General features: G+C 64.4%; 348 protein-coding genes and 3 tRNA genes (2 of these 351 only partly in view). 165 read left to right on the forward strand and 186 right to left on the reverse strand.

What is annotated here, in order from left to right; translation table 11 throughout:
• The 3 genes from dnaG to QY325_11840 form a co-directional block, all read right to left on the reverse strand.
• Positions 1-1,571 carry the 5' portion of a DNA primase gene (gene dnaG / locus QY325_11830; GenBank protein ID WKZ65449.1) on the reverse strand. Its footprint begins 379 nt before the window's first position, so only the first 1,571 of its 1,950 coding nucleotides appear in the window; its start codon is at positions 1,569-1,571; its stop codon lies off the left edge, out of view.
• A gap of 289 nt (positions 1,572-1,860) precedes the next feature.
• Positions 1,861-2,319, reverse strand: coding sequence for a hypothetical protein (locus QY325_11835; GenBank protein WKZ65450.1), 459 nt, complete (start codon positions 2,317-2,319; stop codon positions 1,861-1,863).
• 5 nt (positions 2,320-2,324) lie between these two features.
• Entirely contained in the window at positions 2,325-3,299 is a 975-nt protein-coding gene (locus tag QY325_11840; GenBank protein WKZ65451.1) for a polyprenyl synthetase family protein, read from the reverse strand.
• Between the two features lie 109 nt (positions 3,300-3,408).
• On the opposite strand from QY325_11840, the gene QY325_11845 reads away from it, so the two are divergent.
• Positions 3,409-4,143 carry a hypothetical protein gene (locus QY325_11845; protein ID WKZ65452.1) on the forward strand — a complete coding sequence of 245 codons (735 nt, stop codon included), beginning with the start codon at positions 3,409-3,411 and terminating at the stop codon, positions 4,141-4,143.
• Here the strand turns inward: QY325_11845 and rlmN are convergent.
• The 7 genes from rlmN to QY325_11880 form a co-directional block, all read right to left on the reverse strand.
• Positions 4,131-5,228: a 23S rRNA (adenine(2503)-C(2))-methyltransferase RlmN gene (gene rlmN / locus QY325_11850; protein WKZ65453.1), complete on the reverse strand. Its 1,098-nt coding sequence runs from the start codon at positions 5,226-5,228 to the stop codon at positions 4,131-4,133. The genes QY325_11845 and rlmN overlap by 13 nt on opposite strands.
• A 20-nt stretch (positions 5,229-5,248) precedes the next feature.
• Entirely contained in the window at positions 5,249-5,908 is a 660-nt protein-coding gene (locus tag QY325_11855) for a 2-C-methyl-D-erythritol 4-phosphate cytidylyltransferase (protein WKZ65454.1), read from the reverse strand.
• A 109-nt stretch (positions 5,909-6,017) separates the two neighbouring features.
• A complete protein-coding gene (gene queA / locus QY325_11860) occupies positions 6,018-7,067 on the reverse strand; it encodes a tRNA preQ1(34) S-adenosylmethionine ribosyltransferase-isomerase QueA (GenBank protein ID WKZ65455.1) in 1,050 nt (349 codons plus the stop codon).
• 145 nt (positions 7,068-7,212) lie between these two features.
• Complete coding sequence (gene truB, locus QY325_11865) at positions 7,213-7,923, reverse strand: tRNA pseudouridine(55) synthase TruB (protein WKZ65456.1); 711 nt, start codon at positions 7,921-7,923, stop codon at positions 7,213-7,215.
• A 100-nt stretch (positions 7,924-8,023) separates the two neighbouring features.
• A complete protein-coding gene (locus QY325_11870; GenBank protein ID WKZ65457.1) occupies positions 8,024-8,818 on the reverse strand; it encodes an undecaprenyl-diphosphate phosphatase in 795 nt (264 codons plus the stop codon).
• A 6-nt stretch (positions 8,819-8,824) separates the two neighbouring features.
• Positions 8,825-9,070 carry a DUF3098 domain-containing protein gene (locus tag QY325_11875; protein ID WKZ65458.1) on the reverse strand — a complete coding sequence of 82 codons (246 nt, stop codon included), beginning with the start codon at positions 9,068-9,070 and terminating at the stop codon, positions 8,825-8,827.
• A gap of 9 nt (positions 9,071-9,079) precedes the next feature.
• The gene (locus QY325_11880; protein ID WKZ65459.1) at positions 9,080-9,958 is read right to left on the reverse strand and encodes a permease-like cell division protein FtsX; all 879 of its coding nucleotides are present in this window, start codon (positions 9,956-9,958) and stop codon (positions 9,080-9,082) included.
• Between the two features lie 61 nt (positions 9,959-10,019).
• Here QY325_11880 and QY325_11885 point away from each other — a divergent pair, with 61 nt between their 5' ends.
• The 3 genes from QY325_11885 (at position 10,020) to QY325_11895 (ending at position 15,434) form a co-directional block, all read left to right on the forward strand.
• Positions 10,020-13,121, forward strand: a complete 3,102-nt coding sequence (locus QY325_11885) for a class I tRNA ligase family protein (protein WKZ65460.1) — start codon at positions 10,020-10,022, stop codon at positions 13,119-13,121.
• A 145-nt stretch (positions 13,122-13,266) separates the two neighbouring features.
• Positions 13,267-14,088: a DUF3108 domain-containing protein gene (locus QY325_11890; GenBank protein ID WKZ65461.1), complete on the forward strand. Its 822-nt coding sequence runs from the start codon at positions 13,267-13,269 to the stop codon at positions 14,086-14,088.
• 68 nt (positions 14,089-14,156) lie between these two features.
• A complete protein-coding gene (locus QY325_11895; protein ID WKZ65462.1) occupies positions 14,157-15,434 on the forward strand; it encodes a peptidoglycan DD-metalloendopeptidase family protein in 1,278 nt (425 codons plus the stop codon).
• Here the strand turns inward: QY325_11895 and QY325_11900 are convergent.
• A complete protein-coding gene (locus QY325_11900; protein WKZ65463.1) occupies positions 15,431-16,072 on the reverse strand; it encodes an NAD(P)H-binding protein in 642 nt (213 codons plus the stop codon). The two genes, QY325_11895 and QY325_11900, sit on opposite strands and share 4 nt — an antisense overlap.
• A gap of 70 nt (positions 16,073-16,142) precedes the next feature.
• Between QY325_11900 and QY325_11905 the strand changes: the two genes are divergently transcribed.
• The 3 genes from QY325_11905 to QY325_11915 all read left to right on the forward strand — a co-directional run bounded on the left by QY325_11905 (position 16,143) and on the right by QY325_11915 (position 17,234).
• Entirely contained in the window at positions 16,143-16,730 is a 588-nt protein-coding gene (locus QY325_11905; protein ID WKZ65464.1) for a hypothetical protein, read from the forward strand.
• Positions 16,711-16,998: a transcriptional regulator gene (locus tag QY325_11910; GenBank protein WKZ65465.1), complete on the forward strand. Its 288-nt coding sequence runs from the start codon at positions 16,711-16,713 to the stop codon at positions 16,996-16,998. Before QY325_11905 ends, QY325_11910 begins: the two co-directional genes overlap by 20 nt.
• Positions 16,999-17,105: 107 nt before the next feature.
• Complete coding sequence (locus QY325_11915; protein ID WKZ65466.1) at positions 17,106-17,234, forward strand: hypothetical protein; 129 nt, start codon at positions 17,106-17,108, stop codon at positions 17,232-17,234.
• Positions 17,235-17,292: 58 nt separating this feature from the next.
• Here QY325_11915 and QY325_11920 read toward each other — a convergent pair whose 3' ends face one another.
• The 14 genes from QY325_11920 to QY325_11985 all read right to left on the reverse strand — a co-directional run bounded on the left by QY325_11920 (position 17,293) and on the right by QY325_11985 (position 31,440).
• Positions 17,293-17,904 (reverse strand): chromophore lyase CpcT/CpeT, encoded by a 612-nt coding sequence (locus tag QY325_11920; protein WKZ65467.1) that lies wholly within the window; start codon positions 17,902-17,904, stop codon positions 17,293-17,295.
• Between the two features lie 12 nt (positions 17,905-17,916).
• Positions 17,917-19,866 carry a (E)-4-hydroxy-3-methylbut-2-enyl-diphosphate synthase gene (gene ispG / locus QY325_11925; protein WKZ65468.1) on the reverse strand — a complete coding sequence of 650 codons (1,950 nt, stop codon included), beginning with the start codon at positions 19,864-19,866 and terminating at the stop codon, positions 17,917-17,919.
• A 53-nt stretch (positions 19,867-19,919) separates the two neighbouring features.
• A complete protein-coding gene (locus QY325_11930) occupies positions 19,920-20,543 on the reverse strand; it encodes a DUF4230 domain-containing protein (protein ID WKZ65469.1) in 624 nt (207 codons plus the stop codon).
• A 13-nt stretch (positions 20,544-20,556) separates the two neighbouring features.
• Positions 20,557-21,468, reverse strand: coding sequence for a DMT family transporter (locus QY325_11935; GenBank protein WKZ65470.1), 912 nt, complete (start codon positions 21,466-21,468; stop codon positions 20,557-20,559).
• A 25-nt stretch (positions 21,469-21,493) separates the two neighbouring features.
• Positions 21,494-22,360, reverse strand: a complete 867-nt coding sequence (locus tag QY325_11940; protein ID WKZ65471.1) for a hypothetical protein — start codon at positions 22,358-22,360, stop codon at positions 21,494-21,496.
• A 41-nt stretch (positions 22,361-22,401) separates the two neighbouring features.
• Positions 22,402-22,980 (reverse strand): DUF502 domain-containing protein, encoded by a 579-nt coding sequence (locus QY325_11945; protein ID WKZ65472.1) that lies wholly within the window; start codon positions 22,978-22,980, stop codon positions 22,402-22,404.
• A gap of 112 nt (positions 22,981-23,092) precedes the next feature.
• Positions 23,093-23,440: an MmcQ/YjbR family DNA-binding protein gene (locus QY325_11950; protein ID WKZ65473.1), complete on the reverse strand. Its 348-nt coding sequence runs from the start codon at positions 23,438-23,440 to the stop codon at positions 23,093-23,095.
• Positions 23,437-24,201 carry a cyclase family protein gene (locus QY325_11955; protein ID WKZ65474.1) on the reverse strand — a complete coding sequence of 255 codons (765 nt, stop codon included), beginning with the start codon at positions 24,199-24,201 and terminating at the stop codon, positions 23,437-23,439. The genes QY325_11950 and QY325_11955 overlap by 4 nt, the downstream gene beginning before the upstream one ends.
• Positions 24,191-25,315 (reverse strand): radical SAM family heme chaperone HemW, encoded by a 1,125-nt coding sequence (hemW, locus tag QY325_11960; protein ID WKZ65475.1) that lies wholly within the window; start codon positions 25,313-25,315, stop codon positions 24,191-24,193. Before hemW ends, QY325_11955 begins: the two co-directional genes overlap by 11 nt.
• A 3-nt stretch (positions 25,316-25,318) precedes the next feature.
• Positions 25,319-25,678, reverse strand: a complete 360-nt coding sequence (locus QY325_11965; protein ID WKZ65476.1) for a hypothetical protein — start codon at positions 25,676-25,678, stop codon at positions 25,319-25,321.
• A gap of 10 nt (positions 25,679-25,688) precedes the next feature.
• A complete protein-coding gene (locus QY325_11970) occupies positions 25,689-27,194 on the reverse strand; it encodes a HAMP domain-containing sensor histidine kinase (protein WKZ65477.1) in 1,506 nt (501 codons plus the stop codon).
• 35 nt (positions 27,195-27,229) lie between these two features.
• Positions 27,230-29,887: an AsmA-like C-terminal region-containing protein gene (locus QY325_11975; protein ID WKZ65478.1), complete on the reverse strand. Its 2,658-nt coding sequence runs from the start codon at positions 29,885-29,887 to the stop codon at positions 27,230-27,232.
• 97 nt (positions 29,888-29,984) lie between these two features.
• Positions 29,985-30,689, reverse strand: a complete 705-nt coding sequence (locus QY325_11980; GenBank protein ID WKZ67979.1) for a pseudouridine synthase — start codon at positions 30,687-30,689, stop codon at positions 29,985-29,987.
• A gap of 370 nt (positions 30,690-31,059) precedes the next feature.
• Complete coding sequence (locus QY325_11985; GenBank protein WKZ65479.1) at positions 31,060-31,440, reverse strand: YraN family protein; 381 nt, start codon at positions 31,438-31,440, stop codon at positions 31,060-31,062.
• A 130-nt stretch (positions 31,441-31,570) separates the two neighbouring features.
• On the opposite strand from QY325_11985, the gene QY325_11990 reads away from it, so the two are divergent.
• Positions 31,571-32,215, forward strand: a complete 645-nt coding sequence (locus QY325_11990) for a DUF4412 domain-containing protein (protein WKZ65480.1) — start codon at positions 31,571-31,573, stop codon at positions 32,213-32,215.
• A gap of 112 nt (positions 32,216-32,327) precedes the next feature.
• Here the strand turns inward: QY325_11990 and QY325_11995 are convergent, their stop codons facing one another.
• Entirely contained in the window at positions 32,328-33,302 is a 975-nt protein-coding gene (locus QY325_11995; GenBank protein WKZ67980.1) for an LD-carboxypeptidase, read from the reverse strand.
• A 123-nt stretch (positions 33,303-33,425) separates the two neighbouring features.
• On the opposite strand from QY325_11995, the gene metG reads away from it, so the two are divergent.
• Complete coding sequence (metG, locus tag QY325_12000; protein ID WKZ65481.1) at positions 33,426-35,546, forward strand: methionine--tRNA ligase; 2,121 nt, start codon at positions 33,426-33,428, stop codon at positions 35,544-35,546.
• A 70-nt stretch (positions 35,547-35,616) separates the two neighbouring features.
• A complete protein-coding gene (locus QY325_12005; GenBank protein ID WKZ65482.1) occupies positions 35,617-37,617 on the forward strand; it encodes a CotH kinase family protein in 2,001 nt (666 codons plus the stop codon).
• On the opposite strand, the gene purQ is transcribed toward QY325_12005, so the two are convergent.
• From purQ to QY325_12020, 3 genes are read right to left on the reverse strand one after another with little or no spacing between them, the layout of a single operon-like run.
• Complete coding sequence (purQ, locus tag QY325_12010) at positions 37,618-38,307, reverse strand: phosphoribosylformylglycinamidine synthase subunit PurQ (protein WKZ65483.1); 690 nt, start codon at positions 38,305-38,307, stop codon at positions 37,618-37,620.
• Positions 38,308-38,330: 23 nt separating this feature from the next.
• The gene (locus QY325_12015; GenBank protein ID WKZ65484.1) at positions 38,331-40,769 is read right to left on the reverse strand and encodes a TonB-dependent receptor; all 2,439 of its coding nucleotides are present in this window, start codon (positions 40,767-40,769) and stop codon (positions 38,331-38,333) included.
• Positions 40,760-41,725, reverse strand: coding sequence for a hypothetical protein (locus QY325_12020; GenBank protein ID WKZ65485.1), 966 nt, complete (start codon positions 41,723-41,725; stop codon positions 40,760-40,762). Before QY325_12020 ends, QY325_12015 begins: the two co-directional genes overlap by 10 nt.
• A gap of 116 nt (positions 41,726-41,841) precedes the next feature.
• Between QY325_12020 and QY325_12025 the strand changes: the two genes are divergently transcribed.
• Positions 41,842-42,021, forward strand: coding sequence for a hypothetical protein (locus QY325_12025; GenBank protein WKZ65486.1), 180 nt, complete (start codon positions 41,842-41,844; stop codon positions 42,019-42,021).
• A gap of 1 nt (position 42,022) precedes the next feature.
• Here the strand turns inward: QY325_12025 and purD are convergent, their stop codons facing one another.
• The 3 genes from purD to QY325_12040 form a co-directional block, all read right to left on the reverse strand.
• Positions 42,023-43,333, reverse strand: a complete 1,311-nt coding sequence (purD, locus tag QY325_12030) for a phosphoribosylamine--glycine ligase (protein ID WKZ65487.1) — start codon at positions 43,331-43,333, stop codon at positions 42,023-42,025.
• Positions 43,334-43,508: 175 nt separating this feature from the next.
• Positions 43,509-44,141 carry a thioredoxin family protein gene (locus tag QY325_12035; protein ID WKZ65488.1) on the reverse strand — a complete coding sequence of 211 codons (633 nt, stop codon included), beginning with the start codon at positions 44,139-44,141 and terminating at the stop codon, positions 43,509-43,511.
• 333 nt (positions 44,142-44,474) lie between these two features.
• Complete coding sequence (locus QY325_12040; GenBank protein ID WKZ65489.1) at positions 44,475-46,016, reverse strand: acyl-CoA carboxylase subunit beta; 1,542 nt, start codon at positions 46,014-46,016, stop codon at positions 44,475-44,477.
• A gap of 93 nt (positions 46,017-46,109) precedes the next feature.
• Here QY325_12040 and QY325_12045 point away from each other — a divergent pair, with 93 nt between their 5' ends.
• A complete protein-coding gene (locus QY325_12045) occupies positions 46,110-48,023 on the forward strand; it encodes a histidine kinase dimerization/phosphoacceptor domain -containing protein (GenBank protein ID WKZ65490.1) in 1,914 nt (637 codons plus the stop codon).
• 368 nt (positions 48,024-48,391) lie between these two features.
• Here the strand turns inward: QY325_12045 and QY325_12050 are convergent, their stop codons facing one another.
• From QY325_12050 to QY325_12070, 5 genes are all read right to left on the reverse strand, one after another.
• On the reverse strand, positions 48,392-49,144 hold the full coding sequence (locus QY325_12050) for a YebC/PmpR family DNA-binding transcriptional regulator (GenBank protein ID WKZ65491.1): 753 nt from the start codon (positions 49,142-49,144) through the stop codon (positions 48,392-48,394).
• Positions 49,145-49,289: 145 nt separating this feature from the next.
• Positions 49,290-50,294, reverse strand: a complete 1,005-nt coding sequence (locus QY325_12055; protein ID WKZ65492.1) for a hypothetical protein — start codon at positions 50,292-50,294, stop codon at positions 49,290-49,292.
• Between the two features lie 112 nt (positions 50,295-50,406).
• Entirely contained in the window at positions 50,407-50,784 is a 378-nt protein-coding gene (locus QY325_12060; protein ID WKZ65493.1) for a hypothetical protein, read from the reverse strand.
• A 157-nt stretch (positions 50,785-50,941) separates the two neighbouring features.
• Positions 50,942-52,276, reverse strand: coding sequence for a hypothetical protein (locus tag QY325_12065; protein ID WKZ65494.1), 1,335 nt, complete (start codon positions 52,274-52,276; stop codon positions 50,942-50,944).
• Positions 52,273-52,758 (reverse strand): RNA polymerase sigma factor, encoded by a 486-nt coding sequence (locus QY325_12070; protein ID WKZ65495.1) that lies wholly within the window; start codon positions 52,756-52,758, stop codon positions 52,273-52,275. Before QY325_12070 ends, QY325_12065 begins: the two co-directional genes overlap by 4 nt.
• A gap of 135 nt (positions 52,759-52,893) precedes the next feature.
• Here QY325_12070 and QY325_12075 point away from each other — a divergent pair, with 135 nt between their 5' ends.
• Together QY325_12075 and QY325_12080 are read left to right on the forward strand one after the other, a co-directional pair.
• A complete protein-coding gene (locus QY325_12075; protein ID WKZ65496.1) occupies positions 52,894-53,736 on the forward strand; it encodes a glycosyltransferase family 2 protein in 843 nt (280 codons plus the stop codon).
• Positions 53,736-54,257, forward strand: a complete 522-nt coding sequence (locus QY325_12080) for a serine acetyltransferase (GenBank protein ID WKZ65497.1) — start codon at positions 53,736-53,738, stop codon at positions 54,255-54,257. The genes QY325_12075 and QY325_12080 overlap by 1 nt, the downstream gene beginning before the upstream one ends.
• Here QY325_12080 and lepA read toward each other — a convergent pair.
• Positions 54,244-56,031 (reverse strand): translation elongation factor 4, encoded by a 1,788-nt coding sequence (gene lepA / locus QY325_12085; protein WKZ65498.1) that lies wholly within the window; start codon positions 56,029-56,031, stop codon positions 54,244-54,246. The two genes, QY325_12080 and lepA, sit on opposite strands and share 14 nt — an antisense overlap.
• 139 nt (positions 56,032-56,170) lie before the next feature.
• Here lepA and QY325_12090 point away from each other — a divergent pair, with 139 nt between their 5' ends.
• The 5 genes from QY325_12090 (at position 56,171) to QY325_12110 (ending at position 63,394) form a co-directional block, all read left to right on the forward strand.
• The gene (locus QY325_12090; protein ID WKZ65499.1) at positions 56,171-56,728 is read left to right on the forward strand and encodes a sigma-70 family RNA polymerase sigma factor; all 558 of its coding nucleotides are present in this window, start codon (positions 56,171-56,173) and stop codon (positions 56,726-56,728) included.
• Entirely contained in the window at positions 56,718-57,767 is a 1,050-nt protein-coding gene (locus QY325_12095; protein ID WKZ65500.1) for a hypothetical protein, read from the forward strand. Before QY325_12090 ends, QY325_12095 begins: the two co-directional genes overlap by 11 nt.
• 106 nt (positions 57,768-57,873) lie before the next feature.
• Positions 57,874-60,378, forward strand: a complete 2,505-nt coding sequence (locus tag QY325_12100; GenBank protein ID WKZ65501.1) for a PKD domain-containing protein — start codon at positions 57,874-57,876, stop codon at positions 60,376-60,378.
• Between the two features lie 92 nt (positions 60,379-60,470).
• Positions 60,471-61,424 (forward strand): methylenetetrahydrofolate reductase [NAD(P)H], encoded by a 954-nt coding sequence (gene metF, locus QY325_12105; GenBank protein ID WKZ65502.1) that lies wholly within the window; start codon positions 60,471-60,473, stop codon positions 61,422-61,424.
• A 29-nt stretch (positions 61,425-61,453) separates the two neighbouring features.
• Positions 61,454-63,394 carry a M1 family aminopeptidase gene (locus QY325_12110; protein ID WKZ65503.1) on the forward strand — a complete coding sequence of 647 codons (1,941 nt, stop codon included), beginning with the start codon at positions 61,454-61,456 and terminating at the stop codon, positions 63,392-63,394.
• On the opposite strand, the gene QY325_12115 is transcribed toward QY325_12110, so the two are convergent.
• The gene (locus QY325_12115; protein WKZ65504.1) at positions 63,395-63,979 is read right to left on the reverse strand and encodes a riboflavin synthase; all 585 of its coding nucleotides are present in this window, start codon (positions 63,977-63,979) and stop codon (positions 63,395-63,397) included.
• Positions 63,979-66,600, reverse strand: a complete 2,622-nt coding sequence (locus tag QY325_12120) for a gliding motility-associated C-terminal domain-containing protein (GenBank protein ID WKZ65505.1) — start codon at positions 66,598-66,600, stop codon at positions 63,979-63,981. The genes QY325_12115 and QY325_12120 overlap by 1 nt, the downstream gene beginning before the upstream one ends.
• Before the next feature lie 114 nt (positions 66,601-66,714).
• On the opposite strand from QY325_12120, the gene QY325_12125 reads away from it, so the two are divergent.
• From QY325_12125 to accC, 8 genes are all read left to right on the forward strand, one after another.
• Entirely contained in the window at positions 66,715-68,148 is a 1,434-nt protein-coding gene (locus QY325_12125) for a leucyl aminopeptidase (protein ID WKZ65506.1), read from the forward strand.
• On the forward strand, positions 68,145-69,218 hold the full coding sequence (gene pdxA / locus QY325_12130) for a 4-hydroxythreonine-4-phosphate dehydrogenase PdxA (GenBank protein ID WKZ65507.1): 1,074 nt from the start codon (positions 68,145-68,147) through the stop codon (positions 69,216-69,218). Before QY325_12125 ends, pdxA begins: the two co-directional genes overlap by 4 nt.
• A gap of 155 nt (positions 69,219-69,373) precedes the next feature.
• On the forward strand, positions 69,374-69,889 hold the full coding sequence (locus QY325_12135) for a DUF177 domain-containing protein (GenBank protein ID WKZ65508.1): 516 nt from the start codon (positions 69,374-69,376) through the stop codon (positions 69,887-69,889).
• A 19-nt stretch (positions 69,890-69,908) separates the two neighbouring features.
• The gene (gene rpmF, locus QY325_12140) at positions 69,909-70,100 is read left to right on the forward strand and encodes a 50S ribosomal protein L32 (protein ID WKZ65509.1); all 192 of its coding nucleotides are present in this window, start codon (positions 69,909-69,911) and stop codon (positions 70,098-70,100) included.
• Between the two features lie 26 nt (positions 70,101-70,126).
• Positions 70,127-71,065 (forward strand): phosphate acyltransferase PlsX, encoded by a 939-nt coding sequence (plsX, locus tag QY325_12145; GenBank protein WKZ65510.1) that lies wholly within the window; start codon positions 70,127-70,129, stop codon positions 71,063-71,065.
• 2 nt (positions 71,066-71,067) lie between these two features.
• Positions 71,068-72,078, forward strand: coding sequence for a beta-ketoacyl-ACP synthase III (locus tag QY325_12150; GenBank protein ID WKZ65511.1), 1,011 nt, complete (start codon positions 71,068-71,070; stop codon positions 72,076-72,078).
• 113 nt (positions 72,079-72,191) lie between these two features.
• Entirely contained in the window at positions 72,192-72,677 is a 486-nt protein-coding gene (gene accB / locus QY325_12155; protein ID WKZ65512.1) for an acetyl-CoA carboxylase biotin carboxyl carrier protein, read from the forward strand.
• A gap of 148 nt (positions 72,678-72,825) precedes the next feature.
• On the forward strand, positions 72,826-74,172 hold the full coding sequence (gene accC, locus QY325_12160; protein ID WKZ65513.1) for an acetyl-CoA carboxylase biotin carboxylase subunit: 1,347 nt from the start codon (positions 72,826-72,828) through the stop codon (positions 74,170-74,172).
• 24 nt (positions 74,173-74,196) lie between these two features.
• Here accC and QY325_12165 read toward each other — a convergent pair whose 3' ends face one another.
• The 9 genes from QY325_12165 to QY325_12205 all read right to left on the reverse strand — a co-directional run bounded on the left by QY325_12165 (position 74,197) and on the right by QY325_12205 (position 89,025).
• Entirely contained in the window at positions 74,197-75,189 is a 993-nt protein-coding gene (locus QY325_12165; protein WKZ65514.1) for a C45 family autoproteolytic acyltransferase/hydrolase, read from the reverse strand.
• 96 nt (positions 75,190-75,285) lie between these two features.
• Positions 75,286-76,926 carry a biotin carboxylase gene (locus QY325_12170; GenBank protein ID WKZ65515.1) on the reverse strand — a complete coding sequence of 547 codons (1,641 nt, stop codon included), beginning with the start codon at positions 76,924-76,926 and terminating at the stop codon, positions 75,286-75,288.
• A gap of 228 nt (positions 76,927-77,154) precedes the next feature.
• A complete protein-coding gene (locus QY325_12175; protein WKZ65516.1) occupies positions 77,155-79,440 on the reverse strand; it encodes a hypothetical protein in 2,286 nt (761 codons plus the stop codon).
• Between the two features lie 19 nt (positions 79,441-79,459).
• The gene (locus QY325_12180; GenBank protein ID WKZ65517.1) at positions 79,460-80,452 is read right to left on the reverse strand and encodes a site-specific DNA-methyltransferase; all 993 of its coding nucleotides are present in this window, start codon (positions 80,450-80,452) and stop codon (positions 79,460-79,462) included.
• A gap of 117 nt (positions 80,453-80,569) precedes the next feature.
• Positions 80,570-83,326, reverse strand: coding sequence for an ornithine decarboxylase (locus QY325_12185; protein ID WKZ65518.1), 2,757 nt, complete (start codon positions 83,324-83,326; stop codon positions 80,570-80,572).
• An 85-nt stretch (positions 83,327-83,411) separates the two neighbouring features.
• Positions 83,412-83,891 (reverse strand): VOC family protein, encoded by a 480-nt coding sequence (locus QY325_12190; GenBank protein ID WKZ65519.1) that lies wholly within the window; start codon positions 83,889-83,891, stop codon positions 83,412-83,414.
• 2 nt (positions 83,892-83,893) lie between these two features.
• Positions 83,894-84,847, reverse strand: a complete 954-nt coding sequence (locus QY325_12195) for a carbon-nitrogen hydrolase family protein (GenBank protein WKZ65520.1) — start codon at positions 84,845-84,847, stop codon at positions 83,894-83,896.
• A gap of 131 nt (positions 84,848-84,978) precedes the next feature.
• On the reverse strand, positions 84,979-86,289 hold the full coding sequence (locus tag QY325_12200) for an aspartate aminotransferase family protein (GenBank protein WKZ65521.1): 1,311 nt from the start codon (positions 86,287-86,289) through the stop codon (positions 84,979-84,981).
• Between the two features lie 105 nt (positions 86,290-86,394).
• Complete coding sequence (locus QY325_12205; GenBank protein ID WKZ65522.1) at positions 86,395-89,025, reverse strand: lamin tail domain-containing protein; 2,631 nt, start codon at positions 89,023-89,025, stop codon at positions 86,395-86,397.
• Positions 89,026-89,127: 102 nt separating this feature from the next.
• On the opposite strand from QY325_12205, the gene QY325_12210 reads away from it, so the two are divergent.
• Together QY325_12210 and QY325_12215 are read left to right on the forward strand one after the other, a co-directional pair.
• Complete coding sequence (locus tag QY325_12210) at positions 89,128-90,129, forward strand: aspartate-semialdehyde dehydrogenase (GenBank protein ID WKZ65523.1); 1,002 nt, start codon at positions 89,128-89,130, stop codon at positions 90,127-90,129.
• A gap of 31 nt (positions 90,130-90,160) precedes the next feature.
• Complete coding sequence (locus tag QY325_12215; GenBank protein WKZ65524.1) at positions 90,161-91,075, forward strand: hypothetical protein; 915 nt, start codon at positions 90,161-90,163, stop codon at positions 91,073-91,075.
• Between the two features lie 12 nt (positions 91,076-91,087).
• Here QY325_12215 and QY325_12220 read toward each other — a convergent pair whose 3' ends face one another.
• The 13 genes from QY325_12220 to QY325_12280 all read right to left on the reverse strand — a co-directional run bounded on the left by QY325_12220 (position 91,088) and on the right by QY325_12280 (position 106,588).
• Complete coding sequence (locus tag QY325_12220) at positions 91,088-92,701, reverse strand: hypothetical protein (protein ID WKZ65525.1); 1,614 nt, start codon at positions 92,699-92,701, stop codon at positions 91,088-91,090.
• A 52-nt stretch (positions 92,702-92,753) separates the two neighbouring features.
• A complete protein-coding gene (locus tag QY325_12225) occupies positions 92,754-93,428 on the reverse strand; it encodes a lipoprotein signal peptidase (GenBank protein ID WKZ65526.1) in 675 nt (224 codons plus the stop codon).
• A gap of 65 nt (positions 93,429-93,493) precedes the next feature.
• Entirely contained in the window at positions 93,494-93,916 is a 423-nt protein-coding gene (locus tag QY325_12230; GenBank protein WKZ67981.1) for a TraR/DksA C4-type zinc finger protein, read from the reverse strand.
• A gap of 569 nt (positions 93,917-94,485) precedes the next feature.
• Positions 94,486-97,869 carry an isoleucine--tRNA ligase gene (gene ileS, locus QY325_12235; GenBank protein ID WKZ65527.1) on the reverse strand — a complete coding sequence of 1,128 codons (3,384 nt, stop codon included), beginning with the start codon at positions 97,867-97,869 and terminating at the stop codon, positions 94,486-94,488.
• Between the two features lie 56 nt (positions 97,870-97,925).
• Positions 97,926-98,396, reverse strand: coding sequence for a DUF1569 domain-containing protein (locus QY325_12240; protein ID WKZ65528.1), 471 nt, complete (start codon positions 98,394-98,396; stop codon positions 97,926-97,928).
• Positions 98,397-98,422: 26 nt separating this feature from the next.
• Entirely contained in the window at positions 98,423-99,199 is a 777-nt protein-coding gene (locus QY325_12245) for an NYN domain-containing protein (GenBank protein WKZ65529.1), read from the reverse strand.
• A 30-nt stretch (positions 99,200-99,229) separates the two neighbouring features.
• A complete protein-coding gene (locus tag QY325_12250; protein ID WKZ65530.1) occupies positions 99,230-100,498 on the reverse strand; it encodes an FAD/NAD(P)-binding oxidoreductase in 1,269 nt (422 codons plus the stop codon).
• Positions 100,499-100,558: 60 nt separating this feature from the next.
• On the reverse strand, positions 100,559-102,220 hold the full coding sequence (locus tag QY325_12255; protein WKZ65531.1) for a hypothetical protein: 1,662 nt from the start codon (positions 102,218-102,220) through the stop codon (positions 100,559-100,561).
• Positions 102,221-102,223: 3 nt separating this feature from the next.
• Positions 102,224-103,492, reverse strand: coding sequence for a glycosyltransferase family 87 protein (locus QY325_12260; protein WKZ65532.1), 1,269 nt, complete (start codon positions 103,490-103,492; stop codon positions 102,224-102,226).
• 242 nt (positions 103,493-103,734) lie between these two features.
• The gene (locus QY325_12265; GenBank protein WKZ65533.1) at positions 103,735-104,280 is read right to left on the reverse strand and encodes a YceI family protein; all 546 of its coding nucleotides are present in this window, start codon (positions 104,278-104,280) and stop codon (positions 103,735-103,737) included.
• A 56-nt stretch (positions 104,281-104,336) separates the two neighbouring features.
• Positions 104,337-104,924 (reverse strand): nitroreductase family protein, encoded by a 588-nt coding sequence (locus QY325_12270; protein WKZ65534.1) that lies wholly within the window; start codon positions 104,922-104,924, stop codon positions 104,337-104,339.
• Positions 104,925-104,974: 50 nt separating this feature from the next.
• Positions 104,975-105,694 carry a pirin family protein gene (locus QY325_12275; GenBank protein WKZ67982.1) on the reverse strand — a complete coding sequence of 240 codons (720 nt, stop codon included), beginning with the start codon at positions 105,692-105,694 and terminating at the stop codon, positions 104,975-104,977.
• A 171-nt stretch (positions 105,695-105,865) separates the two neighbouring features.
• A complete protein-coding gene (locus tag QY325_12280; protein WKZ65535.1) occupies positions 105,866-106,588 on the reverse strand; it encodes a pirin family protein in 723 nt (240 codons plus the stop codon).
• A gap of 178 nt (positions 106,589-106,766) precedes the next feature.
• On the opposite strand from QY325_12280, the gene QY325_12285 reads away from it, so the two are divergent.
• The gene (locus tag QY325_12285) at positions 106,767-108,059 is read left to right on the forward strand and encodes an acetyl-CoA hydrolase/transferase C-terminal domain-containing protein (GenBank protein WKZ65536.1); all 1,293 of its coding nucleotides are present in this window, start codon (positions 106,767-106,769) and stop codon (positions 108,057-108,059) included.
• 176 nt (positions 108,060-108,235) lie between these two features.
• Positions 108,236-110,176, forward strand: coding sequence for a 1-deoxy-D-xylulose-5-phosphate synthase (dxs, locus tag QY325_12290; GenBank protein WKZ65537.1), 1,941 nt, complete (start codon positions 108,236-108,238; stop codon positions 110,174-110,176).
• Positions 110,177-110,196: 20 nt separating this feature from the next.
• On the opposite strand, the gene QY325_12295 is transcribed toward dxs, so the two are convergent.
• A complete protein-coding gene (locus QY325_12295; GenBank protein ID WKZ65538.1) occupies positions 110,197-111,150 on the reverse strand; it encodes a sigma 54-interacting transcriptional regulator in 954 nt (317 codons plus the stop codon).
• 161 nt (positions 111,151-111,311) lie between these two features.
• Here QY325_12295 and QY325_12300 point away from each other — a divergent pair, with 161 nt between their 5' ends.
• Genes QY325_12300 through QY325_12335 form a run of 8 tightly spaced genes read left to right on the forward strand, consistent with a single transcriptional unit; the run spans position 111,312 to position 117,637 of the window.
• Positions 111,312-111,605, forward strand: a complete 294-nt coding sequence (locus QY325_12300) for a hypothetical protein (protein ID WKZ65539.1) — start codon at positions 111,312-111,314, stop codon at positions 111,603-111,605.
• Positions 111,602-112,882 carry a glycosyltransferase gene (locus QY325_12305; protein ID WKZ65540.1) on the forward strand — a complete coding sequence of 427 codons (1,281 nt, stop codon included), beginning with the start codon at positions 111,602-111,604 and terminating at the stop codon, positions 112,880-112,882. The genes QY325_12300 and QY325_12305 overlap by 4 nt, the downstream gene beginning before the upstream one ends.
• Entirely contained in the window at positions 112,879-113,901 is a 1,023-nt protein-coding gene (locus QY325_12310) for a radical SAM protein (GenBank protein WKZ65541.1), read from the forward strand. The genes QY325_12305 and QY325_12310 overlap by 4 nt, the downstream gene beginning before the upstream one ends.
• On the forward strand, positions 113,895-114,419 hold the full coding sequence (locus QY325_12315; protein WKZ65542.1) for a hypothetical protein: 525 nt from the start codon (positions 113,895-113,897) through the stop codon (positions 114,417-114,419). The genes QY325_12310 and QY325_12315 overlap by 7 nt, the downstream gene beginning before the upstream one ends.
• Entirely contained in the window at positions 114,416-115,828 is a 1,413-nt protein-coding gene (locus QY325_12320; protein ID WKZ65543.1) for a tyrosine-protein phosphatase, read from the forward strand. The genes QY325_12315 and QY325_12320 overlap by 4 nt, the downstream gene beginning before the upstream one ends.
• Positions 115,821-116,774, forward strand: a complete 954-nt coding sequence (locus tag QY325_12325) for a methyltransferase (GenBank protein ID WKZ65544.1) — start codon at positions 115,821-115,823, stop codon at positions 116,772-116,774. The genes QY325_12320 and QY325_12325 overlap by 8 nt, the downstream gene beginning before the upstream one ends.
• Entirely contained in the window at positions 116,771-117,466 is a 696-nt protein-coding gene (locus tag QY325_12330; GenBank protein WKZ65545.1) for a WG repeat-containing protein, read from the forward strand. The genes QY325_12325 and QY325_12330 overlap by 4 nt, the downstream gene beginning before the upstream one ends.
• Before the next feature lie 15 nt (positions 117,467-117,481).
• A complete protein-coding gene (locus QY325_12335; GenBank protein WKZ65546.1) occupies positions 117,482-117,637 on the forward strand; it encodes a hypothetical protein in 156 nt (51 codons plus the stop codon).
• On the opposite strand, the gene QY325_12340 is transcribed toward QY325_12335, so the two are convergent.
• A complete protein-coding gene (locus tag QY325_12340; GenBank protein WKZ65547.1) occupies positions 117,621-118,994 on the reverse strand; it encodes a hypothetical protein in 1,374 nt (457 codons plus the stop codon). The two genes, QY325_12335 and QY325_12340, sit on opposite strands and share 17 nt — an antisense overlap.
• Positions 118,995-119,028: 34 nt before the next feature.
• Here QY325_12340 and QY325_12345 point away from each other — a divergent pair, with 34 nt between their 5' ends.
• Positions 119,029-120,471: a hypothetical protein gene (locus QY325_12345; protein ID WKZ65548.1), complete on the forward strand. Its 1,443-nt coding sequence runs from the start codon at positions 119,029-119,031 to the stop codon at positions 120,469-120,471.
• Here the strand turns inward: QY325_12345 and QY325_12350 are convergent, their stop codons facing one another.
• Positions 120,472-122,241, reverse strand: coding sequence for a hypothetical protein (locus QY325_12350; protein WKZ65549.1), 1,770 nt, complete (start codon positions 122,239-122,241; stop codon positions 120,472-120,474).
• 45 nt (positions 122,242-122,286) lie between these two features.
• Here QY325_12350 and QY325_12355 point away from each other — a divergent pair, with 45 nt between their 5' ends.
• The 6 genes from QY325_12355 (at position 122,287) to QY325_12380 (ending at position 134,182) form a co-directional block, all read left to right on the forward strand.
• Positions 122,287-123,750, forward strand: coding sequence for an aldehyde dehydrogenase family protein (locus QY325_12355; protein ID WKZ65550.1), 1,464 nt, complete (start codon positions 122,287-122,289; stop codon positions 123,748-123,750).
• 105 nt (positions 123,751-123,855) lie between these two features.
• Positions 123,856-127,260 (forward strand): hypothetical protein, encoded by a 3,405-nt coding sequence (locus QY325_12360; GenBank protein ID WKZ65551.1) that lies wholly within the window; start codon positions 123,856-123,858, stop codon positions 127,258-127,260.
• 54 nt (positions 127,261-127,314) lie between these two features.
• Positions 127,315-129,375 (forward strand): M43 family zinc metalloprotease, encoded by a 2,061-nt coding sequence (locus QY325_12365; protein WKZ65552.1) that lies wholly within the window; start codon positions 127,315-127,317, stop codon positions 129,373-129,375.
• 178 nt (positions 129,376-129,553) lie between these two features.
• Entirely contained in the window at positions 129,554-131,629 is a 2,076-nt protein-coding gene (locus tag QY325_12370; protein ID WKZ65553.1) for a M43 family zinc metalloprotease, read from the forward strand.
• A 49-nt stretch (positions 131,630-131,678) separates the two neighbouring features.
• Positions 131,679-133,733 (forward strand): M43 family zinc metalloprotease, encoded by a 2,055-nt coding sequence (locus QY325_12375; GenBank protein ID WKZ65554.1) that lies wholly within the window; start codon positions 131,679-131,681, stop codon positions 133,731-133,733.
• A gap of 14 nt (positions 133,734-133,747) precedes the next feature.
• On the forward strand, positions 133,748-134,182 hold the full coding sequence (locus tag QY325_12380; protein WKZ65555.1) for a hypothetical protein: 435 nt from the start codon (positions 133,748-133,750) through the stop codon (positions 134,180-134,182).
• Between the two features lie 69 nt (positions 134,183-134,251).
• Here QY325_12380 and QY325_12385 read toward each other — a convergent pair whose 3' ends face one another.
• From QY325_12385 to polA, 3 genes are read right to left on the reverse strand one after another with little or no spacing between them, the layout of a single operon-like run.
• Complete coding sequence (locus QY325_12385; protein WKZ65556.1) at positions 134,252-134,689, reverse strand: hypothetical protein; 438 nt, start codon at positions 134,687-134,689, stop codon at positions 134,252-134,254.
• An 8-nt stretch (positions 134,690-134,697) separates the two neighbouring features.
• A complete protein-coding gene (locus tag QY325_12390) occupies positions 134,698-135,594 on the reverse strand; it encodes a hypothetical protein (GenBank protein WKZ65557.1) in 897 nt (298 codons plus the stop codon).
• Between the two features lie 55 nt (positions 135,595-135,649).
• Entirely contained in the window at positions 135,650-138,523 is a 2,874-nt protein-coding gene (gene polA, locus QY325_12395; protein WKZ65558.1) for a DNA polymerase I, read from the reverse strand.
• 100 nt (positions 138,524-138,623) lie between these two features.
• Between polA and QY325_12400 the strand changes: the two genes are divergently transcribed.
• The 3 genes from QY325_12400 (at position 138,624) to QY325_12410 (ending at position 143,607) form a co-directional block, all read left to right on the forward strand.
• On the forward strand, positions 138,624-139,724 hold the full coding sequence (locus tag QY325_12400) for a hypothetical protein (protein WKZ65559.1): 1,101 nt from the start codon (positions 138,624-138,626) through the stop codon (positions 139,722-139,724).
• Positions 139,725-139,743: 19 nt separating this feature from the next.
• The gene (locus QY325_12405; protein ID WKZ65560.1) at positions 139,744-141,753 is read left to right on the forward strand and encodes an FG-GAP-like repeat-containing protein; all 2,010 of its coding nucleotides are present in this window, start codon (positions 139,744-139,746) and stop codon (positions 141,751-141,753) included.
• Positions 141,754-141,870: 117 nt separating this feature from the next.
• Positions 141,871-143,607, forward strand: a complete 1,737-nt coding sequence (locus tag QY325_12410; GenBank protein ID WKZ65561.1) for a hypothetical protein — start codon at positions 141,871-141,873, stop codon at positions 143,605-143,607.
• A 42-nt stretch (positions 143,608-143,649) separates the two neighbouring features.
• Here QY325_12410 and QY325_12415 read toward each other — a convergent pair whose 3' ends face one another.
• The 4 genes from QY325_12415 to QY325_12430 all read right to left on the reverse strand — a co-directional run bounded on the left by QY325_12415 (position 143,650) and on the right by QY325_12430 (position 148,167).
• On the reverse strand, positions 143,650-144,684 hold the full coding sequence (locus QY325_12415) for a M28 family peptidase (GenBank protein ID WKZ65562.1): 1,035 nt from the start codon (positions 144,682-144,684) through the stop codon (positions 143,650-143,652).
• Positions 144,669-146,153: a cysteine--tRNA ligase gene (gene cysS, locus QY325_12420; GenBank protein ID WKZ67983.1), complete on the reverse strand. Its 1,485-nt coding sequence runs from the start codon at positions 146,151-146,153 to the stop codon at positions 144,669-144,671. Before cysS ends, QY325_12415 begins: the two co-directional genes overlap by 16 nt.
• A gap of 65 nt (positions 146,154-146,218) precedes the next feature.
• Entirely contained in the window at positions 146,219-147,091 is an 873-nt protein-coding gene (locus QY325_12425; GenBank protein WKZ65563.1) for a toxin-antitoxin system YwqK family antitoxin, read from the reverse strand.
• A gap of 125 nt (positions 147,092-147,216) precedes the next feature.
• Positions 147,217-148,167: an NAD-dependent epimerase/dehydratase family protein gene (locus tag QY325_12430; protein ID WKZ65564.1), complete on the reverse strand. Its 951-nt coding sequence runs from the start codon at positions 148,165-148,167 to the stop codon at positions 147,217-147,219.
• A 105-nt stretch (positions 148,168-148,272) separates the two neighbouring features.
• Here QY325_12430 and QY325_12435 point away from each other — a divergent pair, with 105 nt between their 5' ends.
• The 4 genes from QY325_12435 (at position 148,273) to hppD (ending at position 152,443) form a co-directional block, all read left to right on the forward strand.
• Positions 148,273-149,475, forward strand: a complete 1,203-nt coding sequence (locus QY325_12435; GenBank protein ID WKZ65565.1) for a tRNA uridine(34) hydroxylase — start codon at positions 148,273-148,275, stop codon at positions 149,473-149,475.
• 106 nt (positions 149,476-149,581) lie between these two features.
• The gene (locus tag QY325_12440; protein WKZ65566.1) at positions 149,582-150,739 is read left to right on the forward strand and encodes a homogentisate 1,2-dioxygenase; all 1,158 of its coding nucleotides are present in this window, start codon (positions 149,582-149,584) and stop codon (positions 150,737-150,739) included.
• Between the two features lie 126 nt (positions 150,740-150,865).
• Entirely contained in the window at positions 150,866-151,249 is a 384-nt protein-coding gene (locus QY325_12445) for a four helix bundle protein (protein ID WKZ67984.1), read from the forward strand.
• A 48-nt stretch (positions 151,250-151,297) separates the two neighbouring features.
• Entirely contained in the window at positions 151,298-152,443 is a 1,146-nt protein-coding gene (gene hppD / locus QY325_12450) for a 4-hydroxyphenylpyruvate dioxygenase (GenBank protein ID WKZ65567.1), read from the forward strand.
• Between the two features lie 24 nt (positions 152,444-152,467).
• Here the strand turns inward: hppD and QY325_12455 are convergent, their stop codons facing one another.
• Positions 152,468-152,887: a low affinity iron permease family protein gene (locus QY325_12455; GenBank protein ID WKZ65568.1), complete on the reverse strand. Its 420-nt coding sequence runs from the start codon at positions 152,885-152,887 to the stop codon at positions 152,468-152,470.
• 111 nt (positions 152,888-152,998) lie between these two features.
• Between QY325_12455 and uvrC the strand changes: the two genes are divergently transcribed.
• The 5 genes from uvrC (at position 152,999) to QY325_12480 (ending at position 160,416) form a co-directional block, all read left to right on the forward strand.
• On the forward strand, positions 152,999-154,801 hold the full coding sequence (gene uvrC / locus QY325_12460; GenBank protein ID WKZ65569.1) for an excinuclease ABC subunit UvrC: 1,803 nt from the start codon (positions 152,999-153,001) through the stop codon (positions 154,799-154,801).
• Between the two features lie 18 nt (positions 154,802-154,819).
• Complete coding sequence (locus QY325_12465) at positions 154,820-156,379, forward strand: hypothetical protein (protein WKZ65570.1); 1,560 nt, start codon at positions 154,820-154,822, stop codon at positions 156,377-156,379.
• Positions 156,376-157,368, forward strand: a complete 993-nt coding sequence (locus QY325_12470; GenBank protein WKZ65571.1) for a glycosyltransferase — start codon at positions 156,376-156,378, stop codon at positions 157,366-157,368. The genes QY325_12465 and QY325_12470 overlap by 4 nt, the downstream gene beginning before the upstream one ends.
• 18 nt (positions 157,369-157,386) lie before the next feature.
• Positions 157,387-158,763, forward strand: a complete 1,377-nt coding sequence (locus QY325_12475) for an aldehyde dehydrogenase family protein (GenBank protein ID WKZ65572.1) — start codon at positions 157,387-157,389, stop codon at positions 158,761-158,763.
• A gap of 66 nt (positions 158,764-158,829) precedes the next feature.
• On the forward strand, positions 158,830-160,416 hold the full coding sequence (locus tag QY325_12480; protein WKZ65573.1) for a T9SS type A sorting domain-containing protein: 1,587 nt from the start codon (positions 158,830-158,832) through the stop codon (positions 160,414-160,416).
• Here QY325_12480 and QY325_12485 read toward each other — a convergent pair whose 3' ends face one another.
• A complete protein-coding gene (locus QY325_12485; GenBank protein ID WKZ65574.1) occupies positions 160,417-160,650 on the reverse strand; it encodes a hypothetical protein in 234 nt (77 codons plus the stop codon).
• Between the two features lie 28 nt (positions 160,651-160,678).
• Between QY325_12485 and QY325_12490 the strand changes: the two genes are divergently transcribed.
• Positions 160,679-161,308 carry a LysE family transporter gene (locus QY325_12490; GenBank protein ID WKZ65575.1) on the forward strand — a complete coding sequence of 210 codons (630 nt, stop codon included), beginning with the start codon at positions 160,679-160,681 and terminating at the stop codon, positions 161,306-161,308.
• A 4-nt stretch (positions 161,309-161,312) separates the two neighbouring features.
• Here QY325_12490 and QY325_12495 read toward each other — a convergent pair whose 3' ends face one another.
• Both QY325_12495 and QY325_12500 read right to left on the reverse strand, forming a co-directional pair.
• A complete protein-coding gene (locus QY325_12495; protein WKZ65576.1) occupies positions 161,313-162,311 on the reverse strand; it encodes an NAD(P)H-dependent glycerol-3-phosphate dehydrogenase in 999 nt (332 codons plus the stop codon).
• Between the two features lie 92 nt (positions 162,312-162,403).
• Entirely contained in the window at positions 162,404-164,074 is a 1,671-nt protein-coding gene (locus QY325_12500) for a M28 family peptidase (GenBank protein WKZ65577.1), read from the reverse strand.
• A gap of 64 nt (positions 164,075-164,138) precedes the next feature.
• Here QY325_12500 and QY325_12505 point away from each other — a divergent pair, with 64 nt between their 5' ends.
• The gene (locus QY325_12505; protein WKZ65578.1) at positions 164,139-164,384 is read left to right on the forward strand and encodes a DUF1232 domain-containing protein; all 246 of its coding nucleotides are present in this window, start codon (positions 164,139-164,141) and stop codon (positions 164,382-164,384) included.
• On the opposite strand, the gene QY325_12510 is transcribed toward QY325_12505, so the two are convergent.
• The 8 genes from QY325_12510 to QY325_12545 all read right to left on the reverse strand — a co-directional run bounded on the left by QY325_12510 (position 164,381) and on the right by QY325_12545 (position 174,377).
• A complete protein-coding gene (locus QY325_12510) occupies positions 164,381-166,513 on the reverse strand; it encodes a S9 family peptidase (GenBank protein ID WKZ67985.1) in 2,133 nt (710 codons plus the stop codon). The two genes, QY325_12505 and QY325_12510, sit on opposite strands and share 4 nt — an antisense overlap.
• Before the next feature lie 100 nt (positions 166,514-166,613).
• Positions 166,614-167,324 carry a recombination protein O N-terminal domain-containing protein gene (locus QY325_12515; protein ID WKZ65579.1) on the reverse strand — a complete coding sequence of 237 codons (711 nt, stop codon included), beginning with the start codon at positions 167,322-167,324 and terminating at the stop codon, positions 166,614-166,616.
• A gap of 19 nt (positions 167,325-167,343) precedes the next feature.
• Positions 167,344-169,695, reverse strand: coding sequence for a two-component regulator propeller domain-containing protein (locus tag QY325_12520; GenBank protein ID WKZ65580.1), 2,352 nt, complete (start codon positions 169,693-169,695; stop codon positions 167,344-167,346).
• A 115-nt stretch (positions 169,696-169,810) separates the two neighbouring features.
• Positions 169,811-169,881: transfer RNA gene (locus tag QY325_12525), tRNA-Cys, on the reverse strand.
• A gap of 47 nt (positions 169,882-169,928) precedes the next feature.
• A complete protein-coding gene (gene folB / locus QY325_12530; protein ID WKZ65581.1) occupies positions 169,929-170,279 on the reverse strand; it encodes a dihydroneopterin aldolase in 351 nt (116 codons plus the stop codon).
• Positions 170,270-171,805, reverse strand: coding sequence for a glutamate--tRNA ligase (gltX, locus tag QY325_12535; protein WKZ65582.1), 1,536 nt, complete (start codon positions 171,803-171,805; stop codon positions 170,270-170,272). Before gltX ends, folB begins: the two co-directional genes overlap by 10 nt.
• Before the next feature lie 43 nt (positions 171,806-171,848).
• A complete protein-coding gene (locus QY325_12540; protein ID WKZ65583.1) occupies positions 171,849-173,987 on the reverse strand; it encodes a T9SS type A sorting domain-containing protein in 2,139 nt (712 codons plus the stop codon).
• Positions 173,988-174,050: 63 nt separating this feature from the next.
• A complete protein-coding gene (locus QY325_12545; protein ID WKZ65584.1) occupies positions 174,051-174,377 on the reverse strand; it encodes an N-acetyltransferase in 327 nt (108 codons plus the stop codon).
• A gap of 105 nt (positions 174,378-174,482) precedes the next feature.
• Here QY325_12545 and QY325_12550 point away from each other — a divergent pair, with 105 nt between their 5' ends.
• The 6 genes from QY325_12550 to ybeY all read left to right on the forward strand — a co-directional run bounded on the left by QY325_12550 (position 174,483) and on the right by ybeY (position 183,278).
• On the forward strand, positions 174,483-176,042 hold the full coding sequence (locus QY325_12550; protein WKZ65585.1) for a hypothetical protein: 1,560 nt from the start codon (positions 174,483-174,485) through the stop codon (positions 176,040-176,042).
• Between the two features lie 23 nt (positions 176,043-176,065).
• On the forward strand, positions 176,066-177,073 hold the full coding sequence (locus tag QY325_12555) for a glycosyltransferase family 2 protein (GenBank protein ID WKZ65586.1): 1,008 nt from the start codon (positions 176,066-176,068) through the stop codon (positions 177,071-177,073).
• 92 nt (positions 177,074-177,165) lie between these two features.
• Positions 177,166-178,902 carry a PKD domain-containing protein gene (locus tag QY325_12560; GenBank protein WKZ65587.1) on the forward strand — a complete coding sequence of 579 codons (1,737 nt, stop codon included), beginning with the start codon at positions 177,166-177,168 and terminating at the stop codon, positions 178,900-178,902.
• A 100-nt stretch (positions 178,903-179,002) separates the two neighbouring features.
• Positions 179,003-182,413, forward strand: coding sequence for a hypothetical protein (locus QY325_12565; protein ID WKZ65588.1), 3,411 nt, complete (start codon positions 179,003-179,005; stop codon positions 182,411-182,413).
• 5 nt (positions 182,414-182,418) lie between these two features.
• Positions 182,419-182,856 (forward strand): ATP-binding protein, encoded by a 438-nt coding sequence (locus QY325_12570; GenBank protein WKZ65589.1) that lies wholly within the window; start codon positions 182,419-182,421, stop codon positions 182,854-182,856.
• Between the two features lie 23 nt (positions 182,857-182,879).
• Entirely contained in the window at positions 182,880-183,278 is a 399-nt protein-coding gene (ybeY, locus tag QY325_12575; protein WKZ65590.1) for an rRNA maturation RNase YbeY, read from the forward strand.
• 60 nt (positions 183,279-183,338) lie between these two features.
• Here ybeY and QY325_12580 read toward each other — a convergent pair whose 3' ends face one another.
• The gene (locus tag QY325_12580) at positions 183,339-183,725 is read right to left on the reverse strand and encodes a hypothetical protein (protein WKZ65591.1); all 387 of its coding nucleotides are present in this window, start codon (positions 183,723-183,725) and stop codon (positions 183,339-183,341) included.
• A 155-nt stretch (positions 183,726-183,880) separates the two neighbouring features.
• On the opposite strand from QY325_12580, the gene mnmG reads away from it, so the two are divergent.
• From mnmG to QY325_12600, 4 genes are all read left to right on the forward strand, one after another.
• Complete coding sequence (mnmG, locus tag QY325_12585; protein WKZ65592.1) at positions 183,881-185,770, forward strand: tRNA uridine-5-carboxymethylaminomethyl(34) synthesis enzyme MnmG; 1,890 nt, start codon at positions 183,881-183,883, stop codon at positions 185,768-185,770.
• Between the two features lie 188 nt (positions 185,771-185,958).
• Positions 185,959-186,690 carry a class I SAM-dependent methyltransferase gene (locus QY325_12590; GenBank protein ID WKZ65593.1) on the forward strand — a complete coding sequence of 244 codons (732 nt, stop codon included), beginning with the start codon at positions 185,959-185,961 and terminating at the stop codon, positions 186,688-186,690.
• A 243-nt stretch (positions 186,691-186,933) separates the two neighbouring features.
• Entirely contained in the window at positions 186,934-188,493 is a 1,560-nt protein-coding gene (locus QY325_12595; GenBank protein ID WKZ65594.1) for an aldehyde dehydrogenase family protein, read from the forward strand.
• 221 nt (positions 188,494-188,714) lie between these two features.
• Positions 188,715-189,815 (forward strand): TlpA disulfide reductase family protein, encoded by a 1,101-nt coding sequence (locus QY325_12600; protein ID WKZ65595.1) that lies wholly within the window; start codon positions 188,715-188,717, stop codon positions 189,813-189,815.
• A gap of 45 nt (positions 189,816-189,860) precedes the next feature.
• Here the strand turns inward: QY325_12600 and QY325_12605 are convergent, their stop codons facing one another.
• Both QY325_12605 and rpiB read right to left on the reverse strand, forming a co-directional pair.
• On the reverse strand, positions 189,861-191,345 hold the full coding sequence (locus QY325_12605; GenBank protein ID WKZ65596.1) for a M28 family peptidase: 1,485 nt from the start codon (positions 191,343-191,345) through the stop codon (positions 189,861-189,863).
• A 16-nt stretch (positions 191,346-191,361) separates the two neighbouring features.
• Positions 191,362-191,802 carry a ribose 5-phosphate isomerase B gene (rpiB, locus tag QY325_12610; GenBank protein WKZ65597.1) on the reverse strand — a complete coding sequence of 147 codons (441 nt, stop codon included), beginning with the start codon at positions 191,800-191,802 and terminating at the stop codon, positions 191,362-191,364.
• A 396-nt stretch (positions 191,803-192,198) separates the two neighbouring features.
• Here rpiB and QY325_12615 point away from each other — a divergent pair, with 396 nt between their 5' ends.
• Genes QY325_12615 through QY325_12625 form a run of 3 tightly spaced genes read left to right on the forward strand, consistent with a single transcriptional unit; the run spans position 192,199 to position 197,511 of the window.
• Positions 192,199-193,728: a hypothetical protein gene (locus tag QY325_12615; protein WKZ65598.1), complete on the forward strand. Its 1,530-nt coding sequence runs from the start codon at positions 192,199-192,201 to the stop codon at positions 193,726-193,728.
• Positions 193,729-193,784: 56 nt separating this feature from the next.
• Complete coding sequence (locus QY325_12620) at positions 193,785-196,790, forward strand: PAS domain S-box protein (protein WKZ65599.1); 3,006 nt, start codon at positions 193,785-193,787, stop codon at positions 196,788-196,790.
• Positions 196,756-197,511 carry a response regulator gene (locus tag QY325_12625; protein WKZ65600.1) on the forward strand — a complete coding sequence of 252 codons (756 nt, stop codon included), beginning with the start codon at positions 196,756-196,758 and terminating at the stop codon, positions 197,509-197,511. Before QY325_12620 ends, QY325_12625 begins: the two co-directional genes overlap by 35 nt.
• 21 nt (positions 197,512-197,532) lie before the next feature.
• Here QY325_12625 and rnr read toward each other — a convergent pair whose 3' ends face one another.
• A complete protein-coding gene (gene rnr / locus QY325_12630) occupies positions 197,533-199,725 on the reverse strand; it encodes a ribonuclease R (protein ID WKZ65601.1) in 2,193 nt (730 codons plus the stop codon).
• A 135-nt stretch (positions 199,726-199,860) separates the two neighbouring features.
• On the opposite strand from rnr, the gene QY325_12635 reads away from it, so the two are divergent.
• The 4 genes from QY325_12635 to QY325_12650 all read left to right on the forward strand — a co-directional run bounded on the left by QY325_12635 (position 199,861) and on the right by QY325_12650 (position 202,659).
• Positions 199,861-200,808, forward strand: coding sequence for a ribose-phosphate pyrophosphokinase (locus tag QY325_12635; protein WKZ67986.1), 948 nt, complete (start codon positions 199,861-199,863; stop codon positions 200,806-200,808).
• A gap of 12 nt (positions 200,809-200,820) precedes the next feature.
• Positions 200,821-201,456, forward strand: coding sequence for a 50S ribosomal protein L25 (locus tag QY325_12640; protein ID WKZ65602.1), 636 nt, complete (start codon positions 200,821-200,823; stop codon positions 201,454-201,456).
• 66 nt (positions 201,457-201,522) lie between these two features.
• Positions 201,523-202,086, forward strand: a complete 564-nt coding sequence (gene pth, locus QY325_12645; protein ID WKZ65603.1) for an aminoacyl-tRNA hydrolase — start codon at positions 201,523-201,525, stop codon at positions 202,084-202,086.
• Positions 202,087-202,137: 51 nt separating this feature from the next.
• On the forward strand, positions 202,138-202,659 hold the full coding sequence (locus QY325_12650; protein ID WKZ65604.1) for a ferritin: 522 nt from the start codon (positions 202,138-202,140) through the stop codon (positions 202,657-202,659).
• A gap of 52 nt (positions 202,660-202,711) precedes the next feature.
• Here QY325_12650 and QY325_12655 read toward each other — a convergent pair whose 3' ends face one another.
• Positions 202,712-204,202, reverse strand: coding sequence for a M20/M25/M40 family metallo-hydrolase (locus QY325_12655; GenBank protein ID WKZ65605.1), 1,491 nt, complete (start codon positions 204,200-204,202; stop codon positions 202,712-202,714).
• Positions 204,203-204,269: 67 nt separating this feature from the next.
• On the opposite strand from QY325_12655, the gene QY325_12660 reads away from it, so the two are divergent.
• The 3 genes from QY325_12660 to QY325_12670 are packed head-to-tail and all read left to right on the forward strand — an operon-like array spanning position 204,270 to position 207,466.
• Positions 204,270-204,785, forward strand: a complete 516-nt coding sequence (locus QY325_12660; GenBank protein WKZ65606.1) for a YfiR family protein — start codon at positions 204,270-204,272, stop codon at positions 204,783-204,785.
• A gap of 2 nt (positions 204,786-204,787) precedes the next feature.
• Positions 204,788-205,672 carry a hypothetical protein gene (locus QY325_12665; protein ID WKZ65607.1) on the forward strand — a complete coding sequence of 295 codons (885 nt, stop codon included), beginning with the start codon at positions 204,788-204,790 and terminating at the stop codon, positions 205,670-205,672.
• A 6-nt stretch (positions 205,673-205,678) separates the two neighbouring features.
• Positions 205,679-207,466 (forward strand): SpoIIE family protein phosphatase, encoded by a 1,788-nt coding sequence (locus tag QY325_12670; protein ID WKZ65608.1) that lies wholly within the window; start codon positions 205,679-205,681, stop codon positions 207,464-207,466.
• A 7-nt stretch (positions 207,467-207,473) separates the two neighbouring features.
• Here QY325_12670 and QY325_12675 read toward each other — a convergent pair whose 3' ends face one another.
• Positions 207,474-208,313, reverse strand: coding sequence for a universal stress protein (locus QY325_12675; GenBank protein ID WKZ65609.1), 840 nt, complete (start codon positions 208,311-208,313; stop codon positions 207,474-207,476).
• A gap of 226 nt (positions 208,314-208,539) precedes the next feature.
• On the opposite strand from QY325_12675, the gene ssb (QY325_12680) reads away from it, so the two are divergent.
• Positions 208,540-208,905 (forward strand): single-stranded DNA-binding protein, encoded by a 366-nt coding sequence (ssb, locus tag QY325_12680; protein WKZ65610.1) that lies wholly within the window; start codon positions 208,540-208,542, stop codon positions 208,903-208,905.
• Here the strand turns inward: ssb (QY325_12680) and QY325_12685 are convergent.
• Genes QY325_12685 through QY325_12695 form a run of 3 tightly spaced genes read right to left on the reverse strand, consistent with a single transcriptional unit; the run spans position 208,902 to position 211,950 of the window.
• Positions 208,902-210,104 carry a PKD domain-containing protein gene (locus QY325_12685; protein ID WKZ65611.1) on the reverse strand — a complete coding sequence of 401 codons (1,203 nt, stop codon included), beginning with the start codon at positions 210,102-210,104 and terminating at the stop codon, positions 208,902-208,904. The genes ssb (QY325_12680) and QY325_12685 overlap by 4 nt on opposite strands.
• Positions 210,105-210,110: 6 nt before the next feature.
• The gene (locus QY325_12690; GenBank protein WKZ65612.1) at positions 210,111-211,391 is read right to left on the reverse strand and encodes a hypothetical protein; all 1,281 of its coding nucleotides are present in this window, start codon (positions 211,389-211,391) and stop codon (positions 210,111-210,113) included.
• Between the two features lie 34 nt (positions 211,392-211,425).
• Positions 211,426-211,950 (reverse strand): sigma-70 family RNA polymerase sigma factor, encoded by a 525-nt coding sequence (locus QY325_12695; GenBank protein WKZ65613.1) that lies wholly within the window; start codon positions 211,948-211,950, stop codon positions 211,426-211,428.
• Between the two features lie 281 nt (positions 211,951-212,231).
• On the opposite strand from QY325_12695, the gene ssb (QY325_12700) reads away from it, so the two are divergent.
• The 4 genes from ssb (QY325_12700) (at position 212,232) to QY325_12715 (ending at position 216,187) form a co-directional block, all read left to right on the forward strand.
• A complete protein-coding gene (gene ssb / locus QY325_12700) occupies positions 212,232-212,588 on the forward strand; it encodes a single-stranded DNA-binding protein (protein WKZ65614.1) in 357 nt (118 codons plus the stop codon).
• Positions 212,589-212,689: 101 nt separating this feature from the next.
• Positions 212,690-214,948, forward strand: a complete 2,259-nt coding sequence (locus QY325_12705) for a DUF748 domain-containing protein (protein WKZ65615.1) — start codon at positions 212,690-212,692, stop codon at positions 214,946-214,948.
• A gap of 143 nt (positions 214,949-215,091) precedes the next feature.
• Positions 215,092-215,165 (forward strand) — tRNA-Asn (locus QY325_12710).
• Positions 215,166-215,257: 92 nt separating this feature from the next.
• Positions 215,258-216,187: a PfkB family carbohydrate kinase gene (locus QY325_12715; GenBank protein WKZ65616.1), complete on the forward strand. Its 930-nt coding sequence runs from the start codon at positions 215,258-215,260 to the stop codon at positions 216,185-216,187.
• On the opposite strand, the gene QY325_12720 is transcribed toward QY325_12715, so the two are convergent.
• The 5 genes from QY325_12720 to purN form a co-directional block, all read right to left on the reverse strand.
• Positions 216,188-216,925, reverse strand: coding sequence for a superoxide dismutase (locus tag QY325_12720; protein ID WKZ65617.1), 738 nt, complete (start codon positions 216,923-216,925; stop codon positions 216,188-216,190).
• Positions 216,926-216,988: 63 nt separating this feature from the next.
• Positions 216,989-217,498 (reverse strand): biotin/lipoyl-containing protein, encoded by a 510-nt coding sequence (locus QY325_12725; GenBank protein ID WKZ65618.1) that lies wholly within the window; start codon positions 217,496-217,498, stop codon positions 216,989-216,991.
• A gap of 37 nt (positions 217,499-217,535) precedes the next feature.
• Positions 217,536-218,015 (reverse strand): ribonuclease HI, encoded by a 480-nt coding sequence (rnhA, locus tag QY325_12730; protein WKZ65619.1) that lies wholly within the window; start codon positions 218,013-218,015, stop codon positions 217,536-217,538.
• On the reverse strand, positions 218,012-218,623 hold the full coding sequence (locus QY325_12735) for a MarC family protein (GenBank protein ID WKZ65620.1): 612 nt from the start codon (positions 218,621-218,623) through the stop codon (positions 218,012-218,014). The genes rnhA and QY325_12735 overlap by 4 nt, the downstream gene beginning before the upstream one ends.
• A gap of 3 nt (positions 218,624-218,626) precedes the next feature.
• Positions 218,627-219,190 carry a phosphoribosylglycinamide formyltransferase gene (gene purN / locus QY325_12740; GenBank protein ID WKZ65621.1) on the reverse strand — a complete coding sequence of 188 codons (564 nt, stop codon included), beginning with the start codon at positions 219,188-219,190 and terminating at the stop codon, positions 218,627-218,629.
• Positions 219,191-219,473: 283 nt separating this feature from the next.
• Between purN and QY325_12745 the strand changes: the two genes are divergently transcribed.
• Genes QY325_12745 through pyk form a run of 5 tightly spaced genes read left to right on the forward strand, consistent with a single transcriptional unit; the run spans position 219,474 to position 223,654 of the window.
• The gene (locus tag QY325_12745; protein ID WKZ65622.1) at positions 219,474-219,710 is read left to right on the forward strand and encodes an acyl carrier protein; all 237 of its coding nucleotides are present in this window, start codon (positions 219,474-219,476) and stop codon (positions 219,708-219,710) included.
• Between the two features lie 9 nt (positions 219,711-219,719).
• Positions 219,720-220,970, forward strand: coding sequence for a beta-ketoacyl-ACP synthase II (fabF, locus tag QY325_12750; GenBank protein WKZ65623.1), 1,251 nt, complete (start codon positions 219,720-219,722; stop codon positions 220,968-220,970).
• 6 nt (positions 220,971-220,976) lie between these two features.
• The gene (gene rnc, locus QY325_12755; GenBank protein WKZ65624.1) at positions 220,977-221,753 is read left to right on the forward strand and encodes a ribonuclease III; all 777 of its coding nucleotides are present in this window, start codon (positions 220,977-220,979) and stop codon (positions 221,751-221,753) included.
• Between the two features lie 55 nt (positions 221,754-221,808).
• On the forward strand, positions 221,809-222,225 hold the full coding sequence (locus QY325_12760; GenBank protein ID WKZ65625.1) for an IPExxxVDY family protein: 417 nt from the start codon (positions 221,809-221,811) through the stop codon (positions 222,223-222,225).
• Positions 222,226-222,232: 7 nt separating this feature from the next.
• Positions 222,233-223,654: a pyruvate kinase gene (pyk, locus tag QY325_12765; protein WKZ65626.1), complete on the forward strand. Its 1,422-nt coding sequence runs from the start codon at positions 222,233-222,235 to the stop codon at positions 223,652-223,654.
• 7 nt (positions 223,655-223,661) lie between these two features.
• On the opposite strand, the gene QY325_12770 is transcribed toward pyk, so the two are convergent.
• Together QY325_12770 and QY325_12775 are read right to left on the reverse strand one after the other, a co-directional pair.
• Positions 223,662-225,203: a hypothetical protein gene (locus QY325_12770; protein WKZ65627.1), complete on the reverse strand. Its 1,542-nt coding sequence runs from the start codon at positions 225,201-225,203 to the stop codon at positions 223,662-223,664.
• The gene (locus QY325_12775) at positions 225,200-225,430 is read right to left on the reverse strand and encodes a hypothetical protein (protein ID WKZ65628.1); all 231 of its coding nucleotides are present in this window, start codon (positions 225,428-225,430) and stop codon (positions 225,200-225,202) included. Before QY325_12775 ends, QY325_12770 begins: the two co-directional genes overlap by 4 nt.
• 148 nt (positions 225,431-225,578) lie before the next feature.
• On the opposite strand from QY325_12775, the gene QY325_12780 reads away from it, so the two are divergent.
• Positions 225,579-226,325, forward strand: coding sequence for a class I SAM-dependent methyltransferase (locus tag QY325_12780; protein WKZ65629.1), 747 nt, complete (start codon positions 225,579-225,581; stop codon positions 226,323-226,325).
• A gap of 16 nt (positions 226,326-226,341) precedes the next feature.
• On the opposite strand, the gene QY325_12785 is transcribed toward QY325_12780, so the two are convergent.
• From QY325_12785 to QY325_12795, 3 genes are read right to left on the reverse strand one after another with little or no spacing between them, the layout of a single operon-like run.
• A complete protein-coding gene (locus QY325_12785; GenBank protein WKZ65630.1) occupies positions 226,342-227,622 on the reverse strand; it encodes a geranylgeranyl reductase family protein in 1,281 nt (426 codons plus the stop codon).
• A gap of 27 nt (positions 227,623-227,649) precedes the next feature.
• Positions 227,650-228,687: a phenylalanine--tRNA ligase subunit alpha gene (gene pheS / locus QY325_12790; GenBank protein ID WKZ65631.1), complete on the reverse strand. Its 1,038-nt coding sequence runs from the start codon at positions 228,685-228,687 to the stop codon at positions 227,650-227,652.
• Complete coding sequence (locus QY325_12795) at positions 228,684-229,346, reverse strand: peptidylprolyl isomerase (protein WKZ65632.1); 663 nt, start codon at positions 229,344-229,346, stop codon at positions 228,684-228,686. Before QY325_12795 ends, pheS begins: the two co-directional genes overlap by 4 nt.
• An 88-nt stretch (positions 229,347-229,434) precedes the next feature.
• Here QY325_12795 and QY325_12800 point away from each other — a divergent pair, with 88 nt between their 5' ends.
• Complete coding sequence (locus QY325_12800; GenBank protein WKZ65633.1) at positions 229,435-229,827, forward strand: hypothetical protein; 393 nt, start codon at positions 229,435-229,437, stop codon at positions 229,825-229,827.
• A 9-nt stretch (positions 229,828-229,836) separates the two neighbouring features.
• Here the strand turns inward: QY325_12800 and QY325_12805 are convergent, their stop codons facing one another.
• A complete protein-coding gene (locus QY325_12805) occupies positions 229,837-230,172 on the reverse strand; it encodes a hypothetical protein (protein WKZ65634.1) in 336 nt (111 codons plus the stop codon).
• Between the two features lie 59 nt (positions 230,173-230,231).
• Between QY325_12805 and QY325_12810 the strand changes: the two genes are divergently transcribed.
• Positions 230,232-230,765: a CvpA family protein gene (locus QY325_12810; protein ID WKZ65635.1), complete on the forward strand. Its 534-nt coding sequence runs from the start codon at positions 230,232-230,234 to the stop codon at positions 230,763-230,765.
• A 1,365-nt stretch (positions 230,766-232,130) separates the two neighbouring features.
• On the opposite strand, the gene QY325_12815 is transcribed toward QY325_12810, so the two are convergent.
• Positions 232,131-233,321 (reverse strand): phosphoglycerate kinase, encoded by a 1,191-nt coding sequence (locus QY325_12815; protein ID WKZ65636.1) that lies wholly within the window; start codon positions 233,319-233,321, stop codon positions 232,131-232,133.
• A 94-nt stretch (positions 233,322-233,415) separates the two neighbouring features.
• Here QY325_12815 and QY325_12820 point away from each other — a divergent pair, with 94 nt between their 5' ends.
• The gene (locus QY325_12820) at positions 233,416-234,531 is read left to right on the forward strand and encodes a DNA polymerase III subunit delta' (protein WKZ65637.1); all 1,116 of its coding nucleotides are present in this window, start codon (positions 233,416-233,418) and stop codon (positions 234,529-234,531) included.
• Positions 234,532-234,702: 171 nt separating this feature from the next.
• Here QY325_12820 and QY325_12825 read toward each other — a convergent pair whose 3' ends face one another.
• The 3 genes from QY325_12825 to QY325_12835 form a co-directional block, all read right to left on the reverse strand.
• Positions 234,703-235,860, reverse strand: a complete 1,158-nt coding sequence (locus QY325_12825; protein WKZ65638.1) for a delta-60 repeat domain-containing protein — start codon at positions 235,858-235,860, stop codon at positions 234,703-234,705.
• 350 nt (positions 235,861-236,210) lie between these two features.
• Complete coding sequence (locus QY325_12830; GenBank protein ID WKZ65639.1) at positions 236,211-237,722, reverse strand: delta-60 repeat domain-containing protein; 1,512 nt, start codon at positions 237,720-237,722, stop codon at positions 236,211-236,213.
• Entirely contained in the window at positions 237,719-241,192 is a 3,474-nt protein-coding gene (locus tag QY325_12835; GenBank protein ID WKZ65640.1) for a hypothetical protein, read from the reverse strand. The genes QY325_12830 and QY325_12835 overlap by 4 nt, the downstream gene beginning before the upstream one ends.
• A gap of 571 nt (positions 241,193-241,763) precedes the next feature.
• On the opposite strand from QY325_12835, the gene ricT reads away from it, so the two are divergent.
• The 8 genes from ricT (at position 241,764) to QY325_12875 (ending at position 251,753) form a co-directional block, all read left to right on the forward strand.
• Positions 241,764-243,089 carry a regulatory iron-sulfur-containing complex subunit RicT gene (gene ricT / locus QY325_12840; GenBank protein ID WKZ65641.1) on the forward strand — a complete coding sequence of 442 codons (1,326 nt, stop codon included), beginning with the start codon at positions 241,764-241,766 and terminating at the stop codon, positions 243,087-243,089.
• Positions 243,086-243,565, forward strand: coding sequence for a gliding motility lipoprotein GldH (locus QY325_12845; protein ID WKZ65642.1), 480 nt, complete (start codon positions 243,086-243,088; stop codon positions 243,563-243,565). The genes ricT and QY325_12845 overlap by 4 nt, the downstream gene beginning before the upstream one ends.
• An 82-nt stretch (positions 243,566-243,647) precedes the next feature.
• Positions 243,648-246,053: a transglycosylase domain-containing protein gene (locus QY325_12850; GenBank protein WKZ65643.1), complete on the forward strand. Its 2,406-nt coding sequence runs from the start codon at positions 243,648-243,650 to the stop codon at positions 246,051-246,053.
• Between the two features lie 51 nt (positions 246,054-246,104).
• A complete protein-coding gene (locus tag QY325_12855; protein WKZ67987.1) occupies positions 246,105-246,803 on the forward strand; it encodes a CoA transferase subunit A in 699 nt (232 codons plus the stop codon).
• A gap of 39 nt (positions 246,804-246,842) precedes the next feature.
• Positions 246,843-248,561 carry a hypothetical protein gene (locus tag QY325_12860; GenBank protein ID WKZ65644.1) on the forward strand — a complete coding sequence of 573 codons (1,719 nt, stop codon included), beginning with the start codon at positions 246,843-246,845 and terminating at the stop codon, positions 248,559-248,561.
• 33 nt (positions 248,562-248,594) lie between these two features.
• Entirely contained in the window at positions 248,595-250,373 is a 1,779-nt protein-coding gene (locus QY325_12865; protein WKZ65645.1) for a hypothetical protein, read from the forward strand.
• A gap of 7 nt (positions 250,374-250,380) precedes the next feature.
• Entirely contained in the window at positions 250,381-251,037 is a 657-nt protein-coding gene (locus QY325_12870; GenBank protein WKZ65646.1) for a CoA transferase subunit B, read from the forward strand.
• A gap of 2 nt (positions 251,038-251,039) precedes the next feature.
• Positions 251,040-251,753 (forward strand): glycosyltransferase family 2 protein, encoded by a 714-nt coding sequence (locus QY325_12875; protein WKZ65647.1) that lies wholly within the window; start codon positions 251,040-251,042, stop codon positions 251,751-251,753.
• Here the strand turns inward: QY325_12875 and QY325_12880 are convergent.
• Positions 251,734-253,335 carry a hypothetical protein gene (locus QY325_12880; GenBank protein ID WKZ65648.1) on the reverse strand — a complete coding sequence of 534 codons (1,602 nt, stop codon included), beginning with the start codon at positions 253,333-253,335 and terminating at the stop codon, positions 251,734-251,736. The genes QY325_12875 and QY325_12880 overlap by 20 nt on opposite strands.
• A complete protein-coding gene (locus QY325_12885; protein WKZ65649.1) occupies positions 253,332-254,612 on the reverse strand; it encodes a hypothetical protein in 1,281 nt (426 codons plus the stop codon). Before QY325_12885 ends, QY325_12880 begins: the two co-directional genes overlap by 4 nt.
• Positions 254,613-254,695: 83 nt before the next feature.
• Here QY325_12885 and QY325_12890 point away from each other — a divergent pair, with 83 nt between their 5' ends.
• On the forward strand, positions 254,696-255,421 hold the full coding sequence (locus tag QY325_12890; protein WKZ65650.1) for a glycosyltransferase family 2 protein: 726 nt from the start codon (positions 254,696-254,698) through the stop codon (positions 255,419-255,421).
• Here the strand turns inward: QY325_12890 and QY325_12895 are convergent.
• The 4 genes from QY325_12895 to QY325_12910 form a co-directional block, all read right to left on the reverse strand.
• Positions 255,387-257,696: a hypothetical protein gene (locus QY325_12895; GenBank protein WKZ65651.1), complete on the reverse strand. Its 2,310-nt coding sequence runs from the start codon at positions 257,694-257,696 to the stop codon at positions 255,387-255,389. The genes QY325_12890 and QY325_12895 overlap by 35 nt on opposite strands.
• Before the next feature lie 25 nt (positions 257,697-257,721).
• Complete coding sequence (locus QY325_12900; GenBank protein ID WKZ65652.1) at positions 257,722-258,450, reverse strand: 3'-5' exonuclease; 729 nt, start codon at positions 258,448-258,450, stop codon at positions 257,722-257,724.
• 63 nt (positions 258,451-258,513) lie between these two features.
• Positions 258,514-258,918, reverse strand: coding sequence for a hypothetical protein (locus QY325_12905; GenBank protein ID WKZ65653.1), 405 nt, complete (start codon positions 258,916-258,918; stop codon positions 258,514-258,516).
• Between the two features lie 2 nt (positions 258,919-258,920).
• Complete coding sequence (locus tag QY325_12910) at positions 258,921-260,090, reverse strand: serine hydrolase (protein ID WKZ65654.1); 1,170 nt, start codon at positions 260,088-260,090, stop codon at positions 258,921-258,923.
• Between the two features lie 66 nt (positions 260,091-260,156).
• On the opposite strand from QY325_12910, the gene QY325_12915 reads away from it, so the two are divergent.
• Complete coding sequence (locus QY325_12915) at positions 260,157-261,602, forward strand: hypothetical protein (protein ID WKZ65655.1); 1,446 nt, start codon at positions 260,157-260,159, stop codon at positions 261,600-261,602.
• Here QY325_12915 and lipB read toward each other — a convergent pair.
• From lipB to QY325_12930, 3 genes are read right to left on the reverse strand one after another with little or no spacing between them, the layout of a single operon-like run.
• Positions 261,571-262,299 carry a lipoyl(octanoyl) transferase LipB gene (gene lipB / locus QY325_12920; protein WKZ65656.1) on the reverse strand — a complete coding sequence of 243 codons (729 nt, stop codon included), beginning with the start codon at positions 262,297-262,299 and terminating at the stop codon, positions 261,571-261,573. The genes QY325_12915 and lipB overlap by 32 nt on opposite strands.
• 42 nt (positions 262,300-262,341) lie before the next feature.
• A complete protein-coding gene (locus QY325_12925) occupies positions 262,342-262,728 on the reverse strand; it encodes a GxxExxY protein (GenBank protein WKZ65657.1) in 387 nt (128 codons plus the stop codon).
• 40 nt (positions 262,729-262,768) lie between these two features.
• Positions 262,769-263,755 carry a bifunctional phosphoglucose/phosphomannose isomerase gene (locus QY325_12930; protein ID WKZ65658.1) on the reverse strand — a complete coding sequence of 329 codons (987 nt, stop codon included), beginning with the start codon at positions 263,753-263,755 and terminating at the stop codon, positions 262,769-262,771.
• Between the two features lie 476 nt (positions 263,756-264,231).
• Here QY325_12930 and lysS point away from each other — a divergent pair, with 476 nt between their 5' ends.
• Positions 264,232-265,764 (forward strand): lysine--tRNA ligase, encoded by a 1,533-nt coding sequence (gene lysS, locus QY325_12935; protein WKZ65659.1) that lies wholly within the window; start codon positions 264,232-264,234, stop codon positions 265,762-265,764.
• 87 nt (positions 265,765-265,851) lie between these two features.
• Entirely contained in the window at positions 265,852-266,376 is a 525-nt protein-coding gene (locus QY325_12940; protein ID WKZ65660.1) for an STM3941 family protein, read from the forward strand.
• Between the two features lie 22 nt (positions 266,377-266,398).
• Here the strand turns inward: QY325_12940 and QY325_12945 are convergent, their stop codons facing one another.
• The 17 genes from QY325_12945 to QY325_13025 form a co-directional block, all read right to left on the reverse strand.
• Positions 266,399-268,234, reverse strand: coding sequence for a peptidylprolyl isomerase (locus QY325_12945; GenBank protein ID WKZ65661.1), 1,836 nt, complete (start codon positions 268,232-268,234; stop codon positions 266,399-266,401).
• Positions 268,235-268,240: 6 nt separating this feature from the next.
• The gene (locus tag QY325_12950) at positions 268,241-268,486 is read right to left on the reverse strand and encodes a hypothetical protein (protein WKZ65662.1); all 246 of its coding nucleotides are present in this window, start codon (positions 268,484-268,486) and stop codon (positions 268,241-268,243) included.
• 112 nt (positions 268,487-268,598) lie between these two features.
• Entirely contained in the window at positions 268,599-269,621 is a 1,023-nt protein-coding gene (locus QY325_12955) for a DUF4837 family protein (protein WKZ65663.1), read from the reverse strand.
• A complete protein-coding gene (locus tag QY325_12960) occupies positions 269,618-271,072 on the reverse strand; it encodes a LysM peptidoglycan-binding domain-containing protein (GenBank protein WKZ65664.1) in 1,455 nt (484 codons plus the stop codon). The genes QY325_12955 and QY325_12960 overlap by 4 nt, the downstream gene beginning before the upstream one ends.
• Positions 271,073-271,149: 77 nt before the next feature.
• Positions 271,150-272,559 (reverse strand): Asp-tRNA(Asn)/Glu-tRNA(Gln) amidotransferase subunit GatA, encoded by a 1,410-nt coding sequence (gene gatA / locus QY325_12965; GenBank protein WKZ65665.1) that lies wholly within the window; start codon positions 272,557-272,559, stop codon positions 271,150-271,152.
• An 11-nt stretch (positions 272,560-272,570) separates the two neighbouring features.
• Complete coding sequence (tatA, locus tag QY325_12970; protein ID WKZ65666.1) at positions 272,571-272,762, reverse strand: twin-arginine translocase TatA/TatE family subunit; 192 nt, start codon at positions 272,760-272,762, stop codon at positions 272,571-272,573.
• Positions 272,763-272,808: 46 nt separating this feature from the next.
• Positions 272,809-274,023 carry a peptidoglycan DD-metalloendopeptidase family protein gene (locus QY325_12975; protein ID WKZ65667.1) on the reverse strand — a complete coding sequence of 405 codons (1,215 nt, stop codon included), beginning with the start codon at positions 274,021-274,023 and terminating at the stop codon, positions 272,809-272,811.
• 7 nt (positions 274,024-274,030) lie between these two features.
• Positions 274,031-274,918, reverse strand: coding sequence for a DUF4292 domain-containing protein (locus QY325_12980; GenBank protein ID WKZ65668.1), 888 nt, complete (start codon positions 274,916-274,918; stop codon positions 274,031-274,033).
• Positions 274,915-276,672 carry a tetratricopeptide repeat protein gene (locus tag QY325_12985; GenBank protein ID WKZ65669.1) on the reverse strand — a complete coding sequence of 586 codons (1,758 nt, stop codon included), beginning with the start codon at positions 276,670-276,672 and terminating at the stop codon, positions 274,915-274,917. The genes QY325_12980 and QY325_12985 overlap by 4 nt, the downstream gene beginning before the upstream one ends.
• 5 nt (positions 276,673-276,677) lie before the next feature.
• Positions 276,678-277,691, reverse strand: coding sequence for a sugar phosphate nucleotidyltransferase (locus QY325_12990; protein ID WKZ65670.1), 1,014 nt, complete (start codon positions 277,689-277,691; stop codon positions 276,678-276,680).
• Between the two features lie 108 nt (positions 277,692-277,799).
• Positions 277,800-278,258, reverse strand: coding sequence for a dUTP diphosphatase (gene dut / locus QY325_12995; GenBank protein WKZ65671.1), 459 nt, complete (start codon positions 278,256-278,258; stop codon positions 277,800-277,802).
• Positions 278,255-279,688 (reverse strand): oligosaccharide flippase family protein, encoded by a 1,434-nt coding sequence (locus QY325_13000; protein WKZ65672.1) that lies wholly within the window; start codon positions 279,686-279,688, stop codon positions 278,255-278,257. Before QY325_13000 ends, dut begins: the two co-directional genes overlap by 4 nt.
• A gap of 100 nt (positions 279,689-279,788) precedes the next feature.
• Positions 279,789-280,088 carry a type II toxin-antitoxin system RelE/ParE family toxin gene (locus QY325_13005; GenBank protein WKZ65673.1) on the reverse strand — a complete coding sequence of 100 codons (300 nt, stop codon included), beginning with the start codon at positions 280,086-280,088 and terminating at the stop codon, positions 279,789-279,791.
• Positions 280,085-280,336 (reverse strand): type II toxin-antitoxin system ParD family antitoxin, encoded by a 252-nt coding sequence (locus QY325_13010; GenBank protein ID WKZ65674.1) that lies wholly within the window; start codon positions 280,334-280,336, stop codon positions 280,085-280,087. The genes QY325_13005 and QY325_13010 overlap by 4 nt, the downstream gene beginning before the upstream one ends.
• Before the next feature lie 384 nt (positions 280,337-280,720).
• Positions 280,721-281,230, reverse strand: a complete 510-nt coding sequence (locus QY325_13015; GenBank protein WKZ65675.1) for a hypothetical protein — start codon at positions 281,228-281,230, stop codon at positions 280,721-280,723.
• A gap of 28 nt (positions 281,231-281,258) precedes the next feature.
• Complete coding sequence (locus tag QY325_13020; protein WKZ65676.1) at positions 281,259-282,047, reverse strand: enoyl-CoA hydratase-related protein; 789 nt, start codon at positions 282,045-282,047, stop codon at positions 281,259-281,261.
• Positions 282,048-282,065: 18 nt separating this feature from the next.
• Positions 282,066-285,671: an ATP-binding protein gene (locus QY325_13025; protein ID WKZ65677.1), complete on the reverse strand. Its 3,606-nt coding sequence runs from the start codon at positions 285,669-285,671 to the stop codon at positions 282,066-282,068.
• A gap of 489 nt (positions 285,672-286,160) precedes the next feature.
• Between QY325_13025 and QY325_13030 the strand changes: the two genes are divergently transcribed.
• Entirely contained in the window at positions 286,161-302,327 is a 16,167-nt protein-coding gene (locus tag QY325_13030) for a gliding motility-associated C-terminal domain-containing protein (protein WKZ65678.1), read from the forward strand.
• Between the two features lie 19 nt (positions 302,328-302,346).
• A complete protein-coding gene (locus QY325_13035) occupies positions 302,347-303,336 on the forward strand; it encodes a PorP/SprF family type IX secretion system membrane protein (protein WKZ65679.1) in 990 nt (329 codons plus the stop codon).
• Positions 303,337-303,344: 8 nt separating this feature from the next.
• Here QY325_13035 and atpG read toward each other — a convergent pair whose 3' ends face one another.
• From atpG to QY325_13085, 10 genes are all read right to left on the reverse strand, one after another.
• Positions 303,345-304,223 (reverse strand): ATP synthase F1 subunit gamma, encoded by an 879-nt coding sequence (gene atpG / locus QY325_13040; protein WKZ65680.1) that lies wholly within the window; start codon positions 304,221-304,223, stop codon positions 303,345-303,347.
• A gap of 66 nt (positions 304,224-304,289) precedes the next feature.
• The gene (gene atpA, locus QY325_13045) at positions 304,290-305,870 is read right to left on the reverse strand and encodes a F0F1 ATP synthase subunit alpha (GenBank protein WKZ65681.1); all 1,581 of its coding nucleotides are present in this window, start codon (positions 305,868-305,870) and stop codon (positions 304,290-304,292) included.
• Between the two features lie 12 nt (positions 305,871-305,882).
• The gene (gene atpH, locus QY325_13050; GenBank protein WKZ65682.1) at positions 305,883-306,443 is read right to left on the reverse strand and encodes an ATP synthase F1 subunit delta; all 561 of its coding nucleotides are present in this window, start codon (positions 306,441-306,443) and stop codon (positions 305,883-305,885) included.
• Positions 306,440-306,937, reverse strand: coding sequence for a F0F1 ATP synthase subunit B (gene atpF / locus QY325_13055; GenBank protein ID WKZ65683.1), 498 nt, complete (start codon positions 306,935-306,937; stop codon positions 306,440-306,442). The genes atpH and atpF overlap by 4 nt, the downstream gene beginning before the upstream one ends.
• Before the next feature lie 45 nt (positions 306,938-306,982).
• Positions 306,983-307,234 carry an ATP synthase F0 subunit C gene (atpE, locus tag QY325_13060; protein ID WKZ65684.1) on the reverse strand — a complete coding sequence of 84 codons (252 nt, stop codon included), beginning with the start codon at positions 307,232-307,234 and terminating at the stop codon, positions 306,983-306,985.
• Between the two features lie 25 nt (positions 307,235-307,259).
• Positions 307,260-308,378, reverse strand: coding sequence for a F0F1 ATP synthase subunit A (atpB, locus tag QY325_13065; GenBank protein WKZ65685.1), 1,119 nt, complete (start codon positions 308,376-308,378; stop codon positions 307,260-307,262).
• Positions 308,379-308,520: 142 nt separating this feature from the next.
• Complete coding sequence (locus QY325_13070) at positions 308,521-308,748, reverse strand: AtpZ/AtpI family protein (protein ID WKZ65686.1); 228 nt, start codon at positions 308,746-308,748, stop codon at positions 308,521-308,523.
• Positions 308,745-309,137, reverse strand: coding sequence for a hypothetical protein (locus QY325_13075; protein WKZ65687.1), 393 nt, complete (start codon positions 309,135-309,137; stop codon positions 308,745-308,747). The genes QY325_13070 and QY325_13075 overlap by 4 nt, the downstream gene beginning before the upstream one ends.
• 32 nt (positions 309,138-309,169) lie before the next feature.
• Positions 309,170-309,598: a polymer-forming cytoskeletal protein gene (locus tag QY325_13080; protein ID WKZ65688.1), complete on the reverse strand. Its 429-nt coding sequence runs from the start codon at positions 309,596-309,598 to the stop codon at positions 309,170-309,172.
• A 96-nt stretch (positions 309,599-309,694) separates the two neighbouring features.
• On the reverse strand, positions 309,695-312,322 hold the full coding sequence (locus QY325_13085) for a hypothetical protein (GenBank protein WKZ65689.1): 2,628 nt from the start codon (positions 312,320-312,322) through the stop codon (positions 309,695-309,697).
• Positions 312,323-312,394: 72 nt separating this feature from the next.
• On the opposite strand from QY325_13085, the gene QY325_13090 reads away from it, so the two are divergent.
• Entirely contained in the window at positions 312,395-313,282 is an 888-nt protein-coding gene (locus QY325_13090; GenBank protein WKZ65690.1) for a M23 family metallopeptidase, read from the forward strand.
• A gap of 45 nt (positions 313,283-313,327) precedes the next feature.
• Positions 313,328-314,803: a GH3 auxin-responsive promoter family protein gene (locus QY325_13095; protein ID WKZ65691.1), complete on the forward strand. Its 1,476-nt coding sequence runs from the start codon at positions 313,328-313,330 to the stop codon at positions 314,801-314,803.
• Here QY325_13095 and QY325_13100 read toward each other — a convergent pair whose 3' ends face one another.
• Together QY325_13100 and QY325_13105 are read right to left on the reverse strand one after the other, a co-directional pair.
• Positions 314,804-315,223 carry a Rieske (2Fe-2S) protein gene (locus QY325_13100; protein WKZ65692.1) on the reverse strand — a complete coding sequence of 140 codons (420 nt, stop codon included), beginning with the start codon at positions 315,221-315,223 and terminating at the stop codon, positions 314,804-314,806.
• A gap of 21 nt (positions 315,224-315,244) precedes the next feature.
• Positions 315,245-316,642, reverse strand: coding sequence for a glycosyltransferase family 39 protein (locus tag QY325_13105; GenBank protein WKZ65693.1), 1,398 nt, complete (start codon positions 316,640-316,642; stop codon positions 315,245-315,247).
• Between the two features lie 49 nt (positions 316,643-316,691).
• On the opposite strand from QY325_13105, the gene QY325_13110 reads away from it, so the two are divergent.
• From QY325_13110 to QY325_13170, 13 genes are all read left to right on the forward strand, one after another.
• Positions 316,692-317,642 (forward strand): L-threonylcarbamoyladenylate synthase, encoded by a 951-nt coding sequence (locus QY325_13110; protein WKZ65694.1) that lies wholly within the window; start codon positions 316,692-316,694, stop codon positions 317,640-317,642.
• 214 nt (positions 317,643-317,856) lie between these two features.
• Positions 317,857-318,165, forward strand: a complete 309-nt coding sequence (locus tag QY325_13115; GenBank protein ID WKZ65695.1) for a hypothetical protein — start codon at positions 317,857-317,859, stop codon at positions 318,163-318,165.
• 150 nt (positions 318,166-318,315) lie between these two features.
• Entirely contained in the window at positions 318,316-318,702 is a 387-nt protein-coding gene (locus QY325_13120) for an ArsC/Spx/MgsR family protein (GenBank protein WKZ65696.1), read from the forward strand.
• 77 nt (positions 318,703-318,779) lie between these two features.
• The gene (locus QY325_13125) at positions 318,780-319,931 is read left to right on the forward strand and encodes a 1-deoxy-D-xylulose-5-phosphate reductoisomerase (GenBank protein ID WKZ65697.1); all 1,152 of its coding nucleotides are present in this window, start codon (positions 318,780-318,782) and stop codon (positions 319,929-319,931) included.
• Between the two features lie 20 nt (positions 319,932-319,951).
• The gene (rseP, locus tag QY325_13130; GenBank protein ID WKZ65698.1) at positions 319,952-321,283 is read left to right on the forward strand and encodes an RIP metalloprotease RseP; all 1,332 of its coding nucleotides are present in this window, start codon (positions 319,952-319,954) and stop codon (positions 321,281-321,283) included.
• A 106-nt stretch (positions 321,284-321,389) separates the two neighbouring features.
• On the forward strand, positions 321,390-321,749 hold the full coding sequence (locus tag QY325_13135) for a response regulator (GenBank protein WKZ65699.1): 360 nt from the start codon (positions 321,390-321,392) through the stop codon (positions 321,747-321,749).
• 149 nt (positions 321,750-321,898) lie between these two features.
• Positions 321,899-322,927, forward strand: a complete 1,029-nt coding sequence (locus tag QY325_13140) for an FAD-dependent oxidoreductase (GenBank protein WKZ65700.1) — start codon at positions 321,899-321,901, stop codon at positions 322,925-322,927.
• Positions 322,928-323,120: 193 nt separating this feature from the next.
• Entirely contained in the window at positions 323,121-329,150 is a 6,030-nt protein-coding gene (locus tag QY325_13145; protein WKZ65701.1) for an MG2 domain-containing protein, read from the forward strand.
• Positions 329,151-329,168: 18 nt separating this feature from the next.
• Entirely contained in the window at positions 329,169-329,684 is a 516-nt protein-coding gene (locus tag QY325_13150; GenBank protein ID WKZ65702.1) for a hypothetical protein, read from the forward strand.
• Entirely contained in the window at positions 329,681-330,289 is a 609-nt protein-coding gene (locus tag QY325_13155; protein ID WKZ65703.1) for a DUF1684 domain-containing protein, read from the forward strand. The genes QY325_13150 and QY325_13155 overlap by 4 nt, the downstream gene beginning before the upstream one ends.
• Positions 330,290-330,395: 106 nt before the next feature.
• A complete protein-coding gene (locus QY325_13160) occupies positions 330,396-331,184 on the forward strand; it encodes a hypothetical protein (protein ID WKZ65704.1) in 789 nt (262 codons plus the stop codon).
• Positions 331,185-331,250: 66 nt separating this feature from the next.
• Positions 331,251-331,661, forward strand: a complete 411-nt coding sequence (gene mce, locus QY325_13165) for a methylmalonyl-CoA epimerase (GenBank protein ID WKZ65705.1) — start codon at positions 331,251-331,253, stop codon at positions 331,659-331,661.
• Positions 331,662-331,664: 3 nt separating this feature from the next.
• A complete protein-coding gene (locus tag QY325_13170; protein WKZ65706.1) occupies positions 331,665-332,000 on the forward strand; it encodes a TfoX/Sxy family protein in 336 nt (111 codons plus the stop codon).
• A gap of 7 nt (positions 332,001-332,007) precedes the next feature.
• Here the strand turns inward: QY325_13170 and QY325_13175 are convergent, their stop codons facing one another.
• Both QY325_13175 and QY325_13180 read right to left on the reverse strand, forming a co-directional pair.
• Positions 332,008-332,640, reverse strand: a complete 633-nt coding sequence (locus tag QY325_13175; GenBank protein ID WKZ65707.1) for an HAD family phosphatase — start codon at positions 332,638-332,640, stop codon at positions 332,008-332,010.
• 23 nt (positions 332,641-332,663) lie between these two features.
• Positions 332,664-333,479 carry a DUF5715 family protein gene (locus tag QY325_13180; protein ID WKZ65708.1) on the reverse strand — a complete coding sequence of 272 codons (816 nt, stop codon included), beginning with the start codon at positions 333,477-333,479 and terminating at the stop codon, positions 332,664-332,666.
• A gap of 85 nt (positions 333,480-333,564) precedes the next feature.
• Between QY325_13180 and QY325_13185 the strand changes: the two genes are divergently transcribed.
• Positions 333,565-333,637: transfer RNA gene (locus QY325_13185), tRNA-Ile, on the forward strand.
• Positions 333,638-333,649: 12 nt separating this feature from the next.
• Here the strand turns inward: QY325_13185 and QY325_13190 are convergent.
• Positions 333,650-335,443, reverse strand: coding sequence for a hypothetical protein (locus QY325_13190; GenBank protein WKZ65709.1), 1,794 nt, complete (start codon positions 335,441-335,443; stop codon positions 333,650-333,652).
• A gap of 57 nt (positions 335,444-335,500) precedes the next feature.
• Between QY325_13190 and galE the strand changes: the two genes are divergently transcribed.
• On the forward strand, positions 335,501-336,520 hold the full coding sequence (gene galE, locus QY325_13195; protein ID WKZ65710.1) for a UDP-glucose 4-epimerase GalE: 1,020 nt from the start codon (positions 335,501-335,503) through the stop codon (positions 336,518-336,520).
• 132 nt (positions 336,521-336,652) lie between these two features.
• On the forward strand, positions 336,653-338,677 hold the full coding sequence (locus QY325_13200) for an SBBP repeat-containing protein (protein ID WKZ65711.1): 2,025 nt from the start codon (positions 336,653-336,655) through the stop codon (positions 338,675-338,677).
• A gap of 75 nt (positions 338,678-338,752) precedes the next feature.
• On the opposite strand, the gene QY325_13205 is transcribed toward QY325_13200, so the two are convergent.
• Positions 338,753-342,334 (reverse strand): M1 family aminopeptidase, encoded by a 3,582-nt coding sequence (locus QY325_13205; GenBank protein WKZ65712.1) that lies wholly within the window; start codon positions 342,332-342,334, stop codon positions 338,753-338,755.
• Entirely contained in the window at positions 342,334-343,221 is an 888-nt protein-coding gene (locus QY325_13210) for an ABC transporter ATP-binding protein (protein WKZ65713.1), read from the reverse strand. Before QY325_13210 ends, QY325_13205 begins: the two co-directional genes overlap by 1 nt.
• A gap of 250 nt (positions 343,222-343,471) precedes the next feature.
• On the opposite strand from QY325_13210, the gene QY325_13215 reads away from it, so the two are divergent.
• The gene (locus QY325_13215; protein WKZ65714.1) at positions 343,472-345,043 is read left to right on the forward strand and encodes a T9SS type A sorting domain-containing protein; all 1,572 of its coding nucleotides are present in this window, start codon (positions 343,472-343,474) and stop codon (positions 345,041-345,043) included.
• Positions 345,044-345,244: 201 nt separating this feature from the next.
• Positions 345,245-345,751: a hypothetical protein gene (locus tag QY325_13220; GenBank protein ID WKZ65715.1), complete on the forward strand. Its 507-nt coding sequence runs from the start codon at positions 345,245-345,247 to the stop codon at positions 345,749-345,751.
• A gap of 201 nt (positions 345,752-345,952) precedes the next feature.
• Here QY325_13220 and QY325_13225 read toward each other — a convergent pair whose 3' ends face one another.
• Together QY325_13225 and dinB are read right to left on the reverse strand one after the other, a co-directional pair.
• Positions 345,953-346,606, reverse strand: a complete 654-nt coding sequence (locus QY325_13225; GenBank protein WKZ65716.1) for a four helix bundle suffix domain-containing protein — start codon at positions 346,604-346,606, stop codon at positions 345,953-345,955.
• Between the two features lie 123 nt (positions 346,607-346,729).
• The gene (gene dinB, locus QY325_13230) at positions 346,730-347,956 is read right to left on the reverse strand and encodes a DNA polymerase IV (GenBank protein ID WKZ65717.1); all 1,227 of its coding nucleotides are present in this window, start codon (positions 347,954-347,956) and stop codon (positions 346,730-346,732) included.
• A gap of 397 nt (positions 347,957-348,353) precedes the next feature.
• Here dinB and QY325_13235 point away from each other — a divergent pair, with 397 nt between their 5' ends.
• The 15 genes from QY325_13235 (at position 348,354) to QY325_13305 (ending at position 360,892) form a co-directional block, all read left to right on the forward strand.
• Complete coding sequence (locus QY325_13235; protein ID WKZ65718.1) at positions 348,354-348,680, forward strand: iron-sulfur cluster assembly accessory protein; 327 nt, start codon at positions 348,354-348,356, stop codon at positions 348,678-348,680.
• A 121-nt stretch (positions 348,681-348,801) separates the two neighbouring features.
• Positions 348,802-350,250: a Fe-S cluster assembly protein SufB gene (sufB, locus tag QY325_13240; GenBank protein ID WKZ65719.1), complete on the forward strand. Its 1,449-nt coding sequence runs from the start codon at positions 348,802-348,804 to the stop codon at positions 350,248-350,250.
• 229 nt (positions 350,251-350,479) lie between these two features.
• Positions 350,480-350,716, forward strand: coding sequence for a DUF433 domain-containing protein (locus QY325_13245; protein WKZ65720.1), 237 nt, complete (start codon positions 350,480-350,482; stop codon positions 350,714-350,716).
• Entirely contained in the window at positions 350,716-351,066 is a 351-nt protein-coding gene (locus QY325_13250) for a DUF5615 family PIN-like protein (GenBank protein WKZ65721.1), read from the forward strand. The genes QY325_13245 and QY325_13250 overlap by 1 nt, the downstream gene beginning before the upstream one ends.
• A gap of 173 nt (positions 351,067-351,239) precedes the next feature.
• On the forward strand, positions 351,240-351,857 hold the full coding sequence (locus tag QY325_13255) for a hypothetical protein (GenBank protein ID WKZ65722.1): 618 nt from the start codon (positions 351,240-351,242) through the stop codon (positions 351,855-351,857).
• Between the two features lie 438 nt (positions 351,858-352,295).
• Positions 352,296-353,384, forward strand: a complete 1,089-nt coding sequence (locus QY325_13260; protein WKZ65723.1) for a T9SS type A sorting domain-containing protein — start codon at positions 352,296-352,298, stop codon at positions 353,382-353,384.
• On the forward strand, positions 353,381-353,674 hold the full coding sequence (locus QY325_13265) for a hypothetical protein (protein WKZ65724.1): 294 nt from the start codon (positions 353,381-353,383) through the stop codon (positions 353,672-353,674). Before QY325_13260 ends, QY325_13265 begins: the two co-directional genes overlap by 4 nt.
• A 160-nt stretch (positions 353,675-353,834) precedes the next feature.
• Positions 353,835-354,581: a Fe-S cluster assembly ATPase SufC gene (gene sufC / locus QY325_13270; protein WKZ65725.1), complete on the forward strand. Its 747-nt coding sequence runs from the start codon at positions 353,835-353,837 to the stop codon at positions 354,579-354,581.
• Positions 354,582-354,613: 32 nt separating this feature from the next.
• Positions 354,614-355,897 carry a Fe-S cluster assembly protein SufD gene (gene sufD / locus QY325_13275; GenBank protein WKZ65726.1) on the forward strand — a complete coding sequence of 428 codons (1,284 nt, stop codon included), beginning with the start codon at positions 354,614-354,616 and terminating at the stop codon, positions 355,895-355,897.
• Positions 355,894-357,171, forward strand: coding sequence for a cysteine desulfurase (locus QY325_13280; protein ID WKZ65727.1), 1,278 nt, complete (start codon positions 355,894-355,896; stop codon positions 357,169-357,171). Before sufD ends, QY325_13280 begins: the two co-directional genes overlap by 4 nt.
• Positions 357,172-357,194: 23 nt before the next feature.
• Positions 357,195-357,626: a SufE family protein gene (locus QY325_13285; protein ID WKZ65728.1), complete on the forward strand. Its 432-nt coding sequence runs from the start codon at positions 357,195-357,197 to the stop codon at positions 357,624-357,626.
• Positions 357,623-357,943: an SUF system Fe-S cluster assembly protein gene (locus tag QY325_13290; protein ID WKZ65729.1), complete on the forward strand. Its 321-nt coding sequence runs from the start codon at positions 357,623-357,625 to the stop codon at positions 357,941-357,943. Before QY325_13285 ends, QY325_13290 begins: the two co-directional genes overlap by 4 nt.
• A gap of 10 nt (positions 357,944-357,953) precedes the next feature.
• Positions 357,954-358,253 (forward strand): hypothetical protein, encoded by a 300-nt coding sequence (locus QY325_13295; GenBank protein ID WKZ65730.1) that lies wholly within the window; start codon positions 357,954-357,956, stop codon positions 358,251-358,253.
• Positions 358,250-358,768 (forward strand): DUF2480 family protein, encoded by a 519-nt coding sequence (locus QY325_13300; GenBank protein ID WKZ65731.1) that lies wholly within the window; start codon positions 358,250-358,252, stop codon positions 358,766-358,768. The genes QY325_13295 and QY325_13300 overlap by 4 nt, the downstream gene beginning before the upstream one ends.
• A 15-nt stretch (positions 358,769-358,783) precedes the next feature.
• Entirely contained in the window at positions 358,784-360,892 is a 2,109-nt protein-coding gene (locus QY325_13305) for a hypothetical protein (protein ID WKZ65732.1), read from the forward strand.
• Here the strand turns inward: QY325_13305 and QY325_13310 are convergent.
• Positions 360,886-362,787: an amidophosphoribosyltransferase gene (locus tag QY325_13310; GenBank protein WKZ65733.1), complete on the reverse strand. Its 1,902-nt coding sequence runs from the start codon at positions 362,785-362,787 to the stop codon at positions 360,886-360,888. The two genes, QY325_13305 and QY325_13310, sit on opposite strands and share 7 nt — an antisense overlap.
• Before the next feature lie 177 nt (positions 362,788-362,964).
• Between QY325_13310 and QY325_13315 the strand changes: the two genes are divergently transcribed.
• Positions 362,965-366,804 (forward strand): gliding motility-associated C-terminal domain-containing protein, encoded by a 3,840-nt coding sequence (locus tag QY325_13315; GenBank protein WKZ65734.1) that lies wholly within the window; start codon positions 362,965-362,967, stop codon positions 366,802-366,804.
• 5 nt (positions 366,805-366,809) lie between these two features.
• On the opposite strand, the gene QY325_13320 is transcribed toward QY325_13315, so the two are convergent.
• Entirely contained in the window at positions 366,810-367,433 is a 624-nt protein-coding gene (locus QY325_13320) for a hypothetical protein (protein WKZ65735.1), read from the reverse strand.
• A 113-nt stretch (positions 367,434-367,546) separates the two neighbouring features.
• Positions 367,547-369,016: an RNA polymerase factor sigma-54 gene (gene rpoN, locus QY325_13325; protein ID WKZ65736.1), complete on the reverse strand. Its 1,470-nt coding sequence runs from the start codon at positions 369,014-369,016 to the stop codon at positions 367,547-367,549.
• A 261-nt stretch (positions 369,017-369,277) separates the two neighbouring features.
• Here rpoN and QY325_13330 point away from each other — a divergent pair, with 261 nt between their 5' ends.
• The 7 genes from QY325_13330 (at position 369,278) to QY325_13360 (ending at position 377,519) form a co-directional block, all read left to right on the forward strand.
• Complete coding sequence (locus tag QY325_13330) at positions 369,278-369,745, forward strand: T9SS type A sorting domain-containing protein (protein ID WKZ65737.1); 468 nt, start codon at positions 369,278-369,280, stop codon at positions 369,743-369,745.
• Complete coding sequence (locus tag QY325_13335) at positions 369,742-370,692, forward strand: hypothetical protein (protein WKZ65738.1); 951 nt, start codon at positions 369,742-369,744, stop codon at positions 370,690-370,692. The genes QY325_13330 and QY325_13335 overlap by 4 nt, the downstream gene beginning before the upstream one ends.
• A 4-nt stretch (positions 370,693-370,696) precedes the next feature.
• On the forward strand, positions 370,697-371,197 hold the full coding sequence (locus tag QY325_13340; protein WKZ65739.1) for a GreA/GreB family elongation factor: 501 nt from the start codon (positions 370,697-370,699) through the stop codon (positions 371,195-371,197).
• 122 nt (positions 371,198-371,319) lie between these two features.
• Positions 371,320-373,692: a T9SS type A sorting domain-containing protein gene (locus QY325_13345; GenBank protein ID WKZ65740.1), complete on the forward strand. Its 2,373-nt coding sequence runs from the start codon at positions 371,320-371,322 to the stop codon at positions 373,690-373,692.
• Positions 373,693-373,706: 14 nt separating this feature from the next.
• Positions 373,707-375,644 carry a tetratricopeptide repeat protein gene (locus QY325_13350; GenBank protein ID WKZ65741.1) on the forward strand — a complete coding sequence of 646 codons (1,938 nt, stop codon included), beginning with the start codon at positions 373,707-373,709 and terminating at the stop codon, positions 375,642-375,644.
• Positions 375,619-376,356 (forward strand): LytTR family DNA-binding domain-containing protein, encoded by a 738-nt coding sequence (locus tag QY325_13355; GenBank protein WKZ65742.1) that lies wholly within the window; start codon positions 375,619-375,621, stop codon positions 376,354-376,356. Before QY325_13350 ends, QY325_13355 begins: the two co-directional genes overlap by 26 nt.
• Positions 376,357-376,409: 53 nt before the next feature.
• Positions 376,410-377,519 carry an alpha/beta hydrolase-fold protein gene (locus tag QY325_13360; GenBank protein ID WKZ65743.1) on the forward strand — a complete coding sequence of 370 codons (1,110 nt, stop codon included), beginning with the start codon at positions 376,410-376,412 and terminating at the stop codon, positions 377,517-377,519.
• Positions 377,520-377,562: 43 nt separating this feature from the next.
• Here QY325_13360 and QY325_13365 read toward each other — a convergent pair whose 3' ends face one another.
• Positions 377,563-377,919: an ArsC/Spx/MgsR family protein gene (locus tag QY325_13365; GenBank protein WKZ65744.1), complete on the reverse strand. Its 357-nt coding sequence runs from the start codon at positions 377,917-377,919 to the stop codon at positions 377,563-377,565.
• Positions 377,920-378,026: 107 nt separating this feature from the next.
• Here QY325_13365 and QY325_13370 point away from each other — a divergent pair, with 107 nt between their 5' ends.
• On the forward strand, positions 378,027-378,857 hold the full coding sequence (locus tag QY325_13370) for an AraC family transcriptional regulator (protein ID WKZ65745.1): 831 nt from the start codon (positions 378,027-378,029) through the stop codon (positions 378,855-378,857).
• A 25-nt stretch (positions 378,858-378,882) separates the two neighbouring features.
• Here QY325_13370 and QY325_13375 read toward each other — a convergent pair whose 3' ends face one another.
• Positions 378,883-379,770 (reverse strand): pirin family protein, encoded by an 888-nt coding sequence (locus QY325_13375; protein ID WKZ65746.1) that lies wholly within the window; start codon positions 379,768-379,770, stop codon positions 378,883-378,885.
• 197 nt (positions 379,771-379,967) lie between these two features.
• On the opposite strand from QY325_13375, the gene QY325_13380 reads away from it, so the two are divergent.
• From QY325_13380 to QY325_13395, 4 genes are all read left to right on the forward strand, one after another.
• Positions 379,968-380,720 carry an SDR family NAD(P)-dependent oxidoreductase gene (locus tag QY325_13380; GenBank protein ID WKZ65747.1) on the forward strand — a complete coding sequence of 251 codons (753 nt, stop codon included), beginning with the start codon at positions 379,968-379,970 and terminating at the stop codon, positions 380,718-380,720.
• A gap of 151 nt (positions 380,721-380,871) precedes the next feature.
• Entirely contained in the window at positions 380,872-381,438 is a 567-nt protein-coding gene (locus QY325_13385; GenBank protein ID WKZ65748.1) for a YceI family protein, read from the forward strand.
• Positions 381,439-381,543: 105 nt separating this feature from the next.
• Complete coding sequence (gene ygiD / locus QY325_13390) at positions 381,544-382,431, forward strand: 4,5-DOPA dioxygenase extradiol (GenBank protein WKZ65749.1); 888 nt, start codon at positions 381,544-381,546, stop codon at positions 382,429-382,431.
• A 78-nt stretch (positions 382,432-382,509) separates the two neighbouring features.
• Positions 382,510-383,433 (forward strand): DsbA family protein, encoded by a 924-nt coding sequence (locus QY325_13395; GenBank protein WKZ67988.1) that lies wholly within the window; start codon positions 382,510-382,512, stop codon positions 383,431-383,433.
• A 3-nt stretch (positions 383,434-383,436) separates the two neighbouring features.
• Here QY325_13395 and asnS read toward each other — a convergent pair whose 3' ends face one another.
• The 12 genes from asnS to QY325_13455 form a co-directional block, all read right to left on the reverse strand.
• On the reverse strand, positions 383,437-384,888 hold the full coding sequence (asnS, locus tag QY325_13400) for an asparagine--tRNA ligase (GenBank protein ID WKZ65750.1): 1,452 nt from the start codon (positions 384,886-384,888) through the stop codon (positions 383,437-383,439).
• Between the two features lie 118 nt (positions 384,889-385,006).
• Positions 385,007-389,017, reverse strand: a complete 4,011-nt coding sequence (locus tag QY325_13405; GenBank protein ID WKZ65751.1) for an FG-GAP-like repeat-containing protein — start codon at positions 389,015-389,017, stop codon at positions 385,007-385,009.
• 243 nt (positions 389,018-389,260) lie between these two features.
• A complete protein-coding gene (locus QY325_13410) occupies positions 389,261-390,730 on the reverse strand; it encodes a tail fiber domain-containing protein (protein WKZ65752.1) in 1,470 nt (489 codons plus the stop codon).
• Positions 390,731-392,248: 1,518 nt separating this feature from the next.
• Positions 392,249-392,722 (reverse strand): T9SS type A sorting domain-containing protein, encoded by a 474-nt coding sequence (locus QY325_13415; GenBank protein WKZ65753.1) that lies wholly within the window; start codon positions 392,720-392,722, stop codon positions 392,249-392,251.
• A gap of 72 nt (positions 392,723-392,794) precedes the next feature.
• Positions 392,795-394,831 (reverse strand): hypothetical protein, encoded by a 2,037-nt coding sequence (locus tag QY325_13420; protein WKZ65754.1) that lies wholly within the window; start codon positions 394,829-394,831, stop codon positions 392,795-392,797.
• Between the two features lie 2 nt (positions 394,832-394,833).
• The gene (locus tag QY325_13425; protein ID WKZ65755.1) at positions 394,834-401,718 is read right to left on the reverse strand and encodes a hypothetical protein; all 6,885 of its coding nucleotides are present in this window, start codon (positions 401,716-401,718) and stop codon (positions 394,834-394,836) included.
• A gap of 4 nt (positions 401,719-401,722) precedes the next feature.
• The gene (locus QY325_13430; GenBank protein WKZ65756.1) at positions 401,723-403,423 is read right to left on the reverse strand and encodes a hypothetical protein; all 1,701 of its coding nucleotides are present in this window, start codon (positions 403,421-403,423) and stop codon (positions 401,723-401,725) included.
• An 81-nt stretch (positions 403,424-403,504) separates the two neighbouring features.
• Positions 403,505-404,143, reverse strand: a complete 639-nt coding sequence (locus QY325_13435) for a response regulator transcription factor (protein WKZ65757.1) — start codon at positions 404,141-404,143, stop codon at positions 403,505-403,507.
• 29 nt (positions 404,144-404,172) lie between these two features.
• Entirely contained in the window at positions 404,173-406,023 is a 1,851-nt protein-coding gene (locus QY325_13440) for a tetratricopeptide repeat protein (protein WKZ65758.1), read from the reverse strand.
• A gap of 77 nt (positions 406,024-406,100) precedes the next feature.
• Positions 406,101-408,074 carry a sensor histidine kinase gene (locus QY325_13445; protein WKZ65759.1) on the reverse strand — a complete coding sequence of 658 codons (1,974 nt, stop codon included), beginning with the start codon at positions 408,072-408,074 and terminating at the stop codon, positions 406,101-406,103.
• Between the two features lie 91 nt (positions 408,075-408,165).
• The gene (locus tag QY325_13450) at positions 408,166-410,451 is read right to left on the reverse strand and encodes a tetratricopeptide repeat protein (protein WKZ65760.1); all 2,286 of its coding nucleotides are present in this window, start codon (positions 410,449-410,451) and stop codon (positions 408,166-408,168) included.
• Positions 410,452-410,580: 129 nt separating this feature from the next.
• Positions 410,581-410,817, reverse strand: coding sequence for a hypothetical protein (locus tag QY325_13455; GenBank protein WKZ65761.1), 237 nt, complete (start codon positions 410,815-410,817; stop codon positions 410,581-410,583).
• A 191-nt stretch (positions 410,818-411,008) separates the two neighbouring features.
• Between QY325_13455 and QY325_13460 the strand changes: the two genes are divergently transcribed.
• From QY325_13460 to QY325_13480, 5 genes are all read left to right on the forward strand, one after another.
• A complete protein-coding gene (locus tag QY325_13460) occupies positions 411,009-411,755 on the forward strand; it encodes a response regulator (GenBank protein WKZ65762.1) in 747 nt (248 codons plus the stop codon).
• A 178-nt stretch (positions 411,756-411,933) separates the two neighbouring features.
• Positions 411,934-412,548, forward strand: a complete 615-nt coding sequence (locus QY325_13465; protein ID WKZ65763.1) for a TetR/AcrR family transcriptional regulator — start codon at positions 411,934-411,936, stop codon at positions 412,546-412,548.
• The gene (locus QY325_13470) at positions 412,548-413,876 is read left to right on the forward strand and encodes a TolC family protein (GenBank protein ID WKZ65764.1); all 1,329 of its coding nucleotides are present in this window, start codon (positions 412,548-412,550) and stop codon (positions 413,874-413,876) included. Before QY325_13465 ends, QY325_13470 begins: the two co-directional genes overlap by 1 nt.
• 26 nt (positions 413,877-413,902) lie before the next feature.
• A complete protein-coding gene (locus QY325_13475; GenBank protein WKZ65765.1) occupies positions 413,903-415,060 on the forward strand; it encodes an efflux RND transporter periplasmic adaptor subunit in 1,158 nt (385 codons plus the stop codon).
• 129 nt (positions 415,061-415,189) lie between these two features.
• The gene (locus tag QY325_13480; GenBank protein WKZ65766.1) at positions 415,190-418,741 is read left to right on the forward strand and encodes an efflux RND transporter permease subunit; all 3,552 of its coding nucleotides are present in this window, start codon (positions 415,190-415,192) and stop codon (positions 418,739-418,741) included.
• 69 nt (positions 418,742-418,810) lie between these two features.
• Here QY325_13480 and QY325_13485 read toward each other — a convergent pair whose 3' ends face one another.
• The 9 genes from QY325_13485 to QY325_13525 form a co-directional block, all read right to left on the reverse strand.
• Entirely contained in the window at positions 418,811-422,944 is a 4,134-nt protein-coding gene (locus QY325_13485) for a zinc-dependent metalloprotease family protein (GenBank protein WKZ65767.1), read from the reverse strand.
• A 184-nt stretch (positions 422,945-423,128) separates the two neighbouring features.
• Entirely contained in the window at positions 423,129-427,154 is a 4,026-nt protein-coding gene (locus tag QY325_13490; protein ID WKZ65768.1) for a T9SS type A sorting domain-containing protein, read from the reverse strand.
• Positions 427,155-427,349: 195 nt separating this feature from the next.
• Complete coding sequence (locus QY325_13495) at positions 427,350-428,927, reverse strand: PQQ-binding-like beta-propeller repeat protein (protein ID WKZ65769.1); 1,578 nt, start codon at positions 428,925-428,927, stop codon at positions 427,350-427,352.
• A gap of 92 nt (positions 428,928-429,019) precedes the next feature.
• A complete protein-coding gene (locus tag QY325_13500; protein ID WKZ65770.1) occupies positions 429,020-429,646 on the reverse strand; it encodes a response regulator transcription factor in 627 nt (208 codons plus the stop codon).
• 3 nt (positions 429,647-429,649) lie between these two features.
• Positions 429,650-432,649, reverse strand: a complete 3,000-nt coding sequence (locus QY325_13505; GenBank protein ID WKZ65771.1) for a two-component regulator propeller domain-containing protein — start codon at positions 432,647-432,649, stop codon at positions 429,650-429,652.
• Between the two features lie 83 nt (positions 432,650-432,732).
• Positions 432,733-437,067 (reverse strand): T9SS type A sorting domain-containing protein, encoded by a 4,335-nt coding sequence (locus QY325_13510; GenBank protein WKZ65772.1) that lies wholly within the window; start codon positions 437,065-437,067, stop codon positions 432,733-432,735.
• A gap of 87 nt (positions 437,068-437,154) precedes the next feature.
• Entirely contained in the window at positions 437,155-438,825 is a 1,671-nt protein-coding gene (locus QY325_13515; GenBank protein ID WKZ65773.1) for a hypothetical protein, read from the reverse strand.
• Between the two features lie 78 nt (positions 438,826-438,903).
• Positions 438,904-439,539 (reverse strand): T9SS type A sorting domain-containing protein, encoded by a 636-nt coding sequence (locus QY325_13520; protein WKZ65774.1) that lies wholly within the window; start codon positions 439,537-439,539, stop codon positions 438,904-438,906.
• A complete protein-coding gene (locus QY325_13525; protein WKZ65775.1) occupies positions 439,536-441,389 on the reverse strand; it encodes a hypothetical protein in 1,854 nt (617 codons plus the stop codon). The genes QY325_13520 and QY325_13525 overlap by 4 nt, the downstream gene beginning before the upstream one ends.
• Before the next feature lie 206 nt (positions 441,390-441,595).
• Here QY325_13525 and QY325_13530 point away from each other — a divergent pair, with 206 nt between their 5' ends.
• From QY325_13530 to QY325_13540, 3 genes are all read left to right on the forward strand, one after another.
• Positions 441,596-442,174 (forward strand): sigma-70 family RNA polymerase sigma factor, encoded by a 579-nt coding sequence (locus tag QY325_13530; protein ID WKZ65776.1) that lies wholly within the window; start codon positions 441,596-441,598, stop codon positions 442,172-442,174.
• A 123-nt stretch (positions 442,175-442,297) separates the two neighbouring features.
• Positions 442,298-443,026, forward strand: a complete 729-nt coding sequence (locus QY325_13535; GenBank protein WKZ65777.1) for a hypothetical protein — start codon at positions 442,298-442,300, stop codon at positions 443,024-443,026.
• Positions 443,026-446,262 carry a CHAT domain-containing protein gene (locus QY325_13540; GenBank protein WKZ65778.1) on the forward strand — a complete coding sequence of 1,079 codons (3,237 nt, stop codon included), beginning with the start codon at positions 443,026-443,028 and terminating at the stop codon, positions 446,260-446,262. Before QY325_13535 ends, QY325_13540 begins: the two co-directional genes overlap by 1 nt.
• 156 nt (positions 446,263-446,418) lie before the next feature.
• Here QY325_13540 and QY325_13545 read toward each other — a convergent pair whose 3' ends face one another.
• The 3 genes from QY325_13545 to QY325_13555 form a co-directional block, all read right to left on the reverse strand.
• Positions 446,419-450,210, reverse strand: a complete 3,792-nt coding sequence (locus QY325_13545) for a T9SS type A sorting domain-containing protein (GenBank protein ID WKZ65779.1) — start codon at positions 450,208-450,210, stop codon at positions 446,419-446,421.
• 161 nt (positions 450,211-450,371) lie between these two features.
• Positions 450,372-452,321 (reverse strand): PQQ-binding-like beta-propeller repeat protein, encoded by a 1,950-nt coding sequence (locus QY325_13550; GenBank protein ID WKZ65780.1) that lies wholly within the window; start codon positions 452,319-452,321, stop codon positions 450,372-450,374.
• A 182-nt stretch (positions 452,322-452,503) separates the two neighbouring features.
• Positions 452,504-455,356, reverse strand: coding sequence for a DUF2341 domain-containing protein (locus tag QY325_13555; protein WKZ65781.1), 2,853 nt, complete (start codon positions 455,354-455,356; stop codon positions 452,504-452,506).
• Positions 455,357-455,588: 232 nt separating this feature from the next.
• Between QY325_13555 and QY325_13560 the strand changes: the two genes are divergently transcribed.
• A complete protein-coding gene (locus QY325_13560; GenBank protein WKZ65782.1) occupies positions 455,589-456,509 on the forward strand; it encodes a DUF4157 domain-containing protein in 921 nt (306 codons plus the stop codon).
• Positions 456,510-456,522: 13 nt separating this feature from the next.
• Here the strand turns inward: QY325_13560 and QY325_13565 are convergent, their stop codons facing one another.
• The 4 genes from QY325_13565 to QY325_13580 form a co-directional block, all read right to left on the reverse strand.
• The gene (locus QY325_13565; protein WKZ65783.1) at positions 456,523-457,920 is read right to left on the reverse strand and encodes a DUF5723 family protein; all 1,398 of its coding nucleotides are present in this window, start codon (positions 457,918-457,920) and stop codon (positions 456,523-456,525) included.
• 28 nt (positions 457,921-457,948) lie between these two features.
• Complete coding sequence (locus tag QY325_13570) at positions 457,949-458,488, reverse strand: hypothetical protein (GenBank protein ID WKZ65784.1); 540 nt, start codon at positions 458,486-458,488, stop codon at positions 457,949-457,951.
• Between the two features lie 125 nt (positions 458,489-458,613).
• Entirely contained in the window at positions 458,614-461,091 is a 2,478-nt protein-coding gene (locus tag QY325_13575; GenBank protein WKZ65785.1) for a T9SS type A sorting domain-containing protein, read from the reverse strand.
• A gap of 143 nt (positions 461,092-461,234) precedes the next feature.
• A protein-coding gene (locus tag QY325_13580) for a hypothetical protein (GenBank protein ID WKZ65786.1) crosses the window boundary here: on the reverse strand, positions 461,235-461,373 show its end. 503 nt of this gene lie beyond the right edge of the window; the window shows 139 of its 642 coding nt (coding positions 504-642); its start codon lies beyond the right edge, outside the window; it ends in the stop codon at positions 461,235-461,237.

The raw sequence follows: 461,373 nt of genomic DNA on the forward strand, positions 1-461,373 counted from the left end.
AAGAGGGGCTCGTCGAAGAGGATGTCGTCCAGCGCGAGCAGCTCGAACATGAGCTCGGCCACGGAGGTCTCCTCGTCGGTGGTGTTGCCGTCCTCGTCGAGCATGGGCACCTGGATGCGCTCGTGGCCGTAGCTGAGCAGCATGCGCAGCAGGTCGCGCTCCTGCGGCACGGTGCCGTGGTCCTCCACGGTGGGTTGGGGCGGCGCGATGTCCGCAGGAATCACCTCCTCCGGCACCGGCTGGTCACCCCCGAGCTGCTTGCGGTACTGCCTGCGCAGCACCTTGTTCATCTCGCTGATGAGGGCCTGCTCGTTGACGCCGAGCAGTCGCCCGCACTGCTGGATGTAGAGCGAGCGCAGCACCTGGTCGGGCACCAGCGCGATGCTCTCCACGATGTCGTGGATGGCGGCGGCCTTCTTCACGGGGTCGTCGCCCACGTCCTGCATCAGCAGGCCGGCCTTGAACACGAGGAAATCCTGCGCCTGCTGCGTGAGGTAGGCGCTCACCTCGCTGCTGCCATGGCTCTTCGCGAAGCTGTCGGGGTCCTCGCCCTCGGGGAAGGTCACCACCTTCACGTTGAGGCCCTCCTTCAGGACGAGGTCGATGCCGCGCAGGCTGGCCTTCATGCCCGCCGCATCGCCATCGTAGAGGATGCACACCGTGGGGGCGTAGCGCTTGATGAGGCGCACCTGGTCCTCGGTGAGGCTGGTGCCGCTGCTGGCCACCACGTTGGCGATGCCGGCCTGGTGCAGGCTGATCACGTCGGTGTAGCCCTCCACCAGGTAGCAGAGCTGCTGCTCCACGATGGCCTTCTTGGCGTGGTGGATGCCGTAGAGCGATCGGCTCTTGACGTACAGCGCGCTCTCCGGGCTGTTGAAGTACTTGGGCAGCTTCTTGTCGCTCTTGAGCGTGCGCGCGCCGAAGGCGATGGGCTGGCCGCTGAGGCCGAAGACGGGGAAGGTGACGCGGCCGGCGAAGAAATCCCAGGCGGTGCCGTCCTCGCGGCGCTTGATCCAGCCGGCCTTCTCGAGGATCTCCGGATTGAAGCCGTTGGCCTGCGCGGCGATGGCGAAGGCGCTGCCCTGCTCGGGCACATAGCCCAGGTGGAAGGCCTTGATGGTGGTGTCGCTGAAGCCGCGCTCGTGGAAGTAGGAGAGCCCGATGCGCCGGCCCTCATCGGTGTTCCAGAGCTGGTCCTCGCTCCACTGCATGGCCCATTGCTGCGCCACGGCGATGCTCTCGCGCTCGCTCTGCTCCAGCTGCTGCTCGGGCGTCTGCTCCTCCTCGGGCAGATCGATCTGGTAGCGCTTGGCGAGCCAGCGGATGGCCTCCACGTAGCTGAGGTGCTCGTGCTTCTGGAGGAAGGTGATGGCATCGCCCGCCTCGCCGCAGCCGAAGCACTTGAAGATGCCGAGCTGCGGGCTCACATTGAAGCTGGGCGTCTTCTCGTTGTGGAAGGGGCAAAGGCCGAGGTAGCGCGGGCCCTTCCGCTTGAGCGCGACGAAGTCGCCCACCACCTCTTCCACGCGCATGGCGTCCTTCACTTGCTGGATGGCGGCGGGCGAGATCACGGGGGAGCGGTGTCGGGGGGCGGTGAAGGGCAGGGGGCCGCTTGGGGTGGTGTGATGGAACGGATGCCGGCAGGGATGCCCGGCAGCGGAAAGGGGCGTGAAAATAGCCTCCGGGGGCGGGTCGGCCGGGGGGCTGTTGAAAGGATCCGGCGATGAACGGCCGCTAAGCGTTCCGCTCCCGCAAGGGCGCCTGGAGCCCAGCGCCTTGGCCTGTGCGCTCTCCGGAATGGCCACGGGCTATCAACAGCCCGCGGCTGAGGCCGGCACATCCGGACGCCCACCGAGGGAGCTACTGCACCTTCATCCCCAGGCTATCGTACTCCACGCGCTTGAGCTCGTTGCCCTCCTCGTCGTAGAAGATCCAGGTGCCGAAGTTGCGGCCATTCAGGTAGCTGCCGGAATAGTAGGTGAGGCCGCTCGGGTGGAATACCTCTGTCTGGCCCTGCTCCACGCCATCGACGTAGGCGATGCGGCTGCGGATGCCGCCGTCGGCATAGTAGGAGGCCCAGTGGCCCACCCGCTTGCCGTCGCGCAGCATGCCCTCGATGCGGCCGCCGTCCTTCAGGGGAATCACCTGGAAGCCGTCGCGGGGCGCGGCGGTGGCGGCGCTGTCGCGGGCGGGCGGAACCGCAGGGGCGCCCGAGGGCGCAGGAGCGGGTTGCTGGCAGGCGGCCATGGGCGCCAGCGCCAGCAGCAGGGGCGCCAGCAGCAGGGGCAGGCGCCGCACGGGATGGGTCCGGGTGTGCATGGGGTTCACTTGGTGCGTTCCACGGTGAGCTGAACGAGCCCCTCCAGGGCATCGCGGGCCTCGTTGCGCGGGAAGCCGTGCAGGATGGAGAGGGCGGCGTCGCGGTAGTGCAGCATGCGTTCCTGCGCGTGGCGGATGCCGCCGGCACGCACCACCATGTCGATGACGCGCGCCACGGCCTTGCCGTCCTCGTTGCGGTTCTTCACCACGTTCACCATCCAGCGCCGGTCGGCGGCGTCCACCTGTCGCAGCGCGTGGATGAGGGGGAGGGTGAGCTTCTTCTCCTTGATGTCGAGCCCGCTCGGCTTGCCGATGTCCTGGCCGGTGCCGTAGTCGAACAGGTCGTCCTTGATCTGGAAGGCGATGCCGACGTGCTCGCCGAAGAGGCGCATGCGCTCGACCGTGCCGGCATCCTGGCCGGATGCGCTGGCCCCGCTGGCGCAGCAGGCCGCGATGAGGCTGGCGGTCTTCTGGCGGATGATGTCGAAGTAGACCTCCTCGCTGAAGTTGAGGCCGCGCGTCTTCTCGAGCTGGAGCAGCTCGCCCTCGCTCATCTCGCGCACGGCCCGGCTCACGATGCGCAGCAGCTCGAACTCGCCCTTGTCGATGGCCAGCAGCAGGCCCCGGCTCAGCAGGTAGTCGCCCACGAGCACGGCGATCTTGTTCTTCCACAGCGCGTTGATGCTGAAGAAGCCCCGGCGCATGGGGCTGCCGTCCACCACATCGTCGTGCACCAGGGTGGCGGTGTGCAGCAGCTCGATGAGGCTGGCGGCCGTGAAGGCGCTGTCGTTCACCGGCCCGAAGAGGCGGGCGCTGAGCAGGGTGAACATGGGCCGCATCTGCTTGCCCTTGCGCTTCACGATGTAGTGCATGATGCGGTCCAGCAGGGCGGCGCGGCTGCGCATGGCCTCGCGGAAGCGGGGCTCGAAGGCGGCCAGCTCGTCGGCGATGGGCCGTTGCACCTCGGCTAGGGTGGGCATGCGCGGCAAAGATGGTCAACGGGCGCCGCCGCAGGGGACAACCCCCGGGCACGGCGAACGTCCGTAGGGGAGCGGGTGTTCTCCCGCTACCTTTCCGGACCGTCCGCCCATGCGCCCCGCCCGCCTCCTGCTGCTCGCCCTATGCGCCACGGCCGCATTGGGCGCCCATGCCCAGAAGGTGAAGGGCCGCGGCAAGCCCAAGGCCAAGGTGCTGCTCTATAAGGAGCAGCTGGCGGCGCAGTTCGATACGGTGGACTGCGTGAAGAACGCCTTCAAGATCAATCCCCTGCTCTTCTTCCGCGGCGAGATCCCCCTCTACTACGAGCGCGCCCTCACCCCCCGCCTGAGCATGGAGCTGGGCCTGGGCGTCACCCTGCGCAACTACCTGGCCCTCTCCTTCGTGGGCGACGATGCCGACGATTTCGGCGCGGGCACGGACATCATCGCCAACCCCAGCTACCACATCGGGGCGCGCTACTACCTGCAGGACGACCTGGAGCCGAACGGCCTGTACCTGAACCTGGAGTTCGCGCACCTGGTGTACAGCAAGGACATCCGCGCCAAGCGTTCGGACGGCACCTTCACCGATGTGAGCTACCTGGACGAACGCACCTACAACGACCTGCGGCTGCTGCTGGGCTACCAGAGCCTGGGCTACAGCACCAACTGGCTGCTCGATTTCTACGGCGGCGTGGCCTTCCGCGACCGGCAGAACATCATCGTCAAGGAGACGCACATCATCAACGCCGACCCGGAGCCGGACCAGTTCATCTACACCGTGGAGCGGCGCAACGACCGCGTGCCTGCGCTGTTCCTGGGCGTGCGCATCGGCTACGGGTTCTGAGCCGGGGGCGCCTGCTTCAGCCGCCGCTCTCCCTCCTTCAGCGCGGGCTCGTTCTTGTTGGCGAGCTGCCCGCAGGCCGCATCGATGTCGCGCCCGCGGCTGCGGCGGATGCGTGCGATGATGCCCTTCTTGTCCAGGTATTGCTGGAAGGCCTCGGCATCCTTCGCCTCCGTGCGGCCGAACCCGCCCTCGTCGATGGGGTTGTATTCGATCAGGTTCACCTTGGCATGCACGTCGCTGGCGTACTTCACCAGCTCCTGCGCGTCGGCCAGTGAATCGTTGAAGCCGCGCAGCAGGATGTACTCGAAGGTGACCGGCTGGCGCGTGACCCGGGTGTAGTAGCGGAGCGCCTCCTTCAGTTCGCTGAGGGAGTTCTGCTCGTTGATGGGCATGATGCGGTCGCGCTTCGCATCGTTGGCCGCGTGCAGGCTCAGGGCCAGGTTGAACTTCGTGCCGTCATCGGCCAGCTTGCGGATCATCTTGGCGATGCCCGCGGTGCTCACCGTGATGCGCTTGGCGCTCATGCCCAGCCCGTCGGGCGCGGTGACGCGCTCGGCGCTGCGCAGGGTGTTGGCGTAGTTGAGCAGCGGCTCGCCCATGCCCATGTACACGATGTTCGTGAGCCCCTGCTGGTAGTACTCGTGCGCGAGGCGGTCGATCAGCACCACCTGGTCCACGATCTCGCCCGCATCGAGGTTGCGGATGCGCTTCAGCTTGCCGGTGGCGCAGAAGCTGCACGTGAGGCTGCACCCGATCTGGCTGCTGATGCAGGCCGTGAGGCGGGTGGGGGTGGGGATGAGCACGCCTTCCACCACATGACCGTCCCAGGTCCTGAACGCGCACTTCACCGTGCCGTCCTGGCTGCGCTGCTCCTCGGCCAGCACCAGCGGACGCAGCACGCAACGCTCCGCCAGCTGGGCCCGGAAGGCCTTCGGCAGGTCGCTCATGTCGTCCCAGCTCCGCGCCTGCTTCTTCCACAGCCACTCCCACAGCTGCTTGGCGCGGTAGGGCTTCTCACCGAGATCCGCGACGAGCGACTTGATCTCCTCCAAGGAGAGGGAACGGATGTCTGTGAGCGCGGCCATGCGGCGAAGGTACCCCCACCCTAGAGCATCAGCTCCGCCAACCGCATGTCCATGGCCGTGGTCACCTTGATGTTGGCGTCCTCCCCTTCCACCAGGTGCACCTGCACGCCCAGCCGCTCCACCAGGGTGGCCTCATCGGTGAAGGCGGGGTCGTAAGGCTGTTCGAAGGCCTTGCGCAGCAGGTCGGCATGGAAGCATTGCGGCGTCTGCACGGCCAGCAGCCTCGTGCGGTCCAGCGCGCGCGATCCATCGGCGGTGGTTTCGCGGACGCTGGGCACCACCGGCACCACGGGGATGGCTGCGGCGTGGTGATCGGCGGCCTCGAAGCAGCGCCCGATCAGCGCGGCGCTCACCAGCGGGCGCACGCCGTCGTGCACGGCCACCAGGCCGTCGCCCGCCACCTTGGACAGGCCGGCCTTCACGCTGTGCCAGCGCTGCTCGCCGCCGGCCACTACCTCGTGCGGGATGAAGAACCGATGCCCCATGCACAGCGCCTTCCAGATGTCGAAGTGCTCCTGGGGCAGCACCACGATCAGCTGCATGGCCGGGTCGTAGCGGTGGAAGGCCTCAATCGTCCACATCAGCAGCGGCCGGCCCTTCACGGCCTGGAACTGCTTGGGCACGGGGCCGCCCATGCGCTTGCCGGAGCCGCCGGCGACGAGGATGGTGGAGCGATGCATGACTATTGCCGCAGAGGCGCGGAGACGCGGAGAATGCAGGGGCTGTCACAAAGAAAAGAGGCGCAGAGCTTCTCCTCTCTGCGCCTCAGCGTCTCTGCGGCTGGTTGCTTCAGATGATCAGCATCGCATCCCCATAGCTGAAGAAGCGGTACTTGTCCTTGATGGCCACCTTGTAGGCATTCCATACGTGGTCGTAGCCGCCGAAGGCCGCCACCTGCATCAGCAGCGTGCTCTCGGGCATGTGGAAGTTGGTGATCATGCTGTCGGCGATGCTGAAGTCGTAGGGCGGGAAGATGAACTTGTTCGTCCACCCGTTGAACGGCTTCATGTGGTTCTCGGTGCTCACGCTGCTCTCGATGGCGCGCATGGTGGTGGTGCCCACGCAGCACACGCGCTTCTTGCTGTCCTTGGCGCGGTTCACGATGTCGCAGGCCTCCTTGGTGATGATGGCCTGCTCGCTGTCCATCTTGTGCTTGGTGAGGTCCTCCACCTCCACCGGGCGGAAGCTGCCCAGGCCCACGTGCAGGGTCACCTCGGCAAAGTGCATGCCTTGCAGCTCCATGCGCTTCATCAGCTCTCGGCTGAAGTGCAGGCCGGCGGTGGGTGCGGCCACCGCACCCTCGTGCTTGGCGTAGATGGTCTGGTAGCGCTCCGCATCGCTGGCCTCGGTCTCGCGGCGGATGTAGCGCGGCAGCGGCGTCTCGCCCATCTCGGTGATGGTGCGCTTGAACTCCTCATAGGTGCCGTCGAAGAGGAAGCGCAGGGTGCGGCCCCGGCTGGTGGTGTTGTCGATCACCTCGGCCACCAGCTCATCGTCCTTGCCGAAATAGAGCTTGTTGCCGATGCGGATCTTGCGCGCGGGGTCCACGATCACATCCCACAGCAGGCTGTCGCGATTGAGCTCGCGCAGCATGAAGACCTCGATCTTGGCGCCGGTCTTCTCCTTGTTGCCCCACATGCGGGCGGGGAACACCTTGGTGTTGTTGAGGATGAAGGTGTCGCCCTCATTGAAGTAGTCCAGGATGTTCTTGAACTTCTTGTGCTCGATCTTCCCGTCCTTGCGGTGAAGGACCATGAGCTTGCTGCCGTCGCGGTCCTTGGTGGGGTAGAGGGCGATCTGCTCCTTGGGGAGGTTGAACTTGAATGCGTTGAGCTTCATGGGTTTGGGCGGGGTCTTACGGGGCCTCGCTCCCTGTTTGGGGCGCCGAATATAAGCGCGCCGTGAAGCGAACGTCAACGCGATGCGCGCTCGACAGCAGGGCCCGATTTCCGACGGCTGAAAAGGACGTTTCGACGGGCCGGGATCAACCCCTGTCGGGAAGGGGTGCGATGCGCTGCGCCCAGGCCGCCGGCGGGTGTGCCGCCTCCACCCGGTAGGGGCCGATGGCCGTGCGGCGCAGGGCGCTCAGGTAGGCGCCGCAGCCCAGCACCTGCCCCACGTCGTGCGCCAATGAGCGGATGTAGGTGCCCTTGCTCACATGCACCTCGAAGTCGACGTCGGCCCCGCGGATGGCCGTGACCTCCAACCGGGTGATGAGCACCTTCACCGCCGGCATCTCCACCTGAACGCCCTCCCGGGCCAGGAAGTAGCCGCGCTCACCCTGGTGCCGCTTGGCCGAATAGAGCGGTGGGCGCTGCTCCACCTCGCCGTGGAAGCGCTCGAAGGCGGCCCGTATCTCCTCCTCCGACAGCTGCTCCCAAGGCCCCACCGGCTCGGGGGCCGTCTCCAGGTCGTAGCTCGGGGTGGTGGCCCCCAGGGTGACGGTGCCGAGGTAGGCCTTCTCCAGCCCGGTGAGCTGCGGCAGCTCCTTGGTGCGGGGCCCGTAGGCCATGATCAGCAGGCCGCTGGCGAGCGGATCGAGCGTGCCGGCGTGCCCCACCTTGAAGTTCTTGCGCTTCACCACGCTGCGCATGGCCCCGCGGATCTTGCTCACGGCATCGAAGCTGGTCCAGCCCAGCGGCTTGTCCACCAGGATGAGGCCGCCGGTCTCAGGGGTGAATTCGAAGTCGTGCAAAGAAGGAGGAGCATCAGCCGCAGGAGCGCGGCGCTGCAAAGAAAGGCAAGCCCATCGAGCCCTTGGGTGAAGCCGCGCGCCGTCGCGCCGTTCCGGCGGCTCAGAGCATCTGCATGGGCACCCCCAAGAGGTGCAGGGCGATGATGAGGCCGCCCACGGCGATGCGGTACCAGCCGAAGGCCTTGAAGCCGTGCCGGGTGAGGTAGCCGATGAAGCCGCGGATGGCGATGATGGCCACCACGAAGGCCACCAGGTTGCCCACGGCGAACAGCTGCAGGTGCTCGCCGGTGAAGGCGCCGCCGTCATCCAGGTAGTCGTACATGGACTTCACCGTGGCGGCGAACATGGTGGGCACCGCCAGGAAGAAGCTGAACTCGGCCGCATGCCGCCGCGTGAGGCCCTGGGTGAGCCCGCCGATGATGGTGGCCGCCGAGCGGGACACGCCGGGCACCATGGCCAGGCACTGCCACGCGCCGATGATCAGCGCGCGCCGCCAGCCGATGGGCTGCGGGCCCGCCTCGGTGCCGCCGGGCGCCCAGCGGTCGATGAAGAGGAAGACGATGCCGCCGCCGAAGAGCGCCAGCCCCACCACGAAGACGTTCTCCAGCAGCAGGTCGATGGCGTCCTTGAACAGCAGCCCCGCCGCCACGGCCGGCAGGAAGGCCACCAGCAGCTTCAGGTAGAAGTCGATGCTCTGGAAGAAGCGCTTCCAATAGAGCACCACCACGCTGAGGATGGTGCCGAACTGGATGGCCACGGTGAAGAGCTTCACGAACTCGTCCTGCTCGATGCCCATCAGCGTGGAGCCGATGATCATATGCCCCGTGCTGGAGACGGGCAGGAACTCGGTGATGCCCTCGATGATGGCCAGTAGGATGGCCTGCAGCAGCGTCATGCGCGACTAGTCGGCCTTGCTCTTCTTCAGGATGGCAAAGGCCACGAAGAGGTAGCCGATGAGCGTGACGATGGGGGCCACGGTGATCCGGCGCGCGCTGAAGATCTCGTCGGCGTTGAAGGCGTTGGGGTCGCCGCTGCCGCCGCCGCTCATGAGCAGGAAGCCCGCCACGACGATGGCCAGGCCGATGACGAAGAGCTTGTAGTTGGTGGCGGTGAACGCCAGGTCGTTGAAGTGGTTCTGCTTGGACATCGGTTCGGTTCAGCTCCAGTGCAAGGCCTCGTGATCCATGCGAAGGTAGCGGCCCACGGCGATCCAGGTGGCCAGCAGGGCGATGATCAGCCCCACCGCCACCACCCCGGCGAAGAGCAGGCCAAGGGAGACCGCATCCGTGAAGGCCAGCAGGTCGGGCACATGGCGGCGCCCCAGCCACAGCAGGCCGGTGAGCCCGCCCACGGCCAGCACCGCCGCCACCAGGCCCTGCCACAGGCCGGCCAGCAGGAAGGGCCGCTTGATGAACCAGCGCGTGGCCCCCACCAGGTGCATGGTGCGGATGAGGAAACGCTGGCTGTGCACCGCCAGCCGGATGGTGTTGTTGATGAGCGCCACGGCCACCACCAGCAGCAGCACCAGGAAGATGAGCCCGCCCAGGTTGAGGGTGACGAAGTTGCGCTGCATGTTCTCGATCACCGCGGCGTTGTAGGCCACATCGTTGAGCCGCGGGTCCTTGCGCAGCCCCTCCACGATCCACCGCATGCTGTCCGGGTGCGCATAGGCCGGGCGTATGCTCAACTGGATGTTCGGGTCGATCGGGCTCACCCCGCCGAGCAGCTCCAGGAAATCCTCCCCGAGTTCCTCCTCCATCCGCGCGGCCGCCTCCTCCGGCGTCACCAGCACCGTGCCCGCGCACCACGGCTGCACGTCCAGCTCCTTGCGCAGCTTCATCACGTCCACCTCCTTCTGCCCACGCTTCAGGAAGAGCTCCACCCGCACCTGCTCCTTGAAGTAGCGCTCCAGGGCGCGGGCGTTGAGCAGAATGAAGCCCTGGATGCCCAGCATCCACAGCACCAGCGTGATGCCGATGATGGTGCCCACGCTGGTGGTGCGCGTGCGGGACCTGATGCGACGGGCGGCGCTCATCCGGCGGCGAAGGTATCCCGCGCACGGATGCCCGCTACTTTCGCCGATCCATCGCACGGACATGGCTTACGAGCACAAGGACATCGAGCGGAAGTGGCAGGGTGAATGGCGCAAGCGCGGCACCTACCGGGTGACCAACGATCCGTCCAGGCCCAAGTACTACGTGCTCGACATGTTCCCCTACCCCAGCGGTGCCGGCCTGCACGTGGGGCACCCGCTCGGCTACATCGCCAGCGACATCGTGGCGCGCTACAAGCGGCACAGCGGCTTCAACGTGCTGCATCCCATGGGCTACGACAGCTTCGGCCTGCCCGCCGAGCAGTACGCGATCCAGACCGGCCAGCATCCCGCCCAAACGACCAAGACCAATATCGAAGGTGGTTTTGATAAGGAAGGAAGACCGGTTGCCGGGTACAGGAATCAGCTGGACCGTATGGGCTTCAGCTTCGACTGGGACCGCGAGGTGCGCACCAGCGATCCGTCCTTTTACAAGTGGACCCAGTGGATCTTCCTGCAGCTCTTCGACAGCTGGTACGACCACGCGCAGCAGAAGGCCCGTCCCATCAGCGAACTGATCGCCTGTTTCGCCGAGAAGGGCAGCGCCGGCCAGGACACCAGCGTGCTCACGGGCGACATCGAGCGCTTCGTGGGCGGCTTCTCCGCGGCGGAATGGAACGCCTTCGATGAGCGCACCAAGCAGATGGTGCTGCAGCATTTCCGCCTGGCCTACCTCAGCGATGCCTGGGTGAACTGGTGCCCCGCGCTGGGCACCGTGCTCGCCAACGATGAGGTGAAGGACGGCGTGAGCGAGCGCGGCGGCCACCCCGTGGAGCGCAAGCGCATGAAGCAGTGGAGCCTGCGCATCACCGCCTACGCCCAGCGCCTGCTCGATGGGCTCGACGGGCTGGACTGGAGCGAGAGCATCAAGGAAGCCCAGCGCAACTGGATCGGTCGCAGCGAAGGCGCCACCGTGCGCTTCCCCATCGGCGCGGACTTCATCGAGGTCTTCACCACCCGCCCCGACACGCTCTTCGGCGTCACCTTCATCACCCTGGCCCCCGAGCATGTGCTGGTGGACAAGTTCACCACGCCCGACCGCAAGGCCGAGGTGGAGGCCTACGTGAACACCGCCAAGAACCGCAGCGAGCGCGAGCGCCAGGCCGAGGTGGACAAGGTGAGCGGCGTGTTCACCGGCAGCTACGCGAGGCACCCCTTCACCGGTGCGGATGTGCCCGTGTGGGTGGGCGATTACGTGCTGGCCGGCTACGGCACCGGTGCCGTGATGGCCGTGCCCGGCGGCGACCAGCGCGACTGGCGCTTCGCGAAGCACTTCGGTCTGCCCATCATCGCGGTGACCGAGGCTGCCGATATCGAGAAGGAGGCCGACGAGCGCAAGGACGCTACCATCTGCAGCGAGGGCTTCCTCAAGGGCTTGAAGGTGCCGCAGGCCATCACCCGCGCCATCCAAGAGCTGGAGAAGCTCGGCGCCGGCGAGGGCCGCACCAACTTCCGCCTGCGCGATGCCGCCTTCGGCCGCCAGCGCTATTGGGGCGAGCCGATCCCCATCTACTACCAGGACGGAATCCCCTATCCGCTGCCGGAAAGCGAGTTGCCTTTGAAGCTACCCGAAGTGGACAAGTTCCTGCCCACGGAGGACGGTGAACCGCCCCTGGCCCGCGCCGCCAACTGGAGCTATAACGGCTTCCCGTTGGAGACCACCACCATGCCCGGCTGGGCCGGCAGCAGCTGGTACTTCCTGCGCTACATGGACCCGAAGAACGAGGGCCGGTTCGCGTCACCCGAGGCGATCAATTACTGGCAGCAGGTGGACCTCTACGTGGGCGGCAGCGAACACGCCACCGGCCACCTGCTCTACTTCCGCTTCTGGACCAAGTTCCTCTTCGACCGCGGCTGGATCAACTTCGATGAGCCCGCGAAGAAGCTGGTGAACCAGGGGATGATCCAGGGGGTATCTGCCTCAATACACCCGACCGAAGTGTCAATCGGACCAGCTGAAGCTGCTGATCGCATCAAGGTTCCTCAGGTTCTCATTTCTGCAGATCTCTATCAGGACTGGACATCTGGCTCCCGTCAACTTCAAAGCGCTGCTGCAAAGGAGATCAATCAACAACTCACGGTGCTTTCAGAACGAGTTCGGCAGAATGCCAAACTTGGCTCTCTTCAGTTCCTGGTTCCCGAAAACGGACCATTCAACAAAAGGAGTTTGCTCATTCCTATTGATACCCTTCAACCGGATTCTCAAGGTCGTATTTCAAGTGAGGAGACGCGTGTGAATGTCGAGGCTCTTTGTGCATGGCGAGATGAATTCAACGATGCGTTCCTCGTGCTTCGCGGTGATGACTTTCATGCCGAGCGCGCCATTGATAAAATGTCGAAGTCGAAGTGGAACGTAGTGAACCCTGACGAGATCATCGATCGCTACGGCGCCGACACGCTGCGGCTGTACGAAATGTTCCTGGGGCCGCTGGAGCAGAGCAAGCCCTGGGATACCAACGGCATCGAGGGCACCTACCGCTTCCTGCGGAAGTTCTGGAATCTGTTCCACCAGAGTGGAGATAGCGGTAAGGGTGGTGAAAGCGGTGAAAGGGAGGGTGCGGCCTACGCACAACCTGGCCACAGCGCACCTGTAGCGTCGACCCACCGGGTCGACCCGATACAGGTAAGCGAAGAACAACCCACAAAAGCAGAATTGAAGGTCCTGCACGCCACCCTGAAGAAGGTGACCGAGGACATCGAGAAGATGTCGTTCAACACCAGCGTGGCGCAATTCATGATCGCGGTGAACGAGCTGGGCAGCCTGAAGTGCAACAAGCGCGCGGTGCTGGAGCCGCTGGTGATCGCGCTGGCGCCCTTCGCGCCGCACATCGCCGAGGAGCTGTGGGAGAAGCTCGGGCATGCCACGAGCGTTACCACCGCACCCTGGCCGCAGTGGAGCGCCGAGCACCTGGTGGAGGACAGTTTCAGCTACCCCATCAGCTTCAACGGCAAGACACGCCTGCAGCTCGAGTTCCCCATCGCGCTGGATGCCAAGGCGGTGGAGGCTGCCGTATTGGCCAATCCCGAGGTGCAGGCCCGCCTGGAGGGCAAGGCCCCGAAGAAGGTGATCGTGGTGCCTAGGCGCATCGTGAATATCGTGGTGTAATGCACTGTGTATTAGGTCATTAGGGCATGCGCATTGCACGCTCCCGGGCCTAGGGCGCAACACGCAACCCGCCCCCGCGCAAGCCATGCGCACGCTTGGCTCGGCCAACCGCACCGATCGGCATGTACCTTGCGTTATGGGGTGCATGGCACGCACATCCACTTTCCTGTTGGCGGGTCTCGGCCTTCTCACCATGGCCTTCGCCCAGAGCGACCGTCCTGCTGAACCCCCGCCCGCCCCGGCGGCGCCGTCAGGGTTCCGGACGGTGAACCACAGCGCCTTCAAGCCGGGCGAGAAGCTCACCTACATCGTGCACTACGGCATCGTGAATGCCGGTGAGGCGGTGGTGGAGCTGAAGGAGGGCGACCAGGAGATCATGGGCCGCAAGGTGTGGCGCGCCGTGGGACGCGGCCGCAGCCTGGGCGCGTTCAACGCCTTCTACAAGGTCGACGACTACTACGAGAGCCACTTCGATGCACAGGGTGTGTTCCCGTGGATCTTCCAGCGCCGGGTGAGCGAGGGCGGCTTCGAGTTCAGCCAGGACTACATGTACAAGCAGCACCGCGGCGAAGTGACCACGCAGAAGAACCAGACGCACAAGGTGCCCTCCAGCGTGCAGGACATGCTCAGCGCCTTCTACTACGCGCGCACGCTCGACTTCAGCAACGCCAAGCCCGGCGACGTCTACACCATCGAGACCTTCCTCGACGACGAGCTGTGGCCGCTGCAGATGAAGTTCATGGGCAAGGAGACCATCAAGCTGCGCAACGGCAGGTACAAGTGCATGCGCTTCCAGCCGGTGGTGCAGGAGGGCCGCATCTTCAAGACCAACGACGACCTCAACGTGTGGATCACCGACGACGGCAACAAGATCCCCGTGCTGGCGCAGGCCAAGGTGCTGGTGGGCTCGATCAAGATGGAGCTCAGCGACTATGAAGGGCTGAGCCACCCGATCGCGAAGCTGTAACAGCGCATCGTGGAAACGCATCCAACCGCCCCGGCCCCAGCGCCGGGGCGGTTGCTTTTCTTGCCGCCATGAAGCGGTGGGTGAAGTGGGGCATCGGCGGAGCCGTGGCCGCAGCGGCGGTGTATGTGCTCATCGGCGTGGACGTGCGGCCGCATGTGGAGTACGTGGAGGAGCCCGTGGCCGCGGACACCGCCACGCTTCCCCTGCCGGCGCCCACGGTCTTCGGCGTCTCCATGGAGGGCCTCACGCTGCGCGAAAGCAAGGTGCGCCCCGGCGCCACCTTCAGCAGCATCCTCACCGCCGAGGGCGTACCCCTGGCCGTGGCCCATGCCGTGGCCGAGCGCGCCCAAGGGCTCTTCGACGTGCGGCGCCTCCGGGCCGGGCATCCCTTCGCCTTCCTCACGCCCGACACCGCGGGCGCCACGCCGCGCTATTTCATCTACGAGGCCGACCCCGTGCGCTACGTGGTCTTCCACCTGCTGCCCGAGAACCTCTACGTCACCGTGGGCGAGCGACCCGTGGAGACCAGCCAGCACGCCATCGCCTGCACGGTGACCGGCGCGCTGTACAACGACCTCGCTGCGGCGGGCGCCGATCCCGTGCTGGCGGTGCTGCTGAGCGAGGTCTTCGCCTGGACGGTGGATTTCTACCGCATCCAGAAGGGCGATGTGTTCAGCGTGACCTACGCCGAGCGCACCGTGGAAGGGCAGCGCGTGGGCCCGCCCGAGGTCCTGGCGGCCCGCTACACCAGCGGCGGCGTGGCCAAGGCAGCGTTCCGGTTCGGCGAAGGGAAGCAGGCGGCCTACTACGACGAGGACGGCAACAGCCTGCGCAAGGCCTTCCTGAAGGCGCCGCTGAAATTCAGCCGGATCACCAGCGGCTTCACCATGAAGCGGCTGCACCCGGTGCAGAAGGTGATGAAGGCCCACCTCGGCACCGACTACGCCGCACCCTATGGCACGCCCATCCTGGCCGTGGGCGATGGCGTGGTGGAGCAGGCCGGCCGCACCGGGGGCAACGGCAACTTCGTGAAGGTGCGGCACAACAGCGTGTACACCACCCAGTACCTGCACATGCGCCGGATCCTGGTGAAGCAGGGCCAGCGCGTGCAACAGGGTGATGTGATCGGCGAGGTGGGCAGCACCGGGCTGGCCACCGGGCCCCACGTGTGCTTCCGCTTCTGGAAGAACGGCCAGCAGGTGGACCATCGGCGCGAGGAATTCCCCAGCGCCGAGCCGATCGCCGCAGCCGACCGCGCCGCCTTCACCGCCCTGCGCGACAGCCTGGGCACGGGCCTCGATGAGGCCGAACAGGCGCTGGCCCAAGGCCGCCTGGTGAACTTCTAAGCGCCTGCCAGCGCGCGGATCGCCCGGTGCGCATGCGTGCCGCCCGGCTTGCCGATGCAGTTGAGCAGGGCCTTCGCCAGCACATCGTGCGGCATGGGCTTGTACTTGTCCGGCAGCAGCGGGGCCAGGGCTTTCGCCACCACGATGCCGATGCGCTCGCCGGTGCGCTTCTCCTTGCGCGGGCCGGTGAGGATGGAGGGGTGGAAGATGTGCAGCTCGGGGAAGCCCATGCCCTTCAGCTCCTGCTCCATCTCGCCCTTCACCCGGTTGTAGAACACGCGCGACCGCGCATCCGCCCCGATGGCGCTCACCACGGCGAAGCTGCGCACGCCCAGCTGCCTGGCCCAGCGCGCCAGGCCCACCACCAGGTCCTTGTCCACGTGCATGAACCGGGCCTGGTCGCCGCCCACCTTGCGGATGGTTGTTCCCAAACAGCAGATTACCGCGTCCACCGGCTCAGGGCGCAGAGCGGAAAGGAGGTCGCCGTCGCCTGGAATCCATTCCGTGAGCTTGGGGTGCCGGATTCCGCTGGAGCGCCGCGCTAGGGATGCTACGCCCGTGATGCCACCGGCGCTCAGGGCCTGCTCCAGCACCGACCCGCCCACGAGGCCCGAAGCCCCTGCCAAAAGGATGCGCATGACACAAATGTGGGCACCATATTGTTTACTATATAGACTTGTCTATATTTGCCCAAAATTCAACCCGACCATGGAACAGCAACTCACTCCCGACCAGAGCCTGCGGCTCATTGAGAGCATGATCGGCCAGGCCAAGCGCAGCTTCAGCCGCTACAGCTTCTACTTCCTGCTCTGGGGCATCCTGCTCACGGGCGCCATGCTGGCCACCTACTTGCTCAGTGGCCTCAGCCCATCCGTGCGCCACGGCATGCCTTGGGGCGTCGCGGGCATCGCGGGGGGGCTCATCAGCTCCATCCATGGCGCGCGCCAATCGCGCAGCGAGCTGGTGAGCAATCCCATGGACCGCATCGTGGGCTGGGTCTGGGGCAGCTTCGTCATCACCCTGATGCTGGTGCTCTTCGGCACCTTGCGCAATGGCCTGGACCCCGGCCCTGCCGTAACGCTGCTCACCGGCCTCCCCACCTTCCTGACCGGCCAGGTGCTGAGGTTCCGGCCGCTCATCGCCGGAGGCCTGCTCTTCTGGGCGGCGGGCATCGCCATGCACTTCACCGCGGACGCGGGCCTGCTCACCGCGCTCTATTGCGGCGCCATGCTCTTGGGCTACATCATCCCGGGATTCCTGCTGAAGCGACAAGAGGATGCCCTTCGCGCCGCTTGACCCCGTGCTGCACAACCAGCTGCGGCTGGCGGTGATGAGCCTGCTGGTGGGCGTGGACAGCGCGGATTTCAACTTCCTGCTCGAACGCACCGGCGCCACGCGCGGCAACCTGAGCGTTCAGATCTCCAAGCTGAAGGAGGCGGGCTACATCGAAGTGACGAAGAGCTTCAAGGACAACTACCCCAATACCTCCTGCCGGGTCTCGTCAACAGGGCTGGCAGCATTCGAGGCCTATGTAGCCGCTATCAAGGGCTACCTGGGCAAATGAGGCGGGGATGGGCTTGACAAGCTCCGTCGATCACCAGTCGGAATCGGTCGAAAAGCGGGAACCGGGTGCGCCGCGCGCCGTTCACAGGACCCGAAGCACCGACCACCATGGAAACGAAATACCGCACCCTCATCCAAGCCGCCGTGCTCTTCCTGCTGCTCGTCTGCGTATCCGCCACCAATGGCGACGGTGCGCAGGCCGCCGAGGCCACCGCCCAGGTGGCTGCCTCCGAGTGAACCGCATCCATACACCATACACCGAGGCCGTGCCCTGTAAGGCGCGGCCTTGGTGCGTTCACCGGGTCCGCTTCAGGAATACGTAGCCGCCCTTCTCAGCGCCCCACACCTGCCTGCCGTCGGCATTCCAGCCACGGTCCCAGCTCACCATGCGGTCGGCGCTGAGCACCACTTCGCTGGTCGTGTAGCTGGCCCCTTCGCGGGTGCTGGGGCAGCGTCCCTCCTCGGTGCTGCCCACGTAAGTGTCGCCGCGTCGCCGCAGGGTGATGTCGCAACCCTCCAAGGCCACCAGCGAGTCGGGGGAAAGCGTGGCCAGCTTCACAAGGTCCTTGTAGGCACCGAAGAAGGTCGCACCGCCCTTGATGGTGTGGATGCGGCTGATGAAGGTGCTGTCGTTCTCCTCGCGCAGGTGGTAGATCCGCTGGCGGTAGGGTTTCTCCTTGCTGGCGGCCGTGGCCTGCTCCACGTAGAACCAGGCACCATCCCGCCGCTTGGGCCAGATGCGCACCATTTCCAGTTCGATCTCGAAGTAGCTGCTGTCGGCCTGTGCTTGTGCCGCGCTGGTGTAGGAACCGGCCATCGTGTAGGCCAGTTGCTCCAGGGCGCGGGTGCGCTGCGCGTACGACCAGCAGGGCAGCACAAGAAGGGATAGGAGGACGAGGCGGCGCATGGTGGCGGGAAGTTAGCCCTCCGCCTCCACCCACATGCCGTGCTCCTTGATCAGTGCGATCAGTTCATCCACGGCCTGTTCGCTGGGCACGTTGCGCTTCACCACTTCCTTCTCGCGGTACAGGGTGATCACGCCGGGGCCCGTGCCCACGTAGCCGAAGTCGGCGTCGGCCATCTCACCGGGGCCGTTCACGATGCAGCCCATGATGCCGATCTTGACGCCTTTCAGGTGGCTGGTCCGCGCGCGGATCTTGGCCGTGGTCTCCTGCAGGTCGAAGAGCGTGCGCCCGCAGCTGGGGCAGCTGATGTACTCGGTCTTGCTGGTGCGCGTGCGGGTGGCCTGCAGGATCCCGAAGGCCGTGCGGCACACCAGGTCCTCGCGACCGCCTTGCTCATCCGCGATGAAGACCCCATCGCCCAGGCCGTCGATCAGCAACGGACCCATGTCGGTGCTGCTGTGCAGGACCAGCGTATCGTTCGAGATCGCTCCATAGGCCCGGCCGATGATCACCGGTACCGGGCATTCCTGCGCAATCAGTTCGAAGAACAGGCGGCGCTGCTCGGCCATGCCGTGCGCGTTGTGCGTGTCGATGAGCAGCACGGCGGTGGGGTCGGCCTTCAGCGCGGTGATGAAGGCGTCATCCAGGTCTGGCAGTGTGGCGTACACCAGGTTGAACTGCGGGTGGCGTTCCGCACCGCCGAGGTAGTCCTTCTTCGTGAGGAAGGGGTAGTGCCGCTCCTTGCTCTTGTTGGTGAGCCAGGTGGCGTGCTCCTGCACGATTCCCAGCGTGCCCGGGATCTCGAAGTTGATCGTGTGCTTGCCGATGAAGGCGTAGTCGCACGCCTGGTCGGTGATGTTCCACTTGTCCAGCGGCACGCTGTAGCGGTAGCCCCAGGCGAAGAGGGTGGCGGGTGTGATCTCCTTGCGGCCACTGAGATCGGCCATCACCACGGGCACATGCCGCGCGCCGATGTTGAGCACCTCGCGGCTGTGGCGGCGCTGGTGGCTGAAAGGATCAACGGGCACCTGCGCCACCTCGGGGATGGGCGCGTGGCCGCGGCGGTCGTTGTAGCGGTCCACCAAGGCGCGGGCCACGGGGATCTCGAACTCGGGGTCCTCGGTGAGGCTCACGCGCACGGTGTCGCCGATGCCATCTTCCAACAACGCGCCGATGCCCGCCGCGCTCTTCACACGCCCGTCCTCGCCGTCGCCCGCCTCGGTCACGCCCAGGTGCAGCGGGTAGTCCCAGCCTTCGGCCATCATGCGGTGCACCAGCAGGCGGTAGGCCTGTACCATCACCTGCACGTTGCTGGCCTTCATGCTCAGCACGATCTCGTGGTAGTTCTCGTCGCGGCAGATCCGCAGGAACTCGAAGGCGCTCTCCACCATGCCCTCGGGCGTGTCGCCGTAGCGGTTCAGGATCCGGTCGCTGAGGCTCCCGTGGTTGGTGCCGATGCGCATCGCGGTGCCGTGCTCCTTGCAGATGCGCACCAGCGGGGTGAAGCGCTCACGGATGCGCTCCAGTTCCTCCGCGTATTCCGCATCGGTGTACTCGCGCACATCGAACTTCTTCTTGTCGGCGTAGTTGCCGGGGTTCACGCGCACCTTCTCCACGATGCGGGCGGCCACTTCCGCGGCATTGGGCGTGAAGTGGATGTCGGCCACCAAGGGGGCGTTGAAGCCCGCTGCACGGATCCGCTTCTTGATCTCGGCCAGGTTCTCCGCGTCCTTCTTGCTGGGCGCGGTGATGCGCACCAGCTCGCACCCGGCCTCGATCATGCGGATGCTCTGGGCCACGGTGGCGGCCGTGTCCATGGTGTCCGTGGTGGTCATGCTCTGCACCCGGATGGGATTGTGGCCACCTATTCCGATGTCGCCGATGCGGACGGCGCGCGTCCTCCATCGTTCGTAGCGGGTGAGGCTGGGGCAGTACTGCCAGGGGGCGAGGGCGGTCACGGACATGGCTGGGAATCAGGCGCGAAGATACCCGGGAACACGCGGGGCGCCGCTTCGGTTCAGTCCTTGATCCAGGCGCGACCGTCCACGGGCGAAACGCGGTCGTCGAAGGTCCAGCCCGCGTTCTCCACCACAGCCTTCAGCACTTGGAGCATCTCGTTGCGTTGGGCTTCGGCGGCCGCATACAGGCCGCTGGCCGCCACTTTGCCGCGTATCAGCTCCTTGGCCTGCGCGTTGATGCGGGTGTGGTCCGCGGCGGAGAAGGTGTTGAAGGTTCCTTCCTCCAGGTCGTAGTAGTCCACATCGTGCTCCAGGGCGAGCAGCTTCGGCTTGTCCATGCCCAGCAGGCGCACGGTGCGCGATCCTTCGTCGAACTCCAGCTTCATCCCATCGAGGTCGTAGCCCACACTGGCCCGAGCGGTCACCCGCAGGATGGCCTGTTTCTGGTTCCAGCTCAGCTCCTTGGTCCAGTCGAACCAGGCCGCACTATTGTCGCGGTAGGTGTAGAGCTCGGTGAAGTCGCCCTCGACGGTGACCAGCTTCAGCACGGGCCGTACCCGCTCCAGCAGCACCGTGGAGCTCACGGCTTCCGAGGGCGTGTCCGGCCGATAGGCCTCCCGCGTCAGGAAGAAGACAAGCAGGCCGACGGCCAGCAGGATCAACAGGCCCTTGATGCGGTCCATGGGGCAAAGGTCGTCACCCGCGCCCCAGCGGATCGGGCTCGGCCACCTCGGCGATGGCGCTGCGGCGGTGGTACCAGCCGTTGACGAAGAGGCAGATGAGGATGATGGCGATGCCCAGGTAGGAACCCGGCTGCAGCCGCTCCTCCTCGCCCCAAATGAGCAGGGCGATGAGGATGGTGTACACCGGCTCCAGGTTCACGGTGAGCATCACGGTGAAGGGCGAGAGCTGCCGCATGACCACGATGCCGGTGACGAATGCGAAGGAGGTGCAGACGAGGCCGAGCAGCAGGTGGTAAATGATGTCGCTGGTGGGCAGGTCCCAGAGCGGCGGAGGCAGGTCGCCGGCGATGGCCAGGCCCAGGCCCATCACCACCGCCACGCTGGCCATCTCGTAGAAACTGATCCGGAAGGCATTGTCGCGGCGCACGAGCACCGCATTGATGATGTTGAACCAGGCGCTGAGCAGTGCGCTCAGCACCGCCACGGCGATGCCCAGCCGGTGCCCGCTCTCCAGCCCGAAGATGAGCAGCAGGGCCCCGATGACCACCACGCCGAGCACCACCTCGTACGCGCGGATGCGCCGCTTGAACCAGAAGGGCTCGAGCAGGGCGGTGAAGACGGTGCTGGTGCTCAGGCAGGCAGCGGCGATGCTGGCCGTGCTGATCTTGATGGCACCGTAGAAGGTGATCCAATGCCCGGTGATGATGAGCCCGGTGAGGAGGTAGACGCCCAGCTTGGGCGTGCGCCAATGGAGCGACCGCCCCATCCACCAGGCCATGAGGGCCAATCCCGCCACGGCGATCACCGTGCGCGTGTACACCAGGTGCAGGGTGCCCTGCTGGATGAGCTTGCCGAAGATGCCGGTGAAGCCCCAGATGAGCACCGTGAGGTGCAGGAGCCCGAGGGCCTGTTGGCGGCTGCGCATGCGCGGTGCGCCAAGGTAGGCGGGCTCAGCGGATGGCGTCGAGCTTGGCCCGGAGCTGCTGCACCAGCTCCTCCTGCCGCTGCACCTCCACCCGCTTCCGCTCCTGATCCTGGAGGTTCTTCCTGACTTCCTGCGCGAGCTCCTCGGCCCGCTTGCGGGCGGACAGCTCGTCCTCCCCGGCCCGCTTGCGCTTTTCGGCTGCGCGCGCCTGCTGCTTCAGGAGGTCGGCAAGGAGCCGCTCCCCCTCCGCATCGGGCCCTTGGGCATTCTCCTTGCGCTGGGCCTCGGCCTTCCGGCTCACCTCCTCCGCTTCGGCCGCCAGCCGTTCCTGCTCCGTGACCGCCTCTGCGGCCCGCTGCCGGCTGCGCTCGATGCCCGCTTCGGCCCGCTCCTTCTCGCGCTGCAGGCCGTTGAGCTCGCTGATGAGCCGGGCCAGCCCCTTTTCCGCCAGGGTCAGCTCCTGCTGGGCCAGCTGCCGGCGCAGCAGGGTGCTCCGCTCCTGCACGAACGCCTTGGCGGCCTCGAAGGCGCGCGGGTCGCTGGAAGGGGCCATCCAGCCCTCGCGCGTGAGGACGGCGACATGCGCCGTGAGCATGGGCACGCCCTTCCGCTGCTCGGCCTTCACCAGCACGCGCACGGTGTCGGGCGATACCTGGGGGAGCAGTGCGCCGGCGGCGACCACCTCCTTCTTGTTGGAAACGGCCTGGCTGATGCCTTTCAGCTCGTCCTTCCACCACGCCTCCACGAACCGCGCATCGGTGCCCTCGAAGGGGAAGGTGAAGGTGGGATGAACGCCATCGCTGAAGGCGTAGGAACCGATGGAGACGGCTGGCTGGCCCGTGCTGGGCAGGGGGGCTGCAGCCACGAGCAGGAACAGGGCAAGGAAGCGCATGTCCCCAGCGCCTGACAAGCGGCGTGCCGCACCGTTGGGGGTCATTCGTCGGCGACTTTGGAGACCCCTCCGCTCACCACGAACTTCATGACATCGGCCGGCTCCGCATCAATCGGCCTCACATTGGCTCGGGGCACCACCATGAGGTTGCCGCTCCAAGCGAAGGCGTGGGGGAAGTAGACCGCCACCATGTCCGGCCCGATGCCCAGATGCTGCAGGTCCTCCTGGGTGATGAAGCCGAGGCGATGCGCCTCCATGCCCGCGCCAAGCCGCACCATCACCGGCCGGTCGAACTTGCGCTTGCTGCCCACGAGGGCCTCCATCAAGTCCTTCAGGGCGCCGTACATGGTCTTGATCACCGGCACGCGCTGCAGCAATTCATCGCCGAAATCCGCCAAGGGCTGGAAGAGGATGGTACTGCCCAGCCAGCCCACCACGGTGATGATCGCGAGGAGCGTAGCCAGGCCCAGGCCCGGAATGTCGAGCGGGATGATGCCATCGAGGAAGGCCAGCACCCGCCAGAGCGTCCATACGATGACGGTGATGGGCACCAGCAGCAAAAGCCCCCGGAAGAAGAACCCGAGGACGATGCGTCCCGTGCGTCGGCCGTTCAGCGCCATGGGGCGAAGGTATTGGGCCCGCGCAGGCCGTCGGCAATGCGCCGCGGCCCCTTGGTGGGCCACAGGGCGGCCGTGCACCACCTGCTGCGGGCGGCTGCTCGCCGGTCCCGGCCTAATCGAGCTGCTCGCGCACCTTTTTCGGCAGGCTGGCCCGCACCAGCGCATAGCTGTGGTCCACCAGCTCGAGGAGCAGCTTGCGCGGGACGGACCCGGTGACCTCCACCGTGTTCCAATGCCGCTTGTTCATGTGGTAGCCGGGCACGATGCCCGGGTAGCGCTCGCGCAGCTCGATGGCGCGCTCCGGGTCGCACTTCAGGTTGATGGTGGCGAAGACATCGAGCGGTGCCAGTGCAAAGATCTTCCCGGCCACGCGGAACACCAGCACGTCGGGCCCAAAGGGTGCATCCCAGCTCACACCGGACTTGGTGCTGCAATGGGCCTGCAGCTCTTCGATGGTCATGGCAGCACCGCGTAGAGCACCGGACGGCTCGGGGCCGCATCGTTGATGAAGTGCGGCAGTTGCAGCTCCAACAGGTAGTCGCCGTCCGCCGCAGCGGTCGGCACATGGATGAGCTCGGTGATGGTGCGCTCCAGGTCGACCGATGCGGGGAAGTCCCAGAAGGCATGGTGCGCTGCCAGCACCCCGCCGTCCTCCTCGCGGTCCACGCTGGGCAGGTCGAGGAGGAGGTGCTTGACGCCGATGCTGCGCAACCAGGCGCAGGCCGTGCTCTGGAGGTAGCAGGGGTTGCTGCCGCTCCATTGCCGGGTGGCGGCGCCCTCATCATTGGGTAGGGTGCGGATCACGAGTGCCTCGGGCGGACGCTCGCTCACCACGCTGCGCAGCTGTTCCAAGGTGATCACGCGGTCCTCGCGCTGATCGGGGGCCCTCCGGCCCTCCGGCCTCACGCTCACCATCTGGGCCGTGAAGAAATACCGCTTGAGGAGACCGCCCACCGGATGGCACTCGGGGCTGATATGGCCCACGCTCTCGGTGTGGGTGCCATGGCCGTGCGGGTTGAAGCGCACGTCGCGGAAGTTCACCGGCGCACCCTCCCTGACGGCGAAGACGCGGTCGCCCATGCGCACGGGTTCCATGGCCACGGGCCCCACGTGCCAGGCGCGCGGACCGGTATCCCCCGCAGCCAACGGGAGCGAGAGGTCGATCGGCTGGGAAAGGTCGACCTTGAAGCGGCGCCCGCGGTGCATGATATCAGCCAGCATCGTCCACGATGAACAGGTCGCTTGCGATCCGGTCCGCGAAGTGCCTGCCCGCTCCGGTCAAAACTAACCGCCCATCGCGCAGCTCCATATGCCCGGTGCGCATCCATCGGTCAACGGCGGCCCGTTGAAGGCGCAGCACGTCGAGCTCCAGCATCGACAGTTCAACGCCGCGGCTGGTGCGCAGGCCGGTGAGCAGCCGCTCGTTGGTGCGCTGCGCGCGCGTGAGCGCTTCCTCCTCCCAGTAACCGGCGCCGGCGGCCACGCCATGGACGTACCGTGCGTTGTTCGCCACGTTCCAGCGGCGGCGGGTGCCGAAGAAGGAGTGCGCGGAAGGCCCGATGCCCAGGTAGGGCACGCCTTCCCAATAGCTGGTATTGTGCCGTGACCAGTGCCCCGGACGGCCGAAGTTGCTGATTTCGTAATGCTCCAGGCCGGCCTCGCGCATGCGCTGCATCAGCAGCTCGAACTGGTCGCTCTGCGCCTCGTCGCCCGGCATGGCCACCAGGTGCTTCCCCACCTGGTGGGCCAGCGCCGTGCGGGGCTCCACCGTGAGGCAATAGGCGCTGAGGTGCGGCAGGCCGTGGTCGAGGGCGATGCGGAGCTGCTCCTCCCACTCCTGCAAGGTCATGCCCGGCAGCCCGTAGATGAGGTCGATGGTCCAGGAAGCGAATCCGGCCTTTGCGATCAGCCCGATGCTGCGCAGGGCCTGGTCCGCGTCATGCGCGCGGCCCATCCACCGCAACCGGTCCTCGCGGAAGCTCTGTGTACCGAGGCTGATCCGCGTGATGCCGATGGCCCGCCACTGCTCCAGCCGTGCCTCGGTGATGTCATCCGGGTTCGCCTCCAAGGTGACCTCGGCGCCGGCTTCCACGGCGAGCAAGCGGCGCGCCTGCTCCACGAAGGCCCCGATCGCCTGCGGCGCGAGCAGGCTGGGGGTGCCGCCGCCGAAATAGATCGTTCCGAGCGGCGCAGCCGGCTCAGCGCTGCGCGCCTCCAGTTCGCGATGCATGGCACCGAGCACCGCCTCGCGCCCGCGCGTGGAGATGCTGAAGTGGAAGTCGCAGTACGTGCAGGCCTTCCGGCAGAACGGGATGTGCACGTATAGGCCGGCCATGGCCTAGTCCAGCAAGCGCGCCCAGAGGTCGGAGTACGAGGCCTCCAGCCCGGGTGCCGGGAACCGCCAGTAGTGCAGGTCCGCGAGGACGTACACCGTCACCGCCTGCAGCACCAGGGCGGTGATCCAGAGCCTGTTCGTGCGGATCGGGGCGAAGCGATTGAGGAGCATGGTGACCGCCAGGGGCGCCCCCAGGTAGAGGATCATGTCCGTGGTCACGTGCCAGCCCTGCAGGAACGCGGGGCCTCCGATTCCGAAATCGGCGTTGTAACGGTAGCAGGCATAGGCCAGCAGCAGGCCGAAGATCATGGCCGACATGCGGCTCAGTCGCTGCCAGGGCGGTTGCTTGGTGCTCGGTTGCATGGGGGTGTGCTCAGGTCTTGAGGGTGATGCGGAACGTGGTGCCTTTGCCCGGCGCGCTCCGCTTGACGAAGATGCGGCCGCCGTGGTACTGCTCGATGATGCGCTTGCTCAGGGACAGGCCCAGGCCCCAGCCGCGCTTCTTGGTGGTGAAGCCGGGCTGGAAGACGGTGCGGTGCTGCGCGGACGGGATCCCCTTGCCGGAATCGGTCACGTCCACGTGCACCTGCCCGGCCTCGGGAACGATCTCGATGGCGATGGAGCCCTCGCCCTCCATGGCATCGATGGCATTGCGGATGAGGTTCTCGATCACCCAGCTGAAGAGCGGGCGGTTCAGCGGCACCTGCAGTTCGGTGTCCTGCGGAGCGGTCACCTCGATGCGGGCTCGCGCCGGCAGCCGCGGACGCAGGTAGAGCACCGTGGCGCGCAGGGTGTGGTAGAGCTTCTCGGGCGCGAGGGCCGGCGCCGAGCCGATCTTGGAGAAGCGCTCGGTGATCACCTCCAGGCGGTCGAGGTCCTTGCGCATCTCCGCGATGGCCGCCGGGTCGGTATCCTGCTGCTTGAGCAGCTCGATCCAGGCCATGAGCGAGCTGAGGGGCGTGCCCAGCTGGTGCGCCGTCTCCTTGGCCATGCCCACCCACACCTGGTTCTGCTCGGCATTGCGGAACACGCTGAACAGCGCGTAGGCCACCAGCAGGAAGAGGGCGAGGATGGCCAGCTGCACATAGGGGAAGTAGCGGAGCTGCCGGATCACGAGGCTCTCCTCGTAGAAGATGTAGTTGCGCCCCTTGCCGGGCAGGTCGATGGCGATGGGCGCATTCACCTGGGCCATGGCCGCCAGCCGGGCGCCCAGGGCGGCGGTATCCGCACGCACCTCCTCCTCCACGTTCGCCGTCTCCAGGATGCGCGTGCGTGTGCTGTCGGTGTAGATCACCGGCACGGCAGCGGTGCTCATCACGGTCTCGGAGATGAAGCTGCGGATGATGCCATCCATCACCTCCTGCAGCTCGGTGAACACCTTGCTGTCCTTGTAGTAGAGGTACTGCTTCTGATTGCCATGGATGGCGATCTCGATGGCCGGACGCAAGGCGGCCATGCTGTCCACTTCGGCCCGCAGGCGATCGGGGTGGTTGACCACGGCCGTGTCGAGGTTGCGGTGGAACTTCACCTCGCGACGTGCGTCCACGATCACCACGGGCACGGTGGTGTTGTCGCTCACCACGCGGAGGTAGAAGGAGAAGTCGGTCTCCTCGGCGCGCCCCAGGCGCTGCATGGCATCCGCCAGCAGCTGCACCTTTTTCCGCTCCTCATCGCGCAGCCGCTCGAAGAGCCGTTCGGTGTAGTTCACCAGTTCGGCGCGGTTCTGCACGGCCTCGGCCCAGAGCCTCACCTTTCTGCGCTCCTCGGCGCGGATATCCTCCACGATGCGGCTGCTGTACCACAGCGAGGCGCCCACGAGGAGCATGGCCACGGCGGCCAGCACCAGCTTCCAGCGTTGCTTGCGCGAATACAGATCCACGGGGTGAAGGTCGCTATCCGGGACGTTGAATCCCCTTATTCCTCCACCGTCACCTTCCCGCCCTCGTCCCTCTCCTTCTCGTCCTTGAAGAGGCGGTCGATGCCCCTGCGCGGCTTATCCTGCACCAGCGCCGGCGGGGCGGCGCTATCCGGTTCGATGACGATACGGCCATGGGTGCTCTCGCGCTGCTTCTCCGCCAATGTGCCTTCCGGCTTCCTGCCCAGGATGTCCTCCCGGAGGATGGCGCGCAGCTCCTGCTTCTCCTGCTGGAACTGCGCGCGGCGCTTGGTGGCAGCCATGGCGCCATCGTTCTCGAAGATGGGCTGCTGCGCCGTGCCGCGCATGCGCAGGAATACGCGCATGCCGGTGCCATCGTCGGCGATGGGACCGAACTCATCCTTGGCTGGCTTGCCCAGGCGGAAAAGGTCGCTGAGGCGGAAGTTGAGGCGGTGATCGATGCGGTCGTCGAACCAATGCGTGCCGGCCAGCTCGATGTCCAGGGCATTGCTGCGCACGTCCATCAGCGGCACATGCACCGCGCCGTCGCGGATCTCGATGCGGTTCTCGAGCCTGGCGAAGCGGATCTCGGTCAATCGCTTACGCAACTCATCGGTATCCACGAAGGGCGCCACCAGCTTGTTCTTGCGCAGGTAGTCGGCAACGGCGAGCAGTTGCTGCTGCTCCTTGATCGCGCCGTTGTCCACCGCGATGTCGATGGTGCAGGCGATGCGGTCGCGGTCGAGCTTCATGGCAGGCGATAGCGGCGCGCGGAAGACGATGCTGGCGCGGGCGGTGCCGCTGAGGTGCCGATGGCCGATGAAGTCCTGCCCGAAATCCCGGAACTCACGGAAGAGGGCCTTCACCTCGATGTCCTTCACCTGCGCATCGATGGCGAGTGGATAGAAAGCGGATCGCTCACCGCCACGCGCATCCAGTTCCAGGCTGCCCAGTACGGCGCCCTCGGCAGTGCTGAAAGTTACCGGCGATGCACGCAGCACGCGGTCCTTCAGGCGGATGGTTCCGTTGATGCCCGTGGCCCGAAAGTCCTCGAAGAGCAGCTCATCCACTTGCGCGCGCAGGTCGAGCTCGATGGTGGCGGGCAGCACCAGCGCGTAATCGCTGCTGCCGGTCTTGGGCGCATCGCTCTGCAGCAGCGCTGCCAGGTCGAGCCGCTCGCTGCTGCCCTTGGCCTCGATCACCAGGCGCTCCTGCTCGAAGAGCACGAAGGGCAGCAGGTTCCGCAGCGTGCCGCTCAACTCGATGGGACTGCCCTGCACCACGGCCTTCAGCCCACGCACGGTGGCATCGTTGCCCTGGAGGGCCAGCTCGGCGTGCAGCTGCTCCACCCGGTGGCGGATGCCCTTCACCTTTAGCGTGGCGTCGGAGAGCGCCGCGTGGCCGGTGACCTTCAGCGCCCGCAGGTCAGCGGGCCGCAGATCGGCCATGTCGCGCAGGTTGCCCTGCACCTTCAGGTCGGCCGTGAGCCGGCCGGAAGCCAGCTCCAGGGTATCCACGCCCGCGATGCGCAGGAGTTCGGCGATGCCCATGTCGCACCGGATGTCGGCCTTTACCTGGGCATTGCGCACGCCGCCCGATGTCCAGTCGGCGCGCAAGGTTCCACTGCCACTGCGTGCGCTCAGGTCCTTCACCTTCAACCGGCGCACGCTGCCATCAGGCCCCAGGTCAAGGGCCAGCTCTCCGAAAAGATCGGTGACCGCTGCGCCGCTGCGCTTCTCCTTCAGCTTCGCCTTGTTCACCTTGGCGCCGATGGACAGGGCCGGCCCAGGGCCGTCCAGCAGCCCTCCGTAGCGCACTGCAAGGTCCAGCTCGCCGCTCAGGCTGAAGCGGTCGATGGGGGTGCGCAGGGCCGCTGGCAGCTGCTCCACGGTGCGCTCCAGGTCAAGGCCCAGGCCGCTGGCCCGCAGCTCCAGTTCCTTTCCCTTGGGCCCGGCAAGCACGGCCAAGCTGAGCTGCAGCGGCACCCGGCCCAGCTGCACCTCTCCCTCCGTGATGCGGAAGGCGCCTTCGCCGAAGGCCATGCGGAGCGCAAGCTGGGTCTCCCGGTCGCTGAGCAGCACGCGGCCGCCGCGCTCCAACCGGTCAAGATGGGCATCGCCCAGCAGCCGGACCTCGCTGGACGCTCCGAAACGTCCAGCCAGGGCAAGGGCCTTGCTGCGTGCGCGCACCAGCAGGCCCGAGCGCGCATCGGTGTACCGCAGCACCAGCCCATCGACGCTCAGCTCCTCCAGCGCAATGGGCGAATCGGCGGTGGCGCCGGAGTCGACGCGCCAGATGCGGAAGTTCTCGGCTCCATGGCCATCGAGGCCGGGATAGAGCCGCACCGCGCTGCCATGGATGCGCTGCACGGTGTAGTCGCCCCCGAAGAGGTCGAGGAGGTTGAACTCCAGGAAGAGCTCCTCGGCTGCCAGCAGTGTATCGGGGGGGCGCCCATCGGTGCGCACCTCATCCACCTTCACATCGCGCAGCCGGATGCTGGCGCTGGGGAAGCGCGCCAACAGGGTGAGATCGATGCCGCTCACGCTCACGGGGGCGAGCAGGCGCTCATTCACCGCACCCACCAGCCGGGCCTTCACCTCATCCTCATACGCCGTGGCGATGACCGCAAGTACGCCGGCAGCCAGCACGAGCACCGCAGCGAACGCGAGGAGGAAGGTGCGGGCCTTGCGCAGCATGGGGAAGGTGCGCAAGCTACCGGCGCCCTGAAGGGGCTAACGGCAATTCCCGTGCTGTTCGTTCACAGCGCGGTGTTACCTGCAGGCCGAAGGGGGGCTACTTCCGCTTGGTCAGGAACAGCACCTCCTTTTCGCTCAGGTGCCGCCATTTCCCGCGCGGCAGGTCCTTCTTGGTGAGGCCCGCGAAGACCACGCGATCCAGCTTCACCACCTCGTAGCCGAGGGCCTCGAACATGCGGCGTACCACGCGGTTGCGGCCCATGTGGAGCTTAAGGCCCACCTCGCGGCGGCTGGCCCCTTCCACATAACGCGCCTCATCGGCGCGGGCGGGGCCATCTTCCAAGGGCACGCCTTCAACCAGCTGGTCAAGGTCGGCCTTGGTCACGCTCTTGTCCAGCGTCACGTGGTAGATCTTCTCGGCGCCGTGGCTGGGATGGGTGAGCTTCTTGGCCAGGTCGCCGTCGTTGGTGAGCAGCAGCAGGCCGGTGGTGTTGCGGTCCAGGCGGCCCACCGGGTAGATGCGCTCTGCGCAGGCCTGCTCCACCAAGGCCATAACCGTGCGACGATCGCGCGGGTCCTCGGTGGTGGTGAGGAAGTCCTTGGGCTTGTTCAGAAGCACGTAGCGCTTGGTCTCGCGGCTGAGGCGCTGGCCGCCGTAGTGCACCTTGTCGGTGGGCTTCACTTTGGTGCCCAGCTCGGTCACCACCTGGCCGTTCACGGTGACCACGCCGGCCTTGATGAGCGCATCGGCATCGCGCCGGCTGGCTACGCCGCTCATGGCGAGGTAGCGATTCAGGCGGATGCTGCCATCATCCTCTCCGCGCGGCTCGGGCTTGGGCCTTCCCCGGTAGCTGCCGGAACGCTCCTTCGCACCGCCCTTGCCGGGCCCCGGCTTCCTATAGGGCGGCTTGCGTTCACCGCCCTCCCGGTCTGCACGCCGCGTAGCCGGGCGATCGTCCCGGCCGGATGGAGCCGCGGCCTTGCGCCCCCCCTCGAACCGCCGTTCGTCCGTTCGCTTCGGACGCTCCGTGCTTCCTCCTTCGCGCACGGCCTTGGGCGGCCTTTTGCCGAAGCGCTTGGAATGGGGCGTGCCATCGGCCCGGGCGCCGGGGCGCTCGTCGGCTTTCGGCTTGGGCGATGGCTTGCTGCTGCGCTGGCGGCCGCGGCCGGGATTAGAACGGCTTGTCATGGTTGGTGGGATAGAACGCGTCGGGGATGTGGTGGATGTAGGGCTTCCCCGAGGGGTGCAAGATCACGCTCACGATGTCGAATCGGGCCGCAAGGTCGCACCCGGTGGCCAGGATATAGGCATTGGCAGCCTTGATGAGCTTGCCGCGCTTGCCCTTCTTCACCGCCTCTTCGGGCTCGCCGTGCTGGCTGGTGCTGCGGGTCTTCACTTCCACGAACACGATGCAGCGCTCGTGCCGTGCCACGATGTCGATCTCCAGCTTGCCGTGGGTCCAGTTGCGCTCCAGCACCTCGAAGCCGCGCTCCTCCAGGTAACGGCACGCCAGTTGCTCACCCTCGGCGCCGGTGCGGTTATGCTCGGCCATCTGTAGAGAAAAGGTGCGTAACCATGCAGCCACCGCCCCGTTGAAGGCCCTAAAATTGGGCAACATCCGCCCGACCGAGCACTTCAACGACCACGGCCGCGCCGCTCTTCAGCCGGAAAACCGATTGCCCATGCTCCTCCCCCAACGCCTCCTCCTCCTCGCCGCCCTGGCCTTTCCAGGGATGGGCAACTCCCTGAGCGCCCAGGCCTTCGAGGGGGTCATTGAGTTCACCAAGACCACCGGGCCGGTGGTGACCACCTACAAGTACTACGTGAAAGGCGAGCATGTCCGCATCGAGGAGGTGAGCGCCCGCGGCGAGGTGCAGGGCATCATGCTGGTGGATACCCACGACAAGACCGTGACCGCCCTGAGCCCCGAGCGCAAGCTGTACATGGATGTGCCCAACATGCGCCTGCCCAAGGACGTGGAGACGCAGGTGCAGAAAACCTCCGACCTGAAGGACATCGCCGGCTACAAGTGCGAGAAGTGGGTGGTGAAGAGCACCAAGGAGGACCGCGTGATCACCTACTGGGTGGCAGCGGACGAATTCAACTTCTTCATCCCCTTGCTCGAGACACTGAACCGCAAGGACGAGCAGGCGGTGTTCTTCTTGCAGATCAAGGATGCCAAGGGCGTATTCCCCATGCTGGGCGTGGAGCACAAGCTGGATGGGGCCGAGGTGAGCCGCCTGGAGGTGAAGCAGGTCACCAAGGCCGTGCAGAAGCCGGCCCTGTTCGAGATTCCAGCGGGCTTCAACAAGTTCGAGCGGAACTGACGCGCAGCGCACCCGCACTGCGGAACCGGTAGCAGGCAGGTCGGCCCTTCGGGTCGACCTGCCTGCTACCGGCCCATCGCCTGCCTGAGCGGGCGGTTCAATCGCCTGACGATCAGATGGTATGCCCTTGGCTGTAGGTGAGCATCGCGCCCTCCGGCTCAACGGTGAGCCGCGCCTGCTGCCCGAAGATGAGCGCCCTGTTGTCGTCGATGTGGCCGGCGGGGAAGCCGAAGCAGACGGGGTAGGCGGAATCGCCCACGGCATCGGCGATGATCCGCTCAGCGGTCTTCCCAAAGGGATCGTCCGGGTTCTTGTCGAGCATGTCGCTCATGCCGCCCACAATCAGCCCGGCCAGCCCCTTGAACCAGCCCGCCAACCGCAGGTTCTGCAGCATGCGGTCCATGTGGTAGAGCAGCTCGTCGAGGTCCTCGATGAACAGGATCTTGCCACGCGGGTCGATGTCGTAGGGCGTGCCGCGCAGGGCGTAGAGCAGGGAGAGGTTGCCACCGATCAATACGCCTTCGCACTGGCCGACGCGGGCTGTGGGCCATGGGCTGCCGGCCACGGGCTTGGCGTCCCCGCTCAAGCCCGTGGCCCGTGGCCCGAAGCTCGTGGCCACCACTTGGAACATCTCCCCGAACAGCGCGGCCCGCAGCGTCTCCCGCGTGGCCTCTGTCTTCGCCCCGATGTTGAAGGGCATCTGCGCGTGCAGGCTGGCGATGCCGATGTTGTGCAGGGCATTATGCAGCACGGTGATGTCGCTGAAACCCACGATCCATTTGGGGTCGCGGCGCAGCGCCGAAAGATCGAGGTGGTCCAGCAGGTGCACGGTGCCGTAGCCGCCGCGGGCGCACCAGATGGCGCGGACGGCGGGGTCATCCAGCGCGGCTTGGAGATCGGCGGCGCGCTCCTCGGCGGTGCCGGCCTGCTGGAAACGCTTGCGTCCGATGCCCGCGCCCAGCTTCACCCTAAGGCCCCAGCCCTCGGCGAGCGCGATGCCGTCGCGCAGCTCCTCCGCGGTGATGGCGCGCGCAGTGGGGACGATGGCGATGGTGTCGCCGGGGCGCAGGGGGGGCGGCATGAGCACGGACATGGATGCGGTGCTGCGAATGTGCCTGCGGGCTCCGACGATCTTGTGGTAGCGGCGGCTCCAACTGACAACCACCAACTGTTGATACCCGGTACTTTCGCGGTCCGAAGCGCCCGCCCTGTGAAGTCACCCGCCCGCCATACCGTTACCGCCGCCCTTCCCTACGCCAACGGGCCGCTGCACATCGGCCACATCGCCGGGGCCTACCTGCCCGCCGACATCTACGTGCGCAACCTGCGCCAGCGCGGCAAGGAGGTGCTCTTCATCTGCGGCAGCGACGAGCATGGCGCGGCCATCACCATCCGCGCGATGAAGGAGGGCACCACGCCCCGCGCCATCGTGGACACCTACCACGCGCTGATGGGCCATGCCTTCCAGGACTTCGGCATCCACTTCGACATCTACGACCGCACCAGCAGCGAGCTGCATCGCGAGACCTCGCAGGGTTTCTTCCTGAAGCTGCTGGAGAACGGCGCATTCAGCGTGCAGGAGGAGCAGCAGTACTTCGATGAGGAAGCCAAGCAGTTCCTTGCCGACCGCTACATCATGGGCACCTGCCCCACCTGCGGCAACCCCGATGCCTACGGCGACCAGTGCGAGAAGTGCGGCAGCGCCCTCAGCCCCAAGGATCTGATCGATCCGCGCAGCACCCTCAGCGGCGCCAAGCCCGTGCTGAAGCCCACCCAGCACTGGTACCTGAAGATGGACGAGGCCCAGCAATGGGTCGACACCTGGATCAACACCGGCATGCTCGATGGCGCGCAGCACCACGACCCCAAGGAATGGAAGGCGAGCGTGCTGGGCCAGTGCAACAGCTGGCTGAAAGACGGTCTGCGTCCCCGGGCCATGACGCGCGACTTGGACTGGGGCGTGCCCGTGCCACTGCCCGGTGCCGAAGGCAAGGTGCTTTATGTGTGGCTCGACGCGCCCATCGGCTACATCAGCGCCACCAAGCGCTGGGCTGCCCTTCGACAGGCTCAGGGACAGCCAACCGATTGGGAGAAATGGTGGAAGGCTGACGATACTAGGCTCATCCACTTCATCGGCAAGGACAACATCGTCTTCCACGCCATCATCTTCCCGATCCTGCTGAAGCTGCACGGCGGCTACGTGCTGCCGCAGAACGTGCCGGCCAACGAGTTCCTCAACCTCGAAGGGCGGAAGATCAGCACCAGCCGCAACTGGGCCGTGTGGCTGCACGAGTACCTGGAGCGCTGGCCCGGGCGGCAGGACGAGCTGCGGTACTGCCTGGCCACCATCATCCCCGAGCAGAAGGACAGCGAGTTCACGTGGAAGGACTTCCAGGACAAGAACAACAACGAGCTCGTGGCCATCATCGGCAACTTCGTGCAGCGCGTGTTCGTGCTGTGCCACAAGTACTACGAGGGCAAGGCGCCCGCCTCCGGTGAGAAGCTCGACATGGATGTAGCGCTGTGGAGTGCGGTGCACGGCAGCGTGGAGGAGGTGGCAAGGCACATCGACCATTTCCGCCTGCGCGATGCGTTGGGCAGCGCCATGAACGTGGCCCGCGCTGGCAACCGCTACCTCAGCGACAGCGAGCCGTGGAAGCTGGAGAAGTCCGATCCCGAGCGCACGCGCACGATCCTGGCGAATAGCCTGAACATCGCGGCGGTGCTCAGCATCGTGCTCGAACCCTTCCTGCCGCACACCACCGCGAAGCTGCGCCGCATGCTGGGCATCGGTGTGCTGCCGTGGAGCGAGGCCTTCCGCAGTGACCTGATCGGTGAAGGCCAGGCGCTGGGCAAGCCAGAGCACCTCTTCAAGCCCATCACCGACGCGGAGATCCAGCCGGAGATCGATCGCCTGCATGCGAATGCGCCGGTCGAGACAACCCCTGCCTCTGCCCTTGCCCCTGCTCCTGGTTCTGCTCATGCCGCCACAGTGGCTAAGGCGAACATTGCCTTCGACGACTTCGCGAAACTCGACCTCCGCGTGGGAACCATCGTGGCGGCCGAGCGCGTACCCAAGGCCGACAAGCTGTTGAAGCTGAGCATCGACATCGGTGAAGCATCACCACGCACCGTGGTCAGCGGCATCGCCATGCACTACGCGCCGGAGCAACTGCCCGGACAGCAGGTGGTGCTGGTGGCCAACCTCGAGCCCCGGAAGATGCGCGGGGTGGAGAGCCAGGGCATGGTGCTGATGGCCGAGGATGCCACCGGCAAGCTGGTATTCGTGCAGCCGAAGGAGGTGATCGGGCCTGGGGCGGAGGTGCGCTGAGGCACAAGACCAAGCGCTCTACTTTCGGCGCGTGCGAATTGTCCTGGCCGTTTCATTCGGGTTGTCCACCATGCTCGCGCATGGCCAGAGCCTGCTGATCAACGAGCTCTGCGCCAGCAACCACGGCTGCTACGCAGACGCCGAAGGCCGCACGCCCGATTGGATCGAGCTCTTCAACACCAGCGCGAACCCGATTGACCTGCTGGACTGGCGCATCGCCATCAACGGCCGGCAGCACGTGATCGATGCGCCGTTGCGGGTTCAGGCCAAGGGCCATTTGCTCCTGCTGTGCGACGGGCACCCGGAGCGCGGCGGGCAGCACCTGGGCTTCACCTTGGAGAAGCAAGGAGGCGCGGTGCTGCTGATCGCGCCCGATGGGCTCACGATCGCCGACCTCTTCTCCTATCCGGCCCTGCGCGCCAACACCAGCATGGGCCGTGCGCCTGATGGCCAGAAGGCCTGGAGCCTCTTCGCGCAGCCCACACCCGGCGCAGCGAACAAGGCGAGCAACATCGCGCATGGCTTCAGCAACGCGCCGCAGCTCACACTCGATGTCCAAGGCCGCTTGATCGCAACGGCCGAAGGCGAAGTGCGCTTCACAGTTGACGGCAGCGACCCGCGCGGAAGCGCTGCCACCCTTTATGTGGAACCCGTGGATGTCACGCCCGGAAATGTTGTTCGCGCCATCGCGTTGCAGCATGATCGCCTCGTTGGAGAAGAATCCGTTCTCCTGGTGCCGGCGAATGGCCATGTCGGTGAAGGCTTCGCGCTCGCCCTGGATCCGCAGGACCTGTGGGGCGACAGCACCGGCATCTACAACCCTGGCGCGGCACAGAACCACACCCGGCACGGCATGCCCTGGGAGCGCAGCGCCATCGCGCGCATCGACAGCATGGCCACGCCCGTGGGCGTCCGCCTTTTCGGAAGCGGATCGCGCAGCCTGGGCAAGCGCTCCTTCAAGCTCCACGCGCGTAACCGATACGACAGCCCTTCAGCCGGCTTCGCCTTCAGCGACGGCACACGCGTTCAGGAGGGCGTCCTGCGCGCCGATGCCTCACCCAACGCCTTCCTGCGCAATACGGTGATGGAGCAGCTCGTGCAGCGATTCAACCTGCATGCGCTGGTGCAGCCCTCCGTGGCGAAGCCGCTCTACCTCAACGGCGCATACTGGGGCCTCTACCGCTGGATGCCCGCGAAGGATGCCGAATGGCTGAAGCAACGCAGCAACGCCGAAGCCCTCGATGTACTGGAAGGGCCGGCTGCCACCGAGCGCAGCGGCAAGGACGACCACTTCCTCCGGTCGCGCGACCTGCTGGTGCGCGGCGCCTCCATCGACAGCATCGAGGCGGTGATCGACACGCGGAGCCTGATCGACCTCGCGTGCATCGACCTCTGGACGGGCCGTGCCGATCATGAACTGAACGTGCGCTGCTACCGGCCGCGCGAGCGCGATGGCCGCTGGCGCTGGGTGCTCTTCGACCTGGACCTGTGGGCGCCGCCGCACGAGAACAGCGTGCAGCGCATGTCGCTGGCCACGCTGCCCGAAACGCCCTTCGTACCGCAGCTGCTCGCGCATGCGGAATTGCAGCAGCGCTTGCTGGCGCGCATCACCGCGCTGCAAGCAACGGCATTCCTGCAGGTCCCCGCCATCGCTGACAGCCTCTATCACGCGCATACCGACGACCTCGCCGCCGACTTCAAGCGCTGGGACTTGCAGCTCGACATGCCCACGCCGGAAGCATCGCTCACTGAGATGAAGGGCTTCGCAGCGCAACGCCCTGCGCACCTCTTCGCGCACCTGGCTAAAAGCACCAGGCGGCGCCTGCACGAAACGGTGATCGAAGCGCCACGCGCCGATCAAGGCCAACTGCTGCTCGAAGGGCTCGCGCTCTCACCAGGCAAGCATGCTGTACGCTGCTTCGAGGGCGTGCCCATGCGGATCGAGCTGCGTGCCTCCGAAGGACAGGAATTCACGGGCTGGAAAGGCACCGGCCTCAGTACTGCCTCCGGAGCGATCGACCTATGGAAGACCAAGAGCCTGCGGCCCGTGATGCGCAGCCTGGTGCCTTGATCAGGCGGGAACCGCTTTCAGCAAGGACTCGAACAGGCTCCTTCCTTCGGTATTGCCCAGCCGCTCGTCGCAGGCACGCTCCGGGTGCGGCATCATGCCGAAGACATTGCGGCCCTTGTTGCACACGCCGGCGATGTTGTCCTTGCTGCCGTTGGGGTTGGCCTCCTCGGTCACCTTGCCCTGCTCGTCGCAATAGCGGAAGAGGATGCGGTCGCTGTCCTTCAGTGCCTTCAGCGTATCGGCATCCGCGTGGTAGCGGCCTTCGCCGTGAGCGATGGGGATCTTCAGCGCCTTGTCGGGCACCGCGTTGGTGAGCGCGGTATCGGCCGTGCCGCGCCGGATGAAGACATTCTTCGAGATGAACTTCTGTCCGGCGTTGTGCAGCAGCGCGCCGGGCAGCAGCCCCGCCTCACAGAGCACCTGGAAGCCATTGCACACACCGAGCACCAGCCCGCCCTTCCTGGCATGCGCGGCCACCTCCTGCATAATGGGCGAGAAGCGCGCGATGGCACCGCTGCGCAGGTAGTCGCCGTAGCTGAATCCGCCGGGCAGCACCACCATGTCCACGCCCTTCAGGTTGTGCTCCTTGTGCCAGAGGCGCTCCACGGGCTGCTGGAAGAGCGTTTCCAGCACGTGGATCATGTCCTCATCGCAATTGCTGCCAGGGAAGGTGACGACGCCGAACTTCATGCGGCGAAGGTAGCCCGCCGCCTTCACCAGTGCACCCGCAGGCTGATCTGCGCATTGCGCCCTGGTGCGCTCACCCCGCTGGCAAAGGTGCGGTAATGATGGTCGGCGATGTTCTCCATGGCGGCCTGCAGCTGGAGGCGGCTGCTGAGGGCGAAGGAGCAGCGGGCATTGATGGTCCACCAAGCGGGCGTGCCATCGGGCGTGGCATACTGCAGGTTGTCCTCGCTCCCCGGGGTGGCATCCGTATCGGAAAGCCGCTTCCAGCCATTGAAGAGCGCATAGGCCTCCGCCTCCAGCCGGTTCGCGCGCAGGAGCAGGCCGGCCCGGCCATAGGTTGGGGGCACATGGTCCAAGGGGCGGGGTCCGCCTGCGGTCCGCACGCGGCCGTAGGTGTGCGTAAGCCCCGCAGTGAGCAGCAGCGCCTTGGTGACGGCCAGCGAGAGTCTGCCCTGTGCGCCGAGCAAGTAGGCCTGCCGGGCATTCGTTAAGGCTGTTACGCGGCTCAAGGTGCCGTCATAGTCGATGCTATCGAGGCCGTTGTAGCGAAAGGGCTCCACCACCAGCGCATCCATGTACCAGGTGCGGAAGGCGACCGCCTCCACATGCAACCGCTCGCCGATGGTCCTGGCTGCACCCGCCTCGAGATTGACGGTGCGTTCCGGGCGCAGGTCAGGATTAGGGACGACCACCGTGCCCGGCGTGCTGTCGAAGACCTTGGCCAGGTCATCCACGTTGGGCGCGCGGAACCCCGAACTCAGCAGGGCGGTGAAACGCCAGCCGGTGCTGGTGGTGAATACGGCTCCGAGGCGGCCGTTGAGGGCCGCATTGCGCTGCGTGAACCGCCCTTGCAGGAAGCGGTAGCCCTGGTCGTCATCGAAGCGGGCTTGCAGGCCGACGTGACTTGCGCGCAAGCCGCCGGTAAGCACCCAGTGCTCACCCAAGCTCACCGCATCGATGGCATAGGCAGCGAAGCTGCTCATCGCAGCGCCACCGCTGGGATAGCGGGTGCCGAGGTAGGTGCGTTCCCCGGTGCTGATGTGCTCGCGATGCGCCTCGGATCCCACGCTGTTCGCATACGCCTCAGCGCCGTAGCGCAGCTGGTGGCGGCCATGTCGCTTCTCGAAGTCGACGCTCAGGCCCAGCACCTGCACCCGCTCGAAGCGGCGGCCGATGCGGCTGCTCCCGAAGCTCCGGGAGTGCCGGCTCTGAGCGATGGCCTGGTAGGACGGTGTGAGGCGCATCCGGCCGAAGGCCCCCTGTGCGCGCTGGGCCTCCAGGGTGTAGGCCAGCAGGAACCGCTGCTGCGGCCCATAGTACCACTCGCTGTAGGCCGGGATGATCCGGCCCGAGCTGTCTGCGGCGTACTCGCTCAGTCGATCGTAGCGGGGAATGGCGCTGCTCGTGCTCAGCTGAGCGTTCACCGTATGCATCACCGCACCGGTCCGCAGCCGAAGCTTCTGCAGGATGTCGAGCTGCTCATAGCCGGTCGGGGCCTGTACCCGGTGGTCGGGGTTGGCGAACACGGAATCGCGGCCATCGATGGTGCGCACCACGAAGGGCTTCACGCCCCAGTCACCGTAACGGGGATCGCGCACGGAGCCGGCGCGCAGATCGCCGAATCCACTGGCCGTGATGCTGGTGAGCGACGCGATCCGCCTTCTGCGCAGCTCCAGCGTGGCACTGCCGGTGCGCTCCCCATTGGCGGAGCTCAAGCGCAGCAGCGCCGCACCATGGAGGCCCGTGCCCGTGGTGTCGCGGAATCGGGGTTGGCGGGTAATGAGGTGGATGACCCCGCCCAGCGCATCGCTGCCGTACACCACCGAGCCCGGCCCGCTGATCACTTCGATGCGCGCCAAGGCGTTCTGGTCCACGGTCATCAGATCCTGCAAATGGCCGGCGCGGTAAATGGCGTTGTTGAGCCTTACGCCGTCCACGACGAGCAGGACCCTGCTCGCCTCGAAGCCGCGGATCACCGGACTGCCACCGCCCATCTGACTGCGCTGCACGTAGAGCGTGCCGCTGCTCTCCAGCAGGCCAGGCGTGGTCGGCTGGTTCAGGAAGCCCATCCGCTCTCGCCCGATAGCATCCACCTGCTCCGGCACGTCGCGTCTGCGGTCCTCGAAGCGGTTGGCGGAGATGACGACCTCATCCAGCCCAACGGCCTGGCGCTGCAGCCGCACGATCGCGCCGTCCTGCGCATCCGGGGCTATTGATGCCGGCAGGTAGCCGAGGTGCGCAACGCGGATCGCACGCGCTGCTGCGAAGCCTGCGATGGAGGCCCGGCCCTTGGCGTCGGTGGTGGCGGCGGTCCCCGGCAGGTCGCTGGTCAGGTGCGCCCCTTCCAATGGCAGCAGCGAACTGGCATCCACCACCGTTATCGTCTGCGCAGCGATGGGGCCTGAGCCCGCGATGAGCAGCAGGATGCATGCGGCGCGCAGCCGTTCGTGGAAGTTCAGCCCCATCGTATCCAGAGCGCCAGGACCGCAAGGCTCCAGGCTGCCGCCTCGCCCAGCCAGGCTCGGCGGGGATTGAGCAGCAGGTAGGAGACCAGGACCGCTGCCGGCACGGCGGGAAGCACAGCGGGGAACCCACCCTTGAGCAGCGCGAGCAGCGCCATGACCACCGCCAGCGCCAAGGCCAGCGCCATGAGCGCCGACCGCAGGTTCTTCCCGCGCATCACGCTCTGCGCATAGCTGCGGAAGAATGCCGCGAAGCCGAGCAGGAGCAGCAGTGCCAGCAAAGCGATGAATGCGAGACGGATCCCGCCCACGGCCACGAAGGGATGCGGATCGTCCGGCATCACGGTGAGCAGGGGCCGCCAAGGCAGCTCACCGGCCAAGCGGAGCACCCCCCAAGCGAAGTAGAAGACCAGGACCATGGCCAGTACCGGCAACGCATACTCCCGCCAAGCGAAGGGACGGATCACGGAGGTCGATGCCCAGAGGACCGCCAAGAGAAAGGCATAAGGCAGGTAACATAGCGCGGCGAGTCCGAGCAGCAGGCCAGCATCGAACAATGGCGACAAGGCCGTGCCGGTGTTGGTGATGGCCCACCCACGCCGCATGGCCATGAGCACGAACGGCATGCCCAGCAGGGCGGGATCGAAGCAGCCGAGCCCGCCAAGGCCGGCCAGGATCACCGGCAAGAGGACCACGGCGAGGTGATTGCGGCGATCCAGGAGCTCCAAAGCATTGAGCAATGCGGCGAGCTGGATTGCCACCAGCGCTACCAGGACAAGCCCGGCCAGCGTCCTCGACCATGGGGCGGTGAGCCAGCTGCCGACGAGGGCAGCCAGCGGCATGACCGGCTGGGAGACCGTCGGGGCCTGCCAGAACGCCGGGGCGAACAGCAGCGCGGTCACCACTGGCGCCGCCAGCAGCACGGCCGGCTGATTGCTACGGAAGAATGCGGCAAGCATGGCGGGTGCGCGAAGGTCGGCAGCGGGGCGATGCCGCGGAACCGGATTGCGGCGATGGCATGGTGGCCGTTCCAGAAGCCCCGGCCTATCTTCGCCGCGCCTCAAGCGACCAAGCCATGCAAGACTTCGCGTTCGGCCTCGGCCATTTCCTGGAGTGGACCTTCACGTTCATCACCGCGCTCGGCTGGGCGCCCGTCTACATGATCTCCGGCCTGCTCTTCGTGGGCCTGGTGTACTGGCTCAACCAGCAGGGCAGGTACAACCGCAAGGCCAAGGCCGACAATACCCTGGCCTGATTCAGCGGGGCTGCGCAGCCGGCCTGGAGGCGGGCTGCTTCACCAGGTCATGCCCGATGTCATCGCGCATGTACTTCCCTTCATAGGCGATTACCGCTGCGGCGCGATAGGCCGAGGCGATGGCGGACTCCAGGTCCTTCCCCATGCCCGTGACGGCCATGATGCGGCCTCCGCTCGTGACCAGCCGTTCGCCCACCTGCTTCGTGCCGGCCTGGAACACGTAGGCGTCGCGTACCAGTTCCAAGCCCCCCACCTCCATGCCGGTCTCATGCTCCCCGGGGTAGCCTTCCGCTGCCAGCACGATGCTCACCGCCGTCCGGTCATCCACATCCACATGCCGCTCGCTGAGGGTGCCGGTGGCGATGCCTTCGAAGAGGTCGAGAAGATCGCTCTTCAGCCGTGGCAGGATGGCCTGGGTCTCGGGATCGCCCAAGCGCACGTTGTATTCGATCACGTACGGCTCGCCATCCACGTTCATCAGGCCCATGAAGAGGAAGCCGCAATAGGGGATGCCGTCCTTCTTCAGGCCGCGTACCGTTGGGGCGGCGATGCGATCGTGCACCTTCTGCATGAATTCCTTGTCGGCGAACGGCACCGGCGATACGGCACCCATGCCGCCTGTGTTGGGGCCGGTATCCCCGCGGCCGATGCGCTTGTAGTCCTTGGCGGCAGGCAGCATCTTGAATGAGTCCCCATCGGTGATGAGGAAGGCGCTGCACTCGATGCCCTTGAGGTGCTGCTCGATCACCACGCGCTCGCCGGCTTCGCCGAAGCGCCCCTGCTGCAGCATCTCGCGCAGGGCCTTCGCGGCCTCCTTCTTGTCGTTGGTAATCACCACGCCCTTGCCCGCGGCCAGGCCATCGGCCTTCACCACATAGGGCGCATTCACGCGGTCGAGATGATCGAGCGCCTCCTGCAGCTGTCCCTTCACGAAGGTGCGGTGCGCGGCCGTTGGGATGTTGTGACGGAACATGAACTCCTTGGCGAAGTCCTTGCTGCCTTCGAGCCGGGCGCCCTCTGCCTTGGGGCCGATTACGGTGACCCCCTTCAGCTCGGGATCAGCGGCGATCCGGTCGTGCAGCCCGGCAACCAGCGGTGCCTCCGGCCCCACCACCACGATCCGGATGCGCTTCTCGAGCAGGAAGCTCCGCAAGGCCTTCGGATCATGCAGGGCGATCTCCGCGTTGCGGCCATGGCGCACGGTGCCGGGGTTCCCGGGGGCCACATAGAGCTCATCGAGGAGGGAGCTCTGCGCGATCTTCCACGCGAGCGCATGCTCGCGGCCGCCGCTGCCGATCAGAAGGACGTTCATCGGGGATGCCTTTCCTGCAAAGGAAACCCCCAACAGCCGGTCCGGGCGCCCGAATTATCAACGGATCTCCGGAGCCGCCGCGCTGCGCCGCGCCCGGGCCGCGGCGTCGGACACGGTGGAAAACAAGATGCCCGCCCTGCGCAGGCGCGTGGCGGGCATCCATGAAGAGCAGTGCTCAGTGCTTGTGCGGCATGCGCTTGATGCTGCAGCCGATGTTGCGGGTGATGCCCGGATCGATGGCCTTGCCCTCCGCGAGGTTCGCGATGGCATTGTGCAGCCACTTCTCCTTCACCTCCGCAGCCTTTGCCACGTTGTCATCGATGGCGCCCTTGTAAACGAGCTTCATCTCCTTGTCGAAGAGGAAGACATGGGGCGTCGTGCGCGCACCGAAAGCGTCGGCCACGGCATGGCCCTCATCGAGCAGGTACGCGCCACGGTAGCCCTTTTCCTTGTAGCGCGCCTGCATATCCGCGAATGAATCACCGGCATCGCGCTTCGCCTCGTTGCTGTTCACGAAGGCCACGCCCACGCCGTAGCGCTGCGCGAAGGCCGCCAGCTCAGGATAGCGGCCCTCCCATCCCTCGCTGCCCTCGGAGCCCACTACGAACGGACAGGTATTGCATGAGAAGATGACCAGCAAGCCCTTGGAACCGACCAGGTCCTTGAGCGCCATGGATCGGCCGGAGACATCCTTCATGGCGTGCTCGCCCTTGGGCAGGGCAGCGCCCAGCTGGAGATCGGGCAGGGGGTCGTGGGGTGCAACGGCCAGCAGGCCCATGGCAGCGGTGGCAGCGATTTTCAGCAGCATGGTTTGAAGGTGAGATAAGGTGGCAAGTTAACGCGGCCCCCCCGGCTCCCGTTCGGCGCGTTCACAAGGCTTAACGACCAGGGCATGGCACCCGTCCTGGCTACCAGCCCCGGAGAGGGGCCGGTCGCGCACGCAGCGCTTCAGCGTGATGGGCGGCATCGCTTACACCCGCGCTGCGGGAACGGGTGATCCGGTGCAGCTTCAATGGAAGCATGCAGGAGCCTTAAGGCCCCCGGCCATGAACGGTGGCGCTGGGCTGAAGCGGGGGCAGGGCCGATCCACGTGGTGCGCTCAACCACCGCAGCACCGGCGCTGCGCCCGGTCCGCACAGGGTCAGAGCGGGATGTTCCCGTGCTTCTTGCGGGGGAGCTTGTCCACCTTGTTGCGCAGCATGTCCAGGGCGGCCATCACCTTCAAGCGGGTCTGCGATGGGCGGATCACCTCGTCCACATAGCCGCGCGCGGCCGCCTCGTAGGGGTTGGCGAACTGCTCCCTGTACTGGGACTCCTTCTCCTGCCACTTCGCTGCGGGGTCATCGGCCTTGGCAATCTCGCCCTTGAAGATGATCTCGGCAGCGCCCTTGGCGCCCATGACGGCGATCTCCGCACTGGGCCAGGCGAAGTTCATGTCGCAGCCGATGTGCTTGCTGTTCATCACATCGTACGCGCCGCCGTAGGCCTTGCGCGTGATGACCGTGATGCGGGGTACGGTGGCCTCGCTGAACGCATAGAGGAGCTTGGCGCCGTGGTTGATGATGCCGCGCCACTCCTGGTCGGTTCCCGGCAGGAAGCCCGGAACATCCACGAACACGAGCAGGGGGATGTTATAGGCATCGCAGAAGCGGACGAAGCGGGCGGCCTTGATGGAGGCATCGATGTCGAGCACGCCGGCAAGCACCGCGGGCTGGTTGGCCACGCAGCCCACCGTGCGGCCTCCCACCCGGGCGAAGCCGATCACCATGTTGCGGGCGTACTCGGCGTGCACCTCCATGCTGCTGTCCGGGTCGATCACGGCGTTCATCACCTGGCGGATGTCGTAGGGATGATTGGGGTTCTCTGGGATAATCGCATCCAACTCGGGCCGCAGCTCATCGCCCGGCGTGTAGGGCAGCACGGGGGGCTCCTCCTCGCAGTTGCTGGGGATGTAGCCCACCAGCTGGCGCAGCTGCCGGATGGCCTCGATCTCGTTCGCGGCCGTGAAATGGGCCACGCCGCTCTTGCTGGCGTGGGTGCTTGCGCCACCGAGGTCCTCGCTGCTCACTTCCTCGTGCGTAACGGTCTTCACCACATTGGGGCCGGTGACGAACATGTAGCTGGTGCCCTCGGCCATGAGCACGAAATCGGTGAGGGCAGGACTGTAGACGGCCCCACCGGCGCAAGGGCCGAGGATGGCGCTGATCTGCGGGATGACACCGCTCGCCCTGACGTTGCGGAAGAAGATATCGGCATAGCCGCCCAGCGAAACAACGCCCTCCTGGATGCGCGCCCCGCCGCTGTCGTTGAGCCCGATCACTGGGGCACCGTTCTGCATGGCCAGGTCCATCACGCGGCAGATCTTCTGGGCATGCGCCTCTGCCAGCGAGCCGCCCAGGACGGTGAAGTCCTGCGAGAACACGTACACCAGGCGCCCGTCGATGGTGCCATAGCCGGTCACCACGCCATCTCCGAGGAACTTCTGCTTGTCCAGCCCGAAATTGGTGCTGCGGTGGGTCACCAGCTGGCCGATCTCCTGGAAGCTCCCTTCATCCAGGAGGAGGTGCACGCGCTCCCTCGCGGTGAGCTTGCCCTTCCCGTGCTGCGCTTCGATGCGCTCCTTGCCGCCGCCCTCCAGGGCCTTGGCGATCCGTGCCTCCAATGCGTCGAACTGCTCCTTCATGGTCCTATGGTGCCGCGGGGATGGCGGACGCCGCGAATGTAGCCGGGACCGGAACGCCCTTCATATGCCGCTCTCCTGCGTACTTTGGGATCGATGAAGTGGCGGTTCGCCGACCTGCCGGTGCGCACCAAGTTCATGGTGACGCTGGGCATCCCCATGCTGGGCATGGTGCTGCTCATCGGCAAGCAGGTGGACAGCAGCCTGAAGCGGCTGGATGTGATGGAGTACATCAACCAGCAAGGGCGCATCATGGGCCTGCACGCCAACGTGGTGCATGAGATCCAACGCGAGAGCGCCCTTTCCGTTGGCTACCTGAGCGGCATGAACGTGCTGCCCATGAAGCTCGAGCTCCAATACGCGCGCACCGATGGCGCGCTGGGCACCTTGGAGATGCCGGGCATGCCCGCCGGCGCGGCCGTCTCGGGCTCCCGCCCCTTCGATGGGCTCCACATCCTCCGGCAGCGCGTCCGCGACCGACGGATCGACGCCACCTCCGTGAGCTCCGCTTACCGCGCCATGGAGCGGGCGCTGCTCAATGAGCTGGGCCGTACGGGCAAGCTGCAGCTCGACCCCGGTACGAAGGACCGCCTCTATGCCCACCTGCGGCTGCTGAGCGCCAAGGAGGCCCTCAGCGTCCTGCGCGACAAGCTCACGATCGGGTACGCCGCGCGGCCAATCGACATCAACGAGGTGGCGGCCCTCAGCGAGCAGGTGTCCGCCTATGAAACGAACATGCTGCTCTTCGAGCGCGATGCGCCCCCCGAGGTGCTCCGCACCTACCTCGCGGTGTTCCAAGGGGAGGACGTGAACCTCATGCGCTCGCTCATCGGAACAGTGAAGCAGCGCCGATCGCCCGATCTGGAAATCGCGCCGCGCGACTGGTGGGAGCTGTCGCTCGAAGCCTTGGAGAAGCTCCGGGAGGTGGAGGTGCGGTCGCTCGACCTGATCACCCGCAATACGGCCGCCAACTCGCGCGATGCGGAAGTGCGCCTGCTCATCGTGCTGGCGGCCCTGGCCGGGGTGGTCATCGCCGTGTCCATCATGGGCATCCTCATTACGCGCGGGGTGCGCAGCACGGTGGCCGAGGTGGGGCGCGCCGCACGCTCCATGGCGGTGGGCGATGTGGATGTGAAAGTGGCCGTGAACGGGAAGGATGAGATCGGCGAGATGGCCGATGCATTCAACGGCATGGTGGACAACCTGCGGTCCCTGGCCCGCAGCGCCGAGGCCATCGGCAAAGGCGACTACGATGTGCCTGTGAACGTGCGCGGCGCACAGGACAAGCTGGGCCTCGCGCTCGCCCGCATGAAGGAGAACCTGAAGGCCGCGCGCATCCGCGACAACGAGCAGGCGCGCGCCCTCAAGGCGGAGAAGGAGAAGCTGGAAGAGGCGAACCAGCGGATCAGCGTGCTGATCAAGGAGATGCACCATCGGGTGAAGAACAACCTGCAGGTGATCGCCAGCCTGTTGCGCCTGCAGGCCGCGTCATTCACCGATGACCGCCTGCAGGAGGCTTTTGACCAGAGCCAGAGCCGTGTCACATCCATGGCGCTGATCCATGAGAAGCTCTATAAGGGCGATGAGCTGGCCATGGTGGAGGTGGGCACCTATATCGAGGAGCTCTTCTCCGACCTGGTGCGGGTCAACGATGTCGGCGGACGCATCCGCTGGCGCACCGAGGTGGACCAGGGCCTGGCCTTCGGGCTGAGCACCATGGTACCGCTCGGCCTGCTGCTCAACGAGCTCATCACCAACTCCTTCAAGCATGCTTTCCACGGCCGCAGCGAGGGGCTCGTCACCCTTTCGATCCACCGGGCCGATGGGGAGGCGTTCGACCTGTTCTATGCGGACGATGGCACGGGCATCCCACTCGACAAGCTCCAGCCGGATGGCAGCTCGCTGGGCACCTCGCTGATCGAAAGCCTGGTGGAGCAGCTCAACGGGCACATGACCGTGCACGGGGACGAGCGCGGCACGCGTTACCAGATCCGGTTCCGGGGAAGGTGAACCCGGGGCAGCACGAAACGCTGAGCGGCTGCGGGGAGAGCAGCATGAAGAGGATTTCCGCACCCTGCTCGGGATGAAGCAACTCGTTGCACTCCAGTCGTTCGGAACGGGCGACCCGTTCGCCGAGATGAGCCCTGGCGATGCATCCCCCTCCCGCGCCGATCCGGTCCATCCGGTCGGAGCCATCGCCGTGAAGTGCTGTTAATCCGAGCTCGCGGCGTTCGGCCGCTCTTGGGCTCATGCATGAGCCGCCTGCCCTGCGCAAAGGAGGCAGGGCCCTTTCGGGGCCAGGGATCGCGCGCTAACGGGGACCAGCGCCGGCAAAGCATTCCGGCCTTTGCGCCGGTCAGCTCCGGCTCGCGACCAGGTCACTCCTTCTCCAGCTCCGCCTCCACCTCCTCGGTGAGGTCCATGTTGTGGTACACGGCATTCACGTCGTCATCCTCATTGAGCATATCGACGAGCTTGAGCACGGCACGGGCCGTGACGATGTCGGCCGGAGCGGTGACCAAGGGGAAGCGCTTGAGCTCGGCGCTCTTGGCCTCCACGCCCAACTGCTCCAGCTTCTGCTGCATGGCGCCGAAGGATTGGAACGGCGCGTAGATGGTGAAGCCCTCCTCATCACGGAGCACATCATCGGCGCCGGCGTCGATCACCTCCATCTCGAACTCATCGGCATCGCGCCCCTTGAGCGCGGCCGCATCGATCACGAACTCGGCCTTGCGCTCGAAGATGTGGGAGAGCGACCCGCTGGTGCCCAGGTTGGCGCCGCACTTGCTGAAATAGCTGCGCACATTGCCGACGGTGCGGTTGACGTTGTTCGTCGCGGCATCCACGAAGACCGCCACACCGCCCGGCGCATAGCCCTCGTATGTGCTCTCCTGGTAATCGGCCTCCTCGCCCCCTTGGGCCCGTTTGATGGCCCGGTCGATGTTGTCCTTGGGCATGTTCATGCCCCGTGCGTTCTGGATGGCCACCTTCAGCCGCGAATTCGCCTCCGGATTCGGGCCACCTGCCTTCACGGCCATGGCGATCTCCTTGCCGATGCGCGTGAAGAGCTTGCTCAGCTTCGCGTTGCGCGCGAAGATCTTGTGCTTTCGTTTCTCGAAGATGCGGCCCATGCGGTGCGTGCGTTTGGGAAGGCCCGCAAATGTAGCCGACCGGCTCCACGCCGCGGCCGCGGCAGGCAGGCATCGCTTGAAGCCCGCGGCCGGGGTCCAACCCCTCGTAGCGCTGCTGGGCGGCCCTGAGGCCCGCCGTGCATGGCTAGTTGAACCCCACGAGCGTGATTCCCACGGTGACCGGCGTGAGATCCGGGCCCTGCCCTTCACGGAAGAGCGGCGTCAGCGAGTACTCGGCGAAGAGGTTGAGCGCTCCGTAGCCCAATCGCAAAGCGGCGGCCAGCCGGTAGGGCAGTAGGTTGTAGTCGCCCTTGTCCCTGTCCTGCACCATGTCGCCATCCACCTCGTACCGCTGCTTGTACATCGTATCGAAGTACCAGCTGCCCACCACGCCGAAGGCCAGGTGCACATTGCGCGACCGGTCGTAGGAGAATCGCTTGCGCACAGTGCCCGTGGTATCGGACCGCATGGCCCGCACGTCATCGGCCGTTGGCAGGGGCGCCCGGCGGGTGTTGAATTCCAGCATCAACGGCACGCGAATGCCCATCTGGCGGAGCTTGTTCTTGTCCAACCGGGGCTGCTCCAACGGCACACCGAACACCGAGTCGCCCTCATAGGCCAGGATCGCATTGCTCTTCAGCCGGTAGTTGACGAACTCCCACCCAAGCCCGGTGTAGAGCCCGGCGTGATGGCTCCCGAACTCCACCTTGCGCTCGAGCAGGTTCATGGCGAAGAACCGGGAGCGGCCGTGATCGAGCTGCATGAAGTCCGCTGTCGCATCCAGATCGGCGTCCCCATCCGGGCCCACCAGGAAGTTGGCTCCGATGTCGAGCCCGGTCCAGTAGGTGAAGTCACGGCGGCGCTGACGGCGCTTGTCCCTTAGCAATTCAGCGATGCTGTCGCTCTCGGAAGCCCAGGGCCTGGGCGTGCTGGTGATGGTGATGATCTTGTTCTTGGTCTCGATGGTGAATCCGCCGTCCTTCCGGGTGGTATCGCCGGACTCCACCTGCACCCCGATCCCTTCCTTGCTGTTGTACTCGATGCGTACGGCCGACTCCTGCTGGCCGGACGCGCGGGTGGTGTCTGCCTGGGCGATGACCGGGGCGCTGCCCAGCAGGAGGGCAGCGGCGGCACTGATGATGGCTTTCATGGCGATTGTCTCTGTTCCCATGGGACGGCGCCCGGGGTTGCTTGTTACAGCCATCCGGTGAAAAAGCGAGGCCCCCGCTCCCGCGGGGGCCTCCTCACCGGCAGGCGATCGCTCAGCCCTTGGCTTCCGGATGGAAATCGATCACCAGGTGCGTGGTCCGCCAGATGCCATCGGGGTTGTCTCCGATATCCACGCGGGCCAGCTTGCGCAGCACATAGTCCTTGAGGCGCTCGTTGGCGCTGGAGCAGCTGAGCACCTGCACCTTGCCCTCGGTATCGATGTTGAAGCTCACGTAGACCTTCCCGGTCATATCCCCCTGCGCGAGCCAGGGGAAGGTCATGTGGCGGCTCAGGGCGCGCTCCAGCGAGCGGTCGAGAGCGGATGCCTCGGTGCGGGCGACAGGGCGGACGACGGGCTCGGCGGCACGCGCATAGCCCATGGTGAGCACGGAGGCCAGAACGAGCAGGTAGCGGGTGATCGGCGTTTTCATGGCGGTGGTGGTTGTTCGTTGTGCATGGGACGTGGCCGGAGCAGCCATCGTTACAGATTTACGCCCGCTGCGTGATGAGCGGTACGCAGCCCATGATGAGCGGTTGAGCGAGTGACCGGCCCGAACGGGCTCCGGCATGGAAGGGATAAGTCCGATCTCAGCGGCGTGCGCTGATCGCCAGGTTGCGGCCGAGGCGCAGGTTGAAGCTGCGGCTGCGGCCACCTGCATCGCGTGCCACCTGCAGGCCGGCGCGGTCCCCGCCAAGCGTGCGCAGACCCTTGTCCACCGCAGCAATGGCATCGTCGGCATCAAGGGGGCGACCGGCCTCGCTCGGCTGCTCCAGCACACGCTCCCGCAGCGTAGCGGCCAAGGCCTGGCCTAGCGGAAGGGCCTCCGGCTGTGTGGGCCGGAGGAGGCGGATCGCCTGGGAGGGTCCAGCAATGGGCCCCTCGTGGGCCAGCGCTTCCTGACCCATCGGCCGCGTCTCTTCGCGAAGTCCTATCGGCGCAGGCTCTTCCTGGGCAATCATCGGCGCAGGTTCCGGCGAGGGCTCCGGCACGGCCTTGGGGCGCTCGGACCTGCTGGCAGGCGCAGTACCGGGCTCAGGATGGGGCGATGCCGCCGTGCCCAACGCCTGAGAGTCCTCCTGCCCGGCCTTGGGTTGAGCCGCGATGGGAGCCGAGCGCTGCTGCCGGCGAGCCGAGGGCGGGGTAATTGGTGGTATCGATGTACTCACCGATGGTCCGGCTGCGAGCTTCTGCTTCGGCTCCTGCACTTGCCACCAGGCCGTGACCATAGCGGCCAGCACGGCAGCGGCTGCAGCCCACCGGACCAAGGGTCGTACGCTGAAAAGGCTCACCACCCGGGCCTCGCGCTTCAGCGAGGACTTGTCCGGATAGACGATTGCCTCTGGTGCGATGCGCGTGCGCTGCAACAGCAGCCATTCCCGGGCAGCATCCTCGTCCTGCTCCAGGAAGGCGGAAAGCGCGGACTCCTGGCCCGGGTCCAGGTCCCCTTCGAGGCGGGCTACCAGATGGTCCTCAAGCGTGTGGCGGCCGACCGCTCCCTTGGGGGGAAGCTCGCGGACCAGGGAATCCCGCCCCGGAAATGCCTCATAGCCCGGCACCAGCTTGGTGGCCGCTACGAGGCGTGCCAGGCGTGCGTCCTCGGGGTGTGCCATCAGGTGCTGCTCCAATGCCTCTTCCTGAGCCGGGGTGAGATCACCTTCCAGCCGTGCCACAAGGTAGTCCTCGAGGGTAGCGCGGCTGATCGCACCCGTGGGAGGCAGCGTGCGCTTGAGGGCTTCTTTCTCCTCGCCGTGCAGGCTGTCCGCAGCAGCGTCCAGCGTGGGCCACTCTTCGGAGCCCTGATCCAGTTCCGGATGCGCCAATAAGAACACCAGCAGTTCGTGCTCCTGCGCTGGCGTGAGCCGTCCCTCCTGGCGGTCGAGCAGCCAGGCCTCGTAGTTGGTATGGTCGATCCGCTGCTTCATACCACCAGGTCGAGCTGTCCGATGTAGGCCTTGAGCGCCGTGCGGCCGCGGTAGATGTACACCTTCACCTGTGAGAGGTTCAGGCCGGTCAGCTCCGCGATCTCCTCGTAGGCGTAGCCCTCCAGGTCGCGGAGGAGCACTACGCTGCGCTGGATGGCGGGCAGCGTGGCCAAGGCCTCCTCCAAGACCTTCTTCAGGTCCGGCTGCGATGGGCTGGTGTGCCGGATCGCCTCGTGATGCGCTTCCATGGGCCTCGTTCGGCTTCCTTTCCTCACCTCGTCCACCATGACATGGTGCGCCGTGGTGAAGAGGTAGCTCTTCGCTTTGGCGCCTTCCACCTGATCCACCCTGGCCCACAGCCGGGTGAAGCTCTCCTGCACCACATCCTTGGCCAGATCCTCATCGCGCAGGTGCTTCAACGCGAAGCGATAGAGCCCATCGGCATAGGCATCAACGGCAGCGTTGTATTCGGCGACGGTCATCGGCGAGGGACCCGGTGATGATGATGCGACGGCGCAGCGAACGGAAAGTTACAGTCCCGCCTGTTGAAAGATCCGTTCATGCCGAGTGCGCCATCACGTCGGCGCGGCAGTGGCGATCCCCCAGCTTTGCCGGCCATGAGCACATTGCGCGGCGGCCGCCGGGAACGGGGCCTCCATCCATCGGCCAAGGCCGGCAAGCCCGTGGTGAGCATCGTGACCGTGGTATTCAATGGCGCCTTCACCCTTGAACGCACCATCCAGAGCGTGCTGGGCCAATCCTACCCCTTCATCGAGTACATCGTGGTGGACGGCGGCAGCACGGATGGCACCCTCGAGCTGCTGCGCCGCTACGAGGACCGGGTGGACCTATGGGTGAGCGAGCGCGACAAGGGCATCTACGATGCCATGAACAAGGGTGTGGCGCTGGCCACCGGCGAGTGGGTGGCGCTGATCAACGCCGATGACTGGTACGAGCCGGAGGCCGTGGCGCGCGCGATGGAGGCCGCGAAGGACCGTCCGGCGACCAACATCGTGCACGGCGACATCTGGATCCACTATCCAAACGGGCACAGGAAGGTGAAGCGCGCGCGGCAGAGCGGCTTCCTGCTGAAATACTGGGAGATGGTGCTGAACCATCCCAGCTTCTTCGTGCGGCGCAGCTACTACAAGGGCCGCCCGTTCGATGCTGCACTGCGGGTGAGCGGCGACCACAAGTGGACGGTTCAGGCCTGGATGGAATCGAGCGGCCAGTTCCTCTACCTGCCGGAGCCGCTGGCCAACTTCACGGCGGGGGGGGCCAGTATGCGGATACCGCTGAAGAAGGTGCTGGCCGAGGGGCGTCGCGTGAGCCGTGACATCGGCCTGGGACCCGGGGGCATGCTCCTGGGCCAGCTGGTGCGCGTGGCGCTCTACGTTCCGCAGTACCTCAAGCTCCTGTTCAACCAGTACATCTCACCTTTGGCAGGGAAGCGCGCGTGATGATGGGCAAATGGAACATCCTCCAGGACTGGGCCGCGAACAAGGGCAACCCCAAGGGCCGCGTGGTGATGCTCCTTTTCCGCACGGCGCACCTGCTGCGGCAGAACCCGGCGGTGGCGGTCCTTTTCTTCTGGTACTTCCTCCTCTACCGCGTGGGCGTGGAATGGCTGCTGTGCATCGAGCTGCCGTGGAAGACCCGGATCGGCGCAGGGTTCCGCATCGACCACGGGCAGGCATTGGTGGTGAATGACGGCACCGTGTTCGGCGCCGGCTGCACCGTGCGCAACAGCACCACCATCGGCAACAAGCGGTTGCCGGACGGCCGCTACAGCCGCGCGCCGCAATTCGGCGACCGCGTGGACATCGGTGCCAATGCGGTGATCATCGGCCCCATCACCATCGGTGATGACGTGGCCATCGGCGCCGGCGCCGTGGTGGTGAAGGATGTCCCGGCCAACAGCGTGGCGGTGGGCAACCCTGCACGCATCCTGCCGCGACGCGCACCGATCAATCCAGCTTGAGGACGGCCAGGAAGGCTTGCTGGGGCACCTCCACGGTGCCGATCTGCCGCATCCGCTTCTTGCCTTCCTTCTGTTTCTCCAGCAGCTTCCGCTTGCGGCTGATATCCCCGCCGTAGCACTTCGCCGTCACGTCCTTGCGCAGGGCCTTCACCGTCTCTCGCGCGACGATCTTGGCGCCGATGGCGGCCTGGATGGGGATGTCGAACTGTTGGCGGGGCAGCAGCTCCTTCAGCTTGGCGCACATCTTCTTGCCCAGCTCGTGCGCATGGTCGCGGTGGATCAGCGCGCTGAGGGCATCGACCTTCTCGCCGTTCAGCAGGATGTCGAGCTTGATCAGGTCGCTCTCCTTGCGGCCGATCGGATGGTAGTCGAATGACGCATACCCGCGTGAGATGCTCTTCAGCTTGTCGTAGAAGTCGAAGACCACCTCGCCCAGCGGAAGCTCGAAGGTGAGCTCCACGCGGTCCGTGGTGAGGTAGTTCTGGCCGATCAGGATGCCGCGCTTCTCGATGCAGAGCGTCATGATGGCCCCGGTGTACTCGGACTTGGTGATCACCTGCGCCTTGATGTAGGGCTCCTCGATCCGTTCGATGTGCATCACCTCGGGCAGCTCGCTGGGGTTGTGCACCTCCAGCACATCGCCATTGGTCTTGGTCACCAGGTAGCCCACGTTGGGCACGGTGGTGATCACCGTCATGTTGAACTCGCGCTCCAGGCGCTCCTGGATGATCTCCATGTGGAGCAGGCCCAGGAAGCCGCAGCGGAAGCCGAAGCCCAGCGCGGCACTGCTCTCGGGCGTCCAGGTTAGGCTGGCGTCGTTGAGCTTGAGCTTCTCCATGGCGTCGCGCAGCTCCTCGTACTCGTCGGTGTCCACGGGGAAGATGCCCGCCCACACCATGGGCTTCACGTCCTCGAAGCCCTTGATGGCCTCGGCGCAGGGGCGTTCCTTGTGGGTGATGGTGTCGCCCACCTTCACCTCGCTGGCGGTCTTGATGCCGCTGATGATGTAGCCCACATCACCGGCCTTCACCTCGGGCCGCGGACTGATGTCCATCTTCAGGATGCCCACCTCATCGGCGTTGTACTCCACGCCGGTGTTGAAGAACTTCACGCGGTCGCCCTTGCGGATGGTGCCGTTCATCACCCGGAAATAGGCAATGATGCCGCGGAAGGAGTTGAAGACGCTGTCGAAGATCAGGGCCTGCAACGGGGCGTTCACGTCGCCCTTCGGCGCAGGGATGCGTTCCACCACGGCCTCCAGCACCTTGTCCACGCCGAGTCCGGTCTTGCCGCTGGCGCTCAGGATCTCTTCGCGGCGGCAACCCAGCAGGTCCACGATCTGGTCCTTCACCTCCTCCGGGTTCGCCGAGGGCAGGTCCATCTTGTTGAGGATGGGGATGATCTCCAGGTCGTGCTCCAGCGCCAGGTAGAGGTTGCTGATGGTCTGTGCCTGGATGCCCTGGGTGGCGTCCACGATGAGCAGGGCGCCCTCGCAGGCGGCGATGCTGCGGCTCACCTCGTAGCTGAAGTCCACGTGGCCGGGCGTGTCGATCAGGTTCAGGATGTACTTCTTCCCGTTGAGGGAGTAGTCCATCTGAATCGCCTTGCTCTTGATGGTGATGCCCCGCTCACGCTCCAGGTCCATGTCATCCAGGTTCTGGGCCTGCATGTCGCGGTCGGCGATGGTGCCGGTCATCTGCAACAGGCGATCGGCCAGGGTGCTCTTGCCGTGGTCGATGTGGGCGATGATGCAGAAGTTGCGGATATGGTCCATGGCTGGGTCGCACGGCCGGAAGGGTCCGGAACGCGGGCCGCGAAGGTAGCCCTTGGGCTGCCGCGCCGCCATGGGCCGTACCTTCGGCAGGGCCAGGCAACCTCGGGGCCCCGGTTTGCATCATCATACACGGACCGTCATGACCGATGAGCAGCTCGTTTCAGGATGCGTCGCTGGCGACCCCATCGCTCAGAAGGGGCTGTACAAGGCTTATGCACGGAAGATGATGAGCATCTGCATGCGATACGCCGGCAATCGGGAGCAGGCCCAGGACATGCTGCAAGACGGCTTCGTGAAGGTGTTCCAGAAAATCGGACACTACCGTGGAGACGGCCCCTTGGGCGGCTGGATCGCCCGCACCATGGTGAACACCGCGCTGGACCATATCCGACGGAACAAGCCGTACGACCACAGCGTGGACCTGACAGCGGCAGAGCACCTGCACCAGGCTGATGAGCAGGCGGTTATGACCATGTCCACGGATGAACTGATGGACCTGATTCAAGCGCTGCCCACCGGCTACCGAACCGTGTTCAACCTGTTCGCCATCGAAGGGTTCGCCCACAAGGAGATCGCCGAGCAGCTCGGCATATCGGAGAACACCTCGAAATCGCAATTCATGAAAGCGCGGGCCTACCTGCGCAAGCTGCTGCCCAAAGAGACCGCAGCGCCCTATGCACACGACCATGAAGGATGACCTGAGCCACCTGTTCCGGGAGCGCTTCCAGGGCCACGAGGCCCCGGTAGACCCTGCGCTTTGGCAGGTAATCGAAGCACGGCTGCTGACGGCCGCGCCGCCCAGCGATCCGGTGAATGACCACTTCAGGCAACGGTTCGAACAGCACGAGGTGGAGCCCGACCCGGCTGTGTGGGAGAATATCAGCTCGAAGCTCGGGCAACCGGCGGCTGCAGGCAGTGGCATGCTGGGTGGCTACGGCTGGGTGGCCGCTGGCTTGGCTGGGGCCCTGGCCATCGGGGCTGTGGTGCTTGCGCTCACCCTGGGCCCTCCGGATGCCCCTGTAACAGCCGAAGCGGCAGCAGAATCCGTGGAACAGGCAGAGGCCTTGGCCCAACCCACAGCCAACCCGGTGGAACGAGCCCCCGAAATGGCCATGGCGCCCATTCTGGCGCCGAAGCCGGCAGCCAACGAAAAGACTGGGCGACAGGTCAATCCCATCGCCCAAGCACCAGCCCCTGCGCGTACTCCAATTGAGGCCACCGCCGACCCGGTCATATCCACAAGTGCCACACTGCCAGCCGGCGCCGAAGAGGAGCAGGTGGTAGAGCACATCATCCTGGAACTGACGGAGCAGGTGAAGCAGCAGGTTGCCGCCGAAGAGGCTCTGCGTCAATCTGCAGGTTCGCCCGCTACGGTTACAGCCACGGAGCCGGAGGTGGAGACGGCGGAGCCTGCCCCCCTCCCTTCCGCTTCACGGCCTAGGCTTCTGATGCCCAATACATTCACACCGAACGGCGATGGTGTGAACGACGCCTACAAGGTGGTAGCCGATGCCTCCTTGTCCAATGCCCTGATCCGGGTCTACTCCATCCAGACCAACCAATTGGTCTTCAGCGGGAATATGGGTGGGGGAACCGGGTCTGGCGAAATCGTCCTCTGGGATGGCGCCAACTGCGCGGATGGCATGTACATGGTGGCCGTGGAGGCCACCACTTTGGACGGCCAGGTGATTAGCGATGGCAAGGTGGTTTGGCTTAACCGGACTCCCATGAACTAAGGCTGGTGGGTTCCGCCGCCGGCGCATAGATTTGACGGCCTTGCCGGGCCCGTTAAACACCCAGGCAGGCCGCCAGCCCCGCTCGAAGCAACGATCGATGATGAAGATGAAAAAGCTCGCGCTCTTAACAACCCTTCTGCTGGCCACCCAACTCCAGGCGCAGTACACCATTGCAGATGGGACCGTGTCGGCCTGTTCAGGTTCGCTTTTGGACAGTGGGGGGGAAGGGGCAGGTGGTTACCAGAACAACGAGAACTTCACCACCACCATCTGCCCGGACGGCAGCGGGGGGCCGGCGATTTCCCTGCAGTTCTTCACCTTCAACCTCAGCACAGCCGGGTCCGCACCGGGAGATGTGCTCTATATCTATGACGGTGCTGACCTGTCCGCTCCCCTGCTCGGCCAATGGTCGGGCTCTGACTCGCCGGGGATCGTATCCGCCTCATTCTCGAATCCGACTGGCTGCCTGACGTTGGTGTTCGCCAGCAACGAGACCGGGACCGGTGTGTTCGCTTCGCTCATCAGCTGCGTGGTGCCCTGTCAGCCCCCCACGGCGGCTGCCACCTTTGGCAGCCCCGTGCCGTTGCTGGCCTGCCAAGGAGAGGTGATCACCTTCGACGGATCGGGCTCCACTGCGGTGGATCCTTTCACCATCGCGGAATACCGCTGGGACTTCGCGGATGGCGCGCTTGACAGCACGGGCGCGGTGGTCACCCACTCCTTTGCGGAGCCGGGTGAATACGTGGTGCAACTCACCGTGACGGACGATAATGGCTGCTCGAACACGAACCTGGTGGACCTCCAGGTGCTGGTAAGCACCACCCCGGTGTTCAATGGCACGGTTGTCAGCCCCATGGTGATCTGCGAAGGGGAGAGCATCGACCTCACCGCTGTAGCGACACCGGTCATGTGGTCCGCACTCCCAACAGTGAACCTGGGCGATGGCGTGACCATGCCCGACGGTTCCGGGGTGGCGTACACGTCCCAGTTGTTCTACACGCAGTTCGCCCCCGGTGCCACCCTCGCGAACCCGAACGATCTGCTCAGCATCTGTGCCAGCCTGGAACACAGCTACATGGGCGATCTGATCATCTCGATCACCTGCCCCAGTGGACAGACCATGACCCTTCACCAGCAGGGTGGAGGGAGCACATACCTAGGAGCGGCCAATGACACCGACCCGGGTTCCAGCCCCGTGATCGGAGAGTGCTGGGACTACTGCTGGAGCCCCACAGCCACCTTGGGCACCTTCGCTGATTGCGCAGCGTTCGGAATCACACCGAACGTGACACAGGCCGGCACGCCTGCGAGCAATGCACTGATTGCCGGCACCTACAGCAGCGTGCAACCTTGGTCGACCTTGACGGGTTGTGCCTTGAACGGTACGTGGACCTTCACGGTCATCGACAACTGGGCCATCGACAACGGGTTCATCTGCGACTGGGGATTGAACTTCAACCCCTCGCTGTTCCCGAGCCTCACTCAGTTCACCCCTGTGCTGGGAACCAGCACGCTCGACTCGGCCAACTGGGTGGGCAATGGGCTGGTCTCCAACCCCAATGATCCTTTGTCGGCTACCGCGACCCCGGTGGGGGTAGGCACGCACGATTATGTGTTCTCCATTACCGACAACTTCGGCTGCACCTATGACACCACCATCACCGTAACGGTGAACCCCGCACCCCAGGGCCCTATCACCATCGGCGGCAACCCGGTGATCTGCACGGACGGTGTGGCGTACCTGACCGCACCGCAGGGATTTGACAGCTACCTCTGGAGCCCCGGGGGATTCACCGGCACCAACGTGAACGTAGGCGCCGGCACCTATACCGTAACGGTCGCCTTTGGCAACTGCCCGCTGACCTCCGAGCCCATCACGGTCGTCGAGGTGCCGGTACCGACGCCGGTGATCACCGGGCCGCCCTTCAGTTGCGGCGGCGCATCGGCCACTCTTTCCACCACCGAGCCCTATGCCTCCTACCTCTGGAGCACGCAGGAGACGAGCCCCACCATCCTGGCCGGCACCGGTTCCTATACCGTGACGGTGACCACGGCGGAGGGATGCAGCGGCACTTCCGCCCCCTACAGCGTCCTCATCGCGAACAACCCCGTGGCAGGCTTCACCGCCTCGCCGGTGTCGCCCCAGCCCATGGGCACCACCGTTGATTTCACCGATGCCTCCACGGTCAACGGCGGCACCATCGTCTCCTGGTTCTGGGATTTCGACGACCAGGAGGGCTCCAGCACGGACCCGAACCCATCATGGACCTTCAATGATCCAGGGCCCTATGACGTGCTGTTGATCGTGACCACCACCGACGGCTGCACCGACACCATCGTGCAGCGGTACGACATCTTCCCGCCGGACATCACCATCCCAAACGTCATCTCTCCCAACGGCGACCAGATGAACGACTACTTCGTGATACCCAACATCGAGTACTGGGCGAATGAGCTCGTGATCTATGGCCGTTGGGGCAACAAGGTGTACGAGGCCACCAACTACCGCAACCAGTGGAAGGCCGACGATCTGCCGGATGGCACCTACTACTACGTGCTCAAGCTCCACGACAAGTCGGAGTATGCGGGCCACATCACCGTGCTGCGCTGATTCCGCACATCCAGCAGGAAGGCCCTTCGTTCCCGGAAGGGCCTTCCTACTTTTAGCGCCCGCCTGCCCGGCGCAGGCCAACCGGCCAATCCATGAAGGTCATCGACCACCTGCGGCGCGCGGATCGCACGCTCTTCTCCTTCGAGATACTTCCGCCCTTGAAGGGCAAGGACATCCGCTCCATCTACGAAGGCATCGACCCGCTCCTCGAGTTCAAGCCGAGCTTCATCAACGTCACCTACCACCGCGAGGAGGTGCTCTACAAGGACCGCGGCCACGGGCTGCTGCAGAAAGTACGCCTGCGCAAGCGGCCGGGCACCGTGGGCATCTGCGCCACCATCAAGGCGAAGTACAACATCGACACGGTACCCCATCTCATCTGCGGCGGCTTCAGCCAGGAGGATACCGAGGATGCCTTGATCGAATTGAACTTCCTGGGCATCGACAACGTGCTGGCTCTGCGCGGGGATGCCATCAAGAATGAGCCGCACTTCATCCCCGAGCGCGATGGCCATGCCCATGCGGTGGATCTCATCCAGCAGATCGCCAACCTCAACCGGGGCCGGTACCTGCATGATGAAGAGCGCGATGCGGCCGCCACCGACCTGTGCATCGGCGCAGCTTGCTACCCCGAGAAGCACCCGGAGGCCCTCAACCTCAACGTGGACATCGCCTACCTGAAGGCCAAGGTGGATGCGGGAGCCGAATACCTGGTGACGCAGATGTTCTTCGACAATGCGAAGTACTTCCGCTTCGTCGACCTGTGCCGCGAGGCGGGCATCACGGTGCCCATCATCCCCGGGCTGAAGCCCATCACCACCCTGCGGCACATCGCCTTCCTGCCCAAGACCTTCCGGGTGGACCTGCCGGACGAATTCGCCCGTGAGCTCGTGAAATGCCGCACCGACCTGGAGGTGAAGCGCATCGGCATCGAATGGACCATCGCCCAGGCCAAGGAGCTCATCGCCAAGAGCGCCCCCTGCCTCCATTTCTACACCATGGGACGCAGCGAGGCCGTGCGGGCGGTGGCCGCCAGCGTGCTGTAGCGGGTCCCGGCCACCGTAACTTCGGGGACGTGCGGCTCCTGGTGTGGTTATCGGTTGCCCTGTCCCTCGGCGATGCCTTGGGGCAGGTCTGCTTCGATCCTTACGGCATCGAGCGCATCGCAGCGGATGAGGCGGAAGCGCATGCGCGATGGGCGCCGCAGGCGCGCAGCGCGCCGAGCAGGGGCTTCGACATGGGCCACCACCGGCTGGAGCTGGCGGTGGACCCTGCCATCCGCGCCATCAGCGGAACGGCTGTGCACCGCATCACCGCCACGCAGGCGCTCGCTGAGGTCGTCCTCGACCTCAGCGGAGCGCTCGGCGTGACCCAGGTGCTGCGTGACGGGGCACCGGCCCCATTCGCGCACGAAGGCGACTCGCTTCGGATCACGCTGAGCCCGCCGCTGCCGGATGGCGAAGAGGCGGTGGTGAGCATCAGCTATGGCGGCGTGCCCCCTCTTCAATCCGGATTCGGCTCATTCGTGCAGGCAGAGCACGCCGGCTCGCCCATTCTCTGGACGCTGAGCCAACCCTATGGCGCACGCGACTGGTGGCCGTGCAAGCAGGACCTGAATGACAAGGCCGATTCGCTCGACCTGATCGTCACCACCACCGCAGGCAACCGCGTGGCGGGCAACGGGCTCCTGATCGACGAGCAGGATCTCGGCAATGGCCAGGTGATGTTCCATTGGCGCCATCGCCACCCCATCAGCCACTACCTCATCGCCTTCGCCGTGACCAACTATTCGGCGTACAGCGATTTCGCCGCGTTGCCCGGCGGGACCACGGTGGAGGTGCTCAACTACGTCTTCCCCGAAAGCGCAGCCGACTGGCAGGGCAGCACGCCGAACGCCGTGGCGCAGCTCCTGCTCTTCAGCGAGCTCTTCGGCGACTATCCGTTCGCGGATGAGAAATACGGACATGCGCAGTTCGTCTGGGGCGGAGGCATGGAGCACCAGACCATGAGCTTCATGGGCAGCTTCCATTACGAACTGATGGCCCATGAGCTCGCCCACCAGTGGTTCGGCAACCTGGTGACCTGCGGCAGCTGGGAGGACCTCTGGCTCAACGAGGGCTTCGCCACCTACCTCAGCGGCCTATGCTACGAATTCCTGGTGCCCGAATACTGGATGCCCTTCAAGCAGGGCCGCCGAGCCTTCATCACCTCGCAGCCCGGGGGCAGCGTGCTGGTCACCGACACCCTGAGCATCCCGCGGATGTTCGATGGCCGCCTCACCTATGCGAAGGGCGCCTACCTCCTCCACATGCTGCGCTGGGTCTGCGGCGATGAAGCCTTCTTCGCGGCCCTCAACAACTACCTGCTCGACCCGGACCTGCGCGGCGGAAGCGCCCTCACCGGCCAGCTCGTAGCCCATCTGGAGTCGGCCAGCGGAAAGGACCTCACGGGCTTCATGCACGACTGGTACGCGGGCGAGGGCTTCCCCTCCTACCAGCTGACCTGGGCACAGGACGCGGGGGGATCCGTAAGCCTCGCGCTCGACCAGACGTCTTCGCACCCGAGCGTGGAGTTCTTCGAGATGCCTGTGCCCATCCGCTTCACAGGTGGCGGCTCCGACACCACCATCGTGCTCGACCATCAGTACAGCGGCCAGACCTTCAGCCTACCGCTTCCCTTCCAGGCCGACAGCGCGCTCCTCGACCCCGAACTCTGGATCCTGAGCGGTCAGAACCTTGTGCTGAAAGTACCGGTGCAAGCCTTCAGGAACAGGGAGATGCTCCTGGTCCATCCCAACCCGGTCACGGACCGGGCGTGGCTGCACCTCGGCAACCGGTACAACGGCCCGGTTGAGCTGACGATCGTGGATGCCCTTGGCCGCATCGTGGTGCGGGAACAACCGACCGCGCACGAACAGCGCATCGCAATCGAGGCGGTCGACCTTGCTCCCGGTCTCTACACCGCCCGCGTGCAATCAACGGACGGCCGATCGGAGGTGCGCTTCCTGAAGCAGTGATCAGGACGCAGCGAGCATGCGCTGCACGTACTTACCCAGGACATCGTACTCCAGATTCACCGCATCGCCCGCCATGAGCGACCGGAAGGTGGTGTGCTCGAAGGTGTACGGGATGATGGCCACGCTGAAGGAAGAGCCGTCGAGCGCCGCGATGGTGAGGCTGACGCCGTTGATGCAGATACTGCCCTTGTGCACGAGCAGCTGAGGGTGGTCTGGAAGGTCGAACCGGAAGGCCCAGCTGCCGCCCTCGTCCCGGACGCCGATGCACCGCGTCACCGTATCGACGTGACCCTGCACGAGGTGCCCATCAAGCCGATCGCCCAGTCGCAGGCTGCGCTCCAGGTTCACGCCATCGCCCACGGCCAGGGAGCCCAGGCTGCTGCGCTCGAGCGTCTCCCTCACGGCGGTGACCTCGTAGGTCCCCTCGCCCAGGCCCACCACGGTGAGACAAACTCCGTTGTGGGCCACGCTCTGATCGATGCGCAGTTCCGCCGCCATCCGCGCCCGTACGGTGAACGTGCGGTTGCTGCCCGCATCGCGCAGCGCCACCACCTCGCCCACCTCCTCCACGATGCCGGTGAACATCAGTTGGTGCGCGGCGCAGGCCCGCTGCCGCTGATGTGCACGTAGCCGTTCAGCTGGGCCGGCTCATCACCGGCCAACCGGGCGTAGGTGACGGTGCAGGTGTAGTAATAGACGCCATCGGGGCAGGTCTCGCCCTCGTTGTTCAGGGTTCCGTTCCAGCGCACGTCGGGGTCCGTGGTGGTGAAAACCACTTGACCCCAGCGGTTGAAGACCCGGAGGTCGATGGCCTTCACCCCGCGATACGGGAAGGGCACGAACAGGTCATTCACCCGATCGCCGTTGGGCGTGAAGATGTTCGGCAGCGCATAGACAGGGCAATTGTCTCCGCATACCGGCTCGATGAATGCGCTCTCGTTGCCGACGGTGTCGATGGCCGTCACCTGGTAGCAGCCGGCAACGCTGGAGCCATTGACATGGGTGAAGCTGGTGTTGCCGGCTCCCACGATCGTCGCAATCAGCTGGTAGGGCGAGGCTGCGGTCTCCGCGAAGTACACGCGGTACTGGTAGGTATCGTCCGCGCAGCTCTGGTTGGGGTCGTTCCAGGTGAGCGTGTTCAAGGGCTCCTCGCAATCGTTGTCGAGCACCACCAGGGGCGCGCAAGGCGGAGTGAGGTCGCGCGGCGCGGCACAGATCTCCTGGCTGTAGTTGAGCAGTGGCGATGCGATGCCCGGCTCGCTGTAGGCCCCGATGCTCCGCACGCGATAGCAGTAGGTGGTGCCATTGCTCAACCCGGCCTCCGTGAAGCTGCCGCTGGTGCTGGTGCCCACCAGGGACCAGCTCCCGGCGACATTCCGATAGACCTCATAGAGGCTGTTCGTCCACGGCACGTCCAGGCTCCAGCTGATGGTGAGCTGCTCGTCGTTCGGGGCCGCAGCGAGGAAGACCGAGGAAGCCGGGCTGGCACTGCCGATGAAGTCGTTGCCGCCCGCTCCGAAGAGTTCCACACGGTAGACGTGCGCCTGGCCCTCGGTGTCGAGCCCGGTGTCGATGTACTCCGTATCGGGGTGCGCAAGGAACGGGTGGAGCGCGCTGGTGTGGATGAGGGTGCCTGCCGTGGCGAGGCCCGTGCCGCGGTAGAGCTTGAACTGGTAGGGGCCCGGCCGCGCAAGGGTGTCCAGGTCAAAGGCATTGCTCCAGCGCACGGTATCAACGCCGGCCGCTGAGCTGGTTGCGCCGACACTCACATGCGTCATCACCGGCACCTGACGGTCGAGCGTGGCGCAGAATTCCACGCTGGCGTAGCTCTCCGCGCCATCGGCGAAGAAAGCCACCACCATGTAGCAGTACTGATTGCCGATCACAAGCGGTCCGTTGTCGGTGTAGCTGGTCGTGCCCGAGCCCTGCACGGTAGCCAGCAGCGTGTAGCCGGTGTAGGCCGGCACCCCGGTCTCGCAGTTGTCAGGCCCGAACCCGTAGGCGCCCAAGCGCCGGTAGATGCGGTAACCGATGGCATTGGTGCAGATGCTCGGGTCCCAGTCCAGCGCGATGGAGGCGCCGCTGGGCGTGGCCGTGGGGTTGAGGGGCGGCGGTGAGACCACGGTGATGTTCACGGTGCGGTAGTCATGAAGCTCCACCTCGTTGTCATTGTCGCGCGCATCGAAGACCACCTGATAGGGCTGCAGCCGCACATGGGAGCAGTTGGTGTTCCAACTGAACACGCCGTTGACGCTCTGCGCAGGTGATGGGCTGACGAAGGTGGCCGGCGAACTGGGCATCACGAAGGGCTGGCCCAGCGCGGTGAGGGTGACGGCCTGGCCGGGGTCGGGGTCGCTGGCCGGTACGTTGAAGGTGAGGAAGGTGCCGGCCGTGACGCACGTGTCGCGCACCTGGCCGATTACCGGCGGCTGATTGGCGCAGGTGCGGACGGTCACCTGCATGTCGCGGGTCACCCAGCCCATGTTCACCAGCACGCCGTTCACGCGCCGCCACTCGTACACCCGGAAGGCCAGGTTGTATTCGCCCAGCAGGCCCGGATTGAGCCATCGGATGGTGCCGTTCACCGGATCGATGCTGTAGCTGGCTCCGTTGCAGCCCCCCACCTCGTTCGGGTACTGGTACCCTGCGATGGGCTGGCAGTTCAGCCCAAGGCAGACCACCGGCTCATAGCTCAGGCTATCGCCGTCGGGGTCGTACGCCGCGGGGTTGTGGATCCACGGCCGGCAGAAGCAGGCATCCTGGATGGGGGAGTTGAGGAAGCGCGGCGAGCAATTGTTCCCGGCCAGGGGCGAGATCACGAGCTTGGTCTTCACGCAGAAGCTCTGGTCCACCGAGCCGGGGATGTTCACCACACCGGCATTGCGGTTCTGGTCGTCGAACGAGAGGATGAATTCACCCGGGCCCGAGTACTGATGCGTGGCGATGTAGACATTGCGGCGCAGGTCCTGCTGCGGGAAATCCTGCGGCGCTTGGCGTGCCACCGATTGGCTGGTGCCATCGCCCCAGAACAGCGTGAGCTCGGGCCGGTCGGCCGGGGCCGAGAGCTTGCAGTGGGTGATGATGGTCGCCTCGTAGGTGTATCCGCCCACATGGCACACGATGATCTCGCCCGCCCGGTTGTGCGTGGCATGCACCGCCACCGCTCCCGGGAGGAGCAACATCAAGGCAAGCAGGCGCGTGCGCATAGGTAGAGGACAAAGTTCGGTGTTCCGACAGGGCCCACCGATGCCGGTACCGGGGAAATGTGCGCCGTTGGCAGGTGCAGGGCGGCCGCTGCCCACCCCGGCTATCTTCGGCCCATGATCGACCTGGCCAAGGGCAGCCGGCCCGCCGCTGCCCGAGACACCCTGGTGGTGCTCGACGAACCCGCGCAGCTCCGCAACCTGGACCTGGAACGCGCTGACCGTCAATACCTCGCCGAACAACTGAAGGGCGATCCAGCCCTGGCCGTTTGCGACATCAGCGGGCGCCTGGTGATGGCGCACCTCGCCGCCAAAGGCGACCGGAGCGGACAGCTGGAGAAGGCGCGGCGGGCCGGTGATGCCATGGCCGCCCGGCTCAACGGCGCCAAGCGCAGCGAGGCGCAGATCATCAGCCTGCAGGATGATGCCGGCCTGACCCTCGCGCTCGCGGAGGGCGCCGCGCTGGGGTCCTACGCCTTCCGCAAATACAAGACCGAGGCCCAAGGGGCGCCTACGCTGGAGAAGCTCACCGTGGTGGCCAAGGAGGTCTCGGCCGCTGAAGTAGAGGAGCTCGCCGGCCTATGCGATGCCGTCTTCACCGCCCGCGACCTGGTGAACGAGCCGGTGAGCTTCCTGAACGCCAAGCAGCTGGCCGCCGAGCTCCGCAACCTCAGCCGCAACAGCGGCTTCAAGGTGCAGGTGCTGGGCCGGGAACAGATCGAGGCCATGGGCATGGGCGGCCTCATCGCGGTGAACAAGGGCAGCGTGGACGAGCCCACGTTCAGCATCCTCGAATGGAAACCGAAGGCCCCGGTGAACAAGAAGCCGGTGCTGCTCGTGGGCAAGGGCGTGGTGTATGATACCGGCGGACTCAGCCTGAAGCCCACCCCGAACAGCATGGACCAGATGAAATGCGACATGGCTGGCGCCGGTGCGGTGGCCTGCGCCATTGCCGCTGCGGCCCGGCAGGAGCTGCCGGTGCATGTGGTCGGGCTCATCCCTGCAACCGACAACCGCCCCGGCGGCAACGCCTATGCGCCCGGCGATGTCATCCGAATGCACAACGGCCTCACCGTTGAGGTGATGAATACCGATGCCGAGGGACGGCTGATCCTGGCCGATGCACTCAGCTACGGCGAGCGCTACCAGCCCGAGCTCGTGATGACCCTTGCCACCCTGACCGGCGCCGCCATGCGCGCCATCGGCACCTATGGCAGCGCGGTGATGGGCACCGCCCCCGACACGGCCTTCCACCGGCTCGAGGCCGCCGCCGATGCGGTCTATGAACGCGTGGCGCGCCTGCCCTTCTGGGAAGAGTACGGCGAGGAGATCAAGAGCGATGTGGCGGACATCAAGAACCTGGGCAGCGACCTGGCCGGCGCCCAGACGGCGGGCAAATTCCTGGCCCGATTCACCACCCACCCCTACATCCACATCGACATCGCGGGGCCGGCCTTCCTCACCCGGAAGGATGGCTACCGAACCAAGGGCGGCACGGGGGTAGGCGTCCGCCTGCTCTATGAATTCCTGAAGCAACGCGCCAACGCATGACCGAACAGAGCCAACCCGTCCGCGTGGGCATTTCCTGCGGCGACCTCCAAGGCATCGGCCTCGAGGTTGTGCTGAAATGCTTCGAGGATGCACGCATGCTGGCGGACCTCACGCCCATCCTGTACTGTTCGGCCAAGGCGGTGAGCCATCACCGCAAGCTGCTCCAACTGGAGGAGGTGCAGTTCAACCGCGTGAACGATGCCCGCGAGGCCGTGCCGAGGAAATTCAATCTGGTGAACCTGTGGGATGAGGACCTTCCACTGGAGGTGGGGAAGCCCTCCGGGCAACTGGCGAGCTATGCCATCAAGAGCCTGGAAGCCGCTGCACAGGACCTGGCGAGCGGTAAGGTGGATGTGCTGGTGACGGCGCCCATTGACAAGCACAGCATGCAGCAGGCCGGATTCGCCTTCCCGGGGCATACCGAGTTCCTCCAGCATATGGCTGGCGCCGATAGCGAGGTGCTGATGCTGCTGGTGGGGGATGGCCTGAGGGTGGGTACGGTCACGGGCCACATCCCCCTGAAGGACGTGGCAGCGGCCATCACCACCGACCGGATCCTGACCAAGGCCCGATTGCTGCACCAAAGCCTCCTGCGCGACTTCGGCGTACTGGAGCCGCGTATCGCCATCCTGGGCCTCAATCCGCACGCCGGCGATGGCGGGGCGCTCGGCAGCGAGGACCGGGAGCGGATTGCGCCCGCCGTTCGCAGGCTCAGCGAGGAGGGCATCCGGGCCATGGGGCCCTACGCCGCCGATGGCTTCTTCGGCAACGGTAGCTACAAGCATTTCGACGGGGTGCTGGCGATGTACCACGATCAAGGCCTGGCCCCCTTCAAGGCCCTCAGCTTTGGCCATGGCGTCAATTTCACCGCAGGCCTGCCGATCGTGCGCACCAGCCCCGATCATGGCACCGGGCTGGATATCGCAGGCCAAGGCTTGGCTGACGAGGGTTCCTTCCGAGCGGCGGTCTGGCTGGCGGCGGACATCCGGCAGCGCCGGGAGTGGCATAAGTCCATCACTGCCAATCCTTTACAGCCACAGAAGCGGGAAAAGGAGCGGAAGGAAGGCTGACCGCGCCGGCCCGGTCCAGCCCCCGCTTGCCGCTCGCAGGCCGGTGATTGGCGAGCGGTCTTGCCCCCTATTCGTTGGCCCACCGGCTTCCCCCAGGCCTGCGCATGGCCGCAACCGCTACATTTGCCGACCACTTTTCGCAGGGATTCCCTGCCATGGAGCCGCTTCCAGAGCATACCATCCCCTTCACCGGCCTGAAGGACGGCACGCACGAATTCGAGTTCGAGCTGGGACCTTCGTTCTTCGAATCGGCCCATGAGGAGGAGTTCGAAGGCGGGCAGGTGAAGGCCGTGGTGCGGCTGGACAAGACGCCCACCCTGCTGGTGGCGAACATGCACTTGGAAGGCACCGTGGCGGTTCGCTGCGACCATTGCAACGCGCCGATGAACCAGCCGATATCCGGCGACCAGCGGCAGATCTTCCAGCTCCACGGCGAAGAGCAGCCCGACGATGACGAATTGGTGGTGCTGGATGCGCGCGCGCACAGCATCAACCTGACGCACTATTTCTTCGAGTGCCTGCGCCTGTCGCTGCCGGCCCGGCACGTTCACCCTGCCGGGCAATGCGACCCTGAGGTGGATGCCGTGCTGGGCAAGCTGGCGCTGGAACAAGAACCCGTACCCGATCCCCGCTGGGACGCCCTCCAAAAACTGAAACCGAAGCGGCCCTGAGCCGCAATCCCCCGCAGCCATGCCAAATCCGAAACGACGCTTCAGCAAGACCCGCACCGCCAGCCGCCGCAGCACCAAGAAGGCCGCTGCCCCCACGCTGAGCGTGGACAGCACGACCGGCGCCACCCACCTGCGCCACCGGGCCCACATGGAGGGCGACAAGCTCTTCTACAAGGGTCGCGTGGTGGTGGACAAGTCGGCCACGGAGTAAGGCCATAGCCCACCGCCCCAGCCTCGATGAGGATCGGAGTGGACATCATGGGCAGCGACCACGGACCGGTCGTGCCCATCCGCGGCGCAGCCATGGCGGCGAAGGAGCTGCCGGGCGACGTCCGATTGGCGCTCATCGGCAACGCGGAAGCCATCATTCAGGGCCTGCGCGCAGAAGGTGCGGATCCAGGCGGCTTCGACATTGTGGCCAGCCAGGATGACATCACCTTCCAGGACCATCCCACCAAGGCGCTGCAGGCCAAGCCCCGCAGCAGCATCTCCCTCGGCTTCCACCTGCTGAAGGAGGGCAAGCTGGATGCCTTCGCCAGCACCGGGAACACCGGCGCCATGCTGGTGGGCAGCGTATTCAGCGTGAAGCCGATCCCGGGCGTCATCCGCCCCTGCATACCCAGCGTGGTGCCCAAGGAGAACGGGAGCTACGGCATCCTGGTGGATGTGGGCGCGAACGCGGATTGCAAATCGGACGTGCTGGCGCAGTTCGGGCTATTGGGGGCCATGCTCGCGAAGCATGTCTACCACATCGCGGACCCGAAGGTCGGCCTGCTCAACATCGGCGAAGAGGAGAAGAAGGGCGACCTCCTGCGCCAGGCCACCTTTGAGCTGATGCGCGACCAGAAGCAGTTCCGCTTCATCGGCAACGTCGAGGGACGCGACCTCTTCAACGACAAGGCCGATGTGTACGTGACCGACGGCTTCACCGGCAACGTGGTGCTCAAGGCCGTGGAGGCCTTCCATGACCTGCTGGAGCAACGCGGGGTGCATGAGCCCTTCTTCGATCGGTTCAACTACGAGAACTACGGCGGCCTGCCGGTGCTGGGGGTGAACGGGAACGTGATCATCGGCCACGGCATCAGCAACGACCTCACCATCAAGAACATGATCCTCTTCACCCGCGAAGTGGTGGAGAGCCGCCTGAACGACCGCATCCGCGAAGCACTCACGTGAGCATGAAGGTCACCGCCGCCATCACCGCCGTAAACGGCTACCTGCCCGAGTTCCGCCTCACCAACCAGGTGCTGGAGACCATGGTAGACACCAACGATGCGTGGATCACCGAGCGCACGGGCATCAAGGAGCGGCGCATCCTCACCGGAAAGGACCAGGGTTTGAGCACAATGGCCATCGCGGCGGTGAACGGCCTGCTGGAGAAGCGCGGCATCGGTCCTGAGGAGATCGACCTGATGATCGTCGCGAGCGTGACGCCCGACCGTGTATTCCCGGCTACGGCGAACATCATCTGCGATGCCATCGGCGCAAGGAACGCCTGGGGCTTCGACCTTGGCGCCGCGTGCAGCGGATTCCTCTACGCGCTCACCACCGGAGCCCAATTCGTGGAGTCCGGCAAGCACAAGAAGGTAGTGGTGGTGGGCGGCGACAAGATGAGCAGCATCATCGACTACGAGGACCGCGCCACCTGCATCATCTTCGGCGATGGCTGCGGCGCCGTGCTGCTGGAGCCGAACGAGGAAGGCCTCGGCATCCGCGACAGCATCCTGCGCAGCGATGGCAGCGGCTGCCAGTACCTGCACCAGAAGGCCGGCGGCAGCTGGCGCCCCACCACCGAACGCACCGTGGAGCGGAAGGAGCACTACGTGTACCAGGAGGGGAAGGCCGTCTTCAAGTTCGCCGTGACGAACATGGCCGACGTGAGCGCCGAGATCATGGAGAAGAACGGCCTCACCGCCGATGATGTGGCCTGGCTGGTGCCGCACCAGGCCAACAAGCGGATCATCGATGCCACCGCCCACCGCATGGGGCTGGACGACAGCAAGGTGATGGTGAACATCGAGAAGTACGGCAACACCACCAGCGGCACCATCCCGCTCTGCCTGTGGGAATGGGAGCCACGGTTGAAGAAGGGCGACAATGTCATCCTCAGCGCCTTCGGCGGCGGATTCACCTGGGGGGCGGTGTGGGTGAAATGGGCCTATGACGGCTCATACCGGCAAAGGGTGTGACGCGCCGGCCGCTGACCATTGGCTCTGACCATCGATCCTCACACCCCCGCAAGCACCTCTCCCTCCCGCAACTACCTTGGCCGTCCCTTGAACCGGCCGCAATGCCAGAACCGATGAACCTTACCCAGATCCAGGAACTGATCAAGTTCGTCGCCAAGAGCGGCGTGAGTGAAGTGGAGATCGAGCAGAAGGACTTCAAGATCACCATCAAGACCCCGGCCGGCAAGAAGGAAGCCCCGGTGCAGGTGATCGCGCAACCCCTGCCCGCGGCACAGCCCGTGGCCTTGCCTGCGGCCCCGGCCCCTGCGGCCGCCCCGGCTCCCGCACCCGCCGCTCCCGCTCCCGCGGCCGACAGCAAGTACATCACCATCAAGGCACCGATGATCGGCACCTTCTACCGTGCGGCGGGCCCCGGCAAGCCGGTGTTCGTGAACGTGGGCGATGAGGTGAAGCCCGGCAAGACGATCTGCATCATCGAGGCCATGAAGCTCTTCAACGAGATCGAGAGCGAGGTTAGCGGCAAGATCGTGAAGGTGCTGGTGGACGACGCCAAGCCGGTGGAGTACGACCAGCCGTTGTTCCTGGTCGATCCCTCGTAGTGCCATTCACCACAGAGGCACAGAGAGCACAGAGGAATGCTTGACAGGCACGCAAGCGACTTCCTCGGCTCGAACGGCCTGGTGGTAGAGCTCATCTTCTTCTCTGTGTCCTCCGTGCCTCTGTGGTGAACCAGATCAGGAGCCTCTCATGTTCAAGAAGATCCTCATAGCCAACCGCGGCGAGATCGCCCTGCGCGTGATCCGCACCTGCCGCGAGATGGGCATCAAGACCGTGGCCGTGTACAGCACCGCCGATAAGGAGAGCCTGCATGTGCGCTTCGCAGACGAAGCCGTGTGCATCGGTCCGCCGGTGAGCAAGGAGAGCTACCTCAACATGCCGCGCATCATCGCGGCCGCCGAGATCACCAACGCCGATGCCATCCACCCCGGCTATGGCTTCCTCAGCGAGAACGCCAAGTTCAGCAAGCTCTGCCAGCAGCACGGCATCAAATTCATCGGCGCCACGCCCGAGCAGATCGAGGCCATGGGCGACAAAGCCACCGCGAAGGCCACCATGATCAAGGCCGGCGTTCCCGTTGTGCCCGGCACCGAGGGCCTCATCTCCGATGTGTCCGTGGCCAAGAAGGAGGCCAAGCGCATCGGCTACCCTGTGATCCTGAAGGCCACAGCAGGCGGCGGTGGCAAGGGCATGCGCCTGGTGTGGAAGGAGGAGGAGTTCGAGGAGGCCTTCGAGAAGGCGAGCCAGGAGGCCGGGGCGGCCTTCGGCAACCCCGGCATGTACATGGAGAAGTACATCCTGGAGCCGCGCCACATCGAGATCCAGATCGCCGGCGACCAGTATGGTACCTTCTGCCACATGAGCGAGCGCGACTGCAGCATCCAGCGCCGCCACCAGAAGCTCGTGGAAGAGACGCCCAGCCCCTTCATGACCAAGGAGCTGCGCAAGAAGATGGGTGCTGCCGCCATCAAGGCCGCTGCCAGCGTGAGCTACGAGGGCGTGGGTACTGTGGAGTTCCTGGTGGACAAGGACCGGAACTTCTACTTCATGGAGATGAACACCCGGATCCAGGTGGAGCACACGATCACCGAGGAGGTGATCGACTACGACCTGATCCGCGAACAGATCAAGATCGCGGCGGGCATCCCCATCAGCGGCCTCAATTACGAGCCTACGCGCCACAGCATCCAGTGCCGCATCAACGCGGAGGACCCCTTCAACAACTTCCGCCCTACGCCCGGCAAGATCACCAGCTACCACAGCCCCGGAGGCCATGGCGTGCGGGTGGACACGCACGTGTACGCCGGCTACACCATTCCGCCGAACTACGACAGCATGATCGGCAAGCTGATCGTGAGCGCGCAGACGCGCGAGGAGGCGCTGACCAAGATGGAGCGCGCGCTGAGCGAGTACGTGATCGAGGGGGTGCACACCACCATCCCCTTCCACCTGCAGCTGATGCAGAACGAGAAGTTCCGCGAAGGCGTATTCACCACGAAGTTCCTTGAGGACTTCGAGATCAAGAAGCCGGGCTAGGCACGCCGGGGCCGCCGTTGCGCCTCATTTGGCCAGGTACCTCCCCACAGGCCGCAACAGCACTACCTGCACCTCCTGTTCCTCGAAACGGGAGAAGCTCGCTTCCACCTGCTTGTCCGGCCAGATGATCTGCACCCGGCCCTTGGCCACGTCGTAGGCCGCAGTGTACAGCGTGCCGAAGCCGCGCAGGTATTGCTGGCTGTAGAGGGGGGGCTTGAGGAACTGCTTGATGAGCGCCGCGCGGGTGAGCTTCGGCTGTGCGATGCTGTGCTCCAGGTGGTGCTTGCGCTCTATGGTGTGCGTGAAGGCAGCGTACTCATCCCACTCCACCTGGTGCTGGTGGTTGCAAGCCACGGCCTGGTAGATCACCTGGGCCGGACGGTCGTGGTTCATGTACACGGTGGCGTACTTGCCGCTCTTGTCCACCACGGTGACGTTGTAGCCCATGTGCACCGGGATGCGTGAAAGCACCGCGCACGCCTCATCGGTGGTGCTGCAGGTCTCGAGCACGTACCGGATCACCAGCGGAATGCCGAAGCCGGATCCCCACACCTTCCGGCCACCGAAGGCGAGCGACACGGCCAGGCCGTCGATGTTCATGCCGTCGAGCAGGCCCCACGCGCTGTCTTGTATGCCGATCACGGGCTTGCAGTACTCGGTGTAGCGCAGGCGACCATCGAAGTACCGCGGGTCGAAGTCGTAGTTGCGGATGAGCGTGGGCGCTCCCTTGGTCCACGCCACCTGGGAGCAGCCGGCCATGTAAGGCGGCGGGTTCCACATGCTCAGGAAGCGCGCGGCAACATCGTCGTTGTTCGCCAGGCGGCAGAGGCTGTTGTACACCGGGATCAGCTCCGGCATGCGCAACTCCAGCATGCTCCGGCAGGTCGACTGGTCAGGACGCTTCTCCAAGCCTTCGCTCTCGTACCAGATCCTGAACAGGGGCCAGGCGTGGTCGAAGAACTTCTGCCAGCGGTCGCTGGGCCAGGGTTCACGGACGAGTTTCAGGTGGACGTACATCACTCACTTCGTTCGGGCGAATGGTCACTGGTGAATGGCGACTGGCGGACTCAGCGCCGGCACCAATGACCATTCACTATTCACCAAGCACTCTCATTACATCATCTTGAACCCCCCGATCTCCAGAAGGTGCTCGTGACCATTGGCGGCCGTAGCTCCCGGCGCCATGCTCTTGAACTGCCCGCGCATCGCCGCCAGCCACTTCTTGGCGCGCTCGGTGAGCTGGAAATCGTCGGTCATCATGCGGCCGCGCATCACCAGGATGCCCATGTCGGCGCCCTCGTAGAACCAGTCGCCCGGACGCGTGATGCGCAGGAAGAAGGCCTCGTTGTCCTTCTCCACATAGCGGCGGTGCGTGTCCATGCGCCAGAAGTAGATGCTGCCGTCGTCGCGCATGCGCCAGATGCCGCTGCGGGGGGCGTCGGTCACGCGTTGCACATCCTCGGCGGTGTACTTGATCACCATCTGGCCCCAGCTGTCGATGTTGCGCGGGTCGCTCCAGCGGCGGTTCAGCGCGTTCACGCTCAGCTCGTACGGCACGTTCATCCATTCCAGCGTGTGGAAGAGGTGGAGCGGCGCATCGGCCAGGGCGAAGGCGGCGTGGTTGGTGATGGAGCTCGCGCCGGTCACGCGCGGGTTCAGTTCGCCGAGGTAGATCTCGCCGTTGTCGGTGTCGATCAGGAAGTCGAGCTCGAAGTAGCCCTTGTAGCCCTCCTTCAGCAGCTGGTCGCCGAACTTGCGCGCATAGCGGCGTGCCTTCGCGCGGACCTCCGGTGTGAAGGTGTCGGCGTAGATCTCGTTGCCGCACCAGCCGCCCTTGTACGGCGTGAGCTCCTTGAAGCCCACCAGCTCCGTCATCAGCGGGGCCACGATGGTGCCGTGCCGCGTCACACAGGCCTCCATGGCCGCGCCACGGCAGTTGATGCGCTTCATGATCTTGCACTCCTTCTCCGCCTCGATCTCCTTGGCGTACTTGGCATACTCCACCTCGTTCTTGATGAAGAAGGTGGTGTGGCCGCTGTCGCCGTAGGGGGTCTGCACCACCAGGTCGCTGCCCAGTTTCCCTTTCGCCGCGACCTGCAGGAGGTGCGCGTAGTTCTTCACCGGACTAAGCACGTATGGCACGCAGGGCACGCCGGCCTTCTCCGCCACGCGGTTGGTGTTCACCTTGTTGTCCAGCCAGCTGCGCAGCTTGGCGGGTGGGAAGATCACCTCCAGACCGGCCTTCTTCGCAAGCGCTTCCGTCTTCTCGTCGAACATCAGGAAAAGGGCCTTGCCTGCGGTCTTCCCGCTCATTCTCCTGCTCTCGATGAAGTCGCGCACCTCGCTGTGGGTGAGCAGGTAGTTGTTGATGTCCTCGATGCTCTGGAACTCCTCGTGCGGCTCCTCGGTGCGCGGGCTCATCAGGTTGGGGTGCAGCCCATCGAAGCAGTCGATGTAGGTGATGAACTTGAAGCCCTTGATCCACTCGTCGGCACCCAGCAGGTTGAAGTTGGTCGCACTGATGAAGTAGAGCGGCACCTCGTTGCGGTGGAAGAAGCGGCGGATGTCGCTGATGCCCTTGAGCAGGTTCGCGGGCTTCTTCCGTACGACCCGCTTCCTGGCCGGTGCATTCTTCTTTGCGGCGGCCTTCTTCGCTGGGCGCGTCGTCCGTGTGCTGGTCGCCATGCTTGCCGTGCGCGTGGCGGTGGCCTTCTTGGCGGCTTTGCGGCGGGCGGGGGTCTTCTTTTTGGCCATGGTGCTGGTCAGTGGTAGCAAAGTAAGGCGGCCGGTCCGTTGGTCATAGGGTTGGGCGTGCCCCCGTCCCAAATGCGGCCGGGGTCGCGTGCTGCGCTATAGCCGGACTTGTCAGGGCCAGCGGCTGCAGCACTGCGGGGTCTTCCTTCGGTCGCCTCCTCGTTGCTCGCATCCGCAAGGCCCTGCCTGCACCGGGCTGCCGCTGCGCCCGCTCACGCCAATTCGCGGCTATTCCGAATCCATCTCAGGAGGAGGGGACCCACCCGCAACTTCTCTTTGGGTATATACGATGCAACCCTTGACCAAGCGCCTGAGCTCGTCTCTTCGGTACTCATCTATCTGATCTTGCTCGAGATCACTTTGAGTGATAGACGTGACATCTGATTGGACATCCTGCCAATGGATGAGCACATTCATGACCAGCCAGATCTCGAAGCGCTTACGGAATGAGGCACCTAAGGCAATGTCCTTGCGGTCAAACACGTTGGACATTTCAGCATATCGCGGGAAGAGTGTGCTGTAGCGTATGACCAAGGTGTCCTCGGCTGTTACATAATCATAGTCTGCTGCTACGGCGTCAACCTCCTTAGGCCAGTTCAGGGACACCCACTCTTCGCTATCCATGGATTCAACCGGCTGGCAGTCGATCTTGGGCAGATTGATTTGACGAGTGTTGGTCTTGGCGGGAGGCTCCTTGACAATGGTAATGGCTACGCTAGCCGCGATGGTAGGCTGGTCCATTGGGTGTAACTCTACCCTGAATGAACCCGAGGTTCCAACCTGAGCATCAGGTGCGGCGGCCAGGATTACTCGAAGGTGGCCATCGCGCAGTTCACTTGATCCAGCTACTGAAACCCCTTCCAAGTTGACTATGAAACTGAACCTGCTCAGTCGCGGGTCTCTTGCATCGTGGTAGCGTGAATGTGCGTTTGTACGAAGCCTCAGGTATCTTCTTTGACCAGGGAAGAGTTCTATCGGTTCACTGGCGAGGATCTCGAGCAATGACGGGGGCTCGACCACAGGGATCGGGTCCGGCTTCCTAGCCGCCTTTCGATCTCCACTACCGGTTCGCTTTGACTGATCGCCTGTACTCGATTTTGCCCCTCCTGCATCTTCTGCAATTGAATAGCCGAACACCTTGAGCATTCTGGCTACTTCGCGCCGAACCTCTCTCTCCGCTTCTTCGTCCCGCTCTTTGGTTCCGGCCCGCTTAGCCTCCTCCTGTAGTTGGGCAAGTCGGTCGTCACTTTGAAAGGCTTTCAGTAGTTCGTCACGTATGAGATTCTGTACAAGACCCTTGCGAGACTCTTCTCTATTCGAGACGAAGAGCACGCGCTTGGCATCGTCGGACAGATCATCGCAACTGATGTGTACGACCATCCTGGAGGTCAGGTGAGTTAGACCAGCTTCTTTCCGAAGCAGGCCTGATGTCCATTCAGCGTGTGTTTGACCATTGACGGTCAGAACGATAGGTCTCGCTCCATTGACGAATGCTTTGTTCGGTGCTGTTTTCGTGCTGGGCTCAAGCACCCAGTACTCGATTCCAATTCGGCCGAACTCCCCGAGGTCAGGAAAGAACATCGGGCAGGAGTAGCTAAGCTTGGACGACTCATCGTCTTCCTCTCGAGCTCCATTCAGCGCACTTCGAGAACCCTTGATAGTTCTGGAGTACTTGTGAACGTCGTTCTCGAAGTAGAACGGAAGCACGGGATCGAAGAGGATGGACTGAGAGCGACCATAAAGACTATTGGGGCCCAGAGGAGAGGGGTAGTCGTCTAGGTCGTAGCCATAATGGCGCACAACAGTGGAATACTCTCCTAGTTGATCAACTGGTTCGCACGTCAGTACAGATTCGGATCTTGTCAGATAGACGTAGGACCCGAGCTTAACCCCTGCAGGGGGTTGAAGTTTCACAATCGTGAAACCGACTTGGTCTGGTGCTCTAGTATCACGGGAGACGATTAGAGTATAGTCCGATGAGGCAAACGTTGCCGAGCCACCTTGGCCAAAGGCCCCAATGAGATAGAACTTATCCAGCTTGTTCTCCGCATTCAGACTGAGGATCGTCCTGGGTATGGCATCAGGCGCCAAGCCAACACCCTTATCCGCGACTTGGACTGTACGCTTCGCTTTGCCGTCTCCTTCTAATAGTCTGACCGTGACACTCTGCAGAGCAAGTTGGCGTCTGGCAGAAGGGGTCAGTTGATGCAGCCCCTGAATTGGCACATTGAACCATGCCGCAGCCGCTTCTCGTGGCGTTCGACATTCTGGACGCCCGTTATGTTCATTGTACGCCCGTTGAACAACAGCATCAATACCGTTCGTGACCCGCTCAATCAAGGCGCGGGCTGGATCGCCCGCAACTTGAATACTCCCACTGTTGTTCGTTCTACCGCCGACTGGCTTCCATGTGATTACAGCTTCATGGATGGTCACGAACTCTTCAACAAGACGACGCACTTCGTTCGCCTTGTCTGTCAGCAATAGCGCAGTAAGGAACTCTTTCTCGGTCATGGCGTTAGGCCAAGTTGATTTACACAACCTCGGTTTCAATGAGCTTGGGGAAGCGCCCCATCGCCCCTTCCAGATAGCTATCCACAACCTCAGTCGCGAACCATGTTCTGCCCATCTCCTCAGCAGCAGCCCCCGTGGTCATGCTCCCTCCAAACGGATCGAATACGAGGTCCCCAGGCTCCGTGCAAAGACCAATGAAGAACTTGGGCAGGGATATTGGCATGCGCGCGGGATGCTGCTTTAGTCCCTTGGCCTTGCAGTACGCATGGTATGAGTCGGAGCTACCTGTGTTAGAACCTACAAGGAAGTTGTCAGCCTCATGTTGCAGGACATTCGGTGGGATGGCACCACCGTTGTCAGAGAGGAAGGAAGTTGCGGAAATGACGTGTTCCGACGGGCGTGTTCCGGCGTTATAGGATTGCTTCTTGAGCAGCTTGCGCATTGAAGGACTATAGGGCACAAGGACCCCGCGATTGTTCGCCTTCGGCCGTGGTGTTGGACTCAGCCACCAGAGCATTGTGAACGCGTCTTTCACTCTCGTTCGGTCAACTGTTACCCATTGAGCTGGTGTTGGCAGTTTGGCTGGGTTGTACCAAACGAACTGCTGACAGAGGTATAGGTTGGCTGCTTTCTTGAACTCAAGAAGTGCTTCAAGAGCAAGTGTGGACATGACCGGTAGCCCTGGCTCCCATGAATTGCCGATTTCAATAACGATGGAGCCGTCAGGTCGCAAGACATCAGTTAGCAGTACCGCGTATTCGCTCAACCACTTCTTGTAGGCATCACCGGTCTTGTTGTCGTACGCCTTCTTTCGATTCAGGGGAAAGGGAGGCGAGGTGAAGACGAGCTGCACCTGGCCTCGAAGATCCTTCATCGCCTTGGACTTTAGCAGGTCCTCCGATGAGCCATTAACGGCATAGCCATGTTCAGTTTCGAACGAGACCTCCATACCATCAGGGAGTTTACTCTTGAGGATGTTGCGGATTATGGAGTGGCTCTTATTGCGGGCCATGTGATTCCTGAGTTGTGTGTTCGTTCTTCTTGAGATTCTTGACTGCCTGGACGTCTTTCACGTTGTATGCGAAGCATTGTTCTTCTTCGCAGCCGCCTTGGTCTTTTTGCTCATGGCTTACTTCTTCTTGCGTCCAGATGTCTTGAAGCTTGACACTTGAGACTTGGAGCTTGTCACTTGCTTCATCCCCCCCATGGCTGTGGTGGTCCGTTGCCTTCCCAGCGCCGCATCGGTGAACACGCGCAGGCCCAGTTCCGGGCGGTAGCCGTGGATCTCCTTCACGTCGATGGCGATGAGGAAGTCGATGATCTCCTTGTTGATGACCTGCCCCGGTACCAGCACGGGGAAGCCCGGTGGGTAGGGGATCACGAAGGAGGCGGATACCAGCTCGCCCCCCTGTTTCATCTCGGCCAGCGCGGCGTCGAGCTTCACGTGCCGGCAGCGCTTCTCGTCGTAGGCCAGGAAGTAGGCTGATCGCAGGTCGCCGCCGGGCACACCGGGCTGCCCCTGGAAACTGCGGTGGAAGCTGCTGAAATCGGGCAGGGGCGGGATCTCCTCGGTGAGCGCACGGATCCGCGCCAGGTGCGCGCGCTTGTCGTCGTGCTCGAAACCGGCGTTGCGCGCCTCCAGCTCGTCCGCGATGTGCAGCAGCACCTTGGTGAGGTACGCGAGCGAGCCGCGCGTGGTGCCGATGTTGGTCATGAAGAGCACCGAGTTCCGCGAGGTCTTGTTGATCTGGATCTGGTGCTTGTCCATCAGGAACTTGTTCTTGAAGGTGTCCCCGTCGATCCCGGTCTTGCCCGTGTACAGGTTGATCTTGGTGGGGTCCACCGCGAACTCGTCCTCGGCCCACGCCTTCTCGATCTCGTTCCAACCCTGATCCCGCCGGTAGTAGCTGTCCAGGCCGCTCTGCCGGTACTCCGCGGGGATCAGGTCGCCGATGGTGATGATGTCGAACCACTTGTTCAGCCGCGGGTTCTCGCGGATGGTGCGCCGCAGCAGCAGCCCCAGCTCGATGGCCTTCTCCACCAGCTCGAAGCCCTCGAACTCCACCTGCCGCCGGCCCACGTCCATGCTGGCGAGGATCTGGTAGTTGGCGCTGGTGCTGGTGTGCGTCATGTACGCCTCGTGGAAGCTGGCCTCGCTCTTCTTCACGAAGTCCTCGTCCCAGATGTGGATCATGCTGCCCTGGCGCAGCGAGGTGAGCGTCTTGTGCGTGCTCTGCGTGGCGTACACGCGGATGCGCACCTTGTCGGGGTCGGGCAGGCGCGGCTCCTCGCCCTTCTTCAGGCCCTTGATGTGCGCGGCGTATTCGGCGCGGTACTCGGGCGTGCGGTACTTGCGGGCGAGCTTGGCGGCCACGTGCATCGCGGTGCGCTGGCGCAGCACGTAGCTGAATCGCGCGAAGGCCCACCACGCCTCGTCCCACAGGAACACGATGTCGGGTTTGATGGCGAGCACCTCCTCCATCACACGCTCCACGTTGTACACCACGCCGTCGAAGGTGCTGTTGGTGAGCAACAGCATCCTCACCTTGTCCAGCCGCCCGCCCTTCCGCAGCGCGCAGAGCTGTTCGCGGATGTGCGAGAGCGGCACGGCGCCGTACATGCTGTACTTGGTGAGCGGATAGCTGTGCAGGTACACCGGGTACGCGCCGCTCAGCACCATGCCGTAGTGGTGGCTCTTGTGGCAGTCGCGGTCGATGAGCACGATGTCGCCCGGCTCCACCAGCGCCTGCACCACGATCTTGTTGGTGGTGCTGGTGCCGTTGGTGGCGAAGAAGGTGTGCTGGCTGCCGAAGGCGCGCGCGGCCAGCTCCTGCGCCTTCTTCAGCGGACCGGTGGGCTGCAGTAGCGAATCGAGGCCGCCGGTGGTGGCGCTGGTCTCGGCCAGGAAGAGGTTGCGGCCGTAGAACTCGCCGAAGTCCTGGATCCAACGGCTCTTGAACACGCTGTTGCCGCGGCTGATGGGCATGGCGTGGAACACCCCCATGGGCCTGCGGCTGTAGTCCTTCAGCGCGGTGAAGAAGGGCGTTTCGAACTTCTCCATCGTGCCGCGCAGGATGGTGAGGTGCAGCTCGGTGAGGTCCTCGGTGCGGTAGAAGATGCGCCGGAAAGCGGAGAGGGTGTCGTCCTCCAGGCCGTCCACCGGGGTGTCGGTGACGAAATAGCGGTCGACCTCCGGACGGAACCAGCGGCAGATGCGGCCCAGGAAAGGGCCCATGCGAGCCCGACCGATCGCGCCGGGATCGAGCCGGTCGATGGCCCGGGTGAACTCGCGCAGGATGCCCTTGTGATTGGCACTGGCGAAGGGCACACCGAAGCGGACCACCACCGCCTGGATGTTATGGTTGAACAGCAGGGCGATGAGCGCGTCCTGAACCGTGCGCACCATCACCGCATCGTACACGAAGGCATCACCTCTGTCGCGCACCTGCTTCAAGCGCTCCCGCAGCACCGCTTCCTCCGTGTCGTCGAGGTCGTCGACGAACAGCACCTCGAAGTAATTGGAGCGCGGCTTCTCCCCCTCCGCATCAAGCAGCTCGCTCCGGCCCGAGAGCGGGTCCAGCATGGCCGCCGAATCGCTGCGGAAAGCGCCGCTGCTGAGCATGCGCACGATGTGGTTCACGGCCAGGTGAAGGCCATGGTACTCCCTGCTCCGAAGCATTCCCTGCAACTGGCGCACGGTATCGCGGCCCGGAAAGGCCCAGTAGAGCTCGATGGTGTGCAGGTCCCTCAGGGTCGCCTCCACTTCCTGAGCTCCGCCGCGGCCTTCATCGAGGTCCATGACGGCGAGCTTCAGCTGGTCCCAGGTATGCGACCGGAGGCGCGCGGCGTTGTAGTGCTGGCGGAGCTGGAGGGCGGTTTCGGACATGGGGATCGGAGGGGGTAAGCCCGAGTGGGAAAGATAGCCAGGCCCTCGATCCGCCACTCCTGATCCTGGCAGCCTCCGGGATGGCTCAGCGCCGCTTGGCACCGGCCTTCCGTGGCGCGGCCTTCCGCGAGGCCGGCTTGGTCGTCGCCTTGGCTTTCGACGGGCCGGGAGCGCCTTGGTGGAGCGCCACGCGGTTGCCCTCGCTGTCGATGAACAGCGCGAACCAGCCCGCGGCCTCGCTGACCAGCGATTTCGGCATGATCACCCGCCCCCCGGCGAGGTCCACGCGCCCCAGGATGCCATCGAGGTCATTCCCCGCGTTCAGGTAGACCAGTGTGCCGGTGTCGCTGGGCACGCAGCCCGGCCCGTAGATGAGCGCACCGCCGATGCCCTTGTCGACCGGGAAGTAGGCCATGGCGAACTCCCCGTTCACGGCCACCTCCATCTCCATGCTGTAGATGGTGCCATAGAAGCGCGCGGCGCGGTGGATGTCGTACACGGGTATCTCGAACCAGCTGATGAAATCCTTCAGCTTCATATGATGGCGTCCGGCTAGGCTTCCCATGGCTATTCGGTTGGTTCGCTGGGTGGTCGCAACGATGTGACTACATGCTTGGGCGGCTCGTGCGGCATGCGCGTCTCATCCTTCACCTCCAGCTCTGTGAGCTCCTGCACACGTGCCGGCTTGATCAACGGCCCCAGGCCCTCCAGTGCGGGGTGCTTGGCTCCTGGTGCATAGATGCCGAAATCGACCGGCCTGTCGCGGAAGCTCTTCAGCGGCTGGCCCAGCCGGAGGACGCCCAGCTCACGGCTGCGGCGCACCTTCTCCAGATTGATCTCGATGGGGATGAACTCCTCATTGGTATCGGCCTGATAGATGATGCGCCCCTCGGGCCCGCACACGATGCTGCGGCCGCTCCCGCCGGCGTCGAGGCCATTGATGTCGAAGAAGTAGCACTGGTTGGTGGCTGCGCTGGCGCGCGCGATGCTCAATTCGATCTCGCGGTCGATGGTGCCCGTGAGGGTGGGGTGCAGGATCACCTCGGCCCCCATGACGGCCAGGGTACGGGTGGTCTCAGGGAACCACATGTCGTAGCAGATGCTCACGCCGAAGCGGCCCACGTCGGGGATATCGAAGACGCAGAACTCGCTGCCCCCGGTTACGCCCACCTCGTAGGGGTAGAAGGGGAACATCTTCCGGTACCGCGTCACAACGCTGCCCTCGGGGTCGATCACGCTGGCGGTGTTGTACACCTTGCCTTCCTTCTTCTCGAAGACGCTGCCCGGAAGGAGCCAGATGCCGTGCTTGGCAGCCAGCGCGCACATCTCCTGCTCGAATTCGCCGGGCACCGGCTGGGCGTGCTGGATGTGCGGGCCGTACGCGCACAGTTCGCTGAACAGCACCATGTCCACCCATGGATAGATGGCCATGAGCAGCTCCAGCTTGGTCTTCATCGCCTCCACATTGGGGTAGGCGGCGCTGGTGCGCATCTGGATGCCGGCGATCGAGAAGGGCTTCATGGGGAATGCTTCACCATAGAGGCACCGAGCGCACAGAGGAAATGCGCGGTCGCGCATCGCTCTGGCTCATCAACCTCATCGTAGCGTTCATCAGGTGGGTTTCTCCGTGTCCTCCGTGCCTCTATGTTGAACTAGCCACAGATCCTCTCCAGTTCCTCCTCCATGATGTCCAGCCCCTTGTTCAGAAGCTCATCGCTGATCACCAGGGGGCTCAGCACGCGGATCACGTTCTTGTCGGTTCCGGCGGTGATCACCACCAGGTCACGCTTGGCACAGGCGTTCATCAGCTTCGTGCAGGTGTCGGCATCGGGGCGCATGGGGTCGCGCTTCACGTTGAACTCCATGGCCATCATGGCGCCCAGGCCGCGCACGTCGCCGATGCAGTCGTGCTTGGCCTTCATCCTCTCGAAGCGCTGTCGGATCACTTCGCCCACATGGCGCCCCTTGGCGTTGATGTCGATCTCCTCCATGTACTTCAGGGTGGCCAGGGCCGCAGCGCAACTCACCGGGTTGCCGATGTAGGTGCCGCCGATGCTGCTGGGGCCGGCCTTGTCCATGATCTCGGCCCTGCCCATCACGCAGCCGATGGGCATGCCGCTGCCGAGGCTCTTGGCCCAGGTGCTGAGGTCGGGAATCACCCCGAAGTGCTCGAAGGCCGACCAGGCGCCCGTGCGGCCGAAGCCCGCCTGCACCTCGTCGAAGATCAGCAGGATGCCGTGCTTGTCGCACCACTTGCGCAAGCCCTCCACATAGGCCTTCGGCGCCACGTTGAAGCCGCCCTCGCCCTGCACCAGCTCGATGATCACGCAGGCCAGTTGCTTCGGATCCACGGTATTGTGCGACAGCTCCTCCAAGCGGTGCAGCTCGGCCTGCACGAATTCCGCTTCGCTGCGCCCAGCGCCGTACCGGAAGAGGTTCGGGTACTGCGTGCGGTACACTTCCGGGGCGAAGGGTCCGCAATCAGGCTTGTAGCCCACCTTGCTGGTGAGCGTCATGGCCATCATGGTGCGGCCATGGAAGGCGTCGGTGAAGCAGAGCACACCCTGACGCCTGGTTGCCTGGCGTGCGATCTTAATGGCGTTCTCCACCGCCTCGGCACCGGTGTTCACGAGCATGGTCTTGGTGGGGCCACCGTGCGGCAAGAGGGCGTTGAGCTTCTCGCACAGGGCGATGTAGGGCTCGTAGCTGGCCACATTGAAGCTCACATGCAGGAACCTCTCGGCCTGCTCCTGAATGGCCTTCACCACGGGCGGGGGGCAGTGCCCGGCATTCACCACGCCGATCCCTCCGGCGAAGTCGATGAGCTCGCGGCCATCGAGGTCGGTGATGGTGGCGCCGCTGGCCTTGGCAGCGGTGGCGAAGTTGAACATACCCACGCCGTTGGGCACGGCGGCCTTGCGGCGGGCGATGAGTTCCTGGCTCTTGGTGACTTGCTCCGTCATCTTGGGTGCGAAGTTGAGCAATGCATCAGCCGCAGCGGAGTACGGCATGCAGAGAATGCCAACAACGGCCGGCTTGCCGTGGGAGGGGGCGGAATACTCTGAGGCTCAGTCCAACGGATGGGCCAGGGTCACGGTCTTCCGGTAGGTCTCCACGTTGCCATCAAGGTCGAAGGCCTCCAGCACCACCACGTAAGGGCCCATCCTGGCCTTGCTGCCGCCCTCCATGAGCCCGTCCCAGCTGAGTGCCCCTTCCGTGCCGAGCAGCTGGCTGTCCATCAGCCGTCGCGTTTCGCGGCCAGCGATGTCATAGACGATGATGGTTCCCACGAAACCCGGCCGATCGAAGCGATAGGCGATGGTGAGGAGGTCCTGGAAGCCGTCCTGATCGGGGCTGAAGATGCCCGGCTCGATCGTCAGCTCGCCGCTGGCCTCGGGCGCCTCGCTGTACTGGGAGTTGCGGAAGCCCGGAGTGGCGCCCCCGGACACATCTGATGCGGTGTGCCAGTTGGTGGGGTCGTCCGTTCCGCGGTCGGGGTCGACCCGCTCCAGGCTGTAGCCCTCCGGCTTGTTCACCAGGCCGAAGTGCAGGTCGTCATCGTACCGGAAAAGGTCGATCACCGCATTGGCCGCATCGAGCAGCACCACGGTCCCGCTGCCGTTGTTGTAGCTCGGCAGGCTCATCTGGAGGAAGCGGTCCGTGCGGCCCTGCGGATACCGGGCGGCGATATCCGCCGTGCTGGTGGCGAGCAGGATGTACTCGTTGGGCATCAGCAGCAGCGCATCGGGGGTGATCGTGCGCAGGTTCGCGATGGCCCCGTTGGTCTCGTTGGCAAGCTGCATCCCTTGAAGGCTCAGGGTCTTGGCCGAGCGGTTGTAGATCTCCACGAAATCGCTGCCGGTGGCGAAGGGGTCGTAGAGCACCTCGTTGATCACGATGTCACCGGCCACCACCGGTTCAGGCCGCGAAAAGGCGGCTGCATTGCCCGCGCCGATGGCATTCCCGGGGCAATCCGTGGCGCCTGAGACCGTGACCGTGTAGAGCACGCCAACGACGATGGGAGCGGACAGGGTGAGGCGCACCCGGTCAACCGTGCCCGGCACGATGGCCGCTGTGGTCACCGCAATGCCGGGACTGATGGCATAGGATGCCGCCACGAGGCTGGCAGCATCCATGGCTTCGCTGAAGATGAGCTCCACGGTCACACTGTCAACCACGAGCACGGCCACAATCGATGGGGGCATGGCATCCGGCGTGGGGTCGAGGACGGAGTTCGCCTCACCCGGCGTTCCGCCCACCGGGGCATTGCTCCCAGTCCAGTTGCTTGCGCCGCTGCAAGGCGTGAAGGGATTGACCTGCTCCAAGGTCCAGCCGCCCTCCTGCTTCACGGCATCCTGGTACCAGCCCAGGGAATACTCCACCGCATCGATAAGGACATCCCCCGGTGCGGCGAGGGCGAGGTTGTCTGCATCGTTGTTCAAGGAAGGCAGGCTGGCCACCCCGATGCGGTTGGCCACGGTGGCGAAGAGGGCGCTGTTCGCGTTGCTGGTGATGAGCACGTGGCCACCCGGACCCAGCGCGTAGGACGGCAGCGTGGCGGAGCTGCTTCCGTCGCTGAGCTTCCAGCCGGCAAGGTCGAAGGTCTTGTCTGCCGTGGCATTGAACAGCTCCACGAATTCCGCCTCGGGCAGCCCCACCGCGGGCGTGGGATCGGCCATGATCTCGTTGATGACCACATCGCGGTACAGCGGTGCGTCGGGCACCACCCAGGTGAAGGGGAACGGCCCGGTGGCTGCGATGGGATTGCCCGCAAGGTCCTCCACGCCGGTCACGGTGAGCGCGTGCTGCACGTTGGCCGCCAACGGATCCGTGAGCGTCAGATGCACCAGCGCCGCATTGGCCCCGTCCAGCTGCGCAGCGGCAATCGCGATGGGCGGCGCGATTGCATAGTGGGCTGCATCACCCGCGGTGACCGGGTCAAGCGGCTCATTGAAGAGCACGTCCACCGCCGAGGCTGAAACGGCTTGCACGGTCACCACCTCCGGCGCGGCGAGGTCCACCGGGATGCCGCCCACGGCGAAGTCGTCGAAGAAGTGGTTGTTCACCGGACCGGCTGCGGAGCTCTGCACTACCAGCACGCCGAAGGCGATGCTCGAGGCCACCGCCCCATCGTTCACCGGCCCCACGGAGGCGAAGCTGCCTGTGTTGCCGTCGTCGTAGGCGAGGATCCAGTCGTTGGCGGCCGTTCGCTCCACGCGGATGCGCAACGGGTTGCTGCTGCTGCTGTTCACGATGCCATCAGGGCTCGCGAGCACCGATGCATTCGCGCCACCCACGCGCTTGAAGAGCTCCACACGGTCGGCGGTGCCGCCGATCCGCACGAACCATCCGTTCTGCGCGGCGGTGAGCACGGCCTCATCGCTGATGATGTACACGTCCGCATAGTTGGCGCCGCTGGTGGCGAACCGCAGGTCCATGAACCACTCCCACCGGGCATCTGCGGCCAACGTGCTGGGCGTGCTGAGGGCATACGTGGCGGCCCCCGTGCTGTTGCTGCGCAGCATGCGGTCGCCGCTCACGTCGGCTACCGTGAAGAGCGCGGCATCGCCGGCCCAGGCCGGGGCGGCGGTGAAATCGCCGTCCTCGAAATCGTCGTTCACCTGGGCGGGGAGCGCCGCAGGCACCAGCGCTGGAAGCAAGGCCACCAGCAGGCGGAAGCGGAAAGGGATCACAGGCATGGCAGCGGCGGAAAAGGTAGTGCTTCCGCCCGCCGCGCCGGTATGTGCGGCGACGGCACGCCGCACGTACTTTCGACCGCTCTGAAACGTTCGGGGACCAACATGAAAGTCGCGGTCGTAGGCGCCACCGGCCTCGTGGGTGGCATCATGCTCAAGGTGCTCGAGGAGCGCCGCTTCCCCTTGGATGAACTGCTGGCCGTGGCCAGTGAGCGCAGCGTGGGCAAAGCGGTCCGGTTCAGGGGCAAGGAGGTGCCCGTGGTGGGTATGGAAGCCGCCATCGCGGCGCGACCCGATGTGGCGCTGTTCTCCGCCGGTGGGGCCACTTCGCTCGAATGGGCCCCGCGCTTCGCCAAGGCCGGCTGCACCGTGATCGACAACAGCAGCGCCTGGCGGATGATGCCGGACAAGAAGCTGATCGTGCCCGAGATCAACGGCCACCTGCTGCGGCCAGAGGACCGCATCATCGCGAACCCCAACTGCAGCACCATCCAGCTGGTGATGGCACTCGCTCCTCTGCACCGGGCCTATACTGCGAGGCGCGTGGTGGTCTCCACCTACCAGAGCGTGACCGGCACCGGGATAGTGGCCGTACGGCAGCTGGAGAATGAACGCGCCGGCGTCCAGGGCGAGATGGCCTATCCCTTCCGGATCGACCGCAACGTGATACCCCGGTGCGATGCGTTCCTGGCCAACGGCTACACGAAGGAGGAGATGAAAGTGGTGAACGAGACGCACAAGATCCTCGACCCGGCCATCCGGGTAACCTGCACGGCCGTGCGCGTTCCTGTGACCGGAGGCCACAGCGAATCGGTGAACGTGGAGTTCGCACGCGAATTCGAGCTGGACGATGCGAGGCGGCTCCTCCGGGAGGCTCCCGGTGTGCTTCTGCTGGACGATCCGGCAAGGGACGAGTACCCCATGCCCCTGCTGGCCGATGGCCGCGACGAGGTGCTGGTGGGGCGCATACGCCGCGATGAGAGCCAGCCCTGCACGCTGAACCTCTGGATCGTCGCCGATAATCTGCGGAAAGGCGCCGCTACCAATGCCGTGCAGATCGCCGAGCTGGTGGTGGGGGCCGGGGCGCCGATGGTTGTCGGGGCCTGATACCGCAGGCACGACCGAAACCCTTGAATCCATGGAAAAGCATTTTCTGCTCGCTTTGGCCGGACTTCTGGCCCTGCCAGCGCTCCATGCGCAGGATGAAGGCGCCGCTGCACGGCCGCTGATCGCGGAGGCCTACGCGGCCGGCCTCGGCTTCACCTTGCGCGAAAGCAGCCTTCCCGCGGCCGATTGGCGCAGCATGCTGCCGGCCTCCTCGCTGCTCCGGGAGGAGCTGCCGGTGCGTGCCTTCGACTATCCCTGGTACGGCCCCGAGGATGACCGCTTCGATGATGCACCGGGCATGTCCCGGAGCAGCGGTGGCGTCTACCTCGGCATCGGGCTCGACCTGGACCGTGCGGCATCGTCCGAAGCCCGCTTCACGAAGCTCCTGCGGATCGCGGTCGCTTTCGGCGGCGGGCAGCAGTTCAGCTCCAGCTGGGGCCGCTCCACCACAGCGGTGTACGACACCCTGGTTTCCCTCTCCACCGGCGACCGCTATGAGCTCGACTCCACTTGGGCAGAGTCCTACATCGCCACCGTGACACGCTCGCGCATGGCCGTCGACGCCTCCTTCATCCTGAGCCGCAACGCGCGATCGCGCTTCAGCTGGTTCGTTGGCGGCGGGCTCCAGCTCGGCTTCGCCCACGATGCGCGGGCCACGGTTTGGCATGGCGTCACAACCCGACTGGAGCGCCACGATGGCAGCGATGAAACGGAGCGCACCACGATCGCGGAGGAGTCATTCCGCCTTGATCCCGCACTTTCGCTCACCGCCTATGGCGTCGTCGGCATCGACTTCAGGCTCGGACGGACGAGCCCGTTCTGGAGCGGCCTCCACCTTTTCTCGGAGGTGCGGCCGATGCTGCATGCCGGCGCCTACCCTGGGCTGCCAGCGCGATGGAGCCAAGGCACCCAGCAGCTGTTCGGCTTGCGCGTCGATATCCGGTGAACCGCGTCGGCGCTACCGCACCGCCTCCACGCGGAACAGCCGGTAGCTCGTGTTCGCGTACACCAAACGAGCCCGGCCCGGCGGGGTGAAGGCCCCGCTGTCCGTCATCGCCACCACCATCAGCGGCCCGGTGAGCAGGGAGTCCGACAGCTCACCCTTGTGGAAGTAGGCAAGCTGCCGCGGCTCGTAGATGCTCCGTTCCCGGGTCTCGAAGAAGTGCGCCGCGTAGGTGCGATAGGGCGTGTATACCTGCGCAAGGTGGGCCAGGTCCAGGTCCTGGCTCACGAGCAGCTCCTCGCTGCGGTGCAGCTGGCGCAAAGCACCCAGCGCTTCACGGCCATCGGGCGTGAGCCAAACGGATTGCGCCGTTGCCCTCAGCTGGCGGCCGATCTGCGTGCCGAAGAAGAGCGCATTGTCCAATAGCAGCGCCACGGTGGCCACACCGATGAGCGCAGCCGCCGCCATCCTTCCGCGTGACCGGCACCAAGGCAGCGCCTCGGTGAGCAGCCATGGCGCACCCATGAGGAACAGCGCCGACCAGACATAGCCGCGGGCGAAGTGCACCGGTTGGTGGGGCTCCACGGCGAACTCGTGGTTCTCGAGCATGAAGTTGACCACCGCCATCACGGCCAGGAGGCGATGAGCGGGTTGGCCGAGGAAGGCAAGCGTGCGTGAGGGGGTGCGCAGGTTCGCCATCGTCATGAGCGCGACAAGCGCATAGGCTGGAATGAAGGCTTGCGCGGAAAGCGTCCATGCCAGCTGGATGGAACCCACCAGCTCCGGATTGGCATGGGCGGGCACCCAGACGAAGAAATACCAGGCGCAGGAGGCGGCGGTGACGGCAAGCCAAGCGATGAATCCAACCGGGACGGAGCGGTTGCGCACATAGAAGCGCTCCAGCGTGGACCAGGTGATGGATATCGCCAGCAAGCCGACTCCGGCGAAGGGGTGCGACCAGGCGAGCAAGGCCGCAACCGCGCCGGCCATCCAGAAGCGACCGCGTACCATGAGCAGCAGTGCCGCGAAGAGCATGAAATGGTAGTAGGCCTCGTTGGGGTAGATGAGATTGCGGCCCAGATTGAGGAACCACCAGCCGAAGGCGGGGTCGATCTCGAAGAGGTACTCCGCGAGGCCGAGGCCGCGCGCGCCCTTCATCCAGCCGTACGCCGCACCTGCCAGGCAGAGCAATCCCCCACCCCACACGAAGAGCAGCTGCCCCCAGCGGCGCACGCCGCCCTGCACGCTGACGACCGTATCGAAGAGCGCCATGAATACCCGGATGGCCAGGACACCGAAGACCGCCCCGAACAGCACGAAGAGCAGGCCGGGGTCGATCCCCGTGATGCGCCAAACGATGGAGAGGGCCCACAGGTGCACCTGCACCAGGGTGGGCTCGGCATACGGCACCCGCTCACGGGGCAGTGCGTAGAGCAGGCCGCTGCTCGAGCCGTCAATATACTCCCGCGCGCTGGCCATGTACGACGGCTGGTCGTACTGGATGAAGCCGGTGCCGATGCGGTCCGACTCCCACCATCCGGCTGCGAAATGCGCGCCATAGACCAATGCTATCGGGGCATAAAGCAGCAGGGCGAAGGCCCATTCGCGCCACGCGAACCGTGCGGTCATGCTGGCCAATGTATGCGCCCCGGGCCTACCCTGTGCGTGGCCTTCGCCGCGCCTACGCCTGGCCCTTCGTTCCGGGGCCGGTGACATCGGCCCCTGACGGGCCCGGCGGCTCGACCGCAGCCTGAGCGGTGTGCTCCACCGGAGCGAAGCGCTGCGCCACTACGAAGAGCGCGATGCCCACGGTGATCGCCGCATCGGCGATGTTGAACACCGGCTGGAAGAACTCGATGTACTCGCCTCCCCATCCCGGCACCCATTCCGGAAGGCGTCCTCGCCAAATGGGGAAATGGAACATGTCCACCACGGCGCCATGGAAGAGCGCGGCGTAACCGCCCTCCGCCGGCATGAACACCGCTTTCTGGAACGGTGTGCTGGCGCTGAAGATCAGGCCGTAGACGGTGCTGTCGATGATGTTCCCAAGCGCTCCGGCAAGCACCAACGCAACGCTCATCACCTGAAGGCCGTGCACCCGTTGATGGATCATCCGGCGCAAGGCGTAGCCGATGCCGATGACCGCCACGATCCGCAGCAGGGACAGGGTCAATTTCCCCGCTTCCCCGCCGAATTCCATCCCGAACGCCATACCCCTGTTCTCGATGAAGTGGAGGAAGCCCCAGTCACCGAAGAGCGGAACGGACTCGTCATAGTAGAACGACAGCTTGACCCAGACCTTCAGTGCCTGATCGGCCAGCAGCACGAACAGGATGATGAGGAGGGCGCGCTTCATCGGTTCTCGAAGGCGGCTTGGCGTTGCGGTGCCGCTGGGCGTGCCCGCATTGCGCCGAGCAGGGCCTAGCTGCCCATCTGCTGCTTGGCCTCGATGCTCAGCGTAGCATGCGGAACAAGGCGCAGGCGCTCCTTGCTGATCAGACGGCCGGTGACGCGGCAGATACCGTAGGTCTTATTGCGGATGCGCAGCAGTGCGTCCTCCAGGTGCTTGATGAACTTCTCCTGGCGGGCGGCCAGCTGGGCGGTCTCCTCGCGGCTAAGCGTCTCGCTGCCGTCTTCGATCATCTTGAAGGAGGGGCTGGTGTCGTCCGTGCCGTTGTTGTCCGTATTGGCCAGGGTCTGCTTCAGCAGGTCGTAGTCCTTGCGGGCTTCCTCGAGCTTCTTGAGGATCAGCTCCTTGAATTCCGCAAGCTCCTCATCGCTGTAACGTACCTTGTCGGCGCTCTCCAGGGTGGACACCTGTTTCTTCACCACAGGAGCGGCCATCGGCCGCACAGGCGCGGAAACCTGGGTCACCAACGGCTTGTCTGCCGCCTTGGCAGCAGACTCCTTCGCTTCCTTCTTCACGTCCTTCTTCACGGGTTTGGGTTTGGCCACTGGGGCCGGTTTTGCCGCAGGCTTCGCAGCGATGGGCGAGGTTTTGGGTGCCGGAGCCGGTTTTGGTGCAGGGGTCGGTTTGGAGACGGCCTTCACCACAGGTTTCGGTACCGGCTTTGCGACCGGCTTCTTCGTAGCGACAGCAGAAGCCTTTTTGGCAACCGGCTTCACCGGAGCCTTCGGAACGGGCTTCTTCGCCACCGGCTTGGCAGCAGGTTTCTTCACCGCCGGCTTCTTGGCGACCACTTTCTTCGGCGCTGGCTTCTTCACGACCGGCTTGGCCGCTTTCGCTCGCTTCGACTTGGCCTTGGGCTTCGCGGCCGGCTTGCTCACCTTCGCAGGCTTGGCAGCTTTCTTGACGGCAGCCTTTTTCACGGGCTTGGCCGGCTTCTTCGCGGGTTTCTTGGCCATGACGATAGGGGTCGGGTTAAAGATCCGCAAATATAGACGGTCCCCCTTCAGTTCGCTGACCTGACAAGGGAAAGCGCGCAGCGCCGGACCTCGTCCAACTCCACCTCGTGCACTCCCGGGCCTTCCGCAGGCAGGTGGCTCACAAGGAGCTGGTCCTCAGCCGTTAACGCAAGGGTCTCGGAGAGGATCCAGCCGGCATGGCTGCGGACGGCCCGGGCCACCCGTTCGTCCCCGCCCGCGTGGATGTGCAGCTGTACTCGGTCGGTCACCTCGAAGCCGCTCTCCTTCCGGAGGGTCTGGATCCGGCTCACCAGCTCGCGGGCGATGCCCTCCTGCACCAGCTCGTCGGTGAGGGTGATGTCGAGCGCCACGGTGAGCGCCCCATCGCTGGCCACGCTCAGCCCCGGCACGTTCTCGGCGGTGATCTCCACGTCGTCGCGCAGCAGCTCCACCTCCTGGCCCTCCACGCTCAGCTTCATGCGGCCGTTCGCCTCCAGCTCGGCGATCTGCGCTTGCGAAAATCCGTTCACCGCAACGGCCACGCTCTTCATCAGCTTGCCCATGCGCGCACCCAGCTTCTTGAAGTCGGGCTTGATCTTCTTGGTGAGCTTGCTCTCGCTGGCGTCAAGGATCACCAGCTCCTTTACGTTCACCTCGCTCAGCACGAGGTCGCGGATGGCCTCCAAGCGCGTGCGCATCGCCGCGTCGGTCACGGGCACCAGCATCTTCTGCAAGGGCTGGCGCACACGGTGCCCTTCCTTCTTGCGGATGCTGAGCACGAGCGAGGTGAGCTTCTGCGCGAGCGCAGTGCGCTGCTCGAGCTCGGTGTCGATGAGCGACCCGTCGTGCTTCGGCCAATCGCTCAGGTGAACGCTCGTGCCCTTCAGGTCGCGGTACAGGCGGTCGCTGAAGAAGGGCGCGATGGGCGCGCTGAGCATCGCGATCACTTCCAGGCAGCGGTGCAGCGTTCGGAACGCGGCGTTCTTGTCGGCACCGAGCTCGCCTTTCCAGAAGCGGCGGCGGTTGAGGCGCACGTACCAGTTGCTGAGGTCCTCCACCACGAAGTCCTGGATGGCGCGCGCGGCGATGGTGGGCTCGTAGTCGGCGTAGCTGGCATCGGCCAGCTTCAGCACGCTGTTGAGGCGAGACAGGATCCAGCGGTCGCTCTCGGTGAGGGTCGCTTCACCCTTGCCGTCGTAGCCGTCGATGTTGGCGTACAGCGCGAAGAAGTTGTAGGTGTTGAAGAGCGCGCGGAAGAACTTGCGCTGCACCTCGGTGATGCCCTCGGCGTCGAACTTCAGGTTATCCCATGGCGAGGCGTTGCTGATCATGTACCAGCGCACCGCGTCGGCGCCGTACTGGTCCAGCGTCTTGAAGGGATCCACCGCGTTGCCCAGGCGCTTGCTCATCTTCTGGCCCACCTTGTCGAGCACCAAGCCATTGCTCACCACGGTCTTATAGGCCACGCTATCCTGCGTGAGCGTGGCGATGGCGTGGAGCGTGTAGAACCAGCCGCGCGTCTGGTCCACTCCTTCTGCGATGAAGGCTGCGGGGAACTTCTCCTTGAAGGTGGCCTCGTTCTCGAAGGGGTAGTGCCACTGCGCGTAAGGCATCGCGCCGCTGTCGAACCAAACGTCGATCAGGTCCGTCTCGCGGCGCATGGGCTTGCCACTCGGGCTCACCAGCACGATGTGGTCCACGTACGGACGGTGAATGTCGATGCGGTCGTAGTTGGCATCGCTCATGTCGCCGGGAACGAAGGCAGCGTAGGGGTCGGCCGCCATCACGCCGGCCTTCACGGCCTTGGCAATCTCCTCCTTCAACTGCTGCAACGAACCGATGCAGAGCTCCTCGCTACCATCCTCCGTGCGCCAGATAGGCAGCGGGATGCCCCAGTAGCGGCTGCGGCTGAGGTTCCAGTCCTGCAGGTTCTCCAGCCAGTTGCCGAAGCGGCCCGTTCCGGTGCTCTCGGGCTTCCAGGTGATGGTCTTGTTGAGTGCGATCAAGCGGTCCTTTTTCGCGGTGACACGGACGAACCAGCTGTCGAGCGGGTAGTAGAGTACGGGCTTGTCGGTGCGCCAGCAGTGCGGGTAGTTGTGCTCGTACTTCTCCACCTTGAAGGCGCGGCCCTCGGTCTTCAGCTTGATGGCGATGCGCTCGTCCACGCTGAGGTACTTGTCGCGCCCCTGCTTCTTCGCTTCGGCAGCCTGTTCCTCCGCGCTGAGGTATTCGGCCTTCACATACTCGCCCGAGAAGTCGGTCACCTCGGGCTTGAAGCGGCCGCGCAGGTCCACCAACGTCAGCGATCCGATGCCGTGCTGCCGCGCCACGCGCTGGTCGTCCGCGCCGAAGCTGGGTGCCGTATGGACCACGCCGGTGCCGTCCTCCGTGGTCACGAAGTCGCCACCGATCACCTTGAAGGCATCACCGCCTTCCGGTGTCGCGTAAGGAAGAAGCTGTTCGTAGCGGATGCCTTCCAGCTGGTGGCCATAGAACTCATCGAGGATGCTCCAGGGGATGTGCTTCCCGTCCTTCTTGTAGTCCTCGAACGAAGCGTCCTTGTTGTCCTCCTTGAAGTACGCGTTCAACCGGGCCTTCGCCAGTACCACGGTCTGCGGTGCGTGCGTGTAGGGGTTGAAGGTCTTCACGCGCACATAGTCCAGCTTGGGGCCCACGGTGAGCGCGCAGTTGCTGGGCAGGGTCCACGGCGTGGTCGTCCACGCGAGGATGAAGACCTCCCCGAACGCGTCCTTGAAGAGCCATTCGCTGCTGGCATCCTGCTTCACCTTGAACTGCGCCACCACGCTGGTGTCCTTCACCGGCTTGTAGGTGCCGGGCTGGTTCAGCTCGTGCGAAGAAAGCCCGGTACCGGCCGCAGGGCTGTAAGGCTGGATGGTGTAGCCCTTGTACAGCAGGTCCTGGTCGTACAGCTGCTTCAACAGGTGCCACACGCTCTCGATGTACTTGGTGTGGTAGGTGACGTAGGGATGCTCCAGGTCGAGCCAGAAGCCGATGCGCTTGGTGAGGTCGTTCCACACATCGGTGTAGCGCATCACGGCCTTCTTGCACGCGGCATTGTACTCCTCGATGCTGATGGTCTTGCCGATGTCCTCCTTGGTGATGCCCAGCTCCTTCTCCACGCCCAGTTCGATGGGCAGGCCGTGGGTGTCCCAGCCGGCCTTGCGGTCCACGCGGTGGCCCTTCTGCGTCTGGTAGCGGCAGAAGATGTCCTTGATGGTGCGCGCCATCACATGGTGGATGCCGGGCAGGCCGTTGGCGCTGGGCGGGCCCTCGTAGAACACGAAGGGCGGTGCGTCCTTGCGCAGTTCGAGGCTTTGGCCGAAGGTGTCCTCGGCCTCCCACTGGGTCAACACCTCCTCGGCGACCTTGGGCAGGTCGAGCTCGTCGTACTGCGGGAAACGCTTGTCCATCAGGGCTTTTCTACGGGGCCGCAAAGATAGCCGTACGCCCCTCACACGCCCGTCCGCTAGACCCCGAACTGGCGCAGGTGGTAGGCCATGTGCGTGTGCATTAGGCGGCCCCAGTCCGTTGCGCTCATCCGGCCGAACAGGGGATGGCGCCCGGCCCAGCGCTGGTCCCGGATGGCGGCTTCCGTGACGTCCCGCAGCATGCGCCGCTCCTCGTCCAGCCCGCTGGTGGCGATGCCCGAGCGCACCACGTCAATCACCTTGAAGGTCCGCGGTGGGTCCTTCGCCAACGCGGACTTGGGCGGCAGCGCTCCGGCCAGCGTCATCCACCGGAAGAGGGTGCGCGTGCGCCAGGTGCTGCGGTCAGGGGCGTCGAGCTCGCCGGTGTACATGCGGATGGCCTCGCGCAGGTGGCGCACCATCTGCGCCGCGCTCATCACGCCCCACTGCGGCCGGTCCTCGGCGCGCAGTCGGTCGAGGCGGGCGAACAAGGCGCTGCGCTCCCGGTCGTCGAAGATGCTGCCGGCCATGGTGTCACCAAGCTACGGCACACCCTTCACCCCCGGAACCGCACCATCACCGCATTGCCCTTCTCCTCGCGCCGGATGTCGAGTTGGTCCTTCAAGGCGTTCACCAGCGAGGATAAGGAGGCATGGCCGTAGCTTCGCGGGTCGAAGCCGGGGTCGAGGCGGCGCAGGGCCTGGCCGATGAGGCTGAGCGAGGCGACTTCCTCCTCGCCCTTGGCGATGTTGAAGGCCTTCCGCAGCTTGCGCATGAGCTCTGCGTTCTGCGAGAGTTCCACCGGCTGGGCCTTCGCCGAGGAAGTGCTGCGCTTTGAACCGGACCGGGCACCGGCACCCGAGGATATGGCTACTGCACCCAACGGTTCCTGCACATCCAGGTTCTCCACATAGATAAAGCGCTCGCAGGCCTTCACGAAGGCATCCGGGGTCTTCTTCTCGCCCACGCCCATCACGAAGAGGCCGCTCTCTCGCAGCCGGGTCGCCAGCCGCGTGTAGTCACTATCACTGCTCACGATGCAGAAGGCATCCACCAGCTCGCCGTGCAGGATGTCCATGGCGTCGATGATCAGCGCGCTGTCCGTGCTGTTCTTGCCCTTCGTGTAGGCGAACTGCTGTACGGGCTGGATGGCGTTGCTGTTCAGCAGCTCCTTCCACCCGCTCATCCCCTGCGTGGTCCAGTCGCCGTAGATGCGCCGGATGGTGATGGTGCCCTGCTTGCTTACTTCCTCCAGGATCGCGGCCAGCCGCTTGGGTGCCGCGTTGTCACCATCGATCAGCAAGGCGATCGTGGTGTCGTTGATTTTCTTCATGCCCGGTGAAGGTAGGTGCTGGGCGCAGGCCTACATCGTTCCCTTCAGCATCCGGTTCCAGTACAGCCAGGGCAGCACGTGCTTCTTCAGCACCCACATGCTCCACAAGGGCTTGCTGGTATCGAAGAGCTTGCTGAGCAAGGGGTCGCTGTCGCGCACGTTGTCGTACTTGAACTCGGCCAGCAGCATCTTGCCATAGCCGGTCACCAGCGGACAGCTGCTGTAACCCTCGTACTTGGCGGGTGAGAGCAGACCGTCCTTGATGCGCTGCAGGATGTTGGCCACCACCACGGGGGCCTGCTTGCGGATGGCCGCGCCGGTCTTGGCCGTGGGCAGCGCGGCGGCATCGCCCAGCCCGAAGATGTTGGCGTAGCGCTTGTGCTGCAGGGTGTTGATGTCCACCTCCAGCCAGCCCTTGTTGGGTCCGTCGGCATAGGCCAAGGGCGAGTCGCGCACGAAGTCGGGCGCGCTCTGCGGCGGTGCCAGGTGCAGCATGTCGTACTTCATCACAATCGTGCTCTCCCCCTCGATCTTCTCCGGCAGGCCCTGTTCCTCGGTGATCACGCAGTGGTTGTCGCCGGGCTTGCTCCACTTGAAGTGGATCTCCTGCTTCACCGGGTCGATGCGCACGGGGTTGTAGAAAGCCTTGAAGATGATCTCCTTCTTGCGGATCACGTCCTCCAGCGCCGCGCGGAAGGGCTGCACGCCGAAGATCACCGAGCCGGGCGTGGCGAAGACGAGCTTGGTCTTGTCGCGCACGCCACTGCGCCGGAAGAACTCATCCGCCAGGTATACCGCCTTCTGCGGGGCCCCGCCGCATTTGATGGGCGTGCTGGGCTGCGTGAACACGGCCACTCCCCCTTTGAAGGCGGTCATCACCCGCTTCGTCTTCTCCGGATCCAGGTAGTTGCTGCACACCTTGTCGGTGGCCAGCGCCTCGCGGAGGCCGGGCAGGTCATCGATGTTCATCTGAATGCCCGGCGCCACCACCAGGTGGCCGTACGTGTAGGCATTGCCCTCCTTCGTGCGCACGGTATTCGCCTCCGGCTCGAATACGGCCGCATGCTCCTTGATGTGGACCACACCGGGCGGTATGACACCGGCCTCATCGCGGCGCGTGACCTTCATGTCGAAGGCGCCGGCCGCCACAAGCGTCCACGCCGGCTGGTACCAATGGTCCTTGGCAGGGTCCATCACAGCAATGCTGAGCTTCTTCTCCTTGCGGCGCAGTTGGGCAGCGGTCATGATGCCGCCTGTGCCGCCGCCGATGATGAGCACGTCGTGATGCACGGTTGCCATGGTCAGTAGGAATTGGAACCCGAAGATGAGCCCGGCACGGCGCGCGGCGCGTGACGTTCATCACCCTTGGCCACCGGCCTCTGCCCACGCGTGCAGCAGCCGCGTGCAACGGCGAAGCGCCTCCTGATAGCCATGCTCGGTACCCGCGGACCTCAAGGCCAACGCCCGCGCGATGCACCGCCGATCGGCAACAGGCCAGCGCTCCAGGTCATCGATCAGGGCCAGCGGCAGCGCCCAGTCCTCAAGCGCCGCGCGCTTGGCTGCCGCATCCGGAACTCCGAGCATGCGTCGGGCCCTCGCACGGGCATCCCTCAAGGCGCGGGGCCGGTCGCCTGCGGCCCCGGCCAATGCCCCGGCCGCGTGCACCAGAGCGGCGGTATCCACCATCGGCTGACCCTCATCGTCCCGGATGCGCAGGACCAGCCCATCGGCCACCAGCTCCTTGAGCAGTGGCAGCGGAACCTCATAGCCGGGCTGGCTGCCCAAGCGCTTCGCCTCACGGGCCGCGATGCGCGCGAGCCGCTCGTTCCATGGCCTGAATCCGAGCCGGTAGTAGAACCAGTAGGCGCCACTCCTCAGGCCGTCCGGATTGCCATGGCCCAGCTGGTAATTCTCCGCCTCGAAGAGCGGCACGCTGAAGCGCTGATGGTACAGCCGCAGCAGCTGCGCGAAGAACCATGCGCTCTCCCCTCCGCGGAGCGCCGGGAACACGTTGATGCCCACCTTGGTGCGGCCGGGGAAGACCCAGGCGCCACCATAGGCCATCGGCACACCATTCTTGAAGGCCATGAAGCCCACGTAGCTCTCCAGCGAGAGGCGATGCGCAGGATCCATGTGGAAGAGCGCGATGGTGAGACCCCGCCCCATGGCATGCAGCTCAGCGCGTTGCGCATACGTCACCGGATCGGTCTCGCGCTGCATGAGCGCGAGCACCTGCCGGGCGGTGGCGATCAATCGCCGATGGGCGCCGGCCGTCAGCGGCAATGGCGGCTCCACCGGCCGTGCCAGCAGGGCCGGCACATCCACCGACCGCTGCAACGGACCCGGATGGAAGCTTGGCGCTTCCGCCACGAACCGCAAGGTGGACAGCGAGGGGGCCTTCGGGCTCCCAACGATGCGCACGTAACAGGACAGGGCATTGAACAGGGCCTCGCGCTGTCCTTGGCCCATGTCGCCGCCGGCCAGCGCCTGCACCAGGCCCTTTAGCTGGGCCTGTCCGCCAGCGCCGAAGAGCGCGGCCAGCAGTTCGGCCGCATCACCGCCGCACTGATCCAGGGCTTCCTGCTCAGGCGGGGTGAGCAGCGGCCGCACGAGCAGGGATAGCTGCTCCGCCGACGCATCCAGGTCATGCAGGAGCACCGGTGCCGGCCAATGCTTCAACAGCCAGCGGACCATCGTGTAGGAATAGGATCCAACCACATCACCGCCTGCGAGCCCGCTGTCCTGCAGGGCTTCGCGCAGGCGGGCATCATCGGTAATCCGCTCGTGCAGGCGCTGCCGGAAGCGCCGCATGCCGGTCACGGCGATGCGATGCTGCTCGGCGCTCGTGGGATATGCCTCAAGGAACAGCAGCAGATCATGCAGCTCCTTGATGGCTGCCGTGCTTCCCAGGGGCCGCTCCAGCGCGCCGCGCACCGCTTGATCGGCACCATCCGCGCGTGAAACGGCCGCGCGCCGCAGGCGAAGCACCTCATCGCGCGTGAGCGTCCTCGTGCGGGCCATGGCTCAACTTGCGGCCTTTGGTGCCACCTGACGGCCCGATGCCACCAGCACCCAGGCGCAGACCACGAGCAGAAGGCCCTCCGCCAGCAGGATGTCCACCGGCAGGATGGACCAGGCGCCGACGACCAGCCCTGCCGCCACGAGGAGCATTGCATCCAGCATGAAAGGCCTGCGCTGGCCGCCGAGCACCACCAGGAGCGCCGGCGCCACCCAATGCACCAGCTGGTAGTCGAAACGCGGTGTCGGCAGCAGCATCATGAGCACGGTCCACGCGATGAAGCCTAGGAGGAGCAGGTGCTCAGCCGAGGCCCGTGCCGCATTCCGGCGCAGCAGCAGCAGCCCCGTCAGGAGCACCGTGCCGTACGCCACCCATGGCAGCCAGCCGGACAGCGATAGCCCGACCACAGCGAGCAGCACAGCAGCGATGGAGCCGTTCTCGAACTCCATGGCATGATGCTCCCGCAGGTTGGCGAGGCCCTCAATCAGCGAAGGATAGGCGAAGGCCCCGGGGTCGGTGCTGGGGGGCGCGCCGAGGCCTGGCATGGTGCTCCAGATGCGCATGGCCTCCAGATACTCCGACCAGGCGAGCAGGCCATTCGGGATGATCGCGAAGACGGCGGCGCTGGCGCCAACCATCGCCACTGCGCCGATAAGCATGCGCGCATTCACACGAAGCACCAGCGGCAGCAGCAGGAACGCGTAGGTGGGCTTGAAGAGCACGAGGGCCGCGGCCAGCGCGCCGGTGAGCAGATGCCGTGCCTTCGCCAAGCTCCAGAACAGCCCGGCGATCAGGGCGGCGAAGATCACGTACACCTGGCCCCGCTCCACGTGCAGGCGCCATGAAGTGGATGCCAGCAGCGCCACCAGCACGATGCCGGCCACCAAGGCGCCGGGCCATCCGGTTCCGGCGAAGGCGCTGCGGGCCAGGACGACGGTCAGAAGCAGCAGCGCGTACTGCAGCACCAGCCAAGGCAGGCGCGCCGCCCCGAACGGGAGAGCGCCCAGCGGGGCCATCACGAGCGATTGAAACGGCGTGCCGGTATAGCGCGTCATCGTCGCCCCGGGCGGCACCATGGGATCGGCGAATCGCTCGGGTTCACCCGGTCGCCATGGGCTGAAGTACATGGAACGGCCGGCGATCAGGCTACGGGCGCCGACGACCTTGTCGCGCAGGTCAACGCCGCCGTATTTGCGCGTCAATGAGAAGTCGATGGCCAGGCTGAAGAGCAGGGCCGCGCCCAGGATGAGGTTCAGCAAAAGGTGTCGGCTCATGCGGGGGGCGCAATTGCGCTGAGTCAAAGATGCGCGCAAGGGCTCATGCACGGCAACTCCCACTGCAATCCTACGGACCGGGTTGAACCCTGGCACCAGGCTGCGCGAAACGAGCGCACCAGTTTCACGATTGCCAGCATCTTGACTCCGGACGCCTGAGCCGAGCGGAGCAGAAGGCCGCGCAAAACGGAAGGCCCCGGCAGTCGCCGGGGCCTTCCCTGCTCATCAGCGTCCGCTGCGGCTCAGCCCTGCTTGGCCAGCTGCACCTCGCACTGGATGCGCACCTCGTCGCTCACCAGCACGCCGCCCGCTTCCAGGGCCGCGTTCCAGGTGAGGCCCCACTCCTTGCGATCGATCCGGCCGCTGAGCTGCAGACCGGCCTTGGTGTTGCCCCAGGGATCCTTGGCCATGCCGCTCCACTCCACGTCGAGCGTAACGGGCTTGGTCACATCCTTGATGGTGAGCTCGCCGGTCACCTTCCAGCTGCTGCCGCTGCCTTCGATGCGGGTGCTCTTGAAGGTGAGCTTCGGGAATTGCTCGCTATCGAAGAAGTCGGCGCTGCGCAGGTGGCCATCCCGCTTCTCGTCGTTGGTGAAGATGCTGGCGGTATTGGCCCAGAAGCTCACCTTGGCGTTGGCCAGGTCGTCGCCCTCCAGCTCGGCATCGGCACCGAATTCCTTGAAGCTCCCGGTGACGGTGCTGATCATGAGGTGCTTCACCTTGAAAAGCACTTCGCTGTGCGAGGCATCGATGCCCCATTTGGTGGTGGTCGCGGTGGCGGTTTCCATGTTCTGTTGGTTGTTTCGGTTCGTGATGCCGGGCGCATGCGGCCCGATGGTTCGGTTCAGATGCGCTGGGCGATCTCGCTGAGCGGCTTGCGCGAGCGCGGCGTGCGCTCCCGCGTGAGGAATGGCTCGGGCAGGCTGTCCGCATCTCCCAGGCGACCCAGCACCAGCAGGCAGATGAGGCCCTCCTCCGCGGTGTTGATGCCCAGCGCCTCGTTCGCGGCCGCGTGGTTGAAGCCGCCCAGCAGATGGCCGTAGATGCCCATGGCGGTGGCCTGCGCCAGGAGGTTGCCCACGGCCATGCCGGTGTCAAAGGCCCAAGTGGCGTTGGGCGCCTGGTTCCGCGCGTGGAGCTTCATGCCACTGATGGCGATCACTGCCGCGGCATTCGGGGCCCAAGGCTGGTTGCCCGTGGAGAGCGTGGCGCGCAAGGCATCGAAAGCTACCGAACCGCGATGCGCGTAACGGAAGCGCCAGGGCTGCTCATTCATGCTGCTCGGCGCCCAATGGGCGGCCTCGACCAGGGTGAGCAGCTCATCGTCCGTGAGCGGCTCACTGGTGAAGGCGCGCGGGCTGAAACGCCGACGGATCAGCGGAAGCACATCGTGCTCGGTGCGCGCTTCCTTGAGTTCGAGGGTGGGGTTCATAGGGTATAATCAGGTTCATTGCAACGGTATTGGCGAGGCATGCCTCGCCGCTACAGTTGCATCGGGACATCCTGGAGCAGGATCTCCGCTCCGTTCGGGCCCGCCTCCACGCTCAGCGCATCGGTGTCCCAAACGCCCAGCGCGTCGCGCTTGCCGAGGGGCTGCCCGTTGATGGTGGTGCTGCCCTCGATCACGAATGCGTACACCCCGTTGCCGGTGCGCTTCACGGCGTAGCTGGTCTTCTTGTTCGCGTCGAACTTCCCGATGTGGAACCAGGCGTCCTGGTGGATCCACACGCCGGCGTCATCGGGGCTCGGCGAGAGCACCTGCTGCCATTTGTTCACGCGGTCCTTCGGGTCCAGCGTCAGCTGCTGGTAGCGGGGCGTCACCTGCCGCTTCTTGGGGAAGAGCCAGATCTGCAGGGTGTTCGCGTCGCGGTCGTTGTACGGGTTGAACTCGCTGTGCAGGATGCCCGTGCCGGCGCTCATCACCTGCACATCGCCCGCGTGGATGATGCTGGTGTTGCCCATGCTGTCCTTGTGCTGCAGCGCGCCCTTCAGGGGGATCGTGATGATCTCCATGTTGTCGTGCGGGTGCGTGCCGAAGCCCTTCCCGGCGGCGATGATGTCGTCATTCATCACGCGCAGCACGCCGAAGTGCATGCGGGTGGGGTCGTACCAGTTGGCGAAGCTGAAGCTGAAGTTGGCCTTCAGCCAGCCGTGGTCGGCGGTGCCGCGCTCGCTGGCGCGGTGCAATACCATGTTGCCCATGCGTTCAGGGGGTGTTGGCGGGAGGTGGTCGAAGCCCACCGGCTCCAGCGGTTTGATCTCGTCGATGTCGTTCTGCATCAGCTGGGCGGCAGCCGTGCCGCTCACGAGCATGCCTGTGCCCAGAAGGCTCTTGCGGAGGAAATCCTTGCGGTCCATGGCGATGGGTTGGGTTCAGTTCAGTTGCATCGGCACTTCCATCAACAACAGCTCGACTCCGTTGTTCCCGGCCTTCACATCGAAACCGGCCGCATCCCAGAGGCCGAAGCCGTCGCGGCGCTCCAGTTCCTGGCCATTCACCGTGGCGCTGCCCTCGATCACGAAGGCATAGACGCCGTTGCCGGGCCGCTTCAACGCATAGGACGCGCCTTGTCCCGCGTCGAACCGCCCCAGGTGGAACCAGGCATCCTGGTGGATCCATACGCCGGCATCGTCCGCGTTGGGCGAGACGATCTGCTGGAAGCGGTTGCGGCGCGCCTCCGGGTCGAGGGTGATCTGGTCGTAGCGCGGCGCCACGTTGCGCTTGTTGGGGAAGACCCAGATCTGCAAAAAGCGCGTGAGCCGGTCGCGGTTCAGGTTCTTCTCGCTGTGCGTGATGCCGCTGCCGGCGCTCATCACCTGGATGTCGCCGTGGCGGATCACCTGCGTGTTGCCCATGCTGTCCTTGTGCTCCAGATCGCCCTCCAACGGGATGGAGATGATCTCCATGTTGTCGTGCGGGTGCGTGCCGAAGCCCATGCCCGGCGCTACGGTATCATCATTCAGCACGCGCAGGGCTCCGAAGTGCATGCGCTCCGGATCGTAGTAGTGGCCGAAGCTGAAGGTGTGGTAGGTGTCCAGCCAGCCGTGGTTCGCATGCCCGCGGGTGGTGGCTTTGTGCAGGACGGTGTTGGTCATGGCGGCTTCGCCTAGGTGAATGGGATCAACCTTGATGGCGCAAATATATTCCATGGAAAATATTTCGGCGCGACTCCCTCGCCAAAAAGCCTGAATGGCCGGTTCGGTACCCGGGCACGCCTCGGGATTGTTGCTGGTGGCCCTATGGCCTTGCCGCCCTGGGCCCGACCTTCGTGGCATGTCCCTCCCCTGGATGTCCGCCTCTGAGGCCGTGCGCTTGGTGAACAACGGCGACCGCGTCTTCATCCACGGCAGCGCCGCCACCCCCGTGCGCCTGGTGCATGCCCTGTTGGACCGCCATGCCGAGCTGCACGATGTGGAGCTCACCGCCATCAGCACCTTCGGCGACCTCGGCTTCGACCGCCCCGAGGTACAGGGACCCTTCTACCTGAACGCGCTCTTCGTCAGCGCCAACATGCGCAGCACGGTGGATGGGCCTTACGGCGATTACGTGCCCGTCTTCCTGAGCGAGATTCCCCGCCTCTTCGAGAAGGGCATCCTGCCGCTCGACGTGGCATTGGTGCATGTGTCGCCGCCCGATCGCCACGGCTTCTGCTCCCTGGGCGTGAGCGTGGACGTGGCGCGCAGCGCCATGCGCAACGCCCGCACCGTGATCGCGCAGGTGAACCCGAACATGCCCCGCACCCTCGGCGACGGCCATGTGCACATCAGCCGCTTCGCCGCGTTGGTGGAGGTGAACGACTCGCTGCCCGAGGTGGACTATGCCGCGCAGATCGGCCCCAAAGAGCGCCGCGTGGCGGAGCTCGTGAGCGCCTTGGTGGAGGATGGCAGCACCTTGCAGCTGGGCATCGGCGCCATCCCCGACGCCATCCTGGGCGCATTGGGCGGCCACAAGGACCTGGGCATCCACACCGAGATGTGCTCCAACGGCATCATCGACCTGGTGCGCAGCGGCGTGGTCACCAACAAGTTCAAGAAGAAGCACCGCGGCAAGGTGGCCACCGCCTTCGCCTTCGGCATGCGCCGCCTCTACGACCTGGTGGACGACAACCCCTTCTTCACCTTCCTCGACGCGCAGTACGTGAACGATACCAAGGTGATCCGCGAGAACCCCAAGGTGGTGGCCGTCAATAGCGCCATCGAGGTGGACCTCACCGGCCAGGTGTGCGCGGACAGCATCGGCACCTACCAGTTCAGCGGCGTGGGCGGGCAGATGGACTTCATGCGCGGGGCGGCGTTGAGCGAGGGCGGCAAGCCCATCATCGCCCTGTGCAGCACCACCGGCAAGGGCGCCAGCAAGATCGTGCCCTTCCTGAAGCAGGGCGCCGGCGTGGTCACCACCCGGGCCCACGTGCACTACGTGGTCACCGAGCACGGTGTGGCCTACCTCTACGGCAAGAACCTGCAGCAGCGCGCCAAAGCGCTGATCGGCATCGCGGCGCCGGAGCATCGGGAAGGTCTGGAGAAAGCGTATCGGGAGCGGTTCGAGCGGCACGGGATGCACCAGTGACCGCTGCTGGCCTTGCTGTTGTGTCCCTTACACAAGGAGTCCAGGTCGTCCCTCGGGCGATGCTCACACGTGCGAAGGCCGTAATTCCAACTCTGGTCAGGCGTTCGAGCTCCAGCTCCCCCCGAACTTTCAGCCGGTTACCTTTGTTCCATCTGCTGTCACCAGACCGCCCAGCCATGTCCACCCCCTCGTACCCGCTTCTGGAGCGCATCCAGTTCCCAGCCGACCTGCGCGCCCTTCCCGAGGAGCAACTGCAGCAGGTGTGCACCGAGCTGCGCGACTTCATCATCGACGTGGTGAGCGTGAAGGGCGGCCACTTCGGCGCCAGCCTGGGCGTGGTGGAACTGACCGTGGCGCTGCACTACGTGTTCAATACGCCCTACGACCAGCTGGTGTGGGACGTGGGGCACCAGGCCTACGGGCACAAGATCCTCACCGGCCGGCGCGAGGTGTTCCACACCAATCGCATCTACAAGGGCCTCAGCGGCTTCCCCAAGCGCAGCGAAAGCGAGTACGACACGTTCGGCGTGGGGCACAGCAGCACCAGCATCGGCGGTGCGCTGGGCATGGCCGTGGCCAGCAAGCTGAAGGGTGAGAAGGACCGCCAGATGGTGGCCGTGATCGGCGATGGGGCCATGACCGCCGGACAGGCCTTCGAGGCGCTGAACCACGCGGGTGGTGCGGGCACCGACATGCTGGTGGTCCTGAACGACAACTGCATGAGCATCGACCCGAACGTCGGTGCGCTGAAGGAGTACCTCACGGACATCACCACCAGCCACACCTACAACAAGGTGAAGGACGAGGTGTGGAACCTGCTCGGCAAGATGAGCAAGTTCGGTCCGAACGCGCAGAGCATCGTGCAGAAGGTGGAGAACGCCGTGAAGAGCGCGCTGCTGAAGCAGAGCAACCTGTTCGAGAGCCTCAACTTCCGCTACTTCGGTCCGGTGGACGGCCACGATGTGGACCACTTGGTGAAGGTGATGCGCGACCTGCGCGACATCCCCGGCCCGAAGATCCTGCACACGATCACCAAGAAGGGCAAGGGCTACGCACCGGCAGAGGCGGGCAGTCCCACGGTGTGGCACGCGCCGGGCCTCTTCAACAAGGAGACCGGCGAGATCATCAAGGTGGTGCCCAAGAGCCCGCAGCCGCCCAAGTACCAGGACGTGTTCGGCCACAGCATCGTGGAACTGGCCGAGAAGAACCCGAAGATCGTGGGCGTCACGCCGGCCATGCCCACCGGCTGTTCATTGAACATCATGATGAAGGCCATGCCCGACCGCGCCTTCGACGTGGGCATTGCCGAGCAGCACGCGGTGACCTTCAGCGCAGGCATGGCCACGCAGGGTATGGTGCCCTTCTGCAACATCTACAGCTCCTTCATGCAGCGCGCCTACGACCAGGTGGTGCACGATGTGGCGCTGCAGAACCTGAACGTGGTGTTCTGCCTGGACCGCGGCGGCCTGGCCGGTGCCGACGGCCCGACGCACCACGGCAACTTCGATCTCGCCTACTTCCGCTGCATCCCCAACATGGTGGTGAGCGCCCCGATGAACGAGGAGGAGCTGCGCGACCTGATGTACACGGCCCAGCTGCCGGACATGGGACCCTTCAGCATCCGTTACCCGCGCGGCGAGGGCGTGATGACCGAGTGGAAGACGCCCTTCAAGGCCATCAAGGTGGGCACCGGCCGCAAGCTGCGCTCCGGCACGGACATCGCGGTGCTCTCCATAGGCCACATCGGCAACCTGGCCGCCAAGGGCATCGACGCCCTGGAGGCCGAAGGCTACAGCGTGGCGCATTACGACATGCGCTTCGTGAAGCCGATCGACGAGCTGCTGCTGCACGAGGTCTTCAGCAAGTTCAAGCACGTGATCACCGTGGAGGACCACGCCCTGCACGGCGGCATGGGCAGCGCGGTGCTCGAGTTCATGGGCGACCATGGCTATGCCGCCCACGTGAAGCGCCTCGCCATCCCCGACAAGTTCATCGAGCACGGCACGCAACCCGAGCTGTACCGGGAGTGTGGGATCGATGATGTGGCGGTGGTGGAGGCGGTGAAGGAGATGCTGGGGGAGAAGGGCGTGAAGAAGGGGGTGCGGGTGAGCGCGTAGGGCGAAGCCAGTCGCGTTTATCATTCCTTCTTCACTGTTAAAAGCTGACCTAATTTTTTGAAGTTCAGTCCGTCTTGGGCGGCCCGTACAGAGCCATACCCATCTGGACTAAGAGACCACTTGTACAGGGCTTCCCTGTACTCGTATTCCATCTTGGCCAGGCTCACCCCTCGCCTGAAGTTGAATACTGAAGCAGGAGGTGTTGATCCTGCTGTTCGATGGAACTTCTCGAAGCGGCGCCTTGCATAGCCGAAGGGGTCCTTGTCCTTGTTGATCAAAGCATGCTGCAGGAGAATAGCGATCTTCTCAAGGTCCCGATAGTTGCCCGACAGGGGCAGGCTGTCGAGCCAAATGTTGAAAGCTGAATCATCAGCTGGGATCGACTGCTTGAACAGCATGTTCTCCCAGACAGTGGTGAAGGCAGCAGAGGGCTTCACCCCTTGCTCTTGTAGCGAAGGGAGATAGATTGAGAGTTGATTGATCCGGTCGAAGAAATCCGGCAGGAGCAGTTGCTCAAGCTCTTCGATGCTCCGGTTCGACGCAAAGACCGGTTGGAAGCGCACGAACTCTTCTCGAGTATCGGGTCCGACCTTACGGAACCGATACCACCCTGGCGAGCCTTTATGCTCTACTGTTTGTAGTGCGGTCATCAGCTTCTCTTGCACGCGCTTGTTGAGATTATGTATCTCGTCAAAGAAGAGCATGCGTGTTCGCTGTGCAGCATGGAAGACCCCGGACTTTTCCGTGTCCGCTCCAGTGAACGCCCCTTTCATGTGACCAAATAGCTCGCTGAGCGCCATGGTGTCTCCTTCGACACTTGCGCAGTTGAAGTAGGTGGGAGGCGCTTCAAGGACCTTTCCACCGATTTCGTTGATCATCCTGGACTTCCCAATGCCTCGAGCACCGAGAACGAGGACTGAGAATCGGCCGGGGTTCTTGAAGAAGCTTTCGAGCTCCGTTTTGGCGCTGTCCATCGGTTATGATAATATCGCTATGCGATGATAATATCATTCCATTGATTTTCCTGTAGACTGTATAATCGACTGGAATACAAGCTGATAGTCGCGTCGGATTGCTGGCCATGAAGCTATGGCACGGAGTTGCACGAAAGGGGTTACCACAAGTTACCGAGTCCATGCAACCCCGCATCATCGTCCCCAGCCTGCACGCCGTGCAACGAGCCTACGAGCGTGGCATCACCACACCCATGATCCAGGACACACTCCGGTGGGGAAGAAAGCTACATCGCCAAGGCATGCGGTTCCATGTCATGCTTAGACGATGCATCCCGCCTGGCCTTGATGAGCGCTATGCGAAGCGCTTGGTGAACGTGACCGTGGTGATCGCCATGGATGAGACCATCGTAACCGTGTACCGCAACCCCAAGGCTCTCTATCGCATCAAGCGCAAAAGCAAGAGACTCCTATGAAGATCCTCAAGATCATCCACGGCTATCCGCCCCTGTACAGCGCAGGATCGGAGGTATACAGCCAGAGCATCTGTGACGAGCTGGCCAAGCGGCACAAGGTGCTCGTCTTCACCCGGGAAGAGAACCCCTTCGCGCCGGACTTCTCTGTACGGCAGGCATCGAACGGGACGGGGCCCGAACGCATCCTGGTGAACATACCACGCGGCAAGGACGGCTATCGGCACGCCGAGTTGGATAATCGCTTCACTGAGGTATTGCACCGGTTCCGACCGGATGTCGCGCACATCGGCCACCTGAACCATTTGTCCACCGGCATCGTGGATGTACTCAGGGGGGCAGGCATCCCCATCGTATTCACCCTGCACGACTTCTGGCTGATGTGCCCGCGCGGGCAGTTCCTGCACCGCAATTTCGGAGGTGGTGTGGTGCATGCCCTGTGCGAAGGCCAGGAAGACCGCAAGTGTGCCACAGCATGCTACACCTCGCTGATGTCCGGCGCAGAGGGAGCGAATGAGCAGGATGTTGCCTATTGGACATCGTGGATAGCCCGGCGCATGAGCGAGACCAGGGAGATCCGCGATCACGTGGACCTGTTCATCGCTCCTTCCAAGTATCTCCGGAACCGCTTCATCAGCGACTTTGGCCTTCCGGCAGGCAAGGTCGTGCAACTCGACTATGGCTTCCCGCTGCACTACCTGACGCCATCGAAGGATCGCGTTCCATCAGCGCGGTATCGCTTCGGGTACATCGGTACGCACATCCCCGCCAAAGGGGTGAACCTGCTGATTGAAGCGTTCGATGGGCTGGGTGAAGTGGCCGAGTTGCACATCTGGGGCGCCAAGGACGAGCAGAGCACCCGCGCCTTGAGGAGCATGTCCGAAGCACGGTCTGGCATCCACTTCCATGGGCCCTATGTCAACCACAATCTGGCCAACGAGGTCTTCTCGCAGGTGGATTGCATCGTGGTGCCATCGATCTGGATGGAGAATTCGCCGCTGGTGATCCACGAGGCCCAAGCCTGCCATATCCCGGTAATCACGGCGAATGCCGGTGGAATGGCCGAGTATGTGGCGCACCAGGTGAACGGCCTCCTTTTCGAGCATCGATCGGCAGAAAGCCTGCGCGATCGGATACACTGGGCCATCGACCACCCGGACAGGATGGAGCACTTTGGCCGACGCGGCTACCTCCATGCGGCCGATGGCGCAATACCAGGCATCGTGGAGCATTGCAAGTCCCTAGAAGACATCTACGCCCAATTGATCAAGACCCCATGAGCACATTCTGGCGCATCACCCTGGACACCAATCCAGAGGACTGCAATCTGAGCTGTACCATGTGCGAGGAGCACAGCGAGCACAGCGACTTCATGAAGCGCCTGTATGAGCGCACCGGCATCAAGCGGCGCCGCATGCCGTTCGACATGGTCCGCAAGGTGATGGAGGAAGCCGCTGCGATGGGCGTGCGCGAGATCATTCCTTCAACCATGGGAGAGCCGCTGCTGTACCGCCAATTCGATGAGCTGCTCGAACTCGCGGCCCAGTTGGGCATGAAGGTGAACCTGACGACCAACGGCACATTCCCCAAGCGAACCGTCGAGGACTGGGCGGCGCGCATCGTCCCGGTCACATCGGATGTGAAGATCTCTTGGAACGGGGCGACCAAGTCCACGGCCGAGTCGGTGATGAAGGGCCTCAAGTTCGAACAGGCCGTCTCGAACGCGGAGCGCTTCATCAGGGTGCGCGATGCGCATCATGCAGTGAGTGGGCATTACTGCCGCGTGACCTTCCAACTCACGTTCATGCAGAACAACATGCACGAGCTACCGGAAATCATCCGGCTCGCTGCCAAGCTTGGGGTGGACCGCGTGAAGGGTCACCATCTGTGGGCCCATTTCGAGGAGATCGAGCAGCTGAGCTTCAAGAACTCACCCGAGGCCATTGAACGCTGGAACCACATCGTGGACCAGGCCGTGGTCACTGCCGCAGCATATCCGAGGCCTGATGGAACACCGGTCCAGCTGGAGAACATCACTCTCTTGGCGCCACAGAGCGGCCATGAGGTTCCCCATGATCACATGTGCCCCTTTCTTGGCAAGGAGCTCTGGGTGTCCGCCACGGGTGATATCTCCCCCTGCTGCGCGCCCGATGATCTCCGTCGGTCGTTGGGAGACTTCGGGAACGTGAACGAGCGGAGTCTTTCCGAAGTGGTGGCCGATGGGGCATACCAAGGGCTGATGCGCGACTACCGCGACCGGCCGCTTTGTCGCACCTGCAACATGAGGAAGCCATGCTGAAGGTGCTGCTATTCGGTAATCTCGGTTCCGGCAAAAGCCACCTGGCCGAACGATCGCTTCATCGGTTCCCGGCATTTGAGCTGGTGTCCATCGATGTCTACCGCAGGAAGTACGGCGATGGCACCCAAGAGGCCGAGCGCTTGGCCAAGGAGCAATTCCTCCATGGTGTCGTGCAAGGCAGGCAGCAACTGATCGAAGCCACCGGACTTGGCGAAACGGGCCTGCTCCTCGCGGAGCGATTGGAAACGTTCGGCGAACCCCTGCTTGTCGTGCTGTTGACCACACCCTTGAGCGTATGTCTTGCAAGGCTATCGGAACGCAAGTGGGAGGTTCCTTACCCGGCACCACCCGAACAGGCCTTCGACCTGGCGCGAAGGACCGATGAATTGATCCGCGCCGGGGAAGTGGAGGCGATCTGGTCCTTACTACCCGGATCCATCATCATCAAGGGCGATTGCTCCGATAACAGATCCATGAACGAACTGTTGGAACGAATGGCAATTCAACTCACCACATGAAGCAGCATCAGATCATCAAAGCAGTGCAACATACTATCGCCGACATGGAAGGCCTGGATGCCGCAGTGCTCTATGGATCCTTTGCCCGAGGCGATGCAACCCCGAACTCGGACATCGATCTGGGCCTGCTCGTGAACGACCGTTTCCGGCAGGAGGATCTCATCACAACCCTGAAGGACGTGCGGCCCTCACCGGACCATGTCATGCCGGTAGCCATGCGAGGCAAGGTGGTCGCCTGGTTCCACGGCATGCACGTCAAACTGGAAATGGCCATCCATCGGGACCTAGCCACCTTCGGGCGGGACCTGGCGGGGTCGGCGATCCCTGAAGAGCGGCTGCCGGGCGCCATTTTGTTGGACCGTACGGGGAACGTGCTGGATGGTGCCCGAGCGGTGCAGCAGGTGGGATACCGTCCGCATACCATCGATGAGTTGGTGCAGATGTTCATCTATGAGTTCGACAACCTGTCCACGTTCCATCGCAGGAGCGACGGATACCGCGCACTCTATTTCCACCAGATCGCACTGCATTGCCTGGTACAGCTCATGAACATGCGGGCCAACGGCGATTGCTTCCAGTTCCTGCCCAGAAACTTGTTGGTGAACATCACGGACAGGGATCGGAGGAGGCGCATCTACGAGCTCAATGGCTCCATGTACCTCCCCGATATGGACAGGAAGAAGCGGGCGCTACTGGACATGTTCCACAACACCCTCAGCGAATTGGCCTATCCCTTCGCGGAAGAGGTACGCGAAGTCCTGGAACTGATGTACGAAAGGGATCGGTACTGGAACCTGCGGGCCGTAGGTACCCATTCCCCCTTGGTCCGATGGCCGAACCTGTTGCGAAGCAGCTTGCCTGCGCTCATGGAACCGGAAAAGTTGAAGGAGCTGCTCGACAGGAACACCATTCACACCATCATCGATCTGCGCGCACCCCAGGAACTGGAAGAGCACGCATACTCCGATGAAGCGCTGAGCAAGGTCCACTATGTGCATGCCCCATTCGACCCGTGGGCGCAACCCGATTGGTTCAAGGAACCCGCCTATCAGCAGGGTGGCAACCAGGAGATTGCCTATCGCTTCTTCGCGCTGGGGTGCCGGGAGAGCATCAAGGCGGTCGTCGACGCGCTGCGCAGAGTGCCTGAAGGACAGGGAGCGTTGATCCATTGCCATGCCGGCAAGGACAGGACCGGCATTGTGTGCACATTGCTCCATCTCTTGTCCGGGGCAGACAGGGAAGTAGTGTTGGTCGATTACCTCGCCAGCGAGTCCGACACGTACGCCCATAACCTGGAGATCGTGCTCCAGATCATTGAGCGCGAAGGAGGCATTCGGGGATACTTGATCAACTGCGGCGTTGCCGACCACGAGATCGCGGACCTTCAACAACGATTGATCCATGGCTGAACGACTTGAGCACCTCTTCACCGGATACTGGAAGTACCTCGCTGTCAGGGCGGCGTGCAAACTGGACCTCTTCGATCACATCGCTTCGGGCATGCGGAATGTGGCGGACCTCACTTCGGTCATCAACGCAGATGCACGTGCTTTGGATAACCTCATCGGGGCACTTGTGCATGAAGGCTACTTGCGCCGATCGGATATCGGGCTCGGTCTATCACCAGAGGCTGAGCGGCTATGTGCTGACCATCCTGAAAGTGCGAAGCATGCCTGCCTGCTGTGGGGCGCCGAGCACATGGATGCCTGGCAGCAGCTTGACGTCAGCATCCGCTCGGGACAGGCCGTTTTTCCCATACTCTATGGTGCTCCTTTCTTCTGCTACTTGGACGGTCTTCCGGATCGCGCCGTCGAGTACCATAAAGCCATGTTCGCATATGCCTCACAGGACTATAAGGGAATAGCTGATGTCCTGGACCTGTCCCAATACCGATCGGTCATGGACGTGGGAGGCGGCAATGGGGCGCTGATCGGCTCCTTGCGAGCAGCATATCCGGAAGTCACCTTCCGCATCTTCGATATCCAAGACCACCGTACCGAAGGCACCCGCGATGTGGCGTTCCTCCAAGGCGACTTCTTCAAGGGTGTTCCGGAAGGCTCCGATGCCTTGCTCCTGAGCAGGGTCATCCATGATTGGAATGATGCCGAAGCCATGGCGATCCTTGGGAATTGCCACGCAGCACTCCCCCCACATGGAGCCCTCCATCTCATCGAGAACGATCTGTCCCTCTTGGGGGATGGAGGACATCTGCTATCGATGAACATGCTTGCCGTTTGCGGAAGCCGGGAGCGTTCCGTGAAGGAATACGAGCAGCTCCTGGAGCGTTCAGGATTCCTGGTCCTGGACCATGTACATCACGGAAAGCAGGCCATCATCAAAGCGCAACGATCATGAACTGGCGTGATATTAAGCCATCATTGGACGGATCACACTTCCTGCTCGAGGGGAAGCCCCTATGGAGGGATCGCTTCACAGCCGTGATGTCGTTCCATGCACCGGGCGTGGCCCCGGTTCAGGATGCATCCGGATGGTACCACATCGATGCTAATGGGCATCCATTGTACACCGCCCGCTTCCAGAAAGCCTTTGGGTTTTATTTCGCAAGGGCCGCTGTAATGGATCCAGAGGGTTGGTTCCACATCGACCTGAGCGGCAAGGCTTGCTATCCTGAGCGATACCCGTGGTGCGGCAACTATCAGGAGGGCGTCTGTTCGGTACGCTCCAAGGAAGGCTATTTCCACATCGACTCCAAAGGGCGACCGATTTATGCGGCACGGTTCGATTACGCTGGTGATGCCAGGGATGGGATTATTTGCGCAGTAGAGAATAGTGAGGCTTTCCACATCCGGTTCGATGGCAGCCGCCTTTATGCGCACACCTACCGCTTTGTGAACGTATACCACAAGGGCTTTGCGTTGGCTTTGGACGAGAAGGGCTGGTTCCATATCGACCGGTCTGGTCGCCCCTTAGCCGCGCACCGGTTCCCCTACCTGGAACCCTTTTACAATGGGGTCGCTTTTGCGATCGACCAGGAGGGCAATCCCGTTGCCGTATCCGAAGCGGGGTTGGTCACTCGTCTGAGTTGATACTTCACGGCCCACGTGAAGCGCCTCGCCATTCCCGACCGCTTCCTCGAGCACGGCACGCAACCGGAGCTGTACCGAGAATGCGGCATCGATGATATCGCGGTGGTGGAGGCGGTGAAGGAGATGTTGGGTGAGAAGCGAGCCGTGAATGGCATCAAGGCTTCGGCTTGAGGGCCTCGCTGGCATCGTAACGCACATCCGTCTCCCGCACCACCAGCGTATCGCCGTCGTAGGTGACCACCGCTTGGCTCAGGTCTTCGCGCACCAAGGCCACATCCGCAGCACCCCGGCCGCTGAGCTGGAGCGCCTCCGGGAACCCATGGCGGAAGATGTAAGCGCCCCGGTGATCACCCGGCAGATTAAGGACGAGCAGTCTCCCTCCCCGCGGTGGCTCAGGTGTGTCTGCGATGATGCGCTCTATGGTATCGGAAGCGGTGCGCCAATGCCCCAGGCCCTGTCGCAAGAGCAGTGACCATGATGCCACCAGCATCACGAGGGCCATCCGCCATACCGCCTTCGACCGCATACCCTCCATCGCCAGCGCGACCAGCACACACAGGAATGCCGAGGGCATAAATAGGAAACGGTCGCTCTCGCTCGTGCGCGTGCTCACACCACCCACCATGGCGATGATGGAGGCGATCCCGTAGAGCGATGCCACCAGCGCAGCAGCGCGCAGGCGCTCCGGATGGAACCGGTTCGAGCGCCAGAACCAGAGCCCGACGAGCGTAAGCGCAAGGCCGAGCAGCGCGAAGCGCACGGTCTGCACCGCGGGGTCGTCATGCGGCGGCAGGAAGGAGCGCCCGATGACCTTGAAGGCCGCGCTGAGGTAATCGCCCACCGGCTTGACGAAGAAGGCCGCACCATAGTCATTCGCCAGGCCGCCAAGCACCATCCAGCGCAACGCGAGGTTCAGCACGACCACCGCGATTGATGCGAGCAACATCGCGCGCCAGGCCTTCGCGTCCGTGGGCCGAAGGATGAGCCACCACGCGCCGAGCAGCAGGGGCGCCAGCAGCGCGCTCTCATAGCACAGTGAGCCGAGCAGCACCAACAATGCAACCGCGATGGTGCGCTTGGTGGTTGGCGCGTTGCCGGTTGCCACGACCAAGGCCCCCAGCGTGAATGCCGACGCCATGGAAATGCCGCGCCCGATGATCCAGGCCTGCGGCTCGAGGTGGAAGGGGTACAGCACGAAGAACAGACCTGCACCAAGTGCTGCATCGCTGGTGAGCAGCCGCCTGGCCAGTGAGTAGACCAGCCAGCCATTGAGACCCAGGAGGGCCAGGTTCACCACGCGGAAGGCCCACGGATCCGGGCCGGACAGCAGCAGGTTCGCCCTAAGTGATAGGTCGGCCAGCGGCCGGAAGAAGCTGCTGCCCTCGCCGGATCGGATGCGCCAGAGCACCTGGAAATCGTCGCTGAAGAAGGTGCAGGAGAGGATGGATGCATGTACTCCGATGCTGACGGCCACCAGCAAGAGCAGCACGGCCCATGACGGAATCGAACGCTCGCCGCGCGCATCCATGATGCGACCAAGGTAGCCGCGCTATGTTCGTGCGATGCCACGCCGCCATCTGCTCATCCTGCTACTCGCCTTCGCGGTGAGCGTGGTCGTACGCTGGCCCTTGCTCAACCGCCCGCTCAGCGGCCACCACGAGCTCTGCACCGCACTGGTGCTCATCGCGCTGCACAGCTGGCACCACGATGGCTTCCTCCCCCACCACGGCGCGCCGGCCATCACCTTCACCGGCCCCGCCGACCTGATCCCGCCCGGTTACACCGATGCTCCCGCACTGCACGATGGCGTGCTCTACTACCTCTCGCATCCGCCGCTCGCCTTCGACCTGCCGCATGCGCTGTTCGCCATCACGGGCACCGAGCCCAATGCTCTGGGCTTGCAGCTCTTCAATCTGTTCTTCCACCTGCTCACGGCCATCGGCCTGTACCTCGTCGTGCGCGAGTTGCAGCGCGATGGACCGGCGCCGCTCTTCGCCGCGCTGCTCTACGTCTTCATGCCCGCGCCGCTCTGGTTCCACGGCAATGCCTACATGAGCGACATGTTCGTCCAGAACGCATGGGTCTGGCACGTGCTCGTCGCCTTGCGTGCCTTGACGAGAACCGATGGCGTCCCTTGGCGCATGGCGGTGTTGTGCGCGTTGACGCTTTTCCTCACCACGCTCATCAGCTGGCCGGGTGTGTGGGCGGGCGTTGCATTGGGCATGATCGCTATTGTGCAATGGCACCAGCAGCGCGATGCCACGCGATTGCGATTGTTGGCTTCGGCGTTTGCCGGTGTCGGCCTCGCGCTGGCATTCACCGCTTGGCGCTGGCTGCAGGTGGTGGATGTCGATGCCCTGCTCGCCTACTTCAGCGGTCGCTACGCCGAGCGTGGAACCGGCAGCGAGCATGGAGGCATGCTCCGCACGTTGTTGCTCAACTACCGCATCAGCTGGCTGCCGCTCCTGCTGCCCCTCGTGTCGCTGCTGCGGAAGCGCCATTCGGTCATCTCCCAGCGCAACGCACTGTGGCTCTTCGTGGTGCTCACGGCGCTGCCCGTGATCCTGGAGATGGCCTTCCTGCTTGAGTACACGGGCCACGACTTCGCCGCGCTCAAGGCCGGTCTGCTGCTCTGCGGGCTGGGCGGGCTGGGGCTGTCGGCCATGCGCGCTGGTTGGTCATGGGCTGCGCTGGCGGTGACGTGCGTTGCAGGCGTGCTCTACTTCTACCGCACCAATCCGCCCTCATCGAGGACGGACGAGCGATTCACCTGGCAGATGGAGCAAGGCCTCGCCATCGCACGCGAAGCCAGGCCGGACGAGATGGTCTTCACCCTCGGCTTCACCCCGGAGCCGCAGGTGCGGTGGTACGCGAAGCGCACGCTCTTCCGGGTGGATGATACACGGCACGCCCGGGAGCTCCTTCGGGCATCGGGCAACCCCAAGGGCATTCTCTTCCGCCAAGCCGCAGCAGGTCTCTCGCACGAGCGCATCAGGGCGGATTGATCACTTGGGGCCGAAGAGCTCCACCTGCAGGTCGTCCACGATATGCGTACCTCCGGCCTGGTTCCAGATGTACACCTTCAGGTTGTCCTCGGCGGACCGCACCTCGGGCGTGATGTAGTCGAAGCGCTGGGTGCACCATTCGCCGGGGGCCGCAGCGCTGAGGTCCCACTTCACCGCACGGTACTTGTAGGTCTCACCCTTGTGGTGGAAGGTGGCCACGAGGATGGGCGGAGCCGTGGTGCTGTCCGTGACCCATAGGCGGGCGCTGATGCGCAGCCACGCGTGATCCGCACCGGTGAGGCGCCGGAACGGCACATCGGGCCCAGGCGTGAACGGGTCGGCCGGAGAAAGGGCACAGACGCCCTCTGGGCGGTCGTCGAAGGTGTTGCGGTAGAGCAGCGAGCGGTGATAACCCGATTCATCCTTCAGCGCCTCCTCCTCGGTGAGCGGACGGTCGACCAGGAGCAGTGCATCCGCCCCGGCCGGCACCGCGGTACGGCCGAAAACCGCAGCGTAGTAGCCGGCCGTCATCCGCTCCTTGCTGAGGATGCCGTGGCTCCACTGCCAGGTCTGGAACAGGTTCAGCACGACGAGGACCGCGCTTGCCGCGAGCATGGTGCGCCGGCCGGGGCCGGTCAGCGCGAAGCCGAGCGGCACCGCGAGCAATGCATAGGCCGGCATCATGCTCCGTGCGCTGAAGCTGCCGCCAGCATACCACCAGTTCGTCCAGCTGCTCACCACGTAGAGGTCGACGGCCAGGTAGGCGCACAGCGGCCAGAACAGGTGACGGGCGCGCTGCCGCACGGCCCCGAGCCCAGCCACCATGACCAGCGCCAGCGGCGTGTACACGAACCAGCCCTTGCGGAAGCTGAACAGGAAATCCCAGGTATGCGGTGAGCCGAAATCGAAGCCTTCGCCGGGATTGATGTAGGAGTAGAACAGCCACTCGCCCGTCACCTGCCTCCAGTATGCCAGCTGTGGCGAAGCCATGACCACGAAGGCCGTCACCGCCAGCACCGCCTGGGGCCAGCGATCGGCCACCATGCGCCACTTCGCGCGCCATCCCGACGGCTCCGCCCAGAGCAACGGAATCAGCAGGCACACCCCCTCGCTCGGGCGCACCAGGGTGATCCAGCCCGCCAGGGCCCCAACCGCTACCGCCGCCGGCAGGCCCGCATGGTGGTGCCAGCGCTGCGTGGCAAGCGCCAAGGCGGCATAAAGGGTGAAGAGGAGCGGATGCGTCAGCAGCGTGCCGTCCAAAGCAGCCAGGTGGAGGAAGTTGGTTCCCAGTACGACCAGGACTATGAGCACGGCCGTCGTCCGCTCATCGAACCAGTTCAGCAGCAGCCGTCGGAACAGGAAGAGCCCGAGCATCACCCACAGCAGCATGCCGTAGGTGACCGCAACGCGGTAGGGCGCCGAGAAGCCATCCGCAGGAAAGCCCAACGGACCTGCCAGCGCATGCGCAATAGCGAAGAAGGGAGCATAGGCGAGCGCCATGCCCGAGCTGTACTTGATGACGCGCCCGCCTTCCGGGCCATCAACCAGCTGATAGAGCGTGGCCGAGGGCTCATGCTCCGCCACCAACGCTTCCAGCCAAGCGGGGTTGCGCAGCCCGGGATCATGGTGGATGAATGTGGCCGGGAGATAGAGGTAGTACCCGAAGACGTCCCACGTGAAGGCATGGCGCACGGGCTGAGTCGTACGCAGGCCGAGCAGCAGCGCGCACAGGGCCCAAACGGCGACCAACGACCAGCGGCGCTGCGGCATGGGGCCAAGGTAGCCGGGCCATCCGTGCGGCGATACCTTCGCCGCATGTCCCCCACCCCAGCGGAGGCCGCCTCCGCACGCACCCTGTACCGGCCGGCCAACTTCCTGCATGGCCATTGGTCCTCCGAAGGCGATGGCAGCACCCAGGCGGTGCTGGACAAGTACCAAGGCACCGAGATAGCCCGCATCCCGCACGCCAGCGAAGCCCAGATGGAAGCGGCCATCACCGCCGCCCAGCGAGCGTTCCCGGCGTTCCGCAAGCTGAGTGCGGGTGAGCGCAGCGAGCGGCTGGAGCGATTGGCGGGCCTGCTCAAGGAGCACGAGGAGGAACTGGCGCAGCTCATCATGCGCGAGGCGGGCAAGCCGATCGGCTATGCACGCACCGAGATCGCGCGGTGCATCGTCACCGTGCGCACGGCCGCGGCCGAGGCGCTGCGCTTCGGCGGCGAGGTGGTGCCCATCGACTATGGCGCAGGCGCGGGCAGGACGGCATTCACCAAGCGTCACCCGATCGGCATCATCGCCGCCATCACACCGTTCAACTTCCCGCTCAACCTGGTACTGCACAAGGTGGCGCCGGCGCTGGCCATCGGCTGCCCGGTCATCCTGAAGCCCGCGCCGCAGGCCCCGCTCAGCGCCCTGGCGCTCTCCCGCTTCATCGCGCAGCTGGGCTATCCCGACGGGGCATTCAGCTGCATGCTCTGCGGGATCCCGGTGGCGGAGAAGCTCGTGAAGGACCCGCGCATCGCCATGCTCAGCTTCACCGGAAGCGACAAGGTGGGCTGGCACCTGAAAGCCATCTGCGGGAAGAAGAAGGTGGCCCTCGAGCTCGGCGGCAACGCGGCCGTGATCGTGGACGAGGGCGCCGACCTGCCCGCTGTGGCCAAGGCCGTGGCCGCTGGCTCCTTCCTCTACGCCGGCCAGATCTGCATCAGCACCCAGCGCATCTTCGCCGTGGAGCGCGTGTTCGAGCGCTTCCGCGACCTGCTGGTCCAGGAGGTGGGCCGCATTCCCTGCGGCGACCCGGCCGATCCCGGCACCATCGTGGGGCCCATCATCGATAGGGGCCACCTGCTCCGCATCGCTGCATGGGTCGAAGAGGCCCGGCAGGGCGGGGCCCAGGTGCTTGCCGGCGGGCACGCGGTGGATGAGGCGCGCAACGTGTATGCAGCCACCCTGCTCACCGGCACGGACAACTCGATGAAGGTGAGCTGCGCCGAGGCCTTCGGCCCGGTCGCCACCGTGGAACGCGTGCGGGATTTCAAGGCCGCGATCGACGCAGTGAACGACAGCAGCTTCGGGCTTCAGGCGGGCGTCTTCACCGATAGCCTCGCGCATATGCGCATGGCCCACGAGGAGCTCGAGGTGGGAGGCGTCATCATCAACGGAATCCCCGGTTTCCGGGTGGATAGCATGCCCTACGGCGGCATCAAGGACAGCGGCTTGGGGCGCGAGGGCATCCGGTACGCCATCGAGGAGATGAGCGAGCCACGGCTGCTGGTGTACTGACCGCTTGCTTTTCACCCTTCCCGCAGCTAGCTTGCATCGCCCTGCAGGGCCGCGGTGCGAAGGGAGGTGAGTGAGCAGCGGCCGGCACAATCATCCCGCACAGCCATGCGCTTCCTCACCGCCAACCGCAAGTCCATCATTGCGCTCGCCGCGCTTTCGCTCTTCGCCGGCCTCTCGGCCTTCGAGCCGGGGCCTTCCGATGATACCGGCTCCGCCAAGGCGATCGGAGGCGGTGTCCCCGTTTCGGCGTTCACCAACTTCGAGTCGGCGCATGTGAGCCCCATCGCCCTCACGCCCGATGGCACCCGGCTGCTGGCTGTGAACACGGCCAACAACAGCCTGGAGGTGTTCGATGTCACCGCCGCCGGCATCACCCATTCCGCCAGCATCCCCGTGGGCCTCGACCCCGTGACCGTGCGCGCCCGCACCAACAACGAAGCCTGGGTGGTGTGCACCATCAGCGATGAGGTGAGCATCGTGGACCTCACCCTGAAGGCCACCGTGCGCAGCCTGCTCACGGAGAACGAGCCGGCCGATGTGGTCTTCGCGAGCGGGAAGGCCTTCGTGAGCTGCGCCGAGCAGGAGATGGTGCAGGTCTTCGACCTGGCCAACCTGAACTCCGCGCCCACCCAGGTGCTGCTGAAGGGCGAGCAGCCGCGCGCCCTGGCCGTGAGCCCCGACGGCGGCACGGTATACTGCGCCTTCTTCGAGAGCGGGAACCAGACCACTGTCCTCAATGGCAACTCCTTCCATGCCGGGGGCTTCTGCTCTCCGCAAGGCGGATGCACCACCGTGCCGAATGAAGTGACCAATCCGGCAGGGCCCTATGGCGGAGCCGTTCCGGTACCGAACGCCGGCACGGGATTCAACCCGCCCATGAACCCGAACAATCCGCCCATGCAGGCCAATCACAGCCTGGTGGTGCGCAAGAATGCCGCTGGCCAATGGATGGATGACAATGGCGGCAACTGGACGAACCTCGTCTCCGGCAACGCTCCGGGGAAAGCGCGCATCGCCGGCTGGGACATGCCCGACAGGGACGTAGCCATGATCAACGCCAACAGCCCCAGCACCGCCACCGTCACCTACAAGCAGACGCTCGGCAACATCCTCATGGCCATGAGCGTGCGGCCCGGAACGGGCGAGGTATTCGTCGTGGGCACCGATGCCACCAATGAGAAGCGCTTCGAGCCCAACCTGCGCGGCAAATTCCTCACGGTGAACGTGTCGCGATTCCTCGGAGCGGGCGCGGTGACGCGCACCGACCTCAACCCCCACATCAATTACAGCACCCACAGCTCGCCGCCTGCGCTGCGCAAGCAATCCATCGGCGACCCGCGCGGCATCGCTTGGAAGGCCGATGGGAGCACGGCCTATGTCACCGGCATGGGGAGCAACAATGTGATCATGATCAACGCCACGGGCGCGCGCGTGAGCCCCGATCCGATCACCGTGGGAGAAGGGCCCACGGGCGTCGTGCTGCATGAGGGCAGCGGCCGCGCCTTCGTGCTCAACAAGTTCGGCGCCAGCATCAGCACCATCGACCTTGCGACGAACAAGGAGGTGGCCCGCACTTCCTATTTCGATCCCACCCCGCAGGCGATCAAGGTCGGACGGAAGCATCTCTATGATACGCACCTGGGCAGCGGCCACGGTCACATCAGCTGCGGCAGCTGCCATGTGGATAGCCGTTGGGACCGCCTGGCCTGGGACCTCGGCAATCCCGCCGGCGGAATGGTCACCGTGAACGACCCCGCAGGCAATAAGACCTACCATCCGATGAAGGGGCTGAAGACGACCCAGTTCCTCATCGACATCATCAACCGGGGCACGGGCAAGCTTCATTGGCGTGGCGACAAGGGCAGCTTCCACGACTTCGCCGGTGCCTTCGAGGACCTTCAGGGCCTGGATGCTCCGCTAGACGTGGTGGGCATGCAGGAGTTCAGCGATTTCCTCGCGGCCACCTGGTACGTCCCCAACCCCTACCGCACCATCAGGCCGGACACCAACACCGCCGGGGTGGCCGCTACCGTGGAGCGGATGAACAATCCCAACCGCGTGCGCTTCACGGGCACCACGTTCCAGACCATTCCCACTGCCGGGGTGAGCCTCTTCGTCGCCGTGAACATCAACTGCTCGCATTGCCACCAAACTGGGAGCGGACGCGGACACCTGCCCGGCAACGGCTCGAACACCAGCGCCGGCGTGGTGAACATGGCCCTGAACACCAATATGGTGCCCGACCTGCGCAGCACCTACCGGAAGAACGGCTTCTTCTATAACACCACCGAATGCACCAGCGGCTTCGGAATGATGAGCGACGGGGTGATGGAGACCCGGTTCAATCAGAACGGCACCGGGCATTACCTCGGCGACTATGAGCCGGAGCTGCTCAGCTGGAGCGGCGGCATCACACAGGCGAACAGCCCGCAGAGCTACGGCTTCGACCGCGTGCATGCCATCCAGGATGCCATGCCGGCCGTGGGAATGCGCATGACCATCAATGGCAGCGTGGGCAGCGCCGGCCGTGTGGGGACGCTCTTGAACTGGACGAACAAGTACCCGAACGACTACGCGCTCGTTGTGAAGGGCCGCTGGCAGGGGGAGCTGCGGGGCTTCTACTACCTCGGGAGCAACAACTACCAGCCCGACCTCAACGGAGCGCCACCCGTGACGCACGCTCAGCTGGTTGCCCATGCGCAGGCCGGCAACCCGCTCACTTGGACCATCGTCCACCCCAGCACCAAGATCCGCCATGGCGTTGACCGTGACCTGGACGGCATCTTCGACTACTCCGATGGCGATGCAGAACTGGCGCTGAGCATGGTGCTGGAAGGGGCATGGAACGGAACGGCGATGCGGAGCGACCTGCTGACAGCCGGCATCCTGCCCACTTCCGACCCATACGGCCAAGGCGCCACCATGAAGCCGGAGCTCCTCGAGCGTACCGGTGCCGGGGCCCCCGTGGATTGGGTGATGGTGCAGCTGCGCGATGGCGCCAACCATGGGACGGTGGTGGACGAAATGGCCGCCGTGCTGCTCGCTGATGGCCGCGTGGTGACGCCAGACGGAGATGAGCCGCTCTGGTTCCCCGATGCCCCGCGCGCGTCCTACAAGGTGGCCGTCTGGCACCGCAATCACCTCGCCACCATGACCAGCAGCGCCCAGGCCTTCGGCGCCGGCGTGGTGCGCGTGGACCTGGCCGACCCGGCCACGCCCACGTACGGCACCGATGCACGCAAGCTCCTAGGCACCATCGCCGCGCTATGGGCGGGCGACGTGGACGGCAACGGCATCCTGCGGTACACCAACCAGGAGAACGACCGCGACCCCATCCTGGTGCGTGTGGGGGGCAGCCTGCCCACGGCCACCACCACCGGATACCATCCGGAGGATGTGAACCTGGACGGCGTGGTGAAGTACACCGGGCAGGACAACGACCGTGACCCCATCCTGCAGAACATCGGCGGCAGCATTCCAACGAATACGCGCACCGAGCAGCTGCCCTGAGTGTTATGGGGACGGTCCGCCCCGTCGGGCGGCCTACTTTACGTGCCGATCCACATGCGCATCGCCTTCATCGGCTTGGGGCTGCTTGCTGCCGTCGCCCAGGCCCCTGCCCAAGAGAGCGGTTTCTCCTGCCTCGCCAATCACCCCGTCGAACTGGCGCGCCACCTGGCCGAACGGCCGAACGCCGCACAGCACGCGCTGCAAGCCAAGGCGGCCATGGAAGCAGGCGCAGGGGCCTTCACCCGGGGCGGCGGGCAGGCCTACGTGATTCCCGTGGTCTTCCACGTCATCCATGACTTCGGACCGGAGAACATCAGCGATCAGCAGGTTCTTGATGCCGTACGGATCCTCAACGAGGACTTCAATCGGCTCAACCCGGACTGGAGCACCGTCCGTCCCGAATTCCTGGACATCGTAGCCGATGTGGGCATCGAATTCCGCTTGGCCAGGCGAGACCCCGAGGGCAACTGCACCAACGGCATCACGCGCACGGCGAGCATCCGCACCTACGACGGGGACTACGACATGACCCAGCTGATCCAATGGCCGCGCGACCGCTACATGAACGTGTGGGTGGCGGCCAGTGCGAGCGGCGCGGCGGGCTACACCTACTATCCCATGTGGCTGGACGGATGGCCCGAGGCCGACGGAATCGTGATCAAGCACGACTATGTAGGCAGCGTGGGAACAGGCCCCCCCGGCCGGTCGCGGGCGCTCACCCATGAGGTGGGGCACTGGCTGAACCTCAAGCACACCTGGGGCGACAGCAACGAGCCAGGGCTGCCCGAGAATTGCGACTTCGACGACGATGTGGACGACACCCCGCTCACCCGCGGATGGACCTCCTGCCTGCTGAACGGGAACTCCTGCGGCAGCGGCCCAGACAATGTGCAGAACTACATGGAGTACGCCTACTGCAGCCGCATGTTCACCATGGGCCAGGGCGACCGCATGCTGGCAGCGCTCAACTCGGACGTCGCCGAACGCTCCGCCCTGTGGCAGCCCGAGAACCTGGATCTGACGGGGGTTTCCGGCCCCGGCCAGGTTTGCCAGGTCCGCTTCACGGCCGACCGTCGCACCATCTGCGCCGGCGAGACCATCCAGTTCCAGGACCAGAGCTTCTGGGGCATCACCACCCGGTACTGGTCCTTTCCGGGAGGGCAGCCCGCAAACAGCGATGCGGAAACCCCGTCGGTAACCTATACCGAGCCGGGGCTCTATCCGGTGAGCCTCGAAGCAAGCGACGGCACCAATGGAATCACCGGCACGGAGCCGGTTTTCATCCGCGTCCTGCCATCGCCAGGTCAGCCCGTGCCATGGTTGGAAGGATTCGAATCCACTTCAGCGCTGCCTGACGAACGCTGGGCCATCACCGACCGGCAAGGCGATGGCGGGTTCGTGCTCAGCCAGGCCGCAGCCTTCACCGGCTCACGCAGCGCACGCTTGCCGAACGCCATCACCATGTCCGGCAACGTGGATGAACTGCTCTCCGAGACCTTCGACCTCAGCGGCAGCGCTGGAGCCATCGTCACCTTCCGGTACGCCTTTGCCAAGCGATTCCCTACCAACGATGACGCGCTCTTCGTGTGGGTGAGCGCCGATTGCGGCGCCACCTGGGTGCTGCGCAAGGTGATGCGCGCGAGCAATGCGCTGCTCACCGCCGGTGTGATAAACGGCCCCTTCACCCCCTCCGGACCCGACCAATGGCGGCTCGCCGAAATCACCAACATCGGCCCCACGCTGTGCACATCGAGCTTCCGCCTCCGATTCGAGTTCGTGAGCGATGGCGGAAATGACCTCTTCATCGACGACATCAACATCGTGGCGGGCCAAGTGGGCATGCGCGACCAGGCGACTGAGGCACAAGGCCTCGCTGCTGCCTGGGATGCTTCCTCCGGGGATGCTTGGGCCTCCTTCGCCCCTGTCCAGCCAGGGCCCGTCCGGATCGAGGTGCAGGATGCCGCCGGCCGTCGCATCGCAGGGCTACAAGCGGTCGCTCAATCGGGGGGGCTGCAGCGCATGGCCTTGGGCCTGCGTCAGGCAGCCCCCGGGACCTACATCGTGCGGCTCGTCACTGAAACCGGAACACAAGCGGTTAGGTTCATCGTCCCCTGATAGCTCATCGTGCCGACCAGCCCCTTTAACCGGGCCGATGCCGGGTCCGTCGCCGCTCGATTGGATTCTGGGATTCCCAAGCCTCTTTAGGATCCCGATTCCACCGTCCCCTGTGGCATCCCTATGACGTTTGCCAGGGTCTCCATCGGGTATTTTTGACAACCTGCAAGAGAACCCCATGCGTCTTTCCCATACCCTGACCCTGATTACCCTGCTCGTTTTTGCCGTGAACGGGTCGGCCCAGATTCAACCCTGCGGCGCCAACGACCTGACGAAGGTCCTGGCCAACCACCCCGACCCTGCCGGTGAATTGGCGCTGATCGCTGCCGCCGATGCGGAATTGGAGCAGTTCACGTCCGCTTGGGCTGCGGCACAGACCGGAGCCGAGCGAGTGGTGCATACCATCCCGGTGGTTTTCCACATCATCCACAACAACGGGCCGGAGAACATCAGCGACGAGCAGGTGATCGATGCCGTCCGGATCCTCAACGAGGACTTCAACCGCCTGAATCCGGACTGGGACAACGTGCGGCCCGAGTTCCTCCCCATCGTGGCCGATGTGGGCATCTCCTTCAAACTGGCCACGCGCGACCCGAGCGGCAACTGCACCAATGGCATCACCCGCACCGTCTCGCCATTGACCAACGACGGCACCCAGGCCATGAAGAACCTGATCCAATGGCCGCGCAGCAAGTACCTCAACATCTGGGTGGCTGCCAGCGCGGATGGAGCGGCGGGCTACACCTACCGGCCCGGATCCGTGAACAACCAGCCTACGTGGGACGGCATCGTCATCCTGCACACATACACCGGCTCCATAGGTACCGGCACTCCGAGCCGTTCGCGGGCCCTCACGCACGAGGTCGGGCACTGGATCAACCTGGCGCACACTTGGGGAAACAGCAACAATCCCGGGCTCCCGGAGAACTGCAACGGCGATGACGGCGTGAGCGACACGCCCAATACGATCGGTTGGACCAACTGCACGCTTTCGGGCACCAGCTGCGGCTCGCTCGACAATGTGGAGAACTACATGGAGTACTCCTACTGCTGCAAGATGTTCACGGAGGGGCAGAAAACCCGGATGCTTGCCGCGCTCAACAGCGGAACCGCGCAGCGCAACCAGCTCATCACCGCAGCCAACCTGGCAGCCACCGGGGTCGATGACGAGCCCGTGCTCTGCCAGGCCTCCTTCCAGAGCAGTGCTGGGCTCATCTGCGCCGGCAGCGCGGTCACCTTCACCGACCTCAGCTTCCATGGCGTCACAGGGCGGCAGTGGAGCTTCCCTGGAGGCACGCCCTCCAGCATGGAGGATGAGGCCGCCCCCTCCGTGGTCTACAACGAGCCAGGCGTCTATCCCGTCCAGCTTACGGTCACCGATGGCACCAACACCCTCAGTTCCACGGTGCAGGGCATGGTGACCGTGCTGGCCAACCCCGGATCGACGCCCCCGGTCTCGGAGGGCTTCGAGGACCTCACCGCGTTGAACGGCCCCGATTGGTTCGCCGTGAACCCCAATGCCGACAACACCTTCACGGTCTCCACCACGGCCGCCTACTCCGGCTCGAAGAGCGTCCGCATATCAAACAGCTCAGCCATGGCCGGCAACGTGGATGAGCTGCTCTCCCGGACCTTCGATATGAGCGCAGCCGAAGACATCAGCATCACCTTCCGATGGGCCTATGCCCGTCGCACCAGCACCAGCGACGATGTACTGAGCCTCTACATCAGCAACAACTGCGGAGAGACATGGAGCCTGCGCCGCATCTCGCGCGGCAGCACCACGCTTCCCACCGCCCCCGCCACCACGGGCGGCTTCGTCCCTAACGGTCCGGGCCAGTGGGGATTTGCGGAGGTCACCAACATCAGCGCAACCAGCCATATCCCCGACTTCCGATTCAAGTTCGTCTTCGAGAGCGACGGAGGAAACCATCTATACCTCGATGACATCAACATCAATGGCCTGCCTGTGGGCTTGGAGGAGAGCCTCCTTGGCGCCGGAGCCGCATTGCAGGTGCTCCCCAATCCCGCCCAAGGCATGGCGCGAGTCCACCTGAACCTTCCGACTCCCGGCCACACCCGCCTGAGCATCATCGATGCCACCGGCCGCACGATGCAACTGGAGGAGCTCGGCCTTCGCCCCGCGGGCGAGGCCATCGTGCCGCTCGACCTTGGCGCCATGGCCCCGGGAGCCTATGCAGCGGAGCTCTCCGTCGACGGGCGCCGGTCCTTCGCCCGCTTCATCGTGGAGTGACGCGCCGATACCCGCCGCCCAGAACCAGCAATCCGACCCGTTCAGCATCATGCGCTATCTGTTCCCTGCCCTGGCCATCGCCACACTGCCGCTCGCCGCTTCGGCGCAAAGCCCCGCATTCACATGCGGCACCAACGACGACGCGGTGCTCGAGCGCCTGCATGGCAACGACCCCGCCCTCCTCGGCGCTATCGCAGCGGCCAATGCCGAATTGGAGGCATGGACGGCAGGCTTTAGCGAAGGCGCGCGCAGCACCTACGTCATCCCGGTGGTCTTCCACATCATCCACAACCATGGTCCGGAGAACATCTCCGACGAACAGGTGCTTGATGCGATGCGCATCCTGAACGAGGACTTCAACCGCCAGAACCCCGACTGGGACAATGTGCGCGCGGAGTTCCTTCCGCTCGTGGCCAACGTGGACATCGAGTTCCGCCTGGCGCGCAAGGACCCCAATGGGAATTGCACGCGGGGCATCACCCGCACGGTGAGCGCGCTCACGAACGACGGCACACAGGACATGAAGGACCTCATCCAGTGGCCGCGGAACAAGTACCTGAACGTGTGGGTGGCCGCCAGTGCCGCCGGTGCGGCAGGGTATACGCTCACGCCCGGAAGCGTGGCCTTCTTCGCAGCGGCCGACGGTATCGTGATGCAGCACACCTACGTGGGCAGCATCGGCACCGGCAGCCCCTCAAGGAGCCGCGCGCTCACGCATGAGGTGGGGCATTGGATCAATCTCGAGCACACTTGGGGGGGCTCCAACACCCCTGCGGTCTCCACCAACTGCAGCACGGATGATGGCGTGAGCGACACGCCGAACACCATCGGCTGGACGAGCTGCAACCTCAGCGGGACGACCTGCGGCTCATTGGATAACGTGGAGAACTTCATGGAGTACTCCTACTGTTCCAAGATGTTCACACTGGGCCAGAAGACCCGCATGGTGGCCGCCCTCACCTCCTCGACCGCCCAGCGCAACCAGCTCATTACAGCCAACAACCTCACGGCCACGGGCGTCAGCCAGCCGGAGGCGCTCTGCGCGGCGGAATTCACCGCCAGCAACAGGGTGGTCTGCCAAGGGGAGTCCGTCACCTTCACCGATGTGAGCTACAACGCAGTCTCCTCGCGCAGCTGGAGCTTCGCCGGCGGGTCTCCCGCGACCGCCACCTCGGCGACCGCCACCGTGACTTATGATGCGCCGGGCACCTATGCGGTGAGTCTCACCGCCAGCGATGGCAGCACTTCCCTCACCAACAACCAATCCGGCTACATCACCGTGCTGCCCGTGCCCGGCACCGCGGCCCCGTTCGAGGAGGGCTTCGAGGCCATTAGCGCATTCAACGCCCCGGATTGGTTCGTGGAGAACCCTCAGAATGACAATACCTGGACGGTGACCACCGCCGCGGCCTTCACGGGCGCGAAGAGCACGCGGATCGTGAATACGGCCGCGATGGATGGCCGCGTGGATGAGCTGGTATCCCGCACCTACGACATGAGCGGCGCCACCCAGGTCGTCCTTTCTTTCCGGTACGCCTATGCCAAACGCACCTCCAACAGCGATGATGCGCTGCGCGTTTACACCAGCACGAACTGCGGGGACACTTGGAGCCTGCGCAAGGTGATGCGGGGCAGCACCACGCTGACCACCGGAGGAGTGGTGACCAGTAGCTTCATCCCGAACGGCCCAGGCCAATGGAGCTACACCGAGGTCACCAACATCAGCAGCGTGAACCATGTGCCCAACTTCCGGTTCAAGTTCGAATTCGAGAGCGACGGAGGGAACAACCTCTATCTCGATGACATCAATCTGAACGGCTTGCCGGTAGGCTTGGATGAGCTCCAGGCACCCGCCACGGGATTGGCGGTGCTGCCCAACCCGGCCAGCGGCCATGCCCAGGCCCTCGTACATGGCAGCGGGGCCTCCATGCTGCTGGAGATCATCGACCTCACGGGCCGTGTGGTGCATCAGCGCGCTGTCGGCGTGCTGGCTGAAGGCGAGCACCGCATAGACCTACCCATCGCCGCCCTGAGCACCGGCACCTACCTGCTGAGAATCTCCACGGAAGTCCGCCGGAATGCCATCCGATTCACGGTGCAATGAGGGCTCCTCGGCCGATGTTCCTGGCCCTGGTCCTCGCTGCCATTGGCTGCGGCAGGGTGGCAGATGGCACCAAGGAGGCGCTGAACAAGGGCGGTGAGCTGGCCGGGAGCGCCGCCACCGAGGTCATTGAAGGCGTGACCAGCGGCGTGGAGAAGAGCTGGGGCATCGAGGTGCAGCTCTCCGATGCGCTACGCGCGCATGGACTGGCCGTGGGCAAGGTTCTGGTAGAGCCCGACAGCGCTGGCCAGGATAACCGCCTCGTCGTCTATCTCAGCACCTCGGCGGCGCTCCAGGATACCCTGCAGGCGATAGCGGTCGGTCAGGACGGCCTGGAATCCGGCCGGGCTGTTACGGTCGTGTCCTTGCCGGCCAACGGCGCCGACTACTTCGTATTCCGGTTCCAGAGTCGCACGCGGCTGGAGCGGAAAAGCCGGGTAACGCTGAACTGACCGCGCCCGATGCGGAAACGCAGAGGCCCCGGATGAATCCGGGGCCTCTGCGTTTCCGCATCGGGCTTGCTACTCCTTGAAGCCCACCATGATGGCCACGCAGCCCATGTGCACCATGTCGGTCTTGGGCTTGCTTGGCACCCAGACCACTACGCGCAACTGCGTGGTAGCCGCCGCCTTGAAGTCGAAGTGGGTCTTCGGGTCGTCGGCCATGCTCTCGAAGACGATCTTGTTGTTCTGGTCAACCAGCTTCCAATTGACCTCGCCGAGGATCTGGTGCACGCACACCATCACCCGGTACTCCTGGCCGCTGTAGAAAGTGAGGTTCACCTCGGCCTCCTCGCCAGGCGACAGCTGGGCGCCATTGAAGGTCTCATTGAACTTGTAAGGGTGCAGACCCGGCACGCACTTGTTCTTGGCGAACGACTTGCACTGGGCCTGTGCGGAGTGGGCAGCCAGCATCATGCCTGCAGCCAGCAACGCGGTGGCGAGGGTGGTTCGGAGCATGGCGGCGATCAGTTGATGTAGGTATTGCGGATGGCGGCGGCCTTCTCGGTGATGGCTGCGAGCTGGGCGTCTGTGAGGGTGGCGGCCCCGCCTTCAGCGCCGATGACCACGACGCCGTTCTCCTGCGTTGCAGTGACGCCGCCGCCGCCGCCGCCGACATCGGCATAGAGCGCGCTCAGCGCCTTCAGGTCCTCGCGGACGCCGTTCAGCGCCTGGTCATCGGTACCGTAGGTCTCCATCAGCGAGAGGAGGTCGCCCAGGGAGAGCTTCTGCTCGGCGATGCGCTGGCGCAGCTCTGGCGTGGTGTTGGCCTTGGCCACTTGCGTGGCCACGTAGAGCCCTTCCACCCAGCCGCCCGCGATCATCAGGGCGCTGATGTTGTCGCGGTCATTCACCTTCAGGTACCGGTCCATGTCCCAATAGGTCTCGCTGATGATATCGAGCAGCTTGTCGCGGTCATTCTGGTGCTTCTCCATCAGCTCCAGCGTGCTGTCGCTGAATGCGCTGGTGACGCCCAGCTTGTCGGCCAGCCGCCGGGCACAGCTCGTGTAGAACATGCTCTCCTGGGTATGGTTGAAGACGCTGGCGTAGCTAAGGTCAGCGCCATAGACCCCCAGATTGAGTGCTTGCTTGCTGGCGGCCGTGTACTTGTCCACGTTCTTCACATCGTTCAGGATGGCACCCTGGTAGTTCGCACCCGCCTTCTTCAGCAGGGCCGCCGTCTCCATGGGCGAGGGGATGTTGTAGAAGATCTTGCGGGTGCGGCCCATGCGCTCGCTCTGGGCGAGGCTGTCGGCGGCGTCTGTCGTCAGGGTGTCTTGCGGCTGCTGATTCCCACCGCAGCCCGCGAGCAGGGCGAGCAGGGCCATCGGGAGCACGAGGCGCGATATTCGCTTGGTGGTCATGGGACAATGGTGGCGGATGTGGCCGCTCCAAATGTCCCCTTGTTCCCCCTGGGCCTCAGTGCGCCTCAAGCCAGTTTTTCCCCACGCCCATGTCAACAACCAACGGCACATCAAGGGAAAGCGCGCCTTCCATCCGCTCCTTCACCAGCGCCTTCAACTCCTCCGCCTCCTCCTTGAATGCATCGAACACCAGTTCGTCGTGCACCTGCAGCAGCAGCCTGCTCTTCAGCCCCTGCGCCTTGATGTCGCGGTGGATGTTCACCATGGCCACCTTGATGATGTCCGCTGCCGAACCCTGCATGGGCGCGTTGATGGCGATGCGCTCGGCCTGGGCCCGCACGGTGTTGTTGGCGCTGGTGATGTCCGGCAGGTAGCGGCGCCGGCCCATCAGGGTCTTGATGTAGCCGTGTGTGCGGCAGAAGCCGATCATCTCATCCATGTAGTTGCGCACGCCGGGGAACTGCGCGAAGTAGTCGTCGATGATCTGCTTGGCCTCGGCGCGGGGGATGCCCAGGTTCTGGCTGAGACCGAAGGCCCCCTGCCCGTAGGCGATGCCGAAGTTCACGGCCTTGGCGCGGCTGCGCTGCTCGCGCGTCACCTCGGCGATGTCCACGTTGAACACCTTGGCCGCCGTGGCCGCGTGGATGTCCAGCCCGTGCCGGAAGGCCTCCTGCATGTTGCGATCGCCGCTCATGTGGGCGATGATGCGCAGCTCGATCTGGCTGTAGTCCGCACTGAGCAGCTGGTATTCCTCACTGCGCGGCACGAAGGCCTTGCGGATCTCGCGGCCCTTCTCCGTGCGGATGGGAATGTTCTGCAGGTTGGGGTCGTTGCTGGCCAGGCGCCCGGTGGCGGCCACGGTCTGCAGGTAGCTGGTGTGCACGCGGTGCGTGACGGGGTCGGCCGCTTCGGGCAGGGTGTCCACATAGGTGCCCTTCAGCTTGCGCAGGCTGCGGTAGTCCAGGATCAGCGGGATGGCGGGGTGCGCGTTGCTCAGCTCCTGCAGGATGTCCTCGCTGGTCTGGTACTGGCCGGTCTTGGCGGTCTTCTTCACCTTGTCGCCGCCGAGCTTGAGGGTCTCGAAGAGCACATCGCCGAGCTGCTTGGGGCTGTCGATGTTGAAGCTCACCCCGCAGGCCTGGTGGATGGCGTCCTGCAGGCGCACCAGCTCCGTGCCGAGATCCTCGCTGAACTGCCTCAGGGCCGGGATGTCGATGCGGATGCCCTCTGTCTCCATGTCGGCAAGCACATGCACCAACGGCATCTCCACGTCATTGAAGAGGGCGGTGACCTCATCCTGCTTCAGCAGCGGCTCCAGCTTTCCGGCGAGCTGCCAGGTGACGTCCGCGTCCTCGGCGGCGTATTCCTTCACCAGCTCCACCTCCACGTCGCGCATGCTCTTCTGCACCTTCCCGCGGCCTTTCTCACCGATGAGCGTGGTGATGCTCACCGGCCGGTAGCCCAGGTAGGTCTCGCTCAGGTAGTCCATGCCGTGCTTCTGCACATCGGGCTTCAGCAGGAAATGCGCCACCATGGTATCGAAAAGCGGGCCCTTCACCTCCACGCCGTACCGGGCCAGTACGCGGATGTCGTACTTGGCGTTCTGCGCCACCTTGCCGATCGTTTCATTCTCCAGGACGGGCTTGAAGATGTCCACGATGCGCTGGGCCTCGGCCTTGTCCTCGGGCACGGGCACGTAGTGGCCTTCGTGGGGCTTCCAGCTGAAGGCGAGACCCACCAGTTCGGCCACGCGCTCGTCGGTGCTGGTGGTCTCCGTATCGAAGCAGAAGCGCGACTGCTTCTTGAGCTGGGCCGCGAGCATGTAAAGGTCCTCGTTGGTGCGCGCCAGGAAGTAGCGGTGCGGCACGGTGTCGATGGTGGCCAGCTCGGTCAGCTCCACGTTGCCCTCGGCGTCCACCTGGCCGCCGAATAGGTCCACCTGGCCGGGGTGGGTTGCAGCTGCCTTCCCCCGCTTAGCGGCCTTGGGCTCCTCGGCCGCACCATTCACATCGCCCCCCAGCACGCGGTTGGCGAGGGTCTTGAACTCCAGCTCGCTGAATACCTCCAGCACCTTTTCCTTGTCGGGCGGATCGAGGTTCAGGGCATCGTGGTCCAGTTCCACCGGTGCGTTGATGTTGATGGTGGCGAGCTGCTTGCTCAGGCGGCCCTGATCGGCGAATGCGATCACGTTCTCCTGCTGCTTGCCCTTGAGCTTGTCGGTATTCTCCAGCACGCCCTCCAGGCTTCCGAACTGCTGCACGAGCTTGATCGCGGTCTTCTCGCCGATTCCGGGGATGCCGGGGATGTTGTCCACGGCATCACCCATGAGGCCGAGGATGTCCTTCACCTGCTCGGTGCGCTCCAGGCCCCAGCGCTCGCAGATCTCCTTGGGCCCGAGCTTCTCGGGCGGTTCGCCGCCGCGCCCGGGCTTGTACATGATGATCTTGTCGGTCACCAACTGCCCGAAGTCCTTGTCCGGGGTCACCATGTAGGTGGTGTAGCCCTCGGCCTCGGCCTTCTTCGCCAGTGTGCCGATCACGTCGTCGGCCTCGTAGCCGTCGCTCTCCAGCACGGGGATGCGCAGCGCCTCGATGATCCGGCGTATGTAAGGCACGTTGCTGCGGATGTCATCGGGCATCTCCTCGCGGTTGGCCTTGTAGTCCAGCAGCGTCTCGTGACGCTCGGTGGGCGCGGCGGTGTCGAAGACCACCGCGATGTGGGTGGGCTTCTCGCGCCTGATCAGATCGAGCAGCGTAGTGGTGAAGCCGAAGGCCGCGCTCGTGTTGAAGCCCTTGCTGTTCAGCCGCGGGGTGCGTATGAAGCTGAAGTAGGCGCGGTAGATGAGCGCATAGGCGTCGAGCAGAAAAAGGCGCTTGTCGGCGTCGGAGGCCGTTTCGACGGGCCTTTCCGGGGTTCGGTGGGCGGTCATGGGAGTGCGAGGCCGCAAGGTAGCCCAGTCGGGATCCTCATCGAGCACGTGCAATGGCCGAGGCCGAGGGTGCATCCACCCCCTAACTTTCCCACCAGCAATGCAGCGCCGCGCGCTACTTACCCTGCTCGCCATCATGGCGGTGGTGATTGCCTGCCGGCATGAACGGGAGGAGGTCGTTGCGCCCGCCTTCCCATCGGTCCCGGGCGAAGGCGTCTCCGTTGACCTTGACCTGGTTCCCTATCCTTCGCTGTCGCAATACCGCTTCTTCACGGGCGCATTGGCCGACCACGAGCCCAATGCCGGCGTCCTCCCCTACGACGTCATCACCCCGCTCTTCTCGGACTACGCCCATAAGTTCCGCTTCGTGTGGATGCCGCCCGGGAGCAGCGCCTTGTTCAACGGAGAGGATGTGCCGCTCGACTTCCCTGACGGTACCGTCCTGATCAAGACCTTCTACTTCGACCGCGTGCTGCCCGCCGATGAGCGCCGCATCCTGGAGACCCGCCTGCTCATCAAGCGGGGCGGCCAGTGGCTCTTCGCCGACTATATCTGGAACGCCGAGCAGACGGAGGCCACCCTTGACCTGAACGGCAGGTTCGTTCCGCTGTCCTGGCGCGATGAGGCCGGAATCCAGCACGACCTTACCTACCGGATCCCAGCGGCTGCGGAGTGCTTCACCTGCCACAAGCTCAACGACATGGCAATGCCCATCGGTCCCAAATTGCGCAACATGGCGCGTACCATGGACTATCCCGAAGGCCCCCGGGACCAGATCGGGAAGTGGGTGGAAGCCGGATTCCTCCAACCGGGATTCCCGCCCCCGGTGCCCGTGGCACGGTGGAACGACCCTTCTGCATCGCTCAACGAACGGGTGCGCGCCTATGTGGACATGAACTGCGCCCACTGCCATGCGGAGGGGAAGCACTGCGACTACCGGCCTATGCGCTTCGCATGGGAGGAGACCGTAGACCCCATCAACCTCGGCGTGTGCGTGGAGCCCGAGGACCCGCTGCCCGAGAACCCTGAGCTGGCCTACATCGTGGCACCCTCCAACACCTACCGCAGCATGCTGCTGCACCGCCTTTCCAGCACCGAAGAGGCCGTCAGGATGCCCTTGATGGGCCGCACCGTGGTGCACGAGGAAGCCGTGCAGCTCTTCACGGAATGGATTAACTCGCTCCCGGAACCCTGCAACTGAACCAGCAAACACCGACCGAATGATGAACCGTTACGCCTTGGCCCTTGCGGCCGCAATGCCGTGGGCCTTCGCCCAGGCCCAGAACACCTGCTCCACGGCGCTGCCGGTGGTGGCTGGTGTGGTCTATACCGTGGATACCGTGGATGGGACCACGGTGCCCTTGCCCGTGTGCAGCTCCGGTGGCACCGGCGCCACCGCGGGTGAGTGGTACGTCTACACCGCCACGGAATACGTCACTGTGATCATCAGCAGCGACCTGCCCCAGAACGGCAACACCGACACCCGCGTGCAGGTGTACACCGGCGACTGCAACAATCTCACCTGCCTGGTGGGCGATGACGACAGCGGCACGGGCCTCCTAACCGTGGCCATGTTCAACGCCTTCGCGGGCCAGAGCTACCTCATCGCCTGGGACAACCGGTACTCCAGCCTTGGCTTCGACTTCACCCTCACGGAGCAGCCCTGGGACCCCACGGCCATCAGCTTCACCAACCTATCCGTGCCGACCAACGGCTGCTCTGGATGCGGGCAGGCCGCCGTGGACATGAACAACGACGGCTACGATGACGTGGTCACCGTGACCGCCTCCAACATCCGGGTCAACTACCAGCAGCCGGATGGCACCTTCAGCATGGTGGATTACCCCACCACCAACGCCGACTACACCCCGAGCTGGAGCATCGCCGCCGGCGACATCGACGCCAATGGCTACCTCGACCTGCTCTATGGCGGCGGCCAGGGCGTCACGTTCATGTACGCCAGCGACGATGGCACGGCCTTCTCCGAGGTGAGCGGTTCACAGTACGTCTTCTCCCAACGCTCCAACTTCGTGGACATCAACAACGATGGCCATCTCGATGCCTTCGTCTGCCACGATGTGCAGCCGAATGTCTTCTACCTCAATGACGGTACGGGCGCGCTGGACTTCAACCAGGGCGGCTTGGGCAACACGCCCGACGGCGGCAACTACGGCTCCATTTGGATCGACTACAACAACGATCGCCGGATCGACCTCTTCATCGCCAAGTGCCGCGGCGGGGCGGCCGTGCCCGCCTCGGTGGACCAGATGCACCGCAACAACGGTGACGGGACCTTCACGGAGGTCGGCGGAGCGCTGGGGCTGGGCGGCTTTCAGCAGAGCTGGAGCAGCGCTTGGGCCGATTTCGACATGGATGGCGACATGGACGTGCTCATCGGCGCCAGCTCCTTCGCCCAAGGCGGCCACATGCTCATGCGCAACGATGGCGATGTCTTCACCGATGTCACCGAGGGCTCGGGCTTCGATGTGTTCGCTGGAACGAGCGTCGAGTGGGTGGCCCACGACTTCAACAACGATGGCTGGGTTGATGTGCTCGGCGCCTCCAGCACCATCCACTTCAACAATGGCGATATGACCTTCACGCCGATCGCTGTGCCTGCCAGCAGCGGCTCCGTTGCAGACCTGAACAGCGATGGCTTCCTCGACGTGCTCAATGGCGGCACCATCCGCCTGAACACCGGCAACGACAATAACTGGGTCCGCATCAATCTGCAGGGCACCTTGAGCAACATCAACGGTATCGGCGCGCGCGTGGAGCTCACCAGCCCCATGGGCACCCAGATGCGCGATGTGAAGAGCGGCGATGGGTTCCGCCACATGAGCTTCATCGGCGCCCATTTCGGCTTGGGCACGGACGACGTGGTGGAGCAGGTGACCGTGTACTGGCCGAGCGGGCAGGTGGACGTGGTGAAAGGCGTGGCGGTCAACACCGCTACCACGATCACAGAGAGCCTAACCACCGGCCTTCAGGACGTATCCGGCCTTGAACTCCGGATCTCCCCCAACCCAGCCGTGGATCGCATCACCATCGCGGGCGCCGAGGGCGAGACAATCCTTCGCACCCGCCTGATCGATGCATCCGGCAAAGCCATCGCCATGCCCGCCCTACGGCACGGACAGCTGGATGTGTCTGGTCTGGCCAAGGGCAGCTACCTCCTTGAGCTGGAGACCGGCAAGGGCCTTATGCGGGAGCGCTTCAGCAAGCTCTGAGCGCGATTCGCTGCGTTTCCAGCGCCCCCGGTCGGATGGCACGGCCGGGGGCGCTCCTTTCCGGGCTGGACATAACCGGTTGGCGTTCACTACATTTACGGGTAATATAGGCTTGCCATGCCCCGCAGCGCGGCTTCGAGCTCCCTCTTGCGCGCCAAGCGAATGCGCTTGGCATGCGCCATCGGCATGGCCATCGGGTGCATCGAAGCCGCTCACGCCGACCACTTCTCCGGCGCCACCATCACGTACGAATGCCTCACGGGCAATCAATACCGCATCTACCTCGACCTCTACCTGGACTGCGCCGGCTCTGTCATCACGCCGCATACGCTCAACTTCAGCAACAACTGCGGAATCTCCTTCTCCATCACCGGGTTGACGCCTGTGAGCGTCACGGAGGTGTCGCCGCTGTGCCCGACGCAGGTCGCAAACAGCACTTGCAACGGTGGGGCGTTGCCGAGCTTCAAGAAATACCGCTTCCAGACCACGCTCTTCCTGTCGCCGTGCAACAAATGGACGATTGATTGGTACACCTGCTGCAGGAACACCACGCAGAACATCAACCTCACACCCGGCATGTACGTGGTTGCCACCCTGAACAACAGCGGCGGGCTCTGCGACCGATCGCCCACCTTCATCGACGTGGGCGTGCCCTATGTCTGCGTGAACCAGCCCGTGGCCTACAACCTCGGCGTGGTCGACCCCGACGGCAACACGATGAGCTTCGCGCTGGTGAGCGCCCGCTTCGCCACGCCTGCGCCCATGGACGTCACCTATCAGTCGGGGATGTCTGGACCGGTGCCGATTCCGGGGATTACCATCAATGCATTCACGGGCCAGCTCAGCTTCACGCCAACGGCCCAGGGGTACTACGTCGTGGTGGTCGAAGTCAAATCCTTCACGCCGGGTGGCGTGCTCATCGGCACCGTGATGCGCGACCTGATGTTCAGTGTCGTGGTGTGCGATGGCACCCCGCCCGCAACGAGCGGCATATCATCCGCCACCAACAATTTCTCCTTCTGGCCGAGCCAGTTCATCGCCTGCCCCGGGAGCCTTTGTTTCTCCCTGGTCTTCTCAGACCCGCAGGCCGGACAGGCCTTGACCGTGACCTCCAATGCCACTTCCGTGCTGCCGGGCGCCACTTTCTCCGTAACCGGCACCAACCCCGCCACGGCAACCGTCTGCTGGACCGTGACCGGGACCTCCTTCCCCATCAACATCTGGTTCCAGGTCACCGACAATGCGTGCCCCATCGCCAACACCATGTCATTCGCGATCAGCGCCGTGGACTGCTCCTTCCTCCCGGTGGAGCTCCTGTCGCTCGCGGCCGGGTGGGAGGGCAGCGAGGCACGCGTGAACTGGGAGACCGCCACGGAACAGGACAGTTGGCGGTTCACGGTGGAGCGCTCCGCCGATGGTTCGTCCTTCGTACCCTTGGGAACCGTGGATGCTGCGGGCAACTCCCAGTCAGTGAGGAGCTACAGCTGGCTGGATCGCTCCCCCCTGCCCGTCACGGGCTATTACCGGATCGTGGAAACGGCTCTTGACGGCAGTTCCTGGACCAGCCCGGTGGTGGCGCTGCCCCCCTTGGAGCGCCCGGTGCCTGAAGCGCTGCTCGTTGGACCCTCGGAGTGGCTCATTGCCGGGTCCGGAACACAAGGCTATTGGGTCCTGTACGATGCCGTGGGCAGGACCTTGGCCCAGGGGCTCCTCGACCCCGAGTCCGGAGCACGCATTGCTGCCGCCGGCTTCGGCCCGCACCTCCTGCGCGTGGAAACGGATGGGCGCTCTTTCGCCCTGGCACTGCCTGCCGCGCTCGGCCTCCACGAAGGCATCCGGATCCGCGGACGCTGAAGGCCCCTTCGTGAGCAACGCGCCGCCGAGCCGGAGAATCGGCTATCGCTCCTTCCAAACCACCTCGAGCACCACCTGCCCCACTGCTTTCAGCGTGGCGGGGTCAATCACGTCCATGTCGTCATCGTGCGTATGCCAGCTGGGGTGGAAGGCATTGGTGGCCTCGTGGTACTCGATGATGTCGATGGTGGGGATGCGCAGCCGGCGGTTGATGGGCAGGTGGTCGTCCGTGCCTACGAAATGCTTGGTCTCCTGAACGAACCGGTCACCATACCCGATGGCCTCTGCGGTGCGCCACACCTTGGCCACCACGCCGGCTGCATACTGCATGCTGATGGCCTCACGGAAGAAGCGCGCATCCTTGGCCCCGCACATGTCGAGCAGGATGCCGAAGCGCGCCGTGTAGCCTGCCACATGGGGGTTCTTCGCGAAGTACTGCGAGCCCAGCGCCCATGTGTCGATGGTGTTCTCATCCAACTGAAAGGAGCCGCTGGGCTGCCCATAGTCCTCCACATCGGTGAAGAGCATGTCGATGCCCGGGCCGTGGCGCTTGCCGCCGAGGTGCCGCGCGAGCTCCAGCAGGATGCCCACCCCGCTGCCGCCGTCGTTGGCACCCAGGATGGGCTCATGCGGCCGTTCCTCGTCCTTGTCGGCGATGGGCCGCGTATCGTAATGGGCGAGCAGCAGGATGCGCTCATTGGCCTCGGGATTGAACGTGGCGATGATGTTCCGCAACGGGAGCTCCTTGCCGTTGTATGCCTTCACCGTCGCCCGCTGCTCCCTCACGATGGCGCCATGGCTTTTCAGCTTGGCCACGATCCAATCCGCGCAGGCTGCGTGCTGCGGCGTACCGGGCACGCGCGGGCCGAAGCTCACCTGATGGGCGACGAATGCGTAGGCGCTGTCAGGATCGAAGAGCGGGGTGGCAGGCAGGCTGGGCAGCGGCGCCTCCCCGCTACGCGCGTTGGTGGGCGTATCCGTGGAGCACCGTGTCAATGGCAGCGTCAGCAGCGCCATCAGGGCGATGCGCAGCACGCGGGCTGCGGCCCTTCCGCTGGGGTTCATGCGCGTTCCCATGCCGTTCCCTCCTTGGTGTCCTTGAGCACGATGCCGATGGCCGCGAGCCGGTCGCGGATGGCATCGCTGGTGGCGAAGTCCTTCCGGGCCTTGGCCTCAGCACGGAGCCGGATGAACTCCCCGACGAGCGCACCGAGCGCATTGTCTTCGCCCTTCGCATCCCCGGCCTCGTCGCGGATGCCGAGCACATCGCGCACCATGCCCTGCATCAGCTCGCGCAGCCGTTCGATGGAGACGGCGGTGAGCTTCAGCTTGCCGTCGTTCACCGAGTTGATGATGCGCACGGCCTCGAACAGCTCGGCGATCATCACCGGTGTGTTCAGGTCGTCGTTCATGGCCTCGTAGCAGCGCTGCTCGAGCGCGGCGATGTCAGCCTCATCCGCATCAGCGGCCTTCAGCCTCGGCAGCAGGGCCATGGCCTTCATCAGGCGCTCGAGCCCCCTCTCCGAGGCTTGCATGGCCGCGTTGCTGAAGTCGAGGGTGCTGGCATAGTGGCACTGGAGCATGAAGAAGCGCACCGTCATGGCGCTGTAGCCCTTCTCCAGCAGCTTGTGGTTCCCGGTCAGGAGTTCCTCGGGCGTGAAGCCGTTGCCCTCGCTCTTGGCCATCTTGCGGCCATTCACGGTGAGCATGTTGCCGTGCATCCAGTAGCGCACCGGCGCCTGGCCATCGGCGGCCACGCTCTGCGCGATTTCGCACTCGTGGTGCGGGAACTTCAGGTCCATGCCGCCGCCGTGGATGTCGAAGGTCTGGCCCAGGTACTTGGTGCTCATGGCGCTGCACTCCAGGTGCCAGCCGGGGAAGCCCTCGCCCCAGGGGCTGGGCCACTTCATCAGGTGCGAGGGCTCGGCCTTCTTCCAGATGGCGAAATCAAGCGGGCTGCGCTTCTCGTCCATGCCCTCGGTGTCGCGGGTGTTGGCGAGCAACTCGTCGATCCTGCGGCCGCTCAGCTCACCGTAGGCATGCTTCCCCGCGAACCTTGGCACATCGAAGTACACGCTGCCGTTGGCCTCGTAGCCATAGCCGCTCCCGATGATCCGCTTCACCATCTCGATCTGCTCGATCAAGTGGCCCGTGGCGGTGGGCTCGATGCTCGGCGGCAGGATGTTGAAGAGCCGCATCACATCGTGGAAGCCGTTGGTGTACTTCTGCACGATCTCCATGGGCTCCAACTGCTCCAGCCGTGCGCGTTTGGCGATCTTGTCCTCGCCCTCGTCCACATCGCCCACCAGATGGCCCACATCGGTGATGTTGCGCACGTAGCGCACCTTGTAGCCCAGGTGGGTGAGCCAGCGGTAGAGCACATCGAAGGTGAGGAAGCTGCGCACATTGCCCAGGTGCACATCGCTGTAAACGGTGGGCCCGCACACATAGAGGCCCACATGGGGCGGCCGCAGGGGTACGAACTCCTCCTTGCGGCGCGTGAGCGTGTTGGTGATTCGCAGCGGGCCTTTCTTCGTTCCGGACATGTCGCCTCCATGCCCATACGGCATGGCCGCGCGAAGGTAGAGCCCCCGGCAGGAAGGCGAAGTGCCTACTTCCGGTCCTCGTCGGTGATCACCGCATCCCCGAGGTAGCGCCCCTCCTTGTAAAGGCGAATCCGCACGAGCAGGCCATTGGCGTCATACTCGTAGCGCTTGCCCTCCCATAGCCGCCCCCCCTTGAATTCGCCCTGCTGGGAGAGCCTGAGCTGCTTGTCGTACATCGTGTTGTAACCATTCTCCCGGAAGACCACCGCGTTGGTGCGCTCGGTGGGGGCGGGGGGCGGCGCGGGCTCGGCCTTCGGGTCCACCTTGACATCGTCCGCCTTGGGGACCGGCTTGATCCAGCGGCTGTTGGCCGCATCGATCACGCCGTCGTTGAACCGGGCGGTCTGCGTGAGCTGGCCGTTGGCATCGTACCGCTTCAGCGCACCGTCCTCTTTGCCCTCCTCCACCGTCACCAGCACGGCCAGCTGGCCATTCTCGTGGTAGTAGCGCTGCTCCCCGTCGCGCAAGCCATACGCATTGAAGACGAAATCCTGCGCGAGCTTGCCGTTCGGGTGCCAGCGCTGGAACTTGCCGGTGTTGCGGTCCAGGTCCCAGGTTCCCTGCTCCTCCACCGCGCCATTGGGATAGTAGGTCTTGTACTCGCCCTTGGGACGGCCCATCTGGTAGGCGATCTCACTCATCACCTTGCCATTGGGCCAGTACCTCTTCCACAACCCCACGCGCTTGCTGTTGCTGTAGCGTCCCTCCTCGATCAGCTGGCCATCGGCATACTCCGGCTTTTCGGCGCGTGGCGCCAGCACCCGCCAATACCCCTGCTTGCGTCCCAATTCATCCACCACGTTGAGCGTATCCTGGGCGATGGCGGTCACGCGGCCGCCGATGAGCATGAGCAGTGCGAAAGGGAGGGTCCGGAGCATGTCTCGTACAGGGTTCGCGTCCGCGAAACGAGCAGGGGCGGTTGAAGGTTGCGCTTGACCCGGCCCGAGAGGGCGTTGGGGGGCGTTGCCGACTCCGCCTGGCGGGGTCCGCCCGGGGACCGGCCTCACACCACCAGCTGCCGCTTCAGGTTCACCATCATGTCGTCCACCATCGCGCCGAGGTCGTACTGCGGCCTCCACCCCCAGTCGGCGCGGGCGGCGCTGTCGTCGATGCTGCGCGGCCAGCTGTCGGCAATGGCCTGGCGGTGGTCCGGGGCGTAGTCGATGGTGAAGCCGGGGATATGGCGGCGCACCTCAGCGGCGATCTGCTCCGGATCGAAGCTGAAGCCGGCCAGGTTGTAGCTGGTGCGCTGCTTCACCTGTTCGGCCGGAGCCTCCATCAGGTCGATGGTGGCGCGGATGGCGTCCGGCATGTACATCATGGGCAGGGTGCTCTTGGGCCCCAGGAAGCTCGTGTACCTGCCGTGCTTGATCGCCTCGTGGAAGATGTGCACGGCGTAATCGGTGGTGCCGCCGCCCGGGGCGCTCTTCCAGCCGATAAGGCCGGGGTAGCGGATGCTGCGGACATCCACCCCATAGCGCTTGTGGTAGTACTGGCACCAGCCCTCGCCGGCCAGCTTGCTGATGCCGTAGACGGTGGTGGGCTCGGTCACCGTCTGCTGCGGGGTGCCGTCCTTCGGGGTGGTGGGGCCGAACACCGCGATGCTGCTGGGCCAGTAGACCTTCTTCAGCTTCCCCTCCCGGGCCAGTTCCAGCACGATGAAAAGGCTCTCCATGTTCAGCTTCCAGGCGAAGGCGGGGTCCTTCTCCGCGGTGGCGCTGAGCAGGGCGGCCAGGAGGTACACCTCGGTGATGCCGTGCTTGTCGATGATGCGTTCGATGCCCCGGCGGTCCATGGCGTCCACCAGCACGAAGGGACCATCCTGCTTCACTTGGGGCTCCTTGATGTCGGAGGCCACCACGTTCTGGTTGCCAAACCGGGCCCGAAGGCCCTCCACGAGCTCGGTGCCGATCTGGCCCGAGCTGCCGATCACCAGGATCTTCTTGTCGCCCATTGTCGCGCTGGAATGGGCCAAAGCTAGCCCGGAACGGGTTCCTGGGAAGGCCAGCGCCGGGCGCCTTCCCCGTATCTTCGCCACACCACAGCGGCTGCACCGAACATGGATCCCCATCGCCTCCGCAACCTGCACCGTCCGGACATCCTCCGGGCCCGGCTGGAGCGTGAAGGCAGGCCCCGCACCACGCTCTCCTTCTACCGCTACGTGCGGCTAGGCGAGGTGCAGGATCTTCGGAATACCCTCTATGCGGAATGGGAGGCACTGGGCGTGCTGGGCCGCATCTACATCGCGCAGGAGGGCATCAACGCCCAAGTGAGCGTGCCCACGGCCAACCTCGCACGCTTCCGGGCCAACCTGGACGGCCGCGAGGCCTTCCGCGATGTGCCGTGGAAGATCGCGGTGGAGGATGACGGCCGGAGCTTCCTCAAGCTCATCCTCAAGGTGAAGCGGAAGATCGTGGCCGATGGCCTCGCCGATGATGCCTTCGACGTGACCAACGTGGGCGAGCATCTGGACGCTGCCACCTTCAACCGAAAGATGGAGGAGGGCGCCATCGTGGTGGACATGCGCAACAACTACGAGTGCCTGATCGGGCATTTCGAAGGCGCCTACCTGCCCAAGGCCGATACGTTCCGTGGGGCCATCGACGAGGTGGTGGGCATGCTGCGTCAGCAGCCCGCGCAGGGGCCCGATCAGGGCACCCGTAGCGTCGACCCGGTCATCCCGGCCCTGAGCCGGGAGGGTCAACCCAGCACCCACCAACCCGAAGTTCTCCTGTACTGCACCGGCGGCATCCGCTGCGAGAAGGCCAGCGCCTACCTCAAGCACCAGGGCTTCACGAACGTGAGCCAGCTGCACGGCGGCATCATCGACTACGCGCGTCAGCTGAAGGCCGAAGGCTTGAAAAGCAAGTACCTCGGCCAGAACTTCGTGTTCGACGAGCGCCTGGCCGAGCGCATCACGGACGATGTGGTGAGCACATGCATGCAGTGCGGCACCCCCAGCGACCGCATCACCAACTGCCACGAGGCCACCTGCAACATGCTGCTGGTGCAGTGCGAGGCATGCGCCAGGAAGTACGCCGATTGCTGCTCCCCCAACTGCCGCGAGATCCACCAGCTGCCGATCGAAGCCCAGCGCGCCTGGCGCAAGGGCCGCAGCACCCGAAGCACGAAGACCAAAGCCATCAACGACCCCGAGGGCCTGCGCAGGCGCATCCGCGAGGAAGAGGAGCTGCTGGCGCTCAACGGCACGCTGCATCCGGAGTTGAGCAAGATCAGCTCCAACGCCACGCAAGCTTCCTAACGTCGCATCCATGAATTCCGGCGAATGGTCGCTAGCGAATGGTGAATGAGCAACCGCCGCTCTGCCATTCACCATTGACCATTCGCCATTCACCCGCATCCGCACCATGCCCATCTACCACACCCTCGGCAAGATCCCCCACAAGCGCCACACCGTCTTCAAGAACGGCAAGGACCGCTACTACTACGAGCAGCTCTTCGGCACCATCGGCTTCGATGGCATGAGCACCCTGAGCTACCACGTGCACCGTCCCACCATGGTGAAGGAGCTGCGCAAGCCCAAGGACGTCACGCCCAAGATCGCCATCGAGAAGAACATGCGCTCGCTGCGGCTGCACGGCTTCAAGGCCACGCCCGCCAAGGACCACCTGGCCGCCCGCAAGCCCATCCTGGTGAACAGCGATTGTGCCATCGTGCTCGCCGCGCCCCAGGCGAAAAGCGTGGACTACTTCTACAAGAACGCCGACTGCGATGAGATGATCTTCGTGCACAAGGGCAGCGGCACCCTGCGCACCTTCCTGGGCAACATCGACTTCAAGTACGGCGACTACCTGATGATCCCCCGCGGGATGATCTACACGATGGAGTTCAAGGATGCGGACAACCGCCTCTTCATCGTGGAGAGCCACCGCCCCATGTACACGCCCAAGCGCTACCGCAACTGGTTCGGCCAGCTGCTGGAGCACAGCCCCTTCTGCGAGCGCGACATCCGCCGCCCCAAGAAGCTGGAGACGCACGACGAGAAGGGCGACTTCGTGATCAAGGTGAAGAAGCAGGGCCTGCTGCACGAGTTCGTGTACGCCAGCCACCCTTTTGACGTGGTAGGCTGGGACGGCTACAACTACCCCTACGCCTTCAGCATCCACGACTTCGAGCCCATCACCGGCCGCGTGCACCTGCCGCCGCCCATCCACCAGACCTTCGAGACGGATGCCTTCGTGGTGTGCAGCTTCGTGCCGCGCCTGTACGACTACCACCCGCTGGCCATCCCCGCGCCGTACAACCACAGCAACATCGACAGCGATGAGGTGCTCTACTACGTGGATGGCGACTTCATGAGCCGCAACGACATCGGCCCGGGCCACATCAGCCTGCACCCCGCCGGCATCCCCCACGGCCCGCACCCCGGCGCCATGGAGCGCAGCATCGGCAAGAAGGAGACCAACGAGCTCGCCGTGATGGTCGATACCTTCAAACCGCTGATGGTGACCGAGGAGGCGCTGAAGATCGACGATGGGAAGTACTGGAAGAGCTGGCTCGAATGATCAGATGATCGGGCGATCAGATGATCAGATAATGGGAATACCTTGGAAGCGATGAACAGGGTGAAGGACATGGATCTGAAGCAATGGCAGAACGCCATGGCAGAAGGTGAGTTGTTCGCTCCGTTGATGGCGGCCAAAGCGCCGGTTTCCTACAACCCGCGCTACAAGGACAACACCATCGTCACACTCACCTTTCGCTTCGCACAGCACATTTGGGACCTGGCCGAGGAGCTTCAGGACAAGAAGAAATTCGTGGTGGCGAACCAGGTCTTCCGCTCCGGCACAGCCATCGGCGCCTTGGTCCGTGAAGCCCAGAACGGAGAAAGTCTGGCGGACTTCATCCACAAAATGAAGATCGCGTTGAAAGAAGCCGATGAGACGGAGTACTGGCTGCTCCTGTGTATTAGCCGCAACATTGATAGCGCGAAAGCCTGCTTGGAGGAGCTCAGGCCCATCATCCGCATCCTGAACAAGATCATCAGCACCTCCAAGGACAAATTGAACCGCTAACCCCGATCATCTGATCATCTGATCATCTGATCGACAGATCGACAAGCAATGGCAACCGGACTGAAAGACGTGGACTACGGCCTGGAGAAGATCATGGCCGATGCACAGGACTTCCTGCCCCTGCTGGGCACGGACTATGTGGAACTGTACGTGGGCAATGCCAAGCAGAGCGCCCACTATTACAAGAGCGCCTGGGGCTTCCAGAGCGTGGCCTACGCCGGCCTGGAGACGGGCGTGAAGGACCGCACCAGCTACGTGCTGCAGCAGGACAAGATCCGCCTGGTGCTGACCACGCCGATGGGCCCTGACAGCCCGATCAACGAGCACATCCGCAAGCACGGCGACGGCGTGAAGGTGATCGCCCTGTGGGTGCCCGACGCGAAGAAGGCCTGGGAGGAGACCACCAAGCGCGGCGCCAAGAGCTTCATGGAGCCCGTGCGCGAGGAGGATGAGCACGGCTACGTGGTGCGCAGCGGCATCCACACCTATGGGGAGACGGTGCACATCTTCGTGGAGCGCAACGAGTACAAGGGTGTGTTCATGCCCGGCTTCAAGCCCTGGAAGAGCCACTACAACCCGCCGCCCGTGGGCCTGAAGTTCATCGACCACATGGTGGGCAACGTGGGCTGGGGCGAGATGATCCACTGGGTGAAGTTCTATGCCGAGGTGATGGGCTTCGCGCAGCTGGTGAGCTTCGACGACAAGGACATCAGCACCGAGTACACCGCGCTGATGAGCAAGGTGATGAGCAACGGCAACGGCCGCATCAAGTTCCCCATCAACGAGCCGGCCGAGGGCAAGAAGAAGAGCCAGATCGAGGAGTACATCGAGTTCTACAACGGCGCCGGTGTGCAGCACATCGCCGTGGCCACCAACAACATCATTGAAACGGTGGGCGCGCTGAAGGACCGCGGCGTGGAGTTCCTCTACGTGCCGCCCAGCTACTACGACACCGTGCTGGACCGCGTGGGCGAGATCGACGAGGACCTGGCGGTGCTGAAGGAGCACGGCGTGCTGGTGGACCGCGACGATGAGGGCTACCTGCTGCAGCTCTTCACCAAGCCGGTGCTGGACCGCCCCACGATGTTCTTCGAAATCATCCAGCGCAAGGGCGCCAAGAGCTTCGGCAAGGGCAACTTCAAGGCCCTGTTCGAGGCGATCGAACGGGAGCAGGCGAACCGGGGGACGTTGTAGTCCAAGCCACGGCGATTCAGCGAATCACGCAGACGGGCGGTCCTTGGGCCGCCCGTCTTCATTGGGCCGATCCTCCCTCTCCTTCCGCGCCAGGAGCAAGTAAGCCGCCCTGATGCGATCAAGCTCCTCGTCGTCCAGCTCCTCTAGGTCAAGGAGCGCGTTATTGGCCTCCTGCTGAACCCGAATCAGCTCATCCAGCTTGATCTGCAGTGCCTCGGTATCCCGGTTCTGTGTGTTCTGGATCAGGAATACCATGAGGAAGGTGATGATGGTGGTGCCGGTGTTGATCGCCAGCTGCCAGGTATCGCTGAATCCGAACAAAGGGCCTGCGCCACCCCAAGCGATGATGACCCCGACCGCCAGCACGAACGTTATTGGACGGCCGGTGACAAAGGAGATGCGCTTGGCGAAGCGGGTGAAGCGGGAGGTGAGCACAGCGGACATGAGGTCGGATTTCGCTCCCCAAAGATCGCAGGCCGCACCAAGCCCCCGCATTCGCTTGGCACACCCACGCAGATTGGCCGCCCCGGCCGGCGCTCCCGATCTTCGCCCCTGATGTCCTCCCCGATCGACGTCCGCGAGAAGGTCCGACTTCTGCCGCACACCCCCGGCGTGTACCAGTTCTTCGATGCCGAGGGCAAGATCCTCTACGTGGGCAAGGCCAAGAGCCTGCGCCACCGCGTGGGCAGCTACTTCGCCAAGGACCACCCCGACGGCAAGACGCGCCTGCTCGTCAAGCGCATCGCCGACCTGCGCGTGATCCACGTGCCCACCGAGTTCGAGGCGCTGCTGCTGGAGAACAGCCTCATCAAGGAGCTGCAGCCACGCTTCAACATCAACCTGCGCGACGACAAGAGCTTCCCCTTCATCCGCATCCGCAACGAGCGCTTTCCGCGCGTGGAGGGCATGCGCAACCCGGAGGACGACGGCAGCGACTACTTCGGCCCCTACGCCAGCGTGCGCACCATGCGGACGGTACTGGGCCTGGTGCACAAGCTCTACAAGCTCCGCACCTGCAACTACGACCTCACGCCGAAGAACATCGAGCAGAAGAAGTACAAGCGCTGCCTGGAGTACCACATCGGCAACTGCAAGGCGCCATGCGAAGGGCTACAGTCGCAGGCGGAGTACGATGCCAACATGGAGCAGGTGCTGCAGATCGTGAAGGGGCGCGTGAGCGGGCTCATCAAGGTGCTGAAGGAACAGATGCAATTGCACGCCGATCGGCTGGAGTTCGAGGCCGCCGAGGACTACCGCCAGAAGCTGGAGCGGTTGGAGCAGTACCGCGCTAAGAGCGTCGTCGTCAACCCCGACATCGGCGACGTGGACATCTTCGGACTGGTGAGCGACACCGCCAGCACCTACGTCAACTACATGCGCGTGATCGACGGCGCCGTGGTGCACGGCATCACCATCGAGCTGAAGCGCAAGCTGGACGAGAGCGATGTGGAGATGCTGCAGGCCGCAATCGCCGAACTGCGCCAGCGCTACAAGAGCCTTGCCCCCGAGGCCATCGTGCCCTTCGAGCCCGAGATCGAGGTGCCCGGCGTGCGCTTCACCATCCCTCAGCGCGGCGACAAGAAGCAGCTGCTCGACCTCTGCGAGCGGAACGCCCGCTACTTCATGCTGGACAAGCAGAAGCAGGAGAAGCTCACCGACCCCGAGGGCGCCACCACCCGCATCCTGGAGCAGCTCAAGCAGGACCTGCGCCTCAGTGAGCTGCCGCGCCACATCGAGTGCTTCGACAACAGCAACACCCAGGGCACGGACCCCGTGAGCGCCTGCGTGGTCTTCAAGGACGCCAAGCCCAGCAAGAAGGACTACCGCCACTTCAACATCCGCACGGTGGAAGGGCCGGACGATTTCGCCAGCATGACCGAGGCCGTGGAGCGCCGCTACAGCCGGCTCGTCACCGAGGGGGAGCCGCTGCCCCAGCTCATCGTCATCGACGGCGGCAAGGGCCAGCTGGGCGCCGCGCTCAACGCGCTGGAACGGCTGGGCCTGCGCGGCAAGATCGCCATCATCGGCATCGCCAAGAAGCTGGAGGAGATCTACTTCCCTGGCGATCCCTTCCCGCTGCACATCGACAAGCGCAGCTCCTCGCTGAAGGTGATCCAGCACATGCGCAACGAGGCCCACCGCTTCGGAATCACCCACCACCGCGGTAAACGGAGCAAGCGGATCATCCGAACGGGGCTGGAGGAGATCCCGGGCATCGGGCCCGGAACGGCGAAGAAGCTGCTCACCCGTTTCGGCAGCATCAAGGGTATTCGCGAGGCCCTGCCGGAGGATGTAGCGGCGGAGGTGGGGGCGAAGAAGGCGGAGGCGGTGCTGAAGAGGCTGGCGCAAGCGAACTGAGCATACATTCGTTTCACCATGAGGAAACGAGTGGTCCTTCTCCAGCTTGCTGCGGCCTACAGCCTGCTTGCTGCGGCCCAGGCTCCTGTCTGGTGCTGGGCTACCGGGCTCAGCGGCAACGGCACAGTGAGCACCGAGCTCATCGCCGCGAACAGCACCAACGGCAGCTTCGTAACGGGCATGTTCGACGACACCCTTGCCTTGCCCGGCGGCACCTTGGTCAATGATGGAACGCTCGGCAACCGGTTCATCGCAAGGCTCGATAGCCTGGGCAATGTGCTTTGGGCGGTGCAGCATGATGATCCAGTAGTGGCCATGAGCGCTACAGCCACAGGGGGAGTGGTCGGCGTGATTCCTTATTCCGGCAGCTCTGTCTTCAATGGCGTGGAGCATCTCGGTTCAGCAACCGCGACTTCTGCGCTGATCGTGGAGCTGGATGCGGATGGTGCCGTGCTGTCTGAGACGAACATCAGTGACTTGATCGAACCAGCGGTACCCGAGTCCGGCCGGAAGCTCGCACTTGATGCCGATGCAGGATTGGCCGTGCTCGCACAATATGCGGATAGCGTGGCCATCGTGGGCCAATGGGTCCAAACCGACGGCACAGTGCTCGCGCGCCTCTCATTGCAAGGCAACTTGCTTTGGGCTGAACGCATCGGCAAGGGCTCGGTGCAAACCGGGGCACTAGAACTGGATCCAAGTGGCCGCGTGCTCGTGCTCATGAACAATTGCGAACAAGTGCTCGCCACCGATAGTGTGTTCACGGATATGGAGGGGACGCTTGCCTCCTACTCTGCACAAGGGCTGTACGAATGGCGCGTGCAGGGCCTCGGTTACGACGTGTTCGAGCCGTGTGTGGTCGAACGGCGACCGGACGGCGGTGCCTTCGTAGGGGTAAGCCAGCCGTCCCAAGGGCCAATCGGCATTGGAACAGAATTGACCCTGAGGAGCTTTTCGGCCTCAGGCACGGAAGAGTGGGCCTCCTATGCCTACGGATCGTCCCAATGGGGCCACGCGATCCATTCCATCGAATACCTGCCTAGCAACCGCGCACTGGTAGCTGGCTATGCATTGAGCACATTACCACAAGGTGTGCTTAGCATGACCCTGCCAAGCCAGCCAAATGGATTCGCAGGCATTGTGAGCAGCAGCGGCGCATGGGAGTGGTTCGCTTCAGAAACCGCCGGCTACATCATGGGATTCCGTGCCGTGCATGGCAGCGCGAGCAGGGTTTTCGTTACGGGAAGCGCAATCTCTGCCTCAACATTCGGAAGCACTGTGATTCCGATGGTAGATGGCAACTTCAACGGGGTGGTTGGTTGTTTGGGAGACATTGCGATGAGGGGTGCCGAGCGCAATGATGAGCCACGGTCCGGCTTGTGGCCGAACCCCGCAGAGGATCATATTCAATCTCAAGCCCGGCCTGGCGAGTCGTTCAGCATCGTCGATGCCTTCGGCAGAGTAGTTGGAGCAGGACTTGCGACATCCTCCATGCTGCGACTGCCCGTGGGGTTCCTTCCAGCAGGGCATTACGTGCTGCGAGTCGGCGATCGCGCCGCCCGCTTCATCAAAGAGTGATCTCCGTCCTCCTTCCCTTCCGTAATGCAACGGCCACGCTCGATGCCGCCATCGCCAGCATCGCGCAGCAGACCTATTCCAATTGGAATCTGCTGCTCATCGACAACGCGAGCACGGACAACGGTGGGTCCATCGCGCATGAATGGTCCGCCCGTGATCCGCGCATCCAGCTCCTGAACGAGCCCGTGATCGGCATCGCGCACGCGCTCAACACCGGACTCGCAAACGCATGTGGCAAGTACATCGCCCGCATGGATGCCGACGACATCAGCCACCCGGAACGGCTGGCGAAGCAAGTGGCCTACCTGGATGCGCACCCGGAAATTGGGGTGCTGGGCACGCGCACGGCCTTCGCCACCACCGTGCAGAAGAGCAGCGGCATGCGCTGGTTCGTGGATTGGCAGAACGCTATCCTGACGCCGAACGAGCACTATGTGAAGCGCTTCGTGGATGCGCCGCTCGCGCACCCCACGGTGATATTCCGCAGGGAGCTGGTGGAGCAGCACGGCGGCTATGATACCGGCCCGCTGCCCGAGGACCACGAGCTGTGGCTGCGCTGGATGGATGCCGGGGTGCGCTTCGCGAAGCTGCCCGAGGAGCTGCTCACCTGGAACGATCATGCCCACCGCCTCAGCCGCACGCATCCGAACTACAGCGTGGAGGCCTTCTTCACCACCAAAGCGAAGTGGCTGGCGCGATGGCTGAAGCGCACCCTGAACGGCCGTCCGGTGATCATCGCAGGAACCAGCAACCTGTGCCGCGACCGCGCCGCGATGCTGGAGGCGGAGGGCATCGCCATCCAGGCCTTCACGGATGTGAAGCCCCGCGGGCTGGCGGGCCATGCCTTCATCCCGCACGATCGGCTCCCACCAGCGGGTGAGGCCCTCATCGTGTCGTTCATCAGCCAGCGGGGCACGGGCGATCGCATTGCCGCGTTCCTGGCCTCACGCGGATTGGCGGAGGGTGAGGACTTCATCCTCGCGGCCTAGGGCAGCTACCTTGGCCGCATGTCTTCGGTGCTGGACATTCCGGGCCAACTGCGAACCCACTTCGAAAGCGGCGCCACACGCCCCTACGCCGCGCGACGCGACGCGTTGAAGCGCCTGCGCAACAGCTTGCGGAAGCACGAAAAGGAGCTGCTGGCGGCCATGCACGCCGACATGCGCAAGCCGCGCTTCGAGGCCTACATGAGCGACATCGGCCTTGTGTATACGGCCATCGACCATGCCCTGAAGCACCTGAAGGACTGGATGCGGCCTCAGCGCGTGCCTTCGCCCCTGGCCATCCAAGTGGCCGAGAGCCATGTGCACCCTGAACCGCTCGGCGTGGTGCTGATCATCGCGCCGTGGAACTACCCGGTGCTGCTGCTGCTATCGCCGCTGGTGGGAGCCATCGCCGCGGGGAATTGCGCATTGGTGAAGCCCAGCAACGAGACACCGCACACCGCCCTTGTGGTGGAACGACTCCTGGCCGATGCCCTGCCCGAGCAGGTGCGCGTGGTGCAGGGTCCGGGGCGCGAGGTGGGCCCGCGGCTCATCCAGCCCTTCCGATTCGACCACATCTTCTTCACGGGCAGTCCGGCCGTGGGGCGCGAGATCATGGCGCTGGCGGCGCCGCACCTGACGCCCGTGACGCTGGAGCTGGGCGGCAAGAGCCCCGCCATCGTGGACCGCACCGCCGATCTCCGCACCGCCGCGAAGCGCATCGCGTGGAGCAAGTACTTCAACGCGGGGCAGACCTGCATCGCCACGGACCACGCGCTGGTGCACGCCTCAGTGATGGATGAGTTCTTGGACCGCTTCGCGCGCTTCGTGAAGAAGGCCTACGGCGCTGATCCGCAGCAGAGCCCCGACTATGCCCGCCTGGTGAATGATCGCCGCTTCGAGACGGTGAGCGCATACCTCACACAGGGCGAGCGCTTCATGGGCGGCGCCACGGACAAGGACGAACGCTACATCGCGCCTACGGTGCTTACGAACGTCTCACTGGATAGCGCCGTCATGCGCGAGGAAATTTTCGGCCCGGTGCTGCCGGTGGTCCCGTGGACCGAACCGGAGGAGGTGCTGTCCGTGGTGCGCCGCAACCCCTTCCCCCTGGCCACCTACATCTTCAGCAGCAACCGCGCCTCTCAGCGCTTCTTCCAGGAGCGCATCGCCTTCGGCGGCGGCTGCATCAACCACTGCTTCCTGCAGTTCGGACCGGAGGAGCTGCCCTTCGGCGGCGTGGGCTACAGCGGCATGGGGCGCTACCATGGCCGGAACTCCTTTGAGCTGTTCAGCAACCGCAAGGGCATGGTCCGGGCCAGCACGGCCATCGACCACGGCCTTCAGGAGCCGCCGTACGCAAGCCTCAAGGAGAGGATCATGAGGCTGCTGCTGCGCTGAGCTAGGTGACCTTGCTCACATTCCGGGAGCCGGGCATTCACCTGCTTTGCCTGAAGACCTGCTCTCATGCGCCGACTGCTACCCTTCCTCGCATTCATTCCGTTCAGCCTCAACGCCCAGGACCTGGGCGATCGCACCATCGTGCTTCAGGAGGTCACCATCCCCGACATGCCCGGCATCCAGTCCTTCGCTTGGGGCCAGCATGAGGGCGAATGGCTGCTGATCGGCGGCCGCACCGATGGCCTTCACCGTCGCCAGCCCTTCGCCGCCTTCCTCGCCGCGGATAACAACACCAGCGCCTACGTGGTGAACCCGCAGACGCAGCAGGTCTGGAGCGCCTCGCTCAGCACGCTGCCCACGGCCGTGTACATGCAGCTGCAGAGCACCAACCTGGAGCACCAGCAGATCGGCAGCACGCTCTACATCATCGGCGGTTATGGCTACTCCACCATTGCCGCTGACCACATCACGCACCCGCGCCTCACCGCCGTCGATGTGCCCGGCATCATCACGGCCATCAAGAACGCGCAGCCCGTGGCCCCGCACGTGCGCTCCATCGTGGACAACCGCATGGAGGTGACCGGCGGCTACCTCGGCATCCTCAACGGCACCTTCCTGCTCGTGGGCGGGCAGCGCTTCGTGGGCCGATACAATCCGCAGGGCCCCAACTTCGGTCCTGGCTTCATCCAGCAGTACACCAACGCCATCCGCCGCTTCACCATCGAGGATGATGGCACCAACCTCGCGATCGCCAACTATGCGGAGACGGTGGATACGGTGAACCTGCACCGGCGCGATTACAACCTGGTGGCGCAGGTGTTCCCCGATGGCAGCCAGGGCTACACGGCCTTCAGCGGCGTGTTCCAGTACGGCGCCAACCTGCCGTGGCTCAACACGGTGGATGTGAGCGCGACCGGCTACACCGTGGTGCCCGGCTTCGAGCAGCTGCTGAACCAGTACCACACGGCGCACCTGGCCGCCTATGCCACGGCCGATAACCGCATGAGCAGCGTCTTCTTCGGCGGCATCGGGCGCTACTACTTCGATGCGAACGGCCAGCTCATCGACGACACCAACGTGCCCTTCGTGAACACCATCAGCCGGGTGGAACGATTCGCCGATGGCACGATGGAGGAGATGGCCATCGGGGAGATGCCGGCGCTGCTTGGCTCCGGGGCGGAATTCATCATTGATCCCTCTGTGCCTGCGATCGGTGACAACATCATCGACCTGGATGCGCTGGCGGGCGATACCATTCTCGCAGGGCACATCGTGGGAGGCATCCAGAGCACGGCCCGCAACATCTTCTTCATCAACGACGGCACGCAGAGCGATGCCACCGCCCGCGTGTTCCGGGTGCTGCTGGTGAGCGATAACACCACCGGGGTGCATGAAACCGATGCTCCGCGCACCGCGCTGCAGGTCTCAGCCAGCGGCGGTGATCTCTTCATCACCATCGACCTGGCCAACACGGCCATGGCCGACGTGGACCTTCTGGACACGAACGGGCGCTTGGTGCGCACCCTGCTGCACGCCCGTATGGCAGCGGGTCCTCAGCGCATGCGCGCTGACGCCCGCGACCTGGCCCCAGGTGCCTACCTCCTCAGGCTGCGCACCGCGGACCAGATCGAGACCGTGCGCTTCGTGCGCTGATCATTCAAGCACCCGTTCGCCCCGCTTCGGACGGAGCGCATCGCGGATCAGCTTCAGGTGCGCCTCATCGCACTCGAGCGTGGCGGTCACGCGCACGGGCAGAGCGGTGATCCAATGCCGATGCCCGTGGATTCCCTGGCGCGCGCAGAATTCATCCACGTGATGCAGGAAGTGCTCGGCGGTGGTCGACGCGTCGGGGCCGAAGAAGTCCCAATGGAAGCGCAGCAGGGCCATTGCGTTGAAGCGGCTACTTTGCGCAAAGGTGGACACGCTGATCTTCTTCCTCGCTGCCACGCTGGCCAGCTTCATCGGTTCGTTGCAGGCCGGGGTGGTGAACACCGCAGTGCTGGCGCATACCGTGAAGTGGGGGCGGCACGCCGGCCGGCGCATGGCCGTGGGGGGCTCCATACCCGAGTTCATCTATGCGGGCATCGCCTTCCTCGCCGCTGGCTGGCTGGTCGAGGCCTTGGGCATCGGCGCCACAGGCATCACCTACGTGGTGGCGTCCATCCTGCTGCTGCTCGGCATCTACTTCGTCTTCATCTACCGCCCAAAGCCCGCCGAGCCGGGCGAGGACAAGCTCACCGGCGACCTGCGGCGCGGCGTGCTGCTGGGCCTGGCCAACCCGCAACTGCTGCTCTTCTGGTGCGGCGTCAAGCTCATGCTCGTCTCCTTCGGCATGACGAGCGACGCCTTCCGCGATCTGCTGGCCTTCGCGCTGGGGGCCTTCACAGGCGCCATCATCCTGCTCATGATCCTGGTGCGCCTGGGCGTGAAGGCCCAGGAGAAGCTCTCGCCGAAGGGCCTGCGCGTGCTCTTCCGCAGCATCGGCGCGTTCTTACTGGCCAGCGGATGCTATGGCCTGATGCGGGCGGGGGGATGGATGCCGTGAGGAATCACGCGAGCCGCTCGCTCAGCAAGCGCATCTCCATCATCGGCGCCATCTTCTCGTAGAGCATGCGGTAGGTGGCCTCGATGATGGGCATGTCCACCTTCAGCTTCTCGTTGATGGCATGCACGCACTTCACGGCGTAGTAGCCCTCGGCCACCATGTTCATCTCCAGCTGCGCGGCGCGCACGCTGTAGCCCTTGCCCACCATGTTGCCGAATTCGCGGTTGCGGCTGAAGGTGCTGTAGGCCGTGACCAGCAGGTCGCCGAGGTAGGCCGGCTCGTTGATGTCGCGCGCGATGGGATGCACGGCGGCCACGAAGCGCTCGATCTCCTGGATGGCGCGGCTCACGAGCACCGCGCGGAAGTTGTCGCCATAGCCCAGGCCAACGCTGATGCCCGCGCATACCGCGATCACGTTCTTGAGGATGGCCGCGTACTCGGTGCCGTAGATGTCGTCGCTGAGGGTGGTCTTCATGAACCGGCCGTTGAGCGCATCGCCCATGGCCTTCGCCTTGGCCGCATCCTGGCAGGCAATGGTGAGGTAACTGAGGCGCTCCATGGCCACCTCCTCGGCGTGGCAGGGGCCGCAGATCACGCCGAAATCCTGCTCGGTCACGCCCCAGTGCTGGAAGAGGTACTCGCCAACGATCTGGTTGGTCTCGGGCACGATGCCCTTCACCGCGCTGAAGAGCATCTTGCCTTTCAGCTCGGCGGGGTCCAGCTGCTCCAGGGTGGCCTTCAGGAAGGCGCTGGGCACGGCAATGACCAGCACCTCGGCATCGCGCACCACGGCATGGATGTCGTCACTCATAGCGAGACGGCCCGTGTCGAGCTGCGCGGCGCTGATGTAGTCCGGATTGTGGCCGTACTTGCCGATGTGCGCGATGGTGTCGGCGCGGCGGACCCACCAACCCACCCGGGCGGCATTGGTGCTCAGGAGCTTCACCAGGGCGGTGCCCCAGCTGCCGGCGCCGATCACGGCGATGCGTTGCGCGTTGCTCATCGAGGGCGAATATCGCGGTTGAACGGGAGCCCCGGGGGGCGTCATCCTGGCCCGAGCGTCTGATGCCCGGCATGGCACATGCCGCCTGCCGCTCAGAAGGTCACTTCCGCCTCCACCTCCTCATTGCCGCGCAGCACCCGCACTTTCGCCTTGTCTCCTTTATTGAACTGCGCCAGCGCCTTCATGTAGCCCATCATGTCGTTCACCTCCACGGCGCCGAGCCTCAGCACGATATCGCCGGCCTTCAGCCCCGCATTCGCGGCCGGTTTGCCTTCGGTGGTGCCGTCGATCCGCATGCCCTTGCCATCATAGAGGTAGTCGGGCACAACGCCCAGCGTCACCTTGAAGCGCGGCGTGTTCTCGGTGTTCACCTCCTCGGTCTTGGTGAAGGCAAGCTTCCCGTCATCGCTGAGCGTGGCGATCAGGCTCTCGATGTAGCGCGTGATGCGCAGCATCCCTTCGTAATTGATCTTCTCCTCGTCGTCGCTGGGCTTGTGATAGTCGGCGTGCGTGCCCGTGAAGAAATGGATGGCGGGGATGCCCTGCAGGTAGAAACTGGTATGGTCGCTGGGGCCAATGCCGCTCGTGGTGGTCTTCACCTTCAGGTCGCCGACGAGGATGCGCTCCGCCTCGGCCCATGCTGGCGAGGTGCCCACGCCATTGACGCCGATGGTGCCGGTGCTGTCCAGGCGGCCTACCATGTCGAGGTTGATCATGTAATTGAGCTCACCGATCGGCACCGTAGGGTTCTTCGTCCAGTAGTTCGAGCCATACAGGCCCTTCTCCTCGCCGCTGAAGGCAATGAACAGGTAGTCGTTGGCCCGGGCCTGGTCCATCTCGGCAAGGTCGCGCGCCAGCTGCAGCATCACGGCGATTCCGCTCGCATTGTCATCAGCTCCGTTGTGGATGGCACGCTCGCCGCGGTGCAGTGAGCCCTCATCCCCCCAGCCCAGGTGGTCGAGGTGGGCGCCGACCACCACCACGTTGGGCGCGCCATTGTCGAGCATGCCCACCACATTGTAGGCTGTACGCTCCTCACGCACGATGTCCACGTTCACCGCGCACGGATTGTTGTCGATCACCATCTCCGCGTACAGATCGCCCTTCAGGAAGATGACCGGGATGCCCAAGGGCTTGATCTTGGCCGAGAGTTTAGGCTCCGGGGAGGGCGCCGTGGGGTCGTCGTTGTAGAAGAGCACCGCAGCAGCCCCGCGTTCTGCGGCCTTCTGCGCCCTCGCCTGCAGGTCGTGGTGGGCGAGGTACTTGCTGTGCGGATGTATGCCATCGGGGGAGCTGACGCTGAAAGCGACCACCCTGTCCTTCAGGCTCAGGGAGTCCGGGTAATCGGCGTAGTTGAGCTCGGGTGCGACGATGCCGTAGCCGAGCTTCAGCACCTTGCCCCTTGCAGGGCCCGAGCCCGAGCAGGCGAGCGGATGCCACTCCTCCCCGGCCAGGGGCTTCTTGCGGCCGACCTGCAGCGTATTGCCGGCTCCCAGCCGGGGCTCCGCCTGGAAGGTGAAGGGCTGCAGGTAGCCGGCATCGGCTCCATAAGGCATCAGGCCCACGTTGCCGAATTTGGCGGCGATGTAATCCACGGCGAGCCGCTCTCCGGGCGTGCCGGCCTCCCGCCCCTCGAGGAGGTCGCTCGCCAGGTACTTCACGTCATACCGCATCTGGTCAAGCGCATCCGCATCAGGCATGGTCTGTGCATGGATGGGGAGCGCACCGACCAGGAATGCACCGAGGGCTACGAGGGTCTTCATGGCCCGCGAAATTACCCGCATACCTTCGTTGGGCTGCCATGCGTTCGTCATCCGTTCCGGTACCATGAAGACCATCCTCGTTGCCATCGCAGGCCTGTTGGCCTTCTTCTACCTCATCAATCCGACGCTGGGCGTGTTCGAGTTCCTGCCGGACAACATCCCCTTGGTCGGCAATCTCGATGAGGCCACCGCCACCATGGTGCTGCTGGGGGCCCTGCGCTACTTCGGCATGGACCTCACGCGGCTCTTCAGCCGCCATCGCGCATTGGACCTGGGCACCGCCCAGGAGGAACGGCAGCCGAAGGCTTAGGTCCCTGCCGCCCCGGCCCGATGCAGGAGGAATGCGTAGATCAGCGCGACCTCCTTGAGCATCTCGAACCGGCCTGAGGCCCCGCCGTGACCGGCTTCCATATTGGTGTGCAGCAGGATGGGCGCATCGGACTTCTGGTGCTCGCGCAGACGCTGCACCCACTTGGCCGGCTCCCAGTACTGCACCTGGCTGTCGTGGAAGCCCGTGGTGACGAGCAAGGCGGGGTAGTCGGCATCGCGCACATTGTCGTACGGCGAATACCCGAGCATCCGCTCATAGGCTTCCTTCTCCTTCGGATCGCCCCACTCATCGTACTCGCCGGTGGTCAGCGGGATGCTGTCGTCGAGCATGGTGGTCACCACGTCCACGAAGGGCACCTCGGCGCATGCGGCGTTCCAGCGGTCGGGGCGCATGTTGAGCACCGCACCCACCAGCAGCCCGCCGGCGCTGCCGCCCAGGCAGAAGATGCGCTTGGGGTCGGCGTACCGCATGCGCTCCAAATGATCGGCGCAGTCGATGAAGTCATGGAAGGTGTTCAGCTTGTGCTCCATCCTGCCGCTCTCGTACCAGGCCCGGCCGAGCTCCTCGCCTCCGCGGATGTGCGCAATGGCATAGACGAATCCGCGGTTGAGCAGGCTCAGGCGCGCGCTGCTGAACGTGGGGTCGATGCTGTGCCCGTAGCTGCCGTAGCCATAGAGCAGCAGCGGCGCCGTGCCGTCGAGCGGCGTGCCCTTTCGGTACACGATGCTCACGGGGATGCGCGCCCCGTCCCGCGCAGGGGCCCAGATGCGTTCACTGACGTAATCCAGCGGCGAGAAGGGGCCAAGGACCTCCTGCTGCTTGAGCAGCACCGAGGCGTCCGCATTGAGGTCGTGCTCATAGACGCTGCTGGGCGTGGTGAGCGATGCGTAGCCGTACCGCAGCTTGTCACTGTCCCATTCAGGATTGGTGCCCGAATAGGCTACGTATGCGGGATCGTTGAAGGCAATCTCATGCTCGCGGCCGTCGCTCAGCCGTCGGACGCGAAGGTGAGTGAGGCCCTCGCGGCGCTCGGTCACCACCAGGTGGTCGCGGAAGGTGTCCACATCCTCCAGGAGCACCTGCTCCCGGTGCGGCACCACCTCCCTCCACCTGGCCTTGTCCGCCGTGGCATCCTCCGCGCACTCCATGAGGCGGAAGTTGCGCGCCTCCCAGTTCGTAAGGATGTACCATCGGCCGGGAGCACCTGCCTTGCCGGGCACATGCGACACGGAATGCTCATGCTCCGGCTCGCGCGGAAGGAACACCTTGAACGCGCCCATCGGGTCGTCCACGGGCAGGAAGCGATGCTCACTGCTCATCGTGCTCTCACTCACGATCATCACGAAGCGGTCCGAGCGGCTGCGGTACACGTCGCAACTGTAAGCCGGGTCCTTCTCCTCGAACACCACGGGGTCTGTGGAGGGGTCGGTGCCGAGGGCATGCCGGTAGATGCGGTAGCTGCGAAGGGTCTTGTCCTTGCGTGCGTAGAACACGGTGCGGTCGTCCGCCCAGGCGCATCCGCCGCTCGTATTGGTGATCACATCGGGCAGGTCGGCGCCGGTGGCGAGGTCGCGGAACCGGAGCTCATACTTCCGGCGCCCCACGCGATCCACGCTGTATCCGACAAGGCCATTGCCCGGACTCACCTCGAAGTCCCCGAGGTCGAAGTACGCACTGCCCTCTGCCATCCGGTTCTCATCCAGCAGCACGGTCCACGCCGGATCACCTTCGGGGGGCCAGCGGTCTCCGGCAGCCCTTGCGCGCAGATGCACCGCGTATTCCTTGCCTTCGTCGAAGCGGTGACGGTACCAGAAACCGTTCTCCCGGTAGGGCACGCTGAGATCCGTCTCCTTGATGCGCGCCTTCATTTCCTTGAAAAGGCTATCGCGCAGCTCCTTCACCGGCTGCAGGACGGCCTCTGTGTAGGCATTCTCGGCATTGAGATGGTCCATCACCTTGCGCGTTTCGGCATCGGGCTCGGCAGCGTTGCGCTGCTGTTCCGAGAGCCGCATCCAGAAGTACTCGTCGATGCGGGTATGCCCATGGGCCGTGATGGCGTGCGGCCGCTTGGCGGCCTGGGGCGCCGTCAGCCGTGCGGTGGTGTTCATGGATTCGGGGTCGGTGGAGCAGCCCGCGGCCAGCAAGGCGGCTGCGAATATGGAAGGGAGTCGCGCGCGCATGCTCACGGGGCGGCCGAAAGTACGGCCATCAGCTGAGCACCGTGTGAAGCACCGCTGGCGACCGCAGTTCTCCAAGGCCCTCCACATGCATCCGGTAATAGAGCAGCAGATGATCCATCAGGTCCCGCCTGACCTGTGCGGGGAGCCGCACCCGCTCCAGGTCGGCGAAGTCCACGTGGAGCAGGTCGGCCAAGGCCAAGCTGAGCGGCGGGGCCAGCAGGTGGCCGTGCATCGCGCCCGCAGGCATGAAGCAGCCCTCCTGCAGGTCGAAATGGTCCTCGCCGGGCATGGGCGGAGCAGGAAGGAAGCCCAAAGGGGCTGATAGGCGAATCAGCAGCACCAGAGGCAGGCACCTGAGGTCGGCAGCGCTGTCGATGGATTCCAGGGCTTCCTCCACCACGGCATCGATATCCGGATCGGGGCTCTCAGCGCGCAGCGTACGCAGCAGCAGCTCCTGGGTGAAGAGCGCTACCGCTCCACGGATCGGCTCGTATGGGATGCGCAGGTAGGGCCTGTCCACGCGGATCTCACGAACGGAGTGCAGGTCGCGCTCGGGATGCTCATCCGCCACCAGCTCCACGCGACTCAGGGGCTGGGCCACGGCGGCCGAAGCCCCGCGGCGGCCGGTGCGTACCACATAGCTACGCGCCCCGCCACGCCGGGTCCAGGCCTTCAGGACCAGGGTACGGTCACCGTGCGCAATGGCACGGAGCACGACGGCTTGGGTGGTTACGAGCATGGCAGGGGCTGCCGAAGCCTCAGCGCACCACCAGCACCTTGGTGTTGCACTTGTAGCCGCCCTCCCTGTCGCTGGCGAAGATGAGGTAGACCCCCGTGGCGACGCGATTCCCGCTCAGGTCTGTGGCATTCCAGATGGCCTGACCGCCGAGGGAGGTGGTGCGGTACACAAGGTTGCCGCTCACATCGGTGATGCGTACCTCGCTGTCGCGCGCCAACCCGGTCACGGCAATGGGACCCGTATAGGTCTCACGAACGGGATTGGGGAACACTTTGGCGCAATCGGCCGCTTCCGCGGCATCGATCGCATCGGAGCGGTAGCCCATGATGCCCCTGTCCGTGCCGATGAAGACCTCGCCGGTGGTGCCATCGATGGCGATGGCCGTGACGGTGTTGCTGGGCAGCGGGCTGTTCTCCGCCGTGAAGTGGTGTATCTGCTCCCGCCCGTCAGGGCTCACGAGGTAGACTCCGCCCGTTTGCGTGCCGATCCATTTGCGATTGGCGCCGTCCACCGCGATGGCGCTAACGAATTCCGTCTCCAGCAGGATCTGCACATTGCCCTCCTGCTCAATGAGGATCTGCTGGGCATCCGTAGGGCTGTCGGTGAAGAGGTCGGCGGGGGTGTAGAACACGGCGATGCCCTTATTGGTGCCCACCCAGATCTGGCCATCCTTGTCTTCTGCGATGCTCAGCACATCCACCGTGGGTAGCCCGCCGCTGCCTGGGGCATTGTTGATGAGCTTGTAGCTGTCGTCGCCGGGATCGGCGAGCGTGCCATTGTCGTTGAACACGAGCAGGCCATTGCCGCGCGGGCGGATGATCCACTTGAACCCGTTCGATGCAGCCAGGATATCCCCGATCAGCCCGTTGCCCCCGAGTATGGCGCCCGGCGCATAGCTGTACCAGGCGCCCGCCCGGGTGCGGACGGAAATCGGGGCGGCCGCATGGGCATTCGACACCCAGAGGTTGCCTTGGAGGTCAAAGTCGAGCCCGCCCACGTTCACCTTCCCCGAGCCATCATTGGTAGCGATGCCCAAGCTGCTGTTGGTTTCGTTGTGGATGAGGACAGGCTCCCGATTGCGGAGCTCCACCACCCCGTCATCCCAGCTCCCCACGAAGGCGCGCGCCGGGTCGAACGGGTCCACGGCAACGGCAACGATGTCATTCACGGCGCCGGCGAACGCATTGCCGCCCCTGAGCAGCTCGTTATTGTCGGGGTCGTTGGTGCGCCAGGTCTCGTCAATGAAATGGTGCACGCCATCCTTGAGGAAGGTGTTGGCCCAATTGCCGGCTACAGCGCCGGTGGCTACATACACCGCACCGCCGCTGGCATCGATGCGGTACGCGCTGGACGTCTTGGGGCCATTGGGCCTCACGGGCACACCCTGATTATAGGCAACCAGGATCACCAGCCCGACGAAGCGGTCGGCCACCCAGAGCTGCCCGGAGGTGTTGAGGATGGCCCGAATGGGGAAGCTCGGAATCGACCCGTAGGTGTAGGTGTAGTTGACCTCCTCGAAGCTGCTGTTGAATTGGCTCACGCCGAACTCATGGGTGAGCGTGAAGAAGTCGGGGTTGGTGCCGAGCCGAAGATCGAAATTGGGCACGCCGCGTCCGTAGGAGAACTGCTCCCAGGTATTGTCCGGGCGCAGCACGAGCAGCGTATCCTGCTCGCCCACCGGCTTGTTCCAGTTGATGATGGGCCTCCCTTGGAAGGTGATGGCAAGGTCGAACGGGCCGTTCGCCATGCCCGGCCCCATGTCGGTGCGCTTCCGCCAGTTGGTGAAGGAGGCCAGGTTGGACGCATTTCGCGACGCGGTGTATAGCCCCGTGCCCGTGGCTGCATAGATGGAGTCCGCAGTGAACGTGATGCCGCGCACCTGCACCTGGCCGCCTCCCGGCCCGATGAACCAGGTCTCCTTCACCTCGCGCCGCTCCAGGTCGACCACCACGATGCCGAACCCGCAGGCCAGGTAGGCCGTGGTACCTTCCACGTGGGTCCGGTAGATGGCCTTGTCGCCCAGGATAGCGCTGCGCTTGATGTCGCCGAGGTTGAAGCTGCGGTCGCCCTGCACCAGGTCCAGGTTGCCGTTGCCGTAATGGACCAGCAGCATCCGGAGCGGTGCGCACCAGGCCAGGCCTCGGATGTCCACATCATTGAGCAGGTTCACCTTGTTGATGCGCTGGATCTCGCCCGAGCCCACATCGTACCGGAATAGCCCGTTAACCGTGGCGCAGTAGGCCGCTCCATCCCCCTCCACCACATCCACCATCCGCTGGTAGGGCTGATGGTCGCGCCACGCGCCGATGGGGGTTTGCGCGAGGAGGGCTCCTGGTATCAAGGCGGTGACAAGGGAGGCGAGTCGGGTCATGCGGAACTGCCGGTGATCGTTCAATCAATGCCCACAACGCGGTTTGCAGGCGATTGGTATGGGCCAAGGTAACCCCTTGAATGGCAGATCCCCGCTGAAGACGGGGATCTGCCGGAGGTCACGAGCGGAGTCGAACCGCTGTACGAGGTTTTGCAGACCTCTGCCTAGCCACTCGGCCACGTGACCGGAACGGGCGCGAAGATAGGTGCCGGGGCCTTGTCCCGCCGGAACGTTCAACCCTCCACTGTATAGACAGCCTCCTCCACGTCACCGTGAACCGGCGGCCGTTCCTTCACCAGACGCACGCGCCATCGCACCGGACCGGGCCACTCGCGCCGCAGGGCCTCCAGTATCCGGCGCGCAGCATGCTCAATCAGACGGCTGCGAACGGTCATCTGCTCGCGGACAATGGCCGTCACGCGGCCGTAGTCGACCGTTCGCCTTAGGTCATCGCAGGCTTCAGCATCACTGAAATCGCCCTGGGCAGTCACATCCACGCGGAAATGCCCTCCGATGCGCGCCTCCTCCGCCAGGCAGCCGTGGAAGGCGAACACGCGGATGCCATTCACCTCGATCACGCCCATGACCGGCACAGGTCTAAACCGGCCCGCAGGCGCGCCACCACCTCTTCCCTGCCCAGCAGTGCGCTCACCTCGAACATGCCCGGGCCTTGCATGCGGCCGGCCACGAAGAGCCTGTACAGCGGCATCACCTGACCCACCTTCAATCCAGCGCCCAGCAGGACCGCGTTGAACGCCTCTTCAAGCCCTTGCGGGGTGAGGGCCGTAAAGCCTTCGAGCTTGGCGATGTACGCCTCGATGGCCGGTGCGGCCTCCGGCTTCCAGCGCTTGCGCAGCTCGGCCTCTGCCTCTGGGTTGCCGCTGATGGGTGAGCCTAGGGTGAACAGATACAGGCCCTCGAGCATGTCATCCACGAATGTGGCGCGCTCCTTCAGCAACGTTGCTGCGGCAGCCGCCTTCTCGGGGGTGCATGGGATGCCGCGGTCGGCGAGCCGGGCCCGAAGCGCCTCTCCCAGCTCGGCATCGGGGCGCTTGCGCAGGTACTGCTGATTGAACCACTTGGTCTTCTCCGGATCGAAGCGGGCGCCCCCCTTGTGAACCCGCGCCAGGTCGAAATGGGCGACCATTTCCTCCATCGACATCAGCTCAACGTCACCCCCGGGATTCCAGCCCAGCAGCGCCAGCATGTTCACGAAGGCCTCGGGGTAGTAGCCCTTCTCGCGATAGCCGCTGCTCTTCTCCCCTGTCACGGGATCCACCCAGTCCAAGGGGAAGACCGGGAATCCGAGCCGATCGCCATCGCGCTTGCTGAGCTTGCCGTTGCCGTCGGGCTTCAGGATCAGGGGCAGGTGCGCAAAGGCCGGCCGCTCCCACCCGAACGCTTCGTAGATGAGCACGTGCAGCGGCGCACTGGGCAGCCATTCCTCGCCCCGAATGACGTGCGTGATCCTCATCAGGTGGTCATCGACGATGTTGGCCAGGTGATACGTGGGCATGCCATCGCTCTTGAAGAGCACCTTGTCGTCGATGTTGCTGCTGTGCACCACCACCCAGCCGCGGATCAGGTCCTCGAAGCGCACTTCGTGATGGCGCGGCACCTTCAGCCGGACCACGTGCTCATCGCCGCGGGCTAGGCGCTCGCTCACCTCGTCGGCGCTCAGGCTGAGCGAGTTCTTCATGTGCTCGCGCGTCACGGCATTGTAGGCCGGCGCCGCAACGCCTGCCGCCTTCAGGCGCTCCCGCATGGCTTCAAGCTCCTCGGCGGTGTCGAAGGCGTAGTACGCCTTGTCCTCGGCCACGAGCCGATCCGCATACTGCTTGTAAAGCGCCTTGCGCTCGCTCTGCCGGTAGGGCCCATCCGGCCCGCCGGCCCAAGGGCTCTCCTCCGCCACCAGCCCGCACCACTCCAGGCTTCGCCGGATGTAGTCCTCGGCCCCGGGCACGTAGCGCCCCTGATCCGTGTCCTCGATGCGCAGAAGGAACGCGCCCCCGTGCCGCTTGGCGAAGAGGTAGTTGTAGAGCGCGGTACGGACACCGCCCATATGCAATGGACCGGTGGGACTGGGTGCGAAGCGGACGCGGACGGACATGCTGGGACAGCTATGAAGGTCGCGAAAGTAGCCGGATGGCCCTCTACCGGCATATCAGCAACCGGTGCACCGCACGGCCGCGGCCATGGGTGACCCGCACGGCGTACAGACCGGTGCCGAGATCATCGGAGAGCACCACCGCTTGGGGCCGGTCGCATTCCATGAGCCATTGCCGGTGCACGACCCTGCCACCGCCGTCGATCACTTCCAGGTCTGCGGCACCAGCGCCTTCCAGCTGCACGGTGAATGCGCCATCCGTTGGATTGGGCGCAAGCCGGATGCCCTCCGCGCCCAGGTCCGGAAGGCTGCTGCAAACCTCAACGATGAAGCCGGCACCGGCCGCATCCAGGCTGCCGCAGAGCGCGCCGCCGCCCTGAAGGAAGAGCGCAGCCACATCGAAAGCCGTGGTGATGCCCGGCTGAATGAAGCCGGGGTCCAGTACGGCCGGGTCGTACACGAGCGTGTGGATGGCGTAGGAGCCGGGCTCCGAGACGGTGAAAACAGGCACCGAAGCCGCATCGATGATCACCAGGCCGGCGCTTTGGGAGAGCGCATACGCCACGGTGAAGCCGGCGGGTACCACCGCATCGCCATTGGGCGTGGCCTCCAAGGTCGCCTCTCCGTCCTCAAGGCATACGGCGCCTCCCCCGGAGAGGGTGCCCGCATCGGCATCGCAGGAGCTGGAGCAAAGCACGACATCATACGGGGCGCCGATGAGGTCGAGGCTGGCGCAGATGGATCCGCCCCCCACGATGAACAGGGCATTCACCTCGGCCGCGGTGGCGACCCCCCATTCGATCTGGCCGGGGTCGAATGTGGTCGGGTCATAGACCAGGGTATGGATCGCATGCACACCTGTTTCGCTGACCTGGAACACCGGATCGGGGCCGGCGGCAAGGATGGTGAGTCCCGCGCCCTGGGTCAGCACATAGGCCAACGCGTAACCCGCAGGCACCACCGCATCGCCCCCGGGAATACCCACAAGCTCCACGAATCCACCGGGCACCAGGCAAGGAATGAAATCCAATCCGCCCAACGTGCCGGCGTAGGCCGTGCAGCAATCCGCCACCGCGAAATCAATGCTCGTGGATGCATAGCTGAGGCTTGCGCAGGCGCCCTGAGCTTGAATGCTGTCCTCGATGTCCAGTACCGTGGTGACCCCGAGTTCCACGAAGGCGAGGTCGAACGTGGAGGGGTCATATACGATGGGGGTGAGCTGCACGAGCGTGAACGGCTCGGTGAAGGTGACCGTCGGATCATCGAGGATTCCCTGCACCACAGGCGTGAGGCCATTGGAGAAAAGAAAGCGCAATACGTGGCCATCGAGCAGCACAGCATCGCCGTTGGGCACGGCAGCGATGGTGGTGCCGCCGGGATCGCGGCACACCTGAACGTCGCCGATTCGGGTGAGCGTGCCGCTCAGCGCATCGCACGGCGGTGCGCAATCCACCACCTCGATGGCGAGGCTCAGGCTATCGGCGGCCGGGGCGACCGCAGCGCCCTGCTGAGCGCTTACCGCGTACTTCACCACGTGGATGCCGATGCCGGCCACGGCGGGGTCGAACTGGTCGCCTGAAACGCCGGGGCCGCTGAATACACCACCCGTGGTTCCTGTCGGCACAAGATTGAATGGGGCATCGGTCGCGCAGAGCGGTGCCGCAGGAACGATGAAGGAGGGGTCCGGCAGGATCACCAGGCCGCGCGGGAAGCTCACCGGATTGCCGTTCTGAGCAATGGGCCCGAAGCCGCCGCAGGTGAGCGAGAATGGCCACGCATTCACGTTCGCCACCAGGTCCACCGAAGCGGCGAACGTGCCGGCCTCCAGAGGCACGCCGCTCAGCGATCCGCAGCCATTGGCAGGCGGTGTATAGGCGGGGAAATCGGTGGCGCCGGTAAGGCCGGCGGGCAGTTGACTGAATCCGATGCCGGTCACCTGCGTGATCCGCACCGAGACACCGGTAAGCGCGGGATCGAAGAGTGTTGCCGGGGTGCAGGCGTTGGTGATGTGGAAGGAGATCGCATCCGCGTATGGCTGGCCTACGCGCCCGGTGACGAAGCCCTCCGCGCACAGGCCGCCCCATGCGGGCAGCTGGCCCAAGCAGTCAACGGGGGTGCATTGAGGCGTGGCGGAAGCGGCACGCAGCAACAGAGCGGCGAGCACGGTGGTTCGGGAGAAGCGCATGGAATCGGGGGCGCCTGATGCGCCGCCTCACAAGTATAGACGCAGGGAAGCAGAAGGCGAAGCTCAGACCTGAACGCCCTTCAGCAGCAGGCGCTGCCACGCGGTGTGCTTGCGCAGGTAAGCTTTGATCGTGGGGTGGGTCGGTATCAGCTTCAGTCGATTCTCCTCCACCCAGGCCAAGGTCTTCTCCATCACCACGTCGGCAACACCGAGATCGGCCACTGGCCGGGGCACATCCAAGGTACCCAGGAAGATGCGGTCGCCGTCCCGGTCATACTCCAGGCGCGCACGATGCTCCCCCACCCGCAGGACGAACTGACGGGAGTCCGGCTCATCCTGTAGCGGCAATGCGTGAAGGTCGATGGGGTCGCTGGTTGCCTTGCGTGCCATGGTAGCGGGGCGCGAATTTAAGGCGGAATGCCCTCCTGAGCGGGTTCCAGGGCAACGGACCTGCATCGACAGCGCTAACGCGGATGGGAATGCTACCTTGGAGCCATGTTGCGCTGGCTCCACCTTCCGCTCCTTGTGGCCACGGGTCACGCGCTCGCGCAGTGCGGCCCTTGTGTCATCATCGACACCTGCACGGTCGACCCTCCGTTCCCCGCGGTATGCCCAAGCATCACCCCTGTCGGCACGGTGGGCGTACCCTATGAACTGGATGTCACCTTCTGGGTCCCGCCATCATTCCCGGAGCCGAGCACCCAGCTCAACGTGGTGGTGCAGGAATTGGTGGTCACCGGAATCCAAGATATTCCCCTCGGTCTCACCTACCAGGCGAACAGCCCCACCCTCACCTATTATCCGCAGCAGAACGGCTTCGGCTGCGTGAGGGTATGCGGTACGCCCATGCTGCCGGGTGCCGATACCATCCGGGTCCGTGCCACCGTCACCGGCACGGTCGGCGGAATCAACACCACGCAGGCCTACGAGGTGCCGATCCCGATTCAGGTGCTGCCCGATTCAGCAGACACCCTGCCGGGCTTCACACCCGCGCCGGCGCAAGCATGTGTTCCAGCGACCGTCTCATTCAGTCCGGCTAGCGAAGTGCCGGGAATGGAAGGGGAGTTCAACTGGTCGTTCGGCAACGGCGCCAGCCATATAGGTCCTGTGCCGCCGGACCAGACCTACACGGCCGCTGATGCATATGCCGTGGTGCTGGAGCAGGCGTTCTCCGTACCCATGCTCACCCAGGTTCAGATCACGGGCATACCCAATGCTTGGTGCGGAGACCTCGATGAACCGTCTCTGCCCTTCGTGGGCTGCGTAGGGCAGCCTGACCTTTATTTCACCCTGCATGACAGCCGGCTCGGGGAAGAGCGCTCCACCGTCATCAGCAACAGCCAGGCTGGCACGTGGAGCGGGCTTTCCATGGCGCTTGGATTCCCCCCCTTCACCCTTCGGCTGTACGACCAGGATGAACTGAGTGCCGATGATCTGCTCGGCACGTTCACGTTCGATGAAGCCCCGGGCACATTCGCCTTGTCACAAGGCGGCGCCTCGGGGCTGCGCTCCGTGCAGGTACAAACGGTTCTCACGTTGGTCCATCAGGATACGGTGGTGGTCCATCCGGATCCTGACGTGACGCTGTTCTATGACGAGGACGCCGGAACGGTGTGCGCCCAGGACAGCGGCTTGACGCAATATGCCTGGATGCTGGATGGAGAACTGCTGGAAGGCGAGAATGGCCCTTGCGTACAAGCGGTCAATGGCTCATGGACCGTCATGGGTACGAGTGCGGCAGGGTGCACTTCTGGGGCCTCGCTGCTCGTCAATGGTGTCGGGATCTCAGAGGGTGCGGCCCTCCCCTTCGTTAGCCTTGGGCCGGTTCCCTGCGTGGATCGGCTCGAGGTGCGGATTGGCCACCGCGCCTATGGGAAGCCGCTGCAGATCCGTGTGCGGGATGCCCTTGGCCGGCCCGTCATTGCGAGCATGGCCGGCACGGCCGGATCCACCATTCCGATTGACATGTCAGGAACCGCAGCCGGTCTCTACCTCATCACGCTGACCGATGGCGTGCGCACGCTGAGCCGTCCGTTCACGGTGGTTCGCCCCTGAGCCGGAGGCTTCAATCCCGGGGCATGCCCGCGCCTAGAGTCACGGTGCTCACCACCCTTTACAACAAGGGGCCTTACGTGGCGGAAGCCCTGAGCAGCGTGCTGGGCAGTTCGCTCGCTGACCTTGAGCTTCTGGTAATTGACGACGGCAGCACGGACAATGGCCCCGAACTCGTCAAAGCGATTGGCGATCCGCGCGTCCGTTTCCTGCCCCATGCGGTGAACACGGGCCGGGCAGCGGCCGCCAACCGGGGGTTCGATGCGGCCCGCGGGTCGTACATCGCCATCCTGGATGCGGATGACATCGCGGACCGGGAGCGGTTCTCCAAGCAAGCCGCCTTCCTTGATGCGCACCCGGACATCGGTGCCGTTGGCAGCTACGCCCGGATTTTCGGCATCCGGGACCGAATCGCCGAATGGCCCCTCACGGACGAAGAGGCCAGAGGTGTCATGCTGTTCCAGGACCCGATGCTCTACGGTTCCGCCATGTTCCGTGCCAGCGTGATACGTGACCATCGGCTCCGCTGCCGGGAGGACTGGCGCCAACCGGGCATGGACTACCTCTTCCTGCTCAGCGTAGCCAGGCATACGCGGATGGCGAACCTGCCTGAGCCACTCACCAGCTACCGGTTGGGCGAGCAGAATTTCAGGCATGGCCACGACCTGTACGCTGTGCGCGAGCGCATCTGCCGGGAGGCGCTGCGCACCTTCGGCATCGAGGCCTCCCCGGAGGAGCTGGAGGCCCACCTCATGCTCGAGCAGCTGCTGCGCAGCCGCCCGACCCCTGCGCTGATCCGGAGGCTTTGGGCCTGGACGCAACGGCTCAGGATGATCAATCGAAGCCGGCATCTCTTCCCCGAAGCCCCTTTCGAGGCCCGGCTTGCGGCCGATTGGCGGCGTTGGTTCTACATCCTTGCCGACCGCGACATCCCCTCGGCCCTGGCCCACCTTGCCGCTGAGGGGGGCAATCCAGCCCGTAGGCTACTTTACCTGATGAAGACAAGGCTGAGCAGGGCGCGGAGCCATGGTTGAGCCCTGCGCATATGGACGGTTCCTCTAAATTGGCTGGCACAGAAAGCCCCTTGAGCATGATCCCAACCCTACGCGGCGCAATTCTCGCAGCCTTGGTTCCGGCCTTCGCCATTAACCTCTCCGCCCAGTGCGACGGTTGCGTTCCCGATGAGGGCTGCACCACCACCCCGGCATTCCCGACGCTTTGCCCAGCCACTGCCCCCGACGCAACCGCCGGCCTCTACTACGAGTCCGACTTCACGTTCTGGATGCCCGCCAGCTTCACCGATCCGGGAACGGGCTTTGAGGTCACCCTGAACCAGCTCACCATCACCGGAGTCTCCGGGCTGCCCTTCGGCCTCGACTTCACGACGAACTCACCCAGCGGAATCTACTACCCACAGGAGTATGAATTCGGCTGCGCGCGCATCTGCGGCACGCCTTTCGGTGCCGGCACCTATCCGATCAGCATCAGTATCCTGGCCAGCGTGAGCGCCGGCGGGTTCGATCTGGACGTGCCACAGGAGCTCCCCACCTCCATCACGGTGCTGCCAGGCACCGGAGGAACTGCGAGCTTCACTTACGCGCCCCCCAGCGGCTGCGGCTCACTGACCGCGACCTTCCAGGCCCTCATCGATGCCAGCCCGGCCCCCATGAGCTATGCATGGGACTTCGGGAACGGAGCAACAGCATCCGTCCCCAATCCTGCTCAGACCTACACCGGCGCCGGCTCCTACACGGTAACGCTTCAGACCACTATCGGAGGATTCGTCATGCAATCATTGACGCTCAGCAGCGTCAATGGTGATTGGTGCGGCACCGAGGTGGAAGAGCCCAGCGTACCCTTCCTGGGCTGTACGGGCGCGCCCGATCTGTTCTTCGTACTTACCGACGCCTCGGGCGGCACATACACCTCCTCCACGTTCGATGATGTCAGCGCTGCTGCTTGGAGCGACCTTTCCCTGTTGCTGGACAATCCGCCGTATTCGATCAGCTTCTATGATGAGGACCCGGTGAGCTCCAACGACCTCCTGGGCACCTACAACCTGCCCTTGGCGGGCGACGGCAGCTACAGCTTCAACGTGGCCGGGGGTACGATCGGCAGCCTGTCCATCGCCAACATCCCGCAGCAGGTCGTCCTGGACAGCGCCACCATCGTGGTCCTGCCGCTGCCCGAAGTGGTGATCTCGCAGAATGCGCAAACCGGCGAGCTCTGCGCCGAGGACCAGACGCTCAGTGCTTACGCCTGGCTACTGGATGGGCAGCCCGTGGCGGATGCTACAGGGCCATGCGTTATTCCCAGCGGACCCGGAATCTGGCAGGTGGTAGGCTCAAACGCCTTTGCCTGTTCGGATACCAGCAATGCGATCGTGGTATGCCCTGTCTTCAACCTCGTTCAGAACGGAAACGTGCTTTTCGTCCCCAGCGGATACGAGAGCTACGCATGGACACTGGATGGCGAGCCCATCGGCGATGGTTCTGCATTCGTCTTCTTGCAGGGCGACGGCCTGTATGAAGTCTCCGTGGACGCCGGCAATGGCTGCATCATCGAGCTCTCATTCCTCTGGGACACCACCGGAATGCATGAGACTCAGTCGGCAGGACCCGTGCTGGTGGCATTTCCGAACCCGAGCGAAGGTGAGTTCACGGTGGTTGCGCATGGCCTTGGCAGTGGCCCGGTTCAGGTGGAAGTGCTCGACATGACAGGTCGTACCGTCATCCAACGGAATGGCCGTGCCGCATCGGGCGCCCTGCTGGAGCGATTCTCGCTTGATTCCGCTCCCGGGCCTTATCTGGTAAGGGTAAGGACCACCCAAGAGGAGAAAACCATCCGCCTCATCCTTCGGTGACCCCCAAGGCCCGGACCCCTGACGGGCGGACGCGCGGCACTGTCGTGGCTTAGCTTTGTTCCGCAACACGGTTGTTCTCTTCCGCGTTCGGGCGTTATCCATGCAAGGCGACTACGAACTGCTGATATCGAAGCTCGATGCCTTCATCCGGAAGTACTATAAGGACCGGCTGATACGCGGCGCGCTCTATGCCATAGGGCTCGTGGTCGCCGTCTTCCTGGTGGCAGCGTTGCTCGAGTACCTCGGGCGGTTCGGCACCACGGCGCGAACACTGCTCTTCTGGGCATCAATCGCAGCGATGGCCGCCATCCTGGGCAGATTCATCGCGCAGCCCCTGTTCAAGTTGCTGCGCCTAGGACGGGTCATCTCGCATGCGGAAGCGGCGCGCATCGTGGGGGTCCATTTCGAAGAGGTGCGCGACAAGCTGCTCAACACCCTGCAACTGCAGGACATGGCGGCATCCCAGCCCGGACAGCGCGAACTGATCGAGGCTGCGGTCGCCCAGCGAAGCCGGGAGCTGAGTCCATTGCAGTTCGTCGATGCGATTGACCTGCGGCGCAATTCACGCCATCTCCGCCTGGCCTTGCCGCCTGTCGCCATCCTGCTGTTGCTGCTCTTCGCGGCACCGAGCCTGGTGTCCGATCCCGCCCGCAGGATCCTCCTCCACGGCCGGGAGTTCGCACCTGAAGCGCCGTTCCGATTCCGCCTGATGAACGACTCACTGGTCGTGCCCGAGGAACAGGATTTCCACCTTGTGGTCGAGGTGGCGGGGGACGCGCTGCCCAGCCAGGTGGACCTGGTCACAGGCAACGCCCGCATCCCCTTGGTGGATGAAGGCGGCGGACGCTTCTCCCACCGGTTCAGGAATGTGCGTACCGCGGTCGATTTCACGCTCTCAGCGGAAGGGTTCAGCAGCGAGCGCTTCACGCTGACCACGCGTCCGGACCCCCTTGTGCTCGAAATGGCGGTGGACCTGGACTTCCCTGGCTATCTCGGCTTGCCTCCCGAGCGCCAGCGCAGCGTCAGCGACCTCTCCGTGCCCGCCGGCACGCGCATCCGATGGACCATCCGGGCCCGCAGCGCTGACGGGATGACGATGGCATTCGACGACACCCTCATGAGCGCGAAGCCTACGGCGGAGCGGTCGGCGTTCCGTTTCGAGCGCCGGCTGCTGCGCAGCCTGAATTACCAGGTAACACCGACCCACGAAGGCCACGAAGGCGGCACCCCCCTGCGGCACAGGGTGGAGGTCGTCCCGGACCTCCACCCTTCCATCGCTGTGCGGTCCCGCCGCGACAGCAGTGCGCTCAAGCGCGTCTACTTCGATGGGGAGATCGGGGATGATCACGGAATCCGCAGGCTCCTCTTCCATTACCGATTCGTTCAGGGAGGGGACAGCGTTCCCGCCGATCGCCGGTCGGGATCCGAGGCCATCCCCTTCGACCCTGCTGGCCTCCGGCAGCGATTCTACCACGCGTGGGAGTTGTACGGGCTCACCATCCTCCCCGGCGACCGCGTCGAATACTGGTTCGAGGTTTGGGACAACGATGGCGTGAACGGCAGCAAGGTCACGCGCAGCGCAACGGAGGTCTTCGCCGCGCCCACGGCCAAGGAGCTCTCCGAACGGCAGGAGGCCCGCAGCGAGGCCAGCAAGGACCTGCTGCGCGAGAACATCAAGGAGGCACGGGACCTCCAGCGCCAGCTGGATGAGCTGAGGCGCGAGCTCCTCGAGAAGAAAGAGGCCGACTGGCGGGACAAACAGCGGCTGCAGCAGGTGATGGACCGTCAACGGCAGCTTGAGCAGCGCATTGAGCGCAGCACAGAGCTGCTCCGCCAATCACTGCAGGAGCAACGCGAATTCTCCCCGCTCGACGAACGCCTGCTGGAGAAGCAGGAGCGCATCCAGGAGCTGTTCGAGAACGTGCTGAGCGAGGAGATGAAGGAGCTGTACCGGAAGGTGGAGGAGCTCATGCAGAAAGTGGACAAGGAGCAGCTCCAGGAACAGCTCCGGGAGATGAAGCTGGGGCAGGAGGATGTCGAGAAGGAGCTCGACCGTGCATTGGAGATGCTCAAACGAATGGAGGTGGAGCAGCAGGCTGAGGACCTCGCCAACCAGCTCAAGGACCTCGCCGAGAAGCAGGAACGGCTGAGCGAGGAGAGCCGCAAGGGGGAGCGCGATGCCGAGGACCTCAAGCGCGAGCAGGATGCGCTCAACGAGGCGTTCAAGGAGCTGCGCAAGGGCATGGACGAATTGGAGCGGAAGAACGAGGCCCTGGAACAGCCCATGGACCTTCCCGATACCGACCAGCAGGAGCAGGGCATCCAGGATGATCAGCAGCAGAGCAGCGATCAGCTCAACCGCAAACAGAACCAGAAGGCCGCCGGCTCCCAGAAGCAGGCCGCAGAGAAGATGGAGCAGCTGGCCTTCCAGATGGAGAGCGCCATGCAGGCCGGTGCGCAGGAGCAGCAGGAAGAGGACATGGATGCGCTCAGGCAGCTCCTAGAGAACATCGTGGAGCTCAGCTTCGACCAGGAGACCCTGATGGCGGAGCTGGGCAGGACCAGCGTGCGCGACCCGCGGTGGGTGCAGCATGGCCGTGATCAGCGCAAGCTGCGGGACGATGCGAAGGTCATCGAGGACTCCCTTTTCGCGCTGAGCAAGCGCGTTCCGCAGCTGCAAAGCATGGTGAACAGGGAGATGCACGCGGTGAACGACAACATGGATGAAGCCACCCGGCTGCTGGGCGAGGCGCGGGCGAATGAGCGGTTCAAGCCCATGGCGGCAGACAAGCAGCAGCACGCCATGACCTCCCTCAACAACCTGGCCCTCCTGCTCGACGAGGCCCTGCAGCAGATGATGCAGCAGATGAATGCCCAGAGCAAGCCCGGGAGCGGCAATTGCAGCAAGCCCGGCAGCAATCCCAGCCCGGGTCAGGGCAACAAGTCGGGCATGGCCAAGATGCGCGCTCAGCAGGAAGCCCTGCAGAAGCAGCTGGAGCAGATGCGGAAATCCTTGGAGGAAGGGCGCAAGAAAGGCGAGAAGCCCGGACAACAGAGCCCCGGAGGCTCTGGGCTTCCGGGCATGAGCCAGCAGCTCGCCCAACTCGCAGCGCAGCAGGCAGCCATCCGGAAGGAGATGCAGCGCATCTCGCAGGAGCTCAACAAGGATGGCAGCGGAGCCGGCAACGAGCTCAACAAGCTCGCCCAGCAGATGGAGCAGCAGGAAAGGGACATCGTGAACAAGAGCATCACACCGGAGACCATCAGGAGGCAGCAGGACATCCTGACGCGGCTCCTAGAGCACGAGAAGGCCGAACGGGAACGGGAGCTCGACCAGAAGCGCACGAGCAATGAGGGGCGAGAACAGCCCCCCGTCGATCCGGCGCGCGCCTTCGAGATGCAACGTCGCAAGGCGCGCGAAGCGGAGCTTCTCCGCACGGTCCCTCCGGGCCTCAAACCCTATTACAGGGATCGGGTGAATGGCTATTTCGGTACTTTTGACCGACCCTGACCACCATGGCGGCCCTGATTGAAGAATCGGCGCTCACCGAGCGCATAGAGTTCCCCGCGAAGGCCGAGAACATTGCTCTCGCGGAAAAGCTCATCGACGAGGCCTGTTCGCGCTACAGCGTGCATGAGAGCCGCTACGGCAACATCCTGATCGCCCTCACCGAGGCCGTGAACAACGCCATCCACCATGGCAACGGGCTGGACCCCTCAAAGAGCGTCACGCTGGGCTACCAGGCCACGGACGATCAGATCATCTTCGTGGTCCGTGACGAAGGCGCTGGTTTCGACTATCAGCACCTGCCCGACCCCACGGACCCGCAGAACCTGGAGAAACCCCACGGGCGCGGCGTCTTCCTCATGCGGGCATTGGCCGACGCCGTGGAGTTCTCCGACAATGGCGCCACGGTGGCCATGTCTTTCAGCAGGAGCCCCGCACAGGAATAGGCCGTTGTGCGATGATCACCTTCATGGCCCGCGGCGTGCCCAATGCGTACCGTGACCGGATGCGGCTGCGTGCCTGGCTCGAACGCGTGGCCAAGGGACACGGACACGGCATCAATGATCTCGCATTCGTGCTGATGAGCGATGCTGAGCTGCGCTCCTACAACCGCCGCTATCTGGGTCACGATTACCATACTGACGTCATCACCTTCGACGGTCAGACCGGAACCGGCCTCAGCGGCGATGTGCTGATGAGCATCCATCGCATTCGTTACAATGCGAAGCACTACGGCGTACCGATTCAGCAGGAGCTTCGTCGCGTCATGGTGCACGGGCTGCTGCATCTGCTCGGCCATACCGATTCCACCGATGGGGAAAGGGCGGCGATGAAGGCCCAGGAGGACAAGTGGCTCATGCTCTATTGAGTCCCGAGCAAAGCAGAAGCCCCGCTCATTCCAGCGGGGCTTCCATCTCATGCGTTTCAATCAGCGCTTGGCCTTCCTCTCCTCCACAATAGCCAGTGCATTCTTCCGCACAGCTTCGGCCTTGGCCTTGATTTCGGTCCACTGAGCGGCATCTCCGGTGTTCACCGTGCTGAGCATGCCCTCCAGTTGTGCAAGAACAGTGGTCATGCGCTCGCGCATTGCGGTTTGCTCGGGGGTCGCCTTCGTGGCATCCGGACCTACCTCACGCCCCAAATGGGCGAGGTCCTGGCTGAGGATGCCGTAGGCCTCCTTGAGTTGAGCGCTAACCGCGCGCACCTCCTCTTGGGCCACCACGGACGCGTCAGCCTTCACCGGAGTAACGCCGCTCTGTGCGAAAAGGGTACTGCCGCTCATGGCGAGTACCGCCGTCAGAATAATCTGCTTCATCGTGTTCACTATTGGGGTTGATGGGTTGGCCGAAGGTCGGCAAATTCCTGCATGGCTATCCGTCCTGGGCTTTTGATGGACGCACCTGACACGCCCTCGGTTGCCCGCTGGCTCAACCATGCCGTTTCTTTGCGGGCTTTCCCTCATCAAACAGCATGCCCACGCGCGAGCCTTATGATGTAATCGTAGTCGGTGGCGGGCATGCCGGGTGCGAAGCTGCAGCGGCCGCAGCGAACCTCGGCTCCAAAGTGCTGATGGTGACCATGAACATGGGCGTCATCGGTCAAATGAGCTGCAATCCGGCCATGGGCGGCGTTGCTAAGGGTCAGATTATCAGGGAGATAGACGCCATCGGTGGTTACAGCGGCATCGTTAGCGATCGCAGTGCGGTGCAGTTCCGCATGCTGAACCGCAGCAAGGGGCCGGCCATGTGGAGCCCTCGTACGCAGAACGACCGGATGCTATTCGCGTGGGAGTGGCGCAAGTCCTTAGAGGGCATCCCCAATGTTCACTTCCTGCAGGAGAGCGTGGTTCGGCTCCTGACCACTGCGGGTCCCGCCCCAAAGGTCCGAGGCATCGTAACCAGCATGGGTGCGAGCATAAGCTCGCATGCGGTGGTGCTCACCAGCGGCACCTTCATGAACGGTGTAATGCACATCGGCGAGCGGCAGATCGGCGGAGGCCGCGCCGGCGAGAAGGCCAGCCATGGGATAACCGAACAGCTCGTCGAGCTTGGTTTCTCGGCAGGCCGCATGAAGACCGGCACCCCTCCACGTGTGGATGGCCGTAGCCTCGATTACCGCCAAATGGAGGAACAGCCCGGAGATGAGCGTCCTGGAAAATTCAGCTTCTCGGATGCCACCCAGCCGTTGGCCCGTCAACTCAGCTGCTGGATGACCTACACGAGCCCCGAAGTCCATGACATCCTTCGAACCGGATTCGATCGAAGCCCGATGTTCAGCGGCCGAATCAAAGGGGTGGGGCCCCGATATTGCCCTAGCATTGAAGACAAGATTGATCGTTTTGCCGACAAGGACCGGCACCAAGTATTCGTGGAGCCCGAGGGGTGGGACACCGTTGAAACGTACATCAACGGGTTCAGCACCAGTCTGCCGGAAGAGGTGCAGGTAGAAGCCCTGCGACGTATCCCGGGCTTCGCGCAAGCGCGTCTTTTCCGCCCTGGATATGCGGTGGAATACGATTACTTCCCCCCCACTCAGCTTCTGCCAACCCTGGAGACGAAGCTCATTGATGGTCTCTACTTCGCTGGCCAGATTAATGGAACAACCGGCTATGAAGAGGCCGCTTGCCAAGGCTTGATGGCAGGGATTAATGCCCACCTCAAGCAGAAAGAGAAAGAGCCCTTCATCCTTCGAAGGGACGAGGCTTACATCGGGGTGCTGATTGATGATTTGATTACCAAGGGCACGGACGAGCCCTACAGAATGTTCACCAGCCGGGCGGAGTACCGCATCCTGCTGCGACAGGATAATGCCGATTTGCGCCTGACCCCCCGCTCCCATGCGATGGGCTTAGCCGATGATGACCGAATGCGGCGAGTGGAGTTCAAACAGAAGCATGTACGGGACTTGGTTGCGGCCATGCGACGCGAAAGTGTCCATCCCGACGATGCAAACAATCTCCTCGTTCCACGTGGAACATCGCCCTTGAAACAGAAGGTGAAGCTTTACGACATTCTGCTTCGTCCACAGGTTCGGTTCATGGATCTGCCTGGGCTCTCCAAGCCCATTGAAGAACTAACAGCAGCATTGGGCGCTCTCCAAGAAGAGGTGGTCGAACAGGTCGAAATCGACGTGAAATACGAAGGCTACCTCAGTAAGGAGCGCGAAATGGCGGACCGCCTCGGGCAATTGGATTCGGTTCCCCTTGACCCCGAGATGGACTACACGCGCTTAAGCTCGCTTTCGTTCGAAGCACGCCAGAAGCTGCAACAGGTACGACCGAGCACCATGGGACAGGCATCCAGAATAAGTGGGGTGTCGCCAGCCGACCTGAGCGTGCTCCTGATTTACCTCGGACGATAACACCAACCCCGTTCCACGTGGAACATCCACTTGATTCCGCTCCCGCTGCATGCCCGATATGCGGGTCATCCAGCACTCGGAAAGTCCTCGACGTGGTGGACTTCCACCATTCCCAAGAGCGATTCCATCTGCTCGATTGCACCACGTGCGGCTTTAGGATGACCTTTCCTCAGCCCAAGGGGTCGAGCATGGGCCGCTACTATGCCTCCAGCGAATACCTCTCACATGAGTCCGCCGGAAAATCACTCACAGCAGCCATCTACCGTACCGTCCGTTCAGCCAGGCTTGCCACAAAGCATAAGCTCATCAGAGGCTTTGCACCATCAGGACGACTCCTGGACGTAGGCTGCGGAACGGGGGAACTCATCGCCTTCCTGGCTACCAAAGGCTATGCGGTCGAGGGTGTAGAGCCTGGTTCCAAAGCGAGTGCCCGGGCCAAGCAAAACCATCTGCTCAAGGTGTCCCCGAGCCTCGAAGACATCCCATTGCAGGAGCAGTTCCAATGCATCACGCTCTGGCACGTGCTCGAGCATCTTCCCGACCTCCAGGGTTCATTCAAACGCCTGAACGCATTGCTCGCACCGAACGGCTACCTGTTCGTTGCAGTTCCCGACCGCTCAAGCTGGGACGCCCAGCACTATGGCCCATACTGGGCCGCCTGGGATGTGCCGCGCCACCTGTGGCACTTCCGACAACGCGATGTTCATCAGCTTCTCCAAGCCCACGGCTTTACCCTCGTCCGGACCAATCGAATGTGGCTGGATGCCTATTATATAGCCCTACTGAGTGAACAGTATCGAGGAACACCGAAGTGGCTCCGGTGGGTCTTGGCCACGCTAATCGGAACCTTGTCAAATCTGTGCGCTTGGATACAGAACCGCCCATCTTCTAGCACGCTCTACATCGCCCAGAAGACATAGCCTCAGCAAGCTTGTTCTTATCGCCCCTGCCGGGATTTATCCCCCTCTGTCGTGGTCAGGTAAACACACACATGAATCACCCATCCTGAGTAAAATCTCAGCGCCCTCTGCAATCTTGTTAATATTCCTGATTATCAGGGGTTTAACCCCTTAGCCGCACTGCGGTGTGCCCCGCCGAACTGACGGCAACCAGTACCAGGGCGGGATAGAATACCTTTGCCCCCCAAGAACAGATGTGACCCCATGACTACTTCCATCCTCGCCCCTGTCCGAATTGCCGATGCCTTAATGCGTCTTGGTCTGAGTGAGCTGAGCAGCGGCGTATCCACCGGGCAAAACTGGTTGAAGGGGGAGGGCGAGGCGTTGGAGAGCAGGAGCCCGGTTGATGGCGCAATCATCGGCACGGTGCTCGGCGCCAGCCAGGCTGAATACGACCAGGTCATCGACCTAGCACGGCGTGCGTTCCTATCGTGGCGCAACTGGCCGGCCCCAAAGAGAGGAGAAGTGGTTCGTCAAATCGGCGATGAGCTACGCAAGCACAAGGCCGACCTTGGCCAACTGGTGAGCTACGAGATGGGCAAGAGCTACCAGGAAGGCCTGGGCGAAGTGCAGGAGATGATTGACATCTGCGACTTCGCGGTGGGCCTGAGCCGCCAGCTTCACGGCCTCACCATGCACAGCGAACGCCCCGACCACCGCATGTACGAGCAGTGGCATCCCTACGGGCTGGTGGGCATCATCACCGCCTTCAACTTCCCGGTGGCCGTATGGAGCTGGAACGCCGCGCTGGCCTGGGTCTGCGGCGATGTGACCCTGTGGAAGCCGAGCGAGAAGACCCCGCTGTGCAGCATCGCCTGCCAGCACATCACCGCCGAGGTGTTCAAGCGCAACGGCGTTCCCGAGGGCGTGAGCAGCATCATCAACGGTGGTCGTGAAGTAGGGGAGTGGATGAGCCACGATACCCGCATCCCGCTGGTGAGCGCCACGGGCAGCACCCGCATGGGCAAGGCCGTGGGCGCCGCAGTCGGCGAGCGACTGGGCCGCTCCCTGCTGGAGCTGGGCGGTAACAACGCGATCATCATCAGCGACAAGGCCGATCTGGACATGTCCCTCATCGGCTGCGTGTTCGGCGCGGTGGGCACGGCCGGTCAGCGCTGCACCAGCACGCGACGCCTGATCATCCACGACAGCGTCTACGAAGCCTTCAAGCAGAAGCTGGTGAAGGCCTATGGTCAGCTGCGCATCGGCGATCCGCTGAACGAGCAGAACCACGTTGGCCCTCTGATCGACAAGGCCGCGGTGGATATGTACCTGAAGGCCCTGGAGGCCGCGAAAGCACAGGGCGGCAAGCTGGCCGTGGAAGGTGGAGTGCTCACCGGTGCCGGCTTCGAGAGCGGCTGCTACGTGAAGCCCGCCGTGGTGGAGGCTACGCCGGAGATGGCCATCGTGCAGGAGGAGACCTTCGCGCCGATCCTGTACCTGCTGCGCTACAGCGGAGACATACACGAGGCAGTAGCCATCCAGAACAACGTGAAACAGGGCCTGAGCAGCGCCATCATGACGCTGGACCTGCGCGAGGCGGAGCGTTTCCTGAGCGCGTCCGGCAGCGATTGCGGCATTGCCAACGTGAACATCGGCACCAGCGGAGCGGAGATCGGCGGGGCCTTCGGTGGTGAAAAGGAGACCGGTGGCGGCCGCGAGAGCGGAAGCGATGCTTGGAAGGCCTACATGCGCCGCCAGACCAACACGATCAACTACGGCACCAAACTGCCGCTTGCGCAGGGCATTCGATTCGACCTCTGAAGAGCGTTCGGCATTCCTAGCGAACCGGTCCTTTCTCCTGCCGCATTGGAGAGGCGCGGCTAGATTCGCACCTCTTGCATCGGCCATCCATTCTCCTGCTCTTCCTCGCATGCGCCGTGCTCCTTGGCATTGGATGCGAGTCGTCCGTTGACCCACGCCTTCCCCTGTGCGGGAATTGGAGCGCTCAGCTTTCTGTTCCCGGGGGAGGGTTGCCTTTCGGCATGACCATACTACCGGATGATTCCGGAGGCTTGGATATCGTCATCAGCAATGCTGCCGAACGCATCACGCTGAGGCAGGTGGAATTCCGCCGTGATTCGCTCTTCGCCCGTTTCCCCTTGTATGATTCCGAACTGCACGCGCACATAGCCAGCGACAGCCTCCTTTCGGGGCTTTGGGTCAATCACACCAAGGGCCCGGGGTATCGCATCCCGTTCGTTGCCAGGGCCGGCAAGCGGCCAAGGCCCCTTGACAGCCGGGCCCCTCCAGCCAAGGCCTTCACCGGGACATGGGAGACCCGCTTCAGTCACGGAACCTCAGACGCCTATTCCGCTGTCGGTGAGTTCTGGCAGCATCCGGGCGGAACCGTGACGGGCACCTTCCTGACCGAGACAGGCGACTACCGTTTCCTGGAGGGTGCCGCCTATGGTGACTCGCTTCTGCTCTCCTGTTTCGATGGCACTCACGCCTTCCTCTTCGCCGCGGAACACCGGAATGACAGCCTGGTCGGACGCTTTTGGAGCGGCACCCACTGGCAGGAGCCCTGGGTAGCCGTTCCCAACCCCTCGTTCAAGCTCCGCCATCCGGACTCATTGACGCAGCTCACCGAGGATGTAGACCGTGTGCGATTCAGCTTCCCGGACACCGATGGTGTGCTGCGATCAACGGATGACCCGGACATGAGGGGCAAGCCCCTGCTCGTCCACATCATGGGAAGCTGGTGCCCGAACTGCATCGATGAGACGAGCCTGCTCAAGGATATGTACCACAAGTACCATGGCCGCGGCCTCAATGTATTGGCGATAGCATTCGAGAAGCACCGGGAGAAAGACCGGGCGATTGCCGGCCTCCAGCGGTTCAAGGACGTCCTGCACGTGCCCTATCCCATCCTGTATGGCGGCCCTGCCGCCAAATCCGAGGCGTTGGAGCAGCTTCCCTTCCTCAAGCACCTGATGAGCTACCCCACCTGCGTCTTCATCGACCGTTCAGGCGAGGTCAAGCGCATCCGGACAGGGTTCTATGGGCCTGGCACCGGAGCCCATTATGTGCGGTACCGCGAGGACCTGGACCGCTACCTCGAGGAACTCGTGTCGATGCCCTGAACCCTGACGAAGGCCGGGGCCCATTCCTGAACCGGAGCGGTCCGCTCATTCGTCCAAGGCTACCCGATCGGGACGATTCGCCAGCTCCCATGCTGTATGGAAAACGAGCCGGGCGCGCTGCTCCAGCAGTCCGGGCTCGATACGCTCCACATCGTCCCCTGGCTGATGGTAGTCCTCATGCACCCCGCTGAAGTAGAAGATGCAGGGGATGCCCTTCCGAGCGAAGTTGTAATGGTCGCTGCGGTAATAGAACCGGTTCGGGTCGTCCTCGCCATTGAACGCGTAATCGAGCCGAAGACCGACAAAGCGCTCATTGACCGACTCGTTCAATTGATGCAGTTCCTTGCTCAGGCGATCGCTCCCGATGATGTACACGTAGGGGTCCGCCGTAGCATGCGCGCTGTCCCGCCTGCCGATCATGTCGATGTTCAGGTTGGCCACTGTCCGGTCCAATGGCCACACCGGATTGTCGCTGTAATAACGCGATCCCAGCAGCCCCTTTTCCTCTCCGCTCACCGGCATGATGAGCACACTTCGCCTTGGGCCGTGCCCAGCTGATCTGGCCAATGCAAACGCTTCAGCGATCTCAATAAGGGCCACGGTCCCGCTGCCGTCATCGTCTGCGCCATTGTACACCACCCCATCAACCATTCCGACATGGTCATAGTGCGCGGTGAGCACCACCAATTCGTCCTTCAGATCCGTACCTTCGATGAAGGCAAGGACATTCTCCGAAACAATCCGCTGCTCGTTCGGACGCACCACTAGGAACGCACGGGAATCCCAGATCGCTCCTGCAGCCGCATTCCGGAAGGACTTAGCCCTCCGACGCCCGAGCAGCATCGTGAGGCCGCGTTCATCCAGCAGAATGACCTGCGCCCCGGAACGCTCCCTCTGCCGCAGGTCATCATTCGCCAGGCGCATCCTGGTGTCCTCCGCATGGATAAAGCCCAACCAAGGATCGAGGTTCCCCACGTACACGAAAAGCAATTCGGGGCTGAGCCCCCTCAGTTGCTCAAGGCAGGCCCTTATTTCGCGTGGCTCGATGGCAGAGCCATCCACCAGCACGCTCTTAGCCTTCTTATCCGATTCGGCGGCTGCATCCCTGCAATGGCCTGCATAGTGCACTGGGCCGACACGCGAACGCCCCGGACCCAACAGCTCATTGAAATAGACCAGACCATCCCCCAAGCCCAGCTTGCTCCTGCCCCGTTCGAGGGAAATACCACCGGACCGAGTCTCGATGAGATCGAACTCCTGGAAATAGCCTTCCTTCACCCTGGCACCATACGGCTCCGGAACAGGGGGTATGCCCATTGACTCGAATGTCGCTCGCAGATAGGCGGCCGCCATCTTCTGGCCAGGCTTTCCGGTATCCCTTCCCTCCATTGAATCGCTGGCAAGCACCCGCAGGCTGCCCATCAGCTCATCCGCTGTGATGGTATTCCCATAGGCAGCCGCCAGTGAATCGCCTTGGGCAAACCCCGCCACCAGGATGCAGCAGGCCCAGCACACCAGGAAAGCCCTCAACCACCGCGTTATCCCCTTAGTGCGCATTCTCGATCTTCTCCACGCGGCGCTGGTGCCGTCCGCCCTCGAATGAAGCGCCTAGGAAAGCCTCCACGATGCCCTGGGCTTCCGATTCCGTGATATACCTGGCGGGGAGGGACAGGACATTGGCATCATTGTGCTGCCTGGCAAGCGCTGCAATCTCCGCGGTCCACGCCAAGGCCGCCCGCACTCCTTTGTGCTTATTGGCCACGATGTTCACTCCATTCCCGCTCCCGCAGATCAGCAGGCCGACCTCCGCACCACCCGTTGCCACGCAATCCGCCACGCCATGCGCAGGATCGGGGTAGTCCATGCTCTCCTTCGTGAAACCACCGAAATCCCTCACCTCCAATCCTTTATCCCTTAAGTTCCGAATCAGTGCAGCCTTCAGCTCATAGCCTGCATGATCCCCTCCGATTGCGATACGAAGTGCCATGGCGCTAATGTACCCCCTGGCTCATCCACAGGAGGCTTGTCGATATCCCTTCGTTGGTGTTCATAATGCAGTTGAGCCCATCCGCTTTCAACAGGCTCACCTTCCCCTGTCAGGATTCCCTTCGCGCTGCAACAAGATGCACTCGAAATGCCCACATCGATCCCACGCCTGCAACCCGATTCCGGTTCAGGGATTTCTGAACATCCCAACGGACCACTGGTCTTCCACAATTGTTCACATGGCACCTAAAGCCTTGGCATGCAAGGAGGAATCGCACCCGTTACTGTTCATTGTCCTCCCATTAACTTTGAAAACGTGTCCATGGTCCGTTTTGCACCCCAGTTTTCAACATCACTAACAGCCCATATTACATCATCATATATCCTTAAGAGAAGAATGAAATGGCAAAGGCTCTTGATGCTCATGCTTTGCTATTGGGGATTGGTTCACCCCCTCCTTGCACAGGGAGAACTGATGAGGTATTATCATGCGAATGGAAGGCTGAGCAGTGAAGGGAGGCTGGTTGACGGGAAACCGGAGGGCTGGTGGCGGAGCTTCTATGAGGATGGGACGATCCGGTCCGAAGGCGGCCGCAAGGGGGCTCAGCTCGACAGCCTTTGGCGCTTCTATGACCCGAAGGGGCGGCTGCAGAGCGAGATGCTCTATCGGGATAACCTGAAGAACGGGCCATCACGGCGATTCGACACTTTGGGTGTCCTGTTGAGCGAGGAAGTCTTCGTGAACGACCTGAGGGAAGGAATGGCAGTTTACTACGGACCGGGCGGCAGCAAGCACAAAGAGGTTCCCTTCAAGGCAGGTAAAGAGGAGGGTCGCGGTCTGGAGTATGCTCCGGATGGCCGGATCATCGCCTTTCTGAATTACGGCGGAGGAATGCTTCGAAGAAGGGAGGAAATCAATCGTGTGGACGACCGAGGCTTGAAACAAGGACCCTGGAAGGAGTTGCATCCGAATGGTCGTATTCGCTGGGAAGGGTCGTTCCTGGATGACCGGAAGCATGGCATCTTCAAGGAGTACGATGCGCAGGGCAATCTGAAGAGCTTGGTGAAGTATGACGAAGGCGCGGTGGATACCGGCGCTGATGAGAAGCTGCTGGTGGAAATCAAGCGGACCTTCCATCCGAACGGGAAGGTCGCCTCGCTGGGTAGCTACTCCAAGAGCGGAAAGCGGGAGGGCCTATTCAAGGAATTCGATCTTCAGGGCAATGTGACCACGGCGCGCATCTACAACGGTGACCAGTTGGTGAGCGAGGGTGCCGTGAATGACTTGGGCGTGATGGAAGGCCCATGGGTGGAATTCTTCGTCACCGGGGAGAAGCGGGCGGAAGGGACATATAAGGATGGGCGCAAGGAAGGCGAATGGAGTTTCTATCATCGCAGCGGAAAGGTCGAGCAGAAGGGCAGATACATGGGGGGATTGCCGCATGGACCATGGCTGTGGTACTATGAAAGCGGTCAGGTGCATCGGAGGGAGAATTACCGCCGTGGCAAGGAGGACGGCGAATCGGCTGAGTATGCCGAGGATGGCGTTGTGCTCACTGAAGGTTCCTATATCGATGGCCGCAAGGAAGGCAAGTGGGTATATGAAGTGGGAGATCACAAGGAGGTGGGGAGCTACAAGGACGACCTGAAGGATGGTGCATGGACGTATACCTATGGTGATGGCAAGCGTTATTTCACCGGATCGTTCATCAACGGGGAGCCAGAGGGAAAGCACCGTTGGTTCTGGCCGAATGGCAGGGTGAAGGTGGAAGGCCGTTTCTCGGGAGGGCTCGCTCAGGGCGAGCATGTCCACTATGCCGAGGATGGACGGGTCATCATGACGGTGAGGTACCGGGACGGGGCGGAGGTGCGCATTGATGGCGAACGAATTCCACCGCCTTATCAACCAGGGGAGGACCAGCCGTGACCAAGGGCCGCACCAGCAAGACCCGGAAGGGGGGATCGTCCGAGAGCCATGGACCCATGGACTCCAATGATCTGAAGAAGCGCTACGATGATCTGCTCAATCGGAACCTGGCGGGCATCTTCCGCACCACGCTGAAGGGGCGATTCATCGAGTGCAACGATGCCATGGCCCAGGTGCTGGGCTACGCCGACAAGGATGAACTGATGGCCGCGCCGGCCTCAGCGCTCTATTTCACGCCCAAGGACCGGGAGAGGTACCTGGCCGATCTCATGGTGCAGGGCCGGCTGGTGAATTACGGCATCCGCTTGAAGCACAAGACGGGCCGCCCCGTGGAGGTGCTGGAGAACGTCTATCTGGACCAGGAAACCGGCGAGGAAACCACGGTGCTCGGCATGCTCATGGACATCACGGCCGTGAAGCAGGCCGAGGCGGAGCAGCGTGCGCTCATGGCCTCCTACCGGACGCTTGTGGAGCGGACGCAGGATGGCCTTCTGGTGGTGGCGGATGGCATCATCCGCTATGCCAACCCCGCGGCCATGAGCCTGCTCGGCGAAGGGCTGTTGGGAACGTCCTTCGTTGATCGATTCGTGGAGGAGGATAGGGAGCCGATCATAGACGCCATTCATCGCGCGCAGGCCGGCGAAATGCCCGAGGTGCTTGCTCATCCCCCGGGTCCCGATGGCAGGGAGATCGCGCTGCTTTGCGTAGCTACGCTTCACGACGGGCAGGCTGGCGTGCAGGTGACGATGCAGGACCGGAGTTCGCAGCGCCGCATCATCCTCGAGCGTGTGCAGCTGCAGATCGCCAAAGAGGTGAACAAGGTGCTCCGTGACGAGATCGAGCAGCACCGGCGGACGCAGGAAGAGCTGCGGCGATCGCGGCGATTCGCAAGGAACCTCATCGACAGCTCGCTTGACATGATCATGGCGGCGGATGAGGAAGGCCGCATCACCGAGTACAATCCGGCGGCAAGCATCCGGTTCGGCTACGAGCCCGAGGAGGTCCTCGGCAAAAGCACGATCATACTCTATGCGGACCCGGCAGAGTACCAAAGGGTCCAACGGGAACTGGACCGTCATGGGGCATTCTCGGGGGAGGTGATCAATGTGGACCGCTATGGAATCCCATTCACCAGCTACCTCGCGGCCTCGCGGCTGTTCGATGAGGATGGCCAGGTGATCGGGGCCATGGGCGTGTCGAGGGATATCACGCGCATGAAGCGCGACCAGGAAGCCCTACGGGCGAGCGAGGAGCGCTATCGGGATCTGTTCGAGAATGCGACCGACCTGATCCAGAGCGTGCGTCCGGATGGACGGTTCGAGTACGTCAATGCGGCTTGGAGGAATACCCTGGGGTACTCCGAGGAGGACCTCCTGCAGCGCACCATCTGGGACATCGTAGATCCTGCGCACCATGCGGCGTGCCGAGCCTTTCTGGAGGGCATCCTGAGCGGTGATGCCGCAGGGGCCATCCGTACCGTATTCCGCGCCAAGGATGGCAGGCCTGTGACGGTGGAAGGGTCATCCACCGTTCGTCGGACCGCCGGCGTGCCCATGGCCACGCGGAGCATCTTCAGGGACATCAGCGGGGCCTTGGAAGCCAGCCAACGGATCAAGGAGCACGAAGCCAAGTGGAAGGCCCTCTTCGAGAGCAGCGAGCACCTGTTCTGGACAGTGGATCGGGAGATCAAGCTCACCTCGTACAATAAGGCCTATGGCGATGCCATCGAGCGGCTATATGGCCATCGGCCGGAGATCAACAACGACCCGGAGCGCCCCCGCAAGCTCTTCGCATCCCGCACCTACCACGACTTCTGGGAAGGCAAGTATGCCGACGCCTTCTCGGGAAGGGCGATCCGCTTCAACACCGATATCGTGGACCGCCAAGGCAACAGGGTCTGCAACGAGGTCTTCCTGAGCCCCGTCTTCGCTGCGGATGGAACGGTCAAGGAGGTGTTCGGCGTCGGCCATGAGATCACCGAACAGAAGCTTGCAGAGGAGAAGGTGAGGGACCAGGCTGCTCGTCTCCAAGCCATATTCGACAGTTCGGCGAACATGATGATCTGGACGCTGGACAAGGATTTCCGCATCACCTCGTGCAATCACAGATTCCGTCAGGCGCTCCGGTCGGATTTCGGCATCGAGCTCGATGCCGGCGACCTCTTCCTCGGCGCGGCATCCGAGGCGGCCGCGGGCTCGAACCACGGGCGGTACACTGAATACTACCTCAATGCCTTCAAGGGCCGGCCCCAGCAATTCGAGGCGGAGCTCGTGGACCATGATGGCCGCACGATCTGGGTGGAGAACTTCCTCAACCCGATCATCGTCGATGGCGAGGTGCAGGAACTGTCATGCCAGGCTCACCACATCACGGAGCGGAAGGAGGCGCAGCGTGAATTGCTGCGGAGCCTGGCGGAGAAGGAATCACTGCTCAAGGAGGTGCACCACCGGGTCAAGAACAACCTGCAGGTCATCAGCAGTATCACCAAGCTCCAAAGCGAGCACGCCGGCCTCGACCCCAAGGTCCAGGAGATGCTGCACCATAGCCGGGACCGGATCAGGAGCATGGCCCTCATCCACGAAAGCCTCTATCAGAACAAGCAGTTCAGCCGGATCGACCTGGCCGAGTACGTCGATGGCTTGGCGCGCAATCTCATGCTCAGCTACAGCCTCACGGGCCGGATCGACCTGGAGATGGACCTCAGGCCCGTGCACCTGAACATCGACCAGGCCATGCCTTGCGGTCTGATTCTCAACGAGGTCATCAGCAATTCCCTGAAGCATGGGTATCCGGATGGCCGCAGGGGCACCGTGCGCATCGCCATCGGGGCCCTTGACGACCAGGTCTCCATACGGATCAGCGACGATGGTGTAGGGCTTCCACCGGGTTTCGAGGAGGAGCGCCACGGGCGGCTGGGGCTGGAATTGACACGGATGCTCGTGGACCAGTTGGATGGAAGGCTCGAGCGCACCTCGGTTCGAGGGGTGTCCTATTTGCTTACTTTTGAACGTCTCAAGAATTACGCAAATGGCGCAGACGAACGTTCTCGTGGTGGAGGATGAGAGCATTGTGAGCAAGGACATCCAGCACAGCCTGAAGAAGCTGGGCTACAGCGTCGTCGGCGCAGCCAGCACGGGGGAGCAGGCCGTGGCGCTCGCCACGGAGCACATGCCCGACATCATCCTCATGGATATCATGCTCAAGGGGGAGATGAGCGGCATTGAGGCGGCGGAGGCCATCCGGAAGACCGCCAACATCCCCGTGATCTTCCTCACGGCCTATGCCGACGAGAGCACATTGGCCAAGGCCAAAGTGACGCAGCCCTACGGTTACATCATCAAGCCCTTCAAGGAGATCGATATCCACACGTCGATCGAGATGGCCCTCTACAAGCACAAGAAGGAGACCGAGGTGCTCAAGGAGCGCGATATGCTTTACGCGCTGGTGGAGAACAAGGACAGCAACAAGGATATCCTGTTCGTGAAGAGCAATAGCCGTCTGGTGAAGCTAAAGACCAGCGACATCTACTTCATCGAGGCGCTGAAGGACTATGTGGTCATCAACCTGCTCAATACGCGCTATACCGTGCACAGCACCATGAAGGACATCGAGGCCAAGCTGTCCGATGCCGAGTTCATCCGCGTGCACAGGAGCTTCATCGTCCGCGTGGACAAGATCACCGCGATCGAGCAATCGAACCTGATCCTGGAGAACGACAAGAAGGTGATTCCCATCGGTGGCAGCTACAAGGAGGAGTTGCAGAAGCGCCTCAACCTGGTCTGACCGGCGGCCCGGGCCGCCGTCTCAGCGCTTCTTCGCCCGTTTCCCCTGTTCGCTGCGGCGGACGAACTTCCCGCTCGTCGTTACGGGTCCCGCCTCGCCAGCCAGCGCGAAGTCCACGGTGCGGCGGTCCATGTCCACGGCCTTGATGGTCACGGTGAGCTCGTCGCCCAGCCTGAACTTGCGACCGGTGCGGTGTCCGGACACCACGTAGCGGTCCTGGTCGAAGCGGTAGACATCGCCCGGCAGCTCCCGCAAGGCCATCATGCCCTCGCATCTGTTCTCGCGCAGTTCCACATAGATACCCCAGCTGGTTAGGCCGCTGATGATGCCCTCGAACGATTGACCGATACGGGCCAGCAGGTACTCGGCCTGTTTGTAGCGGATGCTCGCCCGCTCGGCGTCGGAAGCCTGCTTCTCCATGCGCGAGCTGTGCTTGCAACTCACCTCCAGCGCATCGCGGTCCAGCGGCCCGCCGCCGCCCAGGTAGTGCGCCATGGCGCGGTGCACCAGCAGGTCGGGATAGCGCCGGATGGGAGAGGTGAAGTGGGTGTAGTGTTCGAAGGCAAGCCCGTAATGGCCGATGTTCTCCGTGCTGTAGATGGCCTTGGCCATGCTGCGGATGGCTACCTGCTTGATGATGTTCTCCTCCTCCTTGCCCCGCACCTCCTGCAGCAACCTGTTGATCGCATGGGGCAGGTCCTCGTCCCGGCCCACGGAAAGGGTGTGGCCGAAGCTCTTGGCGAGGGAGCGCAGCTGCTCTACTTTCTCAGGGTCCGGCAGGTCGTGCACACGGTAGACGAAGGGCGGTGCCGCCCCCCCCTTGCGCCTGTTCACCCAGGCCGCCACGCGCTTGTTGGCCAGCAGCATGAATTCCTCGATCAGCCAGTTGGCGGGCCCCATCACCTTCTCGTACACACCGAGCGGCCGGCCCTGCTCATCCAGCTTGAACTTCACCTCGTTGCCCCCGACCTCCAGTGCGCCGTTCTCCATCCGCTCCTTGCGCATGACCTGGGCGAGCCGATGCAGCGTGAGCACCTCGTCCCTGAAGTCACCATCGCCGCCATCGATGATCGCTTGGGCCTCGGCATAGGCGAAGCGGCGGTGCGAGCGCATCACCGTGCGGCCGAACCACTCGCCCCTGATGCGCGCTTGCTCATCGAGCTCGAAGATGGCGCTGAAGCTGAGCTTGTCGGTGTGCGGATTGAGCGAGCACAGGTCGTTGCTGAGCTTCTCGGGGAGCATGGGCACCACGCGGTCCACGAGATAGACGCTGGTGGCGCGGTTCGCCGCCTCCATGTCGATCACGCTGCGCGGCGTCACATAATGGCTCACATCGGCGATGTGGATGCCCACCTCCCAGTGGCCGTTCTCCAAGCAGCGAAGGCTCAGCGCGTCATCCAGGTCCTTGGCATCATCCGGGTCGATGGTGATCGTGGGGATTGCGCGCACGTCGCGGCGCTTGGCGATCTCCTCTTCCGTGACGCCATTGCCGATCCTTTCGCTGGCCAGCTGAACGCTCTCGGGGAAATCCAGCGGCAGGCCGAATTCCGCCAGGATGGCGTGCATCTCCACGTGGTGCTCTCCGGCCCGGCCCAGCACGCGGGTCACCTTGCCGCGAGGGATGTCGCGGCTGTCCTTCCACTCGCCGAGCGCGATGATCGCCTTGTCTCCCTCCTGTGCATTCAGGCTCTCATGGGGCGGGATGAAGAAGGGCTGCTTCACACGCTGGTCATCGGCCACTAGCAGTAGGCGCCCGGCCTGCTTGTGGATGGTGCCCACGAATTCGGAGCGGCGCCGCTCGAGCACCTGGAGCACTTTGCCCTCTGCACGGGCGCCCCGCCCCCCCATCACTTTCACCAGCACACGATCTCCGTGCAGGGCCACGCCCACGTTGCGGCCGTGCACGTAGATGTCTTCCTCGCCGCCCCCTACACGAACGTAGCCCGCTCCGCTGGCAATGATGTCGATGGTGCCCTCCAAGGTGTCGCGCCCCCCCTGGGCGGTATAGCGCCCCTTCTTGCCCGATTCAATGCGCCCCTCGTCCAGCAGCAGCTCAATGGCATCGAAGAGCAGGTAGCGCTGGCCTTTGTCCTTGAACCCCAGTTGCAGGGCGAGCTGCTGGCTGGTGATGCCCGCATGGCCAGCCCGGCGGATGGCGGACAGCACGTCCTGGGCGAGGCTGGCGGGGGAGGGGGCTGAGCGATGCTTGGGCATGGGGTATGGCTTGTCATATGCCCTTGCAGGGCCGGCGCCGAAGGTACCGGGGCGGTCCTCATGGCACCCCACGAACAGGTGTTGATAACCCGCTGGGGATCTTTACATTTGCGCCCCGTTTCGGGGGAGAACCAGATGCTCGAGAGCGCCAAGATCTTCAGCGGCACCGCCACGCGGTACCTGGCCGAGCAGATTGCTGCGGCCAGCGGCGAGCGCTTGGGCGAGGTTGCCGTGAGCCGGTTCAGCGATGGGGAATTCCAGCCCAGCTTCGAGGAAACGGTGCGCGGGGAGCTGGTCTTCATCGTGCAGAGCACCTTCCCGCCGAGCGACAACCTTTTCGAGCTGCTGCTCATGGTGGATGCCGCCAAGCGCGCCAGCGCCAAGCGCATCGTGGCCGTGATGCCTTATTTCGGCTTTGCCCGGCAGGACCGCAAGGACAAGCCGCGGGTCTCCATTGGCGCCAAGTTGGTGGCCAACATGCTCACGGCGGCCGGCGTGGACCGCATCATGACCATGGACCTGCATGCGGACCAGATCCAGGGATTCTTCGAGGTGCCGGTGGACCATCTGTTCGCCAGCAGCATCTTCCTGCCCCACATCAAGTCGCTGGGCCTAAAGGATTTGGTGATGGCCGCCCCCGACACCGGCGGCACCAAGCGCGCCAATGCGTACAGCAAGCATCTGGGGTGCGATATGGCCATCTGCTACAAGCAGAGGAAGGTGGCCAATCAGATTGAGCGGATGACAGTGATCGGCGACGTCAAGGACAAGGATGTGGTGCTGGTGGACGACATGATCGACACGGCAGGCACCTTGACCAAGGCCGCCGACATGATGACGGACCTCGGTGCCCGCAGCGTCCGTGCGGTATGCACCCATGCCGTGTTGAGCGGGGAGGCCTGCCAGCGCATCGAGCAGAGCTCGCTGACCGAGCTCATCGTCACCGACACCATTCCCATCGGGCCCGAGAAGATCGCCCTCACCAGCAAGATCAAGGTGCTTTCCGTATCGCAGCTGTTCGCCGACGTGATCCGGCGCGTGCGGAGCCACGAGAGCATCAGCAGCCATTTCATCATTGCGTAACACCGTCCGGTCATGAACAAAGTCACTCTCAGCGGCGCTGTCCGCCAACAAGTCGGCACCAAGGATGCCGCTCAATTGCGCCGCGGCAAGCGGGTTCCATGCGTACTCTACGGGGGGCAGGGCGTCGTCCACTTCAGTGTGGATGAAGCTGCGCTCCGCAAGGTGGTCTTCACCCCGGAGGTCAACGGCGTGGAGCTCGAAATCGATGGGAACAAGACGCTGGCCATGGTGCACCAGAAGCAGTTCCACCCGGTGAGCGACCGGGTCATCCACGTCGACTTCATGGAGATGAAGGAGGACCGCGAGGCAAAAGTGCTACTTGCCGTGCGCCTTACCGGCCAGGCTGCCGGGGTGCGGAAAGGAGGGAAGCTCAGCCAGACCATGCGCAAGGTGCGCGTGAAGGGCTTGCCCGCTGCCATCCCTTCGCACCTGGATGTCGATGTGAGCGAACTCGATGTGAACCAGAGCATCTACATCCGCGATCTGAAGCTCAAGGGGCTCACCCCGCTGGAGCGCCCCGATGCAGTGGTGGCGGCGGTGAAGGTGCCCAAGAAGGTGGAGGAAGCTGCTACGGCGGCAGCCCCGGCGGCAGCCCCCGCAGCAGCAGCCAAGACGGCTGAGGCGAAGCCTGCAGCTGCGAAGAAGTGACCCGACCCATCGGCCTGAACCTGAACGGACCCCGATGCGTCGGGGTCCGTTTCTTTTGCAGCGCACATGAAGCTCCTGATTGCAGGTCTCGGTAATCCCGGACCGGAGTACGCCGATACCCGGCACAACATCGGGTTCCACGTCCTCGACCATCTTGCTGCAGCCGGTCAGGCGCGCTTCGCCCCGGAGCGGTATGCGGACCGCGCCGAGGTGCGCCACAAGGGCCGGACCTTCGTGCTCATCAAGCCGAGCACTTACATGAACCTCAGCGGGAAGGCCGTCCGGTACTGGATGGAGCAGGAGAATGTGCCGGTCGAGCGGCTGCTGGTGATCACCGACGACCTGGCCATCCCGTTCGGCGCCATCCGGGTCAGGGCCAAGGGCGGAGCGGGAGGACACAACGGCTTGGCGAGCATCATTGCCATCACCGGCACGGAGGAGTTCCCGCGGCTGCGGTTCGGCATCGGCAGCGATTTCCCCAAGGGCCGGCAGAGCGATTACGTGCTCGGCGGCTGGACCGCGGAGGAACGCAAGACCCTTGCGGAGCGCATCGAATTGGCGGCCAAGGCGGTGCTGCAGTTCGGGCTCCTTGGCGTGGCCAGCGCGATGAACAACTTCAATCAGCGCTGAACCGGCCCTCCGGGGTGGTGGTTGTTACCTTCGCAGCCTCATCATCCCACCATGCTCTCCAAGAAGATCGAAGCCGCGCTCAACGCCCAAGTGGCCGTGGAGGCCGCCAGCAGCCAGGCTTACCTCGCTATGGCCTCCTGGGCCGAGAACCAGGGCCTTAGCGGAACCGCCGCATTCCTCTATCGCCACAGCGATGAGGAGCGCATGCACATGCTCAAGCTCGTGAAGTTCATCAATGAGCGCGGTGGCAGAGCCGTGATACCGGCCCTGAAGCAGCCCGGCACCAACTACAAGGCCATCACCGACGTGTTCCGGGCCCTGCTGGACCACGAGACGAAGGTGACCAACGAGATCAATGGGGTGGTGGACCTGTGCCTGAAGGAGAAGGACTACACCACGCACAACTTCATGCAGTGGTACGTTGGCGAGCAGATCGAGGAAGAGGCGCTTGCCCGCACGCTCATCGACAAGCTGAACCTCATCGGCAATGACAAAGGGGGGCTGTATCTCTTCGACCGCGACCTGGAGGGCATGAAGGGCGCCGATGGCGGCAACGCCAAGGGCGGCAAATAGCGCCGATTCCTGAACCTTTGACCAGGGGCGCATGCAAGTCATGCGCCCCTGGTCATTCCGACCAGGGCCAATCGCCCCCGATGCGCAAGGGCTGTTCGAGCCGGGCCTCAACGAGCCTTCGCCTGAGGTCCTCGGGTTCGAAATGGCCGGGCAGCTCCGGTGCCTCAGCGAGGAGCCAAACCAGTGCCCCCACAAAGCGGACATTGTTCACCATGGCCTGCGGATCCACCAGATGGATGTCGTCGCAGCTGCTGTGGTAGCAGCCGTACACATGCTTGCCGAGGTCGCTGAGCGGGTAGATGACCGGGACACCGGCCAGCAGGAAGGGCTGATGGTCGCTGTGCAGCCAGATCTCCTCGCTCATGCGCCCACCGAATGCGGCTGAGTCCAAGGCTGCGATGGCCTTGCATCCGGCGGCGATGGTCGCGGGCCATCCCTCCGGCCCGCCGACGCCGAATCCCTGCGGATGGCCACTCATATCGAGATTGATCATGCACCTGATGCGGCCCAGTTCGCCTGTGCTCCGGTAGTGCTCCACGAGCGCCCTGGATCCCAGCAGGCCCTGTTCCTCGCCCATGAACAGCACGAAGCGCACCGTGCGTTCCGGCTTGAAGGGCATGGAGGCCATCGCCCGGGCCATGTCAAGGATGGAGAAGGCGCCCAGACCGTTATCCGTGGCGCCGGTAGCCAGGTCCCAGCTATCCAAGTGGCCTCCCACAAGAATCACTTCCTCGGGCCATTTGCTGCCGGGAATCTCGGCGATGATGTCGGCGGCCTCCACCACATCGCTCCTGTTCGCCATCGACAGCCGTGCCGTGAGGCTGCTCCCGGTCCGCAGGCGGTTGCGCAACTGGGCGCCATCCTCGGAGGCGATGCAGGCTGCGGGTACGGGTATCAAGCGACCGTCGATGGAGGCCGTCCCGGTGAGCAGGATGCCTCCTTCGGCCTGATTCACGAAGAGTATGGCCGAGGCTCCGGCCCGCATGGCCAATGCGGCTTTCTCGCTGCGGTGGAGGTTCCGCATGCTGTCCGGCGCGTCCACTAGTCCGATATTGACGAGCGCGACTGCGCCCTGCAGCCGGGTGCCCAGGGCAGCAAGGTCGGAGGGCAGCCCATTGCCGGCATCGACCAAAGCCGCCTCCACCAAGGCATCGAGCGGCGTATTGGCCAGCGCTACGGCGGGGAGGTGGAGGAAGCCCTCTCCATCCCCAATGGTGAGCTGGACCCGTCCACGCGACCAGGCTTGGGCTTTGAAGGGGAATCGCTGGACCTTTTCCAGGCCTGCTGCGCGGAAGAGGCTGTCCGCGGCGGCCTCCGCCCGGGCCCCTTGCGGGCTGCCGGTGAGCCGATGGCCGATGGCGTGGGTGCTCCATTGCAGCCAGCGATAGCCCATGGCGTCCTGCTGCACGGACCGGTCGAAGCGCTGAAGCCGTTCCTGCTGGCCATGCACGTCAACAGCAAGCTGTTGACAGACGCCCCAGAACAGCCAAGGAGCGAAGCGGCAAGCCCGGATACTTTGCGGGAGGAAGGGAGCGATCGGCATGGGATCGGAAAGGGTCGCGACCAAATCTATGCGAAGGGCATCTCCGGCGACCCCTCTTCGGCGCTTATTGCTGGCGCTTCCGCTGCTGCTCTGCTCGGCCGCACAGCAGCCCCGTGATGCCGAGAAGGATACCACTTCCATCCTGCAGGCCAACTACCTCTACAACATCGCCAAGCTGGTGGAGTGGAGGGATGAGGGGATGCGCCAGGGCAACTTCATCATCGGGGTCATCGGTGGGGCGAACCTCTACCAGGAGCTGATCAAGCAGTATAGCACGCGCACGATCGGCAAGCAGCCGATCGAGGTGCGCAAGCTTCCGCGCTCCCCCGATGTAGAGCGCTGCCACATCCTTTTTGTCGGCAAGAGCGAGCTGGCAGTGCTCCCGGAACTGCTCAAAAGGATGCAGGGCAAGCCCACCATGATCGTCACCGAGTATGCCGGTGCCCTGGAGGATGGGGCGGTGGTGAACTTCGTGAAGGTGGACAATCTGCTCAAGTACGAGCTGAGCATGGCCAATGCCCGCCGGCACGGGCTGGTGGTCGGCCTCACCCTGAAGAACCTCGCCCATCGCGTGGAGGAATGACCATGGCACCCCGCATCCTCATCACTTGGGCCGCTGCGCTGCTGGCCTTCGCCCTGAGAGCCCAGGACCCCCTGGTGGAGGCGCTGCGCAAGTATCAGGCCGGGGACCTGCCGGGGGCCCGCACCCTGATCGATGAGGCGGTCTTGACCGATGCGCATGCCCGGGACCCCGAGGCGTGGCTGCTGCGCGGCTTCGTCTACAAGGATTTCTACAAATCGAGGGCCGGGAGCACCGAGGGGGATGCGGCTCGCGACACTGCGCTGGGCAGCCTGTATCGGACAATCGAGCTGGACAGGGACTCCACCTACCGCGAGAATGCGGTTCAGGCCTATGAATTCCTGGCCCGCTCGTGCTACAACGATGCGGCCAAGGCGCTGACGGACGGGAAAGACCCCCGCGCCGTGGAGCTCTTCGATGCCTATCGCGAAGCGGTGCTGCGCCTGGATCCGCGCCAGGACATGCGCGCCCGGGAGACCGAATTCGCGAACGCCTTGGGCACCCTGTATACCCGGCGATTCAACGAGGACCGCACGCACACCGAGTGGTTCGAGAAGGCAGCGGACACCTACAGGGGTGTGCTGCGGATCGACCCCGACAACTACGGCGCGAACTACAACCTGGCCACCCTGTTCTACAACATGGGTGTTTACCGAATCCGTGAGCTGCAGGCGGAGGCGGACATCATCACCATGCAGCAGGTCCAGCAAGTGGCCCGCGAGTACTTCCAGCTCGCGCTGCCCTTCATGCTGAAGGCCCATGATATGAACCCTACCCGCAGGGAGACGCTACTGGGACTGGAGGGCATCTATTACAGCCTGCAGGACGAGATGAACTCCGAGAAGTTCCGCCGGCTGTACGAAGCCCTGCCGCCCCAGGGCGAACGCTGATCCGCCATGGCGATCCGTATGACCATCGGACGCAAGATCGGGCTGGGTTTCGGCCTGTTCATCTTCTTCGCGCTGGTGGTGGTGCTGCTCACCAACCGTACGCTTGAGCGCAGCCGGGAGATCAATGAGGAGATCAACGAGGTGTACTCGCCCTCGGTGGATGCGCTGGTGGAGCTGCGGAACCTCACCGTGAGCTCGCACATGCTCATCAAGCATTGGGCGCTCCTAGAGAGCCGTACGGATGCGCCGGAGAAGACGGCACTGGTGGAGATCACCACCCACGGGCTTCCCGCCGTTCTGGACCGGATCGACACGCTCATGGGCCGATGGAAGCCCGACGAGGTGGCCATCATGAGCGGCGTTTCCATACGGCTCGAGGAGCTTTTCCGGCTCCATGACCAGGTGAAGGAGATGCTGCCCAACCTGGAGAGCTATCGCGACCCGTTCGTGCACATGCAGCGCACGGAGCTGGCCGAGGAGGGCGGGCCCATCGATGTGCAGACGGGCAAGGTGCTCGCCGAGCTGGACCGTCTGCTTGAGCTACAAGAGAGCAAACGCGTGCAGCTGGGCGGCGGCATGATCAAGAGCTTCGACTCGCTGAAGTTCTTCGTGCTGTACATGGGCCTTGGGCTCGTGGTCATCGGCATCATCGTGGCGTTCCTGATCATCCGGGACATCGTGGGCCCGCTGCTGCGGCTGCGCAATGTGCTGCTGAGCCTGGGAAGGGGCGTGTTCCCGCGCACCCGCGTGCGCACCACCAATGACGAGGTCGGCGACATGGGCAAGGCGCTCACCTCGCTCGTGGAGGGCCTGCGCCGGACCACGGAGTTCTCCCACGCCGTGGCGGCTGGCGACTTCACGGCCGATTACCAACCCCTGAGCGAGGAGGATGTTCTGGGCCACGCCCTGCTGAAGATGCGCGATGAGCTCGGTCAGCGCGAGAGGGTGCTGGAGCTCAAGGTGGCCGAGCGCACCGAGGAGGTCGTACGGCAGAAGGAGGAGGTGGAGCGCCAGAGCCGGAAGGTGGTGGAGCTCTACAAGAACGTGACGGATAGCATCCGCTACGCCAAACGGCTGCAGGATTCGATTTTGCCGCCCGAGCGGCGCATCAAGGAGCTCCTTCCGGAGGCCTTCGTGTATTTCCGCCCGAAGGACATCGTCAGCGGTGATTTCTATTGGATGGAGCAGGTCGGCGACCGGGTGCTCTTCGCGGCCGTGGACTGCACTGGTCATGGCGTGCCGGGCGCCTTCATGAGCCTCATCGGCCATAACGGACTGAACCAGGCAGCGAAGGAGCGTGGCCTATCGCGACCAGGAGAGGTCCTGAAGGAGCTCAATCGCATCGCTTACGAGGCGCTCCACAAGGACCGGGAGCAGCACCTGGTGCGCGATGGGATGGACATAGCACTGTGCAGCTACGACCCCGCTTCGGGCATCCTGGAGTTCGCAGGGGCGAACAGCCCGCTCTACATCGTGCGCGGGGGGGAGGTCCTCGTCTTCACGCCTACCAAGAGCGCCATCGGCAGCCTCGACCTCAACGGACAGGCATTCAACGAGCACCGGATCGAGCTGAAGCCGGACGACATGGTCTACATCTTCTCCGATGGGTACGCCGATCAATTCGGGGGGCCGAAGGGCAAGAAGTTCCTGTACCGCCGGTTCCGCGAGCTGCTGGTGGAGATCAGCGCTCAACCGGCCGAGCGCCAGCGCAGGCAGCTTCACGACGCCTTCAACGCCTGGAGGGGCGCCCACGAGCAGGTGGACGACATCCTGGTGATCGGCATGCGGGCGTAAGCCCCCGCTACTGGAATGTCCAGCCCCCCCCGCTGGCGGTTTCCCGTGGGTTCATGCACATCACGGGAATCTGGGCCTCATTGGTGATCACCTCCTGCTCATAAGGTACGCCCAGCACACCGAAGATGTTCCCCTGGGCCAGGTTCATGATGGCGATCAGGTCGGCATCAACGGATACCGCGTGCTTGATGACGGACTTGACGAAATCGCCGCTGTCCTCTTGGGCGATCACCGCATCATGCGTGATGCCGCGCTCGTCGAGGTATTGATTCGCGAACTTGATGTGGTTCATCAGCTGCTTGCGCAGGAACTCATCATTCTCCTTGGGCGTGATGAGATGCACCTTGCTGTTGAAGTACTTGGCCATATCGGCCACAAGCGTCAGCTTCTGGCGCGTCTCCTTGTGGAGGTCCAGCGGCACCACGATGGAATCATAGCCGCCTTCCTTGATGGAGCGCTCCTGCACCACGATGAACGGTACGTTCGAGCTTGTGATCACGCGGAGGGCCCGGCTGCCGGTCAGGAACTGCATGCCGCGCATGCCGTGGGTTCCCATCACGATGAGGTCGGCCCCGATTTCCGCGGCCGCATCGCCGATGTCATCGAAGATCGACCCGATGCGCACGAGCTTGTGCACGGCGATGCCGGTTTCCATGGCCTGGGCGCGCTGCTGCTCGAGTTCGAGCTTCCGACGGGTCTCGTCCACCTCGTCCTGCTTCGCCACCACATGCAGCAGGTAGACCTCGGCGCCGGTGTGCTTGGCCAGGCGCATGGCATGGGCAATCGCGTTGTCTGCCACCTTGGTGAAGTCGGTCGGCACGAGGATCTTGTTGGTCTTTCCGCTCATCGCTCGAATCGTTTTCGTTATGTCTGCTGGAGGCCGGCTGCGAATGTAGAGGCTGCTGCCATGCGATGATATCCCGCATGGGATCCGGAAGCCGCAAAACAAACGGAGGCAAACGCAGGTGAACGCCTGCAAACGGAAATCGGACGGATCAGGACCCGACGACCGGTTCCCTTTGCCGTCGAAAGGGCTGCGGCCCGCGGGACATCAAGAACCAAACGAACAAGCCATGACAACGACGATGAAGAACAAGGTGCAGCTGATGGGACATGTGGGCCAGGAGCCCGAGCTGAAGACCGTTGGGAACGGCCAGTCCGTTCTCCGCTTGCGCTTGGCGACCAATGAGCGCTACAAATCGGCCCAAGGGGAGTGGAAAGAGGACACGCAATGGCATACCGTTGTGGTGTGGGGCAGGCAGGCGGAGCGCATGGCCGCAGTGGTGCGCAAGGGGAGCGGTATCGCGGTGGAGGGCCGGCTGGTGCACGGCTCCTACGAAACGAAGGATGGCACCAAGCGCTTCACGACGGACGTGGTCCTCTCCGATTATCAGCTCCTCGCCGCCAAGCCCGATCAAGGGGCGGCGGCCATGGATTAGGGCAGCTTCACGATCCGGTTGCTACGCACTCCGGCCGGCTCCTGCACGATGATCGTGTAGCAGCCGGCCGGAAGCGTGGAAAGGCGGACCAGTTGCGGCTCGGATGAAGGTGCCAGGGTCTGCTGGTGGACGGTTCGGCCGCGGCTGTCCACCACGGTCAACCACGCGGGTGCCGGCCCGGAAGCCCTCACGCTGACGGCATCGTTGAACGGTGTCGGCCATATCCAGGCTGGGGCATCGTACCATGGCTCTTTCATGCCTACGGCGTTCGGCCAAACCGCCCGGCAGACCGTGGTGGTGCAGGTGTCGCTCAGCAGCGGTCCCCATACCCGGAGCGTACCGCACACATTGTACTCCTGGCTCCAGGCGTAGGCATGCACGGCGATGGTTCCTGTTCCGGTCACTCCGTCGCCGAAATCCCAGTCGACCCGTGCGTTCATGCCCGACGTGCGTGAAGTATCGAGCACCCCAACCAGGTTGCCATAGGTCAGCGCCTCGAAGCCGTGGCTCACCAGCTCGCTGCAGGGTACATCGCCGGGCCCGAGGTAGAGCCACTGGCACCGCGTGGCCGTGCAGCTGGTGGGCGGCGCGCCCACTACCGTAAGGCATATCTGGTAGGGCCCCGTGCCCGTGAACGTGTGCGTTGGCGTTGAAGCCGCCAGTGAGCTACCATCCCCGAAATCCCAATAGGCGTATCCGATCTGTCCACCAGGGAATTGCGAGGTGTTCAGGAAGGTGATGCTACTGCCCTGCACAGCGCTGATGGTGAAGTCGGACGTCAGGCTCGCGCACGCCTGGTATGCGATCGGGGTGACGACCTTGCAAACCGTGGCGCTGCAGGGCTGGAGGGTCGTCTCATTGACCGCTTCGACCGTGTAGCAGATGGGATAGGGTGCGGGTCCCATGTAGGGCACCGTGGGCGATCCGGTGGCCGTCTCCCAGACCGGATCATCGTAGTAGTACCAAGTGGAACCGGTGATGAGGTGATCGCCCGGAATCACATTCGGCAGGAACTGGCAGGAATAGCCGTCGAGGTAGCTCGTGGAGAAGTCGACCTGCAAGGAGCTGTTGCAGGTCTGCACAGAGCCGCTTCCGCGCTGGTCAATGGCATCCGAAAGGACCTGGGCCTGCGTTGGGGCCAAAGGGGCGAGCCCGATGAGGGGCATAAGGAGAAGAAGGAGGTGGGCGGATGGGCGCATCGGTGCTCAGAAGGTGTGGCAGAGCTGGAACCGGAGCGAGAAGCGCTCGGGCAAAGCGACGACATGCCCGGAGGCCATCCCGCGGATCAGGGCAGTGCTGTAGGATGGTGCAGCAATCAGCGTGAATCGTTCCGATAGCATGAAGCCGAGGTCCGCGCCGACCATCGCACTGGCCTGCAACGGGTACCGCATCCTGAGCGCGGCCTGGCTCAATTGCCCGGAACGGATGGCATCCTCCTCCGTGTCCTGATAAAGGCTGGCGGTCGATTGGACGGTCGTGTGCTCGGCAACGATGCTGGCACGAGGGCCAGCGACCCACCGGCGGAACCGCGCATGCCATGCCAGCTCCACCGGGACGCGCATCCTGATGCGGATATCGTGGGCCTCCATCTGCTGCTCACTCGTCTGGAAGGTGACCACCGTATCGATGTCACTGAAGAATACTTCGGTGTTCAGCGTGACCCAACTGCTATAGGTCTCCGATTCTTCGACCTGGCGGCGTTCCGTGTGCCGATACCTCTGGACGGACCGGTCCACCTCGAGCCCCGCACCGAGGCGCAAGCCGGACGGCCATGTCCTCCCGGCGGATAGGCCCCAGGCTATACCGTTATGCCAGCGCTGTTCCCCCTCCAATGCGCGGGCCAGCCGCTCCGGGTGGCCTTGCCAGTGGTACCTGTACCACTGCACCGTCAACGATGGGGCCAGCCACCACTGGCCGCGTGCCCGGTGGTAATCCGCCGGTTGTCTCCGGGTAGGCATGGGCGCATTCGGCGCAGCCGGTCGGACCTCCCGCAAGCTCAGGTATTCCATGGGCGGGCCGCCGTTCCGAACGGTGGCTTCGGTCGATGCCGGCTCGCGGGTAACGACCAAGGCATGCTCCATGGGCGGCACAGCCGGAGGGTCGCGCTGCGCGGCTGCGGTCGTAGAGAGGCGGGAGGTTGCCGGGTATGGTTCCACAGGGGGGCGACCGCTTGCTCCTTCGGACGAGCGGTCGGCCATGGGCGGATGGCCCGAGGGCTGCAACCTGCCGGATTCATCACCCACCGGGGTGGCGGGCTGCTGCAGCGCAGACCGGTGCGCAGAACCTGCATCGCTTCGGGCATCTGCACCAGAGGGATTGACCCCTGTCGGCGCAATGGACCCGCGCTGGAACAGAATGGCGCCCACCAGCAAGCTGGCGCCGACCGCGGCTGTCAGGATTGAGGGCAGAATCCAGAATGGAGCGCGGCGGCGCTTGCGGCGCACATGCGCAAGCACGGCATCGCCGATTTCCGCGGGCGGTTCCACGGAGGCCGAGCTCAGCGCATGCCGGAAAAGGTCGTCAATGGGATGCGTCTCCCGCATGAACCGGTGTGGATTTGGCGTTGATCTTCAGTTGGAGCAGGCGACGGGCCTTGGCCAGTTGGCTCCGGGACGTGCTCTCTCCGCACCCGAGGAGCTCAGCGATCTCCGCGTGGTCATAACCCTCAATGGCGAACAGGTTGAACACCATCCGGTATCCATCCGGCAGGGCCGCTACCATCGCCATCAACTCCGCTTCCCCGAGCCGTCCGAGTGCATCGGCCTCAACGGCGTGTTCCGGCAAGCGCTCAAGCCCGAACCGCTCCTGCTGGAAGCTCTTGCGCCGATACTGGTTGATGGCGGTATGCACCATGATTCGTCTGACCCAGCCCTCCAGCGAACCCTCCATGCGGAAGTCCCTGAGCTTCTCAAACACGCGGATGAAGCCCTCTTGCATCAGGTCCTGCGCCTCCAGTTCATGACGTGCGTACCTCAAGCACACCGCATACATGCGGCGTGCGTACCGTGTGTAAAGCGCTTCCTGGCAGCGGCGTTCGCCCCCCAAGCAGCCCTTTACCAGTTCACGTTCGCTGAGTTCACGCAACCGGAGGCCTCTCTAGCGCCAAGACGCGGGTTGGGATGATTCCGCTGCTTGGGCCCAAGGCAACATGAATGTATGGCGCACGGGGTCCCGCCAGATGAAAGCAAACGACAGCAAACGGCTGCAATCGCATACAAGCGGGGACTGGCCGAATCTGGGAGGGGGGCTGCGAAAAGGTTTGCACCGTCGGTCGGAATCAGCACCGGTCGGCGAAGCAGAAGTCAAACAATTAAAACCCCAATCCCATGAACACGCTGAAGAACAAAGTCCACCTCGTCGGCAACCTCGGCTTCGACCCCGAAGTGCGCGAGATCGCGAAAGGGCGGAAAGTAGCCCGGCTCTCCGTGGCCACCCACGACAGCTACCGCAATGCCAGCGGTGAGCGGGTCACCGATACGCAGTGGCACACCGTGGTGGCCTGGGGCCAGACGGCGGAGATGGCGGAGCGCCTCCTTCGCAAAGGCTCGCCGGTGATGCTCGAGGGCCGATTGGTGCATCGCAGCTACGAGGCCAAGGACGGTACCAAGCGCTACATCACGGAGGTGGTGATGAGCAACTTCCAGCTTCTCCCGGGCAAGCGGGAGGAGGCAGCCGCAGCCTAAGGGCAATCGTCAATCAGGCGGAAGGGGGAGGCCGTGCGGCCTCCCCCTTCCGCATTCTCCCATAACTTGCATGAATGGCGCGGCGTGCGGTGGGATGGCTCATGAGGAAGTGGCACATCTGGCTGGGCGCTGTCCTTCTGGCGTTGGCGGCCGCTGCGTGGCTATTCCCATACCTGCTGAAGCGCTATATCGAGGCACACAGTGAGGAGTGGATCGGTCGGAAGGTGAGCATTGGCCGAATCGTGCTCAACCCCTTCTCTGGGGTGTATGCGGTTGATCGGTTCACCTGCACCGAGCCCGGTACCGATACGGTATTCGTCCGGTTCGACCGGTTGAGCATGAAGGCAGATGTAATAGCAGGCCTCCGCACAGGCCGATGGGGGTTCAAGGAGGCGCGGCTCGAAGCTCCCTATGCGCGGATCGTGCAGCATGGAAACCGGTTCAACTTCAGCGACCTACTGGAGCTTGGCGGGGACGACTCCGTCGATGTGCGGTCAAGAGAGCCGTCCGAGGCCGCCTTCTCCGTGGTGGACATGCTGCTCAGCGACGGAGCAATCGCGTACCAGAGCGATGTGCTGCCAGCGCCGATTGCGGTGCAGGACCTCCGCGTGGCATGCACGGAAATCTCCTCCGGCCAGGCGACCATGGACTTCCTCGTCGGATTCTCCATTGCGGGCGGCGGCCGCGCTGATGGCGGGTTCACGATCAATACCCAAGCCGGGTCCTATGGCGTTGATGCGCGCCTGCGCGACTTCCGCCTCGCACAGCTCCGGCCTTACCTGGAGGAATTCATGCGGTGCGGCGGATTGACCGGTGAGCTGGACCTGGATGTGAGGGTTGATGACAACTACCTGAACACCACAGGATTCGCCCTCGGGGCCTCCATGGACCTGCGCGGCCTGGAACTGAGCGATCCGGATGGCCAGCGCCTGCTTCAGGTGGGACAGCTCCGGGCACGGCTGGATACCCTTATCGCAGCGGAGCGGCGGCTTGAGGTCGGGGAGGTGCTGCTGGACCGCACAGAGGCCTGGTTCACGATGCTCAACGACGGGAGCGACAACTGGACCCGGCTGCTCAAGCTCCGCACGGACTCCGTAGATGCGGGAGGGGCGGTTTCCGTATCGGCAAGCAACGTCTTCGTGATGCTGGCCGACTACATCAGGTACCTGGGCCAGCAGTTCGTGGCCAGCGCCTATTCCGCCCGCAGCATCCGCATCACCGATTGTGCCGTGCACTTCGAGGACTATGCGCCCAGGCGACCGTTCCGGTATGCAATCACCGGGCTCAATCTGGCATCGGACCGCATCACCACGGAGCAGGATACCGGTCGGATTGCGGTATCGGCGAGCCTGAACGGATCCGGAGCGTTGACGGGCGCCGCTGCGTTCGACCCATCCGACCTGCGCAACGTGCGGCTCGATCTTGGTATCGACGGGCTGCTGCTCACGGGGTTCGATTCCTACGGGCGTTGGTATGCGGCTCATCCCGTGCAGGAGGGAGTACTGGCTTATCATACCTCCACCGCAATCCGCGATGGTCGGATCGACTCCCGGAACAGCATCCGGATAGAGGGATTGCGTTTCGGTAAGAAGATTGAGGACCACGCGCCCGACATCCACATCCTGCCGCTACGGCTGGCTGCCGGGCTGCTGAAGGATGTGAAAGGAGCGATTGCCTTCGATGTGCCGGTGAGCGGCGATTTGAATGACCCCGCTTTCAAGCCATGGCCCTTGGTTTGGCAGGTGGTGAAGAACCTGGTGGTGCGGGCGGTAACCGCGCCTGCTCGCCTGCTCGTTAGGGCATTCGATGGAATGGAGGAGAAGGAATTGGAGGGCCTGCGGCTCGAGCCAATGCAGGCCGCACCCGACGAGCGGGCCCTCAAATCCCTTCGGCAGTTGGCACGGGTACTCAAGGCCAAGCCCGATCTGCGCGTCGACCTGGTGCCCTTGGTGGATGCAAGGACGGAGGCCGAGGAGCTTGCCCTGCATGCGGCCAAGTGCCAATACCTATTTGGCAGCCAGGTGGTTACGCCTTCAGATAGCGCGCGCGCCGCCGCGTTGGCGAATGCGGACACGCTGTTCCTCCGATTCGTGGAGGAAGCCGTGCCGGCCACCGCAGGGAAGCCATTGCAGCAGCGGTGCGCCATCCTCATCGGACCCGAGGCCCTAGGCGAGCGTCAGCGGCAACTGGAGCGGACCCGGCAGGAAGCCGTCATGCGCCACCTCGCCTCCCTCGGCGCCGACTCCACCCGCGTCGGAATCAGGACCGGTTCGCCCGAAGAGGTCGGTGGCCGTACCGGTCAACCAGGATACAGGTTCATCTTCGATGCGGCGGAGGTGCCGGAGGCATCGTTGCCATAGGGCACAGGGGGCGCTGCACGGCCCTTTCACGACTAGTCGGGCTGTCCGGCTTCTGGAGGGACTCCAAGGGGCGTTCGGGCATGTGGAGTTTGTCCCATGTCCCGGTCCGTGTTACCTTTGCGCTCCCTTTGAAGAAGGGATCTTCCCTGGTAGCTCAGCTGGTTAGAGCACATGACTGTTAATCATGGGGTCGCTGGTTCAAGTCCAGCCCGGGGAGCCCAGCAAGAGAGCCGCTAGCGCGGCTTTCTTCGTTTTGCATCGCACGGCGCCGCAAGCGCCGCCCACCCGGAACGCACCAACCCCCTCCAAATGCAGCTGATCACCGTAGGTACTGTCGCATTCGACCGCATCGAGACCCCGTTCGGCGTGGCCGAGAAGACTGTGGGCGGAGCGGCCACCTATATCTCCCTGGCCGCCTCGGTCTTCCTGGATAAGATGGGCCTGGTCAGCGTGGTGGGCGATGATTTCCCAGGGGAGGTGATGCAGCAGCTCAAGGACCGCGGAGTGGACCTGCAGGGTCTGGAGGTCCTGAAGGGAAAGGAGAGCTTCTTCTGGGCCGGGCGCTACCACTATGACATGAACACGCGCGATACGCTGGAGACGCGCCTGAACGTCCTGCTGGATCTGGACCCCACCCTTCCCGAGGCATACACCAAGGCCCCATACGTGATGCTGGGCAACCTGGACCCTGGCGTACAGGCCAAGGTACTCGACCAGATGGCGGATCGCCCGGCGCTGGTGGTGATGGACACCATGAATTTCTGGATGGACAGCGCCATGCCGAAGCTGAAGGAGGTGATCGGCCGTGTGGATATCCTGGCCATCAATGATGCCGAAGCCCGGCAGCTGAGCGGCGAGCACAGCCTGGTTAAGGCCGCCCAGCGGATACTGGCCATGGGCCCGAGGTACCTGGTGGTGAAGAAGGGCGAGCATGGCGCGCTGCTGTTCAGCGAGGACCGTGTCTTCTTCGCACCGGCGCTGCCGCTTGAGGACGTGGTGGACCCCACCGGAGCGGGCGACACCTTCGCCGGCGGATTCATCGGCTACCTGGCCCGCACCCAGGACCACAGCTTCGACAACCTGAAGCGTGCGATCATCGTGGGCAGCGCGCTGGCCAGCTTCACATGCGAGAAGTTCGGCATTGAGCGGCTCGTGGAGATCACCCGCGAGGACATCGACGCCCGCATCCAGCAGTTCGTGGACCTCGTGGACTTCGACATCGAGCTGGTGGAGGGCTGATCAAGGCATCCGCTTCGCCACCTCGTCCCAGTTCACCACGTTCCACCAGTTCGCGACGTACTCGTTCCGCTTGTTCTGGTACTTCAGGTAGTAGGCGTGCTCCCAAACATCCAGGGCCAGCAGGGGCCGGCCCTTCAGTTCGCTCAGGTCCATGAGGGGGTTGTCCTGGTTTGGCGTGGAGCCGATGGACAGTTTGCCTTCCTTCTCCACCAGCCAGGCCCAGCCGCTGCCGAAGCGCTTCATGGCGGCGTCGGTGAACAGCTCCTTGAACTTCTCGAACGAGCCGAATCCGGCGCTGAGCGCATCGAGGACCTTACCGGCCGGACCGCCGGGCGCCCCCGGCCCCATCACCTGCCAGAAGAGGCTATGGTTCCACGCGCCCCCGCCATTGTTCCGCGCCTTGGCGCTGAGCTTGGAGATGCCGGCGAAGAAGGCCGCCTCATCAGCAGCTGTGATGCCTTCTGCTGCGATGGCCTCGTTCACATTCTTCACATAGGCGGCGTGATGCTTGGAGTAGTGGATTTCCATCGTCTGCGCATCGATGTAAGGCTCCAGCGCAGCATAGGGATAGGGAAGGGGGGTCTGTGAGAAGGAAAGCGGAGCTGCAACCGGCGCGGCCGCCCCGCTACCCGCTCCGTGTGAAGCAGCGCAGGAGCTGGCCTGCAGCAAGGCGGGGCCCGCCACGAATGCACCAGCGGTTGCCTGAAAGGAGCGCAGGAGGAATTGCTTGCGGTTCATGGATCGGTCGGTTTGACGGGCGTAAAGTACCGCCGAACCCAGCCCGATTCCGCAGCAATGGCCTCAGCCGAAGGCAATGAGCAGCTGGCCCTTTTCCACAGGCCTGCCCTTCTCGGCAGCAACCGCCTTCACAACCCCGTCCCCTGGGGCCTTGATCACGTTCTCCATCTTCATGGCTTCCAGCACCAGCACCGGATCATTCTTCTTCACAGTGTCGCCCGGCTTAACCAGCACATTGAGCACGAGGCCGGGCATGGGGGCTTTCAGGTCGCCGGCCTTGCGCGCTGCCTTATCCAGCCCAAGGGTCTGCATCAACCGATCCTGTTCTTCCTCGAGCCTCACGGTACACGTTCGGCTGCCGATCCTGAGCCGAACGGTGCGGTTCTCGCGGTCCTCCTTCAGCACCAGCACGCGGTGACTGCGCCCGTCGATCACCACGCTGAACTGCGCCGGCCCGATGCGCACCACATCGGCGCCTGACGCACCCTGCAACGTCCAGGGTGAGTGGGGCGTGGAGCGTTCCAGCACAACTTCGTCAGCGGCGCCGGTGATGCAGGCGAAGAGCTTGGCCATGGCGGAGGCCGGCGAAGATAGCAGGCCCGAAGGTCCTCTATTCACCGAAGAGGGCGGCATCGCCCTTCTCATACGCTTCGTCCACTGCCAGCAGGCTCCCGGGCTGCTCGCGTGCGGCAACGGCTAGCCGGTCGCACAGCTCGTTCTGAGGATGGCCGTTGTGGCCGCGTATCCAATGGAAGCGGACCTTGTGCCTGCGGTACGCCTTCAGGAAGCGCTGCCACAGGTCGGGGTTCTTCTTCTTCGCAAAGCCCTTGCGCTCCCAGTCGAACACCCAGCCTTTCTCCACGGCGTCCACCACGTACTTGCTATCGCTCACCACCACTACCTCCGTGCCTGGATGCTTCAGCGCCTCCAGGCCCACGATCACCGCCAGCAGCTCCATGCGGTTGTTGGTGGTCATTCGGTAGCCGCCCCACAGTTCCTTGCGGTGCCGGCCGCTCTCCAGCACCACGCCATAGCCGCCCGGACCGGGATTGCCGCTGGCCGCGCCGTCAGAGTAAAGGGTCACGCTCATGCCCGGGGGAACAGGTAGGTTATGTTCCCGGCAAAGAGCTTCACCGCGATCGCCAGCAGGATGATGCCGAAGGCTTTCTTGATGACGATGAGCCCCACCCGCCCCAGCAGCCGCTCGATGCGGTTGGTGAGCAGCAGCACCAGCACCACGGGAACCATGTTGAGGATGATGGCCACCAGGATGTTGGGGCGGTCGAACTCGGCGCGCAGGGACAGCACCGTGGTGATGGTGCCGGCCCCGGCGATCACCGGGAAGGCCAGGGGCACGACGCTGAAGACCATCTGGTCCTCCTCGGCGGGCGTGAGCCCAGGGGCGCTCAGGTCCTCCTTGAAGAGGCGCACGCCCAGGATCATCTCCAATGCGATGAAGAAGAGCACCAGCGACCCCGCCACGGCGAAGCTCCGCACATCGATGCCCACCACCTTGAGGATCGTCTCGCCCAGGTAAAGGAAGGTGATCATGATGGCCATGCTCACCAGCGTGGCCCTGGCCGGGTAGATCTTACCGGCTTTCTGGCGCACCTGAAGGATGAGCGGAATCCCGCCCACGATGTCGATCACCGCGAAAAGGATCAGGAAGGCTTTGCCGATCTGGGCGAGGTCGAACATGGTTCAGGGGGCGATCAGGGACTCCAGCACGCGCGGATAGTGCTCATGCTCCAGCGCGTGGATCCGTTCGGCCAGCGACGCGGGCGTGTCCTCCTGAAGCACTGGGCACCGCGCCTGGAAGAGGACGCGCCCTTCGTCATAGCGCTCATTCACCAAGTGGATGGTGATGCCGCTCTCGCGCTCTTTGGCGGCGATCACCGCCTCGTGCACATGGTGCCCGTACATTCCTTTGCCACCGAACCGGGGCAGCAATGCCGGATGGATGTTCACGATGCGGTCGGGAAACGCATGCACCACCTCCGCCGGGATGAGCCGCATGAATCCGGCCAGCACCACCAGATCGATGCGCTGCCCTTGCAGCTCGCGCAGAACGGTTCCATCGCGGAGCTGCTGGCCGCTGAAGAGGTAGGAGGGCACGCCGAAACCCCAGGCTCGCTGCAGCACCCCGGCCTTGGGCTGGTCGCTGCCCACGAGCGCCACCAAGGCGGCTGGATGGCCGGCGAAGCGCTCCATGAGCTGTTGGGCATTCGACCCTGAGCCGGAGGCCAGGATGGCGATGCGTACCATGGCGCGAAGGTGCGACCTTCGGCGCAAGCCGGATGCCATGTGCTGTGCAGGCCATCAAGGAGCGGCCCCCAAGCCCCGGAGACCGCCGTCGTGCGGCACCAAGCGGAAGTTGGGACTTTCCCGCTGATAACCAAGGCTTTCCGTCCAGGCCGCTCGGTCGGTCAAGCGCACGCGAGTCCCCTCCGATCAGGCGTTCGCGGTGCATAAGTAGGCCGGCAGGCGCCGGGGCTTGCGCATGTGAAAATGTCTTTCCTTTGGGGCCTCATCACAAAAACGAACGGACATGTCGGACATCAAGTCAAGGGTCATCGCGATCATCGTGGACAAGCTTGGCGTGGACCAGGGCGAAGTCACCATGGAAGCGAGCTTCACCAACGACCTTGGCGCTGACAGCCTCGATACCGTCGAGCTCATCATGGAGTTCGAGAAGGAGTTCAACATCGCCATCCCCGACGACCAGGCCGAAAAGATCCAGACCGTGGGTCAGGCTGTGGAGTACGTGGAGAAGAACGCGAAGTAATCCCTGCGCATGCAGCTCAGGCGTGTGGTCGTCACCGGTCTGGGCGCGCTCACTCCCCTCGGGAACACCCTCAAGGCATACTGGGAGGGCCTGGTGAGCGGCCGTAGCGGAGCCGCGCCCATCACCCGGTTCGACGCCAGCAAGTTCAAGACCCAGTTCGCCTGCGAGGTGAAGGGCTTCAATCCGGAGGACTTCCTTGACCGCAAGGAGGCCCGGAAGATGGACCCCTTCGCGCAGTATGCGCTGGTGTGTTCGGACGAGGCCCTGAAGGACAGCGGCTTGCTGGAGAGCGGCGTGGACCGCGACATGGTGGGCGTGATCTGGGGCAGCGGGATCGGCGGGCTGAAGACCTTCCAGGATGAGTGCATCGGGTACGGCAAGGGCGATGGAACCCCGCGCTTCAACCCCTTCTTCATCCCCAAGATGATTGCCGATAGCGCGGCAGGGCTCATCAGCATGCGACACACGCTGCGGGGCCCCAGCTATGTGACCGTGAGCGCCTGCGCCTCGAGCAACAACTCGATGATCGATGCCTACAACTACATCCGCCTCGGCACCTGCGTGGCCGCGGTGACCGGTGGCAGCGAGGCGGCGATCTACGAGGCCGGTGTGGGGGGCTTCAATGCCTTGCACGCCATGAGCACGCGCAATGACGACCCGGCCACCGCATCGCGGCCCTACGATAAGGACCGTGACGGATTCGTGCTGGGAGAGGGCGGAGCCGCCATCGTGCTCGAGGACCTGGAGCACGCCTTGGCCCGCGGCGCACGCATTTATTGCGAGGTGGTGGGCGGCGGCATGAGCAGCGATGCCTATCACATCACCGCCCCGCACCCCGAGGGCCTCGGCGCAGAGCTGTGCATGAAGCATGCGCTGCGCGATGCCGGAATGCAGCCGGAGGAGATCGACTACATCAACACGCACGGCACCAGCACGCCCATCGGGGACCCGCAGGAGGTGAAGGCCATCCAGCGCCTATTCGGGGAGCACAGCTACAAGCTGAACATCAGCGCCACCAAGAGCATGACCGGCCATCTGCTGGGCGGGGCAGGCGCCATCGAGGGCGTGGCCGCCATCATGGCCGTCCACAGCGACATCGTGCCGCCCACCATCAACCACTTCACGGACGATCCCGAGATCGACCCGCAGCTGAACTTCACCTTCAACCAGGCGCAGCGGCGCACGGTGAATGCAGCGCTGAGCAACACCTTCGGCTTCGGCGGGCACAACACCTCGGTGATCTTCCGCAAGTACCGGTAGGTCCCCTTGATCAAGAGCCTTTTCAGCCGAGCGCGCAACCCCGAGGAGCGTCGGGTGAGGGCTTGGTGCCGCCAGACGCTGGGCCTGACGCCAGGGGACCTGCCTCTCTACCGGCAGGCGCTGCGCCATGTGAGCGCCGTTTCCGAGGAGCGCCCGGACCTGCCCGACAACGAACGCCTGGAGTTCCTCGGCGATGCCGTGCTCGATGCCATCATCGGCAACCTGCTATTCACGACCTATCCGGACCGGGGCGAGGGCTTCCTCACACGTATGCGCAGCAAGCTGGTGAGCCGCGCCCAGCTCAACCAGCTCGCCAAGCGCATCGGCATCGAGCGGGTGATCGAGACCACGGTGGTGCGCGCCCACGAGTCCTCGGTGCCAGGGAATGCGCTTGAGGCACTGATCGGAGCCCTGTTCCTCGACAAGGGGTTCGAGCGCACACGCAAGGTGGTGGTGCGCCTGATCAAGGATCACTTCGACCTGAAGGAGATCGAGAAGGAGGACCGCGATGGCAAGAGCCGGTTGCTCGAGTGGGGCCAGAAGCGCCGCCGGAAGGTGGAGTTCGTGGTGCGTGAGGAGGGCGGCGGCCGTGGGAAGCACTATGTCGCCGAGGTACGCATCAATGGCGAGGTGAAGGGCACGGGGCGCGGCGCCAGCAAGAAGAGCGCTGAGCAGGATGCTGCGCAGAGCGCTTTCCGAGGCATGCGCTCCCGGCGACCGGCGGGTGCCGGAGCCGAGGCCCACCCGGGTGCGCACGGGGCTTCGCGCCGCCCGGCCCGCTGAGCCAGCGCCCCGGCCGAGGGATACCTTTGGCCTGCCCCGCGAACGGGCGCTCCGCATGCCCAAGCACAGGCTCGATGATGCCGCTGCGCTGCCGGATGCCGTGGTTTTCGGCATCAGCTGCCATGTGCCGGATTACCGTCTCTGCTGGTCGCTGAACCGTGCCTTAGGCCTCGAACTCGAGCGCCGCCGCTCCGACATCGTGGAGCACGCCCGGGGCAAGGAGCTGCACTACACGGTGTTCGATCAGCGGGACGAGGAGTCCGAGGTGCGCTGGTCGCTTGTGAGCAACACCTGCGGCAAGCGCCGGCTCATCCCCTCGCAGCGGTCTGCCGATTTCTTCCTGGTGGTCGATCCGGAAGTCGCCGAAGCCCAGGACGGACTCCTCGGGCGCATCCGCGGCGCCGAGTTCGTGCTTACCGCATTCGCCCTGCCGATGAATGAACTGCGGATGGGGCACAAGTTGTTGCTTTGAAGCCCCAATGACAGAGCCCAAGACCAAGATCGTGGCCACCATCGGCCCCGCCAGCAGCTCCCGCGAGGTGCTGCGAGAGATGATGCTGAACGGCATGGACGTGTGCCGGCTCAACTTCAGCCATGGATCCTACGACTTCTACGCCGAGCTGATCGCCAACATCCGCTCGCTCAACGATGAGCTGGGCATGACCACCGCCATCCTGGCCGATCTGCAGGGCCCCAAGCTCCGCGTGGGCGCCATGGAGAGCGGCCCGATCGAGCTGAAGGACGGCGCGCTGCTCACCATCACCACCGATCCAGTTGCGGGCCGGCCGGGGCTGGTGAGCACGGTGTACAAGCAGTTCCCGCAGGATGTGAAGAAGGGCGAGCTGGTGCTGCTCGACGACGGCAAGCTCCGCCTTGAGGTGGTGGGCACCGATGGCCGTACGGAAGTCACCACGCGCGTGATCCATGGCGGGATGCTCAGCGCGAACAAGGGCATCAATCTGCCCAACACGCGCGTAAGCCTCCCCTGCCTCACCGAGAAGGATCGCGCTGACCTGGATTTCGCGCTTGATCATGAGGTGGATTGGATCGGCCTGAGCTTCGTGCGGAGCGCTCGGGACATCATCGAGCTCAAGGGTATCATCCAGCAGCGGGAGAAGCATGCGCGCGTGATTGCCAAGATCGAGAAGCCCGAGGCGCTCCGGGAAATCGACGAGATCATCCGGGAGGCCGATGCCCTGATGGTGGCGCGCGGCGACCTGGGCGTGGAGATACCCATGGAGAAGGTGCCGCTGGTGCAGAAGGATATCATCAAGCGGTGCCTGGCCCAGCACAGGCCCGTCATTGTGGCCACGCAGATGATGGAGAGCATGATCACCTCCATCACCCCCACGCGTGCCGAGGTCAATGACGTGGCCAACGCCGTGCTCGACCACGCCGATGCCGTCATGCTGAGCGCCGAGACGAGCGTGGGCAAGTTCCCGGTGGAGGTGGTGCGGGCGATGAACCGCATCCTCATGGAGATGGAGAGCAGCGACTCCATGTTCAATGTGGAGCAGCCCGACCTGCAGGACAACGACCGCATGGTCACGGACACCATCTGCATGGCCGCGGTGCGCATGGCGGCCGCCATCGACATCAAGGCGATAGTGACCATGACGCACAGCGGCTACACGGCCTTCAAGATCAGCAGCATGCGGCCCAAGGCGCACATCTTCGCCTTCACCAGCAACCGCCGCATCCTCAACATGCTCAACCTGGTCTGGGGCGTGCGCGCCCACTACTACGACAAGACGGTGAGCACGGACCATACCATCGCCGACATCAAGCACATCCTTCGCAGCAAGCGGTTCGTGCAGAAGGGCGAGCTCGTGGTGAACGTGGCCAGCATGCCCATCGCCGATCAGGGCATGGCCAACATGCTCAAGCTGAGCCCGGCCTAGAGCGGCTTCATTCAATGATCAGAAGCTGCCCATAGGCCGATGTGCCCGTGCTGACCCGCACCACATAAGCCCCCGGAGCGAGCTGCTCAACAGACAGGCGGTCTTCCGGCCCCTGCAACAGGAACTCACCCGCTATCCTGCCCCTCGTGTCGCTGATACGGCATTCGGCCGGACCGTTATGCGGCAGCATGATGAACGCCTCGCCCCTCGCCGGATTCGGCCTGACTCCGAACGAATCCTTCCTGGTCTCCGCCATCTGCGTGAAGTCATCGAGGCGCACCGCCCAGGTGTCTGACAAGCCTGCGTTCTGCTCCACATCACCGTTGGAGGAGGTGGTATAGCCCGCGAACAAGGTCCCGCCCAAAGGGTCGCTCGAGACCGCGAATGCGCGTTCGACCTGCGTTCCCCCGAAGCACCGCTCCCACAAGAGGCCGCCGCCCGCATCGACCAGCACCAGCCAACAATCCTCCGAGCCGTGCTGACCAGTCACATTCCCATTCAGGGAGTATGTGCTTCCGGCCAGCAGGTAGCGGCCTCCGGACAGGCCGGCAATCGCATTGAACCGGTCGTTCTGGCTACCGCCGAGCATGCGCTGCCACATCACGCCCCCCGAGTGGCTCAGCCGCAGCACCCATGCATCATAGGCCCCATGGCCGCCGAACACATCCCCGTCACCCGAGCGGGACTCGCCCACCAGGACCGCTCCGCCATCGGGCGTGGCGAAGGCCCCGTACGCCATGTCGTCCAAGGAGCCACCCAGCGCCCGGCACCACAGCAGCTCGCCTGTGGGCCCCAATCGGCAGGCACAGGCGTCCTTCAGGCCGTGAGCGCCTACCACGTCGCCATCTTGCGAGTCGGATTCACCCACCACCAGCATGCCTCCATCGGGCATGGCGCATAGCGCCCATGCGACATCGGTGAGCGAGCCGCCTACCGCGGCCTGCCAGAGCAGTTGGCCATCGGCCGATAGGCGCGCCACCCACATGTCGCTGGTGGTGCCGTCGCCATGAAGCCCGCTCACATCACCATCAACAGAGCGCGTGCTGCCGGCCACGAGCACATCGCCATTGGCCGCCATGGAAACGGCATTCGCCACGTCGCTTCCCGAGCCGCCTAGCGCGCGGAGCCAAACGATGGATCCTAGGGAATCGAGCCTGGCGACCAGGAAATCGGCCATGCCATGGTGCCCGGACACATCCCCATCATTCGACTGCGTTTCCCCGGCGATCACGCAACCGCCATCGGGCATCGCCATGATGGCGCAGCCGCGATCGTTGCCGGAGCCCCCGATGAGTCGTTGCCAGACCACCGCCCCGTCATCGCTCAGACCGAGCACCCATGCGTCCTGCAGGCCATGACCGCCCAGCACCAACCCATCGTTCGAGTTGGAGGTGCCCGCCAGCGCGAAGCCGCCGGGGACCACGCATGCACCGCGGGCCTGGTCCGAGAGGCTGCCGCCGAACGTGCGGCTCCATTGGATGCCGAACATGGGTTGAGCCGAGACCTGAAGGGCCAGGCCGATGGACAGGATTGCTGCGCCGGGCTTCATGCGATGGAGCGCTTGGGCGGATTGAAGGTAGTAAACGCCGGTTTCGCCCATTGCGCAGAACGCCCGTCGCCACCCACCGTCGCATCGCCGACATCAAGCACCTCCTCCGCAGCAACCGGTTCGTGCAGAAGGGCGAGCTCGTGGTGAACGTGGCCAGTATGCCCATCGCTGAGCAGGGCATGGCCAACATGCTGAAGCTGAGCCCGGCCCAGCGTGACGTCAACCAAGGATCGTGGATAGCCGTGCTTCCGCAGGAAGGAGGAAATGCGCGTGATCGGATACCTTGCGGTTTACGAACATATCGCCGTCACGCATCGCCCACCCTCATTGAACGCAGATCCTTCGGCGCGATCGCGGCGGCCCTTACGCTGACGCATGAACGAGCACGATTGGGACCGGGTGGCAGACCGCTTTGAGCAGGAGATCTTCAATGTGCCGGCCAACGATCGCCGCGGCGTCATCCGGGAGGCCTTGGAGGAACTGGCCGGTCCGGACCGCATCGCTGCCGACCTGGGTTGCGGGGTGGGGCGGACGCTGCCGTTGCTATCCACCCTGTTCGGCCGGGTCTATGCGGTGGATATATCCACCAGGTGCCTGGACATCGCACGCGATGCGCATCCGGAGCTCGGGAACATCAGGTATGTGCAGGCCGACCTGAGCGCAACACGCAAGGGCTTCCCTCAGGCCCATGTGGTGCTCTGCATCAATACCTGGCTCAATGGCGACCTGCGCACGCGGATGGGCATCATCAGCAACACGTGCAAGAGCGTGAGGCGCGGCGGTCACTTCGTGCTGGTGGTCCCGGCGCTGGGGTCGGCGTTGCTCGCTGCGTTCAGGCAGGTACAGTGGGAAATGCGGCTCGGCACGGAGCCCGGTGAGCTGGAACAGCAAGCCGCCAGGCGCGGAGGCGCACTGGAGCTCGGCCTGGTGGAGATCGACAAGGTGGCCACCAAGCACTACCTGAAGGAGGAGATCGAGGTCCTGCTGGATGAACAGGGCATGCGCATTGAACGGATGCAGAAGCTCGAGTATCCGTGGACCACCGAGTTCGCGGCGCCGCCGCGATGGATGCGTGAGCCCTATCCGTGGGATTGGTTCGTGGTGGCGCGCCGTGTGCGGTGACCGGGCGGCTGCTGGCTCAGCGGGGCAATCGACGCCCCAGCACCAGGTCCATGTAGAAACCCGGCCTCTTCAGGCGCTCGCGCAGGTCCAGGTCGGTGAACATGCTGCTGATGGTATCGGCCAGCGCCGGGTTGCGATTCGCGCGGTCCACCACGAAGTCGAACAGCCAGGGCTTGTCCGCCAGCTGCTGGAGCCGGGTGCTGATGGCGAGCTCCTTTCCCAGCCGTCGCCAAACGCGTTCATCATGCTCCTTCAGCCGTCCCGCGGAAGCATCGCCGGAGCGAATCGCCTTGGCGGCCACCTCTGCGGCATGCACACCGCTGATCATGGCATGGCTGATGCCCTCGCCCGTGAACGGGTCGATGAGGTGGCCGGCATCGCCCACCAGGAGGTATCCGTCGCCGCTAAGGGCAAGGCGCTTGCTGGCCAAAGGAAGCCCCATGCCCTGGATGGCGCCTTCGATCTGCGCAGCGACGAAGCGATGTCGCAGCTGCGGATGCTCGGTGAGCAGCTTCCTGAGCATGGCCTTCAGGTCCGCCTTGCGGCGCGCTGCCACATCGCTTCGCAGACCTAGCCCCACGTTGGCGCGGCCACCGGGGAGCGGGAACACCCACAGGTAGCCCGGCAGCAGGTCCTTGAGGAAAATGAGCTCGATGAATCCTTGCGGGTCGAGCCCGGTCACTCCCGAGCAGTAGGCCCTTACGCCTGCCGCATGGTGGCGCGGGTCCATGGGAAGCTTGGCCACATGCCTGGCGAAGGCGGAGTTCGCGCCCGCTGCGTCGATGATCAGCTCGGCCTCCACCAGCCGTCCGCGCGAGGTGATGACCCGCCATCCGGTCGGCGTCCGCTCGAATCCGGTGGCGGCTTCGCCCTCCGCTATCGATACCCCGGCGGAGCCCTTCGCCCGCCGGAAGAGGAGATCGTCGAACCGCAGCCTGGGAAGGATGGCGCCAGGGGCCTCGCCAAGGCCGGTGGTCCGGGAGAACGGCACGCGGAGCGACCGGCCGCTCGGAGCTACGAAGACCACTCCCCAGCTGGGCATGGCGAGCGCATCGCGCTTCACCTGCTCGGCCAGTCCCATATCGAGCCGCTCGAGGCTCCGCATCACCTTGCCACTGAGGGCGTCGCCGCAAACCTTGTCGCGCGGGAACACGGCTTTGTCAAGCAGCAGGGCCGGCACTCCGAGGGCCGAAAGCCGGAGGGCGGCGGACGCTCCGCCCGGCCCCCCGCCGATGATGAGGATGCCCGTTCGCACAGCCTCAGCGCTGTGCGAGCCGGTGGTGGGTTGCTCGCTCATGCGGCTTCAGGAAGTCCATTGGCGCTGTCAGCCGCGCAGGGAATCGGCGCTGAACCGGTCCAGGAAGCGGACATCGTTCTCCCAGTACAGGCGGAGATCCGGAACCCGGTAGATGAGCTGCGCGATGCGCTCCACGCCCATGCCCAGCGCGAAGCCGCTGTACCTGTCCGGGTCGATGCCGCAGTTGGCCAGCACGGCGGGGTCCACCATGCCGCAGCCCATGATCTCCACCCAGCCACTGTGCTTGCACACGCCGCATCCGGTGCCGCCGCAAAGGGTGCAGCTCATGTCCACCTCGGCGCTCGGTTCTGTGAAGGGGAAGTAGCTCGGACGCAGCCGGATGGCGACTTCTGGACCGAACATGCTCTTGGCGAAGTAGTCCAAGGTCCCCTTCAGCTCGGCGAAGCTGACGCCCTCGTCCACGTAGAGCGCCTCCACCTGGTGGAACATGCAGTGCGCGCGGGCGCTGATGGCCTCGTTGCGATAGACCCGCCCAGGGGAGATGGTGCGGATGGGCGGTTTGCTGCCCTCCATCACGCGCACCTGAACGCTGCTCGTATGCGTCCGCAGCGCCCGTCCGCCCGGCCCGTCCACGAAAAAGGTGTCCTGCATGTCGCGCGCCGGATGGTCGGGCGGGAAATTGAGCGCACTGAAATTGTGGTGGTCATCCTCCACCTCGGGGCCCTGGCTCACGGTGAAGCCGATGCGCGCGAATGCATCCACGATGCGCTGGCGGATGATCGTAATGGGGTGCAGGGCGCCTGTCGGCCCGGTGAGGGCCGGGGCGGAGGTGTCGAATGCAGCGCGCTCTTCGGCCGTATGCGCACCGAGCCCCGCTTTCAGCTCCTCCAACCGTGCTTGCGCCCGTTGCTTGAGCTGGTTCATGCGCTGACCCAGCACGCGCTTCTCCTCTGCCGCAACCTGCTTGAACGACTCGAACAGTTCGGTTATGGCGCCGTTGCGGCCCAGCATGGCCACACGGAACCGTTCCAGCTCATCGGCGGTGCGGGCTTCGGCCTTGGCCAGTTCGGCTTCCAGCTGGTTGATGCGTTCGGCGAGGCTCATTCGAGTATGCGCATGAACATCCGTATATCCTGAAGCGGCCGGTCGCGGGCATCGCAGGCCGTCTTGGCGATGGCATCCACCGTTTCCAGCCCCTCCACCACTTCACCGAAGACGGTATAGGCACCGTCCAGGTGGGGCGCCCCGCCCTGGGTGGCGTAGATACGCCTCTCCTCCTCGCTGTAGGGAATGGCCTCCGCGCCCTTTCGTGCGTTGAGGCGCTCCAGTTCAGGGCCCTGCCACGCCTTCCCCTGTACGATGTAGAACTGGCTGCCGCTGCTGCGCCGATCGGGATTCACATCATCCGCCAGCCGGGCCGCTGCCAATGCCCCCTGGCGGTGAATCAGCCCAGGAACGATCTCCGCTGGCAGCGTGTATCCAGGACCGCCTTGGCCGAGTGCCGCGCCAGGTGCAGCACGCCTGCTATCGGGGTCGCCCCCCTGCACCATGAAGCCCGGGATGACCCGGTGGAACAAGAGGCTGTCGTAGGCCCCGGCCCTTGCCAGGCGCAGGAAATTGTCGCGGTGGGTGGGCGTTTCGTTGAACAGGGCCACGACGATGGGGCCCAAGTCCGTGCGTATCTCTACGAGCGGGCGGGTGGGCGCCGCCGTGGGCTGCGCGTGCGTCATGGATTGCAGGGCCAGGGCGGCGAACAGGGCCACAGCCCACCCTCGCTTTTGCCGTGCGTGACGGCCCTCGCTTACATTTGACATCCGCAACGCCTTGGACAGAAGGCCCAAAAGTACCCCAATGACCTCATCCCTTCTCCGTAGCGCTCTTGCCAGCGCCATGGTGCTGGTCGTGGCCGCGCTCTTGCTCCCGGCCTGCAACAAGGACAAGCCCACCAAGGCCATCATCACCGTGAAGAAGGAGGATGGCACCGTGGTGCCCGATGCCTTGGTGAAGCTCTATGCGGACCCCGCGTATCCGTTGGGTGACCCCAACCGGCTCAACAAGGAGAGGAACACCGATGGCAGCGGCCGCGCGGAGTTCGACTATTCGGAATTCTACAAGAAGGGCCAGAGCGGATTCGCGGTGCTCGACATCCTCTGCACCTACGACACGCTCGTGGGCGAAGGCATCATCAAGATCGAGGAGGAGAAGGACAACGAGGAGACGGTGATCATCCTTCCCGCTGAGTAGCCGCGCGCCTCACGCCGCTTCGAAATAGGCCAGTACGGCCTCCTTCATCAGCCGCTCCTGCTCCTCGGGGCCCAGCGGCGGCAGTTCCCTCACACGTTCGAAGTGCGGCCACCCATCGGCATCGCGGCCCAGTTCGCGGTAGTACCCGTAGGGCATCAGCACCACGCAGATCGCGATGTGCATGAGGTTCACCTTCTCGTCCTTCTTGAACTCACGCGCTCCCTGGCCGAGTTCCTGCACGCCGATGAGGAAGAGGAGGGCATTCAGGTCCATCGTCCCCGCGTCGAAGCGTTTGGAGAGCGAAGCCACCAAGTCACGCCATCGTTTCTCGAATGCAAGGTCCATGGAGGAGGGGGGTCGGGGCGCGAAGTTCGTCCTCCGCGATTTCATCACCTTCACGGCCCATGAATGGATTGGACCTGGGCATTCTCCTCCTCTTGGCGTTTGCGGCTTGGAGGGGCTTCAGGCGTGGCTTCATCGTGGAATTGGCCTCGCTGCTGGCCCTGGTGGCAGGCCTCTGGGCGGCGGCACGGTACAGCGCAGAGGTCGCTTCGGCGGTCGGCATCGGGGCCAATCAGCCCGCGCTCGGCTTCCTGGTCACCTTCGCTGCGGTGCTGGTGGGGGTGCATCTGCTCGCCCGCCTGATCACCTCGGCTGTCGACCTCGTGGAGTTGGGCCTGCCCAACCGCATCTCGGGAGCGCTGTTCGCCACGGTGCGCTCGGCATTCACCCTTAGTGTGCTGCTGAACCTGGTGCTGGGTTATTCCGATGGCGCCATGCCTCCCGCCGCGGTGCGCGAAGGCTCTGCGCTCCATTCTCCCTTGCAAGCCTTTGCCCCTGTGCTGGTGCCGGCCGTCGGCCAGGCCAAGTGGGTGCAGTGGGCGGTGGAGCAGATTCGCGAGGAAGCGGGCGGGGTGCCATCCGACCCCGTGCCCTGAGCGCTCATTCGGCGGCTGCGGCGCGGCTTGGGCGCGGGTCGTGCGGCCTGTCCCCGAAGCAGCGCCTCCATGAGCGGTGCGAGCCATGCCTCTGCCATCCACGCCACGCCCAGCAGCAGGAACGGCATGGCCGGATTCTTGAACCGGGCGTCGGTGGTGGAGATGCCGCCAAGGAACAGCACAGCGAGCGCGATAGCCGTTACCGCCAACAAGCCTGCCGGGGGGCGGCGGATGATCCACAGCCAGCAGCCCAGGCCGAGCGCCAGGGCCACCAGGCCAGAGTAGATGGCGGAGACCGCCTGCAGCAAGGCCGATCCGCTGCCGTCTCCGAAGAAGGTCTGGATATGGCCCCTTCCGGGCGCGAGCAGGATGAATGCCGATTCGCGCGCCTGCACCCGGAGCCACGCCCAAGGATGTGCCGCGAAGGTGATCCGCAGGTCGCCGCGCAGGGCCGTGAAGTAGCCCGTGACGGCCGTGGCGTCCTCCCAATCGGTGCTGGATGCCCGGGCATCCAGCGTGCTGCGGTAGGCGGTGGCCTGCGGGTCATGGGCGGCGTCGAGCACCTGCGGCACGTGGAAATAGGCCGCAGCCACCGGCCCGCTGTCGGAAAGGATGAATCGACCGGTCTCCCGCTGATTGCGGACCATCCAGGGCAGCACCAGGAGGATGGCGGTGCCCATGAAGACGGCCATGGCGGACACAGGCCTTCGCCACAAGAGCAGCCCTGCCGCGGCGGCACAGGCCGCGAGCGGTAGCCCTGTGGGGCGGAACCAGGCGGCCAGCGCGAAGAGCGCCCCCGCGACCGCCGCGTGGCGAAGGGACGGTGTGCCGGCCAGGACCACCACTCCTGCAAGGAGCGCTGCGGTGAAACAGGCCTCCGTGAGCACGCTGCCCGCCAGCAGGATATCCACGGGCTCCACCGCCATGAGCCCGGCTGCCGCCAGCGCGGCCCGGTTCGGGAACCGGAGGAGACCGGCCAAGCGATGGACGAGCAGCACCTTGGAAGCGGAGACCAGCACCTGCACACCGAGGACCGCCGGGATGGAGCCACCCAGCAGGTGGATGAGCGCCGGGTAGCCCGGCATGCGGGTGGTATCGGGGATATGGCGCGGGTGGAAGAGCGAGTATGTGCCGTGGCCGAGGCTCTCCGCGAGCGCGAGGTAGTAGCCGGGGTCGAACCGGAGCTGCCAGCCCAGCTGCGCGTGGTGCAGCACGAAAGCGGCGCGCAGCACCAGCGCCACCCCGAACAGGAGCCAGAGCGCTCGGCCGGTTCCCGTATTGGTGATGGGTGCCATCAGGCCTCGGCGGCGCGGGCGGAATCAGCGGCAAGGCCGCCTGTCGCGCACCGCACGAAGGTCGGGCATGTCACCCCTGAACCGCCGCGATTCCCGGCAGCACCTTGCCCTCCAGGTACTCGAGCATGGCGCCGCCGCCGGTGCTCACGTAGCTGATCCTCTCGGCGAGGCCGAATTGGTTCACCGCGGCCACGCTGTCACCGCCGCCCACGAGCGAGAATGCGCCCTTGCCGGTGGCTTCGGCGACCGCTTGTGCGATGGCCACGGTGCCTTGCTGGAAGGGCTTCATCTCGAACACGCCCATGGGGCCGTTCCACAGCAGTGTCCTGCTGCGCAGGATGGCGGCGCGGAAGGCGTCCACGCTCTTGGGGCCGATGTCCAGGGCCATCCAGCCGTCTGGCACGGCGTCGGCGGCGCACTGGTCTGTATTGGCCGTCTCGGCGAAGGCGTCGGCCACCACGGCGTCGGTCGGGATGTGCAGTTTCACGCCCTTGGCATCGGCCTCCTTGATGATGCCGCGCGCGGTCTCGAGCAGGTCGTCCTCCACCAGGCTGGCGCCGGTCTGGCCGCCCATGGCCTTCACGAAGGTGTTCGCCATGCCGCCGCCGATGATGAGCTCGTCGCACTTGCCGATGAGGTTCTGCAGCACCTCGATCTTGCTGCTCACCTTGCTGCCGCCCACGATGGCGGTCATGGGGCGTTGGGGGTTGCCAAGCACTTTGCCCACGCTGTCGATCTCGGCCTGCATGAGGTAGCCGAAGAGCTTGGCCGTGGGGAAGAACCTGGCCACGATGGTGGTGCTGGCATGGGCGCGGTGTGCCGTTCCGAAGGCATCGTTCACGTACACGTCACCGAGCTCGCTCAGCGCCTTGCTGAAGGCCTCGTCGCCGCCCTCCTCCTCGGGGTGGAAGCGCAGGTTCTCCAGCACCAGCACCTCGCCGGGCTTCAGCGCTGCTGCTTTGGCCTTGGCATCGGGGCCCACGCAATCGGTGGCGAAGAGAACGGCCTTGCCGAGCAGCCCGCTGAGGTGCTCGGCCACGGGCCTCAGGCTCATGGCCGGGTTCACCTTGCCCTTGGGGCGGCCCAGGTGGCTCATGAGGATGGCGCTTCCGCCGTCGTTGAGGATCTTGTTCACGGTGGGCACGATGGCGCGGGCGCGGGTGTCGTCCGTCACGGTGCCATTGGCATCCTGGGGAACATTGAGGTCAACGCGCACCAGCGCCCTCTTGCCTGCGAAAGAGTAGGAGTCCATCGTCAACATGGCCGCGAAAGTATCCCGCAGGTGCCGTTCACCGAGCGGCGCTCCGGCCTTCCAGTCCGACACGAGGCATTCGGCGCGCGCCTAGCTTTGCTCCGTGCTCTTCTCACAGGTCATCGGCCATGCGGCGCTGAAGGCGAAGCTGATCGGCAACATCCGCGAAGGCCGAGTGCCCCATGCCCAGCTCTTCGTGGGCCCGCGGGGCAGCGGCAACCTGCCCATGGCCATCGCTTATGCGCAATACCTGCTCTGCGAGGCGCGCGGTGCGGCCGATGCCTGCGGACTATGCCAGGCCTGCCTGCAGACGGCCAAGCTGGAGCACCCGGACCTGCACCTGGCCTTCCCCATCTTCTTCACGGAGAAGGTGAAGGCCTGCGAGCCCTTCGTGGCGGACTGGCGCGCGGCGGTGCTGACGGAGCCCTACCTCGACATCGAGCGCTGGCGCGAAGGGCTCGAGAGCGAGAACAAGCAGCTGCGCATGGGGGTGGACATCGCCCAGGAGATCCAGCGCAAGCTGAGCCTGAAGAGCTTCCGCGGCGGCCACAAGGTCATGCTCATCTGGATGCCGGAGCTCATGGATCCCCCTGCGGCGAACAAGCTGCTGAAGGTGCTGGAGGAGCCTGAGCCCAACACCGTCTTCCTGCTCGTCGCCTCGGACCCGGAGCAGCTGCTGGCCACCATCCTCAGCCGGGCACAGCTCGTGAAGGTGCCGACCCTGCCCCCTGATGAGCTGGCAGAAGCCCTGCGCGAGCGGTTCGCGGAGCTCGGGGCGGAGGAGGCGAAGGCCATCGCAGCCCGCAGCGAGGGGGACTTGTTGGAGGCCATGGAGATGGCCGGCAAGGGCGAAGAGGAGCACTTCGTCTTCTTCCGCGACTGGCTGCGGGCATGTTACAAGCGGGAGGTGCCAGTGGCTGTCGACCTGGGCGAGGGCTTCGCCAAGTTCGGCCGCGAATGGCAGAAGGCCCTGATGCGCTACGGCCTGTTCATCATGCGCCAATGCACGCTGCAATGGATGCAGGCGCCGGCCCTGGTGCGCGTGGCGGGCCAGGAGCTGGAGTTCGTGAACAACTTCAGCCGGCTGCTCAACGAGCGCAACGCCGAAGGCATCCGCCGCGAACTGGAGGCCGCCCACACCCACATTGAGCACAACGCCAACCCCAAGGTGATGTTCATGGACATGAGCTACCGGATGATGGGGTTGCTGAGGGGGTGAGGGCTTGGCATGTTGAAGGTTGCCGGTTGAATCTGCGGTTGGGGGTTGCTCAACCCTGAACCAGCAGGGGATAGATGTGCAATGGCGGCAGCATGCAGCACTGCACCGTGCGGCCCGGTTTACACCGTGGGTGGCAAACCTCTACGGGCGCTAGTGCTTCTCAACCGAAGGTCATGGCTGCACGATGAGCCGCTCAGCTGGTAGCAGGCGCTGGCCCTCTTGAAGCAGCTCAGCCATGTATGCGCCAGCAGGCAGTCGCCGCGTATCCACCAGCACTTGGCCGTGTGCTTGCCCGATGGCTTCGGTATGCACCACGCGGCCCAGGGCATCCAGCAGCACCAATTGCGCTTGGCCCTGCAGGGCGGGCAGCTCATAAGAGAAGACCACCCAGGCGTTGGCGGGGTTGGGCTTGATGCTAAGCCGCAGGGCAGGCTTGGCGCGCTCGGAATCCACCACCCCCAGCCCGATCTCCCCGCCATGCAACCGGGTTACCATGCGCTGTAAGGTATCGTTGGTGGTGCCATCGCTGTAGCCGTGGTAGGCGCCCCAGATGTAGTAATCGCCGGAGGGGGCGCGCGCAATGCCGTCGATGGACCCATAGCGCTGGATCATCTGGCCGAGCGGGTAGTCGTAGCTGCCGCAGCCGCCGCCTTGAAAATAGTATGGCACAACGTTCCCCAGCGTATCGAGCATGCAGATTCCGTTGTAGGGCTGGCCCTCCACTTCGGCGAAAAAGCCCGTGACGATGATTAAGCCGGACTCCAAGGGCAGGAGGTCCACAACACCAGCGTCCCAAAACGTGAAACCCTCACCCTTCACCATGTTGAGCCCATTGTTGAAGGTCGGGTCCAAGCTGCCATCGGGCAGCACGCGGATCAGCTGGATCGTGTCCGTCTGATTCTCCAGGCGGAACATCCCGCCCAGGTAGGCCCGGCCATCGGGCAGGGTTTCCATAGCCCACACGTAGCCCCAGGGTATGGGCGCGTTGAAGCTGTTGTCCAAGCTGCCATCGGCATGCACGCGGATCACCTTGCTCACCGGCTGGCCTTCGTACATGGTGCCCCACTGATGCACCAGGAACTTCCCGCCCAGGCCCCCGGCCGTGCCCGCCAGGTACTCCTTGATCCCGAACACCGCCCCGTTGCCCGTGCGGTGCGTGCGCGTGGTGTCCAAGCGGCCATTGTTGAAGAACCAGACCAGGTTGTACCCGCCTTGGTAGCCGAGGTGCGGAGCATTAATGGTGTGGTAGCCGCCCAGCAGCACCCGGCCATCGGGGTACACATGGTAGTCGCCACCCTGGGCCGAATTGAAGTAGGGGTCGAAGTTCATGTGCTGGAAGGACGGGTCGATTTGCCCGTTGGGAAGCAACCGGCGCACCGTCTGGCTGCCCGCCACATAGTAGCGGTCCTGCCACCGGGTGAGCTTTGATCCACCTTCGGAATATGGGAACGACTGGTCGTTTTGCCCATTTGCTGATACCCGCGCGAGGTAGCGTGGGTTGGTTTCGCCAGGAAACTCCATTCTACCGGACAACAACATTTGCCCATTCGCCAAGAACGCGATGGAGTTGACGTTTCGAGCGGGAAGGTCCATCCTGAACTGCGTGTCAACGCTCAATGGAACCTGAGCGCCGCTGCTTGAGGCCGCACTTAGTGCGGCTGCAAGCATGATGTTGCGCCTCATGGTTGCACGATGAGCCGTTCAGCAGGCAGCAGGCGGCTTGCTCCCTGCACCACTTCCACCGTGTATGCGCCGGCTGGCAGCCCACGCGTATCCATGAGCACTTGGCCATTGCCGCGACCGAGGGAGGCACGCCACGCCTCGCGCCCCATCACGTCCCGGACAATCAGCTGCGCTTCCCCGCTCAAGTCGGGCAACTCGCAGGTGAAGACAACCCAAGCATTGGCGGGGTTCGGCTTGATGCCTAGCCGCAGGGCAGGCTTGGCGCGCTCGGCATCCACCACCCCCAACCCGATCTCCCCGCCGTGCAACCGGGTCACCATGCGCTGCAGCGTATCGTTGGTGGTGCCATCGCTGTAGCCGTGGTAGGCGCCCCAGATGTAGTAATCGCCGCTGGGCGCGCGGGTGATGCCCGAGAGTGCGCCATAGGTGACCGTTTGCATGCCCATCTGATAGTCGTAGTTGCCGCACATGGCGCCATCGGCATAGAAGGGAACCACTTGCCCGGTGGTATCGATGATGCAAAGACCACCGCGCGCGTAGCCTTCGACGGTGTTGAAGTCGCCAGCTAGCGCGAGAAGACCGGAGCCCAGCTCACAGACGTCTATCACGCTCGGATGGGTTGCCAAGTGCGCCGTGTCAATTTCAAAAGCTAGCCAGTTGTTGAACGAGGGGTCCAGGCTTCCATCCGGCAGCAGCCGCACCAACTGGACCCTATCGGTGCCATTCTCCAGATGGTACTCGCCCGCGATATACGCCCGCCCATCGGGCAGGGGCAGCATGTCGTAGATGTAGCCCCACGGTATCGGCGCATTGAAGCTGTTGTCCAGGCTGCCATCGGCGTGCACCCGGATCACCTTGCTCACCGGCTGCCCTTCGTACTGCGTGCCCCATTGGTGCACCAGGAACTTGCCGCCCAGGCCTCCGGCCGTGCCCGCCGGGTACTCCTTGATCCGCCAAACCACGCCGTTGCCCGTGCGGTGCGTGCGCGTGGTGTCCAAGCGGCCATTGTTGTAGAACCAAATCAGGTTGTACGCGCCTTGGTAGCCAAGATGCGGGGCATTGATGGTGTGATAGCCGCCCAACAGCACCCGCCCATCGGGGTAAACATGGTAGTCGCCGCCTTGAAGAGAACTGAAGTAGGGGTCGAAGTTCATGTGCTGGAAGCTGTTGTCCAGCGTTCCGTTCGGCAGCAGGCGCCTTACGGTCTGGCTGCCGGCCACATAGTAGCGATCCTGCCATGGGGTGAGCTTGGCGCCTCCGTAGGTGAATGGGAAGCTCAAATCTCGGCTGCCGTCCGGATTGATGCGGGCAAGAGGCCACACATTGGCCTCGCCGGGAAACCGCATATTGCCGGAGAGCAGCAATTGCCCATTCGGCATCGTGACCAAGGAATAGACATTCTGGGCGGGCAGGTCCATTCTGAAGCCAACATCGATGCTCAGCGGCGCTTGCGCCACCGTGCTGCTGGCAGCGCTGAGCGCCGCCAGCAGCATCAAATGGCTCTTCATGGCTGTACAATCAGCCGCTCGGCCGGCAGAAGTCGGCTAGTGCCCTGCACCACCTCTGCGGAATAAGTACCGGCAGGCAGCCCGCGCGTATCCATAAGCACTTGGCCATTGCCACGGCCTATGGCACCGCGCCAAGCCTCGCGCCCCATCATGTCACGCACGATCAGTTGCGCGTCGCCTGTAAGCTCAGGCAACTCACAGGTGAAGACCACCCAGGCGTTGGCCGGGTTGGGCTTGATGCCTAAACGCGGCTGCTCCTTGTTGGCAACCACCGGACGGCGTACACGCGCTTTCGGCTCCGCTCCCGCATCGCCGGTGTAGGGGCTGCGGCAGTTGCCATAGTTGTAGCAGAGCAGATGGCTGGCCCATTGCGTGGGGCGGTCGTGCTCCACATCAATGAACAACTGCAATTGCGCCACCTCTGCGCCAGTGAGCTGCGCCGTGCTGCGGCCATCGGCATGCACCGCTTCCAGGAAGTCGATGTAGGTCAGCATGCGCGCGCGCTCATCCACCTGCTTGCCTTTGAGCTCGTGCTCGCCGGGCAGGGCGGTGATCAGGTCGCGGGCCTGGGCGTACTGGTTGCGGCCCACCAGCAGCAGGGCCTCATCGTAGCGCGCCTCCGCCGTGCGCAGCAATTGCAGCGCGGCCAGCTCTTCGGCCTGATCGGTGCCGTTCTCCTCATCGTCGGCGGCCAGCAGTTCGGCCAGCGCGTAGGCGGCCTCGCTCATGCGCAAGTGCTCCTGCCCCATCTGCATCTCCAGGGTAGCGCGGTAGGTCTTCACGGTCCAACTGGCCTCGACGGCCTCCAACAGCGACTCAGGCAGGGGCTGGGTGCATTCGGTCTCGAGCCATTTCAGGAAGCCCTCCTTCTGGGTGGCTTCGGGATTCGCGATACAGATCTCAGCGCGCATGGCATCGGGGAAGCCCTCCTTCTCCATGGCTTCCTTCAGCACGTCAACGCTCAGGTAGGGGCTCTTGCTCAGCAGGTAGGCGCGCAGGTCCCAGTAGTCCTGCGGCCAGGCTGCCGCGATCTCATCCAGCACCACATCGGTGCTGCCGCCATCGATCAGGTTGGCGTAGAGGAAGCGCAGCCCGGCGTAGGCCTGCCGCGCCTGCTCCACTTCGCCTTGCAGGGCCAGTTGGTCGCTGGCCCAGCTGACGAGGATGGGGCAGCCGTAGAGCACCTGCGGACCGCTGAGCGTGGGCGCCACGAGGCCCTGCACCGTGGTGGGTGCGTAATGGGGCGCGCTCACATGCCAATAGGTGATCAGGCTCTGGGTGCTCACACGGATGTCCAACGCGCTGTTGGTGCCATTGTCCAGGTAGTTCAGCGCGGGCACGTTCTGCCAGCCTTGGTTCAGGCGGATGGTGTGGTTCTGCAACTCGTTTGCTTGCGCCCCTTGCGCCTGCCTGCTCCAGATGTTCCACCCGTTGGCGTTGTTGGTGTTGCAAAGGAATTGCAGCCCAATGGCGGCGGGGTTGCCGGTGTTGGCGCTCACGCCTTCGCCCACGTAGCCGCGGTCCATGCCGCTCACGGTATTGCTGCGGATGCTCTCGCTGGCGGTATTGGTGTAGCCGATCACGATGCCCTCAGTATCAGCGAACGGCTCGCTGGCCTCAGTGAGCGCATTGTCCATAACACGCAAGCCGTTGCAATGCGTGAAGAAGATGCCGCGGTGGAACTGCTCCCAAAAGACTTCATCCGGGGCATCCAGCGTCACCGCCCGCTCGCCCACGTTGAAGGTGCAATGGCGCACCATCGGGTTCCGCAGGCCCTCGCCATACACGCCGCACACGTTGCTGGCGAACTGGGCGCGGTGCACGCTGAGGCGCGGTAGCCCCACGCTGGCCGTGGCATGCACGCCGTGGTCGAGGCCGGTGAAGGTGCAGGGCATCTGGGTGGCCACCGGGCAATTGTAGCCGCCATTGGGGCAAGCCGCCTGTACCCACACCGTGCTGTTGTGCGCCTTGATGCCATAGCCCAGTTGGCTGCTGTATTCTGGGTATTGGCCGCTGTGCTCAAAAGCGCAGGCGCGGAAGCTCACGCGCACGCCGTTGAGGTCGGCCAAGGCGATGGGGTTGTTGTTGCCGTGGATGTTGTCGAAGTCCTCGGTCCACTCGAAACGGGCGTGGGCGAAGGTGCTGCGGTTGTTGAGGGCCACCAGGCCATTGCTGGAAAGGCTGGTGTAGGGATCGAACTTCACACCTGTGCGGCAGTTGCGGATAACGCAGGGCGGGTTGCTCGCCGTGCCCTCGAAGCGGATCACGCCGCCGGCCTTTGTGGGGTCGCCGGGCTTGCCGAGGTAAACGCCGGTCTCGGCGTTCTCGATGATGCCGCCGTTCTTGATGACGACGAGGCCTTGGTGGGCGAGGTTGGTGACCCCGGGCCACCACCATGATTGCAGTCCATCCTGTTGACCCTGATTCGCGTTGCCCCATACCTCGATGCCCCGGAATGGCGCATTGAAGTAGCCCGCCTCCGCATTGTAACTGGCGTTGGTGATGGTGCCGCCATCGATTAGCAAGACGCCACCGGGCTCCACCACGATCTTGGCCTCGCCGACAAGCTCGGTGCGGCAGGTGATCTTCAGCATCTGCTTGTTCCGCACGTGGACGTTCTGATAGAGCTTCAACGGAAAGTCCCAGGCCCAAACAGCGCCGTCGTTGAATTGGGTTGGCCAGCTGAGAATGGCGTCGGCGTTGTAGCCTTCTGCGGCTTTGCTCACTTGAGTGACCGATAGCGTGCGGTGCATCCGGCCCATCTGCAGGTTGCTCGAATGAAAGCCGACGCTCGGCGCCATGACATTGTTGGTACAGATATCGAATTCGTTTGCGGTTGCATCGCAACCATTGAAGCCGCCCATGGGACAATAGTTGATGAAGGGAAGCCCCGAAGCGCATTGCGACGCAACATTCTGAACGGTGCACCACGGTGCTTGCTGGTAACAGGAGAACACGTCTGGCATGAAATCGAACTGTCCACTATTGAGCGGCGCGGACCAGTCATACACGTGCGTAAGATCCATGGCATGCATGAATTCATGCGCCCATTGCTGGGCGACAGCACCCCATTGCCAATCCGTAGGTCCCCAGAAATTCGGGTTCTCTGAGCCATGCACCACAACCCAGGCGGGATTGTCCCAAAAGAAACTACCTGGTGTCGGATTGCAAGCAGTGCCCGAACTCGAGCCGCAGGACCAGGGGCCCACAACGTGCCAGAGCACGGTGTTCTTCAGGTCGGGTCGATCGGCCAGTGCAGCATTGGAGCACGCCTCCATGACTTGCGAGTCAGTGCATCCAATATTGTTAGCGCTCCACCACCATGTGCTGTTCCGGAACACAATATCAGCGAGCTTCAATTGAATGCGGGTGTCCTGCAGGTAATAATCCAGGTCGGGTATGCCGGGATCAGACGGTGGGGCTACGGACTCGAAGTAATTCTCAGAGATGTAGTCGATCATCATGGCCATCCGTTGACGATTCAGCGGTGTGTCCAACCAATTGTAGTCCCCTTCATCGCGCAACCATATGTGCAGGCTGATAGATATCTGCTTGGTCGCGGTTGGTCGATGGTGATACCCTGCTACATCGTTTGACCCGTAGCCAGCTCCGGAGTATCCTGGAGGAAATGGTACATGCCAGACTTGTGTGCTCCATCCTGGGTTTCCACCGTTATTGTAGAACTCGGTGCTCGATTGATTACATCCCGCCCCCCCTCCTCCGCGTTGGTAGAATGGGACTTCTGAACCTGAATATCCGCAGCCCTCTACCTGCGCATATGCACTAGTGATCAGCAATAGCCCCGTTGGGGGGGGGGGAGGCAATAAACGCCGCCGCAAGCGCGGCTAGCCAGAGCCTTCTCGTTCTCATGGTGGAGGGTTTGGATGGTGGTTCTGAAGGGTATGCCGAAGGTAGCAGCACGGTTGAGGTGTGCAACCGGTTTGCAGGGTCAACCCGGGTGTACCCGGGCTCGGCACACCAGCAACCTGCCAAACCTCAACCTTCCAACCCTCAACCTGAGTCCCTTCTATCTTCGCCCCCATGGCATGCGGCAATTGCGGATCGGGGGCTGACGGGAAGCCGGCAGGGTGCAAGAGCAACGGCTATTGCAGCACCAGCGGCTGCAACAAGCTGGGCGTCTTCGATTGGCTCACAGGGGTGCCCCTCCCGCAAGGGCAGCAGCCGTTCGACGGGGTGGAGGTGCGCTTCAAGAACACGCGGAAGGCCTTCTACCGCAACACCTCCGGCCTTACCCTGATGCCGGGCGACCTGGTGACGGTGGATGCCGCTCCGGGCCATGATGTGGGCATGGTGAGCCTCGCCGGTGAGCTCGTGCGCGCCCAGATGGCACGGCGCGGCGCGGCGGCGGAGACCTACGAGCTGCGCAAGATCCTGCGGAAGAGCACCCAGGAGGACATCGACCGCTGGCACGAAGCCCGCAAGCGCGAGGACGACACCCTCTTCGCGGCCCGCCAGATGGTGCGCGATGCCCGGCTGGACATGAAGGTGACCGATGTGGAGTTCCAAGGGGACGGCACCAAGGCCATCGTGTACTACACCGCTGAGGAGCGCATCGACTTCCGCGGCATCGTGCGCACCATGAGCGACCGCTTCAAGGTGCGGCTGGAGATGAAGCAGATCGGCGCGCGGCAGGAGGCCGGCCGCATCGGAGGCATCGGCAGCTGCGGCCGCGAGCTGTGCTGCAGCACCTGGCTCACGGATTTCCGCAGCGTCACCACCAGCGCGGCGCGTTACCAGCAGCTGGCGCTCAACCCGCAGAAGCTCGCTGGCCAGTGCGGCAAGCTGAAATGCTGCCTGAACTACGAGCTGGACATGTACATCGAGGCGATCAAGAGCTATCCCTCGCAGAACGCAAAGCTCAGGACCCAGCAAGGCACCGGCACACATATGAAGACGGACATCTTCGCCGGCAGGATGTGGTACGGGTTCAAGAAGCCGGGCGAGCCTTTCGTCATGGCCGGCTTCCCGGTGGAGGTGGTGCGCGACATCCTGGCCCAGAACAAGCAGGGCGTGGAGCCGGAGGTGGACCTCAACATGACGGATGAGCCCGTGGAGGAGGTGAAGAAGCCGGACTACGAGAACGTGGTGGGGCAGGACGACCTGACGCGCTTCGACAGCAAGATCAAGAGCGGCAAGAAGCGCTCGCGCAGCAAGGGGCGTGACAAGAAGCCAGGCGGCCAGGGCCCTCGCCCGCAGCCGGGTCCCAAGCCGCAGCAGGCGCAGGCGGCCGGCCCCAAGCCGGAGGGAGATGCCGCTGGCCGCAGCGATCGTCGGCGACGGGGCCGCGGCCGCCGCAGCGACCGCCCGCCCGGCGGCAGCGCCCCGCCAACACCGCCCGCCGCGTGAGGCCCGCGTACGCCTTGGTGCCGCTGCTCGCCCTATGGGGCTGCGCCGACAACCTCGTCCACCAGGCCGATGCGCCCATCCCCAACGGGGCGTGGGACAACGGGCTGAAGCCCGCGTTCGCATTCGACATCAGCGACACGGTGAGCAAGCACGACGTGTATATCGATGTACGGCATACCGGCGACTATGCCTACAGCGACCTGTACCTCTTCGTGGACCTCGAGGGGCCCGGCGGCCGCGCGCAGCGCGATACCGTGGAGTGCATCCTGGCCGACCCCACCGGCCGCTGGCTGGGCCGGGGTACGGGCTTCATCTTCGCCAGCCGCACCCGCCATGCCAAGGTGCTCTATCGCCTGGGCAACCGCTTCCCTGCCGCCGGGCGCTACACCATCACGCTCGAGCAGGCCATGCGCGAGAACCCCCTGCCCGGGGTGCTCGATGTAGGCGTGACCGTGGAGCGGAGCGCAGCGCAATAGGGCGGCGGTCACCGCCCGTCTGTTGAAAGCCAGCGGGCACCCCTCCGGCGCCCCCGTCCCGCACGGGTAACTTCGCACGCCGATGAAGAAGCAGACCGAGACGAAGGGCCGGCGCCGCCTGCTCTGGTGGGGCCTGGTGCTGGCGCCGGTGCTGGGCCTCTACCTGATGCTCCTGGCCGCCTCGCTCAGCGACCTGCCCACCATCGAGGACCTGGAGAATCCGCGCAGCGACCTGGCCACGGCCGTGCTCTTCAGCGACGGCACCCAGATGGGCCAGTTCTTCCGCGAGAACCGGATCCCAGTTGACTATGAGCGCATCAGCCCGAACGTGGTGAATGCGCTGGTGGCCACCGAGGACGAGCGCTTCCGCGAGCACAGCGGGGTGGACCTGCGGGGCACCCTGCGCGCTGCTGTCTTCCTGGGCAGGAAGGGGGGGGCCAGCACGCTCACCCAGCAGCTGGCCAAGATGCTCTTCACCGACCGAAGCGGCAATGTGGCGAAGCGCATCTTCCAGAAGTTCCAGGAGTGGATCATCAGCGCCCGGCTCGAGCGCATGTATACCAAGGATGAGATCATCGCCATGTACCTCAACCGCTTCGACTGGATCAACCAGGCGGTGGGCATACACAGCGCGGCGCGCATCTACTTCAGCACCACACCCGATTCGCTCCGCATCGAGGAGGCGGCCATGCTCGTGGGCATGTGCAAGAACCCCGCGCTCTTCAACCCCATCAGGCGCCCCGACACCACCCTGCACCGGCGCATGGTGGTGCTGGACCAGATGCGCAGGAACGGATTCCTCAGCGTGGCGCAGTACGATTCGCTGAAGGCCCTGCCCTTGGGCCTGCGCTTCCAGAGCGTAAGCCATACCGAGGGCCCGGCGCCCTACTTCCGCGAGGTGCTGCGCGAGCGACTGCAGGCCCTGCTCAGCAGCACTGACGAGAATGGTGAGCTGCGCTACCCCAGGCCCGATGGCAAGCCCTACGACCTCTATACCGACGGGCTCAGGGTGTACACCACCATCGACCGGCGCATGCAGGCCTATGCCGAGTGGGGCCTGCGCGAGCACCTGGCCCAGGAGCTCCAGGCGGATTTCTTCAAGGACCTCGCGCGGAAGAAGAACAGGCCATTCGATGCGCGCGTGAGCCAGGACGAGATCAAGGGCATTCTCGCGGCATCCATGAAGCGCACCGCACGCTACAAGGTAATCACCGGCAAGCAGTGCGGCGTGTGCGAGCGACCCGCCTCCTACATCCGCAAGGAGATGCACGATGGCGCGATGCACTATCACTGCGATCCGGCCAAGGGCGGCTGCGACGCCTGGTGGCCCGTGGTGGCCGAGGAGGACATTCCCAAGGTCTTCGACACCCCGGTGAAGATGCGCGTGTTCAGCTGGAAGGGGGAGATCGACACGGTGATGAGCCCGATGGACTCGATCCGCTACTACAAGAGCTTCCTGCGCAGCGGTCTCCTGAGCATGGATCCGCACACGGGCTTCGTGAAGGCATGGGTTGGCGGCCCGGACTTCAAGCACTTCCAGTACGACCATGTGGACAAGGCACGCCGCCAGGTAGGCTCCACCTTCAAGCCCTTCGTCTATGCCACCGCTATCCGCGAGGGTATGGAGCCCTGCCGGGAACTGCCCAACCAGAAGGTGTGCTTCGACATGCCGCCCGGCCAGCCGGACTGGTGCCCGGAGAACAGCGATGGCGAATACGGCGGCATGGTGACGGTGGAGTATGCGATGGCCAACTCGCTCAACACCATCACTGCCTGGCTCATGAAACAGTACGGCCCGCAATCGGTCACCGTGCTGGCCCGCCACATGGGCGTGAAGAGCCCGCTGGAGCCGGTGCCCTCGCTCTGCCTGGGCGTGGCCGACCTCACCCTGATGGAGATGACCGGGGCGTTCAGCTCATTCGCCAACAAGGGGGTCTACATCGAGCCCATCCTCTATACACGCATCGAGGACAAGAACGGGAACACCATCCTGGACGTGGTGCCGAGCACCTATGAGGCGCTGGACGAGCGCACGGCCTACATCATGCTGAAGATGATGAAGGGCGTGGTGGACGGTGCCTACAACCCCAGCACGGGCAAGGTGGTCGGTACGGGCATGCGCCTGCGCACCAGCTGGGGGAACCGGCAGAAATACGCCAACATCCGCTTCCCCACGGCGGGCAAGACGGGCACCACGCAGAACAACAGCGACGGCTGGTTCATCGGTATCACGCCCGACCTGGTGACCGGCGTATGGACGGGTGCCGAGGACCGCAGCGTGCGCTTCAGCACCACCGACAAGGGCCAGGGCGCGAACATGGCGCTGCCGATCTACGGCTACTACATGAACAAGGTGTATGCCGACCCCGCCATCGAGATCAGTACCGGCGATTTCGAGCGGCCGGAAGGCGAGCTGGGGGTGGAGATCGACTGCCGGGCAAAGGCGAAGGCGGGACCGGGCAATGGCAAGCCCAACTGGGGCGACTGACGGAGTGCCATGCCCGCAGCGGATATCTTCGTCGCCACTGACCGGAAAGACATGAACAAGGTGGTGGCCAACGCCGATGCGGCACTCGAAGGCATCGAGGACAACATGACCCTGATGGTGGGCGGCTTCGGGCTGTGCGGCATCCCGGAGAACAGCATCGCTGCGCTCGTGCGGCGGGGCGTGAAAGGGCTCACCTGCATCAGCAACAACGCCGGGGTGGACGACTTCGGCCTGGGGTTGCTGCTGCAGACCCGTCAGATCCGCAAGATGATCAGCAGCTACGTGGGCGAGAATGCCGAGTTCGAGCGGCAGATGCTCAGCGGCGAACTGGAGGTGGAGCTGATCCCGCAGGGCACGCTGGCCGAGCGCTGCCGGGCAGGGGGGGCCGGCATCCCGGCCTTCTTCACGCCGGCCGGCTACGGCACCGAGGTGGGGGACGGCAAGGAGTCGCGCGAGTTCAACGGGAAGATGCACGTGCTGGAGAGCTGGCTGCGCGCCGACTTCGCGCTGGTGAAGGCCTGGAAGGGCGATCGCTTCGGCAACCTGGTGTACAAGCGCACGGCCCGCAATTTCAACCCCATGATGGCCATGGCCGGCAAGGTGACCGTGGCCGAGGTGGAGCAGCTGGTGGAGCCCGGCGAACTCGACCCCGATGAGATCCACACGCCAGGGATCTTCGTGCAGCGCCTCTTCCAAGGCACCGGCTACGAGAAGCGCATCGAGCAGCGCACGGTGCGCAAGCGCGGCTGACCGACCATGGTGCGCGAGCGGGCGGAACGCCTGCTGTTCATGGGATTCGCCCTCGCCGGGTTCACCCTTGTGCTGGTTCGGGCGGCTAAGGTGCCGCTGGTGCACGATGAAGCCACCTCGTTCCTCGCTTACGCGCAGACCGGGCGTTTCCTGCCGTTCGCGTCCATGTGGGATGCGAACAACCACCTCCTCAACAGCGCGGCCGGCCATCTCGGTTACCGGCTGTTCGGCCTGGAGCCCCTCTCCCTGCGGTGGGCCAGCGTACTGAGCTATGGCTTGTTCGCTGGGGTTGTCTTCCGGTTGGGCCGGTCGTTGGCCCACCCCATGGTGCGGTGGAGCTATTGGCTAGCCTGCCTCGGCTGCCCCTTCCTGCTCGATTTCTTCTCGCTGTTCCGCGGGTATGGACCGGCCATGGCGCTTTTCCTGTGCGCCATGCACCAGGCGCACCGATTCACGGTGATGGGCCATGCGCGCCACCTGCGGTGGGCGCTGTCCTGCATGGCACTGGCCACGGGTTTCCTGCTTGCGCTGGTGCCCGTCTGGGCGTTGCTGCTCGGCGTTCTCCTGATGGGCTGCCGCACGCGCGCCGCCCTCGTGCAATGGGGGGTCCTCGGCGGGCTTCCGCTGCTGCTCGCCGGAGCCCTTGCGCTGCAATACGCCCGCCTGGGGCTGCTCTACCACGGCAGCACCGAAGGCTTCATCCCGGTCTCCGTCGGGTCGTTGGCGCTGCGGGTCATCGGCATGGACGGCACCCTGCCGCGTGCCGCACTCCTCGCACCCGCAGCCGCGGCCATCGGCCTCCTGCTCTGGCACGCGTGGCGGCGACGGTCAAGTGCCTCGCCGGGCTTTCTGGCGGCCGTGCTGCTCTTGGGGGAGGCCCTGCTGCGCATCCTGCTGGCCGAGGCGTTCGGGATCAATCATGCCGAGGACCGCGCTGCGCTGCACCTGCTGCTCGCGGCTCTTCTGGCCGTGGCTGCTGCCGCTGACCTCTTGGCAGCGCGCACCGCTTGGGGCGGGCTCGTCGCCATGCCGCTGCTGGCCCTGCCAATATGCACCGTCTCCAGGGCCAACCTGACGCATACGGTGCTCTGGCCCGAGCAGTCTCTGCCGCATCGGTTCGCCGAGCGGGTGGAGCGATTGGAAAGGGTGCTGAGCCGCCCCGCCGTGGTGGGCATGCATCGCCTGGCTGGGCTTCCTTGGAGCTTGGAGCGGCGGATGCGCGGCGGTGAAGGGGATGGCACGGCGCAGGATTGGCCGCTAGGGCTGAACGATGCACGGGTCGTCCAGCACGCGCAGCTTGCTGCAGCCGGTAATGGGTACACGGTGGCGGACAGTGCACCGGACCAGGGCTTGTGGTTGCTCATGCGCCAGCCAGCGATGCGGACGGAACCCGTACATGACACCCTGTTCTCTTGGGAGGCCGCTGGCCAGGAGCGGTCGCCCTCCCTTTGGCTGCCGATAGGGCCGATCCGCAGCGGCGGGGCGTTAGTGGACATCAGTGCGTCTATGCGCACTGGGGTGAATCCGGCGGAGCTTCGCCTGGGAATCGCAGTGCGCGATGACGAGGGCGCCATCATCCACGGGGATCTCGTTTTCCTCAGCACGCGCCGAGCGGTGTGGGCTGGTGAATCCTGGCGTTCGGTGCGGCCGGTTCCCAGGCTGCCCCGCGCCGTGTCGGCAGAAGTGTTTCTCTGGTCGCCGGCAGGAGAAGCTTATCGACTGGATGAGGGGCGCCTCCGGCTGCTGAAGGTCCATTGAGCGAAGGCCTCGTCGCATCTTCGTGCGCTTCCCATGGCCCCGCAACCGCCCATCCGCAGCGCCGAACGGTGGATCTACCTGTGCTGGGCGCTCCTGGTGCTGGCCTACCTCACCTTGCGGGCGGCCTCTGTGCCCTGGGTGAATGATGAGTGCGCCTCCCTTCACTTCTATGTGGAGAAAGGGGAGTTCCTGCCGTACCGTGCTCACTGGGATGCGAACAACCATGTGCTCAGCTCGGCCGTCGGCACCGGTCTATATCAGTTGTTCGGGCTCTCACTGGTCGCGTCGCGCGTTGGCAGCCTGCTCGCTTTCGTGCTCTTCGCGGGGTGCGCTTGGCTTCTCGCCGCGCGGGTGCGTGAGGCGGTGATCCGCTGGGGCCTGCTGCTGGCGCTCACGGCCTGCCCATTCATGCTCGACTTCTTCGCGCTCTTCCGGGGCTATGCGTTTGAGCTGGCCTTCCTGCTGCTTGCCGTTCTAGGCCTGGTGCGCCTGCTGGAGCGCTGGCGCACGCGCAACCTGCTGCTGACGCTGCTGGCGCTCCTGTTGGCGAATGCCTCCGTGCTGGCACTGCTGCCCACATGGGCGGCCCTGGTCGCTCTGCTGGGCGCCGGCATCGGCTGGATGTGGCCGCGCCTGGGAGCGCGGCAGCGTGCCGCACAGTGGGCCGTCTGGCTGCTGGCCGGTGGGCTGCCGGTCGGTGCCGCAGTGCCATATGCCATGGAGCTCCGCGAGCGCGGGCTGCTCTACCACGGCGGCACCGATGGTCTTTTCCGGATCACGGTGGGCCCGCTCAACTACCATGTGCTCGGCGTGGATACGCCCGTGGTGCGGGGGCTCCTGCTCGGGCTGCTAGCTGCGGCCTTCCTTGCCTTGGCCATCAGGGGCGGCAGGGTGCCGGCTTTCGTCGCCATCGGTCTGTTAGGGCTTGATGTGGCGCTCCGTGTCTTCCTCGCCCTGGCCATGGACGTGAACTATCCGAAGGATCGGGCTGCGCTGCACCTCGTCCCCTTGGGCCTGTTGGCCATTGCCTACGGGCTCGACCGCTGGGCCATCCGCCACCGGGCGGTGCGTTTTGCCGCGTTGATCCTGCTGGCGCTTCCGCTACGGTCTGTGGTGGGCGCCAACCTTAGCACGACGCTGCTGTGGCCCGAAGAGGCGCTTCCTGAAGCCTTCCTGCGCGCGGTGGCGAACCGCACTTGGGAGAACCCCGCCGTGCTCCAATGCCCGCCACGCTGGTCGCTGACGCTGCCCATGGGCATCCGGCGCCTTGGCCTAGATGCACCGTTGACAGCCAGTGATGCACACGGCGCGCCGGCAGAGGAGCTGCGCATCACCGACATAGGCGAGGTGCCCGATACCATGGCCTTCGCGCTGCTCGCCAGCGCGGGCCCATCCGGGCCCCATTTGCTGGAACGGCGCCACCCCCTCTCGCTGCTGCCGGTGTGGAGGGGCGAGGGGCCGGTCAGCGAAGGGGATTGGGAATTCCTCGATGCGTGGCGCACCGACTCCCTTGGCCACGGGGATCACGTGGTGGACCTTCTGATCACAGCGGATTCCGACGGCCGTCCCGTGCTCTGCAACCTGGTCGTCGACCTGCATGATGCAAGTGGCGCAAACGTCTACTACCGCACGTACCCGCTCGACCTGCAGCGGCCCGTTTGGACACCGCGGCCGTTCGCCATCCGCGCGCGGATACCCGGCGAGGCAGGGGCCTCGCGCGCTGCGATCTACTTTTGGCAACCTCGCCACCGTCACGCACGCCTGCAACGAGCGCAGATCGGTGTTTCGCGTGTGGCCGACCCCGAACACTGAATCGCCCATGGCGCTCACCAAGGAACAGATGGCCAAGCGCATCGCTCGCGAGCTGCGCGACGGCTACTACGTCAATCTGGGCATCGGCATCCCCACGCTGGTGGCCAACTACATCCCGGAGGGCATCAACGTGGTGCTGCAGAGCGAGAACGGCATCCTCGGCATGGGTCCCTTCCCCTACGAGGGCGAGGAAGACGCCGATCTCATCAACGCCGGCAAGCAGACCGTGACCCTGCTGCCCGGCAGCAGCATCTTCGACAGCGCCACCAGCTTCGCCATGATCCGCGGCCAGCACGTGCAGCTCACCGTGCTCGGCGCCATGGAGGTGGCCGACAACGGGGATATCGCCAATTGGAAGATCCCCGGGAAGATGGTGAAGGGCATGGGCGGCGCCATGGACCTGGTGGCGAGCGCCGAGAACATCATCGTGGTGATGATGCATACCAACAAGGCCGGTGAGAGCAAGCTGCTCAAGCAGTGCACCCTGCCGCTGACCGGCGTGCGGTGCGTGAAGAAGGTGGTGAGCGACCTGGGTGTCTTCGACATCACAGCTGATGGCTTCCGCCTGCTCGAGCGCGCCCCGGGCGTGAGCGTGGAGGAGATCAAGGCCAAGACCGAGGGGCGGCTGGTGACGGAAGGCGAGGTGCCCGAGATGACTTTCTGAGCATGACCATCCGCACCCTTTCCATCGTCATCCCGGCCTACAACGAGGAGCGCACGATCCATCTCATCCTCGACAAGGTGCGCGATGCCGTGCTCGATCAGGGCATCGCCAAGGAGGTGATCATCGTGAACGACGGCAGCACGGATGGCACCGTGCAGGCGGTGAAGCGCTATATGGACGCCAACCCCTCCATGGGCATCAAGTTCTACGAGCAGCCCCGCAACATGGGCAAGGGCGCAGCAATCCACCGCGGCATCCAGGAGGCGAAGGGCGAGTACCTCATCGTGCAGGATGCCGACCTCGAGTACGATCCGCGCGAATACAACCTGCTGCTGCGTCCGGTACTCGAGGGCTTCGCCGATGTGGTGTACGGCTCACGCTTCATGGGCCATCACCCGCACCGCATCCTCTTCTTCTGGCACAGCATCGGCAACAAGTTCCTCACCTTCCTGTCCAATGCGTTCAATAACCTGAACCTAACGGACATGGAGACCTGCTACAAGCTCATCCGCAGCGACATCGCCCAAGGCCTCGACCTGCGCGAGAAACGCTTCGGGTTCGAGCCTGAGGTCACCGCCAAGCTGGCGCGCGTGAAGGGCATCCGGATATACGAGGTGGGCATAAGCTACTACGGCCGAACCTACGCCGAGGGGAAGAAGATCGGCTGGCGGGATGGCTTCAGGGCCATCTGGTGCATCATGAAGTACGGCCTCTGACGGCGCCATCCGGGCTTCCGGCGGGCTCCGGCCGAATGCGGAGGTACACCGCATTGGATGCCACGCGGGCAGCCAGGCGATAGTGGCTGCGGAGCAGCTCGGACAGGGCGCGCCACGGCACGGCCGGTGCGTTGAGCGTGTCACCGGTGATGAGTATGGCATCGGCCCCGCGCACCCAGGCCCCGGGAACGTTGGTGAGCGGGATGAGACCGTCCAAGGGATCCGGTGGCGGCGGGTTCAGGAGGGGGTCGTGAACGGGCGACCAGCGCAGCGGGAAATGCGGATTGATGAACTCGTAGTTCGAGAGCAGCAGCGCATCACGGTCGGCCAGCCCGAGCTCCAAGTGGTGCATGACCATCCAATGGCAGGGCAAGGTTACCACTCGCGCGCCGCGAGGTACCTGTACACTGGCCTCATATGCCTGGCGCTGCTGATGGCTGCGGAGCTCCTGGCCCGGGCGTCGTACTTGCGAGAGGCACAGCAGGAGGGTGATCACGGAAGCGGGAAGCAGGAGTGGGGCGGGTCCCGCACGGAGACGGCGCGCGAGCAGAAGGGCCAGGGCGAGGTAGAGAAGCAAGGCAAGCCGGATCGAAAGGCCGCTGCCCTTGCCGACACGGTCGGGCATGATCACGAACAGGAGCGCGGTGAACGCCACTGCCCAGCCCTCGGCCCCGATCGAGGCTGCGGCCCGCCCCTGCGTGCCGTGTCGCACACGGTTCAGCAAGACCATCACACCCAGCAGCGCGGCAAAGGGCGCCCAGCAGCGCAGCTCGGCCCGGTCGGAGGCGCACAGTGCATCCAGCAGCGGGGCCACCAGGTTGTCCGGAGGCGCCAGCATGGGCTCATTTGCTCCATGCCCAGGGCTCAGCGCAAGGTAGGCGGCCAGGCAGGCAAGGGCCGGCGCAGCCGCGAGGCCGAGCCGTGGAAGCATCTGCCGCAGGGCCCGCCGTTCCTCACTGGCAGGCGGGGCAGTGGAATAGGCCTCCGCCCAATGGAGAAGACCCCATGCCAGTGCAATGGCGAACGGCACCAGATGCGATGCATAGAGGAGCAGTAGCAGTGCCGCGAGCCTAAGCCAACCGAGTGCGGTGGCGCTTCTGGAAAGCATACCCCGCCACATCCTCATCACCAGGAGCAGGCCCACCAAGCCGAGCGAGAAGTTGAGGAAGCCCATCTGGAACGGCCCGTGCATCGCGAGCGGGAGCCCAAGGAAGCCGCCCCAAGGCGGTTGATCGCCCGCTTCGTTCAGACTCCAGCGGAAGGCCAGCGGAAGGCCCAAGAGGCAGAGCAGGTACAGTGCCTTCAGGGCCTCCGGCGCGTCGAGCACCTGCATTGCAGCGGCGAGGACCGCGTGTCCGCTCCAATTCGGCACGGGTACCGGATTGAGCTCCCACTGGCGGTCATCTGCAGCAGTCCCGGAGATCAAGCGGCCCAGGTAGTGCGCATTGAGCGCATGGGAGGGGCCGTCGTGTGTGACGTGGAAGCGCGTGGAGGTGACGGGTTGGATGACCAGTAGGAGGCCTATGGCGAACAGGATCCGCTCCACCCAGGCCATGCCTTGGTGCGAAGCCCATCGCTTCATCCGAGGAAGAAAGCGCGCCCCATTTCCTCCCAGAACCGGGCCCACGTCCAATCAGGTCCGTCCCATGGTGAGGCATAGATGATGCTGAGGCGCAGGTTCATGAACACCAGCACCGCGGCGATGCCTGCGGCCATGCGGCGAGGAGCCGGCTTCAGTGCAACGGCATGCCCTACCAGTCCGGACAATGGCAGCGCGAGGAATGCCGAATACTCGATGAAGCCGCGGTAGCCGAAGGCACCGCCGAGCCACCAGGCCCACCAGCAGCCGTACAGGTACCATGTGATGCACCACACCACGAGGACGGTACGAGCCCCCGTGCCGAGCCGTCGTGCTTGCCAGAGCAGCGTGAGCAGCACGGCGGCCATCAGGGGGGTATAGATGAACCATCCGTTCTGGTGGCTCACCAGCAGGTCGAAGAGGTGCGGCGCGCTGAAATCGAAGGACTCCTGCTTGGTGCCGTAGGTGAAGAGCACCCACTTGCCGGCGATGGCATGCCAGTAAGTGAGCTGTGGCAGGACCAGGGCGGCGACGAATAGCGCTCCCAGCGCCAGCGCCGGTCGCATGGCCAGGAGCGGCCGCCATCGCTCAAGGACTCCCGTGATGCCGGATGTGCGGTAGAGAACCGGCAGCAGCAACGCCACGGCGTTCAACGGCCTCACCAGGATGATGAGGGCGCCCGTCACCATCAGGGCGATGAGGGTCTCCGGTCCAGGCATCCGCATCCAGCGCTCCGTGAGTGCCAGCAGCGCGGCGAAGAGGAAGAAGGAGTAGACATGCGACATGCCCGCTTCGAACGAGCCGTAGTAATAGAGGTTGGTGGCCAGGTAGAGCAGGGCCACGGTGATCAGGGCGGTTCGCGCCTCTGTGCGGCGAGCGAGCACTCCGAAGAGCAGGCGGCATCCGACGGCCAGGTAGGACGCGGCGCCCACCAGCTGCATCACCGCATAGGGGGCGGAATAGCCGTTGGCCTCCGCGCCGGAGGCACTGGCCCATGCATGCCCCAGGAAGAAGAAGGGCAGCTGCAGGTAGGCGACGCCCACGCTGAAGATGCTCAGGCCCTTGCCGTTCTCCAGCAGATGCACCCAGGGCATCCGCCCCAGGTCGTGGTCGATGAGCACCGCGGGCAGGAACTGGTAATAGCCCAAGCTGTCGGATCCCCAGCGAAGCAGCTCGTGCAGGTGGTCCTGGTGCTTGAGCAGGCCGGAGATCAGGGCGAAAGCACCGATGGCAAGGGCAAGCGCGCTTCCGGCGCGGCGGTTGATGGCGGGAGGTGGCATCGGTCGGGGCTTGCTTCGCGCCGCTTGCCGTTCCTTTGAAGGCGACGTTCAGCGCCGCCTCGGCGGAGGCGTGGCAAGATAGAATGCCCCCCAACGAGCACATACGCCTCGTGGTACCCTGCTACAACCCGGCTGCCGGCTGGGTGGACCGGCTTGCGCAGCGCGTCGGCGAACTGCGTGCGGCCCTGCCCGGAATCGCCATTACCGTCACCCTGGTCAACGACGGCTCGCTCAGCGGTATCGCGCCCGGCGACCGCGCCAGATTGGGCGAGGCGCTCCATGGCGTGCACTGGATCGATCATCCGGAGAACCGTGGCAAGGGCGCGGCCCTGAGAACGGGCGTGGCGGCGGCGCCACCGGGCCCCTGCCTGATCACGGACGTGGACCTGCCCTATACCATCCGGAGCATGCGGGAGGCCTGTGCGGAGCTCCTGGCGGGAAGCGATGTGGTGCTCGGGCATCGCCGACCGGACTATTACGCACGTGTGCCGTGGGCCCGCAGGGTCATCTCCCGCACGTTCCGCTGGGTGCTGCGCAACATCATGCGCTTCCCCATCAGCGACACCCAATGCGGACTGAAGGGATTCGGCGACCGGGGCCGCTCCCTGTTCATGGCCACCACCATCGACCGTTTCCTCTTCGACATGGAGTTCGTGATGCTGGTGGCGAGGGAGCGCGGCCTCCGGGTCGGTGTCATCGATGCGCAGCTCAGCGAGGGTGTGCGCTTCTCCCGGATGAACTACCGTATCCTGCTGCGCGAGTCGGCCAACTTCCTCAGCGTGGCGCTGCGGAGCCTCTTGCGCCGCTGAGCGGCGCGTTGTTTAGGAACACCGTGCGCGTGCCCTCCCACGGGCCCTCGCGCCAGGCATCCACATCCAGCGGGCGCAGCAGCACATGGCGCACCACGTATGGCGCATCACTCGCCGCAGGCCCGTTCAGGATGAACCTGTAGGTGCGCTCCGGATGCCGTGGCTTGAAGACGACGGATGCCACCGCGGCCCGGTCGCCGAGCTGCATAGGCATGCCGCGGATGCCATGGAGCGATTCCCATTGCGCATCCCAGCGCTCGCCCATGTAGTGCTCCAGGATGACATTGATGTTGATGGCTGCGGGGTCATCGCATCCATAAAGGAAGCCGAGCTCATAGGTGAGCGCGGTATCCAGTTCGCCGGGTGCCAAGCGGAGCAGTTCGGCGAACTCGTTCACCTTGCCCGAAAGGCTGTCGGCCCCGAACCGGATGCGGGCCATGAGCGCTTCGGGCGCCGGTTCGCCCCGGTGGGAGAAGCGCCAGCCCCTGAGCCCGGGCCAAGCGGCAGCGCGTTGGGCATGCTCCTCGATCCGCGATTCGCGGTCGTTGCGCAAAAGCTCGCCGGCGGTGATCACGCGGAGGTTGCCTTCCGGATTGTTGTACAGATGGGTGGCCCGGAACCAGAGTGACTCCTGGTGCGGCGGCACATCATCCCAATGCCGGAACAGAAGGATCCGCGTGTCGGAAGGGATGCGCTCCGCCAGTCCTTTCGGGAAGTGGAGCGGCGCGAAGAGGGCGAGCAGGTCGCGGGTCTGCTGGAGCGATGTGCGGCTCGTGAGGCCGGCCATCAGGGGCACGCCGCTGTGGTAGGCCATCGGCAGCATGAAGGCCAGCTGCCCGTCAGGGGCGGATACGGAGTAGCGCTCGCTACCGGAGTGCATCCAGGGCAGGGGGATGATGGCCGCCGCGTCAGCGCCCTTGATCGCCTCCACCAGGGCGCGTTGATCGGCATTGAGGGCCTCGGCGCGGAAGGGGTTGGCCGAACGACCGATGACATCACGCATGTGCCGATGGTAGGCCCAGCCCTCCACGGCCATGAAGCCGACCACCCCGGTGAAGGCCGCCACCGCCGCGTACCGCCGAACAAGGGGCTGGTGGAACAGCCCGTGATAGAGCCGCACCGCGGCGAAGGCCGCCGCGGCATGGTAGAATACCCAAGCGAAGCGCCCGCTGCCCCTGAACTGGGCGAGCGCCGGAAGCCAACCGCCGGCCCACTCCTGCCAGATGCCCATGGCGAAGAGCAGCACCAGGAATGCGGAAGCGAGCAGCACCCCGGCGGGGTCGAGCGGCGTTCGCGTGCCTTGAGCCGACCACCGCCTCAGCTGCATCCCGCCGGCCACAGCGATCACCAGGATGGTCGAGAGGCCGAGGTAGCACCAGGTTTCCCAATCGAGCCGGTCGTACCGGAAGAACTCGCGCAGCGGCGTGGCAAAGGGATCGTGCGTGGGCACGATGAGGCTGAGGAAGCGCGTGGCGTACTGGTCAGCGCCAAGGGGAGCCGAAGGACGGTCCGCCACTGTATCGCCCCAGCCGAGGAGCCCGATGAATAGGAGCATTGGGAGCAGGGCCATCACGACGGTGCGGAGCGCGACCTGCCTCATCGCAGGCCACCGCCACGTGCCGAACAACGCTGAACAGGCTCCGTGGGCCACGAGGAAGAGCACGGCCATCAGGCCCATGTAGGGATGCGTGAGGAAGGCGATAAGCACCACGGCAGCGCCAAGGACCCCCGGGTACAGCCAGTGCTCCCGGGCTGCAGCCCGCACCGCGAGGAACAGGACCATGGGCACCATCCAGGCATGGGCCAGTGAGAAGTGACCGCCCATGCGAAGCACCTGCGGCTGCAGGAGGGTGATGCTGAAGGCACCAATGGCCGCCGCCCATGGCGGCAGGCCCAGTTCGCGGAGCAGGGCGAAGACGCACCAGGCACAGAGGAGGAGCCCTGCCAGCATCAGCGTGTTCAGCAGCCCGACCCCATGGTCCGCGAGGGAAGGAGCGAACCGGACGACCCAGCTCAGCAAGGGATGGCCGTCGGTGTAGAACACCCGGTCGCCGAAGGGATATCCGGACCCGCTGTAATGCAGAGCGGAGGCATCATGCTTCACGTGCCAGAGGAAGGTGAAGTAGTTCTTCAGCCCATCGCCGGTGCCGGTGAAGAGGACCCGATCGGGCGCCTCCAGCACATGACCGTAGAAGGAGGCGATGAAGGCCGCCATGCCCGCCGTGAGCAGGGCCGTCCAAACAGAGGTGCGCGCGAAGGGGGATGCGGCTGGCATGCGGCGCCGAAGATCGCACCGGCGGCTACACGAAGGCGATGCGGTCGGCCGGCAGCAGCTCGCGTCCGGTGAGCCGGAGGAAGAGTTGCGCCGTGGCGGCCACGTCCTTCCGGCAATAGGCTGCGATGCGCTCCAGGTCCTGGTCCTCGTAATACACGCGCGCCACGTCCGCGCCGCTGATGTCGTCCTTCGGAGTGGGAATGCCGAGGATGTGTGCCAGTAGCGCAAGGGAGGTGTAGGCCTTGCGGTCGCCGAAGCTCCAGAGCTGCATGGTGTCCACGTGCCCTACCTCCCAGGGCTTCAGGCCGGCGATGTCCAGCAGGCGCGGAAGCTTCACGCGGTTCACCACGCAGCGCCGTGCGATCCAGGGGAAGTCGAACTCTTTGCCGTTGTGTGCGCAGAGCCAGTGCTCCTCCGTAGAGTAGCGGCGCTCCAGCAGGTCGGTGAACCGCGTGAGCAGGTCGTACTCATCGTCGCCATGGTAGGAGGTCACTCGCAGGTGCAGGCCATCGGTATCCTTGTGCAGGCTGCCGACCCCGATGCAAACGATGCGGCCGAACTCCGCGAGGATCCCGCCTTTTTCCTGCCAGAGCTGCGCGGCGTCCTTGCCTTGGCGCTCCTGCTCGTAGCGGGTCTTCTCGCTGAAGAGGGCGGCGCTGCGCTCATCAAGGCCCTCCCAGCGGTAGGCCTGCGGAACGGTCTCGATGTCGAGGAAGAGCAGCTTGGTGAGGTCGCGGATGCTTTCGTGGCGCACGATGCTTTCCGGGACGGCCCTTGATTGGAGCGCGTGCCCGGCTAAGGCGAATATACCGATGGCCTATTCGATCATCACCCCCTTGGCCTGCATGAGCGGCAACGTGGTGAAGTTCGACTCGTCGATGCTGCCCGCGAGGAAGATGTATTTCTTGTCGTGCAGCACGCGGCCCACGTAGAAGCTGAGCCAGTATTGGTTGCTCAGGGGGAAGACGTCCTCCACGATGCGCTCGATCCGGGCCCAGCTCTTGGCCTCGAGCCTGCCCAGGAAGTGCCGCATCTCGCTCGTTCGGCGTGCCTCGCCGCCGAGTTCGCCGTAGCCGCGAGAGCTCACCAGCACATTCTCGATGGCCTCATCACGCTGATTGATGAGGTAGACGTACCAGGCATCGCCGCCCTCAGCGTCCTGCTCGCGCACCACGGCCATGGCGATGCCCTCCACCTTGGGCGGTCGGATGTCGCTGCGCATCGTCAGGCTGGCTGCTGGCGCGCCAGGCTGCGCGCGATGGCGATCCACTTGAACACATCGGTGGGGTGGCCGGTGGCATTCACCTCCTCGCGCTTCATTCCGGTGCGGACCAACACCAGGCGCTCGTGGGGGATCACCACCACGTATTCGCCGTGGAATCCCCGGCAGTACCAGACGGGCTGGCCGTCCAACTGGGCCAGCCACCAGAAGTAGCCGTAGCGCTGGTTCGGCTCGCCCTTGTCCAGGAGTTTGGCCGGTGTGATGCTGGCCTCCCAGTACTCGCGCGGCACGATCTGCTTTCCGCGCCACCTGCCGCTGTCCAGGTAGAGCTGGCCGATGCGCCCGAAGTCGCGCGCCGTGGCGTAGAGGCAGCAGAAGGCCTTGAAATCGCCGTCCGTGCGGTCCTTGCCCCAGTACGCATCGTGCTCGCAGCCCAAAGGCCCCCACACCTTTTGGCGCACCAGCGCATCGAGTGGCTGCCCGTAGGCCGCCTCCAGAACCTCGGCCATGATCTGCGTGCTCCCGCTGATGTAGTCGAACGCCTGCCCGGGCTCTTCGCGGCAGGGCTGGCCAAGGGAGAGCGACCGAACGCTGTAGCCGTAATAGCCCTTGGCATTGTCACTGAAGGGGTCCGCGCCGCTCTCGCTCCAGTCCAGGCCGGTGCTCATGGTGAGCAGGTGCCAGAGGTTGAGCTTGGAATGGCATCCTTCCCGGTATTCGGGCAGAAAGTCGCCCACCGGCTGGAATACGCTGTTGATGCGCCCTTCGCCCATGGCGATGCCGGTGAGCACGCTGATGTAGCTCTTGGCCACGCTGAAGCTGTTGCTCACGCTGTCGGCATCCCATCCGTTCCAGTAGCGCTCGAAGAGGAGGCTGTCGTGCTGGAAGACGGCGAACCCCACGCTATGGAGGTCCTTCAGCTCCTGCTCCTGTCCTGCGGTGAGGGCTACCTGGCCATAGCGGCTGCTCAAGGGCCATGGCTGCGGATCGGTTGCGGGTATCGTGGCGTAGGGGAAGAAGTCCCTGTCGTCGATCTCGGGGCTAGTGCGGCCGATGAGGTAGGTGTAGCGGACGCCGCGCGGTATATGGCCATTGCCGGTGAGGTAGGCCAGGCCCACCAGGCTGGCAAGGACCAGAACGGACCAGAGGAGGAGCTTCTTCAGGGTGCGCATGAGGGTTAGCGAAGGTACGTGCGCCTCCCGGCTAGATTTGGCGGAGCCCGCTACGGGCGCATGGCCATGATCGCCAAGCTGCTGCACATCATGCGGGCGCTGCCCATGCCGGGGAGATGGCGGCCATGGCTGCTGGCCGCCCTGGCGATGAAGCTGTCCTATTTCGCCATTTCCTTGCAGCAGCCCGATGCGGCCTACCCCGGCAGCTTCGCCCGGTGCAACGCGGAGTGCCCGAGCTACACCTGGCCGATGGACTCCCTGGTGGAGAGCGGGGCCTACGCGCCGGACTTCCGCATGCCGGGCTATGCCGTGCACTACCTCCCGCTGCGGCTCATCCTGCCCAAGCCGATGGCGATGAATGCCGTGGTGGTTGCGCAGATGATGCTGGACGTGCTAGCCACGGTTGCCTTGGCGATGGGGGCCTACCTGCTCACCGGCTCACGCGCCGTGCACCTCATCATCTTCCTGCTCTATGGGCTGGCCCCCACGGTATCCGGGTTCAGCATCTTCGCCATGTCCGAGAGCCCGTGCGCATCGGCCATGGCCCTGTCATTCTATGCCGGAGCACGCTACGAACGCAGCGGCGATCCACGCCTGCTTCTGCTGGCATCCGCACTCATGACCTGGGCCTATTTCCTGCGGCCCGTGGCTGCGGTGTTCCTCATGATGGGCGGCCTGGCGCTGGTGCCGCTGATGCTGAGGCAGGGCCGGCGCTCGGCATGGCATCTGGTCGTGGCGGCCGCACCTGTGGTGCTGGCACAGGGTGCATGGACATACCGGAATGCGCAGAAGACGGGACGGCTCTTCCTCTTCACGCGCTCCACCTATCATGAGATGTACAACAGCACCACCTTGGCCATGTGGCGCTTCGTGGGCACGTTCGACGATAAAACGGCCTACTACGGCTTCTACTGCGCCGACTATGCGGCCCCGTGGCGCATCAAGGGCGATCCCGAACGAGAGTTCCCTGACTGGATCTTCACGGAGGCCTTCAACGCGGATAGCCTGCAGGAGCTGCGGAAGCTTTGCCCGTTGCTGCTCGCCGATACGGTGGCTGCGGCCGAACGGGACCGGATCGATGCACAGCTTGCGGAACGGTTCACGCGGTATGCAGATTCCATCCGGGAGGAGCACCCTTGGCGGGTGCGCATCGTTACACCAGCGCGTAGGGTGGCGCAGCAGCTCATCGGCTCCTCCGGCGTGCTTCATCTCTTCCGCGCCACTTTCTCATCCCTAGCGCCATGGGAGAAGGCCGTTAAACTAGGCGGGGCGCTGGTCTACAAGCTCGCGCTGCTCGGGGCCCTGTTCTTCATTCCCTGGGCCTTCTACCGCCGCACGTGGCCGGGCATTCTGCTGGCCGTGGCCATGGCCTATGCCCTGGTGATCCATGCCGGTATCATGGGCTTCGGCGATGTGCGCTACCTCTATGTGTTCTATCCGTTGATGTGCCTGTGTGCGGGCCTGGTCTTCGGGGGATGGCTCAATTCCCGGCGCTCGTCTCCTGCCGCATGAGCAGCTCTGAATCGAACAGGTCCGCGATCTCCAGCTTCAGCCTGTTCTTCACCTCCTCCATGTCCACTTCGCCGCCGAGCTCCTGCGCCATGCTGGTCACGCCCTTGTCCGCGATGCCGCAGGGCACAATGTTCTGGAAGTAGCCCAGGTCGGTGTTCACGTTGAAGGCGAAGCCGTGCATGGTGACCCAGCGGCTGGCGCGGATGCCGAAGGCGCAGATCTTCCGGGCCTTCGCAGGGTCATTCCAGTCGAGCCACACGCCCGTGAGGCCTTCGATTCTCCCCGCCTTGATGCCATAGGCCTCCAGCGTGCCGATGATGGCCTCCTCCAGCGTGCGCAGGTAGCGGTGGATGTCCGTGAAGTGGTGGTCGAGGTCGAAGATGGGATAGCCCACGATCTGCCCCGGCCCGTGGTAGGTGATGTCGCCGCCGCGGTCGATGGGGAAGAACTGGACGCCCTTCTCACGGAGGCCCTGCTCGTTGAGCAGCAAGTGGCTCGGCTTGCCGCTCTTGCCCAAGGTGTACACATGGTTGTGCTCGCAGAAGAGGAGGTGGTCCTCGGTGGGCGCCTGCTCGCTTTCCGGCAGGCTCCGGTTGGCGATCTTCCGGTCGATGGTCTCCTTGAAAAGGCGCGTCTGCAGATCCCACGCGGTGGCGTAGTCGATGAGGCCGAGGTCGCGGAAGTGGATGTGTCTCATAGGGTTTGGCCGCAGAGGCGCAGAGGAGCGGAGAATGCTGATTCAGGACTCATCCAATCCATTCGCAACGCGACGTGCACTGCCGGTAAGCAAGGGCTCGTTGAAGTCGATGAGCAAGCCGAGCTTGCACCCGGTCAGCCTAAGGTAGCTCAAGGGCTGGGCACGGTGGATTCCCTGCAACAGGTCTATGGCCTTGATCTCCACGATGATGCGTTGGTCCACCCAAAGGTCAAGTCGGAAGCCCATGTCCAGCTGCTCGCCCTTGCAGCGGACAGGTACGGGGTGCTGCTGCAGGAAGGGCACTCCTGCCGCCCTCAACTCGCGCGCAAAGCAATGGTCATAAACGCTCTCGGGCAGTCCCGGCCCAAGCTCACGATGCACCTCGATGGCGGCTCCGATGATGGTCCCGGAGGGCTCGAGGTACAGCATGCTTGGGGTTCTCCGCGACTCTGCGCCTCCGCGACAATGACTACTTCACCTCCGCCAGCTTCCCCTTCAGCATGTTGATCACCGCGATCTCGCTCGGGTCCACGCCCTTCTTCTCCGCCCAGTAGTAGCTCACCCAGTCGCCGAGGTTGATCAGGTGCAGCTGGCGCGCGAAGGCCGTGTCGCCCTGGCTCCACACATCGTGGATGTGCGGCGTGTACTTGCGGAATACATCCTTGTTGATCTCCATGCGGATCTGGCTGCGCTCATGGTCCTCCTTGTGGCGGAAGATCACCACCGCGATATCGTCCTTCCCCCCGGCCCAGCCCACCAGCTCGTTGTGGTTCATCTCGGGGATGGCATGGTGCCAGCACAGCTCCTTGCTGTTCTCGTTCACCTGCTGCCGGAAACGGATGCTCACCGCCTCGGTGCTCGCCTCGCTGTAGATGACCAGGCGCTTGCCGAAGAGCTTCTCGGTGAGCTCCTTGGCCGCCGCCTGGATCCGGGTCTTCTCATCCTCGAGCATGTTCGCGGCGGTCTTGATCGCGCCCTCGAAGCCATCGCCGATGATGCCAAAATGATGGAGCACGAAGAACTGCTGCACCAACGAATAGGCCAGCATGGTGCGCGGTGGGTTGCCGCCCGGGATCACGATGTGGTCCAGTCCCTTCGCCTTGGCCATCTCCAGCATGGTGCCGCCACTGGTGATCACCACCACGCGGGCGCCCTTGCCCAGCGCCTGCTCCATGGCGGCGATGGTCTCCTCGGTGTTTCCGCTGTAGCTGCAGGCGATCACCAGGCTCTTGTGGTTCACGTAGCCGGGCAGGTAGTAGTTGTTGTAGACCTCGATGGGGCACCTGGCCTCCTTGGCTACCAGCTGCGCCGCGATGCGTCCGCCGATGCCGCTGCCGCCCAATCCGGTGACGACCACGTTGCCGTAGGGTCCGCCGGGGGCCTTCAGTTGGGCCTTGCGGCCGATCTCCAAGGCTTCCTTCAGTTGCTTGGGGAAGGCATCGATGAGGTTGTACATGGGGTGGGGTATGCGGGGTCGAAATTAGGGGCGTGTTACGCAGCATCGCGTTTCCGGGTTGTTTGGCCCTTGCGCATGGGTTGCTATAGGGATATCATTCCGGAATGAGGACCACGCTCTCCCTTTAGGCGGAGAACGGGATCAAGCGAAAGTCCAAGACTTCGGCCAAGGGGCCCGGGATCGGCGTGCCGCAGCCATTCTCCGGACCCATCGATCTGGAGTCGGAGCGGATTCGCCACCCCTACGGGAAGCTTTGGTAGCATGTGCGCTGGTCGGGACATCGATATGAAGAGGAGCGGCGAGGTGGCGTTTCGCTGTCAATGATGAGGTCACTGGTAGGTGGCCCGTCCCACATGACCACGATGCGATTCCTGTGATACCGATCGGTCAGTAGGCGACGGTTCGATCTGGCGAACAACCTTCGACCCCATCTTTACCCACCCGGTATCTTCGCGGGCCATTTTCCTCATTCCGTCATGTTTCACGCCCTTTCCGATCAGGAAATCGTACGTCGTGAGGCCCTGCAGAAGCTGCGCGCCCTAGGCATCGAACCCTTCCCGGCCGCCGAATACCCGGTTTCGCACACCGCCACCACGGTGAAGAGCGGCTGGCAGGAGCCCACCGGTGAGGACGCCCCCAAGCAGGAGGTGGCCCTGGCCGGCCGCCTGATGAGCGTGCGGTTGATGGGCAAGGCCAGCTTCGCCGTGCTGCGCGACCACACCGGCGACCAGCAGATCTACATCGCCCGCGACGGCATCTGCCCCGGCGAGGACAAGACCCTCTACGACGAGGTATGGAAGCACCTGCTCCACCTCGGCGACTTCATCGGCGTGAAGGGCCATGTGTTCAAGACCCGCACCGGCGAGATCACCGTGCATGTGGAACAGCTCACCGTGCTGAGCAAGGCGCTGCGCCCGCTGCCCGCGGTAAAGACCGACGAGGAAGGCAACGTGCACGATGCCTTCAGCGACCCCGAACTGCGCTACCGCATGCGCTACGTGGACCTGGTGGTGAACCCTCACGTGAGGGAGACCTTCCTGAAGCGGACGCGCATCTTCGACGCCATGCGCAGCGCCTTCCAGCGGGCCGGGTATCTGGAGGTGGATACGCCCGTGCTGCAGGCCATTCCCGGCGGCGCGGCGGCCCGGCCCTTCACCACGCACCACAATGCGCTTGATGTGCCCTTCTACCTGCGCATCGCGAACGAGCTCTACCTGAAGCGCCTGCTGGTGGGTGGATTCGACGGCGTGTTCGAGTTCAGCCGCAACTTCCGGAACGAGGGCATGGACCGCACCCACAACCCGGAGTTCACGGTGATAGAGCTCTACGTGGCTTACAAGGACTACCGCTGGATGATGGACTTCATCGAAGGCGTGTTCCAGCGCGTGGCCACCGCTGCCAACGGATCGCCCAAGGCCAGCTTCCAAAGCAAGGAGATCGATTTCACCGGTCCGTTCCGGCGCATCACCATGGTGGGCAGCATTGAGGAGAAGATCGGCATGAATGTGCTCGACATGGAGGAGGACGACATCCGTGCGCTGTGCATGAAGCATGGGGTCGAGGTGGCGCCCAGCATGGGCAAGGGCAAGTTGATCGACGAGCTGTTCAGCACGTTGGTGCAGCCCGAGCTGATCCAGCCCACCTTCGTCACCGACTTCCCGGTGGAGATGAGCCCCCTTTGCAAGAAGCACCGCGAGGACCCGCGCCTCACCGAACGCTTCGAGCTGTTCGTGGCCGGCTTCGAGGTGGCCAACGCCTACAGCGAGCTCAACGACCCGATCGACCAGCGCGAGCGCTTCGAGGAACAGCTGAAGCTGCAGCAACGCGGCGATGACGAGGCCATGTACATCGATCAGGACTTCCTGCGTGCGCTGGAGTTCGGCATGCCGCCCACCAGCGGCATCGGCATCGGCATGGACCGCCTGGTGATGCTGCTCACGGACAATCCCGCGATCCAGGAGGTGCTGCTGTTCCCGCAGATGCGGCCGGAACGCTTTGAGCAAGGCTAGGGCATCATCTACAACCGCGATCCTCGGGAATTGCACCTGTAGCGTCGACCCACCGGGTCGACCTACCCGAGCGACGGCGTTTCTGAAATGTCAGCCATCGAACATCCCCTGCTGGTATTGACACCACGGCCGTGGAAGTGGCTGGGTGTAATGGCCATTGGCGTGTTGTTCGTGGTCGCGGGCTGGTGGATGGCCCATCACGCCACGGAACCGTTCAAGCGTGGTGTCGGCTGGTTCGGCCAGGTCTTCTTCGGTCTGATCGCCGTGGTGGCGGTGATCCAGCTGATACCCGGGACCTCCCGTGTGGTGATCACCACCCAGGGTCTTTATGTGAAGACCTTCCTGCGGCACAGCCACTATGCGTGGCAGGAGATCGAGCGCTTCGGTGTGGCCGAATGGACCCGGTGGCACGGACCCTTCCGGCAACGGCACCGCTACGTGGGCATCCTGTTCGTCGAAGGCTCAAAGCCCCTGTCAAGCCATCGCCGTTGGCAGGCTTGGAACACGGCCTTCTGGGGTTACCACGCAGCCCTGCCCGACAACTACGGCTACCAGCACCAGGAGTTGGCCGACCTGTTGAACGGCTACCTGGAAGCGAGCCGGAAGGGCTGAACGATCGCCGCATCCCATCAGCTTATTCCACGCGTTCCACGCTCACCATCACATCCCCCACCTGCAGCCGCCACAGCACATCCATGCCCTCCACCACCTCACCGAAGCGGGTGTAGCGGCCATCCAGGTGCGGGGTGGCGCTGTGGGTGATGAAGAACTGGCAGCTCTCGGTGTCGCGGCCTGCGGAAGCGAGCCCCACGGAGCCTGCGGTGAAGGGTTTGCGGCCGATCTCGGTACGTAGCGTCCACGGCATGCCGCCGTAGCCATCGCCGCGTGGGCAGCCGCCCTGCACCACGAAGTTGGGCACCATGCGGTGGAAGGCCTTGCCATTGTAGTACCCTGCGGTGACAAGCGAATCGAAGGCGAGGCTGCTGCCGGGGCATTCGTCCACATCGGTGGCGATGAGGATGATGCCCTTGGTGGTGGTGATGCGGTAGCGCTGGCCCTGCTTCAAGGCGCGCAGCCTCTCCTTGTTGATGGGGTGGTTGAAGGGCGGGCCCGCGTGCGTTGGCGGGGGAAGCCCATCGCGCTTCGCGGCGGCCTGCCTCAACAGCAGGATGGCCTCAAGGTCCCGGATGGGGTGCAGCGGAGCGAGGGCCTTCTCATCCATCGTTGGTGGCAGAAGAAGTCGGATGGTGGCGGCCTCCTCCTGTTGGAGGAACTCGGCCGCGGCGCAGACCAACCCCGCATCCTTCGTATGGATGGCCGATCGGATCACGTTGCCCAGTTGGCGATAATGGTCTTCCACCGTAGCGTATCGTGAGCGCGCCATGATGGACCTGGTGATGCCGACCAGGCCCTCGAATGCCGCTTGCCGCACCGCAGATGGTGCATCGCTCTGCATTACGGATAGCAGCTCCACGTGGTACCCTGGCGCCCATGCTGCGGCCAGTGAGCGCATCGCAGCGGCGCGACGCTGGGGTGCCGAAGCGCTGTCGCAGAGCGCATGAAGCATGTGGCGTGCGCGCTCCACTTCGTTCTCCGCCCCGTGCCGCATGGCAAGGCCGAGCAGCTGAATGCGGAATAGCGTGTCAGCGCCGCTCTCGGCCAAGCGCAGCATGGCCGCAGCATCACCCGATGGCAGGCCCGAGAGCGCTTCGAACGCAGCCTGGCGAACACCGGTCACCCTGTCGGTCAGGGCATCATGCAGCTCCTGCGTGGGCGCTTCAGCGCGCTTCGCCAAAGCCCTGATCGCCGCGATGCGGACACCAGCGTCAGCATCGGCCGCGATCCATCTGCGAAGTGAATCGAGCGAGGCCGGTAGCGATCCGCGGCGCAAGGAGAGGACGAGGGATGCGCGCACTTCCGGATCGTCCTCGACATGCGCCGCGTGCAGCACGCCATGCTCCATGTCATTGAGCGCCGGTGTGCTGCGCGACAGTTTCTGCGCAGCGAGCAGGCGGATCATCGCGTCATCGCTTTCCAGGAAGCCGATGAGCCATTGCGCATCGTGCTCACGGGTGCTGAGCTCGGCGCGGAAGGCCGCATGGAGCAAGGCGCGGCGGGCGGCGCTGTCATGCTCGGCGGTGAAGGCATCACTCAGCAGCCGGGCGACCATGGTATCCGCCACCAATGCCAGCGAGGAGGCGGCAGCAGCGCGAACATGGGGCTCAGGATCGTGCAGCGCGGCCATCAGGCAACGGCGGGCAGCGGAGTCCTGCACGCTTGCGAAGGCCAGCGCAGCGGCCTCGCGCACCGCATGGGTTCCGTGCTTCAGCAGCGCGCACAGGGCTGGCGTATCACGATGCTCCTGTGCTTCGAGCACGGGCCAGAGGCGGTCATCGGCCCATCGGTTGAGTGCCTCGCGCCGCACTGCACCGCACGCGGTGATCAGCAGCAGGAAAAGCAAGGGGCGCATGCACGCTCAGCTCGCCAGGCTCTCCACCGCCACGATCTCCTCGGGCTGCATGGCGATGACCTGTACCGGTGCACCGACGCGCTGCAGGCGTTCGTAGTCGCGCACGCTGGCGAAGAAGAGGCGCTTCACACCCTCGGCGCCGGCGGCTTCGCTGGTCTCCACCTCCCACACCACGCCGAAGACCTCCTTGCCGCTCCGGAGCTTGAAGCGGCAGTGCTGGTGGGCGTATTGGCGGAGGTGGGCGAAATCCATGGGTGCAGCCGAAAAGTAGGCGCAGTGCCTGTGGTCGTCGGCGTTCATTTTTCAACACGCGCGACCGCGCTGTGGATAAAACGCGCCGTGCGGTAGCACTATTGCTTGACGCTCAAGGAGTGGCCCCGGACTCCATGCGGAGCGAGAACAGCAGTGCCTCTAGCTCGCGCACGTAAGGGCGCTTGTCGAATTGGGGCGCATAGGCAAAGCCTTCCACCGTGATGATGCGCGTGCCCGAGGGATCGAGCGTGGAAAGGCTCACGAAGGGGCCGCCCATCTTGGCGCCCTGCATGCCGAAGAGCCCGTGCATGAGGTAGGCGAAGCGGCCATTGAGTTGAACGGCCCTGCCCGTCGGCATCAGGTCAAGCTGCTCGAAGCCGCGCTGCACGATCATGTAGGAGCCTGGGTCGGGGCCTTCCACGTGGGCCCGCGTCACGCTGTCGCGGAGGTCCACCAGGTAGCGCACGTTCCAGGTGCTGTCGCTCGTGTAGGGACGGGAATGGATGAGCACGCCCTCGATGACATTGTGCTCCAGGCCGCTGCCGCTCATGATCCGGTCGCGCTGGAGCCAGGCGAAGCCGTTCTCCTGCTTCACCACGCGATAGCCGCCGGGGATATCGAGCGCGATCCCCATCGCGGAGCGGATGCTGCCGCTCACTGCGGCATCGCGCTCGCGGCGGAGCCGCTCACCGGTCCGGGCGCGCTGGTGGTCCTCCAGGGCGGCCACGGCCTCATGCCCCTTGGCCTGCCAGAGCTCGTTCCATGCCCCGGGCCGGGGAGCGGCCACGCGGATCATCAGCTGCCCGCGGGCGTGCGCATCGCGCAGGGCGGTGAAGGCTGTGCTGTCGCTGCCGATGTCGGCGCGGATGACGCTGTGGTGGACCCGTAGCAGCGTAGAGAAGTCCTCCGGGCGGCAGTGCGCCACGCGGAATCTCGGCTCCGGCTGCGGTACCCCGGCCATGGGCTGTTCGAGCAGGGCCCGCACCGCGGCGCCGGGTTCGCTCTCCCAATGGCCCTTGGGCATCACCACCAGCACTTCATCGGGGCCGCCGGCGCTGTCGGGCAGCCGCTGTTCCCGGCTTCCGCAAGCGAACAGGAGGAGGCACAGGGCCAGTGCGGTCGTTGCCTGCTTCATCCCCGCGGAATGCGCACCTTGATCCGTGCGCCGGGCTTGAGTCCATGCACGAGCCCGTCATTCAGGCGCCGCAGGTCCTCCACGCTCACCCCTGGGTACCGCTGCGCGATGCCCCAGAGCGTATCGCCCGGCTGCACGATGTGGTAGTCGGCCTGCCCCTCGCTCCTGGGCTCGGGATCGGCCGTGCGGTCAACGGCCTTGGCCGCCCCCCGCCGTACGAGGAGCTTCTGGCCCGGATGGATGGTGTTGCTGCGAAGGCCATTGAGCCGCTTCAGTTCGGTGACCGAGAGGCCGTACTTGGCCGCAATGCCGCCCAGCGATTCGCCCCGTCTCACCACGTGACGCTTCTCCTCGGGAGGCGCTGGCGCCAAAGGGGCGGGTGCTGCAGAGCCGGGATTAGCAGCATAATAGCTGTAGCGGAGGGCCTCCTCGTTGCTGAGGAACACGGGAACGGCATCCTTGGGAAGATAGAGGCTCACGGGCTGGTCCACATCCGGCACGATGCCGAGCTTGAAGGTCGGATTGAGGTCCCTGAGCTCCTGCACTGTGCCACCGGTCAGCACGGCGATGGCGGAGAGGTCGAGCGGGTAGCACACGCGTACGGTGTCCACCTCATAGGCGCAATAGGTTGGTGCCACCGGATACAGGTTGTGGTCGGCGTGGTGGTTGAAGATGTAGTTGACCGCGATGAAGGCCGGCACATAGCCCCGGGTCTCGCGCGGGAGATGATCGTAGATGCGCCAGTAATCCTTGGCTCCGCCGCTGCGGCGGATGGCCTTGTTCACGTTGCCGGGGCCGCAGTTGTAAGCGGCCAGGGCCAGCTCCCAATCGTTGTAGATGCCATGGAGGTGCTTGAGGTACCGGCAGGCCGCTTCGGTGCTCTTGAACACATCGTGGCGCTCGTCGATATAGCTGTCGGCCTTCAGGCCGTAGAGACGGCCCGTGGGGAGCATGAATTGCCAGAGGCCCACGGCGCCGGCACGTGAGCGTGCGCTCGGGTTGAGCGCGCTCTCCACCACGGCCAGGTACTTCATCTCCAAGGGAATCCCGTGCCGGTCAAGGTGCTCCTCGAAGGTGGGGAAGTAGAGCTCGGCAAGGCCCAGCATGCGCGAGGTCATCTCCCGCTTGCGCACTGCATAGAGGTCGATGTAGGACTGCACCACGCGGTTGTGCACCAGGTCGAACGGGGTGGCGGCATCGAGCACGGCCAGCCGCTGGCGCACGGTCTCCTCCGGCCAAACGGGCACCTGGTCGGGGGCGAAGCCGTGCACATTGTGGTGGGCGGTGTCGGTGGTGAATGGGGAATGCTTGATCCAGTGCAGTGCGGCCAGGTCGTCGAGCCGGGCGATCACCGGGTCGTCCGAGGGGAGCGTCAGCGGCGCTTCGTGCTGGGCGCTCAGCGCCGGGTGCAGCAGCGCGGCCGCGATGGTGATGCGAAGGTGCAGGGCCATGGCGCCGAAGTTACCCGCATTACGCGCGGGGACCGCTCTTGGTATGCAAGCGGCTCTTCCACAGCGAGGTGTGGACGTCAGGCGCCGAAGAGCGCCTTCGCGGCGGCGAGCAGCAGCGGCTCGCCGAAGGGCCGCGCCATGAGCTGGACTCCGAAGGGGAGGCCGTTGCTGTGCGTTCCGGTGGGGATGCTGATGGCGGGTGTTCCGGCAAGGTTGGCCTGCACCGTGAAGATGTCCTGCAGATACATGGCCACCGGATCGGTGATGGCGCCGTGGGCGAACGCCGTGGTGGGGCAGGTGGGACCCAGCAGCAGGTCGAATCGCTCGAAGGCCTCCAAGGTGCGGTTGCGCAGTATGCGCCGTACACGCTGCGCCTGGGCATAGTAGGCGTCGTAGTACCCGGCGCTGAGCACAAAGGTGCCGAGCAGGATGCGCCGCTTCACCTCGGGGCCGAAGCCTTCCGTTCGGCTTAGGCGATAGGTCTCCTCGACGCCTTGGGCCAGCTTGCTGCGGTGTCCGAAATGGATGCCATCGAAGCGGGCCAGATTGCTGCTGGCCTCCGCTGTGGCCAGGATGTAGTAGGTAGGCACCTGGTGGTCGAGCAGCGGCACATCCACGGGCTCCACGGTGTGGCCTTCGCGGGTGAGCCGGTCGATCTGGGCCTGCAGGTGGGCCACCACCTCGGGGTCCATGCCTTCACGCTCGATGCCCTCGCGGAAGTAGCCGATGCGCAGCTTGCCCGGATCGTTGAGCGGAATGGGGTCGTTCGGCCTGCGGCTGGTGGTGCTGTCGTGCGGGTCGCTGCCGGCGATGACGCTGTATACGGCGGCGGCATCCTCCACAGAGCGCGTGAACGGGCCGATCTGGTCGAAGCTGCTGGCGAAGGCGATGAGACCATGGCGGCTCACGCGGCCGTAAGTGGGCTTGAGGCCCACCGTGCCGGTGAACGATGCCGGTTGTCGGATGCTGCCGCCGGTATCGCTGCCCAGGGCCGCATGCACGATGCCGGCGGCCACACTGGCGGCGGCGCCTCCGCTGCTGCCGCCGGGGACCTTGCCGGGGTCCACGGGGTTCCTCACGCTTCCGTAGGCGCTGTTCTCGTTGCTGCTGCCCATGGCGAACTCGTCGCAGTTGGTGCGGCCGATGATCACCGCATCGGCGGCGAGCAGCCGCTCCACGACCGTGGCGCTGTACAGCGAGGTGAAGCCCTCGAGGATGCGCGAGGATGCACTCACGCGATGGCCCTTGTAACAGATGTTGTCCTTGATGCTCACCAGAAGGCCCGCAAGCGGGCCTGCCGTGCCCGCCTTCAACTTGGCATCCACCTCGGCGGCCTTGGCCAGCGCGCTGTCGGGGAAAAGCTCAAGGAATGCGTTCAGGTCCTTGTGCCGCTCGGCTTCAGACAGCGACCGTTGCGTGAGCGCGGTCGCTGTTGCGCCTTGGGTAAGGGAGTGGCGGGCCTCGGCGAAGGTCTTCGGGATGCTCACCGGTGGCAGGGCTACTTCGCGTCGTCCTTCTTCTCCTCCGCGCCGTCCTTGGCGTTCTTGAACTCCTTCATGCCCTGCCCTAGGCCGCGCATGAGCTCAGGAATCTTCTTGCCCCCGAAGAGCAGTAGCAGCACCGCTACGATCAGGACGATCTGCCAGGGGCCGATGACGCCGAGCAGGATGGAAAGCGGCAGGGTGCTCATGGGGGATGCGTTGATGCGCCGCCAAAGGTATACCGAAAGCGCAGGCCTATTGGCGGAAGAGCCACAGCGCGGGATCCACGTTCACCAGGCCTTCCGCGGTCACCTTCCAGACCTCGATGTGCGCCACAGCACCCTCATCGCCTGTGATGACCGTCCCGATGGGTTGCTTTGTATCCACCTTCTGGCCCTTGGCCACGCTCACGGCGGCCAGGTTGCTGTAGACCGTCCTGTAGGCGCCATGGCTGACGATCACGGCCTTGCCGGCGCCGGGGAGCACGATCACGCTGCTCACCTCCCCGCGGAAAACCGCGCGCACGCCGGCACCCTTCTCCGTGGTGATGTCGATGCCGTTGTTGTCGATGACAATGCCCTTGAGCACCGGGTGCGGCTGCTTGCCGTAGCGGCCGGTGATTACGCCCTTCTCCACGGGCCAGGGCAGTTTGCCTTTGTTCTTCTCGAAATCGGAGCTCAGCTCCCGCGCCTCCGGTGTCAGGGTGATGTCGAGCTTGGCGGTGCCGGCCGCCGCTCCGCCGGGCTTGGGCTTCGGCTTCACCGCTTCCTCGATGGCCTTGCGGATGGCCGCCTCGAGCTCGCGACGCTGGCGCTCCTGCTTCTTCTGCGTCTCACGGAGCCGGCCCTCTTCCTTGCGTAGGGACACCAATGCGCTCTGCTGTCCGGCCCGGTCCGAGTCGAGCCTGCGCTTCTCCTGCACCTGCTCGGTCAGCAGCTGGGCCTTCTCCTGGCGCTGGGCCTTCAGCGCCTCCACCCGCGCATCGAGGGAGGCCTCGGTCTCGGCGATCAGCGCGGCCTGCCGGCGGCGCTGGGCCGCGAGCTGGTTGATATAGCGGCTGCGGCGGTAGGCCTGCTGGAAGCTGCTGCTTGCGAAAAGGTAGCTGAGGCGGTCGTAGGCGCTGCGGTTTCGGTAGGCGGCGGCGATCATTCGGGCGTATCCCTCCTTGAGCGCCTGCAGGTCGGCCTTCAGTGAGGCGATCGCCTCCTCGTCCTGCCGGATCCGGTCATCGGCCGCCCGCACCTCGCTGTCCATGGCCCGGATGAGCTGCGCACGAGCGGCGATCTGGCTCTCCAAGAGGCTCAGCTGCTCCTGTGTCACGCGTTGCTCTTTGCGGGCCTGCTCAATCAGGGCGGTGGTGGTGCGGATCTGCTTGTCCAGCGCATCGCGCCGCTTCTCCAGCTCCTTGCGGCTCTGGGCCAGGAGCAGCGCCGAGGCCAGCACCAGCGGGGCCAGCACCAGCCAGCGCAAGGGGCGTTCAGGGCATGGGCGCATACTTCTCGGGGATCTTGAAGCTCATGGGGAAGGGCCCCTCCAGGTCGATGCGCGATATCTCCAGCGCCCCGCTCACCACGCGGCCGGGCTCGCTGAGGGTGATGCGGATGCGCGTAGGCAGGTGCCTGATGTCGGCGCCGCCGCGCTCCTCATAACGCAGCTCGGCGGTGCGGTCGTGCACCAGGTCGGTGATCTGCACGCGCGCCACGCGGAAGCTGTCGGGGTCGATCCAGTAGCGTTGCACCACGGTCTCCTTCTCTTCGGCGCGCCGCAGGGTCCGTTCCAGCCTCCGCTCGCGCATGTCACGGTCTCGGGCCAGGGTGTCGCTGGGGCTGATGTCCTCTGCAGCGCGGACGAAGCGGCGCTTGGCGCGGCTGGTGAGCACGTAGTAGCCGTCCTCCCGGTCCGAGCGGAAGCGTTCCTGGGGATCGAGCCCGATGGCTTCGCCGTTGATGGCCTGCTGGAAGAGCGCCAGGTCGGGAGGGAGCCCGAAGCGCGCCTTGGCCAGGCCGGTGTCGCCCACGAAGTACCGGTCGTTGAGCTTGTCGAGCACCTTGAGGCTGTCGCGCGTGAGCAGCATACGGGCCACCTCGATCCCGAGGGCGGGCACCACGCTCACCCATGCGGCGCTATCCTGCGTGCTGCGGAGATGCACCTTGAAGGTCCGCGTCTGATCCGGAAGGGTCAGCTCTACGCTGGCCTTGGCCGAATAGTGCGCCACAGGCGGCTGCCTCGCCGCCAGCACGCGTTCCATGAGGCGCTCGGCCGAGCGCGCCGGGAGCTCCCGGTTGATCAGGGCGGTCGGCCTGCCGCTCTTGCACGCCGCTGCGGGGAGCGCTAGGAACAGCAGGGCCTTGGCGGTCGCGTTCATTCCACCCGCCGCCCTTCGTTGATCTTGCGGTCGATGACCTCGCTCGCTCCCCCGCGCTCCTTGGCGCGCTTCCATTCCTCCAGGGCCTTGGCTTGCTCCCCCAACTCGAACAGGATGTCGCCGTAGTGCTCGTGGAGCTCTCCGTCGGGGTCGGGCGATGCGGCCAGCGCCTTCTCCATCCAGATGCGCGCGTCGGCATAGCGCTTCATGCGGAAGAGCACCCAGGCGTAGGTGTCCTGGTAGCTCGGCTGCCCGGGGGCCAGCTCATTGCTGCGCTTGCTCATCCGCTCGGCCTTCTCCAGCTGCTCGCCCCGCAGGCTCAGGTAGTAGGCGTAGTTGTTGAGCGTGGTGGGCTCATCGGGCAGAATCGCCAGGGCGCGGTCGTAGGCCTGGTCGCTCTTGGCATGCTGCTCCGATGCATGGTAGGCCTCCCCGAGGCTGCTCCAGAACTGCGCGGTGAGCGGCGGGTTGTCCACCACCAGGTCGCGGCCGGTGACGAGCGCCTCGATGGCCTCCTCGTGCCGGTCGAGCTGCGAGAGCGCAAGGCCCTTGAAGAGGTAGGCCTCGGGAGCCGTGGGGAAGAGCTCGATGGTGTAGTCGGCATCCTTCACCAGGGCCGCGTGGTCGCCCAGCTGAAGGTCGAGCTGCAGGATCTGGGCATGGATCGGGTAGCGGTCCTTCTCCATCGCCAGGGCCTTGCGGAACTCCTGCCGCGCCTCGTCCAGCTTGCCGTCACGGAGCAGGAAATCGCCGTGGATGGTGTGCGGCTTCCCGCTCTCCGGGTGCGCCTTCTCCAGGGCTTCGATGAGCGTGTAGCTGCGCCGGATCAGATCGGGCCGGTCCTCGGGCTTCTCCCCCTCCTGCTCGGTCATCTCGAAGAAGCCGATGAGCACCTGCATCTTCGCGTCGATGTCCACATCGGGGTCGCGGAAGGCCTCGCCCAGCTCCGCATAGGCCTGCTCCATCTGCCCGGTGGCGTAGTAGTGCTCGGCCAGGGAGATGCGCAGCATGCTGTTCGAGGGGTCGAGCGCCAGCGCCGCGCGGTACTGTTCCAGGGCTTTGTCGTGCATGCCCTGTTCGTCATACACCTCCGCCAGCATGCCGGCGTACTCGGCGCTCGAGGGGTTGGCGGCGATGGCGCGGCTCAGGAGCTTCTGCGCCTCCGCCCACTGCCCCATGGCCATGTAGGTGTTGAAGGCGTGATGGATGAGGTCCTCGCCCAGCCCGAAGCGCTTCTCCACGTCGCTGTAGGCCTTGGCGGCTTCGTCGGCCTTGCCGGCGTAGGCATAGGCCGCAGCCAGGTCCAGGTACACCTCGTACCGCTCCGGCCATTGCTCCAGGATGCCCTTGTAGACACCGATCGCGTCCTCGGCGCGGTTGCCCTGGCGGTAGAGGTCGGCGAGCAGGAAACGGTACCAGATATTGCCCTTGTCGGTGGCGACGGCCTGCTTGGCGTAGCCCACGGCTTGTTCGTAGTTCTGGCCCTGGTGGTAGAGCTTGGCCAGCTCGAACATGCTCGCGGCGTTCTGCGGGTCGGCCTTCAAGCATTGCTGGTAGAGGAGGAGCGCCTTGGGCAGCTGGCCCTGCAGGCGGGCCTGCGTGGCTTCCATGAAGAGGCGCATCACCTCGGCGCGCTTGTCGCTCCCGTTGCCGATGGCAGGTTCGGTGGCGCCGCTCTCCTCGCGGGCAATGGGCTTGGCGCCGGCACACGCCAAGAACAGGGGGAGCAGGAAGAGCAGGGGGAGGCGCATCATGCGGTCTAAGGTGAGCCCAAGGTACTGTCGTCGCTCAGGCTCAGGTCCATGGCCTTCCCGGTCACCTGGGCGCGCTCGCCGATCATGCTGTTGGCGATCACGGCGTCCAGTACACGCACGCCGCCCCGTACGATCGAGTCGCGCACCACGCTGCCGGCGATCACCGTGCCGGCCTCAATGGAGACGTTCGGGCCCACCACGCTGTTCACCAGTTCCACGCCGTCGCCGATGAAACAGGGCGGGATCACCACGCTGTGGGTGCTCTTCAGCTTGGCGCTCACCAGGCCCTTCTCGTCCTTCAGGAAGCCGAGCACCTTGGTGTTGGTGTCCACCATGGCGTTCTTGTTGCCGCAGTCCATCCACACATCCACCGCGCCGGCCTTGAAGCGCGCGCCCTTGCGCTTCATGTTCTCCATGGCGTTGGTGAGCTGGTACTCGCCCTTCTCCTTGATGTCGTTGTCGATCAGGTACTGCATCTCCTTGCGGAGGCGCTCGCCATCGGCGAAGTAGTAGATGCCGATGATGGCCAGGTCGCTCACGAACTCCTGCGGCTTCTCCACGAACTCGGTGATGATGCCGTTCCCATCGAGCTTCACCACGCCGAAGGGACGCGGGTCGTCCACCTTGTTCACCCAGATCACGCCGTCGCAGTCCTTGTCCAGCTTCAGCTGGGCGCGGAAGAGCGTGTCGGCAAAGGCCACGATGATGCGGCCGCTGAGGGCGCTTTCGGCGCAGAGGATGGCATGGGCGGTGCCCAGTGCCACCTCCTGGTAGTGGATGCTGCCCTTGGCGCCGATCTTCTCGGCGATGGCCACCAGGCCCTGCTCCACCTTCACGCCGAAGCTGGGGTGCACCACGAAGGCCACTTCCTCCACGGGTTCACCGGCCACGGCGGCCAGGTCCTCCACGAGGCGTTGCACGATGGGCTTGCCCGCGATGGGCAGCAGGGGCTTGGCGGTGGTGTGGGTGTGCGGACGCATCCGCTTGCCCATGCCCGCCATGGGGACGATGATCTTCATCTCAATGCTGTTTCACCACGGAGGCACAGAGGACACAGAGAAATCCGTCGAGCATCCCCCTCCGTGGCCTCTGTGCCTCTGTGGTGAATGGATTCGCCGCGAAGGTCTTCAATTTGTTCCAGTATGGCCGAAGCCGCCGGCCCCGCGTGCTGACGAGCTCAGGTCAGCAACTTCCTGCCATTCGGCCCGCACGTAACGGGCGATCACGAGCTGTGCCACCCGCTCGCCATCCTTCACCTCGAAGGGCTCATGCCCGTGGTTGATCAGCAGCACGCCCACTTCGCCGCGGTAATCCGCATCGATGGTGCCCGGGCTGTTGAGCACGGTGACCCCGTGCTTGAAGGCCAGTCCGCTGCGGGGCCGCACCTGCGCTTCGGTGCCTTCGGGGAGCTCCAGGAAGAGGCCAGTGGGGATCAGGGCGCGCTGGCCGGGGGCGAGGATGATGGGTGCCTCGAGGTTGGCGCGCAGGTCCATGCCGGCGCTGTGCGGCGTAGCATAGTGGGGCAGGGGGTGCCTGCCTTTGTTGATGATGCGGACGGGGAGCTGCGCTGCGAGGGTCTCAGTCATGGCCTCAAAGGTCGGATGGTGAAGCGCTCGATCCTCCATACCGCAGCTCCGAATGCCAATAGGGCGATACCCCGGATGCCGTAGCCCAGCGCTTCGCCAACGGGAAGCCGCTCGCATGCCCACCAGATCATCACCGCCCCCGCCATGTAAAGCAGCACGCGCGTCACGTTGTAGGGGATGGGGTAGTGCTTCTGCCCCCATGCGTAGCTGATGGCCGCCATGCTCGCGTAGCAGGCCAGCGTGGCCCAGGCGGCGCCCATGTAGCCGAGGCGCGGCACCAGCGCGAAGAGCAGCACCAGCGTGACGGCCGCACCGATGAGGCTGATGGTGCTGCCCGCCTTGGTGCGGTCCGTGAGCTTGTACCACACGCTCTGGTTGTAGTAGATGCCTAGGAACACGTTGGCCAGCATCAGGATGGGCACCACGCGCAGCCCTTCGTGGTAGGCCGGGTTGGGGATGAACCACTTGAACACGTCGAGGAAGAGCATCACCACCAGGAAGGCCGTCATGCACACCGCCACGAAGAGGTTCATGATGCGGGCGAAGGTCTCCCTGCTGTTGGCCTCCTTGGCGTGGCTGAAGAAGAAGGGCTCGGCACCCATGCGGAAGGCCTGGATGAAGAGCGAGATGAGCACCGCCAGCTTGTAGCACGCGCCGTAGATGCCGAGCTGCTCATCGGCCACGTCCGCAGGCAACAGGAACTTGAGCACAGCCCGGTCGGCGGTCTCGTTCACCATGCCGGCCAGGCCCGCGATGGCCAGTGGCCAGGCGAAGGCGCGCATGGGCTTCAGCAAGGCGCGATCGAACTGCGCGATACTTGGCCATTGTGGCACCAACAGCAGGAACTTCGCTCCGCTGGCGATGAGGTTGATCAGGAACACATGGCTCACATCGATGCTGGGATCGTGCGGCATGCGGTAGGCGAAGAAGTAGAGGCTGAGCGCAACGGTGATGCCGATGTTGCTCAGGTTCACCGCCACGAAGCGCCAGGGCTTGCCCTCGTGCCGCAGCCTCGCCATGGGGATGGCCGTGAGGGCGTCGAGGCCCAGGGCCAGTGCGAGCATCCACACCAGGTTGCCGAACTCCGGGTAGCGCATGGCCGCCGCGATGCCGTCCTGGAACAGCGCGCTCAGCCCCATGAAGGGCAGTGCGAGGAAGGCCACGGCGAAGAAGGCGGTGGCATAGGCGCGCTTCGGGTCCAGCTCCTTGCGGTTGGCGAAGCGGAAGAAGGTGGTCTCCATGCCGAAGGTGAGCAACACGGTGAGGAAGGCGGCCCAGGCATAGAATGCGGTGATCACGCCGTACTCCTCGGGCGGGAACACGTCCTTGCTGGTGTACAGCGGGGTGAGCAGGAAGTTGAGGAAGCGGGCAACGATGCTGCTGAGCCCGTAGACGGCCGTTTGGCCGGCGAGTTTGCGGAGGGCGCTCATGAATGCGGCCGCAGATGACGCAGGTGAACGCAGATGATGATCGAACCGGAGATGACCAACGCGGTCGGAAGGGCTCTGACGGTCGATCTGTGGAAGGCGCTCATGGATCCAACCGGTTCTCAATGTCCATTCGACCGTGCAGCACGCGGATGATCTCAATGGTCCGCTCCGCTTCGTTCCGCTTGTAGAAGACCAGATGCGACCCGGCCTTCATGGCAAGGTAGCTCTCGCGTACATGCCCGAAGTCCTTGCCGGCCCATGGGTCACGCAGGATCAGACCGAACGCATCGAGGATCAGGCCCACATACCGGTCGGCCTGCTCCACGGACCAATGCTCGACCGTGTACAGCCAGATGCCCTCAAGGTCATCGGCCGCGGCGCGGCTGACCTTCAGCTTCATCCCTTCCGGACGTGCTTCCGGTGAAGGTCCTTCAGGAATGAGTCCCCATCGAAGTCCGCCACGAAGCCGGAGCGCTCCCCTTTCTTCAGTTCCTTGATCAGGCTCTCCTTCATCGTTTCCTCCACCTCGAATAGCCGTAACGCCGCGCGGATCACTTCGCTCACCGAGGTGTACTTGCCGGACTTCACCAGCCTGGTCACGAAGGCCTCGAAGTGATCGCCCAAGAGGATGGAGGTGTTCTTGCTCATGGTGTCGGAATCAACGCGAATATACCATGCTTTGGTATCCTTGGTTGAATGGTCGGACCACACCTCAGCCCGTAGATGGCCGTCCGGCCGGCGAGTTTGCGGAGGATGCTCACCTCAAGCTAACCACGGATGGACACAGAAAAGTGATCGGAGAACACCATGTCGCACAGGTCCGATCTTCTGCAAAGACGAAGGTCGCATGCCGGAGAAGATGAACGTTATCGGATAGGACAAGTTGTGAATGCGGGGCTGGGGATAGACCGCGGAGGACCGGGTTCGGCTACAACTGAAGGTCAGCATCGTTCAACCGGTGGAAGATCAGGTCAAACGCCAACCACCAGCAGCGCTGACGACTCCGATTCGGGAGCTTGACCCGAACGGTCGCTACCACCCCCACGCCGTTTCCTTTTGATGGATGGGCAATTGAAGCATCCGGGACAATTCCTGGGCAAGGTCCTGCGATGACTGACCATCAGCGTAATACACCAGCACGATACGATCACCATCCCTCGATCGCAGGGACACCCTGAATGACCGCGTCGCATTGTCGCCCCAGATCAAGGTGCGTTCCACGCGTTCAACTTCCTGCAGGGGGATCGCGCGGTCATTGATCGAAAGTCGTTCCCCGTTGATGACCACCACGACATCGCGCTCCTGGAAGAACCTCCGGATGTAGAAGGAACAGAGGGTGATGACAACGAGGAGGACAACGAGGAAAGTTCCCCATCTGAAGAGGAGGGATACCTCTGCCTTAGAGGAGATGATGCCGTTCAACAGGTAACCACCGAAGAGGATGATGGCCAGGACCAGAGGGAAGGTCATCACGCCAAGGAAGATGCGGTTCTTGACGATCGTCAAGGTCCGGTCCTCCCTATGCCAATGGAATCGTTTCATGGAACGGCGGAGAGGAATGATCTTCCGATCACTCCCCCTTGAACTCCGCCTTCCGCTTCTCCATGAAGGCGCTGGTGCCCTCCTTGAAGTCTGCCGTGCCGAAGCATTTGCCGAACTCCTCGATCTCGCGTTGCAGGCCGTTGGCACCGGGCTCGTACCCGGCGTTCACCGCGCGGATGGCAGCGCCCAATGCCGTCGGGCTGTTCTTCGCGATGGCCGCAGCGAGCTCGGTGCACTTGGCCATGAGCTGGTCCTGGGGAACAACGTGGTTCACCAGTCCCCATTGCAGGGCCTCATCGGCCTTGATCATGCCCACGCTGCCCAGGAAGATCATCTCCATGGCTTTGCCCTTGCCCACCAGGCGGGCCAGGCGTTGCGTGCCGCCGTAGCCGGGAATCACCCCCAGGCCCACTTCGGGCAGGCCCAGCTTGGCGTTGTCGCTGGCCACGCGGAAGTGGCAGCTCATGGCCAGCTCCAGTCCGCCGCCGAGAGCAAAGCCGTTCACCGCAGCGATCACGGGCTTGTTCAGGCGCTCCACATGGTCGAATAGCTTGGAATGGCCATCGGCGCTGAGCGCACGGCCCTCCTCCACGCTGAAGTGGGCGAACTCCTTGATGTCGGCCCCCGCTACAAAGGCCTTTGGGCCGCTGCCGGTGATGATCACCACGCGCACGCTGCGGTCGGCCTCGGCCTCGTTGAGTGCGCTGTCCAGCTCGTTGATGGTGGCGCGGTTCAGCGCGTTGAGCTGGTCGGGACGGTTGATGGTGATGGTGCGGATGCCATCGGCATCAGACACCAGGAGGTTGGTGTAGGACATTGGCCCAAATGTATCGGCCTATCGATGCAAGGGCAGCTCCACGACGAACCGCGCGCCCTCGCCCTCCTCGCTCTCGAACCACACGCGGCCGCCGGCCTGTTCCACCATGCGCTTCACCATGGCCAGTCCCAGTCCCATACCGCTGCTCTTGGTGGTGAAGCTGGGCGTGAAGATGCGATCGCGGGCATCCAACGGGATACCGGTGCCGTTGTCGCGCACCTCCACCCTGGCCTGGTCGCCCTCCCGGCTGGCCGTGACCAGGACCCGCCCATGGCGCCCTTCCGGAATGGCCTGTACGGCGTTCTTGAGCAGGTTGTTGATCACCCGCAGCATGTGCTCCCTGTCGGCCAGCACGGGCAGCGGGCCATGCTCCTCGTGGGTGATGCTGACGCCGGGCGTGGCGTGGAACACATCCACGGCAGCGCGTACCGCTTCGCAGAGGTCGAGCTCGCTGGGTGCAGCTGCCGGCATCTGGGCGAACTGCGAGAATGCGGTGGCCACGCCGTTCAGCGCATCGATCTGCTCCACCATGCTCTTCGCGAAGCGGTCCAGGCGCTCCCGGGCGTCGGGCGCCTGCGGATCCCAGGTGCGCTGGAACTGCTGGATGCCCAGCTTCATCGGGGTAAGCGGGTTCTTCACCTCATGGGCCACCTGGCGCGCCATCTCGCGCCAGGCGCTCTCCCGTTCGCTGCGTGCCAGCTTCTCGGCGCTCTCGCGCAGCTCGCCCACCTTGCGGTTGTAGACAGCCACCAATTCGCCCACTTCGTCGCGCCCTCGGTAGAGCAAGGGCTGATTGCTCCCGCGCAGCACCATGCCGGCCAGCGAATGCTTCAGCTGGTCCAAGGGCCGGGTGGTCCAGTTGCTGATGAAGACGGCGAGCAGGACGCTGAGCGCGAAGAGCAGCACGAAGAGGTTCACCACGGCCACGAGCAGTTGCGCGCGCTCCTCTGCCTGCTGCGCCTGGTTGGCGAAGCTGGGCAGGGCCAGGTAGGCGATGAGTCCGCCACGGCTGTCGAGCAGCGGCATGTAGGCGGTGCGGAATACGGCACTGCCCACGGTCTCCTCATGCACCACGGCGCTCCGGCCCTGCAGGGAGAGCTGGGCGAATGCCATGTGGTGCAGTCGCGGGCCGAGCAGCCCGGTGGTGAACATCTGGGGCCGTGAGGAGGCCAGCCAGCGGCCATCGGGCGCATAAAGGGTGAGGTCTGTGAAATAGGCGTTGCCCAATTGGCCGAGCAGGTAGTGCAGGTAGCCGGAATAGGCATCGCCGTCGATGCGCTCATCGCCGATGCGCCTGCGCAGCTCCTGCGACACGGAGCGGGCCTTCTCCAGTGTGGTGGCGGCTTCGCGCTCCTCGAACTGGCGGCTGAGCAGCTGCTGCGAGCCCGCGCCGAAGAAGATGAGCCCGGTGATGGCGAAGAGCACCAGCGCGGCGCGCACCTTGGTACCGATCCCCATGTCGGGAAGCGTGCCGGTGAGCGCGGCGTGAGCGGCGAGCACCAGGAGCAGGAGAAGGCCGAAGAAGGTGAAGAGGTAGCTGAAGGTGGTGGCCCGGTCCACGAGGCTCCGGTGCGGCAGGCCAAGCACCATCACCACATTCCCCCCCACGGGCTTGGCGAGGTAGTCCATGCCATCGGCCAGGTACCATTCCTCCTCCGCCAAGGGCCGCTCCCAGCGCTGGGGCTGCGCCACACGGCCCCGCTGCTCGAACAGCAGCCCGTCCACGTAGCGGGCCTGCACGTAGCGCTCCGTCCGGCGCGAGAGGTCATCGGTGCCCGCAAGGAGTAGCTCGGGGAAGCCGGGCCCTTCTGAAAGGGACCGGGGCTTGAGTTCCACCACCAGCTGCGCTGGGGGTGCGCTATCCGTGGGCATGATGGCGATGCGGGCGTGGTAGAACACCTCGCCGCCAATGCGCTCGTCGATGAACAGGTCCGGCATGTCGCTCACGCCGGAAGGGAAGGAGGCGGTATCCCGTGCGAATCCGCGAGGTGGTTCCATGTCCGTAGCGCAACGCAGCTCGCCATTGGGCGAATAGCCGAACAGACGCTGGTCGTACCGCTCCCAGTAGCCGCTGAAATAGGGTTGGCGGATGCGGCGCAGGAGGTCGCTCGCATCGCAGTAGCTGCCCAAGGCAAGGAGGCGGTAGAGGGCGGTGTCCCGCCGGAGGGCAGGGGCGCTCTCCCGGAATAGCTGCTCCACGACGGGGTCCTCGCGCACCGCCAGCCGCTCGGCAAGCACCACGCGCTCCCTGCGCTCGCGCTGCCCCATGTACTTGGCGATGATGTGCGTGCTGATGCCTGCAAGGGTGGCCAGGAGCAGCACTCCCATGAGGAAGCTATGCGACCGCGCCTGCCCCCAGGCGAGCAGGCCCAGGGCCGGCGCCGGCCAGAGGAAGAGGATGGTGTCGCGGCTGCCCAGCAGGTGATGCAGCACTGCCGAGGCGGCGAGCAGTGCCGCAGCCAGCAGCGCGCCCCGCCGCAGGCCGACTGCTGGGATCAGGAGGCCCACCACCGTCATGGCCGCAAGGCACCAGGCACCCAGCAGCAGTGCCACCACGATGAGCGCCACCGCGCCATAGGCGCCAAGTCCCTGTACGTGGTAGAGGTCGAGGTCGATGCTGCTGTCGTTGACCAGCCCGATGCACAGGTCGGTCACCCAACCGCCCAGGAGGAGCAAGAGCGCAATGGCCAGCCCGGCGCCGGCGAAGGATGCAATCGGCGGCATGCGGAGGGCCAAGGTGCGCAGGAAGGCAGCGCAAAGCGCAAGCAAGGCGGCATTGATCAACAGGTCGCCAAGCGAGGGGAACCAGGTGGATGTGGCGTATACGGCGGGGTCGAACAAGGGCCAACGGTCGAAGGGCGCTACGGTCCCGTAGGCCAGCGTCGCCCATCGGGCCACCACCACCGCGCCGATGAAGCCCAAGGCTGCGGTCCTAGGCCGCTGAGCGGATAGGTGACGGCACGCCTTCCACAAGGCGGTAAGCAGCAGGGCGGAGGCCAAGCCGAGCAGCGCGCCGCGCCACCACAGCCAGTCGCCCAGCTCCAAGGCGCCCTCACGCCAATGCAGGTGGACCAGATCATCGCCCGCAGCCGTGCGAATGGGTATCCCGATACCGCCGCCGCGGTGCGCCACCAGACCATCCGGCACATGGAACGAGGGGTGGAAGGACTCCCGCAGGAAGCGATTCTGCACAGGCGGTGAGATCCAGAGCGGCCTGAAGGCTTCAACGCGGATGCGGTCGATGGCGGCCTCGGAGCGGAGCCAAGAACTGGCTTCCAGCGATGGGTGCTCCCCGGCTGCAGACCGATCGGGCAATCCGGAAAGGTCGCCTGACCACCCGACCAGGCTATCGCCGACCCAGGCGCGAACCGATGCGCCCGTCCTCTTCCGCTCGGACTCCAGCCACGCTGACTGGTGAGCGAGCCAGCCTTTGGCGCTGGAGTCGGTAAGGTAGCGCGCCTGTTCCTGGGCAAGGGCACCCAGCTCGCGCTCCGCCTGCCACACCCGTTTCTGCAGGGCGTCCGCCTCGGTCACCAGCCGCCTGTCGGCATCCGGCTCTTGCACCACCAGCGCCGCCAGGGTGCAGAGCGCGCCGAGCAGCAGCAATGGCAATGGGCGGGACATGGGGCGCGCGGCCGCAAGGGCTGCGCCAAAGTACGGGACGGGATTCCCGGCCTGCCCTTCAAGGCCGCTGCGACTCGGACAGGCATGGGTCAGTTGGTCGACCTAGCGGCGTTGGATGGTGATGGCCCTTGGCCGATGCGCGGCCCTAACCTCAATGCCGGTGCGACTGTGCATCGGGCTGCGGCTGTCCATGCGGGCCATGATTCCTGGGTGCTCATGCCTGAATCACAGGCGATGGAGTGTCGTTGCGGCGGTTTGGGCGTGCCAGAGGCGCTAAAAGCCAGGGGCAGCCGGAACCTCAAAGGTGGATTACGATGGGAGGATTAGTGCCATCAAGTACCTGATAAATAGCACGATATGGATGTGCTGGTGCTTTGAGAACCGCCATGGGGGAGTCGGTGAAACGGCGTGATTCATCGACGAATCAAACCATGTGGTTCTTCTGCCGTACAAACGCCCGGCCCACCACTCATGGGCTGACCTTATCGAATGAAACAGGCACTGCTCTGGGTGCTTGGGGTGCTCCTGACCGGGCTGCTCCATGCACAGACGGGAACCGAGTTCTGGATGGCCCCTCCGGACGTGACCCTGCGGCATAACATGCCGGGGGACGAGCCGATCTTCCTGAATGTCGCCACGGGCAATGCGGCGGCCACGGTCACCGTGTCGCAACCGGCCAATCCGGCCTTCAATGGAGGCAGCCCGATCGTGCTGAACGTGCCGGCCAATGCGGCCGTGCGCTACAACATGACCTCGCTGAAGGCCCAGTTGGAGACGCGCCCCACCAATTCGGTGCGCAACACCGGCCTGCTGATCCAGTCCACGGCCGACATCACCTGCTACTACGAGAGCAGCAACACGAACAACCCGGACATCATGGCGCTGAAGGGCGCCAACGGCCTTGGCACCGAGTTCTACATACCGCTGCACAAGCATGCGCCCTTCTACAACCACAACTTCTCGCCGAACAACGCCGATCTGGCGTTCGCCTCGTTCGATATCGTGGCCACGGAGGACAACACCACGGTGCTCATCTATTCGCCCGTGGCGGTGGATGGCCATCCTGCCCTGACCCCCTTCACGGTCACCCTGAACAGGGGGCAGACCTATTCCTGTGGAAACACCGTTCCCGCCACCCACTTCGATCCCGCCACGCACCCATCTGGCGCGGTGGTCCTGGCCAACAAGCCAGTTGCCGTTTCCATCAAGGATGACTCGAACCACAACCCGTCCGGCGGGTGCTACGACCTTATGCTCGACCAGATCGTGCCGGTGAACATCCTCGGCACGGATTACATCGCCGTGAAGGGCGCTCTGAATCCCACCGGCGATGAGTCGCTCTTCATCATGGCCGTGCAGAACAACACGCAGGTGTTCGTGGACGGAAGCGCCACGCCGGTGGCCACGCTCTTCGCCGGGCAGTACTACCGGCATGACATGGATTACCTCTCCGGGGGAGGGAACAACTCCACCTACATCTCCGCGAGCAAGCCGGTATACGCGATCCACGTGACGGGCTTCGGTTGTGAGCAGGGCATGGCGATCCTGCCGCCCTTGAACTGCGCGGGCAGCACCAACCTGAGCTTCACGCGCTCCACCAGCGAGGCCTTCTTCCTCAATCTGTTGGTGCGCAATGGCTCGCAGGATGACTTCGTGGTGACGGGTCCTGGCACGGCAACGATCCCGGCTTCGGCGTTCCAAGCGGTGCCCGGCACGGCCGGTGCCTGGATGGCGGCCCGGATTCAGTACAACACCACGCAGGTGCCGGTGAACCAAGCCTTCATGGTCACCAATACCTCTGACGTGTTCTCGCTGGCCATCATCAATGGGGGGGGCGCCACGGGTTGCCGCTACGGCTTCTTCTCCGAGTTCTCCGGCCGCATCGATGTGAGCGCCGGGCCGGACGTGACCCTCTGCGCCGATCAGGTGGTGCCCTTGGCGGGTACGGTAAGTGGCGGAAGCACCACCGGCATTTGGACGACGAACGGCAGCGGCACCTTCAGCCCGAGCGCCACCGACCTGAACGCCACCTACGAGCCGAGCCTCGGGGATATCGCCTTGGGCACGGTAACGTTGACGCTCACCTCCACCGGCAACTGCACGCCTGTGAGCGACAGCCGGGTGGTCACCTTCGCTCCGCGACCGCTGCCTGAGGCCGGTCCGGACCAGCTGGTGTGCTCCAACAACCCGCAGGTAACGCTCAACGGATCCGTCCTCAATGCACTTGGCGGCGTATGGACGGGTGGATCGGGCACCTTCCTGCCGGCCAATAGCAACCTGAACGCCACCTACACGCCGACCGCTGCGGAGATCACGGCGGGCTCGGTGCGGCTATACCTCGCCACCACCGGCAACGGCGTGTGCCAGGCCGTTGAGGACAGTGTGCTCATCACCTTCACTGCTTCGCCCACGGTGAATGCCGGCGCGGACCAGTCGCTGTGCTCGAACAACGCCGCAGCAGTCCTGAGCGGCTCGTTCACGGTGGCCACGGGTGTGATCTGGAGCGGCGGTTCTGGCAGTTTCGATCCGAGCACCACCAACCAGAACGTGACCTACACGCCCACCGCAGCCGAGATCGCCAGCGGCAGTGTGACGCTCACCCTCACCACCACGGGTAATGGCAATTGCGTGGCGGTGAGCGACCAGGTCACCCTGACCTTCACGCCGGGCCCCACGGCCAATGCGGGAGCGAACGGTTCGGTCTGCGCCAACAATGCCGCGGTAAGCCTGAACGGGGCCGTCACGGTGGCCACGGGCGGCATCTGGAGCGGCGGCACCGGTGTGTTCACACCGGGCAACACTGCGCTGAACGCCACCTACACGCCGACCGCTGCGGAGATCGCCGCAGGCTCGCTGACACTGACGCTGACCACCACGGGCAACGGCACGTGCGTGGCCGCCACGAGCAACCGGACGATCACCTTCACACCGGCACCGACGGTGAGCGCCGGCGCGAACGGAACCGTATGCGCGAACAACAGCGCCATCAACCTGAACGGCACTGTTTCGGGTGCGGCTGGTGGTGTGTGGAGCGGTGGAACGGGGTCCTTCGCACCGAACAGCAGTGCGCTCAATGCGGTGTATACGCCGAGCGCCGCCGAGGTCACTGCGGGCAGTGCGACGCTCACGCTCACCACCGTCGGCAACGGCACCTGCAACGCTGAGAGCGCGCAGGTCACCTACGCCATCACGTCGGCTCCCACGGCCAACGCAGGCAGCGACCGGGTGGTGTGCGCGAACAATGCGGCGGTCACCCTGAACGGCAGCTTCACGGTCGCCACGGGCGGCGTGTGGAGCGGTGGCGCGGGCACCTTCGACCCCAGCACCACCAACATGAACGCGGTCTATACGCCCACTGCAGCTGAGATCGCCAACGGCAACGTCACGCTCACGCTCACCACCACTGGCAATGGTTCGTGCAGCGCGGTGACGGACAACATGGTGATCAGCTTCACGCCTGCGGCAATGGTGAACGCGGGTGCACCGGTGTCGGTCTGCGCCAACAATGCGGCACTGGCCCTGAACGGCAGCGTTACCGGTGCCACGGGTGGCGCTTGGAGCGGCGGTGCGGGTACGTATGCGCCGAACAACACCATGCTGAACGCCACCTACATGCCCACGGCCTCGGAGATCGCAGCGGGAACGCTGACGCTCACCCTGACGAGCACTGGCAACGGTACGTGCCTGCCCGTGTCAAGCGACCGCATCATCACGTTCACACCGGCTCCCGTGGTAGATGCAGGTGTGAACGGCAGTGTCTGCGCCAACAACAGCGCCATCAGCCTGAACGGTTCGGTGACCGGTGCTGCGGGCGGCACTTGGAGCGGTGGAGGGGGCACCTTCGCCCCCAGCAGCACCGCACTGAACGCCACCTACACACCTACGGCCGCCGAGCGCGCAGCGGGCACGGTGACCCTCACCCTCACCAGTACGGGAAATGGAACCTGCAATCCGGTGAGCGACCAGGTCACTTTCAGCATCACACCGGCCCCCACCGCCAATGCGGGCGCCGATCAGACGTTGTGCAGCAACAACCCCGTGGCCACGCTCAACGGTAGCTTCACAGTGGCCACAGGTGGCGTATGGAGCGGCGGCAACGGCAGCTTCGACCCGAGCACCACCAACATGAACGCGACCTACACGCCCACCGCGGCGGAGATCGCGAACGGCAGCGTGACACTCACGCTCACCACCACCGGCAACGGCAGCTGCAACCCGGTGAGCGACAACATCACCTTGAACTTCACGCCCTCGCCCGTAGTGAACGCCGGGGTGGACGTGTCGCTCTGCGCGAACAATGCAGCCATTGCGCTCAACGGCAGCGTTACCGTGGCAACGGGCGGCGCATGGACCGGCGGACTGGGCAGCTTCACCCCGAACAACAGCGCGCTCAACGCCACCTATACGCCCACTGCGGCGGAGATCGCGGCGGGATCCTTGACGCTCACCCTGACGAGCACAGGCAATGGCACCTGCACTGCGGTATCCGACAGCCGGGTCATCACCTTCACGCCGGCACCTACGGTGGATGCCGGAATGAACGGAACGGTATGCGCCAACAATGCGGCCATTGACCTGAACGGTGCGGTCACCATAGCCACCGGCGCGATCTGGAGCGGCGGCACCGGCAGCTTCAGCCCGAACAACAGCACGTTGACCGCCACTTATACCCCGAGCGCTGCGGAACGTGCGGCTGGTACCGTGACGCTCACCCTGACCAGCATCGGCAACGGCACCTGCAATGCCGTGAGCGACCAGGTCACCTACACCATCACCCCAGCACCCACGGTCACCGCAGGAGCCAACCAGACGCTATGCGGCAACAATGCGAACGCCATCTTGAACGGCGGATACACCGTAGCCGCGGGCATCATCTGGAGCGGCGGTGCGGGCACCTTCACGCCGGGCAACACGGCGGTGAACCCGGTGTACACACCAACGGCAACGGAGATCGCCAATGGCGGTGTGACGCTCACCGCCACGACAACAGGTGTCGGAGCATGTCTCGCCGTGAGCGATGCAATGACGCTGAGCTTCACCCCCTCGCCCACCGCCAACGCAGGTGCTGATGTAACGCTTTGCGCGAACAACTCCAGCGTGGCGTTGAACGGGAGCATCACCCTGGCGACCGGTGGCGTTTGGAGCGGTGGAGCGGGGACCTACACCCCGAACAACACTGCGCTCAACGCCACCTATACACCCACTGCGGCTGAGGTCGCCGGGGGCATCCTCACCTTGACACTGAGCACCACCGGCAACGGCACGTGCAATGCCGCGACCGACAGTCGCATCATCACCTTCACCCCGGCGCCGGTCGTGGATGCCGGAGCCAATGGTGTCGTCTGCTCGAACGCGTCCACCATTGCTCTGAATGGCAGTGTGATCGGAGCAGGCGGTGGTGTATGGAGCGGCGGTACGGGGACCTTCAACCCGAACAGTACCGCGCTGAACGCGACCTATCTGCCCAGTGCTGCAGAGCGCGCAGCAGGCTCGGTGACCCTCACGCTCACCAGCACCGGCAATGGCCTGTGCAATGCGGTGAGCGATGCGGTCACCTACACCATTTCGGCGGCCCCTACGGCCAATGCCGGTGCCGATCAGGCACTGTGCAGCAACAACCCGGCGGCGGCCTTGACCGGGGGCTTCACCGTGGCTACCGGTGGTGTTTGGAGCGGTGGCGCAGGCACCTTCTTCCCCAGCACGACCAACATGAACGCGACCTACACGCCCACTGCGGCAGAGATCGCGAACGGCAGCGTGACCCTCACACTCACCACCACGGGCAACGGCCTGTGCAACCAGGTGAGCGACAACATCACGTTGAACTTCACGCCCTCGCCCACGGTGAACGCCGGTGCCGATGCATCGGTATGCGTGAACAACCCGGTGGTATCCTTGAGCGGGGCCGTCACCATCGCAACGGGCGGTATTTGGAGCGGCGGTGCCGGATCATTCACGCCGAACAACACCGCGCTGAACGGAACCTACACGCCAACCGCAGCTGAACTTGCAGCGGGCACCGTCACATTGACCTTGACCACCACCGGGAATGGCAACTGCACAGCGGTGTCGGATAGCCGCGTAATCACATTCACGCCTGCGCCGATCGTGAACGCAGGAACCGCAGCGTCGGTCTGTGCGAACGCACCAGTGATGAGCTTGAACGGTTCAGTGAGCGGTGCGACCGGTGCCATCTGGAGCGCTGGTGCAGGAACTTTCACGCCGAACAACACCACGCTGAACGCCACCTACACGCCGACCGCAGGGGAGATCGCGAATGGAAGCGTCACCTTCACCCTGACCTCGGCTGGCAACGGTAATTGCAGCGCGGTCAGCAGCCAGGTCACGTACACGATCACGCCGGCACCAACGGCCAACGCCGGGGCGAACATTTCGCTCTGCTCAAACAATGCCAACGCTGCCTTGAACGGTAGTGTCACGGTGGCCACTGGTGGTGTCTGGAGCGGCGGCAACGGCACCTTCGCACCGAGCAACACCAACCTGGGTGCGGTTTACACGCCAAGCCCCGCGGAGATCGCGAACGGAACGGTCACGCTAACCCTCACCACCACGGGCAATGGCCTGTGCGGGGCGGTGAGCGACAACGTTCAGCTCACCTTCACGCCCTCACCCACGGTGAACGCCGGTGCTGACGTAGCCATCTGCGCGAACAACGCTGCGGTGGCCCTGAACGGTGCAGTGGGGGGAGCGACGGGTGGTGTATGGAGCGGTGGCAACGGTTCGTTCACGCCGAACAATACCGCACTGAACGCTGTGTACACACCCACTGCAGCGGAGATCGCGAACGGCATCCTTACGCTCACGCTGACGAGCACGGGCAATGGCAACTGCAACGCGGTGTCCGATGAACGAGTGATCACCTTCACGCCCGCACCGGTGGTCACTGCCGGTGTCAACGGTACGGTATGCGCGAACAACGCCACCATCACGCTGGCCGGTTCCGTCGTAGGTGCGACCGGTGGTGTTTGGAGCGGTGGTGCGGGCACCTATGCCCCCAACAACGCCACCTTGAACGCGGTGTACACACCGACCGCAGCTGAGCGCGCTGCTGGTAGTGTGAACCTCACGTTGACCAGCACGGGTAACGGTAACTGCAGCGCCGTGAGCGATCAGGTATCCTGGACCATCAGCCCTGCACCAATTGCCAACGCTGGTGCGGACCAGACGCTTTGTGCGAACAACCCGGTGGCCACTTTGAACGGGGGCTTCACCGTGGCGTCCGGAGGTTTGTGGAGCGGTGGAGCAGGCACCTTCAGCCCCAGCGCGAGCAACATGAACGCGAGCTACACGCCCGCCGCGGCCGAGATCGTGAGCGGGAATGTCACGCTCACGCTCACCACCACGGGCAACGGTCTGTGCAACCAGGTGAGCGACAACATTTCCTTGAACTTCACGCCGGCACCCACGGTGAACGCAGGATTGGATGCCAGCTTCTGCGCGAACAATGCCGCCATCGGCCTGAACGGCAGCGTCACCATTGCGAGCGGCGGTATCTGGAGCGGTGGTCTGGGCAGCTTCACGCCCAACAATACCACGCTCAACGCCACCTACACGCCGACCCCTGCGGAGATCGCGGCGGGCACGCTTACGCTCACACTGACCAGTACGGGCAACAATACTTGCACGGCGGTATCGGACAGCCGGGTGATCACATTCACGCCGGCACCCACGGTGGATGCTGGGGCGAACGGCACGGTGTGTGCCAACAATGCTTCCATCAACTTGAACGGCAGTGTGACGGTCGCCACAGGTGCCATTTGGAGCGGTGGAACTGGAACGTTCACGCCCAACAACAGCACCTTGAACGCCATCTACCTGCCGAGCGCTGCCGAGCGTGCTGCGGGTACGGTCACCCTCACGCTCACGACCGTGGGCAATGGCACTTGTTCGCCTGTGAGCGATCAGGTCACCTACACCATCACACCGGCCCCCACGGCGAACGCCGGCGCTGACCGCGTGCTCTGCGCCAACAACGCCGTGACCTCGCTGGCGGGTGCTTTCACCGTGGCGACGGGTGGTGTTTGGAGCGGTGGCAACGGGACCTTCGATCCCAGCACGACGAACATGAGCGCGATCTACACGCCCACGGCGGCGGAGATCGGCGCTGGCAGTGTGACGCTCACGCTCACGACCACGGGCAACGGCCTGTGCAACGCAGTGAGCGACCAGGTGCTGCTCACCTTCACCGACGCGCCGACCGCCAATGCAGGTCCGGATGTGACGGTATGCGCCAACAATGCCGCCGTACCCTTGGGCGGTAGCGTGGTCACGGCCACGGGCGGAGTGTGGAGCGGTGGTACGGGAACCTTCAGCCCTAGTGCCAACGCGCTGAACGCGACCTACACACCGGGTGCTGCGGACATTGCCGCCGGTCAGATCACCTTGACGCTGACCTCCACGGGCAACGGGAACTGCGCTGCCGCTACGGATACGCGCGTCATCACGTACACGCCAGCACCGATCGTGAACGCCGGCCCGGATGGCCTGGTGTGCGCGAACGCACCGCTCATCAGTCTGAACGGCGCCGTGAACGGTGCCGCGGGTGGCGTATGGAGCGGTGGGTCCGGCGTGTTCTCGCCGAACAGCATCACGCTCAATGCCACCTACATGCCTACTGCGGCCGAGATCGCCAGCGGCAGCGTGACGCTCACCCTCACCTCGGCAGGCAACGGTCTGTGCAACCCTGTCACGGACCAGGTGACCTATACCATCACTCCGGCACCCACGGTGAGCGCCGGTGCTGACCAGACGCTTTGTGGCAACAACGCCAATGCGGTGCTGAACGCCGCGATCACGGTGGCCACCGGCGTGCAGTGGTCAGGTGGAGCGGGGGTCTACGCTCCTGGGAGCACGGCACAGAACATCACCTACCAGCCTTCGCCGATCGAGGTCGCGAACGGGAGTGTTACGCTGACGGTGACCACCACGGGCAATGGCATCTGCGCGGCTGTTAGCGACCTGGTGACCCTCGACTTCACTCCGGCTCCGATCGCGAACGCAGGCCTGGACCAAACGGTGAGCAGTAACAATGCCAACACCACGCTGGCGGGCTCCTTCAGCATCGCCACGGGGATCATCTGGAGCGGTGGTGCGGGCACCTACGCTCCGAACAACACCACGGCGAACGCGGTATACACGCCCACGGCCGCTGAGATCGCCGCGGGTAGCGTGACCCTGACGATGACCACCACGGGCAACGGTGCCTGCGCGTCATCGAGCGATGCGATGACCATCACCTTCGGTGCAGCGCCCACGGCCAATGCCGGTCCCGACCAGAGCATCTGTGCGAACAACGCAAGTGTGGTGTTGAACGGTCAGGTGACCATTGCCACAGGTGGCATCTGGAGTGGCGGAACGGGCACTTTCACGCCCAACAGCGGCGCCCTGAACGCGACCTATGTGCCGAGCGCTGCTGAGATCGCCGCGGGAACGGTGACACTCACCCTCACCACGGTGGGCAATGGCAACAGCCTGCCCGTGACCGACCAGGTGACCATCACCATCACACCGGCACCGGTGGTGAACGCGGGTACGAACCTCACTGTCTGCGCCAACCAATCGACCGCGCAGCTGGCCGGGACCGTGAACAATGCGACCGGCGGTGTGTGGAGCGGCGGATCGGGCACCTTCAACCCGGGCATTTCCAACTTGAACGCGACCTACACGCCCACCCCGGGTGAGATCTCCGCCGGTACCGTTACCCTCACGCTCACCAGCACGGGCAATGGCTTGTGCAATGCTGTCAGTGACCAGGTGGTGATCACCGTGGCACCTGCACCAGTGGTGAACGCCGGCCTGGACGGAACTGTGTGTGCGAACAACGCCGCAGTGCAGCTGGCAGCTTCGGTTGGCAATGCAGGCGGTGGCATCTGGAGCGGCGGCACCGGTGGCTTCTCGCCGAGCATCACCGCACTGAACGCCGTCTATACCCCGAGCACCACCGAGCTCAACAACGGTTCGGTGACACTGTACCTCACCAGCACCGGCAACGGCACCTGCGCGCAGGTCACGGACGAGGTGTTCATCGTCTTCACACAGGCCCCGGTCGTCAATGCAGGTCCTGATGTGACCGTTTGCGCGAACGGTGCAACGGTCAGCCTGAGCGGTACAGTGAGCATCGCCGGTGGTGGTGTGTGGAGCGGCGGCAGCGGCAGTTTCAGCCCGAACGCCAACACCCTGAATGCGACCTACACACCCAGTCCGGCGGAAGTGGCCCTGGGCACGGTGACCCTCACGCTCACATCCACCCAGAACGGCTTGTGCAACGCAGTGAGCGACCAGATGACCATCAGCATCATCGCCGCTCCGGTGGCGGAAGCAGGCAACAACCTCTTCGTGTGCAGCAACAACGCCAGTGTGCAGCTCGGCGGTAGTGTGGCCGGCGCGGGCGGTGGTCAATGGAGCGGTGGTGCGGGAACGTTCACGCCGTCCATCGCATCGCTGAACGCCGTGTACACGCCGACTCCCACCGAGATCGCAGCAGGTACGCTGAACCTAACCCTCACCACCATCGGCAATGGCAATTGCGTGCCGGTAACGGACAACGTGCTCATCACCTTCACGGCCGCTCCCACGGCGGAAGCGGGTGTCGGCGGTGTATTCTGTGCGAACAATGCCAGCATCCAACTGAACGGTAGTGTTACCGTGGCCAATGGTGGGTCCTGGTCCGGCGCGCAGGGCACCTTCGCCCCGAACGCCAACAGCCTCAGCGCAGTGTACCAACCTTCTGTGGGTGAACTGGCCGCTGGCAGCGTGACCCTGACCCTGACCACCACTGGCAACAACGGCTGCACGGCGGTGAGCGACGAGGTGACCTACACCTTTACGCCTGCGCCTACTGCGAATGCAGGTGTGGACCTGAACAGTTGTGCGAACAGTTCCACCGTACAGCTCAATGGTGCGGTCACCGTGGCCGCTGGAGGGCTGTGGACCGGTGGCACAGGCGGCTTCAGCCCGAACAGTGGTACGCTGAACGCTACCTACACGCCGAGCGCCGCCGAGATCGCAGCGGGTACGGCCACGCTGACGCTTACTACGGTGGGCAATGGCTTGTGCAATGCCGTAAGCGATCAGGTGGTCATCACCATCGCCCCTGCGCCCATCGTGGATGCTGGTGCTGCGATCCAAGTGTGTGCCAACAACGCCAGCGCTGCCCTCAACGGCAATGTGCTCAATGCGGCCGGTGGTGTATGGAGCGGTGCAGGCACGTTCAGCCCCAACGCAACGACGCTGAACGCCATCTACACGCCCACCGCGGCTGAGATCACGGCAGGCAACGCGACCATCACCCTCACCAGCACCGGCAATGGCCTGTGTGCAGCAGTGAGCGACAATGTCGTGATCACCTTTACCCCGGCACCGATCGTGGACGCGGGGGTCGCCCAGACGCTTTGTGCGAACAACGCGAACGCCCAGCTCGCCGGAAATGTGTCGGGTGCCATCGGTGGGACCTGGAGCGGTGGTGCAGGAACGTATGGGCCTGCGGCCAACAGCCTGGGTGCGGTCTACACGCCGACCGCTGCGGAACTCAACGCAGGCAACCTATGGCTGTACCTCACCTCCACGGGTAATGGTGGTTGCAACGCCGCCCTTGATTCGGTGCAGCTGTTCTTCACACAGGCGCCCACCGTGGATGCTGGTATGAACGCCCATGTGTGTGCCAATGCTGCGGAAGTGGCGCTGAATGGCGCGGTGACCGTAGCTACAGGTGGCGTATGGAGCGGTGGTTCGGGCAGCTTCGGCCCGAACGCGAATACGCTGAGTGCGACCTATACCCCGAGCCTCGCTGAGATGGCTGCGGGTAGTGTCACGCTTACGCTCACCACCACAGGCTTCGGCAATTGCACGGCTGTGCAGGACAACATGGTCATCACCATCGATCCTGTACCTGTCGTCAACGCTGGTCCCGACCAGGCCATCTGCGCGAACAACCCCAACATCCAGCTCAATGGCTTTGTGGGCAACGCGCCGGGTGCCATCTGGAGCGGCGGTGCAGGCACGTACGTCTCAGGTGTTACGGCCACGGCCACACAATACATTCCCACGGCGGGTGAGATCGCTGCGGGTGTGATCACCTTCACGCTCACCAGCACGGGCACCACCATCTGCAACGCGATGAGCGACCAGATGACCGTCACCTTCACTGGTGCGCCCATTGTGGATGCCGGTACCGACCTCGCGATCTGTGCCAACAACAGCGATGTACAGCTGAACGGCAACGTGATCAATGCCAACGGTGGAGCCTGGTCCGGCGGTAACGGATCCTTCTCACCGGCCAACAATGTGTTCGCTCCGGTGTACACTCCGACCGCTGCTGAACTGGCTGCTGGTAGTGTGCTCCTCACGCTCACCAGCACAGGCAATGGCAGCTGCTTCGCCGTGAACGATCAAGTGCTCATCACCTTCACGCCGGCACCATCGGTGAATGCTGGTGCGGATCTGACCGTCTGTGCGAACAACCCTACGGTCGACCTCAGTGGTGCACTGACGGTAGCCAACGGCGCCACATGGAGCGGCGGCCTGGGGACCTATTCACCAGACGCCAACGCGCTGAACGCCCAGTACACGCTGACGCCCTTCGAGCTGCAGCAGGGTACCATCACCCTCACCTTGACCAGCACCGGCAATGGCAACTGCCTTGCGGTGAACGATCAACTGAACATCAGCGTGACCCCGGCACCTGTGGTGAACGCTGGTGCGGACATCACGGCTTGCTCCAACGCCCTGGATGTGGCGTTGAACGGAAGCGTGAGCGCTGGTGCGACCACGGGTCAGTGGACCACCTCGGGAACAGGATCGTTCGCGCCGAACGCGAGCGCCCTCACCGCGACCTATCTGGCGAGCAGCCTGGATTCGCTCAATGGCGGTGTACAGCTCATCCTGACGTCCACCGGCAACGGACTCTGCGCAAGCGTGAGCGATACGTTGGACCTGATCATCCTGCCCAACGCGATCGCCAATGCCGGGCCTGATCAAGTGGTGTGCGCGACAGAAGCGACCATTGCATTGAACGGCACCATCACCGGCAACGCCACACAAGGCACATGGACCACTACCGGAGCAGGTTCGTTCGCGCCGAACGCAAGCGCGCCGAACGCGGTGTACACCATTGCTCCCAGCGATGCGCTCGCTGGCAACGTCACCTTCACCTGGAGCGTGAACAGCTGCGACAATGCCATGGATCAGATGACACTGACCATCGTGCCGGAGTCGCAGGTGGACGCAGGCAACGATCTGGTGGTGTGCGTGGACGACCTCGATATCCTCATCAATGGCAGCGTGAGCGGCGCTTCCACCACGGGTGTATGGAGCACGCTCGGCACGGGCACCTTCCAGAACGCCACGAGCGCACTGGCCAACATCTATCGGGCGAGTTCACAGGATTCCCTGGCCACCGGCGTGGACCTGATCCTCACGGCCACCAGTACCAGCGTGTGCCCTGCGGCGATCGATACCATCCACATCGACATTCTGCCCTTCGGGACGGTGAACGCCGGTGCGGACATGACCGCCTGTGCCAACAATGCAGTGGTGCAGCTGAACGGCAGCCTGCTGGGCGATGCCACACAAGTACAGTGGACCACCAGCGGTACCGGCCAGTTCTTCCCGAACAACACGGTACTCACGCCCACTTATGTGCCCAGCGCACTCGACACGTTGATCGGTGAAGTGACCCTGACGCTGAGCGCACTGAACAGCTGCAACAGCGCCAACGATGCCATGGTCTTGAGTCTCACTCCAGCGCCCTACGTGAACGCTGGTCCGGACCAGACCTACTGCGATGGCGTCAGCACGTTCGACCTGCAGGGCATCGTGTCCGGCATCACCGATCTGGGCTTGTGGAGCACCACGGGTACGGGTACGCTGGCTTCGACCACTGACCTCAGCACTGCGTACACCGCAAGTGCCGCCGATATCCAGAACGGGTCTATCACCTTCACACTGACCTCCCAGAACAACGGCACCTGCAATGCCGTCACCGATGCGATGACCATCTACCTCACCGATGGTCTGCAGGCCAATGCAGGTCCTGACATGAGCGTGTGCGTGCTCGATGATCATGCTCAATTGCAAGGTCAGATCGTCAACGGTTCGCCATCGGGTATCTGGTCCAGCACGGGTACCGGTTCCTTCGAGCCCAGTGCCGATGTGCTCAATGCTCAGTACCATTTCTCGCCCGCCGATGTGGCCAATGGGAGCGTAGTACTCACGCTCCTCAGCACCAACACGGGCACCTGCGCTCCTGTGCAGGACCAGTTGGTGCTCACCTTCGGCAACAGCAGCTTCGCCTTTGCCGGGGACGATCAAGTGGTGTGCGCCAATGCGCCCATCGTGCAGCTCGCTGGTAATGTGAGCGGCGCGCAAGGTGGACAGTGGACCACCGGTGGCAGTGGCTTCTTCAGCAACACCACCGCCACCAACAGCACCTACACGCTCAGCGCTGCCGATATCGCCAATGGCGAGGTCCAGCTCACCCTCACCACGGTGGGCAATGGGCTCTGTGCGGCCGCCAGTGATGTGGTCACCATCAGCGTGAACGCATTGCCCCAGGTGAACGCCGGCGCGGACATCGTGGCCTGCACGGCCGCTCCCGTGCAGCTGGTGGCCAATGTGGCGAACGTACCCACCGTGAGCTGGAGCACCAGCGGCACCGGCAGCTTCCTGGATGCCAATGCCTTGGCCACACTCTATACACCGAGCGCTGCTGATAGTACCGCTGGCAGTGTGGTGCTCACCGCCACCACAACGGGTGTGGAGCCCTGTGCCGCGGTCAGCGATCAGCTCGTGATCACCTTTGGTGGTGGACTCGCTGCGACCGCTGGACCGGATGTGGTGGCCTGCAGTACCGATGCCAACATCGTCCTGAACGGTGCAGTGGCCGGAACCACCACGGGCATCTGGAGCAGCACCGGTACGGGTTCCTTCTTGCCCAGCGCCACTGCGCTCAACGCCACTTACGTGCCCGGCCCGGCCGACTTCGTGATCGGTGATGTGTCGCTGGTGCTCTCCACCACCAACAACCAAGGTTGTGCAGCCGGGCGCGATACCCTCGTGGTGAGCTACCATGTGCCCCCCACCGTGGATGCCGGTGCAAGTGTGTTGCTGTGTGATGGGCTGGAGGATGTGTCCCTCAACGGGCAGGTGCAGAACGCCGGCAGCGTGCAGTGGTTCACCACGGGCACGGGCAGCTTCAGCCCCTCGAACACCGTGGCCAACGCGGTCTACACGCCTACAGCGAACGATAGCATCGCAGGCGGCGTGTACCTCATCCTCACCGGATTCGGAACAGGTACGTGCGGCAACGTGAGCGACTCGCTTTTCGTGGACATCGGTCCCACGCGCATCGCCAATGCTGGCACCGACCAAGTGATCTGTGCCGATGGTGGCGCGATCCAACTGAACGGTGCGGTGATCGGTGTGAGCGGTGGCCAATGGAGCACCACCGGTACCGGCACTTTCGCACCGGACCACACCAGCCTCACCAGCACCTACGTACCCAGTGCCACGGACCTGGTCTTCGGCGAACTGCGCTTCGTGCTCAGCACCACCGGAAACCTGGGCTGCCCTGCAGCGCACGATACCCTGGTGGTGGCCCTGCAGCAGATGCCCACGGTGAACGCCGGCCAGGACATCAACGTGTGCGATGCCACTACAGCAGTTCAGCTCGGCGGTTCCTTCACGGGAGCATCGGGTGTGCAATGGTCGAGCAACGGTGCCGGTGTATTCCTGCCGAACACGGCGGATGCCAACGCCACCTACCAGCCGGGCGTCACGGATGGTCAGCTGGGCTCGGTGCGCATGGTCCTCACCACCACCGGCAACGGTGTGTGTGCGGCAGCGCGTGATACCGTGCTCCTGAGCTTCGTGAACCCCCTGACGGCCGACTTCACCTGGAGCAATGCCTGTGCCGGAGGGCAGACGCAGTTCACCAGTACCAGTACCACCTCGGGTGCGCCCATCGTGGGCTGGAACTGGGAATTCAGCAATGGAACCACTGGCAGCGGTCCGCAGACCGGTAGCACCTTTGCCACGCAGGGCCAGTACACCGCCACGCTCACGGTCTTCGCCCAGAACGGCTGCAGCAGCAGTGTCACCCGTACCGTTGATGTGCTGCAAGCGCCTGTGGCGGGCTTCAGCATCAGCGGCGATTCCTTCACCGACACGCCGATCGAGTTCACAGACAGCTCCTTCGGGGCCACCGGCTGGCAGTACGACTTCGGCGATGGCAACGGAGCCCTGGCGGCCGAACCGGTGCATGAGTACACCGAGGCCGGTCAGTACATCATCGTGCAGACCGTGAGCAATGCCAACGGCTGCACCGATCGCGACTCGCTGTTGATGAGCATCGCCGTGAAGGACATCCTGCCACCCAAGCTGCCGAATGCGTTCAGCCCTAACGGCGATGGCGTCAATGATGTGTTCTACGTCCGCGGCGGTCCGTTCGAGACCATCGATCTGAAGATCTACAACGGCTGGGGCGAGCTCATCTTCCAGACCACCGATCCCACCTTCGGCTGGGACGGCACCCACGACGGCCGGCCGGAGATCAACGGGGTCTATGTGTACACGGTCCAGGCCACATTGGTCGATGGCCAGCAGCACGAGCGGTCGGGTAAGGTCACACTCATGCGATAAACGGAAGCCCTGAACAATCATGAGCATCTACAAACGCCTTTGCCACCTGACCATTGCCTTCGGCGTCAGCGCTGCGGCCCATTCTCAGGATGGCCAGCTGTCGCAGTATGAAGCAGCACCGGTATTGCTGAATCCCGCGCTAACAGGGATGTACGAGAATGCGGAGTTCCGCATGGCCTGCAACGTCCGCAGCCAGTGGACCAGCCTGTCGAGCAATTTCCTCACGACGGCGTTCGCCTATGACCTTTCGTTCCAGAAGCGTTTCGGGGCAGGGATGTACCTGACCAATTACAACATGGCAGGAATCGTGAACACCTTCCAAGCGGGCGCCTCGGGGGCCTACAACGTCTTCGACCCGAAGGGGCATCATACCCTGTCCGCGGGGGTGCAGCTGGGCCTTGTCTACAAGAAGATCAATGACCAACAGCTGGTCTGGGATGCCCAGTACAGCAACGGCAACTTTGATTCGGACCTGCCATCCGGGGAGAACCTTCAGCGCGGTGCCCGCCTGATGCCGGACGTATCGCTTGGAATCGCCTATCGCAGCACCAGTCCACGGGCGGCGGTGAAGCCGTTCGCCAACGTTGCGCTGTTCCATGTCACCACGCCCGACGAGTCCATCCTGCGGAGCACGAAGAGCGATCTGCCGATCCGCTATTCGATCAATGCCGGCCTGCGGGTGAATATCAACGAGCAGTTCGTCCTCATTCCGCAGGCCCTAGGCATGCGGCAGGGGGCTGACCAGCAGATCCACGCCGGCATGCTGGCCGAGTTCGTCATCGGTGGTTCGGTGTACAGCGCGCTGTGCGGCGCCTCTTATCGCGTGGACGATGCCGTCGTTGCCCATGTGGGCCTGAAGCACAAGAACAGCGCCTACCGGTTCAGCTACGATGTGAATACGTCTCCCCTGCGCTCGTATTCCCGGAGCAACGGGGCTTTCGAGTTCTCCATCGTGTACTACGGGACGCACGCCGGCCGCGAACGGCGGCTGGTAAGCAACGCGTTCTGAGCAGGGCCTCAGCCCTTCAGCGCCTCAGCGCCGCCTACGATCTCGAGGATCTCGTTCGTGATGCTCGCTTGGCGCGCCTTGTTGTAGGTCAGCTTCAGGTCCTTCAGCAGCGCATCGGCGTTGTCGGTGGCCTTGTGCATGGCGGTCATGCGTGCACCGTGCTCCGCAGCGAAACTGTCGAGCAGCGCCTTATAGAGCTGGATCTTCAGGCTCTTGGGGATGATTCCCTCCACGATGGTGGCCCTGTCGGGTTCCATGATGTGGTCTGCCTTGGTGCTGCCTCCGGATCCCTTCTCGGCGGGCGCGATGGGTAGGTACTGCTCCTCGGTGGTGATCTGCACCGCGGCGTTCTTGAACTTGTTGTAGAAGAGCACCACGCGGTCGTAGCGGCCCTCGGCGAACTGCTTCATGAGGAGCTCCGCAACCGGTGCGGCCTTGTCGAAGCTGAGGCCGTCGAACAGCGAAGCCAGGTCCGTCGGCAGGTTGCCATCCAGCATCCCGCTGCGGCGATAGAGGTCCATGGCCTTCTTTCCGATGGGCAGGATGCTCACCTCCTGGTTGTTCGACCGTGCCTCGGCAATGGCTTTGCGCATCAGGCGGAACACCTGGGTGTTGAATGCGCCAGCCAGCCCGCGGTTGCTCACGATGGGCACCAGCAGCACCTTCTTCACCTCTCGCTGGGCGCTGTACACCCCCTCGCTGCTGTCGAGGCTTGCGCTCACATTGCCCAGGATGGTCTGCAGCTTCTCGGCATAGGGGCGCATGCGCACGATGGCGTCCTGCGCACGGCGCAGCTTTGCCGCACTCACCATCTTCATGGCTGCGGTGATCTGCTTGGTGCTGTTCACCGAGACGATCCTGCTCCGTACCTCCTTCAGGCTGGGCATTGTACAGTGCTGCTGGTTCGGGGCCTCGGGCCGACCCCCAGGGTCGGCCCCATTCGGTCTCCGCTATTAATTGTCGAGGCTTTTCACCAGGTCAGCGGCCACCTTCTCCAGCGTGCCGGTGATCTGGTCGTTGTAATCGCCTTTCTTGAGCGCGGCGAGCACATCGCTGTGCTTGTTGCGCAGCATGGTGATGAACTCGGCCTCGAACTGCTTCACGTTCTTCACGGGCACCTTGCTGAGCAGGCCCTTGGTGCCGCAGTAGATGATGGCGATCTGCTCCTCCACGCGCATGGGGCTGTTCTGGCCCTGCTTGAGGATCTCCACGTTGCGCGCGCCCTTGTCGAGCACGGACTTGGTGGCGGCGTCGAGGTCGGAGCCGAACTTGCTGAAGGCCTCCAGCTCGCGGTACTGAGCCTGGTCGAGCTTCAGCGTGCCGGCCACCTTCTTCATCGACTTGATCTGGGCATTTCCGCCCACGCGGCTCACGCTGATGCCGACGTTGATCGCGGGGCGCACGCCACTGAGGAAGAGGTTGCTCTCCAGGAAGATCTGCCCGTCCGTGATCGAGATCACGTTGGTGGGGATATAGGCGGACACGTCGCCGGCCTGCGTCTCGATGATGGGCAGCGCGGTGAGGGAGCCGCCCCCTTTCACGCGGCCCTTCAATGAGGCGGGCAGGTCGTTCATCTCAGCGGCCACCTTGTCGTCGGCGATCACCTTGGCGGCGCGCTCCAGCAGACGGCTGTGCAGGTAGAACACGTCGCCGGGATAGGCTTCGCGGCCCGGGGGGCGGCGAAGCAGCAGCGACACCTCGCGATAGGCCACGGCCTGCTTCGAGAGATCGTCATACACGATCAGGGCAGGGCGTCCGGTGTCGCGGAAATACTCGCCGATGGCAGCGCCGGTGAAAGGCGCGTAGAACTGCATCGGGGCGGGGTCGCTGGCGTTGGCAGCAACCACGATGGTGTAGGGCATGGCGCCGTTCTCCTCCAGGGTCTTCACCGTGGCCGCCACGGTGCTGCCCTTCTGGCCGATGGCCACATAGATGCAGTACACCGGCTTGCCGGCCTCGTAGAATTCTTTCTGATTGATGATGGTGTCGATGGCCACCGTGCTCTTTCCGGTCTGGCGGTCGCCGATGATGAGCTCGCGTTGGCCGCGACCGATGGGAATCATGGCATCCACGGCCTTGATGCCGGTCTGCAGGGGCTCCTTCACGGGCTCGCGGTAGATAACGCCCGGGGCACGGCGCTCCAACGGCATTTCGAAGAGCTCGCCGCCGATGGGGCCCTTGCCGTCGATGGGCTCGCCAAGGGTGTTCACCACGCGGCCCACCATCTGCTCGCCGACGTTGATGCTGGCGATGCGCTTGGTGCGCTTCACGGTGTCGCCCTCCTTGATGCCCACGCTGGACCCTAGGAGTACGGCGCCCACGTTGTCCTCCTCCAGGTTGAGCACGATGCCGCGGAGGCCGCTGTTGAACTCGATGAGTTCGCCGCTCTGCACGCCCTTGAGGCCGTAGATGCGTGCGATGCCATCACCGACCTGCAGCACCGTTCCGACCTCTTCCAGCTCGGCCTCGCTGCGGAAGCCGGCGAGTTCTTGTTTCAGGATCGCCGTCACTTCGGCGGGTTGCACATGGGCCATGGCCTTCTTGCTTTAGATCTCGGGGATGTACGGGTTCTCGGAGAACTTGCGGCGCAGGTCGCTCAGGCGGCGGCTCACGCTGCCGTCGTACTGCTCGTCTCCGATGCGGATGGTGAGCCCGCCGATGAGTGCGGCGTCCACCTGCTCCTGCAGTTCAATGGTCTTTCCGGGGTGCTGCTTCTCCGCAAGGGCGCGCACCTTGGCACGCGTGGCATCGCTGATCGGCGCGGCGCTAGTCACCTGCGCGGTGACGATGCCCTTATGCTGCCGGTACAGCTCGCCGAACGCTTCGGCCACGTGCGGAAGGAGCTCTTCCCGGCCCTTGCGCGCCAGCACGCCCATGAAGGCGTTGGTGATCTGGCCCACCTTGCCGGCGAACACCTGCTCCAGGATGCGCTCCTTCTTGTCCGTCTTCACCACCGGGCTTTTCAGCAGCACCACCAGGTCGCGGCTGCCGGTGCATGTGGCGGCCACCAGGCGCATGTCCTCGTGCACGCCTGCGAGCACGCCCCTCTCTTGGGCGAGCTCCATGAGCGAGCGGGCATAGCGGTAGGCTACCGGGGCGACGTTCATGACTTGCGCAGCTCGGCTTCGGCCATCACCTTGTCCACCAGGCCCTGTTGGGCGGCGGCGTCCCCGAGCTTCTCCCGCAGGATGCGCTCGGCCACCAGGATGCTCAGCTCGGCCACCTGGTTCTTCATGTCGGTGATGGCGGCGTTCTTCTCGTTCTGGATGTCGGTGCGGGCGCGCGCCAGCAGCGCGTCCGCCTCGGCTTTCGCCTTCGCTTTCGCCTCGGCGATCTCCTTGTCGCGGATGTCGCGGGCCTCCTTCAGCAGCAGCTCCCGCTCCTCGCGCGCCTGGCGCATCAGCTCCTCGTTGCGGGCATTCAGGGCCGTCATCTCCTCGCGCGCCTTCTTCGCTTCGTTGAGCGCGTCGGCAATGGAGGACTCTCGGTCCTTGAGTCCCTTGAGGATCGGCTTCCACGCGAACTTGGCCAGGATGAACAGCACCGTCAGGAACGATACCATCATCCAGAAGATGAGGCCATAGGAGAACTCGATGAGCATGACGCTGAGGTTGGGTCGATGACGAGGCGTTGCCGTGCGGCGCCCTTAGAGCACCATGGCCAGCAGGCCCACCACGATGCCGAACATGGCGGCGCCTTCCACGAGGGCGGCGGCGAGGATCATGTTGGCGCGGATGTCGTTGGTGGCTTCGGGCTGGCGGGCGATGGCCTGCATGGCGTCACCACCGATGCGGCCGATGCCGATGCCGGCGGCCAGGGCGGCCACGCCTGCGCCGATGGCGGCGAAACCGAAGTGACCATTCTCAGCGACGGCTTGCAGGAGGAACGAGAGGAACATGACGTTGTTGGGTTTGCGGGTTGTTCTAGTGGTGATGGGGCTCTTCGATGGCGGCCCCGAAGTACATCGCGGAGAGGAAGGTGAACACGAAGGCCTGGATGAAGGCCACCAGGAGCTCCAGCATGCTCATGAACACGGTGAAGAGCAGGCTGAAGATGCTCACGCCCCAGCCAAGCCCGGCGTTGATCTCACCGAAGATGAAGATGAGCGCGAAGAAGCTTAGCACGATGATGTGGCCCGCCGTGATGTTCGCGAAGAGTCGGATCATCAGGATGGCCGGGCGCAGGAACACGCCCAGTATCTCCACCGGGGTGAGGATCAGCAGCACGGGCTTCGGTACGCCCGGCATGGCCAGGATGTGGCCCCAGTAATGCCGGTTGCCGTTCAGCAGGGTGATGATGAAGGTGATGGCCGCCAGCGCGAAGGTGACAGAGATGCTGCCGGTTACGTTGGCACCGAAGGGGAAGAGTGGGATAAGCCCCATCAGGTTGTTGATGAGGATGAAGAAGAACACCGTGAGCAGGTACGGCATGAAGCGCTCGTACTTGGGCCCGATGTTCGCTCTGGCCACGTCATCGCGCACGAAGAGGATGATGGGCTCGATGAGGTTCTGCAGGCCAGTGGGAGCCTGGCCGGGGCGGCGGGCGTAGGCCTTGGCCACGCTCAGGAAGATCAGCAGCATGAGCGCCGCGCTCACGAAGATGGCCAGCACATTCTTGGTGATGCTGAAGTCGATGGTGGCCTGCGTCAGCTCCTCGTTCACTGTTGCCGCATGCACCGGTGTGCCATCAGCCGCGTCGGTGGCCACGATCTTCTTGCCCTGCAGCATGTACCCGCCATAAGCTTCCTCGCCGTGGTGGAACTTTCCGCTGCTGAAGATGCTCAGGCCGCGCTGGCTGTTGTACACGATAACCGGGAGCGGGAGCGAAGTGTGCCCCCACAGGTGCCAGCCGTGCTCGTCGGTCACGTGGCCCATGATCATCTCGCCCGGGTTGAACTTGGCATGGGCGGCCTCCTCATGGGAGCCGTGTTCGACGGCCGTCATCGCAACGGCGGCGGAATCCACCTGGCCATGGCTGTGCCCGTCGTGCTCATGACCTTCGTGCTGCGCGGCGACGGGGCCCAACGCAAGGGCTCCGAACATCAGGGAAATCAGGCGCAGCAAGGCTTTCAGCGGCATCACGGACAAGGGGCACCCCTTCTTTGCGGCCGCGAAGGTAGGGATCCGCGCGGAACAACAAGGAATCCGCGCAAAACGATCGGTGGCGCCCGAAGGGCCCAGGCCGTCAGCGGGGCCTGGTCTCTTTGAAGAGGTGCAGCATGGCGCCGGCGATGCCAATCAGGCTCAGCCCGAGCGTGAACACCGGGAAGCGCCAGGCCAGCTGCTTGTCCGCCCACATGCCCAGGAAGGTGAAGGCCAGCACGATGCCGATCATGGTGAGGCCGAGCCCCATGAAGCGCAGGTAGCCGCCATAGGCCTTGCGCGCCTTGCGCAGGTCGTCGGGCCCCTTCATGTCCTCGGAAGCCGGCGCGACAGCCCGCTCAAACGAACCGTGCTGAACGCCAGGTAGGCGAGGTACAGCGCCGCGAACGTGATGCCCGCCGTGAGCACCGACTCCTTCGGTGAGCGCAGGAGCACCAGGACGAGCATGCCCAGGGAAAGGAGCATCTTGATGCCCAGTCCCGCCATGAAGCGCCTTGCGAAGCCCTTGGGATCCGCGGCCATCGCATGTTCCTGCCACAGGTGCAGCCCGATGGCGAGCAGGGTGAACCACGCCAACATGAGCCCATGCACGGGTTCGAACGGCAGGCGCAGGGCGAACAGCACCAGCCATTGCAGCAAGCCCAAGGTGGCTGCGAAGAGCAGGATGGGAATGAGGAAGGACCAGCGGCGCGGTGCCATCGGCTAAGCTCCGGCTGGGACGCCCGGCATCATCAGCGCGATGCCTGAGCGGGTTGGGCGGCGCTTCCCGCGGCGTTCTCCGTGCGCAGGCGAACGGGGTCCATTTCCTTCACCACGCCGCCTGCCATGCTGCAGTTGCCGGTGAAGACGGCCCCCGGCTCGATGGCCAGCTTCTTGGTGTTGATGTCGCCCTGGAGCTTGGCGGTGGCTTTCAGGCTCAGCAGGTCCTGGCAATTGATGCGGCCCAGCACGGTGCCCTCGATATCACTGCTCTGGCAGACCACCTCGCCCTCGATCACGCCCGTTTGACCGACGATCACCCGTCCGCGGGCATGCACGGTGCCCTTCACCCGGCCATCGATACGGATGTTGCTGTCGCTCTGGATCTCGCCCACGATGGAGGTGCCCTCCATGATGCTGTTGATCTTGCCGGGGCTAACGGGTTCGTTGGGCTTGCTCATGGTCGTTGGGGCGGGTTTATCGCTGCGGAACATGGTCCCTTGGCTGGGTGTTAACGATGGCCTTCGCGGCAAAGATAGCCGTGCCGGCCACTTATCCTACTGACGATCAAGGTAATTCTGCTGGAAGAAGGCCCGGTAGCCCGCCACATCCTTCGCCTTGTAGAAGAGGGTGTAATTCGCCTGGGTGATGGCAAAGGCCGGATAGCCTTGGTCGGAGAGACCCTGGAGCATGTCCTCGTTTCCCGTGAAGAGCGCATGGTACTCCATGGCCTTGGCCTTGTTGGGGAGCGGGCTGATGAGCACCAGTTGCTGGTCGCTGCCCAGGATACTGCTGGTCACCTGTAGCGGCGTATGGCCGAAATAAGCCCCATTGAAGTCCGAGACCGCTGCGCGGATGGTGCTCATGTCCGTGCCGGCGTTGGGTACCACCACCACATACGTGTGCGGGCCATCGTCCTTGGAGTAGGGCGTGGCTTCGGCCGCCCTGGGCTTGGGCGCACCGCCACCGCTCCCATCAAGGCCGGCAAGCAGTTCCTCGGCGCGCGAGGCCTCCTCCGTACCGGGGAACTGGGACTTCACGGCGAGGAGCGCGGTACGGTATTCAGGGATGTTGCGCGTGCCGCCGATGGCCATGGCGCGCAGGAAGTGGTATTTCGGGCGGTAGTGGTTGTTGGGCTCCTCCGCGATCACCCTGTCGCAGGCGGCGATCACAGGGTAATAGGAGTATTGGCGGAACAGGCGGTACACCTCCTTGTAAGCGGCTTCCTCCTCCTTCTTGCGGGCCTCGTCGGCCATGAGGATGTTGGGGTCGCGCACGAGCCGCGCGAACTCCGACTCGGGCCAGCGGTCGAGGATGATGTTGGCGTAGGTCTGGGAGCCGCTGCCGCCCATGAGGTCCACCCACCCGTTGGCTTCCTTCTCCAGGTAGATGCGGTAGAGCTGATAGTGGCTCTCAGGGGTGTACCGGCATTCATCGAACCGGTTGTTGAGCACCTCGAAGCTCTCGATGGCATTGTCGATGTCGCGCAGCTGCTCCTTGTAGATCATGCCGCTGGCGTAGAGTGCACCGCAGATCCGCCCGTTCGAGGCCGCCAGCGCGGAGTCGCCGCGCGGGATGTCCCGGAGGTAGAAGGAGGGGTCCTTCCATTCCGCCTCGGCTTTATCGCCCGCACCATCATCGCCCCCTTCCTCCTCTTCCTCGTCATCGCCCATGGCCAGGGCGCTGCCGCTGCGGTCCTGCCGGCGCCAGTCGTCCTCCAGCTTGCGGCTGCCCCACTTCTTGCGAAAGCTGGCCATGCCCCGGCTGATCTGCTGCGGGTCGTAGAAGTACCAGTTCCCGCGGCTTCCCGGAGGGCCACCCGGCGGTTTGGCCGCCGGCGTCTCGGGCAGGGCGCGCGCCTCCGCCTCGCGCCGGGCGCGGTCTTCCTCGGCGTTCTCCCGCTCGCGGATGATTCCGCGGATCTTCTTCTCCAGCTCGGATTCATCCAGCCCCATCAGCCCTTGCAGGCTGTCCTCCCGAGCGATGATATCGAGCTGTTGCACCAGGTCGCCCAGTACCCTGGCGCGGGTCTCCACCTCTCCGTAGCGCACATGCGTTTCGGCCAGCAGCACCTTGGTGCTGTCGTAGTACTGCTGCGCGGGCACGTATCTGCGGTCCTCGAAGAACAGGTCCGCGAGCCTCAGGAAGCTCTTGGCCTTCTGCTTGGTGTCCGTGGTGCTCGCCTGCACGCTCTGCTTCAGCCGGGCAATGGCCTCGTCGCGCTTCCGCTCCTTCAGGTCCAGGTCCGCCAGCGCGTAGTGGATCATGTCGAAGTGGTCGATGTGCTTGTCGTCGCGGAGCATGGCATTGAGCCGTTTGCGCAGCGTCTTGGTGTCGCCCTTGTTGAAGGAGAGCGCCTGGAAGATCTGCGCATGGAACGCCATCTCATAGGGCGGCGCCATCTTCACCACGGCCGCGAACTGGTCGATGGCCTTCTTCTCCTGGCCCTTGATGCCGTAGAGCTGCGCCAGTACGAAGGCCCACCGCACCTTCTCGCGCTTCCGCTTGGCGAGCGGGACGGCACGCTCCAGATGCATGATGGCATCATCCACCTTGCCGCGCTTGAGCTCCAGTTCAGCCTGCACGGCGGCCAGCTCGCCCTCGTCGAGATGCTTCGGGCGGTCCTTGGCGTTGGCTACATTATCCAACGCGCTCTGGGCCTTGGCGAACTGCTCGAGCTGGATTGCGGTGCGCGCCACCCAGACCAGCGCGTCGTGCTCGCGGTCGCTGCCCTTGTAGGCCCTGGTAATGTGCGTGAAGCCGCGCTCCGCCTCGGAGAAGTTGCGCTTGTAGAACTGGCTGCGCGCGATCACGAACCAGGCATCGTCCACCCAGGTGTTCTTCTCCTTGCCCTTGATCTCCATGCTGTGCCGCTCGATGACCAGCGAGCACTTGTCGATGCACTTCTCCAGGTCGGGCGTTGCGGATTTGGCCTGCTGCTCGCTGCCATAGACGAAGAGCGGCAGCACCTGGTCGAAGTCGTCCACGTGCGCGTCCTCGATGCCCATCACCACCTCCTTCAGCTTCTCGTTCGCGTTGAACCAGCCGTTGTCGCGTGCGGTGAGCCGGTGGTAGGTGCGATTGGCGAACGCGTCCTTTTCCGTGGAGCAGCCCCCATGCAGCAGGGCCAGCGCCCCCCCGAAAAGGAGGGCGTGCGGAAGCAGGGACGTGCGGGGAAGGGCCACTCGGCGTGGATAACTGCGGGCGGCCGAAGTTATTTCATGGCGCCCTAAGGCGCGCGCGCGAACTTTGCGCCCATGGCGGTGGATGCCGGAACCCGGAAGCGAACCCAACGGCGGAGCCTGTGGCAGCGGCTGCGCAGCCGCTACCGGCTGGTGCTCATCGACGAGCGGGATTTCCGGGAGCGCTTCTCCTTCAGGCTCAACCGACTGAGCTTCCTGGTGTTCACGGTCGTGGCCTTCGTGCTCTACGGCACCATGGTGGCAGCCGTGATCGTGCTCACGCCGCTCAAACGGTACATTCCCGGCTACTCCGACCAGGAGACGAAGCTCAACGCCTATCGGAGCACTATGCTGGCCGATTCGCTGGAAGCCGTGGCGGGTGCCCAGCGCGCCTACATCGAGAACCTGCGCGCGGTGCTTACCGGCGATGTGGCGGCCGACAGCGTGCAGCTGCGTCCCTCGCTGCTGAAGCCCGGTCCGCAGGACCTGAAGCCAGGCGCTGCGGATAGCGCCCTGCGCGCCAAGGTGGCGCAGGAGGAGCGGTACAGTCTGGTGGAGGGACGCGCTACCACCGAGCGGCGCGAGCTCGCCAGCGTGCTCTTCGTGCCGCCGGTGACCGGTGTCATCACCGCTGAATTCGACCGGGCGCTCGGCCACTATGGCATCGATGTGGTCACCACGGCCGATGCCGCGGTGAAGTCGTGCCTGGCCGGCACCGTTACCCTCGCCAGCTGGACCACCGATGCCGGGTATGTGCTGCAGGTGCAGCACACCAACGGTGTGACCAGCCTCTACAAGCACAATCGCGTGCTGCTGAAGAAGGTGGGCGACCGCGTGAAGGCCGGGGAGGCGCTGGCCATTGTCGGCAACACCGGGGAGAACAGCACCGGCCCGCACCTGCACTTCGAGCTGTGGCACAATGGGGAGCCGGTGGATCCCCAGGCCTACATGGCGTTCAAATGAACATACTCCCCGCCACCGCCGCCGGGCAGCGTCACTGACTGTGCCATGTCACTGAAAGCAGCCATTGCAAGGCCCTATGCGCAATCGGTGACCGGTGCCGTGATGCGGCGGGCCTTGGACCCCCCCGCCACGCAGCTGGCCGTGCTGCGCGGCCTGGTGCGCTTCGGCGGCGACACGGCCTTCGGGCGCGAGCACCGCATCCACGATGTGCGCGACCACGCCGGGCTTGTGCAGGCTGTTCCCCTGCGCGACTACGAGGGCTTCAGGCCTTATGTGGACCGCATCCTCTTCGGGGAGGACGACGTGCTCTGGCCCGGCCGCCCGCTCTACTTCTGCAAAACAAGCGGCACTACCAGCGGGGCCAAGTACATCCCCATCACGCGTGAGAGCCTGCCCAACCACATCGGCAGCGCCCGGCGCGCCCTGCTGGCCTACATCGCCCACAGTGGCCGGGCCGACTTCGTGGATGGCAAGATGATCTTCCTCCAGGGCAGCCCGGTGCTCGACCGATCGCGCCGCATCCCCATCGGGCGCCTCAGCGGCATCGTGGCCAACCACGTGCCCGCCTACCTGCTCAAGAACCGCATGCCCAGTTTCGCCACTAACAGCATCCCCGACTGGGAGACGAAGGTGGAGGCCATCGTGGGCGAGACGATGACCGCGGACATGCGCCTTATCAGCGGCATCCCCGCCTGGGTGCAGATGTACTTCGAGCGGCTGCTGGCACGCACCGGCAAGGCCACCGTGAAGGAGGTGTTCCCGAGATTCTCCCTCTTCGTCTACGGCGGCGTCAACTACGCGCCCTATCGCTCGCGGATGGAGGCGCTCATCGGCGGCAGCGTGCCCAGCGTGGAGCTCTTTCCTGCGAGCGAGGGCTTCATCGCTTATCAGGACAAGGACAACGACGACGGCCTGCTGCTGGTGCTGGACAACGGCATCTACTTCGGCTTCGTGCCCATGCAGGGCAACGACCGCCGCCCGCGATCCATCGCCGAGGTGGAACTGGACACGCAGTATGCGCTGGTGCTCTACACCAATGCCGGGCTTTGGGGCTACGAGATCGGCGATACGGTGAAGTTCACCTCGCTCACCCCGCCACGGATCAAGGTCACCGGCCGCACCAAGCACTTCACCAGTGCCTTCGGTGAGCACGTGATCGCCGAGGAGGTGGAGGGCGCGCTGAAGGACGCCATCGCCGCCGTGCCCTGCGAGGTGGCCGAGTTCACCGTGGCCCCGCAGACCGATCCTGCCGAGGGCCTGCCCTACCACGAGTGGTTCATCGAGTTCGCAGCGCTGCCGGCGGACATGGCCCGGTTCGCTGCAGCGATGGACGAGGCACTGCAGAAGCGCAACCCCTACTACAAGGACCTCATCACCGGCAAGGTACTGCGGCCGCTCGTGATCACGACCGTGGCGCGTGGCGGCTTCGCGGCGTGGATGAAGGCCCGTGGCATGAACGACGCCCAGAGCAAAGTGCCGCGGCTGGCCAACGATCGGCGGTACGTGGAGGGATTGGGGTGATTACCCCACGGTTACCCGCAGCATGTCCCCTTCCACGGTGGCCGGAAAGCGCTTCAGGTCGTGCTTGCTGGGCCCCTTGGTCACCTTGCCGTCGCGGTCGAAGGTGCTGCCGTGCCACTCGCAGGTGAGCACGCCGCCCTTCTCCTTCACCGGGCCGTTCTTGTGCGGGCAGTTCAACAGGAGCGCGGCGTAGGAGCCATCGTCGCGTCGCACCACCATCAGCTTGGCGTCCAGTCCTTGTGCCCGCAGCACGGTAGTGCCGCTCTTTCCCAGGTCAGCCAGCGGAACGCTCAGGGTGCCATTGCTCACGGCGAGGCCTTTGGCGCCGGAACAGCTTTCCAGCGATGCAGCGGCGGGCACCACCGCCAGCGCGGCGCAAGCCTGGCAGGCGGTACGGAGGAATCGTCGACGGTCCATCATGCGGTGAATTTAGCTGGCGGATCAATCCGTCCGCCGCGGCGCGCCATGCACCCGCCAGTGCGCGTCCTCGTGCAGCACCGGCCATGGCACGGCCGCATCCGTTTCGCGCCGCTCCACGAACACCGCGCGCAGGCCCAGGGCCGCCAAGCTGTCCAGGGTGTGCCGCTGCTGCGCTTCTTCCGCTGTCAGGTTCCAGCCGGAACGGTGCAGGTAGTACATGGGTCGGGGGTCCAGGCCGGACGAGGTGGCCACCAGGTCGTGGGGGCCGGTGAAGCGGTCCGCGAGGCCCTCGGCTTCCAGGAGGTAGGCGCGCTCACTTCCCCCGGTGAGGTCGTGCCAGCGCATGCCCGCGCCCTCCGCCACCACCAGCGCCAGCACCGCCGCCGTGGCCGCCCCTCGCGGGAGGCACTCCAGCCCCAGCCCCGCCAGCAGGGCCAGGAGCGGCACCAGTGGGATGATGTAGTAGGCATGCAGGGCGAACACATCGCCGGCCTTGACCATGATCAGCGCGAAGGGCAGCAGGATGCCAAGCGCCACGCCCGCCGTTCGGGTATCGCGGTTGCGCATGGCCCTCCAGATGCCGACGCATACGCCGAGGAAGGCGGCATGGCTCATCAGTGCGGAGAAACGGAAGCGCTCGGCGGCCTTGCCGGCATGCGCCCAGAGCTGCTGCAGCCCCTCCGCGAGGGGGTAGGGGAAGTAGAGCGGGTTGCCGTATGCGGTGAGCAGGTGGGGCTGCCAGACGAAGTACCACCAGGCCACGGGCGCGATTGCCAGGGCCAGCGACGCGAGGGCCAACACGCGCCGACCCTGCGTGAAGCCGCGCTCAAGTGTCATCAGCGCCCAGGGCGCCAGCAGAACCACCGCTGGAATCTTGCAGAGGCCGCCGATCGCTGCCATGGGAATGGCCAGGGCGAACCACCAAGCGCTGGTTCGCAGCGCCCGGTCCACGGCCCATAGGGCGATGAGCACCAGCGCCGCGCTGAAGACGTCCGGCATGGACTTGCGGCCATAGACGAACCAGGAGGACCACAGCAGGATGAAGGCGGCAAGGAATGCCACGCGCTCCCCGTAGCGCTGCCGAACAAGCGCATGAAAGGCCCAGGCTCCGAGGGCGGAAGCGATCAAGGCCACCAGGCGCCCATACCAGTGCGCAGGCCCGAACGCCCGGTAGAGAAGCGCCACCGCTGCATTGAACCCCGGGAATTCGCTGGCCACCACACCGGGTCGCTCGCCGGAGAGGTCCGTTCGTGGGTGCAGCAGGTCGATGCCCTCCTCGGCCATGTTGCGCGCCACCATATTGGTGAACGCCTGGCGCCAGCTGTGCGCGGTCTCCAGCGGCGGGGAGGTGATGCCGATCAGCCGCACCAGCGTGGTGAGCAGGATCCACAGGCGGATGTCGCCGAGACGCTTGGGCATGCGGCCAAAGTAGGCGGCGCAGCGCGCGTTGACGTCGCACATTTGCAGCATGCAATCGGCCATCGGCACCGATTTGGAGCATGCCGCACGACTGCTCGAGGCGGGAGGCATCGTGGCGATACCCACCGAAACGGTGTATGGGCTCGCCGCCAATGCCTTCGATGAGTCCGCGGTGCTGAAGGTCTTCGAGGCGAAGCAGCGCCCGGCCTTCGACCCGCTGATCGTGCATGTGGGCGCCTTGGGCGATGCGCACAAGGTGGTCCGCGAGCTGCCTCCCGGCGCGGAGGCCCTCATGCACGCCTTCTGGCCGGGACCCCTTACCCTGGTGCTGCCCAAGCGCCCTGCGGTGCCCGACCTGGTGACCAGCGGGCTCGACACCGTGGGCGTGCGCATGCCGCGCCACCCGCTCACACGCGCGCTGCTCGAGCGGCTCCCCTTCCCCCTGGCCGCGCCCAGCGCCAACCCCTTCGGCTACGTTAGCCCCACCACCGCGCAGCACGTGGCCGACCAGCTCGGCGCGCGCATTCCGTACATCCTCGATGGCGGCCCGTGCGCGGTGGGCGTGGAATCCACCATCCTCGGCTGGGAGGGCGATCGCTGGGTGCTCTACCGCCCGGGCGGCATCGCGCTGGAGGATATCGAGCGCGTGATTGGCACCGTGGCGCAGGCGGTGAAGCAGGTGCTGCCCGCGGCGCCCGGCATGCTCGAGAGCCATTACGCTCCCCGTAAGCCGGTGCACGTGGGCGACATCGATGCACTGCTGCGCCGCTTCGCGGGAAGGCGCATCGGCATCATCAGCTTCCGGAACGAGTACCCGGGCCACCGCTGCGAGTTGCTCAGCGAGCGCGGCGACCTGGCCGAGGCCGCGCGCAACCTCTTCGCGGTGCTGCGCGACCTGGACGGCGGCGATTGCACGGTGATCCTCGCCGAGCGCTTCCCCGACGAGGGCCTTGGCCGAGCCATCAACGACCGGCTGCGGCGGGCATCGGCGGCACGCTGATACCTTTCGCGGAAACCGCCGCATGAGGATCCTGGTATCGATGGTCTTGTTGCTGCTAGTCGGCGACGCTTCTGCGCAAGCGCCCGGCAGGGAGCCGGGCCACCAGCTCAGGCTGATCAGGGCCGCCTACCTGAATAAGGACCATCCACACTCGGTTGGTGCCTTGTTCATGGTCACAGCTACGGACACGGCTCACTTCCCGCCCGTTCTGAGCATGGGTATCAGCTACGCGGTGAATGGCGATAGTGCGATGCAGCGGATCGACATTCAGAAGGACCCCTTGGGGCGTGTTTCGATTGAGATTTTCGACAAGAACATCAAGGAGAAGGCGCCGAACCTCTACTCCCGCATCAAGCACAGGGTTGACATGGATGCGCACGAGCATCTGCTCTTCCTGTTCATCCGGATGCGGAACATCTCCGAGGAGCCGATAAAGGAGATCGAGCTCGCGTATGGCCTATGGGAGAAGCAGGACCTGAGCGTCCGGGTTGAACAGCGCTTCAAGGCGCGTCTCGCCGATTGAGTCGCGCGGCCGATCGCGCACGGCTCAGCCACGTCGATCCGCAGGCTCGACCGGTCGAAAAGCAGGCGCGCGGGGCACATTTCCCCCGCAACACGGCACCAATCGGCGCGTTCGCCACTAACTTCACCGTGCCACCAAATCCTCTTCGCCATGAGCACCACCCTCAACTCGAAGGAACTGACGCTCGTGTACGACAGCAGCACCCCGGAGGGCCGCAAGGCATTGGCCTATGCCTACACGCTGGCGCCCCGGGTGAACAAGCAGGATGTGAGCGAGGTGAGCCTGAGCACGACCTTCGTGCGCCAGGTGCTGAAGCAGTTGAACCTGAGGCCCAAGGACCTGCTGAACCGTGCGCATCCGTACTACCAGCAGCACCTGCGCGGCCGTGACCTGGACGGCGAGGGCTGGCTGAACGTGCTCGCGCACAATCCCGGCCTGCTCAAGGCGCCCATCGCGCTCCAGGGTGACAGGGCCGTGCTCTGCGAGCCGGCCTCCCTGATCTGCACCATCACGGAGGCGCAGCGCAAGGCCGGTTAGCAGCAGCCCTGCCAACACCGATCTTCGCGCCCCGGTCGCGCGCCCCTTGGCCCATGCGCAGACGGCCGCATGAGCACATGAAGCGTATCGCCATACTCGGCTCCACCGGCTCCATCGGCACGCAAGCGCTGGAGGTGGTGCGTGAGCAACCGGACCATTTCCAGGTGGAGCTGCTCACCTGCGGCAACCGCGTGGACCTGCTGATCGAGCAGGCGCTCACCTTCAAGCCCAATGCGGTGGTGATCGGCGACCCCGCCCAATTGCCGCGCGTGAAGGACGCCCTCTTCCCGCACGGTATCAAGGCCTATGCGGGCACGGAGGCGCTGGAGCAGGCGGTGACCATGGAGGACATCGATGTGGTGCTTACCGCGCTGGTGGGCTATGCCGGCCTGAAGCCTACACTGGCCGCCATCGAGGCCGGCAAATCCATCGCGCTCGCGAACAAGGAGACGCTGGTCGTGGCCGGCGCGCTCGTCACCAAGGCCGCCCGCGAGAAGGCGGTGAACATCTACCCGGTGGACAGCGAGCACAGTGCGATCTTCCAGTGCCTCGCGGGCGAATGGGAGAACCCCATCGAGAAGATCGTGCTCACCGCCAGCGGCGGGCCCTTCCGGGGCAAGAGCCGGCAGGAGCTGGCCGCAGTGACCAAGGCGCAGGCCCTGAAGCACCCCAATTGGGACATGGGCGCGAAGATCACCATCGACAGCGCCAGCCTCATGAACAAGGGGCTGGAGGCCATCGAGGCGAAGTGGCTCTTCAACCTGGGCAAGGAGCAGATCGAGATCGTGGTGCATCCACAGAGCATCATCCACAGCGTGGTCCAGTTCCGCGACGGCAGCATGAAGGCGCAGATGGGCCTGCCGGACATGAAGCTGCCCATCCAGTACGCGCTCTCGTACCCGCAGCGCCTTCAAACAACCTGGCCGCGCTTCGATTTCACCAAGTACCCCGCGCTCACCTTCGAGCAGCCCGACCTCGCCACCTTCCGCAACCTGGCGCTCGCCCTCGATGCCATGGACCGCGGGGGCAACGCGCCCTGCGTGCTCAACGCCGCCAACGAGGTGGCCGTGGAGCTCTTCCTCAAGGACGCCATCGGGTTCCTCGCGATGAGCGACCTGGTGGAGGACTGCCTGGCCCGCGTCCCATTCACCCCCGATCCGCAACTTGCCGACCTCATGGCCAGCGATGCCGAGGCCCGGCGCCTGGCGCGTGAGCTTGCCCGCCGCTAGACAGGCGCGACCGAACGAACATGGAGATCCTGATCAAAGGAGCACAGCTCATCCTCAGCCTCAGCATCCTCGTCACGCTGCACGAGCTGGGGCATTTCCTGCCCGCCCGCTGGTTCAAGACCCGCGTGGAGAAGTTCTACCTCTTCTTCGACCCTTGGTTCTCGCTGGTGAAGAAGAAGATCGGCGACACCGAGTTCGGCATCGGCTGGATCCCCTTCGGCGGCTACGTGAAGATTAGCGGGATGGTCGACGAGAGCATGGACAAGGCCCAGATGGCCAAGCCTGCCGAGCCGTGGGAGTTCCGCAGCAAGCCCGCCTGGCAGCGGCTCATCATCATGGTGGGCGGCGTCACCGTGAACCTGCTACTGGGCATGGTGATCTACATCATGATCCTGTGGGTATGGGGCAAGGACTATCTGCCGATCGATGCCGTGCGCTTCGGGGTGCACCCGAGCGAGGTGATGGCCGAGATGGGCGTGGAGGAGGGTGATCGCCCGGTGGCGGTGAACGGGCAGCGGCCCCGCAGCCTGGAGGACCTGAACAGGGCTCTTACCAAGGCGATCCTGGATGAGGGCACGGCATCCCTCACCGTGCTGCGCGGCGGCGCCGAGGTGGAGATTCCGCTGCACGGCGACATGCACGAGCGGATCAGCAAGAAGGGCAAGCAGATGCACTTCATGCCGCGGATGCCCTTCGTGGTGGATACCCTGGTGCGCGGCGGCAATGCGGCACGCAGTACATTGCAGAAGGGCGACAGCATCGTGGCCGTGGATGGCGCTCCAGCCGCCTATTTCGGCGATTTCGTGAAGGCAGTGCAGGCGCGGAGGGGCCAATGGGTCCTCGTCGATGCCGTGCGGCAGGGGCAGCGGACCTCCCACGTGGTGCAGGTCAATGGAAACGGACAGGTCGGAATCGGCCCCAAGGTCGATACGGCCTGGTTCGCGCATGGCCACGAGGAGTTCACCTTCCTGCAGTCCATACCGCTGGGAATCGCCAGCGGCGTGGAGACACTGGGACTCTACGTGAGTTCGCTGAAGCTCCTCTTCACCCCCAGCGGCGCCGGGCAGATTGGCGGTTTCGGTGCCATCGGTGGCCTGTTCAGCCCCACGTGGGATTGGCAGGTCTTCTGGAACATGACGGCCTTCCTGAGCATCATCCTGGCGTTCATGAACATACTGCCCATTCCGGCGCTTGATGGGGGGCACGTGGTCTTCCTGCTCTATGAGATGGTCACCGGCCGGCCGCCGCACCAGCGCGTACTGGAGGTGGCGCAGATGATCGGCATGGTGCTGCTGCTGGGCCTCATCATCTTCGCCAACGGCAACGACCTGTTCAAGGCTCTTTTCGAGTAGGGCGGCAAGGTGTTCCATGGGGGTCGGAAAGGGCAGGTCGGTCCAGCCTTGGCCGGCTTTCCGTTGAACCCGGAACCCGCTGCCCGCGGCAGCCGTAAGAGCGGCCATGCCGCGCGTGATACTGGTGGAGGACGATGCCTTGGTGCGCAAGCTGCTGGAGATGCGGCTCGTGCGTGCCGGCTGGGAGGTGACCGCATTGCGGGATGGCCGGGACCTGCTGGCTTTGACCAGAGAGCACCCCCCGGATCTGGTGCTCGTTGACCTAGGCCTGCCGGGCGTGGATGGCCTCTCCTTGGTGGAGCGGCTGCGTGCACAGGGCGTGACGGCACCCATCCTCGTGCTCACCGCCTACGAGCTCCCACACCTGCATGCCACGGTGCGTGGTGCCGGGGCCAACGACCTGGTGCAGAAGCCCTACGACCAGGAGGAGCTCTTGGCCCGGATGGAGCGCTTGCTGGCGGCTTGACCGCTTGAAAGGTCGGGTTGTCACAGGCTTACGTTGGGTACAACCGGTGCCGCTGACTAGGGCAATCGCCGGGCCGCGGTAGAATCCGGCAACCGAACGGCGCAATCCGTGAAGCCCGGAGCCTCCCGCCTTCGGACCTTAGCATCCGCTTGACCCACACGCATGACATCCTGATCCTCGGTCGCGGCATCGCGGGCGTGGTGCTGAGCGAGACGCTCGCGGCGCGCGGCCTGCGCGCCTGCGTGATCGACGCACCGCAGGAGGGACGCGCGAGCTGGGTGGCCGCCGGGGTGGTCAACCCCATCGTGCTGCGCCGCACCGTTCCCAGCTGGCGCGCTTCCGAGCTGCTCGCCATCGCGGGCCCATTCTATCGCGAACTGCAGCAGAAGTACGAGGCGCCGCTTTGGCACCAGCTGCCCTTGGCGGAGATCTTCCCCACGGCGAATGAGGCCGGCCTCTGGCAGCTACGCATGCGTGAAGAAGAGCTGTCGCGCATGATGGGCCGGGGCCCCCTGAGCGATGGCGGACTCGCCCGCCTGCCGCAGCCCTATGGCCATGGCGTGGTGCTGCGTGCGGCATGGCTCGACATGAAAGGGCTGCTGCAGCTGCACCGCGAGCGCTGGCTGGCGGAAGGGGCCTTGCTTGAGCACGAGCTGCGCATCGAGCACATCCGCGAGGATGAGGGCGGAGTGGAAGCGGCAGGCTGTGCTGCTCCGCTGCTCGTGCATTGTACCGGCCCCTTCGCGCAACAGAAAGGGCTCGTGCCCGTGCGCGGCGAGGGTCTCACCGTGCGCATGCCGGGCCTCGGCCTGGGGGCGATCGTGCACCGTGGCGTGTTCATCGTGCCGCTCGGCGACGACCTATATCGCATCGGCGCCACCTTCGCCTGGGATGATGTGTGGAGCGGCCCTACGGAGGAGGGCCGGCGCCATCTGCTGGACAAGCTCAGACGGCTCTGGAGCGGTGAGGTGCAAGTGGTTGAGCACTGGGCCGGCGTGCGCCCTGCTTCAGCGGACCGCAGGCCTATCCTCGGCCGCATCACGCCAAGGCAGGCCGTATTCAATGGCCTGGGCTCGCGCGGGGCCCTGCTCGCGCCTTGGTGCGCGGCGCACTTGGCCGATCACCTGTACGGCAGCAGGCCGCTGGACCCGGAGGTGGATGCAGCGCGCTTTGGCTGATTCGTCGTTTGCGGCCGAGCGACACCCCGAAGTCGTCAGGCGTTCCCGTGATGCGTAGATTGAGTTTGCGCAGGGGGGTGCTCCGTTCGCCACCGGGCCGCCGCGCATCTCGCGCACGAACCGGAGCTTTGCGCCGTTCATTCAGCCCATGCGCCACTCCGTTCTCCGAGCCTCACGCCTCCTTGTCCCAATCATGCTGATCGGGTTCGTGGCCGCGTGCCGAAGCAAGAAACCCATCGCAGCGGGGTCGCTGCCCGACCCGCGCTGGGCCGTGATCGACTCCCTCGCCGGAATCGCGCAGTACGCCACGGCGCTGGAGCGCACGGACGCGCTGCTCGACGAGGCGCGGGTTGCCGGCGATTGGCGCACCGAGTTCATGGCATGGACGCGCCGCGCCACCTACCAGGAGCTGATCGGCGTGGGGCCCGACAGCATCATCGACCCCATGGATCGACGCGCGGCCGAGGCCGGGCCGCCGCTCGCGCAGCTGCTGCGCTCAGCGCTCATGGACCGCTGGTGGCAGCGCTACCAACGCGAGCGCTGGCGGATCATGGAGCGCACCGAGCTCGCCGGCTCCTTCGACGCGGCCGACCCGGAGACCTGGACGCAGGGCCGTTTCATGGAACGGGTGATCCGCGAGGCGCGCGCCTCCATTGAGCCCTTCGACACGCTGCGGCGCATCCCTGTCGGCGAGCTGCGCGAACTGCTCGTGGGCGATACCGGTGCCTTCTACCTGCGTCCCACGATCTACGATGTGCTGGCCCATCGCGCGCTGCGCATCTTCAGCAATACGGAGACGCGCCTGGCAGAACCGTCATGGCGCTTCGCCCTCAACGACCCGAAGGACTTCGAGCTCTTCGAGCCCTTCCTCTTCCGGCCCCTTGTGCACCGCGACAGCACCGCTTGGGAGTTCCAGGCCATGCGCATCCACCAGCGGCTGGAGCGCGCGCACATCAACGCCGACAAGCTCGATGCGTACGTGGACGCGGTGCTGCAGCGGCTCGCCTATGTGCGCGAGCACAGCGTGCTGCCGGAGAAGGACAGCCTCTATCTCGGCGCGCTCGAACTCCTGCGCACGCGCCTGCCTGTGGATGCCTGCGAGGCCGAGGTGATGGTGGCCATCGCGCGCTGGCACGAGGAGCAGTCCGGCAGGTACGATCGCCTGCGCGGCGACGACTGGAAGTGGGAGCGCCGCACGGCCATTGAGCTTTGCCGCGAAGCGAACGCCAAGTGGCCCGGCACCTTCGGCGCGCGGAGCGCGTCGGCGCTGCTGGCCCGTGTGCAGCATCCCTCGCTGAGCATCTCCTCGGAGCAGGCGGTCCCGCCGGGGAAGGATTTCCTCGCGCTGGTGAAGTACCAGAATACCACGAAGGCGTGGCTGCGCGTGGTGGCCGATCCCGAGCGCGACGAGAACGACCGGCGCTACGACCCCGACCGCAACGCCTGGCTGCTGAAGCAGAGCGCCATCAAGGAGTGGAGCATCGAGCTGCCCGATGACGGCGACCACAATGAACATGCGGTGGAGGTCGCCATCGATGCGCTGCCGCTGGGGCGATACGCCATCCTCATCTCCAATGGCGCATCGTTCGCTGCCGGTGAGGACGCGATAAGCTGGTGCGAGGTGCGGGTCACCGACCTCGCGCTCGTGCATCGAGACGATGGCAGCATGCACGAATTGCTCGTGCTTGACCGGACAACGGGACGGCCCATCGAAGGGGCGATCGTGCGGGTCTTGATCGCCTTGTGGGAAGACGGCCAGCAGCGGAGGAAGGAGATCGCCAGCCGCACCACGGCCGAAGATGGGTCCGTGCGATTCAACCTTGCCCAGCAGCGCGGCAGCATCAGCTTCCACGTGAAGCGCGGCGAGGACCAATACACCAGCAGCGGCCATTACACCTACGACCCTTACCGGGAAGAACCGGACTCCATCCGCACCTTCCTCTTCACGGACCGCGCCATCTACCGGCCGGGGCAGGAGGTGCGCTTCAAGGGCATCGCCACCGTGAAGCGCGGCAAGCGCACCGAGGTGCTGCCCGGCTACGAGACCGAGGTGTGGCTGAGCGACGCCAACGGTGAGGAAGTGGACACCATGACCGTGACCACCGACCGCTTCGGCGCATTCCAAGGTCGCTTCACCATTCCGCAGGGCCGGCTTACGGGCCATTGGTCGCTGGAGGCCGATGACGGCGCGAAGGGCCTCCGTGTCGAGGAGTACAAGCGGCCCAGCTTCGAGGTGGTCTTCGATCCGGTGAGCGCAACGCCCAAGCTCGGGGAAGAGGCCACCGTGACCGGTGTGGCGAAGAGCTATGCCGGTGCGCCGCTCGATGGCGCCGCTGTGCGGTACACCGTGAGCCGCAGCGCGCGCATGCCGTGGTGGTGCGGCTGGCGCTGGGGCGGATTGCCTTGGGGCCGCAGCACCGAGATCGCCAGCGGTGAGGCCATCTGCGACGCGCAGGGCCGATTCAGCGTGAAGTTCAAGGCCGAGCCCGATCGCGCCTTCCCGCGCGGCGCCGACCCCAGCTTCAGCTACACGGTGAGCGCCTCAGTCACCGACGTCACCGGCGAGACGCACGATGCGGGCATGGATCTCGTGGTGGGCTACCGCAGCATCGACCTGGAGCTGGGCATCGACGCGGCAATCGACCGGAGCACAGCCGACAGCGCGCTCATCCGCGTGGTGAACCTGAACGGCCAAGAGCAGCGAATGCCCTTCAACCTGCGCATCGCGAAGCTCGTCATGCCTGCCGGCGGCGCGAAGCGCGAGCGCCTGTGGGAGCGACCTGACCGCTTCGTGATGACGAAGGCGGAGTTCGAGCGACGCTTCCCGCAAGATCAATACGTCAACGAGCGCGACCCGGAGACCTGGGCGCGCGGCGCGGAAGAGATGCGCCGAGACTCGATAAACGCACAGGGCAGGCGCACGGCGTTGGGCGGCATACGCGACTGGGAGGTGGGCACCTACCTGGTCGAGATGGAAGCGCGCGATCCATCGGGCGAAGCGGTGAAGGCCTTCAAGGTGTGCACGCTCTACGATCCCGACATCCAGAACACGGGTTTCGAGAATGAAGCGTTCCATGCTCAGGCGGTGAAGGACCGCTGCGAGCCGGGCGAGAAGGCCATCATCCTGCTGAGCACGGCGCTGCCCGAGTGCCGCGTGCTCATGGAGGTGGAGCGCGATGGCCGCATCGCCGTGGTGCGTCCCCTCCAGCTGAAGCGCGGCCAACAGCGCGTGGAGCTGCCTGTTTTGGAGGACGATCGTGGCGGATTCACCGTGCATTTCGTGTGCGTGGAGCGCGGCCGGCCGCACACCTCCAGCCAGCGCATCGAGGTGCCGTGGACCAACAAGCAACTGAAGGTGGAATGGACGAGCTTCCGCGACAAGCTGCTGCCCGGCGCGAAGGAGGAATGGCGCCTGAGGATCACCGGTCCCAAGAAGGAGCAGGTGGCCGCGCAGGTACTGGCCACGATGTACGATGCCTCACTCGACCGGTTCGCGCTGCCGGAGTGGTGGATGAGCGTATGGGGCTCCAATCGCGAACGCATGGCATGGGGCCGCTCATTGCCTTTTGGCGCGGCTGGCGCCAGGCAGATGGCACGCGCCCACCAAGCCGTTTCGGATAGCGCACGGCGGTATCCGCAGCTGTCCAGTGATATCTACTTGGGCCGGGGCAGCTATCGCGGCGCGGGAATCATGGGCAATGTGGCACGCGGCGACGGCGAGCGTGAGTTGCAGGCCCTGCCAGGCGTCGCTATGGCTGCGCGGAAGCAGGAAGAGGGCGTCTTTGGCTTCGCGGAAGATGCGGATTCAGGGGTTGTACTGGAGGAGGTCGTTATGTACGACATGGAGCGTCCAGGACCTCCATCCGCATCATCCTCACCATCTCCCCTCCGCACCGATTTCCGCGAGACCGCGTTCTTCTTCCCCGATCTGCTCACCGACCGCGACGGCAACGTGGTGCTGCGCTTCAGCATGCCCGATGCGCTCACGCGCTGGAACCTCATGGGCCTGGCGCACACCACCGACCTGAGGACCGCGCAGTTCACGCGCAGCACCATCACGCAGAAGCCGCTGATGGTGGTGCCGAACCTGCCGCGCTTCCTCCGCCAGGGCGATCAGATCACGCTAACCGCCAAGATGAACGCGATCGAGGGCGGCACGCTCAATGGCTCGGCACGCCTCGAGCTCTTCGACCCGACGACGAACAAGCCGGTGAACGAGCTCTTCAATCTGAAGAAGGCCGAGCGTGCATTCAGTGCAGCTCCGGGCAGCAGTGCCGTGGTGTCCTGGAGCATTGCGGTGCCGGAGCGGATGGATGCCGTGGCGGTGCGCATCACGGCCAGCGCGGGCGGCATGAGCGATGGTGAGGAGCGCGCGCTGCCCATTCTCACGGATCGCGTCCTCGTCACCGAGAGCGTGCCGATCAGCATCACCAGGGCCGGGACAAAGTCCTTCGAGCTGAAGAACCTCGTGAACGCGGAATCAACCACGCTGCGCCATCAGAGCCTGAAGCTGGAATTCACCCCCAACCCCGCATGGTATGCGGTGCAGGCACTGCCCTACCTCATGGAGTTCCCGCACGAATGCGCCGAACAGGTATTCAGCCGCTACTATGCCAACCGGCTCGCAGGGCACTTCGTGCAGCAGCGCCCGCAGGTGAAGAAGGTCTTTGAAGCGTGGAGCAAGGGCGGCCCGGGCAACGAGCAGGCCTTCCTGAGCAACCTCGAGAAGAACCCCGAACTGAAGGGCATCGTGCTTGAGGAGACGCCCTGGCTGCTCAACGCGAAGGATGAAGGCGGGCGCAAGCGCCGCATTGCGCTCTTCTTCGACCTGCACCGCATGGCCAACGAGGAGGCCGCATCGTTGAAGAAGCTGGCCGAGCAGCAGTTGCCGCAAGGCGGCTGGGGCTGGTGGAGCGGCATGCAGCCCTCACGCTACATCACGCAGCACATCGTGGCGGGCTTCGGGCATCTGCTCCAAGTGGACGCGCTCAATCCGGACCCCGACACCGAAGCGCGCCGCATGGCCAAGCGCGCCATCGACTGGCTCGACCAGGAAGTGGAGCGCGAGCACCAACGCCAGTTGCGCGGCACCAAGGCCGACAGCCTGCCGGACCCATCCGCGGAGGACATCCAGTACCTCTATGCGCGCAGCCACTTCGCGCAGCATGCCTTGGACCGCAAGAAGGGCAGCGCCGCGCAGTTCATCATCGAGCGCGCGCAGCGCAACTGGCTTCGCTACGGCTTGCAGGAGCAGGCCATGATCGCCATCGCGCTGCATCGCCTGGCTGACGACTTGGCGGCGCCGGCGCTCATCCTGGAGTCGCTCAGCCAGCGCGCCACCCTGAGCGAGGAGCTGGGCATGCACTGGAAGGACTTCCGCGCCGGCTATTCCTGGAGCAGCTTCCCCACAGAGACGCACGCGCTGATGATCGAGGCCTTCGAGCTGGTGGCACGCGATAGGCCCAAGGTGAACGCGCTGCGCCAGTACCTGCTCACCCTGAAGCGCACCACCGACTGGGGCACCACCAAGGCCACGGCCGACGCGTGCTTTGCGCTGCTGCTCACCGGCGAAGATTGGCTGGAGCCGAAGTCGGCCCCCGTGATCAAGGTGGGTGCGGAAGAGGTGAAGGCCACGAAGATTGAAGCAGGCACCGGCTACTTCGAGCGCAGCTGGAAAGGCGAGGACGTGAAGCCCGCCATGGGCCGCGTGTCGGTGACCACCGCGAGCGATGGCGTGCAATGGGGCGCGCTGCATTGGCAGTACTTCGAGCGGATGGACCAGGTGACGCCGCATGAATCGCCCTTCAGCCTGAAGCGGAACGTGATGCTGCGCGAGCAGACCGATGCGGGAGCGCGCCTGATCGAGCTGGACAAGGGCCGGGCGTTGAAGCCGGGCGACCGCCTCGCCGTGCGCGTGGAGCTCCGCACCGACCGCTGGCTCGACTTCGTGCACCTGAAGGACCTGCGCGCCGCCGGCCTCGAGCCCGTTGACGCGCTCAGCGGCTACGAATGGAAGGGCGGCCTGGGCTACTACCGCAGCATCCGCGACGCGGCCATGCACTTCTTCTTCGACCGCATCAGCCCGGGCACCTACGTGTTCGAGTACGAGCTGAAGGTGACCCACGCGGGCGAGTTCAGCAACGGCATCACCACGGCCCTCTGCATGTACGCGCCGGAGTTCTCTTCGCACAGCGAAGGCTTGCGCATGAAGGTTGGCGAATAGCAGGACTACCTTAGCGCCATGCGTGCCACCATCCTGTTCACGATAGCGCTCTCGCTCGCCGCCTGCACCGGTGGGGGCGAGGCCGAAGCCACCGCGGAGCAGAGCCCCGCTGCCACCAGCCTGGCCGTGGATCTGGCAGGCCATGACATACCGCTTTCCATCGAGCTCGGCGACCCGGCCACCTTGGGCGTTGACAGCGCCACGGTGCGCTGGAGCGAGGAGTCCGGGCAGCTTTCCGTGCTGGCGGGCGAGCGCTTCAGCATCCTCGTCACAGAGGAGCGGGGCGACATCGCGCGCCTCAAGGCCGACCTGGCGCGCGATCAGCTGCGGACAAGCACCATCATCGAGGAGCAGCCTGACCGCATCGTGTGGCGGTCGGTCTTCCCCGACGACGAGATCGTCTTCGTGCACTTCTACCGCATTGTTGAGGCGGATGGGCGCACCTTCATCGTGCAGGACGATGACCGCGGCCGGTACAGCGAGGCCGATGTGGCCCGCATGATGGGTAGCGTCCGCACCAGGCAGCCGGTATGATGCGTTGGTTCGCCGCAGTGCTCGGGGTGAGCATGGCCCTCGGCCTTTCCGCCCAGGCCGAGGATGCGGCATGGGCCGACAGCCTCACGGCCTATTGGGCCCGCATCAACGCCGACTACCGCGACCCCGGCCACTCGCCCCTGCTGCCCCAGGACCGGGAGCGGTTCACCGAGCTGGAGCGCTTCGCCCCGGATGTGCGCTTCCGCGTGCTGGCCACCTTCAGGCCCAAGGCCGGCAGGCCCTTCGGCATGAGGACCACAACAGACCGACTGCCGCAGTACCAGGCCGTGGGTCAGCTGCGCTTCACCGTGGCAGGGAGGAGGGAGCGCCTCACCGTGTTCCAGAACATCGACCTGGCCAGGAAGCCGGGCTACGAGGACTACCTCTTCGTGCCCTTCACCGACCTGACCAATGGCGAGGAGACCTACGGCGGGGGCCGTTACCTCGACCTCCGCGCCCCGCTCGGGAAGCGGGTTGAACTGGACTTCAACAAGGCTTACAACCCCTATTGCGCCTACGGCGGCAAGTATTCCTGCCCCATCCCGCCCATGGAGAACCACTTGGAGGTGCGCATCGGAGCCGGCGTGAAGGCCTTCGCGCACTGAGCATCAGGGGAGTGCAACCCCGGGCGCTACCATCCGTAAACAGCCTCCCCACAGCCCTACGGCTCGAATGAACGACTATCTTCGCCTGCCGAAGCCCTCCAAGAACATGCGCCTTCATTCCGCCTTCCTTGCTGCGCTCCTCGCGGTGCCCGCCTTCGCCGGTACCATCGTAATCGAGGGTCACTACCAAGGCAAGAACCTGTTCATCCAGAACCCCTTCTCCGAGGCCGGGGTCGGCTTCTGCGTGTTCGAGGTCACGGTGAACGACCAGATCGCCACCGACGAGATCAACTCCAGCGCCTTCGAGGTTGATATGAACAACTTCGGGCTGAAACTGGGCGATCCCGTGGTGGTGAAGATCCGGCACAAGGACGGCTGCACCCCCGTGGTGCTCAACCCCGAGGTGCTGAAGCCCAAAAGCACCTTCGACATCGTGCGCCAGGCCATCGGAAGCGATGGCGTATATAAATGGACGGCGACCAATGAGACGGGCGAGCTGCCTTTCATCGTGGAGCAGAAGCGCTGGAACAAATGGGTGAAGGTGGGCGAGGTGATGGGCGTCGGCAAGCCGGGTGAGAACAGCTACGAATTCAAGGTGACGCCCCACAGCGGCGAGAACACCTTCCGTGTGCGCCAGGTGGACCTCACCCGGAAGTCGCGCTACAGCGAGTCCGTGAAGTACACGGACCCCAGCGTGCAGCCGGTGACCTGGAGCCCCGCCAAGCCGAAGGACGAGATCGTGTTCTCGGCCAACACCCTCTACGAGATCTACGACCAATACGGGAATATCGTGAAGCGGGGCTATGCCAGCAAGATCGACATCACCGGTCTGAAGAAGGACCTCTACTACCTGAACTACGACAACAAGATGGGTGAGAGCTTCCTGAAGCGCTGAGCCCTCCTGAGATCGACCTTCGAGGCCCTCCTACGACGGAGGGCTTCGCGTTTCTAACCTTGCCGCATGGAACACCTCATCCGCATCGAGCACATCGGCATCGCCGTGAAGGACCTGGGCGCTGCGGAAGCGCTCTACACCAAGCTGCTGGGCCAAGCCCCCTACAAGCGCGAGGAGGTGGAGAGCGAGGGCGTCATCACTTCCTTCTTCCGCACCGGGCCCAACAAGATCGAACTGTTGGAGAGCACCCGGCCTGATGGGCCCATCGCCAAGGCCATCGAGAAGCGGGGCGAAGGCATCCACCACATCGCCTTCGAGGTGGCCGATATCCGCGCGGAGATGGCGCGCCTGAAGGCCGAGGGCTTCACCCTGCTGAATGAGGAGCCCAAGCGCGGCGCGGACAACAAGCTGGTGTGCTTCGTGCATCCGAAGAGCGCCGGCGGCGTGCTGCTGGAGCTGTGCCAGGAGATCAGCTGAACCATGGCCACACGGAAGGAGACGGCGGCTTTCATCCTCGCCCAGCTGGGCCATGCGGATCGATTCAGCGTGAAAGCGATGTTCGGTGAGTTCGCGCTCTACGCTGATGGCAAGCCGGTGGCCTTCATCTGCGATGATCAGCTCTTCGTGAAGATCCTGCCTGAGAGCGCCGCATTGGATGCGCGCTGCGAGCGCGCGCCGGCCTATCCCGGGAGCAAGGACTACTACCTGGTGCCGGAAGAACTCATCACCGGCGACCGCAAGCTGCCGGAGCTGTTGCTGCGGATGGCGGAAGTGCTGCCGTTGCCGAAAGGGAAGAAGCCGCGCCGGAAGCCTTAAGCCGCCCTCACAGCCCCAGCCTCCGCACCATCCCGATCACATCCTCCTTCTCCAGCTCCAGGTGCTCGGCATGGAGCCCGGCCTCGCGCGCGCCGACCACATGCTGGATGCTGTCGTCGATGAAGAGCGTGCGCGCGGGGTCCGCATGGTGCTGCGCCACCACATGCTGGAAGATGCCGGCGTTGGGCTTGCGCATGCCGAGCTCGCAGCTGTAGTAGGCCCCGTGGAAGATCCCTTTGAAGTCGCCGATGCCCAGGTCGCGCGCGATGATGGCCTCGAAGGCGGGCACATGGATGGCGTTGGTGTTGCTGAGCAGCAGCAGCCGGTAGCGTTGCTTCAGCTCCCTCACCAGGGCTATGCGCTCCCGCGGGATGGTGCCGAGCATGGCGTTCCAGCCGGCGTCGATGTCGGTATCGGAGAGGTCGGCGTGCAGCAGGGCGCGCACCTCGTCGCGGAAGCCGGCAGGCGTGAGCTCGCCCGTCTCGAAGCGATCGAAGAGGTCGGTCTGCTTCGCCTTGGAGTAGAGCGCTCCGAAATCGGGGAATCCGAGCGCGGCGAAGTGGCGGGCGCTGGCGGCGTAGTCCACATCGATGAGCACCCCGCCGAGGTCGAGGATGAGGGTGTCGGTCGACTCCTTCATGGGGCCAAAGCTATCGGGGCGGTTCATCGGCACACCGACAAGTGGTAGCAGGCCTGGCGGGCCTCGCGCGTGGCGAACAGCTGCTTATCGCGTGCACGGTGCCCGGCAATCACTTCGGCGAGCGTTTCGGCCAGGAAGACCTGTTGGCAGCCGGCGAGCGGCAGTTCCTTGCCGTCCTTGTCCACGAACCTCATGTACGACAGGTCCATGGAGGTGCCATGCGTGTGCGGCGCATCCGCATCCCGCGTCGCATTCACGTTACCCCGCCCCAAGTTGCGCTGGTCCTGCCGCGTCCGGAACAGGCTGGTGACCTTAATGCGCGCCCCGGCCAGGTCGGTGCGGGCGATGCGGCCCTTGAAGTCATCGGCAATGGCGTGCAGCACCTGCTTCGCTGCCGGTGTGAGGTAGGGCCGGCCATGCGCCATGGGCGCCACCCAGAAGGCAGCGGTGCTTTCCACCGGAACAAGTCCGATCGCCCCTTTCGCCAAGTGCTGATCCAGGGCCTTTGCGTCGGCAATGGGTTTCACGCCGGCCATCTGGGAGCGCTTCTTGTAGGCGGGCAGGAGGTCCTTGAGCTTGCCGCTGTGATGCTTGAAGGGGTAGCGAGAGCAGTCTACAGGTGCCGGGGCCCGGTTCTCCGCCCGTGGGGATGGTGGGGGCGGCGCAGGCTCACCCCAGTAGGCAAGGAGGACCAGGAAGAGGCCGGCCAGCAACGCCCCGACCAGGAGGATGAGGCGTCGCCGCCGGCGTCGCCGGCGCTTCGGCGGCAGGGGAGAAGGCGCTGGCGCGGTGCGCAGGCGATTGATCGGTGGCTGGCCGGAGGGGTGGGAACGGGACATGCGGTCCGCGGTGCGCGCAAGGTAGCCCGCAGGTACTTTTGCGGCCTGCCTCCAGGGACGGCTCACGTTCTTCGGGTAAATGACCGGGCCTGTAGCTCAGCGGTCAGAGCAGGGGACTCATAATCCCTTGGTCGCAGGTTCAAATCCTGCCAGGCCCACAACAGAGCCCGTCAATAGGGATTCACCGCGCTCACGCGGATGAACACGTCATCGATGAGCGCCCTAGAACTGCGCTCACGGTCCCAGAAATAGAAGCTGAGGCGGTCTCCGGACTCCAGCGCAGGCACGGGAATCCGGTATTCGATCTGCTCCCATTTCCCCGGGGACCCGGGCATCGGATTCATGCGGAACGGCTCGTAGAACGCGGTGCTGCCATCGGGGCGCTTCACATCGGTGACGCCCATGAGCGCTTGCGAGTCGCGGCTCTCCCTTTCGTAGCGCTGCAGTCCCACCTCAAGGAAGAGGTCGCGCCCGGTGGGCAGCCGGTCCGTGCCTGCCTCGAATTTCAGCCCGAATTCGTCGGTTCCATCGAAGACCACCGCGTTGGAGCCGCTGTAGGCATCCTTCCGGTGGCGGATGCCGCCCCCGCTCCAGTGCGCGCAGCGATGCTCGAAGTCGCAGCTCTCCTCCAGCACAGGCGTCATGCCGTTGGGGTTGAAGGGCGGGGCTTGGTAGTTGCCTCCGAATTGCCCCCGATGCCGGTCATCCCAGCGCAGGAAGGCCCGCACGTATTTCGCACGGTCCATGCTCTCGTGGTGCAGGATGAAGGCATGGTACTGCCACATCTGGAAGAGCAGCAACGCGCTGCACAGCACGATGAAGGCCCGGATGGCCAGCCACGCCCGGCCGTGCAGGGTATGGAGCAGGAGGGCCAGCGGAACAGCCAGCACCGGATAGTGGTCCACGAAGACCCGGCTGCCGAATCCGCTGCCGTAGTACCAGATCCACCAAGCGCTGATCACGTAGGTGTTGGCCGCCCAGTACAGCAGCATGGACCAGCCGCGCACGCGGTCATGCCTGAGCAGACGCACGGTTCCCACAAGGGTGAGCAGAAGGACGGGGGCCCACAGGAAGAGGCCGCGGCGGAACCCGAACAGCACCTTGATGACCTCCGGCCGGTCCCAATGGAAGCCTTCCCCGCGGTAGCCGTAGGCGTACCATTGGCCGATCTGCGCATGCCAGAGGATCGGCTGGATGGCCATCACGGCGAAGCATGCCAGCAATGCGGCGAAGAGCACGGCCGGTCGCTGCATCACGCGCCGGATGGCGGGCCGCCAGGCCTCACCCAGCACCACGGGCACGGCCAGGATCACCAGGCTATTCACCGGCCGGATGAGGATGATGAGCCCCAACAGCGCAGCTGCAGGGACGGCCCACCAGCTTCGGCCCTCCTCGCCCAGCCGATGCACGAGGAGCAGGAAGACGGCCACGGCGCAGAAGGAGTAGACATGGGACCATCCCGGCTGCAGCGCGCTGTATTGGAGCAGCTGGGTGCCCAGTCCGATGGCCGCAATTGACCAGGCCACGGCGCCTTCTCGCACCCCAAGGCGCAGAAGCAGTGCGCGCAAGGCTAAAAGGCCGATGAGCAGATAGGCCCAGGCCCCGATGCTCAGTGCGCGCATCTCATGCTCGCTGAGGCCATCGCGCGGGGCCCTAGGGTCGCTCAGTGCGATGTCGTGCCCGATGGCGAACCATGGCGCCATCATCAAGGAGGTGCCGCAGAAGTACTTGTTGAGCGTCCCGGTGGGGGTCTGCCTCACATACTCCCATTGATAGGGCTCGCGGCCCAGATCGTGCCGGATGAATAGCGCCTGCAAGTAGCCGTAGTAGCCCTTCACATCGCTCCTTACCACCGTGTTCGCCAAGCCGTCCTTCGGCCCAGGCCAAAGGCCCCTCAGGGCGATGAAGGCGTTCACCGCCATCACGAGCAGCACGAGGAGCAGGGAGGGGCTGGGACGGGGCATGACGGGGGCGTGAAGATGGCGAACGGGCTACTTTCGCCCGATGCTACGGGGAGCCGCATGAAGAAGGTGATCGTTACGGGCGGGGCAGGGTTCATCGGGTCACACACGGTGGTTGAACTGGCTGCGGCCGGCTTCGAGCCGGTGCTTGTGGACGATCTGCGCAACAGCGAGGAGCGGGTGCTCGATGGCATCGTGGCCATTGCCGGGCATCGGCCCGCCCTCCACCGCGTGGATTGCACGGATGAACGGGCCATGCGTGCCGTGCTGGCGCAAGAGGGCAGGGTCCATGGGGTCATTCACTTCGCGGCTGACAAGGCCGTGGGCGAGAGCGTGCAGGACCCGGTGAAATACTACCTGAACAACATCGGCTCGCTTGCCGTGCTCCTGAGGGTGATGCGCGACCACGGTGTGGATCGGCTGGTGTTCTCCTCCAGCTGCACGGTTTACGGGCAGCCGGAGGAATTGCCGGTGAGCGAGCGCGCCCCCGACCGGAATGCCGCCTCCCCCTACGGCTTCACCAAGGTGGCGTGCGAGCAGTTGGTGAGGGACCAGAGCGCGGCTGTTGCCGGGCTGAAGGCCGTGATGCTCCGGTATTTCAATCCCATTGGCGCCCATCCCTCCGGGCTCATCGGCGAACTGCCGCGCGGAGTGCCCAGCAACCTGGTACCGTACATCACGCAGACAGCGGCCGGTCTCCGCGAGCGCCTGCGGATCAATGGGGATGATTATGCCACCGCCGACGGAACCTGCGTGCGGGACTACATCCATGTGGTGGACCTGGCCCAGGCGCATGTAGCGGCACTCTCGTGGATGGAGCCGAGGCCGGCACCGGTCTGCGAAGTCTTCAATCTGGGCACCGGCACCGGGCATACGGTGATGGAGGTGGTGACCACCTTCATCCGTGAAACAGGCGTGCAGCTGCCATACGAGATTGGCCCTCGACGCCCCGGCGATGTGGAGGCGGTGTATGCCGACACCACGCGGAGCCGCGAGGTGCTGGGCTGGCAGACCAGGCGCACGCTGGCCGATGCGCTGCGTGATGCGTGGAGGTGGCAGCAGGCATTGGCTGCGCGATAGGCCCGCCGCATCGTGCGTAGGCCGCCCCCACGTGGAAGTGCCATCGATTCGCGCCGCGTATTCCCGGTCGATCATCCGTTCCCGGCCAGGGGACCGTGCGGGCCATCCAAGGGCAAGCATGATCTTTGGAGCATGCGCCAGCTGCTCCTCGTCGTACTCTGCTCCACCAACGTGTTGCACGCCCAGCAATGGAATTGGGCAGCCGGTGCGGGTGCTGGCGGTAATGTGGACTTCTGTTACGACATCGCCACCGACAGCCAGGGCAATGCCTACTGGGTAGGCAGCCTGGCCGGCACGGTGGACTTCGGCTGCGGCACGATCACCGATGGATCGAGCGATGTGATGGGCTTCATCGCCAAGCGAAGCCCGGACGGCACGTGCCAGTGGGTGCGTGCGATTACGGTGGGCTTCAACGATGCGTGGGCCTATGGTGTGGCCATCGACGCGGCGGACCGCATCTACGTGACGGGCAGCTACAACGGCAACGCTGATTTCGGCAATGGCGTCACGCTGAACAGCCTGGGTATCGATGACATCTTCCTGGCGCGGTACGACACGGTGGGTACCTGCCTGTGGGCGCGGCGCGCCGGCAGCAGTGCCAGCAACGATGAGGCGCGCGGCGTGGCGGTGTCGCCCGATGGCGGGATCTTCATAGCGGGTTTCAGCGGGGGCACCACCATCGCGTTCGACGGGATCAGCATCCCCAATGCGGGCAACTTCCGCCAGTTGGTGATCGCGCGCTATGATAGCCTGGGCACCGTGCAGTGGGCACGCGCCAGCACGGGCAACGGCCAGGGCAAGAGCTGCCAGGACATCAGCGTGGCGGGTGACCGCGTGTTCGTGACCGGACAGGTCGGTTCCACCGTTGCGAGCTACGATGGAATTGCCCTTACGCCCGGGAGTGCCGGTTCCTATCTCTACGTGCTGGCCACCGATCTGGACGGCAACGGTGTCTGGGCCCGCAGCTATGGCAACGGCGACAATGAGGGCATGGGCATCAGCGCCGATACCCTGGGCAATGTGTTCGTGGCGGCACGCCTGTGGGGGAACCTGTTCCTGCCGGACGATACGCTCACCTCGGCGAGCAGCAACGATGATATCCTGGTGATGAAGCTGGACCGAGAGGGCGCCTTCCACTGGGCGCAGAGCACTGGTTCCGCCCAGCGCGACCTGGCGTGGGACGTGGACGCCGATGGCATGGGCAATGTGCTGGTGGCCGCACATTTCCAACAGAGCATCGACTTCTTCGGCACGCCGTTCACGGCGCTGGGTGGTGAGGATGCGCTGATCGCGAAGCTGGATGGCGATGGGAACGTTGTGTGGGCTTCACGCCCAAGTGGCTTCCAGCGCGACATTCCGCTGTGCATCCATCGCCAGGCCACGGCGCCGAACAGTATCTTCTTCGGTGGGTACTACTGGGGAGTCATCACCTATGGCGGCAGCACCATCGACGATGTGGGCAATGGCGATGCGATGCTGGTAGCCGGTGTTGATACCACCTTCGCGGTGAGCGCGTATGCCACCCCTGTCTGCCCCGGTGCATGCGATGGTGTGGCATACGCCGTCGTCAATGGTGATCAGCCCTTCACTTATGCCTGGAGCACCGGTGCCACCACGTCATCGGTGGCGGGATTGTGCGCGGGCACGTATGTGGTGGAAGTGGCGGATGCAGGTGGCCATTTACTGGTCGATACGGTAATTGTGACGGAGCATGGCCCCCTCGATCTCTCCATCCAAGTGGACGGGGATTCACTTTGGGTGGAAGGCGGAAGCGATTGGATCTGGGAACTGGATGGGTTCCAGGTCGGCGCGGGCCAACCCTACCACATTGCTTGGGCGAGCGGCACCTACATGGTGCATTTCCAGGATGCGTACGGATGCATGAACGGTTCGCCCACCATCATCGTGGTCTTGGGTGTGGGAGTGGAAGAAGATGCCCTAGGGGCGCTCCGCGCCTGGCCCAACCCGATGGCGGATCTGCTGCACGTGCAGGGCCTGTCGCCGGGCATGGGGGTGGAGCTCCGCGATGCCTTGGGCCGGTTGATCTGGCAGGGACAGGCCGCAGCGGATCGCATGGAGATCCCCACGCATGGGCTGCCGCACGGTAGCTATCTGCTGCGAACGGAAAGCGGTGCAGCGATACGGCTGATGCGGTAAGATCCCGCCGCTATTCTTCCGATGATCCGATGGCCTCATCATCTGATCATCTGATCGACCGATCATCCGTTCGCCTTACTCCACCTTCTTCACGTTGTCATCCGGCACCCGGTCGAAGAAGAGGTGCATGGGATCTATGGCAGCGCGCACGGGCTTCGTGCGGCTAACGAGGGTGACGGTGTTCTCACCGGTCTTCAGCCGTACGCGTTGCTGCACCAGGATGGCACCTTCATCCTCATCCTCGCCGGGTTCCGCCAGCAGCCCCACATCGATCCAGTCGTTCATGGGCACAGGGGTCTCGCGACCCAGCGTATCGGCGTGGTTCTTCTCAGCATGCAGCGTGATAGTGACGCGGTAGCTGCTATCGGCCTGTTGCTGGGACCTGGCGGACAGCACGCGGTTGTTGTATAGGGTGATGTACTTGAAGTGGTCCTCCAGGAGGTAGGTGAGACTGTCCGGCGTCACGTGGTCCAGCTCGCGGTACATGTCAAGCGCAGTGGGGTAGGGCGGCGGGCGGTAGGCGAAGGAATCCACCAGCGCCTTGAAGGCCTTGTTGAGCGTGTCCTCGCCGAGGAAGCTGCGCATGGAGTACAGCACCACACTGCCCTTGTTGTAGTGCACGTAACCCTGGCTCTCCACTTCTAGGATGGGCAGTTCGCGCTGGCTCTCGAAGCCGCGTGCGCGCTGGTACTTGTCGCTCTCCAGCTTGAGGAACTTGCGCATGTGGTCCATGCCGTACTCCTTCTCCATCACCATGAGGGCGCTGTACTGGCTCATGCTCTCGCTGAGCAGCGTGGCGCCCTGCATGTCGGCGCCGATCACCTGATGGGCCCACCACTGGTGCCCCATCTCGTGCGCCACCACATAGAATACCATGTCGATGTCCTTTTGCGCGCTGAGGTCGGTGATGAAGCCGATGGCCTCGCTGTACGGCATGGTACCGGGGAAGGCCTGCGCGAAGGTGAAGTAGCGCGGGAACTCCAGGATCCGCACCTGCCGGTGGCGGTAAGGACCGAAATGGCGCGTGTAGTAGTCCAGCGCCTTCTTCATGCTGTTCACCATACGCGGCACGTTCACGGCATGGGCGGGATCGTAGTACACCTCCACGTCCACGGGCTGTCCGCCACCGGGTGGTTCCCAGCGCTCGCGTTCCACGGCATAGCGGGCGCTCAGGAAGCTGTAGAAGTTCATGCTGGGGTGGTCCAGCTCATACTGGAAGTAGCGGCGCCCGTCGGCGGTCCATTCCTTGCGCAGGGAGCCGGGCGCCACGGCCACCTGATTGGCTTCGGTGCTGATGGTGGTGCGCACGTTCACCCAGTCGCTGTATGGCAAGAGATAGGTGTGCCGGCGCTGCGCCGGATCTTCCGTCAGGCGCGGCATGCGCTGCTTCTCCGGTAGCCCGCGCTTGCGCCGTTCGTTGCGGTCGCCCAGTTCGCCGTCCGCCGAGTAGCCGATCTGCGGCAGCAGGTCCATGTTGTTGAAGAAGGTGCCGTTCTCCACCAGTTGGATGAAGGAGACCTCGTTCTCGAAGCCCTTCTCCGCGTAGCCACCCTTCACGGTGAAGCGCAGTTCCTCACCGGGCTGCAGCGGTCGCGCCAAACGGTAGATCAGGTAGTCGAGCTTCTCATCATGGAGCACACGTTCGGCGTCCTGGATCTCCAGCGTGATGCGCTCATCATCGGGCAGGATGAAGTGCACCGAGTCGATGGCCACATCGTACACGTTGCGCGTGATGACCTCCGTCTCGTAGTTCAGGCGGCGCTCGCTTGGCCACAGCTCGATGGCGAAGGTGATGTCCTGGTAGTGCGGCTGTGGGATGCCCTGGTACTTCTTGTAGGTTCGCTCGTAGCGCTCGGCCTCGTCCTCCTGCACATCGGCGGTGGTGTAGGTGTTCAGCACCTTGGTGTTGTAATAGCCCCAGGCACCGAGCAGCACCCACAGTATGAACAGCGGTAGGGCAATGGCCTTGTTGGCACGGAAGCGCACACCGGCCGCGCTGAACCGCCAGCGCGCTCCTTCCTCACGTCCGCGCACCGTGAAGAGGAAGGCCACGAACAGCAGGAGCAGGCCGAAGACCCACCAGTAGGTCTTGAAGAAGATCCACCCCGGGATGGTGGGACCGTAGCCCGCCATGTCGGAGTACCGGATACCGGGTGAGCCGCCCATGATCACCAGGTTGCTCGATACGTCGATGCCGTTCCAGAGGAAGATGTTCAGCGTGACGAGGAGGATGAACACGAAGAAGCCGAGGTACTTGTTGTTCACCAGGGTGTGCACGCAGAGGGCGAGCATGGTGAGGAAGCCGAAGCTGACGAGCGCGGGACCGATGAGGTAGAACAGGTAGACCGAGGGCTGCAGGTCGGTCCATCCGTTCAGCAGCTGGGTGATCATGCCTGCGGCCGTGCTCAACAGCATCACGATGGTGAGGAGCGCCAGCATGGTGGTGAACTTCGCCAGCAGGCCCAGGCCGGTGGGCAGGGGAAGCGCATCATGGATGTCCTGCATGCCGGCATCACGTTCGCGCCACACGAGTATGCCGCTGTAGAAGGTGACGATGATGATGACGTAGAGGAATAGGTTGCCCTCGATGAGGTCGATGACGTTGTAGGTGACCGGATAGGTCACGTTGTCGTACATCTCGGTGACCACGCTGAGCGAGGTGAACAACTGGATCACGCCGAGCAGCATAACGATGATGAAGACCGGTCCCGTGACCACGGCGCGCAGGTCGCTGCCCACCTGCCGCATGAACTGGCGCCAGCGGTCCGATGCGCCATAGCTGCGGGCGGCCTTGGGCAGCACGGTGGCCTTCGTCACCACGCCTTCCTGTTCAACGGCAACGGCGCCGGCCTTCTGCTTGCGTTCGTGGAAGCTGAAGCGCCAGTAGCCGAAGAGGAACACGCCGATGGAGATGGCGATCCACAGCAGCCGGTTCCACAACAGCACACCGTCCATGGGCAGCAGCAGCGTGTTCTTCTCGCTCACGGTCCAGTACTTGGTCACCTTGTCGGCCGCATTGCCGCCGAAGGGGTCCAGCAGGGCGCCGACCAGCTCGTTGTCCAGGTCGCTCATCAGGCTCTGCGAGATCAGGTAACCCACGATGAGGACGATGGCCGTGACGAAGCTGGCGATGGTGCTGCGCGTGAGCGAGGCCACCGCGAAGATCACGGCCGCTGCGAAGAGCACGTTGGGCGCGGCGATGAGCAGGAAGCCCTGCAGATGTGGCGCCAACAAGTTGGGGCCGATGCGCAGGGGGTCCAGCCATGGCATCCAGCTGCCCACCACGATGCCTAGGCTGATGCCCAGCATGGGGATCAGCGCGATGAGCGTGCTGCCGATGAACTTGCCCACCAGGTACTGGGTTTTCGTCACCGGGGTGCTGAAGACGATCTGCGCCGTGCGGTAGTGGAAGTCGCGGATGGCGGCGGCATTGACGAACGCGGTGACCATGAGCAGCCCGAGGAAGCTCATGATCGTGTAGAAGTTGTAGACCACGTTCGGGGCATTGCGGTACACATTGCCCGAACTGCCGCCGATCACGATGTTCTCCGTGGCCGTGGCCCCGAAGGTCATCAGGGCCAGCAGCAGCAGGAAGATGTACACCATGGGCTGCCTGAGCGCATGGCGCACCTCGAAGGCGAGGATCCGGTACAGCATCAGGCAGCGGGTTGAAGGTCTGCGGTGCGGATGGCGCTGAAAAAGACGTCCTCCAGGTTGGGCTCAGCCGGGGCGAAGCCTTCCTCCGGACGCGTATCGCTGAGCACGTGGATGATGGGGCGCCCGGCCACGAGCTTGTTGCTGATCAGCAGGTGCCGGCGGTCGTGGTCCTCCAACTCGCTCTTGGCGATGGCCTTCTCCCACACCCGTCCGTTCAGTTCCTTCAGGGCATCGGCGGGGGCACCGGAGTACAGCAACCGGCCCTTGTTGATGATGGCCATGCGCGAGCACAGCTCCTGCACATCCTGCACGATGTGGGTGCTGAGGATCACCACCACGTTCTCGCCAATCTCGGTGAGCAGGTTGTAGAAGCGGTTGCGCTCACCGGGATCGAGGCCGGCGGTGGGCTCGTCCACGATGATGAGCTTCGGTTCGCCGATGAGCGCCTGGGCGATGCCGAAGCGCTGCTTCATGCCACCGCTGAAGCCCGCGATCTTCCGCTTGCGCTGCTCCCACAGGTTCACCTTCTGGAGCAGTGCCTCCACCAGGGCCTTGCGCTCGCCGTTGTGCGTGATGCCCTTCAGCAGGGCGATGTGGTCCAGCATGTCGGCGGCGCTCACCCGGGGGTAGACCCCGAACTCCTGGGGCAGGTAGCCGAGCACCTTGCGCACCTCGTCCTTTCGCTTCAGCACGTCAAGGTCACCGAGCATCGCGGTACCGGCATCGGCCTCCTGCAGGGTGGCCAGGATACGCATCAGGGTGCTCTTGCCTGCGCCGTTGGGCCCCAGCAGGCCGAACATGCCGGTGGGGATGGTGAGGCTCACGTTGTCCAGCGCTTTCACACCGTTGCCGTAGGTCTTGCTGAGGCCGTTGATGACGAGTTGCATGCAGAGGTGGGGGTTATGCAGGTGTGAAGATGGAGCGCTCCCCCGAACCGTCAAGTCGGCCGTGTATGGGCGGTGGAGGCTTGGGATGGACGGTGAGGAGTGGCGCATGCGGGAGGGAGCGACGACGGCACTCCCACTCAAGGGATGTGGTGCCCTTTTTTGCCCCCTCGGTGGACGTTTACTGATCAGCACGTGTCTTATGGCCAATCGGATGCCCATGCGCTTACCAAGTACCCTCCTCGTAGGCTTGATGGCAGTCTCTTCCACCACCCAACAGGTCGATTGGATGACCAGCTCACCGGTGGGCTACATCATGAACCCCGGTATGCCGCGGCACACGCTGGCATCTGCCCCCGGGCATCTGGTGGCCGCGCGCATGGTGGATGTGCACTTCATCTATGGCGTAACGCCCTACGGCTCGGTGGCGCTCGATGCGCTCGATCCTGCCACGGGCGGCACGCTGCTTTCGTGCCTGCTCCTGGATTCGGTATCGGTCCGTGCGGTCGTTGTGGACCCGGCCGGCATCGCCTACATCGCCGGCCGCTTCATGGGTGATGTGCTCGAGTTCTGCGATGGTTCACAGCTGGCCGGCGTGGGCGGGACCCTGTTCACGGAGAACCACTTCCTGCTCTCTTGGGACCTTGCCAGCGGTGCCCCCCTGTGGATGCGGAACCTCTCCGCCACCTACCCCCAGTGCGAGGACGTGCCCTCCCTGGCACTGGATCCCGAGGGCCACCTGTGGTACATCATGCAGAATTTCCTCGATGGGTACTTGGTACGCGTGGATGTTGCGGGCAACGACGTGGATGCCCGTGCGATCGATGGCATCCGTCGGTTCGGCACCATCAGTTTCGACCCCTGGGGTGGTGCGTATGTGAGCGGCTCCTGCGAGAACGGTACGCTCACCTTCGGCGGTCAGGGATTCCCGGTGGAGAGCGACGAGGGCTACAACATGTTCCTGCTGCGCTACAGGCCGGATGGCACGGCGGGCTTCGCGCAGTTCGCGGCGGATGCCACCTTCCAGGACCCGACCGTGGTGGCCACCACTGATGGGCATGCGTACCTGGCCGGGGTGCTGATGCAGCCGGAGGCCAGCTGGGGCGGGTTGCCCTTCACGGGGTCGAACTGGGGAAGCGATCTCTATCTGGTGAAGGTGGACAGCACGGGCCAGTTCCTTTGGGGCGTGGAGAGCAACCCCATGACCGGTGTCATTACAGGTGATATGGAGCGCGCCGCTGGACCTTGTATCACAGTGGATGCTGACGACAATGTGTACCTCATGGGTGCCATCCGGGGTGTGGTGGATTGGGGCAATGGCGTGGTGAGCGATGGACAGATCATCAGCCAGCGGAGCCTCACAGTGGTGGCCTTCGAGCCCTCGGGCATGCCGCAATGGGCGGTCACCAGCGAGCCTTCCGCGTGGTACGTATCGGCGCAGACCGCCACGGTCATGGCCGAACCGGGTTCGGTGCATTTCAGCGCTCATGCGGCCGATCCCTTCACGATGGGTCCCTTCACGGTAGGTGCGGAGGATCAGCAATCCGTCGTGCTGGGCCGGATCACGGAGGTGACCACGGGGCTGGAGGCTGTGGTGGCCTCAACAGGCCTGCAGGGCTGGCCGAACCCGGCCTCGGACGTGCTCTTCGTTGAGTGGCCAGGGAGCACCGCGATGAGCGGGACCCTGCTGAATGCCGCAGGTCAACAAGTGGAGCGCGTCACCTTGCAGCCTGGCCGGAACTCAGTGGATGTCCATGGGCTGCCTGCGGGTCTGTATCTGTTGCGCCTTGCGGATGGGGCCGCAACGCGGGTGGTGGTGGAATAGGGCCCTGGGGGAGTATCCAAGGATCAATATTCAATGGTCAATGACCAATTGGCGCTCGCGGACAATTGGTCATTGGAAATTAAGGATCGGATATTGATGATTCTCGATCTCACTCCTCTCAGAAGAAGTCGCTGTCGATGCGCTTCACAGCGTAGGTGCGTTGGGTGGTTACGCTGAGGTCGTGGTCGATACCTTGGTGCCATGATCAACTGGCAGCTCTTTCCCAAGTCCAATTCGATCCCAGAGCATCTGCTTCGAGTAGTTGAGGTTTTCAGGGGTGCTGAGTCCAAGATCGGTTCAAGCAGCAAGAAGCTCAGCAGCGATGACGTCTTGTCCAAAGATGCGGATGGATTGGAGGGATGTGGATTCAAGGTTGAGCGCAGCAAGCGAGGACCGGATAAGATACGTGTTCCTGTACTGTTCGGAAGGAACGGAAGGCTTGAGAAGGCATTCGATGCTGATGGGTATAACATGGACACTCGAACGGTGATCGAGGTGGAGGCTGGTCGAGGCGTGTTGAACAATCAATTCCTGAAGGACTTGTTCCAAGCCTGCATGATGCATGATGTGGACAATCTGGTGATAGCCGTTCGGAATACCTATCAGAAGGTGGAGGACTTTGAGGTCGTGACGACCTTTTTCGAGACCCTGTATGCCAGTGGTAGACTTCAGCTTCCCTTGAAGAACATTCTGATCATCGGATACTGATATCCTTTCTTGTTCAGTGGGATCCCCCGCGTGAGGGAGCGCAGCGGCAGCCTGCTGAAGGCGAGCCGTTGGCGTGGCCCGAGCGAGGAGGCTGCGAGGAACGAGCAGCCCCCGGAGCTGCTGTCCACGCCCGGCGAGACGAAGCAGCTACAGCGAAGCACCCGACCCCGCTGCTCTTGAGCGGGGGCACGCCCAGGATCCTCAATCCCTGTTCCTCGCCTGTATCTCCTTGCGGACCCTGTACAACCGCTCGCTGAAGCCGCCTTCCTTTTCGAAGGCAAGCACCTGGCTTTCCACCTGCTTATCCAATAGGTGGATGGCGATCTTGCAGAGCGTCTGGCCTGCGTTGGCGCTGATCTCCGCGTAGGCCCGGTCCTTCACGGTGCGCGGCGTGCGTGCGGTGCGCGGCCCTTCGACAGCCTGCATGCGCTGTTCCTTCTCGCGCTCCCACACCGCTTTGATCCAGCGGGCCACTTCGTCGGCATCCTTGCAACGCGCATTGCTCAGTTCCTTGCGGCGTGGGTCCATCGGCTCCCACAGCGGTAGCTTGCGGTGCTCCAGGAACGACTCGTAGTCCTTCCGCAGTTCATCAATGCTGGCCCGCGCCACATTGGTCAGGTTCAATTCCAATTTCCTGGTGGTGGCACTCAGCTTGCTGCCCTCGGCGATGTTGCGCTCGCCGCTGCGCGCAGCCTGCTCCATCTGGTCATCCGTGCGGCTGCCCGCCGGGATATAGCGGTCCACGAAGCGCACGGTCACATCGTAGAGCAGCTTGGCCACCTGGTAGCTCACCAGCTTCTCATATCCGCCGCTGGGTTGGAGGATTTGCGGGCGTTGGGGCGCGGGCTTCTCCATGGTTCTAAATGTAGTTCTGGTTCTTCAGAATGGACTCGAATGGACGCAAATGGCCCACCTCCCACCTACCATCCCCACAGGTCCATTTCCGTCCATTCGAGTCCATTGAATTTGTGCCCGCCCTTAGGTTCTGCGGTTCGCCAGCAGCACCGGCGCCTGCCCGTCGAAGGGGTTGTCCATCCGCCCGATGCTCTTCGCATCCATGCCGGCGGCGCGCATCACGGTGCGGTCGCCGAAGCGCTTGCGGATCTTGTCCATGGCCTGGTAGAGGTTCATCGCCTCCTCGGTGTCGGTGAACACGTTCATCTGGTGCCCGCCGCCCACCAGGTGACTGAAGCGCACGCCGATCATGCGGATGCGCTGCCGCCGGTCATACAGCGTGCGGAACTGCTCGTGCACCACGGGCAGGATCAGGTGGTCGCACGCCGTGTAGGGGATGCGCTGCTGCTTCAGGTGCGTGTTGAAGTCGGCGTAGCGGATCTTCACGGCCACGCAGCTGGTGAGCTTGCCGCCCTTGCGCAGCTGGAAGGCGAGGCTCTCGGCCATGGCGGTGAGCATGCCCTTCAGCTTCACTACATCGATGGTGTCGCGCTCGAAGGTGCGCTCGGTGCTGATGCTCTTGCGCTCGTGCCAGGCCACCACGGGACTGTCGTCAATGCCGTTGGCCTTGCGCCACAGCACCGGCCCGTGCTCGCCCAGCAGCCGTTGCATCAGGTCCATGGGCACCTCCTGCAGGGTGTGGATCTTCGCCACGCCCATGCTGCGCAACAGGTGCGCCGTCTTCTCGCCCACGCCGGGGATGCGCTCGATGGGCATCGGCGCCAGGAAGGGCTTCTCGGTGCCGCGCTCCACGTACCATTCGCCGGCGCCGTTCTTGGCCTCGCCGGTGGCCACCTTGCTCACCGTCTTGTTGATGCTCAGCCCGAAGCTGTTCGGGAGCCCGCTCTCCTTCATGATGCGTTGCCGGAGCTCGGCCGCCAGCTTGCGGCTGCCGTGGAACCGGTCGGTGCCGCTCAGGTCCACGTAGAACTCGTCCACGCTGCTCTTCTCGAAGAGCGGCACGCTGGCGCGGATGATCTCGGTCACCTCGTCGCTCTTCTTCAGGTAAGCGCCGCTGTCGCCGCGCAGGATGATCGCCTCGGGGCACAGCTGCTTGGCCATCTTCATGGGCATGGCGCTGCGCACTCCGAAGGCGCGGGCCTCGTAGCTGCAGCTGGCCACCACGCCGCGGTCGCTGTCGCTGCCGATGAGAACGGGCTTTCCATTCAGCTTCGGCTCGTGCAGGCGTTCCACGGAAACGAAGAAGGTATTGAGGTCGAGGTGGAGGATGGTGCGCTCGCTGTTCTTCATTCGTCAGGTCGATGACGTGCGTCGACGTTACAGGTGCGTTGGATGGGAGTCGATGGTTGGCCGCCAGCCGGGCTGTCCGCGTTAGCTGCCTCGGCTCAACGGGCGTGCTTGCCGCTCCGGTGGCTTCTCCCGGGCCTTGGTCCGGGATGGTCGCCTCCTCGCCGGCAGCACGCCTGCGCTTCGCCTTCGGCAGGCTATCACTTCCACCCCTGACGGATTGACGCATAAGCCGTCAAGGAAGCGGCGAATAAGATAGCAGGCCGGTCCGCCTCCAGCAACGCCCGTCGCCGGCGAACCTCTTGATGGCTTGGTTGTTCGCCCTCCGTTCGCACCCAACCAGCGCCTACCTTTGCCACGCAATCTTGTTTAGACGAATTCTAAATAAGGTCGACAAGCGATGATCAAGGTCTCCGAACCCGCCAAGGCGGAAGTCACCAAGCTCCTGGGCCAGGAGGGCCGCGGCCCCAACCACTTCGTGCGCGTGGGCGTGAAGGGCGGCGGATGCAGCGGCCTGATGTACGACCTCACCTTCGACGACCAGCTGAAGGATGGCGACAAGGTCTTCGAGGACAACGGCGTGAAGGTGGTGGTGGACAAGAAGAGCCTGCTCTATCTGTTGGGCACCACCCTCGATTTCAGCGGCGGCCTCAATGGCAAGGGCTTCCAGTTCATCAACCCCAACGCCAACCGTACGTGCGGCTGTGGCGAGAGCTTCTCTATTTGAGGTTCACTACAGAGGCACTAAGAGCACAGAGGAAATCCAATGACAAAGTCCACAAGAGCAGCACGGTCGAACAGGGAATTCGCATTCTCTGTGTCCTCTGTGCCTCTGTGGTAAAGTACTCATGGCACAAGACACCGACGATATCCTCCGCGAGGTCACCGAAAAGGAGTACGCCTACGGTTTCGTCACGGACATCGAGAGCGAAAAGGCGCCCAAGGGCCTCAGCGAGGACATCGTGCGCTTCATCAGCGCCAAGAAGAACGAGCCCGAATGGATGCTCGAGTGGCGCTTGGATGCCTTCCGCCTGTGGCAGAAGATGGAAGAGCCCGAGTGGGCGCACATCCACTATCCCAAGATCGACTACCAGAACGCCTACTACTACAGCGCGCCGAAAAAGAAGCCCCAGCTCAACAGCCTGGATGAGGCCGACCCCGAGCTGGTGAAGACCTTCGAGAAGCTGGGCATCAGCCTCGAAGAGCAGAAGCGCCTGGTGGGCGTGGCGGTGGACGTGGTGTTCGACAGCGTGAGCGTGAAGACGACCTTCAAGGAGACGCTGAAGGAGAAGGGCATCATCTTCTGCGCGTTCAGCGAGGCCGTACACGAGCACCCCGAACTGGTGAAGAAGTACATCGGCAGCGTGGTGCCGCGCACGGACAACTACTTCGCCGCGCTCAACAGCGCCGTGTTCAGCGATGGCAGCTTCTGCTACATCCCGCCGGGCGTGCGCTGCCCCATGGAGCTCAGCACCTACTTCCGCATCAACGAGGCCATGACCGGCCAGTTCGAGCGCACGCTGCTGATCGCCGATGAGGGCGCGTACGTGAGCTACCTCGAAGGCTGCACCGCCCCCATCCGCGACGAGCACCAGTTGCACGCCGCCGTGGTGGAACTGGTGGCGTTGAAGGACGCCGAGATCAAGTACAGCACCGTCCAGAACTGGTACCCCGGCGACAAGGAGGGCAAGGGCGGCATCTACAACTTCGTCACCAAGCGCGGCCTCTGCCTGGGCGAACGCAGCAAGATCAGCTGGACGCAGGTGGAGACCGGCAGCGCCATCACCTGGAAGTACCCGAGCTGCGTGCTCAAAGGCGACTATAGCACCGGCGAGTTCTACAGCGTGGCGGTGACCAACAACCGCCAGCAGGCCGACACCGGCACCAAGATGGTCCACATCGGCAAGGGCACGAAGAGCACCATCGTGAGCAAGGGCATCAGCGCCGGCCTCAGCAACAACAGCTACCGCGGCCTGGTGAAGATCGGCCGGGGCGCGAAGGGCGCGCGCAACTTCAGCCAGTGCGATTCGTTGCTGCTCGGCGACCGCTGCGGCGCGCACACCTTCCCCTACATCGAGAGCGAGAACCCGACCGCCATGGTGGAGCACGAGGCCACCACGAGCAAGATCGGCGAGGACCAGATCTTCTACCTCAACCAGCGGGGCATCGAGACGGAGAAGGCCGTGAGCCTGATCGTGAACGGCTATTGCAAGGAGGTGCTGAACCAGTTGCCGATGGAATTCGCGGTGGAAGCGCAGAAGCTTCTTGCCGTTTCTCTCGAAGGGTCGGTTGGATAGGTAGTTGGGCGTACCCCCGTCCCAAATGCGGCCGGGGTCGCGTGCTTCGCTGTAGTTGCCTCGGTTCAGCGGGCATGGCTCCGTCTCCGGTGGCTTCCTCCGGTCGCCTCCTCGCTCGCGCCATGCCTGCGCTTCACCTTCGGCAAGCTGCCGCTCCGCCCGCTCACGCGCCACACCAAGACTTACTGCACTACCCAAGCCCGAGCGGTTCCACTACCTTTGTTACATCATGGAATGGCGCGATCACATCGTATCCGATAAAGAGGTGCTGCATGGTAAGCCGGTGATCAAAGGCACACGCATCTCCGTGGAGCTGATCCTGGAACTGCTCGCCGAAGGATGGTCCGAGGCGCAGGTGCTCGAAAGTTACCCGAACATCACAGCGGAAGACCTGAAGGCCGTGTTCGCTTATCTCCGTGATGGGATGCACCAAGCGATGTATCTGCCCCTGCGCCGCACTGCCTGATGCACTTCCTGGCCAACGAGAACTTCCCCGCTCCGGGCATCGCCCTGCTCCGCAGTGCAGGGTACGACCTCACCAGCATTCGCGAGACGGCTCCGGGTGTCTCGGACCATGTGGTGATAGCCATGGCACGAACCGAAAGCCGTGTGATCCTGACGTTTGACAAAGACTACGGGGAGATCATCTTCAAGGAAGGGATCGAAAACCCGCCTGCTGTCGTGTTCTTCCGTCATCGCGGCAAGGACCCATTGGCCGCAGCCACCCTGTTGCTCGATCTGTTGGCACAAGGCACTGCTATCCTTGGCCGGTTCACGGTGATCGAAGAAGGCGGTCTGCGGCAACGTACCTATTGAGCATGCCTGGGCCGCGATGTTCATTGAGCGCTTGTAGGCCGAATACACAGGCAATGCGATCTGGTGGTAACGAGCATGCCTCACGGTCGTTGAGTCAGTGATGACTCCTCGCAACGTACACCCGTTGCATATCTTCGATATACCGGAGACCCTTGCCGTCCTCGGTTCTTGGCATGAAACGAATGATCATGTTGTGCGTTGGCATTGCGACCTTGTATGTCGCCGGTGCTGCCAAAGTGCTGACTGCCGAAGGGGTGAAGACGGCCAATGCCAATATCACCGCCTCCGAATTGATCGAGACCAACGAGAAGGCGGTGAACGAGGTGTACCTGGCCACCATTGGTAAGGATGTGGATGGCTTCACGACCACCCAAGCCGTTGACCTATTCGCGATCGCCAACCAATGCCCGATGGTTGGCGGCAACGCAGTGTTCAAAGCCCGCTCGCTCTACTGGCTCATCGATGACAGCTACGACTTCGATGACCAGGCACTCTGTCTCCAACATGGTATCCTTGTCAAGAGCCTGACCGCTCTGCCGATCAATGCGGTCACCGTGGTGCCTAACCCCGCCGTTGACGAAGCCACACTGGTGCTCGACCGCGAATTGGATGAACCCGGAAGCTTCGTCGTGTATGATGCCGTGGGAGCCGAGGTGATGCGGCAGGTCGTGCCGATCGAGATGCCCCGCTTGGCGTTCAGCACGGCATCACTTGCTCCGGCCCTTTATCACTACCAAGTGCGAGGTCCTTCTGGGGTCATTGGTGTGGGTAAGCTCACGATCGTCCGCTGAGGTCGGCGCTGCGCGATGGTCCGGCTGGCGTTTCGTGTTTGTTTCTGCTTCGGTTTGATACAAGGGTTGATGCCCTTGCATCAAATTCAGGCCCAGCAAGGTTTGAACAACCTGTGGACCGGAGGGTACGCCAGTTGGGCTCCTCCCCCTTCGGGTGGAGTTGACATGGATTTCCAGAGTGGAGCCCTAACCATTACGACATTGAGCAGGACTGTTGACTATCAACGGACCGTAGCCAATATCAGCGATGCTAATGGCAATTTGTTGTTCAGCACAAATGGACTCATTGTGGCCGACGCAAATGGTGACACCATGTTCAATGGGGCTGGGCTGAACCCAGGCAACTACGCTGACAACAGTCCCTACGGACTAGTTCTCGCTCAAGGCGCTTTGATACTTCCCAGGCCAGATTCACCAAGTGAGTACTACATACTGCACATGACCGTGGACAATGAATTGGTGATCAACGCGGAACAATTGTACTTGACCACGGTCGATATGAGTTTGGGAGGTGGCTTGGGTGCCGTGGTGAACAAGAACCAGGTGATCCTGAGTGATGATTTGAACTTGGGATACTTGACCGCAGTGCGGCATGCCAATGGCCGCGATTGGTGGGCCTTCTGTCACAAACTGAACACTAACGCTTACTACAGATTCATCGTCACTCCTTCAGGTATAAGTTTGGATGGCACCCAATCAATTGGCATGACACGACCTGCGGATAATGGACAGGCGTGCTTTTCTCCAGATGGCAGCAAGTTCGCCTATTATTGGGGTGAGCAGGACCTGGACATCTTTGATTTCGATCGATGCACGGGCCTGTTTTCAAACCCGGTCTTTATCCCGATCAATGACTACAACGGGGCAGGTGGTGTGGCCTTCTCCTCTAATGGGCGCTATGTGTATGTGTCCTCGTTCTTCGACATGTACCAGTTCGATACGGAGGCTGCTGATGTGGCCTCATCCATGGTGCACATCGCCGTATGGGACAGTACCTATTCACCCAGCCCACCCTTCGCCACTTTATTCAATATCGCCCAACTCGCACCTGACGGAAAGATCTATGTCAGTACAGACAACACGACTCTAGTCTTACACGTGATCCACTCGCCTGATTCGGCAGGCGTGGCTTGCAACATCGAACAGCACGGCATAGACCTTCCGCGCTACTTCGGCAACTCACTGCCCAACCACCCCAACTACCACCTGGGCCCAGTGGATGGCAGCGTGTGCGACAGTTTGGGGATCAACAATGGTATGTCTTCCCTGGCTGCAGAAGGGCTGCGCATTCAGGCCTACCCGAACCCGAGCATTGGCGCGTTCACCCTAAGCTACCCTTCCATTGGGCAGATCGGCGTCATGGAAGTGCGCGACCTGGAGGGCAAGCTCATCCTACACGAGCGCTTACCACCCTGGAGCCAGGTGCATCAGGTGCAACTCGTCGGGGCATCCCCTGGCATGTACCATTGCAGGATCAGCTGGGGTCCGCGTTCGGTATCCACCCGCATAATGGTCGTTGAGCCATGAACCCGCGCTTAATGCTCTTCCTGCTGGTGCTTTGTCCGTTCACGGCCTTTGCACAAGCTCCTACCATGACGGATACTGACAGCTCGGCGACCGCGCTCGAATGGAACTCGCCCACACGGGCCGTGCTGCTGGCCAACAAGCCCGAGCGCTTGACCCAGGCGGTGTGGCTGGAGATGATGCGGAAGCCGCTGAACAGGAGCTTGTACCCCTTGCGGGTAACGCGGGAGATGCTGGATACACTGGATACGAAAGCGTTGGATCTGCGCTTCCGGTACGAGATGACCCCATAAGTGGCGCATATTGCGGCCCATGGACAGGCTCAGCGTTGAGCGTGGGGCCTGGCGAACCTCCGGGTAGTTCAGCTTGTTCTTCGGCCACCTTGGCCGCTCTCCTGCAACAGCCTACCTTTGCGCCACACTAATAGTTTAGAATCGTTCTAAACAAGACCGCATGCTAAAGATCAAAAACCTCCACGCCAACATCGACGGCAAGGAGATCCTCAAAGGCCTCAACCTGGAAGTGAAGGCCGGTGAAGTGCACGCCATCATGGGCCCCAACGGCTCAGGCAAGAGCACCCTGGCCAATGTGCTGGCAGGCCGTGAAGAGTACGAGGTCACCGAAGGTTCCGTGACCTACCTCGGCGAGGACCTGCTGGAGCTGGCACCGGAAAAGCGCGCCTGGAAAGGCATCTTCCTCGCCTTCCAATACCCGGTGGAGATCCCCGGCGTGAGCAACATGACCTTTCTGCGCACGGCGCTGAACGAGACCCGCAAGGCGAACGGCCTCGAGGAGCTCGGCGGCAAGGACTTCCTGGCCCTGGTGCGCGAACGTGCCAAGTTCGTGGAGATGGACGCCGACCTGATGAACCGCAACCTGAACGTGGGCTTCAGCGGTGGCGAGAAGAAGCGCAACGAGATCTTCCAGATGGCGATGCTCCAGCCCAAGCTCGGCATCCTCGACGAGACCGACAGCGGCCTGGACATCGACGCGCTGCGCATCGTGGCCGGCGGGGTGAACAAACTGCGCTCCAAGGATAACGCCTTTATCGTGGTAACGCACTACCAGCGCCTGCTGGACTACATCGTGCCCGACGTGGTACACGTGATGGCCGACGGCCGCATCATCAAAAGCGGACAGAAGGAACTGGCACTGGAGCTGGAGGCGAAGGGCTACGACTGGGTGAAGGAGCACGCGTGATCGATCCGATGATCAGAAAATCAGACGATCAGATGATCACTGCTACATCGACCGATACCAAGGCCACCGTGCTCCCGCAGCTCGAGGGAAGCACCTGGCCCGGTGCCGCCGAAGCACTCGCCCAGGTGCACACGCTGCCTGTCCCCACCAGCAAGACCGAAGCGTGGAAATACACCCGCGTGGGCAAGCTGTTCAACCAGCCCTATGCCGCACCGACGGGTGATGCGAACGTGGCGCTACCCGCCCGCCTTCCCTTCGAGGCCGCACGCGTGGTCTTCGTGAACGGGCACTTCCGCGCCGATCTGAGCGATGACCTGAAAACGCAGAAAGGCCTCGTCATCGACAGCCTGAAGCATCACCTCACGCACGGCCCCGTGAAGGAGCACTACGGCACGCTGGCACCCACTGGCGAGCGCCTCTTCACCGCCATGAACACCGCCGCACCCACGGACGGCATGATCCTGCTGGTGACCAAGGGCGTGAAGGTGGAGCGGCCGATCCACGTCCTGCATGTCACCACGTGGGAGCGCCAGCTGGTGCAGCCCCGCGACCTGTTCATGCTGCACGAAGGCGCCGAGGCGGAGGTGATCGTCGAACATGTAGCGGCGCCCTTCGACTCCGCTCAGGGAACGCCGCAGTCTCTCGTCAACAGCGTGCGCGAATGTGTGGTGAGTGAAGGCGCGCGCCTCACGATCCATAAGCTGCAGCACGAGGTGAACGGGCCGGCGAACATCAGCTTCGAGGGTGTGCGCGTGGCATCGAAAGGCCACTTCAGCCTGAGCACCACGACACTCAATGGCGCACTGATCCGCAATGACGTGAGCGTCTCCCTCGCCGGTCCTGAGGCGCATGCGGAACTGAACGGCGTGTACCTGCTGAACGGCACCACGCACTGCGACAACCACACCTACATCGGTCACGACGTGCCGGACTGCACCAGCGACGAGCTCTACAAGGGCATCGTGGCCGGCAAGGGCACCAGCGTGTTCAATGGCAAGGTGTACGTGAAACAGGACGCGCAGCGCACGCGGGCCTACCAGAGCAACGCGAACATCCTGCTGGGCGACGACGCCAAGGTGTACACCAAGCCCGAGCTGGAGATCTACGCCGACGACGTGAAGTGCAGCCACGGGTGCACGATCGGTCGCCTGGACGAGAAGGGACTGTTCTACCTGCGCAGCCGTGGGGTGAGCGAGGCCGAGGCGCGCAAGCTCATGGCCCATGCCTTCATCACTGAGGTGGTGGAGCGGGTGCAGAACGAGGAGTGGAAGGCGGTGTTGACGGCGCTGATCGACAACAAACTCGCACACCTGTGAGCACCAAAGCGGCACCGGTCTCCCAAGCGCTCAACATCGAGGAGCTCCGTGCGCAGTTCCCGATCCTGAAGGAACTGGTGCACGGCAAGCCGCTGGTCTACTTCGACAACGCCGCGACCAGCCAGAAGCCGCGCCGTGTGATCAAGGCCGAGAGCGCCTACTACGCCACGATCAACGCCAACGTGCACCGGGGCGTACACACACTGAGCACCAAGGCCACCGAAGCGCAGGAGGCCGCGCGGGAGATCATCCGCAAGCACATCAACGCGAAGCACGCGCACGAGGTGATCTTCACCAGCGGAACCACCGCGAGCCTGAACCTGGCGGCGTTCAGCCTAGGACAGTTGCTCTTGAAGAAGGGTGACGAGGTGCTGATCAGCGGGATGGAGCACCACGCGAACATCGTCCCCTGGCAGCTGGCCTGCGAGCGGCAGGGGGCGAAGCTGAAGGTGATCCCGGTGACCGACTCCGGAGAACTGGCATTGGGGTCATCTGATCATCTGATCGACCAATTATCTGATCGCACCCGCGTCCTCGCGGTGAGCCACGTCAGTAACACGCTGGGCACCATCAACCCAGTGAAGGAGCTGATCGCCGAGGCGAAGAAGCGCGGCATCGTCACCGTGGTGGACGGAGCGCAGGCCATCGCGCACCTGGATGTCGACGTGCAGGACCTCGGCTGCGACCTCTATGCCTTCAGCGGGCACAAGGCCTACGGACCAACTGGTACCGGCATTCTCTACGGTCGCGAGGAATTGCTGGAGCAGATGCCTCCGGGGCAGGGCGGCGGCGAGATGATCGATGTGGTCACCTTCGAGAAGACCACCTACGCCAAGCTGCCCTTCAAGTTCGAGGCGGGCACGCCGCACATCGCCGGCATCATCGGCCTGGGCGAGGCATTCCGCTGGATGGAGGACTACGACAAGGCGGCGATGGCGAAGCACGAGCACGCGCTGCTCGAGCATGCCACCAAGGAGCTGCTCACCATCAATGGCCTGCGCATCATCGGCACGGCGAAGGAGAAGGTGGGCGTGATCAGCTTCGTGATCGACCCTTCGAGTGCCTCAGGGTCTGGCGTTCACCACTACGACCTCGGCACGCTGCTCGACCAGCAGGGCATCGCCGTGCGCACGGGCCACCATTGCACCCAGCCGCTGATGGAGCGCTTCGGCGTGAGCGGAACCACGCGGGCCAGCTTCGCGTGTTTCAATACGAAGGAGGAGGTGGATGTGATGGTGGCGGCGACCAGGAAGGCTGTGAAGATGCTGCGTTGACCCTTAGACAAGCTCAGGGTGACATGACCAACGCTTCCACATTGACCCAGACCCAACAAGAGCTCATCGACGAGTTCGCCATGTTCACTGACTGGCAAGACCGCTACGAGCACCTGATCGAGCTGGGCAAGGAACTGCCGCTGATCGCGCCGGAGCACAAGACCGATGACAACCTGGTGCGGGGGTGCCAGAGCCGGGTATGGCTTTACGCGGAACCAAAGAATGATCTCATCCACTTCACCGCCGACAGCGATGCGATGATCACCAAGGGCATCGTGGCGCTGCTGGTGCGCGTGTTCAACGACCGTACACCGCAGGAGATCATTGGCGCGTCCACCGAGTTCATCGATCAGATCGGCCTGCGTGCGCACCTGAGCCCCAACCGCGCGAACGGGCTCAGCGCGATGATCGATCAGATGAAACGGTACGCCCTCGCTTACTCGTCCAAGTCATGACACCCGAGGAGAAGAAACAACTGGAGGAGAGCATCATCAACTCCCTCAAGTCGGTGTACGACCCGGAGATCCCGGTGGACATCTACGAGCTGGGACTGATCTACGACGTGGTGATCCACGACGATGCCAGCGTGTACATCAAGATGACCCTGACCAGTCCGGCGTGCCCGGTGGCGGGGACCCTGCCCGGCGAGGTGGAGCAGAAGGTGGCCGGTGTGCAGGGCGTGAAGAGCGCCAAGGTGGAGATCACCTTCGAACCGCCCTGGGACCGCACGATGATGAGCGAGGCGGCGCAGCTGGAGCTGGGGTTCATGTGATTCTGTAGCGATGATCCCGCGAACTGGCATCGCTATCCTGTTGATCGGTCTGTGGTCATGCACATCCTTCAGCGAGTTCATCCCGGTCCTCAGGGTGGGTGATGAGTTGATCGACCGTCCCGAGCTCATGAGCGATTCGCTTCGTGCCAACGTCGTGCTGGTGCTCTCGTACTACAACGAAGACTGGAAGATGGAAGGTGAGCGGCTGCTGGTTTCCCAGACTGATCGCGAGTTACTTTGGAACTATACGATGAAAGCCATGGATCGCACATGGATGGCGACCCATACTCCGACCCAGACCAAGCCATGAGCGACGAAAGCCCCATCATCAACAAGGTCGCTTCGAGCGGGATCATCACCCTCGACCTGGAAGAGCTGTACCCGGCCGGTGAGCGCGTGGTCTTCGACCTGAAGCCGCTGTTGTGGCAGGAGATCGCGCTGAAGGAGGATGACCTGCGCGCCTTCTGCAAGGAACACGACTGGTCGCAGTATGCAGGGAAGCTCGTGAGCGTGCATTGCAGCGCCGATGCCATCGTGCCCACCTGGGCCTTCATGCTGGTGGCCACCCACCTGCAGCCGCACGCGGCCTTCGTCACGCAGGGCGATGCGGACCAGTTGGAACGCGCCGTGTTCACCCGTTTCGTGCAGCAGCTGGATGTGGAGCCCTACCGCAATGCCCGCGTGGTAGTGAAGGGCTGCAGCAAGCTGCCCGTGCCGCTGAACGCCTACGTGGAGCTGAGCGCGAAGCTGCTGCCTGTGGTGAAGAGCCTGATGTTCGGGGAACCGTGCAGCACGGTGCCGCTGTACAAGGCACCGAAGCCGTAGCGCTACCTTCGGGGCATGCGTTGGGTGTCCCTGACCATTGCACTGCTGGTGGCGTTGACTACTGCCGCCCAACCGGACACCGTGAACGTGCCCAATAGCACGAACGGGTGGTACCTCTCGCCGCATGGCACCATTCGCGTGCTGGTCCTATTCTGCGAGTTGGAATACGACAAGAACCCAGCACGAGACCCACAGCCGGATGGCGCATCGCATTGGCGGAAGGGACAGCTCCCCAATTGGAGGGATGAGCTTTTCGACCCGCAACCCGCAGCGGCGTACCTCGGCCAGATCACACGCTATTACCATGACATGTCCTTGGGGCGGTATACCGTTCTGGGGGATTACATCGATACGATCCTCACCATTCGCGAGAGCGAGCATCCCGGGCTGGGCAATGCGCACGGAATCGGCGCCCTTGCCGTGAAGGAGGCCAACGAGCTCGGTGCGCTGCGCACACGGCACCGCCTGGCCATCGCTGATTTCGACCTCTGGCAGCGGGGCGGGAAGCCGGGGCTGCCGAAGCGGCCGGGACCGGACAGCCCGCACAGCTACGATCATGTGATGGTGATTGCCCGCAACAGCGGACTCACGCACAACCAGGGCAGCACGGACCCCGGGAGTCCGGGCAAGCTGTTCGGCTTCGAGAGCGATTCGCAGAGCCGGTTCGGAGGCATGTACGCGTTGCCGTACGAGATTCTTCAGCACGAGTTCAACCATTTGCTCTTCGGAGGCAACAACTTTCACGCGGGCGGCGGCAATGCTTCGCAGTTCGCCAGCTATTTCCCTTGGCTGCAGGGCGGTTGGAGCATGATGGGCGGCAGCAACAGCGCCCTGCTCACCGGGAATGCCTGGGACCGTGACCGGCTCGGCTGGGCACCAGAAGGTGCCGCACACCGGATCAGGGCACGGGGCGCCGACGGTCGGGAGGTCAATGGCGATATCGATCCGTACAACGGCGACACCGGCGTCTTCGTGCTGCGCGATTTCATGACCACGGGCGATGCGCTGCGGATTCGGCTGCCCTTCCTCGGCGATGATGAATACCCTCAATGGATCTGGCTCGAGAACCACCAGGGCCACAAGCGGAATGGCGTGCTGAGCGACCAGTTCCACTACGAGAGCGTGGCCGAGTGCACCGCCCCGCTGGTGCCGGGCCTCTTCGCCTATGTGCAGGTGGACCGCGACAACCGGTACGGACGCGATGTCTACGGTCAGCACTCCGATTACCTGCGCGCACTGTGCGCCAGCGGGCACCACGATTACGAGCTGCGCGGAGACACCGTGCCCTTCGAGTGCCTGTGGCCCAAGCCGACCACGCCCTACAAGGTGGGCCGGGCCTCGGCCAACCCGCTCACCGGCCAGCAGGACCTGGAGCTGCCGCTGACCCCGAGCCCTCAGGGCCGGCTGGATCGCGGCAAGCACTATGTGCCCCGAATCGAGTTCCGTGACGGTCAGCGGATCGACCAGGGCCACTTCTTCGGGCATTCCCGGCAGGTCTTCACCCCGCAGGGCAATCGCAAGCTGGGCATGTGCACCAACCCGTCCACGGCGAACATGGTCACCCTGCTCAATCAGGGCGGGAATGCGGTCAACCGGGCTGCTCCGCCGGACAACCGCGTGGTGCACTTGAACGGCATTGCCGCTGAGGTCCTGGAGCAGCGCGAGGGTGGCGATCTGGTGGTGCGCATCACGAATGACGACCGGCGACTCAGTAATACACTGCGCTGGTGCGCGGATAGCATCGTGCTGCACCATCCGCCGCATCAGGGCCGCCCGGCGCTGGTGCTTGAGAAGGGGTCGGAGCTCATCCTGGACCGCTCGGGCACGCCCACGCGGCTCGATCGGCCGGAACGTGCAGGGGGGCGCACCTGGTACGCAGCGCCCACGCGTCTCGTGATGAGCCCAGGCGCCCACGTGACGGGCGAGGCGAGAAGCGCGCTCACCCTGCGGAACGGCAGCGAGCTGCATGTGCTGCCCGGAGCTCGGCTGGAGCTGCACCGCAAGGCGCGCCTCACGGTGGAGCGCGACTCCCGCATCGTGCTGCATGGCTCAGCGGAGGCGAAGGCCAGGCCGCGCGCGCTCCGCAAGCTCCGGAAGCAGGGCCGGCTCGTGACGGCTCAGTAGGCCCGCACGTTCTTCCCCTCCATGTAGTTGATGAAGGCGCGGTTCACCACGCGGTTGCCGCCCGGTGTGGGGTAGTCGCCGGTGAAATACCAGTCGCCGCGGTGGCCGGGGCAGGCGGCATGCAGGCCCTCGATGCTCTGGTACACGAGGCGCACCTCGGCTCCGATGTCCTCGGGGGTGAGGAGCTCGGCGATGCGGTCGCTGATCTGCTGTGCGGTGAACGGCGCGTAGATGTCCTTCACCACGTTCGCCTGCTCGGACAGCGGCAGACCCACCATGGCCTGGGCCCGGTCGTACACGTCATCGATGACGTTGGCCTGCTTGGTCTCCTTCAGCAACGAGATGGCGGCGCGGAAGGCCACCAGGTCGCCGAGCTTGGCCATGTCGATGCCGTAGCAGTCGGGGTAGCGGATCTGCGGGGCGCTGCTCACCACCACGATGCGCTTCGGTCCGAGGCGATCGAGCATGCGCAGGATGCTCTGCTTGAGCGTGGTGCCGCGCACGATGCTGTCGTCGATCACCACCAGGCTGTCGATGCCGGGCCTCACGGTGCCGTAAGTGATGTCGTACACGTGCGCCACCAGGTCGTCGCGGGCGTCATCGGCGGTGATGAAGGTGCGCAGCTTGGCATCCTTGATCGCCACTTTCTCCAGGCGCGGCCGGAGGGCGAGGATGGCGCGCAGCTTCGCAGCATCCGGCGAGGGCCCGAGCTCCAGGATGCGCCGCTCCTTCAGCGCATTCAAGCGGTCCTCCATCTCCTTGAGCATGCCGTAGCAGGCCACCTCGGCGGTGTTGGGGATGAAGCTGAAGACGGTGTTCTCCAGGTCGTGATCCACGGTCTCCAGGATGGCGGGGCAGACCGAACGGCCCAGCGCGATCCGCTCCTGGTAGACATCGCGGTCGCTGCCGCGGCTGAAATAGATGCGCTCGAAGCTGCACGCGCGCTTCTCCATCGGCTCCCGCACCAGTTGCTCGGCGAAGGAGCCGTCCTTGCGGATGATGAGGGCGTGGCCCGGCGTGAGCTCCTGCACCTGCTCGGTGCGCACGTTGAAGGCCGTCTGGATGGCGGGGCGCTCGCTGGCCACCACCACCACCTCGTCGTCGGCGTACCAATAGGCCGGCCGGATGCCGGCGGGATCGCGCAGCACGAAGGCATCGCCATGGCCCATCATGCCGGCCAGGGCATACCCGCCGTCGAAGTCCAGCGCGCTGTTCACCAGGATCTGGCGCACATCGAGCTTTTCGGCGATCACCTGGGTGATCTGCCGCTCGGTGTAGCCCAGCTGCCGGTGAATGGTGGCCAGGCGCTCGTTCTCCACATCGAGGAAGTGGCCGATCTTCTCGAGCACCGTCATGGTGTCGCTGCGCTCCTTGGGGTGCTGGCCGATGGAGACGAGCAGGTCGAACAGCTCGTCCACATTGGTCATGTTGAAGTTGCCGGCGACCACCAGATTGCGCGTCATCCAGTTGTTGAGGCGCCGGCGCGGGTGGCAATTCTCCAGGCTATCGCGACCGAATGTGGCGTAGCGCAGGTGCCCGAGCAGCACTTCGCCGGCGAAGGGCATGAGCTGCTTGAGCAGATGCGGGTTGCCTGCCGCGGCCGGATCCTGGGCCAAGGCCTCGGCGTAGCCCCGGTCCACCTTGCCGAAGATCCGCTGGATGGCCTGCTTGTCGGTGCTTCGCTCCCGGTCGATGTAGTTGAGGCCGGGGGCCGGGTCGAGCTTGATGGAGGCGATGCCGGCACCATCCTGCCCGCGGTTGTGCTGCTTCTCCATCAGCAGGTACAGCCGCTTGAGGCCGTAGAGGGGTGAGCCGTAGCGCTCCTGGTAGTAGGAGAGGGGCTTGCGGAGGCGGATGAGCGCGATGCCGCACTCGTGCTTGATGGCGTCGCTCATGGGGGATGCCCCGGGGGGCGCGCAAAGGTACCCATCCGCCGGGAGGGGCCGTTTCGGCGTCTGCCGGGCCCGGCCAAGCAACTTCGGCGGTGCAAGGGCTGTCTACACCCTGTACCTTGGCGCATACGCTCCGGCACCGTGCGGGCCCTGCTCCTCATATCGTTCCTGGCCTCGGCCATGGGTGCGCTTGCTGGCGCGCAAGGGGCCCTCTTCACCGAGAACAGGGGACAATGGCCCGACCATGTGCTTTACCGTGCCCTGGTCCCCGGCGGCGCGCTCTTCGTGGAGCGGGAGGCCCTTACCTACGTGCAGTTCAGCGAGAGCCCGCTGCGGCGCCACGGCCATGCGCACCCGGGTCAAGGCCCTGCTGATGAAGGCAAGGCCCATGCCTATCGGGTCCATTTTACGGGCGGCCGGGCCCAAGGCTGGGAGGGTGCCCACCGGCAGCCGCACTACGAGAACCACTTCGTGGGCAACGACCCCATGGGCTGGGGCGCTGGTTGTGCCGTCTACGGCGAGGTGCTGCTGCGCCAAGTCTGGCCGGGCATCGACCTGCGCTTGAGCGGCAAGGAGGGGCTGAAGTACGACCTGCTCGTGGCGCCCGGCGCCGATCCCGGCCTGATCCGGCTCCGCTATGAGGGGCAGGATGGACTGGAACTGAAGCAGGGTGCGCTGCACGTGGTGCTCTCCACCGGCACCGTGGTGGAGCAGCAGCCGGTCTCCTTCATCCCGGCGTCAGCGTCGGGCCGGTCCGCACAGCGAGCGGTACCATCGGCCTACCGGCTGGAAGGCGATGTGCTCAGCTTCGCGGTGGAGGGTGCCACCGGCCTGGGGCTCGTGATCGATCCGGTGCTCACCTTCGGAAGCTACAGCGGCAGCTCGGCGGACAACTTCGGCTTCACGGCCACCTATGATGGCAGCGGCCACCTCTACGGCGGGGGCATCGTGTTCAACACCGGCTATCCGCTCACGGTGGGGGCGCTGCAGGGCTTCTTCGCAGGCGGCAATATGGACGTGGGCATCAGCAAATGGAGCCCCGATGGCAGCACCTTGGTCTGGAGCACCTATCTCGGCGGCAGCGGCAGTGAGAGCCCGCACAGCCTGGTGGTGAACGACCAGGACGAGCTCTTCGTGATGGGCGCCACGGGCTCAGCGGACTTCCCCACCACCCCAGGGGCCTATGACGCCACCTTCAATCCCGGGGGCGGTTCCGTCACCTGGACCAACATCAGCGGCGGGTACGGCTTCTTCCACAACAACGGCACCGACATCTTCGTGGCGCATTTCAACGCCGGTGCCACAGCCCTTGCCGGATGCACCTACATAGGCGGCTCGGGGCACGATGGGCTCAACAACTCCGGTGTGCTCACCCACAACTACGGCGATCACTTCCGCGGGGAGATCGTGCTGGATGCCGCCGGCAATTGCCTGGTAGCCACCACCACGCGCAGCCCGGATATGCCGACATCGGCCGGTGCGCCTCAGCCCGCATCGGGCGGCGGGCAGGACGCCTACCTCTTCCGCCTCAACCCAGGGCTGACCACGCTGCTTTGGGGCACCTACTATGGCGGCAGCGGCGATGAGAACGGGCTGGGCGTTCAGCTGGACGGGAACGGGCGCATCTTCATCAGCGGCGGCACCACCAGCGCCGACCTGCCCATGGCAGGAACGCCGGCCGACAACAGCCACAACGGGGATGCCGACGGCTATCTCGCCCGCTACAATGCCGCCGGCACGGCGCTCCTTTCCGCCACCTACTTAGGCACCGGGGCTTACGACCAGGCCTATTTCGTGCAGCTCAACACGGCGGATGAGGTGTTCGCCGTCGGGCAGACGCGCGGCGCCTATCCCGTGACTCCGGGCAAGTATTCCAACCCGGGCAGCACGCAGTTCGTGCACAAGCTCAGCAACGACCTCTCCGCTTCGCTCTGGAGCACCCGCCTGGGCAATGGCAATCCGGGGCAGGACCTCTCGCCAACGGCCTTCCTCGTGAGCGATTGCGGCCAGATCTACCTGAGCGGCTGGGCCGGCATCACCAACGGCAATGCCGGCAACGGCAGCAGCTCCACCACGGGTTCCCCGCTCACGCCGGATGCCTTCCAGGCCACCACCAACGGCAGCGATGTGCACCTGATGGTGCTGGAGCCCGAGGCGGTGGCGCTGGCCTATGCCACCTACTTCGGCGGCGCAACGAGCTCCGAGCATGTAGATGGCGGCACCAGCCGTTTCGACAAGAACGGCACGGTATACCACGCGGTATGCGCGGGCTGCGGCAGCCAGGATGACTTCCCCACCACGCCAGGCGCCTGGAGTACCACCAATGGCAGCTTCAACTGCAACCTCGGGGTGTTCAAGTTCGACCTCTCCCCGGCTCAGGCGATCATCGGCATCAACGGGCCATCGTCGATCTGCGCGGGTGCCACGGCGCAGTTCACCAACAGCAGCGTCGGGGGCACCGATTACCTGTGGGACTTCGGCGACGGGAGCCCCACCAGCACCGTGCAGGCGCCGGCTCATGCGTTCGCTTCCGCCGGGGAGTACACGGTAACGATGGTGCTGAGCAACAGCGCAGGCTGCGTCACTTCCGACACCGCTACGCTCACGGTCACTGTGCTGCCGCCACCCGTGGTCGCGGTGGACGCCGTGGCGCCGGTCTGCCCGGGGGACAGCGTTCAGCTCTCAGCCAGCGGCGGTGCTTCCTACCTCTGGTCGCCGGCAGCAGGGCTGAGCGATCCGGGCGCGGCCGACCCGTGGGCCTCGCCGGTACAGACCACCACGTACACGGTCACCGCCACCGATGCCTGCGGCAATGACAGTGAGCCCGTCACCGTCACCATCATCGTTCCGGCCTATGGGCTCTCGCCGGATACCTCCACCTGTTTGGGGGGCAGCGTGGTGCTCACGGCCTCGGGTGGCGTGGATTATCTATGGAGCCCGGCTGCCACGCTCAGCGACCCATCGGCTGCAGCGCCTACGGCCACGCCCGTGGCGCCCACCACCTACACCGTGGTCCTGACCACGCCGGAAGGCTGCGTGGTGACGGACAGCGTGACGGTGAACGTGTACGATGCCCCTCCGCTGCCCCAGCTGCAGGACACCACCATCTGCTTCGGCACCAGCGCTCAGCTCGTGGCAACACCGGCCGATGCCTACGCCTGGCAGCCGGCCAATGGCATCACATCCCTGGATGTCCAATCACCGACGGTGACGCCCACCGTGCCCACGCTCTACATCGTCACCTTGGTGAATGCCTGCGGCACACTTACCGACAGCGCCTTCGTGGACCTCATCTACGTGACGGCGGATGCCTGGCCGGATACGCTCGTCTGCCCGGGCTATCCTGTGCCGCTGGGCGCGAACGGCGGCGTGCGCTATATATGGTCACCAGCTGCCGGGCTCACCAGTGATACCATCCCCGATCCCGTGGCCGTGCCGGCGCAGAGCACGCTCTATCGTGTGGTGGCATTCGATGCCAACGGCTGCTCCGATACCGCGTTCGCGCAGGTCGACCTGCTGCCATGGCCGTTCATCGATGCCGGTCGCGACCGACTCATCGAGTACGGCGATGCCGTTCAGCTGACGGCCACCGGCAGCGGCACCTGGACCTGGTCGCCCAGCGAGGGGTTCGATGACCCGCTGAGCGAATCGCCCTGGGTGCGGCCCGAGCAGACCACCACCTACACGGTGACCATCACCGACAGCCTGGGCTGCACGAAGACCGATGCGGTCACGATCACCGTCACGGGCAGCCTTTACCTGCCCAACACCTTCACGCCCAACGGCGACGGGTTCAATGACGGCTTCGGCGCGCTCGGCAAGGACATCCGCGATTTCGAGCTGCTGGTTTTCAACCGTTGGGGCGAGCTCATCTGGCGCACCGAGCAGCTGCAGGGCCGCTGGGACGGCACCTACAAGGGCCGCGAATCGCCCATCGACACCTACGTGTGGAAGGTGAAGGCCACCGAGCTCAGCGGCCGGCTGCACGAGGCGATCGGCCATGTGAACCTGGTGCGGTAACGCCCTCAGAAGGGCAGGGGTGGCATCCATGTCACCATGCCGAATACGCACGCGAAGCCCAGCAGCGCACCGGCATAGACCTGGGCGGGGGTGTGGTCGCTGGTGAGCAGCCGCGCCGTGCCGAGGGCGCCCGCCACCACCACGAGCAGGCAGAGCGGCAGGAAGGCTCCCAGCCGGTGCATCAGGTCGAGTGCGGCCACCGCGCCCAGGCAACCGCCGATGCCGATCATATGTGCGCTCACCTTCCACCGCAGGGTGATGAGGGTGGCCATCAACAAGGCCAGCACCGCGCCGCTGAAGAGCGCCAACGCCAGCGGATGCAGCGGCGAGCGCGCGAGCAGGTACCAGGTCATGCCGTAGTACAGCAAGGTCATGGCGTAGGGCGCGATGCGCTCGCTTCGCCGAGGCATCTCCAGGCTGGTGATGAGCCCAGCCCGGCGCAGCAGCAGCGCGCTGGTGAGCGGGAAGGCCACCGTCATCAGCCCCACCATGGCGAGCAGCAGCCAGCGCGCCTGATCGTCGAGGAAGTAGCCCAGGTGCGCATCGAGCTCCAGCGCGAGCCAGAGCGTGAGCAAGGGCATCAGCAGCGGGTGAAGGGCGTAGGAGAGTGCGAGGGCGATGGGGCGCATCGGGAGGGCATCAGTGCATCAAGCGCAGCGCTCCTGGGCGGGCACTTCCCCCCGTCCGGCGAAGCAGCCGCCCTTGGAACTCGACCGAGACCCGTGCCATGCGCTGCCGTCGTTCACAGCTCTTTGCGGAGGCGCGCCACGGGCAGGGCCAGCTGCTCACGGTACTTGGCCACCGTGCGCCGCGCGATGTTGTAGCCTTTCTCCTTCAGCAGGGCTGTGAGCTCATCGTCGGTGAGCGGCTTGCGCTTGTCCTCCGCCTCGATGGCGTCCTTCAGGATCTTCTTCACCTCGCGTGTGCTCACCTCCTCGCCTTCCTGGGTGGTGAGGCTCTCGCTGAAGAAGAACTTGAGCAGGAAGGTGCCGTGATTGGTCTGCACGTATTTGCTGTTGGCCACCCGGCTGATGGTGCTGATGTCGAGCCCCACCTTCTCAGCGATGTCCTTCAGGATCATCGGCTTCAGCTTGGTCTCGTCGCCGGTGAGGAAGAAATCGCGCTGGTGCTCCATGATGGCCTCCATGGTCACGAGAAGCGTATGCTGCCGCTGCTTGATGGCGTCGATGAACCACTTGGCGCTGTCCAGCTTCTGCTTGATGAAGACCAGCGCTTCCTTGGCGGCCTTGTCCTTCTTGTTGCGCTGGTACTCCTGCATCATGTCGCGGTAGGCGCGGCTCACGCGGAGCTCCGGCGCATTACGGCCGTTGATGGAGAGCTCGAGCTGCCCATCGATGGCCAGCACGCTGAAGTCGGGCACGATTTCCTGGCTGGGCGCGGCGGTCTCACGCAGTGTGTTTCCAGGCTTCGGGTTGAGTCGGGTGATGAGGTCGATGGCCTCCTTCAGGGCCTCCTCATCGATCTCGAGCCGTTCCAGTATGCGGTCGTAATGCTTCTTGCTGAAGGCATCGAAGTGCTTCTCCAGGATCTCCTCCGCGATCCGCTGGTCCAGGCTGTGCGGCATGCGGCGCACCTGCAGCAGCAGGCATTCCTGGAGGCTGCGCGCGCCGGTGCCCGCGGGGTCGAGGTCCTGCACCTCCTTCAGCGCCTTATGCAGCTCCTCGCGGGTGGCGCTGATGTTCTGCGTGAAGGCCAGGTCGTTGACGATGGCATCCAGCTCGCGGCGCAGGTAGCCGTCCTCGTCGAGGTTGCCGATCAGGTGCTCGGCGAGCAGCTCGGTGCGATCGTCGCAATCGCGCAGGGCCAGTTGCTGGCGTAAGGCATCCTGGAAAGTGGTGCCGCCGGCCAGTGGGATCTCGCGCTCCTCCTCGTCCGGGCCGCTGTTCTTCACGCTCAGCTTGTAGTCGGGCGTGTCGTCATCGGGGAAGTAGTCGCTCAGGTCGAAGTCGTCCCGCTCGTTCTCCTCGTTGGCGTCGGTGTCGAGCTCGCTGCTCTCGGCGATGGCCTGCTCCTCCGTGGGAGCCTCCTCGGCATGCTCCTCCTCGCCGCTTTCCAGTGCGGGATTCTCCTCGATTTCTTGCCGGATCCGCTCCTCCATCTCCACGGTCGGCAGCTGCAGCATCTTCATCAGCTGGATCTGCTGCGGGGAGAGCTTTTGCTGGAGCTTCTGATATAGGCCTTGTTTCAGCATCGCAGGGCAAAAGTACGGGTGGCATGGCTCTGCGTGCCCCTCGGTGCGCCCTGCCAGCTCAACTGGGGCGAGCAGTCGCCGCCGTTGCAGCACCCTTGTCATACACCAGCAAGGGTGCGGCGGTGTCACCATCGACAACATTCGTGCTGCTCACTTTGAACATCTGAATACGTGTTATTTAATCACGGGCGTACGCAGTAGGGACGAACGGGCAGCTGACCGTTCTCAGGCACCATGCCGGAAAACGGGTACTTTGGCCCTATGCTGCGCGCCGGCCTGCTGTGGACCTTCATATCGATTGCCTGTCTGGTGAGGGCCCAGCAAGCGATCGCACCGGCCAGTGCCGAAAGCGCGGGTGGCGGCGGAACGGTGAGCTGGACCGTGGGCCAGGTGGCCTATGAAGCCACGCTGGCGCCCGGTGGCAGCGTGCAACGCGGCGTGCAGCAGCCTTACGAATGGCTGGTGACCAGCGCACCGGAAGCCCAGGAGCCCCACGTGAACGTGTGGCCCAACCCGGCCGGGGAAGCGGTGCAGGTCAGTTGGGATGCTCCCCTGCCCGGACCAGCGCACTACGCCTTGTACAGCGCCTCGGGTGCCTTGGTGCAGCAGGGCGCGGTGACCGGCACCTCGTTGACGGTCCCTCTGGCGGCACAGGCCTCCGGCACCTACCTCTTGCTCATCACCGCTCAAGGCGGCCCCTACAACCGCATCACCCTCCAGAAACGATGAGAACGCACCTCCTCCTTTCAGCGGCGACCCTGACGCTCGCCCTGCACCTGAACGCGCAAGCCCCCCAGCGCATGAGCTACCAGGCCGTGGTGCGCGACGAGGCCAATGCCCTGGTGACCAACGCCACGGTGGGCATGCGGCTCAGCATCCTGCAGGGCAGTGCCACAGGCACCGCGGTGTATGTGGAGACCCACAGCGCCCCCACCAACGCCAACGGACTGGTGAGCGTGGAGGTGGGCGGCGGCGCGGTGCAGAGCGGCAGCATGGAGGCCATCGATTGGGCCAGCGGCCCCTACTTCCTGCGCAGCGAGACCGACCCCAACGGCGGTGGCAACTACACCATCGCAGGCACCAGCCAATTGCTGAGCGTGCCCTATGCCTTGTATGCCGCCAATAGCGAGCCCGGCCCTCCCGGTCCGCAAGGCATGCCCGGTGCCGATGGCTGCGCACCCACCAACACGGACAGCCTCATCGTGCTCTACAACAGCAGCACGGCCTATGGCTATTACCAGACCCCCGAGGGGCAGGGCACCTGGCTCACCCAACAACTGGGCAACACCAATCACCTCGGCATTGCCTCCAAGCGCGCCGTGGTGCTCTACAACAGCAGCAACGCCTATGCCTTTTACCTGGACAACAGCGGCGTGGGGCACTGGAGCGTGCAGGCACTGGGCAACACCAACCACATCGGCGTGGCCACGGACCGTTCCATCGTGCTCTACAACAACAGCAACGCCTACGCCTTCCATGTGGATGGCGGCGGGGCAGGCACCTGGACCGTGCAACCACTGGGCAGCACCAACCACAGCAACGTGGCCCACGGCGACAAGATCGTGGTGTGGAACTTCAGCACTGCCTACGCCTTTGCAGTGGATGAGAGTGGCGCCGGCGCCTGGACCACACAGGCCCTGGGCAATACCAACCACAACGTGATCACCACCCGGTGAGGCGATGAGCCGCGGCTTCGTCAAAGAGGACGACCAGGAGGAGGCACCCTTCATCCCGCCGCGTGCCGCGCTGCCCGAAGGCGTGCCGAACTACGTGACCCGGCGCGGGCTGCAGCTGCTGCAGGAGGAACGCAGCGCATTGGAGGCCGAACGCGCCACCGTGGTGGGCAGCGAGGACGAACGCCGACGCGCCCATGCCGTGATCGATGGCCGGCTTGCCCTGCTGAACGAACGCATCGTGACCGCACGGCTTGTGGAACCCGCTGCGGACACGGAGGAGGTGCGCTTCGGCAGCACGGTGACCTTCACCCATGAGGCCGGGCGGATGACGGGCACCACGCTCACCTTCACCATCGTGGGCGTGGACGAGGCCGATGTGAAACAGGGCCGCATCGCCTTCACCGCACCGCTGGCCAGAGCACTGATGGGCAGGCGTGCGGGTGAGGTGGCAACGCTGCAACTCGGTGCAGAGCACCAACGGTTACGGGTGGAACGCATCGGATAGGTCTTCGCACCGCGTCCATCCCCAATCGCTCTACGCCGGATCGGTGGGATGGCACGTTCATTAGATGGAGCCGGACAGACGTATCCTGGCGCTTCACCTTTGACCTCATCTATTCCACACACATGCTGAATAAAAGGCTCTTCTTCGCGTTGGTCATGGTCCTCACGACCACGGCGGTCTGGACCCAGCCCCCCGAGTTCGCCTATGCAAGACAGTTCGGTGGCGTGCAGCCCGGCAATGGCGACGACAGCGCCGTGCGCGCGGCCTATGCGCCGGATGGAAGCATCTACGTGGTCGGCAACTTCTACGGTGCGTTCGACCTGGATCCCGGTTCCACCTCGGCACCGTTGACCAGTGCCGGTGATGCCGACATCTATGTGGTGAAGCTCAACAGTGTGGGCGACTTCCTATGGGGCAAGCGGGTGGGTGGCACGGGCACGGACGGCGCCCGCGATTTGACCGTGGCGGCCAATGGCGACCTGATCATCACCGGCCGCTTCGATGGCACGGTGGATTTCAACCCGAACGCGGGTACACTGAACATCGGGGTGGGGGCCTCGGGCCAATACGGCTTCGTGTGGCGCTTGAGCGGTGCGGGCAATACGGTATGGGCCAAGTTCTGGCGCGGCTCGGGCGCCGGCGTGAGCGTGGATGAGGCCCCCGACGGTTCCATCTACGTTGCCGGTTCCTTCGAGGGCACCATTAACGGCGCCGTCACCAACGAGCTCGCCCTGAACATGACCAGCCTCGGCGATCGCGATGCGTGCTTCTTCAAGCTGACGAGCAATGGGGTGCTGCTCTGGGCCGGCCGCGTGGGCGGTGCCCCGGAGAACGACTATGCGCACGTGATCCGTGCCACAACGGACGGGGTGGTGGTCGGTGGGGACTTCTCGCCCGGTGGCTTCGGCTCGGTGGTGGACTTCAACCCCGGCCCCGGTACGGTGAACCGCCAGGGCATCGGCAACAGCGATGGTTATGTACTGAAGCTCGACGAGGACGGCAACTACATGTGGGTGGACATCCTCGGCAGCCCGCAGCCCGATCACCTGTACGGCATGGACGTGGATGCCGATGACAACATCTGGATCACGGGCAACTTCCGCGATGTGATGGACGCCAACCCCGGCGCCGGTGTGAACAACCTTACCTCCGCCGGTAGCGATGATGGTTTCCTCATCAAGCTCACCAGCGCGGGCGGCTACCTCTGGAGTGGACGCGTCGGAGGTACGGTGGTGGACAACTCCACCAATGCGCTCGTGGGTGCTGACGGCGGGGTGTATGTGACGGGTTCCTTCTACGGCACAGCGGACTTCGATCCCACGATCGGCACCTCCAACCTCACCAGCTCCGGCACCAACGACGGCTTCGTCTACAAGGTGAACACCGACGGCACTTTCGCATGGGCACGCCGCGTGGGCGGATCACAGAGCGATGGCATCAGCGGGATCGACGTGAGCGCCACCGGCGGTGTGGTGCTCACCGGCAGCTTCCGCGGCAACGTGGACCTGGACCCGACCGCGGGCGAGAGCTTCTTCGATACCGAGGACCTGGCCGATGGGGATGCCTTCCTCATCAAGCTGGACCAATGCGACCACCAGTACGCTGACCTCACCGTGACCGCCTGCGGCAGCTACACCATCGGTGGACAGACCTTCACCGAGAGCGGGGACTACGTGGTGAACCTGCTCAGCACCGCGAATTGCGACAGCACCGTGTTCCTCGTGCTCACCATCCAGGATGGTGTGGTGGGCAGCACCACCACTGTGAGCAACTGTGACGCCTACACGTGGAACGGGACAACCTACACCACCAGCGGCACCTACACCGCCACCTTCACCACGGCCGCCGGATGCGACAGCACCGCCACGCTGCAGCTCACCATCAGCCAGCCCACCAGCTCCACCACCACGGTGAGCAACTGCGGTGCCTACTCCTGGAACGGCAACACCTACGCCACCAGCGGCACCTACATGGCCTCGCTGATCAATGCCATTGGTTGCGACAGTACGGCCACGCTGCAGCTCACGATCGTGGATGTCGATGCCTCGGTACAGGTGGAAGACCCTGTCCTGACCGCCGTGCTCAGCGGCGCTTCCTATCAATGGATCGATTGCCTGCAAGGCAACGCCCCGATCACGGGTGCCACCGCTCAAAGCTTCGTGGCCTCACAGAACGGCAGCTACGCCGTGATCATCACGGACCAAGGCTGCACTGTCACCAGCGATTGCTTCTCCATCATCTCCACGGACCTCACCGAAGTGACCGGACCCGCATGGCGCATCTTCCCTGTGCCAGCCAGTGACCACCTCATCATTGAAGAAACGACGGGTAACGAGCGGATCCAACTCATCGATGCGCAGGGGCGCACGGTGCGTGAGCTCCGCTCCAGCGATGAACGCACGCGGATGGAACTGGATGGCGTGGCCCCGGGCACCTACCATGTTCGTTCGATCGGACCGTACGGCACACGCCTGGCACGCGTTGCCGTGCGATGATGCACTTTTGATCGGTGATCAACAGGCTGTTCCTCTTCGCGGTGATGACCTACCTGGTCGCCTGCGGTGACCCGGTGACCTCCCGCCACACCGCGGAACACGTCCAACTGGATACGCTGACCTTCCGCACCGAACTGGACAGCGCGTTGACCTACTTCCGCACCGGCAGGACCGGTGAAGCGGATAGCGTGCTGCGTCCCATTCTGCTGGCCAGTGATGGCGTGCCCGAACTGCAGAAGCAGCGGCTGCATGCCCTCTCGATGAAGGGCCAAATACACCAGCGGAACTCGCAGTTGGACAGTGCCCTGGCCTGCTACCAGGAGGTGATGTCCCTGGCGACGACAGCCAGGGACACCTTCTGGATCGGCAGTGCGCACACCAACATCGGCGTGGTGCGGCAGATTCAGGGTGACTACGCGGGTGCGCTCCAGGAAGGGCTGGCCTCCCTTCACCTGAAGGAGTTGCGTGGCGACAGCATGGGCATGGCACGTACCCTGCACAACCTCAGCCTGCTGCAATGGCGCCGCGATAGTCTCGACCAAGCGATGTCGTATCTATTGCGCAGCATCACCCTCAAACGCAGGCATGACCCCGGCGCCGTGCACAGCAGCTTGAACGGGTTGGGCGTACTGCTGATCGAGGCCGGCCAGCTCGATACCGCCGTGGTGGTGCTGAAGGAAAGCCTGGCATGCGAGGACAGCCTGGACCACGGCGCCGAACGCGAGATGCAGCTCAGCAACATCGGTCTTGCCTTCGAGCGCATGGGACAACTGGATAGTGCAGCCCAGTACTATATCGATGCCTTGGATAAAGCACGCTCGAACGGGAACTACGAGGTGGAGATCCGTTGTCTTTACGGACTGGGTGATGTCCGTCGCGCACAGGGCCGCCATGCGGAAGCGAAGCCCCTGCTCGACAGCAGCCTGGCCATTTCAGAACGCATCGGTTCCCTGGAGGACATGAAGGAGGCCCATGCCTCGCTGGCGAACCTGCATGAGCAGATGAACGACCACGCGAACGCGCTGGTGCACTACCGCACCTACCATGTGCTCAGCGACTCCCTGATGAACGCCGGTGTGAGCAGTGCGATGTCGGAACTGCGGTTGCGTTACGACACCGAGCGCAAGGACCGCGAGAACGCGGGCCTGCGTGCCCAGCAGGACCTGGCCGAACTGCGGGCCGACCGCAACCGGTGGATCGCCGTGGGCATCGGTGTGCTGGCCCTCGCCATTGCGACGCTGGCGTGGGCCGTGGTGCAACGCAACCGCCAACGTGCGCTCCAGCGTGAGGCCGAACTGGAGCAGCAGGCCCTGCGCCTGCAGATGGACCCCCACTTCCTCTTCAATGCGCTCAACACCATTCCCGGCCTCTATGCCGGCGGCGATGCCACCCTGGCCAACGACCACGTGGGCCACCTGAGCAAGTACCTCCGCCTGGTGCTGGAGACCAGCCGGCGGCGCACCATTCCCCTGGCCCAGGAGATCGAGCTGGTGGAGCACTACCTGCAGATCAGCGCCAACCGCCGACCCGGCCAGTTCACCTGGAACCTGAAAGTGCAGCCCTACGTGCGTCCGGAACGCGTGGCCGTGCCACCCATGCTGGTGCAACCTCTGGTGGAGAACGCGCTGGAGCACGCGTTCCCTTCAGGGCGCAACGGCCATGTGCAGGTGCTCATCGACCAGGCCGGGTCCGTGCTGCACATCGAGGTGACCGACAATGGCGTGGGCCGCGCGGCGGCCGCGCAACGACCATCCCGACGCGGCGGCACTTCCATGGGCCTGGACCTGGTGCGGCGGCGTGTGCAGCTCTTCGACCAACGGAGCAACCTGAGCGACACGGTCCTTGTGACCGATCTTCACGATCCGGAAGGAACACCTTCGGGGACCACCATCACCATGCGCATGCAGGTGAGAACACTTGACGAGCATGCTGCGGCTGGCGATCGTGGATGATGAGGCACCCGCCCGTGCGAGCCTGCGGGCCGCTCTGGCCGGCATCCCCTTGGAGCTGAAGGTGGTGGGCGAGGCCGAGAACGTGGTCACCGCGGTGGAGCTCATCGGCAGGGAAAGGCCCGATGTGCTGCTGCTCGACATCTGGCTGGGCGATGGCACCGGCTTCGATGTGCTTGACCAGCTCGAGGGCCATCGGCCGCGCGTGATCTTCATCACAGCCTTCGACCATTATGCGGTGGACGCCTTCAAGCACGGAGCCGCCCACTACCTGCTGAAGCCCGTGGTCCGCGCGGACCTGCAGGAAGCCTTGGAACGTATTGCGACCGTGGAGGACCGCTCCGCCGAGCAGGTGCAAGCGCTCCGCCTTGCGCTCACCGACCGGCTCACGCTGCCCACCGCGGAAGGCTTCCACCTCCTCTCCCCCGCCGAGATCGTGCGGTGCGAGAGCGATGGCAACTACACCCGCTTCCACCTGGCGAACGGGGACAAGGTGCTTGCCTCACGCACGCTGAAGGAGTTCGAGGCGGCCTTGGAGCCGCACGGCTTCCTGCGCGTCCACCTCTCCCACCTGGTGAACATGTCCCAGGTGCGCATGTACCTGCATCGGGATGGGGGCACACTGGTGCTCACCAACGGCCAGGAGGTGCCCGTGAGCCACCGGCGCCGGCAGGATGTGATGGAGGCCCTCGGCCGGAAGAACGCCAAAGGCTGAACTTCGCGCATATGCGATCGCCGGTCTTTGCCATATCGTTCCTCCTGACCACGTTGTCCACCAACGCCCAGCGAACGGACACGCTGCGCTTCCATTCCACCGCGTTCAATGGCCACCGCGAGGTGGTGGTGCACCTGCCGGAGTTCCACCGCTACGCGAGCAATGAGGTCCGCATGCCGGTGTTCGTCGTGCTCGATGGCCAGCATGAGTGGTTCCTCGACCCGGTGCTGAACGACATCCGCTTCCTGCAGTACACGCACGAAGTACCGCAGGCCATCGTGGTCACGGTGCCCCATGCGGATCGGGTGCAGGAAAGCGCACCGGACAGCATCGACCAGCCCACCATGCCGTTGCTGGAGCTGCTCACCAAGGAGCTGCCTCCGTTGTTGAAGCCCTACAAACCTGGTGACCTCACGGTGCTGGTGGGGCATTCCTTCACGGCCAGCTTCGCCCTGTACGCCTCGTTGGCCGCGCCGGGTGCGTTCGATGCGGTGATCGCGCTCTCTCCCTTGCACCAGGTGAAGCAGTCGCTGCCCCTGGTCATTGAACGCCTCATCAGCCATCCCAACGAACGCGTGCTGGTGGCCGTGGGAGGTCCCCAGCGGCTAAAGGATGGTGGTCATCATGCGGAGCTCACCGCGGCGGTCCGAGCTGCGGATGCCTCGCGCACCGAAGGCCGTTTCGTGTTCAAGGAGTATCCCAGCGCAGGTCACACCTCGCTGCCCATCATCGCCTTCCCGGAACTGCTCTCCACCCTGTTAATGCCCTACGCCCTGCGCGACACGTTGGCCGCAGTGGACAGCAACTACAAGCTGACCGCGCCACCACCTCCCCCTGAAGAACTACTGTGGGAACTGGAACAGAGCTGGCGCTTCCTCGGGGACACCCTTCCTTGGGACCTGGCCGAGGCGAACGGCCTGATCTCCCGGCTGGAGAACAGCGGCTACACGGACCATGTGATCGTGCTGCTGCGACGCGCCATCGAACTCTATCCGAACGACTACTACCTCCATGCCTGGTTGGGCGAGGCCCTGCTGGAGCGTGATCCTGCGCAGGCTCGTGCGAGCTTGCTGAAGGCGCTGGACGTACAGGCCGCGTTCGCCAGGGATGAAGCGGACTACGAGGAGATGAAGGCCGAGATCGAAGGGATGCTGAAGCCGTGATCGGCCGCCGTAGCGTCGTGCTGGCCTCTCCTTTTTCCGGTGATCACTTCGCCTTCGCCGCCGCCTCCACCATCGCCTTCACCACCTTCGGTGCACTGCCGATGAAGACCTGCTTACCGATGATGATCGTGGGCCGCTTCAGGAAGGTGTACTCCTGCAGGATGTACTTGCGGTAGTCCTTCTCGCTCAGCTTCATCTCGTTCAGACCCATGCTGCGGTACTTCATGGCGATCTTGCTGAAGAGCGCCTCGTAGCTGCCGGCGAGCTTCTGCAGGGCATCCAGTTCCTTGGCGGTGATGGGCTCGCTCTTGATCTCGCGCAGGGTGAACCTCTTCAGGTCCGGGATCTCCTTGAGGATGCGTTGACAGGTGCCGCAATTGGCGAGGTGGTAGATGGTCATGGGGTGTGAAGGTCGTGAGGTTGGAGTGGATGGAACATCCATGACAATGGAATGTTTGCGTTGACGGCGACGAACATGCCCGCAATGGGAAGACTTAGCTTGGTGCCATGGATGCCCTCTTTCGACTATTCCGTGTGGATGCCGCCGAGGCGGATCGCATCGCGCAAGCGCCTGATGAGCCGCACCAGCACGACTTCGAGGAGCTCATCCTCGGTGTGGAAGGGCAGCTGGAACATTTCATCGACTTCCGCACCACCACCATCCCCGCGCCTTTTGTCAGCTTCGTCACCAAGGGCAAGGTGCATCGCGTGGTGCCGCGCACGAAGGACGGCCGCTGCGACATGTGGGTGATGCGCTTCCGCAGCGAGTTCATCCCCGAGACTACCTTCCAGCTCTATTCCTTCTTCCACGCCAACGCGGACATCCCGCTGCCCGATGCGTTCTGCTTCAAGCGGCTGCTCACCGTGTGCGAGCTGATCGACGGCGAGATGGGGCAACCCGAACCCGACCTGGCCGTGGTGCGGCAACTGCTCGGCGCGCTCTTCACCCTGATCCGCAGCGAGCATCGGCGGCAGCATCCGGATGCGGAAGCGCCCAGCGACACGCAGAACGAGACCTTCCGCAACTTCCTCCGCATCCTCGAGGAGAACTTCCGCCAGCCGCACGATGTGGAGTTCTATGCCTCTAAGCTCTTCATGAGCCCGCGCAACCTGAACCTGATCACGCAGCACATCCTGCAGCAGAGCGTGAGCCGCATCATCGAGACGCGCAAGCTGATAGAGGCGAAGAGCCTGCTAGTGGCCACGGACAAGCCGGTGAGCGAGATCGGGTACGAGCTCGGGTACAACGAGAAGGCCTATTTCACCCGCGTGTTCAAGAAGAATACGGGCCAGACGCCCACCGAGTTCCGCGAGGAGATGCGCAGGCTGGTGGCTTAGGGGGCACGCCGAACGGTGGCTACAACTACCCCCTGGTCTCGGGCATGACCACATACCCGGTCTCGCCGGGAATCCCAGGGAACTGCTGGTCGCGCCACCGCTGTTTCGCCGCCTCGAGCTTCTCCTGGCTGGTGGCGACGAAATTCCAGTAGATGAAGCGCTCCTCGGGGAAGGGCTCGCCGCCAAAGAGATAGACCGTGGTGCCAGGGGACATGGTGAACGCACAGAGGCGCGACTCCTTGGCCACCAGGATCTGGCGCTCTCCGAATTCGGCTCCTCCGTCCGCACCCTCGCGCACGGAGCCGCGCAGGATGTACAGGCCCACTTCGCCGTAGAGGGCATCACCGATCCGGACCTCCCCGCCGGACAGGCTGTGGATCTCGAGCATGTAAAGCGGGCTGTGCACGGGCACGGGCGAGCGGTGCCCCATCACCTCGCCGGCCACCAGTTTGAAGCGCGCATTCCCCTCCTCCCACACTGGCAGGGCCTCCGCATCGATGTGGTGGAAGCTGGGCGCGATATCCTCCAGCTCCTTCGGCAGCGCCACCCAGATCTGCAGGCCGTGCATGTGCTTGTCCACGTGGCGCAACCGCTCTGGGGTGCGTTCACTGTGCACGATGCCGCTACCGGCGGTCATCCAGTTCACGGCGCCAGGTGTGATCTCAACAGCGGTGCCCAGACTGTCGCGGTGCATCAATGCACCCTCGAAGATGAACGTGAGGGTGCTGAGACCGGTGTGCGGATGCGGACCCACATCCATGTTCTGATGGTCGTTCATGGCTACAGGCCCCATATGATCGATGAAGATGAAGGGGCCCACCATGCGTTTGCTGTGGAAGGGCAGCAGGCGGCCGACCAGGAAGTTGCCGATGTCGCGCGGGCGCTCGGGTATGATGATGCCGATGTTGGACATGGATGCGGACGGTAGGGTGAACGGGGATGAAGCTAGCACCCGCCGAACGCTTCTTCCCGCACGGATCAACGATCGGAAGCCACCAGCGCTGGCAACGAGAATAGTCCAACGCTTCTGCCAGAATGTGTTACCCGCCGGGCAGGGCACGAAGGGACCTTTGTGCCGTAGCAGAAATGAACATCCCAACACACACGACCATGGAACTGAAAGGACAAGCCCTCATCATCACCGGCGGTGCCAGCGGCATCGGATACCAAGCCGCGTTGCAATTGGCCGACAAAGGCGCCGACCTCATCATCGCCGACTTCAACTTGGAAGGCGCCGAGCAGGTGGCCCAGGAGATCGCCGCGAAAGGCGTGAAGGCCTTCGCCTACAAAGTGGACGTGTCCAAAGCCGCCGAGGTGGAAGCCCTCGTGGATTTCGCCGTGGAGAAGCTCGGCACGCTGAACGGCATCTTCAACAACGCGGGCATCGGGTTGGTGAAACCCTTCCTGGACATGGACCCCGCCAGCTACCACAAGGTGATCGAGGTGGACCAGCACAGTGTGTACTACGGCATGTACTACGCCGCGAAGAAGATGGTGAAGCTCGGCGCGAAAGGCACCTTCGTGAACACGGCCTCCATCTACGGCTTCCAGGCCGCGGTGGGCAGCTTCAACTACAACGCCGCCAAGGCCGCGGTGGTGATGATGAGCAAGAGCGGCGCGCTGGAACTGGCGCCCCATGGCATCCGCGTGGTGGGCGTGGCGCCCGGCTTCATCAACACGCCGATCCTGGGCAACGATGCCGCCATGAAGAAGATGCTCGGCGACATGCACCTGCACAAGCAGCTCATCGAACCCGCCAAGGTGGCCGCCGTGGTGGCCTTCCTCTTCACCGATGCCGCCAGCGCCATCAACGGCAGCACCCTGCCGGTGGACGATGGCTTCCTGATCCACAGGAACGGATAAGCGAGGCCACGCAGCAGGAACAAGGCCCCTGGGAATTGCCGGGGGTCGTTGCGTTGGGGAGCGTGGATGCACTTGTGCAACCCCTCTACCGGAAAGTGTTACCCCACCCCTCCCCGCTGCGGGACCTTTGTGTCAACATAAACGAACAGCCATGACACCTTCAGCAACTGCCACAACAACAAGCACCGACACCCGCACGAAATGGACCCTGGACCCCACGCACAGCGAGGTCACCTTCAAGGTGAAGCACCTGATGATCGCGAACGTGAAGGGTGAATTCCAGAAGTTCAATGCCAGCATCGAGGCGGAAGGCAACGACTTCGTCAACGCCCGTGTGCAGGCCACGCTGGACGCCTCCTCCATCTTCACCAACGAGGAGAACCGCGACAAGCACCTGCGCAGCGCCGACTTCTTCGATGTGGAGAAGCACCCCCACCTGCAGTTCAATGGCACGGAAATGAAGCATGTGAGCGGCGACGACTACACGCTCACCGGCGACCTCACCATTAAAGGCATCACAAAGCCCGTGACGCTGGAGGTGGAGTTCGGCGGCATGAACACGGACCCCTGGGGCAACGAGAAGCTGGCCTTCGCCCTCAACGGCCGCATCAACCGCAAGGACTGGGGCCTGAACTGGAACGCCGCGCTGGAGACGGGCGGTGTGCTGGTGAGCGATGAAGTGCGCATCAGCGCCGAAGTGCAGTTCGTGAAGCAGTGAATACATTCACCACAGAGGCACGGAGGCCACAAAGGATCAAGCAGAAGGATCGGGTTCGCGTTCTCTCTGAGCTCTCTGTGCCTCTGTGGTGATTAATCACCTCCAATGGACCGCAAGAAATTCCTCCTCTCCCTAGCCACACTGCCCCTGGCAGGCGCTGCCATGAAACTCACCGACTTCACCCGCATCACCGACACTCTGCAGCCCAGCCCGCGAATGCCCGTGCTCTTTCTGGGCCACGGCAGCCCCATGAACGCCATCGAGGAGAACGAGTTCGTGCAGGGCTTTCGCAAGGCGGCCGCCGAGCTTCCGCGTCCGCAGGCCATCCTGGTGGTGAGCGCGCATTGGGAAACACGCGGCACGCAGGTGACCGCCATGGCCCATCCGCGCACCATACACGACTTCGGCGGCTTCCCCAAGGCCCTGTTTGAGGTGCAATACCCGGCGCCCGGCAGTCCGGAACTGGCGGAGGAGGTGAAGCGTTCCATCACCAGCACCACCGTGGGGCTGGACCACAGCTGGGGGCTGGACCATGGCGCGTGGAGCGTGGTGAAGCACCTGTACCCGAACGCCGATGTGCCCGTGATCCAGATGAGCATCGACTACAGCTTGAAGCCCGAGCAGCACTACGCCTTGGCGAAGGCGATCGCCCGGCTGCGCGACAAGGGCGTGCTCATCATCGGCAGCGGCAACATGGTGCACAACCTGGGCCTGGTGGCCTGGGACAAGCTGAGCGAGAGCTACGCCTTCGATTGGGCGGTGGAGGCGCGCGCCCGCATGAACCAGGCGATCCTCACCGGCGACCACACCCCGCTGGTGAACTTCCACGCCCAGGGCAAGGCCTTCGACCTGGCCATCAATTCCGGCGAGCACTTCATCCCACTGCTCTACACCCTCGCACTGCAGGGGAAGGACGAACGCGCCATGCTCTTCAACGACAAGCCCCTGGCCGGTTCGCTGACGATGACCAGCGTGAAGATCGACAAGGCCTGAAGCATGCCACGCACCGCACTCGCCGCACTGGCCCTTTCCACACTCACCGCAACGGGCTGCGCACAACCCACCACCGACATGACCAACACGACCAATCCCCTGTTCTGCGACCCTGACACCGGCGTGTGTGCCGTGCCCGGCACGGACCCCGAAGCGATCGTCACCAGCGATGAGCCACGGACCAAGACCGTGAAGCCCATCACCCTGCTCTACTTCACCGACCCCATCTGCAGCAGCTGCTGGGGCGCCGAGCCGCAACTGCGCAGGCTAAAGGCGGAGTACGGCGACGCGATCGACATCCAGTACCACATGGGCGGCCTGCTGCCCTCGTGGGACGTGTATAACAGCGGCGGCATCGGCAAGCCCAGCGATGTGGCCGGCCATTGGGACGAGGTGAGCCCGCACTACCACATGCCCATCATCGGCGATGTGTGGCTGGAGGATCCGCTGCCCAGCAGCTATCCGCCCAGCATCGCCTTCAAGGCCGCCCAGCTGCAGGACCCCGCCAAGGCGCTCGTGTTCCTGCGCCGCCTCCGCGAGCAGGTGCTGGTGGAGAAGAAGAACATCACCAAGTGGCCCGTGATCGCCGAATCGGCCGCCTTCGCGGGGCTGGATGTAACGCGCCTGGAGGCCGACTACACCGGTGCCGCCAACGCGCTCTTCCAAGCCGACCTCACGCTGGCGCGATCGCTCGGCGTGCGCGGCTTCCCCACCTACATCTTCAGCAACGAGGCGGGTGAACGGCAGCTGGTGTACGGTGCGCGGCCCTATGCCACCTTCGAGGAGGCGGTGAGGAAGCTTTTGCCTGCAGCAGCTCCGAACCCACGCCCCAGCACCTTGCCGGAGCTCTTCGCAACACAGCATTCCTGGTGTGCCGAAGAGGTGGCGGTGATGCTGGGCATCACGCACGCCCAGGCCCTGAGGCAGCTGCAGGCCGCGGAAGAGGCCGGCACCGTACGCGCCGTGCATACACGGAACGGAAGCGTGTGGCGCAGAAAGTAGCGGCTAGAACTCCGCGCTCTTCGGGGTCCGCGGGAACGGGATCACATCCCGGATGTTCCCCATGCCCGTAACGAAGAGCACGAAGCGCTCCAATCCGAGGCCAAAGCCTGCGTGGGGCACGGTGCCGAAGCGGCGCGTGTCCAGGTACCACCAGAGCTCTTCGGCGGGTACGTTCATCGCCTTCATGCGTGATTCGAGCACATCGAGACGCTCCTCGCGCTGGCTGCCGCCGATGATCTCGCCGATGCCGGGGAAGAGCACGTCCATGGCGGCCACGGTGGTGCCCTTGTCGCTATAGCCGAAGTCGCCGGGGCCGTTTGTGCGCATGTAGAAGGCCTTGATCTGGCCCGGATAGCCCGTGACGATCACCGGTTTCTTGAAGTGCTTCTCCACCAGGTAGCGCTCGTGCTCGCTCTGCAGGTCGATGCCCCATTCCACTGGGAACTGGAACTGCTTTTTCTGGTTGGGCTTGCTCTTCAGCAGGATGTCGATGGCGTCCGTGTAGGTGATGCGCTCGAAGGGGTTGTCCAGCACGAACTTCAGGCGGTCGATGAGGCCGAGCTCGCTGCGCTGCTCCTTCGGCTTCTGCGCCTCCTCTTCCTTCAGGCGTGCATCCAGGAACTGCAAATCGTCCATGCTGTTCTTCAGCACGCGGGCGATCAGGTGCTTGCACAGGCCCTCGGCCAGGTCCATGTCGCCCTTCAGGTCGAGGAAGGCGGCCTCGGGCTCGATCATCCAGAACTCGGCGAGGTGGCGGGCGGTGTTGCTGTTCTCCGCGCGGAAGGTGGGCCCGAAGGTGTAGACCTTGCCCAAGGCGAGCGCGGCCAGCTCCGCCTGCAGCTGCCCGCTCACGGTGAGGCGGCTCTCTGCGCCGAAGAAGTCCTCTTTCCAATTGACGCTGCCGTCCTCGTTCAGCGGCGGGTTCTTCGCGTCCAGGGTGCTCACCCGGAACATCTCGCCGGCGCCTTCGGCATCGCTGGCGGTGATGATGGGGCTGTGGAAGTAGTTGTAGCCCTGCTGGTCGAAGTACTCGTGGATGCCGAAACTCACCTGGTGGCGGATGCGGAAGATGGCGCTGTACGTGTTCGTGCGGAAGCGCAGATGGGCGTTCTCGCGCAGGAACTCCAGGCTGTGCTTCTTGGGCTGGATGGGGTACTTCTCCGCATCGCTGTCGCCCAGCACTTCCACAGCGGTCACCTGCATTTCCACGCGCTGGCCAGTGCCCTTGCTCTCCACGATCACGCCGGTGCATTTCACGGCCGAGCTGGTGGTGAAACGCGCGCGTGTGGCAGCATCCACTTGCTCCTGATCGATCACACACTGCAGGTTGCGGATGGTGCTGCCATCGTTGAGGGCGATGAAGCGGTCGTTGCGGAAGGTGCGTACCCAGCCGGCCACGGTGAGGGTGGTGCCGGTGAGGGCGGTGTCGTCGAGGACGTGCTTGATGGAGTGCATGGATCAGAAGATCAGAGGATCAGGGATCAGACAATGGGAATGCCTGCTTCCGACCGAACTGGCCGCAAAGGAACGAAGGCGGCGCGTCACCGAACGGATCGCTGCTACCGCTGGGCCGTCAGCGCTTGATCACGCGTTCGGCGGCCAGTGCCTCGCCTCCATCGTTCAGGATCAGCAGGATATAGGCACCTTGGGGCAAGGAGGCCAGGGAGATGGGCGTTGGCGCTTCGGCGAGGGACAACGAACCACTGCGCACTGTGCGGCCCTGATCATCGATCACCGAGTACCGAGCACCATCTTCGCTCATGGCAGCCGCGTCGACCCGGATGAGGTCCTCGGTTGGATTGGGGAAGATCCGTATCGTGTTCGAGATACACGAGACGCTGGTCGTTGGGAGCGTGGTGCTCTGGCTGTCCTGGTCGACCTGCAGAAGGCGGTAGTAGAGCACGGCCGCTGGTGTGCGTGCGGGATCATGGTGGGCATAGTCCACCTGTTGATGGCTGTGGCCTGCTGCTGTCACCTGGCCGATATCCGTCCAATGGGAACCATCCGCACTGCGTTGCACCACGAAGTGGGAGCTGTTCGCTTCACTGGCGGTGGCCCACGCCAATTGCACCGTACCATTCGAACAGGTCGCGTCGAGGCGCAATAGCTCCACCGGCAGCGGCACGTTGTTGTGTGTGCCCAGACCGTCGAGGTAGCCGGGCATATAGCGCCATGGGCCGAAGACCTGGCCTGTTATGGCCGTGGCAGGATCGAAGCGCACACGGGCGCGCACTTTGGTGGCGGTGATCCCCGTTCCGCCGCCGGGTTTGTCGATCAGGTTCTTCAGCTCCACGCCGGCCACAGCACCGGGGGTGAAGGTGGCCTGCTCGGCCGTGAGCGCGGTGCTGTTGTTCACAAGGCCATTGCTGCCGGTGCTGAAGGCGGCTCCCTGGATCCGGGTCTCCCAAACGAGTTTCGTTCTCGTGCGGCCCAGGAAGGGGCGTGCGAACAGCCCGGCCCCGAATTGTGGGATGGGGATGTTCGCTGCAGTGATCGGTGTGGTAAGGTCCGTCTCATAGAGCCTGAAGTGGCCTCGGGCAAGGTTTGTGCTGGTATTGCCGAAGTGGACGAATGCGAGGCTCGGCCCGTACTGTCCGATCACCACATCGCTGTACCCGTCCCCGTTCACATCGCCCGCCCCAGCCGCACTGTGCATGCTGGAGCCATAGATGGTCAAGTCCGGCAAGTTGGTGGGCGCGCCGAAAATGGGGCCGCCCAGACCCCATTGCCCGCCGAAGTAGATCCTGGCTCCCAATGCGCACTCAGTGACCACCACATCGCTGTAGCCATCGGCGTTCAGATCGCCCGCGCTGGCCACCGTGGCCCCATAGAAACCACCACCGGAGATGCTTGAACTCCAAGAGGGGGATGCGGAAGCCCCGGCGGGTCCGCCATGATGGATGTGCGCCTGGAAGCCCATCCGCGCCATGATCACATCGCTGTAGCCATCCCCGTTCACATCACCGGCGCCACTGGCACAGGCGCCGCTGTGGGGGTTCGAGCCGAATCGTTGCCCGGAGACCGTATGGTCGTAGATGGACGCGGGCATTGCGTGCAAGCCACCTGGTCCGCCATGGAAGATCACCACCCGCCCACGGTCCGAGTTGTAGCCGCCTGCACCGATGATCACATCGCTGTAGCCGTCGCCGTTCACGTCCCCGGCCCCATCCACGCCTTCTCCGTAGTAGCTGTTCGGCAGGTGCGGTGCGTCGAACGGCGCTGAGATCCAATCGGGTGTGACGCTAAGCCCTGTGGGGCTTCCGTGGTACACCGTTACACGGCCTGCGCCGGTATTGTGGTCCGGTTGCCCGATGATGACATCGGCATAGCCGTCGGCATTCACATCGCCCGCACAGCTCACACTGAACCCGAAGCGGGTGTTCACCGTGCCTGAAACCGTCCAGTTCGGCGTGGTGGGAAGGCCAGCGGAAGAGCCATGGTAAACATGCACTATATCTCCTGCCTCAGTGCCGATGATGATGTCGCTGAACCCGTCGCCGTTCACATCGCCTGCGCCGGATACGCAGTACCCGAAGCCGGCGATCGCCATCTGATAGTAAACACGGTCAGGCACGAACGAGGGGCCCACCGGAGACCCATAATGGACATATGCTCTATTTCCCCCCGGTGCACCGATGATGACATCGCTGTATCCATCGCCATTGACATCCCCGGCACTGGCCACGGTCCTGCCGTAGAATGATCCGGCAGACCCTGCGAGCGTGCGGTCGGCCGTGCTGCTGATGGACGCGGCAGCACCGGGATAACACCGTACGCGTCCCTCGTTGGTGAGGGTGCCATCGTGGAATTGGGCACCAATGATCACATCACTGAGGCCGTCGCCGTTGAAGTCACCTGCACTGGCCACGCTGCGTCCGAAGCGGGCATTGGGCTGTGTGCTGAGGACCGTGGTGGGTGCGGTGCTGATCCCCGCCGCGATGCCGTTGAACAGGTCGATCCTGCCCCCGCTGGCGTGCAGCGGCGAGCCGGAGATCACGTCGGCGTAACCATCGCCGTTCACATCACCCGCACAAGCCACGCTGGTCCCGCGCTGTTCGCCAGCATTATTGGACTCAAGGCTGTGATGCACCGCTGTCAGACCGGAGGCGCCGCCACGGGCGATCTGAATACGGCCTTCGTCCGTTTGACCGCCATCCCAAAGCGGTGTACCCACCACCACATCGCTGTACCCATCGTTGTCCACATCGCCAGCGCTGGCCACGCTGGTGCCGGCATTGGCGCTGGCCTGGTTGCTTTCCACGGTCCAGTGCGCGGCCGCCAGCAGACCGGTGGCGCTGCCCAGGTGTACCACCGCTCGTCCTTCATCGGTCTGGCCGTTGTCGTAGAGCGGTGCGCCGTAGATGATGTCGCTGTACCCATCACCGTTCACATCACCGGCGGATGCCACGCTGGCTCCGGCGTTCGCACCATCCTGGTTGCCTTCGGTGATCCAGGTGACCGAGCTGGGCAGTCCGGTAGCGCCGCCGTGGAAGACGAAGACCCTGCCTTCGTTGGTGTTGCCCGAGTCGAAGAACGGTGCTCCGAAGATGATGTCGCTGTACCCATCGCCGTTCACATCGCCGGCGCATGCCACGCTGCGCCCCAGATAGGATGTCGCCTGATCGCGCTCGTAAGTCCAGTTCGGCGTGGCCGATAGCCCACTGCTGCTGCCATGGAACACATAAACACGTCCTTCATCGGTCTGGCCGTTGTCCAGGTAGGGCGCGCCCACGATCACATCGCTGTATCCGTCGCCGTTCACATCACCGGCCGTGGATACGCTATACCCGAACTGCGCCGATGCGGAATTGGATTCGTAGGTCCAGCTGGGGGTTGTGGATGGCCCCGAAGCGCTGCCATGGTACACCACCACGCGGCCTTCATTGGTCTGGCCATTGTCGTAGAGGTGCTGCCCCACGATGATGTCGCTGTATCCGTCGCCGTTCACATCACCGGCGGAGGCTACGCTCCAGCCGAACTCGCTGTTGGACTGTCCACCGTCCATGGTCCACACCGGTGTGGTCACCAGTGGATCCACGGTCACGGGGTAGTGTGCCAACGCATCATCCACGGTGATGCGGATGGTATCACCGCTAAGGGTCATCTGGGCGGGCAACGTATCGCCATCGGCGTCCCAAACGCACAGTTCGCTGTAGTGAAGGACCTTGACCGATCGGGCGTTGGTGAACGAGATCGAGTTCTGCCCATCATCCATGGGGTGAAGGCCACCGGCCACGGACAGGAACAGTTCCACAGGTCCGGTGCCGTGCAGCCGTTCATGCAGGATGAAATTCTGGCGAATGCCTTCGGCGGTGTTCACATGCTCCACATCGAAAGGGCCGTGCCGTGCCAGCGTGCGCTGTTCCGATCGCTCCACCACGGGCGTGGTCACCGGAAGGAACCGATCATCGGAGCGACCGATGCGATGCAGCAGGATGGACACGGACCATGGCGCCTCCCATTCATCTGTGGGCGAAAGGAGCATGCCGTCGTTCCGAATGGAGGCCTTTAGCCCTTGCGGATCGGTCCACTCCACATGCTTGGGCGAGGACCCACTGACCGACCGTTCCTCCAGGGCTGGCAACGCGGGCAAGTCGGGCTGGGCTGCCAGGTGTTCCGATAGGCCTTGTTGAAGCGGATCCGGTTCCTCGGTCACGCTACGCACGGCCGGAGGTGCCGTTCTGGCGCACGCAGTCAAGGCCAACAACAGCCCTGTGGACCAAAGCAACGAAGTCGAAGATGATCGCGGGCGCATGGCCTTGCAGGTCCGGTCTGATCCGGGTGCAAGCTCCGTTAGCGCACAGCGCGGGGCAATAACCCGTGCGGGTTAACGTCGCTCCAGCTCTGCGATGCGCTTCTCCAGCCGTTCAATGATCGCTTGCTGCTCCTGCACCGCTTTCACCAGGGGAACTACGAATTCGGCGTAGCGGAGGCCGAGCATGGCGTCGCCGTCGCTCATCTTGTCCACCCCGCTGAAGTCGAAGCCCACGGCTTGTGCGGCAGCATCCACCTCTTGGGCGATGAAGCCGGTTTGGCGCACGGCGGCTTTCTCCGCTCGGGCGGCGATAGTCTCCGGACTTGGCAGCACGGTCTCCACCTTGCCGTTGGCATCCACTCGGCGGTCTTCACCGAGGTGTTCTGCCAGCGCCTGCACATTCACGTTGTAGGTCACAGGTCGCAGGCGCAGGATGAAGTCGAGGCCCTTCACATCGGCGAGCACATTGCTCTTGAAACGGCCATCGCTCGGCAGGGTGGTCCAGCTCGCGTAGCCGCCGATGCTGGTGACGGCGGTGTTGCCCACGCGCGCTGAGTTGCTTGCAGTGGGCCGTGCTTGGTAGCCAAGTCCTGTGGCATTGCTCAGTCCTGCAACGGTCGGATAAGCATTGTTGCCCACATAAGAGCTGTTCGTCATGGTAAGGCCACTGCCCGCGTAAGATCCCAGGGCGGTATTCCCGCTCTGTGTTGCCACGCTGCTCAATGCGTTGATCCCAATACCCGTATTGGAGCCGCCGCTGGTGTTCAGGCGCAAGGCATTGCGGCCCACCGCCACGTTGGCATCGCCGCTTACGTTGTTGCGTAGGGCTTCAAAGCCCACGGCCACGTTGCGCGTACCCGTTGTGTTCGCATACAGCGCCTTGCTTCCGACCGCGGTCTGCTCCACTGCTTCTGCAGGGCCGTCGATCGGGTCGTAGGTGGCGCCGATGCCGTTATTGAGCAGTGCACTATCGCCAACAGCAACGCAATTCCAGCGTGCTACGGCGTTGCGCATGGCACCTGCTCCAACCGCCACGTTGGAGAATCCATCCACGTTGCTGCGTAGCGCGTTGCTGCCGAGTGCCGTGTTGTTTGCACCGGTGATGTTGCCCTCTTGGGCGAATGCACCCATGGCCGTATTCCCTGATGATGTGGTATTGGCCATCAGCGTGTTCTTGCCTACGGCGGTGTTGTTGCTTCCGCTGTTCGCCATCAGCGCGCGGTGACCGAAGGATGTTGAAGTGCCGCTGGGCGTCACGAAGCCGCCGCGTTCATTGTTCACGCGGAACTCGAGCTGTGCATTGTCCGTGTTACCAATGAAGTTGGTGCCCAACACCATGCCCGTGTTGCCCGTGATGCCCCATGCGTTCGAGCTGCCAGCAGGTCCAGCAGGGCCTTGCGGACCAACAGGCCCGATGAGCGCAACACCGGCAGGCCAAGCGCCCGCTGCCTTCGGGCCGAAGAGTGTGCTGGTGGTGGTGTTGAGGTAGAAGTCCCCATTGGAACCAACAGCGCTGGCCGGGTTCGTCGTACCATTCAGCACAGTCTTTCCATCCGTTCCGTTGGAACCATTAGTACCCGGAGTTCCTTGTGGGCCTGTTGCACCAGTAGGGCCTGCAACACCTTGTGGGCCTTGTGCTCCGGTCGCGCCTGTGGCACCCGGAGGGCCTTGTGCTCCCGTGGCACCAGCAGCACCCTGTGGACCTTGAGGGCCGGTAGCACCCGGAGTTCCAATAGGACCTTGCGGCCCTTGTGGACCCACAAGAGAAGTTCCGACGCCCCAGTTGCCAGCCGTCTTCGGGCCGTAGATCATAGTGCTCGCGGTGTTGATGTAGAAGTCGCCGTTGGCACCGATGGCACTGGCTGGTGCGGTTGTTCCGTTGAGCACGGTGCGGCCGTCAGCGCCGGCGGCCCCGGTCGCACCCGTAGCACCTTGTGGACCGGTAGCCCCGATGGGCCCTGTCGGTCCTGTTGCTCCGGCCGGGCCTGTATTTCCCGTAACCCCCTGTGGACCTTGAGGACCAGTAGCACCCGCAGTACCAGTAGGACCTTGCGGCCCCTGTGGACCCACAAGCGATGTTCCGACGCCCCAGCCACCAGCGGTCTTCGGGCCGTAGATCATAGTGCTCGTGGTATTGATGTAGAAGTCGCCGATGGCACCGAGGGCACTGGCCGGTACCGTCGTTCCATTGAGCACGGTGCGGCCGTCAGCACCCGCGGCCCCGGTCGCACCTGTGGCGCCGGTCGCCCCTTGCTGGCCCGCTGGCCCTGTGGCGCCCGTGGCACCGGTAGCACCGGCTGGCCCCGTGGCTCCTTGTGGTCCCGCAGGTCCTTGCGGCCCGGTCGGCCCTTGAATGGAGCCGACATTCTCCCATGTATTGGTGTTGTTGCTCCACACATACAGGCTGCCGTTCACCAGGTAGGCATCACCGGGGTCGCCCGTACCAGGTAGTTGGTTCACGTTGGTGAGCGAGCCGAGGATGGTTACCCCGGTCCCATCCGCGCCTGCGGGTCCTTGCGGCCCTGCAGGTCCTTGGGCACCTTGAGGCCCCTGTGGTCCTTGCGCACCTGTGGCGCCTGTGGGTCCAGTAGCGCCGGCGGGCCCGGTAGCGCCTGTTGCTCCGGCGACCCCCTGCGGACCTGGAGGGCCTGCAGGACCTATCGGCCCGGGTGTGTTGCTGGTCTCTGCGAACAAGGCGTAGGGCACGCTCATCAGTTGTGTGGTGCCCATCGGTGTGCCGTTCACGCTAGTGCGGACGAACCAGGGTCCATTGCTCCAATCGATACTGGCGAACGAGCCACTGACCACCGTGCCACCACCGATCGCCACGTTGGCCAGGCCGAAGGTGTTGGTGGTCACCGCATGGTTCTCGTTGTACACCACGGTGCCGCTACTGCTGCCCTGCAGCACGGCGATGCCCAGCGTCGCGGCGGTGTTCGCTTGAATGGTACCACTTGCATCGCGCAGGATCGCTTGGTAGTTGATGCGTTGCGGTGCTTGGGCCCACATGGCCGTAGCGAGTGCGAAGGCGAAGAGGAGGGAAATAGACTTCTTCATGGCTTAGTGGGTGATGGAGATCTTGAAGGACTTCAGGGTGGTATCGTCGTTGCCTAGCACACGCAGGATGTAACCTCCACTAGCGTAGGCTTCCATATCGAGATCGGTGATCGCGGATGTGATGCGTCCTTCGTTCACCAAGCGTCCTGCAGCGTCGTGCAGGAAGTACTGCTGTGCGTCCGCAGCGTCTTCACATGCGATGTGCAGGGTGTGCGATACCGGGTTCGGGTACACGTTGATGACGCTGGTGTTCGCCGGGGTATCATGGACAGGGGTGGAGATGTCGGCCCAGGGTTGATGAAAGCCTTGGGTGAGAACCACATTGCTGGCACCTGCCGTGGCGATCACCGGTTCCCCGATGGTGTAGGAGATACGGGTCGTGGCATTGGCATGATGACCACCACCGCCGGAGACCACGGTCTGTGCAGTTCCGGCGATCGGAGCTGCGAGCGGAAGGAGAACGAGTAGGGATCGCATGGTACTTCGCTTTGGATGATGCGAAGTACCCGGGTTGCCGAGAGCGCATCAATACCACATGCGTAGTACATGCTATTTCACCTCTACGGGGCCGGGCATTTCAACGATGCGAGATGAGCCGCCATCAGCATACACGGCTTTGACGGCATAGCGGTAGCTACCGTTACCGGGCACGCGCACATCGGCGAAGGTGGTGGCATCCGATCCGGCCGAACCCACCGTGTTGGCCATCGCGCCGTTCTTGGAGCGGTAGATCACATAGTGCTTCACCGGTCTGGTCGGTGGCGCCCAGCTCACTTGTATGACATCATCGACCACCACTGCTTTGACCGCTTCAGCCGCAGGATGCTCCTGGCGCTGCGGAATGCGCACTTCCAAGGGCACCGAACGTGGCGATCGGTTGCCGGCGCTATCCACGGCCTGCATCAGATAGGTGTATGCTGCGGCAGCCGTCACCGTTCGGTCGGTCCAGGTGCGCCGCTGTTCACTGGCATTCCAAGCGACCACCTCGCGCCATGTGGTGTCCACTGGGGAGCGGCGCAGCAGAATGTGCCTTGCAACGTCATCGCTACTACTGGGGATGAAATGGATCACCACTGCACTGTCGTTCACCGCATAGCGCTCGATAACGGGGGCGACCGGTGCCACCTGGTCCGGCTTCACCAGATGGAGAACCGCGCTGAGTGGGCTATGGTTGAAGTTCCTGTCCACTGCCACCACCTTGTAGTAGATGTGTTTGGTGAGCGTGCGCAGTGGAATGGTATCGTGGAACACGGTGTCCTGCTGAGGTTCGGGTGAAAGGTTGTTGAAGTTGTGATCGGCGGCGTTGGCGAAGAAGACACGGTAGCCCAAGAGGTCCTGCTCTTTCCCCCATGGCCAATGGACCGTCACCACGCCAGCGGTGTCTATGCTTCCCTTCAGGCCGATGGGTGGTGCGGGCGCGACGGAGTCCGCAAGCACACCATATCCACTCATGGAAACGGAGGCATTGCCTGCGGTATCCACGGCCCACACCCTGAAATGGTTCTGGCCGATCAGGAAGGAGGAGGTGTCCGTGAATTGCCGGGTGGAAGGTGGTAGCAGGTCCCGGTGCAAGGGCTGGTAGGCAGCATTGGTATGGTAGGTCTTCTCCACGCGGAAGCCTTTCAGGTCCGCTGTTGTTCCGGGCAGATCCCAATACACCACCAGTTTGCCCTTCTCATCGTTCACGCGCTGCATCACTGGGTTCGGTGGCGCGGTGCGATCGCGGCCCATCGCGGTCACCACCGGTGCTTCACTGCTGATCATCCCGAAAGGCGTGATGCCCAGCACCCTGTACTGGTAGGCAACATAGTCGCGAATGATGGTGGTGTCCGTATACGCATGGTGGGTGGCCGCACCGCGTTCATTGTCCATGGGCACGAAGGGCACATTGTTCAAGCGCTGCCAGGCGCCGGTCCCTTGTCGGCGTTCGATCCAGAAGGCGCTGAACGAACTCTTCACCTGCTCGCGCTCCCAGCGCAGGGTGATTGTGTGTTCCTTCTCCTGCGCGCTGAGCGCGGGCCCATGCGGTATGGTATGCGCACCGTCTTTCCGGTCGATGGCGATCATGGCCGTGTCCGCTTGTTGGGGGTCCAGTGTGATCACCCGGTACAGGTAGTAGCCGGTCGCGCTCATGTTCTTGTCCACCCAACGATAGCCAAGTGCATTGGCGATCTCGGGATCGATATCGGCATACAACGCACACAGCGACCAGCGCATGGTGGCCTGGTCGGCGGCGTCCATCTGCGCGCGCACATCACCGGTGTTGGGTCGTATATCAGCGCCATAAAGGGCTTGTGCGATGATGGGTGCATGGCTGTTGGCAGCGAGGCGTTGTTTCAATGCCTCCAAGGACATTGGTTTGAGCGTGTCGGCATTCAGTCGTTGGACCTTCCGCTCTGGAGTGGCCACGTCCACACGTTCGATACGGCAGCCGTAGCGGTTGAAGCGCTCCCAAGCCTGTACGCTGCTAGGTGCCCAGCGCACGATGACGGAATCGGCGGTGTTGAAGGCCGTGGTCTGTAAGCTTTGACCGGCGACCGTTCGGCAAAGTGCGAAGCAGAGGAGGGCAAGGATGGAAGGGCGCATGATCAAGGTGCTGTTTGCATGACGCCACTGCCCGGCGGTGAGAGCGGTGACTGGCTCACGGGTGCCACTGGACCCAGCGTGTGGTTGAACACCGCTTCGCCGTGGCTAACCGCCGCCTGCTGGTTCCAGTCGGTGAAGGGCATGCATGTGGGTGGAGGGTGGAAGCTGAAGCGCACGCGGTAGTTGCCGCGATAGGCGCGCTTGAACCCGGAGTTCTGGAAGCGGATGACCATGCTGCGGAGAGGCTCCTGCATCGTTCCGTAATCCTCAGCGGGCGGCGGTGGTGCTTGCAGAGGGCCACAGTTCGCGATGACGTCGGCTGTGATCGTGAGCAACCGTTGATGGTCGTTGCGTACCACAATGGCCGTGGTGTGGTCCAGCCGCACGGATGCTGTAGAAGCCCCGGTGCTTACTGCGAGGTTGTTCGTGTTCTGGGCCACAAGGCCATTGGCGGGTAACGGCACGGTCTCGTCAGGTGTGAGCGGCTGTCGGGTCGGGTTTCCAACGCGCCATTTCACTGTCTGGAACGGCGGGATCCCCGGAGCGGAAGGTGTATCGCTGTGGCGCGGTACACCGAATGCGTTATAGGTGACACTGCGCATCAGATCGATGGAGCTGCAATTGCGTGCTTCGATCTCCGCGTAATAGTCATACAACACGGGGTCGCTCCATTGCATGGACCATACATCGGTCAACGCATCGCTGAGAGAGATCAGCGGGGGTAGAATGAAGCTGGTGTTCTGGGGTGAGGTATAGCCGTTGACATCGAACACATCGAAGGACTCACCTTGGAGATCCGGGCGCAGTGTCTCCCTAGGTGGTGTTGCGCCATCGCTTTCGAGGAAGGTGGTGCTGTTGGTGAGCGCGGCCGCCTTGGCAGCGATGGTGTTGTGCGCCGATGTGCGGAAGTAATAGGTGAAGAGCAGCTTCTCGTTCGCCCTCACGGAGTACCCGGTCAACCTTCGCTGCCGAAGGTGGAAGGTGTGGCCTTGTTGACTGGTGGTGCTCGTGCTGCTGGATGCGGTGGACATCATGCCCAGGTCGGCCAACGGGACGTACGCTTGTGGCCCGGTGCCAGACTGCACCAGACTATCCCGGTAGATCACCTGCGCCACATAGGTCTTGCTGTTCAGCAATTGCGGCAATGCGAAGGAGAGCGTGGTCGGTGTGTTCTCGTTCAGGTAAGGCGCAATGGGGCAGGTGATCGTTGGCCCGCCGGCGAGCGGTGTCAACATCATCTTGTAGATCCGGACCCGGCCCGCTACCGCCTGTCCGAAGATCGCATCCTGCCCGGACAGATCGGCCTTGCAATGGATGATCGCGGAGCGGCATTCGTCCTGAAGCACATAGCGTTGGCCGATGAAGGGATAAGTGTACAGCAGGTCCTGTTCGCGGATCTCCTTCAAACCTTCGCCGGTCTTGAACGTGACGGTGGTGTCCCAAATGGCCTGCTCACCTTGGGTGATTGCCGTTGCCCAAACACCTTCGCTGTTGCGCTCTTCTGCACGCAGCCGCACGTTGAACGTGTATCTGGTCAGTGGGTCGAGGTAACGAGAGGGGATGGCCAGGACTTGATCCTTCGAAGGAGCTATCGCCTGGGTGGTCTGCTGTTCGCTACCCGACTTCTTCAAGCTCACACCATCGAGCACCAATCGGAACGTACGCCAGTATGAGCTTCCATTGGAGCGATATTCCTTCATGTTGAACGGTGTGTCGAGCTTCATGTTCAACGCTACTTCACAATTCACGCCCACATCCACGGGTGTGCTGCCCGGTGTGATGCCGTCGTTGTGTCGTGGAGTGATGTCGCCTATGGGATCAAGACCTGCTAAAGCGCCCGCACCGAAATTGTCGCAGGGATGGCCCGCGGAGAACGGGAAGTTGAACGATCCGTCGATCATTCCGCCCAGGATGCTGTAGCGTCCGCCCACTTCGCCCCGTACCCAGTTGGGGTCCGCGAAGCCTCCTTGCAGCAGGGTTGCGGCAGCGATGTTCATGATCTCAAAATCGCCCTCGGCGAACCACACGTCCACATGAAGGCTCACACTTCCGCCGAGGTAGGCGAATACTTGACCGGTGGCGTAGAATCCCGCAATGCCTGGATCGGCGATGCCCTCACAGGTCATGTTGGCGGCTGAAACGAAGGCCATGTCGAAGCCCAGGCCTGCTTGCAAATGCATGCGGAGGAGGTAGAAGTCGAACTGCTGGTCCAGGGCACCACGCGCGCCGAATGCGATGCCATTCGCTTCATCCACGCCAGCAGGCCAGTTGAAGTCGGTGCTGCCGAGCAACGCGAGCACGGCGGCTGAGTCCGGTGGCAGCGGATCGGGGAGCCCTTTGCCTACCATGAAATAGCTGGTGGTGGAGAACAGACCGAGGAAGTCCAGCCCCACCGGCGTCTGCGGTGTGCCCACGAAGAGGTGCCAGGTATCGGGCGTGATCAACAATTCTGCCGCACCTGCGAGGTCGTCCGGCCCGGTCCCCGTGACAAGGCCGCTGCCGATGGTGACCTTCATGGCGAAGTTGGCCTGGAAGACATCATTGGGGAAGTCGAAGGTGATCTCCGCGCTGCCACGAATGGGCACGTAGGTGCGATCGTTCCGTTCGCTCATCATGTACACGTTGCCGTTGAGGAAGGCCGTGTTCACGCCACCGCTTTCGCTGAAGGACATGCCAGCTGTGAGATCGCCATTGTACGCGAGACCACTGGCGCCATCGCCGAAGATGACGGTGGCCTGGAATCCGAAGCTGATGGCGGCGTCGGGCACGAACCGGATGCTGGTGAGCGTGAGGCCAGGAGTGTAGTCGTCATCATCCTGAGCGGCGATCGTCGCTTGTGTAACCTGTTGTGCGCTCGGCAGGTCAGTGGTCCGGCGCATATGGTACCACGCACCACCACCGAAGCCGTACACGTTGAAAGGTTGCCCGGGCGAGAAGCCACCCTCCTTGGCGAACATGGCATCGGCGTACCAGTAACGCATGCTGTTCACCGTTCCGAATTGCGCGGCGGCACGCACTTGCAAAGCCCCTTTCATGAACCAGGCGTTCACCAGCCCGTTGATGCCGTTGCCATAGACGGGATCATCGTGGTACCAGCGCAGGCCACCGATGATCTTCACCGCACCGGTCTCGCCGGTCACACCGATCGAATCCAACTCGATGCTGTGATGGCCCCATTGGTGGATGGCCGTGGTGTTGAGCTGCCCGAGCACCGCGATGCGCGTGGTGGCCACGAAGATGTTGGTCTGCCCGCTTAGGTCCAGGTTGATATCGAACCCGATGCCTGCCATCACGCCCCCTTCGGAATTGCGCCGTTCGGTGGTCACCCGGGTGATGCTTACCGGGAAACCGCCGGAACTTCCGCCGGAGCTGTCTTCCTCGTCATCCAGTTCCGGACTGTCATCCGCCAGGAATTTCTGCGGGCTCACAAGCGAGAATACACCGCTCTGGTCCACGTTCGTGTACGGGTCGTTGGTCTGGAAGTAGAGTTGTTGGAAACCGATGTCGCGGAAGTTGATCTTCAGTTGAGCGGGTGCGTTCACATCGATGCTCAACTTCCCGTTCAGTTCGGCACGCGCGCTGTTGCCGGTGCTGGCATCTCCGAAGATGGCGCGCACGGTGCTGGTTTCGTGAAGTTCGGCGTGCGCCACGTACATCGGAACGTTCAGCGTACCATCCGGGTGCAGCAGGAATTCCATGCGCACATCCTCCGTCTGCGGATCGTGCTGGATCATACCGGTGTACACGAGCAACGTATCGGTGAAGGGCATCTTGATGCGTCCTTTGAATCCGCCTTGGCTGAAGGTGTTCACCACGATGTCCATCTGCAACGTGTCAAGCGAGAAACCCCAACCATCGAGGTTGCCTTCGTTGGCGTCGAGGATGTTGGCCACCTTGAACTGCGCCGAAACACCTGTTCCGAACTCGTAGATGAAGTCGTCCACCTGCGCGGTGACGCGACCGGTGCCTTGGAAACGTTCGATGGTCGGTGGCAGGCGCAGCATGGTGCGTTCCACGTACACGCCGGTCCACGCGGGATCCACGGTGCCATCCTCCTGCATGTGCGCGCTGGCCAGGAAGTGTGCAGGTGGCAACTGCATGTCCGGTGGGTTGGTGTAGCTCGCCAGATCGATCCACGCTTCCTGGACATCGAATCCCCAACTCTTCGCCTCATTCAGATGGAAGGCTGTGTTCATGTCCATGCGACCCATGAGACCACCACGTCCGGTGCGCACACGTAGCGCACCGATCACTTTACGCGGTCCATCTTCGCCGTTCGCGAGGTCTTCGCGCAGCTTCTCACGGCTGAAACGGTATTCCGCATCGAACGTCACGGCGCGGAAGCCGTTGCAGTCCCACGCCACGAAGGTGCCGCTATCCTGTACGGTGGTGAAACCGTCGGAGAAGCGGGCGCCTTTGAACTTCAATGTGTCGTCGCCGAGGTCGATGTTAAGGTCGCTCAGTAGGTAGAGCGTGGCTTCTTCGGTGAGGTCGCCGAAGCCGCCTGGGTGGAAGGGCATCGCCATGTTGCCCAAGCTGAGCGAGGTGCCCAGTTCATGCACGGGTAAGGACATGCCTGCGTTCATCCGCGCGATGGAGTCCGTGAACTGCATGCCAAGGATGCCGATGACCACGCGACCGATGCCTGGTACTTCCTTATCCACGCCGAGCGGCAACCCCATGGGTGCAGCACCGCTGAATTGGCTGATCAAACGGCCGGCGGTATTCAGGTAGTCGTCCAACGCCTGCGCAGCTTGCGGACTGAAGCCCGCTGCCAACGAGCCACCTTGGATGAAGGCCGGCGGGATCACGCCTTCGTTGTCGTACAATGCGTTCACTTCGCCCTGATACAGCCGTTTGTTCGCGTTGATGAGCGCCTGGCTGAACCGGACACGGAGCAGCGCGTCCATCACTGGCACGGAGATCAAACCTTCGCCAGAAGCCAGGTTGCCAGCCCCGTGCAGGATGCTGGTGATGCGCATGTGGAACTTGCCCACCTGCACCGAGTCGCCCACCTGGGTGGTATTCACGGCGTTGCGCTCAATGATGGGCGTTGGTGCGCGTCGGCTTTCGGCCAGGCATTCCGCTGCGGGGATCTCTTCTTCTTGCGCCGCTCCTCCACCTCCGTCAGTGTCCCCGTCCTCTGGTTCGCCGATGGTGAAACTATACGTGGGACCAGCGCGGTAGTGAGCGCTGAACGCGTTGTTGTGGTCGGTCACCCAGACGATACGCCAGTAATAGGTGCCCTCCGCGTTCGGTGTGAAATCGTAGGTGACCTCCTTGTACAGTTCGGCCAGCATGCAGGGCAGGTCGCAACTGCTGTTGAGCAGGCTCAATGTGTTCCCGATACGCTCGCTGTGCGTGGCTTCGGTCTGGTCGAAATCAGCGGTCCTCGAAACATCGATGCGCCAGCGTTGGTAGATGCGGCCGTCGGTCTGGGTGCTCAGCCCATCCACGTTCTGGATGATCGGGAAGGGCGGAAGCAGGCTTACTGGTGGTTCGGCGGTCTTGAAGCGCAAGGGCACAGCGGCGAAGCCGGACTGTTCTGCATTACCGCCGTTGCGTGGCAGCACGGCTTGGTGCGCGGGGCTGATCATGCGTGGCGTGCCCATGCCGGAGGCGAACCCTCCATCGATGTATCCGCTGATGGGATCACCGTTGTCTGGGCTCAGCGTGATCTGTGCGTTCATCACGTGTTCCTCGCCGCTCTCGAAGTACATCACGCTCTCTTCTCCAGGCCGTTTGTACACGTTGATGTGGCGCGCTTGGTCCTCGGTCACAGGGGTGCCAAGCACATCCTCCTGCGACTCGCGCGGCCCATCGGCCCAGATCACCTCGCGTTGGTAAGTGGCTTGTTCACCGCCCACATGGATCAACGTGAGCTCGCTATTGAACTGTGTGATGTCATCGCGGTACGGATCGAAGCGGGCTACGATGGGCAGGAAGTCCCAGGGGAGCGTATCACCAACGACAGGAAAGGCGAACGAGAAACCGGCATCGCCGCTCCACGTGAAGGTGCAGGGCTCGGACCAGCCATCGTTCTGGAACACATGCACTCCGCTCACGTCCACCGCGCGCACGTACCACGCGTACCGACGACCGGTCAACAACGCGGGCATGAGCTGTGTATACAGCACCTGCGCACTCATCACATCATCCTCCCAGACCGGATCATTGGAGCTTTGCAAAGCCGACAGGGGATCGATGGCGTTCTCCTCTGACAGCAGTACGAGTTTGAAGTGGTACTGCATGATGGCCCCCATCGGCGGACCGGAGGGTAGGATCCAGTTGAAGAGCAGCGATTGGGGTTGGGCACCCTGCACCATTTGGTCGCATGCCGGAGCGAGCAACTGTGGCGGTGGGGGATAGGCCACGGTGAATACATTGGAGCAGCCATTGCTGGGCGCACCTGCACTCAGCGGGGCGTTGGTGAAATAGTCGAATGCTTGGAGGCAGATCTGGTATTCACCTTCCGGGAGGAGCCCGAGCCGGATATCCTCTTCGGTGATGCCGGTATACTGGAGTTGGCCGCCTGCATTGGAAACGAAGGGTTGGAGGTCCGTGCCCGAGATCGCTGTGAACCCGACCGGGACGTTGAGCGGTGGAGCGTTCCACGGCTGGCCACCCTCGATGATGACCGAGATGCTGCCATCCATGGTGCTGATGGAACCAGCGAGGTAGATATCGTGCGCAACGGCTCCTGGCAGATCGTTGTGGATCAAGACCGAGATCTGCTGCGGGTTCTGGAAGTATTGTACGTAGCTCGCGGTGTACGGCGGGTTCACCGTGGTGCTCAACGTCAGCGGGTTCAGCTGAGCTCGCACGCCGATGATGGTGAGGAGCGCGAGAGCGGTCAGCGAAGAGCGCAAGGCATCTCGGTAGGCCATGGCACTAGGTCTTGGGTTGGAACACGAACACATAACCGGCCAGCAGGCGTATTTCGGTGAATTCGCGGGAGGCCACGAACGTGGTACTGTTCAACAGGCCGTTCACCGTGAGTTGAAAGCGATGCATCGCCGTTACACGATACTGCCAAGTGGTGTTGGCGTTCACGGTGTTGCCCGCGTTGGCGCCATCCTGCAGGGCGGCGTTCCATGAAGCGGAGAGCGCACCGGTGAGCCTCTGCCTGGCCATGGTGCGGGAGATGCCGAATGTGGGCCCTACGAGGATGTAGCTGCTGATGGCCGAGGTGTTGCGGCTGAAGTTGATGCCCCCGTTCACCGAAAGGTTGTCTGCATTTCGGGTGCGATTGAGGAAGAGGTTGCCGTAGATCACTTCATTCTCGGCGGTGGCGAAGGTGTTGTAGGGATTGAGGTCCTGCAGTTGTTGCAGGCCACCGGTGAGGCTGATGGTGAACGTGCGGTGGCTGTTGGTGCGCACATAGCGCTGCGAAAGCGTCATGCTCCGGTTCACCTGTGCTACGCGGAACGTATCGCTGAGCGCGCGCAGACCGGCTTGTTGTTCAATGCCGTAGTTGCTGAGGTTGATATCCGCACCGTACGTGCGTGAAGGGTTCCAGCTCACGTTGGCCGAGCCGATGCGACGGACCGAGGTGGCCATTTTGCGGCCGCTCAAGTTGTCCTGCTGCTGGCCGTAGCTGCCGCTCAGGCGTAGTTTGTTCTTCCACAGGCGGAGGCTCGGTGCAACGGTGATGGCGCGCAGATCGGCCGCTTGGTAGTAGGCGCCGAGTGAACGGTAGTCCGGATCCACTTGCTTCACTTCGCCGCGCAAGCTGAAGATCTTGTACGCATAGGTGAGGGAGGTGTGGCCGGCGAACAACAGTTTCGCACCCAGGCGTGGGTTGAAGATGCCCTGCAAGGAAGCGGGCACATCGGTGGCCACGATGGCTGGTGCGCGCAGGTCCTCGTTCATGGCGCTGCCTCCTGCATCGAATTGCCAGGTGATGCGTTTGCCTAGAGTGAGTCTGCCGCTAACGCCGAGCGCCACGTTCTGTTTAGGTGCCGATGCGGGATCGTTGCTCACCACCTCGGGAATGGAGGTGGTGTCATCCTCGGCCTGGAAGACCATCACGTCGAAGTAGTTCCGCCGGTTGCCTACACCCACCTTGACACCGTAGCCGGTGCGTTCGTAAGCCGGCCGTGGTGCGATGGAGGCGAGCGTATCCTGCGCCACAGGCTTGTTGAAGCGGCCGTAGAACGCGGCGAAGCGGAACCCCTTCGGCTCCAGCTCCACGCCTGCGCCGAAGAACTGCACCCCGGCCATGGTGTACGGGTTGAAACGAATGCTGCGGTAGCCCAAGTGCAGCTTTGCCCACTTGTAATAGGGGCTCATGCCATAGCGGTTGAAGGGCTGTGTCCACGTGCGCTGTTGCGAACCCACGTTGAAGCTCACCGGCACCTGCCAGCCATAGAGGCTCAGGGTAACAGCACCGGTGGTGTTCCACCAGAAGGGCTCGTTGCGCGGGGTGCCGTCACCGCTGTAGAAGTAGGGCCCGCCCATCACCGAAAGGCTGCCGTTGATCCGCACCGGCTTCTCCTTGCCGATGGCGCCCAGGTCCTGTGCGGTAACGCTCAGCACCATGGCCCATGCGAGGAGGGCGGCTAGGAGGTGGTGCCGGGTACGACGGTACATGCTGGCCTTGGTGGATGATCCACGCTTGGCCAAAAGTGCCTGCGCCGTGCTGGCCCGGCAATACCCCGTGTGTAGTACGCGCTATCGCCCGGGGTAGACCTTGCGCACGGCCTCCATACGCCCGTTCACCTGCAGTTTGCTGTAGATGCGCCGCACGTGCACACGTACGGTCTCCGTGCTGATACCCGCTTTTGCGGCGATCTCTTTATACTGCAATCCGGAGGCGAGGCCATCGAGTACGCCTTTCTCCCGGTCGGTGAGCAGCTCGTCGTTGATCTGTTGCCGGGTCTCCTGCTGGAAGCTGCTCACCACCAAACGAGCGATGGCGCTGTTCATGGGCGATCCTCCATTGTGGATGTCGTGGATCGCTTCGAGCAGTTCTTCTGTGGTGGTGCTTTTCAACAGGTAACCCGTGGCACCGGCACAGAGGGCCTGGAAGATGTAGGCCGGGTTCTCGAAGATGGTGAGCATCAGGTATTGCACCTCGGGCTTCACCACCTTGGCTTCGCGCACGCAATCGATCCCGCTCTTACCGGGCATATTGATGTCCATCAGCACCACCTGCGCCGTCAGCTCTTCGATGTGTTCCAGGAACGCATCGCCACTGGCATACGTACGCACGAGTTGAAGCCCATCGGCCCGTTCGATACGGCGACGTAGCAATTCGCGCAGTTCATCATCGTCCTCCACGATGACGATACGGACCGGGGCGCTTGCCATGTGGGCAAGATAGCGTTTCCCGCTGGATATCAAGTGGTGAGGGCAAGGTCCAGCTGGAGCCGGGTGCCCTTGGTACCATCTAAGCTCAAGCGTGCACCGATGCGTTCGGCACGTGCCCGCATATTGGACAGACCATGACCACTCGCCTGTTCCTTGTCGCCCATTCCTTTGCCATCATCCTCCACCACCAGGCGAATGGACCGTTGGTCGGTACGCATCACCACCCCGATATGCTCCGCCTTGGCATATTTGATCGCATTGTTCAGCCCTTCCCGCAGGATGAGGTAGACGTCCCTTTTCGTTCCTGGATCAAGGGTCACATCGGGCCCTTCATGCACGCAGTCTATCGTGTACTTGACGTGGCTCCATTCGAGCATCCGTTCGGCATGGGCACGCACCCGTTCGGTAAGCCCGGCGAGCGAGTCGTGGTGCGGGTCGATGGCCCAAACGATATCGCCGAGCGATCGATTGGCTTCGGCAGCGACACGTTCGATATCCCGTGCGGTACGTGCCAGCGCAACGGGATCGTTCTTCAGTACGATGCCCACCTCACTGCTCAGCATGGCGAGTTTGGTAAGGTCGCTGCCGAGTTGGTCGTGCACGTCGCGGGCGATACGGGTGCGCACTTCGGAGGCTTCACGTTCCTTTTCGCTGATGATCAATTGCTCCTGTGCGCGCACCAGTTCTTCATTCTTGGCGCGCATGGCAAGGGCGCTGCGTGCGCTGTTGCGGTAGAGGCCGAACCCGAGCGCGGCGATGACAAGAATTAGACCGCCGCCGAGCAGTGCATTGCGCTTCTTGCGCTTTTCCTCAGCCAGTTCAGCGGCCACCCTCTCGGCCTCGCGTTCCTGCTCCGCCTTCATGCGCACTTCGGTGATCGCCTGTGTCTTTTCGATATCGAGGTCGTTCGTGTGAGCTGTTCGGGCTTTGTCCAGATAGGACAAGGCCTGTGCACTTTCTCCGGTGGCGCTTGCCACCAGCGCGAGCAGTTCGTAGGTACGGGATCGGTACTCGTTGTTCTCCAGCTCAAGGGCGATACGTTCGGCTTCCAGCAGTATCGAACGCGCCTCTTGATACTTGCCGACGCCACAAAGGGCTCGTGCCAACTGACCGAGGTAGATGCACCGTTGGCCGAGATTCTCATCGTTCCGGAGCTCCGCGGCGGCCATTCGCAAGTAGTGCAAGGCACTGTCGAAGCGCTCCTCTTTCATGTGGATCTCGGCGATGTCCATGCGGCACAGCGCCGCATGGTTGAGGAGCTCCATACGCTCGGTGATGGCGAGAGTCTTGCGTTGAATGAGCAATGCGCTATCCCGGTCCGCCTCATCGAAGAGGATGGTCCCGAGTCCCGAATAGGTGTTGGCCAGGTTACCATCCTCGGGCAGCTTGTCCAGGATGGCCAACGCTTGGAGCGTGAGTGATTTCGCACGGGGGATGTCGTCCGTGGCGCGGTATTGATAGGCCTGGTAGTTCATGGCGGCCGCCCGCAACTTGTCATTGCCCATGCGCTCGGCCACACGTTCCATGGTGGTGAAGGCCGCCAAGGCTTCGGCATACCGGCCGGCATAGTGGTGGGCGACCCCTTCGACCTTGGCGGCTTGCAAGGCGCGCTGGTCCAGCAGCCTCTTGTCACCGCCGTCGTCGATGGCGGTGATCGCGTCGGCAGCGAGGCGCGCTGCCCTGTACGATCGTTCCGTTTCGCCGGTGGCCACCCACGCTTTCGCACTGTCCAACAGCTGATCGACCCGCACGGTATCGGTCCATCGGCCCGCCTTTCCGTTCGCGGGGAAAAGCGACTCCACTGCGATGAGGGTACTGTCCTGTGCAAGGACTGATGCTGCTGCGCAAAGCAGGAACAGGACAGGAGCGAGCATCCTCATGGTCGGTGGTCGGATCTTACACGTCGGATGCAACGAAGGTCCAACTTCATTCCGATCGTGGAAATAACCCACGTGGGTTAAGCGGGCGATAGGTCCACGCGGAACCGTATGCACGTTCCTGATCCGGCATCGCTGGCAATGGTCAATGAGCCGCCGATGTGTTCAGCCCGATGGCGCATGTTCTTGAGTCCATGACCGCTCATGGGGGCACCGCTCATTCCAATGCCATCATCGCACACCTCGAACTGGACGAACGATGCGGATGTCTTGAAGACCACACGGATGTGTTCTGCATTCGCGTATTTGATGGCATTGTTCAGGGCCTCGCGGAGGATCAAGTAGATATCGCGTTTGGTGGCAGGGTCCAAGGATGTGTCGGGACCTTCATGCCCGCAATCGATGGTATGGGCCACATGGCTCCACTGGAGCATACGTTCACAATGGGCGCGCACACGTTCGGTGAGTCCCGCCAGCGAATCGTGATGGGGGTCCACGGCCCAGACGATGTCGCCAAGTGAGCGGTTCGCTTCAGTGGAAACGCGTTCCATGTCTGCGGCCAATTCGGAAAGCGCCGTCGGGTCCTCGTTGGCCAAGGCCTTCGCTTCACTGCTGAGCAGGGCGAGTTTCGTGAGGTCGCTACCCAATTGGTCATGTACATCACGAGCGATGCGCGTTCGCACTTCGGCGGCTTCGCGTGCGCGTTCGCTCACCACGAGTTTCTCCTGTGCGGCTTCGATGGCGCGTTTGGCCCGGGCCGTGTACCGCCAGCGCAGCCAGGCTGCAGTGCCCAGTATTGCGGCGATCGCCAGCAAGGCGAGTAGCCACGTCCGTTGTTCACGATGCTTCGCTTCGGTCCACCTTCGTTCGGCCACATGGCGCAGGCTGTCAGATTCCGCAGCGCGCTCATAGGCGTACTTGAACCCGCTGCGCAACAATTCGCGCTGGTTCTCTTCGCGGAGGATGCTATCGTTCAGCAGCACGACCCGCTCGTGCACCGTTAGTGCTTCTTGCCAGCGACCGAGCGCCTTCAAGGCCGCATATCGCGCAGCGGCAGCATCGCGCTGCAGGTTCAGCTCCTCGGCGCGTGTAGCGGCGCTATCGGCGGCTTCGGCCATTGCGAGCGCACGGGCGGGGTTGCCTTCCCGAAGCAGCATAGTGCTCAAGCCCACCAGCGCATTGCCCAACCCGTATGGCAGGTCTTCTGCACGGGCCATCGCCACGTTCTGCTCGAAGAGGGCTTTGGCTTCACTGGGCCGGTGTTGTTCGAGCAGAAGCGTTGCCAAGCGGTTGCGCACGTTCACCAGTCCGTGGTGGTCGCCGATGGCCAGTCTGATCACTTCGCTGCGGCGGTAGGCTTGCATCGATCCGGTGGTATCGCCCAGCTCTTCGAGGCATGAGCCGATCTCCTCCAGTTGCTTGCCCAGTTGATGCTGGTCATCGAGTTCCTCCGCCATCGCTGCTGCACGACGGTAGTACCCGAGCGCCTCGTTCCAGTCGCTCTGATTGAGGTACAGGCCGCCGAGGTTGGCCAGCGAGGTGCAGATGCCGCGCTTGTTGCCAAGCAGTTCCTGGATATGCAGGCTTTGTTGGTAGAGGTCCACGGCCTTGCCATGATCGCCGCGGAGCATTTGCACGCGTCCGATAGCGTTGAGGTCGTTGGCGATGCTGGTGCTGTCGGCCAAACGCTCATGAAGTGCGAGGCCTTCTTCGTAGAGCGTAAGCGCGGAGTCCAATTCCCCGAGGTACGAGAGCATACTGCCCATGTTGCTGATCACGTCGGCCTGTCCTTCGGCATCGCCATTGCGCCGATGGAGTACGAGCGCCGTGTCGTAATGCGACAATGCCGTGCGCATATCGCCACGCACGTACCACACGGCAGCGAGGAGTTCACTGGCCCTGGCTTCGAAGACGGTGTTGCCCTTCGTCCGGGCATCGCGTTGCAGGTTGCGCGCCATCACCTCGGCGGTATCCGGAGCGTTGAAGAGGTAACCGTCCCAGGTGAGGTCGTAGAATGCGGTGAATCGGATGCTGTCCGGCCTGGACCGGTCCAAAAACACCGATCGGAGGGAATCGAGGTCAGCTTGAGCGTTGCAGCACAACGCTGCGATGAGCCAAAGCGCAGTGATCAACGAGCGGCACGGTTCACGCATGCGGTTCGGGCGGCAAAACGACCGCGAAGGTGAGCAATGTTCCAGTTCCAGCCCCGCTCCGTACCTGGAGCGTTCCACCCAGGCGCTCTGCCCGCGCCCGCATGTTCCCCATGCCGTTCCCGTGACCGCGGTTCGCATCCATTCCGATCCCGTCGTCCTCCACCTGGAACTCGGCGCGCGTGGCCGAGGTTCGGAACATCACGCGGATATGCGCGGCCTTGGCATACTTGATCGCGTTGTTCAGTGCTTCGCGGATGATCAGGTAGATGTCGCGCTTCACCGCCGGGTCCAGCGTCCGATCCGCGCCTTCGTGCGTGCATTCGATGCTGTGCAGCACCTTGCTCCACTTGAGCATGCGCTCGGCATGGGCGCGCACGCGCTCGGTGAGCCCCGCGACCGAGTCGTGGTGCGGGTCGATGGACCAGACGATGTCGCCCAGGGAGCGGTTGGCCTCCCCGGCGATGCGCTCGATGTCGTCGGCCAGGGCGGGCACGGCCCGTACATCGCTCTGCGCGAGCTCCCTGGCCTCGGTGCTCAGCAGCACAAGCTTGGTGAGGTCGCTGCCGAGCTGGTCGTGCACGTCGCGCGCGATGCGTGTGCGTACTTCGGAGGCCTCGCGCGCCCGCTCGCTCTCCAACAGCCGGGCCTGCGCCTCCAGGATGGCCGCGTTCTTCTCCGCGAGCGCACGGCGGCTGCGGCGTGCGTTGCGCAGGAGCAGGAAGAGGAGCGCACCCACCACGGCCACCACGCCGAAGCCCGCGGCAAGCACGAGGTTACGCCGGCGGTGGGCCGCGAGCTCGCTTTCCTGCGCGGCGTTCGTGGCGGACAGCTCTTCCAGTTCGGCATCCTTGCGTTCCGAGGCGAAGCGGACGTTCAAGGCGTTCAGGTCCTTGATGCGTTCGAGGTCCAACAGGCTGTCCTTGGCGGTGAGGTAAAGCCGCAGGGAAGCGAGTGCCTCCGGCGCGCTGCCATTCGCCTGGTGCACTTCGTGCTGTGCGAACAGGGCATCGCGCCAGGTCTCCAGCCAGCCTTCGCGGGCAGCTAGGGTGATGAGGGTGTCCAGGTCGCCAAGCGCGGCACGGCGATCGGCCGCATCGCCATGCGCCAGGATCCGCGCTTGTTCCACCCGCAGCCACGCCCGATCGATGCGCAGCCCGGGATGTTGGGCGAGCGCGAGGCCCTCCTCGATGTAGGCCCGGGCCTGCCCGAAGCGCCCCAGCCGACGGCATACCTTGCCCAGGTCCAACAGGATGGCCGCTTCCTCCACGCGCTCGCCCTGCACCATGTAGATCGCCTGCGGGCCGCGCACCAGTTCCAGCGCCCGCTGCAGGGACCGCAACGCGGTATCCAGCCTGCCCAGCTCCAGGAGGCAGGCACCATAGGTGCCCAGCAGCGTCGCCTTGACGTGCGCCTGTTCGACCCCCTCCAGGAGGTCGAGCGCCTCCTTCAGATGCTCCAGCGCTGAGGCGCGATCACCGAAGTCGATGTGGAGCTCCGCGAGCTCCCGGCCGGTCTCCACGATCATGGCGTTCGACCGCAGCGCCTTGGACAGTGTGTGTGCCCGAAGGGCGTTCCGCAGGGCCAGGTCCTGATCGGCCAGTTCGTTCGCGGCGAAGGCGCGCATGCGGCAGGCCGCGCGCTCGTGCAGGAGCGCGCCGGTGCGCTGGATGAGCGCTTCCGCAACGGCGCAATGGTGCAGGGTGCGCATGAACGCCTCGGTGGTGATGGCCTCCATGGCACTGTCCAGCTGCAGCTGGATGAGCAGGAAGGTGTCGCGCGAGGCGGTGATGACCTCCGCGATGCGATCGCTGGCACGTTGCACCGTTTCCGGGTCGGCCGATCCACCATACTTGGTAACGCTCAGTGCCCAGTAGAGGCCCGTGGCCGAACGGTGGCGCTCGAACGCTTCGAGCGCCTTGGCGTAGTGCACAAGCGCCACGCTGTCCTCGCCAGCTTCCTCGCAGCGGTCGATGTGCAGGCACCAATGCGCGTAACCCAGGTCCTCCTGTGGTCCGTGCTGGGTGAGCAGTTGCACGGCCCGTGCCAGCTCCGCCGCCTCGCCGCCATAGTATCCGCTCGTCTGCCTGGCCGCCACCCGGCGCGTGATCGCACTACCCAGCAACGAAGGGTCGTTGAGGCGCTCGGCTAGCGCGATCGCCTCCTGTGCGGCCTCCATCGCGCTCACCGGGTCCGTATCGCGCTGGTACCACGCCAGGCGTTCCAGCTTGCGCGTCCGGTCGGCATCGCTCAGGCGCGTGTTGGCCAGCTCTCGTTGCAACCGGCCGATGTTGCCGGCTTGCGACCTTACGCCGTTCCAGGGTGTTAGCAGAAGCAGGAGTAGGAGGGCACGACCGGTCACGCTGCGAAGGTGCGTGGGCCGAGCGGTACCGTCAATAACCCACCGGGGTTAGTGCCACGATCGCCGGCCATGCCATGATGGGGCCGATGGGGCGGCTTGTTCCGGATCGATCACGCACGGCAGGTTGCGGATGGTGCTGCCGTCGTTGAGCGCGATGAAGCAGTCGTTGCGGAAGGTGCGCACCCAGCCGGCCACAGCAAGGGTGGTGCCGGTGAGGGCGATGTCGTCGAGGACGGACTTGATGGGCGTGGGCTGCATGGGGTTGGCCGCGCGCTCAACGCGCATGGCCGGCAAAGATGCTGACGCGCGGGCGACCGGCGAAGGCGGGTCCGCGCTGCCCCGTTGCCACGGGCCTTGTCGAAATCCGTTGCCTTTTGGTCTAATGCCCTTGCGGTTGGCCGGCTGGGGGCGTATCGTTGCGGTGGCTTCCGGTGCAGGCAGGAGCGGCGGCCGCGGTACTTAACCCAGATCACAGCATGCCGGTACGGATCCTGGTGGTGGAGGATGAGGCCATCGTGCGCCGCGACATCGAGCAGACCCTGCGGCAGCTGGGCCATGCGGTGGTAGGCACGGCTGCTGACGGGCAGGGGGCCATTGACCGGGCGGAGGCCGACCGGCCTGACCTGGTGCTCATGGACATCATGCTCAAGGGCGACATGAGCGGCATCGAGGCGGCCATGGTCATCGGCGAGCAGCTGGGGATCCCCGTCATCTTCCTCACGGCCTATAGCGACGAGACGACCATCAGCCGGGCGCGCATCGCCGAGCCCTATGGATATATGGTGAAGCCTTTCAAGGCGGTGGAGGTGCAGGCGAGCATCGAGATGGCCCTCCACAAGCACGCCCACGATGCGGAGCTGCGCCGGGAGCGCGATCAGCTGCACGAGCTGGCCACCCGGGAGGCCGCCGGTCCGCTCTTCCTCAAGCACGGCGGCCGCCAGGTGCGGGTACCGCTTGAGGATGTCTACTACATCTCGGCCCTGAAGGACTACTTCTCGGTGCATGTGAAGGACAAGCGCTACATCGTGCATGGCACCATGAAGAGCATCGAGTCGCGGCTGCCAGCGGACAAGTTCTTGCGGGTGCACCGCAGCTTCATCGTTCGGCTCGACCGCATCGAGGCCATCGAGGCACCCCATGTGATCATGGAGGATGGCAAGGGCTCCATCCCCATCGGCGACTCCTACTACGCCAAGCTCCTGGAGCGGGTGGCGGGCTCCTGAGCCATCGCTCCCGCTCCTGCTGGCGCGCCGGCCCCGCCCCGGAGGCGCTGGCCTGCCTTGGAATGTGATGAGCGGCGGAAACGAATGATGGGGTAAAACGTTTCCATCGTGTTTTGCGGTCTACTTTTGCGCCCGCTTTCGCCGGACCTCCCTTCCGCCGCACCTGCAACCTGAACGCATGGACCCCAAGAAACAGGAGATCCTGGACCAGGCGCTGAAGCTGTTCATGCGCCTGGGAATCAAGAGCCTGACCATGGATGACGTGGCCACGCAGCTGCGCGTGAGCAAGAAGACGCTTTACGGGCACTTCACGGACAAGAACGACCTGGTGGAGCAGGTGGTGACGGCGGTGTGCGGCTTCCATCGCGACACCATCAACGCCATCTGCGCGCGCGGGCTCAACGCCATCGATGAGAACGAGGAGATCACCCGCTTCATCGTGGCGCAGGTGGGCAACATGCACCCCAGCGTGCAGTTCGACCTGCAGAAGTACCACCCCAGGGCCTGGGAGATCATGGAGCAGCGCGAGCAGGAAGACATCCACACCTGCGTGAGCACCAACCTGCGCAAGGGCATCGCCGAAGGGCTATACCGCGAGGACCTCGATGTGGAGGTGATCACGCGCCTCTACATCGCCCGCATCGATTCCACCTGGGACGGCCGGGTGTTCCCCACCGACCGGTTCAACCTGAGCGACGTGCTCTGGAAGCACTTCGAGTATCACATCCGCGGCATCGCCAGCAAGAAGGGCGTAGCCTACCTGGAGAAGAAAGCCAAGAAAGAACGCGCCTGATGAGAACGCCATTGACCACGATCGTGATCGCAGCCGGCCTCGCCGCCAGCGCCCAGGGCCCCGTGCGGCTGAGCCTGCAGCAGGCGCAGGACATGGCCGCGAAGCAGGCCTATGCCGTGCAGGCAAGCGAGCTGGAGGCCGAGAAGGCCCGCCACAAGGTGAAGGAGATCACCGCCATCGGCCTGCCGCAGATCAACGGCGAGGCGCAGCTGCAGAACTTCATCGATGTGCCCACGCAGCTCATCCCGAATTTCTTCGCACCGGGCCAGGGCCCCGATTACATCGCGGCGCAGTTCGGCCTGCCCTGGAATGCCAGCGCGGGCGTCACCCTCTCGCAGCTCATATTCGATGGCAGCTACCTCGTGGGCCTGCAGGCCACCAAGGCGCTGGCGCAGCAGAGCCGCGAGGACCTGGAGAAGGCCCGCGCCGATGCGCGCAACCAGGCGGCCAAGGCCTATTTCGGGGTGCTCGCCGCCGAGGAGGGCGCGCGCCTGGCCGGCGAAGGGATCCCCCTGATCGAGCAGAGCCTGCGCGAGGCACAGGCCATGCTCGACGCCGGCTTCATGGAGAGCACCGATGTGGACCGCCTCACCATCCAGCTGGATCAGACCAAGGCGCAGCAGCGCAGCTTCCAGCAGCAGGCCCAGGTGGCGCGTATGCTCCTGGCCCTCACCCTCGGGGTTCCGCAGGGCACGCCCATCGAGCTCTCCGACGACCTGCGCACCATCGTGAACGACCCGGGTGAATCCGCATTGAGCGAACAGGACTTCAATGCCGGCCAGCACATCGAACTGCAGGGCGCTGAGACGACCATACGCCTGCAGACGCTCAATATGCGCAACGAGCGCGCGAAGGCGCTGCCCAGCCTTGCCGGTTTCCTCAACCACCAGCAGGTGTGGAACGGCCCCGATTTCGACCCCGGAGGCGCCTATCCGTTCTATCCTACCACGCTCTGGGGCATGAAGCTGACCGTACCCATCTTCAGCAGCGGCAACCGCCACCACAAGGTGAAGCAGGCCCAGGTGGCGCTGAAGCAGGTGGAGGTGAACCGCACGGCCACCGAGCAGCGCCTGCTGGCCGAGGTGGAGCGCACCCGCAGCCAGGCCCGCACCGCCTTCGACAACTACCGCGCGGAGGAGCGCAGCCTGCTGCTCTCGCAGAGCATCCTGGACCGCACCAGCATCAAGTTCACCAATGGCGCGGCCAGCAGCTTCGAGCTCACGCAGGAGCGCGCCAACAACCTCATCGCCCAGCAGCAGTATGTGCAGCGCCTGGTGGAGCTGCTCACCGCGCGCGCCGACCTGCGCAAGGCCCTCGACCTCTACTGAACCGGACAATGAACATCCACATGACCATGCGTCGTTCACTCCTCATGCTCCCGCTCGTGGCGCTCATCGCTGCCTGTGGCGGCGGCAACGCCGATGCTGATGCGCGGCTCTCGGCGAAGCGGGCCCAACGAGATTCGCTGAAGGCCGAGCGCGACAAGCTCAACAAGGCCATCGCGGAGATCGATGGCTGGCTGGCGGTCAATGACCCCAGTTTGAAGCGCACCCTCCCCACCGTGACGACCTACGCGCTGCAGGCACGGCCCTTCGCGCACTGGACCGAGGCGCATGGCAGCGTGCGGGCCGATCAGAACGCCTTGGTGTACACCACCGCGGGCGGCGAGGTGCGCCGCATCCTGGTGCAGCAGGGCCAGAGCGTGGCCAAGGGCCAGCTCATCGTGGACATCGACACCGATGCGCTGCGTGAGAGCATCCGCCAGGCCGAGGCGCAGGTGGAGCTTGCGCGCAAGGTGTACGAGAAGCAGGCCGGCCTGTGGCAGCAGAAGATCGGCAGCGAGGTGCAATACCTGCAGGCCAAGGCGAACAAGGATGCGGGCGAGGCGCAGCTCCTCTCCCTGAAGGAGCAGCTGCGCGGCGCCGAGGTGCGCGCCCCCTTCGCCGGCGTGGTGGACGAGATCTTCCCGAACCTGGGCGATATGGCCAACCCCATGCAGCCCGTGGCGCGCGTGGTGGCGCTGGGCAAGGCGAGCATCGAGGTGGACCTCGCCGAGGACCTGCTCACCAAGGTGAAGGCCGGCGATCCGGTGGAGGTGCTGATCCCCGAGACGCGCGAGAAGCTCACGGCCGCCATCGATCAGTGCGGACAGTACATCAACCCCAACAACCGCACCTTCAAGGTCACCCTGCGCTTCAGCGACAATGCCAAGCTGCGCCCCAACCAGCTGGTGAACGTGCGCATCCGCGACCTGGATGAGCCCGCGGCGCTGGTGGTGCCCAGCCGCCTGGTGATGGAGAACAGTGCGGGACAGCCTTACGTGTTCGTGCTCGAGGAGAAGGATGGCCAGGCCCGCACGCGCAAGCAGTTCGTGAAGGTCCTGAGCACACAGGGCGGCGAGCTGCTGCTGCAGCGCGAGGAGAACGGCCTCAAAGGCGGTGAGCTGCTCATCGATCAGGGCGCGCGCCTGGTGGTGGACCAGCAGGAGGTGCAGGTGATGAAGGGCGCATGAGCTTCACCGCAGAGGCACAGGGAACACAGGGAAAGCACAAGAAAGATGACCGCAGCGAGGACAGGCCATGTGCGGAGGGATGGATTCCCTCCGTGCCCTCCGTGCCTCTGTGGTGAAAAGTAGGACCCCATGTCACAGGACAACGGACAACACATCACGGACGACAAGCGCTTCGGCATCGCCTCCTGGGCGGTGGACAACCGCGCCACGGTGATGGTGCTCACCATCCTCATCGCCCTCATCGGCTGGAACGCCTATCAGGGCATGCCCCGGGAGGCCTTCCCCGAGGTGGTGACCCCGGAGATCTTCGTGAGCACCGTGTACCCGGGCAACTCGCCGGAGGACATGGAGAAGCTCATCACCCGTCCGCTCGAGAAGGAGATCAAGACCATCTCCGGGATCGATGAGGTGCTCAGCACCAGCGTTCAGGGCTACAGCACCGTGCACATCAAGTTCGATTTCAACGTGACGCCCACCGAGGCGCTGCGCAAGGTGAAGGACGCGGTGGACAAGGCGAAGTCGGATCCCGATTTCCCCACCGACCTGCCCGCCGACCCGAGCGTGTTCGAGATGAACTTCTCGGAGATGATGCCGGTGATGAACATCAACCTCAGCGGCGACTACAGCCTGGACCAGCTGAACAAATGGGCGGAGCAGCTGGAGGACAAGCTGGAGGACCTGGAAGAGGTGAACAAGGTGGAGATCCGTGGGGTGCCCAAGAAGGAGCTGCGCATCAGCCTGGACCTGCCGAAGATGGAGGCGCGCCAGATCAGCTTCCAGGATGTGGCCGGCGCGGTGCAGAGCGAGAACGTGAGCGTGAGCGGCGGCGAGGTGCTGGTGGATGGCTTGCGCCGCACCGTGAGCGTGAGCGGCGAGTTCACCGACCCCGAGGAGGTGAAGCAGATCATCGTGAAGCAGGAGAACCTCGACATCGTGCGCCTGGGCGAGATCGCCGATGTGGCCTTCACCTACGTGGAGCCCACCAGCTTCGCACGTGAGTTCGGCCAGCCCGTGGTGATGGTGGATGTGATCAAGCGCAGCGGCCGCAACCTGCTGGTGCTGAGCGACAGCGTGAAGGCGCAGCTCTCCCGTTTCCAGCGCGACGTGCTCCCGCGCGACCTCCATGTCACCATCACCGGCGACCTGAGCGACCAGACCCGCACGCAGGTGGACGAGCTGGAGAACTCGATCATCTTCGGCATCCTGCTCGTGGTGGGCGTGCTCATGTTCTTCCTGGGCCTTCGCAACGCCATCTTCGTGGGCATCGCCATCCCCATGAGCATGCTGCTGAGCTTCATCGTGCTCAACAGCATGGGCTATACGCTCAACATGATGGTGCTCTTCAGCCTCGTGCTCGCCCTGGGCATGCTGGTGGACAACGGCATCGTGGTGATCGAGAACACACACCGCCTCATGAGCGAGGGGCAGGATGCCATCCGGGCGGCCAAGAACGGCATCGGGGAGGTGGCCTGGCCCATCATTGCCAGCACGGCCACCACCGTGGCGGTGTTCATCCCGCTCCTGATGTGGCCCGGCATCATGGGCGAGTTCATGAAGTTCCTGCCCATCACCCTCATGGTGGTGCTGGCCAGCTCGCTCTTCGTGGGCCTCATCATCAACCCCATGCTCGCCGCGCGCTACATGAAGGTTGACCAGCCGGGGCCCACGCGCTTCCTCACCTTCAAGGTGGGCGGGTGGATGACCGGCCTTGGCCTCCTATTCAGCCTCACCGGGCATTTCGCCGGCAATACCTTCCTCTTCACCCTGGGCAACCTCGCCTTCGCCTTCGGCCTGTTCGGCTACCTGAACCATTACGTACTGTACCCGGCCAGCGTGCGCTTCCAAACCGTCACCATGCCGCGGCTGGAACAGCGCTACCGCAGCTTCCTCGTGTGGGCCCTCCAAGGCAAGCGGCCGCGCTGGATGTTCCTGGGCACCATCGGGCTGCTCATCTTCTCCTTCGTGCTCACGGGCATCTTCCCGCCCAACACGCTCTTCTTCCCGGTGAACGAGCCGCTCTACGTGAACGTGTTCATCGAGAAGCCCATCGGCACGGACATCACCGAGACCGATGCCACCGCGCGCGAGGTGGAGCGGCGGGTATTCGATGTGCTCTCGCGACCCGAGTACAACGACGAGGTGACCGACACCCTGCCCGACGGCCGGACGGAGAAGCGCTTGCGGAACTTCATGGTGAGCAGCGTGATCGCCCAGGTGGGCGAGGGGACCAGCGACCCCATGGCCGGGCCCAGCTTCGATGCCACGCCCCACAAGGCGCGCGTGCAGGTGAGCTTCGTGAAGTTCGCCGAGCGACGCGACAAGCGCTCGCTCGATGTGATGGAGGAGATCCGCGAGGCGCTGCGCGGCGTGCCGGGTGTGACGGTTGTGGTGGACAAGGATGCCGCCGGCCCGCCGGTGGGCAAGGCCATCAACCTGGAGATCAAGGGCGACGACGTGCTGGCGCTCATCGCCGAGGGCGAGAAAGTGCGCGAGTTCCTCAAGGAGCAGCACATCGACATGGTGGAGGAGCTGAAGCTCGATATCGAGCTGGGCAAGCCCGAGATGCCCATCGCCATCGACCGCGCGAAGGCGCGCCGGTACAACGTGAGCACCTATGCCATCGGCGATGCGCTGCGCACAGCCCTCTACGGCCGCGAGGTGAGCACCTACAAGCAGGGCGAGGATGACTACCCCGTCAATATCCGCCTGAAGGATGAGTACCGCTACGACCCCGAGGTGCTCACCAGCATGCGCGTCACCTTCCGAGATCAGACGAACGGCCAGATCCGGCAGGTGCCGATCAGCGCGCTGGCCACGCCCCGCTACACCAGCACTTACAGCGCCGTGAAGCGCAAGGACCTGAAGCGGATGGTGCAGGTGCAGAGCAACGTCACGGACGAGTTCGCCAAGGAGCAGGTGGTGAAGAACGTGATTGCCGCATTCGAGAGCTACCCCAGGGACCCGCGCTTCACGTATGAGTTCACGGGGGAGCTCGCCGAGCAGGCCAAGCAGATGAGCTTCCTGAGCACCGCGCTGCTGGTCGCCGTGTTCCTGGTGTTCATGATCATCGTGGCCCAGTTCAACAGCGCGGCCATCCCGGCGATCATCGTGAGCAGCGTGGTGTTCTCGTTGATCGGCGTGTTCCTCGGCCTGGTCATCTTCCGCATGGAGTTCGTGATCATGATGACCATGGTGGGCATCATCTCGCTGGCGGGCATCGTGGTGAACAACGCCATCGTGCTGGTGGACTTCATGCTGCTGCTGCAGAGCCGCCGCAAGGCGGAGCTCGGCCTGCGGCCCGATCAGCGCCTGCCCATGCCGGAGGTGCTGACCACCATTGAGGATGCGGGGGCGCGCCGCCTGCGCCCCGTGCTGCTCACGGCCATCACCACGGTGCTGGGCCTTGTGCCGCTCGCCATCGGCCTCAACATCAACTTCTTCACGCTCTTCAGCGAGCTCGACCCGCAGTTCGTGCTCGGGGGCGACAACACCATCTTCTGGGGCCCCATGAGCTGGACGGTGATCTTCGGCCTCGTCTTCGCCACCTTCCTCACCCTGGTGATCGTGCCCATCATGTTCCTGCTGCTCACCAAGGTGCTCTACCGCTGGGTGCCGGTGCGCGACTACACCACAGGACCCAACGGAGGCGCGGTGAAGCCTGTTCAGGCCCTGGCCGAGTGAGGAGGCACCAATGGGAATGGAACGGCCCCGGTCATAGCCGGGGCCGTTCCTCATTCAGAGGCCGATGCGCTACGGCAGCTGCTCCGGCCGCGTGCTGGTGGGCACTGCGCCTCCGATGTTCACCAGGATGGGGTCGCGGTCGTTGCCATCGCCCACGTACTTCACCGTACCATCGAGGTTCACGTCCTCAGTGCGGTAGCCGGTGATGGTGCTGGTGGGCACTGCGCCGCCGATGGCCACCAGGATGGGATCGCGGTCGTTGCCGTTGCCCACGTACTGGAGAAGCCCATCGAAGCTCACATCGCCGGCCCAGAGCACCTGCTTCGGGTAGGCGCCTGCAATGCTCTTGCGGGCGTCGGTGCCGTAGGCCGCCGCCGTGCTCAGGTCAACGCTTGAGGGGGCGGCGTTGAGGGCCACCGGGCCAGCGGTCATCATGCCGAGGTGGTTGCGATGCCGCACGGCCAGGTAGTAGCTGCCCGGTCCGCGCGGGAAGCTCACCGCACTTGCCCCATCGGTGGATACGATATCGCCATCGCGTTGCAGCAAGGCGCTGCGGGTGCTGAGCACATCGGCGGGATCAAGGGGATTGCGCAGCTCCAGCACCACCCAGTCCACGATGGCATTGGAACCGGTCGCTGCCAGCACGGGTGCGGGCACGGATTCGCCGCCACCGCCGTTGTGGGTATAACCGAGCGCGGTGAACGGCTCGGTGAGCGGGAAGGAGGGGAGCGTGCGGAGCTGATCACGCATCTGGCCCGTGGCTGCGTCATAGGGCCCTTCGAGGAAGACCCGCGCGGCCACCTGCACCTCGTTGGAGCCGGTGATCAGGATGTCATCGATGGCCATGTCGCTGGTGGCACCGTTGCCCGTCACGCCGCGGAAGCGTATGCGGATGGCGTTGCCCACCCACGGGTCAAGGGACAACGAGCCCTGTTGCCAGCTGTTGCCCTGGTTGCCGGTGCGGCTCCACGCCGCCTGCGTCCAGGCGTTGCCGTTCCAGACATCCACGGACAGGCTGCCCATTGCCGTGCCCCACATGTGGTACCAGAAACTCAGCTCCGCGCTGGCATAGGGCTCAAGGTCGATGCAAGGGCTGAAGAGCTCTGCGGTGCGGCTGGGGTTGTTGGGGCTGCTGGATTCGGTGAAGATGTAGTTGCCCGTGCCGGAGGTATGATCGCCTGTGGGACCGGTATTGTTGGTCGGGGTGCTGCCCGACTGCAGCGTCCAGTCGAAGAAATCCGTTGCCCCCTGCACCCAGGCGCCCAGGCCGTTGGTGAAATCCTCGCTGTAGGGCAGGGCACCGATGCAGGCAGTCGGCAGGCAGAGGCTGACACTCGCCGTGCTCGTGAAGGAGGAGGCCGCTGCGTAGGGCGCACCGCTGGCGTCGAGCACGGCGACGAAGCCTCTGCCGTACTGGCAGCACAGCCCATCACCGTAGCTGTCGTTCACGATGAGCGTGTAGCAACCTGCAGGCAGGCACAGGTTCACATCAGGCTGCGGGTAGGCGCCAGCGGAGCCCTGATCGGTGTACGGTCCTCCGCTGGCGACAACGTCCCCGGTGCTGTTCTCGAGGCGCCAGGTGGTCTCGGAGCCGTACTGATCCAGCACGATGCGGATGGTCGCTGGCTGGCAATCGCTGGTGGTGTAGGACCAGATGGCCGATGGTGTGCCGAAGCCGCAGGCGTTGCTCGACTGCACGCTCCAATAGTAGGTGGTGAGCGGCTGCGTGGCGACTGCCGTGGAATAGCTGGTTCCCGTGAGCCCGTTGCCGGTCTCCACGATGTTGACCATGCCCGGGTCGGTGGCGATCTGGATGGCATACGAAGTCGCATTCGGATCGGCGTTCCAGGTCAGGGCCGCTCCGCCCGCCACGCCTGAGGCGCCATTGGCGGGCGATGACAGTGAGACCACTCCCGCCGGCGCCAGCACCTGCAGGGTGAGCGCCAGGTTCTTGTTGCCGCTCACGCTGGCGGCGGTGAGCGTGAAGTTGTAGCTGCCGGGCGCCACGTTGCCAGTGCCGCTGATGGTGAGCGTGCTGCTGCCACCGGGCGTGACCGGATTGGGGCTGAATGATGCGTTCAGTCCTGGCGCGAGGCCCGTGGTGCCCAAGGTGACCGCGCTGCTGTAGCCGAGGATGCTGCCTACTTGCACCGTATAAGTGGCGGAGCCCGGCTGGCATGCGATGGCCGAAGGGCTCGTCACGCCCAAGGAATAGTCGGGCGTGGCGGGCACGGTGATGGTGAAGTTCGTGTTGCTGATGTCGTAGAAGATGTTGCCGTTGGCGCGCACCATCACGCGGGCCGTGGTGGTGGCATTGTTAGGCACGGTGATGCTCTGGCTCCCGTCGTTGGGCGTGGCAGTGGCCAGCACGATGGGATACGTGAGCCCGCCGTCGGTGCTGAGCAGGATGTCGACGGCGGCGCAGCTCACGGGGGAGGCCGTGGTGCCGGCCACATCCCAGGTCACGGTCTGCGTGGTGAGCGCCGTCCAGGTCACTGCGGTATTGGGCGCCGTCACCAGGAAGGGGCCCGCCGAGCCGCTCACCGTCACTACCATGTTATCCTGCTTGGCGCAGCCGCCGCCCACGGCGTTGTCGCGCACGGTGAGGCGGAAGTTGTAGGTGCGCGCCACGCTGCTGAGCACCTCCCAGGTGGGCGTGGTGTTGGCGATCACGGCGGGCAGGTTGGGCATGTAGCGCACGGGCGTGCTCTGGGGCAGCAGCGGCACCCATGCGGGCCCCCCGGTGTTGGTGGCCAGCGGTGGCTGCGTGGCCACTGCATTATCCATCTGCTCCCAGCTGTAGGTGAGCACGTTGCCGGGGTTGGCGTCGGTGGCGCTGCCGGTGAGAATGAAGGGCGTGGAACGGGGGATGGCGCGGTCCGGACCGGCGTTCGCCGTTGGTTGGGAGTTCACGATCGCGGTGATCGTGGGGCATCCGCTGCTGGCGCCGGTGGTGATGTTGGCGGCGATCTCCTGCATACTGTATCCGCCGAACATGGCGATGCTGTTGGAGGCCACATCGGGCGAGCAGATGCCGGCGTAGCCCATGATGGTGATGCCGCTGCCCACCTCCACCGCAGCGCTGGAGGCTCGGTTGCAGTTGTTGTTCTGGCTGTGGTTCCCGCCGTACTGGTGGCCCATCTCATGCGCCACGTAGTCGATGTCGAAGGGGTCGTTCACCGGCGCACCCGAGCCGGTGACGCCGCCGGCCTTGTTGCTGGTGCAGGGGCTGTTGAGGTAGGCCACGCCGCCGCCGCCCGTGCTGAACACGTGCCCGATGTCGTAATTGGCCGAGCCGATCACGCTGTTGCACGTGCTGATGTTCTCGCCCAGCATGGTGCCCCCGTTGTTGTTGGTGTAGGGATCGGTGGCGCCATTGAGGTAGATGAGGTTGTCGTTGTTGGCCACCAGCACCATGGTGAGCGTGGCATCGCGCTCGTAGATGCCGTTGACGCGGTTGAGGCTCGTGGCCATGGCCGCCGCCGCGAAGCTCTTGTTATTGTTGGTGGTGTTGCTGCCGTGGAAGTTGGCGTACTCCCCGGTGCAGGCCAGGGCCAGGTCGTAGCGCCGCAGCTGGCAATCGCCCACGCGGTCGGCGCCCATCTGCGCGATCCAAGCACGCGTCTGCTTCTGCGATGCATCGATATCGTTCACCTCCTCGTAGTGACAGGCCTGGAAGCCCTCCGGCAGCACCTTGGTGAAATGGCGCTTGCGATAGCTCTGGTGGTGCATGTCGTTGCCGAATACGAGCGGGTCGATGAACCAGTCATCCCCATCCGGAGGCATCACCATGGCATGGAAACCATGCGGAGTCAGGTCGAGCTTCGCCAGTGCACCATCCTCAACGCCTACGCCGGTGTAGGTGCGGATCATGGGGTAGCGCGCTTGCAGGTCGGGGTGCATCACGGGCGTCTCCACGAAGCGGAAAGCCACGAAGCCGCCCTCCGGGGCGGGAAGCTCTAGGACATGCCCGGAAGCGGCAGCCTCGTGCGCATCGGTCACCGGTGCCTGCCTGAGCAACTGGGCCATGGCGCGCGTATCGAGGACCAGGATCCGGGCCTGGCGGGGATGAATCCGGCGTTCGCCCGCCACCGAGGCGGCGCGGTCCGCAGGGAGGTCCGTCCAAGGCTGGGCCCCTTGGGCAGCGGCCAGCGTCGGGCAGAGCAGTACAGTTGAGAGCAGAAGAACGTAAGGCTTTTTCATGGATTTGCGGCTTCTGATTCCAAGGCAGGTGCTTGCAGACACACCATACTTGGCCGAAGGTTCGGCAATACAAGCCTTTGCCGCAAGGACGAAAGTCACCCTGCGCTGGGATTCGTGCCGGCCTGGTAGCTAGGCAGAAGCCCCTGCGCCATGGGTGCAGGGGCTCCTCGGATCACATGGATGCCTACTTCTGGATCACCAGCCGCTCATTGTAGCTGTCGGCACCTGCGGTGATGCTCACCACATACATGCCGTTGGCGAGTTCGCCGTTCAGTTCCAGCATGGTGTTCACGAAGCCGTCCTGCACGGGGATGGTGCGGGCCGCCACGCGCTTGCCGAACACATCGAAGAGGTCCACGCTCACCGTGTTCACGCCCTGGGCCACCGCGCTCAGGCCCAGCATCAGCTGGTCGCCCTGGTTGGGGTTGGGGTAGAGGCGCAGGGTGCCGGCGGCGGTGCCGGTGCCGGTGGGCTGCCCGGCGAGCGCATTGGTGCAGGTGGTGGTGAGCAGGCACACATCGCCCCAGGGATCGCTGCTGTGGCACCAGGTGGCGCCGCCATCGAAGCTGGCGCGCACGTCCACCTCGTAGGTCTTGCTGCAGGCGAGTCCGTTGGTGTTCACCCAGTACTGCCCGACGGCGCTGTTCTTCACCAGCTCGAAGTTCTCGGCGGGCAGGCGGAAGCGGAACTGGTAGCGGTTGGCGCTCACCCAGTTGCAGTTGGCGTTCATGCGGCGCAGGGGTTTGGCATGCACCAGGCTGGCCTGGCTGGTGCCCACCGGGCGGGTCTGTCCGCAGCTCAGGTATTGGTTGCCGGGGATGTCCATGAGCTTGGTGCGGGGGCATTGCGAAGCGGCGTTGTTCACCACCAGGCGGCAGGCGGGCCCCCAGGGCAGGTAGTTGCCGGCGATGCGTCCGCGGACCTTCACGTTGTAGAGCACGCCCTCCTGGAGCTGGTTTCCGCTCCAGCTGTTGAGCTGGAAGTGGCAGGCGCGGGTGGCGCTGGCGGGCAGGCCGTTGGAAGTGCTGTGGCTCTGGAAGCGCTTGAAGCTGTAGCCGCCGTTGGGGTTGTAGAGCCACATCTGGTAGCCGCTGTTGGCGTTGCTCACGCCGTACTGGGCGCTCACGGCCGGGTTGTCATTGGCCACCACGAACTCGCCGCCGCAGGGGCTGGTCTTCCAGTCCACGCGGTCGCAGCTGGTGAAGATCAGGCGGTCGCTTCCCAGGGGGAGGCAGAAGCCCTCGAGGCCATCGATCTCGCTGTAGACGCCGCTGGTGAATCCGCCGCTGCCGAAGGCATCGGTGAGGTTGTCGATGAGGCGTGCGCCGCTGTTGATCTTCAGCTGGTAGCCGCCGCCGGCGATGCCGTCGCCGCCCTCGTCCATCACGGTGAGGTAGAAGCAGCCATCGGGCAGGCAGGTGGCCTCGCTGTACTGGCTCACATCGGGGTAGATGCCGCCGCCGGCCTGCACCAGGTTGTTGGTGCCCTGCTCGCGCAGCTCCCAGGTGATCAGGCTCACGCCATCGGGCTGCCAGATCAGGTCCAGGTCGGTGGTGCAGGCCTGGCCGGCGCACACGCAGCTGCCGTTGACCACGTCGAGCACCGTGCTCGGGTTGCTGTCGTCGCAGGCGTCGCCGGGATTGCCGTTGGCAAGCGCGGGGCAGGCATCGGCGTCATTGGTGACGTGCCCGGAGGGCTGCTCACAGGCTTCCATCGAAGAGCCGGGGTCACCGAGCCCGTCGCCATCGGTATCGGCGTACCACAGGACGGGAGAGGCGATCGTGAGGTCCGCGCCATTGTCGCTGGCCACCAGCGGCGGGTCGCTGCTCATCACGCGTAACCGGTAGCCGGTGCCGGGCGGTGTGCTTGGTGGAATGGTGCAATTGATGCTGCCGCTTACCATGGCATTCGCACTTCCGATTGCCACGGGATTCGCGAACGAGCCGAATGAATCACTCAGTTCCACTGTGAAGATGTTGCCGAGGTCGAATGCACCCGCTGCGGTATAGGGTACGTTCAGCGGAGTGCCGATGCACAGGTCAGTGGCGACCGATCCAATGGATAGCTCTGCCTCGCTGTAGGCGCGTGCGAAGAGCCCCGGCGTCCGATAGGCGACGACGAGGCGGCCGGTGCTGCTGCGGGCGATCCATCGCCCGGCACCGGAGCTCAGCGGTGTCGTGAAGCCGCTCGGGCCCACCGGCGCCCACTCGGTGCCATTCCAGCGGTCGACATTCGCACGAAAGCCGTTTGCGCCATCGTGGTAGGCCACGATTGGGGCATCGTCAGTATCCAGCACGAGCTGGGGCACTTGCGCGAATGCTGCGGTGAAGCCCGGTGGCCCGATGAGCTCCCACGCTGTTCCGCTCCAGCGCTTCACGGTTGGCCTGCTCCCTGCGCTGGCATCCATGTAGACCACGACCGGGTTGTTCTGGGCGTTGATCGCCACGGAAGGCGATCCGGAGTTCGCCACGGAGATGGGCCCGCCGCCCAGCATGGTCCACCCCGATCCGTTCCACTGCTCCACCACGATGGTGTTCGTGGCTACATCGCGATAGGCCACCGCGGGATCGCCGGCGGCCGTCAAGGCCATGGAGAGGTCGAAGATGGGGCCGCTGGTGAAGCCCGTGCCACCCAGCGCCTCCCATGTGCTGCCGGTCCAGCGCAGCACGGATAAGCGGCCGCCCAGTGCGTCGTCCCTGAAAGCCACCACCGGTCGCGCATCGGGCGTCATGCACAGGGTGGTGTACTGTGCGCTGCCCACCGAAAGGTTGGGGGCGCCCACGGACTCCCAGGCCGCTCCGGTCCAGCGCAGCACCTGCACGCGGTCGCCGGTTGCCGGAAGTCGATAGGCGATAGCCGTTTCACCGTTGGGCGCGATGGCGATGGCGTGGAAGTAGGCGTTCGCAGGCCCCAGCAGCGGATTGCCGAGGAGCACCCAGGCACTGCCGTTCCACCGCTTCACCGTGGTGCGGTTGCCGTTGCCCTGGTCCATGAATATCACCGTGGGGTTCCCGTCCGGACCAACGGCCAGGTCCTGGTAGAAAACGGTGCCGGTCGAGATTGGAAGGTCGCTGTAGGGAATCCAGGCACTGCCGTTCCACCGCTGTGCCACCGCTTTGTTCCCAAAGCCATTGTCCAGATAGCCAATGACGGGGTGGCCGGCTGGCGAAAGACCGGCGCACACGCCACTCACCACGCTGGCGGAGAAGCCCGAAGAGCCGACTCCCAGCCAGGCGGATCCATCCCAGCGTTGCACCGTGATGAGGCTGCCTGTGGATCCATCGGCGAACGCGACTGCAGGCAGATCCAGGTCGTTCAGCACGACGGCCACCTGATCAACGTAGCTAGGGGTGAAGCCCAGCGCGCCCACCGGTGCCCAAGCGGTCCCGTTCCAGCGCTGCACGGATAGTTGGCCGCCAAGGCTGCCATCCCCGTAGCCCACCACCGGTTCGCCTGCACTCGTCAGCGCCATGCTCGGGGGAGATGCGAACGAACCGGTGAAGGCGGGTGCCCCCACCGCCGCCCAAGCGCTGCCGTCCCATCGCCGAACGGAGACCCCGAAGTTGGCCGACGCATCGCGGTACGCCACCACGGGGTCATCTTCCCCATCCAGTTGCAGGCTGGGGTCATAGGCTCCGCCTGCGGTGAATCCGGTGCTCCCCAGCGGTTGCCATGCGGCACCGCTCCAGCGGAGCACGGTTAGCCGGCCCGATGCACTCCAGTCGGTATAGGCCACCACAGGCTGCCCATCCGTGCCTACGGCCAGGCTGGGGCCGGCAATCTGGCCGGCACTGATGCCCAATGCACCGATCACTTGCCAAGCACTGCCATTCCAGCGCTGCACCGTGAGCCGTTGCGAGACGCTGTGGTCCACATACGCCACCACAGGTTGCCCATCGGGCCCCATGTCGATGCTGTGCTCGGAGGCCTGACCAGCTGAAAGCCCCGGAGCGCCCACTGTCTGCCATGCTCCGAGGGCCCATCGCTTCACCGTGGTGCGGTTGCCTTGGCTCGGGTCGCGGAAGGCGATCACCGGATGGCCGTCGGCATCAACCGCCATGCTATGATGATCGGCGGATTCGCGCGTGGGCCAAGTGCTATCGTCCGGACCGAGCGGAGCCCAGGTCTGGGCCTTCGCCAGCGGTGCGATGGAGGGCAGCAGCGAGGCGAGCAGGATGATCCGCAACGGGTTCACAGGAGTCCTGCGCATGGGATGTTGGGCGGTTGGTGGCATGGAGGCGGTCGTGTTCCTGTTTGCATGGGGGGCGCTGGTGTCCTTCCGGCCGGGGCGCTGGCAGTGCCCAACGCACCAAGGGCCACGTGCGCTCCAATGCGCGTCCGCGGGGCGCTGAGGGGTGGCTTCGGCGTCTGCTTACGGCACGAGGGCTCCGCTGCGACAGGCATCTCAATTCGTGCGGTACATCATCACCTTCGGATTGTCGAAGCGGATGAAGCGGTCGCCGGTCATATCGAACCGGGGCCTGTAGCAGCCTTCCAGCTTGCCCATGATGGCGCCCGAGGCGGGGTCGAAGCGGATGAACTCGTTGCGGTCGTCCGGCTTCTTCCCGGTCCAAACGATGAACGCATCGCCGCGCATCTCCGTGAGGAGGCATTGCCCGGTATTGGTGGCGTACTTGAGCTTCAGTCCGGCATCGAGCTGCGCGATCCCCTTGCTGCCCTCGATCATGAAGCTGTCCTCATAGGGGTACAAGGCCTGGGCGGCACCGATGGCCTTGGCGTTGTACTCGCCCTGCTTCTCAACCTTGCCCGTGGCGGCGTCGAACACGTACATGTTCTTGGCGCCGCACGCATAGACGCGTCCGTTCCCGCTGAGGATGTTGCATTCGCTCGCCCTGAAGTTGTCCGGCAGGTCCATGGATTCGGTGCTCCACACGGGCTTGCCGGTGGCCGCATCGTAGGCGCGCAGGCTGGTGCTGCCCTCGAAGGCGTGCTCCACCTTGTAGGTGCCGTCGCCCACGCCGCCGTTCGTGGAGGGGATGAAGCGCTCCACGCGGATGAGCCCGCCGAAACGGGCGATGAGGTTGCCGCCATCCACCACGAGTTCCGATACGATATCGTCCTTCTTCAGCGCATCGGCCTGCCAGATCACGCTGCCGGTGTTCAGGTCGAGCTTCTTGATGGTGCGCTCCCCCTTGCTGAAGTCGCACACGTACACGCCGTCGGCAGCGGGCAAGGGCATGGCGGCGCGGCCGATCTCCTGCCGGGCTGCCAGCCCGATGCTGGTCTGCGTGTTGTCGAACGAGCTGCTCCAGAGCACCCTGCCGGTGGCCAGGTCGATGCAGGTGATGCCCTCGTAGACCACGAAGACCTTGCCCTGGCCGGTGGTCACGTTCAGGATCATGGGGCCGTCGTCCGCCGGCAGCATGTCGTGCACCAAGTGGGCCACCACGCGCCCGGTGAAGGTGGCCGTCCAGCTGTGACCCCCGCTGGCGCGAACGGTCAGCTCCATGTCCTGCCCGCCGATCGCGTTGCGCACCACCCGATCCGCGTAGCTCACGCGGATCGTGGTGCGGCTCGCCTCGTCAAAGCAGTTCACACGGTTGATGCGGCGGCTCACGGCCGCCTTGCGCTTCTGCTCGGGCGCTTCTTTGGTGCGCGCGGCCATCTGCTCGGTGGCCACGGGCTGGCCCGTGGCATAGTCCAGGTGGGTGATCTCCCGCGGCTCGTTCTTGCCCTTCTGGATGATGACCTCGATGGTCTGGCTGTCGTGGTGGGCGATCCAATCCTCGCACTTCTTCACGCCGTGCTTCTCCTTGAAGTTGTAGGTCCACAGCGGCTTCCCGGTACTCCCGTCGAGCATCTCGATCTCCGACATGTCACCGGCCACCACATGGGCCAGGTCGGGCGAAACGGCGTTCCATTCCGGGTTCACCGAGAACTTGGCCTCCCACACCTTGGGGAACTCCTTCTGGGCGAGGAGCAGGCTGGGGAGGAGGACAGGGAGAAGAGCGGTGCAGCGCATGGTTCGGAATGGATATGCAGTGCGGGCAAAGGTTCCCCTGCGTCCGTCCGGAGGCAATACCACATTTGTGCGAGGCCCTCCGGACCCTGCGCTCAGCGCGGATAGAGCTTGTTCAGCGCATCGGTGCGCGAGCTCACCTGCAGCTTCTCGTAGAGGTTGCGGATGTGGGTGCGCACGGTGTCCATGCTCACCTGCAGCCGCGCAGCGATTTCCTTGTAGCGGTAGCCCTGAGCTAGCTGGTCCAGCACTTCCCGCTCCCGGTCCGTGAGGCGCATGATCTCCGGGCTGGGCGACCGCTGACGCTGCAGCGCGTGGATGACCCTGCGTGCGATGCCCGCGCTCATCGGTGAGCCGCCGCCATGCAGGTCCTTCACCGCCGCAATCACCTGCTGGGGGTCGGCATCCTTCACCAGGTAGCCGGTTGCGCCGGCGCAGAGGGCCTCGAAGAGGTGGTCGTCGTCATCCTGCACGGTGCACATCAAGAATTGCGCGGCCGGCCGCTTCGCCTTGGCGCGGCGCACCGCCTCGATGCCGCTGAAGCCCGGCAGGTTGATGTCCATGATGGCCACATCGGGGGCCTCGGCCTCCAGTTGGGCCAGGAAGGACTCGCCGGTTGGGTGCAGGCCCACCACCTGCATCGCCGGATCATCGCCGATGGCATCGGCCATCGCATCGCGCAGGATGGCGTCGTCCTCGATCACGCTCACTCGGATGGGCATGCCTCAAAGGTCGAGGGCCGGGAGCGGTCCTGCAACGCGCACGGATGTCCCGCCATCAACAGCGGCGGCGATGGCGCAGTCCGCACCCAGCTCCGCGGCCCGCTGGCGCATGTTCGCCAGGCCATGCCCGCCCTGCGGGGCCACGCCAGCGTCCAGCCCCTTCCCGTTGTCCGCCAGCTCCAGGGCGAATCCCGTCGCGTCCAGCTCGAAGCGGACGGTGACCCTGCGGGCCCCGCTGTACTTGAACGCGTTGTGCGCGGCTTCCTTGGCGATGAGGAAGAGGTTGCGACGGGCCTGGCTGCCGATGCGGCGTTCGGGCAGTGGATCCGGGAAATCGAACACGCAGTCTGCGCCGGTGGGCTCGAACAGGTCCTGCACGTAGGCCCGCAGCCGCAGCAGCAGCGCTGCCAGGTCGCCATCGCGCGGATCGTTCACCCAGACCACATCGCGCAGGTCCTGCATCAATTCCTGCGAGAGTGCACGCACGCGTTGCACGTCGCCTGCGGCATCCTCGCCTTTGGCGCCCTTGCGCTCGGCGGTGCGAGCAAGGGCGGTGATGCGGGCCAAACCGCTGCCCACATCGTCGTGCAAGTCGTGCGCGATGCGGGCGCGGATGCGCATTTCCTTCAGTTCCTGCTCCGCGCGTTGCTGCCGGCGGCGCACGTGCTGCCGGTAGAGGAGGAAGCCTGCCGCGCCTAGGCCGCCGATCAGCAGTCCTCCCAGCAGCACGAAGAACCCCGGTGATGCCGTGAAGGGCAGGGGGACGGCAATGGCGAGGACTGTGCGCGGTGCGGAAGCGATGCCGTCGCCATTGACGCCGATCACCTCGAGGGTGAAGCGGCCTGCGGGCATGTTCGTGAGCGTAATGGGCCGGTCGGCCGGCTGCTCGGCCCAATCGCTGTAGCCCGTGATGCGCCAGCGGTAATGGTTGCGCTCCGGCGCAGTCATCTCCAGCACGGCAAGGTCGATGAGCAGCTGGTTGCGGCCGAAGGGCAGCACTATGGCCGGTGCATCGCCGAGCGCTGCGGCATCGACCACGGAGTCCTGTGCAACGAGCCCGATGAGCGCCACCAAGGGCGTATCGGGGTCGATGCGAAGCGATGCGGGCCGGAAGTGGTTGAACCCGTTGATGCCACCGAAGTAGAGCCGTCCGCTGGCCGACCGGAGGAAGGCGCCCGAGTTGAATTCGGTGCTTTGCAGGCCGTCCATGGGCCCGAAGGCGGTGAACGCGTCCCTGGCCGGATCGAAGCGGCAGAGGCCCTTGTTCGAGGATATCCACCAAGCGCCATCATCGCCCTGGAGCATGCCATAGAGGAATTGGTCGGGAAGGCCGTCGTGCACCGTCCAGTGGCGTTTGACTGAAAGGTCCTTGCCGCTGAGCAGGTAGAGGCCCTCATTGGTGGTCATCCAGAGGTCCCCTTCGGCGCCTTGCGCAACAGCGGTGAACCGGGTGCTGGAGGGGAAGGGTCCGGCAGGGATCGGGCGGTCATCTTGCCACACTGCGATCGGCATGGTGGATTGGCATGCGAGCAATCGCCCTCGGTGATCGAAGGCGAGGCGCGAGGGGACCGTTTTCACCGCGCTCATCCAGCGCCGTAGGCTGTCGCTGGGCAGGGGCAAGGCCCTGATGCCGTCCGGCCCATGGCGCATGGCGTGCAGACCTTCGCGCGAGATTACCACGGCATCGCCATCCGGGCCGATGGCCAAGGCATTGCCATGGGTGGTGCGGTGCGGAAGCAGCAGTCGGCCGGTTCCGGGTTCCAGAGCGGTCACCGAGTAGATGTCGCGGAGCCACAGTATGCCCTGCGCATCGGTCCAAGGCCCGGAATACTCCGGGTCGGCGAGCGCGGCGCGCGTGGAGTGCGGAAGGTCCAGCGGCTGCAGCGCATCCGTCCGCTCATCGAACAGGGCGAATCCGCCTTGGTAGAGATGGACCAGGACCTGGTGCGCATCCCATTGCGCGAAGCCGCGGACGAACCAGGAGGGCGGCTCCCAGCCCATGCCCTGCCCTGGCATGCACCGGCCGAACCGGATGCGCTGCGGGGCGATCCGGAAGACGCCCTTGCCATCGGTGCCCACCCAGGCATTGCCTTGCCGGTCGAAGGCGATCACCGTGATGTCCAGCGGCCGTTCATGCTCAGGCAGGAGCGGGTACCGCTGCACGATGCGCAGGTCCCGGTCAAGCACGGCCACGCCGGCGCCCGATTGGCTCACCCAGATCCCTCCGTCAGGACCGATAGCGCCGCGCTTCCCCTTCGATGCGCGATCCATCCATGCCTGCGTCTCCGGAGGCAAGGGCCTGCGGCCCTCTTCCGGTGACCATGTCCACGCGCTGAGGTCCGTGAGCATCAGCCAGCGGCTGCCCAGGGGCAGCAATCCCGTGATCTGCTCCTGTCGGGGGTTCGGCAGCCGATCGATGCGCTCCTGGCCGTCGGGCAGCAGGGTGAGCAGGGTGTCGGGCCAGAGCACCTGCGTGATGGTGCCCGAGCCAGGGTCGGCGTGCATGGCGTAGCTGGCAGTGTGCCTCAGCTGCTGCAAGCTGCTGCTGCCCTCCTGCACATGGAGCAGTGTGCGCGTAAGCGGCGAATACAGGAGTGCACCGTCAGCGCGCCGCCAGACCGGCTGCCAGCATCCGTCCTGCTTCTCCGGAAGCGATGTGGCCGCGTGCACAAAGCGGCCAGTGCGGCGGTCCAGCACGTCGAGCCCGGTGCGCGTGCCGATGAGCAGGTGGCGCTCATCCTGCTCCATGATGCCCCAGATGCTGTTGTGCGAAAGGCTCTCTGCAGCGCGGGGATCGTGTTTGTAGCTGATGAAGCGATGACCATCGAAACGCGCCAGGCCATCGCCGGTGCCCAGCCAGATGAAGCCGTCGGCATCTTGAAGCACATGGTTCACCATGCTCTGCGGCAGCCCCTGGTCCACGTCATACCGGGTCACCTCTGTCTGCTGCGCGGTGGCACAGGCAGAGCCGAACATGACGGCGAAAAGGGAGCTGTTGCGCATGCGAAAGGGCAAGGTACCGGAAGGGCCCGAAGCAGGCGCGGCGCCCCAATGGAGCGCCGCGCCTGCTTCATCATGTGATGCCGCTACCTCTGGATCACCAGTCGCTCGGTGTAGCTGTCGGCACCGGCGGTGATGCTCACCATGTAGAGGCCGTTGGCGAGCTCGCCGTTGAGTTCCAGCATGGTGTTCACGAAGCCGTCCTGCACGGGGATGGTGCGGGCCGCCACGCGCTTGCCGAACAGATCGAAGAGGTCCACGCTCACCGTCTGCACGCCCTGGGCCACCGCGCTCAGGCTCAGCATCAGCTGGTCGCCCTGGTTGGGGTTGGGGTAGAGGGCCATGCGCACGTTCTCGACCGCTTCGCCCGAAGCGTTCTCCATGTTCATGGAGGAGCTGCCGCCGATGATGGTGAGGGTGCAGAACTCGCCCCAGGGGTCCACGCTGGGCTGGATAAAGTCCGTGCACCAGGTGGCGCCACCATCGAAGCTGGCACGCACGTCCACCAGGTAGGTGTTGCCGGGCTGCAGCGGGGTGTTGCCCCAGTTGAGCTGGAGGAGGTAGGTGGTGGCGGTGCGGACGGTCACCACGCTCTCATCGGGGAGGCGGAAGCGGAACTGGTAGCGGTTGGCGTTCTGGGTTCCACCGTTGGCGTTCAGGCGGCTCACCGGGCGGGCAGCGATCCAGTTGCCGGCGCCCCAGTTGCGGCTCTGTCCGCAGCTCAGGTACTGGTTGTTGGGGATGTCCATGAGCTTGGTGAGTGGGCACTGGGCGCGCAGGGGGTCGAGCACGAAGCGGCAGGCACGCCCCCAAGGGAGGTAGGTGCCGGCTACGCGGCCGCGGACCTTCACATTGTAGAGGACATTGGGCTGCAGCTGGTTACCGCTCCAGCCGTTCACCTGGAAGTGGCAGGCGCGGGTGGCGTTGGCCGCAAGGCCGTTGGTGGTGTTGTGGCTCTGGAAGCGCTTGAAGCTGTAGCCGCCGTTGGGGTCGAACCACCACATCTGGTAGCCGCTGTTGGCGTTGCTCGCACCGAACTGGGCGGAGACTGCTGCATTGGGGTTGGCCACCACGAACTGGTTCTGGCGCCAGTCGGTCTTGTCGCAGCTGCTCCAGAGCAGCTTGTCCTCGCCCAAGGGCAGGCAGAAGCCCTCGTTAGCGGCGATCTGGCTGACGCCGACGGTCATGTTGCCGGTGTTGTCGATCAGGCGCTCGCCAGTGGCCAGGCGCAGCACGTAGCCGCCGCCGGCGATGCCGTCGCCGCCGTCGTCGGTCACCACCAGGTAGTAGCAGCCGTCGGGCAGGCAGATGTCGAGGGTGTAGGTGCCGGCAGGCGGGTTCACCGCGCCGTTGGCGATGAGCGTACCGGTGCCCTGTGCGCGGACCTCCCATTGCACGCTGCTCACGGCATCATTCACCACTACGAGCTCCACCTCATTGAAGTCGCAGCCGGGGCCCACGGGCGTGCCCACGCAGTTGCAGTTGCCATCGAGCTGGTCGTTGATGGTGCTGGCATTGCCATCGTTGCAGGCCGAGCCGATCTGGCCGGGTACGGTGGGGCAGGTGTCATCCGCATCGCACACGCCGTCGCTGTCGGTGTCCTGGAGGGTGCCGTCGCAGTTGCAGTTGGCGTCGTACACGTCGTTGATGGTGCAGTCGTTGTTGTCGTTGCACGCGGTGCCGGGCTGGGCCGGGCCGCCGGGCACGCCTTCGCAGTCGTCGTTGAGCAGCGTACCGGCGCAGATGCAGTTGGTCACCACATCGTTGACCGTGTTCGCGTTGCCGTCATCGCAGGGGTCGCCGTTCACCAGGTTGGGCAGCAGCGGGCAGGCATCGTTGGCATCGCATACCCCATCGCTGTCGCTGTCCTGGAAGGTGCCTGCGCAGTTGCAGTTGGCGTCGTACACGTCGTTGATGGTGCAGTCGTTGTTGTCGTTGCACGCGGTGCCGGGCTGGGCCGGGCCGCCGGGCACGCCTTCGCAGTCGTCGTTGAGCAGCGTACCGGCGCAGATGCAGTTGATCACCACATCGTTGACCGTGTTCGCGTTGCCGTCATCGCAGGGGTCGCCGTTCACCAGGTTGGGCAGCAGCGGGCAGGCATCGTTGGCATCGCATACCCCATCGCTGTCGCTATCCTGGAAGGTGCCTGCGCAGTTGCAGTTGGCGTCGTACACGTCGTTGATGGTGCAGTCGTTGTTGTCGTTGCACGCGGTGCCGGGCTGGGCCGGGCCGCCGGGCACGCCTTCGCAGTCGTCGTTGAGCAGCGTGCCGGCGCAGATGCAGTTGGTCACCACATCGTTGACTGTGTTCGCGTTGCCGTCATCGCAGGGGTCGCCGTTCACCAGGTTGGGCAGCAGTGGGCAGGCATCGATGCAGTCAGCCGTTCCATCGTTGTCGGTATCCACATCGCTCACGCCGCAGCCGCAGATGCCGGGTGCGATCTTGTTCGGATCATTCGGGCAGCCATCGTTGCAGTCGGCGGTGAGGTCACCATCTGTATCCGTATCAGGCACACCGCAACCGCATTGGCCCGGCGCGATCTTGTTCGGGTCGTTTGGGCAACCATCGAAAAAGTCGCAGGTGCCATCGTTGTCAGCATCCTGGAAGATGTTCGACACCCCGCTGATCGGATCACAACTGTCCAATGTGCAGGGATCCCCGTCATCCGGGTCCACAGGTGTGCCGTCGCAACCACAGTCGGATTGTATCACATCGTTGATGGTGCAGGCGGAGCCGTCATCACACGGCGTTCCAGGTTCCGGTCCACCGGGACACAAGTCGAAGTAGTTGCACGTGCCATCCGCATCGGTATCGTTGCATAGGAATCTGTAGCTGACCCCGCACGAGTTAGCACTGATCGCGCGCAGATAATAGATGCCAGCGGGCAGCCCGACGAAGTTCACCGCACTGTTCGTCGGAACATGATCACCTCCTATGGGGAAGGTGGTCCATGTGACCTGGCCTCCACCGCTATTGTACAGGTCTACCCTAAGACTGCCTGCGGTGGCTGCCTCGGCGAGCAGGCCAAAGGCGATGCTGCCGGCCGCAGGAAGGACTATCTTGTAGAAGTCGTTGTTGTCGCCGTAGTTCGCGAAGTTCAGATGCCCTTCTGCCTGGGATGAATCGGGGTTGAAGACGACAGCGGAAGGGAGGCTGTTGTTGGGCTCCATGTCGTTCCCGAAGACCGGCGCTGTCACCGTATAACTGAGCTGGTAGCTTACGCCGCATGGCCCGTTGCTGAAGACTCTCACATAATAGTCCCCTGCTCCGTAGCAGCTGAACGACCGTGTATGCGAGGCTGGAGTTCCTCCAGTGCCTATCGGGGTCAAGTACCAGTCCGTCTGCGAACCGGTTCCATTGTACACGTCTATCCGGAGATCGCCTGCGGCGAAGGCCTCCGAGTTGGTTGTGATGTTCAGCGTCCCATTGGTCGGTGTCTGGATACGGTAGAAGTCGAAGTTGTCACCGTAGTGGCTGAAGTTCAGATGTCCCTCCGTGATCGATCCATGGGGGAGTATCGGATTGGCGTCAGCCTGGCTGAAGTTATCGTTGTCTTCCAAGTCGTTCGCGAACAAGGGCGGTGTCACCGAATAACTGAGCTGGTAGCTTACGCCGCATGGTGCATTGCTGATGACGCGCAGGTAGTATACTCCGGCTCCATAGCAGTTGTACGACTGTGTATGGGTGGCGGGAGTTCCATCGGTGCCTACGGGGGTCAAATAGAAGTTGGTTTGCACGACGGAACCATTGTAGATATCGATGCGAATGTTGCCGGCTGCGACGGCCTCCGAGGTGGTCGTGATGCTCAGCGTGCCATTGACCGGTGTCTCGATCCGATAGAAGTCAGCGTTGTCGCCATAATGGCTGAAGTTCACATGGCCTTCGGTGATCGCGGCAGGGGCGAGTAGCGGATTGGCGTCCGCCTGCGCGGCATTGTTGTTCGGTTCGATATCATCCGCGAAGAGTGGCGCTGTCAGGGTAAGGGTCAACGCGTAGGTGTAGCACAGACTCGCATTGCCCCTTTGGACCCTGAAGTAGTAGAGTCCCTTGTTCAGGCAGTTCACCGTCGTGTTCACGCTGCTCGGAGCGCCTGCGGGTCCAGTGGCATGGGTGAACCAAGTGATCTGCGAACCACCTGAATTGTAGACATCGATCCGTATGGTCGAACTGCCCGTGCCGGTGTTCTCAGTGTTCGTGTTGATGGTCAATTGTCCATCCGCCATCAGGTTCAGGCTGAAGAAGTCATCGCTGGTACCTGTCACACAGGGCGGTCCGCCCATATCGCCGTTCATAGCCACACCAAGCGAGACGGTGTTGGCGTTGGCGATGTTGTCATTCGGTTCGCTTTCCGTTTGTGCCCAGGTGCACAAGGGCACCATAAGGGCCATCGCGCAGGCAAGCAGTTTGTTCAGTGGTCGCATGGGGCTGGGGTTTTGGTTCAGGGGATTTCGTGAGGTTGGTTCCAAGGCACATCGGTGTGGCCGGCCATTTGTGAACAGCCGTGCCGCTCACTGCTTGATGAAGCGCCCCACCTGTCCGCCGATCTCGAGCAGATAGGCGCCGGGCGCCAGGGCCTCCACGCCGATGGTGCGCGGCGTGCCGGGGGCGAGGCGCCCGCTCAGCAGCACGCGGCCCTGCGCATCGCGGATGGAGTAGGGTGCCGCTGGGCTGCTCTGCGACAGCACGTGCAGGGTCTGTTCGCAAGGCACCGGGAAGAGCAGGAGCGCTTCGGGGTCTTCAGTGCGCATGCCCAGCCCGATGGCCTGATCGAGCCGGCGCACATAGAACTCCTCCGTCTGCACCACCTGCACGGTGAGGACATCATCCCCGCCCAAGGGGTTCATGTCCGTGCTCGCGCGGAAGGCGCCCGTGGTGAGGATGGCACCGTTCTCCGAGAGCGCCAGGCTGCGTGCCGTGATGTAGCCGGTTGCTCCATCGCTGGCCGGAAAGGCGTGCATGAAGCTGCCGTCCGCGCCATCGAGCTTCAGGTGGTAGGCGTTGGTGAAGCTGCTCTGCACGATGGATGTCCCAGGGCCGGGATCCAGGTCAACCGGGCCGCTGAGGGCGCCGATGATGTACGCGTCGCCGTAGCCATCGAGGGCCAGGGCGGTAACGCCGGCGTCCCAGGTCTGGCCCCACACGAGCTCCAGGCCCGCATCGATCTTCATGGCGTATGCGTCGTAGCCGGCGGCTGCCGTGAACGACAGCTCACCGGTGCCTGGGTCCAGGTCGGTGGTGCCTGTATACTCGCCCAGGATGATGATGGAGCCATCCGGTGCGAGCGCGGACCCGTCCACCAGCTCGGTGCCCGTGCCACCGTAAGAGACGCCCTCCACCGGCAGGCCCTGGTCATCGAGGCGGAGCACGAAGCCATCGGTCAAGGATGGATTGCCGGTGAGCGTGATCGTGTTGGGCGCGGTGCCGATGAGCTGCGTGCCGCCGAAGGTGCCCACGACGATGATGCCGCCGGTGCTCGGTGCATGCACGGTGATCGGATTCACCAGGCCGATGCGGCGCACCCATTGGAAGCTCCAATCCGGGCCCAGCTTTACCAGGATGCGCTCGCCCGATGGGTTTGGACCATACGAGACCGCATTGGGCCCAGGGTCCACATCAAGGGTGCCCGAAGGGCTCAGCATGATATAAAGGCTGCCATCGGGGGCGACCGCCATCACGCCATAGTTCAGATCGCCGCTGTTGCCCCAGCTCACCGCCCGGATCAGGTTGCCATCGGCATCGTAGTGCCCCACGAATTGGTCGAACGAGGAGCCGGCATTGAACTGCAACTCGCCGCCCGGAGCGGGATCGGCATCCAGGATGCCCCGGAAGTTCCCGTGCGCGATCAAGCTGCCGTCGGGGTTCACATGCAGGCTGGTCGTATTCACATTGGTGGTGCTGGAAAGCGCGATGGCCCAGGCTAGCGTGCCATCCGCTTCGGCGGTGGCCACGAAGGCGCCATAGCTGCTGCCCGATTCGGAGACGATCAATTGCCCCGGGCCCAGGTCCAGGTCGTGGTTGCCATTGAAGGTGCCAAAGACATGGACGCGGCCGTCGGCACCGGCCTTCACGTGGTCCAGATTGTTCAGCGTGCCCAGCGATCGGGCCCATCCGTAAGTGGGCAGTTGGGCGAACAGGCTGGCGGCGTGCAGCAGGCCCGCGAGGAGGAGAAGTCGTTGCATGGGCATGGGTTTGGTTCAAGGGCACATCGGGGAAGCCGTCCCGATGTGAACGATCACCGCGCCCCCGCCTTTAGCGGCTCAGTGCCGGATGATGCCGATGGTGCTGGTGCCGCTCCCGGCCACCACGCGCGCGGTGTAGCGCCCGGCGGGCCAGCGCGCCGCCTGGATCGTGAGCAGCTGGGCCGTGCTGCGCTCCGCGTGGATCACCCGCCCTAGGGGGTCGATGACCTCCACGATGGCGCCTGGCTCCAATCCGGCCAGATGCAGCAGATCCTGCACGGGATTCGGATAGGCCACGGCCTCGGCGGTCTTCACCTCCACGGCCACCACCTCGCTGAGCATGGTGGTGCCATCATGGTCCGTCTGCCGCAAGCGGTAGAAGCTCAGGCCGCGCAGCGGTGCGCGGTCCACGGTCTCGTAGCTGGTCAACTGCTGCGTGGTACCCATGCCTTCCACTTCCGCGATGGGCTCGAATCGCAAGCCATCGCTGCTGCGCTCCACATGGAAGCCCGCATTGTTCAGTTCGGTGGCTGTGGCCCAGGAGAGGAGCACATGCTCGCCTTCCACCTTGACCGTGAAGTGCAGCAGTTCTACAGGCAGCATGGCGAAGGCTGCGGAGCAGTTCGTTGCACCTCCGCCACCAGTGCCACCGAGGTACTGCGCAGGGCAAGTGAGCGTGATCAGGAGACCTGCTATGGAGATTGCGGTTCTCATGGCATGGTGCGCACGCCGCGGCCGCCGTAGTATCGGTTGCGGTTCGCCGCTGAGCTGTTCATCCCTTCTAGTACCGCGCTCCGGTCCGACGTTCTGCATTGCGCCTGCGACGAGTACCAGTGCCCGCCTCGAAAGCCGGTACCCGCTGTTGCTGTCGGCCAGGCAGCGGCATCGTGATTGCCTGCTGCCGTCAACAGCCCGTTCCCATGGGTCCCCGTGTATGCCCTGCCTTGGCTAACACCGATTGTTATAATCAGTTCTGCAACATTTCCCGATAGATCCAAGGCGCCGTAATAGCCAGCTCCAGCTCGCACGCGGCCATTGTTCGAGGCATGGTGCGCGGTGATGCCGACCCTTGCTGGCCCGTTGATCGTAGGCTGCACCACTCCGCCTGCGCCACCGACCATGGTGGTTCCTGTACCGAGGTATATCGCATTGCCGCCGACCGTTGAATAATTGGTCGTGATCTGCTCGTTGGCCGAGCCCAGGTTGACGAATACGTAGCCGGTTGTCCCGATGGCCGCTGTTCCCCACGGATGTTCGTTCAGCACTTGCACGGCCGGACCTCTGCACGCTTTCTCGTATTCCAGGTCCGATAATGGCCTTAGTCCCGACCAGTCCAGGAATGCTGCCACATCGTACCATGTCAAGAAGTTGCAGGCCACCCAGCGGCCATCATTGGCTTCGTTCGCCACCCCGTCCTGGTCGAGGTCGCAGTAGAACGAGATGGGATCCGTCGCACTGATCGCAGCTGGGCAGCGTATGCCATTGCGATGGCTCACAGCGGCGGCATTTGATAGGACGTAGCGGTTCGTAACAGCGGTGGTGCCTTCAGCCAGGGCGGTTGCTGTCCGTGCATTCTGTTGGGCGCGCGTTAGCTTGTTGAGGAAGTCCACGTAGTCCCCTTGAGCGATCTCGTACTTCATGCAATAGAATGCGGTAAAGCCCTTCGGGAAGGCTGCTGGTACGGGGCCGCTTTGGTCGCCTCCTTCGCCGTTGTTATTGCTGTACCAAAGGTTCCCCGTGCCAGCGCCTATGGAGATTGCCGCTTCGCTTGCGACCAGATAGATGCCGCTGAAATTCGGCTGCATGAAGAAGTCGTTGTTGGAAGTGGATGCCGCTCCAGAACCGAGTCGGAAGCTCCCCCCCGTCACGTACACCATCTCGTGCCCGAAGGCGCACACCTCGATGGGGCCGCCGCTGCCGAGCCCTTGCGTGCCCAGGTTCCAGCGCAGCTCCACGTTGCTGGCCGTGAAAGTGCCCGTGCCGTTCGCGCTGCGGTGGATGAAGGCGCCCACGCCATAGTTGGTGGTGGCGTTGTAGGCAGCGGCCGGGTTCAGCAGGCCCGTGCGGATGGTGCTGCCCGCGGGCGCGAAGTGGGCGGCATCGTTGGCCAGGCGCGCATGCTCCCAGATGCGGATGAAGCGCACCGAAGCTCCCGCAAGTGCCGTGGTGGGCGCCGCGCTGATGGTGACCTGCGTGGCGTTCGGGATGGCGGTGATCACCGTGTTGGCGGCCAGCGCGCCCGTTCCGCCCGTGCGGATCACAGGCATGCCCACGCGCAGCAGGGCCGTGCTGCCCACGTTCAGCGTGGTGCCGGTGCTGCTCACCCCGGTGCGCACGGGGTCGGCGGTGCCCACGCGGAACTTCAGGAAGACCCACGCCGCGTCCCAGTTGCCGGGGGCCACGCTGGTGCGCCAGCTGTTCTGCCAGCTCACCGTGAAACGGGCGTCCACCGTGCCCGCTGTGGTGTTGAAGTCAACCAGCAGGGGCTGCGTGATGGTGAGGTTGTTCGCCCGCGCGCCGGCGAGTGCCAGGCCGGCCAGCAGCAGGGCCCTGCAACGGTTCATGGAGCGGGCGCGCGCGTGCTTCACGCATCCACATCGGGGTCCCCCTCCGGATGTGAACGATCCCGATCCCCGCTTCACCCGCTGTTCACATTCGCCGCGCTCCCCGATGAAGCGGTCGGAGGGCAGGCCAGGCGCCTGTTCGCACCCCCGAACCATGCGTCACCAAGGGCGATCTCCGTATTATCGTGCTCCGCTTCGCTCCCCAAGTGGAAGTCAGAGCCGCCCCTTCGATCGCGGAGCCCGCCTGGGCCTCGGGACTTCGCCGCAACGATGCGGCCACGGTGCGCGCGCTCTACAAGCAGCACCTCCCGGCGGTGCGGCACTACGTGGTGGGCAACAGCGGCACCGCGGACGATGCGCAGGATGTGTTCCAGGAGGCCATGGCCGTGCTCTGGCTCAAGGTGAAGGAGGGCGCCTTGGTGCCCGACAGCGACCCCGGCGCGTTCCTGTTCCGCGTGGCCAAGAACAAATGGCTGGACCAGGTCCGGTCAGCAGCGCACAAGCACATGAAAGTGGTGCACGATGACCGCCTGCACGATGCCCGCATCGATGAGCCGGACGACACCGAGGAGAGGCTCGTGCGGCTGCGGGGCATCTATGCGAAGCTCGACGACAAGTGCCGCACCGTGCTCGACCAGTTCTACTTCGAGCGCAAGGACCTCGCGGCCATCGCGCATGAAATGGGCGTGGAGGAGGAGAGCATCCGCACCATCAAGTACCGCTGCATGATGAAGCTGCGCGCCTTCCGCAAGGCCATCAGCGGCGACGACCAACAAGCGATCTGAAATGCGTTCACCACAGAGGCATAGCGAGCACAGAGGAATACAAGGCAGGAGGGTCGCATGCCTTTGCGCGCTTTCTGCTCCGTGTCCTCTGTGCCTCTGTGGTGAACCGTATTCTCTTTCCGCATGAGCCTGGGCGCATTGGACAGACCCACCTTCGAGGCCATCGAGGCCTACGTGCTGGATCGCATGGCCCCTGCGGAGCGGGCGGCCTTCGAGCAGCGCATGGCCGATGACGCCGCGCTGCGGGCCGAGGTGGAGCTGGAGCGGGAGAACATCCGCGCGGTGGAGCTGGGCGGCATGGAGCGCATCATTCGGCGCGTGCGTGAGGAGCATGCGGTGCGGCGAGAGCAAGGCGGCGGATGGACCACTTGGCTGAAATACGCGGCGGTGGTGGCCGTCCTGTTGGGCGGCGCCCTGTGGTTCATCCTGCGACCCAGCACCAACGAGCGCCTCTTCGCGGAGCACTTCGCGCCCGATCCCGGCCTGCCCGTGGCCATGGGCGCCACCGACGATCCGGCCTTCGCCGATGCCATGGTCTCCTACAAGGAGGGCAAGTACGCCGAGGCGCGCGCCAAGTGGGAGCCGATGGCCTTGGCCCACCCGGGCAATGACACGTTGCGCTACTACCTGGCATCGGCCGCGCTCGGCATGGGCGACGTTGACTTCGCGGTCCCGTTATTGGAAGGCGTGGCCGCCGATCCGGCTTCGGCATTCGCCGGCAAGGCCCGCTGGTATCTGTTCCTGGCCTACATCAGGAAGGGTGAGCGCCAGCAAGCCTTGTCCGTGCCGCTCGACGATGATCCTGTCTATGGGGAGCGCGTGCGGAAGCTGAAAACCCAACTGGCCAAGTGATGCGCTTCATCCTCGCTTTGGGGATGTACGTCTGCTGCGCGGGATACGCGTTCGCTCAGGCGGACCAACTCACCGCGCGCCACGGGCGCATCGGCAAGCTCTACGAGGAGAAGCAGTACGCCGCGCTGGTCGCCGAGATCGATGCGCAGGTGGCGGCTTCAGCAGGCACCCCCTGGGCCGATTCGCTGCACCGCTACCTCTACAAGTACGGACGCGCGCACCGCAAGCTGAAGGACGCTGCGGCCGGCACCGCCGCGGCCGAGCGCATCTACGCCCTGGTGAAAGTGCGCGGCAAGGCCGCCCACGAGCTCGAGGCGCTCTTCGACCTGAGCTGGACCTACTACGACGTGGGCGAGCTGAAGCAGTGCGCGCGCGTGGATTCCATCGCCGTCACCGTGGCCGATCGCGACCCCGCGATTCCCTTGGGCCAGCGCGGACGCGCGCGCCAATACCTCGCGTTCGATTACAGCGTGCTCGGCGATCATCGCAATTCGGCCAAGTGGGCCTTGGCGGCCATCGCGCAATACGAGCAGGCCGATTCCATCCCGCCCGCCCAATGGGCCGAGTCGTACACCGCCGTGGGCGTGGCCAACTGGCACCTGGGGCGCATCCGCGATGCCGAGCGCTACTACCGGAAGGCGCTGGAGAAGCTCGGCGATGGCGAGGACGAGGCCATCCTGATGCGCAAGGTGAGCGCCTACGGCAACCTGGGCGTGCTGTGGCAGAACGCCGGCGACTTCACGCGGGCCAAGCTGAACTACCAGGAGAGCCTCCGCCACAGCGACCGCATCATCGCGGCCACGCAGGACCAATTCACGCGCGATGAGGCCATCGTGAACCGCTCGCGCACCTACCTGAACCTGGCCACGGTCTATTTCCAATCGGGCGATGATGGCCGCGCGCGGGAGCTGCTCGACCGCGCCTGGCGCGATCGCAGCGGCGTGCTCGAGGCCGACGACCCGCAGCTGATCGCCGTGAAGGAGCGCTTCGCCGACCTGGAGCTCAACGCCGGCCACCTCGCCAAGGCGCACGCGCTCCTGCGCGATTACCTCGTGGCATGCGAGCGGAAGTTCGGCCCGCGCAGCGAGGAGTACGTCCGCGCCGCCTCCAAGCTGGGCGAGGTCCTCGCGCGGCAGGAGCGCCATGCCCAGGCCGATTCGCTCTTCGCCCTCAGCATCGCGGCGGGCCGGGCCGCGGGGAACGAGGCCACCGATGCCAACCTGGCGGGCACATTGCTGCGGCGCGCGCGCATGCGCATGCGCACCGGCCGGTGGGCGGAGGCGCTCGCCGACCTGGAGCGGGCGCGCGCCGTCTTCGTGAACACCTACGACAGCCTCCACCACCAGGTGGCGCTGGTGGACGCGCTGCGCGCGGAGGCCGCCTTCGGCGCGGGCGATGCGCGCGCGGCGCTGGACCACGCCACCCGCGCCCTGCGCATCCTCGACGACCGCGCGCGCGCCTTGCGGGCCAACACCCTGCCGCGCGCCTTCCCCGAGCCGCACATCCTGCCCGACGCCGTGTACTGGAAGGTGCGCGCGGCCATGGCCCTGGCGGGCCCCGCGCCCGAGGCCGCGCAATGGACAAGCTGGAACGCCGACCTCGACCTCGCCATCCTCTCCCTGGCGCGCAACAAGGCCGCCGTGGACGACGAGGCCTCCAAGCTCCTGCTCGTGGCCGCGCAGAAACGCCTCTTCGAGCTCGCCATCGATTGCGCCTTCGCTTCTCGCGATGCGCTCGGGGCCGAGACCGCCGCGGAGCGCTTCCTCGCCGTCTCCGAGGCCAGCCGCTCCACCTTGCTGAAAGGACGCTTGAACGCGTTCAAGGGGCTGCGCTTCGCGGGCCTGCCCGATTCGCTGGCCACGCGGGAGCAGGAGATCATCGCCAGCCTCGCGGTCGGCGCCGATGAGGAGCATGGGGCCGCCCGGCTCCTGGAGGCGGAGCAGGCCTATGCCGCCTTCCTCCAGCGCCTGGAGCGCGATCATCCCGCCTACTTCGCGCTGCGCTATGGCGAGGCCACGGTGACCGTGGATGAAGCGCGCCGCAGCCTGCTGAAGCCCGGTCGCGCGCTGGTGGCCTACGCGCGGACCGCCGCCAACCTCTACGCCCTGGTGGTGACCGCCGAGCGGGCCGACCTCGTGCGGCTCGACGCGGCCGACCTCGACGATCGCGTGTCCGCGCTGAGCCAGGCCATCGCGGAGCGCGATGCGGAGCGCTACGTCCGCACCGCGCACGCGCTGCACGCGCAAGTGATCGCGCCCTTGTCCGAGCGCATCAGCGGGCAGGAGCTGCTCATCATCCCTGATGGGCCGCTGCACCTGCTCAGCTTCGAGTGCCTGCTCACCGCGCCGGGCGGCCCGAATGATTTCAGCCAGCATTTGCTGCTGCGGCGCCATGCCATCGCCTATCTGCTCAGTGCCACCACGGCCGTGCAGTTCGCGCAGTTGGCGCGCCACCGGGCCCATGGCGCGCTCGCCATCGCGCCGGGCTTCACCGACGAGGTGAAGCAGGCCTACCTGGCGCGCGTGCGCGACAGCAGCTTGGTGGACCGCGATTACCTGCGCTACGTGCGCCAGCCCTTCGCCCTGCGCACGGCCGAGGGCTTGGGCAGCTCGATGCGCGCGCAGTTGCTGCTGGGCGCACAGGCCACGGAGCAGGGCTTCCGTGAGAAGGCCGCGCAGCATGGGATTCTGCACCTGGGCACGCACGCCGAGATGAACGCGACGAACCCCATGTACTCGCGCCTCGTGCTCAGCAAGGACGGCGCCGGTGCGGACCCCGACGCCGATGGCTACCTGCACGCGTACGAGATCTACGAGCTCGACCTGCGCGCCCAGCTGGCCGTGCTCACCGCCTGCGAGACCGGCACCGGCACGCTCGATGCCGGCGAGGGCGTGCGCTCGCTGGGCTACAGCTTCGCCTACGCGGGCTGCCCCAGCCTGGTGATGTCGCTCTGGAGCATCGATGAGCAGAGCTCCTCCGCCATCATCGCGCGTTTCTATGAGCTGCTTGCCGATGGCCTGCCGAAGCACGAGGCCCTGCGCCAGGCCAAGCTCGATCATCTCGCGAAGGCGGATGGAGAGCTCGCGCTGCCCTACTACTGGGCGGGGCTGGTGCTGGTGGGCGATGCGGAGCCGGTCGAGGTCGGCCGGCCGGCGTGGCCGTGGTATCTCCTTGCTGCGCTCGCGCTGTCGGCTGCGGTGCTCCTTTGGCGACGATGCGCACGGGGCGGGGTGTGAGCAGGAACCGCCGGAGCCGTCCGCTGTTCGCTGCAGGCTCCATGACCGGCGCGTGCACCGATGGACCGCCTCGTTTCCTGATCGACCGATCGCTAACGCAGCGGCCCCCACCGTTTCCGATGGGGGCCGCGCTCCAGGGGTCCGTTCAGCCGAGGCCTACTTCTGGATCACCAGGCGCTCGGTGTAGCTGTCGGCACCGGCGGTGATGCTCACCACATACATGCCGTTGGCGAGTTCGCCGTTCAGTTCCAGCATGGTGTTCACGAAGCCGTCCTGCACGGGGATGGTGCGGGCGGCCACGCGCTTGCCGAACAGGTCGAAGATGTCGATGCTCACCGTCTGCACGCCCTGGGCCACCGCGCTCAGGCTGAGCATCAGCTGGTCGCCCTGGTTGGGGTTGGGGTAGAGGCGCAGGGTGCCGGCGGCGGTGCCGGTGCCGGTGGGCTGCCCGGCCAGCGCATTGGTGCAGGTGGTGGTGAGCAGGCACACATCGCCCCAGGGATCGCTGCTGTGGCACCAGGTGGCGCCGCCATCGAAGCTGGCGCGCACGTCCACCTCGTAGGTCTTGCTGCAGGCGAGTCCGTTGGTGTTCACCCAGTACTGCCCGACGGCGCTGTTCTTCACCAGCTCGAAGTTCTCGGCGGGCAGGCGGAAGCGGAACTGGTAGCGGTTGGCGCTCACCCAGTTGCAGTTGGCGTTCATGCGGCGCACGGGCTTGGCATGCACCAGGCTGGCCTGGCTGGTGCCCACCGGGCGGGTCTGTCCGCAGCTCAGGTATTGGTTGCCGGGGATGTCCATGAGCTTGGTGCGGGGGCATTGCGCAGCGGCGTTGTTCACCACCAGGCGGCAGGCGGGCCCCCAGGGCAGGTAGTTGCCGGCGATGCGTCCGCGCACCTTCACGTTGTAGAGCACGCCCTCCTGGAGCTGGTTTCCGCTCCAGCTGTTGAGCTGGAAGTGGCAGGCGCGGGTGGCGCTGGCGGGCAGGCCGTTGGAGGCATTGTGACTCTGGAAGCGCTTGAAGCTGTAGCCGCCGTTGGGGTTGTAGAGCCACATCTGGTAGCCGCTGTTGGCGTTGCTCACGCCGTACTGGGCGCTCACGGCCGGGTTGTCATTGGCCACCACGAACTCGCCGCCGCAGGGGCTGGTCTTCCAGTCCACGCGGTCGCAGCTGGTGAAGATCAGGCGGTCGCTTCCCAGGGGGAGGCAGAAGCCCTCGAGGCCGTCGATCTCGCTGTAGACGCCGCTGGTGAATCCGCCGTTGCCGAAGGCATCGGTGAGGTTGTCGATGAGGCGTGCGCCGCTGTTGATCTTCAGCTGGTAGCCGCCGCCGGCGATGCCGTCGCCGCCCTCATCCATCACGGTGAGGTAGAAGCAGCCATCGGGCAGGCAGGTGGCCTCGCTGTACTGGCTCACATCGGGGTAGATGCCGCCGCCGGCCTGCACCAGGTTGTTGGTGCCTTGCTCGCGGAGCTCCCAGGTGATCAGGCTCACGCCATCGGGCTGCCAGATCAGGTCCAGGTCGGTGGTGCAGGCGTTGTTCGGCGTTCCGGCGCAAACACAGCCGGCCTGCAACACGTCGTTGGTCGTGTTCGAGTTGCCATCATCGCATGGGCTTCCGATTACCCCAGGCTCCCCGGCGCAGTCATCCGCATCATTCGCCACGAAACCTGGCGGCGCAGCGCAGGTGAGCACGCTCTCGCTCGGATCGCCGAAGCCATCGCCATCGTTGTCGGCATACCACAAGGTGGGCGCCACCACGGTGAGGTCCACGCCATTGTCCGAGCTGATCACCGCCGGATCGGTGCTGCGCACACGGATGCGATAGCCCGTCCCCGCAGGAGTGTTCAAGGGAACTTGGAACACCAATTCGCCGAAGAGCGCATTGAAGCCGGCGAACGCGACAACGGTGGGCGAAGCAAAACTTCCAGCAACATCGCTCAACTCCACCACCCAGTTGTTCCCCGGGAAATTGTAGCTGCCCGTGGCCGTCATGAACACGGAGTAGTTGGTCGTGTTGTCCGCGCAGAGGGGTGTGGGCTCGAAGGTGAAGCTGATGGTATTGATGGGCTGACCGATGCAATTGCAATTGCTGTCGAGCACATCGTTCGATGTGTTCGGGTCTCCATCATCACAGGCGGCGCCCGGCTCCAGCACGGTCACCGTCACCGGCACGCGCTGGCTCTGCAGCTGGCCGTTGAAGTTGGCCACGTAGTAGGTGGTGGAGCTGGTGAGCACCGGCGTGGTGAAGGTGGCCGTGGTGGCCAGCGGCACGGTGGCCTCGGGGCTGTCGTACCAGCGGTAGTCGTCGCCACCGGTGGCGGTCAGCGTGACCGATCCGTTCCCGCAGACCGTGGCTCCCTGCGCGGTGGGCAAGGGGACATCGCCATTGAAGAAGTACTTGTCGGCGAGGTAGGTGTTCACCTGTTCGAGCTCCTCTGCGGTGAGCTCCCTGTCGTAGTAGATGATCTCGGCGATATCCCCGTTCAGCACCTCTGAGATGCCGGGATAGCCGCTGTAGCCGATGTGCTGGGGGAAGGAGGCGGGCTGGTTGTCGGCGACCGTGCTGGTCGTCGCCAATATGCCGCTTTTATAGAAGTCGAAGGAGGTGTCGGCGTTGCGGTGCAGGGTGACGATGCCCCATGCGTTGGGCGGTAGCGGTGCCACACTGAAGCCAACGGTCCCCACGCCATCGAAATAGGCATAGTTCGATGTGGTGGCGCCGAACTGCCAAGTGACGCCGGGGCTGTTGTACCAGGTACCGCAGATGTGACCGAAGCCCTGTCCGCTGGTGGAGCTCGGGCCGTTCACCCGTGCTACGGCGAACACGGCGCCCCGCTTGTTCGGGAAGGTGACGAAGGCCGGTGTGGCCAGACCGTTGTTCAAGCCGTTGAAGCGGACAACAGGAAGGTCATTGACCTCGTTGTTCACCACCACCGGAGGCACCCCGAAGGAGGGGGAGGCGTGGTTGGCGCTGCCGCTCTGATCCAGCCATTGGGTCACGGTGCTGCCGTCGCGCAGCAGTCCTCGGTCGGCGCGCAGCCACAGACGAAGGCCATTGGTGGGTACCTCAGCAGGCTGGAGGCCGATGCGACGTACGGCGCCCCCGAACTGGCAGATCCAGATGTTACCGTCAGGGTCCACGGTAATGCCGGAAGGCTCGGAGAACCGGGCCAGGTTCAGCGGGCCATCCAATGTGGCGTTCGTGCCATCGCCGGTCACAATGCTCAGGGCCCCTTGGGGGGTAAGGCTCAGTATGCGGTGGCCGGTGACCCCGGTGATGTAGATGTTGCCGGTGCTCTGGTTCACGTTGATGGCGAATGAACCGGCCAGGTCGGGGCTGGTAGCCAGCAGGGAGGGGGTTCCGGAGGGCAGCGCGATGCGATACACGCGTCCGGGGGAGCTGTATCCGATCGTGGCGATCAGGTTACCGGTGGGTTCGATCGCAAGGTGCTCCAATCGGTTGCTCGGGCCGGATACCCCGGTGATGCCGAGATTGCCAACGACGACGGTCACGGCGCCACCCGGTGCCACCTTGAGGATGCGCTGGGAAGAGTACTCGCCCACATACAGGTTCCCCTGTGCATCCGCAGTGAGCCCACGGGGCAGACTGAAGCCCGAGGCATAGACCGTGGCCGGACCACCGCCCGGCGGTATCAAGGAGACCGTTCCGGCCAGGTGGTTCGTTACATAGATCTCCCCACCGGGCATCCTCACCAGTCCGGCGGGTAGGTTGAACCCCGAGCCCGAATACACCGTGGGCGTGTTGTTGGCATCGAGCTTCAGCACGCGGTTGCCCGTGCGGTCGCACACATACCGGTTACCCTGGGGGTCCACCGCCAGGCTTTCCAGCTGGCCAAGGCCGGTGTTGGTGGTGGAGACGAACTGGGCGGACAGGCTGCCGACCAATGTGAAACCAGCAATTGCAGCAAGGAGAGGTCTGAGCATCATGGGATTCGCTGATCCGCGAAGGTCCTCGTTTTCGGCTTCTTCGTCAATACCCCAGGTCCCGCGTGACGCTGCAGCGGACATCTGCGCAATGCCTGCGATCGAGCACCGTTCCGCCCCTGGATGGAGCGGCGGCCGGTTGCTGCGCCCCGGTGCTGACGCGCCTAGTGGTATACCGTTACGCCCTTCTCCGTGGCCAGGTAGACCGAGCCCGTGAAGGCATCCACCTCGTAGCGCGGCGAGCGATCGCGGCCCAAGGGTACGGTGCCCAGTTCGGCGCCATCCGATTTGCGCAGCGCGCGCAGCACGTAGCTGCCCTTCTCCGCCTCGCTCATCAGGTAGTGCGTTTCGGCGGTGCTGGCGGAGGCCTTGAAACGGGCATTGGCCTCCTGAATGAAGCGCGCCGTGGCCCCGGCAGCGGCCGTGGCTCCGGCGCCGTACACATCGCTCAGGGCCCCTGTCACCTCCTTGGCCGCGGCGCTGCCGGCATCCTGCACCTGGATGCTCTGGCTGGCAGCACCGAAGGCCGCGCTGGTGTAGCCGAAGGCGGCGGTGTAGTAGGCCGCGCGCACAGCGCTGGCGTATTTCAGGGCGCGAGTCAGGCCGCTTTCGCGCGGCGCGGCATGGTAGCGGCGATACACGAGCTGACCCTCCGGACTGATCAAGGCGAGGTTCTGGTCGCTGCTCGCCACCAAGCCCTGTGGCGTCCACTCCAATTGCGTGGGACGCTCCTTCCCCTCGAAGCCCAATTGTACCACGGCAACGGGCTTCGCCGTGCCATCGGCCGGATCGATCCGTAGCAACTGGCCGCTGCGCGCATCGAGGGCCCAGAAGGCGCCGCCGCCATTGGCCAGTAGGCCGGCTCCGCCTTGGAGCGGCTTCTCCAGCCGTGACAGCCCGGTGCCCAGCTCCACCATGTCCAATTCGCTTTCCGAGGCGATCAGCACCGCCGAGCCGAGCAACGCTACACGGCGCACCGCGCCCTCCAAGCGTACAGGCTTCTTCCAGGCCTCCGCGCCGCTGGCGTCCACCAGGGTCACCACGCCGTCGCTTCCCGTGCTGGTGAGCAAGGTGTGCTCATCCACCTCCACGGCGCCCGCCAGGATGCCCTTCACGTTGATGCCCTTGCCGCCCTTGCCCCATCGCCCCGCGCCGGTGGCGTAGTCGAGCAGGTCCACGCTGCGGTTGTCACCGGCACCCACCAACAGCCCATGCTGCAACGGCACCAGCGTGCCCAGCTGCTGGGGCATCCGCAGGGGCTCGGCCCAGGCGTAGCTGCCATCGCTGATGCGGAAGGCGTTGATGAAGGTGCTGTACGTCACCGTCACGGTCTTCTTCCCCTGTGCGTCGGTGGTTTCCTTGCGCCGTTCGGTCTGCATGCCCATGAAGCAGAGTTCGGGTGCGTGGGGTGTGGTGAGGAAGACCCCGTGCACCCCCGGCAGATTGATGTTGGCTCCGCCCTTGTCGAGCAATGCGGCCATGCCAGACATCTTCTCGAAGCCCGGGTCGGGACTTCTTTTCCAGAGCTCCGCGCCAGTGGAGGAATCCAGCTTGTAGGCGAAGAAGAGCGTGCTCAGCAGGATGGCATCGCTCCCGGCGCTGTTGCATGCCGTGATGCGGCTGAAGGAATCGTCCTTGGTCCACCGCACTTTGCCGGTGCCCATGTCCACGCAGGCCATCACCGCTTTGCGGCCGGCGTCCTGCCCCACCACGATGATGGCCTCGTTGGCGTAGAGGAAGTGCGTACTGGTGACATTGGTGATGCCAGCGGCATCGCTGCTGAAGACCACCTGCCCGGTGAAGGGCTCCAGGATGAAGAGCGCCTCGGGGTGGCCATTGGGAGCCACGCTCACGAAAGGCGTGCGCTCGACCTCGCGGTAGCCATCCACTGGCGCACCGCCGAGCTCCTTCACGGTCCATGCCACCGTTCCGGCCTTGGGATCCACGCCCTTGAGCCCTTCGGCGGTGCCCACTACCAGCGCTCCTGCACTGGTGATGCGCATCCAGTCCACGGGACCGGTGGCTGCTGTCCAATCGGGCTTGAGCTGGGCATGGCCAGCGGTGTGGAGAAGGATGAGCCCGAGGGTGGGCAGCCAGGGTAGGGGTCGGCGCATGGGTGGAGTGTTGAAGGGTCGACAACGAACAAGGTACGTGCCGTGATGGGTCTTGGGACGTGGCAGTTACCGCCACCGCCGCCTTCGCTTGGAATGCTGCGGGCGTTGCGTCCCGCGACGAATGCAGCGGCCCCCACCGTTTCGGGTGGGGGCCGCGCTCAAGGGGTCGGTTCAGCCGAGGCCTACTTCTGGATCACCAGCCGCTCGGTGTAGCTGTCGGCACCGGCGGTGATGCTCACCATGTAGAGGCCGTTGGCGAGCTCGCCGTTCAGTTCCAGCATGGTGTTCACGAAGCCGTCCTGCACGGGGATGGTGCGGGCCGCCACGCGCTTGCCGAACAGATCGAAGATGTCCACGCTCACCGTCTGCACGCCCTGGGCCACCGCGCTCAGGCCCAGCATCAGCTGGTCGCCCTGGTTGGGGTTGGGGTAGAGGCGCAGGGTGCCGGCGGCGGTGCCGGTGCCCGTGCCCTGCCCGGCCAGCGCATTGCTGCAGGTGGTGGTGAGCAGGCACACCTCGCCCCAGGGATCGCTGCTGTGGCACCAGGTGGCGCCGCCATCGAAGCTGGCGCGCACGTCCACCTCGTAGGTCTTGCTGCAGGCGAGTCCGTTGGTGTTCACCCAGTACTGCCCGACGGCGCTGTTCTTCACCAGCTCGAAGTTCTCGGCGGGCAGGCGGAAGCGGAACTGGTAGCGGTTGGCGCTCACCCAGTTGCAGTTGTTGTTCATGCGGCGCACGGGCTTGGCATGCACCAGGCTGGCCTGGCTGGTGCCCACCGGGCGGGTCTGTCCGCAGCTCAGGTATTGGTTGCCGGGCACGTCCATCAGCTTGGTGCGGGGGCATTGCGCAGCGGCGTTGTTCACCACCAGGCGGCAGGCGGGCCCCCAGGGCAGGTAGTTGCCGGCGATGCGTCCGCGGACCTTCACGTTGTAGAGCACGCCCTCCTGGAGCTGGTTTCCGCTCCAGCTGTTGAGCTGGAAGTGGCAGGCGCGGGTGGCGCTGGCGGGCAGGCCGTTGCTCGTGCTGTGGCTCTGGAAGCGCTTGAAGCTGTAGCCGCCGTTGGGGTTGTAGAGCCACATCTGGTAGCCGCTGTTGGCGTTGCTCACGCCGTACTGGGCGCTCACGGCCGGGTTGTCATTGGCCACCACGAACTCGCCGCCGCAGGGGCTGGTCTTCCAGTCCACGCGGTCGCAGCTGGTGAAGATCAGGCGGTCGCTTCCCAGGGGGAGGCAGAAGCCCTCGAGGCCGTCGATCTCGCTGTAGACGCCGCTGGTGAATCCGCCGCTGCCGAAGGCATCGGTGAGGTTGTCGATGAGGCGTGCGCCGCTGTTGATCTTCAGCTGGTAGCCGCCGCCGGCGATGCCGTCGCCGCCCTCATCCATCACGGTGAGGTAGAAGCAGCCATCGGGCAGGCAGGTGGCCTCGCTGTACTGGCTCACATCGGGGTAGATGCCGCCGCCGGCCTGCACCAAGGCGTTGGTGCCCTGCTCGCGGAGCTCCCAGCTGATGAGGCTCACGCCATCGGGCTGCCAGATCAGGTCCAGGTCGGTGGTGCAGGCCTGGCTGGGTGAGCACGCCGTGGCGCCCTCGCCGCTGGTTTGGCCGATGGGACAAGCGGGACATTCCGTCTGGGCCTCAAATGGGTTGTAGGTGTTGGCCGGACACAAGGTGCAGGATGCCGAACCGATCGCATCGCTGAACGCTCCTGGCGGACAGGCGAGGCAGTCCGTGGCCGCCGTGGTGGGATTGTAGTAGCCGGCTGCGCAGCTCTGGCATGCAACGGATCCTGTTGCGGCACTGAACTGTCCGGCTGGGCATGCAAGGCATTCCGTTGCAGCGGTGACCGGATTATAGTAGCCGGCAGCGCAGGCCGTGCAGGAGGTGGAGGCGACCGCATCGCTGAAGGAGCCTGCGGCGCACGCTTGGCAACTGGTGGCCCCTGCATCATCACTGAAGTAGCCAGCGGCGCAGGCCTGGCAAGCAGCCTGCCCGGCAAGTGCGTTGAAGTAACCGGCCGGGCAGGGGAGTTGCTGCACCCCGTCCGGGCAGTACGAGCCCGGCGGGCAGGTGGTGCAGACCCCGTCGTTGTTGTAGTAGCCCGGAGCGCAAGGACAGGTGGAGCCGTTCATGACAGCGACCACCGGAGCAGGCGTGACCCGTTTTCTCGTGAAATACCAGAGGTCCGGATAGCCATAATGGAAGTTGGTGAGAACAGCTGTGGGGAAACTGTTCTGAGAGCAATTGTTGCAGTACCTCATATCGTAATAGGTCAGATGCTGGCCGATTTGCGAAGAGCCTCCGAAGTAGTAGCCGTCATTCGCGCCTTGGTACAGCTGGAGCAGGTATTGGGTTCCTTGCGTGAGCCAGATGGGTTCTCCGATCGTGCCATAGCTGTACTGTGCCGCTGGCCCCGCTACCTGTATCTGTCGCAGGATGGCCGTTGTATTGAAGTCGAAGAGCGTAACGTACCTGGTCGTGCCATTGGGCTCACGCTTGCCGAAGCCGGTCACCAGGATGTCCTCGGTCGGCGCGAAGCGGAAGCCGCGCTGTGAATTCGCGACACCGCCCGGTCCGCCGCTGCTCACGCTATCGGTCGCGGAATGAGGGCCGACGAATGTGCCTGCCACGGCCGAGACGGCCGATGCAGTGGGGTTGCCGTAGAACATATGGAATGTGCGCTGACCCGATGCCGGAATGCTGTCGACCCTGACCCAGATGACCGTGGAAGGCGTGTTGATGCCCGATTCGATCCAATAGCTGTACTGATTCAACCCTTCACAGTCCTTGCCGAACCGGATATCCGCACCGCTTGGCTGCATATCGCCCGATCCGATCGGAGACTGGGTGTCGAGCTCCAGTCGCGCCTGGTAATCCACGATCAACGAAGCCGTGGGGTTGGAGATGACGATCGACCTGATGTACGACCATCCCGAAGGCTGCGCCTGTGCGTGCATGCCGGACATCAAGCAGAGCAGACCGAGCAGCGCGGCGCGTGGTGCGGAGAGGAGGCGATTCGTGGGCGGCAAGGGGTTCATGGGTGGAGCCTGGGGCCGTTGATGGTTTGTTCGGATGCGCGAGGAGGCCATTCCGTGCAACAGGGGCAGGGGGTGGCATTCGACGAAACGAAAGAAGGAGTTCCGCCCACCCACCGCGCACGGCAAAAGCACAGGTGCGCACCACGTCTTTTTCACCTTGTGCGGATGCGCCCCGGCCCCTGATGCACCAACCGGCACGGGGTCCTACGCCACGGGGCCTCACCTTCGCGGCATGCGCCTGCGCTTCACGCTGATGCTCGGATTGCGCCGTTGCGCACGCGGTGTGGTAGACGCGTTGAACGATGCGGCGGAGTGCGCAGCCGCCCGGGTGGAGGCCTTGGGCGACGCGGGGCAGCGGGCGCTGCAACGGCGCAGCCGCTGGGCCGGCGGCCTGCCGGTGGGCCTTGCGCAATTGTGCGGTGCGTTGATCAAGGGCGGAGCAGACCTGCTGGCGGCGGTGCTCGCTGCGCCGCTGCGGAGCGTGTGCGGCCTGCTCGGTCATCGCGCCGGACTATGGCGCGGACTGCTCCATCCATGCGCGGCGCTCGCCGGCGGCGCCCTGGTGGCGGCGGGGCAGCTGGTGGCTCTGGTGCAGCGGCTGGTGGGCGCCCAGGCCGCCGACCGGCCGCTCACGCCAGCCGAATATGCTCTGCTGCGCACGGTGTTCGGTGATGCGCTGGCGCCCGCCGGCATCCGCATCGTGGACGGCCGCGCCGGGCTCTTCGGCCTCAGCGCGCGCCCCTTCGCGCTGGGCAATTCGATCTACCTCAAGCGGCGCGGCGGGCGCACCGATGGCGCGCTGCTGGTGCACGAAGCCGTGCACGTGTGGCAGTACCGGCGCTGGGGCCCGCGCTATGCCGCGGAGGCCTTGGCCGCCCAGGCGGCGCATGGCCGTGCGGCCTACGATTGGATGCTGGAGCCGGTGCGCGGCCGCATCGGCTGGCGGCGCTTCAACCGCGAGGCGCAGGCGCAATGCATCGAGGACCTTTGGCGCGGCCGCGCGTGCTTCACCCCGGGCGCCGGCGCTCACCGCTTCGTGCACCGCGGCGCCGACCGCACCGTCTTCGCGCATGCGGCCTTGGCCGCGTTGCGCAGCCGGGGTGAGGGGCACCGCCGGAGCCGATCGATCCGGCCGGTTCCGGCGCATCGGTAGCCGCAGCGCACGGTCAGTCCCCGGCCGGACGCTTGCGGCCCTTCAGCCGCACCTTGGCGCCGAAGTAGAGGTCCGCTCCGCGCAGGTCGTTCAGGCCGAAGAGCCCGCCGATGCGGTCCGTGCCGATCATGAAACCGGCCGCACGCAGCATGAGCCCGATGCCCCAGTTGCCGAAGGCATCGGCGCTCACCGGCAGCGCTGCGCAGAAGTTGCGCGTCTCGAAGCGCAGCGTGAGGCTGAGCTGGTCGCGCACGGAAGGGCCGTCGATCGGTGCGGTGGTGCCGCGCACGGCCTCCATCCGCAGCGCGAGGTGCTTGATCGGGCTGTAGTCCACGCTCAGGTGCACCGCCGTGGGGAGCATCTGCGTGAATGCGCGGCCCGTCCGGGAGGCCTGCGGGTCGCCCAGCAAGAGGCTGCTCAGCGCGGTGTCCACCTCGTTCATGCCGCCTATGTCAAGCCCTTCCAGGGCGCTCACGGTGGTGCTCCCGTTGGCGATCGCATGGCTGGCGGCCTTCCGGTTGAACCGGATGCGGCCGATATCGGTGACCGCCGCACCGATGCGGAGGGCATGGTGCCCGGGCGCTCCCGCATCCTGGCCGCCGGGCCGGCGCAGCACCGCATACACCGCTCCCGCATCGAGCCCCCATCCGTGGCCATGCACCCAGCCGCCCGATCCGCCGGCCCATGGGGCCTCGGTGAGCTGCACGAGCCCGTAGCGCATGCTCACCTCCGTCACCGTCTGTACGCTGTCGTTGAGCGCGCTCAACAGCGGGGCCCGGTTGTCCGCATACAGGCCGAAGATCCCGAGCAGGTACTTGGCCGTGATGCCCGTGTGCAGCTGCCGGCGCCCGCCCAGCGGGAAGAGGCGCCCGTAGGTGAGGCCATGCTCGGTCCAGCTCATGGCGCTCGACCGCACGGTGGCCTCGTCCACGCGCCGGGCCTCGCCGGGGTTGAGCGCGATGGTGTCGATGCCGAATTTCCGCGCCAGGTCGTTCAGGTCCAATGCGGTGAGGGACGCGCGCACGCTGTTGGTGAAGGCAATGGCCTGGCGCTCGCCGATGCGCAGGGAGAAGGAGGGCCCCATCACCCGCAGGTCGAGCGATACGGCGCGCTCGCGGTCCGTGGTGAGGTCGCCCAGCTCGATCGCCGTGGTGTCCACGCGGATGCGGCGGCCGAAGCCGAAGAGGCCGAGCTGCTCCCTGCCCAGGAAGAGGAAGCTGTTGTCCAGGTCGACGCCCGCACGGACCAGCGCGATCTCGGCCCGGTCGGCATTCAGCGTCAGGCACGCCGGCTGGCTGCCGACGCCCCAGACCCCTTCCCAGGTGCTTCCTGCGATGCCCTGGCCGTATTGGGCGCGGCACGGGGCCGCGGCGAGCAGCAGCGCAGCGGCGATCGGGATCACGGACCGCATCGCGGGCATGGATCGTTCGGCGGGCGCCTCAGAGCCGCACCACCACCCGGCCGCCAAGGTCGGCCCGCATCAGCACCGGCTCGGCAAAGGTGCCATGCACCTCAGCGACCATCTTCAGCGCAACGTCGGAGCTGCGCAGGATGCCGGCTGCGTTCACGTTCGCCAGCTCAAGGGACAGCTCGCGCACGCCATCGGGGACGGGGTTGAGGGAAGCGATGGTCCGCGCATCGGCACCCGATGCGCTCAGTCGCATCTCCACCATGTCCACCGGATCGAAGTTCTGCTCGTCGGGCGAGAGGATGCGCAGGTCGGCCTTCGTGAACGTGAACTCCTGCAGCTGGTCCATGGTGTAGCCGTTGTTGCTCAGCAGGGTGTTCAGCTCCTGGCCATTGAAGGTGAGGTTGAGCTCCACCTGCCCGTCGTAGGCGCCGGGCTCCACGGTGAATTCAATGGCGTTGTACTGCAGCAACAGCTCGGCCTCCACGGCCAGTTGCTCCTGCTCCTCCTTGGTGCATCCGGTGCTCAGCAGGGCGCACAGCGCTGCCGCAATGACAGGGTAGGTCTTCATGGCGTGATGGTTTTTTTATTGTTCTTCAGTGAAGGTGGGAGGGTGGTTGTAACGGGGACAGGTCTTTTCCTCAGGTTCCGGCGCTGTTCGTTCGGCGCGGATGCCCGGTCAGGGGTGCGGCCGCCTCACGGCGTCACCATCACCCGCGTGCGATGCAACGCGTTTCCGGTGGCGAGCACGGCGTGGTAGATGCCCGCCGGCAGGTCGTGCACGTCCAGCTGCAGGCGCTCGGTGCCGGCGGGCCAGCGCACCAGCCTCAGCTGGGCCCCGGAGGCCGCATACAGGGAGAGCATGCCAGGCCCCATGCCAGCCGTGCGGGTCAGCGTAAGCCGGTGCTGCGCGGGGTTCGGGAAGGCCTGCAGGCCGGCCGCATCAGCCGCCTCCGCCACCCCGGAGATGATGTCCTCCACCTCCCCGCAGGTCCATTGCTGCGCGGTGTACCAGTTCTTCACCGCCTGCGCCCGGGTGCGGAGGGCCTCCAGGCTCTCCAACGGGTCGCCGCTCGCCGCGCGTGCCCATGGATAGGCCAGGTCCACGCACAGGGTATCGCCGGCATTGAGCATGAATGGACCGGCCGAGCCCACCGCGTAGCGGTCGGGGCTGGCGAGGTTGAGCTGATCCACCCAGGCACCACCGGGGTATTCGAAGTGCGTGGGGTAGTCCAAGGGACTGATCGGCTGGGCGAAGGGCGCCCCCTGCCAGGTGCCATTGATGGCATCCTCCAGCGGAGTGTTAAAGGGTGCAGTGCGGCTGATCGCATTGTGCGCGCTCATCGCCTGGTTCAGGAAGAGCACCCCCTGGGCCGGGATGTCGGCACCATACCCAGCAGCACTGGATGTGGTCTGATCGTCACCGTCGCCGTTATAGGTGAAGAAAAGGCCCAGCAGCGAGTCGCAGCCGGCCAGGTCATCGTCGTAGAATCCCAGGTCCATGTCCGTGAAGGCGCCGAAGCGCACACCGGTGAAGTCCAGGCTGCCGCGGTTCACGATGCGGTAGTTGGTGAAAACGGTGCGTTGCAGGTCCGTGTTGCCGCCCGTGTTGTAGGCGTAGTGCATCACATGCAGGTCCAGCAGCATGGGCGGGTGCAGGCTGTCGGCATCCTGCTCGCTGTGGAGGATGAAGTACACGGCCTGGTCCCCGCGGATCAGCGGGTATTCACCGCTGGCAGGCTCGTACAGCCCGTCGTTGTCCAGGTCCTTGTAAGGCGCCAGCTGGGCGGGCTCCCCGTTGCTCACATCGCCGTTGCCCGGCCAGGTGGCGATGGCGTACGGCATCACATAGCCACTCTGATCCCATTGCTGGGCATGCTGGCTGATGGTGGCCTGGTCCAGCTTCCACACCTGGTAGTAGCGCTCGTAGAAGTCGGCATCCATCACCGTAGCGTGCGGCCCCGCCGTGGGCGCCGGCTGATTGTCGTAGGTGGGTGCCGCGCTGTGGAGGGTTCCGCTGTGGAAGCCGGTGACCCAGGGGGATGCCGAGTAGATGCTGTGCACGCCGCTCCCCTGTGGCACTTCGAAGCCGGGCCGGAGCCCCGAGCCGTCGTTGAAGAGGTACGTGGAGGGGATCGCGGCCGCTTTGATCTGGTTCGCATCCACATGCTCCAGGTCGCTGCCGTCCGTCAAGTGGCCCACGATGCCCACCGGGGCATAGGAGTTGCCGTTGAGCCCGCCCACCAACAGCTTGCCACCGAAGGGAACGGCCGCGCGCAAGGAGTTGTAACGGATGTTCCGCACCGCGGCACCGTTCACCCAAAGAGAGCCGGAGCCACTTCCGAGCAGGTAGCCACCGTCAGGGTGCGCGCAAACAGCCTCGATGCTCACGACGTTGGGGATGGATGCGGTCGGCTCGGAGAAGTCCGCACCATCATACACAGTCCATAGCGGCAGCTGCAAGGCGCCATCACCGCGGGTGGTGAATGAGCCGACGACCACCAGGCCCTCCGGGGTGGAGAGCAGGTCGGAGACCGCGTTGTTCAGGCCGGTGGCCACCTCCTCCCACGCCGTTCCCGTCCAGCGGGCCAGCCGCCGGAGCTGCTGGGTGGAATCGGCATCGAAGTCGAACGCGCCACCGGCGTACAGCTGCCCGTTGTGCGACTGCAGGGAGGCGACCGCTGCGTTGAAGGCCGCACCCACCGGTTGCCAGGCGGCACCGTCCCACCGGTTCACCGCGCCATCGTTCGCCGCCACGTAGAGTTCGCCGTTGTGGATGCACAATGCGCGGCCCTGCGCGGCCAGCCCGGCGCCCATGGGCTGCCAGGCGGCACCGTCCCAGCGCCCCACATGGCCAAAGGCGGCGTCGTTGCCCGTGGCGATGACCTCGCCGTTGTACACTTCCAGGTCACGCACCCGCTGGGAAGCGCTGGTGAAGGCCCCCGGCAGGTCGTGGAAGGTGGTGCCGTCCCACGCCTGGATGTTCCGGCGTGGATTGCCGAGGAAGGAGGTGTAGAGCCCGCCCACATAGAGCCGGCCTTCGTGCTCGACCAGGTCGAACACGCCCAAGCCGCCGACGCTGCCTTCGCCAAAGGGCAGCACGCGTTGGGCCATGGAATCGGTGCCGATCAGGAGGGCGACGGGCAGGACCAGGAGGGCGGTGAGGGGGCGCATGGGACCGTGCGGTGTTGGTGAGGGGATCGATCAGGGCATCGCTGTTGGCAGTGCGCCAACGCAAGGCGAAGCAAGGCGTGCAGCGGATGCGCCACAAGGTGAAAAAGACGTGGCCCCGGCAGCGTTCTCCTGCTGCCGCGCGATCACGCCCCAGGCTTGGCAGAGGCAAGGCGGAAGGCGAAGGCGGCGAGCAGGTAGCGCAGGGTGCCCAGCAGCAGCGGCACGCTCCAGAGCGCTCGGGCCAGGGCCGGATCCCCGGGGGCGACCAGCTGCGCCAGCGCC

The organism is Flavobacteriales bacterium (genome assembly GCA_030584065.1).
In the GTDB taxonomy this organism is placed as follows: Bacteria; Bacteroidota; Bacteroidia; order Flavobacteriales_F; family PHOS-HE28; genus PHOS-HE28.

Bases quoted from the DNA above. Each gene is read 5' to 3' on its own strand.
- atpE (WKZ65684.1), bottom strand. From the start codon at position 307,234: ATGTTCCTCTCGTTCCTCCTGCAAGCCGTCGCTGAGAATGGTCACTTC.
- QY325_13010 (WKZ65674.1), bottom strand. From the start codon at position 280,336: ATGAGCAAGAACACCTCCATCCTCTTGGGCGATCACTTCGAGGCCTTC.
- QY325_12050 (WKZ65491.1), bottom strand. From the start codon at position 49,144: ATGGGCCGCATCTTCGAGAAACGAAAGCACAAGATCTTCGCGCGCAAC.
- QY325_12910 (WKZ65654.1), bottom strand. From the start codon at position 260,090: ATGCGCACCCTGAAGAAGCTCCTCCTCTGGTCCGTTCTGGTCCTTGCC.
- QY325_12555 (WKZ65586.1), top strand. From the start codon at position 176,066: ATGCCCGCGCCTAGAGTCACGGTGCTCACCACCCTTTACAACAAGGGG.
- QY325_11910 (WKZ65465.1), top strand. From the start codon at position 16,711: ATGCCCTTCGCGCCGCTTGACCCCGTGCTGCACAACCAGCTGCGGCTG.
- QY325_11945 (WKZ65472.1), bottom strand. From the start codon at position 22,980: ATGGCGCTGAACGGCCGACGCACGGGACGCATCGTCCTCGGGTTCTTC.
- QY325_13255 (WKZ65722.1), top strand. From the start codon at position 351,240: ATGAAACGAATGATCATGTTGTGCGTTGGCATTGCGACCTTGTATGTC.
- QY325_12915 (WKZ65655.1), top strand. From the start codon at position 260,157: ATGATCGCCAAGCTGCTGCACATCATGCGGGCGCTGCCCATGCCGGGG.
- QY325_12810 (WKZ65635.1), top strand. From the start codon at position 230,232: ATGAATGGATTGGACCTGGGCATTCTCCTCCTCTTGGCGTTTGCGGCT.
- QY325_12055 (WKZ65492.1), bottom strand. From the start codon at position 50,294: ATGAAAGCCATCATCAGTGCCGCCGCTGCCCTCCTGCTGGGCAGCGCC.
- dut (WKZ65671.1), bottom strand. From the start codon at position 278,258: ATGACTGAGACCCTCGCAGCGCAGCTCCCCGTCCGCATCATCAACAAA.
- QY325_12090 (WKZ65499.1), top strand. From the start codon at position 56,171: ATGACCGATGAGCAGCTCGTTTCAGGATGCGTCGCTGGCGACCCCATC.
- QY325_13090 (WKZ65690.1), top strand. From the start codon at position 312,395: ATGGCGGTGGATGCCGGAACCCGGAAGCGAACCCAACGGCGGAGCCTG.
- ileS (WKZ65527.1), bottom strand. From the start codon at position 97,869: ATGGACAAGCGTTTCCCGCAGTACGACGAGCTCGACCTGCCCAAGGTC.
- QY325_13250 (WKZ65721.1), top strand. From the start codon at position 350,716: ATGCACTTCCTGGCCAACGAGAACTTCCCCGCTCCGGGCATCGCCCTG.
- QY325_12885 (WKZ65649.1), bottom strand. From the start codon at position 254,612: ATGCCACCTCCCGCCATCAACCGCCGCGCCGGAAGCGCGCTTGCCCTT.
- QY325_12990 (WKZ65670.1), bottom strand. From the start codon at position 277,691: ATGAAGATCATCGTCCCCATGGCGGGCATGGGCAAGCGGATGCGTCCG.
- QY325_12925 (WKZ65657.1), bottom strand. From the start codon at position 262,728: ATGCTGTACCTCGAGCCCTCCGGGACCATCATCGGAGCCGCCATCGAG.
- QY325_12665 (WKZ65607.1), top strand. From the start codon at position 204,788: ATGGCACCCCGCATCCTCATCACTTGGGCCGCTGCGCTGCTGGCCTTC.
- QY325_12705 (WKZ65615.1), top strand. From the start codon at position 212,690: ATGAGGAAGTGGCACATCTGGCTGGGCGCTGTCCTTCTGGCGTTGGCG.
- hppD (WKZ65567.1), top strand. From the start codon at position 151,298: ATGGCAACCGGACTGAAAGACGTGGACTACGGCCTGGAGAAGATCATG.
- gltX (WKZ65582.1), bottom strand. From the start codon at position 171,805: ATGTCCGTCCGCGTCCGCTTCGCACCCAGTCCCACCGGTCCATTGCAT.
- QY325_13525 (WKZ65775.1), bottom strand. From the start codon at position 441,389: ATGAACCGTTGCAGGGCCCTGCTGCTGGCCGGCCTGGCACTCGCCGGC.
- QY325_12370 (WKZ65553.1), top strand. From the start codon at position 129,554: ATGCGTCTTTCCCATACCCTGACCCTGATTACCCTGCTCGTTTTTGCC.
- QY325_12745 (WKZ65622.1), top strand. From the start codon at position 219,474: ATGTCGGACATCAAGTCAAGGGTCATCGCGATCATCGTGGACAAGCTT.
- QY325_12360 (WKZ65551.1), top strand. From the start codon at position 123,856: ATGCGCTTCCTCACCGCCAACCGCAAGTCCATCATTGCGCTCGCCGCG.
- QY325_13245 (WKZ65720.1), top strand. From the start codon at position 350,480: ATGGAATGGCGCGATCACATCGTATCCGATAAAGAGGTGCTGCATGGT.
- QY325_13335 (WKZ65738.1), top strand. From the start codon at position 369,742: ATGAGAACGCACCTCCTCCTTTCAGCGGCGACCCTGACGCTCGCCCTG.
- mce (WKZ65705.1), top strand. From the start codon at position 331,251: ATGGAACACCTCATCCGCATCGAGCACATCGGCATCGCCGTGAAGGAC.
- QY325_13545 (WKZ65779.1), bottom strand. From the start codon at position 450,210: ATGATGCTCAGACCTCTCCTTGCTGCAATTGCTGGTTTCACATTGGTC.
- QY325_12595 (WKZ65594.1), top strand. From the start codon at position 186,934: ATGACTACTTCCATCCTCGCCCCTGTCCGAATTGCCGATGCCTTAATG.
- QY325_11855 (WKZ65454.1), bottom strand. From the start codon at position 5,908: ATGCATCGCTCCACCATCCTCGTCGCCGGCGGCTCCGGCAAGCGCATG.
- QY325_12480 (WKZ65573.1), top strand. From the start codon at position 158,830: ATGCGCCGACTGCTACCCTTCCTCGCATTCATTCCGTTCAGCCTCAAC.
- QY325_13500 (WKZ65770.1), bottom strand. From the start codon at position 429,646: ATGCCCATCCGAGTGAGCGTGATCGAGGACGACGCCATCCTGCGCGAT.
- QY325_12640 (WKZ65602.1), top strand. From the start codon at position 200,821: ATGAACAAAGTCACTCTCAGCGGCGCTGTCCGCCAACAAGTCGGCACC.
- QY325_12550 (WKZ65585.1), top strand. From the start codon at position 174,483: ATGTTGCGCTGGCTCCACCTTCCGCTCCTTGTGGCCACGGGTCACGCG.
- QY325_12415 (WKZ65562.1), bottom strand. From the start codon at position 144,684: ATGGGAACGCGCATGAACCCCAGCGGAAGGGCCGCAGCCCGCGTGCTG.
- QY325_12670 (WKZ65608.1), top strand. From the start codon at position 205,679: ATGGCGATCCGTATGACCATCGGACGCAAGATCGGGCTGGGTTTCGGC.
- QY325_12435 (WKZ65565.1), top strand. From the start codon at position 148,273: ATGGATCCCCATCGCCTCCGCAACCTGCACCGTCCGGACATCCTCCGG.
- purQ (WKZ65483.1), bottom strand. From the start codon at position 38,307: ATGAAGTTCGGCGTCGTCACCTTCCCTGGCAGCAATTGCGATGAGGAC.
- QY325_12165 (WKZ65514.1), bottom strand. From the start codon at position 75,189: ATGTACGTCCACCTGAAACTCGTCCGTGAACCCTGGCCCAGCGACCGC.
- QY325_11905 (WKZ65464.1), top strand. From the start codon at position 16,143: ATGGAACAGCAACTCACTCCCGACCAGAGCCTGCGGCTCATTGAGAGC.
- QY325_11930 (WKZ65469.1), bottom strand. From the start codon at position 20,543: ATGGACCGCATCAAGGGCCTGTTGATCCTGCTGGCCGTCGGCCTGCTT.
- tatA (WKZ65666.1), bottom strand. From the start codon at position 272,762: ATGAGCACCCTGCCGCTTTCCATCCTGCTCGGCGTCATCGGCCCCTGG.
- QY325_11880 (WKZ65459.1), bottom strand. From the start codon at position 9,958: ATGAGCGCCGCCCGTCGCATCAGGTCCCGCACGCGCACCACCAGCGTG.
- fabF (WKZ65623.1), top strand. From the start codon at position 219,720: ATGCAGCTCAGGCGTGTGGTCGTCACCGGTCTGGGCGCGCTCACTCCC.
- QY325_12060 (WKZ65493.1), bottom strand. From the start codon at position 50,784: ATGAAAACGCCGATCACCCGCTACCTGCTCGTTCTGGCCTCCGTGCTC.
- sufB (WKZ65719.1), top strand. From the start codon at position 348,802: ATGGCACAAGACACCGACGATATCCTCCGCGAGGTCACCGAAAAGGAG.
- QY325_12825 (WKZ65638.1), bottom strand. From the start codon at position 235,860: ATGAACTTCGACCCCTACTTCAATTCGGCCCAGGGTGGCGACTACCAT.
- pyk (WKZ65626.1), top strand. From the start codon at position 222,233: ATGACAGAGCCCAAGACCAAGATCGTGGCCACCATCGGCCCCGCCAGC.
- QY325_12005 (WKZ65482.1), top strand. From the start codon at position 35,617: ATGCTCGCGCATGGCCAGAGCCTGCTGATCAACGAGCTCTGCGCCAGC.
- QY325_12455 (WKZ65568.1), bottom strand. From the start codon at position 152,887: ATGTCCGCTGTGCTCACCTCCCGCTTCACCCGCTTCGCCAAGCGCATC.
- QY325_13015 (WKZ65675.1), bottom strand. From the start codon at position 281,230: ATGAAACGATTCCATTGGCATAGGGAGGACCGGACCTTGACGATCGTC.
- QY325_12625 (WKZ65600.1), top strand. From the start codon at position 196,756: ATGGCGCAGACGAACGTTCTCGTGGTGGAGGATGAGAGCATTGTGAGC.
- QY325_12835 (WKZ65640.1), bottom strand. From the start codon at position 241,192: ATGGCCATGATGATCGACTACATCTCTGAGAATTACTTCGAGTCCGTA.
- QY325_13510 (WKZ65772.1), bottom strand. From the start codon at position 437,067: ATGCGACCACTGAACAAACTGCTTGCCTGCGCGATGGCCCTTATGGTG.
- QY325_11900 (WKZ65463.1), bottom strand. From the start codon at position 16,072: ATGCGCATCCTTTTGGCAGGGGCTTCGGGCCTCGTGGGCGGGTCGGTG.
- QY325_13105 (WKZ65693.1), bottom strand. From the start codon at position 316,642: ATGCCCAAGCGTCTCGGCGACATCCGCCTGTGGATCCTGCTCACCACG.
- QY325_12200 (WKZ65521.1), bottom strand. From the start codon at position 86,289: ATGACGGAGCAAGTCACCAAGAGCCAGGAACTCATCGCCCGCCGCAAG.
- QY325_13520 (WKZ65774.1), bottom strand. From the start codon at position 439,539: ATGAGAACCGCAATCTCCATAGCAGGTCTCCTGATCACGCTCACTTGC.
- QY325_11885 (WKZ65460.1), top strand. From the start codon at position 10,020: ATGGCTTACGAGCACAAGGACATCGAGCGGAAGTGGCAGGGTGAATGG.
- QY325_13370 (WKZ65745.1), top strand. From the start codon at position 378,027: ATGGATGCCCTCTTTCGACTATTCCGTGTGGATGCCGCCGAGGCGGAT.
- QY325_11955 (WKZ65474.1), bottom strand. From the start codon at position 24,201: ATGCTGGCTGATATCATGCACCGCGGGCGCCGCTTCAAGGTCGACCTT.
- QY325_12600 (WKZ65595.1), top strand. From the start codon at position 188,715: ATGACCATACTACCGGATGATTCCGGAGGCTTGGATATCGTCATCAGC.
- QY325_13030 (WKZ65678.1), top strand. From the start codon at position 286,161: ATGAAACAGGCACTGCTCTGGGTGCTTGGGGTGCTCCTGACCGGGCTG.
- QY325_11950 (WKZ65473.1), bottom strand. From the start codon at position 23,440: ATGACCATCGAAGAGCTGCAGGCCCATTGCAGCACCAAGTCCGGTGTG.
- QY325_13145 (WKZ65701.1), top strand. From the start codon at position 323,121: ATGCTGATCGGGTTCGTGGCCGCGTGCCGAAGCAAGAAACCCATCGCA.
- purN (WKZ65621.1), bottom strand. From the start codon at position 219,190: ATGGTACGCATCGCCATCCTGGCCTCCGGCTCAGGGTCGAATGCCCAA.
- galE (WKZ65710.1), top strand. From the start codon at position 335,501: ATGAAGAAGGTGATCGTTACGGGCGGGGCAGGGTTCATCGGGTCACAC.
- QY325_11895 (WKZ65462.1), top strand. From the start codon at position 14,157: ATGAAGCGGTGGGTGAAGTGGGGCATCGGCGGAGCCGTGGCCGCAGCG.
- QY325_12250 (WKZ65530.1), bottom strand. From the start codon at position 100,498: ATGGCAACCGTGCATCACGACGTGCTCATCATCGGCGGCGGCACAGGC.
- QY325_13215 (WKZ65714.1), top strand. From the start codon at position 343,472: ATGGCAGTCTCTTCCACCACCCAACAGGTCGATTGGATGACCAGCTCA.
- QY325_13455 (WKZ65761.1), bottom strand. From the start codon at position 410,817: ATGCGCGTTGAGCGCGCGGCCAACCCCATGCAGCCCACGCCCATCAAG.
- atpA (WKZ65681.1), bottom strand. From the start codon at position 305,870: ATGGCCCATGTGCAACCCGCCGAAGTGACGGCGATCCTGAAACAAGAA.
- QY325_13120 (WKZ65696.1), top strand. From the start codon at position 318,316: ATGAGCACCACCCTCAACTCGAAGGAACTGACGCTCGTGTACGACAGC.
- QY325_13395 (WKZ67988.1), top strand. From the start codon at position 382,510: ATGACCAACACGACCAATCCCCTGTTCTGCGACCCTGACACCGGCGTG.
- QY325_12685 (WKZ65611.1), bottom strand. From the start codon at position 210,104: ATGCGCCCATCCGCCCACCTCCTTCTTCTCCTTATGCCCCTCATCGGG.
- hemW (WKZ65475.1), bottom strand. From the start codon at position 25,315: ATGGCCGGCCTATACGTGCACATCCCGTTCTGCCGGAAGGCCTGCACG.
- QY325_11845 (WKZ65452.1), top strand. From the start codon at position 3,409: ATGCGCCCCGCCCGCCTCCTGCTGCTCGCCCTATGCGCCACGGCCGCA.
- QY325_12080 (WKZ65497.1), top strand. From the start codon at position 53,736: ATGATGGGCAAATGGAACATCCTCCAGGACTGGGCCGCGAACAAGGGC.
- QY325_12425 (WKZ65563.1), bottom strand. From the start codon at position 147,091: ATGCTCCGGACCCTCCCTTTCGCACTGCTCATGCTCATCGGCGGCCGC.
- QY325_13205 (WKZ65712.1), bottom strand. From the start codon at position 342,334: ATGCTGTACCGGATCCTCGCCTTCGAGGTGCGCCATGCGCTCAGGCAG.
- QY325_12445 (WKZ67984.1), top strand. From the start codon at position 150,866: ATGGCGGCCAAAGCGCCGGTTTCCTACAACCCGCGCTACAAGGACAAC.
- QY325_12620 (WKZ65599.1), top strand. From the start codon at position 193,785: ATGGACTCCAATGATCTGAAGAAGCGCTACGATGATCTGCTCAATCGG.
- QY325_12295 (WKZ65538.1), bottom strand. From the start codon at position 111,150: ATGGACAGCGCCAAAACGGAGCTCGAAAGCTTCTTCAAGAACCCCGGC.
- QY325_11835 (WKZ65450.1), bottom strand. From the start codon at position 2,319: ATGCACACCCGGACCCATCCCGTGCGGCGCCTGCCCCTGCTGCTGGCG.
- QY325_12580 (WKZ65591.1), bottom strand. From the start codon at position 183,725: ATGAAGCAGATTATTCTGACGGCGGTACTCGCCATGAGCGGCAGTACC.
- QY325_12310 (WKZ65541.1), top strand. From the start codon at position 112,879: ATGAGCACATTCTGGCGCATCACCCTGGACACCAATCCAGAGGACTGC.
- QY325_12440 (WKZ65566.1), top strand. From the start codon at position 149,582: ATGCCCATCTACCACACCCTCGGCAAGATCCCCCACAAGCGCCACACC.
- ricT (WKZ65641.1), top strand. From the start codon at position 241,764: ATGGCATGCGGCAATTGCGGATCGGGGGCTGACGGGAAGCCGGCAGGG.
- QY325_12115 (WKZ65504.1), bottom strand. From the start codon at position 63,979: ATGTTCACCGGCATCGTGGAGGAGGTGGGCGAGGTGGTGGCGCTGCGC.
- QY325_12255 (WKZ65531.1), bottom strand. From the start codon at position 102,220: ATGGCCCGCACGAGGACGCTCACGCGCGATGAGGTGCTTCGCCTGCGG.
- QY325_13505 (WKZ65771.1), bottom strand. From the start codon at position 432,649: ATGCGCAACAGCTCCCTTTTCGCCGTCATGTTCGGCTCTGCCTGTGCC.
- QY325_12800 (WKZ65633.1), top strand. From the start codon at position 229,435: ATGACCTCATCCCTTCTCCGTAGCGCTCTTGCCAGCGCCATGGTGCTG.
- QY325_12185 (WKZ65518.1), bottom strand. From the start codon at position 83,326: ATGTCCGAAACCGCCCTCCAGCTCCGCCAGCACTACAACGCCGCGCGC.
- QY325_12905 (WKZ65653.1), bottom strand. From the start codon at position 258,918: ATGCGCAGCGACATCCGACCGCCCAAGGTGGAGGGCATCGCCATGGCC.
- QY325_12720 (WKZ65617.1), bottom strand. From the start codon at position 216,925: ATGAACCGCAAGCAATTCCTCCTGCGCTCCTTTCAGGCAACCGCTGGT.
- QY325_11990 (WKZ65480.1), top strand. From the start codon at position 31,571: ATGCTCCTCCCCCAACGCCTCCTCCTCCTCGCCGCCCTGGCCTTTCCA.
- QY325_12285 (WKZ65536.1), top strand. From the start codon at position 106,767: ATGTCCCTCCCCTGGATGTCCGCCTCTGAGGCCGTGCGCTTGGTGAAC.
- QY325_12150 (WKZ65511.1), top strand. From the start codon at position 71,068: ATGAAGGTCACCGCCGCCATCACCGCCGTAAACGGCTACCTGCCCGAG.
- QY325_12725 (WKZ65618.1), bottom strand. From the start codon at position 217,498: ATGGCCAAGCTCTTCGCCTGCATCACCGGCGCCGCTGACGAAGTTGTG.
- QY325_12205 (WKZ65522.1), bottom strand. From the start codon at position 89,025: ATGCCTGTGATCCCTTTCCGCTTCCGCCTGCTGGTGGCCTTGCTTCCA.
- ssb (WKZ65610.1), top strand. From the start codon at position 208,540: ATGACAACGACGATGAAGAACAAGGTGCAGCTGATGGGACATGTGGGC.
- rlmN (WKZ65453.1), bottom strand. From the start codon at position 5,228: ATGGCCGCGCTCACAGACATCCGTTCCCTCTCCTTGGAGGAGATCAAG.
- QY325_12065 (WKZ65494.1), bottom strand. From the start codon at position 52,276: ATGAAGCAGCGGATCGACCATACCAACTACGAGGCCTGGCTGCTCGAC.
- QY325_12125 (WKZ65506.1), top strand. From the start codon at position 66,715: ATGATCGACCTGGCCAAGGGCAGCCGGCCCGCCGCTGCCCGAGACACC.
- QY325_13180 (WKZ65708.1), bottom strand. From the start codon at position 333,479: ATGTCCCGTTCCCACCCCTCCGGCCAGCCACCGATCAATCGCCTGCGC.
- QY325_12190 (WKZ65519.1), bottom strand. From the start codon at position 83,891: ATGGGAAGCCTAGCCGGACGCCATCATATGAAGCTGAAGGATTTCATC.
- QY325_12865 (WKZ65645.1), top strand. From the start codon at position 248,595: ATGGCCCCGCAACCGCCCATCCGCAGCGCCGAACGGTGGATCTACCTG.
- QY325_13415 (WKZ65753.1), bottom strand. From the start codon at position 392,722: ATGCGATCCCTACTCGTTCTCCTTCCGCTCGCAGCTCCGATCGCCGGA.
- rpmF (WKZ65509.1), top strand. From the start codon at position 69,909: ATGCCAAATCCGAAACGACGCTTCAGCAAGACCCGCACCGCCAGCCGC.
- accB (WKZ65512.1), top strand. From the start codon at position 72,192: ATGAACCTTACCCAGATCCAGGAACTGATCAAGTTCGTCGCCAAGAGC.
- QY325_12570 (WKZ65589.1), top strand. From the start codon at position 182,419: ATGGCGGCCCTGATTGAAGAATCGGCGCTCACCGAGCGCATAGAGTTC.
- QY325_13125 (WKZ65697.1), top strand. From the start codon at position 318,780: ATGAAGCGTATCGCCATACTCGGCTCCACCGGCTCCATCGGCACGCAA.
- QY325_12135 (WKZ65508.1), top strand. From the start codon at position 69,374: ATGGAGCCGCTTCCAGAGCATACCATCCCCTTCACCGGCCTGAAGGAC.
- QY325_12025 (WKZ65486.1), top strand. From the start codon at position 41,842: ATGCAAGACTTCGCGTTCGGCCTCGGCCATTTCCTGGAGTGGACCTTC.
- QY325_13315 (WKZ65734.1), top strand. From the start codon at position 362,965: ATGGGTGCGCTTGCTGGCGCGCAAGGGGCCCTCTTCACCGAGAACAGG.
- QY325_12880 (WKZ65648.1), bottom strand. From the start codon at position 253,335: ATGAAGCGATGGGCTTCGCACCAAGGCATGGCCTGGGTGGAGCGGATC.
- QY325_12095 (WKZ65500.1), top strand. From the start codon at position 56,718: ATGAAGGATGACCTGAGCCACCTGTTCCGGGAGCGCTTCCAGGGCCAC.
- QY325_12380 (WKZ65555.1), top strand. From the start codon at position 133,748: ATGTTCCTGGCCCTGGTCCTCGCTGCCATTGGCTGCGGCAGGGTGGCA.
- accC (WKZ65513.1), top strand. From the start codon at position 72,826: ATGTTCAAGAAGATCCTCATAGCCAACCGCGGCGAGATCGCCCTGCGC.
- QY325_12035 (WKZ65488.1), bottom strand. From the start codon at position 44,141: ATGCTGCTGAAAATCGCTGCCACCGCTGCCATGGGCCTGCTGGCCGTT.
- QY325_11875 (WKZ65458.1), bottom strand. From the start codon at position 9,070: ATGTCCAAGCAGAACCACTTCAACGACCTGGCGTTCACCGCCACCAAC.
- atpB (WKZ65685.1), bottom strand. From the start codon at position 308,378: ATGTTCGGAGCCCTTGCGTTGGGCCCCGTCGCCGCGCAGCACGAAGGT.
- QY325_13435 (WKZ65757.1), bottom strand. From the start codon at position 404,143: ATGGCAAGCGCCCCGGTCCGTATCGTCATCGTGGAGGACGATGATGAA.
- QY325_12220 (WKZ65525.1), bottom strand. From the start codon at position 92,701: ATGACCGCACGGTTCGCGTGGCGCGAATGGGCCTTCGCCCTGCTGCTT.
- QY325_13320 (WKZ65735.1), bottom strand. From the start codon at position 367,433: ATGCGCCCCATCGCCCTCGCACTCTCCTACGCCCTTCACCCGCTGCTG.
- QY325_13330 (WKZ65737.1), top strand. From the start codon at position 369,278: ATGCTGCGCGCCGGCCTGCTGTGGACCTTCATATCGATTGCCTGTCTG.
- QY325_12945 (WKZ65661.1), bottom strand. From the start codon at position 268,234: ATGCGCCCCTTGCTTTTCCTGCTGCTGATCACCGCGTGCGGTGCAGTG.
- lipB (WKZ65656.1), bottom strand. From the start codon at position 262,299: ATGAGACACATCCACTTCCGCGACCTCGGCCTCATCGACTACGCCACC.
- pheS (WKZ65631.1), bottom strand. From the start codon at position 228,687: ATGAGCCTCGCCGAACGCATCAACCAGCTGGAAGCCGAACTGGCCAAG.
- QY325_12410 (WKZ65561.1), top strand. From the start codon at position 141,871: ATGCCCCGCAGCGCGGCTTCGAGCTCCCTCTTGCGCGCCAAGCGAATG.
- QY325_12265 (WKZ65533.1), bottom strand. From the start codon at position 104,280: ATGGAAACCGCCACCGCGACCACCACCAAATGGGGCATCGATGCCTCG.
- QY325_11870 (WKZ65457.1), bottom strand. From the start codon at position 8,818: ATGACGCTGCTGCAGGCCATCCTACTGGCCATCATCGAGGGCATCACC.
- QY325_12985 (WKZ65669.1), bottom strand. From the start codon at position 276,672: ATGATGCGCCTCCCCCTGCTCTTCCTGCTCCCCCTGTTCTTGGCGTGT.
- QY325_13295 (WKZ65730.1), top strand. From the start codon at position 357,954: ATGATCCCGCGAACTGGCATCGCTATCCTGTTGATCGGTCTGTGGTCA.
- QY325_12960 (WKZ65664.1), bottom strand. From the start codon at position 271,072: ATGGCCCTGCACCTTCGCATCACCATCGCGGCCGCGCTGCTGCACCCG.
- rnhA (WKZ65619.1), bottom strand. From the start codon at position 218,015: ATGAGCGTGACCCTTTACTCTGACGGCGCGGCCAGCGGCAATCCCGGT.
- QY325_13135 (WKZ65699.1), top strand. From the start codon at position 321,390: ATGCCGCGCGTGATACTGGTGGAGGACGATGCCTTGGTGCGCAAGCTG.
- QY325_12385 (WKZ65556.1), bottom strand. From the start codon at position 134,689: ATGCTCCGAACCACCCTCGCCACCGCGTTGCTGGCTGCAGGCATGATG.
- QY325_12375 (WKZ65554.1), top strand. From the start codon at position 131,679: ATGCGCTATCTGTTCCCTGCCCTGGCCATCGCCACACTGCCGCTCGCC.
- ssb (WKZ65614.1), top strand. From the start codon at position 212,232: ATGAACACGCTGAAGAACAAAGTCCACCTCGTCGGCAACCTCGGCTTC.
- QY325_11840 (WKZ65451.1), bottom strand. From the start codon at position 3,299: ATGCCCACCCTAGCCGAGGTGCAACGGCCCATCGCCGACGAGCTGGCC.
- QY325_12890 (WKZ65650.1), top strand. From the start codon at position 254,696: ATGCCCCCCAACGAGCACATACGCCTCGTGGTACCCTGCTACAACCCG.
- mnmG (WKZ65592.1), top strand. From the start codon at position 183,881: ATGCCCACGCGCGAGCCTTATGATGTAATCGTAGTCGGTGGCGGGCAT.
- QY325_12545 (WKZ65584.1), bottom strand. From the start codon at position 174,377: ATGGCACGCAAGGCAACCAGCGACCCCATCGACCTTCACGCATTGCCG.
- ygiD (WKZ65749.1), top strand. From the start codon at position 381,544: ATGGACCGCAAGAAATTCCTCCTCTCCCTAGCCACACTGCCCCTGGCA.
- QY325_13070 (WKZ65686.1), bottom strand. From the start codon at position 308,748: ATGAAGGGGCCCGACGACCTGCGCAAGGCGCGCAAGGCCTATGGCGGC.
- QY325_12315 (WKZ65542.1), top strand. From the start codon at position 113,895: ATGCTGAAGGTGCTGCTATTCGGTAATCTCGGTTCCGGCAAAAGCCAC.
- QY325_13535 (WKZ65777.1), top strand. From the start codon at position 442,298: ATGAGCCTGGGCGCATTGGACAGACCCACCTTCGAGGCCATCGAGGCC.
- QY325_12495 (WKZ65576.1), bottom strand. From the start codon at position 162,311: ATGAGCAACGCGCAACGCATCGCCGTGATCGGCGCCGGCAGCTGGGGC.
- QY325_13210 (WKZ65713.1), bottom strand. From the start codon at position 343,221: ATGCAACTCGTCATCAACGGCCTCAGCAAGACCTACGGCAACGGTGTG.
- QY325_13265 (WKZ65724.1), top strand. From the start codon at position 353,381: ATGAACCCGCGCTTAATGCTCTTCCTGCTGGTGCTTTGTCCGTTCACG.
- QY325_13170 (WKZ65706.1), top strand. From the start codon at position 331,665: ATGGCCACACGGAAGGAGACGGCGGCTTTCATCCTCGCCCAGCTGGGC.
- QY325_13565 (WKZ65783.1), bottom strand. From the start codon at position 457,920: ATGCGGTCCGTGATCCCGATCGCCGCTGCGCTGCTGCTCGCCGCGGCC.
- QY325_13000 (WKZ65672.1), bottom strand. From the start codon at position 279,688: ATGAGCGCCCTCCGCAAACTCGCCGGCCAAACGGCCGTCTACGGGCTC.
- QY325_13005 (WKZ65673.1), bottom strand. From the start codon at position 280,088: ATGAAGCTGAAGGTCAGCCGCGCCGCGGCCGATGACCTTGAGGGCATC.
- QY325_12870 (WKZ65646.1), top strand. From the start codon at position 250,381: ATGGCGCTCACCAAGGAACAGATGGCCAAGCGCATCGCTCGCGAGCTG.
- QY325_13420 (WKZ65754.1), bottom strand. From the start codon at position 394,831: ATGCGCCCTTCCATCCTTGCCCTCCTCTGCTTCGCACTTTGCCGAACG.
- QY325_12275 (WKZ67982.1), bottom strand. From the start codon at position 105,694: ATGGGCAACATGGTATTGCACCGCGCCAGCGAGCGCGGCACCGCCGAC.
- QY325_12500 (WKZ65577.1), bottom strand. From the start codon at position 164,074: ATGAAGACCCTCGTAGCCCTCGGTGCATTCCTGGTCGGTGCGCTCCCC.
- QY325_12860 (WKZ65644.1), top strand. From the start codon at position 246,843: ATGGGATTCGCCCTCGCCGGGTTCACCCTTGTGCTGGTTCGGGCGGCT.
- QY325_13560 (WKZ65782.1), top strand. From the start codon at position 455,589: ATGCGCCTGCGCTTCACGCTGATGCTCGGATTGCGCCGTTGCGCACGC.
- QY325_12815 (WKZ65636.1), bottom strand. From the start codon at position 233,321: ATGTTGACGATGGACTCCTACTCTTTCGCAGGCAAGAGGGCGCTGGTG.
- QY325_13300 (WKZ65731.1), top strand. From the start codon at position 358,250: ATGAGCGACGAAAGCCCCATCATCAACAAGGTCGCTTCGAGCGGGATC.
- QY325_12780 (WKZ65629.1), top strand. From the start codon at position 225,579: ATGAACGAGCACGATTGGGACCGGGTGGCAGACCGCTTTGAGCAGGAG.
- QY325_11915 (WKZ65466.1), top strand. From the start codon at position 17,106: ATGGAAACGAAATACCGCACCCTCATCCAAGCCGCCGTGCTCTTCCTG.
- QY325_12355 (WKZ65550.1), top strand. From the start codon at position 122,287: ATGTCCCCCACCCCAGCGGAGGCCGCCTCCGCACGCACCCTGTACCGG.
- QY325_13290 (WKZ65729.1), top strand. From the start codon at position 357,623: ATGACACCCGAGGAGAAGAAACAACTGGAGGAGAGCATCATCAACTCC.
- QY325_13490 (WKZ65768.1), bottom strand. From the start codon at position 427,154: ATGCGCAGGACTCCTGTGAACCCGTTGCGGATCATCCTGCTCGCCTCG.
- QY325_13460 (WKZ65762.1), top strand. From the start codon at position 411,009: ATGCCGGTACGGATCCTGGTGGTGGAGGATGAGGCCATCGTGCGCCGC.
- sufC (WKZ65725.1), top strand. From the start codon at position 353,835: ATGCTAAAGATCAAAAACCTCCACGCCAACATCGACGGCAAGGAGATC.
- QY325_13355 (WKZ65742.1), top strand. From the start codon at position 375,619: ATGCTGCGGCTGGCGATCGTGGATGATGAGGCACCCGCCCGTGCGAGC.
- QY325_12510 (WKZ67985.1), bottom strand. From the start codon at position 166,513: ATGAACACCACCGCACGGCTGACGGCGCCCCAGGCCGCCAAGCGGCCG.
- QY325_12430 (WKZ65564.1), bottom strand. From the start codon at position 148,167: ATGGGCGACAAGAAGATCCTGGTGATCGGCAGCTCGGGCCAGATCGGC.
- QY325_12330 (WKZ65545.1), top strand. From the start codon at position 116,771: ATGAACTGGCGTGATATTAAGCCATCATTGGACGGATCACACTTCCTG.
- dinB (WKZ65717.1), bottom strand. From the start codon at position 347,956: ATGAAGAACAGCGAGCGCACCATCCTCCACCTCGACCTCAATACCTTC.
- QY325_13570 (WKZ65784.1), bottom strand. From the start codon at position 458,488: ATGAAGACCTACCCTGTCATTGCGGCAGCGCTGTGCGCCCTGCTGAGC.
- ybeY (WKZ65590.1), top strand. From the start codon at position 182,880: ATGGCCCGCGGCGTGCCCAATGCGTACCGTGACCGGATGCGGCTGCGT.
- QY325_12015 (WKZ65484.1), bottom strand. From the start codon at position 40,769: ATGGGGCTGAACTTCCACGAACGGCTGCGCGCCGCATGCATCCTGCTG.
- QY325_13470 (WKZ65764.1), top strand. From the start codon at position 412,548: ATGAGAACGCCATTGACCACGATCGTGATCGCAGCCGGCCTCGCCGCC.
- QY325_12350 (WKZ65549.1), bottom strand. From the start codon at position 122,241: ATGCCGCAGCGCCGCTGGTCGTTGGTCGCCGTTTGGGCCCTGTGCGCG.
- QY325_12895 (WKZ65651.1), bottom strand. From the start codon at position 257,696: ATGCCAGCCGCATCCCCCTTCGCGCGCACCTCTGTTTGGACGGCCCTG.
- QY325_13075 (WKZ65687.1), bottom strand. From the start codon at position 309,137: ATGGCACCGCGCCGCTGGTCCTTCCTCATTCCCATCCTGCTCTTCGCA.
- polA (WKZ65558.1), bottom strand. From the start codon at position 138,523: ATGACCGCCCACCGAACCCCGGAAAGGCCCGTCGAAACGGCCTCCGAC.
- QY325_13035 (WKZ65679.1), top strand. From the start codon at position 302,347: ATGAGCATCTACAAACGCCTTTGCCACCTGACCATTGCCTTCGGCGTC.
- QY325_12210 (WKZ65523.1), top strand. From the start codon at position 89,128: ATGAAAGTCGCGGTCGTAGGCGCCACCGGCCTCGTGGGTGGCATCATG.
- QY325_12950 (WKZ65662.1), bottom strand. From the start codon at position 268,486: ATGGATTTCGCCCACCTCCGCCAATACGCCCACCAGCACTGCCGCTTC.
- QY325_13340 (WKZ65739.1), top strand. From the start codon at position 370,697: ATGAGCCGCGGCTTCGTCAAAGAGGACGACCAGGAGGAGGCACCCTTC.
- QY325_12505 (WKZ65578.1), top strand. From the start codon at position 164,139: ATGAAGACCATCCTCGTTGCCATCGCAGGCCTGTTGGCCTTCTTCTAC.
- QY325_12735 (WKZ65620.1), bottom strand. From the start codon at position 218,623: ATGTTCGACCTCGCCCAGATCGGCAAAGCCTTCCTGATCCTTTTCGCG.
- QY325_13260 (WKZ65723.1), top strand. From the start codon at position 352,296: ATGACCGTGGACAATGAATTGGTGATCAACGCGGAACAATTGTACTTG.
- QY325_13540 (WKZ65778.1), top strand. From the start codon at position 443,026: ATGCGCTTCATCCTCGCTTTGGGGATGTACGTCTGCTGCGCGGGATAC.
- QY325_13235 (WKZ65718.1), top strand. From the start codon at position 348,354: ATGATCAAGGTCTCCGAACCCGCCAAGGCGGAAGTCACCAAGCTCCTG.
- QY325_11890 (WKZ65461.1), top strand. From the start codon at position 13,267: ATGGCACGCACATCCACTTTCCTGTTGGCGGGTCTCGGCCTTCTCACC.
- QY325_13160 (WKZ65704.1), top strand. From the start codon at position 330,396: ATGCGCCTTCATTCCGCCTTCCTTGCTGCGCTCCTCGCGGTGCCCGCC.
- QY325_12215 (WKZ65524.1), top strand. From the start codon at position 90,161: ATGGAAAAGCATTTTCTGCTCGCTTTGGCCGGACTTCTGGCCCTGCCA.
- QY325_12850 (WKZ65643.1), top strand. From the start codon at position 243,648: ATGAAGAAGCAGACCGAGACGAAGGGCCGGCGCCGCCTGCTCTGGTGG.
- cysS (WKZ67983.1), bottom strand. From the start codon at position 146,153: ATGTCCGGAACGAAGAAAGGCCCGCTGCGAATCACCAACACGCTCACG.
- uvrC (WKZ65569.1), top strand. From the start codon at position 152,999: ATGTCCTCCCCGATCGACGTCCGCGAGAAGGTCCGACTTCTGCCGCAC.
- QY325_12770 (WKZ65627.1), bottom strand. From the start codon at position 225,203: ATGAAGCCCGGCGCAGCAATCCTGTCCATCGGCCTGGCCCTTCAGGTC.
- QY325_13200 (WKZ65711.1), top strand. From the start codon at position 336,653: ATGCGCCAGCTGCTCCTCGTCGTACTCTGCTCCACCAACGTGTTGCAC.
- plsX (WKZ65510.1), top strand. From the start codon at position 70,127: ATGAGGATCGGAGTGGACATCATGGGCAGCGACCACGGACCGGTCGTG.
- QY325_12075 (WKZ65496.1), top strand. From the start codon at position 52,894: ATGAGCACATTGCGCGGCGGCCGCCGGGAACGGGGCCTCCATCCATCG.
- rpiB (WKZ65597.1), bottom strand. From the start codon at position 191,802: ATGGCACTTCGTATCGCAATCGGAGGGGATCATGCAGGCTATGAGCTG.
- QY325_12650 (WKZ65604.1), top strand. From the start codon at position 202,138: ATGCTCTCCAAGAAGATCGAAGCCGCGCTCAACGCCCAAGTGGCCGTG.
- queA (WKZ65455.1), bottom strand. From the start codon at position 7,067: ATGAAGCTCAACGCATTCAAGTTCAACCTCCCCAAGGAGCAGATCGCC.
- QY325_13305 (WKZ65732.1), top strand. From the start codon at position 358,784: ATGCGTTGGGTGTCCCTGACCATTGCACTGCTGGTGGCGTTGACTACT.
- atpG (WKZ65680.1), bottom strand. From the start codon at position 304,223: ATGCCCAGCCTGAAGGAGGTACGGAGCAGGATCGTCTCGGTGAACAGC.
- QY325_12635 (WKZ67986.1), top strand. From the start codon at position 199,861: ATGCTCGAGAGCGCCAAGATCTTCAGCGGCACCGCCACGCGGTACCTG.
- ispG (WKZ65468.1), bottom strand. From the start codon at position 19,866: ATGTCCGTGACCGCCCTCGCCCCCTGGCAGTACTGCCCCAGCCTCACC.
- QY325_13220 (WKZ65715.1), top strand. From the start codon at position 345,245: ATGATCAACTGGCAGCTCTTTCCCAAGTCCAATTCGATCCCAGAGCAT.
- folB (WKZ65581.1), bottom strand. From the start codon at position 170,279: ATGGGCGTGATCGAGGTGAATGGCATCCGCGTGTTCGCCTTCCACGGC.
- QY325_13115 (WKZ65695.1), top strand. From the start codon at position 317,857: ATGGGTATCAGCTACGCGGTGAATGGCGATAGTGCGATGCAGCGGATC.
- QY325_12180 (WKZ65517.1), bottom strand. From the start codon at position 80,452: ATGGCCCGCAATAAGAGCCACTCCATAATCCGCAACATCCTCAAGAGT.
- metF (WKZ65502.1), top strand. From the start codon at position 60,471: ATGAAGGTCATCGACCACCTGCGGCGCGCGGATCGCACGCTCTTCTCC.
- QY325_13020 (WKZ65676.1), bottom strand. From the start codon at position 282,047: ATGTCCTACACCAACCTCCTGGTGTCTGATGCCGATGGCATCCGCACC.
- QY325_12520 (WKZ65580.1), bottom strand. From the start codon at position 169,695: ATGACCCGACTCGCCTCCCTTGTCACCGCCTTGATACCAGGAGCCCTC.
- QY325_12615 (WKZ65598.1), top strand. From the start codon at position 192,199: ATGAAATGGCAAAGGCTCTTGATGCTCATGCTTTGCTATTGGGGATTG.
- QY325_11920 (WKZ65467.1), bottom strand. From the start codon at position 17,904: ATGCGCCGCCTCGTCCTCCTATCCCTTCTTGTGCTGCCCTGCTGGTCG.
- QY325_12565 (WKZ65588.1), top strand. From the start codon at position 179,003: ATGCAAGGCGACTACGAACTGCTGATATCGAAGCTCGATGCCTTCATC.
- QY325_12475 (WKZ65572.1), top strand. From the start codon at position 157,387: ATGTCTTCGGTGCTGGACATTCCGGGCCAACTGCGAACCCACTTCGAA.
- QY325_13385 (WKZ65748.1), top strand. From the start codon at position 380,872: ATGACACCTTCAGCAACTGCCACAACAACAAGCACCGACACCCGCACG.
- QY325_13465 (WKZ65763.1), top strand. From the start codon at position 411,934: ATGGACCCCAAGAAACAGGAGATCCTGGACCAGGCGCTGAAGCTGTTC.
- QY325_13100 (WKZ65692.1), bottom strand. From the start codon at position 315,223: ATGATGGACCGTCGACGATTCCTCCGTACCGCCTGCCAGGCTTGCGCC.
- QY325_12785 (WKZ65630.1), bottom strand. From the start codon at position 227,622: ATGAGCGAGCAACCCACCACCGGCTCGCACAGCGCTGAGGCTGTGCGA.
- atpF (WKZ65683.1), bottom strand. From the start codon at position 306,937: ATGCTCATCGAGTTCTCCTATGGCCTCATCTTCTGGATGATGGTATCG.
- rpoN (WKZ65736.1), bottom strand. From the start codon at position 369,016: ATGCTGAAACAAGGCCTATATCAGAAGCTCCAGCAAAAGCTCTCCCCG.
- QY325_12245 (WKZ65529.1), bottom strand. From the start codon at position 99,199: ATGAAGAAAATCAACGACACCACGATCGCCTTGCTGATCGATGGTGAC.
- QY325_12675 (WKZ65609.1), bottom strand. From the start codon at position 208,313: ATGAGCGGAAAGACCAACAAGATCCTCGTGCCGACCGACTTCACCAAG.
- QY325_13110 (WKZ65694.1), top strand. From the start codon at position 316,692: ATGCAATCGGCCATCGGCACCGATTTGGAGCATGCCGCACGACTGCTC.
- QY325_13440 (WKZ65758.1), bottom strand. From the start codon at position 406,023: ATGAGGATGCTCGCTCCTGTCCTGTTCCTGCTTTGCGCAGCAGCATCA.
- QY325_12230 (WKZ67981.1), bottom strand. From the start codon at position 93,916: ATGGCCGCTCCTGTGGTGAAGAAACAGGTGTCCACCCTGGAGAGCGCC.
- QY325_12875 (WKZ65647.1), top strand. From the start codon at position 251,040: ATGACCATCCGCACCCTTTCCATCGTCATCCCGGCCTACAACGAGGAG.
- QY325_13365 (WKZ65744.1), bottom strand. From the start codon at position 377,919: ATGACCATCTACCACCTCGCCAATTGCGGCACCTGTCAACGCATCCTC.
- QY325_12760 (WKZ65625.1), top strand. From the start codon at position 221,809: ATGCCCAAGCACAGGCTCGATGATGCCGCTGCGCTGCCGGATGCCGTG.
- QY325_13345 (WKZ65740.1), top strand. From the start codon at position 371,320: ATGCTGAATAAAAGGCTCTTCTTCGCGTTGGTCATGGTCCTCACGACC.
- QY325_13575 (WKZ65785.1), bottom strand. From the start codon at position 461,091: ATGCGCCCCCTCACCGCCCTCCTGGTCCTGCCCGTCGCCCTCCTGATC.
- QY325_12540 (WKZ65583.1), bottom strand. From the start codon at position 173,987: ATGCGCTTCTCCCGAACCACCGTGCTCGCCGCTCTGTTGCTGCGTGCC.
- QY325_12270 (WKZ65534.1), bottom strand. From the start codon at position 104,924: ATGAACCCCACCCTCGAACTCAAGGAAGCGCGCACCGAGCACGATGTG.
- QY325_12240 (WKZ65528.1), bottom strand. From the start codon at position 98,396: ATGGCCGGCAGCATCTTCGACGACCGGGAGCGCAGCGCCTTGTTCGCC.
- lysS (WKZ65659.1), top strand. From the start codon at position 264,232: ATGTTTCACGCCCTTTCCGATCAGGAAATCGTACGTCGTGAGGCCCTG.
- purD (WKZ65487.1), bottom strand. From the start codon at position 43,333: ATGAACGTCCTTCTGATCGGCAGCGGCGGCCGCGAGCATGCGCTCGCG.
- QY325_11975 (WKZ65478.1), bottom strand. From the start codon at position 29,887: ATGCTGCGCAAGGCCCGCACCTTCCTCCTCGCGTTCGCTGCGGTGCTC.
- QY325_12830 (WKZ65639.1), bottom strand. From the start codon at position 237,722: ATGAAGAGCCATTTGATGCTGCTGGCGGCGCTCAGCGCTGCCAGCAGC.
- QY325_13555 (WKZ65781.1), bottom strand. From the start codon at position 455,356: ATGAACCCCTTGCCGCCCACGAATCGCCTCCTCTCCGCACCACGCGCC.
- QY325_13175 (WKZ65707.1), bottom strand. From the start codon at position 332,640: ATGAAGGAGTCGACCGACACCCTCATCCTCGACCTCGGCGGGGTGCTC.
- QY325_13225 (WKZ65716.1), bottom strand. From the start codon at position 346,606: ATGGAGAAGCCCGCGCCCCAACGCCCGCAAATCCTCCAACCCAGCGGC.
- pth (WKZ65603.1), top strand. From the start codon at position 201,523: ATGAAGCTCCTGATTGCAGGTCTCGGTAATCCCGGACCGGAGTACGCC.
- QY325_12320 (WKZ65543.1), top strand. From the start codon at position 114,416: ATGAAGCAGCATCAGATCATCAAAGCAGTGCAACATACTATCGCCGAC.
- QY325_13080 (WKZ65688.1), bottom strand. From the start codon at position 309,598: ATGAGCAAGCCCAACGAACCCGTTAGCCCCGGCAAGATCAACAGCATC.
- QY325_12175 (WKZ65516.1), bottom strand. From the start codon at position 79,440: ATGACCGAGAAAGAGTTCCTTACTGCGCTATTGCTGACAGACAAGGCG.
- QY325_12655 (WKZ65605.1), bottom strand. From the start codon at position 204,202: ATGCCGATCGCTCCCTTCCTCCCGCAAAGTATCCGGGCTTGCCGCTTC.
- asnS (WKZ65750.1), bottom strand. From the start codon at position 384,888: ATGCACTCCATCAAGCACGTCCTCGACGACACCGCCCTCACCGGCACC.
- QY325_12515 (WKZ65579.1), bottom strand. From the start codon at position 167,324: ATGCTCGTAACCACCCAAGCCGTCGTGCTCCGTGCCATTGCGCACGGT.
- QY325_13150 (WKZ65702.1), top strand. From the start codon at position 329,169: ATGCGTGCCACCATCCTGTTCACGATAGCGCTCTCGCTCGCCGCCTGC.
- QY325_12930 (WKZ65658.1), bottom strand. From the start codon at position 263,755: ATGTACAACCTCATCGATGCCTTCCCCAAGCAACTGAAGGAAGCCTTG.
- dxs (WKZ65537.1), top strand. From the start codon at position 108,236: ATGTCCACCCCCTCGTACCCGCTTCTGGAGCGCATCCAGTTCCCAGCC.
- QY325_12805 (WKZ65634.1), bottom strand. From the start codon at position 230,172: ATGGACCTTGCATTCGAGAAACGATGGCGTGACTTGGTGGCTTCGCTC.
- QY325_13550 (WKZ65780.1), bottom strand. From the start codon at position 452,321: ATGCGCCGACCCCTACCCTGGCTGCCCACCCTCGGGCTCATCCTTCTC.
- QY325_12715 (WKZ65616.1), top strand. From the start codon at position 215,258: ATGCAGCTGATCACCGTAGGTACTGTCGCATTCGACCGCATCGAGACC.
- rseP (WKZ65698.1), top strand. From the start codon at position 319,952: ATGGAGATCCTGATCAAAGGAGCACAGCTCATCCTCAGCCTCAGCATC.
- QY325_13485 (WKZ65767.1), bottom strand. From the start codon at position 422,944: ATGAAAAAGCCTTACGTTCTTCTGCTCTCAACTGTACTGCTCTGCCCG.
- QY325_12305 (WKZ65540.1), top strand. From the start codon at position 111,602: ATGAAGATCCTCAAGATCATCCACGGCTATCCGCCCCTGTACAGCGCA.
- QY325_12855 (WKZ67987.1), top strand. From the start codon at position 246,105: ATGAACAAGGTGGTGGCCAACGCCGATGCGGCACTCGAAGGCATCGAG.
- QY325_12120 (WKZ65505.1), bottom strand. From the start codon at position 66,600: ATGCGCACGCGCCTGCTTGCCTTGATGTTGCTCCTCCCGGGAGCGGTG.
- pdxA (WKZ65507.1), top strand. From the start codon at position 68,145: ATGACCGAACAGAGCCAACCCGTCCGCGTGGGCATTTCCTGCGGCGAC.
- QY325_12390 (WKZ65557.1), bottom strand. From the start codon at position 135,594: ATGACCACCAAGCGAATATCGCGCCTCGTGCTCCCGATGGCCCTGCTC.
- QY325_12485 (WKZ65574.1), bottom strand. From the start codon at position 160,650: ATGGCCCTGCTGCGCTTCCATTGGGACTTCTTCGGCCCCGACGCGTCG.
- QY325_13430 (WKZ65756.1), bottom strand. From the start codon at position 403,423: ATGTACCGTCGTACCCGGCACCACCTCCTAGCCGCCCTCCTCGCATGG.
- QY325_12260 (WKZ65532.1), bottom strand. From the start codon at position 103,492: ATGAGCCGACACCTTTTGCTGAACCTCATCCTGGGCGCGGCCCTGCTC.
- QY325_11935 (WKZ65470.1), bottom strand. From the start codon at position 21,468: ATGCGCAGCCGCCAACAGGCCCTCGGGCTCCTGCACCTCACGGTGCTC.
- QY325_12980 (WKZ65668.1), bottom strand. From the start codon at position 274,918: ATGAACGCGACCGCCAAGGCCCTGCTGTTCCTAGCGCTCCCCGCAGCG.
- QY325_12170 (WKZ65515.1), bottom strand. From the start codon at position 76,926: ATGGCCAAAAAGAAGACCCCCGCCCGCCGCAAAGCCGCCAAGAAGGCC.
- sufD (WKZ65726.1), top strand. From the start codon at position 354,614: ATGATCACTGCTACATCGACCGATACCAAGGCCACCGTGCTCCCGCAG.
- QY325_13190 (WKZ65709.1), bottom strand. From the start codon at position 335,443: ATGCCCCGTCCCAGCCCCTCCCTGCTCCTCGTGCTGCTCGTGATGGCG.
- QY325_12400 (WKZ65559.1), top strand. From the start codon at position 138,624: ATGCAGCGCCGCGCGCTACTTACCCTGCTCGCCATCATGGCGGTGGTG.
- QY325_12195 (WKZ65520.1), bottom strand. From the start codon at position 84,847: ATGAAGCCCTTCTCGATCGCCGGCATCCAGATGCGCACCAGCGCCGCC.
- QY325_13425 (WKZ65755.1), bottom strand. From the start codon at position 401,718: ATGGCCTACCGAGATGCCTTGCGCTCTTCGCTGACCGCTCTCGCGCTC.
- QY325_12365 (WKZ65552.1), top strand. From the start codon at position 127,315: ATGCGCATCGCCTTCATCGGCTTGGGGCTGCTTGCTGCCGTCGCCCAG.
- rnr (WKZ65601.1), bottom strand. From the start codon at position 199,725: ATGCCCAAGCATCGCTCAGCCCCCTCCCCCGCCAGCCTCGCCCAGGAC.
- QY325_11940 (WKZ65471.1), bottom strand. From the start codon at position 22,360: ATGCGCTTCCTTGCCCTGTTCCTGCTCGTGGCTGCAGCCCCCCTGCCC.
- QY325_13310 (WKZ65733.1), bottom strand. From the start codon at position 362,787: ATGAGCGACGCCATCAAGCACGAGTGCGGCATCGCGCTCATCCGCCTC.
- QY325_12280 (WKZ65535.1), bottom strand. From the start codon at position 106,588: ATGACCAACACCGTCCTGCACAAAGCCACCACCCGCGGGCATGCGAAC.
- QY325_13095 (WKZ65691.1), top strand. From the start codon at position 313,328: ATGTCACTGAAAGCAGCCATTGCAAGGCCCTATGCGCAATCGGTGACC.
- QY325_13285 (WKZ65728.1), top strand. From the start codon at position 357,195: ATGACCAACGCTTCCACATTGACCCAGACCCAACAAGAGCTCATCGAC.
- QY325_12225 (WKZ65526.1), bottom strand. From the start codon at position 93,428: ATGAAGCGCGCCCTCCTCATCATCCTGTTCGTGCTGCTGGCCGATCAG.
- QY325_13480 (WKZ65766.1), top strand. From the start codon at position 415,190: ATGTCACAGGACAACGGACAACACATCACGGACGACAAGCGCTTCGGC.
- QY325_13475 (WKZ65765.1), top strand. From the start codon at position 413,903: ATGCGTCGTTCACTCCTCATGCTCCCGCTCGTGGCGCTCATCGCTGCC.
- QY325_12345 (WKZ65548.1), top strand. From the start codon at position 119,029: ATGCCACGCCGCCATCTGCTCATCCTGCTACTCGCCTTCGCGGTGAGC.
- QY325_11985 (WKZ65479.1), bottom strand. From the start codon at position 31,440: ATGGCCGAGCATAACCGCACCGGCGCCGAGGGTGAGCAACTGGCGTGC.
- QY325_12405 (WKZ65560.1), top strand. From the start codon at position 139,744: ATGATGAACCGTTACGCCTTGGCCCTTGCGGCCGCAATGCCGTGGGCC.
- QY325_12955 (WKZ65663.1), bottom strand. From the start codon at position 269,621: ATGAAGCAGGCAACGACCGCACTGGCCCTGTGCCTCCTCCTGTTCGCT.
- QY325_12300 (WKZ65539.1), top strand. From the start codon at position 111,312: ATGCAACCCCGCATCATCGTCCCCAGCCTGCACGCCGTGCAACGAGCC.
- QY325_11965 (WKZ65476.1), bottom strand. From the start codon at position 25,678: ATGCAACCGAGCACCAAGCAACCGCCCTGGCAGCGACTGAGCCGCATG.
- lepA (WKZ65498.1), bottom strand. From the start codon at position 56,031: ATGGACCATATCCGCAACTTCTGCATCATCGCCCACATCGACCACGGC.
- QY325_12045 (WKZ65490.1), top strand. From the start codon at position 46,110: ATGAAGTGGCGGTTCGCCGACCTGCCGGTGCGCACCAAGTTCATGGTG.
- QY325_13515 (WKZ65773.1), bottom strand. From the start codon at position 438,825: ATGCAACGACTTCTCCTCCTCGCGGGCCTGCTGCACGCCGCCAGCCTG.
- QY325_13155 (WKZ65703.1), top strand. From the start codon at position 329,681: ATGATGCGTTGGTTCGCCGCAGTGCTCGGGGTGAGCATGGCCCTCGGC.
- QY325_12340 (WKZ65547.1), bottom strand. From the start codon at position 118,994: ATGGATGCGCGCGGCGAGCGTTCGATTCCGTCATGGGCCGTGCTGCTC.
- QY325_12040 (WKZ65489.1), bottom strand. From the start codon at position 46,016: ATGAAGGAGCAGTTCGACGCATTGGAGGCACGGATCGCCAAGGCCCTG.
- QY325_12590 (WKZ65593.1), top strand. From the start codon at position 185,959: ATGGGCCGCTACTATGCCTCCAGCGAATACCTCTCACATGAGTCCGCC.
- QY325_12465 (WKZ65570.1), top strand. From the start codon at position 154,820: ATGAGGAAACGAGTGGTCCTTCTCCAGCTTGCTGCGGCCTACAGCCTG.
- QY325_13375 (WKZ65746.1), bottom strand. From the start codon at position 379,770: ATGTCCAACATCGGCATCATCATACCCGAGCGCCCGCGCGACATCGGC.
- QY325_13380 (WKZ65747.1), top strand. From the start codon at position 379,968: ATGGAACTGAAAGGACAAGCCCTCATCATCACCGGCGGTGCCAGCGGC.
- QY325_12020 (WKZ65485.1), bottom strand. From the start codon at position 41,725: ATGCTTGCCGCATTCTTCCGTAGCAATCAGCCGGCCGTGCTGCTGGCG.
- QY325_12325 (WKZ65544.1), top strand. From the start codon at position 115,821: ATGGCTGAACGACTTGAGCACCTCTTCACCGGATACTGGAAGTACCTC.
- QY325_13025 (WKZ65677.1), bottom strand. From the start codon at position 285,671: ATGTCCCGCCCATTGCCATTGCTGCTGCTCGGCGCGCTCTGCACCCTG.
- QY325_13495 (WKZ65769.1), bottom strand. From the start codon at position 428,927: ATGCGCTGCACCGCTCTTCTCCCTGTCCTCCTCCCCAGCCTGCTCCTC.
- QY325_12070 (WKZ65495.1), bottom strand. From the start codon at position 52,758: ATGACCGTCGCCGAATACAACGCTGCCGTTGATGCCTATGCCGATGGG.
- QY325_12100 (WKZ65501.1), top strand. From the start codon at position 57,874: ATGAAAAAGCTCGCGCTCTTAACAACCCTTCTGCTGGCCACCCAACTC.
- QY325_12940 (WKZ65660.1), top strand. From the start codon at position 265,852: ATGTCAGCCATCGAACATCCCCTGCTGGTATTGACACCACGGCCGTGG.
- atpH (WKZ65682.1), bottom strand. From the start codon at position 306,443: ATGAACGTCGCCCCGGTAGCCTACCGCTATGCCCGCTCGCTCATGGAG.